Annotated in this window: 380 protein-coding genes, 5 tRNA genes and 34 pseudogenes (2 of these 419 cut by a window edge); 171 read left to right on the top strand and 248 right to left on the bottom strand. The window is 70.8% G+C overall.

Going from position 1 to position 461,373, the window contains the following annotated elements; all coding sequences use genetic code 11:
• From N8I87_RS34615 to N8I87_RS34595, 5 genes and pseudogenes are all read right to left on the bottom strand, one after another.
• Positions 1 to 2,010, bottom strand: the 5' portion of a protein-coding gene (locus N8I87_RS34615; protein WP_263214719.1) for a 3-hydroxyacyl-CoA dehydrogenase NAD-binding domain-containing protein. It extends 168 nt beyond the left edge of the window; only the first 2,010 of its 2,178 coding nucleotides appear in the window; it begins with the start codon at positions 2,008 to 2,010; its stop codon lies off the left edge, out of view.
• A 46-nt stretch (positions 2,011 to 2,056) separates the two neighbouring features.
• Positions 2,057 to 3,271, bottom strand: coding sequence for an acetyl-CoA C-acetyltransferase (locus tag N8I87_RS34610; protein WP_263214718.1), 1,215 nt, complete (start codon positions 3,269 to 3,271; stop codon positions 2,057 to 2,059).
• 31 nt (positions 3,272 to 3,302) lie between these two features.
• Positions 3,303 to 4,314: pseudogene (locus tag N8I87_RS34605) on the bottom strand (LLM class F420-dependent oxidoreductase).
• On the bottom strand, positions 4,314 to 5,468 hold the full coding sequence (locus tag N8I87_RS34600; RefSeq protein WP_263214716.1) for a CaiB/BaiF CoA transferase family protein: 1,155 nt from the start codon (positions 5,466 to 5,468) through the stop codon (positions 4,314 to 4,316). The pseudogene N8I87_RS34605 and the gene N8I87_RS34600 overlap by 1 nt, the downstream one beginning before the upstream one ends.
• A 138-nt stretch (positions 5,469 to 5,606) precedes the next feature.
• Complete coding sequence (locus N8I87_RS34595; protein WP_263214715.1) at positions 5,607 to 5,987, bottom strand: MmcQ/YjbR family DNA-binding protein; 381 nt, start codon at positions 5,985 to 5,987, stop codon at positions 5,607 to 5,609.
• Between the two features lie 91 nt (positions 5,988 to 6,078).
• Between N8I87_RS34595 and N8I87_RS34590 the strand changes: the two genes are divergently transcribed.
• Positions 6,079 to 7,257, top strand: a complete 1,179-nt coding sequence (locus N8I87_RS34590) for a saccharopine dehydrogenase family protein (RefSeq protein ID WP_263214714.1) — start codon at positions 6,079 to 6,081, stop codon at positions 7,255 to 7,257.
• 42 nt (positions 7,258 to 7,299) lie between these two features.
• Here the strand turns inward: N8I87_RS34590 and mmpA are convergent, their stop codons facing one another.
• Both mmpA and N8I87_RS34580 read right to left on the bottom strand, forming a co-directional pair.
• Positions 7,300 to 7,437: a morphogenic membrane protein MmpA gene (mmpA, locus tag N8I87_RS34585; protein WP_411577401.1), complete on the bottom strand. Its 138-nt coding sequence runs from the start codon at positions 7,435 to 7,437 to the stop codon at positions 7,300 to 7,302.
• A 531-nt stretch (positions 7,438 to 7,968) separates the two neighbouring features.
• A pseudogene (locus tag N8I87_RS34580) lies at positions 7,969 to 8,655 on the bottom strand (endonuclease V); the annotation flags it as partial.
• 61 nt (positions 8,656 to 8,716) lie between these two features.
• Between N8I87_RS34580 and N8I87_RS34575 the strand changes: the two are divergent.
• On the top strand, positions 8,717 to 9,013 hold the full coding sequence (locus tag N8I87_RS34575) for a YciI family protein (RefSeq protein ID WP_263214712.1): 297 nt from the start codon (positions 8,717 to 8,719) through the stop codon (positions 9,011 to 9,013).
• Between the two features lie 10 nt (positions 9,014 to 9,023).
• Here the strand turns inward: N8I87_RS34575 and N8I87_RS34570 are convergent, their stop codons facing one another.
• The gene (locus N8I87_RS34570) at positions 9,024 to 9,356 is read right to left on the bottom strand and encodes a plasmid stabilization protein (protein WP_263214711.1); all 333 of its coding nucleotides are present in this window, start codon (positions 9,354 to 9,356) and stop codon (positions 9,024 to 9,026) included.
• Positions 9,357 to 9,418: 62 nt separating this feature from the next.
• A pseudogene (locus tag N8I87_RS34565) lies at positions 9,419 to 10,434 on the bottom strand (WD40/YVTN/BNR-like repeat-containing protein).
• A gap of 312 nt (positions 10,435 to 10,746) precedes the next feature.
• Here N8I87_RS34565 and ssgD point away from each other — a divergent pair.
• From ssgD to N8I87_RS34540, 5 genes are all read left to right on the top strand, one after another.
• The gene (gene ssgD / locus N8I87_RS34560) at positions 10,747 to 11,163 is read left to right on the top strand and encodes a spore wall synthesis regulator SsgD (protein ID WP_263214710.1); all 417 of its coding nucleotides are present in this window, start codon (positions 10,747 to 10,749) and stop codon (positions 11,161 to 11,163) included.
• 279 nt (positions 11,164 to 11,442) lie between these two features.
• Positions 11,443 to 13,068, top strand: coding sequence for an ABC-F family ATP-binding cassette domain-containing protein (locus N8I87_RS34555; RefSeq protein WP_263214708.1), 1,626 nt, complete (start codon positions 11,443 to 11,445; stop codon positions 13,066 to 13,068).
• A 176-nt stretch (positions 13,069 to 13,244) separates the two neighbouring features.
• Complete coding sequence (ddaH, locus tag N8I87_RS34550; protein WP_263214707.1) at positions 13,245 to 14,021, top strand: dimethylargininase; 777 nt, start codon at positions 13,245 to 13,247, stop codon at positions 14,019 to 14,021.
• Positions 14,022 to 14,248: 227 nt separating this feature from the next.
• The gene (locus N8I87_RS34545) at positions 14,249 to 15,223 is read left to right on the top strand and encodes an acyl-ACP desaturase (RefSeq protein WP_263214706.1); all 975 of its coding nucleotides are present in this window, start codon (positions 14,249 to 14,251) and stop codon (positions 15,221 to 15,223) included.
• An 85-nt stretch (positions 15,224 to 15,308) separates the two neighbouring features.
• Positions 15,309 to 16,148: a hypothetical protein gene (locus tag N8I87_RS34540; RefSeq protein ID WP_263214704.1), complete on the top strand. Its 840-nt coding sequence runs from the start codon at positions 15,309 to 15,311 to the stop codon at positions 16,146 to 16,148.
• A gap of 32 nt (positions 16,149 to 16,180) precedes the next feature.
• Here N8I87_RS34540 and N8I87_RS34535 read toward each other — a convergent pair whose 3' ends face one another.
• Positions 16,181 to 17,077: an RNA polymerase sigma-70 factor gene (locus N8I87_RS34535; protein ID WP_263214703.1), complete on the bottom strand. Its 897-nt coding sequence runs from the start codon at positions 17,075 to 17,077 to the stop codon at positions 16,181 to 16,183.
• 221 nt (positions 17,078 to 17,298) lie between these two features.
• On the opposite strand from N8I87_RS34535, the gene N8I87_RS34530 reads away from it, so the two are divergent.
• On the top strand, positions 17,299 to 17,676 hold the full coding sequence (locus tag N8I87_RS34530; protein ID WP_263216797.1) for a cupin domain-containing protein: 378 nt from the start codon (positions 17,299 to 17,301) through the stop codon (positions 17,674 to 17,676).
• Between the two features lie 102 nt (positions 17,677 to 17,778).
• Here the strand turns inward: N8I87_RS34530 and N8I87_RS34525 are convergent, their stop codons facing one another.
• Together N8I87_RS34525 and N8I87_RS34520 are read right to left on the bottom strand one after the other, a co-directional pair.
• Entirely contained in the window at positions 17,779 to 18,252 is a 474-nt protein-coding gene (locus tag N8I87_RS34525; protein ID WP_263214701.1) for a carboxymuconolactone decarboxylase family protein, read from the bottom strand.
• Positions 18,253 to 18,387: 135 nt separating this feature from the next.
• Positions 18,388 to 18,462: transfer RNA gene (locus tag N8I87_RS34520), tRNA-Trp, on the bottom strand.
• A 100-nt stretch (positions 18,463 to 18,562) separates the two neighbouring features.
• Between N8I87_RS34520 and N8I87_RS34515 the strand changes: the two genes are divergently transcribed.
• Complete coding sequence (locus N8I87_RS34515) at positions 18,563 to 19,969, top strand: vWA domain-containing protein (protein ID WP_263214700.1); 1,407 nt, start codon at positions 18,563 to 18,565, stop codon at positions 19,967 to 19,969.
• Entirely contained in the window at positions 19,970 to 21,808 is a 1,839-nt protein-coding gene (locus N8I87_RS34510; RefSeq protein WP_411577318.1) for an AAA family ATPase, read from the top strand.
• Positions 21,809 to 21,847: 39 nt separating this feature from the next.
• Here the strand turns inward: N8I87_RS34510 and N8I87_RS34505 are convergent, their stop codons facing one another.
• The 6 genes from N8I87_RS34505 to N8I87_RS34480 form a co-directional block, all read right to left on the bottom strand.
• A complete protein-coding gene (locus N8I87_RS34505; protein WP_263214698.1) occupies positions 21,848 to 23,041 on the bottom strand; it encodes a leucine-rich repeat domain-containing protein in 1,194 nt (397 codons plus the stop codon).
• Positions 23,035 to 24,399, bottom strand: a complete 1,365-nt coding sequence (locus N8I87_RS34500) for an SDR family NAD(P)-dependent oxidoreductase (protein WP_263214697.1) — start codon at positions 24,397 to 24,399, stop codon at positions 23,035 to 23,037. Before N8I87_RS34500 ends, N8I87_RS34505 begins: the two co-directional genes overlap by 7 nt.
• Positions 24,400 to 24,427: 28 nt before the next feature.
• Positions 24,428 to 24,499 (bottom strand) — tRNA-Glu (locus N8I87_RS34495).
• 114 nt (positions 24,500 to 24,613) lie between these two features.
• Positions 24,614 to 24,685, bottom strand: a tRNA-Ala gene (locus tag N8I87_RS34490).
• Positions 24,686 to 24,692: 7 nt separating this feature from the next.
• A tRNA-Ser gene (locus tag N8I87_RS34485) sits at positions 24,693 to 24,764 on the bottom strand.
• A 51-nt stretch (positions 24,765 to 24,815) separates the two neighbouring features.
• Positions 24,816 to 25,061: a WhiB family transcriptional regulator gene (locus tag N8I87_RS34480; protein ID WP_263214695.1), complete on the bottom strand. Its 246-nt coding sequence runs from the start codon at positions 25,059 to 25,061 to the stop codon at positions 24,816 to 24,818.
• Positions 25,062 to 25,346: 285 nt separating this feature from the next.
• Here N8I87_RS34480 and N8I87_RS34475 point away from each other — a divergent pair, with 285 nt between their 5' ends.
• The gene (locus N8I87_RS34475) at positions 25,347 to 26,135 is read left to right on the top strand and encodes a VOC family protein (protein ID WP_263214694.1); all 789 of its coding nucleotides are present in this window, start codon (positions 25,347 to 25,349) and stop codon (positions 26,133 to 26,135) included.
• A gap of 68 nt (positions 26,136 to 26,203) precedes the next feature.
• Here the strand turns inward: N8I87_RS34475 and N8I87_RS34470 are convergent, their stop codons facing one another.
• Complete coding sequence (locus N8I87_RS34470; protein WP_263214693.1) at positions 26,204 to 27,244, bottom strand: LacI family DNA-binding transcriptional regulator; 1,041 nt, start codon at positions 27,242 to 27,244, stop codon at positions 26,204 to 26,206.
• Positions 27,245 to 27,350: 106 nt separating this feature from the next.
• A complete protein-coding gene (ligD, locus tag N8I87_RS34465; RefSeq protein ID WP_263214692.1) occupies positions 27,351 to 28,385 on the bottom strand; it encodes a non-homologous end-joining DNA ligase in 1,035 nt (344 codons plus the stop codon).
• 73 nt (positions 28,386 to 28,458) lie between these two features.
• Here ligD (N8I87_RS34465) and N8I87_RS34460 point away from each other — a divergent pair, with 73 nt between their 5' ends.
• From N8I87_RS34460 to N8I87_RS34450, 3 genes are all read left to right on the top strand, one after another.
• A complete protein-coding gene (locus tag N8I87_RS34460; RefSeq protein ID WP_263214690.1) occupies positions 28,459 to 29,529 on the top strand; it encodes an ATP-dependent DNA ligase in 1,071 nt (356 codons plus the stop codon).
• A 109-nt stretch (positions 29,530 to 29,638) separates the two neighbouring features.
• Positions 29,639 to 30,622 carry a DUF3048 domain-containing protein gene (locus tag N8I87_RS34455; RefSeq protein WP_438829316.1) on the top strand — a complete coding sequence of 328 codons (984 nt, stop codon included), beginning with the start codon at positions 29,639 to 29,641 and terminating at the stop codon, positions 30,620 to 30,622.
• Between the two features lie 68 nt (positions 30,623 to 30,690).
• Positions 30,691 to 31,482: an SDR family NAD(P)-dependent oxidoreductase gene (locus N8I87_RS34450; RefSeq protein WP_263214686.1), complete on the top strand. Its 792-nt coding sequence runs from the start codon at positions 30,691 to 30,693 to the stop codon at positions 31,480 to 31,482.
• Positions 31,483 to 31,492: 10 nt separating this feature from the next.
• Here N8I87_RS34450 and N8I87_RS34445 read toward each other — a convergent pair whose 3' ends face one another.
• Positions 31,493 to 34,171, bottom strand: a complete 2,679-nt coding sequence (locus N8I87_RS34445; RefSeq protein WP_263214685.1) for an ATP-binding protein — start codon at positions 34,169 to 34,171, stop codon at positions 31,493 to 31,495.
• A gap of 181 nt (positions 34,172 to 34,352) precedes the next feature.
• Here N8I87_RS34445 and N8I87_RS34440 point away from each other — a divergent pair, with 181 nt between their 5' ends.
• The 3 genes from N8I87_RS34440 to N8I87_RS34430 all read left to right on the top strand — a co-directional run bounded on the left by N8I87_RS34440 (position 34,353) and on the right by N8I87_RS34430 (position 37,914).
• Entirely contained in the window at positions 34,353 to 35,720 is a 1,368-nt protein-coding gene (locus tag N8I87_RS34440) for an MFS transporter (protein ID WP_263214684.1), read from the top strand.
• Entirely contained in the window at positions 35,641 to 36,789 is a 1,149-nt protein-coding gene (locus tag N8I87_RS34435) for an anhydro-N-acetylmuramic acid kinase (RefSeq protein ID WP_263214682.1), read from the top strand. Before N8I87_RS34440 ends, N8I87_RS34435 begins: the two co-directional genes overlap by 80 nt.
• A gap of 93 nt (positions 36,790 to 36,882) precedes the next feature.
• On the top strand, positions 36,883 to 37,914 hold the full coding sequence (locus tag N8I87_RS34430) for a DUF2510 domain-containing protein (protein WP_263214680.1): 1,032 nt from the start codon (positions 36,883 to 36,885) through the stop codon (positions 37,912 to 37,914).
• 159 nt (positions 37,915 to 38,073) lie between these two features.
• Here N8I87_RS34430 and N8I87_RS34425 read toward each other — a convergent pair whose 3' ends face one another.
• A complete protein-coding gene (locus N8I87_RS34425; protein WP_263214678.1) occupies positions 38,074 to 38,688 on the bottom strand; it encodes a TetR/AcrR family transcriptional regulator in 615 nt (204 codons plus the stop codon).
• 259 nt (positions 38,689 to 38,947) lie between these two features.
• Here N8I87_RS34425 and N8I87_RS34420 point away from each other — a divergent pair, with 259 nt between their 5' ends.
• Entirely contained in the window at positions 38,948 to 39,742 is a 795-nt protein-coding gene (locus N8I87_RS34420) for a phosphatase PAP2 family protein (protein ID WP_263214677.1), read from the top strand.
• Entirely contained in the window at positions 39,739 to 40,680 is a 942-nt protein-coding gene (locus N8I87_RS34415) for a DMT family protein (RefSeq protein ID WP_263214676.1), read from the top strand. The genes N8I87_RS34420 and N8I87_RS34415 overlap by 4 nt, the downstream gene beginning before the upstream one ends.
• A 97-nt stretch (positions 40,681 to 40,777) precedes the next feature.
• On the opposite strand, the gene N8I87_RS34410 is transcribed toward N8I87_RS34415, so the two are convergent.
• On the bottom strand, positions 40,778 to 41,608 hold the full coding sequence (locus N8I87_RS34410) for an LURP-one-related family protein (protein ID WP_263214675.1): 831 nt from the start codon (positions 41,606 to 41,608) through the stop codon (positions 40,778 to 40,780).
• A 66-nt stretch (positions 41,609 to 41,674) separates the two neighbouring features.
• Positions 41,675 to 43,729 (bottom strand): phosphocholine-specific phospholipase C, encoded by a 2,055-nt coding sequence (locus tag N8I87_RS34405; RefSeq protein WP_263214674.1) that lies wholly within the window; start codon positions 43,727 to 43,729, stop codon positions 41,675 to 41,677.
• Between the two features lie 427 nt (positions 43,730 to 44,156).
• Here N8I87_RS34405 and N8I87_RS34400 point away from each other — a divergent pair, with 427 nt between their 5' ends.
• The 4 genes from N8I87_RS34400 to N8I87_RS34385 are packed head-to-tail and all read left to right on the top strand — an operon-like array spanning position 44,157 to position 53,323.
• Complete coding sequence (locus N8I87_RS34400; RefSeq protein ID WP_263214673.1) at positions 44,157 to 46,736, top strand: dynamin family protein; 2,580 nt, start codon at positions 44,157 to 44,159, stop codon at positions 46,734 to 46,736.
• Positions 46,736 to 50,158 (top strand): acetate and sugar kinases/Hsc70/actin family protein, encoded by a 3,423-nt coding sequence (locus tag N8I87_RS34395; RefSeq protein WP_263214672.1) that lies wholly within the window; start codon positions 46,736 to 46,738, stop codon positions 50,156 to 50,158. Before N8I87_RS34400 ends, N8I87_RS34395 begins: the two co-directional genes overlap by 1 nt.
• Complete coding sequence (locus N8I87_RS34390; protein WP_263214671.1) at positions 50,158 to 51,723, top strand: hypothetical protein; 1,566 nt, start codon at positions 50,158 to 50,160, stop codon at positions 51,721 to 51,723. The genes N8I87_RS34395 and N8I87_RS34390 overlap by 1 nt, the downstream gene beginning before the upstream one ends.
• A 22-nt stretch (positions 51,724 to 51,745) precedes the next feature.
• Complete coding sequence (locus tag N8I87_RS34385) at positions 51,746 to 53,323, top strand: protein phosphatase 2C domain-containing protein (RefSeq protein ID WP_263214670.1); 1,578 nt, start codon at positions 51,746 to 51,748, stop codon at positions 53,321 to 53,323.
• A gap of 5 nt (positions 53,324 to 53,328) precedes the next feature.
• On the opposite strand, the gene N8I87_RS34380 is transcribed toward N8I87_RS34385, so the two are convergent.
• Together N8I87_RS34380 and N8I87_RS34375 are read right to left on the bottom strand one after the other, a co-directional pair.
• Positions 53,329 to 56,538 (bottom strand): caspase, EACC1-associated type, encoded by a 3,210-nt coding sequence (locus N8I87_RS34380; protein ID WP_263214669.1) that lies wholly within the window; start codon positions 56,536 to 56,538, stop codon positions 53,329 to 53,331.
• On the bottom strand, positions 56,535 to 56,969 hold the full coding sequence (locus N8I87_RS34375) for an effector-associated constant component EACC1 (protein ID WP_263214667.1): 435 nt from the start codon (positions 56,967 to 56,969) through the stop codon (positions 56,535 to 56,537). The genes N8I87_RS34380 and N8I87_RS34375 overlap by 4 nt, the downstream gene beginning before the upstream one ends.
• Before the next feature lie 122 nt (positions 56,970 to 57,091).
• Here N8I87_RS34375 and N8I87_RS34370 point away from each other — a divergent pair, with 122 nt between their 5' ends.
• Complete coding sequence (locus N8I87_RS34370; RefSeq protein ID WP_263214666.1) at positions 57,092 to 57,400, top strand: trypco2 family protein; 309 nt, start codon at positions 57,092 to 57,094, stop codon at positions 57,398 to 57,400.
• A 41-nt stretch (positions 57,401 to 57,441) separates the two neighbouring features.
• On the opposite strand, the gene N8I87_RS34365 is transcribed toward N8I87_RS34370, so the two are convergent.
• On the bottom strand, positions 57,442 to 58,920 hold the full coding sequence (locus N8I87_RS34365; RefSeq protein ID WP_263214664.1) for an aKG-HExxH-type peptide beta-hydroxylase: 1,479 nt from the start codon (positions 58,918 to 58,920) through the stop codon (positions 57,442 to 57,444).
• Positions 58,921 to 59,175: 255 nt separating this feature from the next.
• Positions 59,176 to 59,346 (bottom strand): hypothetical protein, encoded by a 171-nt coding sequence (locus tag N8I87_RS34360; protein ID WP_263214663.1) that lies wholly within the window; start codon positions 59,344 to 59,346, stop codon positions 59,176 to 59,178.
• Positions 59,347 to 59,600: 254 nt separating this feature from the next.
• Between N8I87_RS34360 and N8I87_RS34355 the strand changes: the two genes are divergently transcribed.
• The 3 genes from N8I87_RS34355 (at position 59,601) to N8I87_RS34345 (ending at position 62,843) form a co-directional block, all read left to right on the top strand.
• The gene (locus N8I87_RS34355; RefSeq protein WP_263214662.1) at positions 59,601 to 60,716 is read left to right on the top strand and encodes a serine protease; all 1,116 of its coding nucleotides are present in this window, start codon (positions 59,601 to 59,603) and stop codon (positions 60,714 to 60,716) included.
• 114 nt (positions 60,717 to 60,830) lie between these two features.
• The gene (locus N8I87_RS34350; RefSeq protein WP_263214661.1) at positions 60,831 to 61,013 is read left to right on the top strand and encodes a hypothetical protein; all 183 of its coding nucleotides are present in this window, start codon (positions 60,831 to 60,833) and stop codon (positions 61,011 to 61,013) included.
• A gap of 18 nt (positions 61,014 to 61,031) precedes the next feature.
• Complete coding sequence (locus N8I87_RS34345; RefSeq protein WP_263214659.1) at positions 61,032 to 62,843, top strand: HEXXH motif domain-containing protein; 1,812 nt, start codon at positions 61,032 to 61,034, stop codon at positions 62,841 to 62,843.
• 10 nt (positions 62,844 to 62,853) lie between these two features.
• On the opposite strand, the gene fxsT is transcribed toward N8I87_RS34345, so the two are convergent.
• Positions 62,854 to 66,813, bottom strand: a complete 3,960-nt coding sequence (gene fxsT, locus N8I87_RS34340; RefSeq protein WP_263214658.1) for an FxSxx-COOH system tetratricopeptide repeat protein — start codon at positions 66,811 to 66,813, stop codon at positions 62,854 to 62,856.
• A gap of 361 nt (positions 66,814 to 67,174) precedes the next feature.
• Between fxsT and N8I87_RS34335 the strand changes: the two genes are divergently transcribed.
• Positions 67,175 to 67,366 carry a hypothetical protein gene (locus N8I87_RS34335; protein ID WP_263214656.1) on the top strand — a complete coding sequence of 64 codons (192 nt, stop codon included), beginning with the start codon at positions 67,175 to 67,177 and terminating at the stop codon, positions 67,364 to 67,366.
• 49 nt (positions 67,367 to 67,415) lie between these two features.
• On the opposite strand, the gene N8I87_RS34330 is transcribed toward N8I87_RS34335, so the two are convergent.
• The 7 genes from N8I87_RS34330 to N8I87_RS34300 all read right to left on the bottom strand — a co-directional run bounded on the left by N8I87_RS34330 (position 67,416) and on the right by N8I87_RS34300 (position 77,605).
• Positions 67,416 to 68,885, bottom strand: coding sequence for a VMAP-C domain-containing protein (locus N8I87_RS34330; RefSeq protein WP_263214655.1), 1,470 nt, complete (start codon positions 68,883 to 68,885; stop codon positions 67,416 to 67,418).
• Between the two features lie 226 nt (positions 68,886 to 69,111).
• Positions 69,112 to 71,289: a discoidin domain-containing protein gene (locus tag N8I87_RS34325; RefSeq protein ID WP_263214653.1), complete on the bottom strand. Its 2,178-nt coding sequence runs from the start codon at positions 71,287 to 71,289 to the stop codon at positions 69,112 to 69,114.
• A 49-nt stretch (positions 71,290 to 71,338) separates the two neighbouring features.
• Positions 71,339 to 72,970, bottom strand: a complete 1,632-nt coding sequence (locus N8I87_RS34320; protein WP_263214652.1) for a glycoside hydrolase family 13 protein — start codon at positions 72,968 to 72,970, stop codon at positions 71,339 to 71,341.
• A gap of 36 nt (positions 72,971 to 73,006) precedes the next feature.
• Positions 73,007 to 73,882, bottom strand: a complete 876-nt coding sequence (locus N8I87_RS34315) for a carbohydrate ABC transporter permease (protein WP_263214651.1) — start codon at positions 73,880 to 73,882, stop codon at positions 73,007 to 73,009.
• Positions 73,879 to 74,832: a carbohydrate ABC transporter permease gene (locus N8I87_RS34310; RefSeq protein ID WP_263214650.1), complete on the bottom strand. Its 954-nt coding sequence runs from the start codon at positions 74,830 to 74,832 to the stop codon at positions 73,879 to 73,881. Before N8I87_RS34310 ends, N8I87_RS34315 begins: the two co-directional genes overlap by 4 nt.
• A gap of 5 nt (positions 74,833 to 74,837) precedes the next feature.
• A complete protein-coding gene (locus N8I87_RS34305; RefSeq protein ID WP_263214648.1) occupies positions 74,838 to 76,190 on the bottom strand; it encodes an ABC transporter substrate-binding protein in 1,353 nt (450 codons plus the stop codon).
• A gap of 110 nt (positions 76,191 to 76,300) precedes the next feature.
• Positions 76,301 to 77,605, bottom strand: coding sequence for a LacI family DNA-binding transcriptional regulator (locus tag N8I87_RS34300; RefSeq protein WP_411577400.1), 1,305 nt, complete (start codon positions 77,603 to 77,605; stop codon positions 76,301 to 76,303).
• Between the two features lie 167 nt (positions 77,606 to 77,772).
• Here N8I87_RS34300 and N8I87_RS34295 point away from each other — a divergent pair.
• Positions 77,773 to 77,970 (top strand): annotated as a pseudogene (locus tag N8I87_RS34295) (TraR/DksA family transcriptional regulator); the annotation flags it as partial.
• Positions 77,967 to 78,812, top strand: a complete 846-nt coding sequence (locus N8I87_RS34290) for a rod shape-determining protein (protein WP_263214646.1) — start codon at positions 77,967 to 77,969, stop codon at positions 78,810 to 78,812. The pseudogene N8I87_RS34295 and the gene N8I87_RS34290, both read left to right, overlap by 4 nt.
• Positions 78,813 to 78,929: 117 nt before the next feature.
• Here N8I87_RS34290 and N8I87_RS34285 read toward each other — a convergent pair whose 3' ends face one another.
• Positions 78,930 to 79,601 (bottom strand): MmyB family transcriptional regulator, encoded by a 672-nt coding sequence (locus N8I87_RS34285; protein ID WP_263214645.1) that lies wholly within the window; start codon positions 79,599 to 79,601, stop codon positions 78,930 to 78,932.
• 232 nt (positions 79,602 to 79,833) lie between these two features.
• On the opposite strand from N8I87_RS34285, the gene N8I87_RS34280 reads away from it, so the two are divergent.
• The 3 genes from N8I87_RS34280 (at position 79,834) to N8I87_RS34270 (ending at position 81,484) form a co-directional block, all read left to right on the top strand.
• Complete coding sequence (locus N8I87_RS34280) at positions 79,834 to 80,490, top strand: helix-turn-helix domain-containing protein (RefSeq protein WP_263214643.1); 657 nt, start codon at positions 79,834 to 79,836, stop codon at positions 80,488 to 80,490.
• 14 nt (positions 80,491 to 80,504) lie between these two features.
• Positions 80,505 to 81,062, top strand: coding sequence for a toxin-antitoxin system, toxin component (locus N8I87_RS34275; protein WP_263214642.1), 558 nt, complete (start codon positions 80,505 to 80,507; stop codon positions 81,060 to 81,062).
• Between the two features lie 185 nt (positions 81,063 to 81,247).
• A complete protein-coding gene (locus N8I87_RS34270) occupies positions 81,248 to 81,484 on the top strand; it encodes a hypothetical protein (RefSeq protein WP_263216791.1) in 237 nt (78 codons plus the stop codon).
• A gap of 9 nt (positions 81,485 to 81,493) precedes the next feature.
• On the opposite strand, the gene N8I87_RS34265 is transcribed toward N8I87_RS34270, so the two are convergent.
• Complete coding sequence (locus N8I87_RS34265) at positions 81,494 to 82,174, bottom strand: 4'-phosphopantetheinyl transferase family protein (protein ID WP_263214641.1); 681 nt, start codon at positions 82,172 to 82,174, stop codon at positions 81,494 to 81,496.
• Entirely contained in the window at positions 82,122 to 83,030 is a 909-nt protein-coding gene (locus N8I87_RS34260; RefSeq protein ID WP_263214640.1) for a metallophosphoesterase family protein, read from the bottom strand. Before N8I87_RS34260 ends, N8I87_RS34265 begins: the two co-directional genes overlap by 53 nt.
• 376 nt (positions 83,031 to 83,406) lie before the next feature.
• On the opposite strand from N8I87_RS34260, the gene N8I87_RS34255 reads away from it, so the two are divergent.
• Both N8I87_RS34255 and N8I87_RS34250 read left to right on the top strand, forming a co-directional pair.
• The gene (locus N8I87_RS34255; RefSeq protein ID WP_263214638.1) at positions 83,407 to 84,570 is read left to right on the top strand and encodes an ATP-grasp domain-containing protein; all 1,164 of its coding nucleotides are present in this window, start codon (positions 83,407 to 83,409) and stop codon (positions 84,568 to 84,570) included.
• Between the two features lie 141 nt (positions 84,571 to 84,711).
• Entirely contained in the window at positions 84,712 to 86,391 is a 1,680-nt protein-coding gene (locus N8I87_RS34250; protein WP_263214636.1) for a carbohydrate binding domain-containing protein, read from the top strand.
• A 321-nt stretch (positions 86,392 to 86,712) separates the two neighbouring features.
• Here the strand turns inward: N8I87_RS34250 and N8I87_RS34245 are convergent, their stop codons facing one another.
• The 3 genes and pseudogenes from N8I87_RS34245 to N8I87_RS34235 all read right to left on the bottom strand — a co-directional run.
• A complete protein-coding gene (locus N8I87_RS34245; protein ID WP_263214634.1) occupies positions 86,713 to 89,781 on the bottom strand; it encodes an alpha-mannosidase in 3,069 nt (1,022 codons plus the stop codon).
• 30 nt (positions 89,782 to 89,811) lie between these two features.
• On the bottom strand, positions 89,812 to 91,149 hold the full coding sequence (locus N8I87_RS34240; protein ID WP_263214633.1) for a 6-phospho-beta-glucosidase: 1,338 nt from the start codon (positions 91,147 to 91,149) through the stop codon (positions 89,812 to 89,814).
• Positions 91,146 to 91,281: pseudogene (locus tag N8I87_RS34235) on the bottom strand (ArsR family transcriptional regulator); the annotation flags it as partial. The gene N8I87_RS34240 and the pseudogene N8I87_RS34235, both read right to left, overlap by 4 nt.
• A gap of 336 nt (positions 91,282 to 91,617) precedes the next feature.
• On the opposite strand from N8I87_RS34235, the pseudogene N8I87_RS34230 reads away from it, so the two are divergent.
• Together N8I87_RS34230 and N8I87_RS34225 are read left to right on the top strand one after the other, a co-directional pair.
• Positions 91,618 to 91,845, top strand: a pseudogene (locus tag N8I87_RS34230) (histidinol-phosphatase); the annotation flags it as partial.
• Positions 91,845 to 92,690, top strand: a complete 846-nt coding sequence (locus N8I87_RS34225; protein WP_263214631.1) for a hypothetical protein — start codon at positions 91,845 to 91,847, stop codon at positions 92,688 to 92,690. The pseudogene N8I87_RS34230 and the gene N8I87_RS34225, both read left to right, overlap by 1 nt.
• Positions 92,691 to 92,790: 100 nt before the next feature.
• On the opposite strand, the gene N8I87_RS34220 is transcribed toward N8I87_RS34225, so the two are convergent.
• The 3 genes from N8I87_RS34220 to N8I87_RS34210 all read right to left on the bottom strand — a co-directional run bounded on the left by N8I87_RS34220 (position 92,791) and on the right by N8I87_RS34210 (position 96,982).
• Positions 92,791 to 93,870: a lipase family protein gene (locus tag N8I87_RS34220; RefSeq protein WP_263214629.1), complete on the bottom strand. Its 1,080-nt coding sequence runs from the start codon at positions 93,868 to 93,870 to the stop codon at positions 92,791 to 92,793.
• Positions 93,864 to 94,097, bottom strand: a complete 234-nt coding sequence (locus N8I87_RS34215) for a hypothetical protein (RefSeq protein WP_263214627.1) — start codon at positions 94,095 to 94,097, stop codon at positions 93,864 to 93,866. The genes N8I87_RS34220 and N8I87_RS34215 overlap by 7 nt, the downstream gene beginning before the upstream one ends.
• Positions 94,098 to 94,312: 215 nt before the next feature.
• Entirely contained in the window at positions 94,313 to 96,982 is a 2,670-nt protein-coding gene (locus N8I87_RS34210; RefSeq protein WP_263214626.1) for an FAD/NAD(P)-binding protein, read from the bottom strand.
• A gap of 209 nt (positions 96,983 to 97,191) precedes the next feature.
• Here N8I87_RS34210 and N8I87_RS34205 point away from each other — a divergent pair, with 209 nt between their 5' ends.
• From N8I87_RS34205 to gnd, 8 genes and pseudogenes are all read left to right on the top strand, one after another.
• Positions 97,192 to 97,566, top strand: a complete 375-nt coding sequence (locus N8I87_RS34205) for a hypothetical protein (protein ID WP_263214624.1) — start codon at positions 97,192 to 97,194, stop codon at positions 97,564 to 97,566.
• Positions 97,567 to 97,730: 164 nt separating this feature from the next.
• Positions 97,731 to 99,125 (top strand): glycoside hydrolase family 16 protein, encoded by a 1,395-nt coding sequence (locus N8I87_RS34200; protein WP_263214622.1) that lies wholly within the window; start codon positions 97,731 to 97,733, stop codon positions 99,123 to 99,125.
• Between the two features lie 75 nt (positions 99,126 to 99,200).
• The gene (locus N8I87_RS34195; RefSeq protein WP_263214620.1) at positions 99,201 to 99,398 is read left to right on the top strand and encodes a hypothetical protein; all 198 of its coding nucleotides are present in this window, start codon (positions 99,201 to 99,203) and stop codon (positions 99,396 to 99,398) included.
• A 45-nt stretch (positions 99,399 to 99,443) separates the two neighbouring features.
• Entirely contained in the window at positions 99,444 to 99,704 is a 261-nt protein-coding gene (locus N8I87_RS34190; protein ID WP_263214618.1) for a MerR family transcriptional regulator, read from the top strand.
• 178 nt (positions 99,705 to 99,882) lie between these two features.
• Entirely contained in the window at positions 99,883 to 100,275 is a 393-nt protein-coding gene (locus N8I87_RS34185; protein WP_263214616.1) for a hypothetical protein, read from the top strand.
• Positions 100,276 to 100,386: 111 nt separating this feature from the next.
• Positions 100,387 to 100,591, top strand: a pseudogene (locus N8I87_RS34180) (glucose-6-phosphate dehydrogenase); the annotation flags it as partial.
• Positions 100,588 to 101,514: a glucose-6-phosphate dehydrogenase assembly protein OpcA gene (gene opcA, locus N8I87_RS34175; RefSeq protein WP_263214614.1), complete on the top strand. Its 927-nt coding sequence runs from the start codon at positions 100,588 to 100,590 to the stop codon at positions 101,512 to 101,514. The pseudogene N8I87_RS34180 and the gene opcA, both read left to right, overlap by 4 nt.
• Positions 101,515 to 101,589: 75 nt before the next feature.
• Positions 101,590 to 102,492, top strand: a pseudogene (gene gnd, locus N8I87_RS34170) (phosphogluconate dehydrogenase (NAD(+)-dependent, decarboxylating)); the annotation flags it as partial.
• Positions 102,493 to 102,662: 170 nt separating this feature from the next.
• On the opposite strand, the pseudogene N8I87_RS34165 reads toward gnd, so the two are convergent.
• A pseudogene (locus tag N8I87_RS34165) lies at positions 102,663 to 102,824 on the bottom strand (shikimate dehydrogenase); the annotation flags it as partial.
• Positions 102,825 to 102,927: 103 nt separating this feature from the next.
• On the opposite strand from N8I87_RS34165, the gene N8I87_RS34160 reads away from it, so the two are divergent.
• Positions 102,928 to 103,593, top strand: coding sequence for a TetR/AcrR family transcriptional regulator (locus tag N8I87_RS34160; RefSeq protein ID WP_263214610.1), 666 nt, complete (start codon positions 102,928 to 102,930; stop codon positions 103,591 to 103,593).
• On the opposite strand, the gene N8I87_RS34155 is transcribed toward N8I87_RS34160, so the two are convergent.
• Together N8I87_RS34155 and N8I87_RS34150 are read right to left on the bottom strand one after the other, a co-directional pair.
• Positions 103,563 to 104,180, bottom strand: coding sequence for a glycosyltransferase family protein (locus N8I87_RS34155; protein WP_263214609.1), 618 nt, complete (start codon positions 104,178 to 104,180; stop codon positions 103,563 to 103,565). The two genes, N8I87_RS34160 and N8I87_RS34155, sit on opposite strands and share 31 nt — an antisense overlap.
• A gap of 175 nt (positions 104,181 to 104,355) precedes the next feature.
• Complete coding sequence (locus tag N8I87_RS34150) at positions 104,356 to 104,793, bottom strand: PPOX class F420-dependent oxidoreductase (RefSeq protein WP_263214608.1); 438 nt, start codon at positions 104,791 to 104,793, stop codon at positions 104,356 to 104,358.
• A gap of 235 nt (positions 104,794 to 105,028) precedes the next feature.
• Between N8I87_RS34150 and N8I87_RS34145 the strand changes: the two genes are divergently transcribed.
• Positions 105,029 to 106,252 (top strand): serine hydrolase domain-containing protein, encoded by a 1,224-nt coding sequence (locus N8I87_RS34145; protein ID WP_263214607.1) that lies wholly within the window; start codon positions 105,029 to 105,031, stop codon positions 106,250 to 106,252.
• 35 nt (positions 106,253 to 106,287) lie between these two features.
• Here the strand turns inward: N8I87_RS34145 and N8I87_RS34140 are convergent, their stop codons facing one another.
• From N8I87_RS34140 to ribA, 3 genes are read right to left on the bottom strand one after another with little or no spacing between them, the layout of a single operon-like run.
• Positions 106,288 to 107,433 (bottom strand): NAD(P)/FAD-dependent oxidoreductase, encoded by a 1,146-nt coding sequence (locus N8I87_RS34140; protein WP_263214606.1) that lies wholly within the window; start codon positions 107,431 to 107,433, stop codon positions 106,288 to 106,290.
• Positions 107,430 to 108,401, bottom strand: coding sequence for an ornithine cyclodeaminase family protein (locus tag N8I87_RS34135; protein WP_263214604.1), 972 nt, complete (start codon positions 108,399 to 108,401; stop codon positions 107,430 to 107,432). Before N8I87_RS34135 ends, N8I87_RS34140 begins: the two co-directional genes overlap by 4 nt.
• Before the next feature lie 33 nt (positions 108,402 to 108,434).
• Entirely contained in the window at positions 108,435 to 109,094 is a 660-nt protein-coding gene (gene ribA / locus N8I87_RS34130; RefSeq protein ID WP_263214603.1) for a GTP cyclohydrolase II, read from the bottom strand.
• 38 nt (positions 109,095 to 109,132) lie between these two features.
• Here ribA and N8I87_RS34125 point away from each other — a divergent pair, with 38 nt between their 5' ends.
• Positions 109,133 to 109,897, top strand: coding sequence for a creatininase family protein (locus N8I87_RS34125; RefSeq protein ID WP_317633516.1), 765 nt, complete (start codon positions 109,133 to 109,135; stop codon positions 109,895 to 109,897).
• A 152-nt stretch (positions 109,898 to 110,049) separates the two neighbouring features.
• On the opposite strand, the pseudogene N8I87_RS34120 reads toward N8I87_RS34125, so the two are convergent.
• From N8I87_RS34120 to N8I87_RS34100, 5 genes and pseudogenes are all read right to left on the bottom strand, one after another.
• Positions 110,050 to 111,210: pseudogene (locus N8I87_RS34120) on the bottom strand (lysylphosphatidylglycerol synthase transmembrane domain-containing protein); the annotation flags it as partial.
• Entirely contained in the window at positions 111,207 to 112,229 is a 1,023-nt protein-coding gene (locus N8I87_RS34115) for a trans-aconitate methyltransferase (RefSeq protein ID WP_263214600.1), read from the bottom strand. The pseudogene N8I87_RS34120 and the gene N8I87_RS34115, both read right to left, overlap by 4 nt.
• Positions 112,226 to 113,404: a glycosyltransferase family 4 protein gene (locus N8I87_RS34110; RefSeq protein ID WP_411577399.1), complete on the bottom strand. Its 1,179-nt coding sequence runs from the start codon at positions 113,402 to 113,404 to the stop codon at positions 112,226 to 112,228. The genes N8I87_RS34115 and N8I87_RS34110 overlap by 4 nt, the downstream gene beginning before the upstream one ends.
• A 5-nt stretch (positions 113,405 to 113,409) precedes the next feature.
• Positions 113,410 to 113,808, bottom strand: coding sequence for a 6-pyruvoyl trahydropterin synthase family protein (locus N8I87_RS34105; RefSeq protein ID WP_263214598.1), 399 nt, complete (start codon positions 113,806 to 113,808; stop codon positions 113,410 to 113,412).
• Between the two features lie 152 nt (positions 113,809 to 113,960).
• Complete coding sequence (locus tag N8I87_RS34100) at positions 113,961 to 114,953, bottom strand: zinc-dependent alcohol dehydrogenase (protein WP_263214597.1); 993 nt, start codon at positions 114,951 to 114,953, stop codon at positions 113,961 to 113,963.
• A gap of 107 nt (positions 114,954 to 115,060) precedes the next feature.
• Here N8I87_RS34100 and N8I87_RS34095 point away from each other — a divergent pair, with 107 nt between their 5' ends.
• Positions 115,061 to 115,834, top strand: coding sequence for a CDP-alcohol phosphatidyltransferase family protein (locus N8I87_RS34095; RefSeq protein ID WP_263214596.1), 774 nt, complete (start codon positions 115,061 to 115,063; stop codon positions 115,832 to 115,834).
• A 70-nt stretch (positions 115,835 to 115,904) separates the two neighbouring features.
• Here N8I87_RS34095 and N8I87_RS34090 read toward each other — a convergent pair whose 3' ends face one another.
• The 6 genes from N8I87_RS34090 to N8I87_RS34065 all read right to left on the bottom strand — a co-directional run bounded on the left by N8I87_RS34090 (position 115,905) and on the right by N8I87_RS34065 (position 126,892).
• Positions 115,905 to 116,651 carry a YcnI family copper-binding membrane protein gene (locus N8I87_RS34090; RefSeq protein WP_263214595.1) on the bottom strand — a complete coding sequence of 249 codons (747 nt, stop codon included), beginning with the start codon at positions 116,649 to 116,651 and terminating at the stop codon, positions 115,905 to 115,907.
• 42 nt (positions 116,652 to 116,693) lie between these two features.
• Complete coding sequence (locus N8I87_RS34085; RefSeq protein ID WP_263214593.1) at positions 116,694 to 117,314, bottom strand: hypothetical protein; 621 nt, start codon at positions 117,312 to 117,314, stop codon at positions 116,694 to 116,696.
• A gap of 80 nt (positions 117,315 to 117,394) precedes the next feature.
• Entirely contained in the window at positions 117,395 to 118,480 is a 1,086-nt protein-coding gene (locus N8I87_RS34080; protein ID WP_263214591.1) for a DEAD/DEAH box helicase, read from the bottom strand.
• Positions 118,477 to 120,324, bottom strand: a complete 1,848-nt coding sequence (drmB, locus tag N8I87_RS34075) for a DUF1998 domain-containing protein (RefSeq protein WP_263214589.1) — start codon at positions 120,322 to 120,324, stop codon at positions 118,477 to 118,479. The genes N8I87_RS34080 and drmB overlap by 4 nt, the downstream gene beginning before the upstream one ends.
• Positions 120,321 to 123,446 (bottom strand): helicase-related protein, encoded by a 3,126-nt coding sequence (locus N8I87_RS34070; protein WP_263214587.1) that lies wholly within the window; start codon positions 123,444 to 123,446, stop codon positions 120,321 to 120,323. Before N8I87_RS34070 ends, drmB begins: the two co-directional genes overlap by 4 nt.
• 44 nt (positions 123,447 to 123,490) lie before the next feature.
• On the bottom strand, positions 123,491 to 126,892 hold the full coding sequence (locus tag N8I87_RS34065; protein WP_263214585.1) for a sigma-70 family RNA polymerase sigma factor: 3,402 nt from the start codon (positions 126,890 to 126,892) through the stop codon (positions 123,491 to 123,493).
• A gap of 162 nt (positions 126,893 to 127,054) precedes the next feature.
• On the opposite strand from N8I87_RS34065, the gene N8I87_RS34060 reads away from it, so the two are divergent.
• From N8I87_RS34060 to N8I87_RS34050, 3 genes are read left to right on the top strand one after another with little or no spacing between them, the layout of a single operon-like run.
• Entirely contained in the window at positions 127,055 to 133,354 is a 6,300-nt protein-coding gene (locus N8I87_RS34060) for a protein kinase domain-containing protein (RefSeq protein WP_263214583.1), read from the top strand.
• 33 nt (positions 133,355 to 133,387) lie between these two features.
• Positions 133,388 to 136,339 (top strand): DEAD/DEAH box helicase, encoded by a 2,952-nt coding sequence (locus tag N8I87_RS34055; protein ID WP_263214582.1) that lies wholly within the window; start codon positions 133,388 to 133,390, stop codon positions 136,337 to 136,339.
• Positions 136,339 to 140,397: an Eco57I restriction-modification methylase domain-containing protein gene (locus N8I87_RS34050; protein WP_263214580.1), complete on the top strand. Its 4,059-nt coding sequence runs from the start codon at positions 136,339 to 136,341 to the stop codon at positions 140,395 to 140,397. The genes N8I87_RS34055 and N8I87_RS34050 overlap by 1 nt, the downstream gene beginning before the upstream one ends.
• Here the strand turns inward: N8I87_RS34050 and N8I87_RS34045 are convergent.
• Both N8I87_RS34045 and N8I87_RS34040 read right to left on the bottom strand, forming a co-directional pair.
• Positions 140,301 to 140,522, bottom strand: a complete 222-nt coding sequence (locus N8I87_RS34045; protein ID WP_263214578.1) for a DUF397 domain-containing protein — start codon at positions 140,520 to 140,522, stop codon at positions 140,301 to 140,303. The genes N8I87_RS34050 and N8I87_RS34045 overlap by 97 nt on opposite strands.
• The gene (locus N8I87_RS34040) at positions 140,519 to 141,385 is read right to left on the bottom strand and encodes a helix-turn-helix domain-containing protein (protein ID WP_263214576.1); all 867 of its coding nucleotides are present in this window, start codon (positions 141,383 to 141,385) and stop codon (positions 140,519 to 140,521) included. Before N8I87_RS34040 ends, N8I87_RS34045 begins: the two co-directional genes overlap by 4 nt.
• 150 nt (positions 141,386 to 141,535) lie before the next feature.
• Here N8I87_RS34040 and N8I87_RS34035 point away from each other — a divergent pair, with 150 nt between their 5' ends.
• From N8I87_RS34035 to N8I87_RS34025, 3 genes are read left to right on the top strand one after another with little or no spacing between them, the layout of a single operon-like run.
• Positions 141,536 to 142,003: an ATP-binding protein gene (locus N8I87_RS34035; RefSeq protein ID WP_263214575.1), complete on the top strand. Its 468-nt coding sequence runs from the start codon at positions 141,536 to 141,538 to the stop codon at positions 142,001 to 142,003.
• A 45-nt stretch (positions 142,004 to 142,048) separates the two neighbouring features.
• Positions 142,049 to 144,151, top strand: a complete 2,103-nt coding sequence (locus tag N8I87_RS34030) for an McrB family protein (protein WP_263214574.1) — start codon at positions 142,049 to 142,051, stop codon at positions 144,149 to 144,151.
• The gene (locus tag N8I87_RS34025; protein WP_263214573.1) at positions 144,144 to 145,382 is read left to right on the top strand and encodes an McrC family protein; all 1,239 of its coding nucleotides are present in this window, start codon (positions 144,144 to 144,146) and stop codon (positions 145,380 to 145,382) included. Before N8I87_RS34030 ends, N8I87_RS34025 begins: the two co-directional genes overlap by 8 nt.
• Positions 145,383 to 145,385: 3 nt before the next feature.
• Here N8I87_RS34025 and N8I87_RS34020 read toward each other — a convergent pair whose 3' ends face one another.
• Positions 145,386 to 146,012, bottom strand: a complete 627-nt coding sequence (locus N8I87_RS34020) for a tellurium resistance protein (protein WP_263214572.1) — start codon at positions 146,010 to 146,012, stop codon at positions 145,386 to 145,388.
• Between the two features lie 192 nt (positions 146,013 to 146,204).
• On the opposite strand from N8I87_RS34020, the gene N8I87_RS34015 reads away from it, so the two are divergent.
• The 6 genes from N8I87_RS34015 (at position 146,205) to N8I87_RS33990 (ending at position 153,030) form a co-directional block, all read left to right on the top strand.
• Positions 146,205 to 147,599, top strand: coding sequence for a hypothetical protein (locus tag N8I87_RS34015; protein WP_263214570.1), 1,395 nt, complete (start codon positions 146,205 to 146,207; stop codon positions 147,597 to 147,599).
• Complete coding sequence (locus N8I87_RS34010; RefSeq protein ID WP_263214568.1) at positions 147,596 to 148,090, top strand: hypothetical protein; 495 nt, start codon at positions 147,596 to 147,598, stop codon at positions 148,088 to 148,090. The genes N8I87_RS34015 and N8I87_RS34010 overlap by 4 nt, the downstream gene beginning before the upstream one ends.
• A 33-nt stretch (positions 148,091 to 148,123) precedes the next feature.
• Positions 148,124 to 148,789, top strand: coding sequence for a vWA domain-containing protein (locus N8I87_RS34005; protein WP_263214567.1), 666 nt, complete (start codon positions 148,124 to 148,126; stop codon positions 148,787 to 148,789).
• Between the two features lie 8 nt (positions 148,790 to 148,797).
• Positions 148,798 to 149,883, top strand: a complete 1,086-nt coding sequence (locus N8I87_RS34000; protein ID WP_263214566.1) for a protein phosphatase 2C domain-containing protein — start codon at positions 148,798 to 148,800, stop codon at positions 149,881 to 149,883.
• Positions 149,880 to 150,830 carry a hypothetical protein gene (locus N8I87_RS33995; protein WP_263214565.1) on the top strand — a complete coding sequence of 317 codons (951 nt, stop codon included), beginning with the start codon at positions 149,880 to 149,882 and terminating at the stop codon, positions 150,828 to 150,830. Before N8I87_RS34000 ends, N8I87_RS33995 begins: the two co-directional genes overlap by 4 nt.
• Positions 150,831 to 150,894: 64 nt before the next feature.
• The gene (locus N8I87_RS33990; RefSeq protein ID WP_263214563.1) at positions 150,895 to 153,030 is read left to right on the top strand and encodes a UvrD-helicase domain-containing protein; all 2,136 of its coding nucleotides are present in this window, start codon (positions 150,895 to 150,897) and stop codon (positions 153,028 to 153,030) included.
• Between the two features lie 29 nt (positions 153,031 to 153,059).
• Here the strand turns inward: N8I87_RS33990 and N8I87_RS33985 are convergent, their stop codons facing one another.
• From N8I87_RS33985 to N8I87_RS33960, 6 genes and pseudogenes are all read right to left on the bottom strand, one after another.
• A complete protein-coding gene (locus N8I87_RS33985) occupies positions 153,060 to 154,721 on the bottom strand; it encodes an SAM-dependent methyltransferase (protein WP_263214562.1) in 1,662 nt (553 codons plus the stop codon).
• Between the two features lie 152 nt (positions 154,722 to 154,873).
• A pseudogene (locus N8I87_RS33980) lies at positions 154,874 to 156,085 on the bottom strand (discoidin domain-containing protein); the annotation flags it as partial.
• Between the two features lie 139 nt (positions 156,086 to 156,224).
• Positions 156,225 to 157,589, bottom strand: coding sequence for a GH1 family beta-glucosidase (locus tag N8I87_RS33975; protein WP_263214561.1), 1,365 nt, complete (start codon positions 157,587 to 157,589; stop codon positions 156,225 to 156,227).
• A gap of 26 nt (positions 157,590 to 157,615) precedes the next feature.
• A complete protein-coding gene (locus N8I87_RS33970; RefSeq protein ID WP_317633570.1) occupies positions 157,616 to 158,455 on the bottom strand; it encodes a carbohydrate ABC transporter permease in 840 nt (279 codons plus the stop codon).
• A gap of 34 nt (positions 158,456 to 158,489) precedes the next feature.
• A complete protein-coding gene (locus N8I87_RS33965; protein WP_263216790.1) occupies positions 158,490 to 159,476 on the bottom strand; it encodes a carbohydrate ABC transporter permease in 987 nt (328 codons plus the stop codon).
• A 5-nt stretch (positions 159,477 to 159,481) separates the two neighbouring features.
• Entirely contained in the window at positions 159,482 to 160,798 is a 1,317-nt protein-coding gene (locus N8I87_RS33960; RefSeq protein WP_263214558.1) for an ABC transporter substrate-binding protein, read from the bottom strand.
• A gap of 213 nt (positions 160,799 to 161,011) precedes the next feature.
• Here N8I87_RS33960 and N8I87_RS33955 point away from each other — a divergent pair, with 213 nt between their 5' ends.
• Positions 161,012 to 162,862, top strand: a complete 1,851-nt coding sequence (locus N8I87_RS33955; RefSeq protein WP_263214556.1) for a pectate lyase-like domain-containing protein — start codon at positions 161,012 to 161,014, stop codon at positions 162,860 to 162,862.
• A gap of 176 nt (positions 162,863 to 163,038) precedes the next feature.
• Here the strand turns inward: N8I87_RS33955 and fusA are convergent, their stop codons facing one another.
• Entirely contained in the window at positions 163,039 to 165,075 is a 2,037-nt protein-coding gene (gene fusA / locus N8I87_RS33950) for an elongation factor G (protein ID WP_263214555.1), read from the bottom strand.
• Positions 165,076 to 165,571: 496 nt separating this feature from the next.
• On the opposite strand from fusA, the gene N8I87_RS33945 reads away from it, so the two are divergent.
• The 6 genes from N8I87_RS33945 to N8I87_RS33920 all read left to right on the top strand — a co-directional run bounded on the left by N8I87_RS33945 (position 165,572) and on the right by N8I87_RS33920 (position 171,861).
• On the top strand, positions 165,572 to 166,642 hold the full coding sequence (locus tag N8I87_RS33945) for a hypothetical protein (RefSeq protein ID WP_263214554.1): 1,071 nt from the start codon (positions 165,572 to 165,574) through the stop codon (positions 166,640 to 166,642).
• Entirely contained in the window at positions 166,639 to 166,911 is a 273-nt protein-coding gene (locus tag N8I87_RS33940) for a hypothetical protein (RefSeq protein ID WP_263214552.1), read from the top strand. Before N8I87_RS33945 ends, N8I87_RS33940 begins: the two co-directional genes overlap by 4 nt.
• Positions 166,912 to 166,967: 56 nt before the next feature.
• Complete coding sequence (locus N8I87_RS33935; RefSeq protein WP_263214551.1) at positions 166,968 to 167,102, top strand: hypothetical protein; 135 nt, start codon at positions 166,968 to 166,970, stop codon at positions 167,100 to 167,102.
• 249 nt (positions 167,103 to 167,351) lie between these two features.
• The gene (locus N8I87_RS33930) at positions 167,352 to 168,440 is read left to right on the top strand and encodes a hypothetical protein (RefSeq protein WP_263214550.1); all 1,089 of its coding nucleotides are present in this window, start codon (positions 167,352 to 167,354) and stop codon (positions 168,438 to 168,440) included.
• A 776-nt stretch (positions 168,441 to 169,216) separates the two neighbouring features.
• Positions 169,217 to 170,395 carry an MFS transporter gene (locus N8I87_RS33925; protein WP_263214549.1) on the top strand — a complete coding sequence of 393 codons (1,179 nt, stop codon included), beginning with the start codon at positions 169,217 to 169,219 and terminating at the stop codon, positions 170,393 to 170,395.
• A 233-nt stretch (positions 170,396 to 170,628) separates the two neighbouring features.
• Positions 170,629 to 171,861, top strand: coding sequence for a L,D-transpeptidase (locus N8I87_RS33920; protein ID WP_263214532.1), 1,233 nt, complete (start codon positions 170,629 to 170,631; stop codon positions 171,859 to 171,861).
• Between the two features lie 364 nt (positions 171,862 to 172,225).
• On the opposite strand, the gene N8I87_RS33915 is transcribed toward N8I87_RS33920, so the two are convergent.
• Together N8I87_RS33915 and N8I87_RS33910 are read right to left on the bottom strand one after the other, a co-directional pair.
• Entirely contained in the window at positions 172,226 to 173,002 is a 777-nt protein-coding gene (locus N8I87_RS33915) for a hypothetical protein (RefSeq protein WP_263214531.1), read from the bottom strand.
• Positions 173,003 to 173,138: 136 nt separating this feature from the next.
• Positions 173,139 to 173,753 carry a YitT family protein gene (locus N8I87_RS33910; RefSeq protein WP_263214529.1) on the bottom strand — a complete coding sequence of 205 codons (615 nt, stop codon included), beginning with the start codon at positions 173,751 to 173,753 and terminating at the stop codon, positions 173,139 to 173,141.
• Between the two features lie 229 nt (positions 173,754 to 173,982).
• Between N8I87_RS33910 and N8I87_RS33905 the strand changes: the two genes are divergently transcribed.
• The 5 genes and pseudogenes from N8I87_RS33905 to N8I87_RS33890 all read left to right on the top strand — a co-directional run bounded on the left by N8I87_RS33905 (position 173,983) and on the right by N8I87_RS33890 (position 178,415).
• On the top strand, positions 173,983 to 174,468 hold the full coding sequence (locus N8I87_RS33905; RefSeq protein WP_263216789.1) for an Lrp/AsnC family transcriptional regulator: 486 nt from the start codon (positions 173,983 to 173,985) through the stop codon (positions 174,466 to 174,468).
• 202 nt (positions 174,469 to 174,670) lie between these two features.
• Positions 174,671 to 174,967, top strand: a pseudogene (locus tag N8I87_RS44505) (contact-dependent growth inhibition system immunity protein); the annotation flags it as partial.
• A gap of 357 nt (positions 174,968 to 175,324) precedes the next feature.
• Positions 175,325 to 175,906 (top strand): annotated as a pseudogene (locus N8I87_RS44125) (type 1 glutamine amidotransferase domain-containing protein); the annotation flags it as partial.
• A 93-nt stretch (positions 175,907 to 175,999) separates the two neighbouring features.
• Positions 176,000 to 177,318, top strand: a pseudogene (locus tag N8I87_RS33895) (aldehyde dehydrogenase family protein).
• Between the two features lie 47 nt (positions 177,319 to 177,365).
• Positions 177,366 to 178,415, top strand: a complete 1,050-nt coding sequence (locus N8I87_RS33890; RefSeq protein ID WP_263214527.1) for an NADP-dependent oxidoreductase — start codon at positions 177,366 to 177,368, stop codon at positions 178,413 to 178,415.
• A gap of 454 nt (positions 178,416 to 178,869) precedes the next feature.
• Here N8I87_RS33890 and N8I87_RS33885 read toward each other — a convergent pair whose 3' ends face one another.
• The 14 genes and pseudogenes from N8I87_RS33885 to N8I87_RS33820 form a co-directional block, all read right to left on the bottom strand.
• Positions 178,870 to 180,945, bottom strand: coding sequence for a 3-hydroxyacyl-CoA dehydrogenase NAD-binding domain-containing protein (locus tag N8I87_RS33885; RefSeq protein ID WP_263214526.1), 2,076 nt, complete (start codon positions 180,943 to 180,945; stop codon positions 178,870 to 178,872).
• Between the two features lie 31 nt (positions 180,946 to 180,976).
• The gene (locus tag N8I87_RS33880) at positions 180,977 to 181,861 is read right to left on the bottom strand and encodes an acyl-CoA thioesterase (RefSeq protein WP_263214525.1); all 885 of its coding nucleotides are present in this window, start codon (positions 181,859 to 181,861) and stop codon (positions 180,977 to 180,979) included.
• Between the two features lie 20 nt (positions 181,862 to 181,881).
• Positions 181,882 to 182,159, bottom strand: a pseudogene (locus tag N8I87_RS33875) (AMP-binding enzyme); the annotation flags it as partial.
• A 271-nt stretch (positions 182,160 to 182,430) separates the two neighbouring features.
• Entirely contained in the window at positions 182,431 to 183,228 is a 798-nt protein-coding gene (locus N8I87_RS33870; RefSeq protein WP_263214524.1) for an SDR family oxidoreductase, read from the bottom strand.
• 153 nt (positions 183,229 to 183,381) lie between these two features.
• Complete coding sequence (locus N8I87_RS33865; protein ID WP_263214523.1) at positions 183,382 to 184,416, bottom strand: phosphotransferase family protein; 1,035 nt, start codon at positions 184,414 to 184,416, stop codon at positions 183,382 to 183,384.
• Complete coding sequence (locus N8I87_RS33860) at positions 184,409 to 185,191, bottom strand: SDR family oxidoreductase (protein ID WP_263214521.1); 783 nt, start codon at positions 185,189 to 185,191, stop codon at positions 184,409 to 184,411. Before N8I87_RS33860 ends, N8I87_RS33865 begins: the two co-directional genes overlap by 8 nt.
• A 1-nt stretch (position 185,192) precedes the next feature.
• A complete protein-coding gene (locus N8I87_RS33855) occupies positions 185,193 to 186,428 on the bottom strand; it encodes an acyl-CoA dehydrogenase family protein (RefSeq protein WP_263214519.1) in 1,236 nt (411 codons plus the stop codon).
• Positions 186,415 to 187,227, bottom strand: coding sequence for an enoyl-CoA hydratase-related protein (locus tag N8I87_RS33850; protein ID WP_263214518.1), 813 nt, complete (start codon positions 187,225 to 187,227; stop codon positions 186,415 to 186,417). Before N8I87_RS33850 ends, N8I87_RS33855 begins: the two co-directional genes overlap by 14 nt.
• The gene (locus N8I87_RS33845) at positions 187,224 to 188,042 is read right to left on the bottom strand and encodes an SDR family oxidoreductase (RefSeq protein WP_263214517.1); all 819 of its coding nucleotides are present in this window, start codon (positions 188,040 to 188,042) and stop codon (positions 187,224 to 187,226) included. The genes N8I87_RS33850 and N8I87_RS33845 overlap by 4 nt, the downstream gene beginning before the upstream one ends.
• A 355-nt stretch (positions 188,043 to 188,397) precedes the next feature.
• On the bottom strand, positions 188,398 to 189,090 hold the full coding sequence (locus N8I87_RS33840; RefSeq protein WP_263214515.1) for a TetR/AcrR family transcriptional regulator: 693 nt from the start codon (positions 189,088 to 189,090) through the stop codon (positions 188,398 to 188,400).
• 72 nt (positions 189,091 to 189,162) lie between these two features.
• Positions 189,163 to 190,128, bottom strand: coding sequence for an NAD(P)H-dependent flavin oxidoreductase (locus N8I87_RS33835; RefSeq protein ID WP_263214513.1), 966 nt, complete (start codon positions 190,126 to 190,128; stop codon positions 189,163 to 189,165).
• 68 nt (positions 190,129 to 190,196) lie between these two features.
• On the bottom strand, positions 190,197 to 191,723 hold the full coding sequence (locus N8I87_RS33830; protein ID WP_263214512.1) for an AMP-binding protein: 1,527 nt from the start codon (positions 191,721 to 191,723) through the stop codon (positions 190,197 to 190,199).
• Between the two features lie 84 nt (positions 191,724 to 191,807).
• The gene (locus tag N8I87_RS33825; RefSeq protein ID WP_411577398.1) at positions 191,808 to 192,407 is read right to left on the bottom strand and encodes an HAD family hydrolase; all 600 of its coding nucleotides are present in this window, start codon (positions 192,405 to 192,407) and stop codon (positions 191,808 to 191,810) included.
• A gap of 40 nt (positions 192,408 to 192,447) precedes the next feature.
• Positions 192,448 to 193,647 carry an acetyl-CoA C-acyltransferase gene (locus tag N8I87_RS33820; RefSeq protein WP_263214509.1) on the bottom strand — a complete coding sequence of 400 codons (1,200 nt, stop codon included), beginning with the start codon at positions 193,645 to 193,647 and terminating at the stop codon, positions 192,448 to 192,450.
• Positions 193,648 to 193,973: 326 nt separating this feature from the next.
• Here N8I87_RS33820 and N8I87_RS33815 point away from each other — a divergent pair, with 326 nt between their 5' ends.
• From N8I87_RS33815 to N8I87_RS33805, 3 genes and pseudogenes are all read left to right on the top strand, one after another.
• Positions 193,974 to 194,816 carry an alpha/beta fold hydrolase gene (locus N8I87_RS33815; protein ID WP_411577397.1) on the top strand — a complete coding sequence of 281 codons (843 nt, stop codon included), beginning with the start codon at positions 193,974 to 193,976 and terminating at the stop codon, positions 194,814 to 194,816.
• Positions 194,817 to 194,873: 57 nt separating this feature from the next.
• Positions 194,874 to 195,695 (top strand): SCO6745 family protein, encoded by an 822-nt coding sequence (locus N8I87_RS33810; protein ID WP_263214508.1) that lies wholly within the window; start codon positions 194,874 to 194,876, stop codon positions 195,693 to 195,695.
• A gap of 346 nt (positions 195,696 to 196,041) precedes the next feature.
• Positions 196,042 to 197,122: pseudogene (locus tag N8I87_RS33805) on the top strand (integrase core domain-containing protein).
• A 475-nt stretch (positions 197,123 to 197,597) separates the two neighbouring features.
• On the opposite strand, the gene N8I87_RS33800 reads toward N8I87_RS33805, so the two are convergent.
• The 3 genes from N8I87_RS33800 to N8I87_RS33790 form a co-directional block, all read right to left on the bottom strand.
• Positions 197,598 to 197,682: transfer RNA gene (locus N8I87_RS33800), tRNA-Leu, on the bottom strand.
• Between the two features lie 248 nt (positions 197,683 to 197,930).
• Positions 197,931 to 199,493 (bottom strand): aldehyde dehydrogenase family protein, encoded by a 1,563-nt coding sequence (locus N8I87_RS33795; protein WP_263214507.1) that lies wholly within the window; start codon positions 199,491 to 199,493, stop codon positions 197,931 to 197,933.
• Between the two features lie 402 nt (positions 199,494 to 199,895).
• Positions 199,896 to 200,843 (bottom strand): beta-ketoacyl-ACP synthase III, encoded by a 948-nt coding sequence (locus N8I87_RS33790; protein WP_263214506.1) that lies wholly within the window; start codon positions 200,841 to 200,843, stop codon positions 199,896 to 199,898.
• Positions 200,844 to 201,151: 308 nt separating this feature from the next.
• Between N8I87_RS33790 and fdhD the strand changes: the two genes are divergently transcribed.
• Positions 201,152 to 202,000, top strand: coding sequence for a formate dehydrogenase accessory sulfurtransferase FdhD (gene fdhD, locus N8I87_RS33785; protein WP_263214504.1), 849 nt, complete (start codon positions 201,152 to 201,154; stop codon positions 201,998 to 202,000).
• Positions 202,001 to 202,245: 245 nt separating this feature from the next.
• On the opposite strand, the gene N8I87_RS33780 is transcribed toward fdhD, so the two are convergent.
• Positions 202,246 to 202,776, bottom strand: a complete 531-nt coding sequence (locus N8I87_RS33780; RefSeq protein WP_263214502.1) for an isochorismatase family protein — start codon at positions 202,774 to 202,776, stop codon at positions 202,246 to 202,248.
• 313 nt (positions 202,777 to 203,089) lie between these two features.
• On the opposite strand from N8I87_RS33780, the gene N8I87_RS33775 reads away from it, so the two are divergent.
• Together N8I87_RS33775 and N8I87_RS33770 are read left to right on the top strand one after the other, a co-directional pair.
• Positions 203,090 to 204,964, top strand: coding sequence for a sialidase family protein (locus N8I87_RS33775; protein WP_263214500.1), 1,875 nt, complete (start codon positions 203,090 to 203,092; stop codon positions 204,962 to 204,964).
• Between the two features lie 10 nt (positions 204,965 to 204,974).
• Positions 204,975 to 206,213 carry a DUF5005 domain-containing protein gene (locus N8I87_RS33770; RefSeq protein WP_263214499.1) on the top strand — a complete coding sequence of 413 codons (1,239 nt, stop codon included), beginning with the start codon at positions 204,975 to 204,977 and terminating at the stop codon, positions 206,211 to 206,213.
• On the opposite strand, the gene N8I87_RS33765 is transcribed toward N8I87_RS33770, so the two are convergent.
• Positions 206,146 to 207,156 (bottom strand): bile acid:sodium symporter family protein, encoded by a 1,011-nt coding sequence (locus N8I87_RS33765; RefSeq protein WP_263216786.1) that lies wholly within the window; start codon positions 207,154 to 207,156, stop codon positions 206,146 to 206,148. The genes N8I87_RS33770 and N8I87_RS33765 overlap by 68 nt on opposite strands.
• 225 nt (positions 207,157 to 207,381) lie before the next feature.
• On the opposite strand from N8I87_RS33765, the gene N8I87_RS33760 reads away from it, so the two are divergent.
• Complete coding sequence (locus N8I87_RS33760; RefSeq protein ID WP_263214497.1) at positions 207,382 to 208,260, top strand: LysR substrate-binding domain-containing protein; 879 nt, start codon at positions 207,382 to 207,384, stop codon at positions 208,258 to 208,260.
• Positions 208,261 to 208,503: 243 nt separating this feature from the next.
• On the top strand, positions 208,504 to 210,330 hold the full coding sequence (locus N8I87_RS33755; RefSeq protein ID WP_263214494.1) for an AMP-dependent synthetase/ligase: 1,827 nt from the start codon (positions 208,504 to 208,506) through the stop codon (positions 210,328 to 210,330).
• A 7-nt stretch (positions 210,331 to 210,337) separates the two neighbouring features.
• Here N8I87_RS33755 and N8I87_RS33750 read toward each other — a convergent pair whose 3' ends face one another.
• The 8 genes from N8I87_RS33750 to N8I87_RS33715 all read right to left on the bottom strand — a co-directional run bounded on the left by N8I87_RS33750 (position 210,338) and on the right by N8I87_RS33715 (position 222,043).
• Complete coding sequence (locus N8I87_RS33750) at positions 210,338 to 212,368, bottom strand: PQQ-dependent sugar dehydrogenase (protein ID WP_263214491.1); 2,031 nt, start codon at positions 212,366 to 212,368, stop codon at positions 210,338 to 210,340.
• 11 nt (positions 212,369 to 212,379) lie between these two features.
• Entirely contained in the window at positions 212,380 to 217,776 is a 5,397-nt protein-coding gene (locus tag N8I87_RS33745) for a glycosyl hydrolase family 28 protein (RefSeq protein WP_263214489.1), read from the bottom strand.
• 11 nt (positions 217,777 to 217,787) lie between these two features.
• A complete protein-coding gene (locus N8I87_RS33740) occupies positions 217,788 to 218,627 on the bottom strand; it encodes a polysaccharide lyase (protein ID WP_263214488.1) in 840 nt (279 codons plus the stop codon).
• Positions 218,628 to 218,631: 4 nt separating this feature from the next.
• Positions 218,632 to 219,672 (bottom strand): glycoside hydrolase family 88/105 protein, encoded by a 1,041-nt coding sequence (locus N8I87_RS33735; RefSeq protein WP_263214485.1) that lies wholly within the window; start codon positions 219,670 to 219,672, stop codon positions 218,632 to 218,634.
• 139 nt (positions 219,673 to 219,811) lie between these two features.
• Positions 219,812 to 220,894 (bottom strand): pyrroloquinoline quinone biosynthesis protein PqqE, encoded by a 1,083-nt coding sequence (gene pqqE / locus N8I87_RS33730; RefSeq protein ID WP_263214483.1) that lies wholly within the window; start codon positions 220,892 to 220,894, stop codon positions 219,812 to 219,814.
• The gene (pqqD, locus tag N8I87_RS33725) at positions 220,891 to 221,145 is read right to left on the bottom strand and encodes a pyrroloquinoline quinone biosynthesis peptide chaperone PqqD (protein ID WP_263214481.1); all 255 of its coding nucleotides are present in this window, start codon (positions 221,143 to 221,145) and stop codon (positions 220,891 to 220,893) included. The genes pqqE and pqqD overlap by 4 nt, the downstream gene beginning before the upstream one ends.
• Positions 221,142 to 221,879, bottom strand: a complete 738-nt coding sequence (gene pqqC, locus N8I87_RS33720; RefSeq protein WP_263214480.1) for a pyrroloquinoline-quinone synthase PqqC — start codon at positions 221,877 to 221,879, stop codon at positions 221,142 to 221,144. Before pqqC ends, pqqD begins: the two co-directional genes overlap by 4 nt.
• Positions 221,880 to 221,902: 23 nt before the next feature.
• Positions 221,903 to 222,043, bottom strand: a complete 141-nt coding sequence (locus N8I87_RS33715) for a pyrroloquinoline quinone precursor peptide PqqA (protein ID WP_263214478.1) — start codon at positions 222,041 to 222,043, stop codon at positions 221,903 to 221,905.
• Between the two features lie 306 nt (positions 222,044 to 222,349).
• Between N8I87_RS33715 and N8I87_RS33710 the strand changes: the two genes are divergently transcribed.
• Complete coding sequence (locus N8I87_RS33710; RefSeq protein ID WP_317633513.1) at positions 222,350 to 223,186, top strand: aldo/keto reductase; 837 nt, start codon at positions 222,350 to 222,352, stop codon at positions 223,184 to 223,186.
• A 102-nt stretch (positions 223,187 to 223,288) separates the two neighbouring features.
• Here the strand turns inward: N8I87_RS33710 and N8I87_RS33705 are convergent, their stop codons facing one another.
• On the bottom strand, positions 223,289 to 223,900 hold the full coding sequence (locus N8I87_RS33705) for a hypothetical protein (protein WP_263214476.1): 612 nt from the start codon (positions 223,898 to 223,900) through the stop codon (positions 223,289 to 223,291).
• A 204-nt stretch (positions 223,901 to 224,104) separates the two neighbouring features.
• On the opposite strand from N8I87_RS33705, the gene N8I87_RS33700 reads away from it, so the two are divergent.
• Positions 224,105 to 224,800, top strand: coding sequence for a glycoside hydrolase family 75 protein (locus N8I87_RS33700; RefSeq protein ID WP_263214474.1), 696 nt, complete (start codon positions 224,105 to 224,107; stop codon positions 224,798 to 224,800).
• Positions 224,801 to 224,860: 60 nt separating this feature from the next.
• Here N8I87_RS33700 and N8I87_RS33695 read toward each other — a convergent pair.
• The 3 genes and pseudogenes from N8I87_RS33695 to N8I87_RS33685 form a co-directional block, all read right to left on the bottom strand.
• Positions 224,861 to 225,597 (bottom strand): annotated as a pseudogene (locus N8I87_RS33695) (SDR family oxidoreductase).
• Between the two features lie 58 nt (positions 225,598 to 225,655).
• Positions 225,656 to 225,997 (bottom strand): hypothetical protein, encoded by a 342-nt coding sequence (locus tag N8I87_RS33690; protein WP_263214473.1) that lies wholly within the window; start codon positions 225,995 to 225,997, stop codon positions 225,656 to 225,658.
• Between the two features lie 80 nt (positions 225,998 to 226,077).
• Entirely contained in the window at positions 226,078 to 226,965 is an 888-nt protein-coding gene (locus N8I87_RS33685) for a class I SAM-dependent methyltransferase (RefSeq protein WP_263214471.1), read from the bottom strand.
• A 124-nt stretch (positions 226,966 to 227,089) separates the two neighbouring features.
• Between N8I87_RS33685 and N8I87_RS33680 the strand changes: the two genes are divergently transcribed.
• A complete protein-coding gene (locus N8I87_RS33680; RefSeq protein WP_263214468.1) occupies positions 227,090 to 227,860 on the top strand; it encodes a phytanoyl-CoA dioxygenase family protein in 771 nt (256 codons plus the stop codon).
• Positions 227,861 to 227,884: 24 nt separating this feature from the next.
• On the opposite strand, the gene N8I87_RS33675 is transcribed toward N8I87_RS33680, so the two are convergent.
• Both N8I87_RS33675 and N8I87_RS33670 read right to left on the bottom strand, forming a co-directional pair.
• On the bottom strand, positions 227,885 to 229,606 hold the full coding sequence (locus N8I87_RS33675) for a glycoside hydrolase family 6 protein (protein ID WP_263214466.1): 1,722 nt from the start codon (positions 229,604 to 229,606) through the stop codon (positions 227,885 to 227,887).
• Between the two features lie 26 nt (positions 229,607 to 229,632).
• Positions 229,633 to 231,105: a cellulase family glycosylhydrolase gene (locus N8I87_RS33670; protein WP_263214464.1), complete on the bottom strand. Its 1,473-nt coding sequence runs from the start codon at positions 231,103 to 231,105 to the stop codon at positions 229,633 to 229,635.
• A 259-nt stretch (positions 231,106 to 231,364) separates the two neighbouring features.
• On the opposite strand from N8I87_RS33670, the gene N8I87_RS33665 reads away from it, so the two are divergent.
• Together N8I87_RS33665 and N8I87_RS33660 are read left to right on the top strand one after the other, a co-directional pair.
• The gene (locus tag N8I87_RS33665) at positions 231,365 to 234,289 is read left to right on the top strand and encodes a glycoside hydrolase family 48 protein (RefSeq protein ID WP_263214461.1); all 2,925 of its coding nucleotides are present in this window, start codon (positions 231,365 to 231,367) and stop codon (positions 234,287 to 234,289) included.
• 83 nt (positions 234,290 to 234,372) lie between these two features.
• Positions 234,373 to 234,552, top strand: a pseudogene (locus N8I87_RS33660) (hypothetical protein); the annotation flags it as partial.
• A 120-nt stretch (positions 234,553 to 234,672) separates the two neighbouring features.
• Here N8I87_RS33660 and N8I87_RS33655 read toward each other — a convergent pair.
• Positions 234,673 to 235,641 (bottom strand): helix-turn-helix transcriptional regulator, encoded by a 969-nt coding sequence (locus N8I87_RS33655; RefSeq protein WP_263214458.1) that lies wholly within the window; start codon positions 235,639 to 235,641, stop codon positions 234,673 to 234,675.
• A gap of 40 nt (positions 235,642 to 235,681) precedes the next feature.
• On the opposite strand from N8I87_RS33655, the gene N8I87_RS33650 reads away from it, so the two are divergent.
• Both N8I87_RS33650 and N8I87_RS33645 read left to right on the top strand, forming a co-directional pair.
• Entirely contained in the window at positions 235,682 to 236,161 is a 480-nt protein-coding gene (locus N8I87_RS33650; protein ID WP_263214456.1) for a hypothetical protein, read from the top strand.
• Entirely contained in the window at positions 236,158 to 236,625 is a 468-nt protein-coding gene (locus tag N8I87_RS33645; protein ID WP_263214453.1) for a hypothetical protein, read from the top strand. Before N8I87_RS33650 ends, N8I87_RS33645 begins: the two co-directional genes overlap by 4 nt.
• Here the strand turns inward: N8I87_RS33645 and N8I87_RS33640 are convergent.
• The 3 genes from N8I87_RS33640 to N8I87_RS33630 are packed head-to-tail and all read right to left on the bottom strand — an operon-like array spanning position 236,594 to position 238,809.
• On the bottom strand, positions 236,594 to 237,352 hold the full coding sequence (locus N8I87_RS33640) for a class I SAM-dependent methyltransferase (RefSeq protein WP_263214452.1): 759 nt from the start codon (positions 237,350 to 237,352) through the stop codon (positions 236,594 to 236,596). The two genes, N8I87_RS33645 and N8I87_RS33640, sit on opposite strands and share 32 nt — an antisense overlap.
• A gap of 5 nt (positions 237,353 to 237,357) precedes the next feature.
• Entirely contained in the window at positions 237,358 to 237,663 is a 306-nt protein-coding gene (locus N8I87_RS33635) for a 4a-hydroxytetrahydrobiopterin dehydratase (protein ID WP_263214450.1), read from the bottom strand.
• A 57-nt stretch (positions 237,664 to 237,720) separates the two neighbouring features.
• A complete protein-coding gene (locus N8I87_RS33630) occupies positions 237,721 to 238,809 on the bottom strand; it encodes an ADP-ribosylglycohydrolase family protein (protein ID WP_263214448.1) in 1,089 nt (362 codons plus the stop codon).
• Between the two features lie 29 nt (positions 238,810 to 238,838).
• Between N8I87_RS33630 and N8I87_RS33625 the strand changes: the two genes are divergently transcribed.
• From N8I87_RS33625 to narJ, 4 genes are all read left to right on the top strand, one after another.
• Positions 238,839 to 239,675 (top strand): helix-turn-helix domain-containing protein, encoded by an 837-nt coding sequence (locus tag N8I87_RS33625; RefSeq protein ID WP_263214447.1) that lies wholly within the window; start codon positions 238,839 to 238,841, stop codon positions 239,673 to 239,675.
• A gap of 96 nt (positions 239,676 to 239,771) precedes the next feature.
• Positions 239,772 to 240,635, top strand: coding sequence for a Sco1979 family transcriptional regulator (locus tag N8I87_RS33620; protein ID WP_263214445.1), 864 nt, complete (start codon positions 239,772 to 239,774; stop codon positions 240,633 to 240,635).
• 18 nt (positions 240,636 to 240,653) lie between these two features.
• On the top strand, positions 240,654 to 241,460 hold the full coding sequence (locus N8I87_RS33615) for an SAM-dependent methyltransferase (RefSeq protein ID WP_263214442.1): 807 nt from the start codon (positions 240,654 to 240,656) through the stop codon (positions 241,458 to 241,460).
• A gap of 127 nt (positions 241,461 to 241,587) precedes the next feature.
• The gene (gene narJ, locus N8I87_RS33610) at positions 241,588 to 242,064 is read left to right on the top strand and encodes a nitrate reductase molybdenum cofactor assembly chaperone (RefSeq protein WP_263214439.1); all 477 of its coding nucleotides are present in this window, start codon (positions 241,588 to 241,590) and stop codon (positions 242,062 to 242,064) included.
• A 4-nt stretch (positions 242,065 to 242,068) separates the two neighbouring features.
• Here the strand turns inward: narJ and dnaK are convergent, their stop codons facing one another.
• From dnaK to N8I87_RS33575, 7 genes are all read right to left on the bottom strand, one after another.
• Entirely contained in the window at positions 242,069 to 243,931 is a 1,863-nt protein-coding gene (dnaK, locus tag N8I87_RS33605) for a molecular chaperone DnaK (protein WP_263214436.1), read from the bottom strand.
• Positions 243,932 to 244,061: 130 nt separating this feature from the next.
• Positions 244,062 to 244,487 (bottom strand): OsmC family protein, encoded by a 426-nt coding sequence (locus tag N8I87_RS33600; protein WP_263214433.1) that lies wholly within the window; start codon positions 244,485 to 244,487, stop codon positions 244,062 to 244,064.
• Positions 244,488 to 244,552: 65 nt separating this feature from the next.
• On the bottom strand, positions 244,553 to 245,275 hold the full coding sequence (locus tag N8I87_RS33595; RefSeq protein WP_263214431.1) for a vWA domain-containing protein: 723 nt from the start codon (positions 245,273 to 245,275) through the stop codon (positions 244,553 to 244,555).
• Positions 245,272 to 245,508, bottom strand: a complete 237-nt coding sequence (locus N8I87_RS33590) for a hypothetical protein (protein WP_263214429.1) — start codon at positions 245,506 to 245,508, stop codon at positions 245,272 to 245,274. The genes N8I87_RS33595 and N8I87_RS33590 overlap by 4 nt, the downstream gene beginning before the upstream one ends.
• A complete protein-coding gene (locus tag N8I87_RS33585; RefSeq protein ID WP_263214427.1) occupies positions 245,505 to 246,566 on the bottom strand; it encodes an ATP-binding protein in 1,062 nt (353 codons plus the stop codon). Before N8I87_RS33585 ends, N8I87_RS33590 begins: the two co-directional genes overlap by 4 nt.
• Before the next feature lie 79 nt (positions 246,567 to 246,645).
• The gene (locus N8I87_RS33580; protein ID WP_263214425.1) at positions 246,646 to 248,775 is read right to left on the bottom strand and encodes a phage holin family protein; all 2,130 of its coding nucleotides are present in this window, start codon (positions 248,773 to 248,775) and stop codon (positions 246,646 to 246,648) included.
• Positions 248,776 to 248,896: 121 nt separating this feature from the next.
• The gene (locus N8I87_RS33575) at positions 248,897 to 249,298 is read right to left on the bottom strand and encodes a hypothetical protein (protein WP_263214422.1); all 402 of its coding nucleotides are present in this window, start codon (positions 249,296 to 249,298) and stop codon (positions 248,897 to 248,899) included.
• Positions 249,299 to 249,382: 84 nt separating this feature from the next.
• Here N8I87_RS33575 and N8I87_RS33570 point away from each other — a divergent pair, with 84 nt between their 5' ends.
• Together N8I87_RS33570 and N8I87_RS33565 are read left to right on the top strand one after the other, a co-directional pair.
• Positions 249,383 to 250,156: an MBL fold metallo-hydrolase gene (locus tag N8I87_RS33570; protein ID WP_263214419.1), complete on the top strand. Its 774-nt coding sequence runs from the start codon at positions 249,383 to 249,385 to the stop codon at positions 250,154 to 250,156.
• Positions 250,153 to 250,794: a DedA family protein gene (locus N8I87_RS33565; protein WP_263214417.1), complete on the top strand. Its 642-nt coding sequence runs from the start codon at positions 250,153 to 250,155 to the stop codon at positions 250,792 to 250,794. Before N8I87_RS33570 ends, N8I87_RS33565 begins: the two co-directional genes overlap by 4 nt.
• Positions 250,795 to 250,863: 69 nt before the next feature.
• Here N8I87_RS33565 and N8I87_RS33560 read toward each other — a convergent pair whose 3' ends face one another.
• The 4 genes from N8I87_RS33560 to N8I87_RS33545 form a co-directional block, all read right to left on the bottom strand.
• On the bottom strand, positions 250,864 to 251,946 hold the full coding sequence (locus tag N8I87_RS33560) for an MBL fold metallo-hydrolase (protein WP_263214415.1): 1,083 nt from the start codon (positions 251,944 to 251,946) through the stop codon (positions 250,864 to 250,866).
• Positions 251,943 to 253,190 (bottom strand): aminotransferase class I/II-fold pyridoxal phosphate-dependent enzyme, encoded by a 1,248-nt coding sequence (locus tag N8I87_RS33555; RefSeq protein WP_263214414.1) that lies wholly within the window; start codon positions 253,188 to 253,190, stop codon positions 251,943 to 251,945. Before N8I87_RS33555 ends, N8I87_RS33560 begins: the two co-directional genes overlap by 4 nt.
• 80 nt (positions 253,191 to 253,270) lie before the next feature.
• Positions 253,271 to 254,362 (bottom strand): hypothetical protein, encoded by a 1,092-nt coding sequence (locus tag N8I87_RS33550; protein WP_263214412.1) that lies wholly within the window; start codon positions 254,360 to 254,362, stop codon positions 253,271 to 253,273.
• Between the two features lie 121 nt (positions 254,363 to 254,483).
• A complete protein-coding gene (locus N8I87_RS33545) occupies positions 254,484 to 255,287 on the bottom strand; it encodes an RNA polymerase sigma factor SigF (RefSeq protein ID WP_263214410.1) in 804 nt (267 codons plus the stop codon).
• A 253-nt stretch (positions 255,288 to 255,540) separates the two neighbouring features.
• Between N8I87_RS33545 and N8I87_RS33540 the strand changes: the two genes are divergently transcribed.
• Together N8I87_RS33540 and N8I87_RS33535 are read left to right on the top strand one after the other, a co-directional pair.
• On the top strand, positions 255,541 to 255,921 hold the full coding sequence (locus N8I87_RS33540; RefSeq protein WP_263214407.1) for a DUF2795 domain-containing protein: 381 nt from the start codon (positions 255,541 to 255,543) through the stop codon (positions 255,919 to 255,921).
• A 22-nt stretch (positions 255,922 to 255,943) separates the two neighbouring features.
• A complete protein-coding gene (locus N8I87_RS33535) occupies positions 255,944 to 256,480 on the top strand; it encodes a type 1 glutamine amidotransferase domain-containing protein (protein ID WP_263214405.1) in 537 nt (178 codons plus the stop codon).
• A gap of 50 nt (positions 256,481 to 256,530) precedes the next feature.
• On the opposite strand, the gene N8I87_RS33530 is transcribed toward N8I87_RS33535, so the two are convergent.
• Genes N8I87_RS33530 through N8I87_RS33520 form a run of 3 tightly spaced genes read right to left on the bottom strand, consistent with a single transcriptional unit; the run spans position 256,531 to position 259,215 of the window.
• Positions 256,531 to 256,830, bottom strand: a complete 300-nt coding sequence (locus N8I87_RS33530) for a DUF6158 family protein (RefSeq protein WP_263214402.1) — start codon at positions 256,828 to 256,830, stop codon at positions 256,531 to 256,533.
• 22 nt (positions 256,831 to 256,852) lie between these two features.
• Entirely contained in the window at positions 256,853 to 258,472 is a 1,620-nt protein-coding gene (locus N8I87_RS33525) for an ABC-F family ATP-binding cassette domain-containing protein (RefSeq protein WP_263214400.1), read from the bottom strand.
• Positions 258,473 to 258,513: 41 nt separating this feature from the next.
• Positions 258,514 to 259,215: a histidine phosphatase family protein gene (locus N8I87_RS33520; protein WP_263214397.1), complete on the bottom strand. Its 702-nt coding sequence runs from the start codon at positions 259,213 to 259,215 to the stop codon at positions 258,514 to 258,516.
• A gap of 69 nt (positions 259,216 to 259,284) precedes the next feature.
• Here N8I87_RS33520 and N8I87_RS33515 point away from each other — a divergent pair.
• The 3 genes and pseudogenes from N8I87_RS33515 to N8I87_RS33505 all read left to right on the top strand — a co-directional run bounded on the left by N8I87_RS33515 (position 259,285) and on the right by N8I87_RS33505 (position 261,912).
• Positions 259,285 to 260,788, top strand: a pseudogene (locus tag N8I87_RS33515) (bifunctional phosphatase PAP2/diacylglycerol kinase family protein).
• An 89-nt stretch (positions 260,789 to 260,877) separates the two neighbouring features.
• Positions 260,878 to 261,699: a class I SAM-dependent methyltransferase gene (locus N8I87_RS33510; RefSeq protein ID WP_263214395.1), complete on the top strand. Its 822-nt coding sequence runs from the start codon at positions 260,878 to 260,880 to the stop codon at positions 261,697 to 261,699.
• Positions 261,700 to 261,741: 42 nt separating this feature from the next.
• Entirely contained in the window at positions 261,742 to 261,912 is a 171-nt protein-coding gene (locus tag N8I87_RS33505; RefSeq protein WP_263214393.1) for a hydrophobic protein, read from the top strand.
• A 19-nt stretch (positions 261,913 to 261,931) separates the two neighbouring features.
• On the opposite strand, the gene N8I87_RS33500 is transcribed toward N8I87_RS33505, so the two are convergent.
• The 14 genes and pseudogenes from N8I87_RS33500 to N8I87_RS33435 form a co-directional block, all read right to left on the bottom strand.
• Positions 261,932 to 262,216, bottom strand: coding sequence for a gas vesicle protein K (locus tag N8I87_RS33500; protein ID WP_263214391.1), 285 nt, complete (start codon positions 262,214 to 262,216; stop codon positions 261,932 to 261,934).
• Positions 262,213 to 262,404, bottom strand: a complete 192-nt coding sequence (locus N8I87_RS33495) for a gas vesicle protein (RefSeq protein WP_263214389.1) — start codon at positions 262,402 to 262,404, stop codon at positions 262,213 to 262,215. Before N8I87_RS33495 ends, N8I87_RS33500 begins: the two co-directional genes overlap by 4 nt.
• Entirely contained in the window at positions 262,401 to 263,174 is a 774-nt protein-coding gene (locus N8I87_RS33490; protein WP_263216782.1) for a GvpL/GvpF family gas vesicle protein, read from the bottom strand. Before N8I87_RS33490 ends, N8I87_RS33495 begins: the two co-directional genes overlap by 4 nt.
• Positions 263,175 to 263,335: 161 nt before the next feature.
• Positions 263,336 to 263,653 (bottom strand): annotated as a pseudogene (locus N8I87_RS33485) (gas vesicle protein); the annotation flags it as partial.
• Positions 263,650 to 264,789 carry an SRPBCC family protein gene (locus N8I87_RS33480; protein WP_263214385.1) on the bottom strand — a complete coding sequence of 380 codons (1,140 nt, stop codon included), beginning with the start codon at positions 264,787 to 264,789 and terminating at the stop codon, positions 263,650 to 263,652. The gene N8I87_RS33480 and the pseudogene N8I87_RS33485, both read right to left, overlap by 4 nt.
• Positions 264,786 to 265,418 carry a DNA primase gene (locus N8I87_RS33475; RefSeq protein ID WP_263214382.1) on the bottom strand — a complete coding sequence of 211 codons (633 nt, stop codon included), beginning with the start codon at positions 265,416 to 265,418 and terminating at the stop codon, positions 264,786 to 264,788. Before N8I87_RS33475 ends, N8I87_RS33480 begins: the two co-directional genes overlap by 4 nt.
• Positions 265,415 to 265,678 (bottom strand): gas vesicle protein GvpG, encoded by a 264-nt coding sequence (locus N8I87_RS33470; RefSeq protein ID WP_263214380.1) that lies wholly within the window; start codon positions 265,676 to 265,678, stop codon positions 265,415 to 265,417. Before N8I87_RS33470 ends, N8I87_RS33475 begins: the two co-directional genes overlap by 4 nt.
• 1 nt (position 265,679) lies before the next feature.
• Entirely contained in the window at positions 265,680 to 266,456 is a 777-nt protein-coding gene (locus N8I87_RS33465) for a GvpL/GvpF family gas vesicle protein (protein WP_263214378.1), read from the bottom strand.
• Positions 266,453 to 266,887 (bottom strand): gas vesicle structural protein GvpA, encoded by a 435-nt coding sequence (locus N8I87_RS33460; protein WP_263214375.1) that lies wholly within the window; start codon positions 266,885 to 266,887, stop codon positions 266,453 to 266,455. The genes N8I87_RS33465 and N8I87_RS33460 overlap by 4 nt, the downstream gene beginning before the upstream one ends.
• Positions 266,888 to 266,936: 49 nt before the next feature.
• Entirely contained in the window at positions 266,937 to 267,314 is a 378-nt protein-coding gene (locus tag N8I87_RS33455; RefSeq protein WP_263214372.1) for a gas vesicle protein GvpO, read from the bottom strand.
• Between the two features lie 74 nt (positions 267,315 to 267,388).
• A pseudogene (ligD, locus tag N8I87_RS33450) lies at positions 267,389 to 267,670 on the bottom strand (non-homologous end-joining DNA ligase LigD); the annotation flags it as partial.
• 64 nt (positions 267,671 to 267,734) lie between these two features.
• Complete coding sequence (locus tag N8I87_RS33445; RefSeq protein ID WP_263214369.1) at positions 267,735 to 269,591, bottom strand: transketolase; 1,857 nt, start codon at positions 269,589 to 269,591, stop codon at positions 267,735 to 267,737.
• Positions 269,588 to 270,964, bottom strand: a complete 1,377-nt coding sequence (locus N8I87_RS33440) for an NAD(P)/FAD-dependent oxidoreductase (RefSeq protein WP_263214367.1) — start codon at positions 270,962 to 270,964, stop codon at positions 269,588 to 269,590. The genes N8I87_RS33445 and N8I87_RS33440 overlap by 4 nt, the downstream gene beginning before the upstream one ends.
• Before the next feature lie 114 nt (positions 270,965 to 271,078).
• Positions 271,079 to 271,459 (bottom strand): phage holin family protein, encoded by a 381-nt coding sequence (locus tag N8I87_RS33435; RefSeq protein ID WP_263214364.1) that lies wholly within the window; start codon positions 271,457 to 271,459, stop codon positions 271,079 to 271,081.
• Positions 271,460 to 271,588: 129 nt separating this feature from the next.
• On the opposite strand from N8I87_RS33435, the gene N8I87_RS33430 reads away from it, so the two are divergent.
• Positions 271,589 to 271,936 carry a VOC family protein gene (locus N8I87_RS33430; RefSeq protein WP_263214362.1) on the top strand — a complete coding sequence of 116 codons (348 nt, stop codon included), beginning with the start codon at positions 271,589 to 271,591 and terminating at the stop codon, positions 271,934 to 271,936.
• Between the two features lie 24 nt (positions 271,937 to 271,960).
• Here N8I87_RS33430 and N8I87_RS33425 read toward each other — a convergent pair whose 3' ends face one another.
• Positions 271,961 to 273,922, bottom strand: a complete 1,962-nt coding sequence (locus N8I87_RS33425) for a DUF5107 domain-containing protein (RefSeq protein WP_263214361.1) — start codon at positions 273,920 to 273,922, stop codon at positions 271,961 to 271,963.
• Positions 273,923 to 274,083: 161 nt separating this feature from the next.
• On the opposite strand from N8I87_RS33425, the gene N8I87_RS33420 reads away from it, so the two are divergent.
• Positions 274,084 to 274,431: a DUF6204 family protein gene (locus N8I87_RS33420; protein WP_263214359.1), complete on the top strand. Its 348-nt coding sequence runs from the start codon at positions 274,084 to 274,086 to the stop codon at positions 274,429 to 274,431.
• On the opposite strand, the gene N8I87_RS33415 is transcribed toward N8I87_RS33420, so the two are convergent.
• From N8I87_RS33415 to N8I87_RS33375, 9 genes are all read right to left on the bottom strand, one after another.
• Positions 274,403 to 274,954 carry a GNAT family N-acetyltransferase gene (locus N8I87_RS33415; protein WP_263214356.1) on the bottom strand — a complete coding sequence of 184 codons (552 nt, stop codon included), beginning with the start codon at positions 274,952 to 274,954 and terminating at the stop codon, positions 274,403 to 274,405. The genes N8I87_RS33420 and N8I87_RS33415 overlap by 29 nt on opposite strands.
• A gap of 72 nt (positions 274,955 to 275,026) precedes the next feature.
• Positions 275,027 to 275,950: a S66 peptidase family protein gene (locus N8I87_RS33410; RefSeq protein WP_263214355.1), complete on the bottom strand. Its 924-nt coding sequence runs from the start codon at positions 275,948 to 275,950 to the stop codon at positions 275,027 to 275,029.
• The gene (locus tag N8I87_RS33405; RefSeq protein WP_263214354.1) at positions 275,947 to 277,896 is read right to left on the bottom strand and encodes a S9 family peptidase; all 1,950 of its coding nucleotides are present in this window, start codon (positions 277,894 to 277,896) and stop codon (positions 275,947 to 275,949) included. The genes N8I87_RS33410 and N8I87_RS33405 overlap by 4 nt, the downstream gene beginning before the upstream one ends.
• Positions 277,897 to 277,913: 17 nt before the next feature.
• Positions 277,914 to 279,218 carry a M20/M25/M40 family metallo-hydrolase gene (locus tag N8I87_RS33400; RefSeq protein ID WP_263214353.1) on the bottom strand — a complete coding sequence of 435 codons (1,305 nt, stop codon included), beginning with the start codon at positions 279,216 to 279,218 and terminating at the stop codon, positions 277,914 to 277,916.
• The gene (locus tag N8I87_RS33395) at positions 279,211 to 280,044 is read right to left on the bottom strand and encodes a M55 family metallopeptidase (protein ID WP_263214351.1); all 834 of its coding nucleotides are present in this window, start codon (positions 280,042 to 280,044) and stop codon (positions 279,211 to 279,213) included. The genes N8I87_RS33400 and N8I87_RS33395 overlap by 8 nt, the downstream gene beginning before the upstream one ends.
• Positions 280,045 to 280,127: 83 nt before the next feature.
• Positions 280,128 to 280,859: a class I SAM-dependent methyltransferase gene (locus N8I87_RS33390; RefSeq protein ID WP_263214350.1), complete on the bottom strand. Its 732-nt coding sequence runs from the start codon at positions 280,857 to 280,859 to the stop codon at positions 280,128 to 280,130.
• Positions 280,860 to 280,997: 138 nt separating this feature from the next.
• On the bottom strand, positions 280,998 to 283,508 hold the full coding sequence (locus tag N8I87_RS33385; protein WP_263214348.1) for an ATP-binding SpoIIE family protein phosphatase: 2,511 nt from the start codon (positions 283,506 to 283,508) through the stop codon (positions 280,998 to 281,000).
• Between the two features lie 138 nt (positions 283,509 to 283,646).
• Positions 283,647 to 286,073, bottom strand: coding sequence for an MFS transporter (locus tag N8I87_RS33380; protein WP_263214346.1), 2,427 nt, complete (start codon positions 286,071 to 286,073; stop codon positions 283,647 to 283,649).
• A 163-nt stretch (positions 286,074 to 286,236) separates the two neighbouring features.
• Positions 286,237 to 286,680, bottom strand: coding sequence for an SRPBCC family protein (locus N8I87_RS33375; protein WP_263214345.1), 444 nt, complete (start codon positions 286,678 to 286,680; stop codon positions 286,237 to 286,239).
• 168 nt (positions 286,681 to 286,848) lie between these two features.
• Between N8I87_RS33375 and N8I87_RS33370 the strand changes: the two genes are divergently transcribed.
• From N8I87_RS33370 to N8I87_RS33360, 3 genes and pseudogenes are all read left to right on the top strand, one after another.
• Positions 286,849 to 287,904, top strand: coding sequence for an Rv2578c family radical SAM protein (locus N8I87_RS33370; protein ID WP_263214343.1), 1,056 nt, complete (start codon positions 286,849 to 286,851; stop codon positions 287,902 to 287,904).
• Positions 287,905 to 288,039: 135 nt separating this feature from the next.
• Positions 288,040 to 289,593: an alpha/beta hydrolase gene (locus N8I87_RS33365; RefSeq protein ID WP_263214342.1), complete on the top strand. Its 1,554-nt coding sequence runs from the start codon at positions 288,040 to 288,042 to the stop codon at positions 289,591 to 289,593.
• A gap of 48 nt (positions 289,594 to 289,641) precedes the next feature.
• Positions 289,642 to 289,737, top strand: a pseudogene (locus tag N8I87_RS33360) (GNAT family N-acetyltransferase); the annotation flags it as partial.
• 7 nt (positions 289,738 to 289,744) lie between these two features.
• Here N8I87_RS33360 and N8I87_RS33355 read toward each other — a convergent pair.
• Complete coding sequence (locus N8I87_RS33355) at positions 289,745 to 290,320, bottom strand: adenylosuccinate lyase (RefSeq protein ID WP_263214340.1); 576 nt, start codon at positions 290,318 to 290,320, stop codon at positions 289,745 to 289,747.
• 376 nt (positions 290,321 to 290,696) lie between these two features.
• On the opposite strand from N8I87_RS33355, the gene N8I87_RS33350 reads away from it, so the two are divergent.
• The 9 genes from N8I87_RS33350 (at position 290,697) to pssA (ending at position 301,636) form a co-directional block, all read left to right on the top strand.
• Positions 290,697 to 292,502: a 3-hydroxyacyl-CoA dehydrogenase family protein gene (locus N8I87_RS33350; RefSeq protein ID WP_263214339.1), complete on the top strand. Its 1,806-nt coding sequence runs from the start codon at positions 290,697 to 290,699 to the stop codon at positions 292,500 to 292,502.
• A gap of 136 nt (positions 292,503 to 292,638) precedes the next feature.
• Positions 292,639 to 293,454, top strand: coding sequence for a TetR family transcriptional regulator (locus tag N8I87_RS33345; RefSeq protein ID WP_263214337.1), 816 nt, complete (start codon positions 292,639 to 292,641; stop codon positions 293,452 to 293,454).
• 413 nt (positions 293,455 to 293,867) lie between these two features.
• Positions 293,868 to 295,211, top strand: a complete 1,344-nt coding sequence (ccrA, locus tag N8I87_RS33340; protein ID WP_263214335.1) for a crotonyl-CoA carboxylase/reductase — start codon at positions 293,868 to 293,870, stop codon at positions 295,209 to 295,211.
• A gap of 17 nt (positions 295,212 to 295,228) precedes the next feature.
• Complete coding sequence (locus tag N8I87_RS33335) at positions 295,229 to 297,277, top strand: protein meaA (RefSeq protein ID WP_263214334.1); 2,049 nt, start codon at positions 295,229 to 295,231, stop codon at positions 297,275 to 297,277.
• Entirely contained in the window at positions 297,274 to 298,239 is a 966-nt protein-coding gene (locus N8I87_RS33330) for an HpcH/HpaI aldolase/citrate lyase family protein (protein ID WP_099932428.1), read from the top strand. The genes N8I87_RS33335 and N8I87_RS33330 overlap by 4 nt, the downstream gene beginning before the upstream one ends.
• A gap of 5 nt (positions 298,240 to 298,244) precedes the next feature.
• Positions 298,245 to 298,757 carry a MaoC family dehydratase gene (locus N8I87_RS33325; RefSeq protein WP_145884642.1) on the top strand — a complete coding sequence of 171 codons (513 nt, stop codon included), beginning with the start codon at positions 298,245 to 298,247 and terminating at the stop codon, positions 298,755 to 298,757.
• A gap of 3 nt (positions 298,758 to 298,760) precedes the next feature.
• On the top strand, positions 298,761 to 299,966 hold the full coding sequence (locus N8I87_RS33320; RefSeq protein ID WP_263214331.1) for an acyl-CoA dehydrogenase family protein: 1,206 nt from the start codon (positions 298,761 to 298,763) through the stop codon (positions 299,964 to 299,966).
• A 169-nt stretch (positions 299,967 to 300,135) separates the two neighbouring features.
• Positions 300,136 to 300,792, top strand: a complete 657-nt coding sequence (locus tag N8I87_RS33315) for a phosphatidylserine decarboxylase (RefSeq protein ID WP_263214329.1) — start codon at positions 300,136 to 300,138, stop codon at positions 300,790 to 300,792.
• Positions 300,793 to 300,814: 22 nt separating this feature from the next.
• Positions 300,815 to 301,636, top strand: a complete 822-nt coding sequence (pssA, locus tag N8I87_RS33310) for a CDP-diacylglycerol--serine O-phosphatidyltransferase (protein ID WP_263216781.1) — start codon at positions 300,815 to 300,817, stop codon at positions 301,634 to 301,636.
• Between the two features lie 250 nt (positions 301,637 to 301,886).
• Here pssA and N8I87_RS33305 read toward each other — a convergent pair whose 3' ends face one another.
• On the bottom strand, positions 301,887 to 303,044 hold the full coding sequence (locus N8I87_RS33305; RefSeq protein ID WP_263214326.1) for a glycerate kinase: 1,158 nt from the start codon (positions 303,042 to 303,044) through the stop codon (positions 301,887 to 301,889).
• Positions 303,045 to 303,262: 218 nt separating this feature from the next.
• Here N8I87_RS33305 and N8I87_RS33300 point away from each other — a divergent pair, with 218 nt between their 5' ends.
• Together N8I87_RS33300 and N8I87_RS33295 are read left to right on the top strand one after the other, a co-directional pair.
• On the top strand, positions 303,263 to 304,357 hold the full coding sequence (locus tag N8I87_RS33300; protein ID WP_263214324.1) for an ADP-ribosylglycohydrolase family protein: 1,095 nt from the start codon (positions 303,263 to 303,265) through the stop codon (positions 304,355 to 304,357).
• A 119-nt stretch (positions 304,358 to 304,476) separates the two neighbouring features.
• Positions 304,477 to 304,971, top strand: a complete 495-nt coding sequence (locus tag N8I87_RS33295) for an NUDIX domain-containing protein (protein WP_263214323.1) — start codon at positions 304,477 to 304,479, stop codon at positions 304,969 to 304,971.
• A 28-nt stretch (positions 304,972 to 304,999) separates the two neighbouring features.
• On the opposite strand, the gene N8I87_RS33290 is transcribed toward N8I87_RS33295, so the two are convergent.
• From N8I87_RS33290 to N8I87_RS33275, 4 genes are all read right to left on the bottom strand, one after another.
• Positions 305,000 to 307,435, bottom strand: a complete 2,436-nt coding sequence (locus tag N8I87_RS33290; protein WP_263214321.1) for a SpoIIE family protein phosphatase — start codon at positions 307,433 to 307,435, stop codon at positions 305,000 to 305,002.
• Positions 307,436 to 307,677: 242 nt separating this feature from the next.
• Positions 307,678 to 307,965 (bottom strand): SCO5918 family protein, encoded by a 288-nt coding sequence (locus tag N8I87_RS33285; RefSeq protein ID WP_263214318.1) that lies wholly within the window; start codon positions 307,963 to 307,965, stop codon positions 307,678 to 307,680.
• Between the two features lie 67 nt (positions 307,966 to 308,032).
• On the bottom strand, positions 308,033 to 308,440 hold the full coding sequence (locus tag N8I87_RS33280) for a CBS domain-containing protein (RefSeq protein ID WP_411577317.1): 408 nt from the start codon (positions 308,438 to 308,440) through the stop codon (positions 308,033 to 308,035).
• 79 nt (positions 308,441 to 308,519) lie between these two features.
• Entirely contained in the window at positions 308,520 to 309,977 is a 1,458-nt protein-coding gene (locus N8I87_RS33275) for a DEAD/DEAH box helicase (protein WP_263214315.1), read from the bottom strand.
• On the opposite strand from N8I87_RS33275, the gene N8I87_RS33270 reads away from it, so the two are divergent.
• A complete protein-coding gene (locus N8I87_RS33270) occupies positions 309,976 to 310,143 on the top strand; it encodes a hypothetical protein (RefSeq protein ID WP_263214313.1) in 168 nt (55 codons plus the stop codon). The two genes, N8I87_RS33275 and N8I87_RS33270, sit on opposite strands and share 2 nt — an antisense overlap.
• A 79-nt stretch (positions 310,144 to 310,222) precedes the next feature.
• Here the strand turns inward: N8I87_RS33270 and N8I87_RS33265 are convergent, their stop codons facing one another.
• The 9 genes and pseudogenes from N8I87_RS33265 to N8I87_RS33230 all read right to left on the bottom strand — a co-directional run bounded on the left by N8I87_RS33265 (position 310,223) and on the right by N8I87_RS33230 (position 313,991).
• Complete coding sequence (locus tag N8I87_RS33265; protein ID WP_020943091.1) at positions 310,223 to 310,429, bottom strand: cold-shock protein; 207 nt, start codon at positions 310,427 to 310,429, stop codon at positions 310,223 to 310,225.
• A 230-nt stretch (positions 310,430 to 310,659) separates the two neighbouring features.
• Positions 310,660 to 310,999, bottom strand: a pseudogene (locus tag N8I87_RS33260) (MerR family transcriptional regulator).
• A gap of 300 nt (positions 311,000 to 311,299) precedes the next feature.
• A complete protein-coding gene (locus tag N8I87_RS33255) occupies positions 311,300 to 311,686 on the bottom strand; it encodes a DUF5994 family protein (protein WP_263214304.1) in 387 nt (128 codons plus the stop codon).
• Positions 311,683 to 312,147: a DUF5994 family protein gene (locus tag N8I87_RS44500; RefSeq protein WP_411577316.1), complete on the bottom strand. Its 465-nt coding sequence runs from the start codon at positions 312,145 to 312,147 to the stop codon at positions 311,683 to 311,685. Before N8I87_RS44500 ends, N8I87_RS33255 begins: the two co-directional genes overlap by 4 nt.
• Before the next feature lie 55 nt (positions 312,148 to 312,202).
• Positions 312,203 to 312,496: a hypothetical protein gene (locus N8I87_RS33250; protein WP_263214301.1), complete on the bottom strand. Its 294-nt coding sequence runs from the start codon at positions 312,494 to 312,496 to the stop codon at positions 312,203 to 312,205.
• A gap of 12 nt (positions 312,497 to 312,508) precedes the next feature.
• Complete coding sequence (locus tag N8I87_RS33245) at positions 312,509 to 312,643, bottom strand: hypothetical protein (RefSeq protein WP_263214299.1); 135 nt, start codon at positions 312,641 to 312,643, stop codon at positions 312,509 to 312,511.
• A gap of 70 nt (positions 312,644 to 312,713) precedes the next feature.
• Positions 312,714 to 313,208 (bottom strand): DUF5994 family protein, encoded by a 495-nt coding sequence (locus N8I87_RS33240; protein WP_263214296.1) that lies wholly within the window; start codon positions 313,206 to 313,208, stop codon positions 312,714 to 312,716.
• A gap of 133 nt (positions 313,209 to 313,341) precedes the next feature.
• On the bottom strand, positions 313,342 to 313,653 hold the full coding sequence (locus tag N8I87_RS33235) for a hypothetical protein (protein WP_263214294.1): 312 nt from the start codon (positions 313,651 to 313,653) through the stop codon (positions 313,342 to 313,344).
• A gap of 77 nt (positions 313,654 to 313,730) precedes the next feature.
• The gene (locus N8I87_RS33230; RefSeq protein WP_263214292.1) at positions 313,731 to 313,991 is read right to left on the bottom strand and encodes a P-loop NTPase family protein; all 261 of its coding nucleotides are present in this window, start codon (positions 313,989 to 313,991) and stop codon (positions 313,731 to 313,733) included.
• Positions 313,992 to 314,707: 716 nt separating this feature from the next.
• Between N8I87_RS33230 and N8I87_RS33225 the strand changes: the two genes are divergently transcribed.
• From N8I87_RS33225 to N8I87_RS33215, 3 genes are all read left to right on the top strand, one after another.
• Positions 314,708 to 315,382 carry a hypothetical protein gene (locus N8I87_RS33225; RefSeq protein WP_263214291.1) on the top strand — a complete coding sequence of 225 codons (675 nt, stop codon included), beginning with the start codon at positions 314,708 to 314,710 and terminating at the stop codon, positions 315,380 to 315,382.
• 249 nt (positions 315,383 to 315,631) lie between these two features.
• A complete protein-coding gene (locus tag N8I87_RS33220) occupies positions 315,632 to 316,366 on the top strand; it encodes an SIR2 family NAD-dependent protein deacylase (RefSeq protein WP_263214289.1) in 735 nt (244 codons plus the stop codon).
• Between the two features lie 104 nt (positions 316,367 to 316,470).
• Positions 316,471 to 316,638, top strand: coding sequence for a hypothetical protein (locus N8I87_RS33215; RefSeq protein ID WP_263214287.1), 168 nt, complete (start codon positions 316,471 to 316,473; stop codon positions 316,636 to 316,638).
• Here N8I87_RS33215 and N8I87_RS33210 read toward each other — a convergent pair.
• Both N8I87_RS33210 and N8I87_RS33205 read right to left on the bottom strand, forming a co-directional pair.
• Positions 316,635 to 317,126, bottom strand: coding sequence for a methylated-DNA--[protein]-cysteine S-methyltransferase (locus tag N8I87_RS33210; RefSeq protein WP_263214285.1), 492 nt, complete (start codon positions 317,124 to 317,126; stop codon positions 316,635 to 316,637). The two genes, N8I87_RS33215 and N8I87_RS33210, sit on opposite strands and share 4 nt — an antisense overlap.
• A 16-nt stretch (positions 317,127 to 317,142) precedes the next feature.
• On the bottom strand, positions 317,143 to 318,612 hold the full coding sequence (locus N8I87_RS33205) for an AlkA N-terminal domain-containing protein (protein ID WP_263216777.1): 1,470 nt from the start codon (positions 318,610 to 318,612) through the stop codon (positions 317,143 to 317,145).
• 284 nt (positions 318,613 to 318,896) lie between these two features.
• Here N8I87_RS33205 and N8I87_RS33200 point away from each other — a divergent pair.
• Positions 318,897 to 319,178 (top strand): annotated as a pseudogene (locus tag N8I87_RS33200) (site-specific integrase); the annotation flags it as partial.
• Between the two features lie 263 nt (positions 319,179 to 319,441).
• Here N8I87_RS33200 and N8I87_RS33195 read toward each other — a convergent pair.
• The 3 genes from N8I87_RS33195 to N8I87_RS33185 are packed head-to-tail and all read right to left on the bottom strand — an operon-like array spanning position 319,442 to position 324,229.
• Positions 319,442 to 320,878 carry a hypothetical protein gene (locus N8I87_RS33195; RefSeq protein ID WP_263214283.1) on the bottom strand — a complete coding sequence of 479 codons (1,437 nt, stop codon included), beginning with the start codon at positions 320,876 to 320,878 and terminating at the stop codon, positions 319,442 to 319,444.
• A gap of 34 nt (positions 320,879 to 320,912) precedes the next feature.
• Positions 320,913 to 322,475, bottom strand: coding sequence for a protein kinase domain-containing protein (locus N8I87_RS33190; RefSeq protein WP_263214282.1), 1,563 nt, complete (start codon positions 322,473 to 322,475; stop codon positions 320,913 to 320,915).
• On the bottom strand, positions 322,472 to 324,229 hold the full coding sequence (locus N8I87_RS33185) for an FHA domain-containing protein (protein WP_263214279.1): 1,758 nt from the start codon (positions 324,227 to 324,229) through the stop codon (positions 322,472 to 322,474). The genes N8I87_RS33190 and N8I87_RS33185 overlap by 4 nt, the downstream gene beginning before the upstream one ends.
• Positions 324,230 to 324,312: 83 nt before the next feature.
• On the opposite strand from N8I87_RS33185, the gene N8I87_RS33180 reads away from it, so the two are divergent.
• Positions 324,313 to 325,893 (top strand): hypothetical protein, encoded by a 1,581-nt coding sequence (locus N8I87_RS33180; protein WP_263214276.1) that lies wholly within the window; start codon positions 324,313 to 324,315, stop codon positions 325,891 to 325,893.
• 123 nt (positions 325,894 to 326,016) lie between these two features.
• Here N8I87_RS33180 and N8I87_RS33175 read toward each other — a convergent pair whose 3' ends face one another.
• The 8 genes from N8I87_RS33175 to N8I87_RS33140 form a co-directional block, all read right to left on the bottom strand.
• Positions 326,017 to 326,886 carry a methylenetetrahydrofolate reductase gene (locus N8I87_RS33175; protein WP_263214273.1) on the bottom strand — a complete coding sequence of 290 codons (870 nt, stop codon included), beginning with the start codon at positions 326,884 to 326,886 and terminating at the stop codon, positions 326,017 to 326,019.
• A 144-nt stretch (positions 326,887 to 327,030) separates the two neighbouring features.
• Positions 327,031 to 327,540 (bottom strand): O-acetyl-ADP-ribose deacetylase, encoded by a 510-nt coding sequence (locus tag N8I87_RS33170; protein ID WP_263214271.1) that lies wholly within the window; start codon positions 327,538 to 327,540, stop codon positions 327,031 to 327,033.
• A gap of 87 nt (positions 327,541 to 327,627) precedes the next feature.
• Entirely contained in the window at positions 327,628 to 329,040 is a 1,413-nt protein-coding gene (locus N8I87_RS33165; RefSeq protein ID WP_263214269.1) for a phytoene desaturase family protein, read from the bottom strand.
• A 175-nt stretch (positions 329,041 to 329,215) separates the two neighbouring features.
• Positions 329,216 to 330,091, bottom strand: coding sequence for an inositol monophosphatase family protein (locus N8I87_RS33160; protein WP_263214266.1), 876 nt, complete (start codon positions 330,089 to 330,091; stop codon positions 329,216 to 329,218).
• Positions 330,092 to 330,178: 87 nt separating this feature from the next.
• Positions 330,179 to 331,990 carry a gamma-glutamyltransferase family protein gene (locus N8I87_RS33155; protein WP_263214265.1) on the bottom strand — a complete coding sequence of 604 codons (1,812 nt, stop codon included), beginning with the start codon at positions 331,988 to 331,990 and terminating at the stop codon, positions 330,179 to 330,181.
• A 52-nt stretch (positions 331,991 to 332,042) separates the two neighbouring features.
• Positions 332,043 to 333,482 carry a gamma-aminobutyraldehyde dehydrogenase gene (locus N8I87_RS33150; protein ID WP_263214263.1) on the bottom strand — a complete coding sequence of 480 codons (1,440 nt, stop codon included), beginning with the start codon at positions 333,480 to 333,482 and terminating at the stop codon, positions 332,043 to 332,045.
• 18 nt (positions 333,483 to 333,500) lie between these two features.
• Positions 333,501 to 333,902, bottom strand: coding sequence for a YybH family protein (locus N8I87_RS33145; protein WP_263214261.1), 402 nt, complete (start codon positions 333,900 to 333,902; stop codon positions 333,501 to 333,503).
• Between the two features lie 77 nt (positions 333,903 to 333,979).
• Entirely contained in the window at positions 333,980 to 335,515 is a 1,536-nt protein-coding gene (locus N8I87_RS33140) for a purine-cytosine permease family protein (RefSeq protein ID WP_263214259.1), read from the bottom strand.
• Positions 335,516 to 335,619: 104 nt separating this feature from the next.
• On the opposite strand from N8I87_RS33140, the gene N8I87_RS33135 reads away from it, so the two are divergent.
• Complete coding sequence (locus N8I87_RS33135) at positions 335,620 to 337,071, top strand: PucR family transcriptional regulator (RefSeq protein WP_263214258.1); 1,452 nt, start codon at positions 335,620 to 335,622, stop codon at positions 337,069 to 337,071.
• Between the two features lie 25 nt (positions 337,072 to 337,096).
• On the opposite strand, the gene N8I87_RS33130 is transcribed toward N8I87_RS33135, so the two are convergent.
• Positions 337,097 to 338,347, bottom strand: a complete 1,251-nt coding sequence (locus N8I87_RS33130) for an erythromycin esterase family protein (protein ID WP_263214256.1) — start codon at positions 338,345 to 338,347, stop codon at positions 337,097 to 337,099.
• A 280-nt stretch (positions 338,348 to 338,627) separates the two neighbouring features.
• On the opposite strand from N8I87_RS33130, the gene N8I87_RS33125 reads away from it, so the two are divergent.
• Complete coding sequence (locus N8I87_RS33125; RefSeq protein WP_263214254.1) at positions 338,628 to 339,296, top strand: hypothetical protein; 669 nt, start codon at positions 338,628 to 338,630, stop codon at positions 339,294 to 339,296.
• A gap of 28 nt (positions 339,297 to 339,324) precedes the next feature.
• Here N8I87_RS33125 and N8I87_RS33120 read toward each other — a convergent pair whose 3' ends face one another.
• The 9 genes from N8I87_RS33120 to N8I87_RS33080 all read right to left on the bottom strand — a co-directional run bounded on the left by N8I87_RS33120 (position 339,325) and on the right by N8I87_RS33080 (position 350,239).
• A complete protein-coding gene (locus tag N8I87_RS33120) occupies positions 339,325 to 340,857 on the bottom strand; it encodes an NCS1 family nucleobase:cation symporter-1 (protein ID WP_263214252.1) in 1,533 nt (510 codons plus the stop codon).
• Between the two features lie 147 nt (positions 340,858 to 341,004).
• Positions 341,005 to 342,024, bottom strand: a complete 1,020-nt coding sequence (locus tag N8I87_RS33115; protein ID WP_263214250.1) for a TIGR03842 family LLM class F420-dependent oxidoreductase — start codon at positions 342,022 to 342,024, stop codon at positions 341,005 to 341,007.
• Positions 342,025 to 342,035: 11 nt separating this feature from the next.
• Positions 342,036 to 343,439, bottom strand: coding sequence for a dihydropyrimidinase (gene hydA / locus N8I87_RS33110; RefSeq protein WP_263214249.1), 1,404 nt, complete (start codon positions 343,437 to 343,439; stop codon positions 342,036 to 342,038).
• Positions 343,440 to 343,537: 98 nt separating this feature from the next.
• Entirely contained in the window at positions 343,538 to 344,380 is an 843-nt protein-coding gene (locus N8I87_RS33105) for a nitrilase-related carbon-nitrogen hydrolase (RefSeq protein WP_263214248.1), read from the bottom strand.
• Positions 344,381 to 344,535: 155 nt separating this feature from the next.
• Entirely contained in the window at positions 344,536 to 346,119 is a 1,584-nt protein-coding gene (locus N8I87_RS33100) for a PucR family transcriptional regulator (RefSeq protein ID WP_263214246.1), read from the bottom strand.
• 27 nt (positions 346,120 to 346,146) lie between these two features.
• Positions 346,147 to 347,430, bottom strand: coding sequence for an aspartate aminotransferase family protein (locus N8I87_RS33095; RefSeq protein ID WP_263214244.1), 1,284 nt, complete (start codon positions 347,428 to 347,430; stop codon positions 346,147 to 346,149).
• Positions 347,427 to 348,269: a nitrilase-related carbon-nitrogen hydrolase gene (locus N8I87_RS33090; RefSeq protein WP_263214243.1), complete on the bottom strand. Its 843-nt coding sequence runs from the start codon at positions 348,267 to 348,269 to the stop codon at positions 347,427 to 347,429. Before N8I87_RS33090 ends, N8I87_RS33095 begins: the two co-directional genes overlap by 4 nt.
• A gap of 158 nt (positions 348,270 to 348,427) precedes the next feature.
• Complete coding sequence (locus N8I87_RS33085; protein ID WP_263214241.1) at positions 348,428 to 349,801, bottom strand: hypothetical protein; 1,374 nt, start codon at positions 349,799 to 349,801, stop codon at positions 348,428 to 348,430.
• Positions 349,802 to 349,987: 186 nt separating this feature from the next.
• Positions 349,988 to 350,239, bottom strand: coding sequence for a helix-turn-helix domain-containing protein (locus N8I87_RS33080; protein WP_263214240.1), 252 nt, complete (start codon positions 350,237 to 350,239; stop codon positions 349,988 to 349,990).
• Positions 350,240 to 350,271: 32 nt separating this feature from the next.
• On the opposite strand from N8I87_RS33080, the gene map reads away from it, so the two are divergent.
• Both map and N8I87_RS33070 read left to right on the top strand, forming a co-directional pair.
• A complete protein-coding gene (gene map / locus N8I87_RS33075) occupies positions 350,272 to 351,063 on the top strand; it encodes a type I methionyl aminopeptidase (RefSeq protein ID WP_263214237.1) in 792 nt (263 codons plus the stop codon).
• Between the two features lie 62 nt (positions 351,064 to 351,125).
• Entirely contained in the window at positions 351,126 to 353,750 is a 2,625-nt protein-coding gene (locus N8I87_RS33070; RefSeq protein ID WP_263214236.1) for an ATP-dependent Clp protease ATP-binding subunit, read from the top strand.
• A gap of 214 nt (positions 353,751 to 353,964) precedes the next feature.
• On the opposite strand, the gene ggt is transcribed toward N8I87_RS33070, so the two are convergent.
• Positions 353,965 to 355,764, bottom strand: a complete 1,800-nt coding sequence (gene ggt / locus N8I87_RS33065; RefSeq protein ID WP_263214234.1) for a gamma-glutamyltransferase — start codon at positions 355,762 to 355,764, stop codon at positions 353,965 to 353,967.
• A 144-nt stretch (positions 355,765 to 355,908) separates the two neighbouring features.
• Here ggt and N8I87_RS33060 point away from each other — a divergent pair, with 144 nt between their 5' ends.
• Positions 355,909 to 356,667, top strand: a complete 759-nt coding sequence (locus N8I87_RS33060) for a hypothetical protein (protein WP_263214233.1) — start codon at positions 355,909 to 355,911, stop codon at positions 356,665 to 356,667.
• A 116-nt stretch (positions 356,668 to 356,783) separates the two neighbouring features.
• Positions 356,784 to 358,349 (top strand): alpha/beta fold hydrolase, encoded by a 1,566-nt coding sequence (locus N8I87_RS33055; protein WP_263214231.1) that lies wholly within the window; start codon positions 356,784 to 356,786, stop codon positions 358,347 to 358,349.
• 229 nt (positions 358,350 to 358,578) lie between these two features.
• Here N8I87_RS33055 and N8I87_RS33045 read toward each other — a convergent pair whose 3' ends face one another.
• The 7 genes and pseudogenes from N8I87_RS33045 to N8I87_RS33015 all read right to left on the bottom strand — a co-directional run.
• A complete protein-coding gene (locus N8I87_RS33045) occupies positions 358,579 to 358,779 on the bottom strand; it encodes a hypothetical protein (protein WP_263214230.1) in 201 nt (66 codons plus the stop codon).
• A gap of 240 nt (positions 358,780 to 359,019) precedes the next feature.
• Positions 359,020 to 359,439: a DUF6278 family protein gene (locus N8I87_RS33040; RefSeq protein ID WP_263214228.1), complete on the bottom strand. Its 420-nt coding sequence runs from the start codon at positions 359,437 to 359,439 to the stop codon at positions 359,020 to 359,022.
• Positions 359,440 to 359,499: 60 nt separating this feature from the next.
• Positions 359,500 to 360,279 carry an exodeoxyribonuclease III gene (locus N8I87_RS33035; protein WP_263214226.1) on the bottom strand — a complete coding sequence of 260 codons (780 nt, stop codon included), beginning with the start codon at positions 360,277 to 360,279 and terminating at the stop codon, positions 359,500 to 359,502.
• A gap of 53 nt (positions 360,280 to 360,332) precedes the next feature.
• On the bottom strand, positions 360,333 to 360,968 hold the full coding sequence (locus N8I87_RS33030) for an MBL fold metallo-hydrolase (RefSeq protein WP_263214224.1): 636 nt from the start codon (positions 360,966 to 360,968) through the stop codon (positions 360,333 to 360,335).
• A gap of 74 nt (positions 360,969 to 361,042) precedes the next feature.
• Positions 361,043 to 362,353: a bifunctional 3-oxoadipate enol-lactonase/4-carboxymuconolactone decarboxylase PcaDC gene (gene pcaDC, locus N8I87_RS33025; RefSeq protein ID WP_263214222.1), complete on the bottom strand. Its 1,311-nt coding sequence runs from the start codon at positions 362,351 to 362,353 to the stop codon at positions 361,043 to 361,045.
• Positions 362,354 to 362,385: 32 nt separating this feature from the next.
• Positions 362,386 to 363,483: an IS110 family RNA-guided transposase gene (locus N8I87_RS33020; protein WP_263214221.1), complete on the bottom strand. Its 1,098-nt coding sequence runs from the start codon at positions 363,481 to 363,483 to the stop codon at positions 362,386 to 362,388.
• 461 nt (positions 363,484 to 363,944) lie between these two features.
• Positions 363,945 to 364,207 (bottom strand): annotated as a pseudogene (locus N8I87_RS33015) (L-tyrosine/L-tryptophan isonitrile synthase family protein); the annotation flags it as partial.
• 94 nt (positions 364,208 to 364,301) lie between these two features.
• Here N8I87_RS33015 and N8I87_RS33010 point away from each other — a divergent pair.
• Positions 364,302 to 364,622 carry a hypothetical protein gene (locus N8I87_RS33010; protein WP_263214219.1) on the top strand — a complete coding sequence of 107 codons (321 nt, stop codon included), beginning with the start codon at positions 364,302 to 364,304 and terminating at the stop codon, positions 364,620 to 364,622.
• Between the two features lie 10 nt (positions 364,623 to 364,632).
• Here N8I87_RS33010 and N8I87_RS33005 read toward each other — a convergent pair whose 3' ends face one another.
• The gene (locus tag N8I87_RS33005; protein ID WP_263214218.1) at positions 364,633 to 364,899 is read right to left on the bottom strand and encodes a hypothetical protein; all 267 of its coding nucleotides are present in this window, start codon (positions 364,897 to 364,899) and stop codon (positions 364,633 to 364,635) included.
• A gap of 567 nt (positions 364,900 to 365,466) precedes the next feature.
• On the opposite strand from N8I87_RS33005, the gene N8I87_RS33000 reads away from it, so the two are divergent.
• From N8I87_RS33000 to N8I87_RS32990, 3 genes are all read left to right on the top strand, one after another.
• Positions 365,467 to 367,851, top strand: a complete 2,385-nt coding sequence (locus N8I87_RS33000) for a hypothetical protein (RefSeq protein ID WP_263214215.1) — start codon at positions 365,467 to 365,469, stop codon at positions 367,849 to 367,851.
• Positions 367,852 to 367,985: 134 nt separating this feature from the next.
• Positions 367,986 to 369,890 (top strand): exo-alpha-sialidase, encoded by a 1,905-nt coding sequence (locus N8I87_RS32995; RefSeq protein WP_263214213.1) that lies wholly within the window; start codon positions 367,986 to 367,988, stop codon positions 369,888 to 369,890.
• Between the two features lie 500 nt (positions 369,891 to 370,390).
• On the top strand, positions 370,391 to 370,630 hold the full coding sequence (locus N8I87_RS32990) for a hypothetical protein (protein ID WP_263214211.1): 240 nt from the start codon (positions 370,391 to 370,393) through the stop codon (positions 370,628 to 370,630).
• Positions 370,631 to 370,710: 80 nt separating this feature from the next.
• On the opposite strand, the gene N8I87_RS32985 is transcribed toward N8I87_RS32990, so the two are convergent.
• The 5 genes from N8I87_RS32985 to N8I87_RS32965 all read right to left on the bottom strand — a co-directional run bounded on the left by N8I87_RS32985 (position 370,711) and on the right by N8I87_RS32965 (position 377,817).
• The gene (locus N8I87_RS32985) at positions 370,711 to 373,386 is read right to left on the bottom strand and encodes a WD40/YVTN/BNR-like repeat-containing protein (RefSeq protein WP_263214208.1); all 2,676 of its coding nucleotides are present in this window, start codon (positions 373,384 to 373,386) and stop codon (positions 370,711 to 370,713) included.
• 173 nt (positions 373,387 to 373,559) lie between these two features.
• Entirely contained in the window at positions 373,560 to 375,107 is a 1,548-nt protein-coding gene (locus N8I87_RS32980) for a sialidase family protein (protein WP_263214206.1), read from the bottom strand.
• Positions 375,108 to 375,302: 195 nt separating this feature from the next.
• Positions 375,303 to 376,436 (bottom strand): MFS transporter, encoded by a 1,134-nt coding sequence (locus N8I87_RS32975; protein WP_263214205.1) that lies wholly within the window; start codon positions 376,434 to 376,436, stop codon positions 375,303 to 375,305.
• A gap of 65 nt (positions 376,437 to 376,501) precedes the next feature.
• Entirely contained in the window at positions 376,502 to 377,398 is an 897-nt protein-coding gene (locus tag N8I87_RS32970; protein ID WP_263214203.1) for a M48 family metalloprotease, read from the bottom strand.
• Between the two features lie 26 nt (positions 377,399 to 377,424).
• Positions 377,425 to 377,817: a BlaI/MecI/CopY family transcriptional regulator gene (locus N8I87_RS32965; RefSeq protein ID WP_263214202.1), complete on the bottom strand. Its 393-nt coding sequence runs from the start codon at positions 377,815 to 377,817 to the stop codon at positions 377,425 to 377,427.
• Positions 377,818 to 377,993: 176 nt separating this feature from the next.
• On the opposite strand from N8I87_RS32965, the gene N8I87_RS32960 reads away from it, so the two are divergent.
• The 4 genes and pseudogenes from N8I87_RS32960 (at position 377,994) to N8I87_RS32945 (ending at position 381,093) form a co-directional block, all read left to right on the top strand.
• The gene (locus N8I87_RS32960; protein ID WP_263214201.1) at positions 377,994 to 378,677 is read left to right on the top strand and encodes a ferric reductase-like transmembrane domain-containing protein; all 684 of its coding nucleotides are present in this window, start codon (positions 377,994 to 377,996) and stop codon (positions 378,675 to 378,677) included.
• A gap of 5 nt (positions 378,678 to 378,682) precedes the next feature.
• Entirely contained in the window at positions 378,683 to 378,967 is a 285-nt protein-coding gene (locus N8I87_RS32955) for a ferredoxin (protein ID WP_263214200.1), read from the top strand.
• Positions 378,964 to 380,205: an NAD(P)/FAD-dependent oxidoreductase gene (locus tag N8I87_RS32950; protein ID WP_263214199.1), complete on the top strand. Its 1,242-nt coding sequence runs from the start codon at positions 378,964 to 378,966 to the stop codon at positions 380,203 to 380,205. The genes N8I87_RS32955 and N8I87_RS32950 overlap by 4 nt, the downstream gene beginning before the upstream one ends.
• Before the next feature lie 354 nt (positions 380,206 to 380,559).
• Positions 380,560 to 381,093, top strand: a pseudogene (locus N8I87_RS32945) (hypothetical protein).
• A 78-nt stretch (positions 381,094 to 381,171) separates the two neighbouring features.
• On the opposite strand, the gene N8I87_RS32940 reads toward N8I87_RS32945, so the two are convergent.
• Complete coding sequence (locus tag N8I87_RS32940) at positions 381,172 to 382,422, bottom strand: MFS transporter (protein ID WP_263214197.1); 1,251 nt, start codon at positions 382,420 to 382,422, stop codon at positions 381,172 to 381,174.
• Positions 382,423 to 382,429: 7 nt separating this feature from the next.
• Entirely contained in the window at positions 382,430 to 383,803 is a 1,374-nt protein-coding gene (locus N8I87_RS32935) for an NAD(P)-binding domain-containing protein (RefSeq protein ID WP_263216776.1), read from the bottom strand.
• A 260-nt stretch (positions 383,804 to 384,063) separates the two neighbouring features.
• Here N8I87_RS32935 and N8I87_RS32930 point away from each other — a divergent pair, with 260 nt between their 5' ends.
• Together N8I87_RS32930 and N8I87_RS32925 are read left to right on the top strand one after the other, a co-directional pair.
• Positions 384,064 to 384,441, top strand: a complete 378-nt coding sequence (locus tag N8I87_RS32930; RefSeq protein ID WP_263214195.1) for an ArsR/SmtB family transcription factor — start codon at positions 384,064 to 384,066, stop codon at positions 384,439 to 384,441.
• Between the two features lie 63 nt (positions 384,442 to 384,504).
• Entirely contained in the window at positions 384,505 to 384,978 is a 474-nt protein-coding gene (locus tag N8I87_RS32925; protein ID WP_402424635.1) for a GNAT family N-acetyltransferase, read from the top strand.
• A gap of 7 nt (positions 384,979 to 384,985) precedes the next feature.
• On the opposite strand, the gene N8I87_RS32920 is transcribed toward N8I87_RS32925, so the two are convergent.
• The 4 genes from N8I87_RS32920 to N8I87_RS32905 all read right to left on the bottom strand — a co-directional run bounded on the left by N8I87_RS32920 (position 384,986) and on the right by N8I87_RS32905 (position 388,497).
• Positions 384,986 to 386,224 carry an MFS transporter gene (locus N8I87_RS32920; protein ID WP_263214192.1) on the bottom strand — a complete coding sequence of 413 codons (1,239 nt, stop codon included), beginning with the start codon at positions 386,222 to 386,224 and terminating at the stop codon, positions 384,986 to 384,988.
• A gap of 67 nt (positions 386,225 to 386,291) precedes the next feature.
• A complete protein-coding gene (locus tag N8I87_RS32915; RefSeq protein WP_263214190.1) occupies positions 386,292 to 387,359 on the bottom strand; it encodes an ArsO family NAD(P)H-dependent flavin-containing monooxygenase in 1,068 nt (355 codons plus the stop codon).
• Positions 387,356 to 388,144 carry an aquaporin gene (locus N8I87_RS32910; RefSeq protein ID WP_263214188.1) on the bottom strand — a complete coding sequence of 263 codons (789 nt, stop codon included), beginning with the start codon at positions 388,142 to 388,144 and terminating at the stop codon, positions 387,356 to 387,358. Before N8I87_RS32910 ends, N8I87_RS32915 begins: the two co-directional genes overlap by 4 nt.
• A 38-nt stretch (positions 388,145 to 388,182) precedes the next feature.
• Entirely contained in the window at positions 388,183 to 388,497 is a 315-nt protein-coding gene (locus N8I87_RS32905) for an ArsR/SmtB family transcription factor (RefSeq protein ID WP_053764272.1), read from the bottom strand.
• Positions 388,498 to 388,599: 102 nt separating this feature from the next.
• Between N8I87_RS32905 and N8I87_RS32900 the strand changes: the two genes are divergently transcribed.
• The 5 genes from N8I87_RS32900 to N8I87_RS32880 all read left to right on the top strand — a co-directional run bounded on the left by N8I87_RS32900 (position 388,600) and on the right by N8I87_RS32880 (position 394,363).
• Positions 388,600 to 389,235, top strand: coding sequence for an arsenate-mycothiol transferase ArsC (locus tag N8I87_RS32900; protein WP_263214184.1), 636 nt, complete (start codon positions 388,600 to 388,602; stop codon positions 389,233 to 389,235).
• Positions 389,236 to 389,283: 48 nt separating this feature from the next.
• Complete coding sequence (locus tag N8I87_RS32895) at positions 389,284 to 389,703, top strand: arsenate reductase ArsC (protein WP_263214183.1); 420 nt, start codon at positions 389,284 to 389,286, stop codon at positions 389,701 to 389,703.
• Between the two features lie 257 nt (positions 389,704 to 389,960).
• The gene (locus N8I87_RS32890; protein ID WP_263214180.1) at positions 389,961 to 390,296 is read left to right on the top strand and encodes an AbiTii domain-containing protein; all 336 of its coding nucleotides are present in this window, start codon (positions 389,961 to 389,963) and stop codon (positions 390,294 to 390,296) included.
• Positions 390,297 to 391,091: 795 nt separating this feature from the next.
• On the top strand, positions 391,092 to 392,435 hold the full coding sequence (locus N8I87_RS32885) for an endonuclease VII domain-containing protein (RefSeq protein WP_263214177.1): 1,344 nt from the start codon (positions 391,092 to 391,094) through the stop codon (positions 392,433 to 392,435).
• Positions 392,436 to 392,677: 242 nt separating this feature from the next.
• The gene (locus N8I87_RS32880) at positions 392,678 to 394,363 is read left to right on the top strand and encodes a ribonuclease J (protein ID WP_263214175.1); all 1,686 of its coding nucleotides are present in this window, start codon (positions 392,678 to 392,680) and stop codon (positions 394,361 to 394,363) included.
• 806 nt (positions 394,364 to 395,169) lie between these two features.
• On the opposite strand, the gene N8I87_RS32875 is transcribed toward N8I87_RS32880, so the two are convergent.
• Complete coding sequence (locus N8I87_RS32875) at positions 395,170 to 395,373, bottom strand: cold-shock protein (RefSeq protein ID WP_123545149.1); 204 nt, start codon at positions 395,371 to 395,373, stop codon at positions 395,170 to 395,172.
• Positions 395,374 to 395,617: 244 nt separating this feature from the next.
• A complete protein-coding gene (locus tag N8I87_RS32870) occupies positions 395,618 to 395,956 on the bottom strand; it encodes a helix-turn-helix domain-containing protein (RefSeq protein WP_150944300.1) in 339 nt (112 codons plus the stop codon).
• A 989-nt stretch (positions 395,957 to 396,945) separates the two neighbouring features.
• Here N8I87_RS32870 and N8I87_RS32865 point away from each other — a divergent pair.
• Positions 396,946 to 397,292 (top strand): annotated as a pseudogene (locus N8I87_RS32865) (hypothetical protein).
• Between the two features lie 101 nt (positions 397,293 to 397,393).
• Here the strand turns inward: N8I87_RS32865 and N8I87_RS32860 are convergent.
• From N8I87_RS32860 to kdpF, 13 genes and pseudogenes are all read right to left on the bottom strand, one after another.
• Positions 397,394 to 397,702, bottom strand: coding sequence for an SCO5918 family protein (locus N8I87_RS32860; protein ID WP_161065176.1), 309 nt, complete (start codon positions 397,700 to 397,702; stop codon positions 397,394 to 397,396).
• Between the two features lie 49 nt (positions 397,703 to 397,751).
• Positions 397,752 to 398,152, bottom strand: a pseudogene (locus N8I87_RS32855) (CBS domain-containing protein).
• Positions 398,153 to 398,198: 46 nt separating this feature from the next.
• Positions 398,199 to 399,692, bottom strand: coding sequence for a DEAD/DEAH box helicase (locus N8I87_RS32850; protein ID WP_263214169.1), 1,494 nt, complete (start codon positions 399,690 to 399,692; stop codon positions 398,199 to 398,201).
• Positions 399,693 to 400,013: 321 nt separating this feature from the next.
• Positions 400,014 to 400,217: a cold-shock protein gene (locus tag N8I87_RS32845; RefSeq protein WP_006136369.1), complete on the bottom strand. Its 204-nt coding sequence runs from the start codon at positions 400,215 to 400,217 to the stop codon at positions 400,014 to 400,016.
• A gap of 526 nt (positions 400,218 to 400,743) precedes the next feature.
• On the bottom strand, positions 400,744 to 401,232 hold the full coding sequence (locus N8I87_RS32840; protein ID WP_263214165.1) for a GNAT family N-acetyltransferase: 489 nt from the start codon (positions 401,230 to 401,232) through the stop codon (positions 400,744 to 400,746).
• Between the two features lie 282 nt (positions 401,233 to 401,514).
• Positions 401,515 to 402,315: pseudogene (locus tag N8I87_RS32835) on the bottom strand (transposase); the annotation flags it as partial.
• Positions 402,246 to 402,386 (bottom strand): hypothetical protein, encoded by a 141-nt coding sequence (locus N8I87_RS32830; protein WP_263214161.1) that lies wholly within the window; start codon positions 402,384 to 402,386, stop codon positions 402,246 to 402,248. The pseudogene N8I87_RS32835 and the gene N8I87_RS32830, both read right to left, overlap by 70 nt.
• Positions 402,387 to 402,452: 66 nt before the next feature.
• Positions 402,453 to 404,996: a DUF4118 domain-containing protein gene (locus tag N8I87_RS32825; RefSeq protein WP_263214158.1), complete on the bottom strand. Its 2,544-nt coding sequence runs from the start codon at positions 404,994 to 404,996 to the stop codon at positions 402,453 to 402,455.
• A gap of 2 nt (positions 404,997 to 404,998) precedes the next feature.
• Positions 404,999 to 405,682: a response regulator gene (locus N8I87_RS32820; RefSeq protein WP_263214156.1), complete on the bottom strand. Its 684-nt coding sequence runs from the start codon at positions 405,680 to 405,682 to the stop codon at positions 404,999 to 405,001.
• A gap of 94 nt (positions 405,683 to 405,776) precedes the next feature.
• Positions 405,777 to 406,391, bottom strand: a complete 615-nt coding sequence (kdpC, locus tag N8I87_RS32815) for a potassium-transporting ATPase subunit KdpC (protein WP_263214153.1) — start codon at positions 406,389 to 406,391, stop codon at positions 405,777 to 405,779.
• A 5-nt stretch (positions 406,392 to 406,396) separates the two neighbouring features.
• Entirely contained in the window at positions 406,397 to 408,538 is a 2,142-nt protein-coding gene (kdpB, locus tag N8I87_RS32810; RefSeq protein WP_263214152.1) for a potassium-transporting ATPase subunit KdpB, read from the bottom strand.
• Entirely contained in the window at positions 408,538 to 410,199 is a 1,662-nt protein-coding gene (gene kdpA / locus N8I87_RS32805) for a potassium-transporting ATPase subunit KdpA (protein ID WP_263214150.1), read from the bottom strand. Before kdpA ends, kdpB begins: the two co-directional genes overlap by 1 nt.
• An 8-nt stretch (positions 410,200 to 410,207) precedes the next feature.
• Positions 410,208 to 410,297, bottom strand: a complete 90-nt coding sequence (gene kdpF, locus N8I87_RS32800) for a K(+)-transporting ATPase subunit F (protein ID WP_016434100.1) — start codon at positions 410,295 to 410,297, stop codon at positions 410,208 to 410,210.
• A gap of 326 nt (positions 410,298 to 410,623) precedes the next feature.
• Between kdpF and N8I87_RS32795 the strand changes: the two genes are divergently transcribed.
• Positions 410,624 to 411,181 carry a hypothetical protein gene (locus N8I87_RS32795; RefSeq protein ID WP_263214133.1) on the top strand — a complete coding sequence of 186 codons (558 nt, stop codon included), beginning with the start codon at positions 410,624 to 410,626 and terminating at the stop codon, positions 411,179 to 411,181.
• A gap of 16 nt (positions 411,182 to 411,197) precedes the next feature.
• Here N8I87_RS32795 and N8I87_RS32790 read toward each other — a convergent pair whose 3' ends face one another.
• The 3 genes from N8I87_RS32790 to N8I87_RS32780 are packed head-to-tail and all read right to left on the bottom strand — an operon-like array spanning position 411,198 to position 414,696.
• A complete protein-coding gene (locus tag N8I87_RS32790; RefSeq protein WP_263214132.1) occupies positions 411,198 to 411,347 on the bottom strand; it encodes a hypothetical protein in 150 nt (49 codons plus the stop codon).
• Between the two features lie 53 nt (positions 411,348 to 411,400).
• A complete protein-coding gene (locus N8I87_RS32785) occupies positions 411,401 to 412,201 on the bottom strand; it encodes a DUF4118 domain-containing protein (protein WP_411577315.1) in 801 nt (266 codons plus the stop codon).
• Positions 412,198 to 414,696 (bottom strand): sensor histidine kinase, encoded by a 2,499-nt coding sequence (locus N8I87_RS32780; RefSeq protein WP_263214131.1) that lies wholly within the window; start codon positions 414,694 to 414,696, stop codon positions 412,198 to 412,200. The genes N8I87_RS32785 and N8I87_RS32780 overlap by 4 nt, the downstream gene beginning before the upstream one ends.
• A gap of 238 nt (positions 414,697 to 414,934) precedes the next feature.
• On the opposite strand from N8I87_RS32780, the gene N8I87_RS32775 reads away from it, so the two are divergent.
• Positions 414,935 to 416,509, top strand: a complete 1,575-nt coding sequence (locus N8I87_RS32775; protein ID WP_263214129.1) for a Na+/H+ antiporter — start codon at positions 414,935 to 414,937, stop codon at positions 416,507 to 416,509.
• 31 nt (positions 416,510 to 416,540) lie between these two features.
• On the opposite strand, the gene N8I87_RS32770 is transcribed toward N8I87_RS32775, so the two are convergent.
• Positions 416,541 to 417,950 carry a GlnX family signal transduction membrane protein gene (locus N8I87_RS32770; RefSeq protein ID WP_263214127.1) on the bottom strand — a complete coding sequence of 470 codons (1,410 nt, stop codon included), beginning with the start codon at positions 417,948 to 417,950 and terminating at the stop codon, positions 416,541 to 416,543.
• Between the two features lie 608 nt (positions 417,951 to 418,558).
• On the opposite strand from N8I87_RS32770, the pseudogene N8I87_RS32765 reads away from it, so the two are divergent.
• A pseudogene (locus tag N8I87_RS32765) lies at positions 418,559 to 418,945 on the top strand (potassium-transporting ATPase subunit B); the annotation flags it as partial.
• A 281-nt stretch (positions 418,946 to 419,226) separates the two neighbouring features.
• Here N8I87_RS32765 and N8I87_RS32760 read toward each other — a convergent pair.
• Both N8I87_RS32760 and N8I87_RS32755 read right to left on the bottom strand, forming a co-directional pair.
• Positions 419,227 to 419,519: pseudogene (locus N8I87_RS32760) on the bottom strand (hypothetical protein); the annotation flags it as partial.
• Positions 419,516 to 420,160: a diguanylate cyclase gene (locus N8I87_RS32755; RefSeq protein ID WP_263214125.1), complete on the bottom strand. Its 645-nt coding sequence runs from the start codon at positions 420,158 to 420,160 to the stop codon at positions 419,516 to 419,518. The pseudogene N8I87_RS32760 and the gene N8I87_RS32755, both read right to left, overlap by 4 nt.
• A gap of 175 nt (positions 420,161 to 420,335) precedes the next feature.
• On the opposite strand from N8I87_RS32755, the gene N8I87_RS32750 reads away from it, so the two are divergent.
• Both N8I87_RS32750 and N8I87_RS32745 read left to right on the top strand, forming a co-directional pair.
• On the top strand, positions 420,336 to 421,292 hold the full coding sequence (locus N8I87_RS32750) for an LLM class F420-dependent oxidoreductase (protein WP_263214123.1): 957 nt from the start codon (positions 420,336 to 420,338) through the stop codon (positions 421,290 to 421,292).
• A 21-nt stretch (positions 421,293 to 421,313) separates the two neighbouring features.
• On the top strand, positions 421,314 to 421,880 hold the full coding sequence (locus N8I87_RS32745) for a cysteine hydrolase family protein (protein ID WP_411577314.1): 567 nt from the start codon (positions 421,314 to 421,316) through the stop codon (positions 421,878 to 421,880).
• A gap of 56 nt (positions 421,881 to 421,936) precedes the next feature.
• Here the strand turns inward: N8I87_RS32745 and N8I87_RS32740 are convergent, their stop codons facing one another.
• Positions 421,937 to 422,605, bottom strand: coding sequence for an HAD family hydrolase (locus N8I87_RS32740; RefSeq protein WP_263214120.1), 669 nt, complete (start codon positions 422,603 to 422,605; stop codon positions 421,937 to 421,939).
• A gap of 5 nt (positions 422,606 to 422,610) precedes the next feature.
• Positions 422,611 to 424,146 (bottom strand): FAD-dependent oxidoreductase, encoded by a 1,536-nt coding sequence (locus N8I87_RS32735; RefSeq protein ID WP_263214117.1) that lies wholly within the window; start codon positions 424,144 to 424,146, stop codon positions 422,611 to 422,613.
• Positions 424,147 to 424,334: 188 nt separating this feature from the next.
• On the opposite strand from N8I87_RS32735, the gene N8I87_RS32730 reads away from it, so the two are divergent.
• From N8I87_RS32730 to N8I87_RS32710, 5 genes are all read left to right on the top strand, one after another.
• Positions 424,335 to 424,457, top strand: a complete 123-nt coding sequence (locus N8I87_RS32730; RefSeq protein WP_411577313.1) for a hypothetical protein — start codon at positions 424,335 to 424,337, stop codon at positions 424,455 to 424,457.
• Positions 424,458 to 424,595: 138 nt separating this feature from the next.
• On the top strand, positions 424,596 to 425,123 hold the full coding sequence (locus tag N8I87_RS32725) for a hypothetical protein (RefSeq protein ID WP_263214115.1): 528 nt from the start codon (positions 424,596 to 424,598) through the stop codon (positions 425,121 to 425,123).
• A 182-nt stretch (positions 425,124 to 425,305) separates the two neighbouring features.
• Positions 425,306 to 425,632, top strand: coding sequence for a plasmid stabilization protein (locus N8I87_RS32720; RefSeq protein ID WP_263214113.1), 327 nt, complete (start codon positions 425,306 to 425,308; stop codon positions 425,630 to 425,632).
• Positions 425,633 to 425,643: 11 nt separating this feature from the next.
• Positions 425,644 to 428,103, top strand: a complete 2,460-nt coding sequence (locus tag N8I87_RS32715; RefSeq protein WP_263214111.1) for a molybdopterin oxidoreductase family protein — start codon at positions 425,644 to 425,646, stop codon at positions 428,101 to 428,103.
• On the top strand, positions 428,100 to 428,594 hold the full coding sequence (locus N8I87_RS32710; protein WP_263214110.1) for a hypothetical protein: 495 nt from the start codon (positions 428,100 to 428,102) through the stop codon (positions 428,592 to 428,594). Before N8I87_RS32715 ends, N8I87_RS32710 begins: the two co-directional genes overlap by 4 nt.
• Before the next feature lie 84 nt (positions 428,595 to 428,678).
• On the opposite strand, the gene N8I87_RS32705 is transcribed toward N8I87_RS32710, so the two are convergent.
• On the bottom strand, positions 428,679 to 429,449 hold the full coding sequence (locus N8I87_RS32705) for a GAF and ANTAR domain-containing protein (RefSeq protein ID WP_263214108.1): 771 nt from the start codon (positions 429,447 to 429,449) through the stop codon (positions 428,679 to 428,681).
• Between the two features lie 422 nt (positions 429,450 to 429,871).
• Positions 429,872 to 430,105, bottom strand: coding sequence for a hypothetical protein (locus N8I87_RS32700; RefSeq protein WP_263214107.1), 234 nt, complete (start codon positions 430,103 to 430,105; stop codon positions 429,872 to 429,874).
• Positions 430,106 to 430,611: 506 nt separating this feature from the next.
• Here N8I87_RS32700 and N8I87_RS32695 point away from each other — a divergent pair.
• Genes N8I87_RS32695 through N8I87_RS32685 form a run of 3 tightly spaced genes read left to right on the top strand, consistent with a single transcriptional unit; the run spans position 430,612 to position 432,495 of the window.
• Positions 430,612 to 431,292, top strand: coding sequence for a HemK2/MTQ2 family protein methyltransferase (locus N8I87_RS32695; RefSeq protein ID WP_263214105.1), 681 nt, complete (start codon positions 430,612 to 430,614; stop codon positions 431,290 to 431,292).
• Positions 431,276 to 431,497, top strand: a complete 222-nt coding sequence (locus tag N8I87_RS32690) for a CDGSH iron-sulfur domain-containing protein (protein ID WP_263214103.1) — start codon at positions 431,276 to 431,278, stop codon at positions 431,495 to 431,497. The genes N8I87_RS32695 and N8I87_RS32690 overlap by 17 nt, the downstream gene beginning before the upstream one ends.
• Positions 431,494 to 432,495: an iron-containing redox enzyme family protein gene (locus N8I87_RS32685; protein ID WP_263214101.1), complete on the top strand. Its 1,002-nt coding sequence runs from the start codon at positions 431,494 to 431,496 to the stop codon at positions 432,493 to 432,495. The genes N8I87_RS32690 and N8I87_RS32685 overlap by 4 nt, the downstream gene beginning before the upstream one ends.
• Here N8I87_RS32685 and N8I87_RS32680 read toward each other — a convergent pair.
• Positions 432,443 to 432,676, bottom strand: a pseudogene (locus N8I87_RS32680) (hypothetical protein); the annotation flags it as partial. The gene N8I87_RS32685 and the pseudogene N8I87_RS32680 overlap by 53 nt on opposite strands.
• A gap of 343 nt (positions 432,677 to 433,019) precedes the next feature.
• Here N8I87_RS32680 and N8I87_RS32675 point away from each other — a divergent pair.
• From N8I87_RS32675 to N8I87_RS32665, 3 genes are all read left to right on the top strand, one after another.
• Entirely contained in the window at positions 433,020 to 434,234 is a 1,215-nt protein-coding gene (locus N8I87_RS32675; protein ID WP_263214099.1) for a PP2C family protein-serine/threonine phosphatase, read from the top strand.
• 532 nt (positions 434,235 to 434,766) lie between these two features.
• Entirely contained in the window at positions 434,767 to 435,327 is a 561-nt protein-coding gene (locus N8I87_RS32670) for a hemerythrin domain-containing protein (protein ID WP_263214097.1), read from the top strand.
• A gap of 207 nt (positions 435,328 to 435,534) precedes the next feature.
• Positions 435,535 to 436,047 carry a hypothetical protein gene (locus N8I87_RS32665; RefSeq protein WP_263214095.1) on the top strand — a complete coding sequence of 171 codons (513 nt, stop codon included), beginning with the start codon at positions 435,535 to 435,537 and terminating at the stop codon, positions 436,045 to 436,047.
• Positions 436,048 to 436,049: 2 nt separating this feature from the next.
• Here the strand turns inward: N8I87_RS32665 and N8I87_RS32660 are convergent, their stop codons facing one another.
• Positions 436,050 to 436,274, bottom strand: coding sequence for a DUF5133 domain-containing protein (locus N8I87_RS32660; protein ID WP_263214094.1), 225 nt, complete (start codon positions 436,272 to 436,274; stop codon positions 436,050 to 436,052).
• A gap of 122 nt (positions 436,275 to 436,396) precedes the next feature.
• On the bottom strand, positions 436,397 to 436,537 hold the full coding sequence (locus N8I87_RS32655; protein ID WP_263214091.1) for a hypothetical protein: 141 nt from the start codon (positions 436,535 to 436,537) through the stop codon (positions 436,397 to 436,399).
• Positions 436,538 to 436,885: 348 nt separating this feature from the next.
• On the opposite strand from N8I87_RS32655, the gene N8I87_RS32650 reads away from it, so the two are divergent.
• From N8I87_RS32650 to N8I87_RS32630, 5 genes are all read left to right on the top strand, one after another.
• A complete protein-coding gene (locus tag N8I87_RS32650) occupies positions 436,886 to 439,906 on the top strand; it encodes an FAD-binding and (Fe-S)-binding domain-containing protein (RefSeq protein WP_263214089.1) in 3,021 nt (1,006 codons plus the stop codon).
• A 107-nt stretch (positions 439,907 to 440,013) separates the two neighbouring features.
• The gene (locus tag N8I87_RS32645; RefSeq protein WP_263214088.1) at positions 440,014 to 441,846 is read left to right on the top strand and encodes a thiamine pyrophosphate-requiring protein; all 1,833 of its coding nucleotides are present in this window, start codon (positions 440,014 to 440,016) and stop codon (positions 441,844 to 441,846) included.
• The gene (locus tag N8I87_RS32640) at positions 441,843 to 442,952 is read left to right on the top strand and encodes an enolase C-terminal domain-like protein (protein WP_263214087.1); all 1,110 of its coding nucleotides are present in this window, start codon (positions 441,843 to 441,845) and stop codon (positions 442,950 to 442,952) included. Before N8I87_RS32645 ends, N8I87_RS32640 begins: the two co-directional genes overlap by 4 nt.
• A 19-nt stretch (positions 442,953 to 442,971) precedes the next feature.
• Complete coding sequence (locus tag N8I87_RS32635) at positions 442,972 to 444,708, top strand: glycoside hydrolase family 15 protein (RefSeq protein WP_263214086.1); 1,737 nt, start codon at positions 442,972 to 442,974, stop codon at positions 444,706 to 444,708.
• 12 nt (positions 444,709 to 444,720) lie between these two features.
• Complete coding sequence (locus N8I87_RS32630) at positions 444,721 to 445,731, top strand: SDR family oxidoreductase (RefSeq protein ID WP_263214085.1); 1,011 nt, start codon at positions 444,721 to 444,723, stop codon at positions 445,729 to 445,731.
• A gap of 236 nt (positions 445,732 to 445,967) precedes the next feature.
• Here N8I87_RS32630 and N8I87_RS32625 read toward each other — a convergent pair whose 3' ends face one another.
• The 4 genes from N8I87_RS32625 to N8I87_RS32610 all read right to left on the bottom strand — a co-directional run bounded on the left by N8I87_RS32625 (position 445,968) and on the right by N8I87_RS32610 (position 448,710).
• A complete protein-coding gene (locus tag N8I87_RS32625; protein ID WP_263214083.1) occupies positions 445,968 to 446,576 on the bottom strand; it encodes a hypothetical protein in 609 nt (202 codons plus the stop codon).
• Positions 446,577 to 446,889: 313 nt separating this feature from the next.
• A complete protein-coding gene (locus tag N8I87_RS32620; protein WP_317633512.1) occupies positions 446,890 to 447,237 on the bottom strand; it encodes a helix-turn-helix domain-containing protein in 348 nt (115 codons plus the stop codon).
• Positions 447,238 to 447,842: 605 nt separating this feature from the next.
• Complete coding sequence (locus N8I87_RS32615; protein ID WP_263214082.1) at positions 447,843 to 448,376, bottom strand: CbrC family protein; 534 nt, start codon at positions 448,374 to 448,376, stop codon at positions 447,843 to 447,845.
• 112 nt (positions 448,377 to 448,488) lie between these two features.
• A complete protein-coding gene (locus N8I87_RS32610; RefSeq protein WP_263216995.1) occupies positions 448,489 to 448,710 on the bottom strand; it encodes a hypothetical protein in 222 nt (73 codons plus the stop codon).
• Here N8I87_RS32610 and N8I87_RS32605 point away from each other — a divergent pair.
• Positions 448,601 to 448,889 (top strand): annotated as a pseudogene (locus N8I87_RS32605) (integrase core domain-containing protein); the annotation flags it as partial. The gene N8I87_RS32610 and the pseudogene N8I87_RS32605 overlap by 110 nt on opposite strands.
• A gap of 20 nt (positions 448,890 to 448,909) precedes the next feature.
• On the opposite strand, the gene N8I87_RS32600 reads toward N8I87_RS32605, so the two are convergent.
• Positions 448,910 to 449,431 (bottom strand): DUF3515 domain-containing protein, encoded by a 522-nt coding sequence (locus N8I87_RS32600; RefSeq protein WP_263214080.1) that lies wholly within the window; start codon positions 449,429 to 449,431, stop codon positions 448,910 to 448,912.
• Between the two features lie 250 nt (positions 449,432 to 449,681).
• On the opposite strand from N8I87_RS32600, the gene N8I87_RS32595 reads away from it, so the two are divergent.
• The 3 genes from N8I87_RS32595 (at position 449,682) to N8I87_RS32585 (ending at position 451,241) form a co-directional block, all read left to right on the top strand.
• The gene (locus N8I87_RS32595) at positions 449,682 to 450,041 is read left to right on the top strand and encodes an RICIN domain-containing protein (RefSeq protein ID WP_263214079.1); all 360 of its coding nucleotides are present in this window, start codon (positions 449,682 to 449,684) and stop codon (positions 450,039 to 450,041) included.
• A 61-nt stretch (positions 450,042 to 450,102) separates the two neighbouring features.
• Positions 450,103 to 450,651 carry an RICIN domain-containing protein gene (locus N8I87_RS32590; RefSeq protein ID WP_263214078.1) on the top strand — a complete coding sequence of 183 codons (549 nt, stop codon included), beginning with the start codon at positions 450,103 to 450,105 and terminating at the stop codon, positions 450,649 to 450,651.
• A 26-nt stretch (positions 450,652 to 450,677) separates the two neighbouring features.
• Positions 450,678 to 451,241: an RICIN domain-containing protein gene (locus N8I87_RS32585; RefSeq protein ID WP_263214077.1), complete on the top strand. Its 564-nt coding sequence runs from the start codon at positions 450,678 to 450,680 to the stop codon at positions 451,239 to 451,241.
• A 63-nt stretch (positions 451,242 to 451,304) separates the two neighbouring features.
• On the opposite strand, the gene N8I87_RS32580 is transcribed toward N8I87_RS32585, so the two are convergent.
• A complete protein-coding gene (locus N8I87_RS32580; RefSeq protein WP_263214076.1) occupies positions 451,305 to 451,736 on the bottom strand; it encodes a hypothetical protein in 432 nt (143 codons plus the stop codon).
• A gap of 187 nt (positions 451,737 to 451,923) precedes the next feature.
• Between N8I87_RS32580 and N8I87_RS32575 the strand changes: the two genes are divergently transcribed.
• On the top strand, positions 451,924 to 452,526 hold the full coding sequence (locus N8I87_RS32575; RefSeq protein ID WP_263214075.1) for a TlpA family protein disulfide reductase: 603 nt from the start codon (positions 451,924 to 451,926) through the stop codon (positions 452,524 to 452,526).
• On the opposite strand, the gene N8I87_RS32570 is transcribed toward N8I87_RS32575, so the two are convergent.
• The 5 genes and pseudogenes from N8I87_RS32570 to N8I87_RS32550 all read right to left on the bottom strand — a co-directional run bounded on the left by N8I87_RS32570 (position 452,516) and on the right by N8I87_RS32550 (position 456,947).
• Positions 452,516 to 452,968 carry a hypothetical protein gene (locus N8I87_RS32570; RefSeq protein WP_263214073.1) on the bottom strand — a complete coding sequence of 151 codons (453 nt, stop codon included), beginning with the start codon at positions 452,966 to 452,968 and terminating at the stop codon, positions 452,516 to 452,518. The genes N8I87_RS32575 and N8I87_RS32570 overlap by 11 nt on opposite strands.
• A gap of 89 nt (positions 452,969 to 453,057) precedes the next feature.
• Positions 453,058 to 454,239, bottom strand: a complete 1,182-nt coding sequence (locus tag N8I87_RS32565; RefSeq protein WP_263214072.1) for a hypothetical protein — start codon at positions 454,237 to 454,239, stop codon at positions 453,058 to 453,060.
• A 146-nt stretch (positions 454,240 to 454,385) separates the two neighbouring features.
• Positions 454,386 to 454,688: a hypothetical protein gene (locus tag N8I87_RS32560; RefSeq protein WP_263214071.1), complete on the bottom strand. Its 303-nt coding sequence runs from the start codon at positions 454,686 to 454,688 to the stop codon at positions 454,386 to 454,388.
• A 98-nt stretch (positions 454,689 to 454,786) separates the two neighbouring features.
• Positions 454,787 to 455,905: pseudogene (locus N8I87_RS32555) on the bottom strand (ISL3 family transposase); the annotation flags it as partial.
• 370 nt (positions 455,906 to 456,275) lie between these two features.
• Positions 456,276 to 456,947, bottom strand: coding sequence for a hypothetical protein (locus tag N8I87_RS32550; RefSeq protein WP_263214070.1), 672 nt, complete (start codon positions 456,945 to 456,947; stop codon positions 456,276 to 456,278).
• Between the two features lie 267 nt (positions 456,948 to 457,214).
• On the opposite strand from N8I87_RS32550, the gene N8I87_RS32545 reads away from it, so the two are divergent.
• Positions 457,215 to 457,562, top strand: a complete 348-nt coding sequence (locus N8I87_RS32545; RefSeq protein WP_263214068.1) for a response regulator transcription factor — start codon at positions 457,215 to 457,217, stop codon at positions 457,560 to 457,562.
• Positions 457,563 to 457,810: 248 nt separating this feature from the next.
• Positions 457,811 to 458,644 carry a transposase family protein gene (locus tag N8I87_RS32540; protein ID WP_263214066.1) on the top strand — a complete coding sequence of 278 codons (834 nt, stop codon included), beginning with the start codon at positions 457,811 to 457,813 and terminating at the stop codon, positions 458,642 to 458,644.
• Between the two features lie 205 nt (positions 458,645 to 458,849).
• On the opposite strand, the gene N8I87_RS32535 is transcribed toward N8I87_RS32540, so the two are convergent.
• Together N8I87_RS32535 and N8I87_RS32530 are read right to left on the bottom strand one after the other, a co-directional pair.
• The gene (locus N8I87_RS32535) at positions 458,850 to 459,080 is read right to left on the bottom strand and encodes a hypothetical protein (RefSeq protein WP_263216993.1); all 231 of its coding nucleotides are present in this window, start codon (positions 459,078 to 459,080) and stop codon (positions 458,850 to 458,852) included.
• 1,020 nt (positions 459,081 to 460,100) lie between these two features.
• Positions 460,101 to 461,373, bottom strand: the end of a protein-coding gene (locus tag N8I87_RS32530) for an AfsR/SARP family transcriptional regulator (protein ID WP_263214065.1). Its footprint extends 1,583 nt past the window's final position; the window shows 1,273 of its 2,856 coding nt (coding positions 1,584–2,856); its start codon lies beyond the right edge, outside the window; the stop codon is at positions 460,101 to 460,103.

Raw genomic sequence — 461,373 nt, 5'->3', positions numbered from 1 at the left:
CGGGAAGCCGATGCCGAAGATGGAGCCGATGTTGGCGTCGGCGACGGACGTCAGGACGCCCTCTTCGAGGAGGCGGACGGTGTCGAGCGCCTCGGAGAAGAGCATGCGCTCCTGCATGTCCCGGAACGGGATCTGGTGTCCGGGCTCGGTGAAGTGCTCGCGCAGCCCCGGCCACAGCCCGGCCCGCTTGCCGTCCTCGCCGTACTCGTAGAAGCCCGCGCCGCCGCTGCGCCCGGGGCGTCCGAACTCGTCGACCATGCGGTCGATGACGGCCTCGGCGGGATGCGCCTGCCAGGTGTCGCCCGCCTCCTCGACGGCCCGCTTCGTCTCGTTGCGGATCTTGCGGGGCAGGGTGAGGGTCAGCTCGTCCATCAGGGAGAGCACCTTGGCCGGGTAGCCGGCCTGGGCGGCCGCCTGCTCGACCGACGCGGGCTCGATGCCCTCGCCGACCATCGCGACGCCCTCGTTGATGAAGTGGCCGATCACCCGGGAGGTGAAGAAGCCGCGGGAGTCGTTGACGACGATGGGCGTCTTGTTGATCTGCCGGACCAGGTCGAAGGCGCGCGCGAGGGCCTCGTCGCCGGTGCGCTCGCCCTTGATGATCTCGACGAGCGGCATCTTGTCGACGGGCGAGAAGAAGTGCAGTCCGATGAAGTCGGCCTGGCGCTCCACGCCTTCGGCGAGGGCGGTGATGGGCAGGGTGGAGGTGTTGGAGCAGAGCAGCGCGTCGGGGGCGAGGACGCTCTCGATCTCCTGGAACACCTTGTGCTTGAGGATCGTGTCCTCGAAGACGGCCTCGATGACCGCGTCGCAGCCGGCGAGGTCGGCCACGTCGGCGGTGGGCGTGATGCGGGCGAGCAGCGCGTCGGCCTTCTCCTGGCTGGTACGGCCCTTGGCGACGGCCTTGGCGCACAGCTTCTCGGAGTAGCCCTTGCCCTTGGCGGCCGCCTCGGCCGACACATCCTTCAGGACGACGTCGATGCCCGCGCGGGCGCACGAGTAGGCGATGCCCGCGCCCATCATGCCGGCGCCGAGGACGGCGACCTTGCGGACCTGGCGCGGCTCGATGCCCTTGGGGCGGTTGGCGCCGGAGTTGACGGCCTGGAGGTCGAAGAAGAACGCCTGGATCATGTTCTTCGAGGTCTGGCCCGCCGCCAGCTCGACGAAGTAGCGAGCCTCGACGACCTGGGCGGTCTCGAAGTCGACCTGTGAGCCCTCGACGGCGGCCGCGAGGATGTTGCGCGGGGCCGGGTAGGGCGCGCCGCCGGTCTGCTTGCGCAGGGTGGCAGGGAAGGCGGGGAGGTTGGCCGCGAACCTGGGGTTGGCCGGCGTGCCGCCCGGGATCTTGTAGCCCGGCTTGTCCCAGGGCTGCTGCGACTCGGGGTTGGCGTCGATGAAGGCGCGGGCCTTCGCGAGCAGTTCCTCGGGCGTGGCGGCCACTTCGTGGACGAGGCCGTTCTCCTGGGCGCGCCGCGCGTTGTACTGGGTGCCCTGGAGGAGGACCTTCAGCAGCGCGTCGGCGATGCCGAGCAGGCGTACGGTGCGTACGACTCCGCCGCCGCCGGGGAGCAGGCCGAGGGTGACCTCGGGGCAGCCGATCTTGGTCCCGGGGGTGTCGAGGGCGACGCGGTGGTGGCAGGCGAGGGCGAGTTCGTAACCGCCGCCCAGGGCCGCGCCGTTGATCGCCGCGACGACCGGCTTGCCCAGGGTCTCGATGCGGCGCAGGTTCCGCTTGATGGCGAGGCCGCCGTCGAGCAGGTCCTGGGCGGTCTCGGGGGTGACGCGGATGAGGTCGCGCAGGTCGCCGCCCGCGAAGAAGGTCTTCTTGGCGGAGGTGAAGATGATGCCGCGGATGGAGTCCTGCTCCGCCTCCAGGCGGTCCGTGATCGCGGCGAGCGAGTCGCGGAAGGCCGCGTTCATGGTGTTCGCGGACTGGTTGGGGTCGTCGAGGACGAGGGTGACGACGCCGGTGTCGTCCTGTTCCCAGCGGATGGTGGTGCTCTCGGTCATGTCAGGGGTCTCCGTTGAGGTCTGAAGTCTTCGCTGCCGCTGGGGACTAGATGCGCTCGACGATGGTGGCGATGCCCATGCCGCCGCCCACGCACAGCGTGGCGAGGCCGTACCGCTTGTCCTGGCGCTCCAGTTCGTCGATGAGCGAGCCGAGGATCATCGCGCCGGTGGCGCCGAGCGGGTGGCCCAGCGCGATCGCGCCGCCGTTGACGTTGACCTTGTCCAGGGACAGGCCCATGTCCTTGACGAAGCGCAGCACGACGGCCGCGAACGCCTCGTTGATCTCGACGAGGTCGATGTCGTCGATGGTCAGCCCGGCCTTGGCGAGTGCCTTGCGGGTGGCGGGCGCGGGCCCGGTGAGCATGATGGTCGGCTCGGAGCCGGAGACGGCGGCGGAGACGATCCGCGCGCGCGGGGTGAGTCCGTAGCGCTCGCCGACCTCCTTGGAGCCGATCGCGACCAGCGAGGCGCCGTCCACGATGCCGGAGGAGTTGCCCGCGTGGTGGACGTGGTCGATCTTCTCGACCCAGTGGTACTTCTGCAGGGCCACCGCGTCGAAGCCGCCCAGCTCGCCGATGTCGGCGAATGACGCCTTCAGCTTGGCGAGGGAGTCGGCGGTGGTGCCGGGGCGCGGGAACTCGTCGTGGTCGAGGACCACGAGTCCGCTGCGGTCCTTGACGGGGACGACGGAGCGCTCGAAGCGGCCCTCCTTCATGGCGGTGGCCGCGCGCTCCTGCGAGAGGGCCGCGTACTCGTCGACGTCGCGCCGGGAGAAGCCCTCGATGGTGGCGATCAGGTCGGCGCCGATGCCCTGGGGCACGAAGTTGACGGCGAGGTTGGTCATGGGGTCGTTGAACCAGGCGCCGCCGTCCGAGGCCATCGGCACCCGGGACATCGACTCCACGCCGCCGGCCAGGATGAGGTCCTCCCAGCCGGAGCGCACCTTGGCGGCGGCCAGGTTGACGGCTTCCAGGCCGGACGCACAGAAGCGGTTCTCCTGGAGGCCCGCCACGGTGTCCGGCAGTCCGGCCGCGATCGCCGCGATCCGGGCGATGTCCGAGCCCTGGTCGCCGACCGGGCCGACCACGCCGAGGACGATGTCGTCGACGGCGGCCGGGTCGAGACCGGGGAAACGGTCACGGATCTCGTGGATGAGTCCGACGACCAGGTCGATGGGCTTCGTGCCGTGCAGGGCGCCGCTCGCCTTGCCGCGGCCGCGCGGGGTGCGGATCGCGTCGTACACGTACGCTTCGGTGCTCACTGACAAGCCTTTCCGGGAGGGTGAGGGTTTTTCAGAGCCAGCTCTTGACGGTCTCGACCAGGCGGGCCGGTTCCTGGCCCACCGGGACGACGTTCAGCATCGTCACGCCCGCCTCGCGGAACGCGGCGACGCGCTCACGGACGTAACCCTCCGGGCCGCACAGCGACATGAGCTCGCAGAGTTCGTCCGGGACGGCCGCCTCGGCCTCCTTCTTGCGGCCGGACAGGTACAGCTCCTGGATGAGCCGGGCTTCCTTCTCGTAGCCGTACGCGACGGCGAGGTCGTTGTAGAAGTTCTTGCCGGGCGCGCCCATGCCGCCGACGTACAGGGCGATCTTCGGGCGGGCGAGGTCCCGTACGGCGGCCGCGTCCTCGCCGATGGCGAGCAGCTCGCCCGCGACGATCCGCAGCGGCCCCAGGGCGGGGTCGCGGCGGGCGGCGCCTTCCGCGAGCGGGGCCCCACACGTCTTTGGCCTTCTCCGGGACGAACAGGGTGGGCAGCCGGCCGTCGGCGATCTCGGCGGTCATACGGACGTTGGCGGGGTCGAGGGAGGCGACGTACAGCGGCACCGCGGGGCGCACGGGCTTGGTGAGGATCTTCAGGGGCTTGCCGAGGCCGCCGGGCCGGGGCATGTCCGTGATGCCGTGGTGGTCGATGACCTCGCGGCGCAGGATGCGTCGGGTCAGCTCGATGGTCTCGCGGGTGCGGCCGAGGGGCCTGTCGTACGGCTTGCCGTGCCGGCCCTCGATCACCTGCGGGCCGGAGGCGCCGAGCCCGATGATGGCGCGGCCGCCCGACATGGCGTCGAGGCCGGCGGCGGTCTGGGCGATCAGGGCCGGGGTGCGGGAGTAGACATTGAGGATCGCGGAGCCGATCTTCATCCGTTCGGTGCGGGCGGCCAGACAGCCCATGATCGTGGGCGCGTCGAAGCCGTACGCCTCCGCGACCCAGACGGCGTCGAGGCCTGCCGACTCCAGTGCGGCGGCCTGGTCCGCGGCCGTGCGCGGGTCGGTCGCGTAGTCGAGGGGGATCGAGAGTTCCATCAGTCACCGTCCTTCTCGGGGTCGGTGACGAGCCGGGGTACGTCCCAGTCTCGGGCCACTTCCGTGGTGTCGGCGCCCGGCAGGACGGGTCCGGTGCGGACGGTGGTGGGGGTCTCGGTGAAGCGCGGGGCCGGCGCGGGCTGGGTGATGCCGCCGTGGTCGGTGAAGGTGCCGCGGGCGGCGAGATGCGGATGGTGCGGGGCCTCGCGGAGGGACAGGACGGGGGCCACACAGGCGTCGGAGCCCTCGAAGACGGCCGTCCACTCGTCCTGAGTACGGGACTTGAAGCGGGCGGCGACGCGCTCGCGCAGCTCGCCCCAGCGGGTCCAGTCCTTGCGGGCGGGGGCCAGCTCGTCGAGGTCCATCAGATGCAGGAACTCCTCGTAGAACTGCCGCTCCAGGGCGCCGACTGCCATGTATCTGCCGTCGGCGGTCTCGTAGGTGCCGTAGTAGGGGCAGCCGCCGTCCAGGAGGTTGGCGCCGCGCCGGTCCTGCCAGCCGCCGGCGGCCAGCATGCCGTGGATCATCGCGGAGAGGTGCGCGGCGCCGTCCACGATGGCGGCGTCGACGACCTGGCCGGTGCCGGTCGCGCGCGCGTGGTGCAGGGCGGCGAGGACACCGACGACCAGGTAGAGGGAGCCGCCCGCGTAGTCGCCGACCAGGTTCGCGGGGATGGCCGGGGGCTCGTCCGGGGCGCCGATCATGCCGAGGGTGCCGGTGAGGGCGATGTACGCGATGTCGTGGCCGGCGCGCTGGGCGAGGGGGCCCTCCTGGCCCCAGCCGGTCATCCGGCCGTAGACCAGCCGGGGATTGCGGGCGTGGCAGTCCTCGGGGCCGACGCCGAGGCGCTCGGCGACGCCGGGGCGGAAGCCCTCGATGAGGATGTCGGCCCGTTCGACCAGGTCGAGGACGCGCGACGGGCCGTCCGCCGACTTCAGGTCGACGAGCACCGAGCGCTTGTTGCGGTTGGTGATGTCGTACGCCGGATCGATGCCCAGGCCGTTGCCGCCCGGCCGGTCCACCCGTACAACGTCGGCGCCCAGGTCGGCGAGGAGCATCGCGGCGAACGGGCCGGGCCCGATCCCGGCCAGCTCGACCACGCGCACGCCCGTGAGCGGGCCCTGTGCCGTCGTCGGCGTCTTCGCCGTCCTCATGCCGCCCCCAGTCATATGACACAACTGATGTAACACCAGTGATGTTAGGAACGTGTTCCACCCGGCACAAGACCTGGGCGAGCAAGCGCTTAGCCAAGTTAACCGGAAGCCCGCTCGACCAGCGTGGTCCGGGGAAGGTCAGCGTGCGTCGAGTTCCGCTATGAACCGCTTGGGGGCGATCACCCGATAGCTCTCCTCGACCCAGTCGCACAGCAGCTCGACAGCCGGGGCCCCCGGCTCCTGGAGCGGGATCCGCACCCAGCCCGCCCGGCCGAGGCCGTATCCGGCGGGTTCGGCGCCCGGGGAGGTCAGGGCGTGCGCGTGCGCCGACTCGTCCCCGAACTTGACCGTGACGCCCAGCGGATAGCTGCCGTCGCTGACGCCCAGGAAGACGAACACCTTCTTGTTGACCTTCGCGACGCTCTCGTCCCAGGGGAACTCCTCGACCGCACCCGGCAGCCCGAGAGCGAACTCTCGTACTTTCTCCCACTTCTTCAGGGCGTTGCTGGACACGGCCATCGGCAGCCTCCGGGCTGGTCGTCGGGCTCCGCACACCTCACGCTAGCCTCAGCCACCGACAGCGGCGCGGGTTGCACGACCGAGAGGTGTCATGAGCAGGCTGAACAGGACGGACCGTCCCTACGACATCGTGCTCTTCGGAGCCACGGGCTTCGTCGGCACGCTCACCGCGGAGTACCTGGCCGCCCACGCGCCCGCGGACCTGCGCTGGGCGATCGCCGGCCGTGACGAAAGCCGGCTGCGGGCGCTGCGCGAGCGGCTGCCGGGAGGTGCGGAGGTCGGAGTGCTCCGGGCCGACGTCACCGAACCCGACACACTGCGCGAACTGGCCGGGCACGCGCGCGTGGTGGCATCGACCGTCGGGCCGTACGTCCGCTACGGCGAGGAACTCGTCGCCGCCTGCGCGGACAGCGGGACGGACTATCTCGACCTCACGGGCGAGCCCGAGTTCGTGGACCTGATGTACGTCCGCCACGACGCACGCGCGCGTGAGACCGGCGCCCGGCTGGTGCACGCCTGCGGTTTCGACTCGGTGCCGCACGACCTGGGGGCGTACTTCACGGTCCGGCAGCTGCCCGAGGGCGTACCGCTGACGGTGGACGGATACGTGACCGCCGACGCCACCTTCTCCGGTGGCACCCTCGCCTCGGCACTGACCCAGATGGGGCGCGGCCGGCAGATGTTCGCCGCCGCGCGCGACCGCGGCCGGCACGAGCCGCGGCTGATGGGGCGCAGGGCTTCTGCACCGACCGGCGCGCCGCGGTTCGCCAAGGAGGTCGGGGCCTGGGCCCTCCCCCTGCCGACCATCGACGCGCAGATCGTCCGGCGCTCGGCGAAGGCCCTGGACCGGTACGGCCCGGACTTCCGCTACCGGCACTACGCGGCCGTCGAACGGCTGCCCGTCGCCCTGGGCTCGGTCGCGGCCGTGGGCGCGGTGCTCGCCGCCGCCCAGCTGCCGCCCGCCCGGCGCTGGCTGTCGAACCGGCTCAAGCCCGGGGACGGGCCGAGCGCCGACAAGCGCGCGAAGAGCTGGTTCTCGGTCCGGTTCGTCGGCCAGGGCGGCGGCCGACGCGTGCTCACGGAGGTCCGCGGCGGCGACCCCGGTTACGGCGAGACGGCGAAGATGTTCGCCGAGTCGGCCCTGTCCCTGGCCTTCGACGACCTGCCGCCGACGGCCGGCCAGGTCACGACGGTTCAGGCGATGGGCGACGCCCTGACCGAGCGGCTGCGCGGGGCGGGGATCACGTTCAGGGTGGCGGCGGCCTTCTAGCGCCGCGCTGCGCGGCGGGAGCAATTGGAGGGGCCGGAGCGGCTAGAGCGGCCACCCCAGTACGGTGTAGATCATCCCGCCTATCCAGCCGAGCCCCGCCGGCACGGCGAGGACCAGCGCGGCCGTCACGGCGCGCTCGACGGGGCGGTTGGGGTCTGCGAGGGCTTTGCGGCACGGGATGTCTTCATGCGCCACAGCGTGCCGGTCCCTCGGGGCCGTCACATCCGTACAGCTACTCACACGACGTGCTCAGGCCTCGTACTCGGCCGGCGGCCAGTCCCCCAGCGCTTGTGCGATGCGGTCCCGTACGGCCGGATCGTGCGCGGCGGTGGCGAGCCGGACCGCCAGGGGACCGATCTGCCACCCCGTGTGGTAGTCGAAGAAGGGCGGGGGTCCCGCCTCGTTGTGGGCGAGCTTGCCGACCAGCTCCGCGAGGCGGACCAGGAGCCGCTGTTCCTCCGTCGGATACTCCCAGGCCGCAAGCCCCCGCCCGCGCACCAGCCCGAACACCTCGCGCCCCTGGCTCCAGCGGTCCCGGTCGTCCGCGAGGTCCAGCGCGGCGTCGATCTCCGGTGTCCGGCCCAGCTCCTCCGCCGCCGCCCGGAGCACCCGGCCCGCCCAGACGACGGGAAGGGGCTGGCGCTCGAACAGGGAACGGCCCCAGCTCCGTTCGGGATCCGCGGCCGCCTGCTCGACCAGGGGGCTCCGCCCGCTCGTCGCCTCGCGAAGCCCGCGCCTGCAGAGGGCGTCCGCGCGGCGGGTCGTCTCCGGGAGCCGGTACTCGGGGGTGAGCGCGAGGGTGTGGGCGCAGGCGTTGTCCAGGCTCACCCGGTGGCCGACGGAGACGAAGACGGGCTTGACGGAGTCCCGGGTGCGCAGGGCACGGCCGACCTCCTCGGTGCCCGCGAGGAGCGGGGTGCCGCTGCCGCGCCGGGCCTCCGGGTCGTCGTACGTGAAGGTGAACGGGTTCTTGGCGACGCCGATCGTGGGCAGCCCGGTGAGCACGCCGAGGTGGCTGGCGAGGCCGAAGCGGCGCGGGTGGGCCAGTCCGTAGCCGTCGCAGACCACCAGGCCCGGCGGGTGGGCAAGGGCGTCGAGGGCGGCCAGGACGGTGGGAATCTCGCGGAAGGCGAGCAGCCCGGGCACGTACGGGAAGGAGATCCGCCCGACGGCCGTCGCCTCGGCCACCACGTCCAGCGTCGCCGCGTCGAGCACCACGGCCGCGGCCGCGACGACGTCCCGCTCGTCGTCGTAGGCGACGTCGACCCCTGTGACGTACCCCGTCCCGGGCGGCGGCCCCGGCTCGTCCAGCACCACCCGTCCGCGCAGTTCGTCCTGTACGGCGCGGGCCTGCTCCTCGGTCGCGGGCCAGTCCGCGGGCACACGTACGGTCGTCATGGTGGGGTCGACTGTACGGGTCCGGCCGGCCGCGCGGGCACCCAGGGGTAGGCTCTCGATCATGTTCGTACTGGAGCTGATCTACACCGCGCCGCTCGACGCCGTGGACGCCGTGATGCCGGCGCACGTGGCATGGCTCGACGAGCAGTACGAGAAGGGCGTGTTCCTCGCCTCCGGGCGCAAGAACCCCCGCGAGGGCGGGGTGATCCTGGCCGTCGCGGAGGACCGCGCCCGCATCGAGAACGTCGCCGCGGGCGATCCTTTCGTCACCGCCGGGGTGTGCGAGTACCGCATCACGGAGTTCATCGCCACCAAGACGGCGCCCGAGCTGGAGCGTTACCGCGAGACGCTGCGCTGAGCGCGCGGGCTCAACCCTTCTTGCCGCCCAGCGCGCTCCGCAGCTGCTGCTTGTTCATGTCCGAACGGCCCTTGATGCCGCGCCGCTTGGCCTCCTCGTACAGCTGGTCGTACGTGGGCCCCTGGGCACCCTGGTGCGACCGCCTGCCACCACGCTCGCCGGACGACATGTCCTGGGTCGAGGTGCGGCCGGCGGTCTTCGACTCACCGGCCCTGGCGCGTTCCTTGTTGACCGTCCGCGCCGCGATCTCCTCGGCACGCTCCGTGCTCTCGCCCCGGTCCAGGGCGCTCTGCTTGATGTGCTCGTACTGACGTTCCCGCTTGGGACTGGCACCGCGTGGCACGACCGCTCACTTCCTCTCGTGTCGTGTACGACGACCGAGTACCCGCACCGGGACCCACCGCATCAGCTCTCCAGCCGCGCCACGCGCCCCTTCTCCCCGGCCGCCCAGCAGCCCAGGTCGGGGGTGCAGTCCACGGTGTCGTACGAGCCGGTGTCGACCGTCCGCCAGGTGCGCCCGGCGTCCGTGGTCAGGTCGGTTCCGGTGGGGCCGACGGCGAGCGCGGCGCCGCCGCTGTGCGGGAGCCAGGCGGCGCCGGAGCGGTAGGCGGACGGGGCGTGCCGGCGGGCCGCCAGCTGCGGCCGCCGTCCGGGGTGAGCGCCGCCGCCCGCGGGGAGGGCTGCTCCGCGCGGTAGTCGCCACCGACGGCGAGGCCGTGGGTGCGGTCGCGGAAGGCGAGAGCGAACACGCCGCGGGCCGGATCGCCGGCCGGGACCGGTGTGTCGCTGGCGTTCCAGGTCAGGCCGCGGTCCGTGGAGTGCAGCACGCGCGCGCGTGCCCCGCCACCGGTCGCCAGCCAGACGTCCCTGGGACCGGAGGTGGCCAGGCACTGGCCGCTCGCCGCGAAGCCCGCCTCGCCGTCCAGCGCGGCGGGCATGCCGTCGGAGGGCAGCACCCGCCAGGTGCGGCCGCCGTCGCCGGTGGACAGGATGCGGAACTTTCCGGCCACCGGGTCGCTCATGGCGAGGCCGTGGCGGCGGTCGAAGAAGGAGAGGCAGTCGTAGAACGCCTTCGGGTCGGTGTTGCGGAAGGACTCGGTCCAGGTCGCGCCGCCGTCCTCGGTGCGGTAGACGCGGGAGTCCTCGCCCTCGCCGATGGCCAGCACCACCGCGCGCCGCGCGTCGAACGCCTCGATGTCCCGGAACTGCAGCGCGGCCGCGCCCGGTGGAGAGACGTTCCGCCAGCTCGCCCCGCCGTCCGTGGTGCGCAGAACCGTACCGCCGGATCCGGCCACCCAGGCGGTGTCGCGGCTGACGGCGGACAGCCCGCGGTAGCGGATGTCGGGGGTGCCGGTGTCCTTGAGTTCCCAGTGCGGTGCGCGGTGGCCGCCCCGCGGCGCGGCGTGCGCCGGTGCGAGCATCAGCGCGGCGAGCGCGGCCCCGCAGGCCACCCCCGCGGCCACCGTCCGGCTGGTACGGGTCGTACGTCTCGTTCGTCGCGTGCTCCCCAAGCGCCTCATGGCGGGCGAAGCTAGCCCACCGCCCCGGCACCGTCCAGGGGGCCCGACCGCCGCGCGGGGCAGCGCGGAACACGCCTGACGCTCGCGTGCATGGACGCGGTGACCGAGGTCACTCGAAATTCGTGTGCACGGATTGGCTGATTCCGTCGTCTCTTCCAGTGCCAGGTCTCAGCCACCCGGAAGTTCGTCCAGCCGTCACGAGGGAGCAAGGCGTTGTCCACCGTCATCGAGCAGCCCGTAGAGGCCCGACTCGTCGCCGCCGCACCGCGCATGCCGAGCATTCCCGCCACGCTGCGCTACGACCGGCACGACCCGTTCGCCGTCCGGATGACCTTCCCCGCCCCGGCCACCCTGGAGGGCGTCGAGGTGTGCTGGAGCTTCGCCCGCGAGCTCCTCTCCGCCGGCCTGCACGGCCCGGAGGGCCGCGGCGACGTCCGGGTGCGGCCGTACGGATACGACCGCACCGTCCTGGAGTTCCACGCCCCCGAGGGCACCGCCGTGGTGCACGTGCGCACGGGCGAGATCCGCCGGTTCCTTCAGGCCACGAACGAGCTCGTGCCCGAGGGCCTGGAACACCTCCAGCTGGACCTCGACCACGGCCTGGCCGAATTGATGCGGGACGCCTGCTGACCTAGCCGGTCGCCGTCGGCTTTTTATTGCGTTGACGGCCCGACGCACCCCTCGTACGTTGTTCATCGGTCCTGTTGCCGTCGATTGGAGAAGGACGTTGCTCGTCTGAGGTCCTGAGACACCGCGTCACACCCGTCGGGTGTGTGCGTCGTGTGCGACCTCGGCGTCCGAGCCGTCCTCCGGCACAGGGCCCTTGTGTGCCCCCGGTTCCCCGGTCCGCGCCTCGTGGTGTCTCTACACGCGTTCACCCCGACCGCATCCAGCAACCGCGAGGCCCTTGTGTCCACTTCCCTCAGCTGTACGTCCCTGTCCTTCGGCTGGCCCGACGGCACCCTCGTCCTCGACGGCCTCGACGTGGCCTTCGGCCCCGGCAAGACCGGGCTCGTCGGCGTCAACGGATCGGGAAAGTCTACCCTGTTGAAGCTGATCGCCGGCGAGCTCACCCCGTCGGACGGCACCGTCAAGGTGACCGGCGAGGTCGGTTACCTCCCGCAGAACGTCACGCTCGACACCGCCCTGCGCGTCGACGAGGCGCTCGGCATCGCCGCCCGGCGGGCCGCGGTGCGCGCCATCGAGGCGGGCGACGCGGCCGCGGAGCACTTCGACACGGTCGGCGACGACTGGGACGTCGAGGAGCGTGCGCTCGTCACCCTCGGTGAACTCGGTCTCGGGCCCATCGGCCTGGACCGCACGGTCGGCGAGGTGTCGGGCGGCGAGTCGGTACTGCTCCGCCTGGCCGCGCTGCTGCTGCGCCGCCCGGACGTACTGCTGCTCGACGAGCCCACCAACAACCTCGACCTGTACGCGCGCAGGCGGCTGTACGCGGCCGTCTCGTGCTGGCCGGGCGTACTGGTCGTCGTCAGCCACGACCGTGAACTCCTCGAACTGGTCGACCAGATCGCGGATCTGCGTGCCGGGGAGATCACCTGGTACGGCGGGAACTTCTCGGCCTACGAGGAGGCCCTCGCCGTGGAGCAGGAGGCGGCCGAACGCATGGTGCGGGTCGCCGAGGCGGACTTTCGCAAGCAGAAGCGCGAACTGGTCGACGCCCAGGTCAAGCTGGCCCGCCGCAAGCGCTACGGGCAGAAGATGTGGGACCAGAAGCGCGAACCGAAGATCGTGATGGGCGCACGCAAGCGCGCGGCGCAGGAGTCCGCGGGCAAGCACCGCATCATGCACGAGGAGAGGCTCGCCGAGGCCAAGGGGCGGCTCGACGAGGCGGTGGACGCCGTACGGGACGACGACGAGATCCGCGTCGACCTGCCGTACACGGCCGTGCCACCGGGCCGGAACGTGCTCACCCTGCACGGACTGGAACTGGCGTACGGAGCGCGCGTCGACGGCGTCCTCGACCTGCGCGGTCCCGAGCGGATCGCGCTGATCGGGCGCAACGGGGCCGGCAAGACGACCCTGCTGCGCACCATCGCCGGGGAGCTGGCACCGGTGGCGGGCGAGACGGAGACGCATGTGCCGCTGCGGTTCCTGCCGCAGCGGCTGGACGTCCTCGACGGCGAGCTGTCCGTCGCCGAGAACGTGGCCCGGTTCGCGCCGGGCGCCACCGACAACCGGGTCCGGGCGCGTCTGGCCCGCTTCCTGTTCCGGGGCGCCCGCGCCGACCAGAAGGCGGCCACGCTGTCCGGCGGCGAACGCTTCCGGGCGGCCCTGGCGGCGCTGATGCTGGCCGAGCCCGCGCCACAGCTGCTCCTGCTCGACGAGCCGACGAACAACCTGGACATGGCGAGCGTGCGCCAGCTCACGACCGCCCTGGAGTCCTACGAGGGAGCGCTGATCGTGGCCAGCCACGACCTGCCGTTCCTCGAGTCTCTCGGCATCACCCGCTGGCTGCTCATGGAGGGGGGAGAACTGAAGGAGACGACACCCGAGGAGGTCGGGGACCCGGCCTGACCGTCCCGTCGGCGCTCCTCCCGACCGTCCCCTTGGAGCGCCTTCGGCCCCCTTGGAGCGCCTTCGGCCGGACACGGCCCGGCGCCGGGGTTTTCTCCGCCCGGTCCGGGCCTGCATGATGGCGAATCGGCGCCGCATCGTGGCGCCGTACCGACCCGCCGATACGGAGACCCGTCGTGCCCAGCAAGAAGGCCCTCGTCCGCCGCCCCAGCCCGCGCCTCGCCGAAGGCCTGGTGACGCACATCGAGCGGGAGAAGGTCGATGCGGAACTCGCCGTGGAGCAGTGGGAGGCGTACGTGGAGGCGCTGCGTACGCACGGCTGGGAGACGGTCGAGGTGGACGCGGCCGACGACTGCCCGGACTCGGTGTTCGTCGAGGACACCGTGGTCATGTACAAGAACGTGGCGTTGATCACCCGGCCGGGTGCCGAGTCCCGGCGGGACGAGACCGCCGGGGTCGAGGAGGCCGTGGCCCGCCTCGGCTGCTCGGTCAACTGGATCTGGGAGCCGGGCACCCTGGACGGCGGTGACGTCCTGAAGGTCGGCGACACGATCTATGTCGGCCGGGGCGGGCGCACCAACGCGGCCGGGGTGCAGCAGGTGCGGGCCGCCTTCGAGCCGCTGGGCGCGCGGGTGGTCGCCGTACCGGTGAACAAGGTGCTGCATCTGAAGTCGGCGGTCACCGCGCTGCCCGACGGCACGGTGATCGGGCACATCCCGAACGTGGACCGCCCCTCCTTGTTCCCGGGCTTCCTCGCGGTGCCCGAGGAGGCCGGCGCGCACGTGGTACTGCTCGGCGGGAGCAAGCTCCTGATGGCGGACAGCGCGCCCAAGACGGAGGAACTGCTCACCGATCTCGGCCATCAGGTGGTCACGGTGGACATCAGCGAGTTCGAGAAGCTCGAGGGATGTGTGACGTGCCTCTCGGTGCGCCTGCGGGGGCTGTACGCCTGATCGTGTGATCCATCACCCCAACAGCCCTGGGACCTGCGCGTCCCGGGGCTCTTTGACATGTCCCGGTACAGCAGCGGAACGGCATCTGATCAGCGATCTTTACGCCACGCTTAACCTACGGCTTCGTAACCTACGGCTTCGTAGCCTACGATCTCGTAGGTTCCGGCGCCGCTCGCCGGCTCACCCCCGTTTCATCCCCCCTTGTACGGCGTCCCCCTGGAGTTCCTGTGACGATCACCTCTCCTCCCCTCGGCAGCCCGTCCGTGTGGACCGACGCGAAGCTGCTGTACGCGCTCGAGGAAGTGGTCGAGAAGGAGCTGAACCGCCATCTGAAGGTCGCCAAGGACTGGATGCCCCACGAGTACGTCCCGTGGACCGACGGCCGTAACTTCCCCGGCCAGTTCGAGGACGGCGAGGCCTGGGACAAGGAGCAGTCCAAGGTCACCGAGATCGGCCGCACCGCCCTCGTGGTCAACCTTCTGACGGAGGACAACCTCCCCAGCTACCACCACGAGATCGCCTCGCTGTTCGGCCGGGACGGCGCCTGGGGCACCTGGGTGCACCGCTGGACGGCCGAGGAGGGCCGGCACGGCATCGTGATGCGCGACTACCTGCTCACCTCGCGCGCGGTGGACCCGGACAAGCTGGAGCAGTTCCGCATGTCCCACATGAGCGAGGGCTTCGAGTCCGACAACCGTCACTCGATGCTGCACTCGATCGCCTACGTCGCCTTCCAGGAGCTCGCGACCCGCATCTCGCACCGCAACACCGGCCACCAGTCCGGCGACCCGGTCTGCGACCGCATGCTGGCCCGCATCGCGACCGACGAGAACCTCCACATGGTCTTCTACCGCAACCTGCTGAAGGCCGCCTTCGAACTCACCCCCGACCTGACCATGCAGGCCGTGCGGGACGTCGTCGTGAACTTCCGCATGCCCGGCCACGGCATCCCCGGCTTCGAGCGCGCCGCGGCCCAGATGGCGATCGGCGAGGTCTACAACCTCCGTATCCACCACGACGACGTCCTCCAGCCCGTGCTGCGCTTCCTGAAGATCATGGAGATCGACGGGCTCGGCCCGGAGGGGAAGCAGGCACAGGACGAACTCGGCCTGTTCATGGGCGGTCTCGACGCGGAGGCCTCGAAGTTCGACGAGAAGCTGGCCGCCCGGAAGGCGCGGGTGGCGGCGCGCGCCGGGGCCTGACCGGCGGCACCGGGTCCGACAACACCATGCGGGGCGCACCGATTTGCCGGTGCGCCTTGTCAGTGGCCTGCGGCATCATGCCGACATGCGTGACCACACCAGGGCGGAGCAGGCAGTCGGCTTTCTCCTCGGCCTGATCGACGAGGAAACCGCCGGACGGATCCGGACGCGGACCGGCCTGCCCGGCCCCGAGCACCCCACGGCGGTCCTGCGCCGGCTCGACCGGGCGTGGGCCTGGGCCAATGTGCTGCCGTCCTCGGTGGTGCTGTGGGTCCTTCAGCAGGACGACCCGGACCTCAACGCGGTGGTGTGGCAGTCCATCGGCACCGACACCGCGCTGCGCCGGGCCATCGCGCGGGGCGTGCCGTTCGGTCCCGGGCGCACCGAGCCGGTCCCGGTGCACCCCACCCTGCCGGGCGAGGAACCCGAGGTGCCCGAGAGCTATGTGCGGCACGGCCTCGTGGGCGCGCTGCGGGAAGCGACGTCCCTTCAACAGGCCCGGGCGGCCGGGTCCATGGTCCTGACGCGCACCGACTGGGCGGCGGTCGCCGAGGCGCACGGCGAGCGTCCACTGCCCGGGTACGCGCGCTGGGCGCTGTCCGTACGCCCGGACTGCCCGCCCGCGCTGCGCGAGCGGTTCGGCTCGCACCGCAAGTTCACCCACCGGGTCCGCGGGGCGGGTGTGCTCGAGGGCCCGGCCGAGTACGCGACGGCCCACGGCCCCGCCGTACACGTCCTCCAGGTCCTCTCCATGGGTCATGTACTGTTCCCGGCCCGCGTCGAGGAGGCCGAGCAAGCCCTGCGCCCGCTCGTCCACGACCACTTGGGCGACCGCGAGGACGCCTGGGCGGTACTGGCCCAGCTCGTCGAGACGTTCCACGGCAACGCACCGGAACTGCTGGCGACGGCGGGCGCGATAGCCTGAGCCCGGGCGCGGGAGCGTTTCGGTACGACGCGTCAGCCGCCGAGAGAGGCCACGTACGGATCGAACTTGGCCGGGTTCATCACCCACATGATCCGTTCGACGCCCTGCGCCGACACGTCGACGGACAGCAGCGCGACCGTGCCGTCGTGCGCGGAGACGAGGACGGCAGGACGGCCGTTGGCCTCGACCCACCGGATGTCCGCCCCGTCCCAGAAACGCGGCGCGAAGGCCACGAGGTACCTGGCCACACGGGAGCGTCCGACGACCGGAATCCTGGATGCTCCGCGCACCCCGCCGCCGTCGGAATAGCTGACGACATCCGAGGCGAGAACGTCCTCCAGCGCGGACATGTCGCCCGTCCGGGCCGCGCCGAGAAATGCCTCCAGCAGACGCCGGTGCTCGTCCGGGCCGACCGGTTTCCTGCGTTCGGCCGCCAGATGTTTCCGGGCACGGCTGACGAATTGGCGCGCGTTTGCCTGGCTGGTTTTCAGAATTTCCGCGATCTGCCGGTAGGGATAATCGAAGGCCTCCCGCAGAACATAAGCGGCCCGTTCCACCGGATTCGTCTTCTCCAGAAGAAAGAGAACCGCCAGTTCCAGCGCCTCCGCCTTTTCCGCGCCCAGTTGTGGATCCTGGCCGGTGTCGACCGGTTCGGGCAGCCAGGGGCCGACGTACGACTCCCGCCGAACCCTGGCGGACTGGGCGGAACTGATGGCGAGTCGGGCCGTGACCGTGGTCAGGAACGCCATCGGCTCACGTACGCCGCCGCGGTCGGTGTTCTGCCACCGAAGCCATGTCTCCTGAATGACGTCCTCGGCTTCGACGCGACTGCCCAGTACGCGGTACGCGATTCCGAAAAGCTGCGGCCGCACCGCGACGAACTCTCGCGCGGCGTTTTCCAGCGCGGCCGCGTCGGTCTCGGCGTGCATGATCGGTCCCTCCGGCTTCGGCCACCATGCTACAAGCCCTCGGAGAGGCACGCCCACGGTCGCATTGATCTGCCCGGACTCCGTGAACGCCTTTCCTGCCGGACGATGGAAGTCGGGATCCTGCCGGACGCAGATCGTGGAGGTGCAAAAAAACAGTGGCGAACAAGGACTCGGAGGCCCGGACCGACGCGGAGCCGCGGTCCGGGACCTGGCAGACGGCGTTGACGCTGCTGCAGGACGCCAAACCCCCGTTCATCCCCGAGGGCGCGTCGGGCATGACCGTCGTGATCGAGTGGCCTCCCGGCGACCCCGGGACTCCCCCGCACCGGCACTCCGGGCCGACCTTCGGATACGTGCTCGAAGGCGCTGTCCGTTTCGAGCTGGAGGGCGAGCCGGAACGTGTGGTCGAGGCCGGCGGGACGTTCTGGGAGCCGGGCGGTGACGTGATCCACTACCAGGACGGCAACGCCCTGCCGGACGCGCGCACCCGCTTCCTCGTGACCATGTTGTGCGCACCGGGTCAGCCGATGCTCACGCTGGTGGACGAGGAGGAACTGGCTCGCCGGGCACATCTGCGGGCTCCGCGCCCCGAGAGCTGACGGCACCGCTCCTCGGGCCGGGAAGGACACACGCACGCCGTCTCCCCGCCCCGGGGCCGGGGCGGGGAGACGGACGGCGCACGGCGAGGGGTGCGGGCCGGCTCAGCCGAACTGACCGGGCTGGTAGTCCCCGGCAGGCTGCTGGTTGATGACGTTGATGCGGTTGTAGGCGTTGATGATGGCGATCAGCGACATCAGCGCGACGAGTTGCTCCTCGTCGAAGTGCTTGGCGGCGTTCTCCCAGACCGTGTCCGGGACACCGCCCGCCGCATCGGCGATACGGGTGCCCTGTTCGGCCAGCTCCAGCGCGGCGCGCTCCGCTTCGGTGAAGACCGTGGCCTCGCGCCAGGTCGCGACCAGGTGGAGGCGCTGCACGGTCTCGCCCGCCGCGGCGGCGTCCTTGGTGTGCATGTCGGTGCAGAAGCCGCAGCCATTGATCTGACTGGCCCGGATCTTCACCAGTTCCTGGATCTCGGCCGGCAGCGCCGAGTCCAGAACCGCCTTGCCGGCCGAGTTGATGTGCCGCAGGACCTTGCCCGCGAGGGGACTGCCGAAGTAGTCGAGTCGAGATTGCATGGTGGTCTCTCCTGTGTGGTGGTTGCACACCATTGACCGGACAGGCGGTCGATGTGTGACAGGAGGCCCCATGTGAGCTGCGTCTCATGGCTGGAGCCACCGGGTTCACCCGGTGGCTCCATGAGATCCAGGGGGACGGGGCGGCCGGATTCGAACCGGCGTCTTCCGGTTTTGGAGACCAGGTGCGCCTGCCTCTGCGCTACGGCCCCGCCCTTGCCGCACAGCGTAATGCCTTGGCCCGTTGTCAGTGCGGGCTGGTACCAATGAAGCACCGGGGGAAGCGCGTTACAGGGTGCACGGGGGGCTTCGCATGGCGTACGGGGAGCAGGGGCGACGGCGCCCTCATGTGGTCGACCTCACCGACCGCCGGGCACTGGAGCGCTACCGCCCGGCGGATCCGGCGGTGGTCGAGGAGGCGCGGCGGCTGAAGGAGGCCGCGCTGCTGGACTTCGGGCTGACCGAGTCGGCGGTGGCGTCCTGGCTGTACACGAAGTGCCACCACCAGATCCCGACGACGGCGGTGGACACGGCGGCCGTGGTCGCCTCCGGCGACGGCTCCTGCCTGCTGCTCTACAACCCGGACTGCTTCGTCGCACTGGGCCTGGACGGCGTGAAGTTCGTGCTGTTCCACGAGGCGCGGCATCTGGTGCACCGCCATCTGTTCGCGGACGCCGAGCTGCGCGACGACCCGGTGTTCGAGCTGGCCGCCGAGGTGTCCATCAACCATGTGGCGCTGGTCCGGCTGGGCCGTGCGGAACTGCCGCTGCTCGACGGCCGGCCCACGGGCGTCGACCCGCGCACGGTGTACGACGCCTACTGGGAGGACCTGACGACGCACGGCCTGGAGCCGGTGGCGTACGAGACGTTTACCCGGACGGACATGCGGGTGTACGGCGAACTGAAGCGCATGCGCCATCCTCCCGTCCCGGAGCGACGGTTGTGCGTGCACCTGGAGGGCAATCTCGTCCCGGCCGATCAGGAGACCGTCGACGCGGTGACGTCCTCCGCGCTGCTCAACTCCCTGCTGGCGGCCCGACGCGGGCACCCGGGCGCGGAGCGCGAGCTGCTCGACCTGATGGGCCGCACCGAGGAGGGCTCGGCGCGGGCCGCCCGGATCTGGGGAAACCTGGGCGCGGGCATGCTCCGCGGCGAGACCACGCGCACGCGTACGGTCGACTGGTGGCAGCGCTGGCTGGTCGACGTACTCGGCTCGAAACTGCGTGACGGCGAGCGGCTGGTGTACCCGAAGAAGCGGGGCGCGCTGCTCGCGGACCTGGGCCAGGACCCGATGCTCTCGCGACGGGGCCCGGTGCGGGACAAGGTGCTGGTCATCGCGTACGACACCTCGGGCTCGATGCCGGACCACGTCATCAGGTGGCTCACCGAACTCGTCGGCCGGATCGACGGGGTGGAGGCGCACTGGCTGTCCTTCGACGCCGTGGTGATGCCGTTCAGACCGGGCGAGCGGGTCTACGGCGGCGGTGGCACGAGCTTCCAGGCGGTCGCGGACCACGTGGAGGGCCGCACGGAGGTGAACGGGCGCCGGTTCGACGTGACCCCGGACGCCGTCGTGATGCTCACCGACGGATACGCCCCGCCGATCACTCCGGCCGAGCCGGACAAATGGATCTGGCTGATCACCCAGGGCGGCAGCGACTGGCCCGAGACGCACACACCGGCGATGGACTGCCATCGCGTCACCACAGGATCACGGTAGATGACCACGGAAGCACAGCACACGGACCACACAGACCACGCAGACCGCACGGACCCACGGCAGTCGGCCGACTCACGCCTCGAGGCCTTCATCGACGCGATGATCGACATGGGGCAGACCGGGCAGGTCTTCGGCGAGCACGGCATCGGCAAGACGGCGACGTTCTTCTGCCACATCGCCCGCTCCCACCCGGACGCCACGCTGGTGTACGTCCCCGCGGCGAACCTGACACCCGACGACCTGCTCGTCAACGCGCCGGTGCGCGACCCGCGGACCGGTGAACTGGTCCTGCGTCAGCTGGTGATGAGCCAGCTCAAGCCGGGCAGGCCCTTCGTGCTGCTCATCGACGACTCGCTGCAGGCGGGCGACACGATCCAGTCGCAGCTGATGCAGATCGCCTGCAACTGGACGCTCGGCGAGCACGATCTGCGCGCCCTGGGCTGCGTCGGCGTGTTCCTGACGGACAACGAGTCGCTGGCCGAGACGTCGGCACGGCGCGGCGACCTGGCGCTGCTCGACCGCATGGTGACGATCCGGATCACCGCGAACGACACGTCCTGGCGGCGCCATCTGGCGGCCAAGTACCGCCAGTGGGACCTGCGTCCGGTGTTCTCCCTGTGGGCCTCGCTCTGCCCGGAGCTGCGTGAGCTGCTCTCCCCGCGCACCCTGGACCATGTCCTGGCCAACGCCGGGGAGGGCTTCCCGCTGCGCTGGGGCCTGCCCCTGGTCGACGGCGAGCGGGTGCGGCTGGCCGAGCCGGGCCCGGACGGCCGCCCGGGTCAGAACCGCACGTCGGAGATCCTCGACCGGATCGCCGAGGCGCTCGGCACCCGCAACCCGGCCACCGTCCCCGACCCGGTACGGCAGGTGGTACGTGCCGCCCTGCGCAACCGGTGGACGGTCCTGCTGCAGGGCCCGCCCGGCTGCGGCAAGACGGAGCTGGTGCGCGAGACCCTGCGCGAAGGGCTCGGCCGGGATCCGCTGTACTTCTCCCTGCCCGTGACGAACGTGGAGGATCTGTGCGCGCCGATCCCGTCCCCGGACGGCACGCTGGACAACCTCCTCGCCATGCCCTTCACCGGCCCCGAGCCGAAGGCGATCGTGTGGGACGAGTACAACAGGCCCAAGGACAAGGCCGCGTTCGCCAAGCTCATGGAGGTCACCCAGGAGTGGTCGCTGGCGGGGCAGCGGATCGAGAAACTGCGGGCGCAGATAGCGGTCCAGAATCCGCCCTACCATCTGGGCCGCAAGCTCCTGGTGTCCCGGAACAACATCGCCCAGGCGACCCGTTTCACGGCCTCGCTCACCGTCGAGCCGGAGGACATACCGGCCAACGAGTGGCTCCTTGCGCAGTACGGCACGGACGCCGAGACGGTCCTTGAGTGGTGGAAGCACGACATCGACGACGACGGGCGCGCCTGGATCACCAAGCGCACCCTGGAGCGCCTCATCAAGCTGCACCGGCGGGGGCTGCCGCTGGAGATGGGCACCGTCTACCTCGGCGACGGCGAGTACGCGCCCGTGCCGCTCACTGCCCTGATGGACCGGCTGCGCGGACGCCCGGTCACGGGCCTGCGCGAGCTCGCCCGGGACGCCGACCTGTGGGAGAAGCGCCTGCGCCGAGCGGCCGACCGCTCGGACGAGGGCGAGAACGACAGCGACGTGGTCCACCAGATCCTCGCCAACGCGGAGCTGTCCCAGCTGAAGAAGCACCGGGCGGTGGTGGCCCGGCTGGTGGCGCTGCTGCCGCCCAAGCTGCGGGCGACGTATCTCGTGGGAGCGTCGCAGCAGCAACAGCGCTTCTGGACGGAGGTGCTCACCGGAATGCGGCGGAGCTGAGGCGGCTCGTGGGTCCGGGCCACCGGGCCCCGCCCCGGCTCACGCCTCCGGTGGCGCCGTGCGGTGCACGCTGCGGATGGCCGCCACGTCCGCCGGGACGGCCGGTGCGGGGATGTGTGCGCTCAGGGCGTCCAGACGGCGTTTGACGCTGGCGGCGATGCCGTCGCCGAGCCGGAAGCGGGTGGCTGTCGTGGCGTGGGCCGCGTGGTCGAGGAGGCGGTGGGCCTCGCGGCTGCGCAGCCCGGTGTGGGTCAGGACGAGGTGGGCGAGCCGGTGCTCGCCGTCGGCGAGGGCCGCGGCGATGGTCTCGGCGGACGTCAGGTCGAGCCGGTTGTCCTGCGCCGCGAGCACCGCCGCCGCCCGGACCCGGCCGAGGTCCAGCAGCGTGACGCCGGCCGCGGTCGCCGCCGTCACCAGGCGGGCCGCGGCGGACGGTCCGATGCCGTTGCTGGCGACGGCCAGCCGGGTGAGCCGCCCGTACGGTGCCCGCTCCAGGGCCTCGGCCAGACGGAGTGCGCCCGTGTCTCCCAAGCGGGCCGCGGACACGTACAGTTCATCGACCGCGCCTGAGGCGACGACGGCGGCGAGCGCCCGCGCGCCCGCCTCGCCCAGCGGGTTGCCGCTGACGAAGAGCCGCTCGATCCGCCGCCCGCCCCCGGCGGCCGCCAGCAGTGCGTCGGCCAGGACGGCGGCGCCCGGCGCGTCCAGGCCGGTCTGGACGAGGTCGAGGGTGCGCAACGACCGTGCGGACTCGATGAGTTCGGCCGCGGCCTGCCCGCCCCCGCTGCCGAGCGGGTTCCTCTTCAGCCACACACCGGTGACGACCTGCGGCGAGGCCCGCAGATTGTCGGCGATCCGGCAGGCACCGCCCGCGGTGATCCCGTTGCAGCCGAGATACAGCGTCTCGACGTCCCCCGTGCTCTCGGCGACGGCGGCCGCCCCGTCGTCGCCCAGCGCGTCGGTGCCGAGCAGCAGGTGCCGTACCGGAGACGGTCCTTGGGCGAGCGCGTCGGCGATCAGCGCGGCACCCTCCGCCCCGACCCCCTGCTTGCACAGGTCGAGCCGCCCGTCGGGCAGCGCCGTACCGGCCGTGAAGTCCAGCCGCTCCCCGGCCGGGCGGCCCGCGCGCAACCAGTCCAGCAGGGGCTCCAGTTCGGCGAGGGGGCGCGGCACGACGTACGGCACCCCGGCGACGCCGCCCGGGTGCGCCTCCTCGGGCTCCTCGCTCACCATGCCGCCTCCCGGTAGTCCTTCAGGAACACCCCCGACACCGGGTTCCCGGCCTCGCCCCGCACGATCGGGTCGTACACCCGGGCCGCCCCGTCCACGATGTCGAGCGGTGTGCGGAACCCGGCCTCGGCCATCCGGGCCTTCTTCGGGGCCGGGTTCTCGTCGGTGATCCAGCCGGTGTCGACGGCGCACATGTGCACACCCTGGGCGGCGAGTTCCGCGGCGCTGGTGCGGGTGAGCATGTTCAGGGCCGCCTTGGCCATGTTGGTGTGGGGATGGCCCGGCATCTTGTTGCGGACGGCGAAGCGGCCCTCGACGGCGGTCACATTGACCACGTACCGGCGTGGCCGGGGCGCGGTCAGCAGCAGGGGCAGCAGCCGGTCGCACAGCAGCGCCGGGGCAAGGGCGTTGACGAGCTGGGTCTCCAGGACCTCGGCCGGGTCGAGCGCGCCGAGCCGGGCCGACCAGGAGTTCTCCGGGGACGGGTCGGGCAGCAGCCCGGCCTCGTCGGCCTCGCGCAGGGCGAGGGGCAGGGCGGCGGCCGGGCCCTCCAGCATCCGCATCGGCCGGAACCCGGGCGCCTGCCGGGCCCCCGCGGGCAGCGCGTCGTACTCCCCGGCGGACAGCAGCGCATACGACTCGGGCGGCCGCCGCACGGTCTGCGCGGCGTTGTTGACGAGGATGTCCAGCGGCCGGCCCTCCCGCCGCAGTTCCTCGCACAGCCCGAGCACCTGGCGCGGGTCGCGCAGGTCGACGGCGAGGACGGTCAGTCTGTCCAGCCATTGTGCGCTGCCCTCGGCCTCCCGGAAGCGGCGCACGGTGTCGTGCGGGAAGCGCGAGGTGACGAGGACCTCGGCGCCGTCCCGGAGCATCATCAGGGCGAGTTGGAAACCGATCTTTACCCTGCCTCCGGTGAGCAGCGCCCGGCGGCCGCTCAGGTCGGTGCTCAGGGTGCGGCGGGCGGTGTTGTCGGCGGCGCACTCGGAGCAGAGCCGGTGGTAGAAGGTGTCGACCTGTCGATAGGGCGACTTGCAGACGTAGCAGGTGCGCGGCCGGAGGAAGACTCCCCCGGCGCCGGACTCGGCCAACGGGGCGTCCTCACGGCGGTCCGGGGCGCCGGTCGCGGTCGCCGCCATCGCCGCCGCGTCGGCCGCGGACGCTTCGGCGCCGCGCGCCTTACGCCGCCGCAGTCGGCCGTCGCGCGTGAAGGAGGCGGCGACCTGCTCGGCCCGCAGTCGCACCGGATCGTCGACGGGCAGCGCGCGCAGCTTGCCCACCACCTGGTGGAAGGCGGCCAGTTCCGCCTCGGTGACCGTGTCCGTGGTCGTGCCGGCAACCGCGTCGGTGATCGCCTCGCCCATCCGTACCCGCCCCGTGTCCGCCGTGCCGTGGTCCCGGCCGGATTCGAACCGGCGTATCCACCTTGAGAGGGTGGCGAGTCTGCCTCTGCTCTACAGGACCGAGTAACGCGTCCCGTCCGGGTGCGCTCCCGGATCCTAACCGCACACGGCGGCCGTGGCCGCACGGATGTGCGGACCGCCCGGGTGTGCCACCCCGCCCCGTACGGGCCTGTCGCGGGCCGGGCCGGATTCGAACCGGCGTGTCCTTCATGCCATGAAGGTGCGCCTGCCTCTGCGCTACCGACCCCCGCACGTCCGGACGACCGGATTCGAACCGGTGTGGCCGCCTGAGCAAGGCGGTGCGCCTGCCTCTGCGCTACGCCCGGACGCGTTCCCGGATCCTAACGGCCGGGCCGGGGTGACGCACCGTCCGGGCGTCACAGCGCTGTACGCCTCAGCGCCAGCCGTTCCTTCTCCGACAGGCCGCCCCAGACGCCGAAGCGCTCGTCGTTGTCGAGCGCGTACGCCAGACAGGCCGAGCGGATCGGGCACAGGCCGCAGATCCGCTTCGCCTCCCGTACCGAGCTGCCGGGCTCCGGGAAGAAGAAGTCCGCCCCCGTTTGCGCGCACAACGCCTCCTCCTGCCAGGCGAGGTCGGGCGAGGTGATCGTTTCGATGTGCATGAGCAGGATCGTGCCGCCCCGCGAAAAACGTTCGCTCAACGCCGGGTCAACGCCGCGGCCGTGGCGTATACGAGGCCCGACTGCCGCCCCGATGATGCTCCCCCGGCACGCGGCGGCGCACGGCGGCGCGCGGGTCCGGGAGGAAATCAAGAGGAACGCGGCTGGTCACCGAGGGTAGTCGCGGTGGGCGGTCCGGTGCGCGGACGCGCTGCGGCAGCGATTGTCAGTGGGCGGTGCAAGACTCGGCAGTGCACTGAGAACGGGACCCTTTTGAGGAGGGCGAAGATGCTCACCACCCGTTTCGTCAACGGCGCACCCAACTGGCTCGACGTCGGCACATCCGACATCGAGGGCGCCACCTCCTTCTACGGCGGTCTCTTCGGCTGGCGGTTCCAGTCGGCGGGACCCGATGCCGGCGGTTACGGCTTCTTCCAACTGGACGGCAAGACCGTGGCCGGCGGTATGCAGACCACTCCGGAGCAGGGTCCGCCCTCCTGGACCGTGTACTTCCAGAGCGCGGACGCGCAGGCCACGGCCAAGGCCGCCGAGGGGGCGCACGGCAGCGTGCTGCTCCAGCCCATGGACGTGATGGGGCAGGGCCACATGGCGGTCCTCGCCGACCAGGCGGGCGTGCCCTTCGGGCTCTGGCAGCCGGCCCTGACCAAGGGTGTGGACAAGGCGAACGAACCCGGTTCGCTGTGCTGGGTCGAGCTGTACACGCCGGACATCGCCGCGGCCGCCGCGTTCTACCACCAGGTGCTCGGTCTGGAGACGTCCGCCATGCCCTTCCCCGGCGGCACGTACACCTGCGTCAATCCCACCGAGGGCGGTGAGGACGCGATGTTCGGCGGAATGGTCCCGCTGGCCGACGACCCCGCGGAGGCCGAGGCCGGCGCCTATTGGCTGCCGTACTTCGAGGTCGAGGACACCGACGCCGTGGTCGAGAAGGCGCAGCAGCTGGGCGGCAAGGTCCGCATGCCCGCCACGAGCATGGAGGGCGTCGGCCGGATGGCCAAGCTCACCGACCCGTACGGCGCCCGCTTCGCGGTGATCAAGAGCGAGCCGCAGGCCTGAGACCCGGCATCCCCGGCGGGGGGTGAGCACCCCGGCCCGCCCCCAGCAACGGGGACCGGGCCGGGGGCCTACGCGGAGGCGCGCCGTACCAGCGTCGTCGGCAGGATGACACCGGAGGGCGCGTCCGCCGCGGAATCCTCGCGGGTCGCCCCGCGGTCCAGGCCACGCAGCAGGAGGCGGGCCATCAACCGTCCCATCTCCTCTATGTCCTGACGGATCGTGGTCAGGGGCGGGTCGGTCTGTTCGGCGACGGGCAGCATGTCGTCGAAGCCGATCACGGCGACGTCCTCGGGCACCCTCCGTCCGCTCGCGCGCAGTACGCGCAGCGCTCCGGAGGCGCCGAGGTCGTTCGCGGCGAACACCGCGTCCACGTCCGGGCAGCGGTCGAGGAGTTCCCGCATGGCGCGCTCGCCGCCGGCCGGGGTGAAGTCGCTCTCCACGATCAGCAGCGGATCGGCGTCCGCCATCACGTCCCGGAACCCGTCGAGCCGGTCCACCGCGGAGGTCTGGTCGAGGGCGCCGGTGATGTGCGCGATCCGCCTCCGGCCGAGGCCGACGAGATGGCGTACGGCCTCGCGGGCCCCGCCCCGGTTGTCGCTGTCGACGTACACCGCGTCGGGCGTGCCGTGGTTCCAGCCGGGCCGGCCGCCGAACACCGTGGGCACGCCCGCGCCCCGGATCAGCCCGGGCAGCGGATCGTCGAGGTGCAGCGAGAAGACGAGCGCGCCGTCGACATGGCCTCCGGCGAGATAGCGGGCCACGCGCGCGTGGTCGTCCCGGCCCTCGGTCAGCAACAGGACGAGCTGGTTGTCGTGCGCCGTCAGCTCCTTGCTGATCCCGCGCAGTTGCAAGGCGAAGAAGGGGTCGGCGAAGACCCTGGTCTCAGGTTCGGCGATGACCACGGCGACGGCGTCGTGCCGCTTCGTCACCAGGCTGCGCGCGGCCTGGTTGGGGACGTAGCCGAGTTCCTCGACCGCCCGCCGGACCCGCTCCACCAGCGGCTCCCTGACTCCGTCCCCACCGTTGACCACCCGGGACACGGTGGCCCGCGACACCCCCGCCCGCGCGGCCACGGCCTCCAACGTGGGACGTGGCGCTGTCTCGGTCACTTCGGGACTCCTCATCGGCGATTGCGGATCAGGATATCCCCGTGCGGGGGGCGGGGTGAGAGCGCTCTCGTCATGGGAGAGGGAGTTGCGGGCCGGGATGGGGTCGTCACCCGTCCGATGGTGGCTGCTGCTTCTCGCGTCGTGCCCGGCTCGGCTGGACGCGTTTGGGCTCGCCGGGCATCTTCGGGTACTCGGGCGGATAGGGCAGGTCGCCCAGGCCGTGGTCATATTCATCCTTGCGGGCGAGTTCGAGCAGGGCGTCGAGGCAGTAGGCGTGGTCGTCCATGTCGGCGTGTACGTCGCCGAGTTCGGCGAAGCGGGCGGGCATGGTCGCGAGATCGAAGTCCCGGGGGTGGGCCTCGCCCACTTCGTCCCAGCGCAGGGGGGCCGAGACCGGGGCGTGCGGGCGGGGACGTACGGAATAGGCGGAGGCGATGGTGCGGTCCCTGGCGGTCTGGTTGTAGTCGATGAAGATGCGCTCGCCGCGTTCCTCCTTCCACCACTTGATCGTCACGTGGTCCGGCATCCGGCGTTCCATCTCCCGGCCCACGGCGATCGCGGCCCGGCGCACCTGGGTGAAGGTCCAGCGCGGTTCGATGGGCACGAAGACATGCAGCCCGCGCCCGCCGGAGGTCTTGGGCCAGCCGCGCAGTCCGCCGAACTCGTCGAGGACGGCGCGCAGTTCGTGGGCGGCGCGGACGGCGTCGTCGAAATCGGTGCCGGGCTGCGGGTCGAGGTCGATGCGGAGCTCGTCGGGGCGGTCGACGTCGGTGCGGCGCACCGGCCAGGGGTGGAAGGTGAGGGTGCCGAACTGCGCGGCCCACACGACGGCGGCCTCCTCCGTGGGGCACATCTCGTCCGCGGAGCGGCCGCTGGGAAAGGTGATGTGGGCGGTGGGGATCCAGTCGGGCATGTTCTTGGGCGCCCGCTTCTGGAAGAAGGACTCGCCGGTCACCCCGTCCGGATAGCGCTCCAGGGTGGTGGGGCGGTCGCGCAGGGCGCGCAGGATGCCGGGGCCGACCGCGATGTAGTACCGGGCCAGGTCCAGCTTGGTGAAACCGCGCTCCGGGAAGAAGACCTTGTCCGGGCTGGACAGCCGCACGGTCCGGCCGCCCGCCTCCAGTTCCACCGCGTCACCCATGCGGCCACGGTAGGCGTACCCCGCACACCTCGCACACCGGGCGGCAGCCGCGGTATGCGCGCAGAATCGGAGCATGGATCTGCCGGTGATGCCGCCCGTGAAGCCGATGCTCGCCAAGTCGGTGGCGAAGATCCCGCCGGACATGCACTACGAGGCGAAGTGGGACGGCTTCCGGGCGATCGTGTTCCGTGACGGGGACGAGGTGGAGCTCGGCAGCCGTACCGGGAAGCCGTTGACCAGGTACTTTCCTGAGCTGGTCGCGGTGTTGAAGGAGCGGTTGCCCGCGCGCTGTGTGCTGGACGGCGAGATCGTGATCGCCCGGGAGGGGCGGCTCGACTTCGACGCGCTGACCGAGCGCATCCACCCGGCGGACTCCCGGGTGCGCATGCTGGCGGAGCGGACGCCCGCCTCCTTCGTCGCGTTCGACCTGCTGGCCCTGGCCGACGAGTCACTGCTGGACGTTCCACTGACGGACCGCCGGGCGCTGCTCGCCAGGGCGCTGTCCGGGGTGACGGCGCCCGTCCATCTGGCGCCGGCGACGACCGATATCGACGTGGCGCGGCAGTGGTTCGAGCAGTACGAGGGGGCGGGCCTGGACGGGGTCGTCGCCAAGCCGCCCGGCGTGCGCTATCTGCAGGACGAGCGGGCGATGTTCAAGATCAAGCACGAGCGTACGGCGGATGTCGTCGTGGCGGGCTACCGCTTCCACAAGAGCGGTCCGGTGGTGGGCTCGCTGCTGCTCGGTCTGTACGACGACCAGGGCGCCCTCCAGCACGTGGGCGTGTCCGCCGCGTTCGCGATGAAGCGCCGCGCCGAGCTGGTCGAGGAGCTGGAGCCGCTGCGTATGACGGATACGGCCGGGCATCCGTGGGCGGCCTGGTCGCAGGAGGCCGCGCACGAGACGGCCCGGCTGCCCGGGGCACCCAGCCGCTGGTCGGGCAAGAAGGACCTGTCCTGGGTGCCGCTCAGGCCGGAGCGGGTGGCCGAGGTGGCGTACGACCACATGGAGAACGGGGTCCGCTTCCGGCACACGTCCCGCTTCCGCCGCTGGCGCCCGGACCGCACCCCGGAGAGCTGCACCTACGCCCAGTTGGAGGAACCGGTGCGCTACGACCTCGCGGAGATCCTCGGCAGCCCCGGCTGACCGGCCCAATCGCCAAGCTCGATCAGAATCACGGGGGTATGGCCATCAATGAACTGATGAGCGCACAATCGACGGCACGGACCTGGTGGCAACGGTGGCGACGGTGGGCATGGGGCACAGAGCGCGCACACTACGCGCCACGACGAGAGCGATGACGACAGCATTTCTGGGCGTCGCGTTGACGGTTTCTCTCGCGGCGGGCTGTACGTCGGGACACGGCCCCGGCCCGGTCGACGACGGCCTCGGCCGGACCAGCGGGCCGGCCCCGCGCGGCGGCACCGGCCACGTGCTCGCCGTGAAGATCGACAATGTGCCCGCGGCCCGCCCGCAGACGGGGCTGGACTCCGCGGACGTCGTGTACGCGGAGCAGGTCGAGGGCGGGCTGAGCCGGCTGATGGCGGTGTACGCGACCAAGCTGCCGAAGGTCATCGGGCCGGTGCGCAGCGCCCGCGAGTCCGATCTGGAGCTGCTGCGCCAGTTCGACCGTCCGACGCTCGCCTTCTCGGGGGCACAGACCAAGCTGCTGCCGCTGATCGACAAGGCACCGCTACGACCGGAGACACCCGGCAACGCGTCCGACGCCTTCTTCCGCGGCGGTGACAAGGCGGCGCCGCACAACCTCTATCTGCACCCGGACCGGTTGCTGTCCGCCACGCCGGGCGCGGCCGCGCTGACCACCGGCTTCCACTACGGCACGGCACCGGCGGGCGGGCGGGCCGAGACCTCGCGCACCGTGCGCTATCCCGTGGCCGAGTTCAGCTTCACCTGGTCCGCCGACCGGCACCGCTGGCTGGTCGGGATGGACGGCACGCCCACGAAGACGGCCGACGGGAAGCGGCTGGCCCCCGCGACGGTCGTCGTGCAGTACGTGAAGGTGCGCGAGTCCGCGTACCACGACGTCCTCGGCAACAACACGCCGTACACCGAGACAGTGGGCACGGGGAAGGCGGAGGTGCTGCGGGACGGGCGCGCCTTCGACGCGACCTGGACCCGCACGGCCGCGGCCGACGGCACGGAGTTCACCACCGCCGACGGCACGCCCATGAACTTCGCGAAGGGCCAGGTGTGGGTGGTGTTCGCGCGGTCCGACTAGGGCGCCCCTCCCGGGCCTGGCCCAGCGGCACCGCGCAGCCCGTGCCGGAGCGTGCCTAGGGTGGAGACATGTCCACTGTTCTGATCACCGGTGCCACCTCCGGACTCGGCCGGTACGTCGCCTTCGAGCTGGTCCGCTCCGGGCATGTCGTGCTCGCCCACGGACGTGACCCGGAACGGACGCGGCGGCTCGTCGAGGAGCTGCGCGCCGAGGGTGAGGCCGAAGGGTTCGTCGCGGACCTCGCTTCGCTGGCGCAGGTCCGCGAGCTGGGCGCCCGGGTGGCGAAGGCGCGGCCCTGGCTCGACGTGCTGATCAACAACGCCGGGGTGGGCGCCGGGCCGCGTGGCTCCGGCCGCGAACTGAGCGCCGACGGGCACGAGCTGCGGCTGGCGGTGAACTATCTCGCCCCCGTGGTGCTGACCCGCGCCCTGCTGCCGGTGCTGCGCGCGAACACGCCGTCCCGGATCGTCAATGTCGGCTCGGTCGGCCAGGAGCCGCTCGACTTCGCCGACCCGGAGCTCACCCGCGGCTACAGCGGTGTGTCGGCGTACTGCCGCAGCAAGTTCGCCCTCGCCGCCCATACGTTCTCGCTCGCGGAGGAGCTGGCCGGCAGCGGTGTGTCGGTCAATGTGCTGCACCCCGCGACCTATATGGACACCGCGATGGTCCGCGAGGGCGGGATCACGCCCTGGAACACGGTCGCGGACGGAGCGACGGGCGTACTGGCCCTGGCCACCGGGGACTTGGGCTCGGGCGGCTATTTCGACGGCGCGCGGCCGGCCAGGGCGCACGAGGGGACGTACGACCCCGAGGTGCGCAAGCGCCTGCAAGCGGTCACCGAGCAGCTGCTGGCGATCTGAGGCGGCGTGGTCAGCTGAGGCCGCCCGTCTCCAGTGCCTGTCCGGCCTGCGCCACCAGCCCGTCCGCCCCGCACGAGCGCGCGAGTGCCATGCCCCGGTTGAGTTCGGCGACGGAACGGGCCGCGATGCCGTACTCGACGCGGGCGGCGGCGTGTTCGTACTGGCAGGGCGAGGCCTCCAGGTAGGCGACGGCCTGCGCGGCCAGCCGTACCGCTCGCTGTCCGGTCTCCAGGGCGGCCGCGCAGCGCAGGGCCTCGCCGATGGCGGTGTCCGTGCCGAGGCGCTCGGCCTGGCGGCGGGCCTCGGTGGCGAGCCGGGCGGCGCGCGGCGGATCCTGCGCGGTGAGGGCCTTGGCGAGGTCGACGGCCCAGGGCGCGAGGACCGGATGGTGGCCGCCCCGGGCGGCCGCCGTCTTCCCGGCCGCCTCCAGTTCGTTGATGCCCTCCTCGGTACGGCCGAGGGCGAGCAGCAGCCGACCGCGCACGGAGCGGGTGTCGGGCAGCACGATCGTCGACGGGTAGGGCGGTGCGAAGCCGTACCGCTCGGCCACCGCCCGGGCCTCGTCCACATGGCCGCGGGCCAGCAGCGTGTCGACGAGCCCGCTGGTCGCCGACCAGTACAGGGGCAGTCCGCGGCCGACGCGTTCGGCCAGTGCGAGGGACTCGCGCAGGATGCTCTCCGCGTCCCTGAGGCGGCCCTGCCGACGGTAGGCGAGGCCGAGGAACGCGTTCGCCAGGGAGAGATGGCCGCCGCTCCAGCCCGCGGTCGTGTAGGCGCGCAATGCCTCGGCGAACAGGCTCTCGGCGCGGTCGAGCCGGTCGGCGTAGGTGTACGCGCTGCCCAGCATCATCAGCAGTTCGACGCCCCACTCGGTGTCGGTCCAGCCCAGACCGGGGGCGAGTCGGCCGTTCACGAGGGCGCGGTCGCACAGTTCGACGACCTCCTCCACGCTCTCGCCGTGGGTCATCGCGTCGAAGCCGCGCAGGATCAGCAGGGCGCGCTCGGAGTTGTCGCGGCCGGTGCAGGTCCGGGCGAGGTCGGCGAGTCGTGCGGAGCGGCCGGGTGCGGCGGCCTCGCCGTGGATGCCCTCCCACATGAGGTGCACGGCCTGCAGCCGCAGCCGGGCGGGCCCGGGTTCGTGGCGGGCGGCCTCGGCCTCCACCGTGCGGACGGCCTCCTCCAGCTGGTTGTTGTGGAGCAGTGCCTGGGAGAGGCGGAAGACGGCGTCGACGCGTTCGTCGCCGTCGAGGCCGGGCATGCCGAGCGCGCTCTGCAGATGGTCGATCGTGGTCGCGGGAGCGGTCAGGAGCGTGGCGCAGCCCAGTTCGTAGAGCACGCGCGCGTGGACCTCGGGCGCGGGCGGTTCGACCAGAGCGCGTTCCAGACAGCGGCGGGCCGCGTCCGGGGCGCCGACGGCGAGGTGTTCCCGGGCCGCCTCGCGCAGCTGCTCGACGAGTTCCTCGTCGTCGTCCGGGTGCACCTGCAGCAGGTGCCGGGAAGCCGCCGCGGCACCGCGCCCGGAGTCGGTGACGACCTGGGCGGCGATGCCGTGCATGGCGGTGCACAGGGCCTCGGGGATGGAGTTGTAGACGGCGGAGGCGATCAGCGGGTGGACGAACTCCAGGTCGCCGTCGTCGGGCCGGGCGGCGGCGGGGTCGGGCGTGGTGAGGATGCGGGCGCCGCACAGCAGTTCGGCACAGCGTTCGGCGTCGTCCATGCTCATGGTGGCGAGCTGGGCGACCAGGTCCACGGTGATGCCGGTGCCGAGGATGGCGGCCGCCCAGGCGAACCGGGTGGCGTCGATGCCGAGGCCCTCCAGCCGGGCGACGAGTCCGCCGCCGCGGGCGGTGCGGTTCAGAGGGCGGAGCTCGCCGGCGTGGGCCTCCACCGGGTGGATGTCGCTGTCCTGCACCTTGGCGAGGAGTTCGACGGTCTCGTACGGGTTGCCGCCGGTGACGGCCCAGACCTCGCGGCAGAACGGGGCGTCGGCGTGCCGGCCGAGGGTGGCGCGGGTGAGACCGGCGGTGGCGTCCGGGGTGAGGGCGCTGAGGTTGCTGACAGGGCGGCCCGCGGTGGCGGTGATCGCGTCGAGGCAGCGGGCGATGTCGCCGGACACCTCGCCGGGCCGGCGGGCGACCACGACCAGGACGGACAGATCGTCGAGGCGCTCGGTGAACGCGGTGAGCCAGCGCAGGGTCTCCTGGTCGGCCCAGTGCGCGTCGTCGACGAGCAGCACCAGCGGCCACTCCCGTTTGGCCAGTCGGCGGACGGCGGCGACCAGGCCGTCGCACACGCCCTGTGGGTCGGCCTGCCGCTCACCGGGCTCCGTTATGCCGAGCGCGGGCCCCGCGATGTCGTACCAGTCGCCGAGGTACTCGCGGGCCTCCTGTGGCATCAGCGAGACCAGCGCGGGCTGCAGCAGCTGCCGTACCACGTTGAACGGGACGGACTTCAGGTTCTCGCCGCCGCGGGTGGACCATACGGTGCAGCCGCGTCGTTCGGCGATTCGGCGGGTCTCGGTCAGGAGCGCCGTCTTGCCGATTCCGGCGTCGCCACGGAACACGAGCAGGTTCCCGGAGGACGAGCGGTCCGCGCACAGGGCGTCGAGCGCCTGTGTGACGGCGGCGATCTCCGCGTCGCGCTCCCACAGGGAAGGCGAAGCGGCCGCAGGGGGCCGTGCCTCCGTCATCCGTTACCTCCCCGGTGTCGCCCGAATGACGTACAGACCCCGAGCGTAACCGTCGGATTGGCTGTGTGGAGGCCGCTCCGGGCACGTGTTGCCGTGACGGGTGAACAGGGGCGCGTGAGGACGACGCGCGCCTGCCCGGACCTGCCGCTGTCGAGTCGTCGGACCGTCAACAGGCCTGGGAATGAAGCTGACTTTCGAAGATCGCCGGACCCCGGAGCAGGCGTCGTCCGTAAGGGCGCTGGTCGCGGGGTCGGTGGGCAATTTCATCGAGTGGTACGAGTTCGCCGTCTACGGGTATTTCGCGACGGTCGTCGCGCAGCGGTTCTTCACGCCGGAGGGCGGCGGCGCGGTCGAGGGGCTGGTGAAGGCGTACGCCTCCTTCGCGCTGGCGTTCTTCTTCCGGCCGGTCGGCGCGGCCCTGTTCGGCCGGCTGGGCGACCGGATCGGGCGGCGGCCGGTGCTGATCCTGGTGGTCACCCTGATGACCGGGGCGACCACGCTGATCGGCGCGCTGCCGACCTACGCCACGGCGGGCGCCCTGGCCCCCTGGCTGCTCACTCTTCTGAGAATCGTTCAAGGGCTGTCCGCGGGAGGTGAGTTCGGCGGCGCGGTGTCGGCGATGACGGAGTTCGCCCCGCCGGGCCGGCGCGGGCTGTACGGCGCGTGGCAGTCCTTCACCGTGGCACTGGGACTGCTGGGCGGGGCGGGCGCGGCGGTCGGTCTGGCGACCGTGCTGACGGAGGACCAGCTGAGTTCCTGGGGCTGGCGGTTGCCGTTCCTGCTCGCGCTGCCGATGGGGCTGGGGGCGCTGTGGCTGCGGGTACGGCTGGAGGAGACACCGTCGTTCAGAAAGCGGGCGTCGGACGCGGAGCGCCTGCCCGCGAGCGGGGTCGTGCGGGCCGTCGCGCTGGGGGCCGGACGGGTGATGGGCTGGTCGGCGGCCGGGTACACCTTCCTCGTCGTCCTGCCGTCGTATCTGCAGACCGCGCTGCACGCGGACTTCCGGCAGGCGCTGACCGCCACGGTCCTGGCCAATGTGGGCTTCGCGGCGGCGATCCTGCCCGCGGGGCTGCTCAGCGACCGGATCGGGCGGCGGCCGGTGATGCTGACCGGGGCGGTGCTGGTGGTGGGGGCGGCGGTGCCGCTGTTCGACCTCCTGCAGGACGCCGGGACTTCGTCCCTGGTGAAGGGTGTGGCCGTGTGCGCCGCCGGCGCGGTCGTGGGGCTCATGGCCGGGCCGGGGCCGGCGATGCTCGCCGAGATGTTCCCGACGCGGGTGCGCTGTACGGGGCTGGGACTCGCCTACGCCCTGTCCAATGCCGTGTTCTCGGGGTGCGCCGGGCTCATCATCACGGAGACGGTGAAGCGCACCGGGAACGTGGACGTGCCCGCGTACTACGCGGCGGCGACCTGCGCGGTGAGCGCGCTCGCGCTCCTCGGGCGCCCGGCCGGGAAGGCGGAGGGACCAGGTGCTGGTGATCGGACTGATGTCCGGGACGTCGTACGACGCCGTCGACGCGGCGGCGGCCGAACTGCGCCTCGACGGTGACGCACTCGTCCTGAAGCCACTCGGGATGGTGAGCGAGCCGTACGACGACGCACTGCGGGAGTCCCTCGCGGCGGCGCTGCCCCCGTCGGCCGTCCCGCTCGCGGACGTGTGCCGGCTCGACACCCGGATCGGGCAGGCGTTCGCGGCGACGGCCGTCCGGGCCGATCGTGAACTGTGCGACGGGCGGGCCGAGTTGGTCGCCTCACACGGGCAGACGGTCTACCACTGGGTCGACGGCGGCCGGGTGCACGGGACGCTGCAGCTCGGGCAGCCCGCGTGGATCGCGGAGGCGACCGGGCTGCCCGTCGTCGCCGACTTCCGGCCGCGCGACGTGGCCGCGGGCGGCCAGGGCGCACCGCTGGTCAGCCTGGTCGACCTGCTGTGGCTGCGGGGCAGACACGGCACGCCGGTCGCGCTGAACATCGGCGGTATCGCCAACCTCACCGCGCCGGACGGGACCGCCTTCGACACCGGTCCCGGCTGTGCGCTGACCGATGCCGCGGCCCGGGAGTTCAGCGGTGGGCGGCTGGCGTACGACGCCGACGGCGCGCTGGCCGCCCGCGGCCGGGTGCACGGGCCGCTGCTGGACCGGCTGCTGAGGGAGCCGTACTACACGCGGCCCGCGCCGAAGACCACCGGCAAGGAGCTGTTCCACCCCGGATATGTGCGGGCGGCCGGACTCGACGGCCTGCCCGCGGACGATGTGCTGGCGACACTCACCCAGCTGACGGCCCGCACGGTCGCGGACGCCGTACGGTCCGTGGGCGCCACGGAGGTGATCGCCTCGGGCGGCGGCACGCGCAACCCGGTGCTGATGGCGATGCTGCGCGACCGGCTGGCCGGGGTGGCGGTGCGCACCTCCGACGAGTTGGGGCTGCCCTCGGCCGCCAAGGAGGCGTACGCCTTCGCGGTCCTCGGCTTCCTCACGGCGCACGGGCTCGCCGGCACCGAACCGGCCAGCACCGGCGCCCGGCATCCGAGCGTCCTCGGGTCGGTGACCCCGGGCCGGGGCGTGCTGCGGCTGCCCGCGCCCGCGCGGCGCGCGCCGGTGCGGCTGGCGGTGGAGTGACCATGGCCGACGGAGCACGGTAGCGGATCGTCGACACGCAACTGTTGCGGGTCCTCTCATCCCGCTTTCACAGACGCCTCATACGGTTGGGGCATGACGCAGGTGACTCCTCCCGGGTGGTACCCCGACCCCGGGCAGACGAATGACGGTCCAGCCACCGAGCGCTGGTGGGACGGCCAGGCATGGACGGACCAGACCCGCCCCGCCGGGTCGGCGGCCGCCTGGGGTCCCCCGACGCAGCCGCAGGGCGCCGGGCCGTACCCGGCCTACTCCGGCTACTCCGGATATCCCGGGTATCCCGCCCAGCCGCCGGCCGGTTCCCGGCGCGGTCTGCGCACGGGGATAGCCGTCGCGGTGGCCGTCGCGGTGCTCGCGAGCATCGGGGTCGGCGTGTACGCGCTCTCCAAGCACGACTCCGGCGCCGACCGGGCCGGTTCGCGGCAGGGACAGGGCGGGCCGGGCGGCCGGGGCGGCCCCGAGGGACAGAACGGCGGACAGGGCGGACCGGGCGGTGGCTCGGGCGGTCCGGGCGGCGGTTCGGGCGGCTCCGACGGTCAGTCGCCGTCGCCCGGCCAGTCCGGGGCGCCGAAGGTCGAGGGCGGCGGCAGCGTGCCGGACCCGGTCAACGGGATCAGCCTGCCCGTGCCCAAGGGCTGGACCGGGCAGGCCATTGCCGTGGGCGCGCAGATCGGGTCGAACAACACGTACAAGTGCCCTGGCGACACGTCCAAGTCGTGCACCCCCGGCGGCGCCTACTCGGCACCGGCGGCGCTGTTGCACACCAAGGGCAGCACGGCCGAGGAGGTCGCCAAGGCGGACATCGCGGCGAACGCCAAGGAGTCCTACGGCGGCACCACCTACGGCAGCATCACCTCGCACGAGGTGCTCGCCTCCAAGGCGGTGACCGTGGCCGGGCAGAAGGGCTATCTGGTCCGCTGGAAGGCGGTCACCAGCAAGGGCGCCGACGGCTGGGTGGAATCGCTCGCCTTCCCGTCCCCGGCGAGTCCCGACCGGATGGTCGTGGTCCGCTTCGGTATCGACGTCGGGCAGAAGCTGTCGGTCATCGACGAGATCACCCAGGGGATCAAGGTGTCGTCCGGCGGCGGCAGCGGCCAGAACGTCTGACTCCCCCGGCCGCACCCCTTCCGGCACATGTTGCGGCCGGGTGGGGTGCCCCTCCGCTCAAGGGGAACCCCACCCGGCCGGGGGGTGCGCCGCCCCCGTCCCCACGGTGCGGCGCGCGCAGGTCACCGTCCAGTCATCCCACGGACGGCGGCCTGGGTCTCAGGTCAGCCCTAGCGAGGGCAGCACGGCGGCCTCCACGAACCGGACGAGATAGTCGGAATCCGCGTACTGGCCACTCAGCACGGGCCGCACGCGCAGCACTCCGAACATCATGGCGGGGATGTACTCGAGCGCCGGATGACCGGCCCGCACCTCGCCCCGCTCGACACCACGCCGCAGGATCTCCTGGAGTGCGGCGATCTCGGGATCGACGAGGGCCTCGCGCAGCGCCCGCTGCAACTCGGGGTCCTGGGTGATCGCGTGACTGAGGGCCTGCAGCAGCCGGGTGTCCTTGCCCGACCAGTCCCCCGCGTCCCGCGCGGCCTGGCGCAGGTCCTGAGCGAGTGAACCGGTGTCGATGCCGGCGAAGCGCGCCTGGCGATTGGACCGCAGCGCCGCGGCCACGAACTGGGGCTTCGTCTTCCACTGGCGGTAGAGCGTGGACTTGCTGCACCGGGTGCTGGCGGCGACGCCCTCCATGGTGACGGAGTCATAGCCGCACTCGCGGATCTGTTCGAGCACGGCGTCGAAGAACTCCCGCTCACGCTCGGGCGTGATCTTGGAGCGGCGCGAGGCGGCGACCGTCTCCGGTCCGTCCGCGGCCTGCGACGTCATGCGTCTCTCCTCACTCGTGTGCGACTCGTGCGCGCTGCCGTTGCTCAAGGCCGCCTGAAGCGGTCCTCAAGCGCGGCTTCGAAGCCTGTAACCAGTGTGTCCTACGTCTATCGATACGTCAGTGTACCGGTACTCGAGCGTATCGGTACACTGGCGTATCGGTACGCATACGTATCGATGAGTTCGGGCCGTGGTCCGGGTCTCAGTACGCATCACCACGCACCGCCACACGAACCGCCGTCATCGAAGGGGCCGGGGGATGAATGCCCGCACCGAGCCTGCAGAACCCGAGCCGGGAGCCATAGCCAGGCCTCCGCTCGGCCGTGAGCTCCTGCTCGTCGCAGGGCTCTTCCTCGTCTACAAGCTCGGCCGGCAGCTGGCCACCGGCCACACCGGCGAGGCCCTGCACAACGCCCACCGCGTGTGGGACCTGGAACGGTCGGCGCATCTTCCCGGCGAGGGCGACGTGCAGTCGGCGCTGCTGCACAGCGGCACCCTCGTACATCTCGCGAACACCTACTACGCGACCGTCCACTTCCCGGCCACCCTGGCCTTCCTGGTCTGGCTGTATCTGCGGCGCCCGGCGCACTACGTCTGGGCCCGGCGGGTCCTCGCCGTGGTCACCGCGGCCGCCCTGGTCCTGCCCTTCACGTTCCCGCTCGCCCCGCCGCGCATGCTGGCCGCGACCGGCCTGGTGGACACGGCGCAGCTGTACGGCCCGTCGGTCTACGGCCCTCCGCGGACCGACCATCTCTCCAACCAGTACGCGGCGATGCCGTCGTTGCACTTCGGCTGGGCCCTGATGGTGGCGATCGGGCTGATCGTGGCGACCCGGTCCCGCCGGCGCGGGCTGTGGCTGCTGCATCCGGCGATCACCCTCGCGGTCATCGTGGGCACGGCCAACCACTACTGGCTGGACGCGATCGTCGCCACGGCCATGCTGGGCGCCGCGCTCGCCCTGATCCACCCGCCGCACCGCACGTCGACCACGGCGGGACGGGGCACGCGCACGCTCGTACCGGAGGAGCCCGTGCTGGTGGGAGCGGCCCGATGAGCGCGGTCCTGGCCGCCGTCGTCCTGTCGTTGGTCTCGGCCGTCGCCTACGCGGCCGCCGCGGTGGCCCAGGCACGGCTCGCCTCGCGCGGCCCGGACGCGGGCCTGCTGCGGCTGCTCGGCACCGGCGCGTGGTGGTCGGCGGTCGGGCTGAACGCGGGCGCGGCGCTGCTGCACGTCGTGGCGCTCAAGTACGGCCCGCTGACCGTGGTGCAGCCGCTGGGCGCGCTCACCCTGGTCGCGGCGGTCCCGATGGGGGCGCGGGCGGCCGGGCGGAAGGTCAGCACGGCCGAGTGGCGGGGCACCGCGCTGACGCTGCTGGGGCTGGCCGCCCTGCTGGTGACCGCCTCGGGCCCGGCTCCCGACCGGGTGCTGAGCCTCCCGGAGGCCGTGGCGGTCGCCGGTACGACCGCCGCACTGATCGGCGCGCTGTCCTGGCCCGGCACCCGGCCGGGCCTGCGGCACGCGACGGCGTCCGGCTTCGCCTCCGGTGTGGCCTCGGCACTCACCCAGACGGTGACCGTGGCGGCGACGGACCGCACGGGCCCGGCGCTCGGCGTGGAGGTGGTCGTGGTGGCGCTGTTCGTCGCCGCGTTCGCCACCGGCGGGCTGCTGCTGTCGCAGACGGCCTACCGCGGCGGTCTCGGCGCCCCGCTGGCGGTGGTGACGCTCGCCAACCCGGTGGCGGCCGCGGTGATCGGCCTGACGCTGCTCGGACAAGGCCTCCGGGGCGGGGCGGCGGGCGCGCTCCTGGCCCTGGCCGGGGCGGTTCTGGCGTCCTGGGGTGTGGTGCTGCTGACCCGGGAGCCACCCGCGCCGGACGCGAGCGACGAGGAGCATCCCGTGGCCGCGGTGCTCGCACTGGAGCGGGGGACCGCGTCGCCCGAACCGGCCCTGGTGCCGCGGCGACCGGAGCGCGGACACCTCACCGCGCTGTAGCGACTCGCCCGCAACGACACAAAGGCGGCGGCCGACGCGTGCGGATCCCGCACGCACCGGCCGCCGTTGCCGTTACGCTTGCCTCTGCCCGGCTGGGTCAGCCCAGACCCCGCGAGTCCTGCTTGAGCGCCGTGTCGACGGTCAGCGCCGTCGCCACCACGAGGCTCAGCAGCGGCTCGGGGAGCTGGTAGTGGATCTGCAGGACGTAGTTGTCCGCCGTCGTGAACAGCGTCTTGGCGAGGCCTTCCCAGGTCTTGGTGATCCGGGCGACCTCGTTGTCCGCGTGGTCGACGATGGCGAAGTTCCACGCCCGCCAGTTCTCCGCCTTGATCGCGCCGACCTGCTGGCCGTTCGCGTTCATCGCGAAGTTGATCTTCCCGATCATGTTCTGCTGGACGATCTCGCCCACCGGCGAACCGTCGGGCCGCGACACGATCACGCGCGACTTGAGGAACTTCGCCGGCCGGGTCAGCAGCAGCTGCGGCTGGCCGTAGGCGTCGCGGATCTCCAGCTTGTGCGTCAGGAACTGGTCGAGGCTGGAGACGAACCGCAGGATCTTCCTGAGCACACCCTGGCCGACCTCGGTGACCGAGCCGATCTGGTTGCCGTTCTGATCCATGACCTTGTACTCGTTGGTCAGCTCGATCAGCTTGGCCTTCTGGTTCACCACCAGGACCGGCTCGGTGAACAGGGTGCCGCCGCCGGGGCCGCCCGCGGCGACCCCGGCCTGCTGCTGCACCTGACGCTGCACCTTCGCGTCGCCGCCCGCCTGGTGCGGAACGGCGGCCTGCGGAGGCGCCTGCTGAGTGCCTTGCCGGGCCGGGCTGGTGTGGTCGGTCCACTGCGCGCCGTCCCAGTAACGGAGCGTCTGGGCTGCCCCGTGGGGATCGGGGTACCAGCCTGCAGGAGTGTTCGATTGCGTGGTCACCGGGGCACACTACCCTGAGCCGACCAGTGGCTGACCAGTCCCCACGATGCGGTATTCATCGCCCTGTTACGCCGTGAGGATCGCGGGGTCACTGACACCGGGGCACCCATTCTCGACATGTCCGGCGAACCGGCGCAAATAGGCGGGGTCGTCGGCGGACGTGACGGTGAGGTCGTACCAGCGCCCGCTCGCCGCGAGGTCGACGGCGTGCCGCACCCTGGCGCCCGGCCGCACCTGGAAGGTCAGGGGCCGGCCGGTGTAGCCGTTGACCAGCTTCAGTTCGACGGTGCGCGAGCCCTTGTTGGTGAAGGTGAGCTCGACGTGGTCGCCGCTGTGCCGCGCGGTGACCTCGGGTCCGGCCGCCTTGCCCGGGCCCTTGAAGACGCGCAGGAAGCCGTTGGGGCCGTGCACGGTCAGGTCGTACGAGCCGTTCGAGTACGCGGAGTTCCAGGTGTCGGCGACCGTCTTGCCGGCCCCGGTGGTGTAGCTCCAGGGCCCGTCGGTGCGGTTGCCGGAGGTGACCAGGAACGCGGCGCCGGCCTTGGCTCCGGAGGCGAAGGTGAGCGTGAACTTCCCTGCCGCGCTGTCCGCCGAACCGTCCACGACCGGGGCGTACTTGAGCGGGCGGGTGGGCTTGCGGCCGCGTTCCTGCCGGGGCAGGGCCCCCTCGGCGGGCGGGGTCGGGACGTAGTCCGGGTGCCGGTCGCGGTCCGGCGGCTGATAGCCGTCGGTGTCCGGGAGCGCGACCGGGCGGGTGTCCTTGCGGGAGAAGTCGAACGCGGCGGTCAGATCGCCGCATATCGCACGCCGCCAGGGCGAGATGTTCGGCTCGTGCACGCCGAACCGGCGCTCCATGAAGCGGATGACCGAGGTGTGGTCGAGGGTCTCGGAGCAGACGAAACCGCCCTTGCTCCACGGGGAGACGACGAGCATCGGCACACGCTGGCCCAGACCGTAGGGTCCGGCCACATGGCCGGCGTCGCCCTTGAAGAGGTCCGGTCCGGCGTCGGCGGTGGACCTGCCCCGGTCCGCGGAGGCCGGCGGGAACGGCGGGATCATGTGGTCGAAGAAGCCGTCGTTCTCGTCGTACGTGATGAACAGGGCCGTCTTCGCCCACACCGCCGGGTCGGCGGTGAGCGCGTCGAGGACCTGGGCGATGTACCAGGCGCCGTAGTTGGCGGGCCAGTTGGGGTGCTCGGTGAAGGCCTCGGGGGCGACGACCCAGGAGATCTGCGGCAGCTTCCCGCCCTTGACGTCTGCCTTGAGCCGGTCGAAGAAGCCCTCGCCCTTGCGGGCGTCGGTGCCGGTGCGGGCCTTGTCGTAGAGCGGGTCGCCGGGCCGGGCGTTCTGGTACTGCTTGAAGTACAGCAGCGAGTTGTCGCCGTAGTTGCCGCGGTAGGCGTCCTGGATCCAGCCCCAGGAGCCGTTCGCGTCGAGGCCGTCGCCGACGTCCTGGTAGATCTTCCAGGAGATGCCGGCCTGCTCCAGGCGCTCGGGGTAGGTCGTCCAGCCGTAGCCCGCCTCGTCGTTGCCGAGGACGGGGCCGCCGCCCTGGCCGTCGTTGCCGGTGTAACCCGTCCACAGGTAGTAGCGGTTCGGGTCGGTGGAGCCGATGAACGAGCAGTGGTAGGCGTCGCAGATGGTGAAGGCGTCGGCGAGCGCGTAGTGGAACGGGATGTCGTCGCGGGTCAGGTACGCCATCGTCGTGGAGCCCTTGGACGGCACCCACTTGTCGTACTTGCCGCCGTCGAAGGCCGCGTGGCCGTCGTTCCAGCCGTGCGGCAGGTCCTGGATGAAGGCCATGCCGAGGTCGTCGGCGTCGGGGTGGAAGGGCAGCAGGTCCTTGGTGCCGTTCGACTGGTACCAGACCGGCTTGCCGTCCTGCCGGGTCACCGCCGGGCGGGGGTCGCCGAAGCCGCGGACGCCTCCGAGCGAGCCGAAGTAGTGGTCGAAGGAGCGGTTCTCCTGCATCAGGACGACGATGTGCTCGACGTCCTCGATCGATCCCGTGCGGTGGTTCGCGGGCAGCGCGGCGGCGCGCTGGATGCTGCCGGAGAGCGCGGTGAACGCCGTGGTGGCGCCAGCGAGTTGGAAGAATCGGCGCCGGTTGACTTCGGGCATGAGCGAGGAACCTCTCATCCTGATGTGCGGGATGGCCGTGATGATGACGGATCGTGCGCGGTGTGAGTGTTCCAAGAGCAGCAAACGTCAGGGAAGGGTGCGATGGCGCCGATGTGACACCCGACGGTACGCGGGGCCAAGTCCTCACCAAGTAAGCGCTTCGGGGACATCGGCACCGCCCCGACGGAGCGGAACTGACCCCAGAGTCAGCAGAAAAGATCATATTGGCGTCTTTTTGCATTGCATGCTCCCGGACGGCCGCTTTCTGGCCTAATAGGTACCCTCACGCCGCCGCGACGAGCGGCGCCGGATGAGCACATCGGGGGCAGAGCGTCAGCGCGCGCTCTTCGTACGAGGGGGATCCACGACCATGGCCGACCAGTTAACCCTGCCCGAAATGCGGGCATTTGCCCGAGAAACGCTAAAAATGCTCGGCGAGCAGCGGACCGACGCGCACGAGCAACGTTCGGCGGTGCAGGCGCTTGCCAAGGAGCTGGACGCCCGCGCGGCGCAGCCGGTCACCTTCGGGGTCGTCGGCGAATTCTCGGTCGGCAAGTCCCTGCTGCTGGGCACGCTGCTGGGCAAGTCGGACCTGCTGCCGGTGGAGAACCGCAAGGCCACCGGCAACATCACGGTGCTACGACTGCGGCGGCAGCCGGCCGGCGACGAGGAGGGCCGTCCGCAGCAGACGTACGCGGACCCGACGGCCGAGATCCACTACCTCACGGCCAAGCGCCTGGGGGAATGCGTACGGACCGTTCTCGACGAACTCGCCGACGGACTCGACCACGAGCACCCCGAACTCGTCGCCGGCGCGGTCCTGCGCAGCCTGGACCCGCTCAACAGCCCCGAGGGCTGGACCCTGTTCGACCAGTGGGTCGGCTGCCTGTGGCCGGAACAGGGCCCCGGACAGCCCGAGCCGCTCGTGGATCCGCTGCGCATCGCCTCCACACACCGCGCGGCCGCCGCCGAACTGTGCCGGATCCGCGACGCCTGGCTGAGTCAGGACGGCGTCATGGGCACCGTCCAGCGGCTGCCCTCCAAGCATCTGCGCGAAGCCCTCGACCACGGTGTCGAGGAGCGGATCCCGGCCAGTCTCCCGCTGCGCCGCGTCCAGCCGTTCACTCCGGACGAGATCAGGAACGACACCGAGGCGCTCAGCCGCAGCTTCGACCTCATCGAGCGCGTCGTGCAGGACGTGTACGTCTCCCCCGAGCACTGGGAGCTGAACGAACTGCTGGCCGACCACGAGGTGCAGTTCCTCGACTTCCCCGGCATCGGCGGCGCCGGCTCGTACGGCCGCGACACCCATCTCAGCCGCCGTGAACTCGCGGACGTGCACACCATCCTCGTGGTGCTGGACGCCCGACGCGCGGGCACCCAGGGTGTCGAGAGCTTCTGGGGGATGCTGACCCAGGACGGCCGCAGCACCGAGGTGCTGGGCAAGGCCGCCCTGGTCGCGGCGAGCTTCTTCGACCAGGTCCCGGTGCCCGGCGCGCCGGAGACCGCGGTCGACGCCACCGAACTGCTGCACTCCTCGGACGAGTTGAACGCCATCCACGTCCACTCCGACAAGTTCGTCCGGGGCCGCGAGGAGGCGGTGGTGCTGACCTCCGCGATCACCGCGATCCGCCGCTACGGCCTGCCCTACGCCGCCTTGTCACCGGGTTCGCAGGCCCGGATCGAGGACGCCCAGCGAGCCCTGGACGCACGCGACGAACAGGGCGGCGGCGCGGGGTGGACCGCGCTGGCCGACCGCTTCCAGTCCCTCGCCCCGCACGGCCACTGGGCCGACCGGCTGCGCGCCGTCTCCGACGACGGCGGCGTGCGCAAACTGCACCGGCTGATCGAGGAGCATCTGAGAGCCAACGGCGTGGCCCTCAAGCAGGAGCTCGCCGAGCGCTCCCGGCGCAAGCTGTGGGACGCGCTGCGCGCCCTGCAGTACCAGGTACGCCAGGAGACCGGACCCACGGTCGCCACCTCCGCGGAGTTCCGTGAACTCACCGAGCGCCTCGGCCAGTACCGCGGACTGCTGGCCACCCTCATGGCCGAGCTCGACGAGCTGCGCACCACCGTTCCGCAGGACGTCACCGCGACGCCGCCGCTGAGCCTGGCCGGCGCCGCGGCCGAGGTCCGGCAGGCGGTGTACGAGTGGGGCGAGTGGGACCTGCTGCTGCAACGGGCCCGAAACGACGACAACGGTCTGGTGTCGCGCAGCGCGCCGCCGCGCCCGGCCGGTGAGTTCCGCAAGGTGCTGCCCGGCCGGGTCAGCGCGCCCGCCCCGGCCACCGGGGTCCGCTCGACCGACACGACGAAGGGGTACATGACACGCTTCGCCGCCCTCGTGGAAGGCCACACGGACCGGGACCGGGAGCGGCTGGACACCTGGCTCGGCGCCTGGCAGGAGAGGTGGGAGGCCGAGTTCGAGGCACTGCGCTCCTGGTTCGAGGAGCCCGGCACACTGCCCCTGCTGAGCGAGGTCTATCTGAGCCACCTCGGCGACCCGGAGGAGGTCGAGAACCGGCTCACGCAGCTGTGGACCGCGCTGCACCCCGCGGAGGTCGTCGACGACCAGCGCCGCCAGCACCACCAGGACACCGGCCCCCGGGAGAGCCCGGCCGACCGCTTCCCGGGACTGGCCGACCACGCGCTGCCCTGGCACCACGCCATGCCGGAGGGCGAGCTCATGACCGAGCGCCAGGAACGCCATCCGCTCATCGTGGCGCGGCTGCGGCAGTACACCGCCGACGCGGCGGCGGCCGTCGTCACCGAGCGCCTCAACCGGCTGCTGTCCGGCCGGGTCGACGTACTGCACACCTTCTACGAGAAGACGGCGCAGTGGGTGCTCGCCGATCATGACATCCGCCCGCCGCGCGGCACTTCCGGTGCCCGGCACGCATCCCACGGCGAGGCGCCGTCCGACGGCCCGGGAGGTGGGCCGGGTCACGCCGACGATCGCGGCGACCAGCCCGTCGACGTGCTGATGAGGACTTGGAGGAAGGCCTGATGCCCGAGCTGGTGCTCTCGTTCGACGTGCCGGACACCACGGACGGCCCCAAGTCGCCGTACGTCCGCTCCCGAGGCTCCCGGGAGTTCGTCCTCCATGCCCAGGACGGCCGCTATCCGCTGCCCATGGTCACGCTGCGGCTGGACGCCGCCCACGACAACCCGTACTTCAACACCACGCTTCCCGGCAGGCTCTCGATGCGCCCGGGCGACGGTTCGGTACTGCCGCCCCGGCTCGAGCAGGCGCTGCGGACGGCCTGGCTGCCCGCGCACTCGTCCACCAAGCACATGCTGGCCGACACGGTGCTGTCCAGGGACGCCTTCCTCGACACCTCCTTCCTGCTGTCCGGGTCCGCCGCGCGGCCGGACGAGGCATGGGCGAACGGTCTCCCGGTGCGCGTCGACGTGACCTGGGAGCTGGACTACCAGAGCAAGGCGGGCCGCGACATCGTCCAGGGCACCGTGCTGCTGGAGTTCCGGCCGCCGCAGGAGGAACCGGAGGCCACGGCCGGGCAGGAGGAGTCGTCGCTCCCGGAGTTCCTGACCCTGCGCAAACCGTCCGACCGGCACTTCCAGGAGTTCGTGGTGGTCGACTTCGGCACCACCGCCTCCACCGTCACGCTGCAGAGCGCCGCCAAGGTCACCCAGTTCCCGGTCGACCCCGCCCAGGGCAAGGCACTGGGCACGATGCTCGGCGAGCTGCTCGACCCGCGGCCCGACTGGCCCGCCCCGTACCGGGCCGCCGTCGAGAACCTGCTGGCCTCTCAGGTGCGCCTGGGCTCCGGGGAGACCGTCGGCGGACGCGAGGCCCTGGACCTGATGCGCGAGGAGAACCCGGACGCGGTGGACGCCCTCCTCCTGGCGGTGGAGCAGATCCGCCAGCACGGGGACGCGGGACTGCGCGAGTGGCTGGTCCCCCGGCTGCACCGCGGCTACTCCCGGGTCACCGACACGCCACCGCTGCGGATGCACTCACTGCGTCCGGTCCAGTTCCAGGGGAAGAACGCCGAACTCACCTACGCGCCGGCCAGCGCCCTGCTGGAGGACGACTCCGACGGCCCGGCCGGGGCCCCCGAGCGGCGCCGGTTCCAGCTCGTCGACGCGCCCGCCGCGATCACCGGGCTCAAACGTCAGGTCATGCGGCTGCGGCCCGGCGACGTCCCCGGCTCGGACCTCAGCGCGATCCATCTCACCCAGCACATGTACCTCCAACTGGTCAGCGCGGCAGAGGAGTTGACCAGGGACTCGGCCACCGACAGCAGTACCGTGCAGACCGTCGTCGTCACCTATCCGACCACCGCCCTGCCGGAGGTCAAGGACCGGCTGCTGACGCTGGTGAAGAAGGCGTTGAACGCCCAGGTCGTGGTGATGGACTACGACGAAGGGCTCGCCGCCGGTCTGTTCTTCGTCATGCGCGAGCTGTCGGGCAATCTCAACCTGGGCCTGGAGGCACTGCGCGCCCGGTCCCGCCGCGTCGTACGGGTGCTGCCCGCGCGGTCCGCGGCGGGGCCGGACGACGAGGCCGCGCGCGAGCGCCGGGTTCCGGTGCTGCCCGCGACCTGGCACCGCACCATGCTGGTCATCGACATCGGCGGCGGCACCACGGACATCGCCCTGCTCAGGCTGGTCCTCACCGACGTCACACCGGAACGGCCCGGCGGCGACCCGGCGTTCCTGGGCCGGCGTTACCGGCTGGAGCCCCTGCTGCTCGGCTCCACGGGGCATGAGCAGCTCGGCGGCGACCTGCTCACGCTCCAGGTCTTCTACTGGCTCAAGGCCGTGCTCGTCGACACCCTGTGGGAACCCCCGGGCGGCACCCCGCCGAACCGCCGGTCGCTGGCGGCCCAGGTCGCCGAACAGGCCGGGCGGCAACTGGAATCGGTGGTGGGCGCGGACATCAAGGAGGTGCTCGACCGCTGCATCCCGACACGCTACGACGCCTCGACCCTGCAGCCCCAGCTCGCCCGGGACCGGTTCCACGCGCTGTGGCAGCTGGCCGAGCGGACCAAGTGCCTGATGGGGGCGGCCGATCCCGCCGAACCCCCGGTGCTGCGGAAGGACGATGTGCACGAAATCGTGCAGAGCGCGGACGTGCCGCTGAGCAATCCCACCGGTGATCTGCCGCTGGACCCCGGGCAGTTCCGGCGACTGATGCGACCGGTGCTGGAACGGGCCGCCGAGATGGGCGCCGATCTGGTGCGCAGCACCTTCGAACGCGAGTGGGACGTCGACGCCGGGGCCACCGAGACAGGCCGGGTCGCGGCGTTCCCGCCCGTGCTCGATCAGGTCGTCATCTCCGGCCGGACGAGCAGCATGCCCATGGTCCAGGAGACGATCGCGGACGTGCTGACCCGGGCGGACGCGGGCTCACGGCGCAAGTTCGGCTGGAACCCCACCGCGCTGGCCATCGAGACCGGGTTCGCGGCCAAACAGGCCACTTCCCTGGGCGCGGCCTGGGCCCATGCCATCAGCAAGCGCGCGGGCGTGGTCGGCGCGGCAAAGCGGCAGAACATGAGCGAACTGGACATCGTCACCCACGGTCTGTTCGCCAGCCTGCCCTGCGACCTCGGACCGCTCGGCCAGGCGGGGAACCGGTTCGTCCTGCTACGGGCCGGAGAACCCTTCGTCGAACTGGACGAGGTCGGCACCCGCGGCATCCGCTCGCGCCGGTGGAACGAACTGCCCGAGCTGCTCGAACTGCACCGCTTCACCTCCGTCTCCCGGTCCATCCAGTGGGGCAGCTTCGACCTCGCGCTGGCCGCGGCCCGGGACCGGCTGGACCTGTCGGCACCGGTCTGGAGCGGCCGTCGGGCCAAGTACCTGATCGAGGTGGACCAGCAACTCGTGCCCCAGATCCTGATCTGCGCCGGCACCCCCCACTACTACGTCGACTCCGAGAGCCACCACCTCCCGCTCGCGGGCCTCATCCCCGACGCCCACTTCGACCCCGAGGTCAGCCGCTGCCGCCTGCCCGGACGCCTGTGCGTCCCGGACGCCGGCGGCGCGCTCGTCGAGGTCTTCCCCCGGCCCGCCGCCGGATCCTCCGAGGAGGAGTACTTCCCGGACGTCTTCCACCCGGACCGCGACGGCACCCAGCGCACCGTCCCCGGCCGCAGGGCCGTGATACCGGTGCCGCCCATCGGCCGGCAGTACGAGTTCCACCTCGACGACGGCAGCGGCAACACGCGGAAGCTGGAGAGCCTGGCGGTCCTGGACGCCGCCTCCAACGGCCCGCAGCGCCTCCACATGGCGACGCTCGACGCCCGCGGGCACCTCCGTGTGTTCCGTGGCGCGGTGCCCTTCGCCGAGACGAGGCACCTGCCGGAGGTGGAGCGGTTCCCCGGGCGGGTCTACCGGCGCCGTATGGACGAGGGCCGCCCCGACTTCAACGACCTCTGGAATCCCCTGACGGGAGAGCACTGATGGACGACACCGGAGCACTCGCCGCGGCGCCTCCGGTCCGGCGACGGAGCACGGCCCCGGCCGTCCCGGCGGACGTCGGCGACCTCCTCGGGTCCTTCTCGGCCGCCGTCACCGAGCTGGCGGACCTGCCGTCCGCGAGCCGGGACGTGCTCATCGACGGCCTGCGCGCCTGTTGCGCGCGGATGGCGGCGCACCTGCACGACGAACGGCTCAGCGCCGACCCCGAGCGCGCCCAGGTGCTGGCCTACGACGCGCTGAGCGCCGTAGGACTGCTCGCCCACCGGCTGGGCCGCGGAACACAGCCGGCCGCCCGACGGACCACGTCGGCACCGAACTCCCCGGCCGAACCCACCGTGCGGCACGGGGCGGGCGACACGGCCGAGGCCGTCCCGGCAACTGACGCCGATGCGGACGGGTCGGACACGGACCCCCTGCCTTCACCGGTTCTCCCCGCCCGCACCGGATCGGCCCGGTCCGACGGACCCGATCCCATGGGGCAGGACGCCGGCCTCCCGCCGCAGGAGGACGGCCCCGCCCCGCGGGCGGCGAGCACGGCCGGGCAACCCGCCGCGCCGCCCAAGCCCACCTATCCGCCGCTGCCGGTGGACCATACGGAGCGGCTGCGGGGGGCGTTGGCCGAACGGTTCGAGAGCCTGTACAAGGACCCGGACGCCAAGCCGTGGCTGGACGCGCCGATCCCGCAGCTGAGGCCGAAGGGCTGGGCAGGTGTCGCGGAGCCGACGACGATCCAGGAGATCTGGTGCGCCGCGCACATGGCCCTGCTGCATCTTCCGGCCGAGCAGATGGACCGATGGCGCGACGACCTCTGGCAGACGGCTCGCTCGGCGGCCGAGGACGACATCCGGTTCACGTCCGAATGGAGCACGGCCAGGGCTCCCGGGGACCCGAGCGTCATCATTCCGGCCCTGCCGGGTCACTGCACGGAGGAGCGACTGGCCGTCCGGCCCGACACGGAAGGGGAGTTGCCGGCTTCCCTGCCGCCCGCCCTGGCCGCCGCGGCTCGGGCGGGCGAGCCGGACCCGCGGCACGAACGGTGGCGGGTGTGGGCGGTGCGGGCCGGGCAGATCCTGCGGCTGACCGCGCTCGACTCCGCTCTGGTGCTGTGCTGGAAGGGCAAGGTCGCCGGGCCCGTCGACCAGGACTACTTCACCACGCTGCTGGAGGAGCGACTGCGCAGGCTCATGACGGACGGCACGTTCCGCGCGGAGTACGACCTCGACGCTCTGGTCGGTTCCGTGCTGCGGCCCACCGTCGCCGCGCTGGACAGCTGGTGGTGGCAGTGGCGCATCGCGCCCTGGGCGGACCTGGCCGGCTCCGCACCGCGCGCCGGCTACGAGTTCTTCCCGCACCAGAACATGAAGTTCATCGATCGTGACCAGGTGTCGCGGTTCACCGTCGGGGAGAACTTCCCGGGGCCCGCGCAGCCCTCGGCCCCACTGGTCCAGTGGGTGCTGCACGCCCTGGTACGCCCCACCGGCTCCCAGGAGAAGGGCCTCGGTGTGGTCGTCGTCCAGCAGCCGAGCCTGTCCGGGAGGACGAGATGACGAGGCTGTCCGGGAGGACGAGATGACGGTTGTGAATGCCCTGCTCACCGCCCTCGGCGCGCTCCTCGCGGGCGCCCTGGCCCTGCTCTGGCGGCTGCGCCACGTCTTCGGCCGGGAACGCCGGCAGCTGCGGGACGAGATCGCCGGCCTGGAGGCGGCGCTGCCGCCGGCGGACATCGCCCAGGAGCTCCGGCGCGCCCGGGCCGAAGCCGAGGACGCGGTCCGGGAGCGGGACACTGCGCGGACGAGGGTGGCGCTGCTCGAGAACTCGTTGGCCGAGGCACTGACGGAACGGGACGATCTCGGCAGTGGTCGCGACGGACTCCTGGCGGAGCGGGACCGACTTGCCACTGAACGCGACCGCTTGGCGGTCGCACGGGATGAACTCGCCGAGCGGCACCGCAAACTGACGGTAAAACAAGAACGCCTCCGCAAGGACCACAAGCGGCTGTCCGATCAGGTGTCCGAGATCCGGTCGCAGCGTGACGAGGCGCAGCGAATGGCGGGCGAGGAGGCGTCCCGGCGGAAGCTGGCGGAAGAGCGCGCGCTGCCGCGCGACAGCGCCCAGATGAGCCATCCGGGCATGCGGGCACAGCTCGACCGCATCCGCAGTCTGATCGATCCCGGCGGCGCCTCCGCACAGCCGCTGTCGAGCCACCGCGACCTGTTGCCCGTGATGCCCCAGCACCCCTCGCTGAGTGCCGACGCGGTGGCCGACAGCGTCGTCGACGGTGCCGATCTGGGCGCGGTGGTGGTCCGCGCGGTGTCGACGTGCGGAGACCGGCACCGACGGGAGCAGCAGCACCGCCGCGACGCCGTACTGCTGCGGATGCCCACGGCGCGGGGCCGGCGCCATCTGCTGAGTACGGTTGCGGCCGGAGCACCGGACGGCGCGTGGTCGCAGTCCGCGGCGGCGCATGTGTGCCGGGCGCTGGAGACGCAGGTGGTGCGGGGCGCGGACGTCCTGGCCGCGGCGCTGGACGGCCCGGCGACCGATCCCGTTCCGCCGGAGGCGCAGGCGGTACTGCGGCTCGCCCTGCGCAGTGTCGGCCGGGCCGTCGAGGTGGAGGGCAAGCAGCGCGGGTGGCTCGCCCTGGACGGATCGCCCGCGGAGCGGGCGACCGCGACCGGGGTGACGGCCGTGCTGACCCCGCTGGACGACGGGAAGTCCCGGACACATCTCGTGTTCGGCGTCGGCGACGGGTCCGTGCTGCGGCTGCGCAAGGGGCGCTGGGAACAGGTGTTCGCCGCGGCGGGAGCCGCGGGCGCGACGGCCGGCCCGCTGCCGGACAACACCGCGGTGAACTGTGCCCTGGTGGAGACCCTGCCCCGGGAGCTGCTGGTGGTGTGCACCCGTCCGATGGCCGATCTGCTGCTGCGGGAGGACACGGGACGGCAGTTCGCCGATCTGTGGTCCGCGGGGCAGCCGACGCTGCCGTGGTTCCTGTCCAGTGTCGTCGCGAAGGTGGAGGCGGCGGTGGAGGACCGCAGCCTGGTGTGCCTGTGGGACTTCGGGTACGCGGCCGCCGCGGAGGAGGACCGCTTCTGGGACGCGGGCCCCGTCGGCTCAGCCGGTTCGCCCGGTTCGCGGGTCGGCTGAGGCCGTCAGCCGGCCAGGCCGTGGCGTTGCCCCAGGGCGTCCGCCCTGGGGTCCGCGGGGTTGCGCCGTCTCAGGATGCTCACGAGCACTCCGGCCACCGCACGCACGCCGGCGTCGGATCTGTCGGCTGCGGGGCCGAGGCGGTCCCGCAGCCTCCGCAGTGCCTCCTCCGCATGGGCCACGGCCTTGTCGTGCTCCCTCGGGTCGGACACGCGCCGGGCGAGGTCGGAGTGGTAGCCGGCGAGATTGCACAGCGACTGCGCGAGGCGTTCCTCGAAGGCGGGGTTCTCGGCGGCGAGCAGCGCACGGGTGCGGACCGCGGCCCTGCCCCGTCTGAGCGCGGTCGGCAGGTCGCCCGCATCGGCGGCGAGGCGGCCCAGCAGGTCGAGGACCTCGCTGAGTTCCTCGAAGCCGGACGTTCCCCCGGCGTGCAGCTGCCCCAGGATCGCGAGCGCCTCGTCGCCCGCCTCCCGCGCCTTCGGTATGTCACCCACGCCGCCGTACGCCGCGCACAGCACCGACAGCGCGTCCGCGAGCCCGGCCTCGTGCCGCCGGTCGGATCCCGGGCCGGCCGCGCGGAAGGTCTTCACCGCCTCCTCCGCCAGCCGGACGGCCGAGGCACGCCTCTCGTCGTCGCCCGCCTGATGCAGGACGCTCGCGATGTTCACGAGGATGCGGGAGCGCTCGGTCGGCTTCAGCGCCGGCTCCTCGGTCCGCTCGACGAGCAGCAGCGCCTCGTCGACGGACTCCCACGACTTCTCGGTCTGTCCGTCGCCCAGTTCCAGCGATCCGAGCGTGGCCAGGGCGCTCGCCAGGGCCGCCCGGTACGCGGCCGGATGGTGCTCGGCCAGCACACGCCATGCGTCGACCGCGCGGCCGGCCTCACGGAGAGCCTCGTACGACTGGCCCGCCCGGGAGTAGGAGCGGACCCGTTCGTCGGCGCTGCGGGCAAGGTCCACGCCCGTGGTGGCCCGGTCCGCGTCGTAGGGGGCGAGGCGGCGGTCGATCGCGGCGACTCCGACCGCGAGGTCGGCACCGCGGTGTCTGGGCAGCTCCGCGCGGATCCGCACCAGCAGGTCGGTGTGCTCGGTGGTCTCGGCGAAGGTGGCGAGGAAGGTGCCCCCGGCGCGCACCGCGAGCTTCGGGTGGTCCCGCAGCAGCGGATGCAGGACCGCGCTCGCGACATGGGACCAGCGGCGTGAGGTCTCCGCGAGCATGGTCATCGCGTACGGCGTCCAGGGCGGCCCGTCGACTTCGGAGTCCGACGGGAGAAGCAACCGTTCGGCGAGTTCCTGCGCCTCCATCTGGGCGGGGTAGTCCGCGCTGTGGCCGGGGATGGTGAGCGCCAGGAAGTCCTCGCCCAGCCGGTCCGGGTACAGCGGCTCCAGGACGGCGCTCTGGGCGCCGTCGAGGGGCGGATAGCACTGACGGTGGAGGTTGAGCAGCGGGTCGATGACCTCGTCGCCCCTGATGCCGGCGCGACGCAGGGCCTTGCGCGCCTGTCGCACCGGCAGTCCGCCGGTGACCGTGGCGACGAAGACGGCCCGTCTGACCTGGTCGAGGGTGAGCCCGCGGAAGTCGCGGTGGCCCAGGACGTCCTCCCACTGGGCCCGCTCACGGGCGAGCAGGTCCGCCGACACGGCGACCGGATCGACGGGGGCGGGAGTACCGGACAGCTGTGCCAGCACGTCCACCAGGGCCGCCATGTGCACCGTGAGGACGAGGGAGAAGTCGCGCAGAGTCCAGTCGGGTTGTCTGTCGACGGGTTTGGGGCGCACTCGGTCGATGGGGATGCCGAGGGCTTGGGCGTAGCCCTCGCGCGCGGTCTGGAACTCCGCGGGCCGGTGGCTCGGGTCAGGGGTGTGCGAGGTGAGGGCGACGGCGTTGTGCAGGGCGATGACGGACGGCAGACGCGAGGTGAGGGCGGTCCACCAGTGACCGGTCATCCGGGCGAGCAACAGGACCCGTAAGGGGCCGGAACCGGACGAGGCGACGAACTCCAGCAGCGCACTCAGTTCCTCGGTCGGCCACCGGTCGGCGTAGTCGACGACGACGAGTGTCCCCGCGCCACCGGAGCGCCAACGGACCCCGGTGGCCTCGCGCAGCACGGAAACCTGCTTCGGGCGGCGGACGGCGTGCCAGGCCTGCCATCCCTCCTTCGCCCATTCCTCGGCCAGATGGCGGGCGAAGCGCGTCTTGCCCTGGCCGCCACCGGCGTACAGGACCCCGAGGCGCGCGCCGCCGCCCTCGCGCCAGATGGCGAAGTGCACCAGTTCGGCTTCCCGGCCGTGGAAGGGGACGACGGCGCGGTCGGCCCGCAGCAGAAGGCTCGGAGTGATACGGGCTCCGTCCGGCTCGACGGGGTCGAACTGCTCGGGGTAGCGCCGCAGTACGCAACTGGAGCCCGGGACGCTCACCGCGTCCGGCGTCGCGGTGTCGGCCGCCCCGGCGGAATCGGGGCCGGGGTCCGGCGGGGGACGCCACTGACGGTTGCGGACGAGGGCGAGGTGGTCGCCGCGGCCGGCCTGGCTGTACTGGGGACGGGGCATCCGCCGCTCGCGCAGCCCTCGTACGACAGCGGTCGTGACGGCGCGCAGGGTGAGAGCCCGGTCCGGTGAGGGCACACCATCGCGCAGCGTCTTGAGCAACTCGCCTGTGAAGACGGTGTGTTTCTCGCCCGGTACGGCGATCGAGACACTGTCGCGGGCGGACGAGGTCAGGATGTAGGCGCTGCTGGGCTCGATCTCCCGGTCCATCACCGACTCCACGTCCGACATGGCGATCGCCATACCGCTCCAGCAGCAGTCCAGGATGATCACCGCATGGCGGGCCATGCGTTCGGTGACGAACTCGCTGATTTCGGCGAACTCGATCTTTCGCGCGCTGAGGGTGTCGCCGGTGGAGGAGACGGTCGGCAGGACGAGCCGGGACTTGTGGATGGCTCCGTGGCCCGCGAAGTACACCACCACGGTGTCCTCGGCGTTGTTCGCGGCGGACAGGACAGGCACGAGGACGTCGGAGGGGTCCTCGGGGTCCTCGATCACATCGCAGTGCTCAGGTGGCAGGCCCCACAGGTCCGGATCGGTGAGGACCGCCCTGAGGTCGGCGAGGTTCGTCGCGACCGCGGGCAGGGGCTGCCAGCAGTCGGGGTCGGCATAGCGGGTGACTCCGATGAGGACGGCCCGCGACTTCGCCGGATCCGGGTGGTGGATCACGCTTCGCCACCGGGGACGAGCTGATCCTCCTCGCCCGACGGCTGCCGGCCCTCGCCCGAGGGCTCGTCGCCGCCCTGGGCGAGAAGTTCGAGCAGCTGTCGTGACACCTCCAGGGCGGCCTGGTGGTCGCGGGCCTGGCGCACCTCGAACTCCACGCTCCGCGAACCGCACGTCACCTTCATGGTGATGCTCCGCTGACGGCCCGCCAGCCAGGCGGTGAGGGCCTGGACCAGGGCGGCGCCCACCCCGCCCGCGCCGAGCACCATCACCAGGTCCTTGATGACGCCGCTCATCGCACCGCCGACGCCCGGCGCCGGCCGCGCTTCGACGGCGAGCGGGCGCAGTTCCCGGTCGCGGGCCAAGTCGTGACGCAGGGCGTCGAGTTCGATGTGCGGCTGCTCAGTGCCGAGGATCTCCACCACCAGCTTCATCGCCTCAGCTTGGCAGATCCCGGACCAAACCATATGACGTTCGGGCAAACCGCTGACCGACCTCGTTCCGGCCGGGCCGTCGCTACGATTCTGGTCACTGAGGTCGCGACCAGGAGCGAGGCATGATCGAACTGTCAGACATGATCGTGCAGTTACGGCAGGAGCTGTATGCCGCGATGACGAACGGTCCGGCCGGACCCGTGCGGTTCGAGCTCGGTCCGGTGGAGATCGAGGCGAGCGTGACGGTGGGCCGCGAGGCGGGAGTCGGCGGCAAGGTCCGTTTCTGGGTCGTCGAAGCCAACGCCGACGGCAAGGTGGCGACTTCACAGACCCATCGGATCAACGTCACGTTGCAGCCGAGGCTGGTCACGCCGGACGGCACTCAGCGGACTGTCCTGATCTCGGGAGATGACGTCGACGGCGAGCGGTGACCGATGTCCGGGGCACGCCGGCCCGCACCGGGACCGCAGGGCTACTCGGCGACCTGCCGCGCGAGGGCGCGGCCCAGCTCCAGCGGGTCCCGCTCCGACTCCGCGTACAAGGCCATGGCGAGTTCCGGGGCGGACAGGAGGGCCTCTCCCGCCGGGTCGCCGGTAGCGCGGGCGGCCAGCGCGAGGCCGGTCCAGCTCTCGGGGTCGCCCCAGCCCCGGGCGATACGGTGCCGGAAGGCGTCAAGGGCCTCGCCGACGCGGCCGGTGACCAGGGCGACATCCTCGGGGCGGGCGCCCTCGACGACGGCCCCGGGGTCGGCTCCGAGGCGGCGGACGTCGTCGGGGTCGGCCAGCAGGCGGCGGAGCAGGACCGCGCGGGTGTCCAGGCCGCGTACCGGGCGCCCGGGGACGAGCTTGGGGGCGGGGGTGTCGCGGGGTGGCGCGGCCCCTCGGGCGAGGGCCTCCGCGTGGGCACGGACCGCGCGCGGATCGGGCCGCACATGGTACGCCCGCCAGGTCGCCCGGTGGTCGGCGACGGCGAGTTCGGCGGCGGCCAGGGGGCCGGCATCGACCGGTTCGGCAAGCCAGGGCCGCAGAGTCGCGGTCAGCTCCGCCACCAACCTCCGCCCCAGGGCGGTGAGTTGGGGGGCGTCGGCGATCGAGTGCAGGGCGTGGGCCGCCTGGGTCCGCCACAGGGCGAACTCGAAGCCCGCGAGGGGGTGTTCGCGTCGGCGCCAGAATCCGGTGACGCCGTGGAAGGCGTACACACCCTGCAGCAGGCCGCCGAGAGGGCGCGGATCGTCGCGCCAGGGGGCGTAGTGGCGCTGTTCGCCGGTGTCCTCGTGGAGGGTGAACAGATGCATGAACGCGCCGAGTTTGTTGTGCTGGAACTCGTGCACCAGGGTCGAGGCGAACTGCTCGGCGTCGTCCGGGACGGAGGCCAGTGCCGCGCCGAAGGCGTCGCCGGAGGAGGCGCTGTGGGGCCGGTACCGCTCGGCACGCGGCCGGGGCACGACCACGGCCAGCCCGCGCGCGATGGCCCGGGCCTCCTCGGGCCCTGTCTCCCGCAGCACGCCCCAGGCCTCGGTGAACAGTTCTCTCCAGTCGTCGGCGGGGAGCGGCTCGGGCGTGGCGGGGGTGCGCAGGGTGCGGTAGGGGTCGAGGTCGTCGAGGAACAAGGTGCAGCCGTCGGCGGCCAGTTCGGTGAGGGAGTGCCAGTCGGGACCGGAAACGGGCCGTCCGGCGACGGTGACCCGTCCCCCTCCTTCGGCACGCACGTCGGCGATGTCCCACTCGGCACCGCTGTCCACCGGCATCGCCCCGAGTCGCGGCAGCACCGCCCACCCGCGCCGCACCGGCACGTGCGTGCGGAACTCAAGTCCGGCAAGGATCGCCGCGCTCGCCGCGAGGGCGTGGAGGTGACCGGTGTGCACCCACAGCGGTGCGTCGTCCCCGGCACTGCCGCGCAGTCGGCGCAGGGTGTGCGCGGCCCAGGTGCCGGTCGTGGGATAGGCCAGCATCGTCTCCGCCGCCGTGGGGTCGGCCGCCCCGGCCCGGACGAGCAGCCGCCAGGCGTCGGCGGCCGGGGCCGGACCGGCGGGGGCGCCGCCGCGACGGCGTCCAGCACCGCACGGATGGCGAGCAGCCGCCAGCTGCGCTCGCTCGCTCGGAGGCTGTCCACGGCGTCCGTGCCTCCGGCGCCGGAGAGCAGTTCGTCGAAAGCGGTGGCGGGCAGGGCGTGGGGTGGGGTCGTGGGCTGCGACACGGCCCCGGTCCTAGGCTTCGCGCGGCGGCTGGTAGCCGCCGAAGCTGCCCTCGGAGTCGTCGATCCGGCTGAGCAGCCGGCTCAGGGAGGCGTCGGCCTGCGGGAGTTCCAGGACGGGCCAGTCGTCCAGCCGGACACCACTGAGATCGACCAGCTCGGACTCGACTCCCGGCATCTGCATCGCTGTCCCTATGTCGCGCATAAATCTGGATGTGACGGAGAATACGCCTGAATACCACCTTTCAGCGGTATTCAGACGACTTGGTCGACCCTAGCGCATCCGCACCACACCTCACCGCCGCCGCACGGAATTCCGCCCGATTCGAGTGACACGTCAGCGCCCCCTGGGTAGAACGGGAGCGTGCACGAACTCTCTTACCACGCCGCTGAGTTGCAGGGCCTGGAATCCGATCCGGGGCGGACGGGCTGAGTCCGGTGCAGGAGCCGGACGGACGCCCCGGTCTGGACCCGCTTCGCGTGGCGGAGGTGATGGTCCGGGCGGCCGGCGGCGCCCAGGGTCCCGGCCGTCGCGGCTCCGGCTACCGGGTGGGCCCGCGCTGGGTGCTCACGGCCGCACATGTCGTACAGGGCTCGACACAGGGCGATGTGCGGGTCAGGTTCGACGCGGACCGTCCCGACGAGTGGAACGCGCGGACCCGGGTGGCCCTCGCTTCCGACAAGGCCGACCTGGCACTCCTGGAGATCACCGACCCGCCGCCCGGCCCGCACGCGGCACCTGCCGTGCCCCCGGTCTACGGCGACCTGCCGGACACGGACCTCCACCTGCCGTGCAGCACACTGGGCTTTCCCCGCTTCAAGCTGCGCACCGACCGGATGCGGTCGCTCAACGACGGTTCGCCCTCCCAGTACCGCGACTCCTGCCATGCGAACGGTCTCACCTCGGTCCTGTCCAACCGCCGCGAGGGCACCCTGGAGCTTGCGGTCACCCCGCCGGCCGCCGACCCGGACCCACGGCGCTCGCCGTGGGAGGGCATGTCGGGGGCGGCCGTCTGGCAGGACGGGCGGCTGGTCGGTCTGGTCAGCGCCCACCACCCGGCGGACGGGCTGGGCCGACTCGCGGCCACGAGGGTGAGCCACTGGTACGCGCTGCTGAACCCGGCCGAACTCAGCACCCTGCACGAATGCGCCGGGCTGCCTCTGGACCCGGCCGGTTTGTCCCGGCCCGACCCGGTCGCCGGGACCTCGCCGTCCCCGGTCTCCCTCGCCCATCTGCCCTCCACCCTCCGGCTCAGTGAACTGGCCGGTCTGGCCGACGCGTTGGTCGTGCTGCCGACCGTCGCCAACCGCACCACCCTCGACCTCACACTGTCCGGCATCGACCCGTCCGTCGCCGCGATGAGTCCCCGCTCGCCCATACTGCGGCCGGACGTGTACGGCATCCTGCGCACCTGTCTGCACTATCCGGGGAGTCTTGACCAATTCCTCGAAGCGGTAAGGCTGTTGGAGGGTGACTCGGCCGGGGTGGCCGTCCTCGACCGGGAGGCGACGGAGCTGTCCCGGCGTCACCGGCGCGAACCGGACGCACGGTGACTGATATCGCGCGCCCGGCTGAGCGCGGGGTTTCACAGTCCGTGCGGCGGGTCATGATGAGGAGGATGTGAGCAGCCAGCATCCAACACAGCCGGGGGAAGGGGTTTGGCCGCCATGGAGCCGACTGTGTCCGACGTGGAGTCCAGCCTGGTCGTTCTCGTGGGGGTATCTCTTGACACACTGCGCTCCATTGACGCCCGAGTTCTCGCCGGGTCGGTACAGGAGCTGCTGCCGCAGATCGACCACCAGCTGGCCAGCGTCAGTCAACTCGACGGCGGGGCGATGCGCTTCGACTGACGAGCCCGAGGCCGATTCGTGAGTACTGATTCCTCGCTGCCGCATCATCGCCTGCCCGCCCCCGGTGTGACGGAGCTGATGCGGGGCGAGGGCGGCCCGGACACCCTGGACCTCCTCCTGGGGGCCGAACGCAGCCGCCGGCTGCTCCTGCTGCGGATGCTCGACGACGCCACTGACCTCGGCCCCGCCTGGGACCTGCTCAGCCGGGCGCAGTGCCGCACTCCTCAGGTCGTCGGGGAACTCCTGATGTACCCCCAGACGGGCATGTGGCTGGCCACCGTACTGCGTCGGCTCCGCGGCGCGGCGTCCGTGGACGAGCCGCCGCTGCGGACGGTACTCGGCCATGCCGGTGCCCTCGCCGCCGCGGCGGGACTGCGGGCAGGTCTGGACTTCACCATCGACGTGCCGGTACGGCACGGCCGGATACCGCTGCCGACGCTCGGCTGTGCGGTGCTGCCGGTGAGTGATCCGTGGACCACGGCCACCGTACGGGCAGAGAGCGGAAAGGCCGTGCTGGAGGTGCCCGGTGCCACGGTCGCCGTACCGTATCCGCTCGGTTCGCCGGGCCCGCACTGGCATCCGGTGCGTCGGCTCTCGGTCGGTCCCGAGGGCCGGCGGCTCACCATCGCCCTGGACGACACGGACCCCTACCGGACCTATCCACTGCCGACCGAGCCCCACCCGCTGTCCGACGAGGCCGCGGCACTCTGGCGGCAGTTGCTGGAGCAAGCCTGGACAATGCTGCTCGACGAGCAGCCCACCACGGCCGACGCGATGCGCCAAAGCTGGCTGTCGCTGACTCCCACAGCCCCAAGGGAAAGGTTTCGGCCACGTAGTGTCACATCCGGGGACGCGTTCGGCGGACTCGAGGCCTCGGAACCGGACGACGCCACCCAGCTGGCCGTCACTCTCGTACACGAGTTCCAGCACACGAAGCTCGGCAGCCTGCTGCACCTGTCGCCCCTGCTGACCCGCGACACCGGTGCATCACCGGAGCTGTGGTACGCGCCTTGGCGAGACGACCCGCGGCCTCTCGACGGCCTGGTCCAAGGTATCTACGCGTTCGTGGGCATCACCGCGTTCTGGCGTGGGCACCGCGCGGCCACAACGGAACGCGGCGCCCTGGCGCACTTCGAGTTCGCCCTGTGGCGCATCCATGTGCACACGGCAATGGAGCAAATACACCGCCACCCGCGCTTCACCCCGCTCGGCACGGCCCTGCTGGCCACATTGCGCAACCGAACCGCACAGTGGCTGTCCGAGCCGGTACCCGAGGAGTGTCTGGCGCTGGCCCGGCTCTGTGCCGACGACCGCCTCGCCCGCTGGCGCGCCCATCACAGGCGGCTTCCCGCGCCCGCGGTCGACAGCGCCGTCCGTGCCTGGCTGGCCGGAGCCGCCCCTCCCCCCTCGCCGGCGATGCAGTCCGAGATCGTGCCCGACCCGTCGGCACGCTGGCTCGACAGCCTGTCCGTGCTGGTCCGTTACCGCCTCGCCGACATGGACGACGACCGGATCTCACTCGACACCGCCGAGAAGACGGCCGCCAGGGTGGCCGGCGCCCTGACCGCGGACGCCCAGCTGGCGGCAGGCGACGCGACGGCGGCACGGCGCGCCTATCTGTCACACCTGGCGGCCGAACCCTGCCCGGCCGGGGCCTGGGCGGGCCTCGGCCGTGCCCTCTCCATGGCGGGCACCGACCCGGCGGCGGCCCGCCTGCTCTGTGAGCACCCGGAGCGGGCCCGAGCCGTGCACCGGGCCCTGCTGCGGGCAACCGGCACCGCGCCCGACCCGGTCCGCCTCGCCACCTGGCTCGGCTCGGCCGAAGGGTGAAGCGGTCGGCTCACATCGGCATCGGGTCGATGTCGCAGTCGAGGCGCCGCCTGGCCCGGGCCTGTACGGTCGCCGGGTGAGGGGCGGACTCGGCCGAACGCAGACGCGGCTCGTCCAGGACCCGTTCCATCCGCGCCAGGGTGTCCGCGCGCAGCGCCTCGGCCTCGGCCTCCTCCCCGAGCGCGATGAGGTCGAGGGAGAGATTGGCCGAGCCCACCAGCGTGGTCGGGTGGTCCTCGCCCAGCCGGGTCCGGCACAGCGCCACCGTCCGCTCCCCCAGTTCCCGGGCCTCGGCCACCTGCTCCAGTGCGCTCCGGTCGCTCGCCAGGTTGATGGCGCAGGCCAGCACGATCGGGTGGCTCTCCCCGAGGCGCCCCGTCAGTGAGGCCAGCGCCGCCTCGTCCAGCTCTCTGGCTTCCGCCACCCGGCCCAGCAGCCGCAGCGTCACCGCGAGGTCGACATCCGCGGCCATCACATGGGGGTGGTCCGGCCGGAAGACGGCACGGAAGCCTTCCGCGGCCTTCACCCCGCGCTCCAGTGCGCCCTCCAGGTCACCGTTGTGACGCAGCGCCACCGACAGGGCGAGCGCGGACGTCAGGGACTCCGGGTGCGTGTAGCCGTAGCGGAGGGTGAACTGATCGAATGTCTCGCGGGCCAGCTGCAGCGCGTTGACCTGGTCGCCCTCTTTCCGGCAGGCCTCGCTGAGCTGGCGCACGCACCGCAGCGTGGTGGGGTTCTCGGGCCCGAAAGTCGTCCGGTAGCCCTCGACGACGGCCTGCTGGAGGGAGCGCGCGCCGACGTAGTCGCCCGTCTCGCGCACATCGACGGCGACACTCGCCTCGGTCACCAGGGACTGCTGATGGTCACGGCCGAACAGCCGCACCTTCATCTCGTGGGTCCTCCGGTCGATTTCCAGGGCACGCCGGAACTCGCCGACCAACCGCAGGCTGACCCCCAGGTTGTGGGAGGTGACCAGCGTGGTGGGATCGTCCTCGCCGAAGGCGCGCAGGGCCCGCTGATAGGCCGTCTCGTCCACTTCGGCACCGGCGTTGAAGTCGCCCTGGTGGCGTCGTACCGCCGCTTCGAGGTTCAGGGCCACCAGCGCGTCCTCGCGGGTGTCCTCCTGGTCGGCCCGAGCGGTACGGGTATAGACGTCCTTGAGGACGGACACGACCTGCGCGGCCTCGTCGTGGCGCCCCACCATCAGATACAGGAAGCCCAGCCACCAGCCCATCAGCAGGGTCTGCTGGTCCTCCTGCCCGAACAGCCGCTGCCAGGTCTCCCAGGCCTGCTCCGAGAACTCGATGGCAACGGGGTGGTCACCCCAGTACCACAGGTACTTGGCGACGTTCATCACCAGTTCGCGCACCCACGGCTGGTCGGACTCGACGGCGGTGGACGCGATGACATGGCCGTACAGCTCCGCGTAGCGAAGCCAGTTGCCCGGCTGGTTGGGTCCTTTCGGGTCGGCTGCCGCGAGCAGTGTGTGAGCCCCATTGCGCATGCGCTGCTGTTCCTCGGGGGTCATCCGGTGGATCAGAACCGCCTGGACGAGGCGGTGCATCTCGATCGAGTTGGTCCGGTGGTCGATACGGGCGAGTGAGTAGCGGTTGATCTCCCGTATGGCACGGGCCAGTCGCATCGGGTCGTTGAGGGCCCGGTCCAGCTCGGGATCGATCTGGGACGCTCCCAGCCCCGAGAAGATCGAACGTGAAATCGGATCCGGCGCGAAGTAGGAGCACAGTTGGAGCAGGCGCAGCGCGGTGCGGCTGCGGGTCTCCAGGTGGTCGAGGGAGACGTTCCAGGCCGCCGCGACCGGCAGCTGGTAGTCCGCGGGCGGGGAGACCTCCAGGAGTTCGCTGCGCTTGTGCTCGAACAGCCGCAGGTACTCCGAGACCGGCATCCCGGTCTCCGCCCGCCAGGCCGCCGCCTGTTCCAGGGCCAGCGGAAGGTCGCCGAGGGCCTCGGCGAGACGGTCGGCGTCGTGATCGGTGAGTTCCTCGCCATAGGCCCTGGACCGGCGCAGCAGCTGCTTGCTCTCGTCCCGGGTGAAGACGTCGACCTCGAGGGAGGGGCCGACCACGCTCCAGCGGCGGTTGCGGGAGGTGACCAGGATGGTGCCGCTGCCACCCGTCGGGAAGTACTCGCGCACCCGCTCCGGGCTGTCCGCGTTGTCGAAGATCAGCAGCCAGCGGGAGTACGGCCGCCCCTCGCGCAGCGCCTCGCGCACCGCGGGTCCGGCGATGTTGGCCTCCGCGCTGCTGACGAGCCCGAGGCGCTGGGCGAGTTCCACCAGGGCCTGCCCGATCTGTCCGGGGCGCTCGGCGGGGATCCACCAGACGACGTCGTACTCGGACTGGTGCCGGTAGGCGTATTCGATGGCCAGCTGGGTCTTGCCCACACCACCCATGCCGTGGATCGCCTCGGGCAGTACGGTGGTCGTGCCCTCGCGCAGCCGTTCGCCCAGACGTTCGAGAAGATCCACGCGGCCGGTGAAGTTCGGGTTGCGCGGCGGGATGTTGCCCCAGACCCGCGGCGTGGAGTGCCCGCCTTCCACCGTCGGCTGCTGCTGCGTGGTGGTCATGGCCGTGGCTCCTTCTGAAGTGGTCCCGGACCCCCCGGGTGCTGACGCGGACTGCTCGGGGGCCCGTGAGCCGGCGGGCCCGGAACGCCCCGGCCCCTCCGGCCGGACGGGCCTGCGGACCGTGCCGCCCTTGCGCAGGCTGACGGTGTGCTGGCGGTCGTACTCGTCGAGCGCCCGTGCAAGTCGCCCGGCGCGGGTGAGGAACCGCCCGGAAAGGGCGGACAGCGCCGCGAGTTCGACCCGCAGGACGGAGACATTGCTCAGGGTGACGGGCGGCACGGGGGCGGTGTCGAACGGCTGGCCGGTGTCGGTCGCGTCGGGCTCGGCAGCGTCGGTGCCCTCCATGACGGCAGGTTCGCCGCTCCCCTGTGCCGCCGCGAGCAGGGACCGCACTTCGTGCAGCACCCGCACGGTGTCGCGGCGCCGGGACAGGGCCAATAACTCCTGGCGGATGTTGGGCCCGAACGCGAAGGCGACACCGGCCGCCCGGTCGGCGTCCCCGCCCGCGGGCCGCACCAGGCCGCTCATCAGCAGCTCGCTGAGGTGGGCCGGTCCGGCGCCGGGCACCGACCCGGTGACGGCCCGCATCGCCGACGGTGTCAGCGGAGCCGCCGCCAGCCGGGTGGCGAGCGCGAACGCGGTGGGCGAGGCAGCCGCCCGGAACTCCGAGACGCGCTCCCACGGGGGCACGGCGCTCGCGGGGTCGGGCACATCGTCGATCCACGGCACGGCCCGTGCCGCGTCCACCCGCCGCTTCCACTCGCGCGCGCGAACGCCCGACATCTCCAGCCAGCCGGGCCTGCGGCCGGTCACCAGATCGACCCAGCCGGCCAGCGACCGCTCGGCCAGCTCCAGGACGGGGACCGGCACCACGCCTGCCGGGTCGCCGTCGTCGACGGGCTCCAGCGGCGAGGTGCGCATCTCCCAGCGCAGCCTGGTGTTCGGCGTCCACGGCGCTTCGGCACGCAACCGCATCCGGTGGACGTCCAGCCCGGTACGGAACCACAGCCGCTGAGGCGGCAGTTGCAGCACGGCCAGCGGACCCATCCCGCCGAGTTCGCGCAGCAGCGGAAGCACCGCGCCCGACCGCCAGCCCGCGGCGAGGCCGTCGGTCAGCACCAGCACCACCCGGTGATCGGCCTTGGCGGGAGGCAGATCGGCCAATCGGATCCGGTCCGGTTCGGTGTCGTCGGAGCACAGCAATTCGGTGCTCGTCACCGGTCCCAGATGAGCCAAGTCGCCCAGTCCACGCTTGAGTTGGCCGACCTCGGCGTCCCACACCCGCATGGTGACGTGGTCGTCCACGACCAGCAGCACGGCACAACGCCCGACGGTGTCCGGTGCGGCGAGCCCGCTCAGGGCCTCGAGCGCAGCCTCGTAAGACACAGCGTCAGGAGTCGGCGCCACCGCTGCTCGTGAGTCATCGTCACACCGCATAAGCACTCTCTGCGCGTCCAGGGGCTCTGGTCGCCGGGGTGAAGGAGGGGAGGCGCATTGCGCGGGCACGCGTGACCACGCGCCCACCCTGCCAGTGGACTGCCGCAGGTGCAAGGCGGCAGGCCGGAAGGGGTGAGAGGAGACCGGGTCGGGCAATGGGACACGGGCGCGCAGCCGTATCAGCGTGGCACCGCTCCTTGTACCGCGCAAGGGTGCCTCCTCGGCTGTTTCGTCGCCCGACCGCAGGAAAGACAAGGCCGGTAAAGGGCCCCTTGAAGCGGGATGGAGAGAACAAACCGGTCGGCCCAACATGAGCGTGAGCCGAGCCGTCCGGCGCCCCGGGGCGGGCGTCGGGCAGGCCGTCCGGCGGCTCGGGCGGGACGTCGGGCAGGCCGTCCGGCGGCTCGGGCGGGACGTCGGGCAGGCCGTCCGGCGGCTCGGGCGGGACGTCGGGCAGGCCGTCCGGCGGCTCGGGCGGCCGCCTCGGCGCCGGTGCGGCTGACGGACGGGCCCCGGCCTCCGACCGGGCCCTCCGGCCGTTCACGGCGGGCCTACACCGGACCGGGCGGGGTCGGTTTGCGGTCGGGGTCGTCCAAAAGGATCGCGAGGTGCCGGCCGACATGACCGTCCCAGGCGTCCGGCCCGGCGGCCAGCGCCTTGTTGCGCCACTTGCGGACCCGGTCCTCCAGACTGCCGAGGCTCCGCTCCTCCAGAATGTCCCCGAGCGCATCCCGGAAGGCCGCGTCGGAGCAGTCGCCGCGGTGCCAGAGCATCGCCGGCACCCCCGCCCGCAGCCCGGCCAGCACCTCTCGCCGCCCCGCTCCCGAGTCGTCGCCCGGTGGCTCGCTGAGCACCAGGCACACCGCCTGGCCGTCCTCCTTCAGCTCGCGCTCCAGGTGGAAGAAGTACGGCCCCTCCTGCCCGGGACGGCTCCAGTGGGAACGGCTGTCCGCCGGACGCTCGCTCAGCTGCCGCCACTTGGCCGACCACGGCCGGTGCCAGGCACCCCGCTGCAGTCGTTCCAGGCTCCGCACCACCACCGGGTAGTCGAGGACCAGCGGGGTCGGCAGCGAGGAGTCGGACTCCCGCGACCACCACTCCACAGGCTCGTTCAGCAATTCCCACGGCAGCACGAACTCCAGGAACACCGGCTGGCGCAGATCCGCCCACCGCTCCTCGGTCTCCTCGATCAGCGCCTCGACCGCCGCAGGCAGTTCGTCCCGCCGAAGATGGACGGTCTCCCCACGCACCGGATGCCAGCCCTCGGAGTCGGACTGGCGCCAGTGCGAGAGGTAGTAGCGGTCGGCCTCGACCCGGTCGGGCTCGAACTGGATGAGCAGATAGGCGGGCACCACGGAGGGCTCCGGCTGGAGAAACTCCGCGTGCTGCCAGGCCGTCAGCAGGGCCTCCGCCTCCAGCCGCCCGGCCTGGTCGCGGTTGAAGCGGCGCAACTGCTCCGCGGCCTCCGCCCGGCCGTCCTCCACCAGCCACTCCGCGCACAGCGACAGGAACGCCAGGCTGGGCGCGAGCTCGTCGGGCGGTGTGTTCTCCCCGGCCAGCCGCAGGAACACCTGCCAGGCCGAACGGCACCAGGAGGGCAGCTCCTGGACTCTGGACCGGCTGGCCCGCCGGGCCATGGCCGACAGGTTCACGGAGCCCATGGACTGCAGTACGGGGCGCAGCGCGCCCAGGTCGACCTGGAAGAAGTCGACGGCCTCCCATTCGTCCACCAGCGGCCACAGTTCCACGACCGTCGCAGACCCCTGCTCCACGTACTCCAGGGACCGCACCAGACACGCGAGCCCGTCACCGACGCCGGTGCACTGCCTCGCCACTGCCAGCAGCCAGGGCCTCAGCCGGTCGCCGGTGAGCGGTTCCACGCTCGCGCCCAGCTCGCCCGAGAGCAGGTCGCGCCAGACCTCACGACTGGCCGGCTGGCTCACCGTGGCCGAGCGCTGCAGCGCGTCCACGATCGAGACGACCAGTCCGTTGCGGACCCGTTCCAGACTCCGCTCTCCCACCCGTTGCCTCCAGACACCCTGCACGGTTCCCTGACGGTGCCGACCAGGGTAAGGCCAATCCGGCCGCGCCGTGCGGGCCTCATCGCACCTCACCGCTCCTGTCATTCATTCGGTTCACGCCGGTGCCGCTCTTCCGAGGAGCGGGCCCGCGCTTCGCCGAACCGTGCGCCCTGTGCACGAGCGCATACGACCGGATCCGGGCGGCGAAGCGCGAAGCCCCTCGAACCTACGACGTCAGATACGCCTCCACCTCACTGAACTGGCCTGCGGGCCAGCCGGTGTTGGCGCTGACCGTCAGTCGCAGACGGCGCAGGCTGGTACCACCCGGCAGGGAGACGATGGCCGTGTTGCCGGTTGCCGGGTCGAACCGGTAGCCCTGCGGGCCGACCACCGTGGAGTAGGTGGAACCGTCGGTGCTGCCCAGCACCGTGATGGTCTGCGTCCGTGCGCCCCAGGCGGACGACGGCGGCAGCTTCAGCACCAGTCGGCGGACGGCCTCGGTCGAGCCGAGGTCCACCGTCCAGGACTGCGGGAAGGCGTGGTTGGCGGACTCCCAGTAGCTGTTCGGGTCGCCGTCGACCGCCTTGCCTGGCGTGTAGACGTCCTGAGAGCCGGTGGCGGTGGCCGGGCGGCCCTTGGCCAGGTTGCGGTTCGGGTCGGGGTCCGGGTTGCCCTGGCCGGGCTGGGGCCAGGTCGAGCAGTCCGACCAGGTGCTGCTCCAGCCGGAGTTGCCGCCGCCGTCGGTGAGCGCGAAGGAACCCGAGTTCGCGGGGTAGGGGCAGTTGTAGATGCCGGCCGCGCCGACGCCGGTGGCGGTGACGTTGCGGAAGGTGGCGGCGCCCTGGGCCTCGGCCTGGACCACGACCGTGCCGGTGTTGCGCACCGTCGCGCCGTCCACGGTGACGTTCCTGACCGGGTAGCCCTGCCCGCCGCCGGAGACGAACTCGAAGGCGCTGTAGGGGCTGTCCGTGATCGTCGTGTCGGTGATGTTCACGGTGGCGTTGATGGCGCTGTCGTACGAGTCGACGCGCAACGCCCCCATCGGATGGTTCCAGTTGGGATTCATGGCCCCTGTGCGGACGAGGGCGTTGCCGTCGACCGTGATGGTGCCCGCGAGGGGGTGGAAGGGGTCGAGGAACTTCTGGTTGGAGATCGCGATGCCGCTGCCGAGGGCGTTGGTGTCGGAGATCAGGTTGTTCCTGACGGTGATGTCGGTGCCGCCGTAGATCGCGATGCCGTTGGCGAGGTTGGGCTGCGAGATGGTGTTGTTCTCGAAGCTGCTGTTCGTGTCCGGCGCGTACAGGGACCACATCGCGAGCGAGTCGTCGCCCTGGTTGCGCAGGAAGTTGTTGCGGACGCGGACGCCCCGCGCGGTGCCGTTGAGGTTGAGGCCGTCGGCGGTGGTGTCGAGGATGCGGTTGTTCTCGACGACCAGGTTGTCGTTGTTGCCCATCAGCCAGAGGCCGACCTTGAGGTGCTGGAGCCACATGCCCGACACCGAACTCCTTGGCCCGAGCGACCCGTTGACGAAGTTGTCCGGGTTCGAGTCCACCCGCTCGGTGACCTCGCCCAGCACCGCGAAGTCCTTGATGTGGACGTTCCCGGCGGAGGACGACTGGTCGATGAAACGGGAGGTGTGCACGACGGAGTACCAGCTGCCGGCACCCTGGAGGGTCACGTTCTGCACACCGCTGAGCGAGGAGGTCAGCCGGTAGTCACCCGGCGGGATCCAGACCACTCCTCCCTGTGCGGCCGCGATGGCGTCCCGGAACGCCTGGGTGGAGTCACCCTGGCCGCTGGGGTCGGCGCCCCTGGAGACGACCGACACCGAACCGGCGGGCTGCGACGCGGCCGCGGCGACCTGCTCGAAGTCGGCGACGTCGACGGTGACCTGCGTGCCGGTCGACTGGAACGCGATCGTGTCGCCCGCCTCGACGTCCCGGCCGAGCAGCAGCCGGGCGTTGTCGAAGAAGTGATGTGTCCTGGCGCCGGGGATCCAGCCCGTGTCGATGTACGAGTACTTCGAGGTGACGGGCAGGGACTTCGCGAGCCTGGTGCCGTTGACGTACACGTCGAGGGTGCCGGACTGACCGTCCGGGACGCTGTAGGCGACGTTCACGGCATTGGCGGCGCGAGGCACGGTGAACTCGACCCGCTGCCCCGAACCGAGCCGGACGGCCTGGCGTCCGGAGGCCTCGGAGGCGAGGGTGCCCTGGGTGTGGTCGGGCCCGATCTTCGTGCCGTCGGTGGTCTCCGACTCGGCCTCGACGGAGGTGAAGGGGAGGGAGGCGCCCGCTGCCGCGTGGGCGGCCGGGGCGAGGGCGACGAGCATACCGGCGGCGAGGGCGACGGCCGCGCCGATGGCCGGCACACGCCTGACATGTCTGGGGGTGCTCTGCTGCATGTGCTGATCCCTTCGAGGTGGGGGTGCGGGGATAGCAAGCGGCGGCGGCTCAGACCCGGAGCCAGACCGCCGTGTCCTGCGGGAGGCGGCCCCGGTGGTCCAGCGGGCCGCTGGCGAGCAGGAGTCGGGTGTGCGCGGGCAGTTCGGCGGGGGCGGTCGCGAGGTTCACCACGCAGACCGCGCCGTCCGCTCCGTTCGCGCGCGTGAAGGAGAGGACTCCCTCGGAGGCGGGCAGCCAGGTGAGGGGGCCGTCACCGAACCGCGGGCGCAGCCGGATCGCCTCGCGGTAGAGGTGGAGCATGGAGTCAGGGTCGGTCTGTTGCCGGTCGACCGCGTACGAGGGCCAGTCGGCCGGCTGCGGCAGCCATGGCTCCTCGTGGGAGCCGAAGCCCGCGTACGGCTCCCCCGCCGCCCAGGGCAGCGGCACCCGGCAGCCGTCGCGGCCCGGGGCGGTGCCGCCCGAGCGCAGGTACATCGGATCCTGTATCCGGTCCAGGGGGATGTCGACCTCCGGCAGTCCCAGCTCCTCCCCCTGGTACACATAGACCGCCCCGGGCAGGGCCAGCGACAGCAGCGCGGCCGCACGGGCCCGGCGGGTGCCGAGGGCGAGATCCGTCGGGGTACCGAAGGCCTTGGTGGCGAAGTCGAAGCCGGTGTCCTCACGGCCGTACCGGGTGACGGTGCGGGTCACGTCGTGGTTGCACAGCACCCAGGTGGCGGGTGCGCCCACCGGGGCGTGTTCGGCGAGGGTGGTGTCGATCGACGTCCGGAGACTCGCGGCGTCCCAGGGACAGGCCAGGAAGGAGAAGTTGAAGGCCGTGTGCAGCTCGTCGGGACGGAGGTAGCGGGCGAAGCGTTCGGGGTCGGGCAGCCAGACCTCGCCGACGAAGACACCGTCGTACTCGTCGGCCACCGCACGCCAGGAGCGGTAGATGCCGTGCAGCTCCTCGCGGTCGACGAAGGGGTGCGGGTCGCGGCCCCCGGCCAGGTCACGGCCCTCGCCCAGGTCCGGGAGGTCCGGGTCCTTGGCGAGCAGGGCCGCGGAGTCGATGCGGACACCTGCAACGCCCCGGTCGAACCAGAAGCGCAGGATGTCCTCGTGCTCGCGGCGGACGGCCGGATGGGCCCAGTTGAGGTCGGGCTGCTCGGGTGTGAACAGATGGAGGTACCAGTCGCCGTCGGGCAGCCGGGTCCACACGGGCCCGGTGGAGCCGACGAACTGGGACGGCCAGTCGTTCGGCGGGAGTTGGCCCTGCGCTCCGCGCCCCGGCCGGAAGTGGAACAGCTCGCGCTCGGGGCTGCCGGGGCCCGCCGCGAGCGCCGCACGGAACCAGGCATGCTGGTCGGAGACATGGTTGGGCACCACGTCGACGATGGTGCGGATGCCCAGCTCCCGTGCCTCGGCGATGAGTTTCTCCGCCTCGGCGAGCGTCCCGAAGGCCGGGTCGACGGCGCGGTAGTCGGCGACGTCGTAGCCGCCGTCCTTCATGGGTGAGAGGTACCAGGGGTTGAACCACAGGGCGTCCACACCGAGTTCGGCGAGGTACGGGAGCCTCGCCCGGACGCCCGCGAGGTCGCCGACGCCGTCGCCGTCGCCGTCCGCGAAGCTGCGTACGTACACCTGGTAGATGACGGCGGAGCGCCACCAGTCGGTGTTTCGGGCATGGGTGGGCTGTCCCACGGTGCCTGCCTTTCTGTGTCGGGGAGGAGGGCGGTGTCAGCCCTTCGTGCTGCCCGCGCTGATCCCGGCGATGATGTGCCGCTGGAAGACGAGGAACAGCGCGACCATCGGGATGCTGGCGATCACCATCGCGGCGACGAGCACGGTCAGCTGGATGTTCTGCGACAGCTGGACGAGGGCCACGCTGATCGGCTGCTTGTCGGTGTCGGAGAAGACCATCAGCGGCCACAGGAAGTCCTGCCACACGGCGACCAGGGCGAAGATCGACACGACTCCCAGGACCGGGCGGGACATCGGCAGCACGATCGACCACAGGATGCGCAGCTTTCCGGCGCCGTCGATCTCGGCGGCCTCCAGCACATCGCGCGGCAGCTGGTCGAAGAACCGCTTCAGGAGATACAGGTTGAAGGCGTTGGTGACGGCCGGCAGCCAGATCCCGAGGGGGTCGTTGAGCAGGCTGGTGTGGACCAGTGGCAGATCGGCGACGGTGAGGTACTTCGGTACGACCAGGGCCTGGGCCGGGACCATCAGGGTGGCCAGGATGCCGCCGAGGATCACCTTGCCGAAGGCGGGCCGCAGCCGGGAGAGGGCGTAGGCGGCGGCCGTGCAGAACACCAGCTGGAACAGCCAGGCTCCGGACGCCTGGACCACCGTGTTCCACAGATGCCGGGGCAGTTGCATGAGGTCCCAGGCGTCGGTGTAGCCACTGAGGTGCCAGTGCTCCGGCACGAGGGTGGGCGGGGTCCGCGCCACCTCGTCCGGCGACTTCGCAGCACCGGTCACCATCCAATAGACCGGGAACAGGAAGGCGAGCGCGAAGAGGACGACGACGCCGGTGAACACGGTCCAGTAGACGGCCTTGCCGCGCGGGCGGGCCAGCGTCGCCGGGGAGACGAGGGTCCGGGTGCTCATGTGTCCCCCTCGGAGCGGGTCAGCCGCAGATATACGGCGGAGAAGAGGCCGAGGAGCACCAGGAGCATCACGCTCAGCGCACAGGCGCCGCCGAAGTCGTTGTAGAGGAAGGCGTACTTGTAGATCAGATAGAGCACCGTGACGGTGGCGTTCTCCGGTCCGCCGCCCGTGATCACGAAGGGTTCGGTGAAGACCTGCATGGTGGCGATGATCTGAAGAAGCATCAGCATCAGGATGACGAACCTGCTCTGGGGGATCGTCACATGTCGGATGCGTTGCAGCAGACCGGCTCCGTCCAGTTCGGCCGCCTCGTACAGCTCGCCGGGGATGGACTGGAGCGCGGCCAGATAGATCAGGACCGTGCCGCCCATGTTGGCCCAGGTCGCGACGATCACGAGGGAGATGAGAGCAGTGTCCGCGCCATTGGACCAGTTGGAGGTGGGCAGGTGCAGTGAGCGCAGCGCCTCGTTGGCGAGGCCGGCTCCGGGGTCGTAGAACCACTTCCACAGCAGGGCGCTGACCACCGGCGGGATCATCACCGGCAGATAGACCACGACCCGGAAGAACGCCTTGGCGTGCCGCAACTCGTTGAGGACCAGGGCGAGTACGAAGGGGATCGCGAAGCCGATGAGCAGGGCGAGCAGGGTGAAGGTGAGGGTGTTGCGCCAGGCGGCCGTGAACTCCGGGTCGTGCAGGACGCGGGTGAAGTTGGCGGTGCCGACCCACTGGGGCGGGGAGCCGGGCGTGTACTTCTGGAAGGCGATGACGACCGCGCGAATCGCCGGGTACCAGGAGAACAGGGCGAAGCAGAGCAGACCGCCGAGGAGGAAGGCGTAGGCGCGGGCCTGGTCGGCCAGGCGGCGCCGCCTCCGGTCCCCTGCCGGAGGCGGCGCCTGTACGGGGCGTACGGCGATCCGCTCGACGGGTCGCGGCGCAACCGTCTTCGTCATCGGTGTCAGCTCCTGGCCAGGATGCCGTCGATCTTGCCGGAGGCGTCCCCAAGCAGCTGGTCGATGTCGGCGTCCTTCTTGGTGAGGACGGCGGAGACGGCTCCGTCGAGGACGGAGTAGATCTGCTGGGCGTCCGGCGGCTCGATCTTCATCCGCAGCCGCTGGTTGCCGTCGAGGAAGGCCTGGTAGTTCTCCACAGGGACATTGGCGTTGGCCTTCTTGACCTGCTGGTCCTTGGTGTCGGCGGCGCCGGTGAACAGCCGCGGCTCGGGCAGGCCCACCGGGGCGTCGTGCTGCTCGGCGCGGGCGTAGTCGCCGAGGAAGCCGTCGCCCGGGGTCAGGAACATGTGGTCGAGCCACTTCAGGCCGGCCCTGATCTGCGCGGGCGTGTCCTTCTTGTTGAACATGTAGCCGTCGCCGCCGATGAGCGTGCCCTTGCCGCCGGGCATGGGGGCCAGGGCGAGGTCCTTGTAGTTGCCGCCCTTCTCCTTCACCAGGATCGGGATGTTGTCCGGCGCGGAGAGATACATGCCGAGCTTGCCCGAACCCATCAGCTGCTGGACGTCGTTGATGACGAGGAGCTGCTTGCTGCCCATCGAGTCGTCGGCCCACCGCATGTCGTGCAGGTTCTGCAGGACCGCGTGGCCCTCGGGGGTGTCGACGGTGGCCTTCTTGCCGTCGGCCGACACGACGTCGCCGCCCTGTGAGTACAGCTCGGCCGTGAAGTGCCAGCCGCCCTGGTTCTGGGCGCTGTAGTCGGCGTAGCCGACGGTGCCGCCGCCGAGCGCGGCGATCCTCTTGGCGTCGGCGCGGACCTCGTCCCAGGTCGCCGGGGGTTTGTCGGGGTCGAGGCCGGCCTTCTCGAAGAGCCTGCGGTTGTAGATCAGCCCCATGGAGTATCCGGTGCGCGGTATGCCGTAGACCTTGCCGTCGACGGTGTAGATGTCGCGCAGCTGCTGCTGGATGGTGGGGTAGCTCTTCAACTCCTTGAGGTACGGGGTGAGATCGGCGGCCTGGCCGATGTCGGCGACATGCCGGGCGTCGGTGAAGTACGTGTAGAAGACGTCCTCCATCTGGCCGCCGGCGAGCTTGGCGTCGAACGTCTTCGGGTCCTGGCAGGGGAACGCGTCGTGGGCGACGACGTCGATGTCCGGGTTCTGCTTCTCGAAGGAGGCGATGTCCTCCTCGAAGAACGCGCGGTCGACCTTGGCGCTCTTGGGCGGCTCGCAGTTGACGGTGATGCGGGTCTTGCCGCTCGCCGTGTCGTCGTCGCCCGATCCGCAGGCGGAGGCTGACAGCGCGAGGGAGGAACAGACGCCTAGCGCGAGGAAGGTACGACGGAACCCGGTGCTTCTCATCGGTGGACCCCTCTGGGCAGGAGCAGTGGGCGTCGCACACTCAAGCACCGGCGACATCTGGCGGCAAGATGTCACGCAGAATCCGTAATTATTTGACAGCTGAGTGGATCTCAGGGACGAGGGGCTTGCGCGGTCGATCCCCGGACCACCAGCTCCGGCTCGAAGAGCAGTTCGTCGGCGGCTACGGCACTGCCGCCGATCCGCGCGTTCAGCAGTTCCACGGCGGCCTTGCCCATGGACTCGATGGGCTGGCGGACCGTGGTGAGGGGCGGCTCGGTGCAGTTCATCAGCGCGGAGTCGTCGTACCCGACCACCGAGATCTGTGACGGCACGTCAAGTCCCTTGCGCCGGGCGGCCCGTACGGCTCCCAGGGCGAGCGGGTCGCTGGCGCAGACGAACCCGGTGACCCCGCGGTCGATGAGCTTGGCCGTCGCCGCGTGGCCGCCCTCGATCGAGAACATGGCGCGGGCCACGAACTCGTCGGGCAGCTCTCCCCCGGCGATCGCCCGCGCCGCCGCCAGCTTCCGCGCCGACGGCACATGGTCCCCGGGACCGAGCACGAGGCCGATCCGCTCGTGCCCCAGGGAGGCGAGGTGGCGCCAGGCCTGCTCCACGGCGACCGCGTCGTCACAGGAGACGCCCGGGAAGCCGAGGTGCTCGATGGCCGCGTTGACCAGCACCACCGGGATGTTGCGGTCGGCGAGCAGCCGGTAGTGGTCGTGCGGGGCGTCGGCCTGGGCGTACAGACCGCCGGCGAAGACGACCCCGGAGACCTGCTGCTGCAGCAACAGGGTCACGTAGTCCGCCTCGGAGACCCCGCCCTTGGTCTGGGTGCACAGCACCGGGGTGAGTCCGAGCTGGGCCAGTGCGCCACCGATGACCTCGGCGAACGCCGGGAAGATGGGGTTCTGCAGCTCCGGCAGGACCAGCCCCACCAGCCGCGCGCGCTCGCCGCGCAGCTGGGTGGGCCGTTCGTAGCCGAGGACGTCGAGGGCGGAGAGCACCGCCTGCCGGGTGGCTTGGGAGACCCCGGGCTTGTTGTTGAGCACCCGGCTGACCGTGGCCTCGCTGACCCCGACCTTCTTCGCCACTTCCGCAAGTCGTCGCGTCATGAACGCAAGAATAGCGCAAGAAGCGCAAATCACTTGCGTGAAGGGGGCGAGGAGATGTGTGCCTCCAGTTCGAGGGGCCATCGGGGCGGCGGTGAAGATCGAGGAGTAGGTGCCGACCACCAGCCCCACGAGCAGGGCGAGGGCGAAGTCGCCGAGGGCCTCGCCGCCGAGCACGGCCAGGGCGGTGAGGATGAACGCCGCCCCCACGCCGGTGTTGACGGTACGCGGCAGCGTCTGCAGGATCGCCTGGTTCGTCAGGTGCGCGAGTGAGGCCCCGGTGCCCGAGCGCCGGCTTTCCCCGATGCGGTCGAAGACGACGACGGAATCGTTGATGGTGTGACCGCGACGAGGCCGGTGAGCAGCGCCAGGACCGCGGTCACCAGGACGGTGAGCACGTACACCGGCCGTCGGCCACCAGGGGCGGGGGCGGTGCGCGGCGACCGGGACATGCCCCTCCTCCTCTCTCGCGGGCCGAGGTACGCGTCAGGCTCGCCGCCTCCGCCCACATGGTGCTGGCCGACGTGGAAGCGGCTCTGGAGCGCATGGCACGGGGGCGGTACGGCGTCTGCCAGCTGTGCCGGCGTCCGATAGCCCGTGAGCGGCTGGTGATCGTTCCCCAGGCCCGCTACTGCTCCCGCTGCCAGCAGGTGAGGGAGGTCGGCCGGTGAGCACGGCAACAGCACGGCCGGGGTGCCGGCGCTGCTCCGGCGTCGCCCTCGACCTGGGCAGTGCCCGCACGCGCGCCCGGATCGGCGGCCCGGGAGTCGTTCTGGAGGGGCCGACCATCGCCTGGCCCGGCGCCGTCCGTCCCGTGCGGCGCGGCGCCATCGTGGACACCCCGGGCACCTCCCGGGTGCTCGAGCGGCTGCTCGGTGACCGTCTGTCCGGCCCGCGCCGCCCGCTGGTGGTCGTGGCCGTGCCCGCCCTGGGAGGTGTCGCCTTCCGGACCGAGGCCCGTACCGCCGTCGAGGTCCTGCGTCCGCGGGCCGTGCTGACCGTCCCGGCGGCACGGGCGGTGGCGTGCGCCGCGGGCGCGGATCCGGCCCGCACGCTGCTCGTGGTGGACGCCGGCGCGCAGCTCACCGAGGTGGTGCTGTTGGCGGACGGCGCCGTCGTCGACGCCCGGTGCACGGTCCTGGGCACCGACGACCTCGACGACGCCACCACCGTCATGGATCTGGTCGAGGCGGTGACCGGCATGGTGACCGCGATGCTCGGGCAGGACCGCACGTCACAGACCGCCGACGCGCTGCGCCGAGGACCCCTCCTGGCCGGCGGAGGCGCGCTGCGTCCGGGGTTCGCCGATCGTCTCACCGACAGGTTGCACGCTCCCGTACGGCCCCTCCCCGCACCCCACACCGCCACCGTGCGCGGCGCCGCGGCACTCCTCACTGCCGCTCACGGCCACCCGTCGGCGGGCGACGAGGTGCACCCCGCCGCCCGTCCCCACCAGGGCCGGTCCGGCGGATCAGGCGGCCACGAAGCGGCGGTGCCGGACCGGCCGAGGTGAGCCGACCGGCGAAAGTCCCCACGCCCACTCCTGCTCTCCGTCGCTGCGTCCGCCGACAGCCGCTGTGCACCGGAAGGTGCCGACGCCGTCGGCGACCTGCACGCCGACGGTGCCGGGTCAGGCGTCCGCGGTCGGTACTACGGTCAGGTGCGTGGCGGTGCCGCGGGCGCGGCGGGGGCGGCGCGGGGCCGCGCTGGGGCGGCGGGTGTCGCGCAGGACCAGGGTGAGGCGCGTGTACCCCATCGCCTCGAGCATCTTCGGGGTGTCACCGACGATGCGGCACTCGGTCGCGCCCCAGCGCGGGTCGGGGTGGAGCAGGGGGCGGACGGCGCCGTCGTGCTCCATGGCCTCGTCCCCCACGGCCCTGATCCAGTGCGGCAGACCGTGCCGGTACGCGGCCTCCATGATGGGGTCCTGGGAGATCTCCCGGCGGATGGCCTGCAGTTCGTGGTCATGGCCGTAGCGCTCCATGGCCGCCTTGAAGTGCGCCAGCATCGGCAGGCACCAACGCGCCTCGTGCTCTCCGAGAACCATTCCCGCGTCGGGGTGGAACAGCACGAACCGGAGCAGGTTGCCGCCCGGCATGGCCGTGGGATGCGGGCCGATCCCCCGGAAAAGTGTCTCGAACGCGCTGTTGGCCAGGACGACGTCCCAGCGGTGGTCGAAGACCACGGACGGGAAGGCGACGGCCTCCAGAAGCGTGGCGTAGTCCTGAAGATATGCCTGGGCCTCAAGACTCTCGGGGACGGGCCTCGGCGCCGACCGCTGCCCACCTGCCTGATATGCCATCGGGAGGTCACCCCTCTTGCCTATGCGGCCTTCACGCGGCGATGTGATCCTGCTTCCCCGACAAGAGTCATGTCAACTATCGTGGCATTTCATGCCTGTTGACGGCTGAAATTAGCCACAGTTGTGGCGAGACCTGGATGTGAGTTCGAACCACCCGCTACTCTCCGGGAAGTTCACGGCAATCGCTTGTGAGAACCCCTTGAAGCCCCTGAGAGACGTAGGAGTTCTGTCGGTGACGGATGGCTACGAGGATCCGGGCGCCACGGCGACCGCCCAGCTGCCGGCCGTCGTCGCCCGCGTCGCCGCGCTTGCCGACCGGCTCGGCGTACCGCACGCCGAGGTCTTCGATGTCCGTCGCCTCTGTGTCGCCAGCGGTGTCCCCGAGCCCGTGGTCAGGACCCTGCTGAGCGGGCGTCCCGCGGGCGAGCCCGATGTGCAGGCCCGGTTCCTGCAGCGTCTCGACCTGCTGCGCCGTACCCGGCTCAAGCCGAACGGGCGCAAGTACACCCAGCAGGAGATAGCCGACGGCGCGGGCATGTCCCGGCAGCAGGCCGGCGCGCTCATCAACGGCGACCGGCGCCCCACCATGGAGCACTGCGACGCCATCCAGCGCTTCTTCCGGGTGCACGCGGGCTTTCTCACGGCGGAGGACCCCGAGGCCCTCGCGGGCGCCCTGCAGCGCACCGAGCAGGAGCTGCTGCAGAAACTCGCCGACCGTGAACGGGCCGCGGCCGAGGACGTGGCGGACCCGCTGGAGCGGCTGCTGCAGGACCACGGCGTCCGCGGGATCGCCTGGCGCGCCGCGCAGCTGCCCACCGACCAGCACCGGGACAAGGTCGCGGAGTGGCTCGACATGCTCCTGGAGAGCGTCAAGCGGCCCGAGTCGTGAGCCGGGGGAGAACTGTGGGCATCGGCAGGGACATGCGCCGCCTGTGCGGCGAGCTGGTCGGGGCGCTGACGTTGCCCGCGCCGGCCCGGCCGCACGACCTGTACACCGCGCTGTGCGAGGCGATGAGCCGCCGCCGCGGCCGTCCCGTCCTCTTCCGCATGGCCGTCTTCCCACCCGGAACGGCCAGCGGACTGTGGCTCGACATGACCGACCAGGACCTCATCGTCGTCGAGGAACGCACCGCACCCGACCACCAGTTGGTGATCCTCGGCCACGAGCTGTGGCACATGCAGGCCGACCACGGCGGCCACCACGTCGAGGGCGTCTCCGTCGCGACCCGGCTGCTGGACGACGACACGGACCAGGCGGCGCTCCGGGCGACCGTCCAGCGGGTGGCCGCCCGCACCCGCTTCGACCTGGACGAGGAGCGCGACGCCGAGACCTTCGGCCTGCTGCTGGCCAGCAAGTGCCGCACCTGGCTGGCGGGTTCGGCTCTGCGCGGCCCGGTGCGACGGAACCATCTGGCGGGCCGCATCGAGGCCTCCCTGGGCTATCTGGGACCGCAGGGCTGAGCGTCGCCCCGGCCCGACCGGTCAGGTCCCGCCTCCGCTGAGCGGGCGAACCGGGGCGATGGGGTCCCCCCGCACGAGCGAAGCCCAGAGTGCGGGAGAAACGGCGTTGTCAGTGGTGGACGGCAAGCTGGAGGTACGTGTCCTGCGGGCGCGTGACCGAGAAGCCGACCGGGGAGAGCCGACCGATGCCCACCGCCGTACTGACCGACCATGAGCGCACCGCCGTACAGGCCTACTTGCGACTGCTGCACACGGTGCGTGCGGCCTTCGACGGCCCACCGGACGGGGGCCGCGGCGGCCGTCCGGCCGTGGTCCCGCCCACCGTGCTCGCCGAGGCGGAGCAGGCACTGGCGGACGCGGGACTCACCGGCAACGAGGAGGCGTTCTTCCGGCTGCTGCAGATGTGGTGTCCGCAGCCCTGAGACGGGCCCTCAGGAGTGGGGCACGACCACGGCCGAGGTCACGACTCCGCGCTGGACGCTCCACCGGCCCTCGAACCGCTGGACGCGGTGACCGTCCACCCAGGGGCCGGGGACGAGGAGTTCGGCGCGCAGCGCGCCGTGCGGCCGCTCGCCGGGGTCCGCGAGAACCTCGATGTCGGCCTCGGTGAAGTCCAGCCAGCGACGGGTGAGGGGGAACCACGCCTTGTAGACGGACTCCTTGGCGCTGAACAGGATCCGGTCCCAGTGGATGTCGGGTCGCTCCGTGGCGAGCTCGCGCAGCCGCTCGCGCTCCGTGGGCAGGCAGACGTAGGGGACGACGTCCTCGGGCAGCGGCTCGTCCGGTTCGGCGTCGATGCCGAGGGAGGCCAGGTCGGCGGCGCGGACGAGGGCGGCGGCGCAGTAGCCCTCGCTGTGGGTCATGCTGCCGACCAGGCCGGCCGGCCAGCGCGGGGCCCCGCTCTCGCCGGTCAGGATGGGCTGCGCGGCTACGCCGAGCTTCTCCATGGCCCGCCGGGCGCAGGCGCGCACGGACGAGAACTCACGGCGGCGCTTGGCCACGGCCCGGACCATGAGCGCCTCCTCCTCGGGGTAGAGCGGGGCTTCCTGGATCGCGTCGTCACCGTGCAGTTCCACGGCCACGACCGAGTCCGGGAGCAGCTCCTCGATCACCGGATCCGACCTCCATCGGCAGAATGCGGCGCAGCCTTCCCGGGGGTTCCGGGCGCTTGCGCCACTCGCGGGGATATCCCACGGACACCTCTTCGAAGCGGACGCCGTCGAGCCAGGTGGTCCGCGGGATGTGGAGATGACCGTAGACCATGGTGTCGACCCGGAATCGGCGGTGCCAGTCGGCGGTGAGGTCGGTGCCGCACCACATGGCGAACTCGGGGTGCCACAGCACGTCGGTGGGATGCCGGTCGAGCGGATAGTGGTTGATCAGTACGGTGGGCAGCTCGTCCGGGAGTTCGGCGAGCCTGCGCTCCGTCGCGGCGACCCGGGCGCGGCACCAGGCCTCGCGGGAGGGGTGGGGGTCGGGGTGCAGCAGGTACTCGTCGTTGCAGACGATGCCGGTGCCGTGCGCGTAGGCGAGGCCCTCCTCCTTGGTCGCGCAGCCGTCGGGCAGGAACGAGTAGTCGTACAGCAGGAACAGCGGCGCCACGGCCACCGGGCCGCCGGGGCCCTCCCAGACGGGGTAGGGGTCCTCGGGAGTGGTCACGCCCAGGTCCCGGCACATCGCGACCAGGTAGTCGTAGCGTGGCACGCCGCGCAGGGTGACCGGGTCCTTGGGGTGGGTCCACAGATCGTGGTTGCCGGGGACCCACAGCACCTTGCGGAAGCGGCCGGCGAGCGTCTGAAGGGCCCAGCGGATGTCGGCGACGGTCTCCGCGACGTCACCGGCCACGATCAGCCAGTCGTCGTCCGTCTCGGGGCTCATCTGTTCGACGAGCGCGCGGTTCTCGGCGTACCCGATGTGCAGGTCGCTGATGGCCAGCAGCTGCCCGGCACCATCGGCCGTCGACTCCACCCGTCACCCCTTCCGATCACGCCACTGGCAACACGAGAACATATTCACCGCCCTCGAACAAGGGGCAACCCGGACGGCGCGGCGCGGGCCCCGCCGGCACCGCTCGGCCGCCTTTCGCCCGGCTGCGCCGTCCGGGTGAGTCGGGGCGGGAGACGCCCCGTCGGGGCGGGTGAGCGGTCGTGAGGGAGATGGTTCGGCAGAAGCCGGGAATCCGTAACATTCGCGTTGCACGAAGGGGCCTTTGAAAGCCGTATGATCGCCCCAACACCACCGCCACGAACTTCCCTTCGCGCAGGGCGGTTTGGTGTCCCTCCAACCACCCCTGCCCGGGCACGGGCCGCTCCGCCCTGCCCGAAATCCCCGAAAGGCGGCCTGCATGATCTCTCGCGTACGCGTCTGGCTCAACCGCACGTACGCGGAGAACGTGTTCTTCATGGATCAGCTGAGGAGAAATCCCAGCGACCGCGCGGTCGAGATCCACGCCACGCACGGCGACGCCGACTCCCCCGTGCTGGCCGCCGCCGACACCGCCGACCTGGAGCCGGAGGGCCTGTCCCCGGCCGCGTACGTCGAGTATGCCCTGGACCAGTGCGCACGGCGCGGCATCGACGTGTTCGTGCCCCGGCTGCACCAGGGGGCGATCGTGGCACACCGGGCCGAGTTCGAGGCGGTCGGTACGGCCCTGCTCGCGCCGACGCCGGAGGCGGTGGCCGTGTTCGAGGACAAGGCGACGGCGTACGAGGCGGTGCGCTCGGTCGGCGTGCCGGTGCCGCCGTGGTGGCGGGTGCGGACGGCCGAAGAGCTCGTCACCGCCGTCGAACAGCTGGAGGCGGACGGTCACAAGGCCTGCTTCAAGCCGGCCGCCGGCGCGGGCGGCGTGGGCTTCCGCGTCATCACGCGCACCCCGTTCTCACTGCTGCACCTCAACGGCTTCCCGGGCCCCTACGTCCAGCTGGACCTGGTCGTCGAGGCGCTGGAGAAGGCCGACCACCCCGTGGACTGGCTGGTGATGCCGCGTCTGGGGCAGCCGGAGGTGTCTGTCGACTGCCTCACCGGTCCCGACAACCGGATCCGGCTGGCCGTGGGCCGCACCAAGAACGGCCGCCGCCGCGGCTTCACGCTCGACGAGCGGTGGCTCGAGCCGGCACGGCTGATCGCGGGAGGTTTCGGGCTGCACTACCTGTCCAACATCCAGTTCCGGATGTACGGCGACCGGCCGGTGCTGCTCGACGTCAACACGCGTCCGGCGGGCGGCCTGCACCAGCTGTCGCTGTGCGGAGTCAACGCCCCCTGGACGGCCGTACAGTTGGCGCTCGGCGAGGACCCGGGCGAGATCGAGCCGCCGTTCCTGGGCCAGGACTACACGGTGGTCTCCGGACCGCGCCCGCTGCGACCGGTGTCGCTGCCGCAGCAGCGTTCGGCGGAGACCGAGCCGCTGCTGTCGGCGATGCCCGCGCCCGCCACCGGGCCCACCGCGGAACTCACGCCCGAAGCCGGGACCACCGCCCCCGCCCCCGCCTCGGCCATCGCACCCGCCTAGACCTCACCCTCGATTCACACCGGTCTGGACCAATCATGGCGCAGCCCCTTGACACCGTGATTGGTCCATACCAACTTGGTTGCGCACCCCTTCCGCACATCCGTGCACTCCCGAACACCCCCATTCCATCAGGGAGATCGCGTGCGCAACACACTCCGACGTTCCAGACGTCGTCTGCTCGCCCTGGTCGGCTCCGCGGCCCTCGCGCTCGCCGGAGCCATCGCCCTGCCCGGTACGGCCCACGCGGCCAACGTCCTCACCAACCCCGGCTTCGAGTCGGGCGGCCTCTCCCCCTGGACCTGCACCGGCAATCTCGGCTCGGTCGTCTCCTCCCCCGTGCACAGCGGCTCCAAGGCCCTTGCGGGGGCGGCGAGTTCGAGCGACAACGCACAGTGCACCCAGACCGTCGCGGTCCAGCCGAACACCACCTACAAACTCAGCGGCTGGGTACGCGGCTCCTATGTCTACCTCGGGGTGAACGGCGGCGCCTCGACCTGGACGACCTCCCCGTCCGCGTACAGCCAGTTGTCGGTGTCCTTCACCACCGGCGCCTCCCAGACCAGCGCCACCATCTACGTCCACGGCTGGTACGCGCAGGGCACGTACTACGCCGACGACATCAGCCTGGACGGCCCGGGTGGCGGCGGAGGCGGCGATACCCAGGCGCCGACCGCGCCCACGGGTCTCACCTCGACGGGCAAGACCTCGTCCAGCGTGTCGCTGAAGTGGAACGCCTCGACGGACAACGTCGGTGTCACGGCCTACGACATCTACGCCGGCTCCAACCAGGTGCTCAGCGTGTCCGGTACGACGGCCACGGTCAGCGGGCTCTCGCCGAGCACGTCGTACACCTTCGCCGTCAGGGCGCGGGACGCGGCCGACAACAGGTCCGGGGCCTCCAACTCCGTCTCCGTGACCACGGACGCGGGCGGCGGCACCGGCTTCAAGCAGGCCGCGCCGTATCTGTACGAGGGCTGGGGCGACCCGCCGAGCCCGACCACGGTGATGAGCGCGACGGGCGTCAAGTGGTTCACGATGGCGTTCGTGCTGGACTCCGGCGGCTGCAACCCCGCCTGGGACGGCAGCAGGGCGCTGACCGGTGGCGTCGACCAGACCGCCATCAACCAGATCCGCTCCGCGGGCGGTGACATCGTCCCGTCGTTCGGCGGCTGGCAGGGCAGCAAGCTCGGCGCCAACTGCTCCTCCGCGAGCGCGCTCGCCGGGGCGATCCAGAAGGTCATCGATGCCTACGGCCTCAAGGCCGTCGACATGGACATCGAGAACTCGGACGAATTCGAGAACGAGGCCGTCCAGGCGAGGATCCTCACCGCCCTCAAGACGGTCAAGGCCAACAACCCCGGCCTGAAGACCATCGTCACCTTCGGCACCTCGACGACCGGCCCGACCTACTACGGCAACCGCCTCATCGAGCAGGCACAGTCGCTCGGCGCCAACATCGACGTCTTCACCATCATGCCGTTCGACTTCGGCGGCGGCTCCGACATGTACGGCAACACCGTCAATGCCGCCGAGGGCCTGAAGGCAAAGCTCAAGTCGGCCTTCGGCTGGGACGACGCCACCGCGTACTCCCACATCGGCATCTCCGGTATGAACGGCCTGTCCGACCAGCAGGAGACCACCACCCCGGCGATCTGGACCCAGATCCGCGACTGGGCCAACTCCCACCACATCGCCCGGCTCGCCTTCTGGTCCGTCAACCGCGACCGGCCCTGCGCGGGCGGCGGCGTGGTGAGCAACTGCTCAGGGATCAGCCAGAACAACTGGCAGTTCACCTCGATCACGGCCGGCTTCACCGGCTGAACGCACCGCCCCTGACGTCCCCCCGGTTCCTGGGCCGGGGGGACTCTCCTTTCCCTGCGGACATTTCCCGAGAATTTTTTTCGTGCCGGGGTGTATCAGGGGCCGGCCCGGCGGCTCTTAACGGTGAAACACAACGGGGGAAGCACGGGAAAGTACGGGGGAACAGTCGCGAGGGAGCCAGGGGGGAGAACGGGGGACCACGGGGGACCACGGGGGACCACGGGGGACCACGGGGGATCGGGCCGGTCGGCCGCTGTCACGGGGAGCGACCGGCCGGCCCGAATGACTTCACCGGCCGGCTCAGGGTTGTATCGCCACCGGTCAGCTCACCTCGGCGCGCCGCAGACGCAGGGTCAGGATCTGGAAGGGCCGCAGCGCGACCGGGATCGCACCGTCGGCGTCGGTGTCGAGGTCTCTGTTCTCCAGGGGGCGCTCCAGCAGGTCGGTGACCTGGGCGCCGGCGAGCGGGAAGCCGGTGCGCAGGACGCCCTTGGCCCGGCCGCCGCGGGACTCGTAGAGCCGTACGACGACGTCGCCCGACCGGTCGTCGGCGAGCTTGACCGCCTCGACCGTCACGCCCGCGCCGTCCACCGAGACCACCGGCTCCGGCTCGCCCGCCACGTCCGCCACGCGCAGCGGCAGGTTGAGGGCGTAGCCCTCGGCGACCGCGTCCTCGATGCGCGCGCCGGGCAGCAGGGAGTAGACGAAGCGGTGCCGGCCCTGGTCGGCCTCGGGGTCGGGGACACGCGGGGCACGGACCAGGCTGAGCCGGACCGTGGTGGTCGTGCCTCCGTCCTCGCGGACCGTGCGGGAGACGTCGTGGCCGTAGGTCGAGTCGTTGATGACCGCGACACCGTAACCGGGTTCGCCGAGGTGCACCCAGCGGTGGCCGGACACCTCGAAGCGGGCCGCCTCCCAGCTGGTGTTGGTGTGGGTGGGGCGCTGGACATGGCCGAACTGGATCTCCGCGGAGGAGTGCGCGGCCCGGATGTCCACCGGGAAGCCCGCCTTGAGGATCTTCTCGGCCTCGTGCCAGTCGATCTCTGTCTCGAAGTCGATCCGGAGGCTGCCTGCCCGGACAGTGATCGTCTGGGTGATCCTCGAACCCTTGCCGAAAGAGCGCTCCACACGGATCGCGCCGACGAGCGGGCCCTGATCGACCACCGTGACCGACTCGGCGTCCAGGAGGTCCGTGTACCGGTTCTTGTAGTGCTTGTCGATGTCCCAGGCGTCCCAGTAGTTGGGCAGGTCCGTGTGCAGGCGCAGCAGATTGCCCTGGTCCGCGAGGACCTCACGGTCGGCCCGCAGGTCGACGACGGACGACAGCGTGCCGTCCTGCGCCACCGCCACGCGGACCAGTCCGTTGTCGAGGACCCGCCCCGACACCGTGACCGGCCGCGGGGGTTCGGCGTTGCCGAGGGGCGCGCTGCCGCTCGCGGGCACCTCTACATACGCCGGCGTCCCGTCCGTCGTACGGATGACCTCGGCGCGGCCGTACGGGCTGGTGTTGAAGACCCGCGGCCCGCCACCGCCAGCGCTGCCGAGCGCGGCCACGGCCTCGGCGGTGAGCTCCTCCAGCTCCCCCGCCACCCGGGCGTACTCGGCCTCCGCCTCCCGGTGCACCCAGGCGATGGAGGATCCGGGCAGGATGTCGTGGAACTGGTGGAGCAGCACCGTCTTCCAGAGGCGGTCGAGCCGCTCGTACGGGTAGGCATGGCCCGGCGCGTGCAGCGCTGCCGTCGTCGCCCACAACTCCGCCTCTCGCAGCAGGTGTTCCGAGCGGCGGTTGCCCTGCTTGGTGCGGGCCTGGGTGGTGTAGGTGGCGCGGTGCAGCTCCAGGTACAGCTCGCCGGCCCACACCGGGGCGTCCGGATACTCGGCGCGCGCCTTCGCGAAGAACGCGTCGGGGTGTTCGACCTCGACCCTGGCGGAGCCCTCCAAGTCCTTGAGGCGGCGCGCCCGTTCCATGATCTCGCGGGTGGGGCCGCCACCGCCGTCGCCCCAGCCGAAGGGCGCCAGCGAGCGGGTCGCGCCGCCCTTCTCGCTGTAGTTGCGCACGGCGCGGGCCATCTCGGCACCGCTGAAGCGGGCGTTGTAGGTGTCGATCGACGGGAAGTGGGTGAAGATGCGGGTGCCGTCGATGCCCTCCCACCAGAAGGTGTGGTGGGGGAACTTGTTGGTCTGGTTCCAGGAGATCTTCTGGGTGAGGAACCAGTCGTTGCCGGCAAGCTTGGCGAGCTGCGGGTAGGCGGCGGTGTAGCCGAAGGAGTCGGGCAGCCAGACGCCCTTGGTCTCGATGCCGAAGTGCTCCATGAAGAAGCGCTTGCCGTGGACCAGCTGGCGGGCGAGGGCCTCGCCGCCGGGCAGGTTGCCGTCGGCCTCCACCCACATGCCGCCGACCGGCGCCCACTGGCCCTTCTTCACGGACTCCTGGATACGGGCCCAGACGTGCGGGTAGTTGTCGCGCACCCATGCGTACTGCTGGGCCTGTGAGCAGGCGAAGACGAACTCCTCGTACTCGTCGGCCAGGGCAGTGACGTTGGAGAAGGTGCGGGACGTCTTGCGCTTGGTCTCGCGGATCGGCCACAGCCAGGCCGAGTCGATATGGGCGTGACCGACTGCGGAGATGCGGTGCGCGCTGGCGTTCGCGGGCTTGGACAGAGCCGGCTTCAGTGCCTCGCGCACGGCGGGTGCCGAGCCGGAGATGTCGTCCAGGTCCAGCAGGTCCATCGCCCGGTCGAGGGCGTACATGATCTCGTGCCGGCGCGGGTCGTGCTCGCCGAGTTCCAGCATCAGCTCGCGCAGTACCTGGATGTCGAGGTCGAGGTGCCAGACGTCCTCGTCGAGGACGGCGATGTCGGCGCGGCGGAAGGTGTACAGGGGGCGGTCGCCCGCCGTCAGCACATCGCCCAGCGGGGTCGGGGCCGCGAAGCCGCCCGCGAGGATGTCGGGGTTGGAGGCGGCCTCGACCAGATAGTCGACCGACTCGCCGCCCGCCGCCGGGTTGGCGATCGGCACGTACTGGTTGAGCGGGTTGACGGCCTTCAGCGGGGTGCCGTCGGTGAGATGGACGAGGGCCTCGGCCTGGTTGCCGGGCCAGTCGCCCGTGAAGCCGAGGTCTATCACGGCCTCGACGCGTCGGCCCGCGTAGGCGGCGGGCACCCGTCCGCGCATCCGGAACCAGGTCGTCCCCCACGGCGGTCCCCATGGGGTGTCCATCGCGAAGGGCTCGTACGGGGCGGCCGCGGCCTCCTCGAAGGGCACGGGCTCCCCGGGCGCCTGCCAGGCCTCCACCGCGAGGGGGACGGTGGCCGCATATGTCGCGGGCTTGATGCGCTGGTCGTGGAGGCGCTCTACGCGCTCCTCGATCCGGCGGCGTTCGTCGTGCATGGAGGTCTCCAGGAAGCGAAGGGAAAGCGCTTACCCAAGATAGGCCAGGCCGGGATGGACGGCGGTGTAGCCCTCGACGAGCCTGCGGGCCACGTTCACGGAGTCGACCAGCGGATGGAGCGCGAAGGCCTTCACGGCCCTCGTACGGGAGCCGGACTCGGCGGCTGCGAGCACCTCGCGCTCGACCGCCTTGACCGCGCACACCAGGCCCGTGGCGTGGCCGGGCAGCGGGTCGACCGCGACCGGGTGCGCACCGTTGGCGCCGACCAGGCAGGGGACCTCGATGACGGCGTCACGGTCGAGCACGGAGAGGGTGTTCACGTTGCGCACGTTCAGGATCAGGGTGGTGCGTTCGTCGCGGGCGATGGCCCGCATCAGGGCGAGCGCGACCTTCTCGTAGCCGCCCGACAGATCGTCGGCGTCACGCTCTCCGGCGCCGGCCGTCTCCCGGTTCTCGGACATGTAGGTGGCCTCGCGCTCGGCGCGGGTGCGGTCCCAGGCGGCGAGGGCCGGCGCGTCCGGGTCGCGCATCTCCTCGTAGAAGTGAGCCTGCTGGTCACGCAGGAAGGCGCCGCGGGTCTTGTCGGCCTGCTGGTAGGCGCGGACGGTCTCGCGGTTGAAGTAGTAGTAGTGCAGGTACTCGTTGGGGATCGCGCCCAGGGACCGCAGCCAGTCGGTGCCGAAGAGTTTGCCCTCCTCGAAGGAGCCGAGCAGGTCGGGGTCGGCGAGCAGGCGCGGGAGTTCGTCGCGCCCGGCGATGTGCAGGCCGCGCACCCAGCCGAGGTGGTTGAGACCGACGTAGTCGATCCACGCCTCCTCGGGGCTCGCGCCGAGCACCCGGGCGATACGGCGGCCGAGACCGACGGGCGAGTCGCAGATGCCGATGACACGGTCGCCGAGATGGCGGGACATGGCCTCGGTGACCAGGCCGGCCGGGTTGGTGAAGTTGATGACCCAGGCGTCGGGGGCGAGACGGGCCACCCGCCGGGCGATGTCGACGGCGACGGGGACCGTCCGCAGACCGTAGGCGATGCCTCCCGCGCCGACCGTCTCCTGGCCGAGCACTCCCTCCGCGAGCGCGACCCGCTCGTCCTGGGCGCGGCCCTCCAGACCGCCGACGCGGATCGCGGAGAAGACGAAGTCGGCACCGCGCAGGGCCTCGTCGAGGTCGGTGGTGGCCGTCACCGGGGGCGCGTCGGCGACATTCGACGCCTGTTCGGCCAGTACCCGGGCGATCGCGCGCAGCCGGCCGTCGTCCAGATCGTGCAGGACGACCTCCGTCACCCGACCCTCGCCGCGGTCGGTCAGCAGCGCCCCGTACACGAGCGGCACACGGAATCCGCCGCCGCCCAGAATCGTCAGCTTCACGGCTGCACCTTTCCCGCCAGGACCACCTCGACGCCCGCCTCCTCCAGGAAGGAGCGCGTCACCGGGTCGACCGGCACGTTCGTCACCACCACGTCCAGGTCCTCGGGACCAGGCCTTCGCCATCCCCGTACCGCAACAGCGCGAGCCGGCCACCCGGGCGCGGTCGGGTCCTGCCGCCCTGCGTGGACGTGCCCGCTGTCCTGGGTGGGCTCGCGGTCCCGCACGCTCTCGGCAGGGATACGGTCCGGCCGGTGGCTCGGACGACCTTGGTCTTTCCTTTCGACTGCTGCTTCAAGGGTATGGTCCCGTGCCGCCCGCCCCAGCCGCCGGCACCCGCCGAACACGGGAACTGGCCCCATTCACCCGCACGAGGGGAAGGCTGACCATCGGGCCGCCATCGAGGCCACCTGGGGTCTTCAGGGCGGGTTCATCCGGGAGTTCTGGGGCCACGGAATTCTTCAGCGCGTGGTGTCCGGCCGCAAGGGGACGCACACCCTGCGCATCCCGCTGACCGCCGGGGACGAGTCCTTCTACGTCCGGCTGCGCGGCAGCGACGGCAAGCGGAACGGCGCGGGGTACCCGGGCGCGTCCGTGGACCCGCACGGACCGGTCTCCCACGAGCCCGGCGACGGTGACCCGTGGGCCGATACGTGGTTCTATTCCAACCCCATCTTCGTAGACGTGGAAGGTCGTTGATGAAGCGTCAGCTGGTCGCCCTCACCGCATTGGCCGCTGCTGTGGCCCTCGGTTCCCCGAACGCCTTCGCCGCCTCCGGGGAACCGCACTGGGAACAGACCGGAACGTCGTACACGGACACCCTCGGCGGCGGGCAGGGGCTCGCGAGCCGCGCGGACGGCTCACTGCTGTACCGCGGGCTGCTGGACATCCCGCTGGACCTGCGGTTCAAGGGCTGGAACCACGTGGGTGACCCGGACATCGCGCGCGGCCATGTCTTCGACGCCTACCAGGGCGCGGACACGGCCACGTCCAAGATGTACGCGGTCACCACGCCGTCCGGACAGCGCTACGAGTACACGCACCGGCTGAACCCGGGCGAGAAGGTCAACAACTCCTTCGCCACCGTCTCGCCCGACGCGCAGTGGCTGGTGTCGGGCGAGTGGGGCGACCAGAGCAGGCTGCAGGTCTTCCCCGCTCCCCTGCTCAACCCGTCCACCCCGGCCAAGGGCGGCGACCTGCCGGAGGCGGGGCAGATCACTCTGGACAAGCCGGTGCGCGACATCCAGGGCTGCGACTTCGTCACCGAAACCCGCCTGCTGTGCGCCTCGGACGACGCCTCGGGGACGCTGTTTCCCGAGATACGGCCGCTGCTCCAGGTCGACCTCCCGCACCGGCTGGACGGCCGGCCGGTCACCGGCTCGGTGAAGAGCCTGTTCGCCCTCCCGCAGACCAGCATCTGCTCGGGCACCTTCGAGGCGGAGGGCGTCGACTACGACACGAAGACCGGCACCCTGCGCGCGGAGGTGATCCCGCCGGGCGTGTGCGCGGCGGCGGCGACGGTGTACTCGTACCGGCAGGGGTAGCCGGGACCGGGGTTCGGGCGCGGTCCCGGAAGCGAGGGTCCCCGTGCCGTGGGGCTGCGGCACGGGGACGTTCGCAGGATGCCGGACCACCGCTAGGGGATCAGCAGTTGCCCTTTGTCGTCTTGCCTTCGAACCGGTCGCCGAGCCACCCGACCACGTCGCCGACCGACTGCGGGTCGCCGGTGAGGTGATCGCCGACGTACGGCGTCCACTGGGTGTTGATCCCGGCGGAGCAGTAGGCGCGGCGCGTGCTGGTGGCCATGCCGGCGGGGATCACCTCGTCGAGCAGGCCGCGGTACTGGAGCAGCGGGAACCCGATCTCGTAGCGGGCGCCCGAGCCGGGTGTGCCGATGCCGACGCCGAGCTTGTTGGCCTCGACGGCATCGCCCCAGGTGGCGCCGTCGGGGGCGGGCAGGGCGTACAGCTGGTCGAGGGTCAGCCCGTCCTTGGTGTACTGCTCGATGCGGGCGCCCGCGAAGCGGCTGACGGTGCCGAGCGCGCACAGCGACTCGGCGTCCTTGACGGCCTTGTGGCCGCTGTCGTTGAGGAACTCGTCGAACGGCATGTCCGGGTGGGTGATGGACAGGCCGATGAACGCGTCGATCAGGAACCCGGCGAAGAACTGCCCGTCGAGGTTGCCCGCGACCTGCTTGAGGTCGGCGGGGGTCCCGCCGGAGGCGGCGCCGACGACCTTCAGCTCGGGCGCGTACGAGCGGGCGAGCTGGGCCGCCCACAGGCTGCCCGAACCGCCCTCCGAGTAGCCCCAGATCCCGACTTGGGCGTCGGGGCTCACCCCGCTGCCGGGCACCCGGGAGGCCGCGCGGGCCATGTCGAGGGCGGCGTGACCGGCCTCGGCCCCGGAGGCGTACGGGTGGACCTGGCCGTCCATGTATCCCTGGCCGTCGGTCGCAGCGACGGCGTAACCGGCGTTGAGCAGCGCCGCCATGTTGGGGCCCTCGTAGGCGTCCTGGTACTGGCCCGCCAGTTGCTTGGAGAACGCGCACTGCGGTCCGATGCCCAGGGTGCCGGGCACGAACGCGACGAGCGGCCGTTCACCCGGGCCGGTCCACGGCTTCTTCGGTACGACGACGGTGCCGGCGACGGAGACCGGCTTGCCGCGCCCGTCGGTGGAGCCGTACTGGACCTTCCAGGCGTCCAGCGGCGGACCGCCGATCACCATGGGGAGCGAATCGACGTGGCGGCAGGCGACGACGGCGCCCGGGGCGGCCGTCGCGCGGTCCGGGGGCGGTAGATGTCGGCGTCCGCGGCGGAGCACGCCGCCGGCGTCCCGGCCGCCGCGGCCACCGCCGGCACCGCCAGCAGTCCGCCGAGCAGACCCGCGGCGGCGAGCAGTGCGGCTCTCCTCGGCAGCGGCTTCCTCAGCGGCTTCCTCGACCTGTGTGACATCACTTCAGAGCGTTCCTTCCGTGGGGTGGAGAGGTACGTGAAGCAGAGCAGGCCGTGAGGTTACGGAACCGTAGGTAAGCGCTGATAGTTAAAGGACGATGAACCGGCGCGGGCAGGGCTGTGCGCCGATGACTAGCCTCGGGACAGGCAGAACGCGGCGGCCCCGCATCCGACGCGTGCTCGGATGCGGGGCCCGGTGGTATACGGCTGGTCGGTCAGCCGGGCAGTTCGGCGAGCAACCGGCGGTCGCGGGGCGCCGGTTTGCGGTCGAGGCGGGCGTCCAGCAGTCGGCGGGCCGCCTCACAACGGCCGTCGGCCACCAGCGCGTACAGCAGCGTCTCCTCGACGACCTCGCGCTGGGCCGCGCTGCCGCCGACCCGGCGCAGCACGGGCAGCAGCGCGTCGAGACCGCGGGCCGCCTCCTTGAAGCGTTCCTCGACGAGCGCGGCGAACGCCTCGCACAGCGGCGCGACAACTTCCCGCTGCACGGGGTCGGCCCCCGCCGCGTGGTCGCGCAGCCTGCGCAGGGCGGGCAGGTCCCCGGCGGCGGTCAGGGCGACCGCGGCGTGCAGGGCGGTGAACGCGGTCGCGGGGCGCTCCAGCACGTCGCGGCCGACCGATTCCAGCACGTCCCCTGTGGGCAGTTCGCCCTGCCAGCTGTCGCTGAGCCGCGCCCGCCAGAGCAGCGACCCCGAGTCGACCAGGGCGCGCATTCCGGTCACCCGGCCGGGCGCGAGTTGGGCGAACCAGCGCCTGCGGACCGCGGCCGGGTCGTCGAGGGCCAGTTCGTGCAGGGCGATGTGCCAGGAGAAGTGCGCCCGGTGGACCGCGCCCCGGCCCCGCCCCGACACCCAGCGGTCCAGCCAGTCGCGGCCCGCTTCGTGCGCGCCCGACTCGTAGTGCACATGCGCCAGGGCGTGCACGGCGTGCCCGGAGGCCGGTTCGACGGCCAGGGCCCGGTGGGCGAGTTCGCCCGCCTCGTGCAGCCGGCCCTGCCCCTGGCGCAGGAAGGCGAGCAGCGAGGTGTGGAACCAGTGCCCGTCGTACGCCGGCGACGTCAGTTCGAGCAGACCCAGCGCCTCGTCGTCCTGGAGGTCGCTGACGCCGGAGAAGGCGATGGTGGGCACCGCCGCCGCGAGCGCGAGCGCGTCACCGGGGTGCTCCCGTAGATGGCGTACGAGGGCCTCGTCCCCGTCGTCGCCGATGACCCGGCGGGTGATCACGTCCACGAAGGAGCGCTCGCGCTCGTCGGCCCGCTCGCGGGCGCAGCGCTGCGCGTCGGCGAGGGCACGCGGCACATCGACGGCGGCCGAACACTCGTGGCCCAGCAGGGCGAGGGCGGCATGGCCGAGGGCGAAGCCGGGATCGAGCGCGACCGAGCGGGCGAAGGCGTCCTCGGCGCCGGACCGCACCCTGAGGACCCGGTCGAGTCCGGTGCGGTAGGCGGCGGCCGCCTCGGCATGGGTGGTCAGGGCGAGTCCGTGCCCGTCGACGGGACGGCGGCTCGCGCGGTGCTTCGGGGTGAGCGGCGCCAGCAACTGCTGGGCCAACTCGGCCGCCTGGCCGCGGATTTCGGGGATGGCGGTGGTCTCCCACAGCTCGCCGCGGCGCGGGAAGCCGAGGGTGAACAGCGGGAGCCCGGTACGGCCGCGGGCGTCCAGGAGGCGCCCGTCACGGGTGGCCACGCCCATGCCCAGCGGACCGTGCACGGCCGCGCCGGAGGCGAACAGCGAGGCCCACAGCGGGTCGTCGAGCCGGCGCCCCGGCCCGGTGCAGTCGACGACCCAGCCGACGCACACCGTCCGCCCGCCCGAGAGCTCGACGGCGAGGGTGCCGTCCTCGTCGGCGGCGGCGCGGACGACCGTACCGGTGTGGACGTGGAGGCGGCGGGCGGTGCGGGCCCGTGAGACGTGTTCGGCGGTGGCGGGAGCCATGCGGTGGCGGTGGGTGTTCCACAGGGCGCCCTCGCGGGCCAGGAACTCCTCCCGCTCCTCGGGGGTGAGGCTGCGCCACAGCCGTACGGTGTGCGGGCGGAGGCTGTCCAGGCCGGGGCGCCAGTCGCCGTGGGTGCGGACCGAGCGGCTGAGGTGGCGGTAGACCGCCCGGCGCAGCCGGCCCAGGGAGGTGTCGTCGAGGTCGTCGGGTGCGGTCATCACCCCGGCCGGGCGCAGCGCGTGCGGCTGGGGCAGCAGTCCGCTGCGGGACAGGGCGTGCACGGTGCGGCCGGGGCGGTCGAGGGTGAGGGCCAGGTCGACGGCGGTCAGGCCGGTGCCGACGAGCAGCACGTCGTCGGTGCCCTCGCGCGCGCCGTCCAGGGCGCCGGGCGTCCAGGGTGCGCCGACGAAGCGGGGCGCCTCGCGCAGGGCGGGCGGGGCCCAGGCCGCGGTCGCGCCGACGGGGCCGGTGGCGAGGACGGCGGCATCCGCGGTCAGCCGTTCCCCGTCGGCGAGGCGGAGCTCCACCCGGCCGTCGGGGGTGCCGGTACAGCTCTCCGCGCGGGTGCGCCGCCTGCGCACGGTGACCGTGCCGTGGGCGCGGACGACGGCCTGGCCGAGGGTGTCGGCGAGATAGGCGCCGTAGCGGTAGCGGGTGGCGAAGTCGGCGGCGGTGACCGACGGTTCGCCGTGCCGGCACAGCCAGCGGGTGAAGTGTCCCGGTTCGTCGGGGTAGGCGCTCATGTTGCCCGCGGGGACGTTGAGCCGGTGCCGGGGGTCGGGCGTGGCGTAGGCGGTGCCGCGACCCGCCTCCGGTGCCGGGTCGACGAGGACGACGTCCAGGGGAGTCCGGCGGCGGGTCGCCGTCTCGCAGAGCTGGACGGCGGTCAGGGCGCCCGCCGCGCCGGCTCCGACGATGGCCACGGTGTGCCGCTTGCGGACTTGGGTCACGGATACCTCCGGCGGGGGTGGGCCGACTGCTTCTTGTTGTTCCGAATTCTTCCGATACATGCAGGGGCCCCGGCAACCGCGCATTCCGGCCGTCCCGGGCCGCGTGTCCTCACCGGAATCTCAGCAAGCACCCCCCGGATTCAAAGAGTCAGTACATACAAGTGACGCAGGATGCCCAGGCACGGACGGACAACTCAGGAAGGCGCGTCGTGGGCGTCTCGCACATTTCCGATCGGTCGGGACGGCAGTCGCGGTGGACCCGGCGCGGGATTCTCGCCGCGTTCGGGGCGGTACCGGCCGCGGCCCTCGCGGGCTGCGGTGCGTCCGCTGACGCCTCGCCGGCCGCGGACGGCAAGGACGCCACGGGGTCGGCGCGGGCCGTCACGACCAAGAAGGCGACGATCACCATCACGCCCGCCTCCGGCACCAGAAAGGCCGAATTCGACAGCCCCGTCGAGGTGACCGTCACGGACGGCACCCTGGCCTCGGTCACCGTCACCGGCACCGGAACCTGTCTTGGGCGGACTGGAAGGCGGGCAGCGCGCTGTAGGTCCGTGGCGGCTTCACCGGGTGAACTCCACTGAGAAACAAGCACTTTCTTTGTTTCAACTCTTGACGACCGGAGGAGCGGAGAGCACATTGGGCGCACTTTGAGAGCGCTCTCAGCGCCCTGCCCTCAAGGTCGGCCCTGAAGGTCGGCTCTCAAGGTCACCCGCGCTTCCCCTCCCCGTACCCGAGAGGCACCCCCATGAGTGAAACCTCCGGCATGCCCAGACGGCGGCGGGCCCTCGTCGCCGTGCTCGCGACGATCGGTCTGGCCGCCGCTGCCGCCACGGTCGCCACCCTGCCCGCCAGCGCCTCCGCCCCCACACCCCCGTCCGGCTGGTCCCAGGTCTTCCTGGACGACTTCAACGGTTCCGCGGGCTCCGGCGTCAACACCTCCAACTGGCAGTACGACACCGGGACCTCGTATCCCGGCGGCCCCGCCAACTGGGGCACCGGCGAGGTCGAGACGATGACGTCCAGCACGAGCAACGTCTCGCTGGACGGCAACGGCAACCTCCGCATCACCCCGGTGCGTAACGCGTCCGGCCACTGGACGTCGGGCCGCATCGAGACCACCCGCACCGACTTCCAGCCCCCGGCCGGCGGCAAGCTGCGGGTCGAGGCCCGCCTCCAGATGCCGAACGTCACCGGCACCGCGGCCGAGGGCTACTGGCCCGCCTTCTGGATGCTGGGCGCCCCCTACCGCGGCAACTACCAGAACTGGCCGGGCGTCGGCGAGCTGGACGTCATGGAGAACGTCCAGGGCCTGAACAAGGTCTGGGCCACGATGCACTGCGGCACCAACCCCGGCGGCCCCTGCAACGAGACCTCCGGCATCGGCAACAACATCGCCTGCCCGAACACCACCTGCCAGTCCGGCTTCCACACCTACAAGATGGAGTGGGACCGCTCGGTGAGCCCCGAGGCGATCCGCTTCTACGTCGACGGCGTCAACTACCACACGGTGACGGCGAACCAGGTCGACGCGACGACCTGGGCCAACGCCACCAATCACGGCTTCTTCGTCATCCTGAACGTGGCGATGGGCGGCGCCTTCCCGGACGCGCTCGGCGGCGGCCTGGACCGCGACACCGAGTCCGGGCACCCGATGGTCGTCGACTACGTCCAGGTCCTCCAGTCCGGCAGCGGGGGCGGGGGCGGCACCACTCCCCCGCCCTCCGGCAACCGGGACGCATACAGCGCGATCCAGGCCGAGTCGTACGACAGCCAGTCCGGCGTGGGCACCGAGACGACCACGGACACCGGCGGCGGGCAGGACATCGGCTGGCTCGCGAACGGCGACTGGGCGCAGTACAAGGGCGTGAACTTCGGCTCCGCACCGGCCACGCAGTTCTTCGCCCGGGTGGCGAGCGGCGCGGGCTCCGGGGTGAGCGGACTGGTCGAGGTCCGCCTCGACAGCCGTACGAACGCGCCCGTCGGCAGTTTCGCACTGGCCGACACGGGCGGCTGGCAGTCCTGGCGGACGGTCCCGGCCAACATCACCTCGGTCACCGGCACCCATGACGTGTACCTCACCTTCACCAGCGGACAGCCGGCCGACTTCGTGAACGTGAACTGGTTCGACTTCGGTCATTGACAAGGAGGGTTACCGCATCCGGCGACGCTGGGCGGCTTGACCTTCACGTATGGGCCAACCTCTAGCGTCGCCACCATGCACTCGTCGCAGAGCAACCGCCGCGGACTGCAGGTCCGCCTCGCCGCCCGCCCCCACGGACTGCCCACACCCGACGACTTCGAGATCGTGTACGACGAGACGGTGATCGACGGGCTGGCGAGCGCCCCGCGGGCGCTGCTCGACCTGGTCGGCGGGGCGTTCACCGGGAAGACCGTGGTACGGCTGCGGAGTTGACCCCGGCACCGGTACCCACGAGGCGCTACGAGTGAGGTGGCTGTGATGCTGATCGGGGACCTGGCCGCGCGGACGGGAACCACCACCCGTGCCCTGCGCTACTACGAGGAGCAGGGCCTGCTGGAGTCCGAGCGGACCGCGGCCGGGTACCGCGTGTACGGACCCGGGGCCGAGACCAGGGTCCGCAACGTCCGTGACCTGCTGGCCTCCGGGTTCACGGTGGAGAACGTCAAGACCTTCGTCCGCTACCTCGACAGTGATCTGCCCGACGTGTTCGCGTACTCGCGGTCGTGTGCCCACAACTAGGAGGTGGGCGCCCGGCGGGTGGCCGAACTCGAGGAGCGGATCGAGGCGCTGACCAGAATGCGGGACACGCTCGTCCGCCGGATACCGTGGCTGGGCGAGCGGGGCCCCGGGGAGTCCTTCGGCGGCGACGGGTAAATTTTCCCTGCGAGACGACGAAGTACGGGGGACCGGGGGACCCATGACGAATCAGCCGCCGCACGGCGGGCAGCAGCCTCAGGGTTTCGGCCCTCCGCCGCCGCAGTACGCCCCGTCGCCGCAGCCGCCGGTGCCGCCCGGCCAGGCGTCGACGGGACCTGAGTTCCTGGCCGTCGACCGCCACAGCTCGATCGTGGTCGACGAGGACGGCGTCACCTTCGAGGACCATGACGTCATCGCCGAGTTCCCCTGGCCGGAGATCCGCAGCGTCCACTACAAGCCGAGTCCCTCGGGCAAGGCACTGATGATGGCCGTCGTCCACCTCGACGGCAGGGTCTACGAGTGCGTGGTGGCGGCGAAGCCGCGCGAGGTGCTGGGGCAGTGGTTCGCGCAGCTGGCGGCGGTGCTGGGGTACTACCGCCCGATGGGGTACTAGCGACCGGGGGCTTCCCCGGTTCGGACCGCTACCGCAGCTCCGCCTGGCGGATCCACAGCAGATCGCCGGCCGTCGCCTCGTACACGGCGAAGTCGATCATGTGCCGTACGAGACTTCGCCTACGGCGAGTCGTTCACGGAGTCCAGCCCGGAGGCGTACGAGCGAGCATCCTGGACGTAATGCTCGGCGACGCCAATCGGTTCCCCCGTCACCAGGAAGTGGAAGAGTCCTGGAAGATCCTCGGCCCGGCAGCTGGGGACCCGAGGAAGCCGACGAGATGCTCGCACGAGACGGACGGAGCTGGCGCAGGCCATGAAGATCGACCTGACCGACACCACGGCAAGCAAGATCAACAAGGCGCTGGTACGGGGCCGCCACGCCATCGGGACCCCGGCCGTGGGCATGGTTCTGACGATGGTCATCGTCACGGACGAGGAGAACGCCTACGACTCGATCAAGGCGGCCGAGGAGGCCTCGCACGAGCACCCCTCGCGCACCCTGGTCGTCATCAGGCGGCAGTCCCGCACCCCGCGGGAGCGCACCCGGTCGCGGCTGGACGCCGAGGTCCGGGTCGGCTCCGAGGCGGGCACCGGCGAGACGGTGGTCCTGCGGACCTTCGGCGAGGTCTCCGACCACGCCGACTCCGTGGTGCTGCCGCTTCTGCTGCCGGACGCCCCGGTCGTCGTGTGGTGGCCGGCGGACGCACCCGAGGTGCCCGCCAAGGACCCGCTCGGCGCCCTCGCGCAGCGCCGGATCACCGATCTGTACGCCGTCGAGCACCCGCTGGAGGCCCTCGACGCCCGTGCCCGCGCCTACACGCCCGGCGACACCGACCTCGCCTGGACCCGGTTGACCCCGTGGCGCTCGATGCTGGCGGCGGCCCTGGACCAGGCCCGGGTGCCGGTGATCTCGGCCGCCGTGGAGAGCGAGGCCGACAACCCGGCCGCCGAACTGCTCGCCCGCTGGCTGGAGGTACGGCTGAAGGTCAAGGTCGACCGCGTGGTCACCGCCGGACCGGTCGTCACCGCCGTACGCCTCGGCACCGCGGGCGGCGAGATCGTCATCGACCGGCCCGAGGGCCCCCTGGCCACGCTGACCCTGCCGGGCCAGCCGCCGCGCTCGCTCGCCCTGAAGGTCCGGGCCACCTCCGAACTCATCGCCGAGGAGCTGCGCCGCCTCGACGCCGACGAGATGTACGCCATCGCCCTGCGCGGCCAGGACACCGAGGAACACTCCTGACATGTCCGGCACCCCCAGTCGCCCTACGCTCAAGAGCACCCGGAAACCCCGGAACACCCGCAACGTTCGGAACGCTCAGGAAGAAGTGAACTGACCATGCAGCTCGGACTCATCGGTCTCGGCAAGATGGGCGGCAACATGCGCGAGCGGATCCGTCGCGCCGGCCACACCGTCCTCGGCTACGACCGCAACCCCCAGCTCTCCGACGTCGCGGACGTGGCCGAACTCGTCGCGCGGCTCGACGCCCCGCGCACCATCTGGGTGATGGTCCCGGCCGGCACCGCCACCCAGTCCGTCATCGACGAACTCGGGGAGCTGCTGGAGGCCGGCGACATCGTCGTCGACGGCGGCAACTCCCGCTGGACGGACGACGAGAAGCACGCCGCGGAACTCGGAGCCAAGGGCATCGGCTTCGTCGACGCGGGTGTCTCCGGCGGAGTCTGGGGCCTGCAGAACGGCTACGCCCTGATGGTCGGCGGCGCCAAGAAGGACGTCGAGCGGCTCCAGCCGGTCTTCGAGGCGCTCAAGCCGGAAGGGCCGTACGGCTATGTCCACGCCGGCAAGGTCGGCGCCGGGCACTTCTCCAAGATGGTCCACAACGGCATCGAGTACGCCATGATGCAGGCCTACGCCGAGGGCTGGGAGCTCCTGGAGAAGGTCGCCTCGGTGGACAACGTCCGCGAGGTGTTCCGCTCCTGGCAGGACGGCACGGTCATCCGCTCCTGGCTGCTCGACCTCGCGGTCAACGCCCTGGAGGACGACGAGCACCTGGAGAGCCTGAAGGGCTTCGCACAGGACTCCGGCGAGGGCCGCTGGACCGTCGAGGCGGCCGTGGACCACGCGGTGCCGCTGCCCGCGATCACCGCGTCCCTCTTCGCACGGTTCGCCTCCCGGCAGGACGACTCCCCGCAGATGAAGATGATCGCCGCCCTGCGCAACCAGTTCGGCGGGCACGCGGTCGAGTCGACGAAGGAGTGACCACCGGGCGTACCGACCGGGCACGGGAGTCCGCTGATCGCGGAGCGGAACTGGAGAGCCCGACGAACCCCGACCGGGCCGTCCCTGCCCCGGATGTACCACTGCGCCACCAGGCGCACCGGTACGTCCGGGGGCACCGTGCTCTCCGGAAGAGGGCCACGCCGGCCAGGGGCGCGGTCGTCCCCGAAGTGCCGGATCAAGGGGTCGGCGCGCTCGGCAGCGCGAGCCGGCAGCACGTCGACGGGCGCACCGGCGCCACCGGCGTCCAATCGCACCGCCCGCTCCAGCGGGACGTCGGGCAGACCGCGCGCGAAGGTCGCGGCGAACCCGGTGGCGCAGTCGAAGTCCACCCGGGGAAGACCCGGCGGGCCCTGCTTCTACAATCACCGGCACCGACCGCACCCAGCGCCCCGCGCCCCCGCCCGAAGGAACCCGATGACCAGCGTCCACGAACCGGCACGACAGCGCGGGCGTGTCCGTGACGCCGCTCGTACCCGGGCCGAGATCCTCGACGTGGCGACGCAGGAGTTCGCCCGGGCCGGCTACGACGGGGCCCGGGTCGACGAGATCGCCGCCCGCACCCGTACCACCAAGCGGATGATCTACTACTGCTTCGGCGGCAAGGCGCAGCTGTTCACGGCCGTCCTGGAGCGGGCGTACGGCGTGATCCGCGAGGCCGAGCAGGCGCTCGACGTGGAGCACCTGGACCCGGTCGCGGCCATCCGGCGGCTGGCCGAGCTCACCTTCGACCACCATGAGCGGCACCCGGACTTCATCCGGCTGGTCGGCATCGAGAACATCCACGGGGCCGAGCACATCGCCGCCTCCCAGAAGCTGGGGAGGACCGGCTCGCCCGCGCTCGACGTGATCGGCCGCGTCCTGGCCTCGGGGCAGGAGTCGGGCTTGTTCGCGGCCGATGTAGACGCCGTTGACGTGCACGCGATGATCTGCTCGTTCTGCTTCTTCCGGGTCTCCAGCCGGCACACCTTCGGCGCCCTGTTCGGCCGGGACCTGGTCGACCCCGCCCGGCGCGAGCACTACCGGACGATGCTCGGCGACATGGTGATCGCCTACCTCACGGCGGAGCGGGCGGCGGACTGAGGGCCGTCGCCGATCAGCAGCTCCGTCCAGGTCGCCGCCACCCGGTCCAGTGCGAAGGACTCCCGGGCCTGGGCGCGGGCCACGTCGGCGGCGGAACGCCAGGCCCCGGGGTCGGCGAGGGCGGCGACGGCCTTCGTCATGGCCTCGGGGTGGTCGTGGATCCAGCGGGGGTCGTAGATCTCGTCGGCGCCCGGCCGGGGCAGCAGTGCGGGTACGGCCCCGGAGGCCATGCCCTCGGCCGGGGCGAGGCGGAAGCTCTCGTCGTCGCTGGTCGACAGGACGTGCCCGATCCGCCGCAGCCGGCCGGGGACGTCCGCGCCGAACTCGTCGAAGACGACGGCCCCTTCGAGCAGCGGCGAGGTCTGCATACGGCGCAGGACGGCGTCGTAGTGCGCGCGCTCCTCGGGTTTGTTCCAGATCCACCAGTACTCCCACGGCGGCTCCGCCGCTCTCGCCCCACCAAGGTCGTCGAGTACATGGCCCACGGCGTCCCGGTCGTCACCACGCCGACACCGCTGGCCGTGGACCTGGTGGAGCGGCACGGCTGCGGTCTCGTGGTGCCGTACGCGGACCGCCCTCCGCCGCACGGGCGGTACGGCGTCTCGCCGACGACACCGGGCTGCGTCTGCGCACCGCCCGGCTGGGCCGTGAGGCGGCCCTGTCGGAACTGGACTGGCGACACCGGGCGGCCGCGTTCGCGGACCTGCTGGAGGGCTGGGTCGGGGAGACACGACACCCCGAGCCCTTCGCGGCGCCGCTCGGCTAGCGCTTCGGCGCGCCGTACGCCCGCTCGACGCGCAGCCGCAGGACGAGCCGCCGGTCGCGGACCATGGCGGCCCGGTAGTCGTCCCAGTCGGGGTGTTCGCCCACGATGTCGCGGTAGAGCCGGACGAGTTCCTCCACCGTCTCGTCGTACGGGTCCTGCGCGACGGGCATGAGCTCGGCCGTGCCCTCGGCAACCGTGTACGCCCACCGGTCACCGCTGGTGACGTGGTACGAGGCACGGGGATCCCGGCGCAGGTTGCGCGTCTTGGCACGGTCGTCCGTGACCGAGACGCGGATGATCCGCTCGTCGGGGTAGTACGCGTGGCTCACGTTCGACAGCTGGGGCCGCCCGTCGCGCTTGAGCGTGACCAGCACCCCACCGTGCCCGGCGGAGAGCAGCTTCAGCAGTGCGTCCTGCGTCGCGTCCTCAGTCATACCTGGAACAACGGGGCGGGGCGGGCCACGCATTCCCGCGCGGACGTCTCCCGCCGCGCGGCCGGCGCAATAGCCGCCCGCGCGCTTCCCGGTCACCGCGTCGTGTCGATCACACAACACCCTGATGAGCGGGCCCTTTTCAGGGTTTCTGGGCGACGATGAGATCTGATGAGGTCAGAAGCCGTCCGGAGGGTGTGCCGGACCGCATCGCGGACGACGCGACCGGAGGAGAGCGATGGCACAGCTGCGACAGGAAGTCGAGCCGGGCGAGGTCGGGCTGGACGCGAAGGCCCTTGACCGCCTCGACCAGCACTTCGCGCACTACGTCGACGACGGACGGCTGCCCGGCTACCTGGTGTCCGTGGCCCGCGGCGGCCGTGTCGCCCACCTCACCACGTACGGCCACCGGGACATCGCGGCCGGGTTGCCGGTCGAGCCGGACACGCTGTGGCGGATCTACTCGATGACCAAGCCGGTCACCGCGGTCGCGGCGCTGCTGCTGGTGGAGGAGGGCAGGCTGTCGCTGGACGACCCGGTCGGCCGTCACCTTCCCGTGTTCGCCGAGCCGCGGGTGTATGTGAGCGGTTCCGGGGCCGAGGTGCGCACTCGCCCCGCCGACGGACCGATCCTGATCCGGCACCTGCTCACCCACACCGCGGGCCTGACGTTCGGCTTCTACTACTCCCATCCCGTCGACGCCCTCTACCGCGACGCCCACCTGGAGTCCTCGGTGCCGCCGGGCGCGGATCTCGCCGAGACGGTCGACGTGTACGCGAGCCTGCCGCTGCAGTTCGAGCCGGGGACGCAGTGGAACTACTCGGTCGCCTCCAATGTGCTCGGCCGGGTCATCGAGGTGGTCTCCGGGCAGCCGCTGGACGAGTTCTTCGCCGAGCGGATCTTCCGGCCACTGGGCATGGCGGACGCCGGGCTCCACATCACGCCCGAACAGGCCCCGCGGCTCTCGGAGTTGTACGGCGAGACCGACGACGGCGGCATCGCCCCCATTCCCGGGCTCCCGCTGCGCGGCCGGCCGCGCTTCCTGTCCGGCAGCGGCGGCATGGCGGCCACGGCACACGACTACCACCGCTTCATGGAGATGCTCCGCCGGGGCGGCGAACTCGACGGCACCCGCCTGCTGTCCCCCGGCACGCTCGCCCTGATGACCAGCAATCATCTGCCCGGCGGCGCCGACCTGCGCTCCTTCGGCGCCCCCGCCCACCAGGAGCCCGGCAACGAGGGCGTCGGCTTCGGGTTCAACGTCTCCGTCGTGATCGACCCGTCCCGCACCCTCGCCCCTACGGGCCTGGGCGCGTACGGCTGGAGCGGCGTGGCGACCACGACCTTCTGGGTCGACCCGAGTCGCGACCTGACGGTGCAGTTCATGACCCAGGTACGGCCGAAGACGCTGAAGGTGTTCCCGGAGTTGAAGCGGCTGGTGCACGAGGCGGTCGCCGGCTGAGGGCGGGCCGGCTTCGCGGCACTGCACCGGCTCCGTCACACCAGGTTGGACTCCGGGCGCGGGGCCTCGGCCGCGAAGCGGGTCGCGCTCAACGGACCTACGTCCAGGAAGGGTTCGCGGCCGAGGTACAGGTCGCGGATCACCTCGCCGACGGCCGGGCCCTGCAGGAAGCCATGGCCGGAGAAGCCCGTCGCGTACAGGAAGCGCGAGACCGAAGTGGCCTCGCCGATCAGGGCGTTGTGGTCGGGGGTGTTCTCGTACAGGCCCGCCCAGCCGCCGGTGCGGCGCAGGTCGAGCAGGGCGGGCGCGCGCCGCTCCATCGCCTCGTACAGGCGGGGGATCCAGCGGTCGTGGGTGTCGGTGGCGAAGCCGGGCTTCTCGTCGGGGTCGGACATGCCGAGCAGGAGGCCGGGGCCCTCGGCATGGAAGTAGAGGCTGGTGGTGAAGTCGATCGTCATGGGGAGGGCGGGAGGCAGGCCCGGGACCGGTTCGGTGACGGCGATCTGCCGGCGCAGCGGCTCCACCGGCAGGTCGACGCCGGCCATCGCGCCGACGGCCCGCGACCACGCCCCGGCCGCGCAGATCACGGTGTCGGTGGCGATCCGGCCCAGGGTGGTGGTCACGGCGGTGATGCCGGGGCCGTGCAGTTCGATGCCGGTGACCTCGGTGTGGCGCAGGATCCGGGCGCCGTGGGCGCGGGCGGCGGCCGCGTAGCCGTGGACGACGGACTCGGGGGTGCAGTGGCCGTCGTCCGGCGACCAGGCGGCGGCGAGCAGGCCGTCAGTGGTGATGAGCGGGGACAGCCGACGGGCCTCCCCCGGGGTGATCAGGCGGCTGGGCACACCGAGCGCGTTCTGCAGCCGGACGCCCTGTTCGAAGGAGGCCACCTCCTCGGGCGTCGACAGCAGGAAGAGGTAACCGACCCGGTGCAGCCCGATGTCGTACCCGGTGTCCTCCTCGAACCGGCCGAACGCCTCCAGGCTCCTCGCCCCGAGCTGGATGTTGAGCTCGTCGGAGAACTGCGCCCGCACCCCGCCCGCCGCCTTCGACGTGGAGCCGGCGGCGAGCTCGTCCCGTTCGACCAGTACGACATCGCGTACGCCCGCGCTCGCCAGGTGGTAGGCGATGCTGGTGCCCATCACCCCGCCGCCGATGATCACGACCCGGGCCTGGAGATTCACGCGCGTGCCTCCTTCGCCGCCCGGATCACGGCCCAGGCCGCCGCGGCGTCCTGGATGCCGAGCCCCACGCTGTTGTAGTAGACGATGTCGTCGGGCGAGGTGCGGGCGGCGCGCCGGCCGGTGAGCACCTCCCCCAGCGGGACCAGGTCCCCGGGCGCGAGCAGGCCCTCGCGCAGCGCGTCCACGACGGGCCCGGCATGCTCGGCCGCCGTCGCCGGATCGTCCACGACGACGGCGGCGGCCCGCCGTACGACCTCGGTGTCGACCTCGCGCCGGGTCGGCTCGAACGAGCCCACACTGACCACTGTGCACCCGGGCGCCAGCCACTCACCACGCACCACGGGCGTCGTGCTGAGGGTGCAGGCGGCCACCAGCGACGCCCCGGTCACGGCCTCCTCGGCGCTGTCGACCGCGCGCACCGGGACGTCCAGCTCGGCCGCCAGGGTCCGGGCGGCGCGGGCGCGGTGCGCGGGGGTCGGGCTCCACAGCCGTACGGACGTCACCTCCCGCACCCGGGCGATCGCCCGTACATGGGCGAGGGCCTGGGTGCCCGAGCCCAGGACGGCCGGCTCCACGCCGCCGGGGAGGGCCAGCGCGTCCACGGCCACGGCGCTGCCCGCGGCCGTGCGCAGGGTGGTCAGCGCGGTGCCGTCCAGGACGGCGGCGAGCCGGCCGGTCACCGGGTCCAGGGCGGTGACGACCGCGTGGACGGTGGGCAGCCCGACGGTCGCGTTGCCCGGGTTGACGCTGCCGAACTTCGCCACCGGGCCGGTGTCCGCCGAGAGCCGGGCGAGGCAGGCGAAAACCACGCTGTCGTCGAAGCGGCTGGGCTCCATGATCTTCCCGGGCAGGTCGGCGTCGCCGGTCCCGAGCGCGGTGAAGGCCGCCCGCTGCGAGGCGATCGCGGTGTCGAGGTCCAGCAGCCGCACCACCTGCTCGCCGGAGAGAAAGAGGACGTCGTCGGTCATCCCCACATCCTGTCCGGGCCGTCGCCCGGCGAATCAGGACCAGTGGGCGACCGCGTCCAGATGAGGCAGGTTGTGGTCCAGACGCTCCCGCTTGGTACGCAGATAGGTGATGTTGTTCTCGCACGGCTCGATCAGCAGCGGGACCGTCTCGGCGACCTCTATGCCGTGCTGGAGCAGCGACTCGCGCTTGCGCGGGTTGTTGGACATCAGACGTACGGAGCGGACCCCCAGGTCACGCAGGATCCCGGCGGCGACGCCGTAGTCACGGGCGTCGACCGGCAGGCCCAGGGCGAGGTTCGCCTCCACCGTGTCCAGGCCCTCCGCCTGCAGGGCCATCGCGCGCAGCTTGGCCAGCAGACCGATGCCCCGGCCCTCGTGACCCCTCAAGTAGACGACGATGCCGCTGCCTTCGGCGACGACCGCGCGCAGCGCGGAGGCCAGCTGGTCGCCGCATTCGCAGTGCTGGGAGCCGAACGCGTCGCCGGTCAGGCATTCCGAGTGCAGCCGGGTGAGAACCTCTTCGGTGCCGATGTCGCCGTAGACCAGGGCCACTTGCTCGTCACCGCGGTCGTGGTCCAGGTAGCCAATCGCCTGGAATTTCCCGTACACGGTGGGCAACGGAGCATTCACGACGCGTTCCACGCCCGAACGCCGTGGGGTCTTCTGGCCGAGTACGCCGATGTTTTCTGTCATGATCTGATTCCTAAGCAGAGACGAAAGGCCGTGAAAAGATGAGTGGTTCGGGCGCGCCTATGGCGGCATACGGGCTGTTTCCGGCGGACACCACGCAAGACGTACGGACGCGGGCGGCCGGCGTCTCAACACAGGTCGCCGTCCTTCCGGTCGGGAGCTTCGAACAGCACGGCCCCTTCCTTCCCCTGGCGACCGACACCCTGGTCGCCTGTGCCGTCGCACGGGAGATCGCCGCAGCGTACCCAGTGCACCTCCTTCCTCCCGTGACGATCGCCTGCTCGCACGAGCACGCGGCCTGGCCCGGTACCGTCAGCATCTCGTCCGTGACCCTTCATGCGGTGGTGCGGGACATCGCCGCGTCGCTGCGCCGGTCGGGCGTCGACGCGCTCGTCGTGGTCAACGGCCACGGCGGCAACTACGTACTGGGAAACGTCGTTCAGGAGTCCTCCGCGCGCGGGGAGAAGATGGCGCTGTTCCCGGCCCCGGAGGACTGGGAAGAGGCTGTGGAGCGGGCCGGAGTGCGGACCTCGCTCCTCACCGACATGCACGCGGGGGAAATCGAGACCTCCATTCTGCTGCACGCTCATCCCGAATTGGTCCGCCCTGGTTACGAGTCCGCCGATTTCACCGCGGATGACCGCCGTCATCTGCTCACCACGGGAATGTCCCGCTATACCGAATCGGGTGTCATCGGGCGTCCTTCCCTGGGGTCGGCGGAAAAGGGGAAGGAACTGCTGGCGAGCCTCGCCGATTCCTTCGGCGCGTATGTCGAGTTGCTCACGTCCGCGGACGGGCCGGGGTAGTCCGCGTCGGCGGCCCGGGCGTCGAGTTCCACAACCGCATCGGCGGCCCGGGAGCGCAGCCCGGTGTACCAGCGCACGACCAGGACGACGGCGCCGGGCAGGCTCGCCACGAAGCTCAGCACGCCGTACACGACCGCGACGGCCACTCCGCTGCTCGCGCCCAGTCCGGCGGCGCCGAATGCCCAGGCGGTGACGCCCTCCCGGGGGCCGAATCCGCCTACGTTCAGCGGCAGGCCCATGGCGACCAGGGCGAGGACCGCGATCGGGAGCAGCACCGCGACGGAGGCGCCGGAGCCGGTGACCTGGGCCGCCACGACGAACATCGCGACGTGCCCGGCGAGGACGACCACCGAGGAGAGCGCGACGCCCGGCCCGTTGCCGCGGGACAGCAGGCCCTGGCGCGCCTCGCCGAGGGTCCTGCGCAGCGCGCCGCCGCGCCGGGAGGGCGCGCGGTTCATCCGGACCGCGAGGACGACGGCGAGCGCGCCCGCCGCGGCCAGCGCCACCAGAGGGGCGAAGCCGCGCACGTCGTCCCGGATCGGGGACGGCAGGGTCAGCAGCGCCGCACCGCCGAGGACGGCCAGCGCGATCTGTCCGGCGACGCGCTCCAGGACGACCGCCCGCACCGCGCGGCCCATGTCGCCGGCGCTCTGCCCGTGCCGGACCGCGCGGTGCACATCGCCGAGGACACCGCCGGGCAGGGCCGCGTTGAGGAACAGCGCGCGGTAGTAGTCGGCCACGGCGGGCCCGAGCGGCAGCCGGATCCGCAGCCCCCGGGCCACCAACTGCCAACGCCAGGCGCTGAACACGGTGGTGACCACCCCGATGGCCACGGCGGCCAGCAGCGTCGGCGCGTCGATCCGCCGCAGCCCGTCCAGGAAGACGCCGGTGCCGAGCTTCCACAGCAGCGCGGCGAGGATGGCGGCTCCGGCGACGGTGCCGAAGTGCGCGCGCAGGGCCCGGAAATCGGGGCGACCGAGGAGCCGGCGCGGGCCGGTGCCGACGCGTTCCCCGGCACCCGGGGCGCCGTCCGAGGCCGCGAGCGCACCAGCCGGATCGAGCGAGGAACCGGCAAGCGCACCAGCCGGATCGAGCGAGGAACCGGCAAGCGCACCAGCCGGGTCGAGCGAGGAACCGGCACCGGACGCCTGAGCGGGTACGACGAGACAGCCGCCGTCCCGCGGGCCCGCGGACGCCGCGGTGCCGGTCCTGAGCACGCACGCGCGTGCCGGTGTCGTGGGCGTCACGCGCGCGTGGCCGGCCGACCGTGTCGTACGGGACGTCGCCCCGGCGCCCGCCGTCCCCGCGCTCATGACGCCCCGCCCCTGGGCCGGGGCAGCGCCAGCACGTCGCTGTGGTGGACGACGACGTGCAGCTCACCGGCCTCGCAGGCGGCCAGCCGCTGCTGGAGGTAGCGGTCGGCGCGCTCGCGCAGTTCGGGGCGCTGCTCGACGGCCGCGCCCACCCAGCCGCGCAGCCACTGGGCGGTCAGCGCCGACTCGGCCGGGCCCAGCCGCCACGGGCTCGGATTCACCTTCACCGTCGCGCCGCGCTCGCCGAAGACCTCACAGGCCACGGTGACCGCGTCGGGGCCGAGGAGGCCGCCACGGCGCTGGTGGGCGTTGAACGCCTCCGCTATGTCGGCGTCCAGCGGGTCCGACGGGGTGAACTCGACGCGCCCGGCAACCGAGAGGGTCAGCAGGGCCGGGCAGCCGGCCCCGACACAGGCGTCCGCGAGGGTCTCGACCTCCTCGCGGGTGAGGACGTCGAGCAGCGCGGAGGCGGTCACCAGGGAGGCACCGGCCAGCGCGTCCGGCGTCAGCCGGGCCATCTCGCCGCGCCGCGTCTCCACCGTGACCCGGCTGCCGTCGGCGGCGGCGCGCGGCGACGCCACGGCGGCGAAGTGCAGGAGGTAGGGGTCACGGTCGTGCAGGATCCAGTGCTGGGCGCCATCGAGCCGGGGCGCGAGCCAGCGGCCCATCGAGCCGGTGCCACAGCCGAGGTCGTGCACGGCGAACCCGCCCGTGCGCCCCGGCAGGTTGGCGAGCCGGATGCGCAGCGGGTCGAGCAGATCGAGGGCGCGGGCGGCCGCGTCGGCGCTCTCCCGCAACTCCAGCCACTCGGGCGCGTACCGCGGCGGTTCCTCGGGGCCGTCCTCCCGCAGCCGCACGGTGGCCCGCTCCCCGGGCCGGGTCACGGGTCCGGCACCTGCGATCACGTCGGACACCCCCTCCTCGCTCTCCGGTCCGGACGCCGGCGCCAGTTCCTCGCCGCGCGGCCCCGGCTGTGCCGGGATCGCCCCGGTCGGCGTGGTCACCGTCGTCTTCCTCATGCCGCCCTCCGGGGTTCGTCAGGGAGCCTCAGCAGGACTCCGGCCAGGCTGCGGGCCGTGGTCGCCCAGCCGTCGAGGGCCGCGCGGCGGCCGCGGGCGGCGGCCTTGAGCCGCCGGCGCACATCGGCCTCGCCGAACCAGCCGCGCAGTTCGGCGGCGAGCGCGGCGGGGTCCTCCGGCGGGAAGAGAATGCCGGGGACACCGCCGTCGGGGGCGCGGCCGACGGCCTCGGGCAGACCGCCGACGTCGGTCGCGAGGACCGGGATGCCCCGGGCCAGTGCCTCCGTGACGGCCATGCCGTACGTCTCCGCGTACGAGGTGAGGACCATCAGGTCGGCGGCGGCGTAGCTGGCGTCGAGGTCGGCGCCGGCGCGGGGGCCCACCAGGTGCAGACGCTCCGTCAGGCCGTACTTGGCGATCAGGGACCGCAGGTGGGCGACGTACTCCGGGTCGTGCCCGAGTCCGCCCACGCAGACGCAGTTCCACGGCAGGTCCCGTACCGTCGCGAGGGCCTCGACCAGCCGGTGCTGCCCCTTGCGCGGGGTCACCGCGGCCACGCACAGCAGATGCGAGACGCCGTCGGTACCGGGGGCGAGTGGCGCGATGTCGGCGCCGGGGGCGGCGACGTGGACCCGTTCGGGGGCGAGGCCGTGATGGGAGACGAGGCGGCGGACCGCCCAGTCGCTGGTGGCCACGACGGCGGGTACGGCCCGCAGCACCGCGCGCTCCCGGGTGTCCAGGTCGGCGGCCACCGACGGGTCGAGGCCCGTCTCGTCGCCGAGCGGCAGGTGTACGAGCACCGCGAGGCGCAGGCGTTCGGCCTCGGGGACGACGATCTCGGGGACGCCGCAGGCGACTATCCCGTCCAGCAGGACGGCCGCGCCGTCCGGCAGTTCCCGCAGCGTGCGGGCGAGTTCGTCACGGGCGGCCGCACCGGGCCGGGGCCAGGCCCCGTCGACGGCGTGCTTGGCGACCTGCCAGCCGAAGCCGGGCAGGTCCAGGCAGACGCGCCGGTCGTAGGCGTTGCCGCCGCTCGGCGAGGCCGGGTCGTCGACGCCGCCCGGCATGACGAAGTGCACGGTGCGCAGGGACATGGGCATGATCCCGACGTTCGCAGGGGCGGCCGCGCGCTGCGCGGGCACATAGGTCAGGGCCGGGGCCCGGTCGATGGCCATGTCGGTCACAGGCCACGCTCATAACTCGCCCAGGCGACATGGGACTCGTGCAGGGTGACCGTGATGCCCGCCAGGCCCTTGGCGCCCTCGCCCAGGGCGCCCTTCTCGATGCGCTCGGCGAGCCGGTCGGCGATGACCTTGGCGAGGAACTCCGTGGAGGTGTTGACGCCGGCGAAGTCGGGCTCGTCGTCGAGGTTGCGGTAGTTCAGCTCGCTGACGACGGCGCCCAGTTCCTGGGTGGCCAAGCCGATGTCGACGACGATGTTGTCGTCGTCCAGCTGCTCACGGCGGAAGGTGGCGTCCACGAGGAACGTGGCGCCGTGCAGTCGCTGCGCGGGCCCGAACACCTCGCCGCGGAAGCTGTGGGCGATCATGATGTGATCGCGGACGGTGATGCTGAACAACGGACGACCCTCCAGGTGCGGCACGTCTGGCCCCTCCGGCCCCTTGCTGGCGGGGATGCTGTGTAGTACGGCTCTTGGCTTCCCCGTGTTCAGCCTCCTCTCACTCTTTTCTCAGGTCAGGCCCTTTTGTCGTCCGGAATTGAACAGGTCCGTCAGGCTGTGTCTTCGGGGCCGGCGTACCTGACCCGGTGGCACAGGGCCGGGATCTCGCCCGAGGCGAGCCCCGGCAGCACCGCCGGGAGCTCCTCGAACGCGCTCTCCCCGGTGACCAGCGCGTCCAGCGCGGGGTCGGCGAGCAGGTCGAGGGCGAGGGCGAGCCGGTCGGCGTAACTGCGGCTCGCGCGGCGGGCCGGGGAGACGGTGCCGACCTGGCTGCTGCGGAGGGTGAGCCGGCGCGAGTGGAAGGCCTCGCCGAGCGGGAGGGCGATGCGCCGGTCGCCGTACCAGCTCAGTTCGAGGACGGTGCCCTCGGCGCGGAGCAGTTCGAGCGAGCGGGCGAGTCCCTGTTCGGTGGCGCTGGCGTGGACGACCAGGTCGCAGTCGCCGAGGGCGTCCTCGGGCGAGGCGAAGCCGACGCCAAGGGCCTCGGCGGTCTTGGCGCGCGCCGGATCGGCGTCGACCAACTGCAGCCGCACTCCGGGGAAGCGGGCCAGCAGGGCGGCCACCGAGCAGCCGACCATGCCGCCGCCGACCACCGCGATCCGGTCGCCGACCAGGGGGGCGGCGTCCCACAGGGCGTTCACGGCCGTCTCGACCGTCCCGGCGAGGACGGCCCGTTCGGCGGGCACGTTCTCCGGCACCGGCGTCACCGCGTTCACCGGAACGACGTAGCGGGTCTGGTGCGGATACAGACAGAAGACGGTTCGGCCGGTCAGCTCATCCGGCCCCTCCTCCACCACCCCGACATTGAGGTAGCCGTACTTCACCGGTCCGGGGAAGTCGCCCTCCTGGAACGGCGCCCGCATCGCGGTGTGCTGACTGGCCGGGACGCCGCCGCGGAAGACGAGCGTCTCCGTGCCGCGGCTCACGCCGGAGTAGAGCGAGCGCACCAGCACCTCGCCCTCGCCGGGCCCCGTGAGGGTGACGTCACGGATCTCGCCCTGACCCGGCGAGCTCAGCCAGAAAGCGCGCGCGGAGCGGTTCATCGGCATCCTCCTGAACGATCGGGAACCTGTTCACGTACCGAGATGTGCACAGGCCGCGCACAGTACGCGGCGTTGATCGACTCTGTCACTCGGCCGGAGGACGTGCGGTGGCCCTGAACAACACTTACGAAGCAAGGCTGGTCCAGCAGGAGACCGCTGTGGGAGCGGGCGTGCAGATCCTGTTGCTGGCCCTGCTCGGCTCGGCGATCGGCATGGGTCCGGCGGGCTGGCTGACGGGTCTGGTGTTCGCGATCGCGAGCTGGGCGGTGCTCTCACGGGCGCTGCACCGCTCCCGGCTGCGTTCCTTCGGCCCGGCGAACCGGGTCACCCTCGGCCGGGCGACACTGGTGGGCGGGGTGACGGCGCTGGTCGCGGACTCCTTCGAGAGCTCGCCGCCGGTCACGCTCCTGGTGGGCCTGACGGCCGTGGCGCTGATCCTGGACGGCGTGGACGGGAAGGTCGCCCGGCGCACCGGCACGTCGACGGCGCTGGGGGCCCGTTTCGACATGGAGGTCGACGCGTTCCTGATCCTGGTGCTGAGCGTGTACGTGTCGATGCAGCTCGGCCCGTGGGTGCTGCTGATCGGCGCGATGCGCTACGCGTTCCTCGCCGCGGCCAAGCTCGCGCCCTGGCTGAACGCGCCGCTGCCGCCGTCCTTCGCCCGAAAGACGGTCGCCGCGATCCAGGGCGTCTGTCTGCTGCTGGCCGGCTCGGAACTGCTCCCGCACGCCGCGAACATGGCGGTGGCGCTGCTGGCCCTGATCTCGCTGACGTGGTCGTTCGGCCGGGACGTGCTGTGGCTGTGGCGGACGTCCCGGACCGTCGCCGAGGCCCCGGTCCTCGAGGCCCGGGAGGAGATGCTGGAGCTCGTCGCGCGGTGACTCTCCCGCCCCGCGCGGTGCGAAGGGCCCGGATCAGCCGCTGATCCGGGCCCTTCGCGTACGGCTGTTGTTACGGCCGTGCCGACCGGCTCCGCACGATCGCGACCGCCCCGGCCGCCAGGCCCAGCACGCCGACGATCAGCCCGGCGCTGCCGAGGGTGCGGGCGGTGGAGTCGTTGGAGTCGCCCGAGTCCGAGGCGGCCTGTGCGGACCCGCTCTTCGCGTCACCGCTCTTGGTGTCGTCGCCCTTCGCGCCCGACGAAGCGGCGCTCTCGTCGTCACCGGCGGTGAGCTTCAGCACCGGCGCGGGATTCTCCAAGTCGTCCTCGTCGCCCTGCTCGATCCAGCGGACGACCTTGCCGTCGGAGTAGGTCTGGAGGGTCTTGAAGGTCAGCTGGTCGGCGTCCTCGGGCAGTTCACCGAACGCCACGTCGAAGTCCTCGTACTGACCGGCCCCGATCTTGCCGCCGGTCCAGGTGATCGCGGAGACGGCCTCGGTGATGGTGCCGTCGTCGGTCTTGACCGGCTTCGTGAGCTTGGTGGTGGTCACCTTGGCGGTCCAGCCGTCCCGCGGGTGGACGAGCACCCCGAGGACGGGGTGGTCGGTGGGCAGGAAGACCTGGACCTTGGTCGTGCTCGCGCTGTCCTCCTCGTTGGGCACCCGGAAGGTCAGCAGACCGTCCGTGGCTCCCTTGGCGTAGCTCTCGGGGTGGACGGTGACATGGGCCGAGGCGATGCCCGCGGCGCCGAGGACCGAGACGGCGGCGAGGGCGGTGACGGCGGCGGCACGGCGCAGAACGATGCGTGTCGTGGACATGGGTGAGTGGATCTCCGTACGGGATGGGGGTGTGAGGCTGACTCAGATCGTGTACGGGATCCGGCCCGGAGGTCCTCGGCGACGCACCGCATACCGCAGTGAAACCCGGCGCACGGGGGTGACGACGTCCGGGGCGCGGCGCAGGCCGTCGAGCGGCGCGGGCAGCGGGGAGTCCCGCCACCAGGCCACCAGCCCCGGCACGAGCGCGACGGCACGGCGCAGCAGCGACCACAGAGCGGCCTCACCGCGCCGCAGCCACCAGGAGGCGACGAGGGCGGCGAGCACATGGGCGGCCGTGGTGTGCGCGGTGACCGCGTGCGGCCGGGCCATGGCCGCCATGCCGTGGGCGTGCATGACCGCCATGCCGTGGGCATGCGCGGCCGCCGTCCGCACGGCGTGCGCGGGGGCGGTGGGCCGGGCCGCGTCGAAGCCGATGTGCAGCCCCGCCTGGGTGACGAGCATGGCCGCGCCGATCCCCGGCAGCGACCGCTCCCTCCCGCCGAGCAGCCACCCCAGCGTGAACACGCCGAGGAACCCGGCCGCGTCGCCCCACAACGGCGGCATCGCCCCCATCGCGAGCCCGTGCCCGGCGGCGGCGAGCAGGACGCACACCGCGGCGAACACAGCGGCGCGCAGACTCCTCACCGCTGGGGACGCGCTCATGGTCGGTGATCCTCCCACGGTGGGGGGACACGTGTCGCGACGACGCTCTGGTTCAGTGCGCACGCACAGGCGAAGTCCGGTCACCCACGCAGCAGTTCGCCCGGACCGACCTGCGCGAGGAGCGGCGGCTCGCTCTGCCCTTCGTAGGCGAGGTGGAGCTCGCGGCGGGCACGCGTGGCCAGCACGTAGTACGTCATGCGCAGCGCGGCCGACGTGGGATCGGCGGCCGCGTCGGTGTGCGCGTCGGGGATCACGACCGTGTCGAAGCCCAGCCCTTTGGCGCTGGCACGGTGCACCAGCACGATGCCCGGACGACCGAGGTCCAGTGTGCGGTAACGCCCTTCCTTGGCCATGGACGTGTACAGCTGCGGCTTGAGCCGGGGTGCCCTGTGCTCGATGCTGCCCAGCAGGGAGAACTGAGTGTGCCTCGAGTTCACGATCACCCCGATGCTGTGCTGCGGATGCTGCTGGGCCAGGAGGATCAGCAGATCGGCGGCGCCCTTGTGCGGCAGTCGGTGCAGCCGGGGCACGGGCCCGTCCCGTTCGGGCAGGTCGGGCAGGTCGCTGCCGGTGTGGAAGTGCGCGGCGAGGGAGGCGATCTGGCGGGTGTTGCGATGGTTCCCGTCGAGGTCGTGCCGGGTGCACCGGCCCAGGCGCTGGGCTATCTCGGCGAGGGTGGAGTTGGTGTCGGTCAGCCGCTGGCATTCGTCGGCGTACACCGTCACCCGGGCCCGCAGCAGCCGGAGCAGCCGGTAGAACTCCGGGGGCAGGTCCTGCCCCTCGTCGACGACCAGGGTGAGGTCGGGATCGGGGCCCAGTTCGGCGGCCCGGTCGTAGCACGCCTCCCAGTCGTACGTGCCGTCCGCCGCGGCCGGAGCCTTCCCGCCGAACCACTCCGTGAGCCACGCGTGGGCCGTCGACACCCGCACCCCGCGGTCCCTCGGCCCCAGCGCGTGGACGACCGCGGCCAGTGACTGACGCAGTAGGTTGGAGCGGGTCAGCAAGGTGACCCGCGCCCCGGTCAGGGCCAGCATGATGGCCCGCTGGGCCGCCAGCAGGCTCTTGCCGCTGCCCGGCGGACCGCTGACCAGATGGCTGCCGTCGAAGGGGAGGTCGTCGAGGCTGTCCCGCTGCCGGGGTGAGAGATCGAGATAGCTGACGGTCACGGCTGCTCCAGGGCGGTTGCCGCGGCGGCGAGGGCGGTTCCGACGACCGTCTCCAGATAGCCGGGCACCCCTTGGCCGCCGATGACCAGGGCGCGGTCGAGGAGGGCGTTGCCGGCTTCGCAGCTCGTCTCCGGAAGGAGCGCGCAGGCGTGGCACGCCGCACGGTTGAGATTGGCGAAGCCCTGTCCGGTGTGCTCGGCGCACAGCGGATCCGCCGAGCACCAGGCGGCCGCCTCGGTCATGCGCAGCAGGGTCTCCGCCAGGCGGGGCGCCTCGCCCTGGCGGACGAGGCCGCCGAGGGTGCCCTCGGCATCTCCGGCGGCGGTGTAGACGAGGATGCCGTACTGGTCCTGTTCGGGGCGCGCGTAGATGCGTTCGCGCAGGCTCGCCGTGGTGTATCCGGATTCGAAGGAGAGCTGGCGGATCAGCAGATGGGCGAGCGTGTGCAGGAGGACGAAGCGTGGGGCGAGCTCCGGACCGGTGAGATGTTCCAGGCGGTCCTTCTGGAAGGAGCGGTCGAGGTCGGCGCGCATCCCCGAGACCCGGTGGCGGACCTTCGCGTCCGCTTCCCAGGTGGAGAGCTCACGCCGGTCCAGCGCCAGGAAGATTCCTTCTCCGAAGACCTCCACGGCGGGCAGCCACCTGAGGCGCCGCGCCGTGTCGGACGGCACGACCGTGGCATCGGGTGAGACCCGGGTGAAGCCCGACAGGGCGCGGACCTCGCGCAACCGGTCGGCGAGGACGACCCGGCCGAACCGCCGGCGCAGGCCGGCCCACGGTTCCTCGGTCTCGCCGCCCAGGCCCAGGGTGGTCTCGCGCAGCGCGAAGTCCCGTGTCGGTGGCGGGGGCGGGGCGGTGAAGGCGGCCCACTCCTCCCGGCTCAGGTCGGGCCGGGCGGGAGCGGACGGTGTGTCGGACGACGGCGCCGGAGCGTGCCCGGTCTCCTCCGCGACGAGGGCGTCGATGAGCGCCTCGTCCGCTCCCGTGTCCTCCATGATGACGTCCCGGAACATGCCGGCCCGCGGCTTGCCGGTGTACCGGCACAGTTGCACCCACAGGTCGTGTTCTCGCACCCGCACGGCGAGCTCCTCGTCCGCGTGGACCGGGACCTCGGTCTCGGGGATGTCGAGCGCCGAGTGCACGATCGGGTAGTACAGGTTTCCCGCCGTGCGCTGCACCACCTGAACCGGCTTGACGCACTCCACGGCCTCGCTCGCCCGCTGCCAGGGGTTGCGTCCGGAACACCGCATCCCGTGCGTTCCGAGGATGTCGAGCAGATCGCGCCCGGCTCCGCATCCCTTCGCGGCGCAGACCACGGAGAGCGCTTCGAGTCCGGAGGCGCGGTCGGAGACCAGGAAGCGCAGTCGCTCGCGCTCGGCACACTGACGGCGCTCGCCGGCGTCACGCCGGGAGTGCGCCCAGAACCACCAGTCGAGGTCGCTGAGGTGGCCGGCCGCGCAGATCTGCACGAACCGCATGGGCGCGAGTGTCCGCGCCGGCGAGCAGGACGGACAGCGCGGCGGCACTCCGGGCTTCTCGTCGGCGATCCGCCACCGCTTCATGCGCCGGCAGGCCCCGCAGAACAGCCAGGAGGGGAAGCGGATGTACGGCGCTCCCGGGGCGTCCGGTGTGTCGTACCGGTCGTTGGCCGTGGCCGGCGCGGCGTAGAAGCCCGTGACCCCGAGCCGGGAGGCCAGTCGCGGGGACTCGACCTGCTGTCTGCCCCGCCCCGGCCAGTCGCCGATTCCGGTCGCGACGAAGGACTCGCCCTGGATGTCGAACACGGCCCCGACCCCGAACGGGACGACCGTCTGCGACTGGCGTACCCGCAGTGTGCGGCTCACAGGTCGGCTCCCTTCACCATCACCTGGCACTCCCGGTCCACGTTGCGCATGGAGTTGGGCGTCTCCCACAGCCCGTACTTCTGCTCAAAGCTCTTGATCAAGTTCGACTGCCCCTTGCCCTGGCTGCGGTAGTACAGCTCCCGGCCGTGCTTGCGCGCCTCACGAGCGGCGTCCTCCCAGTCCGCGATGAGGTCCGCCAGTTCCTTGCGTACGGCCTCGCCGCTGGCCGGTTCGCACACCTCGGCACGCCGGGCGAGCCGGTCCGCGAGCGCCTCGGCCTCCGGGAGGCGGTCGACGAGGTGACCTGCCTGGTTCTCCGCGGCCAGCCCGAGCCCGTGACGTACGAGGATGACGAGAGCGGCGTGCAGGGCCCGGCGGCGCGAGGGCACCGACCACGGTGTGACGCTGGTGGGCTCGACGTGCCGGTAGAGGGAGCGGTGGTAGATGTCGAACGTCTCGTAGTGCGAGCGGTCACGCGGGCGCGTGGCGTTGAAGAAGGTGACGACGAGTCCGGGTACGGAGCTGCGCCCGACGCGGCTGGTGGCCTGGATGTACTCGGCGGTCGTCTTGGGCTGCCCCTGCATGAGCATGAGGGCGAGACGCTTCACGTCGACACCCACGGAGAGCATGTTCGTGCAGGGGAGGAAGGACACCGACGCGGGATCGTCCCAGGGCTTCTCCAGCCGGTCGAGCAGCACGGGCTGTTCCGCGCGCGGCAGATTGCTGGTCAGCTCCTGTACCTGATGGTCCGTGAGCTGCCTGGTGCCCGCTCCCGTGTCGAGCCCGGTGAGCTGCGCGGGGATGTCGTCGCCCGCGGCCGTGACCGTACGACCGAGCTCGCGCAGGCTGTGGTGGTAGGCGACCAGGGTCCAGTAGGCGTCGCGGTGTTCCTCGGGCAGTTCCCACGCCCCCTGGAGCAGGGCGGCCGCGGTGGCGACGGAGGCGCGGCCGGCGGTGTGCCCCTGGGCCATGACGCCGACGTAGAGGCGGCCGGGGCGGGAGGAGTCCTGTTCGGCGAAGTACGAGTGGCGGGCGTCCAGTCCGGCGGGCGGGAAGAGCTGGACTCCGCCGCCGTACAGGGCCCGGATCTGTTCGCCGGAGCGGCGGATGGTGGCCGTGGAGGCGATGACCTTCGGACCGGTGCCGTCGGGTGCGGCGCACAGACCGAGGATCGCGGATTCGTAGAGCCCCACGGTGGTGCCGAGGGGGCCGGTGAGCAGGTGCAGCTCGTCCTGGATGACGAGGGACGGCGGTCGGGTGGCGCTCCCGGCTCCGAACAGCCGGCCCGCGCGCGGTTCCCAGGCGAGCCGGGCGAACTTGTCCACCGTGCCGAGGACGAACGTGGGCGGGTGATCGTAGAGATGCTCGTCGACGACGGCGACCGGCAGTCCGGCGTGGAAGGCGCATTCCTCGCGCGGGCAGAAGAACGCGAAGGAGTCGGCGTCGGCGCGTACCCCGTAGTCCGCGATGTCGGGCGACTTGTGTGCCGGAAGGATACGGGTCCCGCACCACGGGCAGCGGTCGAGGATGAACACGTCGTCGGGGCGGGCCGCGGCACGCTCGCTGTCGAAGGCCGCGCGAGCCTTCTCGTAGGTGTTCGGCGTGGTGCTCTCGCCCACCCACAGGCCGATCGAGAAGGGCTCCGCACCGTAGCGGTCCGGGTCGGCGCGGCGCAGGGTCTCCAGGGCGCAGATGGTGGTCGCCGCACGCTGGAACTGCTGGGTCGTCAGCAGGCTCAGGGTGTACCGGCTCAGAACGGCCGTACCTCCGCCGTCCGGTTCGCGTCTGCGCAGGAGCATCACGAAGGCCGCGAGCAGCAGATAGGCCTCCGTCTTGCCGCCGCCGGTCGGGAACCAGATGAGGTCCGTGATGTCCCGGTCCTCGTGCCGGGGGTCGGCCACACCGTCCAGGGCCAGCAGGAAGAAGGCCAGCTGGAACGGGCGCCACGTGGCCTCGGGCGTCGGCCGGGGATCGACCGGAACCCCGTCACCGTGGGAGCGTCGGCTGCCCGCGAGGTCGGGCGCCGAGTGGCGCATCTGGAGGGCCATGGCCCGGTTGGCGGCCCTGAAGGCGTGCAGGAGTTCCGGCCGTCCGGGATCACAGAGGGTGCGCACACCGGACTCGATACGACTGACTGCCGTACTGACGCGGGCGAGAATGCGGTCGGCGGCCTCACGTCCCCAGTCGGGCACGTCCCTGTTCAGCTGCCCCACGTACCAGGCGCGGTAGTCCGCGGCGAACTCCCACAATTCTTCCCGGAGTTGGTCCACGGAGACGTACGGATCGGCAAGGTGCAGGAGGTTCAGTACGGGGGTGTCGCCGAGGCCTGCCGCGCGGACACCGCGCACCTCTGCCTGCGGCATGACGGCTGCCCGGAGGGCGGTCACGCGCGTGCCATTCTCATCGTGCACTTCCTCGACCGCGCAGCCGTGCCCGACGGCATGCGTGCGCACATGCTCGTACTGCAGGCGCAACTCCTGCTCCTCGGGGTCGCGGCTCGCCAGCCGGACGCTCGGATACTGGCGCACCCCGCCGTCTGTCGGCCGTGCCTCCAGGCCGACTTGGAAGAGCATGCGGTCCCACTGCGCGGCCTTGCCCATGGCCTGCTCGTGGCGTGCGGTGTTGACCAGGGCCACGGTGACCAGCTGACCGGTGCCGAACACCCTTCGGGTCACGAGGAGTTCGGCCCGGCCGTCGAGGACCTCGACCCGGTCGCGGTCGGGGGTGAGGGTGTGCGTCTCCGCGGCCAGCGGGACGCGTTCCCAGCGCCGGCCACGCTCGCCCGTCGCGGCCCGGGTCTCGTAGCGCGCGCCCACGCAGGCGACCTCGATGGTGGTGGCGTCGGTGTAGAAGCTGAAGCCCAGGGAGGAGGGCAGCCAGGAGTTGGATTCGGGCACAGGATCCTCGGCGGGGGCCGTGTCGTCGGCCGCGCCTTCCGTCCCGGAGCCGTCCGGCTGCTCCGCCGCCAGATACAAGTGCCGCTGGAGGTCGGCCTCCTGGGGGTACAGCGTGCCCATGAGGTACTGACGGTCGGGCGGGGCGTCGAGCGTCTCGTACTCGCCGGTGGCGGGGCCGACCAGCTGCCGGTGAAGGTAGGAGACGAGCTCCTGTCTGGGGTCCATGGATTCCTCGAAGGGTCTGCGAAGTCGGGAAGTCATGTGGGGTGTCAGGGCCGACGCCAGCGGTCCCGCAACGATGTACGGGGCGTGCCGCCCGCCCGCTCCGCGGCAAGCTGTTCCTGCAGTTCGGTGATGCGCGCCCAGGCGTTGTGCTCGGTCTGGGCGATGTGCTCGGCGGCACGCTGTTCGACTGCCTCCACCTGCTGCCGGGCTGCCCGAAGAGCGTGATCCCGTTCGGCGAGCAGGGACTCGGCCCGGCGCAGCCTGGCCTCCAGGTCGGCGATGCGCGCCTCGGTGTCCTCGCGGTACTGACGCAGCCGCCGGTCCGCCTCACCGACCCGCTGCCGGTAGAAGTCGGCGTGCTCACCCCGGCGGACCGCTTCCTGGAGTGCGGCCCGGTGTTCTTCCTCGACTTGCGCGAGACGCTCATCGCACTCGGCACGGACACTCCGCTCACGGCGCACAAGTGACGTGTCGACACGGCGCAGGAATGCCTCCTCCAGCACGTCCAACTGCCGCCCGGCCTCCACCTCGGCTGCCTCCCGCTCCGCGGCCAGGCGCTGTTGGTGCTCGTCCCGCACACGCGCGATCCGCACCTCGTACTCACGGCGGACCTCGGCGAGGCGCAGGTCGGCGTCGGCACGGAACCGCGCGAGTTCCTCCTCGGAGGCCGCCGGCTGCGGTGCGGGCTTGTCGTCCCCGTCCGCCTCGATCGGCTGGGGCGGCGCCTCCTCGTCGGCGGCGGGCCCGGGTACGGGCAAAGGCGCGTCGTCGGACACCGCGGCCGGCTCCGGGACCCGGTCATCGTCCGAGGAACACACGCTCACGGAGCGGCCATGCACATCCCCAGCGGCCACGCCCGGTTCCGCGACCTGCTCATCACCCGAGGAACACGCGCTCATCGAACGGCCGTCCACGTCCTCCGCGGCCTCGGCCAACGAGGACGCAGCCGCTTCCACCACCCGGCCATCCCCCGAAGGACACACGCTCACCAAGCCGCCGTGCTCAGCCTCGGCAGGCTCAGCCGACGACACCGCAGCCGGTTCCCCGACCCGCTCACCTCGCGCACGCCCAGCCGACGACACCGCGCCCGGTACCACCACCCGGTCACCGTCCGACGAACACACGCCCACCGAGCCGCCGCCCACACCCCCCACCGACTCGACCAACGACACCTCAGCCACTTCCACCCGGCCATCGTCCGAAGGACACACACTCACCGGACAGCCGTGCACATACTCAGCGGCCGCGGCCAACGACGGCACGCCCGGTTCCGCGACCCCGCCATCGTCCGACGAACACACGCCCACCGAGCCGCCGCCCACACCCCCCACCGACTCGGCGAACGAGGACGCAGCCGCCTCCATCACCCGGCCACCGTCCGAAGGACTCACGTCCACCGAGCCGCCGTGCGCATCCCCCGCGGACGCGGCCGGCTTCCGGGGTGGCATCTTGGCCGTGAACTCCCGCAGTGCGTCTCGTACGGCGAGGCGCGACTCCGTGTTCACCAGTGGTTTCCTGGCCAGGTACGTTCGCGGGGTCGCCTCGACCAGGGCTTCGGCAGGTCTCTCGAAGAAGTCCTCCGGTCGGTAACCGGCCTTCCTCAGGGTGTCGAAGACGCGTTGCAGCACTTCCAGGGCCGCGAGCACCTGCTGGTCCGGCGCCGTCCCCTCCCCTGCGGCGCGCACCACGTCCGCGGCGGCGGGTGGGCCGAGCATCACCGTGAGCTGGGACTGCCCGAGCGCCAGCAACGCGCACTCGGCGAGCCAGTCGATTCCCCCTTCGAACCTCGCCAGCATCCGCAGCGCCCTGTCCCAGTCCGCCGGGAGCACGTCGGCCTCCACGACAGGCGGCGGGCTGGGGTCGGCAACCGCGGGGGCCGGAGCGGGCAAGGCCTCGGTCCCCGCTTCCCGCTCCGCGTCCGGTCCCGGTCTCGTGACCGCCGCGGCAGCCGGAGCTCTGCCACGCGCTCGCCGCCTCTTCGACCGGCCCTGCTCTCCGTCCTCGTCGGCACCCTGCCCGTCCCCGTCCCGGAACGCGCCGGTGACTCCCGCCATCCGCAGCCGCTGCCTGAACACCGGCAGGGTCTTGCTCTCCACCTGCCGGATCCGCTCCCGGGTCACCCCGAACTCCCGCCCCAACTCGTCCAGCGTCGAGAGTTCGTCTCCGTCGAGGCCGAGGCGCCGGACGAGGACACGGGCGCTGCGTTCGTCGAACGTGTCCACGACGGACATCACGTCGTCCATCAGGAGCGCGTCCAGCACGCCGTGCTCCACCGAAGGCAGGGCATGGGCCTCCCCCAGGAGGTCGCCGAGGATGGCGCCGTCGCCGATGACGCGGTCCAGCGAGTCCGTACGCCGGCTCAGCTTCCGGATCTCTTCCACCTTGCGCACACTCATGTCGCAGTGCACGGCCACGTCGGCCGCCCCCGCGGCCCGCCCCTGCGCGGCCAGGGCACGTTCGGCGGCCGCCACCTTGCGCATCTGCTCGTGCATATGAACCGGGATCCTGATGAGGGCGCCCTCGTCCGCGATGCCTCGGGTGATCGACTGCCGGATCCACCAGGTCGCGTACGTCGAGAACTTGTTGCCCATGGTCGGATCGAACTTCCGCGCGGCCCGCATCAGCCCCAGGACGCCGTGCTGGACCAGGTCGTCATACTCCAGCCCCTGTTCCAGATAGGCGCGCACCACGGAGTGCACGAGCCGCAGATTGTGCAGGACCAGGCAGTCCCGGGCCCGGATCCTGAGGTCGCCGGGCGGCAGGGCGCTCAGGTCCGCGTCCGTGGGCTCCTGCCCCACCTGGTCCGCGCCGCCGCGCAGCAGCACGGTGAGGCCGACCTCCGCCTCGGCCGTCAGCAGATGGTGCTCGGTCCGCCGACGGAAGCGGTCCTCCTCCAGCACGGACATGCCCGCGACCACGGCAGCGGCGAAGTCACCGTCCTCCGGCACGACGACCCCGGGCGGCTCGGGCGGCGGTGCGCCCCCTTCATCCGGACCCTCCTCCCCCGCTCCCTCGACCCCCCGCACCTTGGCCGCCGCCCTCAGTGCCGCCGCCTCGCGTGTGTTGAGTCCGGCCAGCCGGACGACCCCGTCCAGGGCCCGAGGCGTGACGCGGCCCTCGGCGTCCGCGTAGCGCCCGAGCAGCGCCAGCACCACGTCAGCCCGGGGGAACACATTTTCTACACGATTCCGTGCAACCTTTTCCGCATTCGGACGGTCGACGTCTGTATGCACCACCGTTTTCTGGACAGGCACCCCGAGCCTGGCCAGTTCCGCCCGCAGTCGCTCCCGCTCGGCGTCCCCGAGTCCAAGCTTCCGCACCTGCGCCATGAACGCGCCCTCCGGCACGACGCCGTTTACCGCCGCACGCCGGAGCTGAACCAGCAACTCGGCGAGCGCGGCTCTGGTGACGGGCGCACCCTGTGCGCCGACGGCCTGATGCCGCATGTCATCCACCCCCACCCCAACTACACGCCACACCGTAGAGGTAGCTCGTTAACAGTGTCAACAGATCTCACATCTAGGAAAGTTGACACCCCTCGTGTACGGTAACCAGGACCGGGGGCAAGTCCCGTAGCGGGACGGCGGGATGAGGGCAGGGGAGCGGCCGTGGGCCACGCGCTGATCGATGGCAGATTCCGCATCGGGCAGGTCATCGGCAAGGGCAACATGGGTGAGGTCCACCGGGCCGAGGATCTGCACGCACCGGAGGGCAGCCCCGATCGCACGGTCGCCGTGAAGACGATCCTGCGCAGCCGTACGGGCGCCCTGGTCGACACCGGCGCCGACAGCAAGGCCGTGGACCGGTTCGCCCGTGAAGTGCGCATCATGCGCCGTCTCGACCACCCCAACCTGACGCGGCTCGTCGCGGGCGGTGTCACCGAGGACGGCAGACTGCCCTACCTCGCGATGGAGTTCCTGGACGGCGAGACGCTTCGCGACCTCATCGAGGAGGAGCGCCAGCTGCCCGTCCCGTGGATCGCCGCCGTCGCCGCCCAGATCGCCGACGGCCTCGCCACCGCGCACGCCGCCGACGTGGTGCACCGCGACCTGAAGCCGGCGAACGTCATGCTCACCCGGGGCGGCACCGTCAAGGTCCTCGACTTCGGTATGGGCCGCATCGTCGACGACCCGGACGAGGCCCGGCTGACCAGCACGGGTGTCAGCGTCGGCACGGCCCGCTACATGGCCCCCGAGCAGTTCCGGGCCCGCCAGGTCACCCAGGCCGCCGACCTGTACGCGCTGGGCTGTGTGATGTACGAGATGCTCGTCGCCGTACCGCCCTTCACCAGCGAGTCGCCCTACGAACTCGCCCGCAAGCACCTCGAGGTCGAACCGACGCCCCTCGCACGCATCCGCGGCGAGATACCCGCCGAGCTGATCCGCCTCGTCGGACGACTGCTGGCGAAGGACCCCTCGGACCGTCCCGCGAACGCGGCCGAGGTCCGCGACGCGATGCTCCCCCTGGCCACCCGGGACGCGGACACACCCCATCTCCCCCACTGGAGCGCGCTCGACCCGAGGCGGCCCCTGCTCGCGTCCGGCGCACACACCGCCGAACCGCCGTCGTCCGCACCCTCCCCCCGCCCCGCCCCGGTCACCGCCTCCGGCACGGCGATGGACGTGTTCGGCGTGCACCGCGCGCTCATCAAGGACTACCGCTCCTTCACCGAGGGCGGCACCGTCATCCGCGACGACCGTGTCGCCGCCTTCGTGGAGAAGGACCTCGACGACAAGTCCCAGTGGCCGGACCCGTGGCTGTCGCTCAACCCGTTCTTCCAGAGCGGTGGCACCGTCGCGGAACTGGTCGGCGAGAAGGTGCTGCACCCGGAGTGCGCCCGCATCTTCCAGGCGGGCAAGACCGTGGGCGGCACGACACCGGACGGCCGGCCCCTCACCCTGCACCGCCACCAGCGCGAGGCCGTCGAGGCCGCCGGGCGCGGTGCGTCGTACGTGCTGACGACCGGCACCGGTTCCGGCAAGTCGCTCTCCTACATCGTCCCGATCGTCGACCGCGTGCTGCACGAGCGGGACGCCGAGGGCCCCCGGGCCGGAAAGCGGGTGCGCGCCATCATCGTGTACCCGATGAACGCGCTGGCCAACAGCCAGCTCAAGGAGCTGGAGAAGTACCTCCGGGACGGCTACGGGCCGGGGCGCGAGCCGGTCACCTTCGCCCGCTACACGGGCCAGGAGGACGACGAGAAGCGCAAGGAGATCCGCGACAACCCGCCGGACATCCTGCTCACCAACTACGTGATGCTGGAACTGATGCTGACCCGGCCCGCCGACCGGGCCAGCCTCATCAAGATGGCGAAGGGCCTGGAGTTCCTGGTCTTCGACGAGCTGCACACCTACCGCGGCCGGCAGGGCGCCGACGTGGCGCTGCTGATCCGACGGGTCCGCGAGGCCTGCCAGGCCCCGCACGTACAGTGCGTCGGCACCTCGGCGACCATGTCGACCGAGGGCACCGTCGAGGATCAGAAGAAGGTCGTCGCCGATGTGGCGAGCACGTTGTTCGGTACGACGGTCAGCCCGGAGCACGTCATCGGTGAGACGCTGGAGCGGGCGACCGACGAGGCCCCCGGGACCGTCCCCGCGGAGCGCCTGACCTCGCCCGCCGCGCCACGCGCGTACGACGACCTGGTGCGCGACCCGCTGGCCCGCTGGATCGAGACCCGCTTCGGACTCGCCACGGACGGGGCGACCGGCCGGCTGGTGCGCCGCCGACCCACGAAGATCGAGGTTGCCGCCCGTGAACTGGCCGAGCGGTCGGGGGTTGCCAAGGACGACTGTGTCAACGCGATGGAGGCGACCCTGGAGGCCGGCTCGCAGGCTCACCACCCGGTCACGGACCGCCCCCTGTTCGCGTTCCGGCTGCATCAGTTCCTCTCCAAGGGCGACACCGTGTACGTCACCCTGGAGAACAAGCTCTCCCGCCATCTCACCCGCTCCTACCAGCTCGAACAGCCGGGCAGTGGCGGCAAGTTGCTGATGCCTCTGGCGTTCTGCCGGGAGTGCGGTCAGGAGTATCTGACGGTCTGGCGCGTCGAGAAGGACGGCGAGGTACGGTACGAGGCTCGCCGGGACACCTCCGCCACGGGCGGCCGTCAGGGCGACGGCTATCTCTACGTCGACCACGAGCGCGGCTGGCCGGCCGGTGTTCAGTACGCCGTGGACGACCGCCGGCTGCCGGAATCCTGGCTGGAACTGGACGACAGGGGCCAGGAGGTCGTCAAGCGGGCGTTCCGCGACCGGGTGCCGCGTGCCGTCACGGTCGACCCGCTCGGACACGAGGGCCGCGGCGAGCTGCGGGCCGCGTTCATCCCGTCGCCGTTCCTGTTCTGTCTGCACTGCGGGGTGGCGTACGAGCAGACGCGTGGCCGGGACTTCGCGAAGCTGGCGACACTGGACCAGGAGGGCCGGTCGTCGGCCACCTCACTGATCTCGGCGTCGGTGGTGCGGTCCCTGAAGTCGGTGCCGGAGGAGGCGCTGGACAAGGAGGCGCGCAAGCTCCTCACGTTCGTGGACAACCGACAGGACGCCTCCCTCCAGGCGGGCCACTTCAACGACTTCGTGCAGATCACGCAGTTGCGCGGGGCGCTGTACCGGGCCGCTCTGGACGCGGGTGAGGACGGCCTCCCCCACGAGGAGCTGGCCTCGGCGGTGACGAACGCGCTCGCGATCGAGCCCGCCGACTACACCGGCGACAGCGACCAGCCGCCGTCGCTCGCCCGCGCGGCGGCCAGGACGCTGCGTGATGTGATCGCCTTCCGGCTCTACCTCGACCTGGAGCGCGGCTGGCGCATCACCATGCCGAACCTGGAGCAGACGGGTCTGCTGGAGATCGACTACGCGGACCTGCGGTGGATCGCGGACAAGCAGGACCGCTGGGCGGCCACCCACGCGGCGCTGCGGGACGCCGACCCGGCGCTGCGGGCCGAGATCATGAAGGCGCTGCTCAACGAGATGCGTCGCTCGCTCGCCATCGACGTGTCGTACTTCCGCGACGACTTCGACTCGTTGCAACGGGCCAGCGAGGAACGGCTGGTGGACCCGTGGGTGCTGTCGGCGTCCGACCGGCCGCGCCTCGGAACGGCCTATCCGCACCCGTCACGTCCCGGCCTGGACCGCTCGGCCCTGTTCCTGTCCGCGCGCGGCAAGTTCGGCAAGTACCTGAAGCGCGCCGACGACTCGTTCCGGCACCTCTCCCCCGACGACCTGCAACTCGTCATCGAGGAACTGCTGCGGGTGCTGGCCGTGGCGGGCCTGGTCAAGGAGGTGTCGGAGGCACCGCAACGCGCGGGCCGTCACCGACGGACCGGCCCACCGGTCTCGACCGGCTACCGGGTGGCCGCCCAGTCGCTGATCTGGCGTGCGGGCAAGGGCGAGACGGGCATGCACGACCCCCTGACGCGGACCTACCAGAGCGGCGACGGCCCGCGGGTCAACACGTTCTTCCGCGACCTGTACAAGGAGGCGGCGAGCGCGCTGTCCGGACTGTTCGCGCGCGAGCACACCGCCCAGGTCGCCCCGGAGGAGCGTGAGCGACGCGAAGAGGCCTTCCGGAAGGCCGAGTTGAAGCTGCTGTACTGCTCGCCGACGATGGAGCTGGGCGTCGACATCTCCTCCCTCAACGCGGTGATGATGCGCAACGTGCCGCCCACCCCCGCGAACTACGCCCAGCGCTCCGGCCGGGCGGGCCGCAGCGGGCAGCCCGCGCTGGTGACGACGTACTGCGCGACGGGCAACAGCCACGACCAGTACTACTTCCGCCGCTCGGACCGGATGGTGGCGGGCGCGGTGGCACCACCGCGCCTGGATCTGGCCAACGAGGACCTCGTCCTGTCCCACCTCCAGGGCCTGTGGATCGCCGAGGCCGGCCTGAAGCTGGGCCGCGCCGTACCCGACGTCCTCGACGTGTCGCACCCGGACACCGGCGACCGCCCCGCCCCGGCCCTCGGTCTTCAGCCCGACATCCTCGCGGCCTCCCTCGACGAGAGCGCCCAGCGGCGCACCGTCGATGCCGCGCAGCGCGTTCTCGGGCCGCTGCTCCCCGACTTCGCCGACACCACCTGGTGGCACGACGACTGGATACAGGACCGGGTGCGCACGGTGCCGGAGCGGTTCGACCGGGCCTTCGACCGGTGGCGGCAGCTGTTCCGTGCGGCGCTCGACGACCAGTACATCCAGAACAAGCGGCGCCTGGACTACAGCCTCACCGAGGGTGACCGCAACCGGGCCAACACCCGCCGTCGCGAGGCGGAGACCCAGCTGAACCTGCTGATGAACGAGAGCGTCGACAGCAAGTCGGTCCTCTCCGACTTCAACCCCTACCGCTACCTCGCCTCCGAGGGCTTCCTGCCGGGCTACAGCTTCCCGCGCCTGCCGCTGGCCGCGTACATCCCGATGGTCGGCCGCCGCCGCGGCGAGGGCGACTACCTCCAGCGGCCCCGCTTCCTCGCCATCCGGGAGTTCGGTCCGGGCTCGCTCATCTACCACGAGGGCGCCCGCTACCAGGTGACCCGCATCCAGCTGCCGCCGGACTCCTCCGGCGACCTGGCGACCAGCGAGGCCCGCCGCTGCGCCCAGTGCGGCTACCACCACGACCCGGCGCAGCGGCAGGACCGCTGCGAGATGTGCGACGAGCCGCTGGGCTCGTCGACGTACGGTCTGCTCCAGCTGCACACGGTGTACACCACACGCCGCGAGCGGATCTCCTCCGACGAGGAGGAGCGGCGCCGGGCCGGGTTCCGGCTGGAGACGTCGTACCGCTTCCAGGACCACGGCACCCGCAAGGGCCGCCTGAACGCGTCGGTCCGCGACGCCTCGGGCGCGGTGCTCGCCGACATCGCGTACGGGGACTCGGCGACCGTGCGGATCACCAACACCGGCCGGGTGCGGGCCAAGAGCGACGAGCCGCCGGGCTACTGGCTCGACCTCGCCGACGGCCGCTGGATGAACGACAAGGACGCCGCCGAGGCGTCCGGCGACTCCAGCGAACTGCCGGTGATCGACGCGGACGGCAACGAGCGGCGCCGCAAGAAGCGGGTCATCCCGTATGTGGAGGACCGCCGCAACATCGTCGTCGTCACCCTCGACGAGCCGCTGCCCGAACCGGTCGCGCTGTCGGTGATGTACGCGCTGGAGCGGGGCATCGAGGCCGCCTTCGAGCTGGAGGACGCGGAGCTGTCCGGCGAGCTGCTCCCACCGGACGACGGCCCGCGAGGCCGCATCCTCTTCACGGAGGCGGCCGAGGGCGGCGCGGGCGTGCTGCGCCGCCTCCAGGCGGAGCAGGACGCGCTGGCGAAGGCCGCCCGGTACGCGCTGTCCATCTGCCACTTCGACGAGGACGGCACCGACCTGGGCGGCCCGCACCCCGACCGGCCGTGCGCGCTCGGCTGCTACGAGTGCCTGCTGACGTACGGCAACCAGATCGACCACGCGCTGATCAACCGCCATTCGGCGCGAGACCTGCTGGTGCGGCTCGCCTCGGCGACGGCGCGGCGCGAGTCGCGCGGCGAGTCGCGGTCGGAGCAGTACCGGCGGCTGCTCGACGAGACACCTGCCGCGCCCACCGCGACCGCCGTGGAGGCATCGGCCACCGAACTGGCCGCGGTGGGCGACTTCCTGGGCTGGGCGAGGGTGCGGGGACTACGTCTGCCGGACGAGACGGGCACGTTGCTCACCGAGGCGAACGCGATGCCCGACTTCGTGTACCGGCTGCCCGGCGCCAAAGTGGCCGTGTTCGTGGACACGCCCGACAAGGAGCGGGACGCCCTGCGGGACGAGGACGCCGAGGAGCGTCTCTTCAGCGCCGGCTGGGATGTCGTCCGCTTCCCGCACGACGGCGACTGGGACGCCGTCGCGGCGACGAACAGCCGGTACTTCAGCCAGCCCGCCACCAACTGATCCCGTTCCGCACGCAAGGATTTGGCTACGTACATGGCACTCACGTACTCCGTCGGCTCTCTGGTGACGGCCCGCGGCCGCGAATGGGTGGTCCTGCCCGAGAGCGAGCCCGATCTGCTGGTGCTGCGTCCGCTGGGCGGCTCGGACGACGACATCGCCGCCGTGTTCCCGGCGTTCGAAGAGGTGAAGGGCGCCGAGTTCGCCCCTCCGGAGCCGGGCGACCTCGGCGACCAGCGCGCGGCGGGCCTGCTGCGTACGGCGCTGCGCGTGGGCTTCCGCTCCGGGGCGGGCCCGTTCCGCTCGCTGGCCGGTATCGCGGTGCAGCCGCGCGCCTACCAGTTCGTACCGCTGCTGATGGCGCTGCGTCAGAAGACGGTCCGCATGCTGATCTCCGACGACGTCGGGATCGGCAAGACGATCGAGGCGGGCCTCATAGCGAGCGAACTCCTTGCACAGGGCGAGGCGTCGGGCCTCGCGGTGCTGTGCTCCCCGGCGCTGGCGGAGCAGTGGCAGGAGGAGCTTCGTACGAAGTTCGCCATCGACGCGGAGTTGGTTCTCGCGTCCACGGTGTCGCGCTTGGAGCGCGGCCTGGACCTCGGCCAGTCCCTCTTCGACAAGTACCCGAACGTTGTCGTCTCCACGGACTTCATCAAGTCCACGCGCCACCGCGACGACTTCGTACGTCACTGCCCCGACCTCGTGATCGTGGACGAGGCACACACCTGTGTGGCCGCCGACGACACATCGACGAGCGCGCAGAACCAGCTCCGCCACGAACTGTTGCGCCGGATCGCGCAGGACGCCACCCGTCACCTGCTCCTGGTGACGGCGACTCCGCACAGCGGCAAGGAGTCGGCGTTCCGCAATCTGCTGGGCCTGGTCAAGCCCGAACTGGCCGCGGTGGACCTGGAGACGGAGACGGGCAGACGGCTCCTCGCCCAGCACTTCGTGGCGCGCAAGCGGGCGGACGTACGCCAGTACCTCACGAAGGAGGACGGCCTCGGCGACGACTCGCTGGCCGAACGCACCGCGTTCCCCTCGGACCGCTACTTCAAGGACGAGACGTACAAGCTGTCCCCGGCGTACCGGACCCTGCTCGACGACGCGATCGCCTACGCGAGCGAGCGCGTGGAGGCGGCCGACAGCCGGGGCCGGCGGGAGGCGCGGATCGCCTGGTGGTCGGCGATCGCCCTGCTGCGCTCCCTGGTGTCCTCGCCCCGGGCCGCCGCCCAGACGCTGCGCACGCGCTCCGCGGCGGCGGTGGCGGCGTCGGCTGAGGAGGCCGACCGGCTCGGCGCTCCGCTGACCAGTGACGCGGCGGACAGCGACGCGCTGGAAGGCATGGACGTGGCGCCCGGCGCGGAGACAGAGACGGAGGAGAACGCCGGATCGCGACTGGCCGAACTCGCCCAGCGGGCCGAACAGTTGGAGGGCCCGGACGAGGACCTCAAGCTCAAGGCCATCGTCAAGCATCTCAAGGCGCTGCTGGCCGAGGGCCACCACCCGATCGTGTTCTGCCGCTACATCCCGACCGCCGAGTACCTGGCGGAGGAGCTGGGCAACACGGACGCGGAGGGCAACAAGAAGCGCGGCCCGCTCGGTGCCAAGGCCGTGGTCAAGGCGGTGACGGGCACGCTGTCCCCGCAGCAGCGCGTGGAGCGCATCGAGCAGTTGGCGGCGGAGGCGGGCGAGGACGCCGCCGCGCGCCGGGTCCTGATCGCCACGGACTGCCTGTCCGAGGGCGTGAACCTCCAGCACCACTTCGACGCCGTCGTCCACTACGACCTGGCCTGGAACCCGACCCGCCACGACCAGCGAGAGGGCCGCGTCGACCGGTACGGCCAGAAGCGGGACCAGGTCCGGGTGATCACCCTGTACGGCGAGGACAACGGTATCGACGGCAGGGTCCTCGAGGTTCTGATCAAGAAACACCGGCAGATCAAGAAGGACCTCGGCATCTCCGTCTCCGTCCCGGACGAGATGTCCACGGGCGTGACGGACGCGATCGTCGAGTGGCTGCTGCTCCGGGGGCGCCAGGGCGATCAGGAGGCCCTGTTCGAGACGGACTCCTTCCAGCGGAGCTTCGCGGACCTCGACAAGGACTGGAACTCGGCCGCGGAGCGCGAGAAGGCGTCCCGGTCGCGGTTCGCGCAGCGGTCGATCCACCCGGAGGAGGTGGCGCGCGAGGTCGCGTCGATCCGGGACGCGCTCGGCGGCGCGGGCGAGATCGACACCTTCGTACGGGAGTCGCTGGCCGCGCTGAACGCCGTGATCCGTGACAGCGGCGAGGACTTCACGGCCGAGGTCGGCGGCACTCCGGCGGGTCTGCGGGACGCGCTGGCCCCGGTCGTCGGATCGGAGGCGATCGAGAAGGACCGCCCGATCCCGTTCCGCGCTGATCCGGCGATCACCCGGGGTGAGGCGGCGCTGGTGCGCACCGATCCGGTGGTCGGCGCCCTCGCGGCCCATGTCCTGAACGCCGCCCTGGACACCCAGGCGGACGGTGCGCGCCCGGCCCGCCGCTGTGGCGTCATCACGACGGATGCGGTGGCCACACGTACGACGCTGCTGCTCGTCCGCTACCGCTTCCACCTCACGCTGCCGTCCCGCAGCGGCGAGAAGCAGCTGGTCGCGGAGGACGCGCGCCTGCTGGCCTTCGAGGGCGCCCCGAAGAACGCGGTGTGGCTGCCGCAGGAAGAGGCGGCGGCGCTGCTGGATGCGACGGCGTCGGAGAACACGGACGCGCACTTCGCGGAGCGCACGATGTCCCGGGTTCTCGGGCAACTCGACGAGGTATTCGCTCACTTGGAGGCGTACGGCGAGGAGCTTGCCACCGAGCTGGACGCCTCGCACCGCCGGGTGCGTGCCGCGTCCGGTGAGATCGTCCGAGGCCTGTCCGTCACCGCGCAGAGGCCCGCCGACGTTCTCGGCGCGTACGTCTACCTGCCCGCAACCCCCGCCGCTTCTGCTGGAGTGTCCGCCTGATGTCCGCCACCACTCGCAACCAGGTGTTCTCCGCCGTCCACACGGTCGGCGCGCTGCTCCCGGCCGACATGCTGGTCCGGATCTCCGAGGGCAAGGACGTGCCCGGCTCGAAGCCCGCCGACTACGGGCTGCCGTCGTCGCGTTCGGTGCGGGACGAGGCCGAGCGCAGCTGGGAGTACCTCAAGCCGCTCTGGCGCGACCTGCGCAAGCGTCTGCCGGAGGACCAGGACACGGGTCTTCCGGCCGGCGACCCGACCGGCCTCGCGGGCACCGACTGGCTGGCGCCGCTGTGGCGGGAGTTGGGCTTCGGCCGGCTGACGGCACTCGGCACGACGGGCGTGACGGCCGACTCGGACGCGGACAAGACGTTCCAGGTCTCGCACCACTGGCAGCACGTGCTGATCCACCGGACGGCGTGGAACGCCGACCTGGACAAGCGTCCTGGCGGGGCGGGCACCGTGCCGCCACAGTCGATGCTCCAGGAGTGCCTGAACCGCACGGAGGCCCATCTGTGGGGCGTCCTGACGAACGGCCGTCAGGTCCGTCTGCTGCGCGACTCCAGCGCGCTGGCCACGGCGTCGTACGTCGAGTTCGACCTTGAGGCGATCTTCGACGGCGAGCTGTTCAGCGAGTTCGTGCTGCTGTACAGGCTGCTGCACGTGTCGCGGTTCGAGGTGGCGCAGGACGCGGCGCCGTCCGCGTGCCGGCTGGAGAAGTGGCGGGCGGAGGCGATCGCGTCCGGGACGCGTGCGCTGGACCAGCTCCGCAGGGGCGTACAGGCGGCGATCGCCACGCTGGGCACCGGCTTCCTGAAGCACCCGGACAACCGGGAGCTGCGCGAAGAGCTGGCCGTGAAGACGTTTCACTATGCGCTGCTGCGCCTGGTCTACCGGCTGCTGTTCCTGTTCGTGGCCGAAGACCGGGGGGTCCTGCTGTCCCCGTCGGCGGACGCGACCGCCCGTGAGCGCTACGCCGCCTACTTCTCGTCGGGACGCCTGCGCCGACACGCTCAACGGCGCCGGGGTACGGCCCACGGCGACCTGTACCGGGCCCTGTGCTTCGTCCTGTCGGGCCTCGGCAACGACAACGGTCTCCCGGAGCTGGGCCTGCCGGGCCTGGGCGGCATCTTCGACGACACGGAGGCGGACAAGGTCCTGCACGGCCTGTCGCTGTCCAACGAGCCGTTGCTGGAGGCGGTGCGGGCGCTGTCGATCGTGCGCGACACCGGCTCTGGGCGCAACCGCGTCGTCGACTACCGCCACTTGGACGCCGAGGAACTGGGCTCCATCTACGAGTCCTTGCTGGAGCTGGTCCCGAAGCACAACGCGACCGAGCGTACTTTCGAGTTGGTGGAGCTGGCGGGCAACGCCCGGAAGACCACGGGGTCCTACTACACGCCGTCGTCCCTGATCGAGTGCCTGCTCGACTCGGCGCTCGACCCGGTGATCGACGACGCGGTCAAGCGGGGCGAGATCCGCGCGACGCGCTCCGGGCTGCCGGATGCCGGCCCGGTGATCGTGGAGGAGCTGCTGAACCTGACGGTCTGCGACCCGGCGTGCGGGTCCGGCCACTTCCTGGTGGCCGCGGCCCGTCGGATAGCCAAGCGGGTGGCGGCGGTACGGGAGCAGAACCCCGAGCCGACGATCGACGCGGTGCGGCACGCCCTGCACGAGGTCGCCGCGCGGTGCGTCTACGGCGTGGACCTCAACCCGATGGCTGTCGAGCTGGCGAAGGTGTCACTGTGGCTGGAGGCCCTGGAGCCGGGCAAGCCGCTGGGTTTCCTGGACGCTCATATCAAGCACGGCAACGCGCTTATCGGGGCGAGTCCGGCCCTGCTGGCCAAGGGCGTACCGGACGACGCCTTCAGGCCGATCGAGGGCGACGACAAGAAGATCGCGGCGGTGCTGAAGAAGCGGAACGCCGCTGAGCGGGGCGGGCAGCTGAGCTTCCACACCGAGGAGCACATCTGGGTGTCGAACGCCGCCTTCGCCGAGAGCGTGCGAGAGATCACGGGGGCCCGCGCGGACACTCTGCGCGATGTCCGGCTCCAGTCCAGTCGCTTCCGCGATCTGGAGCAGTCGGCGGACTACCTTCGCGCGGTGCACGTCGCCGACGCGTGGTGCGCGGCGTTCGTGTGGCCGAAGTGGCAGGGGGCGCCCACTCCGGTGACGGAGGGGGTGTTCCGGGATCTTCAGAGCCCCGGGGCCGGGATACCCGTCAGCACGAACGAGGAGATCATCCGGCTGGCGCAGCAGTACAGGTTCTTCCACTGGCATCTGGAGTTCCCGGAGGTCTTCACCGTCTCCGAGGCCGCGGACGGCGACATCGATCCCTCCGTGGGGTGGGCCGGGGGCTTCTCCTGCGTGCTGGGAAATCCGCCGTGGGAGCGGATCAAGCTCCAGGAACAGGAATTCTTCGCCCAGCGCGACACGGCCATCGCCGGCGCGGCGAACGCCGCCGCCCGCAAGCGCCTGGTCGCGGCCCTGCCCGGGACGAACCCCGGCCTCTTCGCCGAGTTCGCCGCGGCCAAGCGCCAGTCCGAGGGCGAAAGCCAGTTCATGCGCCTGTCGCTGCGCTACCCGCTGACCGGTCGAGGCGACATCAACACCTACGCCGTCTTCGCCGAGACCGACCGCATGATGACCGCGCCAAGCGGCCGTATGGGCGTCGTCGTGCCCACGGGCATCGCGACGGACGCGACGACGCAGTTCTTCTTCAAGGACCTGGTGCGCAACGGGTCGATCGCGACGCTGTACGACTTCGAGAACGCGGCACCGCTCTTCCCCGGTGTGCATCGCTCGTTCAAGTTCAGCATCCTGTCCCTCACGGGCGGGGCCCTGCGCGAGCCGGCCGCACGCTTCGCCTTCTTCCTCCACGACCCGGCGGAACTGGACGACCCGGAGAAGGTGTTCACCCTCACTCCCGAGGAGATCACCCTCCTCAACCCCAACACGGGAACGTGCCCGGTCTTCCGCTCCCGCCGGGACGCGGAGATCACCCTCGGCATCTACCGCCGCATCCCGGTCCTCCGCGAGGAGAACAACCCCTCCGGCAATCCATGGGGTCTGTCGTTCATGCGCATGTTTGACATGTCCAACGATTCGGATCTCTTCCACACCCGCGAGCAGCTCGATGCCGAGGGCTGGACGCCGACCGGCAATATCTTCACCAAGGGCGGCTCCAGGATGCTGCCGCTGTACGAGGCGAAGATGCTCCACCACTACGACCACCGCTGGGCGACCTACGACGAGAGCGGATCCACCCGCGACTGCACGCTCTCGGAGAAGCAGGACGCCGAGGCCGTCGCCCTTCCCCGCTACTGGGTCGCGGAAGGCAGGGTCCGCGCGGCGCTGCCCGCACAGACCTCATGGCTGACCGGATTCCGAAACGTCTGCCGGAACACCGACGAGCGCTCCGCGATCATCTCCGCGCTCCCCGTCGCGGCGGTGGGCAACAGCATGCCGGTCATCACCTACCCTCGGAGCACGGACCGAACGGCCCCCATCCACACAGCGGCGGCATCATTCGTCTTCGACTTCGTCGCCAGGCAGAAGGCCGGTGGGGTCAACCTCAACTTCTTCATCTTCGAGCAACTGCCCATGCCGACGCCCGGCATGCTGGCGCCGCACAGCGCCTTCATCCTCCCCAGGGCCCTGGAACTCGGCCACACTGCTTACGACATGGAGCCGTTCGCCGCGGATCTCGGCGACAGGGGCGCACCCTTCCGCTGGGACGAGTCCCGCCGCCCGGTCATGCGCGCCGAGCTGGACGCGCTCTTCTTCCACCTGTACGGAGTGTCCCGGGAGGACGCCGACTACATCCTCGACACCTTCCCCATCGTCCGCCGCAAGGACGAGGCCAAGTACGGCACCTACCGCACCAAGGAGCTGATCCTCGCCGAGTACGACCGCATGGCCGAAGCGGGAGTGAGCCTCACCAGCCCGCTGGTGGACGGCGAGAACTACACGTCCACCCTCACTCCGCCGCCGGGCCACGGCCCCCGACACCCCGTGAACGTCACGAACTGCGCCCAGCCGTCGCGCCCGACGGAGAGGTGAGGGCGGGTCACGTCCTTGGAGTCCCGTACACGGACGGCCTGCTCGGTGACGGCGACCTCAATACAGCTGTCCCCCTGTGCGCTGCTGTAGCTGGACTTGAACCAGTCGAGTTCGGGCGTGCTCATAGCGCTCCTCGCATCCGCTCCAGCAGGCCCACGGAGTCTTTCGGGGAGAGGGCCTGCGAGCGCAGTCTCGCATAGCGCATGTGCAGTCGGCTGACCTGTTTCGGGTCAGCGATCAGGCGTCCGTTCTCCTGGCCTTCGGAGTATCCACGCCAACTCCCGTCCGGGGTTTCCAGCAGTTGGATCGGGCCGGCCATACAGGCGTGGTGCTCGGAATCCGCAGGCATGATCTGAAGCGTCACGTTCCTCGGCGCAGCCGCCTCAAGCACGTGCTCGATCATGTCGCGCGTCACGTTCACGCCACCGAGACGGCGCGCGAACACGGACTCCTCGACAATGAAGTCGAAGGCGGTGTTGGGGCGCTCTCGCAGCAGGCGCTGCCGCTCCGATCGCGCCTGAACGGTTGCCTCCAGAACCTCGTCCGACAGTGGTGGGATGTCGTTCTCGCAGAGGGCGCGCATGTACCCCTCCGACTGCAACAACCCAGGCACCAACCGACACTCGTAGGTGCACAGACTCACGGCTACCCGCTCCAGCCGAGCCCACCGCCGGAACCAGGACGCCAGCCCCGCCTCCCCCCGCGTCAGAAACCGGGCCGACCGCCGTAACGCCCCCGTGTTGCCCAGCACCTCCTCCGCCCGCTCCACGAACGACTCGTCCGGCATCCGCCGCCCCAACTCCACCGATTCCACGGTGTGCTTGGAGAACCGAACCAGCTCGCCGAACTCGGCCCGGCTGAGCCCCGCGTTCTCCCGCAGGGCCTGGACCACGGCGCCGAAGGTCCGCAGACTGTCCGACGGATCAGGTTCCCGTTCCGCCTCGCAGACCGTCAGCTCGTCACTCGCCCCCACGCCGTCGCCCGTCATACGCGGTCACCTCCAGATATCCGCCGCACTGGACAACACCCAGCGTGACCGCAGGTTTCGCGTACCGTCCACGGAATGTGCCCGTACGCTGACGCACCGTACGGGCCGCAACCCTGGAGCACGCTCCCGCGCGCCCGTCACCGTGGCCCCATGAACGCGACCACGCCTCAGCTCCGCACCTCCGTGCGCCACTTCGCGCAGCAGATGTCGTCCACCCGCCGCGGAGCCCGCCTCGCCCGCCTGCTCACCTACGAGCAGCTGCGCTCCTGGGAGGTGTCCCCCACGGTCACCGAGCGTGCCGAGCAGATCGTCGCCGAACTGGCCGCGAACGCGGTCCTGCACGGCCGCGTCCAAGGCCGCGACTTCCGCCTCACGCTCACCCTCGACCACCCGTCCGTCGGCGTTGTCCTCCGCATCGCCGTCACGGACGCCCGTGGCAACGAAGTACCCGCCTCATCAACGGACTTCGAGACTCCACCGGACGCCGAATCGGGCCGTGGCATGCTCCTCATCACCGCCCTGGCCGACCGCTGGGGCACCGAGCCGTATCCGCCCGGCGGCAAGACCGTCTGGGCCGAACTCGCCCTCGGCCCACGGTGTGTTCGTCCGGGCCGGTGACGCCCCGCAGCGAGGCCGAACACCGGGTCGGGCATCATGGCCTCCATGACGGATGGGGTGGATGTGCGGGCGGCGGCGGGCGAGTTCGACCGGAAGGCCGTGGCAGAGGCCGAGTCGATGGCCGAGGACGAGCGACAGCAGGTGCTGGACCTCTTTCCGTCGGAGGCGTGGGCGGGGCTGCCGCTGGAGAGGTACGCCCTCGGGCAGGCCGCACCGGCCGGGTCGGGGCCGACGTACTGTCGGCTGCTGGAGTTCCTCACTCCCAACCTCGGCAGTATCAGGGGCGGCAGCGCCGCGAAGCACATCATGTACCACCACGTCTCCGGCGAGTGGCGGCTGGCCGCTCCCCTGCGGGGGATGGACGCCCAGGACGCCTGGGCCGATCTGCGCGGGCAGTTCGTCACGGCGTTCGACTCCGTGGCGGCGGGTGACTTCGATGCCGTGGACGACCTCGAACTGCTCAGGTTCGGGCCCACGTTGGTGACCAAGTCCCTCTCGACCTATTTCCCCCAGCACTTCCTGCCCATCCACGCCGCGGAGCATCTGCGCCGGTTCATCGGCCTGCTGGGCGGTGCGGCAGAGGCCGACGCCCCCGCTTGGCGCAACAACCGGCGGCTCCTGGAACTCGTGCGGTCCCGTGAGGAGTTCCAGGGCTGGACGGGGCAGGAGGTGATGCACTTCCTGTACGCGCACTTCGATCCGCGTCCCCGGCAGCGCACCATCTGGAAGGTCGCCCCCGGTGAGCGCGGCCGGATGTGGGAGGAGTGCCGGGACGGCGGGTTCATCTGCGTCGGGTGGGACGAGCTCGGTGATCTCGGCCTGTACCAGAGCGACACCGATCTGAAGCAGGCCCTGGACGCGTACTGGCCCCGGAGCACCGGGGGCAGTCTGACCCTTGCCCGCCGGCTGCTGGCCTTCCGTGACCTGGAGGCGGGCGACCGTGTCGTGGCGAACCGCGGGGTGGACGAGGTGCTGGCCACCGGCACGGTCGACGGGGGCTACCGCTTCGACCCGGACCGCCCGGAGTTCCGCCATGTCGTCCCGGTGACCTGGGACGTCTCGCACGCGCGGAAGCTGTCGAAGGCCCAGCACGGCTGGCGGTCCACCTTCGCCAAGGTCGACCCGGCCCTGTTCGCCACGTTCACCACGCGCGACACCGACTCCGCCCCGAGCGCACACCAGGCGCACGGCGGCGCACCGGTCGCGCTCCCCGAGGACGTACAAGCCGTCCTGGACGCGCTGGACCGCAAGGGGCAGGTGATCCTGCACGGTCCGCCCGGCACGGGCAAGACCCGGCTCGCGCTGGGCGCCGCCCTCGCCCTGGCCGACCGCGCAGACGCGCTCGGCGCCGAGCCCGGCCCGCGCACCGAGGCCCAGGCCGAGATGCTGCGCGGTGACCGGGTCCGTATGGTCACCTTCCACCCGTCGTACGGATACGAGGACTTCGTCGAGGGCTTCAAACCGGACCTGAGCGCCACCGGCCCGGGGCTCACCCTGGCCCTCGCGGACGGTCTGTTCCACGCCCTGTGCGGCCGTGCCTCGGCCCGGCCCGAGCAGACGTTCCTGCTGATCATCGACGAGATCAACCGCGGTGATCTGCCGCGGATCTTCGGTGAGCTGATGACCCTCCTCGAACTCGACAAGCGGAACCTGCCGGTCGACCTGCCGGTCAGCGGGCGGTCCTTCTCGGTGCCGCCGAACATCCGGATCATCGGCACGATGAACACCGCCGACCGGAGCATCAGTCACCTGGACGCCGCGGTCCGCCGCCGCTTCGCCTTCCTGCCCGTCGGCCCCGACCCGGACGCCGTCTCCGGGACGGTCGGCCCGCTGGACCTGGCGGCGTTCTTCGAGTCCCTCAACACCCGTATCACCCGCCGCCTCGACGCCGACCACCAGATCGGGCACGCCTACCTGCTGCGGGACGGCGAGCCGATCGCCACCGAGGAGGACCTGGCCGCCGCCTTCCACCACGAGGTGATCCCGCTCCTGGAGGACCACTGCCTCGGCCGGGCCGACCTGCTGCACAGCATCCTCGGCGGCCTGGTCGACGCGGACACCGGCCGTCCCGTGATGATGTCCCCGCAGGACCTCGTCACCGCGCTGGCGACCGAGTTCACCAGCGGCACGCAGGGCTCCGATGCCTGACCGCTTCGAGGTACGGATCGGCGAGTACGAGTCCACCCGGCTCGGCATCGAACAGCTCACCCCGCGGGACGTCGACCGCCTCGGCGCCCTCCAGGCGCGCGGGTGCCTCACCCTGGCCGCGGACCGTACCGGATGGCGGCTCAAGGCCGACGCGACCGTCGGTGTCCTGGTCCTGGACCGCGTCCGGCTGGTCGTCGAGCCCAAGTTCGCCATCCCGGGCCGGCAACTGATGAGCTGGCTCGCCTACGCGCTCGGCACCCCGATCGCGACGACGGCGCGACGCTGGGCCACCGGCCCGGACGGCTACGCCGACCTCGTGGCCGCCGCCCTGCTCGAAGAGTGCGAGAAGCTCGTACGGGAGGGGCTGCGCCGCGACTACGTCCGCCGTCAGAGCCTCGAACCGGTCCTGCGGGGACGCCTGGACGCCGCCGCCCAGGCCACCCTCCGCTATGGGCAACTGGACAGGCTGTACGTGCGTGCCTTCGTCCGGGAGACGGACATCTGGGACAACCGCGTCCTGGGGTCCGCACTGAGGGTGGCGCTCACCCTGACCGCTGACTCCGACCTGGCACGCGACCTGCACGGCATCGCGGGGGCGTTCCCCCCTGCCGCGACCCCGAACGCCGCCCTGGGCGCACTCGACCGCACCCAGTACACACGCCTGAACGCCCGCTACCGTGCCGCCCACACCTGGGCCCGCCTGCTGCTGCGCGGCGGAGGTGTGACCGACCTGCTCACCGACCGGGGTACGTCGGCGGGAGGCCTCCTGCTGGCCATGCCCGCCTTGTGGGAAGCCGTCGTACGACGCCTGGGCACGGAGGCCGCCGCCTTTCTCGGCGGCCATGCCCTCCCGAGCGGCGGCAGGACGGGCATCACCGTTCGCGGCGACCTCGGGAACAACTCCGCCTTCCGGCCCGACCTGCTGCTGAGCCTTCCGGTCCCGGACACGGCCGACCATGTGCTGCTGCCGGTCGACGCCAAGTACAAGCGCTACGACCGCCATGGCGTCGGTGCCGGTGACGTCCACCAACTCCTCACCTACTGCGCCGGATATGCCGCCTCCGACACCCCGAGCGCGGTGATCGTCCACCCCCGCCCCGGGGGGTACACCCGACGCACCCTCCAGGTCCGCGGACCTCGGGGCGGCCTCGGCACCATCCACGTCCTCGGCATCGACACCCACGCCCGTCCCGAGCGGGCGACCGAGTGGGTCCGCACCGCGCTGCCGTGAATGTCACAGAGGTGGCTTGACCCCCGGTACCCACTCGAAGCCGAAGCCGTACGCCTGGTCGATGAGCTGCTGGTTCGTCAGCGACGGCTGAGCGGTGAACCAGCGGACCTCGCGCCGGAGTTCGAGGGTGTCCCGTCCCGGTGTGAGCAGGGCGATCGCGCACGAGGTGGCTCCGGCCGGGGAGTCGTCCAGGTGGATGCGCCAGGTGCCGCTCGGCGCGCTGACGGTGACCACGCCGCCGAGGGTGCGGAAGTCGGCCGCGCGCTCGTAGATGTACACGTAGACGAGGAGCTTGGTGAACTGGTGCCGGTGCTCCAGGCTGATGCGCAGGGTCTCCCCGTCGGAGGCCTCACCGGTGCGGTCGTCCTGGTCGAGGCTGACGTAGGGCCAGGCGTCGAGGTCGCCGAACTCCGCGCCCAGGGGCTGAACGGCGGCGCCCGCTCCGTCACGGGTGAGGACCATGCAGCCCAGATCGAGGTCGGCCTCCGCCGCGACCGACCAGTTGAGGTTGACCTGGAGGACACCTCGCCCCGTGATCCCGGCGCAGGGTGTCCGCTGGGAGAGTTCCACGGCGGGCGCCGCCCGTCCGGTCAGCCGGATGACTCCCCGTTGCCTGCCGTCACCGCTCAACGAAACCCCCTTACATCAGGCTTTCGGATGACCTTTTCATGCCACGCCGTCCGCCCTGTGTGATCGTCGTCTATTATTGCGCGGCTGGTGAAGAATCTGTGAAAGAAACGTCCCGGCGTCACCGGGCAGGGGTGGGGAATGCTGGCGGGGAGACAACCCGACAAGGCGGTGACGGCACGTCACCTCGAGGACATGGCGCAGGACCCTGCGCTCGCACCGCGCGCGGAGGAACTGCGCACACTGGCACAAGCACTCGGCTCCGCCGACACGGAGGCCCTGGACGCCTGGGCCGATCTCGATCTGATGGGGCATTTCGCCCGGCCCGAGAGCATTGCCGAGTCCCTGCTCGACGACCGTGGCACCCGGTTCGACTCCGTACTGGACTGGGTTCTGGGGGCCCTGGTCTTCCTACCGCTGCTGTTCACCTGGTTCGGCCTGTGGCAGGCGTCGAGCGCGTACGGGGCACTCACGGGCGACGACCCCAAGTCCGCGGGCCGGCCGTTCCTGCAGTTGTGGCAGTCCGGGTTCGACGGACACCTGGGCGACGTCTTCCGGTTCGGGCACGTGGCCGTGAGCGGGTGTCTGGCCCTGGGGATGCTGTTCGTTCTCACCGCGGTGCACGGCTACCGGCGCACCGCCGCCGAACGCCGGGAGGAACAGGCACGCGGGCGCACTCGTGCGGCCCTGGCCCGCCTGGTTCCCGTCCTCACCCGCGCGCAACTCTCGCTCAACGAACACCGGTTCGCGTCTCCTCAGCGCTTCGCGGCAGAACTCAACTCGGCGGCCGGACGCCTGCAGCGCATGCAGACCAAGGCCATCACCACGCAGGAGAAGCTCACCCACGCCGCCGAACTGGTCGGCGAGGCCATGGACAAGGCGGAGCAGCGCCTCGCCCAGGCGGAGAAGTACGTGCGGCCGATCGAAGAAGTGGTGCTGCGCATCGAGGAGACGGTGCGGGACAGCGGGAGTGCCATTCAGGCTGCCGTACAGGGCCTGGACGACCCGGTGACGCAGGCGGGGCAGCGGCTGGCCGACGCCGTCAGCGGACAGACCGGCGTGCTCGACAAGGCGCTGGAAGAGGTGCGGACGGCCGGGGAGGAGATGCGCGACGTCCTCGCCCGTACCGCGGACCGGCTGGAGACCGCGGTCGGCGACAACGGCGACAGCGTCCGCGGTGCGCTTGCGGACGCGGCACGGCAGGTCGAGGACTCCCTGACCGTGCTGGCCGCCTCCCAGCGCGGGTTCACCACCGGCGTCGAGGTGGTCGCGGATGTCAACGGACGGCTGCTCAACGACCTCGGCTCGGTGGCCGAGCGCACCGGCGAGGCCGCACAGGCATCCCGCGAGGCCCTGCTCGGTATCGAGGCGCGCAGCCAGGCTCTTCACGAGGCGGCCGACCGCTTCACGGGTGTCACCGACGCCCTGGTCCGGGCACTGCGTGAGACCGAGACGGCGCGCGCCGAGGCGGAGTCGGCACGGGCTGGGGCCGAGGCCGCACGAGCCGGGGCGGAGGAGGCGCAGAAGCGCGCGGAGGACGAGCTGCGGCGAACGAAGGAGCTGCGGGCCGGGATCGGATCGGCGCGGTGAGTCCGCGCAGGTCACGATTCCGGTTCACACCGCTCCATCTGGCCGGCTGGCTCTTCGCCGACATGCTGCTCGTGCTCGCGCTCGTGTCCATGGGAGACCGGGGCGATCCGCTCGCCGCGCGGGCCGCCGCGCACCGCTCCCCGTCGGCCGCCGGCAAGCCCTCGCCCGAGCCGAGCCGGACCCCGTCGGGCCCCCGGTCGGTGGAGCGCAAGCCGGTGAAGGTCCATGTGACGGCGGCGGTCGGCGACACCACACGGATGGTGAAGCAGCTTCATGCCGCCACGGCACGTTACAAGAGCCGCACCGCCGCCTTCGTGCTGACCTTCGGCCAGGCCCCCGAACCCGGGGACGGCCAGGCCTATGCCCGCGAGATCAACAAGTCCCTGCGGAAGGCGCGACCGGGCATGTTCGCCGACGCGACGACCCGGGACTTCTGGAACGGCGGCGCCGCCGGCGCGGCCGACCTGGAGATCTACTTCTACACCCGTTGACGGCTGCGCCGTCTCTTACGTCTGGGAGAGCCCATGCAGATCCTTCCCTTCTACATGGTGTGCGACGAGTCCGGTTCCATGGCGGGAACCGGCGTGGACGCCATCAACTCGGCGTTGCCCGACCTGCACCACGAGATCAGCACCAATCCGAGTGTCGCGGACAAGACCCGCTTCGCGCTGATCGGTTTCTCCACACAGGCCTCCGTGCTCCAGCCGCTCGCCGACCTGAGCGAGCTGACGCAGCTGCCGTCCCTGTCGGCGGGCGGGGTGACCTCCTTCGGGGCCGCCTTCCGGCTGCTGAAGGACACCATCGACAAGGACGTCGCGGCGCTGAAGGCGGAGGGCCACGATGTGTACCGGCCGGTGGTGTTCTTCCTCTCCGACGGCATCCCCACGGACGACGACTGGCGCACCCCGCTCAAGGACCTGAACGCCTTCCGCTACGCGCCGAAGATCATCGCGTTCGGGATCAGCGACGCCGACTCCGCGACCATCACCGAGGTGGCCAACTTCAAGGCGTTCATCCAGCAGGACTCCTCCATCACCCCCGCCGTCGCGCTCCGCGAGTTCGCGTCGAGTCTCACCCGGTCCATCGTCAATTCGGCCACCAGCATGTCGGCCCAGGGCGGGGAGGGATTCCAGCTCCAGGTCGACGAGCAGGTGTCCGGCTTCACCAGCCTTTCCCTGGACAAGCTGTGAGCGGCCCGGTGAACCACGAGGAATCCCGCGGGGCACACCACGACGCGGGGCAGTACGCCGCCCCCGCCCCTGTCGACGAACTCGAGGCGCACATCGCCGGCCTGCCGTACGGGGTCATGGCGAACGACACGATCACTCCGCCGAAGCCGCCGTCCCCCGCACAGCCGCGGACCGAGCCCCTGCGGGGGGTACCGGCGCACGTCGGCAAGCGTCCTCCCAGCTATCCGCCCCACCCCCTGCAGTCTCCGTCCCTGCGTGCCGGGGACCCCTTCGCGGCCTGCTCTCCCGCGGTCCTCCTGGACGGGGCCGCGGCCGGACGGCTGACCGTGCGGGCCGTCTCGGTGCGCGGTGACTCCCACAACTGGGAGGGCAGTTGCCGCCAAGACGCCATGACGGTGACACGCATCGGTCCGCCGGAGGCGGAGATGCTGCTGCTGGCGGTCGCCGACGGTGTCGGTTCGGCGGCGTACTCGCACATCGGCTCCTACCGAGCCGCCCGCGAGACGGCCCGTCATCTGGACCGCGAGGCCGAGGGCGTCCACGCGGCGCTGAGCGCCCAGGACGAGGGAGAGCTGCGCGCGATCGCCAACAAGGCGATCGCGAACGCGGTCAGCGAACTGCGTGCCGGCTGGGAAGTGTCCGCCCGCAACGAGGGCCGCCCGTACGCCGACCAGGACTATGCCACCACCCTGCACGTCCTGCTGGTTCCCACGGATGCCCGGATCCGCGAGCGCGTCGTGTTCAGCGTGGGCGACGGCGGCCTGTTCGTCCTGCGGGAGGGCAGCTGGGAGGCCCGGAACGCGATCGCCGACGGCGGTGTTCTCGACACCCGTACCGACGCTCTCCCGCACGCGTACCGCAGTGTCAAGGCCACCTTGCTGCGCACCGAGCCGGGTGAGGTCCTGCTGCTGGGCACCGACGGCATCACCAACCCGCTCACCCAGAAGGACCCGGAGTTCGCACGTCACCTCGCCGACGCCTGGGGCGGCCCTGAGGTCCCCTCCCTGTCCGACTTCCTGTGGCAGGCACAGACACGGGCCAAGTCCTACGACGACGACCGCACCGTCATCTGCGTGTGGGAGGAGGGAGCATGAGCGCGGAGGACGGCGGCGACGTCGCCCGCGCGTCGCTCGCGCTGGGAGACCGTGTCGGCAGCGGCGGCCAGGGCGAGGTGCACGCCGTCGCCGGCGGGCCGTTGCTCTACAAGGAGTACAAGGCCCCGTCCAAGGTCAATGGTCATGCCCTCGCGGACCTGGTCGCGCTCCGGCAGGGGCTCGGCCAGGCCGACCGGGCCCGGCTGGACGCCCTTGCCGCCTGGCCGCTGTGCCGTGTGGTCGGCGGCGGCCGGACCCTCGGTTTCCTCATGCGGCGTGCCCCGTCGCCCATGACGTGGCACACCGCGACCGGGGCGACCAAGCTCCTCGAACTGCAGTACCTGATCAGGGCACCCAAAGTGGCCTGGCAAGAGGTCGCGCAGCCGACGCCCGACCAGCGCAGGACTCTGGCTTCGGCCTGCGTCGAGGCCATCGGCTGGTTCCACGATGCCGGACTGGTGATCGGAGACATCTCGCAGGCCAACGTCCTGTGGTCCCTCACCCCCGAACCGGCCGTCCACTTCCTGGACTGCGACGGATTCCGCCGCGTAGGACGCGAGGCCGTCCAGGCCCAGGCCGCCACCCCCGACTGGAACGACCCGCTCGTGCCCTCCACCGAGGCGAGCGTGGACACGGACGCGTACAAGACGGCCCTCACGGCCGGCCGGATCCTGGCCCGGGATCCCTATCTCAGACCGGACCAGGACTTGCGGCACGTCGCCGGCTGCCTCAACGAGCGCCAGGCAGCCGCCGTACGAAGGCTCTTCGCACAGGCCGCGGGCGAGCGCGGAACCCGGCCCCGCCCGGCCGAGTGGCAGACGGCCCTGAGCGACCGAGGCATCATCGCCCTCACCGCGGCCACACCCCGCCCTCGCCCTTCCGTCGACCACACGGTCCTGGACGGCGTACGCAACCGGGCACCGATCAATCTGCGCGGGCAGTCATGAGCGTCCTGCACTCCGTGCGTATGATCGACTGCGGGGAGTCCGTTCAGGGTGGGGAGTGCACGTCGTGCCGCAGCTCGCGTTCGCCAACAGCTTCTGGGAGAGCTACGACGTCCTGGAGAAGCACGTCAGGGCCGGCGTGCGCAAGGCGATGCAGAAGTTCCAGCTGCTCACCGTGCCGGAGCTGCAGATGGACAAGGGCCTGCACCTGGAGTCGGTCGAGAACGCGCGCGACCCGCGTATGCGGACCATCCGGATCAACGACTTCTGGCGGGGCGTCGTCCTCGCCCCGGACGACGGCAGTGACGTCTTCCTGCTCGTCAACGTCGTCCCGCACGACGACGCGTACACCTGGGCGGCCAAGCGGCTGTACACGACGAACTCCGCGACGCGGGCGCTCGAGGTCCGCAACGTGGTGGCGATCGAGCAGCTGACGCCGGCCCTGGAGAAGGCTGCCGCCACGGCCGGCTCCCTGCTGTTCGCGTCGTACTCGGACACGGTGCTGCGTGAACTCGGCATCGACGAGCAGGTGTTGCGGGCCGTACGGACCATCGTCGACAAGGTGCAGCTGCAGGCCTTCGAGACGCTCCTGCCCGAGGACCAGTGCGAGGTCCTCCAGTACCTCGCCGAGGGTTTCGGCCCGGAGGAGGTCTACCGCGACGTGGTCACCGCCCGGCGTCCCATCGACGCGGGCCCCGACCCGGACGAGAGCCTCGCCGTCGCCATCGCCAACACCACGAGCCGCATCACCCTGGTCACCGGCCCGGAGGAGCTCGCCGACATCCTGGAGAAGCCGTTCGCGGCCTGGCGGGTGTTCCTCCACCCCTCGCAGCGCCGGGTCGCCTACCGGGTGTCGTACGGCGGTCCGGTCCAGGTGACCGGCGGGCCGGGCACCGGCAAGACGGTCGCCGCCCTGCACCGCGTCAAGCATCTCCTCACCCGCTCACCGGACACCCGGGTCCTGCTCACCACCTACACCAATGCCCTGGCCGCCGCCCTGCGCGAGAACCTGTCCCTGCTCCTGGACGGTGACGCGGCGTTGCTCGACCGTGTCGACGTGACCACGGTCAACGCCTACGCGCACGGCATCGTGACCCGCCAGGACGGCAGGGCCCCCTCCCCCGTGGGCGACCGCGAGGAACGGCAGCTGTGGCAGCGGGTCGTCAAGAAGCTCGGGCTGCCGTGGACGGAGCAGTTCCTGGCGCAGGAGTACCGGCATGTCGTCCTCGCCCAGGACCTGCGCACCCTCGACGCCTACCGGTCCGCCGCACGGCGCGGCCGCGGCAGCGCGCTGTCACCGGCGCGGCGGGAGCAACTGTGGCCCGCCGTCGAGCTGTTCGAGTCACTGCTGCGCGACCAGAAGGCCACCACCCACCTCAAGGTGTGCGCGCGGGCGGCCGACGTGCTGGCAGCCTCGTCGCCGACGCACGACCACGTCGTGGTCGACGAGGCCCAGGACCTGCACCCCGCCCAGTGGCGCGTCCTGCGCGGCGCGGTGGCGGCCGGCAGCGACGACCTGTTCCTCACGGGCGACCCGCACCAGCGGATCTACGACGCGAAGGTCTCGCTGGGTTCCCTGGGCATCCCCGTGACCGGACGCACGCATCGTCTGCGCATCAACTACCGCAGCACGGAGGAGATCCTCGCCTGGTCGACGGGCATCCTCAGCCCGGTCTCGGTCGACGACCTCGGCGGCGAGGGCAGCGACACCCTGGCGGGCTACCGCTCGCTGCTGCACGGCCGCAGCCCCCAGGTGGAGGGCTACGGCTCGGAGCAGGCCGAGGTCGCGGCACTCGTCGAGCGCGTCCAGGGCTGGATCGCCCAGGGCATCCGCCCGTCGGAGATCGGGGTCTGCGCACGCTTCAACGTGCTGCTCGACAAGGCTCACGACAAGCTGGTCGCGGCGCGGGTCCCGGTGGTGAGGGTCAAGGACAGCCCCGGACCGGACACGGACGGGATCCGGCTCGCCACCATGCATGCCATGAAGGGACTGGAGTTCCGCTGTGTGGCCGTCCTCGGTGTGACGGCGAGTGCGGTGCCCTTCGCCCGGGAGGTCACACCGGCCTCGGTGGACGCGCTCCAGCACGACTCGGATCTGCTGCGTGAACGGTGTCTGCTGTTCGTGGCGTGCACGCGGGCGCGGGAGGCGCTGTCGGTGTCGTGGAGCGGTGCGGCGAGTTCCTTCGTACCGCAGGAGAACTGACCGGACGCCGTCGGGCGTTCGCGTTCCCGTCACTCGCCGGGCGCCAGCGCCCCGTTGCCCAGTCCGTCCCGCGCCAGTGAGGCTGCCTGCGCGCTCAACTCGGCCACGCGCCGGGTCAGTTCCTCGAACTGCTGAAGTGCCCGGAACGCGGCGCCGTACCGCCGCTGGTCGGCGATGTCCATCTGTGGGATGCGCGCGCCCTTGCCGTCCAGCCGGAAGGTGCCGCTGGCACTCGTGGACCGCCGGGTGTTCGCCGAGCTGCGCAGGAACCCCTGGAGGAAGTCGGTGTCGAGCTGGTCGCTGACCGAGACGGGCTCCGGGTCGCCGTACTCGACCAGTCCGGCGCGGGCGAGGTCGGCGACGCTGACGGACGGCCCCTCCGGCACGCCGGCGCCCGCTCCCGCTGTCAGCACTGGCAGCAACTCGGCCAGCAGCCGCACCTGTTCGGCCAGCTCCCGACGCACGACCTGGTATTCCGCCGCGTAGTCACGATGGGACTCGATCACATAGCGGCCCGGGGTGAGGTCCACCGCGTCGTCGAGCAGTTCGATCAGCGAGACCTCCGCCACCTGGTCGGCTCGCGGCTGGAGGGAGCCGTCCGGGTCGTTCGCCGTCAGGTCGACCATGCGCACGCTGGTCGCCGCATCGCCGAGGGACTGCGGGCGGCGCAGATGCCACAGGTGCACGGGCAACGCGTGGGACGCCGCCGCGCCCGAGGGCAGGGCGATCAACTGGGTCAGGGCGCCGCGCCGTACGAGCTCGGCGCGGATACGGCGGCCTGCCTTCCGGTAGGCGACGGAGGCGGGCATGACCATGAGGACCCGGCCGCCGGGCGCGGTGTGCGCGTAGGCGTGCTGCAGCCACGCGAGTTCGCCCTCGGCGCGCGAGGGTGTGCCGAACTCCCAGCGGGAGTCGAGGAGCAGTTCCTCGCGCCCCCAGTCGGCGTCACCGATGGGCGGGTCGCAGACGACGAGATCGGCCCTCAGCTCGGCCCACCGGTCGTCACGCAGTGAGTCTCCCGTGACGATGTCGGCTCCGGTGCCTCCGGCGAGGTCGGCGCGCAGCTGGGCGAAGCGGGCGCTGCGGGCGTCCGACTCCTGGCCGCGGCGCCGGGGCCCGCGCTCGGGGCCGATGGCCAGGAGCAGGGTCCCGATGCCACAGGCCGGATCGAAGAGCGTCGCCCCGGCCGCCACCTCACCGGCGAAGTGCCGCACGGCACGCACGATGCGCGGCGAGGTGACCTGGTCGGACCCGGCTCGGCGCACGGAGTCGGTGAAGCGTTCCGCGAGCGCGGTCACCAGGTCGCTCGCGGAACCGCTCGCGGCCAGGGCGCGCACCAGCTCGGCGGCCTCCGCCGGCAGCGCCCCCGACGCCGCCCGCCCGGGATCGGCGAGGAGCCCCGCCACATCGGCGAGACCGGCGACGACATCGTCGCCGTACGCCCCGCGCAGCGCCTGCCACAGCTGTACCTCCTGCGAGACGTCCTGCCCCTTGCGCTGCTTGTCCAGCCACGCCTGTACCTGGGCCAGGTCGAACAGCGGACTGTTCACGCCCCCGCCTGCGGGGCCGGGGAAGTCGTCGTACCGCCGCCTCCAGTTCGACACCGCGGCGCGGGTGACACCTGCGAGCCGGGCGATCTCGGAGCCGGTGACGAGTGGCCCCGAGGCCGGCGAGGCGGGATGGTCCGTCATGCGGCCACCGTACACAGAGCTCCATCGACCCGCAACGAATCCACTCGTTGACAACGCTAACGAACCTTTTGCGACTCCTTGGTGAACCGCGGCCGACAAACCTCTCGAGGGGCCGGTCGGCCGGTCCAGCCCTTCTGCTCCACCCGCACCCAGTCCACCTCCGCCCGCACTCCCCCGCCCGCGACCTTGTCCACGCTCGACTGCGGCAGCCCCCAGTAGGGAGTGGTCACCTTGTTCCAGCCGGCCGGGTACGCGCCGCCCAGGGCCAGGTTGAGGATCACATACTGGTGGTGGTCGTAGACCCACTGGCCGCGGGTCGATTCGAGCTTGTTGCGGGTGGTCTCCTGGACCACGCGGTCGTCGACGAAGAAGCGCATCAGCGTCGGTGTCCACTCCACCGCGTAGGTGTGCCACTGGTCGGCCGTGCCGCCGTTCGGGTAGGTCTGGTGGGCGCCGATGTTGCCGTCCGCCGAGTAGCCGGGGCCGTGCAGGGCGGAGCTCGTCCAGTCCGGGTAGCCGATGTTCTCCATGATGTCGGTCTCGCCGGAGGCGGGCCAGGACACGGACGGGTCGTCGACATTGCTGCCGAGCAGCCAGAAGGCGGGCCAGAAGCCGTCACCGACAGGCAGTTTCATACGGGCGCTGACCCTGCCGCGCCGAGGTCCACGGAGATCCAGCGGTCGGCGTTCCAGTCGCTCGACCAGCGGGTCGTGTCGTCCTTGAGGTTGGCGGGCCAGCCCCCGTCGGTGGCGAACGCCGGTGAGTTTCCCGCGTGTTGGTAGTAGTCGGAGTACGCCGGGTGGTTCAGGGCGAGGTTGGTGCGGGTCGTGGAGGCGGGGGCCGGTTCACCGCCGTAGACCTTGAAGTTCCACAGCGAGTAGCCCCAGGGCGTGGCCCGTTCGATGCCGCGCAGGCGGATGTAGCGGCCGGTGACCTCCTGCGGGTACGTGTGGGCCGTGACCGTGCCGCCGGTGCCGTCGGTCTCGGTGTAGAAGGGGGTCCAGTCGGTGCCGTCGCGGGACGCCTCCAGGACGTACCTCTTGCCGTACGCCGCCTCCCAGTCCAGGACGATCCGGTCGATGCGGATCGTGGTGCCGAGGTCCAGGCGGATCCAGGCGTCGTCCGCGAAGTCGCTGGACCAGCGGGTCGCGCCGTTCCCGTCGAAGGCCAGGCCCGCCGTGGTGCCGGCGTTCTCGCTGCCGGAGGCGGTGACCGCGGCCGGGTTCGCGGCGTAGGCGGTGACGGCGCGGTCGGTGTCCCAGGCCGGGGCCACGGCGGAGGGGGGCGGCGAGCGCCGGGCTCGCGCACAGGAACGCCGGCGTCGCGAGCGCGCTCAGGAGCATGCGTGAGGTGCGGGATGCCATGCGGCTCTCCTTCGGGGAGGTGGGGGTGTGCATGGTGAAGGTGAGTCTGGGAGTGGCGTGCCCATGTCACATCGGCGGACCGGTCGGTCCCCTCTCGGTGGGCGCGGGCTCCCGCACTCGCGACCACCGGGGGACCGCCTCAGGCGGCCTTGCGTGCGCGGCCGCGATGATCGCGCACGATCTCCGCGTACCGGTGTCCGCTTCCCTTGATCGTGCGGACCTGCGTGCGGTAGTCGACATGGACGAGGCCGAAGCGCTTGTCGTAGCCGTACGCCCACTCGAAGTTGTCCAGCAGCGACCAGGCGAAGTACCCGGCCAGCGGGGCGCCCTTGCGGGCCGCCGAGGCGCAGGCCGCGAGATGGCTCACCAGGTACGCCTGGCGCTCGGGGTCGTCGACGGTGCCGTCGGGGCGCACCACGTCCGGGTAGGCGGAGCCGTTCTCCGTGACGTAGATCTTCCGGGCTCCGTACTCGTCGGTGAGGCGGAGCAGCAGGGTCTCGATGCCGCTCGCGTCGATCTCCCAGTCCATGCCGGTACGGGGGACGCCGGGGCGGCGCACGGAGCGGACGCGGGGCGCGGGGCCGGTGGGGTCGTCGGCCACGTACGCCGGGAAGTAGTAGTTGAGGCCCAGCCAGTCCAGCGGGGCGGCGATCGTCGCCAAGTCGCCTGCCAGTTCGGGGAGTTCGACGCCGTACACCGCGCGCATGTCGGCCGGGAAGCCGCGGCCGTGGACCGGGTCCAGCCACCAGCGGTTGACGTGGCCGTCGTGGCGGCGGGCCGCGGCCTCGTCCTCGGGGCGGTCGGTGGCTGCGAACACCGTGGAGAGGTTGTTGACGATGCCGATCCTGGCGTCCGGGACGGCCGCGCGGATCGCCTGGGTGGCGAGGCCATGGCCGAGCAGGAGGTGGTAGGAGGCGCGGACGGCGGCCGTGAGGTCGGTCAGACCCGGGGCCATCTTGCCCTCGAGGTGGCCGATCCAGGCCGAGCAGGAGGGTTCGTTGAGGGTCGCCCAGAGCCCCACGCGGTCACCGAGGCGTTCGGCGACGGCCGAGGCGTACTCGGCGAACGCGAGGGCGGTCGCCCGTTCCGGCCAGCCGCCGCGGTCCTGGAGGGCCTGCGGGAGGTCCCAGTGGTAGAGGGTGACGGAGGGGGTGATGCCCACCGCCAGCAGGCCGTCCACCAACTCGTCGTAGAAGGCGAGGCCCTTGGGGTTCACCGGGCCGTCGCCGCCCGGCATCACCCTCGGCCAGGCGATCGACAACCGGTAGGCGTTCGTGCCGAGTCGGCGCATGAGGCCGATGTCCTCGCGCCAGCGGTGGTAGTGGTCGCAGGCGACATCGCCGTGATCGTCGTTGTCGATCTTTCCCGGGGTGTGCGAGAAGGTGTCCCAGATCGACGGGGAGCGGCCGTCCTCGGCGACGGCCCCCTCGATCTGGTACGCCGCTGTGGCCGTGCCCCACAGGAAGTCCTGCGGGAGTGCGGCGAGGTCGATGCGTTCGGACACGTAAGTCCCTTCAAAGCGGGGCGGGTTCACTTGACGGCGCCCGCCGTCAGGCCCGCGACGAGATAGCGCTGCAGCAGCAGGAAGCCCGCGACCACCGGCACGCTCACGACCAGCGACGCGGCCATGATCTGGTTCCAGTAGACGTCGTTGAGCGTGGAGTAGCCCTGGAGGCCGACGGCCAGGGTGCGGGTGGTGTCGTTGGTCATGACGGAGGCGAACAGAACCTCGCCCCAGGCGGTCATGAAGGCGTAGACGGCGACCGCGACGATGCCGGGGATCGCGGCCGGCACGACGATCCGGAAGAGCGCGCCGAGCGGCCCGCAGCCGTCCACCAGCGCCGCCTCGTCCAGGTCCTTCGGCACCGAGTCGAGGTACCCGATCAGCATCCAGATCGAGAACGGCAGGGAGAAGGTGAGGTACGTCAGGATCAGACCGCCGCGCGAGCCGAACAGGGCGATTCCGGTGGCGTTTCCGATGTTGACGTACAGCAGGAACAGCGGGAGCAGGAAGAGGATGCCCGGGAACATCTGCGTCGACAGCACGGTGACCGTGAAGACGCGCTTGCCGCGGAAGTCGTAGCGGCTGACGGCGTACGCGGCGAACACCGCGATCACCACCGAGCAGACGGTCGCCGCGCCCGCCACGATCAGCGAGTTCACGAAGTACTTCGCGAGCGGGACGGTCGACCAGATGTCGATGTACGGGCGGATCGTCAGACCGCTCGGCAGCCAGCGGAACCTGCCCGTGACGTCCGCGAGCGGCTTCAGCGAGCTGGAGATCATCACATACACCGGCACCAGCACGAAGCCGGTGAGCAGCGTGAGGAGGATCCGCCGGGTCCACAGGAAGGAGCGCGGCGGGGCCATCGGGGAGGCCGACGGGACCCGGGTGCGGGCGGGGCTAGACATCGGCGGCCCTCCGTCCGCGTGAGGTGAGCAGCAGATAGACGCCCGTGACGACGAGCAGGAACAGCAGCAGCAGGACGGACATCGCGGAGCCCGTGCCGAAGTTCCAGGTGACGAAGGACGCTTGGTAGATGTGGACCGAGATGAGGTCCGCGGCCTCGGGGGCGGCCTTGCCGAACAGGACGTACGGCGTGTTGAAGTCGTTGAATGTCCACAGGAACAGGACCAGGATCAGCACTTGGTTGACGGGGCGCAGGGACGGCAGGGTGATGCGGCGGACCTGCTGCCACATTCCGGCGCCGTCCAGTGCGGCCGCCTCGTACAGCTCGCGGGGGATGTTCTGCAGCCCGGCCATCACGATGAGGAAGGCGAACGGCCAGCCCTTCCACACACTCACCACGAGCAGCGCGACGAAGCTGTTGTCGCCGATGAGCCAGAACGACGGCTTGTCAGTAAAGTGCAGCTGGTCGTGCAGGACGTGGTTCACCAGGCCGTTGTCGTGCTGGAACATGAACACCCAGGTGATGACGGCCGCGTAGACGGGCAGCGCGTACGGCACCAGGAAGAGCGCCCGGAGCAGGCCCCGGCCGCGGAACGTGTCCTGCATGCAGACCGCGGCCGTCGTGCCGATCAGCCAGCACAGGCCGACCGACAGCAGGGTGAAGCCGACCGTGACGAGGAAGGAGTGCAGCAGCGCCTCGCCGACGGGGGCGTCGAAGTCCACCGACATCCGGTAGTTGCCGAAGCCGGACCAGGGGGCGCTGCCCCAGTCGCGGATGTAGAACTGGGTGAGCTCCTTGAAGCTCATCACGATGCCGATCACCATCGGCACCAGATGGACCAGGAGTTCGAGCAGCAGGGCGGGCAGAAGCAGCAGGTACGGCAGTCCCACGCGGCGGATCCGCCCGGGGCGGCGCGAGCCGTGCGCCGCCCCGGGGGAACTCGTGGGGACCGACTCCCTGACGGGGGTGGTGGTCGTCATCGTGCTCACGCCGCCGGCATCTGCTGCTGGGCCTTCTCCAGCTTGGCCTTCACCGAGTCGGTGGTCACCGCACGTCCGGCGGCGACGTCGGCGAACAGCTCCTTGACTGCGGTGCCGACCGCCGTCTCGAACTGCGACTCCGCGGCGACCTGGGGCAGTGCGGCGGCGCTGGTCGCCAGGGTGTTCTTCAGGACTGCGTTCGCGGGGGTGTTGAAGGCGGCGTCCTCCTGGGCGGTCTTGACCGGCGGAATGGAGCTGTAGGCCTTGTTGAGGATCTTCTGCTCGTCGTCGCTGGTCATGAACTTCACGAACTTCGTGGCGCCGTCGAGGTTGTGGCTGTTCTTGAAGACGGAGATGTTGATGCCCGCGACCATCGAGTTGACCTGCGCGCCGCTGCCGGGGGTGCCGGACTGCACGGGCACGGGGGCCACGCCGTAGTCGCTCTCGCTCATGCCCTGCGACTTGAGGTTGGCGGACGCGGACTGCCACAGCAGCATCGCCTGCTTGCCCTTGGCGAAGTCGCTGACGGACTGGTTCTGCGCGTACTCGGCGTCGCCGGTCGGGATGGCCTTGTCCTTGGCCATGAGGTCGACGTACTGCTTGACGGCGGCGACCACGTTGTCGTCGGTGAAGTCGGGCTTGCCGTCGGCGGTGAAGAAGTCGGCGCCGTGCTGCTTGGCGAAGACGAAGACGTGGTGGATGTTCTCCGAGACGTTCGAGCCCTCGGCGCCGAGGACCGACTTGCCCTTGGCGGCTATCTTCTTGCCGTCGGCGACCAGTTCGGCCCAGGTGGCCGGGGGCTTGGAGATGCCCGCGTCGGCGAAGATCTGCTTGTTGTAGTAGAGGGCGTACGCCATCGAGTACAGCGGTACGGCGGCTGGGTCCTTGCCCTCCGCGCCCGTCGAGCCCAGCGCGGAGTCGACGAAGCGGTCCTTGCCGTCGATCTTGGCGAAGTTCTTCGCGTCCCACGGCAGCAGCGCCCCGGTCGCCTGGAGCGAGGCGCTCCAGGTGTTGCCGATGTTCAGCACGTCGGGGCCCTGGCCGGAGGTGGTCGCGGTCAGGATCCGGTTGAGCAGGTCCGACCAGGGCACGACCTCCAGCTTCACCTTGATGCCCGTCTGCTTCTCGAACTTGGCGAGTTCGGGCTGGAGGACCTTCTTGTCGATCGCGATGCTGGCGCCCTGGTTGGAGGCCCAGTAAGTGAGCGTCTTCGGCGAGTCGTTGGACCCGCCGCCGGTCGACGAACCGCCTCCGCAGGCCGTGGCCGCCAGGGCGAGAGACATGGTGACGGCGCCTACGGCCGCGGCTCGGATGCTGCGCATGGCTCCTGGTGTCCCCTTCCGGGATTGCCATCATGGCTTAATTTAGGACGTGAGTTAAACTTCGGTACGCCGGTCCGTCAAGGGTTTCGACAGAGTGCGGCGAACTCCGGTCACACCCCTTGACGGGTGTGTTCACGCCATGAAGCATTCCCCGGCGAGAGAGCGCTCCCTGAACTCCCCACCGTTCGCTTCCTGAACAAGGAGAGCCGCCCCATGTCTTCCCACTCCCCGGACGGCCCTGCTCAGCAGGGCCACTTCGTCGGCCGCAGAACCGTCCTCGGCGCAGCCGCGGCTGCGGCCTCGACGGTGGCGGGCCTGTCGTCCACCCCGGCAACGGCCGCCCCGGCAACGGCCACGCCGGCAGCCGCCACGCCGGCAGCGGCAATGCCGGTTCCTTCCCGGGCCCGCCCGCACGCCCTGCCCGGCGGCGGTGACCTCGGCCCCAACGTCCTCGTCTTCGACCCGTCCACCCCGGACATCCAGGCCAGGCTGGACGCGGTGTTCCGGCAGCAGGAGTCGGCCCAGTTCGGCACCGGCCGCTACGCGCTGCTGTTCAAGCCCGGCACCTACCACGGGCTCAACGCTCAACTCGGTTTCTACACCTCGATCGCGGGCCTCGGCCTGTCCCCCGACGACACGACCATCAACGGGGACGTGACGGTCGACGCGGGCTGGTTCAACGGCAACGCGACGCAGAACTTCTGGCGTTCGGCGGAGAACCTCGCCCTGGTCCCGGCGAACGGCACCAACCGCTGGGCGGTCGCCCAGGCGGCCCCCTTCCGGCGGATGCACGTCCGCGGCGGCCTCAACCTCTCCCCCACCGGCTACGGCTGGGCGAGCGGCGGCTACATCGCGGACAGCCGTATCGACGGCCAGGTGGGGCCGTACTCGCAGCAGCAGTGGTACACCCGTGACAGCGCGATCGGCAGCTGGCTCAACGGCGTGTGGAACATGGTGTTCTCCGGGGTCGAGGGCGCCCCGGCACAGACCTTCCCCAACCCGCCGTACACCACGCTCGACACCACCCCCGTCTCCCGCGAGAAGCCCTTCCTGTACGTCGGCGGCAGCGACCTGCGTGTGTTCCTGCCTGCGAAGCGGACCAACGCCCGCGGCGTCACCTGGGGCAACGCCACACCGAGGGGTACGTCGCTGCCGCTCGCGCGGTTCTACGTCGCCAAGCCGGGCGTCAGCGCCGCGACCCTCAACCAGGCGCTGGCGCAAGGCCTTCATCTGCTGCTCACCCCGGGCATCTACCACGTGGACCAGCCGATCCAGGTGAACCGCGCGGGCACCGTGGTCATGGGCCTCGGGTACGCGACGATCGTGCCCGACAACGGCGTCACCGCCCTGAAGGTCGCCGACGTGGACGGCGTCCGGCTGGCGGGCTTCCTGATCGACGCGGGGCCGGTCAACTCCCGCACCCTGCTGGAAGTCGGACCTACGGGCGCCTCCCGCGACCACTCCGCCGACCCCACCACCGTGCAGGACGTGTTCGTCCGCATCGGCGGCGCGGGCGCGGGCCGGGCCACCACCAGCATGGTGATCAACAACCGGCACACCATCGTCGACCACACCTGGGTGTGGCGCGCCGACCACGGCACCGGCGTCGGCTGGGACACCAACCGGGCCGACTACGGGGTGGTGGTCAACGGCGACGACGTCCTCGCGACCGGCCTGTTCGTGGAGCACTTCAACAAGTACGACGTGCAGTGGTACGGCCGGCGGGGCCGCACGATCTTCTTCCAGAACGAGAAGGCGTACGACGCCCCGAACCAGGCCGCGATCCAGAACGGCTCCGTCAAGGGCTACGCCGCCTACAAGGTCGGCGACGGAGTCACCGCGCACGAGGCCTGGGGCCTGGGCAGCTACTGCTACTACAACGTCGACCCCACCATCGTGCAGCACAACGGCTTCGCCGCACCGAACCGTCCGGGCGTCCGCTTCCACAACGTCCTGGTCGTCTCACTCGGCGGCAACGGCCAGTACGAACACGTGATCAACGAGACCGGCACACCGACCTCGGGAACCTCCACGGTGCCGTCCACGGTCGTGTCGTACCCGTGAGCCGGGGCGGCCCCGCCTGGTACGGGCGGGGCCGCCGCGTCGGTCAGCGCGACACGAGGGCATCGCCGGGCACGGTGACCGCGACCGGCCGGTGCGCCGACCTCGGGGACTGCCACGGTGCCGTACCTGCACGTCATGGCGGCCCCGCCCGACGAGGGACGGAGCCGCCGTACCGATCACCGCACGGACGCACCGACCGGCGCCGGCGCGTAACCGGTGGGCCGGGCCGTGAACGTGCCACGGCCCTGGGTCCGGCTGCGCAACCGGGTCGCATAGCCGAAGAGTTCGGCCAGCGGCACGGTCGCCGTCACGACAGCCGCACCGCCGCGCGCGGTCGAGCCCGAGACCCGGCCACGGCGCGATGCCAGGTCGCCGAGCACTCCGCCGACGGCGTCGTCGGGCACGGTGACCGTGACCTCGACGACGGGCTCCAGGAGGACCATCGCGCAGGCGCGCAGGGCCTCCCGGAGTCCGAGCCGGCCCGCCGTGCGGAAGGCGGTGTCCGAGGAGTCCTTCACATGCGTCGCCCCGTCGGTGAGGGTGACGCGCAGCCCGGTCACCGGGTACCCGTCGAGCGGTCCCTCGGCGAGGGCGTCCCGGCAGCCGGCCTCGACCGCGCGGACGTACTCCTGCGGGACCCGCCCGCCGACGACCGTCGAGCGGAACTCGAAGCCCTCGGCCAGCGGTTGGACGTCGAGGACGAGGTGGGCGAACTGACCCGCCCCGCCGTCCTGTTTGACGTGCCGGAAGACCAGCCCGGACACCCCTCGGCCGACCGTCTCGCGGTAACTCACCCTCGGACGGCCGACGTTGACCTCCACCCCGTGGACGCGGCGCAGCTGCTCCGTCGCGACCTCGAGATGCAGTTCGCCCATGCCGGACAGCACCGTCTGGCCGGTCTCGGGATCCGTCCGCACGACCAGCGAGGGATCCTCCTCGGCCAGCCGCGCGAGCGCGGAGGCCAGCCGGTCGGACCCGGCCCGGCTGCGGGCCTCGACCGCAACCGAGACCACCGGCTCGGCGACGCCGGGCGGTTCCAGGACGAGCGGGGCGCCGGGGGCGCACAGGGTCGAGCCGGCGCGGGCGGACTTCAGTCCGACCACGGCGACGATGTCCCCGGCGACCGCCCGGTCGACCGGCGCGTGCCGGTCCGCCTGGACGCGCAGGATCCGCCCGATCCGCTCGGTGCGGCGTGCGACCGAGTCCCACACGGCGTCTCCCTTCTCGACCGTTCCCGAATACACCCGCAGATACGTCAGCCGTCCGTTCGGGGTGATGTTCACCTTGAACGCCAGCGCCGCGAACGGCGCCGCCGGGTCGGCGCTCCGCTCCTCCTCCGCACCGTCGTGCGTGCCCCGTACGGCGGGCACGTCCAGCGGCGACGGCAGATAGGCCACGACGGCGTCGAGCAGTGGCTCGATCCCCCGGTTGCGGTAGGCCGAGCCGCAGAGCACCACCACGCCGTCGCCACTGCGGGTCAGGTCCCGCAGCGCGGCGACGAGGGTCGGGGTGGCGACGGTGGACTCCATGCAGAATTCCTCCATCGCCACCGGATGCAGTTCTGCCACCGCCTCCTCCAGCAGCCGGCGTCGCCGCCCGGCCTCCTCGCGCAGCGCCTCCGGCACCGGCCCCTCCGCAGCCTCGCCACCGCCGTCGGACCACACCAGCGACCGCATCCGGAGCAGATCCACCACACCGGTGAAGCCGTCCTCGGACCCGATCGGCAACTGCACGACGAGCGGCGCCGGATGGAGCCGTCGCCGGATCGACTCGACGGCCGCGTCCAGATCGGCGCCCGCGCGGTCCAGCTTGTTGACGAACGCGATCCGCGGTACGCCGTGCCGGTCGGCCTGCCGCCACACCGACTCACTCTGCGGTTCGACCCCCGCGACGGCGTCGAACACGGCGACGGCACCGTCGAGCACACGCAGCGAACGCTCGACCTCGTCGGCGAAGTCGACATGGCCGGGGGTGTCGATCAGATTGATCCGGTGTCCGTCCCAGGCGCAGCTCACGGCCGCGGCGAAGATGGTGATGCCACGGTCGCGCTCCTGGGGGTCGAAGTCGGTGACGGTCGTGCCGTCGTGGACCTCACCGCGCTTGTGCGTGGTCCCGGTCGCGAACAGGATCCGCTCGGTGAGGGTGGTCTTGCCGGCGTCGACATGGGCGAGGATGCCCAGATTGCGGACGACGGTTCGAGAAATGGTGCGCACGGCCCGGTGCCTTTCGGGGATTGGGCTGGAAGAGGGGCGGCGCGATTTCCCGTGCGGACGTCGGATATCCGATCCTCGGATCTCCTAGTCCCCCGTCAACAAGCAGGCGTACGTGCCTGCGTGAGTGAGGTCATTCGTGCGTCACGGGTGTCCGGTACCGGCCGCGCAGCGGGCACCGGGCGGACGAGGACACGAGGATCACCTCGTACCGGGCACGGGGAACAGCGACAGCGGTGCGGTCACGCACGGCCCTGCTCCCCTCACTCGTCCCACTGGTCGTGGCGAGTGTAGGAGTGCCGACACGGCCCGGTCACCCGGTTTTTCGACCGGCCGAACCCTGGTCCCGACGCCATGAGTCGACCGCTGCTGGAGTGCCGGTGGAAATGGAGTTCGGCCCGCCAAAAGGCCGTTGACATGCTTTGGAATAGCCGCCGAAAATATGGCGAACAAGGGGTGACCACCCAGGAAACAAAGGCGTACGGGATGGGCGGCATTCATGCCTGTGAGCGACGTCGTCTCCTTGGCCACGACCGGTGTCGTCGCCGACGCCGACGCACTCCTGGCCGACCGGGACGTCCTTTATTCCGGAGCGGCGGGGGCCACCGGACTCGGCGACCCCAAGGACCTGCGAAACCTTCCGGACGGCGATGGAATTGCCGCCTGCCTGAGGCGTTGCGCCATCGACCGGAAACTCGGCGGCGCGGACCCGATGAGCCGGACGCCACGGGCGTGGCGGACGTACGACTCCACCGCACTGCGTGTCCACGCGGCACCGGCGCTGCGGATCTACGTCCGGGACTGGATCACCGATTCCGCGGCAGCCGTGTTCGAAAGGCATTTCGTCTCGGTCATGACGGAACAGGGAATCGGGGAACACGCCCGGCCATTCCGCGTCACGACGGATGACGGAATACGGGTTTCGCGGGCGGTGCTGCTGCTCCGGGACCTCGTGCCGGAAAACACGGACAGCGTCCTGCCGTTCGTGCACCAGATCGTCGTACTCGACTCGCCCATTCCGAGCCTGTATCTGACCCAGGTACCCGAGACCGTATTCGTCTCCGCTGCCACGCTCCACGGGGACACGCTCGGTCTCGCAGACGCCCTGCTCCATGAATCACTGCACGAGAAGATGGCCGTACTGCGCCTGACCCGCCGGCTCGTACGGCCGGGCTACACCGACGAACGCAGCGCACGCGTACTGCTTCCGTGGAACCTCGACCAGGCGACCCCGAGGTGGTTCACCGCGGGCCGCGTCATCTCCGCGGCGCATGTCTACACCCATCTCGCGGTGCTCCACGCGACCGCGCTGCGGCAGGGGCGGCCGGACGAGACCGGCTGCGGCTCGCGGACCGTACGGCAGAGGCTGGCCACGGCCGTGGAACGCGCCGGGTTTCTCCTCGATTCGCTCGAACTCCACAGCGTGCGCCGGGAGTTCGGCCCGGACGGACTCCTGCTGCATCGGGAGCTGACACGGATGCTGACCGCGGTCCGCGACGCGCTGCCCGCGAGTCTCATCGGCACACTCAAGACCTGGCACGCCACACCACAGCGCGAGGTGCACACGTGAACTACAAGCTTGCCAAGGGCATTCAGTACCGGCCGTTGAGCATCAAGGGCCGGTTCCTCGCCTTCACCACCACGCCTCCCACGGTGCTGCAGATCGACGCCGGTTCGGTGTTGCTGCTGAAACTGTTCGAGCGAGGCCTGACAGGCGACGAACTCGTCGGGCGCTACGCCGAGTTGCGCAAGAAGAGCGACGCGGACGCACGGAAGGAACTCGCACGCCGGGCCGACGGCCTGGCCGGAGCGGGCCTTCTCGAAGAGCTTCCCGCCTGACCGTCGCCCCCACACGGTCGAGACGGGAGATCCCCGCAAGGGAGGAGGTGAGACCCATGGGTTCCGAAGAGTCCAGGATCGACGTCGAGCAGCCGGCCGAGCTGGCCGCGGACGCCGAGGACGACGGCAGCTCGACCAGCCCCGTGATCCCCGAGATACAGGCGCAGGCGCAGTACCCCGCGGTCAGCTGAGCCCGGAACCGCCCGGACACCGTACTCGCTGCGGGTCGAGGAGCCCCGGCGTTCCGGTGCCTCCGCTCGTGGTGGTGCCGCGGCCGCGGCACCACCACGAGCGGAGGCACCGGATTCAGCGCGATCACGGCATGGGCGGCAGCACCGGACTCAAGGCACGGGCGGCAACACCGAATTCACCGCACACGCACGGCCACCACCCGGCCCATCCACCCCCACCCGGCTTCCTCCACGAGGGAGGGACAGGACATGTCCAAGGCACGGCATCTTCTCGGCACCGGCCCCTTCGGGGCAGCGGCGGGCATCCACGCCGACATGGCGACCTTCTCGGAGATCGCGTCCGAGCTGCTGCACGCGCACACGGGGCTCCGTCCCCCGAGCCCTGCTCAGGATGCCGCGCTCATCGAGCACAGCGTCGCACGCGCGACGACGCTCGACTCCTTCCGTGCCCTGCACGGCCGCAAGGACCCGGCCGAGGCCGCCCGCATCCTACGGCGGGGCGCCCAGCTGTTCGCCTCCGCCGCGCCGCAGACCCAGCTCGCCGTGCCCGGCCACGCCTACGCCCTCGCCACCGACTGGTCGGCCGTCGAGGCCGGCCGGGCGCTCAGGACGGTGATCAGCGAGGACCTGGCGGTGCCGCACAGCTACGTGGCAGCAACGCCGCGACATGTCCGCGCCGTTGGAAACGGACTGCGGCTCATCAAGGCGGCCGTCGGCGAGTTCGGTGCCTCGATCGTCTCCTCCGTACGGGGCGCGGTGCTGATCGAGGACAGCATCATCGAGTCCGCGTTCATCGTTCCGGCGCCGTTCGTGTCCGTCCTCAACACCCAGGTGCTCGTCAGTCCGCTCAAGACGGCGGACGCCGTACTCCACGAGGCCGCGCACCAGAAGTTCTACGACCTGCTGGTCTGCCGGCGGCTCGTCAACCCCGACTACGACTACCTGGGCGGCGCGCTGTTCGGCATCCCGTGGAACCCGGTGGCCGGCGAACGCCGCCGGATGGACTGTCTGCGCGTCCTGTCCACGATCCATGTGTACGCGCATCTGCTGGAGTTGCTGCTGAGCGTATGGGAGGGCTCGCTGGCCGCCCGGGACGAATGCGGCGGCATGCTCACCGAGTACTGGCAGCGGGCGCAGTTCTTCGACGCGGCGGTGCGCAGCGGCGTGGTGCGCTCGGCTCTGGGACCGGACGCGCGGGCGATGGTCGACTGGCTCGCCGCGATCATGGACATTCACCGGGAGACCCTGGCGGCGGCCGGACGGGACGCGGACGGCCCGTACACGGCGGACGCGCTCGAACAGGTACATCGGCTGGAGGCGGAAGCCGCCCTCGTATGACGCAGGCCGTCGTACGACCGTATGGCACAGGCTGTCGTATGACATCCGCCCGGCAAACAGCGTCCCGGTTCCTCGGCCCGTTCTCGCGGATTCTGAAGAAGTTCCCGGACATTCCCGTTCAGTCCTATTTCTCCGTTCTCGCGTTGGCCCGGCATTTTCCGGACATTCACCTGAGCGGCAGTAACAACTCGGGAGCTACGGCGAAGCGCGTTCCGGAGCGCCATGCCGGACTGGCGCGGTTCGTCAAGGGGAACATCCACGACTCCCGCATCTGGCCGAAAGGCGCGGTCGACCGCACACTGTTGGGCAACACGACGCTCAACTCCTTCACGTCCGTGCCCGATACGCGGGAAGTCGTCGGCACCTGCGGGGTTCGAGGACCGGCCGGGGAACCGGCGGGGGGACCGGCGGCCGGTCCGGGGCGACGTCGACTTGGCAGCGGAGTCAGGGCAGTTGTGCCCCAACTCCTTCGTCGAGGCGAGTGAGGGGGATGTGCATGCGTTCCCCGGCGTTCCGGGGATTCATCAAGAGCGCGTGTGGCCCTCTCGTGAAGTTCGGGCAATGGCCGAGAAACCGGGACTCGCATACGAGGGTCACATGACCTGGAAGTCACGGATGGTGGTGCACTCGGTTGGCCGGTGGACGCCCTTGCGTTTTGCGCGCAGGCCTAATCTGATTCCCGCAGGCCTTGATGTGAACGCGGCAAACGAGTGGATTGGACTCGATTGGACACACAGAAGACGCGGAAGACGACATTCGCCCCGCTGAGCCGGAGCATGCTGGTCCCCGCTCCCGCCCTGGTTCTGATCGCGGGCACTCTCTTCTCACGCGTCGGCGACTCGTTCGCCTCCCTCGGCATGGTGCTGGACGCGGCGGACAAGGACTTCCGCTTCGGTGTGACGGAGGTCTTCCTCGCCGAGCTCGTGCCCACGGTGATCGGCGCGCCCTTCATCGGGTCGCTGGTGGACAGGGTCAGCGCGCGGTCCGTGTGCCTGTGGGCGCTGGTGGTCCAGGCGCTGTCCCTCGGCGGTGCCGCCGCGGTGGACGCCTTCCATCTGCGCGTGGGACTGATCGCCGTATCGGGTCTGGCCGGAGTGGCCTCGGTGGCCGCGGGCTTCAAGATGCTCCCCGTCGTCGCGGGCGAGGAGCACACGGGCCGGGCGAACAGCCTGCTCACCGCGGGGCTCTCGGTGGCGGGGCTGATCGGTCCCGCGCTGGCGGGCCTGCTGCACTCCGTGTGGGGCACCGCGTTCCTGCTCGGCGCCGACGGCGTCTCGTTCCTGGTGCTCGCCTGGTGCACCGCGCTCGCCGTCCCCCGCTCGACGGACGTGGCCATCGGCCGCCGACCCGCCACCAAGCTGTCGGACGGATATCGGGCGCTGCGGCACGCGCCGGTGGTCGGCGCGCTCATCCCCACACTGGCGGCGGCGATGCTGGCCACCAGCATCGAAGGGGTCGCGGGCGTCTACTACCTGCGTGACGTGGCGGACGGCAACGACAGTGTCTTCGGTCTCTTCCTGGCGACCTGGGCACTGGGCAGCATCCCGGGCGCGCTGCTGGCGGGCCGTGCGGGATGGTCGCAACGGCACACCGTGCTCATCCTGGGCGGGGTGCTCGGCATCTCCGTCGGGCTGGTGCTCGCCGGCGCGCTGCCGATGGCCCCGGTGATCTTCCCTCTGTTCCTGCTCGCGGGATTCGGCAACGGTGTGTGCAACGTGGGGCTGCGCAACGCGGTGCACACCAATGTCCCGGCCGAGGTGCACGGCAGCGCCTGGGCCTGCTACCAGGCCCTGTCCCGGTGCTGCATCGGCCTCGGCTATGTGCTGGGCACCCCCAACAGTCTCGTCTCCAGCCGTGGCCAGGTGATCGTCTCCGGTGCGATTCCGCTGGCCTTCGTGGTGTGGGAGATGCTGCGCGCCTTCCACCGCCGACAGCCGGCGGTGGAAGAGGCCTAGGGATGACGCCTGCCGCTGCCCTGGGCGACGGCAGGCGGCCTTCGACTGTGCGGGCTGTCACACTCTCGCCACGCGTGGAATCCACCACAATTTACCCCCTCAAGAAGGGACGAATGCGTAAATGTACTTGTTTCGAGTCGGTTGCACTCCTCCGGTAACCAGCTCCAGGGATTCAACGACCAGTGGCATGGGAGAAGCGTTTGATCACGGTACGTAAGCGACGCACTGGGCTGATGGCTACGGCCGGCGTACTCGGCGGTGTACTCGCACTCACGGCCCTAGGCGGTACCAGCAACGCTGCCACCAGTGACAACAACCCCGGGACTGATCCAAACTCGCAGGCACAGGCACAGACGCCGACGCCGACGCAGACAGATCAGCCGGACGCCCAGGACACCTCCGACGCCCGAATAAAGATCACGCCCGGGGAAGGTGCCCACAACGTAGGGATCAACGACCCCGTGAAAGTCACCGTCAGCGACGGCAAGCTCACCAAGGTGACCATGACCGCCGTCGCGACCGGTACCGAGATTCCGGGCACCATGTCCGCGGACGGCACGTCCTGGGAGCCGAACGGTCGGCTGGCGAGGGCCACCCAGTACCAGGTCGCCGCAGAGGCCGAGGACGCCAAGGGCGTCTCCGCCACCGGGAACGCCACGATCACCACGGTCTCCCCGGCCAACGACTTCATCGGGCACCTCTCCCCCCAGAACGGCTCGACCGTCGGCGTGGGCATGCCGGTGACGGTCAACTTCGACAAGCCGATCACCTACAAGTCCGCCATGGAGTCGAAGATCCAGGTCAGCTCCAGCAGCGGCCAGCGGGTCGTCGGCCACTGGTTCAACGACAACCGCCTGGACTTCCGCCCCGAGAACTACTGGACGGCCAGCTCCACCGTCACCGTCAAGCTCAACGCCTACGGCATCCAGAAGACGGTCACGTTCAAGATCGGCCGGAGCCAGATCAGCACCGTCGACGCCAAGACGAAGCGGATGACCGTCGTACGGGACGGCAAGACGATCAAGACCATCCCGATCTCGTCCGGCAGCCCCGAGCACCCGACGTACAACGGTCAGATGGTCATCTCCGAGAAGTTCACGCAGACCCATATGAACGGTGCGAGCGTCGGCCTCACGGAGAAGGACGGCAAGCCCTCGTACGACATCAAGGCCGTACCGCACGCCATGCGCCTGACCGCCTCGGGCACGTTCATCCACGGCAACTACTGGGGCGCCGACTCGGTCTTCGGCAAGGTCAACACCAGCCACGGCTGCGTGGGTCTGAAGGACGTCAGGGGCGGCACCGACGGCAAGCAGCCCGCCGCATGGTTCTTCGACAACTCGATGATCGGTGACGTAGTGATCGTCAAGAACTCCGACGACAAGACCACGCCGGCCCCGGACAACGGCCTCGGCGACTGGAACATGCCGTGGAGCGAGTGGGTCTCGGGCAGCGCGACCGGCTGACGCCACGTCACCCCACTCACACCAACCTGAATCCCTTCCGCCCGGCGGCGGCCGACACCATGTCGGCCGCCGCCGGGTGTGTTGGCACCTCACACACACGATCAGCGTTCTGCCGGCTCAAGGCATCATTCAAGAGGAGCCGGCCACACCCCACACCCTTCACGATTCATCCGAAGAGAGCGCCATAGTCGTTGTTCTCGATTGCCTGATGCGCTGGCGTCCACGGCTCCACATCCATCGGCACTCCTTTCCCTACGACATCAGCAAGCCGATCCGGCTGGTCTTCTGTGGCCCCAGGGTCTCCCGCAACTGGCTGCGGGCGTTGTGCGGGAGTTGATGGAGCGGTGCCTGACCGGCACCGACGTCACTCCGTGCGCGTCCGACCGTTCTTGAGCACCCAGTAATAATTGCTGTAGGGAAATTCCAGCTTGAACACCGAGCCGTACCGTTTCCGGATGGCGGCGACCGTGGCGTTCTTCGGGTCACGTACCACGCGGGACACCGGCGGATCGTCGACGAGGCCCGCGTAGGGCTCCTCGACCAGCCGGCGCGGGGCGCCGCCGTGTGTCGTGTCCCAGGTCAGCAGCTGTCCGGAAACGGCCAGCCGGGTCGGCTCCGGGGCCTGCGGGCCGTGGGGGTTCGGGCCCTGCCCCTGGTAATAGGCGACGAGCCGCTTGCCGTGGTCGTCGTGCGTGAACGGGACGGGACTTCCGGATCCGGCCGACCCGGAACGGGCGTGGTCGCCCACGGTCAGGATCCCGTCGAGGGTGTCGCCCATGTGCCTGGGGTCGGCGCCGTAGTAGGCGGTGACGTTCATCGAGCAGACGACCTTGTAGTCGTCGGTCTTCTGCTGGAAGAACCAGCCCGGTCCCGATCCCGGCACGCACACGTCGTGCACCACGACCAGGCCGAGCGACAGGGGCGTGCGGTCGGCGTACGTCCGCGCCACGCCCCGAAGCCGTTGCTCCGCCCGATCCCGCGCCCGCACCGCCTGGCCGCTCTCCCCGAGCTTGCGCAACTGCTTGTCGCTGACGGCACGGTCCGGAGTCGTGGAACAGGCCGAGACGGCGAACAGGACGATCATGACCATCGATCCCCACACGGTCTTCGAGCCGACGGTACGCCGTGCGAAGGCCCTCACGCCTGTCCACCTCTCATCGACAGAGGCCTCTCCCGCATTGCTACGCCCGGCCCGACCGCCACTCTCCACCAGGACGACCGGGCCGGGCATGAGTACCCGTACTCAGACGGCTACAGACTGCTCATGCCCGCCGATGTCAGGACCCGGTGTAGCGCCCCGGCCGGTGGTTGAGGGCGAGGACGATGTTGAGGACGATGGCGCCGGCGGCGGAGAGGAGGACCTTGAGGGGGGAGACGACCGCGAGGGACGCGGCCACGACGATGACGTCGAGGATCATCTGGACATATCCGGCGCGCAGACCGAAGCGCTCCTGCATGATCAGGGCGAGGATGTTGAAGCCGCCGAGACTGGACCGGTGCCGGAACAGGACGAGGAGCCCCACACCGGCGAGCAGGTTGCCGACGAGCGCGGCGTAGACCGGGTCGATGTCGATCTGGGTGATCTCGGCGGGATGGAGAGAGGCCATCAGGGAGACGAGGCCGACCGACAACGCGGTGCGGATCGTGAAATCCCACCCCTTCTTCCGGACAGCGAGTACGAAGAAGGGCAGGTTGACCGCGAGGAAGATCACCCCGAACGGAACGTCCACCGCGTAACTGAGCAGGAGTGCGAGGCCGGCGGTGCCGCCTGTGACGGTGCCACTGGTCCGCAGGAGGAAGAGTCCGAGTGATGCGATGAAGGTTCCGGTGAAGATCCCCAGAGCGTCCTCGATCAGACCGTGCTTCGTCGAGCCGGCGGTGGTCGGGGTCACGGGGGCGTTCCGCGCCGCTGGGCCCTGCGCTGTGCTGGCACTCATACCGGTCACTGCTCGTCTCCGGCGTGGGTCGGCAGCACGGACACGGCATCGCGGGGCATGGGCGGCGTCGTGAACGTGGCTGGATCGGTCATGGCAACCATGCTCGAAGCGAACCGGATGGATTCACAAGCTCCGGGCTTTGGGGTGGGACGGATGCATGACGGAAGGGCGAATTCAGGGCAGAATGACAAGCGTGACAACGATCGACCCGCTCGACGCGCGAATCCTGCTGGCCCTCGACGATCAACCGAGCGCGACGATCTTGCAGTTGGCGAAGGTTCTCGGGGTGTCCCGCAACACTGTGCACGCACGTCTTCAGCGGATGGAGCGCGCCGGCGTGCTACTCGGCTTCAGCCAGCGCGTGTCACCGGCGTCCATGGGCTACACCCTTGTCGCGTTCGTGTCGCTGGCGATCAGCCAGAGCGAGGGGGCCAGCGCGACGAGCCTGCTCGAGAACATTCCAGAGGTGATCGAGGTCCACGCGACCACCGGCGAGGCCGATCTGCTCGCCAAGGTCGTCGCGCGGGACACAGCAGATCTGCACCGCATCAACCAGACCATCCTCCGCATCGAGGGGGTGGTCCGCTCAAGCACCGCCGTATCACTCTGGCAGGCAATGCCCAACCGAACCCGCGCCCTGCTCGAGTCGGTCGCGCACTCCGAGTCCTGACCTCCGGATGTCCGCAGGGGGTCTCACGGCGACGACATAAGTGCCGCCGCCATGCAACCTCGACTGAGATCACGCAGCGAGATTGGAGTCCCTACACACCGGGCCGCCCGTTCGGGCATCACCGCGACGGACGGCCCTACAGAGGTGGGTCGTCGAGCGCACCATCGCCTGGCTGCATGGTTCGACCGGGCCAGAGCCGGCCATGTTCAATCACTCAACTGAGCAGGGTCTGACTGAACGCCTTGTTGTCCGAGTTGTCGCGGACGGACCGCTGAAGTTCCTCATAGTGGGCCGCAGTTGTTCTTGCCCGAGTCGATGCGCGTCGCGATGTCCTTGGCTTCGCCGATCCGAGCCCAAGGAACGTGCACGGGCAGCGCAAGAGCTCGGTGAACTCCTGGCCATGGTTTCCTCGGACCACGAACTCAGTGATGCGGCGACGGCCTTGGGGCTCGACCTCATGCCCCCGCAGGGGATGTCGATTCGGCAGTGGCTGGAGTCGGTCCGCCAGAGGACCACCACAAGGTCACCGTCATCGGCTATCCCGATGACGTCAGCGCCAACCCCGACCATGTGCCGGTCCAGCTGCCCCGTCAGCACCTCCCAACTGCCGGGCTTCCGGCAGATGCGCATGACCTGTAAGGGTGAGTTCACCCAGTCCTGGGTCGGTGATCGACCGGGCGACGGCCTCAGCGCGCTCGGCCAGCGCGGCGGCCCGGTCGTAGTCGCCCGCGTCGGCTACCGCTGCCGCCAAGGTGGTCAACACTTGCACATACTGATCTGGGTCGGTGATCGACCGGGCCACGGCCTCAGCGCGCTCGGCCAGCGCGGCGGCCCGGTCGACGGCGTCGACCGGCTGTTCCGCGAGGCCGGGCTCGATGTCACCATCGCCACACCCGGCGGCGCGGCTACGACCGTCGACGCCGTCAGCCTCGCCGCCGCGTCCACCGGCGGCAAGGAGCAGGCCGACGCCATCGCCGCGTACCTGGCTTCCATCCGCGCCGACCTGGAGAACCCGGTCAAGCTCGAAGAGGTCGACCTCGACGCGTACGACGCCGTCCTGTATCCCGGGGGCCACGGGCCCATGGAGGACCTCGCCGTCAACGTCGACTCCGGTCGCCTGCTCACCGCCGCCCTGGACTCCGGCAAGCCGCTCGGCGTGCTGTGCCACGCCCCAGCGGCCCTGCTCGCCGCCCGGCGCGAGGACGGCAGCTGGCCGTTCGCCGGTTATCGCATGACCGGCTTCACCAACACCGAGGAGACCGCAGCCGGCTTCGCCGACAAGGCCAAGTGGCTGCTCCAGGACCGCCTGGTGGAACTGGGGGCCGACTTCCAGGCCGCGGCCCCGTTCAGCGAGCACGTCGTGGCGGACCGCAATCTGCACACCGGTCAGAACCCCGCCTCCTCGGCGCGGCTCGCCGGAACCTCATCGACATCCTGAACCGCGGCTGATCCCCCTGTCGACGCCGACGCCCGGCCTGCCCCGCGGCGCGGCGACAAGCCCCCACCCCCGTACCGCACCTGTGAGGGAATCATGAACAACCCCGCGCCCGAGCAGCCCGCCGAGCTTGTCGCCCGGCTGCGCGCCACCTTCCGCACCGGCAGGACCAAACCCGTGGCCTGGCGGACCGAGCAGCTGCACCGGATGCGTACCCTGCTCACCGAGCAGGGGGAGAAGTTCACCGCGGCGCTCCACGCCGACTTGGGAAAGAACTCCACCGAGTCGTACCGTACGGAGATCGACTTCGTCATACGCGAGATCGACCACACCCTGGAGCATCTCGACGGGTGGCTGCGCCCCGAACCGGCCCCCGTCCCCGCGTTCATCGGCGAGGCGAGTGCCTGGACGCAGTACGACCCCCTGGGGGTCGTACTGGTCATCGCCCCATGGAACTACCCGGCGCAGCTGCTGCTGGCCCCCGTGGCCGGTGCCCTGGCAGCGGGCAACACGGTGGTCGCCAAGCCCAGCGAACTGGCCCCGGCCACGTCGGCCGCCCTGGCCCGCCTCGTGCCGCAGTACCTCGACACCACGCGGTCGCCGTGGTCGAGGGCGGGGTCCCGGAGACCACCGCCCTGCTCGAGCAGCGCTTCGACCACATCCTCTACACCGGCAACGACGCGGTCGGCCGCATCGTGATGGCCGCGGCCGCCCGTCACCTCACGCCCGTCACCCTCGAACTGGGTGGCAAGTCCCCGGCGTTCGTGGACACGGCCACCGACCTCGACACCGTCGCCGCCCGCCTCGCGGCCGGGAAGTTCCTCAACGCCGGGCAGGCCCGCGTCGCGCCCGACTACGTCCTTACCGACCCCGAGGCCGCACGTGCTCTGGAGGCCGCCCTGCCCAAGGCCATCGAGGGGCTGTACGGGTCCGACCCCTCCGCCTCCCCGGAGTACGGCCGTATCGTCAACGAACGCCACTTCGACCGGCTGGCCGCTCTCCTCGACTCCGGCCGTCAGGTCACCGGCGGCGCGTACGACCGCGAGACGAAGCACATCGCGCCGACCGTCCTGGCCGAGGTGTCACCGGACGCGCCCGTCATGCAGGAGGAGATCTTCGGCCCGATCCTCCCGATCGTCGCAGTGGCCGGGCTCGACGAGGCGATCGACTTCATCAACGACCGCGACAAGCCGCTGGCCCTGTACGCGTTCACCGACTCCGACACCACCCGGGAGCGGCTCGCCGCCGAAACCTCCTCCGGCGGCCTGGGGTTCGGCCTGCCGCTGGCCCATCTCACCATTTCCGACCTGCCGTTCGGGGGCGTCGGAGAAAGCGGCATGGGCAGCTACCACGGCCGCTACTCCATCGAGACTTTCAGCCACCGCAAAGCCGTGCTCGCCAAGCCCCTCAGCTGATCCACTCCCAGCCGTGCGTGAACACGACGGAAAGGGACATTCCCACCATGAGCGCTCTCCCCACCACCAGCCGCGAATGGCACCTGGTCGCCCGCCCGAACGGTGTGCCCCGGCCGCAGGACTTCGCCCTGCGCGAGGTTCCCGTCGCCGAGCCCGGCTCCGGTCAGATCCTCGTACGCAACGTGCACCTGTCGGTCGACCCGTACATGCGCGGCCGGATGAACGACGTGAAGTCCTACGTCCCTCCCTTCCAGCTGAACCAGCCGATGGACGGGGGTGCGGTCGGCGTCTTCGTCGCCGTGGGCGATGATTCCTCCGCCGGCGCCCTCGCCGTCGGTGATCACGTCCTGCACGGGCTCGGCTGGCGGGAGTACGCACTCCTGGACGCGGCAAACGCCGTGAAGGCCGACGCCGGGACCGCTCCCCTGAGCACGTACCTCGGTGTCCTCGGCATGCCCGGACTGACCGCCTACGCGGGCCTGCTGCGTGTGGCGGAGTTCCACGAGGGTGACACTGTCTTCGTCTCCGGCGCGGCCGGTACGGTCGGCAGCGAGGTCGGACAGATCGCCCGGCTCAGGGGTGCCAAGCGGGTCATCGGCAGCGCCGGCTCGGACGAAAAGGTCCGACTGCTCCTCGAGAAGTACGGTTTCGACGCCGCCTTCAACTACAAGAACGGTCCCGTGGCCGAGCAGCTCAGGGCGGCGGCCCCGGACGGCATCGACGTCTACTTCGACAACGTCGGCGGCGACCACCTCCAGGCGGCGATCGGTGCCCTCAACGTGCACGGCCGGGCAGCGCTGTGCGGGGCCATCGCCCAGTACAACGCCACCGAGCCGGCCCCCGGCCCGCGCAACCTCGCGCTCGCCATCGGCAAGCGCCTCACTCTGCGCGGCCTGCTGGTCTCCGACCACAACGACCTGCAACAGCAGTTCGTGCAGGAGGTCGGCGGCTGGATCCGCGAAGGGAGGCTCCACTACGAGGAGACCGTCGTGGAAGGCATCGAGAACAACGTCGAGGCATTCCTCGGCATGCTCCGCGGCGACAACACCGGCAAGATGATCGTCACCCTCCCGGCACAGGCCGCGGTCGGCAACTGACCATCCGGGGGCGGACCGCACGCCGCGGTCCGCACTCCGCTCAGCCCGCTGGGCCCGGCGCTCCTGCTACCGGGCCCAGCTGGGTTGTGCACAGTGTCAAGGGGCACTGCTCGACAGGTCGCATCGACTACGACGCGCAGCCGACCGCTGTCGATCAAAGACACGATCTCGCGCGACGCGGCCCGATCGGGTTCGACGAGCATGAACGCCGCTCGCGCTCCCGCGGCGCGGGCCTGCTCGGCTGTGGAAGGTCTCCTCCAGCGGCAGGATCGAGATCGGTGGGCCGGCGGGGCGCCGGGTACGCAGGGAGCGTTCCCCGTAGGAGCCACCGCCGGTGTCCAGGACGACGTCGATCTCGCCGATGGTCTCTGCCAAGTCCTGCCGGGTGACAACCCTGGGCTGCGCGCGCCGGGCCGCCGCGGAACCGCCGGGTCCCACCTCTGCGGTGGTGGCGTCAGTCGAATGTCCCGCCCTCGCCGGCCAGCCGCATCAGCAACGGCGGGGGCTCCCAACCGTCATCTCCGTGGAACCGCCTGAGTCCGGAGAGGACATGGGCGGCACCCACCGTGTCGGCGTAGAACATCGGCCCGCCGCGGTACCTCGGGAAGCCGTACCCAGCGATGTAGACCACGTCGATGTCGGAGGAGCGCAGGGCTATGCCTTCGTCGAGGATGCGCGCGCCCTCGTCGATGAGGGCGAAGACGAGGCGCTGCACGATCTCGTCCGCCTCGAAGCTACGGAGCTCGGTGCCATGCTCGGCGTGGAACGAAGCCAGCAGGTCGTCGACGTCGGGGCTCGGGATCGCCTCGCGACTGCCGGGCTTGTAGTCGTACCACCCGGCAGCGACCTTCTGCCCGAACCGGCCCATTTCGCACAGGGCATCGGCGATCTCGTCCCGCGGCATGTCGGGGTCTTCCGCGTACCGCCGCTTGCGGATCGCCCATCCGATGTCGTTGCCCGCCAGGTCGGATGTCCGGAACGGACCCATGGCGAAGCCGAAGTTCTCCGCGGCGGAATCGATATCGGCCGGTGTCGCGCCCGCGCGGAGGAGTTCCATCGCAGCATCCCGGTACTTGGCCAGCATCCGGTTGCCGATGAAGCCGTCGCACACCCCGGCCACCACGCCGGTCTTGCCGATCCGCTGTCCCACCGCCATGGCTGTGACCAGCACGTCGTCCGCGGTCTTGGCCCCGCGCACGATCTCCAGCAGTTTCATGACATTCGCGGGGCTGAAGAAGTGCATGCCGAGGACGTCCGCGGGGCGCCCGGTGACCGCGGCGATCGCGTCGATGTCGAGGGTCGAGGTGTTCGACGCGAGAATCGCGCCGGGTTTCGCCACCTCATCGAGTCGGGTGAACACCGAACGCTTGACGTCCATGTCCTCGAAGGCCGCCTCGATGACCAGGTCGCTGTCCGACACGTCCGCATAGTCCAGGGTCGGCGTCAGGAGCGCCATGCGCCGCTCCAGGCCGTCAGACGTCAGTTTCCCCTTGGCCACCTGGCGTTGGTAATTGCCGCGCATGACGCCCAGGCCCCGGTCGAGCGCCTCCTGGCTGCTCTCCACGACGGTCACCGGAATCCCTGCGTCCAGAAAGTTCATCGCGATGCCGCCACCCATCGTTCCGGCACCGATGACCGCCACCGTGTCCACCCTCCGGGCCGACGTCCCGGGCGGGATGTCGGGGACCTTGCGGGCGGCCCGCTCGGCGAAGAACGCATGGCGTAGGGCGGCCGACTGGTCGCCGTTCATCAACTCCAGGAACGTCTTCCGCTCCTCGGCCAGCCCCTCCTCGAACGGTGTGGTCGCCGCTTTCTCGACCAGAGCGAGAGCCGCCGCCGGCGCCAGGAATCCTCGGCTGCGCCGGCCCAGGCGCTCCCGCATCGCGCTCACCGCGCCCGCGTCGCCGGGACCCACACTCAGGTCCCGGACCCGCGGGAGCGGCCGTACCGCGGCCATCTCGGCCGCGAGTTCCAGCGCCGCCGCCATCACGTCGCCGTCCACGACCCGGTCGAAGAGCCGTTGTCCCGGGAGGTCTCCGAGCTCCCGCGCCCTACGCGGTGCACCGCCGCTGATCATGTCCGCCGCCACCGCGGCCCCCACCAGACGTGGCAGCCGCTGGGTGCCGCCGGCGCCGGGGACCAGTCCCAGGTTCACCTCGGGGAGCCCGATCCTGCTCTTCGACGTCGCAACCCGGTAATGGGCGCCCAGTGCGAGCTCCAGTCCGCCGCCGAAACATGTGCCGTCGATCGCGGCCACGACGGGCTTGTCCGCTGCCTCCAGCGCCGCGATGAGGTCGCCGAGCGTCGGCTCCGCGGTGGTCCTGGGCGTCCCGAACTCCGTGATGTCGGCCCCGGCGGAGAAGAATCCCTCGCGGCCGGTGAGCACGACGGCATCGACGTCGCCGGAGTCGAGGGCACGGTGCAGACCCTGCACCGTGCCCTGCCGTGTCGCGTGGCCGAGCCCGTTGACCGGCGGATTGTCGAGGCGGAGGATCGCTGTGCGTCCGATGACGCTGTACTGGGTGGACATGGGTGACACCACTTCCTTGACGAATCGGTGGTCAACGCGGGTCGGGGACAACTGAAGCGGGGGATGGCAGGGACATCTCCCTGTCACCGCGCGCCGTCGGCCGGGACCGGTCGAAGCGCATGAGTCCCTCCTGCGCGACGGCGGCCACCAGACGCCCGCCCGTGTCGAACAGCCTTCCGCGGGTGAGCGCCCGGCCGTGCTCGGCCGACGGGGAGACCTGGTCGTACAGCAGCCACTCGTCGGCGCGGAAGGGACGCAGGAACCACAGCGAATGGTCCAACGACGCACCCTGTACGGCGGTTCGGGGATGTGGCAGCCGCGCGGAGCCCAGCAGCGCCATGTCGCTGAGATAGGTCAGTGCGCAGGCGTGGACGGCACCGTCGTCCGGCAGCGGACGTCCGTACCGGATCCACACCCGCTGGCAGGCCGGTGCCCCCGGGACGTGACTGGTCTCGCCCCTGGGCACCCATCGCATCTCCCAGTCGCGCCACTCCGCGGGCCGCGGCATGCCCCAGCCGTTGATGCGGTCGGACTCCGGGATGTCGTCAGGTGCCGGCACCGCCGGAATGCCCACCTGGTGGGAGAACCCTTCGTCCCCGCGATGGAACGACGCCGTCACCGTGAAGATCGCCTCCCCCGCCTGAACTGCGGTCACCCGGCGGGTGCAGAAGCTGCCGCCGTCGCGTATCCGCTCGACCAGATGGTCGGTCGGCTCCTGCGGACGGCCGGGCCGCAGGAAGTACCCGTGCAGCGAGTGAGCCGAGTACGACCGGTCGAGGGTACGCGCCGCGGCCATCAGCGACTGGGCGGCGATCTGGCCACCGAACGTCCGCGCCCACTCGCTGGGGATCGGGCCGGACCGGAACCGGTCCGGGCCGATCTCGTCGAGGGCCAGGACCTCTGGCAGGCCGGCCATGCTTCGGCTCCTCTCGCTCGTCACGAGGACGTCGCCCCGCGCAGTTCACGGCGCAGGATCTTGCCGCTGGTGGTCTTGGGCAGCTCGTCCCGGATGCTGACGGTCCGAGGGGCCTTGTAGGCGGCCAGGTGCTCGCGGCAGTAGGCGACCAACTCTTCGGGCTCGACGGATCCTCCGGGCCTGAGACTGACAAAAGCCGCCACCGTCTCGCCGCGGTAGGGTTCGGACCACCGACCACGGCCGCTTCGCGCACCGCGGGATGCCGGTAGAGGGCGTCCTCGACCTCGCGAGGCCACACCCACCCCGTCGGTGAGCTCGTCCACCTCCCGGTAGGTCAGCGTGCCACCGAGGTAGGTGATGGCCGGGTCCTGGGGGGCGGTGGCCACCGCGTCGGCCAGCAACTCCAGCGTGGTGTGGTCGGGGACCGGTTCCACCTCCGCCATCCGTTCGGTGTACTGCACCGTCCACGGCCTGTCGTCGAACCAGCTCATCGCGGCCGAACCCGCCTTTCAGGGAAGAGAGTGTGTGGGGGTTTCGCTTGCGGCGCGGTGACCTTCACATGCGGCCGGTCAGCGCGTCCCGGAGATCCCGCCGTCCACGGGGATCACCGTGCCCGTCAGGTATGCGCCCGCGCGGGAGGCGAGGAAGATCGCCGGACTCGCGATGTCCTCAGGGGTGCCGACGCGGCCGAGGGGCACCCGTTCGACCACGGCGTCCCGCAGCTCGCGGTCGTCCAGGACGTGCGCCATCATCTTGGTCGGGAACGGGCCAGGCGCAAGGGCGTTGACTGTGATGTGATCACTCGCCAGCGTGGCGGCCATCTTGCGGGTCAGCATGTGCACCGCCGCCTTGCTCGCGACGTAGGAGAAGTTGTCGGACGCGGAGACGACGAGCCCGTCGATCGACCCGATGTTGATCACTCGCGCGGGGTCCTCCGCGGTGGCGGCCGCCCGCAACTGCGGCAGCAGCCGTTGCGTCTGTGAGAAGACAGCCTTGACGTTGACGTTCAGCACTTTGTCGAAGCCCGAGTCGGGGAACTCGCCGATCGGCGCGCCCCAGGCGGCTCCCGCATTGTTGACCAGGACGTTCAGCCGCGGGGCGACCTCCGCGACCCGCTCGGCCAAGCTCTCGAGGCCCGCGGCCGTGGACAGATCCGCCGGGTGCGCCAGACAGGTTCCGGCGCCGGGGGACGTCAGTGCGGACAACTGAGCTGCCGCCTTCTCGCACGCCTCGGCCTTGCGGGAACTGATGATCACCGTGGCCCCGGCGGCAACAAATCCGTGCGCGATCATCAGCCCGATTCCGCGTGAACCGCCGGTCACGACCACGGTCTTTCCGCTCACATCGAACAGTGCGGCGGGGTTCACGACACCACCCCGATCCGCTCTGCCGCGCCCTTGCCGCCGCCGATGCACGCCTTCCCGATCGGTGTACGCTCCGTCGATACGAGGACTGCTTGCCTCATCACCGCTCCTTTCCTGTATGCGTGAGTGTCAAAGTCCCGTGGGCAGGCGATCGGTTCAGATACCTGCCGTGTCCGCCACGTCGTGGGCCTTCGCCACCAGTGCGTCGATGCGCTCTGCGGTCGGAGTCCCGGACGCGGCCTTGTTCCGCGGTTCATCCATCGCGCGCCGCATGACGCCCTCCGCGATGATCGCGACCTTCCACAGTCCCAGCGTGTGCCAGTAGCCCAGCGCCGTCAGGTCACGTCCCGACGCCGCCAAGTAGGCAGCCACGAGTTCCTCGCGGGTCGGGAAGCCGTCGAGAGCGGTCGCGACGAAGTCACCCGAGGTGTTCTCACCCTTGGCCGGCCAGTAGGCCAGCAGGCTGCCCATGTCCGCCAGTGGATCCCCCAGCGTCGACAGCTCCCAGTCGAGCACCGCGGTCACCTCCCCGCTGTCGTAGGAGGTGATGACGTTGCGCAGATGGAAGTCGCCGTGCGCGAGCGTCAGTTCGCGCTGCTCCGGGACGGCCGCGACGAGGCGCCGGGTGAGGTCCTCCAGAGCGGGCAGCTCGCGGGTCCTGGACCTCTCCCACTGGGCCGACCACCGCTTGAGCTGACGTTGCGCGTACGGCTTGTGGCTGGCCAGGCCGGTCAGCCCGGTCACCTCGAGATCGACCGCGTGTATCTTCGCCAGCGTCCGCGGCAACGACATCCCGATCGCCCGGCGGCGCTCGGGCGTCAACGACCGCGCGATCGACATCCTGTCGACGACCTGGCCGTCCACGAACTCCATGAGCAGCAGCGGGACGTCGGTCACGGCGGGATCGTCTGTCAGCCCGAGCACCCGCGGAGTCGGGACGGCGGTGCCCTCCAGAGCGGTCAGAATCCGCGCCTCACGGGCCACGTCGTGCGCCGACGCCAGCAGGAGACCCAGCGGTGGGCGCCGCAGCACCCACCTGCGGCCGTTCTGGTCCCGTACCAGGTAGGTCAGATTCGACTGGCCGAGCCCGATCCGGTCGAAGGTCAACGGCCCGGCGAAGTCGACGCCGAGGGTCTCGAACCAGCGGCTCACCGCTCCGGCGTCGATTCCGACGATGTCCGCGCTAGACACCGATGCCGGCTCCCCGCCTGAACGGGAGCGCGTCACCGAGCAGCTGCCCGCCGTCGATCACCATCGTCTCACCGGTGATCCAACTCGCCGCGTCCGAGACGAGAAACGCGACCGCCGAGGCGATGTCGGCAGGCTCCCCTATGCGGCCCAGCGCCATCGATGCGGACACGGCCTGCTCGTGCTCCTTCCACAGGGCCTCGGCCAGCTTCGTGCGCACCACACCCGGTGCCACCGCATTGACGCGAACCTTCGGCGAGAGTTCCAGGGCCAGTTGCTTTGTGAGGTGGATCAGTGCGGCCTTCGACGCGTTGTACAACCCGATGTTCGCCTCGGAGGCCATGCCGCCGACCGACGCGGTGTTGACGACCACACCGCCGTGCTCGCCCATCCAGGCCCGCGTGGCCAGCCCCGTCCACAGGACGGGAGCCCACAGGTTCACGTCGAAGGTCTTGGCGAACCTGCCGTGGTCCTGATCGATGACCGGCCCGAAGGCCGGGTTGGTCCCCGCGTTGTTGACGAGGATGTCCAGGCTCCCGAAGCGCTCGAGCGTCAGATCCACACAGTGCCGGGCCGCTTCTTCGTCGACCGCGTGCGCACCGACGCCGACCGCCGTGCCCCCGACCTGGGCCGCGGCGGCGTCAGCCGCCTCCTGGTACCGGGAGGTGAGGACAACGTTTGCGCCGGCGGCGGCGATGGCCTGGGCGATCGCCAGCCCGATCCCGCGCGAGGCGCCCGTGACGACGGCGGTGCGACCCGTGAGATCCAGTCCCGCCATCTCAGCTCACCGCCGCCGTCGCCGTCGCCGCGTCGCGGTACTGCCGCAGTTCCTGTCGGGCGATGGCCCGCTTGTGGACCTCGTCAGGGCCGTCCGCCAGCCGCAGCGTCCGCAGGTGCGCGTACATCATCGCCAACGGGAAGTCCTCGGTCACTCCCGCCGCTCCGTGCACCTGGATCGCGCGGTCGATGATCTTCAACGCGATGTTCGGAGCGGCCACCTTGATGGCCGCGATCTCGGTGCGCGCTTCCTTGTTCCCGACCGTGTCCATCAGATACGCGGCCTTGAGCGTGAGCAGGCGGATCATCTCGATGTCGATCCGCGCTTCCGCGATCCAATCCTGGATGTTGGACCGTTCGGCAACCGGACGACCGAACGTCACCCGCGACTGCGCGCGCCGGCACATCAGCTCCAGCGCCCGCTCGGCCGCGCCGATGGCCCGCATGCAGTGGTGGATACGACCGGGCCCGAGCCGAGCCTGGCTGATCGCGAACCCCTCTCCCTCGCCCTTGAGAACGTCCTTTGCCGGCACCCGTACGTCGGTGAAGTCGATTTCGGCGTGCCCCTCACGGTCCTGGTAGCCGAACACCGGCAGGCCGCGCATCACCGTGATCCCGGGGGCGTCGATCGGGACCACCATCATCGACTGCTGCCGGTGCGGAGCAGCGGTGGGGTCCGTCTTCCCCATGACGATGAGCACCTTGCAGTTGCGGTGCAGGGCGTTGGACGCGAACCATTTGCGGCCGTTGAGCACGTATTCGTCGCCGTCGCGCTCCATCCGCAACTCGATGTTGGTGGCGTCGGAGCTGGCGACACGTGGCTCGGTCATCGCGAAGGCCGAGGCCATGGTTCCGTCGAGCAGGGGCTTGAGGTACTTCTCCTTGTGCTCGTCACTGCCGAACAGCGTGAGCACCTCGATGTTGCCGGTGTCGGGAGCATTGCAGTTGCACGCCTCGGACGCGATGTGGCTGCGCCCCATGATCTCCGCCAACGGCGCGTACTCGAGGTTCGTCAGCCCCGGGCCCCACTCGGGATGCGGGTGGAAGAGGTTCCACAGTCCGCGCTCCCGTGCCTCCGCCTTGAGGTCCTCGATGACCGGCGGGTGGAAGTGCGGGTCACCCGACGCGCGCATCTGCTCGTGGTACACCGCCTCAGCTGGGTAGACATGCGAATCCATGAACTCCAGCAGATCCGCCTGGTACTTCTTGGCGCGGTCCGACATCTCAAACACGGACATGTGAACTCCTGACCGGGAGGGAGGGAAAATTCGGTGGGCGCTTGTCGAGGTGACTGGCCACGCCCTCGACGAGATCGGACCCGCGGAAGGCCTGCAGCATGAGGCCCTCCGCCCGGGTCACGGAACCGGCGTAGGTGCCGTCCGCGTCGTTGTTCAACTGGCCCTTGATGGTGGCCATGGATGCCGGGGAACAGCGCGTCGCCAGATCGGTGGCGTACGAGACAGCGGCATCGACCACACTGCCGGTCGGGACCAGGTGGTCGAGAAGACCGATACGGAAAGCCTCCTCGGCGTCCACCATGCGACTGGACAGCAACAGATCCGTTGCCCGGCTGTGCCCCACCAGCCGGGGCAACAGCCAGGAGATCCCGTACTCGGCGATCAGCCCGCGTTGCGCGAATGCCGTGGTGAACCGCGCCGAGGGCGAGCCGAGGCGAACGTCGCAGTAGAGCGCCTCCACCATGCCCAGGCCGGCGGCCACCCCGTTGATCGCACCGATCAGCGGTTTACGCAGGGTCAGCGGCACATCGCGCGGTCGGCGTCGTGCCCGGTCCGCCTCGGCGACCTCGCCGAGCGCCTGCAGCCGCTGGAGGTCGGCTCCGGCGCAGAATCCGCGTCCCGCGCCGGTGACCACGACGGCGCGTACGTCCGGATCGTCCTCGGCGGCGTCGAGCAGCGTGAAATAGCGGTCCTCGAGTTCGTCGGTCCAGGCGTTGAGCTTGGCCGGCCGGTTGAACGTGAGCACCAGCACCGGCCCGCGGTGTTCGGCGAGGACGAGCTCGCCCGGCGCGCCGGTCATGACTGCGCCAGAAGGGAGCTCTGGTAGCGGCGCATCCCGCGCAGCCACCGGTCGTAGTCCGAGCCCTTCTGCCGGTACATCTCAAGAACGTCTTCATGCGGCAGGATCAGGAAGCGCTCGTACTCGATCGCGGCCAGGACTGCGTCGGCGACCTCGGCCGGCTCCAGGACGTCCCCCGCGGACGTGACGGCTCGCGTCGCGGCTCTTCCCAGAGCGTCCCCCGAACCCTCCCCGGAGGACAGCAGCTTGGTGTTCACCCCCATCGGGCACAGACAGCTGACGCGGACCCCGCGATCGCCGTAGGTGACGCTCAGCCATTCGGCGAAGGCGACGGCCGCGTGTTTGGTGACGGCGTACGTGGCGGAGCCGATCTGGGTGAGCAGCCCGGCCGCCGAGGCGGTACTGACGAAGTAGCCCTCACCGCGCTCGAGCCACCGCGGTACCAGCAGCTTTGCCGCACGGATGTGGGCTCGCAGGTTGACGCCGATCGAGAGGTCCCAGTCCTGCTCGCTCGCGTCGAGGTCGAGCGCCCCGGCGATGCCCGCGTTCGCGAAGTAGAAATCAACCGGACCGAAGGCGCTCTCCGCCAGGGTGACCAACTGCTGTATCTGGGCGGTGTCCGACACGTCGGCGCCGGCGCTGACGGTGCTTCCCGGATGGCCGGCGTTGACTGCCTCCGACACCGCCCGCGCGCTGTCCGCGTCGAGGTCCGCGACGACGACCCGGGCACCCTCGCGAGCGAGCCGTGCGACCAGCGCGCTGCCGATCCCGCCACCGCCTCCGGTGACGATGGCGACTCTTTGTGCAACCTTCACAGCGAACCCTCTCCGTGGCGGGGCGTGCGGTGCCGGGGCACGGCCCTCGCGATGCTGCGGCCGTGGTCCCCGTCCACCTGTATAATTGAATCTGGCGTCAAGTTCAATCACCAGGTGTGCGTCACCCACGGAGAAGGCGCAAGCGATCGCCCCATACGCCGAGAAGGGCTGTCCGGTCCCCGCGAACCGTGGTCAGTCCCAGTCTTCTGTAGGCATGCAGGCCAAGCGGCGTACGGGGCTGCCGCGACGCGCATCGACCATCCCGCCCGTCCGTAGGCACTGCTGCTCGGGGCGTACGCGGTGCCTACAGATATCTGGGACCGGACAAGGGCGAGGGGGGAAGAGAGAAGGTCGGTCAGTGGTGGCCGGGGAACCGCAGGGCGTTCGCCCAGAGCCGGGTGACCGTGGAGACGAGCTCATCGAAGTCCACCGGCGTACCTTCTTCGTGCCGTTCGCCGAGCACGAAGGCGTTGTAGGCCATGACGCTGACCATGCCCGACAGCGCACGGGAGGCCATCATCGGATCGACCTCACGGTCGGCAACGCCCCGCGCCTGTAGGTCGGCGATGCCGCGGGCGTTGCGGCGGATGAACGCATCAGCGCGCCGGCTCCGGAACTCACGGAACTCCGGCTCAACTTGGGCGACCTGCTCAAGCAGTGCCATCAGTTTCGCATTCCGTTTGTATGCCTCGAGATACGCGCGATTGCTCGCCTCGAGTACCGCATATGGGTCGTCGGTGCCCTGCACCCGGCCCATGCCGGGGTGCATCATGTCCTCCTGGGCTTCCAGGAGAACGGCGGCAAGCACCTCTTCCTTGTTGGCGAAGTAGGTGTAGAAGGATCCCGCCGCACACTGAGCCTCTTTGGTGATGTCGGTCAGACGGGTGTCGAGGTAGCCGTCCCGTTCGAACACCTTCCGGGCGCCCTTCACCAAAGCGGCCCGTGTCCGCGCTCCCCGCTTCGTCGTCGGCAGCTCGCGAAGGTGCGAGAGGGGGGCCACCGGCGGTGCCTTCTCGCCGTCGCTCTCCTCAGGTGCGGTGTTGTCCATCTCCGGAAGTGTACTTGAATCCGACGCCAGACTCGTAAATACGCAGACTCGATGCGGCTCTGGCGCACCCCTTTACAAGCGCCGAAGCCGGCTCTTCGCCTCGGCGTACTCACCGGCGAGGCGCTCGACGACCGCTGCCGCGGGAAGTACCGCTCCGATCACGCCGACGCCCTGACCCGCGCCCCAGATGTCCCGCCACGCCTTCGCCCCTTTGACGTCCTGGTTCCCGAAGTCCATGGCGGACGGATCGGAGCCGGGCAGTGCGGCCGGATCGAGCCCCGCGGCCTCGATGCTGCCGCGGAGGTAGTTGCCGTGCACGCCGGTGAACAGGTCGGAGTACACGATGTCCGCAGCTGTGGAGTCCACGATCATCTGCTTGTACTGGTCCTCCGCGCTCGCCTCGTCGGTAGCGATGAACGCCGAACCCACGTAGGCGAGGTCCGCGCCGGCGGCCTGCGCGGCGAGGATCGAGCGGCCGTGAGCGATGGAGCCCGACAGCAGAAGAGGGCCGTCGAACCAGTCGCGAACCTCCTGGACGAGCGCAAAGGGTGATTGAGTGCCGGCGTGCCCACCCGCGCCCGCGGCGACGGCGATCAGGCCGTCCGCGCCCTTCTCCACCGCCTTGCGCGCGAACCGGTTGCTGATGACATCGTGCAGCACGATCCCGCCGTAGGAGTGGACCGCATCGTTGACATCGGCCCGGGCACCGAGAGAGGTGATGATGATCGGCACCTCGAACTCCACGACGGTCGCGAGGTCCTCCTCCAGGCGTGAGTTGGTCTTGTGCACGATGAGATTGACCGCGAACGGCGCGGACGGTGCCTCGGGATGGTCGGCGTCGTGCTTGGCCAACTCCTCCGTTATGTGCTGCAGCCACTCCCGCAGGGCCGACTGGGGCCGCGCGTTCAGCGCGGGGAAGGAACCCACGATGCCGGAGGCCGACTGGGCGATGACCAACTCCGGACTGGACACGATGAACATCGGCGATGCGACCACGGGCAGGCGCAGCCGGTCCCGCAGCATGGGGGGCAGGCTCATGAGCAACTCACCATGCATCTTTCCTCTCTTTCTTCCGCAGCGGGCACATCTCTTCGTTCGACGGATGTTCAGTGCCGGCGGGCGGGTACGTCGCCGACTGCGGGATCGCGGGTCAGCTCCGTACGGTCGATGGACCGCTTGAGGATCTTCCCGGTCGGGCCCTTGGGCAGCGCGTCGACGAACCGGACGATGCGCGGGATCTTGTAGGCGGACAGCCGCTCTCGTGCCCAGCCCGACACCTCGGCGGCACCGAGCTCCGAACCGGGCCGGGCGGCGATGAGCGCGGCGACCTCCTCGCCGTAGTGCTCGTCGGGAACGCCGATCACGGCTGCCTCGACGATGTCCGGATGCTCGTAGAGAACTTCCTCGACCTCACCGGGGTAGACGTTGTAACCGCCGCGGATGATGAGGTCCTTGATCCGGTCGACGATGCGCAGGTCGCCGTCCGTGTCGGTTTCGCCGAGGTCGCCGGTCCGGAACCAGCCGTCGGACGAGATTGCCGCGGCGGTGTCCGCGGGGCGGTTCCAGTAACCGCGCATCACCGTGGGTCCCTTGATGTGGACCTCGCCGACGGTACCCGGAGGGCACTCGTTGCCGTCCTCGTCACGCACCTGAACCTGCAGCCGCGGGACTGCCCTGCCGGTGTACCCGGTCTTGCCGCCGCGGTCGATGTCGTTGAAGGTGCCGAACGCGGTGGTCTCGGTGAGCCCATACCCTTCGAGGATGGTGCAGCCGAAGCGGGCCTCGAAGGCTCGGGCGATCTCCCCGGGCAGTGAGGCGCCGCCGGAGACGGCGACACGGAGCCCCGCGAAGTCCGCCGGGTTCGCATCACCCGCCGCGTGCAGCATCGCGTTCCACATGGTCGGCACGCCGGCCATGATGGTGAGCCGGTCGCGGCGCAGCATGTCCAGCATCGACGCCGGGTCGAATCGGGCCAGCAAGGACATCGAGCCGCCCGCGGTCAGGGTCGCCATCATGACCGACGCCTGGCCGAACACGTGGAACAGCGGGAGTCCGGTGCCGGTACGGTCGGCGCTGGAGGCGCGGCTGCACTCGGCGCCGATCTCCCCGGCGGACAGCAGGTTCCCGACGGTGAGTTGGGCCCCCTTCGGCCGTCCCGTGGTGCCCGAGGTGTACAGGATGGCCGCGGTCTCGTCGCGGTCCCGGTCGACGACGTCGGCAGGGGTTGCACCGGTGACCGACGCGCCCGGGGACAGCGTCCAGAAGGGCACCTTGAGTGCCGCTGCCGCCTCCGCGACGGCGGGGCCGAGGGCGTGCCATGCGATCGCCAATGAGCACCCGGCGTCGCCGAGGACGTACTCCACCTCGGCCCGGGTGACCATCGTGTTGACCGGCACCACGACACAGCCCGCGGCCTGGATCCCGAGGTAGGCCACCACGAACTCGGGCACCGACGGCGCCGCGAGCAGCACCCGGTCCCCGGGGGACAGACCCGCGGCGGCCAAGGCGCCCGCGTACCGTACGCTCGCGTCACTCAGCTGACGGTAGGTCCACTGATCCGCGCCGCCGCGCAGCGCGATGTTGTCAGGAGTTGCAGCCGCGTGGCGGCGGACCGGGTCGAGAACACTGGCCATGAGCGGTGCCTTCCGGGGGGGTGAGCAGGTGATGCGGTGCGGATCCCACATGACCGGTCTCCTTGCGACCGGTCGGTCGATCGGTCAGGCGGTGATCCCGAAGCGTTCGGCGAGTTGGCGGCGGGTGTCGGCGGCACTGGTGTGCAGTACGCCCCCGATTCCGATCCGCGCCGCTCCGTCGAGGTTCTGCTGCAGATCGTCGATCATGACTGCCTCCTCGGGGTCGATACCGAGGCGTTCACAGGCGATCGCGTAGATCCGCCGGGATGGCTTGCGGATCCCCACCTCGGCGGAGATGACGACCACGTCGGCAACGGCGGCGAGGTCGACGCCGTCGTAGGCTCCGGTACCGAACGAGTTGGACACCAGCGCAACCGGACGGCCGGCGGCCCGAAGATCACCGAGCAGCGCGAGCATGTCCTGGTCGATCGACATTCCCGCTTGCATCCGGGCCGTGAGCCCCTCGGCCGGTACGTCGGCGCCGTGGACGCGGAGGCGTTCGGCGAATCCCCGCTCGAAGGCTTCGGTGTCGATACGGCCGCACTCGTGGTCGGCCAGGAGAGTGCGTGATGGCGAGTCCCGGGCGAGGAGGTCCAGCGGCCGGTGCGGGTCACCGCCGAGCGAGGCGCCGAAGTCGGTGAAAGCCTGCAGCACACTGGACGTGATGACCCCACCGAAGTCCACGAGGACCGAAGTTCGGACCTTTTCCGTCCCGCTCGACACCTCAGGCAACCTCGAACAGTCCGGCTGCGCCCATTCCGCCGCCGACGCACATCGAGATCACCACATACCGGACGCCTCGGCGCTTGCCCTCAATAAGGGCATGCCCCACCAGCCGGGCACCGGTCATTCCGTAGGGATGACCGACCGAGATCCCGCCGCCATTGACGTTGAACCGCTCCGGGTCGATGTGCAGTTCGTCACGGCAGTACAACGCCTGGGAAGCGAACGCCTCGTTGAGTTCCCACAGCCCGATGTCGTCGACGGCGAGGTCGTGCTGCTTCAGCAGTTTCGGAATGGCGAACACCGGACCGATGCCCATCTCGTCCGGCCCGCAACCGGCAACGGTCATACCCCGGTAGACGCCCAGCGGCTCCAGTCCGCGGCGCTCGGCCTCCTTCGACTCCATCAACACCGACGCCGAAGCCCCGTCCGACAACTGCGAGGAGTTTCCCGCCGTGACGCTGGAGTGCGCGGTCACCTGACCGTCGGGGAGCACCGGCGCCAGCCCGGCCAGGCCCTCCAGTGTGGTCGACGGGCGGTTGCCCTCGTCCCTGGTCAGGGTGACCTCCTCGTCCCGCACCTCCCCGGACTGCTTGTCGAGAACCTTCTTGACGCTGGTGAGTGCGACGATCTCCCGGTCGAACCGGCCGGCCTCCTGCGCCGCCGCGGTGCGCTGCTGTGACAGCAGCGCGAACTCGTCCTGGCGTTCCCGGCTCACGCCGTAGCGTTCGGCGACGATCTCCGCCGTCTGCAACATCGGCATGTAGATGCTCGGCTTGTGCTCGACCAGCCAGGGATCGGCCGCACGGTGGGTGTTCATGTGGTCGTTCTGCACCAAGGAGATCGACTCGACACCGCCGCCGACAGCGACCTGCATGCCATCGGTGACAATCTGCTTGGCGGCCGTCGCGATGGCCATCAGGCCCGACGAGCACTGCCGGTCGATCGTCATTCCCGACACGGTGTCCGGAAGTCCGGCACGGAGAACGGCCTGGCGCGCGACGTTGAAACCGGCGGAGCCCTGCTGCGCGGCGCAGCCGAAGATCACATCCTCGACCTCGGCTCCCTCGATCCCGGCGCGCCGCACCGCGTGCGAAAGGGCATGGGCGGCGAGTTCCTGCGCCTGGGTGTCGTTGAAGGCGCCGCGATAGGCCTTTCCGATCGGCGTCCGTGCCGTCGAAACGATGACTGCTTCCCTCATGTCGCCTCACTGTTTCCTGTTGGTCCGGTTCGCCCCGGAGCATGGGGGCCGGAGTTCCGAGCTCCGTGAGCCGGGCTCGATCGCTGATAGGCGGGCCGAACGCCAACTTCGGTGCGGCGGGCTCATTGACCGTCTCCCTCGGTGACCGATGGCATGAGCCATGGCCGCAGGGTGACGAGGGTCGGCCTCCCGATCGGTTATAGTTGAATCCGGCGTCATGTTCAACCAAGTCCTTGACGATCAGGAAAGCGGGGATGCGCACATGCTCGCGGTCTTGACAGCCCGCCCCTCCCTGAAGAGGACCGACCAGTCGGTATGAGGGGTGGATCGTGACGGAACTGAGCATCTCCACCGGCGTGGGCGTGTTCGACGCGATCGTGGCGGGCCCGCCCGAGGGCCGCCCGGTGCTACTGCTGCACGGCTTCCCGCAGACGGGGCTGGTGTGGCAACGGCAGATCGCGGCACTGGCCGCGCACGGCTACCGGGTGGTGGCACCGAACCAACGTGGGTACTCCCCCGGCGCCCGCCCCCAGCGGCCCGAGGACTATCGCATCGGCCTTCTCGTCGACGACGTGGTCGCGATCACCGAGGAACTGGGCTGGGCGGCGTTCGACCTGGTCGGCCACGACTGGGGAGGCGCAGTGGCGTGGTGGACGGCTCACGCCCACCCCGGCCGCGTACGCACCCTGACGGTTGTCTCGACCCCGCACCCCGGCGCTCTGGCCACCAGCCTGCGCACCGACCAGGATCAGCGCCAACGCTCGCGCTACATGATCGACTGGCGTGAAACACCCGCGACCGAAGAACGCATGCTCGCCCACGACGCCCAGGAGCTTCGCGCGTTCTACGCCGGAAAGGTCCCGCAAGACAGTGCCGAGGCCTACGTACGGCACCTGTCCCAGCCGGGCGCTCTCACCGCGGCGCTGAACTGGTACCGGGCGGGCCGCCCCGACGGCGCGATCGGCGTCATCGACGTGCCCACGCTGTACGTCTGGAGCACGGAGGACAGCGCGTTCGGCCCGGCGGCCGCACAGCAGACGGGGCAGTGGGTCAACGGGCCGTACCGGTTCGAGACGCTCCAGGGCGTCAGCCACTGGGTCCCCGAGGAGGCACCCGATGCGCTGAGCCGCCTGCTGCTCGAACACCTGCGAGCGCATGGCGAGCACTGAAACCCGCAGAGCCCCCAGCGAATACCCCGTTCGTCCACTCTCCGTAGAGGTGACCCCATGAAGTCAGCGCGCGCGGCCTGGCGCCGCCTCGAGCCCGTACACGCGATGATCTACTTCGTCCCCGAGGCAAGGCGACGGTACGCGGACCTCGGACTGAGCGGACACGCCGGGTACTTCACCTCCCGGAGCGCCGTCTTCGGCCGAGCATCCGCCGAGCTGGTCATCTCGACCTTCTACAACTTCAACCCTGCCTTCGTACGCCAGGCGGTCGACGGTGCCTGGGACGCCACGACGCCGCAGCAGGTGCTGGACGCGCGGTACGCCGCTGCGGGCGAAGCCCTGCGGCGGGCGGGAATCCACGAACTGTCCGCCCTGGACGAGGTCCTGGCGCTGACCCACCGGGCCGCCGAGGCGGCCTTCGAACACGCGCAGGGCCGGCCGCTGTTCGCCGCCCATGCCGCACTGCCCTGGCCCAAGGAGCCGGTACTGCAGTTGTGGCACGCCCAGACGCTGCTCCGGGAGTTCCGCGGAGACGGCCATGTCGCGTGCCTGCTGAGCGAGGGCGTCGGAGGCTTGGAGGCACTGATTCTGCACGCCGCCACCGGTGAGATTCCCGTCGACTTCCTCAAGGCGAGCCGCGCATGGCCCGAGGAGGAGTGGGCCGACGCCCAGGAGCGCTTGCGCAAGCGAGGCCTCCTCGACGGCGACTCTCTCAGCCCGGAAGGCGTACTCCTGCGCCGGCACATCGAGGACCGCACCGACCACCTGGCCCTCCCCGCCTACGCCGCCCTGGGTGACGCCGACTGCGAACGCCTCGCCGAACTCGCGAGCCCCTTCGGCCACGCCGTCGTCGAAGCCGGCCTCCTCAAGATCGGCTGACCGAGTCCTTCACACCCCATCCGCTTCGCCTACCCGCTCCCCGTGACCGTGCACTGCCGGCTCTTCGGCGTACCGCGCGAGGACGATCTCGGCGCGGGGCTGTCGTCAGAGGAGGTCGAACGGCGGCTGGTTGCCGGTGCTGTGGCACCAGTTGCGCTTACCGTTGCACTGAGTCCGAGCCGGGCGGTGACATTGCAAGCGACTGACACACCATCAGGTACAGCGTCAGTCGAGCGTCAAGACAACGCGTCGGGGGTTCTCCACTGCCGTGTGGGGATCGTAAAGTCATCGCTGCAGGTAGGGGCCCGCGTGAGGGGCGCTCGGTGGTCGTGGGAATGCTGCGCGGGTGAACATCTCGCTGCTGTATCGGGCCACTCGTGCGCTGCTGGCCGTGCCAGCTGTGCTGCTACACCGGGACAGCGCCAAAGACGCCGAACTGCTGGTGCTGCGGCACGAAAACGCGGTGCTGCGACGACAGCTCAATAGTCCGGTCCGTTACGAGCCTTTGGACCGGTTCTGGCTGGCCGCGTTGTCGTCGCTGATTCCGCGTCACCACTGGTGCAGCGTCTTTCCGGTCACGCCGGGGACGCTGCTGGCCTGGCACCGAAGGCTGATCGCTGGCCGGTGGGACTACTCCCACCGACGCGGGCGCACCGGCCGCCCGCCCACAGCGGCCGAACTCAAGAAGCTCGTCCTGCGCCTGGCCCGGGAGAACCCGCGGTGGGGGCATCGCAGGATACAGGGCGAGCTGGCCCGGCTTGGGCACCCGATCGCACCGTCTACGGTCTGGGGAATCCTGCACGCGGCCGGCGTTGACCCGGCGCCGCGCCATACCGGTCCGAGTTGGCGCGACTTCCTCACTGCGCAGGCTGAGGGGATCATCGCGGCGGACTTCTTCCACGTTGACACTGACCGGCAGGCGCTTGTACGCCCTGGCGTTCCTTGAGCACGGCACCCGCAGGCTCCACATCACCGGCGTCACCACCCATCCCACCGCGCAGTGGGCCACTCAGCAGGCCCGCAACATCGCCGCCGACCTCGGCAGCCGTGTCGAGGCTCTGCACGTAGTCCGTGACCGCGACAGCAAGTACACCGAGTCGTTCGATGCCGTCTTCGCAGCCGAGGACATGCAGGTGTTGCTCAGCGCGCCGCGGGCGCCTCGGATGAACGCGCACTGCGAGCGCGTGATCGGCACGATCCGCCGCGAAGTCCTCGACCACGTTCTGATCATGAACGAGGCCCACGCCAGTCAGGTCCTCACCGAGTACCGGGACCACTACAACAGGCACCGGCCGCATCGATCCCGCGACCAACTACCGCCTGAAACCGAAGAACAGCCAGCAGCCTCGAAACAGTTCGAGCCCCGGCGGGTTCTGCGAACCAGAGTCCTCGGCGGAGTCGTCAACGAGTACCGCTACACGGCTTGACCTGCAGCGATGACTTTACGAGCCCCACAGGCTCACTGCCACCATCGAAGCGCTCACCCACGCAAGCGCCGCAGCAAGCACCGCAGAGACTCCCACACCGGAGCAGGCCCAAGCACGCCAAGCGATCAAGGACTGCGCGCGACGACTCGCCCGCTACCAGGCAGCCCTCGAAGCCGGAGCCGACCCAGCCGTCGTCACCCAGTGGATCAACGAGGCGCAGAGAGACAAGGCGGCGGCACGGAAGAAACTCGACGCGCTCCCCACCCTCACTCGGAAGAAGGAACACCCACTCGATGCGCAGCAGATCCGCGAGATGACTGAGAGTCTTGGGGATATTGCACAGCGCATCCACACAGCCGCCGCTGACAAGAAAGGCGCACTCTACGAAACACTGGGCATCACCGTCAGCTACGAAAACGCAACAAGGACCGCGACCGTCAGGTCGAGGCCCTCGTCACCGTATCGTCAGCGGTTGTGTCCGAGGGGGGACTTGAACCCCCACGCCCGATAAAGGGCACTAGCACCTCAAGCTAGCGCGTCTGCCATTCCGCCACCCGGACCAGGTGTCTGTCGCCTGGCCGGGGTTGTTCCCCGCGGCGACACGGACAACAATACCAAGGTTTCGGAGTGCCTTTCACCTGCATATCCGCCGGTGAGCCAGGTCACCGGAGGTGGCGGGGTGGCTACCGCGACGGCATCAGGATCCGGAGGGCACGGATGAGTGTCTCAGGCGGCAGTCCCGGTCCGTGGCCGACCAGATCATCATCCCGGTGGCGCCCGTCCATGACCGGCGCCACCGGGTCCGGGGTCACGGCATGAGCTGGTAGTCCGGGAAGTTGCCGGGCAGCCGCTCCCCCGTCGGGCCCTGGGTCACCGCGCGTACCAGGAGCTCGCCGCCGACGAAGGCGCCGCGCCAGGAGGCGCCGAAGCCGCCGAACAGCTCGTCGCGGTCGCCGCGGGAGCGGGGCTTTCCGTGGCCGACCTTGAACGCGCGGATCTGCGGTGCCAGCCGGTCGTAGGCGGCCCGGTCGTCGGTGGAGAGGGTGGCGACCAGAGCGCCGTTGGACGCGTTCATCGCCGCGAGCAGCTCCGCCTCCGTGTCGACCAGGACGATCGTGTCGACCGGGCCGAACGGCTCCGCGTGGTGCAGCGGGGAGGAAGGGGGCGGGCCCAGCAGCGTGATCGGCTGGACGTACGCCGAGGTGTCCTGGCCGGGCAGGAAGCGGGCGTCGGACAGGCTGCCCCGGTGCAGCGGGACGGCACCGCGGTCGATGGCCTCGGCGACCTGGGCCCGCAGCTCCGTGGCCTTGGCCGCGTTGATCACCGGTCCGAAGTCCAGCTCGGGCGGAAGGTCGTCCGGGTGCCCGACGGCCAGCGGGTGGCCGACCTTGATCCCGCGCACCGCGGGCAGGTAGGCCGCCAGGAACTCGTCGAACTGCGTGCGCTGGACGACGAAGCGCGGGTACGCCGTGCAGCGCTGCTTGCCGTAGTCGAAGAGCTTGGGGATGACGGCCGTGAGCGCATCCCAGTCGGAGAAGTTCCAGATGCCCCAGGTGTTGAGCCCCTCCTGTTCAAGCACGTGCCGCTTGCCGAGGTCGGCCACGGCGGTGGCCACCGCGGCGCCGGTGTCGCGGCCGCCGACGAAGGAGACACAGCCGATCTCGGGCGCGCGCACCAGCGCCTCCGAGAGCTCGCCGCCGCTGCCGCTGACCAGGGTGACCGGGATGCCCTCACGGGCGATGAGCGCCGAGGCCAGGGTGAGACAGGCGACGCCACCGTCGGTCGGCGTCTTGGCGATGACCGCGTTGCCCGCGAGCGCCTGCACCAGCATGGCGTGCGCGAGCACGCTCATCGGGTAGTTCCAGCTCGCGATGTTGGACACCGGCCCGTCCAGCGGGGCCCGGCCGGCGACCATCGGCTCGATGCCGTCGACGTACCAGCGCACGCCGTCGATCGCCCGGTCGACGTCGGCCTGGGCGAGCCGCCAGGGCTTGCCGATCTCCCAGACGAGCAGCAGCGCGAGCAGTTCGCGGTGCTCGGTCAGCGCGTCGAGAGCGGCCGCGACCCGGGCCCGGCGCTCCTCCAGCGGCACATGCCGCCAGGCGCGGTGCTGGTCCAGCGAGGCCCGTACGGCCTGCTGGGCGGTGGTCCGGTCCAGCCGCGGCGCGCCCGCGATGGGGCTGCCGTCGACCGGGGTGGTCGCGGGCAGCGCCCGGCCGTCCGGCTGCCAGGCGGCACCGTAGAGGTTGAGGACGCGGTCGTCCCGGAAGGCCTCGGGGGCGACGGCCAGGCAGCGCCGCCAGGCGTCGCTCCAGGAGGTGCCGGGCTTCAGCGCGAGGGTGGGGCGGGTGGTGGTGAGCGTGGGTGCCATTCGTCTGCTCCGCTCTCGGGGCGGCGATCGGGGCGGGGTGTGGCAAGGGTCGTCCCCGGCGCCTGAGCCCGCTTCGACGCGGACTCGGGCGGGGAGACACGGGCTCGTGCGAGCAGAAGCGGGCTCGCGCGGGCGGACGTGTGCTCGCGCGGGCAGACGCGGACTCCGGTGGGGGCGCGAGACCGCATCCGGGAGTCCGCGTTCAGGAGTCCGCATCCAGGACGCGCTCTTGGTCGTAGGAACATGGTGACCGGTCGCTCGGCGGTCGGGAACACGGCGACCGGTCACTTGGCGACTCGTTGGCCGACTGCGTCTCGATGCTCGCGACGGCGACACCAACACCTCCGCCGCCAGCAGGTCTGCCCCTCCCCTGCGCCGGCGCTCACCCGCCTGCGCGGCCCCTCACGGGCACCGTACGACCTGACCGGCGTACGACAGGTTGCCGCCGAAGCCGAAGAGCAGTACCGGGTCGCCGCCGCTGATCGCGCCCTGCTCGACGAGCTTGGACAGCGCGAGCGGAATGCTGGCGGCGGAGGTGTTGCCCGACTCGGCGACATCACGCGCGACCACGGCGTTGACGGCGCCGAGCTTCTCGGCGAGGGGCTCGATGATGCGCAGGTTGGCCTGGTGCAGCACGACCGCGGCGAGGTCCTCCGGTGCGATGCCGGCCTTCTCGCAGGCACGGCGCGCGATGGGCGGCAGCTGGGTGGTGGCCCAGCGGTAGACGCTCTGCCCCTCCTGCGCGAACCGCGGCGGTGTGCCCTCGATCCGCACGGCGTGCCCCATCTCCGGCACCGACCCCCACAGCACGGGCCCGATCCCGGGCTCCTCCCCCGGTCCGCACGCCTCCACGACGGCGGCCCCCGCCCCGTCGCCGACGAGAACGCAGGTGGTGCGGTCGCTCCAGTCGGTCACCTCGGACATCTTGTCGGCGCCGATCACAAGGGCACGGGTCGCGGCCCCCGCGCGGACGGTGTGGTCGGCGGTCGCCAGCGCGTGCGTGAACCCGGCGCACACGACGTTGACGTCCATCGCGGCGGGCCGCGGAATGCCGAGGCGGGCCGCGACGCGGGCCGCGGTGTTCGGAGAGCGGTCGATCGCGGTTGAGGTGGCGACCAGCACCAGGTCGATGTCGTCGGGCGTCAGCCCCGCCGCCGCGAGCGCCTTGGCGGCGGCGTACGCGGCGAGCTCGTCGACGGGCTCGGCGGGCCCCGCGATGTGCCGCGTCCGGATGCCCACCCGGCTGCGGATCCATGCGTCACTCGTGTCGACCATGCCCGCCAGGTCCTCGTTGGTGAGTACCTTGGCGGGCTGATAATGGCCGACTGCGGTGATGCGCGAGCCGTTCATCTTGGGCTCCCCCTCGTTGCCGTTGGTTGCGGGATCCACCAGTCTTGTCAGTGACTCACGGGTACGACGGCAGCCGAAGCCACAGGATTCCGGCGCCCTCGTTGTCGGCTTCCATCAGACATTCGGACGTCCGACCATTGCCCCCGATCCATTGCCCCCGATCCATTCACCCCCCGATCCCGCTGTGCTTCCGTGAAACGTGAAAGTCGCAGCCCTCTGCTGCCTCACCCTCCACGTGCAGGACAATGAGACCGTGATCAAGGGCCGTTTCGGCTACCAGTACATACAGAACCGGGGCTGATCAGGACATGGGACGAGTCACGGAACGACGCAAGGTGATCCGCATCAGGGACGGCGCCGTCGCCACCCGTCCGGACACGCTCGTCGCCGAGGAGCCCCTGGAGATCCGCCTCAACGGCAAGCCCCTCGCGATCACCATGCGCACACCGGGCGACGACTTCGCGCTGGCCGCCGGATTCCTGGTGAGCGAGGGCGTACTGGCCGCCGCGTCCGATCTGCAGAACATCGTGTACTGCGCGGGCGCGACGGTCGACGGCTCGAACACCTACAACGTGGTGGACGTGCGGACCGCTCCGGACGTCGCCGTTCCCGACATCACGCTCGAGCGGAACGTCTACACCACCTCGTCGTGCGGCCTGTGCGGCAAGGCGAGCCTCGACGCGGTCCGTACGACGGCGCGCTGGCCTCTCTCCGACAGGCCCCCGGTCCGCGTCGCGCCTGCCCTGCTCACCGGCCTTCCGGACCGGCTGCGCGAGTCCCAGCGGGTGTTCGACCGGACCGGTGGACTGCATGCCGCGGCCCTGTTCACCGAGGACGGGGAGCTGCTCGACATACGAGAGGACGTGGGCCGGCACAACGCGGTCGACAAACTGGTCGGCCGCGCCGTGCAGAACGGCGACCTGCCCCTGTCCCGCACCATCCTGCTCGTGTCGGGCCGGGCCTCCTTCGAGCTGGCGCAGAAGGCCGTGATGGCGGGTATCCCGGTGCTGGCCGCGGTCTCGGCCCCGTCCTCCCTGGCGGTGGACCTGGCCGCCGAGACCGGCCTGACCCTGGTGGGCTTCCTGCGGGGCAGCTCCATGAACGTGTACGCGGGTGAACACCGCCTCGCCCTGAAGGCGGCGGCCACGCAGGCCTGAGTGCTGCTCTGTTCTGTTCTGTTTGCTCGGTCGCCTACGGGGCGCTTTTTGCCGGTGTTGAGAGGGTGATCGTGCTCAGCCCTTCGGGCCTCCGCGCTCCCCCAAGCTCTCAACTTCGTTCGAGCAGGGGGGACCCCCATCCCTCTCAACACCGGCGCGCCCCTTCGGCTCCCTCGCGGCCGGCGCGTGGGGAAAGGCGATGTTGGTGGGCCCTTGCCGCTCATTTGTGTGGGCTCGTCGGCCGGTCAGACGGTGTTGAAGCGCATCTCCTGGGGCGAGGACACCACCGAACCCAGCCTCGGGAAGTCCAGGCGTACCGATGCCTCGTGTTCCGGTGTGGTGAACGCTGCCATGGCGTTCTCCACGAAGACCAGGTCGTAGCCCAGGTCGTGGGCTGCGCGGGCGGTGGACTCCACTCCCAGGTTGGTGGCGATGCCGCCGAACACGAGTGTGGTGATGGCCCGTTGACGCAACCGTGCGTCGAGTTCCGTGCCCTGGAAGGCGCCGATGGTCCGCTTCACGATCTCGAGGTCGCCGTCTCGCAGCAGTCCTGCGACCAGTCCGCTGCCGGGCGGCTGCTCGGCGACCCCGGGGCGTTCGACGCGAATGAGCACGACGAGCGCCCCGGCCGAGCGGAAGGCATCCGCCAACTCCTCGGCGGCTACCAGAACTTCGGTGCCTTTGCGGGGTTCCAGGGGAAGCGCGACGATGCGGTCCATCAGATCGACGAGGACGAGTGCTGTGCGCGCCGGATCGAGCGCCAGGGGTGCGGTCATGACGGAACGTTAGCCGCCATCAGCCGTCCGTACCGGAAATCCGGATCAACAGGTCCATGAACTGGTCACGTTCGGCCGGCGACAGCGGGGCGAGCGGGTCGTGCCGCACCCCCTGAACCGCGAAGTGGCTGCACGCTCCTTGTGAGGCACCCGAGGCCCCAACTAACGTCGATGAAGTGCACGTTGGACGTCGGATGTCCGAATGTACCGATGACCGGATGAGTCATGCCCGATGACCGGATGAGTCATGTCCCGCCGATGACCGAACGACTCATGTCCCTGTGCCTCCGACGCATGAAGGGCAGGTCGCACCATGCCGTCAAGAGTCCGCGCACGACTGAGAGCCACCCTGGCCGTCGCCTTCGCGGCGGCCGCGCTGTCGGTGCTGTCGAATCCGGCTGACGCCGCCCAACCCGCCGCCGACACCCTCGACTTCGAGCAGCAGATCCTCTTCAAGGCATCCCAGGACCCGGGATATGCCTGCTTCCGCATTCCGGCGATCGTGAAGACCACCGACGGCACGCTCCTGGCGTTCGCCGAGGGACGCGTCCTCAACTGCGGTGACGCGGCCGACATCGACATCGTGGTGAAGCGCTCCACCGACGGCGGGCGCACCTGGGGCCCGCTGCGGGTGGTCAACGAGGGCGCGGGTGACACCCATGGCAACCCGGCGCCGATCGTGGACCGCGAGACCGGCCGCATCCTGCTGGCCGAGACGTACAACACGGGCCGTACGGACGCCGCCAGCTGCTCGGTGCCCTGCGATCGCACCCCTCATCTGCAGTACAGCGACGACGACGGACTGACCTGGTCGGCACCGCGCGATCTGAGCCCCGAGATCCTGCCCGCGGACTGGAACTCCTGGTACGCGACCGGCCCGGTGCACGGCCTCCAGCTCACCCGTGGCAAGGACGCCGGGCGGCTGGTCTTCGGCGTCAACACCGAGACCTGGGACGGCAGTCGGGTCACCGCGAATCACGCGGCGCTGATCGTCAGCGACGACGGCGGCGACCACTGGCGGATCGGGGCCACCGACAGCTGGCCCATCGCCGAGGACCGTACCTTCCGGCAGAAGCCGTCCGAACTGACCCTCACCGAGCGCGTCGACGGCTCCCTCCTGGTCAGCGGGCGCGAACAGGACGGCACCGACATCGGCCACCGCACGCAGACCGTCAGCCGCGACGGCGGCGACAGCTTCGTCAGCCCCTTCCGGGGCCTTCCCGACCTCTACGCCCCGCAGGTCCAGGGCTCGACCCTGCGGCTGGGCAACCGCATCCTGCTGGCCTGCCCCGGCGACCCCGACCGCCGCCGGACCATGATGATCCGCTCCTCCTACGACGGCGGCCGCACCTGGGACAGCGTGGACCGCGGCACGGTCGTCACCACGGACTGGTCCGGCTACTCCGACCTGGTGCGCGCCGACCACGACACCGTGGGGCTGATGTACGAGGGCGGGGCGGTCGACGCGCGCGACGAGATCCGCTTCGCCCGCTTCACCGAGGACTGGCTCCAGCCGCGCCGCGGCCCCGACCCGACCACCGCCGACCGCGCCCGGCACGCCCCGCGGGCGGCCGTCCTCGGCGGCGCGGAGGAGACGGACGGAGTGTCGGGCGGCGCCCTGCAGTTCGACGGCGTGGACGACGCCGTACGTCTGCCGTATCGCGACGAACTCCCGCTCGGCAGCGACGACTTCACCGCGTCGCTGTGGTTCCGGTACACGGCCGCCACCGGCGAGCAGCCGATGCTGTGGATGGGGGGCATCGGCACCACACAGCCGCAGGTGTGGCTGCGCGGCGAACCGGACAGCAAACGGGTGCGGGCCCTGATGACCGTACGCGAGGGCGCGTCCACCATCCGTACGGCGTCACTGCCGACCACCGGGGCGTACAACGACGGCCAGTGGCACCATCTGGCGGTGCGCAGGGGCGGCGGGAAGCTGTCGCTGTTCATCGACGGTGTGCAGTCGTCCGTCGCCGATGTGGCGGGCTCCGTGAGCCGCAACTCGCCGTTCGGTGTGCACATCGGGCAGCGCATGGACAGCCGGGCCTTCTTCACCGGGACCATCGACGACGTCCACGTCTGGGACCGCGCGCTGAGCGACGACGAGCTGTCCGACCCGAAGACGCTCCGGTCGGTGAAGGACACCGTGCTGTGGCTGCCCATGGACCATGTGAGCGGCGGCCACTAACGTCCCGGGGGTGTCCGAGGACGCACGAGCACGACGACGGACGGGAACCGGGGTCGGCCTGCTGCTGACCCTGGTCCTCGCCGCCGTGCTGCTCACCGTTCTCCCCCAGGACCGCCACGGGGAGGGCGGCGGTGGGTGCGGGGCCCGTACGGTCGCCTCCTGGACGTACGACGGTGCGCTCACCGGCGCATTCGCCCGGTACGGCGACGATCCGGCCCGTGCCGACGACTGGACCGGCGGCGACGGCACCCACTCGGTACGGCTGCCGGACGGCCGGGTGCTGTGGCTGTTCTCCGACACCTACCTCGGCCAGGTGCACGGGCCGCCCAACCCCTCGGGTGAACCCCACTCCTGGCGCGACGCCTCGGCTCCGATGGTGCGCAACTCGGCCGTGGTGATGGACAACAAGGGCCGGCTCACCGCCACCCTTTCCGCCCCGCTGTTCCCGGACCCCGCTCCGGACCAGTGGCGCTGGCCGGTCGCGGCCCGCATCGAGCCCCGCTCCCCCGGCTCGGCCGAGAGCGTCGTCAGGGTGCTGCTGTGGGTGCGGACGGCCGGTCCGTACCCGTGGATCTACGGTGTGCCCGGCGCCACCGAGGTCGCCACGCTGTCACTGCCCGACCTGCGGGTGGAGTCGGTCGTACCGGTCCTGGATCAGCGGCAGGTGCCGGATCCGTCCCGGCGTGTGCTGTTCGGGACCACGCTCGTCACGCGGGGCGGCTGGACGTACGTCTTCGGCGGTGACGACGGCCAGGCGGTCGACCGTCGGCCCTCGTCCGCCTATGTGGCACGGGTGCGGGAGGGCAGGCTGGCCGAGCCGGCGGCCTGGCGGTACTGGGACGGCTCCGCGTGGACGTCCACGTCCGCCGCGCGCCCGGTGCTCGGGGACGGGCGGCGCACCGGGGTGGGCAGCACGTTCTCGGTGGTCCGGGACGAGGGGACGTACGTCCTGTTCACCATGGCGGCGGGCACGGCCGGTCTGACCGCGGTCACCTGGTACTGGGCGTGCTCCCCCACCGGCCCGTGGCACGGACCGGGCAGGGGCTTCGGCGCGCGGCTGCCGGACGGGCAGGTGGCCGCGTACAACCCGCAGGCGCACCCGGCGCTCGGTGGCGGGGACGGACGGCTGGTGCTCAGCTACGACGTCAACTGGCTGGAGACCACGACCGCCTCGGCCGGCATCAGCGGGAACGTGGACCTGTACCGACCTCGGTTCGTGACCCTCCGGCTGACGCGGACGGGGTCGTGACCTCGGGGTCGTGTGCCCGGCGCTTGGCGATGACCGCGCACACCATCAGCTGCATCTGGTGGAAGAGCATCAGCGGCAGCACGGCCAGCGAGGCGTGCGCGCCGAACAGGACGCTCGCCATCGGCAGTCCCGAGGCCAGGGACTTCTTCGACCCGGCGAACTGGATGGCGATCCGGTCCCCGCGACCGAAGCGCAGCACCTTGGCGCCGTACCAGGTCAGGGCGAGCATCACGGCGAGCAGCGCGGCCTCGACGACGAGCAGTCCGGCCAGCCGCACGGGGTTCACCCGGTGCCAGATCCCCTGGACCATGCCCTCGCTGAACGCGGTGTAGACGACGAGCAGGATGGAGCCGCGGTCGACCAGGCCGAGGACCTTCCTGTGACGGGCGACGAAGTCGGCGATCCACGGGCGCAGCACCTGGCCCGCGAGGAACGGGACCAGCAGTTGCAGCACGATCTTGATCAGCGAGTCGGCGGAGAATCCGCCGCCGCTGCTGCCGAGCAGTGCCGCCGCCAGCAGTGGGGTGAGGACGATGCCGACGAGGGAGGAGAAGGAGCCGGCGCAGATGGCGGCGGGCACATTGCCGCGGGCGATCGAGGTGAACGCGATGGACGACTGGATCGTCGACGGCACGAGGGTGAGGAAGAGCAGGCCCTGGTAGAGCGGCTGGGTGAGCAGTACCGGCACGAGTCCGCGGGCGGCCAGGCCGAGCAGCGGGAAGATCACGAAGGTGCAGACCAGGACGGTGGTGTGGAGCCGCCAGTGGCGCAGTCCGTCCAGCGCCTCACGCGTGGACAGCCGGGCGCCGTAGAGGAAGAACAGGAGGGCGATCGCGGCGGTGGACGCGCCGGAGGCCACGTCGGCGGCCGTACCCCGGGCCGGGAGCAGCGCCGCTACGCCCACTGTGGCGAGCAGCAGCAGGATGTACGGGTCGATCGGCATCCGGCTCGGCCGGCGCAGGCGTTTCACGGCGCTCCAACTTGCTGTACGTCTCGTGCGGGTCCGGATCGGGTCCGGAAGATCCGGATCGGGGCTGGAGGGCCCGTCTCCATCGTCCTGTCCGGGTCCCATCGCCCTGTCCCGGTCCCCATCGTCCTCTCCCGGCCGCCGATCGGGAATCAGGCATACCACTCTGACTGTCATCACGTTCCGCGATAGCCTGGGGGCGTGTACGACCCCTCCCAGCTGCGGACCTTCCTGGCGGTCGCCCAGACGCTCAGTTTCACCCAGGCCGCCAAGCGGCTCGGGCTGCGCCAGTCGACCGTGAGCCAGCATGTGCGGCGCCTTGAGGACGCCGCCGGGCGGCAGCTGTTCGCCCGGGACACCCACTCCGTGGAGCTGACCGAGGACGGCGAGGCCATGCTCGGCTTCGCCCGCCGGATCCTGGAGGTGCACGAGCAGGCGACGGCGTTCTTCACGGGCACCCGGGTGCGCGGCCGGCTGCGCTTCGGCGCGTCGGAGGACTTCGTCCTCACCCGGCTGCCGGAGATCCTGGAGGGCTTCCGGTACGACCATCCCGAGGTCGACCTGGAGCTGACGGTGGAGCTGTCCGGCACGCTGCACGAGCAGCTGACCGCGGGGAAGCTCGACCTGGTGCTGGCCAAGCGCCGGCCGCAGGATCCGCGCGGCGAGCTGGTGTGGCACGACGAGCTGGTGTGGATCGGCGCGGACCGGCTCCGCCTGGACCCCGACCGCCCGGTCCCGCTGATCGTCTATCCAGCGCCGGGCATCACCCGGGCACGGGCCCTGGAGGCACTGGAGCGGCAGGGGCGGCCATGGCGCATCGCCTGCACCAGCGGCAGCCTCAACGGCCTGATCGCGGCGGCCCGCGCGGGCCTCGGCGTGATGGCCCACTCCCGGGGACTGGTGCCGCCCGGCCTGTTCCGGGTGCCCGACCGGGCCAGCCTGCCGGAGCTGGGCAAGGTGGACTTCGTCCTGGTGCACGGCCGACGCCGCCCCCTTGCCGAGGCCGCGGCGAACGCCCTGGCGGCGGCGATCCTGGCGGGCGGCGACCGTCTGCATCCGCGTCAGCGCGGCGCACGCTGATCCGATGGCGGGCCTGGGCCGTAATCGCGTCGTACAGATTCAGTGGAGATTGCGGTTTCGAAACTTACCGAGGGGTAAGTATTCTGTCCGACCCTTCCCCATGTGAGCGCATTTTCCAGACGTCGGCCCGACCATTCGTGAACATTGCTCGTTTTCGCACCCCCTCCCGTACCGCGTCCGGGTGGGGTAGCTTTCACGGCCTACGCGGAGCGCCACTGAGGAGCGAGGAGCGGGGAGCGGGGTTTGCACGAGTTCACCAACCCTCCGTGGGCATCGCCGCCGCCGGTGGGCGGTCTGGCCGACGCCGTCTTCGAGCATGCCCTCGAGGACCCGCTGCATGTGGCCCTGGGCCGCAAGGACGAGTTCGGACAGTGGCGTGACGTGACCTCGGCCGAGTTCCGGGACGAGGTCCTCGCCCTCGCCAAGGGGCTGCTCGCCCGGGGCATCCGGTTCGGCGACCGGGTCGCCATCATGTCCCGTACCCGCTACGAGTGGACCCTCTTCGACTTCGCCCTGTGGACCATCGGCGCCCAGGTGGTGCCGGTCTATCCCACCTCCTCCGCCGAGCAGTGCTTCTGGATGCTGTACGACGCCGAGTGCACGGCCGCGATCGTGGAGCACGAGGACCACGCGATGACGATCGCCACCGTCATCGACCGGCTCCCCCGGCTGCACCAGCTGTGGCAGCTGGACTCGGGCGCGGTGCGGGAGCTGTACGACGCCGGTGCGCACCTCGACGACGAGACGGTGCACCGGCACCGGCGGGCGGTGACCCCCGACTCCATCGCGACGATCATCTACACCTCGGGCACCACGGGCCGCCCCAAGGGCTGTGTCCTGTCGCACGGCAACTTCATGTTCGAGGCGGACACGATGATCGGCCGCTGGGAGCCGGTGTTCCACTCGAAGAAGGACGCCGAGGCGTCGACGCTGCTGTTCCTGCCGCTGGCGCACGTCTTCGGGCGGATGGTCGAGGTGGCCGCGTTCCGCGGCGGGGTCCGCTTCGGGCACCAGCCGCAGCTGAACGCCGCCGCCCTGCTGCCCGACCTGGCGGCCTTCAAGCCGACCTTCATCCTCGCGGTGCCGTACATCTTCGAGAAGGTGTTCAACGCGTCCCGCCGCAAGGCCGAGAAGGAGGGCAAGGCCGGGCCGTTCGAGAAGGCCGTCGATATCGCGGTGAAGTACGCGGAGGCGGTGGAGGCCAAGGCCTGGGGCACCGGGCCCGGCCCCTCGGCGGCTCTGCGGATGCAGCACCAGCTCTTCGAGAAGCTGGTCTACTCGAAGGTGCGCGCGGCGATGGGCGGCCGTATCCGCAACGCGATGTCCGGTGGTTCGGCGATGGACCGCCGCCTCGGCCTGTTCTTCGCGGGCGCGGGCGTGCAGATCTACGAGGGCTACGGCCTCACCGAGTCGACCGCTGCCGCCACCGCGAACCCTCCCGAGCGCACCCGCTACGGCACGGTCGGGCAGGCCGTCCCGGGTACGACGGTGCACATCGCGGACGACGGGGAGATCTGGCTGCGCGGCGGCCATGTCTTCCAGGGCTACCTCAACAACCAGAAGGCCACCGACGCGACTTTGCACGACGGCTGGCTGGCCACCGGTGACCTGGGCTCCCTGGACGAGGACGGCTATCTCACCATCACCGGCCGCAAGAAGGAGATCCTGGTGACCTCCGGCGGCAAGAGCGTGTCGCCCGGTGTGCTGGAGGAGCGGGTCCGCGACCATCCGCTGGTCAGCCAGTGCATCGTGGTCGGCAACGACCGTCCGTACATCGCCGCCCTGGTCACCCTGGACACCGAGGCCGTCGAGCACTGGCTGCAGATGCGCGGCAAGCCGCAGCTGACCGCGGCCGAGCTGGTGCGCGACGCCGACCTGGAGGCGGAGGTGCGGCGCGCGGTGGTCGCCGCCAACACCCTCGTCTCGCAGGCCGAGTCGATCCGTACCTTCCGTATCCTGGCCCAGCCGTTCACCGAGGAACACGGCCTGCTCACCCCGTCGTTGAAGCTGAAGCGCAAAGCGATCGAGAACGCCTACGCCAACGAGGTGGAAGCCCTCTACCGGGCCTGACGCACCGTCAGCCGATGGTCACGCGGAAGATCTTGTCGGATCCGTCCGCCGCACCTCCGTTGTTGTCGCAGTTGGTGGTCGACAGCCACAACTGGTCGGAGCCCGGGACCTTGGTGACCGTGCGCAGCCGGCCGTAGGTGCCGACGTAGTACGCGGTCGGCGTGCCGACGCTCTCGTTGTCGCCGTCGATCGGGATGCGCCACAGCCGTTCGCCGCGCAGGGACGCCATGTAGACGACGTTGCGGACGATGGCGATACCGCTCGGCGAGGCCTCGGAGACGTTCCAGGTGGCCTTGGGGTTGGTCATGCCCGAGACGCTGCAGCTGCCCTCGCAGGTCGGCCAGCCGTAGTTGGCGCCCGGCTTGATCAGGTTCAGCTCGTCCTTGGAGCTGTTGCCGAACTCGGCCTCCCACAGCCGCCCGTTGCGGTCGAAGGCGAGGCCCTGCGGATTGCGGTGACCGTAACTGTAGACGTAGTTGCCGAACGGGTTGCCGGGGGCCGGCTTGCCGTCCGTCGTCATGCGCAGGATCTTGCCGTTCAGGGAGTTCTTGTCCTGGGCCAGGTCGGGGGTCTGGGCCTCGCCGGTGGAGACGTACAGATAGCCGTCGGGGCCGAAGGCGAGGCGGCCGCCGTTGTGGTAGCGGTTCTTCTTGATGCCCTGCAGCAGGACCGTGTAGTTGCTCAACGAGCTGCCGTTGTACGTCATGCGGACGACCCGGTTGCCCTCGGACGCCGTGTGCATGAAGTAGACGTAGTGGTTGCTCTCCCACCGGGGGTCGACGGCGACCCCGAGCAGACCGCCCTCACCGTTGGTGGTGACGACGTTGGGAACCGTGCCGACCTCGGTCTTCGTGCCGTCCTTGGTCAGCCTCCGGACACGGAAGTCGTCCCGCTCGGTGACCAGGGCGGACTTGCCGTCGGGCAGCCAGTAGGTGCCCCAGGGGATGGTCCAGCCGGTGGAGAGCGTGCCGATGGACGACGGCACACCGCCGTCGGTGGCGCAGGCCTTGGTGGTGAAGGTGACCGTGTTGCCGGGCGGGGAGACATTGCCCGCCGCATCACGTGCGACGACGTTCAGGGAGTAGGGGCTGTCGCAGGCGAGGCCGGTGAGCGTGGTCGTGGTGCCGGAGGTGACCGTCTTGTAGACGGTGGACCCGCTGCGGATGTCGTATGCGGTGACCCCGCGGTCGTCGCTCGACGCGCCCCAGCTGAGGCCGACCGAGTTGGCCGTGACGTCGGCCGTGGACAGGGTGCCGGGCGCGGTCGGCGGTGTGGTGTCGGAGCTGGGCTTCGTCGTGCAGTCGACGACGGGACTGGCCGGCGAGGTGTTGCCCGCCGCGTCGCGGGCGATGACGGTGAGGTTGTAGGTGGTGTTCGGGGTGAGCCCGGTCAGCGCCTTGCTGGTCGCACTGCCGGGCGCCTCACTGATCTTGTTGCCGTGTTCGTAGATGTCGTACGCCGCCACGCCCACGTTGTCGGTGGACGCGCCCCAGCCGAGGGTGAGGCCGTTCTCGCCGATGTCGGAGCAGCTCGGCCGGCCGGGGCGGGTTGGGGCCTGGCTGTCGGCCGCGGCGGCGAGGCTGACGCGGTCGAGGTTGGGGCCGCCGTTGGCGGTGGTGGCGGTCGCGCGGATCTTGTTGGTCCCCGCCGCGAGGGGGACGTTGACACTCCTGGTCGTCCAGGTGTTCCAGTCGGCGGTGGCCGGGAAGGAGACACCGGACGCGACGACCGTGCCGCCCACGGAGATGTCCATGGGCCGGTCGGTGGAGGTTCCGTTGGCGAAGCGCAGGGTGAGCGACGAGGTGCCCGCGGCGGCCGCGTTCACCGTGAACTCCACGTACGAGCTTTTGACGTTGGTGTAGTCGACGAAGCCGGTGCCCGTGTAGCCGGTGTGGTTGGTGGCCACGGTGCCCTGCGAGATCAGGGCATCCTCGGCCTGGTAGTCGGTGGCCGCGAGCGCGGTGCCCTGGCTCAGCCCGGCCAGCGGCAGCGCGAGGGCCACGGTCAGGCCGTACGGCAGAACTCTCTTGAGATTCATGGGCGTTCCCCTCAGCCCGTGTACTGGGCGAAGACCTTCAGGAAGTCGTACGGCTGCTGCGACACGCCGCTGCAGGAGTCGCCGTCGGTGCCGGAGCCGCAGGCGCGGTCACGGTTGACGGACCAGTAGGTGAGGCGTCCGATGTGGTGCTGCTGGGCGTAGGCGAGCATCGTCTTGAAGTCGGCGACGCGGACACGCTCACCGGAGTCGTCGGTCTTGCCGTTCATGGACGAGAGCCCTATGTGGGCGTAGGCGGTGGCGTCGCCGTAGCCGTACGCCGACTTGACCCGGGCCTTGAGGCCTTCCATGGCCCGGGTGGTGAGGGTGCCCATGTCGGTGGTGCCGCCGCCGAAGTCGAACGGCATGATGCACCAGACGTCGTTCACGAGCCCGGAGGCGGCCGCCCGCTTGATCATGTCGACACCGGTGGAGTCGGGGCCACTGGTCGTCGTGCCGAAGGTGATGACGGTCTTCAGGCCGGGGTTGTCGGCCTTGACCTTCTTCAGCGCGTCGACGACGCGTTGCCGCACGGTGGCGCTCGCCCACTCGGTGTTCTCGATGTCGATGTCGAGGGCCTTCAGCCTGTAGGCGTTGATGACCTTCTGGTACGCGCCGGCGAGCGCGGAGGCGCCGGCGCACTTCTCGCCGAGCTTGGCGCCGCTCCAGCCTCCGGCGGACACGATCACATCACCGCCCGCCGCTCTGATCGCGTTGATCTTCGACTGGTCGTTGCCGCCGGTCAGCGGGCGCGAGCCGTCCCACTTGGGGTTGCAGGTGCCGTCGGAGAGGACGAACGCCAGCGTGAACCATTTGACGCCGGTCGCCGACATGACCGAGGTGGGGCTGGGCGGGTTGCCCCAGCCGAGGTACTCGTAGGGGGCGACGGCGAAGCCCGGCGAGGCCGCCGCCGACCGCGTGGAGGCGGCGGGTTCGACGCGGATCAGCCGGGTCTCCCCCGGGCGCAGGGTCGCGCTGTAGGAGTCGGCGATCACGCCCTTGTGGGAGCCGGACCAGAGGTCGGTGACATCGCCGGAACCGGTGAAGCCGACGTGGGACCAGTTCACACTGACCGTGGCGCGGCCGGAGGTTCCGGTGTTGAACAGCGCCACCACGTAGTCACCGCTGTTTTCGCGTTTGCTCCAAACCTGCTTGACACCACTGTTCACAAGGCGTTTCGCGGCGACGCCGTCCTGGTCGACGCCGATGAGCCGGTCGTTGGTGAGCATCGCCTTGTCGACGGAGTCGAGGTGGGTGAGGTCGGTGCCGAGCAGCAGGGGCGCGCCTGCCATCGCCCACAGCGTGAAGTGCGAGCGCCGCTGGTCGGCGGTGAGCCCCACCTGGTCGCCGTTGCCGATCTCCAGCGAGTCGAGATCGTTCCAGCCGCCGGGACCGGCGTACGGCTGCCAGTCGGCGGCCGAGGTGAAGCGGGCGGAGACATGCGACCAGTCGGTGAGCGGGTAGCCGCTGCCGTTCGCGCCGGGCCCGCAGTAGCACTCCACGTCGCCCTGGGTGCGCCAGCTGTTGGCAAGCTTCCGCCAGGTGACGGCGTTCGCGATCGGCAGGTTGTTGGAGAGGGCGAAGGTGATGGGCCGCCCGGTGGCCCGCAGGGCCTTGTCCCAGGCCTGGACGTCCGGGATGTCCTGGCTGCCCACGCCGTCGATCTTCAGATGGTCGACTCCCCAGGAGGCGAACTGCCGTGCCCAGGAGTTGATGAAGTCCTGTGCGCCCGGCTTGGAGTAGTCGATGTAGTACATGTTCTTGCAGTTGTAGTTCTTCTCCGTCTTCGAGGTGTCCGCGATGTCCTTCGCGTGGTACGGAGTCCCTTCGATCGTCGTATTCGCGGTGACCGCGTTCTTGGCGATGCCCGGGGTGACGTAGAAGCCGAACTTCAGCCCCTTGGAGTGGACGTAGTCCGCGAGCGCCTTGATCCCGGACGGGAACTTGGCGGCGTTCACGGTCCAGCGGCCGTAGGAGTCGACGACGAACCCGTTGGAGTCGCACGTCTGCCAGAAGTCGTCGAGGTTGACCTGGACGAACCCGTGATCCTTCAGCCCGCTCGCCACCAGCGCGTCGGCCTGCGCCTTGATCTTCGCCTCGGTGGGCCAACGGCGCACGAAGCTCCAGCTGCTCCAGCCCATGGCCGGGCGGAGGGACTGGCCGTTGTCCGACTTGGTGGTGAGGTCGGCCGGTGTCGCGTACGCGGTGCCGATCCACGCCTCGTCGATCCGCAGCCGCTTGTAGCGGGTGGTGTCGGTCGACGCGGCCCAGGTGGAGTCCACCTCCAGGCGCACGTAACGGGCGTTGGCGGCGGTGAGGTCGATGCCCTGGATGCCGCGCCGGCTCGGGAGCTGCCCGGTCTTCACCGCGCTCCCCCAGGTGGAGCCGTCGTTGCTCAGGAAGACCTTGTAGTCCTTGATGCGGGCGGACTGCTCGGTGGCGGAGCGGGCGTAGGCGACCGAGTCCTCCCGCTGGTTGAGGCCGATGTACCGCACCTTCTTCGCCGTGCCGAGGTCGAAGGTGAGGTCGACGGGCAGGGTCTTGTCGTTGTCCCAGTAGGTGAGGTGGTCGCCGTCACCGGCGGCGGAGCCGGTGTGGCCGCTCGCCGAGGCGCTCGCGGAGACCTTGACGCCCTTGAGGATGCCCTGGCGGCCCGCCGTGGTGACCTTGAAGACGGTGTCGTACGGGTCCCAGGTGCCGAGGCCGGTGAGCCTGAGCACACCGCCGGACTGCGACCACGAAACGGCCGCTCCGGTACGGAGGTCGGTGACCGAGGTGATGCGGTAGCCGTTGTCGCGGATGCGCAGGGTGCTGGTGCTGGGCGGGGTCAGGACGTGGATGTACTGCCGGTTCTGGTCCGTCCTGCTGATCGTGGTCACGCCGTGCGCGCCGTCGTTCCAGAAGCCGGGTTTGAGGCCGCCGTACAGATAGCCGCCGCCCTCGGTGCCGTGCAGGGACTCCCAGATGGGGTCGAGGTAGGTGTTCGCGAAGGTGTTGAAGGCGGCCTGGTTGGCCGGGAACCTGCCGTCGACCTGGGCGGTCTCGGCCATCAGGGCCTTCACCGAGGAACCGGCGTTGGTGACGAGCCGGCCGAGGGTGAGCTTGCGGTCGACCGAGGGGTCGGAGCCGTCGTACCACCAGGCGCCGGCCGAGGGCAGTTTGAAGTCGGCCTCGGTCAGGCGCGGTTGAGCCGTGTAGACGGCCTGCGGGTAGTCGTAGGCGGGGGTCATCCCGGTCTTCTGCTCATTGCTGATCATGTCCATGATCGGCGTGTCTTCGTTGTTGTTGCTGAGCGTGTAGTTCGGGCGCTTCCGATAGATCTGCGCGTAGAGGTTGTGGCTCTCCCAGTACGCGTTGTCGTTGTCGATCCAGAAGCCGCCGAGGTCGGGATAGCGGTCCATGACCTCGAAGAAGTTGTCGTAGCTGAACTGCCCGAAGCCGTCCCGGGTGGTCAGGTCGACGTTCTTGCCCTTGTAGGCGGAGTAGCCGGCCGAGTCCAGCCACTCGTGACCGCCCTCGTCGTGCCACTGGGGGTCGTCGGTCATGTAGAGGATGACCTTCATGCCCTTGGCCTTGGCGGCGGTGATCAGCTCGCCGAGGAAGTCCCGCTTGGTGGAGCAGGAGCCGGGGATCCGGGACGGCCAGGGGCGGGCGTAGCCCAGCCGGCTGTGGAACGTGGCCAGGACGAGGTACTGCGTATGCAGCTTGCGGGCCTCGTTCACCCAGTAGTCCGGTGTCCAGCCGCCGCTGGTGACGTCGTTCTCCCAGGCGCCGCAATTGGTGTGGGCGGGGGCGGTGCGCAGGCCCCAGTGCAGGAAGAGGCCGCCGACGGAGTTGCGCAGGAAGTCCTGGCGGGGGTTGTCGAGGTCCAGGGGCCTGGCCTGCGCACCGCAGTTCTCGGTGGACCCGGTGGACGAGGTCCGCAGCGCGCCGCCGGAGGTGTTGTGACTGTCCGTCAGGCAGTAGCCGCTGACGCTCTGGAAGCCGGTGTCGTGCGGGGAGTTGCTGCCGCGCTGGGCGGTGAAGCGAGTGAAGCGGATATTGCTCGCAGCGTTGGCGATGACCGCGGGACGGCCGTCGTTCGCGGCGAACTTCACGGAGCTGTCGGTGAAGGTGACGTCGTCCGCGTTGTGCAGGTACCAGCCGTAGGCCGGACGGGTGCCGATGGCCTTGGGGTTGTAGTCCTTCGGGTCGTTGCCCGGCACGCCCGTGGACATGGTGCCGTTGCCGCCGGGCACGGTGATGTCGACATGGCGGAACGTGATGCCGTTGATCCGGTGGCCGTTCTCGCCCCACAGGGTCGGGCTGAAGGAGGGGCCGCTGCCGGTGGCCGTGATGTTGTCGTACGTCACGTTGCTGATCGAGCCGACGCCGGGGCTGTCGCCGCACCGTTTGCGCGTGCCGATCTTCTCCATGATCGGCGAGTGGACGTCGGTCATGGTGATGTCGCGGTAGTGGACGTCGGAGATCTTCGCGCCGTCCATGGACACCATGCCGAGGCCGGACTTGTCGGCGCCCTCGATACGGATCTTCTCGAACTGGTAGTCGGTGAAGTCGCCGCAGGTCTCGGAGCCGAACATCAGGGCGTTGCAGCACCGGGCCGACAAGGAGGAATCGCGCACCCGGACATGGCCGTTGGGCAGCTTGGCGCCGAGGGCGTAGTCGCTCTTGAAGACCAGGGCGTCGTCATTGGCCTTGATGTCGGCACGGGTGACCGTGACATCGGTGGTGGAGATGATGTTCCAGCCGTCGCGGTCGCTCGCGGTGTCGATGGTGAGACGGTCCGAGGTGACGTGCTTGCAGCCGTTGACGAGAGCCGCGAAGTGACCGCCGCGGCGCAGGGTGAGACCGTCGCCGAGGCGCAGCCCGTCGCACCTCGTCAGCGAGATGATCTTGTCGGCCTCTCCTGACTTGGGGTTGCCGGTGATCAGGTTGCCGGCCCCGTCGATGACCCCGCCGCCGACGAAGCCGATGTCCGTGAGCCGGTCGCCGTAGATCATCGCGTTGTGGAAGTGGCTGTGCCCGTAGTCCTGGTACTTGTCGTACGGGTTGGACTCGGGCGGGTCGTAGGTGTCCGCGGAGGAGCCCTGGATCGTGGCGCCCGTGTCGACCTGGAGCGTCACGTCGCTCTTCATGTGGATGGTGTTCTTGGACCTGTAGGTGCCGGCCGGGAAGCGGACGGTGCCGCCGCCGGCCGAATTGGCCGCGGTGATGGCCTTGTTGACGGCGGGGGTGTCGTTGGCGGATCCGTCGCCCTTGGCGCCGTAGTCGCGCACGTCGTAGACGGCGGCCGCGCGGTGAGGCTGTTGTGGGGCGGCGAGGGCCGCGGGGTGGGCGAGGCCGAGGACGACGGCGAGGACGGACAGTACGATCGCCGCCGCACCTCTTCGGTGGGGGGTGGTGGAACGCATATGACGGCTCCTCAGAGGAGTTGGTAGCCGCGGAGATCGGTGAGGAGCAGGTAGGTGTCCTGCAGGGAGCCGGAGGTGTCGCCGAGGGAGCGGTAGATGCCCCACTTCGGGCGGACGCGGTCGGCGAGGAAGGTGTCGACGCCGGTCCTGGCCTTGTCGACGACGGTCGTGGAGCCGCTCTTGAGGATCCAGCGGACCGAGCCGGCCGAGCCGTTGCCGACCTTGATCTGGAAGTCGACGTCGGTCCATTTGTCGTGCAGCGGCGCGAGATCGGTGCGGCCGACCAGGATGTCGTCGATGGCCAGCCTGAGTTCGATGGTCTGCACCCCTCCCCCAAGCTCTCGGCTTCGCTCGAGCAGGGAGGTGCCCCCATCCCGGCGCAGGGACTGTACGACGATCGGCGAGGTGCCGTTGCCGGGCTGCTTCATCTGCATGATGTGGGTGAAGGTGGTGGTCGCCTTCAGCGAGCTCGGGATGTACATCGAGTAGGTGATCCGCCAGGTCTGGCCCTGGGTCCACTTCAGATAGCCACTGCCGCTTGTGCGCAGGCCGGTGACCTCCTGACGCTGGCGGTCGGTCGAGGTGTCGCGGTCGACCTTGTGCATGGTGAAGCGCCAGTTGTCGCCGGTGGGGTGGATGTGCGGGTGCCCGGCGGGGTGGGAATCCGCGCGGTCGTCCTCGACGGTCTCGAAGGCGCCGAGGCCGTCGCGGCTCGCCGAGGGCGACCACTTCAGCTGCCAGGACGCGGCCGAGGCGCGTGAGGCGGGCAGGCCGACCGCGGCTGTCGCGGCGCCGCCGAGTGCGGCACCGAGCACCGCCCTTCTGGCCGTGCCCCATCTAGACGTGCTCATGACACTAATCTCCTCGCAGCTGCTCGTTCATGATCAGAAAGGCCCCTAGGCCGTGGAAGTCATTCGTGGCCCGGGTGCGCGCGATGTAGTACGCGTAGTCGCCGACGTTCGTGCCGATGGAGATGTCGGCCAGGCTGGTTCGGCCGTCCGTGCCGACCGAGACCTTCGCCAGCACGCCCTCGTAGCCACGCCGGGCCACGGCCGTGAAGTGCCGGTCCAGATAGCCCTGTTGGGCGCCCCGGAACAGCGCGTAGGTGAACATGCTGGAGCAGGACGTCTCGGTCCAGTTGTCGGCGCGGCCACCCTTGTCGACGACCTGGAACCAGCGTCCGGTCGCCGGGTCCTGGTACTTCTCGAGACCGGCCGCGAGCCGCCGGAAGATGTCGAGGAGCTGGGGCCGTCGCGGATGGCCGCCCGGGATCGCGTCGAGCACATCGACGATCGCCATCGAGTACCAGCCGATCGCCCGGCACCAGTGCTCGGGTGCGAGCCCGGTGTGCGGATCGGCCCAGCTCGCGGTCCTCGACTCGTCGTAGGCGTGCTTCAACAGCCCGTTCGCCACCTGGAGATGACCGCCGTAGACGGCGAGCTGCTCGGCCGCCTCGTCGTTCGTGTACGCACGGTCGCCGAACTCCCTGCCGTACTCGACGAGGAACGGGTTCACCATGTAGACACCGTCGGCCCAGAGTTGATGGGCTCGGCTGCTGTTGTCGGCGTGCCAGAAACCGCCGTCGGCGGTGCGCGGGTAGGTGGCCAGGCGGTCGCGGATCTTCTTGGCCGCCTTGCGGTAGCGGTCCTGGCCCGTCTCGTGGTGCAGGATCACCAGCAGCCGGCCGGCCTGCATGCTGTCCAGGTTGTTGAATGACTGGCCGATGGAGCCGTCGCTCTTCACGAAGCGGTCGACATAGCTCTTGATGTAGGTGAGGTAGCGCGCGTCGTGGGTGCGCCGGTAGGTGAGGTACTGGCCGTAGAGGTAGAGGCCCACCGGGTACGACCAGCCGCCGATGGTGGCCGGTGTGTAGCGGTCCATGGTGGAGTCGACCACGGCCGTGGACCAGTCGGTGGCGGCGGCCGGCCGGCGCGGGGCGGGGGCGGCGACGGCCGGGGGACGGCGGCGGGCAGCGCGGCCAGGCCACCCGTGGTCAGCGCGAGTGCCGTCAGCGCCGCACGCAGACGTCGGCGTCTCATGGTCCTCCTTCGCGGTAGGCGTACGCGAGGTCTCGGTCTGCGTCGGCGAGACGCACGAGGTCGCGTACGAGGTGGTGGTCGGGGGCGTGCCGGCAGGCGGGGTCGGTGCGGGCGGCGTCGCCGGTGAGGGCGTACGCCTGACAGCGGCAGCCGCCGTGGTCGGTGGTGCGCAAAGCGCAGGTCCGGCAGGGCTCCCGCATCCAGGACTCGCCACGGAACGCGTTGAAGGCCGTCGACCGCCGCCAGATCCAGTCGAGCGGGCGGTCCTTCACATTCGGCGGATCGAGGCCCGGGAGGGCGGCCGCGGCGGGACAGGGCAGGGTCGTGCCGTCGGGGGCGACGGTGAGCGAGACCCTGCCCCAGCCTCCCATGCAGGGCTTGGCCGTGGCGTCCACGAGGTCGGGTGCGACCCACACCAACTCGGGTCCGTCACGGAGCCGTTGACGCCAGTCGGCCACCGTGTCGTGGGCCCGCCGGGTCTGCTCGGGGGTGGGCAGCAGGGCGGTCCGGTTGCGCAGCGCCCAGCCGTGGAACTGGGTGTTGGCGAGCTCGATCCGGTCCACGCCCCAGGCCACGCCGAGAGCGATCAGGTCGTCGAGGGCGTCGAGATTGCCGTGGTGCAGGACGACGTTGACCCCGAAGGGGACTCCGGCCGCGCGGATGAGCCGCGCGGCCCGCTCCTTGGCCACGAACGAGCGGGCGCCCGCGATGCGTTCGGAGGCCGCCGGGTCCGCGTGCTGGACGGAGAGCTGGACGCTGCGCAGTCCGGCGTCCACGAGGGCCGCCAGCCGCCGCTCGCCCAGACCGAGCCCGCTGGTGACGAGCTGCGTGTACAGACCGGCGGTGTCGGCGGCGGCGACGATGTCCGGCAGGTCGCGCCTCAACAGCGGTTCACCGCCCGACAGATGGGTCTGTACGACGCCCAGCGCGGCCGCCTGCCGGAACACTCCCATCCACTGCTGCGCGGTCAGCTCTTCTGACCGACCGACCAGTTCGACGGGGTTGGAGCAGTAGCCGCAGCGCAGCGGGCAGCCATGGGTGAGCTCCGCGAGCAGGGCCCACGGGGGATCCGGGGTCATGTCAGCCAGCCCTCCTTCCGCAACGCGGCGAGAAAGTAGGGGACTTCGGCGGCGACCGGCGCCCCCGGGTATCCCGCGCGCAGTTCGGCGACGATCTCGCGCACCTCCCGGCTGCCGTCGCACAGCCGCAGCACACCGCCCGCCCGGCCGTGCAGCACGACCACGCGTTCGGGCAGCAACAGGAGATCGGTGCAGCGCACCCGGTCGTGGCGCAGCACCACGCCCCGGGACAGGACGGGACGCCAGGTCATGGCCCGCCCCCGGCAACGCTGTCGCCCCGGTCGACGGAGTCCAGCAGCTCCCACAGCACGTCGCACTTGAAGACCAGCGCGGCCACGGCCCGTTCCTGCTGCTCACGGGTGCGGGCCCAGGCGTGGACGAGGGCGAGGGCCTCCTCACCGTCGCGGGCGCCCTGGCCGACACGGGTGCGGAAGTAGGCGAGGCCGGACGGGTCGATCCACGGGTAGTGGCGTTCGAAGGCGGCGATGCGGATGCGCATCAGGTCGGGTGCGGACAGCTCCGTCAGAGAGGCTGCGACGGCCTCCAGCGCGGGACGCCGGCGGCAGAAGGAGACGTACCGCTCGACCGCGTGGCGCACCCCGGGCAGCACCTGGGAGGTGTCCCACAGTTCGTCCCGGGTGAGGCCGGCCGCCTCGCCGAGCCGCAGCCAGCGTTCGATGCCGCCCTCGCCCTCGGCCGTGCCGTCGTGGTCACGGATGCGGCGCAGCCAGGCGCGGCGCAGCGCGGGACGGTCGAGTTTGGCCAGGACGAGGGCGTCCTTGACGGGGATGTGCCGTTGGTAGTGGAAGCGGTTGGCGATCCAGCGGCGCAGTTCACCGGGGGTGAGTTCACCGCGGTGCATCCGCAGGTTGAAGGGGTGGCGGTCGTGGTAGCGCTCGGCGGTGACGGCGCACAGCCGCCGGGTGAACTCGGCGGCCGGCCACGGGGGCGCGGTGCCGTCGGCGCGTACGGGTGTCGCGGTCATGGTGCGGTTCGCCGTGTCTCGGGTCAGCGGTCGCCGAGGGCGTAGGCGGTCACTTCGAGTGCGGTTTCCACAACGGTGTAGCCGGGGCTCTGCCAGCCGTTTTCATCCGATGTCTCCTGAACGGTTTGTTCCGCCTGGCGAGCCTCGGGCAGGGTCTCATTCATGTGTACGCACCTGCTTTCCTGAGAGTGGGGGGTCTCATTTGCGCAGACAGGCACCAATGGCGTCGGTTGTTCACATGTGTGCACCCAGTTCATCGACGCGTTCGGTGGCGGGATTCAGAGTCCCGGGATGACGGGCCGCGGTCAATGGTCCGGACCGATAACGTCGGATGCATTTCCGGCCATTCTCCGTCTCCGGAACTGACTCACCGGTCAGTTCCGATGGATTCCGCGGTCAGGAATGCATCCTGGCTCGTGATCGTTGACGATAGTGGTACGACCTGTCGACAAGCGAAGGATCAAGAGCTCGTGAGCAGCAAGGTCCCCCCGATCATCCTCAACAACGGCGTCGAGATGCCCCAGCTGGGCTTCGGCGTCTGGCAGGTGCCGGACGACGAGGCCGAGCGTGCCGTCGCCACGGCACTCGAGGCCGGGTACCGCAGCATCGACACCGCGGCGATCTACGGCAACGAAGAGGGCACCGGCAAGGCGATCGCCGCGTCCGGCCTGCCCCGCGAGGACGTCTTCGTCACCACCAAGCTCTGGAACAGCGACCAGGGGTACGACGCCACGCTGCGCGCCTTCGACGTGTCCCTGGACAAGCTGGGCCTGGACTACCTCGACCTGTACCTGATCCACTGGCCGCTGCCGTCCCGGGGCACGTACATCGAGACCTACAAGGCCTTCGAGAAGCTCCTCGCCGAGGGCCGGGTCCGTGCCATCGGCCTGTCCAACTTCCTTCCGGAGCACCTGGAACGCCTGCTGGCCGAGACGTCGGTCATCCCTGCGGTCAACCAGATCGAACTCCACCCGCATCTGCAGCAGCACGCGGCCCGCGCGTTCCACGCGGAGCAGGGCATCCACACCGAGGCGTGGTCCCCGCTCGGCCAGGGCAAGGGGCTGCTGGAGGTGCCGGCGATCGTCGCCATCGCCCAGAAGCACAACCGCACCCCGGCCCAGATCGTGCTGCGCTGGCACCTCCAGCTGGGCAACATAGTGATCCCCAAGTCCGTGACGCCGTCCCGGATCAAGGAGAACATCGACGTCTTCGACTTCAGCCTGGACGCCGAGGACCTCGCGGCGATCAGCGCGCTGAACGAGGACCGGCGACTGGGTCCGGACCCGGCCACGTTCGAGATGGGCTGAGGCCCGCCTCCGTACGTGCGTGTGCCCCGCCGGACGACCTCCCGCCCGGCGGGGCACACGTGTGACGGGGCGAGGCGCCGGTCAACGGCCCGGCACAGGACCTCAGTCGGGGTGCACGTCCGCGTGGACGACCTCGAACTCCTCAAGACCGGTCACGGTGACATGCGCCTTGGCGGTCCCCTCGTGCCGGGCCATCGCCTGGGCCGAGCGGGAAGCGGCCATGGACCCGTGGTCGACGAACAGGATGTGGACCATGCCGCTTCCGCGGTCCCGGTCCACGAACAGGGAGGCCCTGGCCAGCCCGTGCAGGGTCTCCAGCCGGGGCAGCACACTGGCCCGGAACGTATCGGCGACCAGGTCCGTGTCCGCGGGCTCGAACTCCAGCCTGGTGATGCGCAGTCCGCCGGCCGTCCTCGGCATCTGCTGCGCGTGGTAGACCGCCACCTCGTAGTTGTCGACCGCCACGGTTCCCGCGAACGGTTCCAGGAGGGCGCCGCGCCGCTCGCGCATCACCTCGTCGCTGTTGTGCCTGGCCTCCTCGGAGGACCACCAGCTCGTCGAGAAGAGCTTGCCCAGCTCCCGGTCCACGAAGACGCCTGCGCCGCGGTAGCCCGGACGTTCTTCGAGCAGGTCCCGGCCCTCGGTGTTCAGGGCTCTGATGGCCGTATCGATCTTCGTGGGATCGCCGGTCACATAGACGGTCCGTACGAACATGGCGCCTCGCCTCCCAGAAACCGTGTGCATATCGGGCGCGAAATTCCGGAGTGGCCGATATCGCCAGTGTTCTCTGGCGGGCAGATCACCGCAAACGGCACACGGAACACCCGTTCGCGCCGCAGGGCTTGACGGGGCCACGTAAAGAGCGCCAAGTTGTACGGACCCGGTAAGGAAAGTTTCCTAACAGAAGGGTCCCCCACAGTGCGCGTTCGAACACTGACCCTCGCCGCGGCCTCCGGGGCCGCACTGCTCGCCGCCGGCGTACTCCCCGCAAGCGCCTCCGGCTCCACCACCCCGAGGTCCACCCAGGAGGGCTCGGTCAGCGCGGCCGATCTGCTCGCCAAGGTGAAGTCCTGTTCGCAGATATCCAACGGCAAGTACAAGACCGACGACGAGACCTCGGCCACCGTCCCCGTGTGCGGCAAGAACGGCGCGGTGTTCTGGAAGGCCGACATGGACATCGACTGCGACGGCCAGCGCACCACCAACTGCAACGAGGACCGCGACCCCTGGTACCAGGACGACACGGCCTTCCACCAGTCCAACGGCAAGCCCCTGAAGGCCGAGTCGCTGCCCTACGTCGTCGTGCCCAGCTCCAGCGGCATCTGGAACTACTCCAGCGCCGGCATCAAGGGCGGCGGAGTGGTCGCCGTCATCTACAACAACAAGGTCGAGTACGCGGTCGTCGGCGACACCGGCCCCACGAAGATCATCGGCGAGGCCTCGTACGCCACCGCCAAGGCGCTCGGCATCGACCCCGACCCGGCGACCGGCGGCGTGGACTCCGGCGTGACGTACATCCTGTTCAAGAACTCCAAGGTCTCCCCCATCGAGAGCCACAGCGCGGCGGTGACTCTCGGCGACCAGCTGGCGAAACAGTTCCTCCAGAACAACTGAGCCGGGAGGGGAGAAGGGCCCGGTACCGCGCCTGGGGCGGCACCGGGCCCTGTGCGTACGTCAGTTGGGCTGCCCGACCGGCCGGACGACCACGGTGTCGACGTCGACACCGGCCGGCTGCCGGACGGCCCAGACGACCGTGTCGGCGATCTGGTCGGCGGTGAGGAGGTGGCCGGGCGGAAGGCTGCCCAGACCGTGCCAGAACGGGGTCTCCACCCGGCCGGGGGCGACCAGGGTCACGCCCACGCCCCACTCGGTGACCTGGCGCCGGGTGTTCTCGGCGAGGCCGGTGACCGCCCACTTCGTGGCGCCGTAGAGATTGCCGGGCGTGTTGACGAACCCGGCGACACTGCCGACGAGCACGATCCTGCCCCGGGTCTCCTTCAGGGCGTCGACGGAGGCGCGGATGAGAAGGGCCGGGCCCAGCACCTTGGTCAGCACCATGTCCGTCCACCCGGCGGGATCGCCCTCCGCGACCGAGTCGTGCGTGGCGGAACCCGCGTTGGCGACGACCGTGTCGAGCCGCCCGAACTCCTCCAGCGTGCCGGCGACGGCCGCCTGTACGTCGCCGTACTCGGCCGCGTTCCCGACGATCGTCAGCAGCCCGTCCGGCTTGCCGAGCCCCTCTCTGAACGCGCGCAGCCGCGGCTCGCCCCGCCCGGTGACGGCGACCCGGTACCCGGCGTCCAGCAACTGCCGGGCAACGGCGGCACCGATGCCTCCCCCACTCTCGGCTTCGCTCGAGCGGGGGGACCCCCATCGCCACCGGTGATGAGCGCGACCGGAGAGTCGGTCATGGTTACCCCCTGTGGTTCGGTGAACCAGGGGAGTTCACCATTTGGAGCGCACTCGAAGTCAAGCGACGCAAGTACAGCGGTACGGTACCGAGGGCAGTTGGCGACGCCACTCCGCCTCCGTGGCACGGCCGTTCGCGCGCGAGCGCACCTCGGTGACGGCACGGTCCGTCACCAACGAGCCCACCCGTTCCGGCAGATGGGGGGCGAGATGCAACTCGGCGCCGTCCGGACCGAATCCGACCGCGAGGACCGGACCGTCCCCGGCCGGGAGGATCGCGGGCCCGAGGCGCGGCTGCGCCGTCTCCCACAGGGTGAGGCGGCCGCGGTAGTCGGCTACGGCAAGACGGCGGCCGTCGGGGCTCGTGACACCCGCAGTGGCGGCAGGTGCTTGCCTCGACAAGTGCGGCCCCTGAACGGTGCGGGGTGCTCGGGTGAGTGTGTACGCGCGGCCGGGGCGGTGCTGGGCCGCCGCCCGACGGGCTATACGGGACGTACGGCCGTGTGCACCGTGTACGCGGACAGTACGAACACGTCCGGCCGTCGGTGCACGCTCGCCGGGTCGGACGGGTCGAGGAGGCGGTTCAGCGTGGCGTGGTCCTCGGTGTCCAGGGCGTCGGCGGCGGCCTCGCGGACCCGGGAGAGGGTCGCGGCGATGTAGGCGCGGGCCCGGTCCGAGGCGGGGGCGGGCAGGTCGAGCAGGAAGCTGCGGGTGCGGGTGTGCTTCAGGCCCGCGGCCGCCAGCAGAGCGGGCCAGTCCTCGGTCACGGCGACGGCGCCGGGCAGGTCGGCCCGCATCCGTGCGAACCACTCCTCCTCGACCACGTCGAGCCGCGCCTGCAGCCCCGGCCGCCCGACGCCGATGTCCCGGGGCAGGAACCGGGACGGCAGACCACCCTCCAGCAGGGCCAGGGTGCCGCCGGGGGCCAGCCGGGCCGCGAAGGCCGCGAGCCCGGCCCGCTGATCGCCGAGGTGGTGCAGGCTGCGGCTGGCCCACAGCAGGTCGGCCGGGTAGTCCAACTCCTCCAGCACACCGGGGAGTTCACCGGCCAGGGTGCCGAAGCGGTCCCCGACGCCCTGGCGGGCGGCACGGTCGCGGGCCCGCTCCAGCAGTGGCTCGGTGGCGTCCACGGCCATCACCCGGGCGCCCGGGAACGCCTCGGCGAACAGACACGACACGACACCGGGCCCGCTGCCCGCGTCCACGATCAGCCCCGGCTCGGTCACCTCCTTCGCCAGCCAGGCCATGGCCCGCTCGTAGACGGGGGCGAGCAGCTCCGCCTGCGCCTCCAGGTGAGGGGCCATGGCCGCCCAGTCGATGTCGGTGTCCGCGTGGTCATGGCCGTGGCCGTGCTGGTGGTGGTGCGCCATGGTGGTCAGCCTCTCGTCCGGGTGGGGCCAGCTTGCGCCGACGCACCGGGCCGGGGCCAGCTCTGTTGCCGGAGCGGCAAAAATTCGGGTGCGTACGGCAACACCGGTCGCCGAGGATGGCCCGATGGGCGACGAGATGGTGCAGCGGTTCATCGAGGACGGGTTCGTGAAGATCGAGGGCGCCGTCCCGAAGCGCGTCACCGAGCACTGCGCGCGGCTGCTCTGGCGGGAGACGGGGTACGACCCGGACGACCCCGGCACCTGGAAGGACCCGGTGGTGTGGGTGGGCGGGATGGCCCAGGGACCGTTCGCGGCCGCCGCCAACTCCGCCGTACTGCATGAGGCGTTCGACCTGCTGGTCGGTGAGCGGCGCTGGGCCCCGCGCTATTCGCTGGGGAGCTTCCCGTTGCGCTTTCCGCACGCGGAGGAGCCGGACGACGCGGGCTGGCACATCGAGGGCAGCTATCTCCCGGAGGGTGCCGACCAGTGGCACACCAACCTGCTGTCCAGGGAGCGTGCGCTGCTGATGCTGTTCCTGTTCAGCGAGGTGACCGAGGCGGACGCCCCGACCCGGATCAGGGTCGGCTCGCACCTCGACGTGCCGCCGGTCCTGGAGCCGTACGGCGCGGCCGGCGCCTCGTTCCTGGAGCTCGGACCGCAGGTGGCCGCCGCCTCCGCACACCGCCCGCTCGCGTACGCCACCGGCAGTCCCGGCGATGTCTACCTCTGCCATCCCTTCCTGGTGCACGCCGCTCAGCCGCACCACGGGACCCGGCCCCGCTTCATGGCTCAGCCGCCGCTGCACCTGGAGTCGCCGCTGGAGCTGGACCGGGCGGACGGCGACCACTCGCCCGTGGAACTCGCGATCCGCCGGGGTCTGTCCCCGCAGGGCTGACCCCGGCGGATCACCGTCACCGCGTCACGGCAGCGGCGGGTAGGCGTTCTGCATCAGCTGCTGGAACTGGGCGGAGAACCAGTGCCCGGACAGCGGCGCGTTCGGCAGGGCGCCCGACATGTTGTTGCCGTTGCGGGCGTTGCCCGTGTACGTCGGGTCGCACATCCGGTCGAAGCCCTTGCCCTCATCGTTGGCGATGGCGGTGCTGGAGCCGTCGGACTCACCCGGCGGCTTCATCCACACATAGGCGTCGATCCCGGTCGCCGGGGCGGCCTGCGGGCGCTCGCCGAGCCCGGCTCCGGACTGGTTGCACCAGTTGCCGACGTGGATACGGCGGTCGTAGCGGCCGCCGTCGACGTACGTGTCCACGCTGGTCTGCGGGCCGGGGCCGGCCGGGCGCGCGGTGCCGCCCCAGCCGTTGCGGGAGGTGTCGATCAGCATGCCGATGCCCGAGTTGAAGCCGACCGAGACCAACTGGTTGCGGAAGGCCTGCGCGAAGGACTGCTCGTCGACGTAGCGGTTCCAGTCGACCCACTTCGACTGGCGGACGGAGGTGCCGTTCACCGTGTCGTTGACGGTGAAGTTGTTCTCCTTCAGGGCGCTGTAGTTGGCGGTGTTGGTGATGAACCCGGCCACGTCGTCGACGGTCGCGCCCTCGCTGGTGGCCGCCTGCTTGAACAGGGTGGCCGCGGGGCCGAAGTTGTCGTCCCAGCCGAGCCAGCCGTGGTGCCCGGCGTCGAGGTAGTTGTAGACGTTGGGGATCGCGCCGAGCTTGGCGAGGGCGTAGCCGACGCCCTTCACATAGTTGCCGTTGGCGAGCATGGTGTCGCACGCGGGCGTGGCGGTGGCGCGGCTGCCGGTGTTGGTGACGAGGTTGGGCAGCGAGTCGATCTCGATGGTGGTGACGATCCTGAGCGAGGCGTACTTGCTGTCGGAGAGGATCGCCGCGATCGGGTCGATGAACTGCGTCTTGTACTTGTCGATCTCGGTCGCGCCCAGCTCGCCGTTGGACGCCAGGGCCGCGCAGTCGCGTCCCGGCAGGTCGTAGACGACCAGTTGGACGACCTCTTCGTTGCTGCCCTTCTGGGCGAGGGCCGCGTCGAGGTGGGCGCGCAGGCCCATGCTGCCGTTCACTCCGTTGATGGCGGCGATGCGGTCGAGCCAGACGCCGGTGGGCTGGTTGGAGACGCGGCTGCCGCCGGGCTCCGCGGCGGCCTTCGCGGACCACTCCGGGTTCACGTACACCTTGGCACCGGCGTACGGGTTGTCGACCCGGCTGCCGGTACCGCCACCGCCGCCGCCCCCTCCGCCTCCGCCGCTGCCCCCGTCGTCGACGTTGCAGGTGACGCCGTCGAGCGTGAAGGCGGTCGGGATGGCGTTGCCGCCGCTGTAGGAGGCGTTGAAGCCGAAGCTGACCGAACCGCCGGTCGCCAGCGTGCCGTTGTAGGTCTCATTGTCGGCGGTGACGGCGCTGCCGCTCTGGGTGAGCTTCGTGTTCCAGTAGTTGGTGACCTTCTGGTTGCCGGAGTACGCCCACTTCACCGACCAACCGCTCTTGGCGGCGCCGTTGTTGGTGACGGTGACGGCGGCGGTGAAGCCGGTGTCCCACTGGTTCTGCACCTTGTAGTCGACGGTGCACGGGACGGCGGACGCGGCGGCGTTCGCCGGTGCGGTGGTGAGGGCCGTTCCCGAGGCCCCGGCGACGAGCGCCAGGGCGGCGAGTACCGCTGTTCTGGTACGACTCATGAGTGGGGCTCCTTCTTCGGTGGGGGCTACGGGTTGATGGCGCGCAGGTGGTCGCGCAGGCCGATGCCGTACGCGGTGGGGGTTCCGTCGAAGCCGGTGATCAGGGAAGGGCCGGAGGAGCAGTCCCAGGTGTTCCAGGTCCAGCCGAGGTAGGACAGGTTCCGGTCGTCGAACCACTTCATGACCCGGTCGACGAACGCGTGCGAGCAGGTGTTCTCACCGACCTCCCCGGCGACCAGCGGGACTTGGGCCGCGACCGGGGCGAGGGTGGAGTTCCAGCAGCTCTCGTTCGCGCAGGTGTTGAAGTTGTAGACGTGGTAGGCGGCGACGAGATTGCCGGCCGGGTCGGTGGGCCGGTACGTCAGCCACTGGCTCAGGTCGTTGGAGTACGCGAGCCCGCCCGCCATGATGACGTTCTTGGCGCCGGTGCCGCGTACGGCGTCGACGAGGTCTTGCATGCCGGCGACCTCGTAGGAGATGCCGGGGCAGTTGCCGCCGTCCTTCCAGCACTGCCAGGCCTGGGTGGTGGTGGAGGTCGCCCGGTCCGGGTACGGCTCGTTGAACAGGTCGAACACGGCGGCCGGGTCACTCTTGAAGGTGCTGGCCACCGAGGACCAGAACGACGGGCTGTACTGCATGTCGGGCATCGGCTTCTGGCAGCTGGCGTGCACGTCGGAGCAGCCCGCGGAGTTGCCGGTGTACTGGCCGTAGGACCAGTGGAGTTCGAGGACCGGTGTCATGCCGTGCGCCTCGACCCGGGCCACCAGGTCCTTGACGGCGTTGATGTAGTTGGCGCCGGCGTACTCGGGCTTGATGTTGGAAAGGCCCAGCCAGCACTCCTCGTTGAGCGGGATGCGTACGGCGTTTGCCTTCCAGTCGGCGATCGCCTTGATCGCCGCGTCGTCCACGGGACCGTCCCAGATGCCATAGCCCTGGACGCACATGAACTCACCGCCGGAGCGGTTCACACCGAGCAGCCGGCGGGTCTTGCCGTCGGCGTCGACGAGCTTGTTGCCCAAGACGTGCAGGGCGGGTGCGTTGCCGTTGCCCGGTGGCGGCTCGGTAGGGGTGGGCGAGGGCTCCGCATCCGCGTTGCACGTCGTCCCGTTGAGCTTGAACGCGGTCGGTACGGCGTTGCTGCCCGACCAGGAGCCGAGGAACCCGGCGCTGACACTCGCGCCGGTGCCGAGCGAGCCGTTCCAGCTCTCGTTGGCGGTGGTCACGGTGGTGCCGGACTGGGACCACTTGGCGCTCCAGCCCTGGGTGACCTTCTGGCCGTTCGCGAAGTCGAAGGTGAGGCTCCAACCACTCAGCGCGGCCGTGTTGTTGGTGATCTTCACGGCACCCTGGAAGCCGGTGTCCCACTGGCCGGTGACGGAGTACTCGACCGTGCAGGCGGGCGTGGCCCCGGACGCCGAGACCACCGGCGCCAGTGCGGTCCCGACGAGGGCGACCGCACCGGCGACGGCTAAAAGTAGTGAACGCGGGGGGTGTCGCATGAGCGACTCCTTGCAGCTCGGACGCGTGCCGGACGCGTCGACTGAACGGAATCGCTCCCACTGGTGCGAAGGAAGGTAGCGCCAAGTGACGAAGATGGACAGGGGAGTCGGCTGACATTTCCTCAACGGAGTCGTCGAATCTTTTCGACTCTTCAAGCATCTTGACCGCTCTCACCCCTGTCCCCACTATGGGAGCGCTCCCACTGGTTCAAGCCTTGACTACTCCCCACGTTTCGTCAGCACAAGGAGGAACCAGCACATGCATCCCGGACATTCCGGACGTAGGCGCAGAGCCGTACGGCGGTTATGGACCGCCGTCGTCGCCGCGCTCGCCCTTCCCCTGTCGATGCTCGCCACGGGGACGACTCCCGCACAGGCGGCGACGGTTCAGTGCAGCGTCGACTACAGGACCAATGACTGGGGCTCCGGTTTCACCGCCGACCTCACCCTCACCAACCGCGGCACGGACCCGATCGACGGCTGGACGCTGACGTACGGCTACGCGGGCAATCAGAAGCTCGTGAACGGCTGGAACGGCAGTTGGTCGCAGTCCGGCCAGTCGATCACCGTGCGGAACGCCTCGTACAACGGCACGATCGCCACGGGCGCCGCCGTCTCGACCGGCGCGCAGTTCAGCTACAGCGGCACCAACACGGCCCCGGCCGCCTTCGCGGTCAACGGCACGGCCTGCACGGGCGCGCACCAGCCGCCGGTCACCGTGCTGACCAGTCCCGCCGCGGGCGCCGTCTACACACAGGGCGAGGCCGTACCGCTCGCGGCGACGGCAGCCGCGGCCGACAACGCCACGGTGAGCAAGGTCGAGTTCTACGACGACACCACACTGCTCGGGACGGACACGAGCGCCCCGTACACGCTCTCCGTGTCAAGTTTGACCGTGGGCAGTCATTCCCTGGTGGCGAAGGCGTACGACAGCCTGGGTGCCTCCGGCACCTCCACTCCCGTCGGCATCACGGTCGCCTCGGGCCCCGCCCTGGTGGCCTCGCCCGCCCAACTGGGCGTCCAGCAGGGGAAGACCGGCACCTTCTCGGTGAAGCTGTCGACGCAGCCGAGCGCCGATGTGACGGTGGGCGTGGCCCGTACGGACGGCAACACCGGGCTGTCGGTCACCGGCGGTTCGTCGCTCACCTTCACACCGTCCAACTGGAACACCGCCCAGACGGTGACCATCGCGGCCGACTCCTCCGGCACGGGCGCGGCGACCTTCACCGCCTCGGCCACCGGCCACACCAAGGCGACGGTCACGGTGACGGAGCTCGCGGGGTCGAAGGCGTACGACGCCCGCTTCCTGGACCTCTACGGGAAGATCACCAACCCGGCGAACGGCTACTTCTCCCCCGAGGGCATCCCCTACCACTCGGTCGAGACGCTGATCGTCGAGGCCCCGGACCATGGACATGAGACCACGTCGGAGGCGTACAGCTACCTTCTCTGGCTGCAGGCCATGTACGGCAGGGTCACGGGTGACTGGTCCAAGTTCAACGGCGCCTGGGATCTGATGGAGAAGTACATCATCCCGACCCATGCCGACCAGCCGACCAACTCCTTCTACAACGCCTCGAAGCCGGCGACGTACGCACCCGAGCTGGACACGCCCGACGAGTACCCGGCGAAGCTGGACACCTCGGTGTCGGTCGGTTCGGATCCGATCGCCGGTGAGCTGAAGTCGGCGTACGGCACGGACGACGTCTACGGCATGCACTGGCTGCAGGACGTGGACAACGTCTACGGCTACGGCAACGAACCCGGCAAGTGCGAGGCGGGCCCGACGGCCACCGGACCCTCCTACATCAACACCTTCCAGCGCGGCCCGCAGGAGTCCGTCTGGGAGACGGTCCCGCAGCCGACCTGTGACGCCTTCAAGTACGGCGGCAGCAACGGCTATCTGGACCTGTTCACCGGCGACTCCTCCTACGCCAAGCAGTGGAAGTACACGGACGCCCCGGACGCGGACGCTCGCGCGGTGCAGGCCGCGTACTGGGCGGACGTATGGGCGAAGGCGCAGGGCAAGGGCGGGGACGTGTCGGTCACCGTCGGCAAGGCCGCGAAGATGGGCGACTATCTGCGGTACGCGATGTACGACAAGTACTTCAAGAAGATCGGAAACTGTGTCGGTCCCTCCACCTGCGCGGCGGGCACCGGCAAGAACTCCTCCGACTATCTGCTGTCCTGGTACTACGCCTGGGGCGGCGCCACCGACAGCAGCGCGGGCTGGGCCTGGCGCATCGGCTCCAGCCATGTCCACGGCGGCTACCAGAACCCCCTGGCCGCCTACGCGCTCAGCTCGTACGCCGATCTGAAGCCCAAGTCGGCGACGGGCGCGGCGGACTGGTCGACCTCGCTGGGCCGGCAACTGGAGTTCTACCGCTGGCTCCAGTCGTCCGAGGGCGCCATCGCGGGCGGCGCGACCAACAGCTGGCAGGGCCGGTACGCCACCCCGCCGTCCGGTACGCCCACCTTCTACGGCATGTACTACGACTGGCAGCCCGTCTACCACGACCCGCCGTCCAACCAGTGGTTCGGCTTCCAGGCGTGGTCGATGGAGCGGGTCGCCGAGTACTACCAGCAGACGGGGAACGCCACGGCCAAGGCCGTCCTCGACAAGTGGGTCAAGTGGGCGCTGTCCAGGACCACGATCAACCCCGACGGCACCTACCTCATCCCCTCCACCCTCCAGTGGTCCGGTCAGCCAGACACCTGGAACGCGTCAAGTCCCGGCTCCAACACCGGACTTCACGTCACCGTCGCCGACTACACGAACGATGTCGGCGTGGCCGCCGCGTACGCCAAGACCCTGACGTACTACGCCGCCAAGTCCGGTGACGCGACCGCGAGGTCGACGGCCAAGGCACTCCTCGACGGCATGTGGAACAACTACCAGGACGGCCTGGGCATCGCCCTCCCGGAGACCCGCGCCGACTACGACCGCTTCGACGACGGCGTGTACGTCCCGAGCGGCTGGAGCGGGAAGATGCCGAACGGCGACGCGATCAACTCCTCCTCGACGTTCTCCTCGATCCGGTCCTTCTACAAGAACGACCCGGCCTGGTCGAAGATCGAGAGCTATCTGGCAGGCGGCGCCGCACCGAGTTTCACCTACCACCGCTTCTGGGCCCAGGCGGACATCGCCCTGGCCATGGGCTCGTACGCGGAACTCCTCGAGTAGTTCGCCTGCCCCTTCGGGGCGCTTCTTCGGCGGTCCCCACCCGCACTGGGGACCGCCCTCCCTCCCAGGAGAGGACTCCTCCCGTGCGAAGAACCCGCATCCTCACGGCCGTGCCGGCGCTGGCCGCCGGCCTGCTCGCGGGCAGTCCGCCCGCCCTGGCCGCGAGCTCCCCGAAGGTCACGCTCGCGGCCGACACCTGCACCTGGAAGAACGCCCGTATCGACGGCGGCGGTTTCGTCCCCGGCATCGTGTTCAACCGGCGCCGACCAGGGCGGCCACCGCGGTGAGCGCGGAGAGGACGGCGCTGCCGCGTCTGCGGTGGGCGGGGGGATGCGGGTGCTTCACGTGACGTACCTCCTTGGGGAGGACGGACGGTTCCCGTCTCAGTCGCCGCCGCCCGCCGGTGAGTTGCCGTAGATTTCGGCCAGTTCGGTGACGGTCCGCGCGATGCGCTCGCGCAGCTCGGCGGGTGCGAGGACCTCGATGTCCGTGCCCAGGCGCAGGAACTCGGCGTGGGCGTGGTCGACGGACTCGATGGGGACGGTGGCCAGAGTCCAACCCCTCTCGTCCGTACGGCCGTTGTAGACCGCCGCCGCACCTGCCGATCCGGGCAGCCGGGCACCCGGGGCCAGTCGGACCCGTGCCTCTCCCCCGCGCAGCCGGTCGTGGAACTCCCGCTGGTACGCCGTCCAGTAGGCGGCCAGGTCGAAGTCCTCGGGACGGGTGAACTCCTCGCTGGAGACGGTCAGTTCGAGGATCTGGTCGACCCGGAAGGTACGCGGGCCCGGTCCGGCGACGACGTACCAGCGGCCTGCCTTCAGGACCAGTCCGTACGGGTCCAGGCGGCGCCGTACGTCGGTGGGTTCGCGCCAGCGGCGGTACAGGACGTCGAGGACGCGGCCGTTCCAGACGGCGTCGGCGACGGCGGCCAGGTGCGGGGTGTCGTCGGCGTCGGCGTACCAGCCGGGGGCGTCGAGGTGGAAGCGGCCGCTGATGCGGTCGGCGTGGGCGCGCAGTTCCGGTGGGAGCGCGGCCCGCACCTTCAGCTGGGCGGCGGCCAGCCCCGGGCCGAGGCCCAGGTCGGCGGCGGGGCCGGGGGCGCCCGCGAGGAAGAGGGCCTCGGCCTCGTCGGTGGTCAGACCGGTCAGGCGGGTGCGGTAGCCGTCGAGGAGGCGGTAGCCGCCGGCGTGGCCCGCGTCGCCGTACAGCGGAACGCCCGCCGCGCTCAGGGCCTCGACGTCCCGGTAGACCGTGCGGACGGAGACCTCCAGTTCCTCGGCGAGCTGGGCGGCGGTCATCCGGCCCCGGGTCTGCAGGAGCAGGAGGATCGAGACGAGTCGGCTGGACTTCACTGACACAGGATGTCAGTGAAGCGGGCCTAGCGTCCCGTGCATGGCCTTCAAGGAGAAACTGCTGACCGTGCTGCCACCGATCGAGGTGGCCGGCCGACATGTCAAGCGCTATCACGTCACCGCGGACCCGGCGGGCATCGCGCCCGAGGTGGAGAAGGCGGCGTACGCGATCCTGCCGCAGCTGCTGCCGGAGCCGGACGGCATGCCGCCCGCGACGTTCGTCGTGCTGCACCGGGGCGGGGACACCGGCGCCTATCTGAACGCGTACAGCTGGGTGTGGGACAACGTCCTGCACTTCCGGGGCGCCTCGGCGGGCCAGCCGGTGCTCGGCTGCCCCGACGAGGACCCGACGCGCTTCGTCCGGCCGGAGCTGCCCTGGATCGGCTGCGTGTGGGAGCTCCCGCCGATCCAGCACGAGCGGGACGCCTGGGTACGGCATCTGCTCGCGCCCGAAGTCCCGGATCTGAAGGCCTACTTGACCGACAGCCTGCCCCAAGGAACCACGGGAGACCGTTCATGAGCAGCCCGCACGACTTCGACTTCTTCCACGGCGAGTGGGAGATCACCAACCGCCGCCGCACCGACTTCCTGGACCCCGGCAGCGACTGGGAGGAGTTCGCCGCCACCAGCCACTGCCGGCCGCTGTTCGGCGGGGCCGCGAACATCGACGAGATCGACATGCCGCGCCTCGGGTACCGGGGCGCGACCCTGCGGCTCTTCGACCGGGAGACCGGCGACTGGTCGCTGAACTGGGCCTCCAGCCGCAGCGGGACGCTCTTCCCACCGGTCTTCGGCCGGTTCAGCGGCGACCGCGGCGAGTTCTACGGCGACGACACGCACGACGGGAAGGACGTACGGGTGCGGTTCGTCTGGTCGGGGGTCTCCCCCGCCGCGGCCCGCTGGGAGCAGGCGTTCTCGGTGGACGGCGGAGAGACCTGGGTGACCAACTGGATCATGGAGTTCGGCCGGCCTGCCGCTTCCTGAAGGACCGCACGTGGAAACGGGGGTCGGGGCGGGGCCGGTCCTGGTCCGGCAGGGCCGCCAGCGCCTCGGCGAGCCGCTCCGTCAGCGGGTCGTCGGGCGTCAGCAGGGTGAACCAGCCGCGCCGCAGATTGGCGATGGTGCCGCGGGGGCTGCGGCCCTGTCCCAGGCCGGGGAAGGACGCCCTCCCCTCGGGGAGGAGTCCGTGCTCCGCGGCGTGCGCGAGCACCGTGCCGGTCGCGTCGGGGGCGGGGCGGCGTGGCCGTGGGACCAGGACGGCGTCGATGTCGCTGCCCACGTCGTGCGCCTCGGCCTTGTCGACCGTGGTGACGTACACCCCGCCCGGCCTGAGCGCGCGGGAACACTCGGCGAGGATGGGGCCGACGTCGGCGGGATCGTCCATCAGGTGCAGCAGCCAGACGCTGATGATCGCGTCGAACGTCCCGTCGGGGAACGGGAGTCGGCGGCTGTCGGCCAGGACAACCGAGCCGGGCAGGCGGGCGGCGGCCATCCGTGCCATGCCGGGGGCGAGGTCGGCGCCCGTGACCGTCATTCCCGGCCGGGCCGCCGCCAGCCGCCGGGTCACGATGCCGGTGCCGCAGGCGAGGTCGAGGAGTCGGCGGGTGCCGTCGGGGATCAGGCCGAGGACGGCGTCGGCGGCCGCCTCGGCCCGTGGTTCGCCGCCGCGTGAGGCGTCGTAGGCGTCGGCTTCCTTGTCGTAATCCAGCACGTACCTCAGTGTGCCCCGTGACCTGGGGCGATGTCCTCCACTCGGCGGGCCAGTCCGAAGTCCTTGGCGGTGACGGCACCGCCGGCGCTGTGCGTGTTCACGGACAGGGTCACCGTGTTGTAGCCGAGGGTGAGGTCGGAGTGGTGGTCGAGCTCGTCCTGGATCCGGGCGATGTGCACGACCAGCGCCGCCGCGGCGAAGTGCGAGCCGAGCCGGTACGAACGGGTGATGCGGTCCCCGTCGAGCGACCAGCCCGGCAGCTCGGCGAGCCGGTCCTCGATCTCCTTCTGGGACAGCGGTTCGACGGGCATGGAACGGCTCCCTTCCTGGGGTCGCGTACCCGCTCAGACTGCCACAGACGACCCCGCTCAGCCCCCTGCGAACTCCGCCGCCAGGTCGTCCGCCAGCGCCGCGATCCGGGCCCGGCCCTCGACCCGTTCCACCCAGGCGTGGGGCAGGCCCACGTCGCCGTGGTGCGCGCCGAGCAGGTTGCCGCAGATCGAGCCGGTGGAGTCGCTGTCACCCGAGTGGTTGACGGCCAGTAGCAGGGCGTCCGGGACGCGGGGCTCCGCCAGGGCGCAGTAGACGCCGATGGCGAGGGCCTGCTCGGCGACCCAGCCCTCGCCCAATGACTCGACCTTCTCCGCCGTCGGCGCACGCCGCCCGGCAAGGTCGACGGCCTCACGCAGGGCGGCCGACGTCTCCTCGTGGCCGGGGTGGGTCTCCAACTCCCGCAGCGCGCGCAGTACCGAGCCCTCCAGGGAGTCCCCGGCGACGAGATGCGCCACGATCGCGGCGAGGGCGCCCGCCGCGTAGTAGCCGGTGGGGTGCCCATGGGTGATCTGGGCGCCGCGGGCCGCCATGGCGAAGGCGGCGTCGGCGAGGTTGACGAGGCCGAAGGGGGCCGAGCGCATGACCGCGCCGCAGCCCTTGGAGTCGGGGTTGACCTGCCCCGGCCTGCCGTCGAGCGTGAGCCACGGGTCGGGCGCGTACATCTGGGCGACCCCGGACAGACAGGCGTTGCCCGGGGCGCGGCGGGAGTACAGCCACGCCTCGGTGATCAGGCCCGTCGGCGCGGCGCCGTCCTCGGTGGGTGCGGCCTGGTCCGGGCCGGGCTTCGACTGGGTCTCCAGCCACCGCTCGTAGGCCTGGCGCAGCAGCAGGGACCAGGCGCCGCCGATGCCCTTGGTGCGTTCGCGTGCGTGGGCCCGGACGAGGGCCTCGGCGGTGAACAGGGTCATCTGGGTGTCGTCGCTGATCCGGCCCACCACGCCGTGCGCGCCGGGTACGAGACCGGTCACCCCGCGTTCGCCGTGGGCCGCGCGGATCCGGTCGAGGGAGGAGAACTCCACGGGATAGCCGAGGGCGTCACCGAGGGCGCCGCCCAGGAGGCAGCCGCGGACCCGGGCCCGGTACACCGCCATGGCCTCCCAGGACGGCTTCCAGGGATCGTTCATGCGCACACTCCTCGACTACGGTCGTCCGTATGACCAGTGTCGCGTCCGGCCCCGCCCCGTCCGCCACCGCCCCTGCCCCCTACGAAAGAGGTGTGGGTCCGCTGCTCCGTGCCTGGCGGGAGCGGCGCCGGGTCAGTCAGCTGGAACTGGCACTGCGTGCCGACTCGTCGGCGCGGCACATCAGCTTCATCGAGACGGGCCGTTCACGCCCGAGCGAGGAGATGGTGCTGCGCCTGGCCGAGCACCTGGACGTGCCGGTACGGGAGCGCAACGCGCTGCTGCTGGCGGCCGGTTACGCCCCGCGCTATCCCGAGACCCCGCTGGACGACCCGGCGCTGGACGCGCTGCGGGACGGGATGGAGCGGCTGATCCGGGGTTACGAGCCGTATCCGGCGCTGGTCGTCGACGCCACGTACACGGTCGTCGCCGCCAACCGGGGCATCTCCATGCTGCTCGACGGCGTACCGGAGTCCCTGATGTCGTCCGCGCCGAACGCGATGCGGCTGACGCTGCATCCGGAGGGTCTGGCGCCGCGCATCCGCAATCTGCGCGAGTGGCGCGGTCATCTGCTGGCACAGATGGAGCGGCAGATCGCCCTTCATCGCTCGGACGCGTTGCGGGAGTTGTACGAGGAAGTCGCGGCCTACCCCGTGCCGCAGAGCGCGCCCGCGGACGAACCGGCCGAGCCCGTCGCGTACTTCGCGCTGCCGATGCGGATCGAGCACGAGGGGCGGATCCTGTCGTTCGTGTCGTCGATCTCCACGTTCAACACGCCGATGGACGTGACCGTGGCCGAGTTGGCGATCGAGACGTTCCTGCCCGCCGACCCGGCCACCGCCAAGTACCTGCATTCGGCGGCGGGTTGACGGGCATGTGACGCGTGCGTCTGCGTCGGGCACGTGTGCGATACGGCATCGCGTGACACACTGCACGCATAACTCGGCGCGTAGGGGAGGCGTGGCGTGAGTGAGCGGCGTGCTGCGCCGACCGTGGGCCAGGTGGTGCTCGGGAAGCGGCTGCAGGAGCTGCGCGAGGCGGCCGGCCTCAAGCGCGAGGAGGCCGCCCGGGTACTGCGGGTGGCTCCGGCGACCGTACGGCGGATGGAGATGGCCGAGGTCGCGCTGAAGATCCCCTATGTGCAGGTGCTGCTCACGACGTACGGCGTCGCCGACGAGGAGGCGGCCGCGTTCGTGGAGCTGGCCGAGGAGGCCAACCAGCCGGGCTGGTGGCAGCGGTTCCACGATGTGCTGCCGGACTGGTTCAGCCTGTATGTGAGCCTGGAGGGCGCCGCCCGGATCATCCGCTCCTACGAGCCGCACTTCGTGCCCGGCCTGCTGCAGACCGAGGACTACGCGCGTGCGGTGCTGGAGGCCGGGACGATAGGCAGCTGCGGCCCGGAGACGATCGAGCGCCATGTGTCGTTGCGCATGGCCCGGCAGAGCCTGCTGGAACGGGAGAACCCACCCCATCTGTGGGTGATCATGGACGAGACGGTGCTGCGGCGCCCGGTGAGCCCGCACGCCGAGGTGATGCGCGACCAGCTGGACAAGCTGCTGGAGTACGCGGCGCGGGACCGGATCACCCTCCAGCTGGCCGAGTTCGCCGCGGGCCCGCATCCGGGGACGTACGCCCCCTTCACGCTGTTCCGGTTCGCGGAGCCCGAGCTGCCGGACATGGTCTTCACGGAGTATCTGACCGGCGCCCTGTATCTGGACTCGCGCTCGGAGGTCGGGGCGCACCTGGAGGTGCTGGACCACATGACGGCGCGAGCCGCGTCCGCGCATCGCACCGAGAAGATCCTTCGTGAGTACCGAGAGAACCTCTGAGGACGGAGCAGACACCGCATGAGCGAATCCGAGGCCGGGCGCATCACCATCGACACGAGCAGGCCGCATCCCGCGCGTGTGTACGACTGGTGGCTGGGCGGCAAGGACAACTACCCGGTGGACGAGGAGCTGGCGCGGAAGATCCTGGCCGCGGACGGCACGGCGGTGCGCGGGGCGCGTGCCAACCGGCGGTTCATGCACCGGGCCGTGCGTACGGCGGCCGAGGCCGGGATCCGTCAGTTCCTGGACATCGGCACCGGCATTCCCACCGAGCCCAATCTGCACCAGGTGGCGCAGGGTGCGGCTCCGGAGTCGAAGGTGGTGTACGCGGACAACGACCCGATCGTGCTGCGGCACGCCGAGGCGCTGCTGAAGGGCTCCGCCGAGGGCAGCACGGACTACGTCCACGCCGATGTCCGTGACCCCGACGCCATCCTGCGGCTGGCCGGTGAGTCCCTGGACTTCGGCCGGCCCGTCGCGCTGTCGCTGGTGGCGCTCACCCACTATCTGGGTGACGAGGACGACGTGTACGGCCTGATCGAGCGGTACGTCGCGCGGCTCGCCCCGGGGAGCTATCTGATCCTCTCCCAGGTCACGCAGGACATCAGCCCCGAGGGCGTGGCCCGCGCGGAGGAGCTGTTCCGCAGGAGCGGCACGCCGTTCTATCCCCGTACGCTGACGGAGTTCGCCAGGTTCTTCGACGGCCTGGAGCTGCTCGGCCCCGGGGTCATCCCCGTCTACGGCTGGCGGCCGGATCCGGAGGACGTGGCGGCACAGGCGGAGGGCGTCGTGCCCGTGTACGCGGGGGTCGCGCGCAAGCCCTGACCCGGACGGGTGCGGCGGACAGGTGCGCATCCCTTCTCGCCCCTAGGTTGGAACCAAGGGCGAGCAAGGGAGCGCGCGTGTCCGACCGCGAGCGGCGGCCGGCCTCCGACGACGCGAAGGAGGCCGGATGCCCTCGGACGCGGTCCTGTACCAGGCGGCTGCGCTCTGCCTGACGTATCCGGACGACGACTTCGTCGCCCGGCTGCCGCTGCTGCGCGAAGCCGCGCCGCAGCTGCGGGAGTTCAGCGACTACGCGGCGGTGACCCCGCTGTGCGAACTGACCGAGCACTATGTGCGGGTCTTCGGGCTCGGGCACCGGCACGGTCTGTATCTGAGCCGGTGGAACAACGGCTGCATCGGGCGGCGGGGCGGGTCCCTGGACCGGTTCGAGGACGTCTACCGGGAGCACGGCCTGGAGTTCAGCGGCGAGGAGCTGCCGGACTTCCTCCCGGCGGTGCTGGAGTGCACCGCCCGGACCGGCAGCACGGAACTGCTCACGGAACACCGCGACGCGCTGGAGGGGCTCCGCTCCCGGCTGACGGAGTTCGGTACGCCGTACGCGTCCGTACTGGACGCGGTCTGCGCGACGCTGCCGACGACGTAGTGCGTTACGCGGCACCGCCCTTCGCGTCCCGTTCGTCGTCGACGATCTCCGCGTCGACCACGCCCTCCTCGTCCTGCGGCGGTGCGGCGCTCTCCCCGGGAGGCGGAGTCTGCTGCTGGGCCTGGGCGTACATGGCCTGCCCCATCTTCTGGCTCACGGAGGCGAGTTTCTCGACGCCGGCGCGCAGGGCGGCCGTATCGGCGTTCTGCTCAAGGAGGGTCTTCACCTCCGTGGCCGCCGACTCGACCTCGGACTTCGTCTCGGCGGGCACCCGGTCCTCGTTGTCCCGGATGAACTTCTCGGTCTGGTAGACGAGTTGTTCGGCCTGGTTGCGGGTCTCGGCGGCCTCGCGGCGGCTGCGGTCCTCCTCGGCGTACTGTTCGGCCTCCCGCATCATGCGGTCGATGTCGTCCTTCGGGAGGGCCGAGCCGCCGGTGACCGTCATCTTCTGCTCGCGCCCGGTGGCCAGGTCCTTCGCCGAGACGTGCATGATCCCGTTGGCGTCGATGTCGAAGGCCACCTCGATCTGCGGGACTCCGCGCGGGGCGGGCGGCAGGCCGGTGAGGTCGAAGACGCCGAGCTTCTTGTTGTAGGCGGCGATCTCCCGCTCGCCCTGGTAGACCTGGATGCCGACCGAGGGCTGGTTGTCGGTGGCGGTGGTGAAGATCTCCGAACGACGGGTCGGGATCGTGGTGTTGCGCTCGATGAGCTTCGTCATGATGCCGCCCTTGGTCTCGATGCCCAGGGACAGCGGGGTGACGTCCAGCAGGAGCACGTCCTTGACGTCGCCGCGGATCACGCCGGCCTGCAGCGTGGCGCCGACCGCCACGACCTCGTCGGGGTTGACGCCCTTGTGCGGGTCCTTGCCGGTGAGCTCCTTGACCAGGTCGGTGACGGCGGGCATCCGGGTCGAGCCGCCGACCAGGATGACGTGGTCGACCGCGGACAGCTTGATACCGGCGTCCTTGACCGCCTGGTGGAAAGGGGTCTTGCAGCGGTCGAGCAGATCGGCGGTGAGTTCCTGGAACTGGGCGCGGGTCAGCTTCTCGTCCAGATGGAGGGGGCCTTCGGCGGAGGCGGTGATGTAGGGGAGGTTGATCGTCGTCTCGGTCGAGCTCGACAGCTCGATCTTGGCCTTCTCGGCGCCCTCGCGCAGCCGCTGCAGCGCCATCTTGTCGTTGCCCAGGTCGATGCCGTACTGCCCCTTGAACCGCTTGACCAGGTGTTCCACGATCCGCTGGTCCCAGTCGTCGCCCCCGAGGTGGGTGTCGCCGTTGGTGGCCTTCACCTCGATGACGCCGTCGCCGATCTCCAGCAGGGAGACGTCGAAGGTGCCGCCGCCGAGGTCGAAGACGAGGACGGTCTGCTCCTCGCCGCGGTCGAGGCCGTAGGCAAGGGCGGCGGCCGTGGGCTCGTTGATGATCCTGAGCACCTTCAGACCGGCGATCTCCCCGGCCTCCTTGGTCGCCTGCCGCTGGGAGTCGTCGAAGTACGCCGGTACGGTGATCACCGCGTCGGTGACGTCCTCGCCGAGGTAGGCCTCCGCGTCCCGCTTCAGCTTCTGCAGCACCCGTGCCGACAGCTCCTGGGCCCGGTAGCGGGTGCCGTCGACGGAGCCGCTGTCCGGGAAGCGCCAGGCTCCGTCGCCCATGTGCCGCTTCACCGAGCGGGCGGTACGGTCCACGTTCGTCACGGCCTGCCGTTTGGCGACCTCGCCGACCAGTACCTCGCCGTTCTTGGCGAAGGCCACGACCGACGGCGTGGTCCTCGCCCCCTCGGCGTTGGCGACGACGGTGGGCTCGCCGCCCTCCAGGACGGCGACCACCGAGTTCGTCGTGCCGAGATCGATCCCGACCGCGCGTGCCATTGCTGTCCCCTTCCGCCCGTTGTTTCCCGACTCCAGCACAAAACTTGAGCGGGCCGTTGTCAATGCCGGGTACCCGGAAACGGCGATGCCGCGCCCTGCGGGGACGCGGCATCCAGGGACGTGGCGCGGGTCAGGCCAGCTTCGCCGACAGGGTGATGGTGGTGCCGGTCAGGGCCTGGCTGACCGGGCAGTTCTTCTTGGCGTCCGCGGCGGCCGCGGCGAAGCCGTCCTCGTCCAGACCGGGGACGGTGCCCTCGACGGTGAGGTGGATGCCGGTGATGCCCTCACCCGGCTGGAAGGTGACGTCCGCCGAGGTGACGAGCTTGGTGGGCGGGGTGCCGGCGCCGGCCAGGCCGTGCGACAGAGCCATGGCGAAGCAGCTGGAGTGGGCGGCGGCGATCAGCTCCTCGGGGCTGGTCTTGCCGTTCGCCTTCTCCGCGCGCGACGGCCACGACACCGGCTGCTGGCCGATGCCGGAGGAGTCGAAGGTGACGACACCGTTGCCCTCGATCAGGTTGCCTTCCCAGACGGTGTGTGCGGTGCGCGTGGTGGCCACGGTTGTTCCTTTCGCGTGGGAGCCCCATTCCGGGTTCTGCGTCTCCCATCCGATCACATCCGGACTCAGCGCACCCTGAAGACGGGCCCACGCGGGGTGAACGGCAGTCGGCCGCCCTGCGGGATCAGATAGGCGTGCTCACGCCGCACGCGCAGCACGTCGCACCAGCCGTCGGTGATGACCAGTACCGGGGCGCCGGGCGGGAAGTCGTCCGCCCGGTGCAGCAGGTCGATCCCGGGCTGCAGGACCGTACCGCCGCGGCCGTGCACCCGTACCCGGCCGGCGATCTCGGTGACCGGCAGATAGCCGGCGTCGTGCGGGGCGGCGTCGCAGAAGACCACCCGGGCGGCGGGTACGTCGCGGGCCTCGGCGTACGAGGCGATCGCGCCGAGCGCCTTGCCGAGCAGCGTACGGTCCATGGAGCCAGAGGTGTCCAGGACGACGCCGAAGGTGCAGCGGGCGACCTCCTCGGGCGGGAACCAGCGGCCCGGGCGCGGGATGTCGGGGGTGGACGACTGCCGGCGCGAGGGGCGGGCGTACGACCGCACCGCCTCCGGACGCGGGACGAACTCGTCGAACCAGCGGGCGAGTTGTGCGTCCCAGGGCAGCGGCGGATGGCTGAGCGCGCGGATCTCCTCGACCAGCCCGCCGGGCAGGAAGCCGCTGCAGATCGTGAACTCCACGGCACGCAGGGCCGGGTTGGCCCGTAGCAACGCCACGCCCGCCGCGAACTCCTCCGCCGCCGGATCCTTCTTCTTCTGTTGCTTTGCCGCGCGGGCCCGGCTCATCGGCGCACCTCCACCAACCGCGGCATGTCCCGAGCCGCCTCGATCAGGAACCACGCGGGCAGAACGCGGTCACCGTCGGCATCGGCGCGGACAAGTCCGTCATGCGACCCAAGCCCGCAGTCCGGGTGGCGGCAGAGGGTGAACTCCACCGCGCGCAGGGCCGGGTCGGCCCGCAACAGCGCCACGCCCGCCGGATCCTTCTTCCTCGCCTTCACCCCACGAGCCCGACTCATCGACGCGCCTCCACCAGCCGGGGCATGTCCCGGGCCGCCTCGATCAGGAACCAGGCAGGCAGGACGGGGTTCCCGTCGGTGTCGGCGGCGATGACGCTCTGTGCGACCTCGACGGAGATCTCGGCGAGTTGCACGAGCAGGGACTTGGCGCGGTACGCGGTCTGCCGTCCGTTGGCCGACATGTGCTCCTTGCTGACGGGCAGTTCCTTGACGAGGCGGCCGCGGAACGACTCCGCGAGGTAGTACAGCAGGTCGCGGTCCTCGACGCGGTCCGGCCAGCGGGCGTCGCCCTTGAGGATCGCCTCGATACCGAAACGGCTGCGGACGATCTTGACGTAGCCGCAGAAGGCGGTCGCGTGGGCGGGCGTCAGCATGCCGTGGGCGAGGACCTTGAGGGTCTCCTCGTCGAGGTCCCGGCCGAAGGAGTGCAGCGCGTCGGAGAGCATGTGCCAGGAGCGCGGGGTGGAGAACGGCTCCTCGGTCTTCGGCGGTTTGGACCACAGATGGTCGGGCCGGTCGGTGACGTGGTCCACGATCCAGGGGTGGATGCCGTTGCCCGCGGCCCAGGCGAGCCAGTCCCGGGCGGATGCCTCCAGGTGGACGTGCGCGAGCCGGTTGACGAGGGCGGAGGCGATGGGCCGGGCGAGGGCGTTGTCGGTGGCACGGTTTCCGGCGCCGACGACGATCGAGCCCTTGGGCAGCTCGTAGGTGCCGATGCGGCGGTCCAGGATCAGCGAGTAGAACGCCTTCTGCACATCCGGCGTGGCCGCGTTCAGCTCGTCCAGGAACAGGCAGTACGGCTCGTCGCGGGCGATCGCCTCCGGCGGGCAGAACACCGACCGTCCCTCGCGGATCTGCGGGACACCGATCAGGTCCTCGGGGGCGAGCTGGGTGCCGAGCAGGCTCACGCAGTCCAGGCCCAGCGATGCGGCGAACTCCCGGACCAGGGAGGACTTTCCGATGCCGGGGGCACCCCAGATGAAGACGGGGCGGACGGTGGCGAGGCCGAGCAGCAGCTCGGGGAGACGGGCAGGGGTGACCGTGACGGCAGCCTGCAAGACCGAGGCTCCTTGGGGAGGTTCGAGGGTGGGCGACTCGAACAGTGTGGGCGCGTGTCCCCTCGGGCGCAGCCGATTTTCAGGCGGCCCGCTCCTCCTCGGCCCGAGGGGTGAGCGGCACCTGGGGGCCGTTCTCCTCGCGCAGCCAGCGGCGCAGCACGCGGTGCACCTGCTCGGCGCCGGCCGGTTCCTGTCCGTCGTCGGCGGGCGCGGACAGCGCGAGGGGCGACAGCAGAAACGGTTTCGCCTGGGCGCCACCGAGTCCGCCGTGGGAGCCGATCTGCTCCTCGAAGGCGAGGACTTCGCCGGTGGCGGGGTCGTACCAGGAGTTGACCATGATGTCGGCGGTGTGCGGGAAGGAGTGGGTGCGGCGGACGGCGTCGGCGGCGCCGGGGCCGAAGCAGGCCAGCGGGCCGGGGTGAGTGTCGAGCCGGTCCAGCGGGATCTCCGCGCCGTTCGCGCCGAGGACGAGCCCGCCGTGCCGCTCGCTGCGCACCAGCAGGAACCCGATGCCGGGGTGGTTGGCCAGGGTGGTGAGCAGGGCGGGGTGCCGGGCGTCGATCTCCTCCTTGGTCATGCGGTGCGGCACGTCCGGGAAGGAGACCAGGCCGAGGTTGCCGGAGGCGAGCACGATCGGTTCCGAGTGGCGGCCGGCGGGGCGGTGGCGTTCACCGCGCTCCTCGACGGGCCTGCGCAGGGCCGCGCGTACGGCGGCTCGTGCCTCGGCGCCGGTTGGGGTCTCCCCTGGTCGAGCGAAGCCGAGAGCTTGGGGAAGCGTGCGCTCGGCCCGGCGGGGTACGGGCAGTCCGCTGCCGGCGCGGACCAGGTCGCCGAGGGTGAGGCCGTAGCGGGCGTGGAAGGTCTCGCCGGGGCTCTGGCCGTGGTCGGAGAGCACGACGATGCGGTAGGGGCGCGGGGCGTGTTCGGCGACCTTCTCGATGAGGGCGAGGCACCGGTCCAGGCGCTGCAGCACCTTCTCGGTGTCACGGCTGCGCGGCCCGGAGTGGTGGGCGACCTCGTCGTAGGCGACGAGGTCGGCGTAGACGGCGGTGCGTCCGGCGAGCAGGTCGCCCATCACCGCGGCGACGACGACGTCCCGTTCGACGACGGTCGCGAAGGCCCGGACGAAGGGGTAGAGCCCACCGCGTTTGACGCGCGGCCGCTGCCCCCGTGTCCGGGCCCGGGTGGACTGGCCGATCTCCCGGCCGGCCTCCGCGGCGAAGGAGAGCGCGGTGCGGACGGCGTTGGCCGGGTCGGAGAAGTAGGCGAAGTAGCCGGCCCGGGAGCGGTTCTCGCGGCCACGGCGGCGGGTGGCGATGGACAGGACGAGGGCCTGTTCGCCGGCGCCGCCGCTGAACAGGTTGCCGCGGCTGGCGCCGTCCACGGAGAGCAGTCCGCCGTCACGGGTGCGCTCGACGGCGCGGCGCTGGAGCTCGGCGGCGCTGGTCGGGCGGTTGCAGACCATCACCTCGTGGCTGTCCTTCTCGTACCAGCGGAACGCGGGGACGTCGAAGGTGGAGCCGTGCAGGATGCCGAGCTGGCTTGCGCCGGTCTGGCTGGACCAGTCGGTGCGCCAGGGGGTGAGCCGGTGGGTGGGCGGCCGGCCGTCGGCGGCGCCGGTCCAGCGGGCGACGGTGGGCATGAGTCCCTTGCGGACGGCGTCGGCGAGGACGTCATGGCCGACGCCGTCGAGCTGGACGAGGACGGTGCCGGGGGTGGCCGGGCAGGGCGGGTGGGAGCTGCGGCGGCGGTCGGCGAGCCGGTAGAGCCTGCGCCGGTAGGCGTCGTCGTCGCGGACGGCGAGGGCGGCGCCGGTGGCGGAGGCGACGGCGGACATCACGGCGGCCACGATGACGGCGGTCTCGGGGGCGGCCTCGCTGCTGCCGGAGGGGTTGATGCGCAGCGCGACGAGCAGCAGGGAGCCGTTGAGGAAGAAGACCAGCAGGCCGAGGACGAGGGCGGGCACGAGCAGCAGCAGCCGTACCAGGAGCGGCCAGACCACGGCCGACAGGATGCCGAAGGCGCCGGCGCCGAGGGCGGCGGTGACGGCGATGCGGGTGGCGCTGTCGCCGTCGGCGGACTGGAGCTGGAAGTCGGGCAGGATTCCGGCGAGCACGAGCATGGTGAGGGTGGAGACCGCCCACACCGTGACGCTCCGCCCGACCTGACTGGCGATCCGCCGCCAATGCCCGCCACGCACGCCCCGCACACCTCACGTCCCGGCCCGTCACCGGCGCGGGCCTTGCTCCACCTTGTCACAGGGGGGCGGGCCGGACATCAGGGACCTTCGCCGCAGGACCCAGGGGGTGTGGTCCGGATCATCCCGGCTTCTAGCGGCCGTCGTACCCCGCGGTCGGCATCGACAGGCGCCGGTGGACACGGGCCTTCATCTGGGCGTCGTACAGCGGTTCCGCGCAGCCGACCGTCTCGACCCGCACCCCGCGCCGGGCGCATTCCGCGGTGAACTCGTCGGCGGAGGACAGGGCGCTCTCCAGCACCCGCCGGCTGGGCGCGACGAACAGGTCCACCCCGGGCCGGACCCCGTCCCACAGCACGCAGTGGTCGGGCCGCAAGCCACGCACCAGCAGCTCCCGCGCCACGACATAGCCGCGCTCGGCGGCCCAGCGGGCGCACATCGCGTGCTGACTGCGGGAATCCACGAGGAAGGGATCCGCCTCCAGCTCCTCGAGCGGCGTCAGACTGGCGATCGCCGTGACCCGAACCGGTCCCATGGTGTCCCCCTCACCTCCGGGTTTCGCCGCCGACCCTACTCCTGCCCGTAGGCTTCGGGGAGTCGCGCGAAGGAGGCGAAGAGGGTGCCGGTGGAGATCACCTGGTGGGGTCACGCCACCTGCACGGTAGTCGACTCGAACATACGTGTACTCACCGATCCTCTGTTCGCGAACAGACTCGCGCACCTACGCCGCCGCCGGGGTGCGCCGCCCGCCCCCGACGCCCGCCGCGCGGACGTGGCACTCGTCTCGCATCTGCACGCCGACCATCTGCATCTGCCCTCGCTGGCCCGGCTCGCCCCGGGCACGCGCCTGCTCGTGCCCCGGGGCGCACCACGGGCGGTACCGGGGCTGCGCCGGCTCACCCATCTGCGCCTCGCCGAGGTGGCCCCCGGGGACGAGACCGTGGTCGGTGACCTGGTCGTCAGGGCGGTGTCCGCACGTCACGACGGGCGGCGGCTGCCGATCGGCCCGCACCGCTCCCCCGCCCTGGGGTATGTCGTCGAGGGCGAGGCACGGACCTACTTCGCCGGGGACACCGGACTGTTCGACTCCATGGCCGAGGAGGTCGGGCCGGTGGACGTGGCGCTGCTGCCGGTCGGCGGCTGGGGGCCGTACCTCGGCCCGGGGCATCTGGACGCGGGACGGGCCGCCCAGGCGCTGGCCCGGCTCGCGCCGCGCAGCGCGGTTCCGGTGCACTACGGCACGTACTGGCCGATCGGCATGGATGCCGTGCGCCCCCATGAATTCCATGCGCCGGGTGATGAGTTCGTGCGCCTGGCTGCCGAGTACGCGCCTCAAGTGACGGTGCACAAACTCGGGCACGGGGAGGGTGTGCGCCTGGAGGTCGCGCGGTGAACTGGCTCGCCGACGCCGCGAGAGCGGCCGTGCCGCCGGAGTCCACCCAGCAGGCGATCGGCTATCCGTCGCTGTTCCTGCTGGTGCTGATCGGGGCGCTGGTGCCGGTGGTGCCGACCGGGGCGCTGGTGAGTTCGGCGGCGGTGGTGGCGTTCCATCAGACGGCGCCCTTCTCGCTGGCGCTGGTGTTCGTGACGGCGTCGCTGGCCGCGTTCCTGGGGGACGGGGCGCTGTATCTGCTGGGGCGGCGCGGGATGGGCTCGAAGAACGGGTCGCGGTGGCTGGCCGCGATCCGCGCGCGGGCGCCCGAGGACCGGCTGACGCAGGCACAGGGGAAGCTCGCGGAGCACGGCGTGGCGATGCTCGTGCTGTCGCGGCTGGTGCCGGCGGGCCGTATCCCGGTGATGCTGGCCTGTCTGCTCGCCGACTGGCCGCTGCGCCGCTTCGCCCGCGGCAACCTGCCGGCGTGTCTGGCCTGGGCGGTGACCTACCAGCTGATCGGGATCCTCGGCGGTTCGCTCTTCCCGGAGCCGTGGCAGGGCGTGGTCGCGGCCATCGCGCTGACGCTGCTCATCAGCGTGACGCCGAGTGCCTGGCGGCGCCTGCGGAAGGCTCCGCCGGTCCAGCGGTCGGGGTGAGGACGCCTCGCCCGGAAGGCGGGGCCGCGCCCCGCGCCCCGCACCCCGGGTGGCTGCACCGCCGTCGGGCTAGCCCAGTACCCGTGAACCTCCCACCGGCAGGTCCCACAGGGCCTCGCGGTCCAGGCCCGCCGACGCCCACGCGGCCCGCACCCGGGTGAGCGGCTCCAGGACCGGCTCGGCGGAGAGCACGAACGTGCCCCAGTGCATGGGCGCCATGCGGCGCGCGCCCAGGTCGCGGGCGGCGCGGACGGCCTCCTCCGGGTCGCAGTGGACGTCGCTCAGCCACCAGCGCGGGTCGTAGGCGCCGATGGGGAGCAGCGCGAGGTCTATGCCCGGGTAGCGGCGGCCGATACGGGAGAACCAGTGGCCGTATCCCGTGTCACCCGCGAAGTAGACGCGCTGTCCGCCCGGGGCGGTGAGCACCCAGCCGCCCCACAGGCTGTGACAGGTGTCGGTGAGGGTGCGCTTGGACCAGTGGTGGGCGGGCACGAAGTCGAAGCGGACGCCGGACAGTTCGGCCGCCTCCCACCAGTCGAGCTCGGTGACGACGGTGAACCGGCGGCGGCGGAACCAGCTGCCGAGGCCGGCCGGGACGAACACCGGTGTGTCGCGCGGGAGCCGGCGCAGGGTCGGGGCGTCCAGGTGGTCGTAGTGGTTGTGACTGATCACCACGGCGTCGACGCGCGGCAGCGCCTCCCAGGCGACCCCGACGGGGGTGACCCGGGCCGGGGTGCCGAGGATCCGGCGAGACCAGACCGGGTCGGTGAGGACGGTGAGCCCGCCTGTTCGCAGGACCCAACTGGCGTGGCCCGCCCAGGTGACGGCGACCGTGCGGGCGTCGGTGCGGGGCAGCGGGCCGGGTTCGAAGGGGAGGTGCGGGATGTCGGCGAGGCCCTCGGGTCCGGGTCGTACGGAACCCTCGCGGGCGAAGCGGGCGATGGCCTTGAAGCCGGGCAGGGGTGCGCTGAGCCGGTCGTGGAAGGTCCGTGGCCAGAACCGGAGTTCGCCCAGGGGACGGGGGTCGGCGAGAGGCGGGAACGGAGGCGCGAAGGAGGTGGGGGCGGGCGGGGCCGCCGGGGCCGGCGGAACGTCGGCTTCCCTGGTCGTCGTCGTGGCGGTGGTCCCGGGCGGCTGCGTCTGCTGCGTCATCGAGGAGGCTCCCATCGCTGAGCGTCGTCGCGGAGATCGTCGAAGACCGACCTCAAGGAGATCAACGCGCGTTGCACGTGTGGCAGTTCCAACGGTGAGGGTGACATGAGGCATTCCGTGCGTTCCTCGTCCGTACCGCCCAGCAGCGGCCCCGTGGACAGCCGCACGCGCAGCGCCCCGAGGTCGTCGCCGAAGCGGTGGCCGCCGGGCGCGAACATGCCGAGCCGGGCCGTGAGGAAGTCCTCCAACTCCTGTGCGTCGCCGACGTCGTGCGCACCGAGCGCGGAGCGCAGCTCACCGAGGTCGACGTACAGGTGGCGGCCGGCCTGCGGCGGACGGGACAGGGCGCCCGCGGCGACGACCGCGGCGTGCACGGCGGCGGCCACGCGCGCGTGCAGGCGTACGGCGGCGTCGCGGCGTACGGTGACCGGCTCGGGTTCGCCGAGCGCGTACCCGGCGGCGGCCGCGACCGGTCCGGCGACACGCGCCCCCAGTGCGGTGAGCACGTCCAGCACGCGCGCGTGCAGCGCCTCCCCGGTGTCTCCCTCGGGAAAGCGGGCGACGGCCGCGGGCCAGCCCGGCGGCAGCAGCGCGCCCGCCAGGTCGCTGACCACGGTGACGCGCTCGGGGAGCATCTCGGCGGGGCTGAGCAGCACGGTGCCGTGCGGGTCGTGCAGGGTGTCGCGCCACGTCTCGTCGCTGACCAGGTGCAGTCCCTCGCCCTCGGCGGCCTCGACTGTCTCGTGCAGCAGCTCGGGCGGTGCGACGGTGGCGGTCGGGTCGTCGGCGACGGAGAGCACGAGCAGCCGCGGGTCGCCGCCCTCGGCGCGGACCCGGCGCACGGTCTCCAGCAGGGCGTACGGGTCCGGTACGCCGCCGCACTCGGCCGGTGTGGCCACGTGGAAGACGGGTCTGCCCAGCAGCCGCGCGTACGGTGCCCACCAGGCCGCGCAGGGCCTGGGCACCAGGACGTCACCGCCGAGCGCGGCGGTCAGGGCGAGCAGCAGCGACGGCGCTCCGGGCCCGGCCGCCACGCGGTCCGTCCCGGTGGGCAGCCCGCGCCGCGCCCAGTAGCCGCCGGCCGCCTCCAGGAGCTCGGGGCCGCCGCCGACCGGCTCCTCCCCGGGACGGTTCGCCGCCGCGGTGAGCACGGCGGAGAGCTCCGGCAGGACGGGCAGTCCGTCGTCGGGCAGGGGCGGCCCGTAGCGGACGGGGCCGTGGCCTTCAAGGTGCGTCCGCCGCATGTCCGCCTCCGCGCAGTCCGTGGTGCCCTGTGCCGTCCGTACGGTCCGTGCTCTGCCGTCGGCCGCTGCCTCGGCCGGTGTCAGCCGTCCCCGGCCCGCTCCCGGTCCCCTACCAGTCGGTGCACGGCCGCACCGAGCGCGCCCGCGATCAGCAGTCCGCCGACGACCAGCACCGGAACGGACCCGTTGAAGGCGCCGCCCTCCCCAGCGTCCACACCCTGCTGGATGACGGCCGGGCCGCAGGTGGAGTCGCCCCGGGACTCGGAGCACGTACGCCCGCCGTCGCTACAGGATGCACCCCCGGACTGCCCGGACTCCCCGCACTGCCGCCCGTCCCCGGAGGGCTCCCAGCCGTCCCCGGAGGATTCCCGGCCGTCACCCGACGACTCATGGCCGTCACCCGACGACTCATGGCCGTCACCCGACGTCTCCCGGCCATCGCCCGACGTCTCCCGGCCATCGCCCGACGTCTCCCGGCCATCGCCCGACGTCTCCCGGCCATCGCCCGATGTCTTCCGGCCGTCCGTGGAAGTCTCCCGGCCGTCCCCCGCGGGCTGGGACTGCCCGCACTCCCGCCCCTGGTCGTCCCCGCACGCCTGCGACGCACCGCAGGCCTTCGCGTCGTCGCACGGCACGGTGTCGTCGATGCCCGCACCGGAATCGGCACCCTTGACCGTGCCCGGGCCTACGACGGTGCCGTCGGCATCGGCATCGGCGGCGACATCGGTGTCGACGTCGGCGCGGGGCATCGAGACCTCCGCGCTCCAGGCCTGCCCCCGCGCACCGGCCGCGCCGGGACACGTACCGTCGACCGCCGTCCCCGCGGCGTCCTGCCCTGCCGCGTCCGCATCGCTCTGGCCGTCCTCGCCAGAGGCAATCCGAGCGGTACCCCGATACGCGGTCCCGGCGGTCCCAGCCGTACGGCCGTCCGTGGCGGTGACCCGGCGCAGCCGCACCGTTCCCCCCTCGAAGGCGGGCGAGGAGGCGTCGATCGTCTCCGGGGCGGTTCCCTCGACCGCATCGCAGGTGACGGCGACGGTGACGCTGTCACCGGGGCGGACGCTGCCCGGGCTGACCTCCGCGGCGGGGTCGGCCCGGGCGGTCGGTATCGCGATGCCGAGGGCGGCCGCGGCCAGGGCGGCCACGGGCAGGGCACGAGCGGTGCGTCGCATGGGACGGGCTCCTCAGACGGACGGCTGCGGGGGCACCTAGGTCGTACCTCCCGCAGCCATCACAGCCCGCCGGGCCGCGCCTCGCGCGCGGCCGGACCCCATTCGCGGGAACCCGACCGGCCTATCGGGTGACGTCCACGTCCCGCATCACCTGGTCGCGCAGTCGCTCGCAGCACCGGCTGATCAGCCGGGACACGTGCATCTGCGAGATGCCCAGCTGCTCGGCGATCCTGCCCTGTGTCATGTCCCCGAAGAACCGCATGTAGAGGATGACCCGCTCGCGCTCGGGCAGGGCGGCCAGCCGGGGCTTGACGGCCTCCCGGTCCACGACCGTGTCGATGGCGGGGTCGGCCGAACCGAGGGCGTCGGCCAGCGAGTACCCGTCCCCGCTGCCGGGCAGCTCCGCGTCAAGGGACAGCGCGGTGAAGCTGTCCAGCGCCTCGAGTCCGACCCGGACGTCGTCCTCGCTCAGGTCGGTGTACTCGGCGATCTCGGCGACGGCGGGCCGCGGCCCCGCGCCGGTCTGCGAGAGGTCCCGGCAGGCGAAGCGGACCCGATTGCGCAGGTCCTGGACCCGGCGCGGCACGTGCAGGGTCCACATGTGGTCGCGGAAGTGCCGCTTGATCTCACCGGTGACCGTGGGCACCGCGTAGCTCTCGAAGGCCTTGCCGCGCCCGGGGTCGAACCGGTCCACGGCCTTGACGAGACCGAGGGCGGCGACCTGGCGCAGGTCCTCGAAGCTCTCGCCGCGGCTGCGGAACCGTCCCGCGATCCGGTCGGCCATGGGCAGCCAGGCCTCGACGATCTCGTGGCGGAGCCGGTCGCGCCGGGGCCCCGCAGGGAGCACGGCGAGTTCGCGGAACGCCTGGGCGGTGTCGGGTGCGTCGTCGTGCGGGTGCTGCTTCGTGCTCGCTCGATTCGGCATGGTGCGTCGCAACTCCCCTGGACTGCTGGGTCGGACGGTCACCGTGGGAGCGCCTGGGCGGCCTCGGACGGACACACCCGTGGCGACTGGTTCGCCGCTCCCACGGACGTGCCTCCTGTCCGAAGCACTGACTGTGCGCCTGCCCGTGGCCTCCGGGGGCAAACACCCGCGTTCGTGTGGTGTCGGCGCCCGGTGTTCGGGTACGCGGAGCACACTCCCTGAACACGCACCCCCTGTACCCCTGGAGGGAGCCATGCAGCGAGGCAGCGCCCGGCTGAGCGCTCACCGGGACGACGAGATGAAGCACGAGCTCCAGGACCTGCTCAGGTCGGGGCACCCCACCCGCACCGAGGAGTGGCAGGACCCGGAGCCCCCCGCCGAGGACGACCCCGAGATCTGGCGCGGTCCGGTGGTGCCGGGCAAGAGCGAGCGGCCACCCCTTGCGACGGTACGGCTGGACCTGGCCCGGCATCTGGGGCGCGGCGACTTCCCCGCGGCACCGGGCGAGCTGGCCGGCGCCCTGCACCGGGGGCAGGCGCCCGACACGCTGATCCAGGCGGTCCGGCGGCTGCCGCGCGGGGCGCGCTACGCCAACGTCCAGCAACTGGCCGAGGCGCTGGCGAGCCGTACCTGAACCGGGAAGGAAAGCGACCGACATGCGCATCGCATTTCTCGTGGCGCCCGAGGGCGTCGAGCAGGTGGAGCTGACGGATCCCTGGAAGGCGGTCCTGGACGCGGGTCACGAGCCGGTGCTCGTGTCGACGCGGCGCGGTGAGATCCAGGCCTTCGACCACCTCGACCGGGCGGACCGGTTCCCCGTGGACGAGGTGGTCGCCGAGGCCTCGGCGGACTCGTTCGGCGCGCTGGTCCTGCCGGGCGGGGTGGCCAATCCGGACTTCCTGCGGATGGACGGCAAGGCGGTGGCGTTCGTGAAGGAGTTCTTCGACCTGGGACGTCCGGTCGCCGCGATCTGTCACGCCCCGTGGACCCTGGTGGAGGCCGATGTCGTGCGCGGGCGGACGCTGACCTCGTGGCCGAGTGTGCGCACGGACATCCGCAACGCGGGCGGCACCTGGGTGGACGAGCGGGTCAGGATCTGCGAGGAGGGGCCCAACACGCTGGTCACCAGCCGCAAGCCGGGTGATCTGGAGGCGTTCTGCGAGGCGTTCCTCGACGTGTTCGCCGCGGTCTGAGCCCCGCGCGAGAGCGCCTCGGACGCCTGCCTCAGATGCCCGAGAGCGCTTCAGACACCGGGAACCGCCGCTCCGCCGCAGCCGCGCTCGCGGGCTCCCTCACGGGTGCGGCCTGCGACGACCGGGCGGCGCGGATTGCGGCGCAGATACTCGCCCTCCAGTTGCGCCATGCGCTCGTTATGGGCGCGCAGTGCGTCGTTCGAGCCGTACAGCAGGGTGTCGTGGCGCGTACGGTGGATCGTCTCCAGCTCCTTCATGAGCTGCTGGTCGTCCAGACGGTCCGGGTCGACTCCGGTCATGATGGTGCCCCGCTCGTCGTGGTCGCTTTTCTGCCTCCACTGTACGAACATTCCGGCCCCCCGGCCTCCGTGGCTACCGGACGCGTTCCACCCGGCGCTCGTCCCACACCGGCTCGGGTGTCTCCCGTACCCGGCCGTCGCTGCCGAAGACCAGATAGCGGTCGAACGAGCGCGCGAACCAGCGGTCGTGGGTGACCGCCAGGACCGTCCCGTCGAAGGCCTCGAGACCCTCCTGGAGAGCCTCGGCGGACTCCAGGTCGAGGTTGTCGGTGGGCTCGTCGAGGAGCAGCGCGGTGACGCCCTGGAGTTCCAGCAGCAGGATCTGGAACCGGGCCTGCTGGCCGCCGGAGAGGCGGTCGAAGGGCTGCTCGGCCTGGCCGGTCAGCTCGTAGCGGCGCAGCCGGGACATGGCCGCGCCCCGGTCCTGGGAGTGCTCCTTCCAGAGGATGTCCAGGAGGGTGCGGCCCTCCAGTTCGGGGTGGGCGTGGGTCTGCGCGAAGTGGCCGGGTACGACCCGGGCGCCGAGCTTCCACTCCCCCGTGTGCGCCACCTCCTCGCCCGCGAGCAGGCGCAGGAAGTGCGACTTGCCGGAGCCGTTGGAGCCGAGGACGGCGACCCGCTCGCCGTAGAAGACCTCCAGGTCGAAGGGTTGCATCAGGCCGGTCAGCTCAAGTCCCTTGCAGGTGACGGCCCGTACGCCGGTGCGGCCGCCCTTCAGGCGCATGGTGATGTCCTGCTCGCGCGGCGGCTCGGGCGGCGGCCCGGCCTCCTCGAACTTGCGCAGCCGGGTCTGGGCGGCCTGGTAGCGGGAGGCCAGCTCATGGCTGATGGAAGCGGCCTGACGGAGGTTCAGCACGAGCTTCTTGAGCTGAGCGTGCTTCTCGTCCCAGCGCCTGCGCAACTCCTCGAAGCGGGCGAAGCGTTCGCGCCGCGCCTCGTGATAGGTGGCGAAGCCGCCGCCGTGCACCCAGGCGTCGGCGCCGGCCGGGCCGGGTTCGACGGAGACGATCTTCTCGGCGGCGCGGGAGAGGAGTTCGCGGTCGTGGGAGACGAAGAGGACCGTCTTGCGGGTCTCCTTCAGGCGCTCCTCCAGCCATCGCTTGCCGGGTACGTCGAGGTAGTTGTCGGGCTCGTCGAGCAGCAGCACCTCGTCGGTACCGCGGAACAGGGACTCCAGGACCAGCCGTTTCTGCTCACCGCCGGACAGGGTGCGCACCTGCCGCCACTGCGCCCGCTCGTAGGGCACGCCGAGCGCGGCCGTGGTGCACATGTCCCACAGCGTCTCGGCCTCGTAGCCGCGCACCTCGGCCCAGTCGGCGAGGGCCTGCGCGTACCGCAGCTGGGCGGCCTCGTCGTCGACGGTCATGATCGCGTGCTCGGCCTTGTCGACGGCCCGCGCGGCCTCCCGGACGCGGGGCGGTGCGACGGACACGAGAAGGTCGCGTACGGTCGTCTCGTCCCGTACGGACCCGACGAACTGCCGCATCACGCCCAGGCCGCCACTCACCGTGACCGTGCCCCCGTGCGGCTTCAGCTCGCCGGAGATCAGCCGGAGCAGGGTGGTCTTGCCCGCGCCGTTGGGGCCGACCAGGGCGACGGCGGCGCCTTCGCCCACCCGGAAGGACACATCGCCGAGCAGGGCCCTCCCGTCGGGGAGGTAGTACTCGAGGTGCGCGGCTTCCAGATGTCCCATGGGGACGCATTCTGCGGGGCGCCCCCCACCTGCGCAAACCGTTATCCGGCCGCGTCCCCTGGCCTGGGCCGGTGCGTCGCCGGGGCGCCCCGGCCCAGCGGCTGCGGCCGCCCCGTCGGGCCGCCCTCCCCCGCGGGCACCACGACCGCTCCCGCCCAGGACAGGGCCTTCCAGCCGTCGGACGGAGAGCCCTCCAGGACCACCACACCGGTGTTCTCCAGCGGGCGCTCCGCGGCGAAGGGGATGTCGACGTTGTCGGCGCGGGCGGCCGTCCACATCCGGATCGCCGCGCCGTGGCTGACCATGGCCACGGTCGAGGCGCCGCTCCGCGCGGCCTCGGCGATCACGGCGTCGTAGCGCCTCAGCGCCTCTTCGCCGCTCTCCCCGCCCGGCATCCGCAGCCCGGTGTCGCCGGCCGCCCACGCGAACACGATCTCCATGTAGAGCCGGCCGCGCTCCGAGTCACCGGGAAGCATCTCCAGATCCCCGGCGGACACCTCGCGGATGCCGTCCCGGACGAGCACGTGGTGCCGGCGGGCGGCCGCCAGCGGGGCGGCCGTCAGCTGCGTACGGATCAGGGTGGAGGCGTAGACGGCCTCGATGTCCTCGTCCGCGAGCGCCCGGGGCAGGGCGGCGGCCTGCCGCTCCCCGAGCGGGGTCAGACCGGGCCCGGGTACGGCGGTGTCCAGCAGGAAGTCGACGTTGGACGGGGTCTGGCCGTGGCGGACGAGGAGCAGGCGCATTCCGGGTTCCTCTCACTCGTTCGCACCGCCCGCGCACGGAAACGGCGACTTCAGGGTACCCGCCCCGGCATGAGCCCAGACGTCGATCTCACTGTCCCCAAGCCCGGCCGGCACGCCCTGCGCGACCGGCTGCTCGGCCTCGACTCCCGCCTCTTCCAGACAGCTGCGGAGCGGCACTGGCCGGGCGCCGAACGCGTGCTGCCACGGCTGAGCCGGAGCGCGAACCACGGGCTGCTGTGGTTCGCGACCGCGACGGCGATGTCGGCGGTCCGCACACCGCGCGCCCGCCGGGCGGCCGCCCGCGGGGTCGCCTCCCTGGGCCTGGCCTCCCTGGCCATCAACACCCTCGGCAAGCGTTCGGTGCGCCGCCCCCGGCCCGTCCTGGATCCGGTCCCGCTCGTGCGGCAGCTGAAGCGGCAGCCGATCACCACGTCCTTCCCGTCCGGGCACTCGGCGTCCGCGGCCGCCTTCGCGACCGGGGTGGCCCTGGAGTCCCCGGCCTGGGGCGCCGTGATCGCGCCGGTGGCGTTCTCGGTCGCCATGTCCCGCGTCTACACCGGCGTCCATTTCCCGAGCGACGTCCTCGCGGGAGCCGCTCTCGGCGCGGGCGCCGCGTTCGCCGTACGGGGCCTGGTGCCGACGCGCGCCCAGCTCACCCCGCCGGCCCGGCCGCGCTCGGACGCCCCGGCGCTGCCCGACGGCGACGGCCTGGTGGTCGTGGCCAACCGGGCCTCGGGCACCGCCGACCGGGCGCGCGCTGCGGGACGCGCTGCCGAAGGCGGAGGTCGTCGAGTGCGAACCGGAGGACATGAACGCCGAGTTGGAGAAGTCGGCGGCGCGCGCCCTGGCCCTCGGGGTGTGCGGTGGGGACGGCACGGTGAACGCGGCCGCCGCGGCCGCCCTGCGCCACGGCCTGCCGCTCGCGGTGCTGCCCGGCGGCACCCTCAACCACTTCGCCTACGACCTGGGTGTGGAGGACGTACGGGACCTGGGGCGGGCGGTCCGCCATGGCGAGGCCGTGCGGGTGGACGTGGGCCGGTTCGTCTCCGGGCACCAGGAGGGCATCTTCCTCAACACGCTCAGCCTGGGCGTCTATCCGGAGCTGGTGCGCGAGCGGGACAAGTGGTCGCACCGCATCGGCGGCTGGCCCGCCGGTGTGCTCGGCGCGCTGCGCGTGCTGCGCGCGGACCGGCATCCGCTGGAGGTCGAAGTCGGCGGCCGGAACAGGCCGTTGTGGCTGCTGTTCATCGGCAACTGCACCTACCACCGCGTGGGTCTCACGCCCGGACGGCGCGTGGATCTGGCGGACGGGCTGCTGGACGTGCGTGTGGTGCACGGCGGCCACTGGCCCGCGCTACGGCTGCTGGCGGCCGCCGCGGCGGGCCCGCTGACCAGCTCCTCGACCCACCGGGCGGTCAAGCTGCGACGGCTGCGCCTCGCCGGAGTCACACCCGGCACACCTCTCGCGTTCGACGGTGAAGTCACCGCGGTGGCGGGCGAGGTGACGGTGGAGAAGCTGCCCGTGGGGCTGACCGTGTACCGCCCGGTGCATCCGGGATGGTCCCTGATCTGACCTCTGCCGTCCACATAGCGAAACACAGGTCTCATCATTCGGCACGCGCGCTTACCGTGGTGCGTACTGCAGAACGAGAAGGGGTTGCCATGCCGAAGCCGCAGGAGACCGCCGTCTACACCCACGGGCACCACGAGTCGGTGCTGCGTTCGCACACCTGGCGGACCGCCGCCAACTCGGCGGCCCATCTGCTCGGTTCGCTCAAGCCCCATATGAAGATCCTGGACATCGGCTGCGGCCCCGGGACCATCACCGCCGACCTGGCGGCGCTGGTCCCCGACGGGCATGTCACCGGCGTCGACCACGCGCCGGGGATCCTCGACCGGGCCCGGGCCACGGCGGCCGGACGGGGCCTGGCGAACGTGGACTTCGCGGTCGCCGACGTACACGCCCTGGACTACCCCGACGACACGTTCTGCGTGGTCCACGCGCACCAGGTGCTGCAGCACGTCGGCGACCCGGTGCGGGCGCTGCGCGAGATGCGCCGGGTCACGAAGCCCGGCGGGTTCATCGCCGTACGAGACTCGGACTACGCGGCGATGACCTGGTACCCGCAGGTGCCTGGGCTGGACGACTGGCTGGACCTGTACCGCCGGGTCGCCCGCGCCAACGGCGGTGAGCCGGACGCCGGCCGACGCCTGAAGTCCTGGGCGCTGGCCGCCGGGCTGACGGACATCACGGCCACGTCCAGCACCTGGACGTACGCCACGCCACAGGAGCGCGCGTGGTGGAGCGGTCTGTGGGCGGACCGCACCGTCGCCTCCGCGTACGCGGACCGCGCGACCGAGGGCGGTCATGCGACCGCCGGGCAACTCCGGGCCATTTCGGAGGCCTGGCGGGAATGGGGAAGGCGGGAGGACGGCTGGTTCGCCGTACTCCACGGGGAAATTATCTGCCGCACGGAGGCCTGATTCCGGGCTTTGGGGACACCCGGAATGCAGGAGGTTGACAATATGGTTCCCATCCTGCTCGTACTGCTTTTGGCCCTCATTCTCTTCGGTGCCGGATTTGCAGTGAAGATGCTCTGGTGGATTGCCCTGGCTGTACTCGTGCTGTGGCTGCTGGGATTCCTGGTGCGCGGTATCAGCGCCACCGGAAGCAGGAGCCGCTGGTACCGGTGGTGAGCCCGCAGCGGCGGTGAGGTCACTGCCGCGGAAGCAGCGGCCCGAGTGGCCCGAGGTCCAGGTTGAGGTCCTCGGGCCGCAGTCCGTAGCGGTCGCGCAGTTCGGCCATGCGGTCCTCCAGGAGCATCAGGGTGAGCCCGATGCGCTCCTCCTGTTCCTCGGTCAGCTCGCCGGTGTCGAAGCGGCGCAGCGCCTGCCGCTCCATCAGCTGACGCAGCAACTCGACCAGGGTCAGCACGAGTTTGACGAGGTCGCGCTCGACCGTGTCGGGGTCGAGGTCCATCCGGTTCCTGCGTTCCGTCACGACGTCACCTCCGGCCACGGTGCGGGCACCTGGTCGCTCACCGAGCTGATCAGGGCGTTCAGGTCGATCCGGACGAGGTCCACGTCGGCGATGCGCAGGGTGATGTCCCCGGCGATGACCACGCCCCCGGCGAGCAGCCGGTCGAGCAGGTCCACCAGGGCGACCTCCCTGCGTTCGACGACGGTCACCGCTCCTCCTCCGACAGATCGCCGGTGAACGAGTACGCCGCCCAGGGTCCGGTGAGTTCCACCCGCATCCCGGGCGCTTCGTCCTTCGTACGGTCGACCAGTTCCACGAATTCCTCGGACCGGGAGCGCGGTACGAGATAGGCCCCGTTGAGCACGTTCTCTCCCCGGGCGGCGGAGAGCGCCGCGTTCTGCGGGGCGTGCAGCCGGGATTGCTCGGCGTGCCGGGAAAGCAGTGTGTGGAGCCGGTTGGCGAAGTCCTCGGCCGTCTGCCATCTGTCCTCGTGGGAGCGGGCATGCTGCCGGCGCTGCCGTAGATAGTCCCGGCCGCTGGCGGCCTGCCGCGCGGGGCGGGCGGCAGGCTCCTCCGCCGGCTCTGGCTCCAGAAACACCTTGACGCCCCACTCCACCCGGCCCTCTACCCGGTCGAGGGTGCGCCGGAAGTCGTCCTCGCGCTCCTCGATCATCACGCGTACGGCGCTGTCGTCCCGGAAGACGGTGGCGAGCCGGAGCGGCAGGGGCGTGGTGACGGTGGTGAGCGCGTCGACCACACCCTGATGGGCGCGGGCGGTCGCGCTCAGCCAGTCCAGGTCCTCCAGGTGGGCGCGGAGCGGCCGTTCGGCGAAGTCACCCTCCGGGACCGTGCTGACGACCGCGACCAGGCCGTGGTGTCTCAGCAGCCCCGGCGGGGTGCCCCCGACGCCCGTCAGCTGGGACTGCAGGGCCGCGTCGAACGGGCGGCAGACCGCGTAGACGTATCGCAGACCGGTCATCCCGCTCATGGGGCCTCCTTCCGGTCACGGTCCGGCTCCAGACGAGCACGGTCCGGCTCCTTCCGGTCACGGTCCGGCTCCAGACGAGCACGGTCCGGCTCCTTCCGGTCACGGTCCGGCTCCAGACGAGCACGGTCCGGCTCCTTCCGGTAGCGGTCCGGCTCCAGACGAGCACGGTCCGGCTCGAGCTCGGCCAGCCGTTCACGCAGCTCGGCGTTCTCCCTGGTGAGCTCGTCACGGCGGGCGCGAGTGGACAGGGCCGGGTCGCTCTCCCACCAGTCGATGCCCATCTCCTTCGCCTTGTCCACCGAGGCGACGATGAGCCGCAGTTTGATGGTGAGCAGTTCGATGTCGAGCAGGTTGATCCGGATGTCGCCGGCGATGACGATGCCCTTGTCGAGCACCCGCTCCAGGATGTCGGCCAGGTTGGCGCTGCTGCTCTGGCCGTACGGCTCCGGCAGCCTGCTGGACATCGTCATCGACGGCTCCTGCTCCCGGCATACTCGTCCTCGGGTTCCTGTTCGGACTCGGACTCGTACTCGTCCTCATTCTCGTCCTGGTACTCGTTCTCCGGCTCCTCCTCGTCGTACTCCTCCTCGGCTTCGTACTCCTCCGGCTCCTGTTCGTCCTCGCCCTCGTACTCCTCGGATTCGTCCTCGTTCTCCTCGGATTCGTCCTCGTTCTCGTCCTCCGCCTCCGGGCGCCGCTCCTCGTCGGACTGTTCCTCCTCCTCGGCGACGGCGTCCTCGTGGCTGAGGACCACCTCGCCGTCCTGGATCTCACCGCGCCAGCCGTCCTCGGCCTCGCCCTTGATGGTGATGAAGCGGGCGAAGTTCTTGAGGTCGAGCCGGGCCCGGCGGCCCTGGGCACGCCAGATGTTGCCGGTCTTCTCGAAGAACCCCTTGGGGTAGTACTCCATGACCAGCAGGACCCGGGTGAGGTTGTCCTCCAGCCGGTGGAAGGAGACCACGCCCTTCGTGCTGCCCTTGCCACCCTCCGACGACCACTGGATGCGGTAGTCGGGTATCTGCTCGGTGGTGTGGGCCTTCCAGCCGCGGTTGGACCACCAGACCTTCAGCTGCCAGTCCGAGTGCGTGTCGTCGGTGCGGCTCGCGCTCTTGACACCCTTCGCGAAGGTGCTGAAGTCCTGGTACTGGGTCCACTGGTCGTAGGCGGTGCGCAGCGGCACGCCGACATCGATGTACTCGATGATGACCGTGGGCTTCTGGCCCGCCCGGCCCTTGCGCTTGCCCTTGCCGCCGCCGAGGTTCTTCAGGGCGCCGACCACGTTGTCCTTGGCCTGCGAGGCGCCGAGCTCCAGCGCGGAGCGCAGGGGGCCCTTGCCCTCGGCGACCTTGCGTCCGGCGTCCAGGGCGAGCCGGGCGAAGCCGGGGCTCTTGCCCTCGGCGATGTCGTTGAGCTTGCCGGTGGTCTCGCCCAGCTTGCGGCCGACGCCGACCAGCATGCGCTGGGCCTGGGCGGCGAGGTACTCCTGCACCTCGGCCTTCAGCCGGTCGGCCGCCTCGCTCTCCGCCAGCCGGCCGAGCGCGTTGTCCTTGGCCTGCCCGACCGTGGACGACGTCGCGGACCGCGCGGATCCAAGGGTGTCCGTCATGACTCGTCGCCTCCCTTCGGAAGCCGGGTCCGGGCGCCACGTGCGGCGCTCCCACCCGTGGTCCTCTTCTTCTTGGCATCCGTGTCCTTCGCTCCTGCCCTCCTGGCGGGGGCCTTCTGGCCGGTCTTCCTCGCCGGTGCCTTCTTCGCCGTCCTGGCGGCGGAGGGGGCCTTCCTTGCGGGGGCCTTCCGCGCCGCCTCCTTCCCGGACGGCCCGGATCCGGCTTTGCGCTCATCAGGAGCTTCTTCGGTCTCCTCCTCGTCGGCGGCCTCCGGCTCCTCGTGCTCGTCCTCCTGCGGACCGAGCTTCCCGAGCCCGGAGAGCTGGTCGCGCACATCGGCGGTGCGCCCGTGGAGGCGGTCGGCCAGGGCCTCCATCTGCCGCTCGACCATGGCGCCGGAGGCCGCCTGGCCCACGCCGCGAAGGTCCTCGCGCAGTTGGTCCCCGATCTCCTTGAACTGCGGGTTGTCCCGCAGCTGCTGAGACGCCAGGTCCGCGAGCGCCCGTGGGCTGAGGTGCAGCCGTTTCCCTGCCGCCAGCGTGCCGAGCGCGAACGCCAGCTTCGCCTTCTTCGTCCGTCCGAGGACGTATCCGGCCCCTAGGGCGAGGCCCAGTCCTGTGCGGTTCATAGGTGTGTCCCCTTGTCAGTCCCTGCGTCACGGCGCAGGGCGATCTCCAGTCGGTCGAGGAGTTCGTCCTCGAGCAGGTCGAACTCGTCCTCATCGATCTCGCCCGCCTCCAGCCGCTGTTCGAGGGCGGCCAGTTCGGCCCGGACCGCGGCGGGGTCGTAATAGATCCGCTCCGCCTCCTCCAGGACCTGTCTGATCACCCATCCGGCACCACGCACGGGTGCCAGCGGCAGCAGCACCACCTCTCCGAACAGCCCCATGTCACCGCTCCGATCCGTTCTGTGCGCCGGGCGCCGTGGTGCCCGCCGGTGCGGACGGGCCCGGCTCGACGAAGCTGTACGGCGGCAGCGGTCCGTTGGCGCGCACCTCCAGATGCGGGTGCCCGGCCCGGAACCGCTCGACGGCGGCCAGGAAGGTCCCGGCCGAGTCCTGGGCCACCAGGAACGACACATTGGCCAGCCAGCCGGTGGACTCGGGGCCCACGCTCACGTCGGCGGCCTCTGTCTGCAGGGCCTCGCACAATTCGACGGCGTCCTCGGCCTCGCGGGCCCGCACCGCGGCCACGACCATTTCACCGAGCCGCAGCCGCTGTTCGTAGCTGCCGCCGCCCGCCTTGCGGTTGGACTCGGCCAGGGCCCGCAGTTCCGGGTTCCCGGCCATCACCTGGTGCAGTACGGCCTCTTCGACGTGCGAGGCCTTGATGTTGTACTCGACCTTCCCGTCGAGCGCCCGCAGGCGCTCCGCGTAGTGGTCGGCACGCTCGGCGAGCACACCGGTGACGCTGTCGTCGTCGGGGGCGACGCTGCCGAACCGCATGGGCAGCACGGAGCCGGCCGCCTCAGTCTCGGCGAGCACGCCCTGGTGGGCGAGCAGATCCTTGCGTTTGGGGCGCAGTCCCTCGGGGGCGTCACTGACGACGGCCGCCAGGTCGCCCTCCTTGAGGATGCGCACCGGCCGCGGCGGGTCGCCGACGCCGCCCATGCCCTCGGGGAGGGAGGGGTGCGCGGCGGCCGTGATGCCATAGACGTACGTGCTCACTCTCGCTCCTCCTTCCTGCGTGTGGCGGTCCTGCGGGGTCGCGGCCGCGGTTCGGCCTCGGTCTCGTCGCCCGAGCGTTCGTCACGTGCCTGCTGGAAAGCGTCGGAGACGGTCTGGGCGGCACCGGACAGCGCGCCCTTGGACTTGCCGCGCGCGCCGGATTCGGTGATCTCGCCGACCATGTCGGGGAGGCCGGGGGTCTTGTGCGGGCCCGCTTCCAGGTCGAGCCGGTTGCACGCCTCGGCGAAGCGCAGGTAGGTGTCGACGCTGGCCACGACGACCCGTATGTCGATCTTCAGGATCTCGATGCCGACCAGGGAGACCCGCACGAACGCGTCGATAACGAGTCCTCGGTCGAGCACGAGCTCCAGTACGTCGTAGAGGCCGCTGCTGCCGCCTCCACCGCCGGTCTGTGCGGGAACGACTGTCATGCCGCCTGACCCTCCTTGTCTGGGGAAATGTCGGTCGCGGGCGACCCGGCTATCGGCCGCCCGGCCTCTGTGCGTCGGCCCGCCCCCGTTCGTAACGACGGGTCCGGCGATATCCGGTGAGCAGGCCCTTGGGGTCGAGATCGACCTCGTAGCTCCCCATCAGGCTCATCGTGTCGGGCACGCGGGCGAGTTCGAGGACCTCCACCTCCAACGACCAGCCGTCCTCCTTCTGTTCGAAGGACGTGACGGACTCGGCGGCCATGCCCGTGAGCTCGGCGAGCTGGGCGCGCGCCTGGCGCAGCACCTCGACGGTGCTCGGCCGGCTGTCCGTACGGTGGCTGTGGGTGTCTTTGCGCGACTCCTGGGAGTTGTGTACGTTCCGTGAAGGCTTGGCGCTTGCTGTGTCTTTTGTGTTCGTTGTGACCACCTCCTGCACCGGGTGGCCATCGAGCCGTGGACCAAACCTTGACGAGCGCTCTCTATCGCACAGTGCCCCGAGACGGCGCCGCGCCGGGCGCGGACGCCGAAGGGGGCGACGGCGGTCCGTGCGCAGGCGTCGCGCTGCACGTCGAGATGGAGCCGGTCGCCGCGGTCCTTCTCGCGGGCCGCGGTGGTGAGACGGCCAGGGTGCTCGGCCACGAGCGGTCCGACGATCTGTCCGGCCAACTCGCTTACTTCGTGGGAGTCATGACGTCCGTGCACCGGCACGACGACATGACGTCCACGCGATCCGGTCATCGTGAGCGCCGAGGGAGACGTCAGCTTGTCGAGCAGGTCGCCGAGGCACTGGGGCGGTGGACAGGCACCGTGCAGCGGCCCGTCCGCACCCTCCGCTCGTCGTCGTCGCTCAGCGTACGACCGCCTCCTCCACCAGCAGCCGGCCGGCCGCCGCGATCGCCTCGGCGTCGATGCCCGCCGCATGCAGCTGCTGGTCCGGAGCCGCCGAGCCCGGCATCGTACGGACCGCGAGGCGGACCAGGCGCGGCACGGGCCTGCCGTCGGAGAACGCGTCGAGGACGGCGTCCCCGAGGCCGCCCTCCTCGTGGTGGTCCTCGACGGTGAGCAGGCAGCCCGTCTCCTCCGCCGCCTGCCGCAGCGTGTGCCGGTCGACCGGCTTGACGGAGTACAGGTCGACGACCCTGATCCGGATGTCCTCGGTCTCCAGCGAGTCGGCCGCGGCCAGCGCCTCATGGACGGTGACACCGGCCGCGACCACGGTCAGCCGGTCCTCTTCGGAGGAGCGCAGCACCTTGCTGCCGCCGACCGGGAACTCCTCGTCCGGGTGGTAGACGACCGGCGTCTCGCCGCGCGAGGTGCGCAGATAGCGGATGCCGTCCAGGCCGGCCATGGCACCCACGAGCTTCGCGGTCTGGTTGCCGTCGCACGGGTACAGCACGGTCGAGCCGTACACGGCCCGGAACATCGCCAGGTCCTCCAGGCCCATCTGGGAGGGCCCGTCCTGACCGATCGCCACGCCCGCGTGCGAACCGACCAGGTTGATGCCGGCACCGCTGATCGAGGCCATGCGCACGAAATCGTACGCGCGCGTGAAGAACGCGGCGAAGGTCGAGGCGAACGGCACCCAGCCGCGCGCGGAGATGCCGACGGCGCAGGCGACCAGCTGCTGTTCGGCGATGTAGCACTCGAAGAAGCGGTCGGGGTGCTCCTTGGCGAAGAGCTCGGTACGGGTGGAGTCGCCGACCTCGCCGTCCAGCGCGACGACATCGCCGCGGGCGGTGCCGAGCGCGGCGAGCGCCTTGCCGAAGGCGTCCCGGGTGGCGACCTTGTCGCCCCTGTCGTAGCGCGGGAGTTCGAGCGACTCGGTGCCGACGGAGTGCAGTATCCGGGCGCCGGGCGGCTCCTGCACGCGGACGTGGATGTCGCGCGGACCGCCGAGCTCGGCGACCGCCTCCTCCGGGTCGGGCAGCGGCTTCCCGTGCAGGCCCTCGCGGTCCTCGACGGAGGCGACACCCTTGCCCTTCAGGGTGCGGGCGAGGATCACGGTGGGCTGCCCGCTCGTGGACTCCGCCTCGCGGTAGGCGCGGTCCACCGCCTCCAGGTCATGGCCGTCGATCTCCACGGTGTGCCAGCCGAAGCCCTGGAACCGGCGCGCGTAGGCGTCCAGGTCGTGGCCGTGCCGGGTGGGGCCGCGCTGGCCGAGCCGGTTCACGTCCACGATCGCGATCAGGTTGTCCAGGTGCTCGTACGACGCCTGCTCGGCCGCCTCCCAGATGGAACCCTCGGCGAGCTCGCTGTCGCCGCACAGCACCCATACGCGGTATTCGGTGCGGTCCAGCCGCTTGCCCGCCAGCGCGATGCCGACGCCGACCGGCAGTCCCTGGCCGAGCGAGCCGGTGGCGGTCTCCACCCACGGCAGCCGCCGTGACGTCGGATGCCCCTCGAGCCGGCTGCCGAGCCTGCGGAAGGTGAGCAGTTCGGCGTCGTCGACGACGCCCGCCGCCTTGTACATGGAGTACAGCAGGGGCGAGGCATGTCCCTTGGACAGCACGAGACGGTCGTTGCCCGGGTGGGACGGGCGGTCGAAGTCGTAGCGCAGATGGCGGGCGAGCAGCACCGCCATCAGGTCGGCGGCGGACATGGACGACGTCGGGTGCCCGGACCTCGCGGCAGCGGCGGCCCGCACACTGTCCACCCGCAACTGCTGGGCGACTTCCGCGAGTTCGGCTAGTTCGGCGGCGTTCATGAGTCTCCTTCCGCGCGGATGTCGGCGCGCTTGACCGGGCCGGGGGCGAGGTGGTGCTCCGGAGCGCCGGGTACCCGGGCCAGTTCCGGAGAGGCTGTGTCGAGGGGCACGGACCAGGACCGTACGAGCCCCAACTGGGTTCCCTGGGGCGGCAGTACGGCGTCCAGGAGCCAGTCGGCGGCGACGCGCACGCGGTTGGGGGCGGCGGGCATCGCCGCGAGGTGGTAGCCGCGGGTGACCGCGGCGGCCGGCAGACCGGAGAGGGGCACGCCGAGCGGGTCGGCGGCGGCCTCGGTGCCGCCCAGATCCACCACGAAGCCCAGATCGCGATGGCGGTAGGGGCGGCTCTCACCGATGCCGATCGACGCGGCCACATTGTTCGCGGCGACCTTTCCCTGCCGCCAGGCGTGCTGCGCCGTCATCGGCGTGAACGTCCCGGGGTTGGTCAGATCGGGCACGGCGGCCGCGTCCCCACAGGCGAACACCCCTGCCCCGCCGGGTACTCGCAGATAGGGGTCGACGATGAGCCGGCCCCGCTCCAGCGGCCTCCCGGTGGCCTCGACGAGCGGATCGGGCCGTACGCCGACGCACCAGACCAGGGACCGCGTCTCGACGAACTCGCCGTCGCTGAGCAGGACTCCGTCGTGCGTGGCCTCCCTCACGGAGGTGCCCATGCGGACCTCGACGCCCCGCCGCCGCAGCACGCGGTCGGCGGAGACCGAGAGCCGCTCGTCCATCCCGGGAAGCACATGCGGCGCGACGTCCAGGAGCAGCCAGCGGGGCCGCACCCCGCCCGGCAGCGGATGCCTGCGCGCCAGATCCATGGTGAGCAGCTGCATGTGCGCGGCCACCTCGGTACCGGTGTAGCCGGCGCCGACCACCACGAAGGTGCACCGGGCGGCGGCGCTCTTGGGGTCGTCGGAGGTGGCGGCGAGTTCCAGCTGCCGGGTCACGTGGTCGCGCAGATACAGCGCCTCGGGCAGGCCCCGGAAGCCGTGTGCGTGCTCGGCGACTCCGGGGACCGGCAACAGCTTGTTGACGCTGCCGACGGCGAGCACGAGCCGGTCGTAGGCCAGCGTGGCGACGCCGCCCTCCGGGTCCGTGTAGTGCACGATGCGCCCGTCGAGGTCGATGTGGTCCGCCTCGCCCAGCACCGGGCGCACACCGCGCAGGGTGCCCCGGAGCGAGATGGTGACCCGGCGCGGCTCCAGGATGCCGGCGGCGACCTGGGGCAGCAGGGGGAGATACAGGAAGTAGTCGGTGGGGTTCAGCAGGGTGACATCGGCCCGTTGCCTGGTCAGCCGGGAGAGGATGCGGGCCGTGCGGTACCCGGCGAAACCGGCGCCGACGATCACGATGCGGGGTCGACTCACAGTACGCCTCCGGCGGTGTGGCTCGTCCGAGGCATACCGCGTCCCCCTGACCGGGGTGCCCAAACGTGCGCACGTCAGAGCCCCGGGTGGTGCGGACGGGACGCCCGGCCGGTCTCACGCCCGGTGGTGCGGCCCCTCGGGGTCGGCGTCGGGCCGGCGCGGCGGCTCCGACGGCATGGGCGGGTAGGCCGTCGCGTGCGGGTGGCTCGGCCTGGCCATGCCGCGCAGCACGTAGGCGATCACTCCGAGGATCGCCGCGGTGATCAGCGCCGCCGCCCAGCCCGGCAGCCCGGTCGCGAGGGCCAGCCCGAGGGCGAGGGCGAGTGCACCGCCCGCGTACAGGGCGACGGCGCCGGACGCGCCGTACAGCATGGCCGTACGGCGCTGCTTGCGCGTCTGCTCGCGCAGCTCGTCGCGCACGGTCTCGCGTGCCACCTGCGCCAGCTCGTCCACCAGCTCTTTGTCCAGGTGTTCAAGATGATCCAAGGGCTCCATGCGGCTCCGGGTACCCCTGCCCACGGGACCGTAACGCGGCCACCGGACGCACCGTCCTCGCGCGGTCCTCACGCGGTCGATCCACCGAAGCGATCTCCTCCCCGAGCCGCCGGAACTAGGCTCGTGCGCATGGAGATTCTGGGCGCCTCGCTGCGCATCTGCGTCGACGACCTCGAAGCCGCGGTCCCCTTCTACGAGCGCCTCGCGGGCAGCAGAGCTCTCCGGTTCGAGCGCGGTGGCGTCCAGGTCGCCGCGGTCGGCTCCTTTCTGCTGATGAGCGGCCCCGAGGCCGAGCTGGAGGTGCTGCGCAAGGTGGCGGCGACGATAGCCGTCAAGGACGTCGAGGACGCCCATCGGACGCTGACCGAGCTCGGCGCCCGTATCGTCGCGGGGCCGGTCGCGACGCCTGCGGGCCGGAATCTGATCGCGATGCATCCGGACGGGGCGATCTTCGAGTACGTGGACCACGGGGCCTGAGCCCCACCAGTCCCATCGCCCATCTCAGAGCGTGTCAGGGCGCATGCGGAAGTCATGGCGGCCGGGCAGCGGATCGTCGCCGAGGCGGGCCCACAGCCGCCCGATCGCCTCGTCCCCCTCCCGCAGGTCGGCCACCTCGAAGCCGTCGTCGAAGACGGCCCTGGCCTCCTCGCGCCTGCCCTCCACGAGCAGCAGCTCGGCCTCCAGGAGCCGGAACCGGCCCCGCTCACGGACGGCCGGGAGCAGCCGCTCCCACACGGCACGCGCCTCGGCCGCGCGCCGGACCCTGAGCAGTGCGTGCAGGGTCTCGCGGCCGAGCGCGGCAGTGGCGGCCGTCCACAGGTCGCCGTCGTCGCGCCGCTCCTGGCACAGGTCGTCGAACGCGTCGGCGTACCGGTCGGCGGCCCGCTCGTGGTGGCCGGACTCCTGGTCGGCCACGGCCAGACAGCGCAGCAGCGGCCACAGCGAGGGCGCGAGCGGCAGGGCACGCTCCCAGCTGCGCACCGCCTGCGCCCGGTCGCCGGAGTGCCACTGGGCGACACCGAGGTGGTACTCGGTGAGCGGGGTGGCGGGCGCGGTCTCCAGCATGTCCCGCCAGTGCGGGGCGACGAGCGTCTGGCCGGGCGGCCGCACCCGGCGCGGTTCGGGCAGGGAGCCGGAGCGGAGCAGCTCCAGCCAGGGCGTCTGGGCGTCACCGAGCGTGGCCTCGTCGAACGGCGTGCCGGGCAGCTTAAGATCACCGCGCACCACCTCGAGCGCGCCCCAGCCGGAACCGGTGGCGAGCCGCTCGCCGGGTTCGGTGTCGGCGCACGGCTTCCAGGCCGCGTACGCGGCGTCGACGTCCGCCCGCGGCAGGACCGACTCCAGCCGTGCCTCCGCCGTGCGCAGTACCGAGGGCCACTCCCCCTGCGGCGGCGCGTCGAACAGCCCGTACGCCTCCAGCCAGGACACCTCGCTCTCCGCCTCCAGCCGCACATGCTCCAGCTGGGTGCGGGCGAGCCCGGCCTGGATCTCGCAGTAGCCGCCGGTGCCGGGTTCGGTGAGCCACTCCTGCCAGCGCCGGCCGCCCGGCCCCGAGCCCCACACGAACAGCTTGCGGCCGCGCAGCGCATCTGTCGACGTCTGCACCAGCCCGTGCCCGTCCGCGTCGAGCGCGGCGATCCAGCGGCGCCGCCCGTCCGGCACCTCGTAGAAGTAGTCGGCGGCGTAAGGGCTGTTGAGCGGGTACGTGCGGTCGATACCGTCGTACGAGGGGACGGGCACCCGGCTCAGCCGCCGCTCGTACCCGAAGTACCACGCCTCCTCGGCCGGGGCGAGCACCCGGCGCTCCTCGGGCACGGCGATGTTGGACCACCAGTAGGCGGGTACGGGCCGCTCGTGGGGGTTGCGGATCCGGACGCCGACGTACAGGAAGTCGGAGCCGTCGGGCAGCCACAGGTCGACCTGGAAGGGCAGGTCGCGCAGCCTCTCCCACTCCCACAGGCGCAGCATCTCGCCGCCGTCGGGGGCGGGGACGCGGGCGGCGTGCAGGGGCGCGCAGGAGAGGGTGGTGTGACCTGTGGCTCCGATGTTCCACTCGATGCCGCCGGAGTACCAGGCGCCGTTGAGGGCGAAGTTCGCGGGCTGGAACACCGGGTTGCGGTAGAGGAGTTCACGGCCGGACGGCAGCTGGACCAGGGACACGACGCGGCCGCCGAGGCCGGGCAGGACCGTGGCGCGCAGCCGGTCGTTCTCGATCACGAGCGCGTCGAGGGCACGGGGCTCGCGCACCCTGCCGTACCCGTCCCGGACGCGCACGGGCAGCAGACTGCGCAGCGGCTCGTAGCCGAGCTGCCGGGCCATGTCCCGGGGCAGGTCCCCCCGGTCGCGGTCCTCGATACGGTGTACCTCGTCGAGCGGCCGCAACGGGGGCAGCGGGTTGTCCGTCCCCAACTCCGCGGCGGGCAGCGTCAGTACGTCACGTCGGATCGTCGTCACGATCACCATGGAACCCGCCGCCCGCCGAACCGGCCAGGGGACGTACCGGTCAGGATTCCGCAAAGGCCGCCACGAGCCAGGGCCGGTGGGGGCGCCGTGAAATTCCGTATGCAGGTGGGTGCCAGCGCCGTACAGTCGGTCGTCCATCGGTATCGGCATGGGACGGAACAATGAGCGAGCAGCACACCTACCGGGTCATCGTGCGAGGCACCTGGGACGGGCTGACCGGCGAGAGCCGGGAGCGGTTGCTGGCCGAGGCGGCCGAGCACGGGCTGACCAGCATGCGGTTCACCGAGGAGGGCACGCTGTCGTACGAGGCGTCGCCGCTGAAGCACTTCTCGATGCGGTACGTGGTGGTGTCGGACGCGGCCGACGGGGAGGAGATGGCGGGGGCGATCGCCGAGGACCGCGCCGAGACCACCCTGCGCGGGCTCGGCCACGGCTTCACGGGTCTGAAATCGACGGTCACCGACCTCGACACCATGAAGATCAACCGGAAGCCCGCATCTCGGCGGTGATCGCCCAGCGCTCGTGGTCCCGCCAGGCGCCGTCGATGTAGATCATGTCCGGCGAGAAGCCCTCGAGCCGGAAGCCGGCGCCGCGGGCGAGGGCGATGGAGGCGGCGTTGCCGGGCTGCGCGTTGATCTCCAGGCGGTGCAGCCGCATGGGTCCGAAGGCATGGCCGATCACCAGGTCCAGGCCCTCGCGCATCAGCCCGCGCCCGGCCGCGTGCGCGAAGGCGCCGTAGCCGAGGGCGCCGCACTGGAAGCCGCCCCCGACGATGTTGTTGATGTTGATGAACCCGGCGATGGCCCCGCTGTCCTTCTCGCAGACCAGGAAGCCGGCCTTGGTCGGGTCCTCGATCAGCCGCCCCGCGTAGGCGGCGTACGCCTCCTCCGTGGCCGGCGGGAACAGCCACGGGTGGTGCAGGTCCTTGCTCTCCCGGGCACGGGCGGCGAACTCCGGACCGTCGTCGTAGGTGAAGTGGCGTATGCCGACGCGGGGGCCTTCGGCGAGATAGCGGGATGCGGTGTGCGGCATCTCGCCACCCTACGGCCTGGCCGGGGACCCCGCCGCCGGATGCGGCCTTCCGGGTGAGGGTGAGGGTGAGGGTCAGCGCAGGGCAGGCTCGTCCAGGGTCAACGTGCCCGCGTCCGCGTCGAGTTCGGCCGTCGTCCCGAACGGGATCGTCAACGCCCCTTCGCAGTGGCCGAATCCGAACTCCTCCAGCACGGGCACCCCGAGGCCGCCGAGCCGGTCGGCGAGGACGGCCCGCACCCGCTCATAGGGTCCGCACCCGCTCCAGGACCCGAGCCCGATGCCCGCGACTCCGTCCAGCCAGCCGGTGCGCAGGAGTTGGGTCAGCAGCCGGTCGATGCGGTACGGCTGTTCGCCGACGTCCTCGATCATCAGCAGCCCGCCCCGGGCACCCGGGTGGGCGTGGGGCGTGCCGAGGTCGCCGGCGAGCATGCTCAGACAGCCGCCGAGCGTGACCCCCCGGGCCCGCCCCGGCACGAGGGCCGTGCCGCGGGAGGTGAGCGTGCGGACCGTCTCCGGGGCGAAGAGCGTGGCCCGCAGGTGCTCGCGCGCCCGCTCGTTCTTGATGAAGTCGACACCGGCGGCCGCCGGGCCGTGCAGGGTGACCAGGCCCAGCCGGGTGGCGAAGGCCTGGTGCAGGACGGTGATGTCGCTGAAGCCCACGAACACCTTGGGCCCGGCGGTGCGCATCGCCGCCCAGTCGAGGAGGTCGACCATGCGCTGTGCGCCGTAGCCGCCGCGGGCGCAGAGCACGGCGTCCACGGACGGGTCGCACCAGGCGCGCTCCAGGTCCGCGGCGCGATCGGCGTCGGTGCCCGCCAGGTGGCCGAGGTCCGTGTGCACGTCCAGGACGTGGGGGGCGAGAACCGGTTCCAGGTCCCACCCGCGCAGCAGGTCGAGACCGGCCTGCAGGCGCTCCTCGGCGACCGGTCCGCTGGGAGCGACGACGGCCACCCGGGCGCCCGGGGCCAGCCGGGACGGCCGTAGGAGTTGTTTCACTTGGCCGGCTCCAGCTTCGGTACTCCGGGCGGGTTCAGCCCGAACACCTGAGCGTACAGGGAGAGCTCCGCCTCCAGCGCGCGCACCAGGGTGTCGGCCCGCCGGAACCCGTGTCCCTCGCCCTCGAAGGCGATGTACGCGTGTGGCACCCGCCCCTCGACACGGGCGAGGAAGCGCTCGCACTGCGCGGGCGGGCAGATGACGTCGTCCAGGCCCTGGAGCAGCAGGAAGGGCACGGTGAGCCGGTCGGCGTGCTCGACGGGCGAGCGCTCGGCGTACCGTCCCGGGACCTCGGCGAGCGGCCCGACCAGGCTCTCCAGGTACCGGGACTCGAAGTCGTGGGTCTCCCCGGAGCCCCAGGACGCGAGGTCGAGCACGGGATAGCGGATCGTGCCGCACGCGTAGACGTCGGTCGCGGTCAGGGAGACCGCGGTGGTCCAGCCGCCGGCGCTGCCGCCGCGGATCGCGAGCCGGGCCCGGTCGGCGGTGCCCTCGTCGGCGAGGGCCAGCGCTACTGCCGCGCAGTCCTCGACGTCCACGACGCCCCACTGCTCGCGCAGCCGCTCGCGGTACGCGCGGCCGTACCCGGTCGAGCCGCCGTAGTTCACCTCGGCGACCCCGATGCCGCGCGAGGTGAAGTAGGCGATGTCGAGGTCCAGCACCAGCGGGGCTCTGCTGGTGGGGCCGCCGTGCGCCCAGACGACGTACGGCGGCAGCTCGCCGGCGGGGGCGACGCAGCCGGGATGGTGGGGCGGGTAGATGTGGGCGTGGACCTCGCGTCCCTCGGGTCCGGTGAAGGTGCGGATCCGCGGTTCGGGGTAGTAGGCGGGATCCACCGGGTCCTGGTGCGCGGCACCGGCCACCCGGGCCCGGCCGGTCCGTACGTTCAGCTCCACGACCTCGTACGCGCTGCGCGGGCCGGCGCCGACGCCGACGACCCTCTCCCCGTACACCGCGAGCGTGGGCGCGAACTCGGTCCACGGCCCGGCCGCGTCGACGACCTCGCCGCTCTCCGGGTCCAGTATCCCGAGGGCGGTGGCGCCACGGCCGTGCACGACGGCGATCAGCCCACCCCGCATCGGGGCGAACCAGCGGTGGCCGAGCTTCCACAGCGGTCCGCCGAACTCCTCCTCGCGCGGGCACAGGGGTTCGCCGTCGCGGTACAGGTTCCACCAGCCGCCGCGGTCGCTCGCGTACAGCAGCCGGCCGTCCGCCGACCACTCCACCTGGGCGACGGCCTCCTCGGGTCCCCCGGCCGCCGTCCGTGCCCCGTGCAGCGTGCCGTCGTCGCCGATCTCGGCCAGGACCAGCTCGGTGCCCTCCCACGGCATCCGCGGATGGTCCCAGGCCAGCCAGGCGGCGCGCCGCCCGTCGGGGGAGATGCGGGGGCCGGTGACGAACCGGTGGCGTTCCTCGGTGAGTTCACGTACGGCGCCCCGGTCCGCGGCCGCCGATCCGTCCAGCGGCACCGCGGCCAGGACACGGCGCACATCGCCGGGGTCCTCCCCCGTGAACTCCTCCAGGACGCACCACACTTCGCCGCGTCGCAGGTCCAACTGCGGCTCCACCCAGCGCAGTCCGCCGCCCACCGGGGAGAGGGGGGTCAGCGGGCGAGGCTCGCCGCCGGGCTCGTACGCGTACAGCCGCTGGTCCGCGAAGTGCGTGAACACCACGAACGGCGCCTCGCCCCGCACGGTCCCGACCCACGGCCGTCCGCCGTACTCGACGACCCGGCTGCGCACGTTCCACGGAGCGGCCAGGACAGGCTCCTCCCGGCCGTCCGCCCGCCTGCGCACCAGCGTCCGCCGGCCGTTCTCCTCGGGCCGCGGCTCGGTCCACCAGATCTCGTCCCCGACGAAGTCGACCCACTCGGGGGATCCGTCGTGCGCGGCGGCCAGGGCCGCGTCGACGGGCGAGGGCCAGGAACCGTACGCCAGGGTCCGCACGTCGTCTCCCACCGCTTCTAGGCCGTCCGCAGGAAGCGGTCGAGGACCCGGACGCCGAAGTGCAGCGCCTCGACCGGGACGCGTTCGTCGACTCCGTGGAACATCGCCTGGTAGTCGAAGCCCTCGGGGAGCCTCAGCGGGGTGAAGCCGTACCCGGTGATGCCCAGCCGTGAGAACTGCTTGGCGTCCGTGCCGCCCGACATGCAGAACGGCACCACGTGCCCCTCGGGCGCGAACTCCCGTACGGCGGCGCTCATCTTCGCGTACGTCGGCGAGTCCACCGGAGCCTGCAGGGCGACCTCCCGGTGGTGGAACTCCCACTCCACGTCGGGTCCGGTCAGCCGGTCGAGCGTCGCATGGAACTCCTCCTCGCCGCCGGGCAGATACCGCCCGTCCACGTACGCGACCGCCTCCCCGGGGATGACGTTGACCTTGTAACCGGCCTGAAGCATCGTCGGGTTGGCGCTGTTGCGGACGGTGGCCTCGACGAGCTTCGCGGCCGGGCCGAGCTTGTCCAGGAGCCGGTCCACGTCGCTCAGGTCCGCCTCGATGCCGTACAGGGCCGCGAGTTCGGTGAGGGAAACCCGTACGGTCGGGGTGAGCCTCAGCGGCCACTCGTGCGCGCCGATCCGGGTGATCGCGGCGGCGAGCCGGGTCACCGCGTTGTCCCGGTTGACCTTGGAGCCGTGCCCGGCCCGCCCACGGGCGGTGAGCTTCAGCCAGCCGGTGCCGCGCTCGCCCGCCGCGATGGGGTAGATCTGCCGTCCGGTCCCGTCGTGGAAGGTGTACGCGCCCGACTCGCTGACGCCCTCCGTACAGCCCTCGAACAGCGCGCCGTGCCGGTCGGCGAGGAACCCGGAGCCGTCCTCGGCGCTGGCCTCCTCATCTGCGGTGAACGCGACCACGATGTCGCGCCGGGGCCGTACGCCTTCCCTGGCCCAGGCCCGTACGACCGCGAGGATCATCGCGTCCATGTTCTTCATGTCGACCGCGCCCCGGCCCCACACGACCCCGTCGCGGATCTCCCCGGAGAACGGGTGCACGCTCCAGTCCTCGGCCCGCGCGGGCACCACGTCGAGGTGTCCGTGCACGAGCAGCGCGTCGGCGGACGGGTCGCTGCCCTCGATACGGGCGACGACATTGGTCCGCCCGGCGGTGCGCTCCGGCATGGAGGGCTCCAGCCCGGCCCCGGCCAGCTGCTCGGCGGCGTACTCGGCGGCCGGCCGCTCGCGGCAGTCGCCGCCGCCGCGGTTGGTCGTGTCGATCCGGATCAGGTCCGAGGTGAACCGGACGACCTCGTCCAGCGCCTGCGCGTCAGCCATACTGCTCCTCCACCGCGGCCGAGACGATCGTGGTGACCGCCTTGAACGTCCGGATCCCCTCGTACATGGTGCCGCTGGTGTACGCCACCTTCCGCTCCCCGACCCGTGCGACGCCCGGTACGACGGTCGCGGCCTGCGCCAGGTGCTCGGCGTCGAATTCCAGGGCGATCGTGAACGGCCCGCCCCGCACGGGCTCGTGACGCACCGCCAGCGCGGCCGCCTCCTTGGCCGCGGCGCGGATGTCGGCGGCGGTCCTGGCCGGCGTGCGGCACACGGCCGCATACCGCGACACATGGTCCTTGACCGCGACCTTGAGGGCCTCCGGAGCGTAGCCGAGCGCGTCCTCGCAGGCCACGTCGTCGCCGGTGACGAGCACGACGGGCACCCCGTACTCGGCGACGACATGCGCGTTCAGCAGTCCCTCACTGGCCCGTACGTCATTGAGCCACACCCCGGTGATGGAGTTCGCGAGGTAGGTGTGCGCGAGGACGCCCTCCATGCCGGCGCCCGCGTGGTAGCCGACGAACGCGATTCCGTCCACGTCCCCGTGCTGCACGCCCTCCACCATGGACAGCGACTTGTGCCGCCCGGTGAGCATCCGCACCCGCTCGTCCAGCCGCTCCAGGAGCAGGTTGCGCATGGACCAGTGCGCCTCGTTGACGATCACCTCGTCCGCGCCGCCGTCGTAGAACCCGCGCACCGCGGCGTCGACGTCCGAGGTGAACATCGCCCGGCACCGCTCCCACTGCGGTGTCCCCGGCAGCACGTCCGCCGGCCAGGTGACACCCGTGGCGCCCTCCATGTCCGCACTGATGAGGATCTTCATGCTCCGTCACGTTACGCGCGAAGGGCGGGGCAGACCAGCAGGCGGGACCCGCGCCCATGGCAGACACCACAGGTCGTGCGCCACTACGCCGCGCTGCCGCGGTCGGCCAGGACGAACCAGCGTGCGGGCAGATCGATCCGGGTGCCGTCCGCCATGTACTCGGTCTGGGGCAGGGCCGTTTCGCCGCTCGCGAGGATGTCGAGTCCCGCTTCCCCCAGCAGCCGCGGAATCTCCTCGTCCGCCGCGTCGGCGGGCTTGAGCCCGTGCTGGAACACCCGGCGCAGCTTGGGCGGCGGCCCAGCGGGATCCGCCGCCGCGCGCTGCAGCACCTGCCGGGAGGCCGACGTGAGTTCGACGACGAACGCCCGCCCCCGGGCACCGATGATCTCGGCGATCGCGTCGGCCACCAGGGGCCGGGCCGACGGCTCGCTCTGATGGATGACGGCGCGCATGTACACGTTGCTGTCGCCGAGACGGGCGTGCAGCGCGCGCACCGCTTCGGTCTCGGTCAGGTCGAGTTGCTCGAACTCGACGCTGTCGCCGCCCGCCGCACGGCGGGCGTGGTCGATGGCGGCGTGCGAGAGATCGACGCCGACGGCCTTCGCGAACCGGGTGGCCAGATACCGCGTCTGGGTGCCGTTGCCACAGCCGAGGTCGACGATGGTGCGCGCGGTGTCCGCGTACCGCAGGAGCAGTTCGCTGTGCGGCACCGCCGTCAGTGAGGGGTCGGAGTCCCAGATCGCCTCACCCTGCTTGTCGGAAGTCTCCCGCCAGTAACTCTCCCAGGAATTGCGGTAGTCCGCCGAGATATTCATGTCCGCTCCCCACGGTTCGGTTCCGTGATCGGAGTATCGCGGTGAGCGGGCGCGCGGCAAGAGGGAAGCGCTCACCTCCACCAGAACTTCCTGCCCGCGCACACCCCAGGGGCGCACTCTGTTGGACGCGCGCGCCCCTCAGGTCCTCCGCCGAGACGGTGTCAGGGCCTGCTCGAACCACACGGTCTTGTGGTGCCCGGCAGCGCTGGCGCCCCATTCGCGGGCCAGGCGGCTGACCACGCGCAGGCCGCGGCCCGACTCGTCGTACACGCCCGCGCCGAGCAGGGTGGGCAGCTCCGGTTCGTCGTCCGTGACCTCGAACAGCAATGCGTCGGTGCGGACCAGCCGCAGCCCGATCCGGGTACCGCCCGCGTGCCGTACGGCGTTGCTGACGACCTCGCTGACCAGCAGTTCCGCCGTGTCCACCGCATCGTCGAGGCCCCACTGAAGCAGGTGGGCGCGGACCAGTCGCCGGGCGCGTGCCACCTCGCGCGGGTCGCAGGACAGGTACCACTCGGCGACGTCGTCGGCCGGGATGCCGCCCAGCCGTGCCATGAGCAGCGCCACGTCGTCCTTGCGGCCGCCGCGCGTGTTCAGTGCCCGGATGATCGTGTCGCAGGCGTCGTCCATGGAGGCCGCGGGGTGCGCGGCCGACTCGCAGAGCGCGGCGAGACCCTCGCCGATGTCGGCTCCACGCACCTCCACCAGGCCGTCGGTGCACAGCACCAGCCGGTCCCCGGGCGAGACCGGCACGACGACGGCCTCGAAGGGGACGCCGCCGACTCCTATGGGGGCGCCGGTGGGCAGGTCGAGCAGTTCGCTGCTGCCGTCCTCGGCGCGTACCAGGACGGGCGGGATGTGCCCGGCGTTGGAGAGCTGGAGCTCACCGCGGATCGGGTCGTACACGGCGTACAGACAGGTGGCGAGGTAGTTCTCGCCGAGCCGTCGGGCCAGGTCGTCGAGATTGCGCAGCAGTTGGGCGGGCGGGGTCTCCATGGCGGCCATGGTCTGCACGGCCGTCCGCAACTGGCCCATCATCGCGGCCGAGTTGAGGCCGTGTCCCATGACGTCACCGACCACGAGGGCGGTGCGCGAGGCGGGCAGTTTGATGGTGTCGAACCAGTCGCCGCCGATCCGGCCGAGCCGGGTGCCGGGCAGATAGCGGGTGGCGACGTCGCAGCCGGCCATGCGCGGGGTGACCTGCGGCAGCATGCTGTCCTGGAGGGTGTCGGCGACATTCTCCTGGTACGTGTACATGCGGGCGTTGTCGAGCACGAGGCCTGCCCGGGCGGCGAGTTCGGCGCCGGTGGTCCGGTCCATGTCGTCGAAGGCGGCACGGTCGGGGCGGCGCATCAGCACCATGAAGCCGAGGACGACGTTGCGCGCCTTGAGCGGGACGATCAGGAGGGAGCGTCCGTTGATCAGCGGCCTGAGGTCGCGCTTCTCGAACTCGCCGGAAATGCGGTTGCCCAGCTCCTCGGTGACCCTCTCGATGAGGACCGGTTCGCCGGTGACCATGCACTTGTAGAACGGGGTGTGCTCGGGGAAGGCGAAGGTCTCGCCGACCGGTACGGTGTCGTCCCAGCGGCCGGGTTCGTCGTTGTGCTCGACCCAGACCCGGTGCATCACGGTGGTCGCGTCGGGCGGGCCGTCCGGGAAGCCCTCGCCCGCCAGGACCGCCGAGCGCAGATGGGTGCCGGCGAAGTCGGCGAAACGGGGCACGGCGGCGCTGGTGACCTCGCGAATGGTCTCGCCCAGGTCGAGGGAGGAGCCGATGCCGGAGCTGACCTCGTTGAGGAACTCCAGCCGCTCGCGCACGGCGGCGTACTCCAGCTCGTGCTCGGCGCCGGCCGGGACGACGATCGCCGTCCCTTCCCGCGGCAGGGACTCGGCACGGCGGCGTCCGGCGCGTCGGGGCACGCCCCAGTCGGGTGTCACCGGCACCCGGTCGTACTGGCTGAACTCCATGACCGGGTAGCCGAGTTCGAGCACCTGGGAGACGATGCGGCCGCTCAGACCGGGGCCCATGTTGGGCAGGATCTCGGGCAGCCGCCGGGCGAGTTCGTCGAACGCGGGCAGCTCGGTGTAACGGGCGAAACCGGGTGAGATCCGTTCGGCGGTCTCCGCGTCGTAGCCGCGCTCGACCCGCAGGCGCGCCGCGTCGGCGGCGAGCACCAGGAGCCGTTCGGGCCCCGGGCCGACCAGCGGGTAGGCCCACCACAGCACGTCGAGCCGCCGGTCGTCGTGCCCGGAACCGCGGTCGTCCTGTGCGGGCCGTTCGCCGTCCCGCCGGGAGAGCCGGGCCCGGCCCGCCGTCGCATAGCCGGTACGGCCGCCGAGCGAGGCCTCCAGATCGGGTCCCAGCCCGTCGTAGGCCTCGTAGGGTCCGGAGGAGTCCAGCAGCGGTTCGGGCTGGAGGCCGTCGGGCAGTGCGCCGGAGACCGGCAGGAGATCGCCGGCGGGACGCCCCACGGCGTCCTCCCTGGCCACGCCGAACAGCCGCCGGGCGCCGCTGCTCCAGTGGGAGACCAGGCCGTCGCGGTCGACGACGACCACGGCCAGCGGGATGCGCCCGGACGCGACGGTGTCCGCCGCGCCGTCCCCAGCTCCGCGGCTGGGAGGTGTGTCCCTCTCGGTGCCACGGTCCATGGCCAAGGCCCTCTCTCCCCACGGCTCCGCATAGATCTGTGCCGCCCGCCACTACCGTACGGGGACGGCTCGTCGCGATGTGTGGCAATCCTGGAATTGGTTTCACTTGATCGCCCGGAGCGCGGACCGGATGGTGCGTCAGTCCTCGTGTCCCAGCTGGAGATCTCGCTCCGTGCGTCCCCCGCCGGCCACTTGGAGCACCGTGGCAACCGGCGGGTAACCGGCCGCGATGACGGTGTATTCGCCGGAGGAGAGGTCGACGAACCGGAACGTTCCGTCGGCACCGGTGGTGAGTGTGTCCACGACGTTCCCGGCCGCGTCCAGCAGGGTCACGCGCGCGTCCTCCACGGGCCGTCCGTCGCCGGCCCGCACGGTGCCGCGCAGCAGGGCACCGCCCGCGAGCTCCACATCCTGCCGGGTCTCGCGGGAGGCCTGCACGCTGACGGGCAGCGCGGCGGGCCGGAAGGCGGGCGCACTGGCGGCGAGGGTGTACTCCCCGGCCACCAGTTCGCCGATGACGTACCCGCCCTCACGTCCGGTGCGGGTGCTCGCGACGACCTCGCCGTGGACGTTGGTGAGCGTGACGGCGGCGTCCCGTACGGGAGAGCCGTCCGCGGTCAGCACACTGCCCGCGAGGCGTCCGGCGCCGCCGAGGACGACGTCGAGTTCGACGGGCCGCTCGCCGACGGTCACGGACACCGCCTGCGGCTGGTGGCCGCCCGCCGCGGCGATCAGCACGTACGCCCCCGAGCCGGGCGTGGACAGGGCGTACCGTCCGTCCTCCCCGCTGGCGCCGCGCCCGATCTGCTGTCCCGCCACGTCGATGAGGGTGAGCGCGGCCCGGGGCACCACGGTCCCGTCGGAGTGCTGCACCGTGCCGCAGACGGGGACTCCGGCGGCGTACGGCGAGCGAAGCGAGATGGGGGTCCCCCCGGCCGAAGGCTGGGGGCGGGCCTGCGGGATCGGGGCGTTCACCGGTGCGGCCTGCTGGTGGGTGGCGGGGGCGTTGTGGGACACCAGCGGTTTCTCCTTGAGGAAGAAGGCGATGAGCAGGCCGAGGACCAGCACCGGGACGAGGTAGAGGAAGATCCGGGGCATCGCGTCGGCGTAGGCGCGGACGTAGGCGTCGCGCAGCTCCGGGGGCAGCGCGTGCACGAGCTGCGGGGTGAGGGACTCCGGGTCGGGGAGCCGGGCGCCCGCGTGCGCCGACAGACGCCGGTGCAGGGCATCGGCGAGCCGGTCGGCGAAGAGGGTGCCGAAGACGGCGGCGCCGACGCTGCCGCCGATCTGCCGGAAGTAGTTGTTGGCGCTGGTGGCGGTGCCGAGGTCGGCGGGGCGCACGGAGTTCTGCACGGCGAGGACCAGCACGGGCATCACCATGCCGATGCCGGCGCCGAGGACGGCCATCCAGACGCTGTAGTGCAGCCGGGGCGTGTCGACGCCGAGCCGGGACAGCAGCCACATGCCGACGGCCGAGAGCAGGCCGCCGAGGACCGGGAAGAGCTTGTAGCGGCCGGTGTGGCTGATGAGCTGTCCGGCGAGGATCGAGGCGCCGACGATACCGGCCGTCATGGGCAGCATCAGCAGGCCCGACTCGGTGGCCGAGGCGCCGTCGACCATCTGCAGGAAGGTGGGCAGATAGCCGGCGGCCCCGAACAGGGCGACGCCGGTCACCAGGCCGACCAGACCGGTGACGTTGAAGACGGAGTCCTTGAACAGCCTGAGGGGGATGAGGGGTTCGGCGGCGCGCAGCTCGGCGACGAGGAAGAGGACGGCGGCGGCCAGCGCGCCCGCGCCGAGGCCGAGGATCTGCCGGGAGCCCCAGGCGTACTCGGTGCCGCCCCAACTGGTCAGCAGGACCAGGCAGATGGAGAACCCGGCGAGCAGCAGCGCGCCGAGGACGTCGAAGCGGGCCCGGACCCGTGGCTCGGGGAGCTTGAGCACCACGGTGACGACGGCCAGGGTGAGCAGGCCGAAGGGCACGTTGACGTAGAAGCACCAGCGCCAGGAGAGATGGTCGGTGAGGTAGCCGCCGAGCAGCGGGCCGGCGACGGAGGCGAGGCCGAAGGCCGCGCCGATCAGGCCCATGTAGCGGCCGCGCTGCCGGGGCGGCACGATGTCCGCGATGATCGCCTGCACGCCGATCAGCAGGCCGCCCGCGCCGATGCCCTGGACCGCGCGGAAGGCGATCAGCTGGTCCATGCCCTGGGCCCGGCCGGCGAGTGCCGAGCCGATCACGAAGACGGCGATCGCGAACTGGAAGACGCCCTTGCGGCCGAGGAGGTCGCCGAGCTTGCCGTAGACGGGCAGGCCCACGGTGGCGGTGAGCAGATACGCGGTGATCGCCCAGGACATCCGGTCCAGACCGTGCAGTTCACCGACGATCCTGGGCAGCGCGGTGGCGACGATCATCTGGTCGAGCGCGGCCAGGAGCAGGGCGAGCATCAGCCCGCAGAACACCAACCGGACGCGGCGCGGGCCGAGTTGGGCCGCGGGCCCCGGCAGCGGGACAGGGTCGTCCGGAGGTGCCACGGCCGGCTCGTCCTGCACCAGCGTCCCGCCCACGTACCGCTCCCCTCGTCGCGCTGCCGCACGAATTCCGCGTAAATCCACGCGTAAATCGACAACTGCGAGCAAGCACGACGAGTTACGGCCACTCAGGGCATCAAAACGGAGATCCACTCAAACCGGTGAGGGATCAACCCGCCTTCCCTGTCTGCGCTTTGGGCTACTTCTCGACCTCGGCGGCGAGCTTGGTGAGGACGGCGTCATAGATCCGGCCGAGACCCTTGGGTGCGAACGTCCGCTCGAAGAAGCCGCCGATGCCGCCGGCGCCCTGCCAGGTGGTGGTCACGACGACCCTGCACCTGTCCTCACCGGCGGGAGTGACACGCCAGGTGGTGGCCATGGAGGAGTTGCGGTCCTTCTCGACCAGTTCGCCGTCGGTCGGCTCGCTGACCTCCAGGAGGCAGTCACGGACGCGCTTGCTGGTGGCCTGGAGCTTCCAGTGCACGAGGGTGCCCTCGCCGTCGCCGCCCTCGCGCACCTCGTACTCGCTGAAGTGCTCGGGCAGCAGTCGCTCGCGCGTGCCGCCGTAATCGGCGAGGGCGTCGAACACCTTCTCCGCGTTCGCCGCGACGACCCGCTCCGTAGTGGCCTCGACCTGCGCCATTGACTTCCTCCAGGACCTGAGTTCTCGGGGTTGGGGAAAGCCAACCACCCCGGTCCCCGGCCGCCCAAATCGGGGGGTCTTCGGCTATCCGAAGCGATCGGAAAACATCCTTGCACGATCATGCGAACAGATGTTCTATTCTGTGCGCAGCGCTACCGAGGAGGCGTCATGCGCTGGGAGAACCTCACAGTGGAGTCCGAACACGGCCGGGCCGCCGATGCCGCGCTGTTCGGCGCGGACGCGGTGACCACCCGCACCTTCGACACGCCCGAGTTCCACGGGATCACCTTCCATGAGATCCGGGCCCGCTCGATCCTCAACCGGGTGCCGGGCGCCTCGCGCATGCCCTTCGAGTGGACGGTCAATCCGTACCGGGGCTGCACGCACGCGTGCGTGTACTGCTTCGCGCGCAAGACGCACAGCTATCTGGACCTCGACACCGGGACCGGCTTCGACACCCAGATCGTGGTCAAGGTGAACGCGCCGGAGCTGCTGCGCCGCCAGCTCGGCTCCCGCCGCTGGCAGGGCGAGCACATCGCGATGGGCACGAACGTCGACTGCTACCAGCGCGCCGAGGGCCGCTACCGCCTGATGCCGGGCATCATCTCCGCCCTGCGCGACCACGCGAACCCCTTCTCCGTCCTGACGAAGGGCACCCTGATCCTGCGCGACCTCGACCTGCTGAAGCAGGCGGCCGAGGTCACGGACGTCGGCATCTCGGTCTCCGTCGGCTTCACCGACCCCGCCCTGTGGCGCACGGTCGAGCCGGGCACACCCGCGCCCGAGCGGCGCCTGGAGGTCGTACGGACGCTCGGCGAGCACGGCATCGGCTGCGGTGTGCTGATGGCGCCGGTGGTCCCGTTCCTGAGCGACGACCCGGCCCAACTGCGCGCCACGGTGCGGGCGATCGCGGCCGCCGGGGCCACCTCCGTGACCCCGCTGGTGCTGCATCTGCGGCCGGGGGCCCGCGAGTGGTTCATGTCCTGGCTGTCGGCGCACCATCCGCACCTGGTGCGCCGCTACGAGCGGCTGTACGCGGAGGGCGCCTATGCGCCGAAGTGGTACCAGCGCCGGATCACCCGTCAGGTCCATGAACTGGCACAGGAGTACGGCATCGGCCCCACGCGCGCGGGGATGCCACGCCGGATCCATCCGCCCGAGCCGACCGAACCCACGAGCCCCGAGGCCGGGATGTCCGAACCGACCCAACTCACCCTGATCTGAGAGCGTTCGAGGGCAACATCCAACCCAATTGGGTCAATTATTGCCATAACATGTTCTTCCGGGCTCCCACTCCGGGACGATGCGGCGAGGACCGTGGCCCTCGCGGTCCGCACACCCCGCGTCCCGGGAGGACCCATGGGAACACGCGCAGCCGTGCTGTGCGCTGCCGCGGTCGTGCTGGCCGGTTCGTTCACGGCCGTCCCCGCGCAGGCGGCCCCGGCCGCGAAACTCACCTGGAAGAAGTGCGGCACCGCCGACTATCCGACGCTCCAGTGCGCCTCCGTGAAGGTGCCGCTCGACCACACGCACCCGTCCGGACGACAGATCACGCTCGCCATCTCGCGGGTCCCGCACACCGCCAAGACCTACCAGGGCCCGCTGCTGGTCAACCCCGGCGGCCCGGGGGCCAGCGGGCTGATGCTCGCCGGGTTCGTGGCGTCAGCGCTGCCCAAGACGGTCGCCGCCCAGTACGACGTCATCGGCTTCGACCCACGCGGCGTCGGAGCGAGCACACCCGCCCTGAGCTGCGAGCCGGGGTACTTCAAGCCGGTGCGCCCGGACTCCGCCCCGCACACGGCCGACCTCGAGCGGGCGGGCCTCACGCGCGCGACGGGGTTCGCCGCCGCCTGCGGCAAGAAGTACGCGAGCGTCCTGCCGTACATCGACACCGTCAGCTCCGCACGGGACCTGGACTCGATCCGGCAGGCGCTCGGCGCGAAACAGATCAACTACCTCGGTTACTCGTACGGCACCTACCTGGGCGCCGTCTACGCCAAGCTGTTCCCGCAGCGGGTACGCCGGCTGGTCCTGGACTCGATCGTGAACCCGAAGGGCGTCTGGTACGACGACAACCTCGCCCAGGACCAGGCCTTCGAGGACCGTCACCGCGCTCTCATGGCCTGGATCGCCAAGTACGACTCGACGTACCGGCTCGGCACCGATCCGGCGAAGGTCGAGGCCAAGTGGTACACGATGCGGGCGGCGCTCGCCAAGAAGCCGGCCGGTGGCAAGGTCGGTGCCTCCGAGCTGGAGGACACGTTCATGCCCGGCGGCTACTACAACGGCTACTGGCCCTACCTGGCCGACGCGTTCGCGGCGTACGTGAACCACAAGAACCCGGACCTGCTGGTCGCGCTGTACGGCAAACTAGGCGCCGTCGACTCCACAGGCGAGAACAACTACAGCGTCTACGCGGCGGTCCAGTGCCGTGACGCCTCCTGGCCGCGCGCCTGGGACCGCTGGCGCCAGGACGGCTGGGCGGTGTACGAGAAGGCGCCCTTCATGACCTGGAACAACGCCTGGTACAACGCACCGTGCGCGTTCTGGCCGACGGCCTCGCTGAAGCCGGTGAACGTCGCCAACGCCCAGCTGCCGCCGGCGCTGCTCTTCCAGGCGACGAACGACGCGGCCACCCCGTACGAGGGCGGTGTCACGGCCCACCGCCTGCTGGTCGGCTCCAGTCTGGTGGTCGAGGAGGGCGGCGGGAACCACGGCGTCACACTGAGCGGCAACAACTGCCTGGACAAGCACCTGGCCACATACCTGACCAACGGCAAGGTCCCACGCGGCACCGGCGAGACCGACGCGGTGTGCCGCAGGACACCGGACCCGATGCCGCTGACCAGCAAGGCGGCGTCCATCTCGTCCGGCGGCTCGGCCCTGCACGGCCTGCTCGGCACCCCGCGCTGAGCGGCCGGCGTCACGCTGGGCGAGGCGCTCGGCCGGGGTTTCCCGGCCGAGCGCGGATTCCGCGCCGACGGCGCCGAGGAGCTCTTCGAGGTGGACGGCGTCGCCGTGCCCGAGGTGCGCTATGTGCGGGAGCTGCCCCGCTGACCGGAGGTCACCGCGGCTTCGGGATCCGGGCCAGCGCGTGCACGGCCGCCTCGGCGAGCGTCGGGTGGGCCAGGGCCTCGCTGAGGACGCGTCTGGCGCGGGTGTCGCCGAGCGTGCCTAGGCCCTCCACGCAGGCGAGGGCCACCCGGCGGTAGGGGTCGTGCGGGCGCAGCCGGCGCTCCAGGGTGGTGATCAGCGCGGGCACGGCCTCGGGGGCGCGCAGCTCGACCAGGAGCCGTACGGGGTGCAGGGCGTAGGCGACGCGCAGTTCGTTGGTGGCCAGGGCGGCGGCCGCGCGGGCGGTGCGGGGGTCGTCGAGCCTGGCGAGGGCGTAGGCGGCGGAGGCGCAGCGCGGCGGATCGCGGTGGTTGAGCAGCAGCACGAGGGACTCGAAGGCGCGCCGGTCGCCCGACACCCCCAGCCGGAACGCGGCCAGCTCCCGGGCCCACAGCGGCTGTCCGGGCGCGGTGAGCACGTCGGCCAGTTCGTCGTGGTCCCCGGTCGCCAGCAGACGTTCGTACGCCGCCGTGCCGCGCGACTCCTGTCGTAGACGCTCCGTGAGCGATCGCAACTCTTCGTCCACGAAGCCCAGATTAAGCGGGTCGTGCGACGGTGGGGAGCTACATCACAAACTCGGGGCTGGCGTGCTCGTTACTCTCCGGTTAAGCTCATACGAGCGAGTCACCCACTCGCGCATCTGCTTACGACGGTTTGGTGACGCAGCCGTCGTGAGTGCAGGTCGGTTCGGTACCTCACGTACCACCAGTACGACTCGGCTTCGGGACAGAGCCGGTCGGTTCTCAGCCGCTCCCCGGGCGTGTGCGCGCCCGTGGCGGACGGCACCGGGCGTGTGCGCTTGCAGCCCGGCTACACCCGCACTCCTTTCCGCACCCGGTGCGCCCCTTCGGCGCACCTGGGCGCGTTCACCAGTCGTCACCCTCATCTCCAGGAGTCCCGCGATGGCCACTCCCCTGTCCGACACCCCTCTGTCCCCGCTCACCACCGTTGCCGTCGTCGGTCTCGGCACCATGGGCACCGGCATCACCGAGGTCCTCGCGAAGGCCGGCCGCCAGGTCATCGGCATCGACATCAGTGAGGCCGCCGCCGCCCAGGCGCTCGCCGCCCTGGACTCCTCCACCGCCCGCGCCGTGGAGCGCGAGCGGCTCACCGAGCAGGAGCGCACGGAGCTGCTCGCCCGCGTCCGCACCTCCACCGACCTGCGCGCCGCCGCCGACGCCGACCTCGTCATCGAGGTGGCCCCGGAGTCGTACGAGACCAAGCACCAGATCTTCCGTGAACTGGACGGCATCGTCCGCCCGGAGACGATCCTCGCGACCGGCACCAACGCCCTCTCGGTGACCCGGCTCGCCGCCGACTCCGCGCGCCCCGAGCGCGTGCTCGGCCTGCACTTCTTCAACCCGGCCCCGGCGATGCGCCTGGTCGAGGTCGTCTCCTGCGTGCTGACCGCGCCGCAGGCCGTCGCCGCGGTCACGGACCTCGCCATCGAGCTCGGCAAGGAGCCGGTCGCGGTCGGCGACCGCCCCGGGTTCGTCGCGGACGGGCTGCTGTTCGGCTACCTCAACCAGGCCGCCGCGATGTACGAGGCGAAGTACGCCTCCCGCGAGGACATCGACGCCGCGATGCGGCTCGGCTGCGGTCTGCCGATGGGCCCGCTGGCCCTGCTCGACCTGATCGGCATCGACACCGCCCGGACCGTCCTGGACGCCATGTACGCCGAGTCCCGCGACCGGCTGCACGCCCCCGCCCCGATCCTCAAGCAGCTGAGCGAGGCGGGCCTGACCGGCCGCAAGTCCGGCCGCGGCTTCTACACCTACGAGGCGCCGGGCAGCGCCACGGTCGTGCGGGACGCGCTGACCCCGCTGGAGGGCGGCACCCTCACGCAGGGCCGTTCCGTCCACTCGGTCGGTGTCGCCGGTTCCGGCACCATGGCCTCCGGCATCGCCGAGGTCTTCGCCAAGGGCGGCTACCAGGTGGTCCTCGCCGCGCGCAGCGAGGAGAAGGCGCAGGCCGCCAAGGCCCGGATCGGCAAGTCCCTGGCGCGCAGCGTCGACAAGGGCCGTATGACGGCCGAGGCCGCCGCGCAGACCCTGGACCTGATCACGCCCGCGGGCTCCTACGAGGCCTTCGCCGAGGTCGACCTGGCCGTCGAGGCCGTCGCCGAGGACCTGGAGATCAAGCAGCAGCTGTTCGCGACGCTGGACAAGGTCTGCAAGCCGGGCGCGGTGCTGGCGACCACCACGTCCTCGCTGCCCGTCGTGGCCTGCGCCCGCGCCACCTCGCGTCCGCAGGACGTGATCGGCATGCACTTCTTCAACCCGGCGCCGGCCATGAAGCTCGTCGAGGTCGTCCGTACGGTGCTGACGGCCGACGACGTCCACGCGACGGTCGGCGAGGTCTGCGGCAAGATCAAGAAGCACGCCGTGGACTGTGGCGACCGGGCCGGATTCATCGTCAACGCGCTGCTGTTCCCGTACCTCAACAACGCGATCAAGATGGTGCAGGAGCACTACGCATCCCTTGACGACATCGACGCGGCGATGAAGCTCGGCGGCGGCTACCCGATGGGCCCGTTCGAACTCCTCGACGTGGTCGGGCTCGACGTCTCCCTGGCGATCGAGAAGGTCCTGCACCGCGAGTTCCGCGACCCGGGCCTCGCTCCGGCGCCGCTCCTGGAGCACCTGGTGGCCGCGGGCTGCCTCGGCCGCAAGACCGGCCGCGGCTTCCGCGAATATGCCCGCCGCTGACCGCGCCGGCGACTGGGTCGACGAAGACAGCGAGTGGGGCGGGCTGCTCGGCCCCACTGGCGGGCCCCCGCCCTTCGCGGGCGGGGGAAACCCGGGACATGCGCATCGAGCTGCGCACATGCAGTACGTTCGGGTCATGTCCCAGCCCGCCAAGTCCTCACGTACACCAGCTACGCCCGACGCGCCGGAAAGTGCCGCAGGCAGTCGCGCGGCCGCCCAGCGGCTCAAGATGCGCCGAGAACTGGCGGCCGCGGCGATGGAGCTGTTCGCGACCAAGGGGTACGAGGCGACCACCGTCGACGAGATCGCGGCCGCGGCCGGGGTCGCGCGCCGCACGTTCTTCCGTCACTTCCGCTCCAAGGAAGAGGCGATCTTCCCGGACCACGACGACACATTGATCCGCGCCGAGGCGGTGCTCAACGCCGCCCCCGCGCACGAGCATCCGCTCGACACCGTGTGCCGCGGGATCAAGGAAGTCATGAAGATGTACGCGGGCCGGCCGGAGATCTCGGTCGCCCGCTACAAGCTCACGCGCGAGGTGCCCACCCTGCGCGAGGCCGAGATCGCGTCGGTGGCCCGCTACGAGCGCCTCTTCACCCGCTATCTCCTCGGCCACTTCGACGAGCACGCGCACGACGACGACGCCAACGACGACCCGCTGCTCGCCGAGGTCGCCGCGTCCGCCGTCGTCACCGCCCACAACCACGTCCTGCGGCGCTGGTTGCGGGCGGGTGGTCAGGGCGACGTCGAGGCACAGCTCGACCACGCCTTCGCGATCGTACGGAAGACGTTCGGCACCGGCATCGGAGCCGGGCGCACCCCGGTGCCCAGGCCGGCACCGGTCCCGGCGGCGGTCGCCGCCCAGGGCGAGGTCCTGGTCACCGTCGCCCGTACCGACGCGCCCCTCGACGAGGTCATGCGGACCATCGAGGAGGCACTCCGGGACCGCTGAGACCTCCTCGACGCTGTGATGACGGCCACCCCTCGGGGTGGCCGTTTTGGCATGTCAGGGGAGCTTTTCGAGCGGATTTCAAGCCGCGTTCGATCGATCATCGCTCGTTTGTCACGTAAAGATTTCATCTGAGGTCAAGTTCTGGCACTCAGTGCCTTGCCGGATGACACGCGGTGTCATACGTTGAAGGAGTCCGGGCGGCCGGCGCGCAGAGACCATTCGTGCGCCGGCTGTCCCAGCAAGCCAATGGCCTGCACGCCCGGGCGCCTGCGTCACAGGCAACCTCCCGCGCCACAAAGCGCTGCCGAAGCACCATCCCGCCGAACCGACGGCACTTCTCGACCCAACCCTCAGCAGCACCGACGAACCCTCAGCGCCCCTCCCTCAGGGCGCTCACCGCCGGAGGCAACACCGTGACCGTGAAGAGCATCCTGGACGCGATCCAGTCGCCGGAATCCACACCGGCCGACTTCGCCGCTCTGCAGATCCCCGAGTCGTACCGTGCGATCACCGTGCACAAGGACGAGACGGAGATGTTCGCGGGTCTTCAGACCCGTGACAAGGACCCGCGCAAGTCGCTCCACCTCGACGAGGTCGCCGTGCCCGAGCTCGGCCCGGGCGAGGCCCTGGTGGCCGTCATGGCCTCCTCGGTCAACTACAACTCGGTGTGGACCTCGATCTTCGAGCCGCTGCCGACCTTCGGCTTCCTCGAGCGCTACGGCAAGCTCAGCGAGCTCACCAAGCGCCACGACCTGCCGTACCACATCATCGGCTCCGACCTCGCGGGCGTCGTCCTGCGCACCGGCCCGGGCGTCAACGCCTGGAAGCCCGGTGACGAGGTCGTCGCCCACTGTCTGTCCGTCGAGCTGGAGTCCAGCGACGGCCACAACGACACGATGCTCGACCCCGAGCAGCGCATCTGGGGCTTCGAGACCAACTTCGGCGGCCTCGCCGAGATCGCCCTGGTCAAGTCCAACCAGCTGATGCCGAAGCCCGGCCACCTCAGCTGGGAGGAGGCCGCGGCCCCGGGCCTGGTCAACTCGACCGCCTACCGCCAGCTGGTCTCCCGCAACGGCGCCGGCATGAAGCAGGGCGACAACGTCCTGATCTGGGGCGCGAGCGGCGGCCTCGGCTCGTACGCCACCCAGTTCGCGCTGGCCGGCGGCGCCAACCCGATCTGTGTCGTCTCCAGCGACCAGAAGGCGGACATCTGCCGCTCGATGGGCGCCGAGGCGATCATCGACCGCAACGCCGAGGGCTTCAAGTTCTGGAAGGACGAGAACACCCAGGACCCCAAGGAGTGGAAGCGCCTCGGCAAGCGCATCCGCGAGCTGACCGGCGGCGAGGACGTCGACATCGTCTTCGAGCACCCGGGCCGCGAGACCTTCGGCGCCTCGGTCTACGTCACTCGCAAGGGCGGCACCATCGTCACCTGTGCCTCGACCTCGGGCTACAACCACGAGTACGACAACCGTTACCTGTGGATGTCCCTGAAGCGGATCATCGGCTCGCACTTCGCCAACTACCGCGAGGCCTGGGAGGCCAACCGGCTGGTCGCGAAGGGCAAGATCCACCCGACGCTGTCGAAGGTGTACTCCCTGGACGACACCGGTCAGGCCGCGTACGACGTGCACCGCAACCTCCACCAGGGCAAGGTCGGCGTGCTGTGCCTGGCCCCCGAGGAGGGCCTGGGCGTGCGCGACGAGGAGATGCGCGCCAAGCACATCGACGCCATCAACCGCTTCCGCAACATCTGAGCACACCGAGGTCACAGATGACTGAGCGTCAGCCCGCCGAGGTGAAGCGGGAGAAGGACCGGCCGTGGCTCATGCGCACGTATGCCGGCCACTCCACCGCCGAGGCGTCCAACGAGCTGTACCGGCGCAACCTCGCCAAGGGCCAGACCGGCCTGTCGGTGGCGTTCGACCTGCCGACGCAGACCGGCTACGACCCCGACCACATCCTCGCCCGCGGCGAGGTCGGCCGGGTCGGGGTCCCGGTCTCCCACCTCGGTGACATGCGCCGGCTGTTCCAGGACATCCCCCTGGAGCAGATGAACACCTCGATGACCATCAACGCCACCGCCATGTGGCTGCTGGCGCTCTACCAGGTCGTCGCGGAGGAGCAGGGCGCGGACATCACCAAGCTCCAGGGGACGACCCAGAACGACATCGTCAAGGAGTACCTGTCCCGGGGCACGCATGTGTTCCCGCCGGGGCCGTCGCTCCGGCTGACGACGGACATGATCGCGTACACGGTCTCCCACATCCCGAAGTGGAACCCGATCAACATCTGCAGCTACCACCTGCAGGAGGCCGGGGCCACACCGGTGCAGGAGATCGCGTACGCGATGTCCACCGCGATCGCCGTGCTCGACGCCGTGCGCGACTCCGGCCAGGTGCCGCAGGAGCGCATGGGCGACGTGGTCGCGCGCATCTCCTTCTTCGTGAACGCGGGCGTCCGCTTCGTCGAGGAGATGTGCAAGATGCGCGCCTTCGGCCGCATCTGGGACAAGGTCACCCACGAGCGGTACGGCATCGAGAACCCCAAGCAGCGCCGGTTCCGGTACGGCGTCCAGGTCAACTCCCTCGGGCTGACCGAGGCGCAGCCGGAGAACAACGTCCAGCGGATCGTGCTCGAGATGCTGGCCGTGACCCTCTCCAAGGACGCACGCGCGCGTGCCGTCCAGCTCCCGGCCTGGAACGAGGCCCTCGGCCTGCCCCGCCCCTGGGACCAGCAGTGGTCGCTGCGCATCCAGCAGGTGCTGGCGCACGAGAGCGATCTGCTGGAGTACGAGGACATCTTCGAGGGCTCGCACGTCATCGAGGCGAAGGTGGCCCAGCTGGTCGAGGACTCCCTCGCGGAGATCGACCGGATCCAGGAGATGGGCGGCGCGATGGCCGCCGTCGAGTCCGGCTACCTCAAGTCCCAGCTGGTCGCCTCGCACGCCGAGCGCCGGGGTCGTATCGAGTCCGGCCAGGAGAAGATCGTCGGCGTCAACATCTTCGAGACGACCGAGCCGAACCCGCTGACCGCCGACCTGGACACCGCGATCCAGACCGTCGACCCGGCCGTGGAGGCGCAGGTCGTCGAGGCGATCGGCCGCTGGCGCGACACGCGCTACCAGCCGCCCTTCAACCACCCGCGCCCGTGCAAGGCGCTGGAGCGGCTGAAGGAGGCCGCCAAGGGCACCGACAACCTCATGGAGGCCACCCTGGAGTGCGCCCGCGCCGGAGTCACGACCGGCGAATGGGCGGGCGCGCTGCGGGAGGTGTTCGGCGAGTTCCGCGCCCCCACAGGCGTCTCGTCCGCGCCGGTGGCCGTCCCCGTCGAGCAGGGTTCGGCGCTGGCCGAGGTCCGCGCGAAGGTGGACGCCACCGCCCGCGACCTGGGCGCCGGCAAGCTGCGCTTCCTGGTCGGCAAGCCCGGCCTGGACGGGCACTCCAACGGCGCCGAGCAGATCGCCGTACGGGCCCGTGACGCCGGCTTCGAAGTGGTCTACCAGGGCATCCGGCTGACGCCCGAGCAGATCGTGGACGCGGCCCTGGCCGAGGACGTGCACGCGGTCGGCCTGTCCATCCTCTCCGGCTCGCACGCCCAGCTCGTTCCGGACGTGCTGGAACGCCTCCGTGTGGCCGGTGCCACAGATATACCGGTGATCGCCGGTGGCATCATCCCGAATGGCGACGCCGACGAGCTGCGGGCCGCCGGAGTCGCCGCGGTCTTCACTCCGAAGGACTTCGACATCACCGGCATCATCGGACGCATCGTCGACGAGATCCGGAAAGCGAACAAGCTCGACCCCCTGGAGGTCCCCGCATGACCACGCCCGTCAACCGTCTGCGTCCGCGGCGCTCGTGCCTCGCGGTCCCGGGAAGCAACCCCCGCTTCCTCGAGAAGGCGCAGGGCCTCCCGGCCGACCAGGTCTTCCTGGACCTGGAGGACGCGTGCGCGCCGCTCGCCAAGCCCGAGGCGCGGCACACCATCGTCAAGTTCCTCAATGAGGGCGACTGGACCGGCAAGACCCGGGTCGTGCGCGTCAACGACTGGACGACCGAGTGGACGTACCGCGACGTCGTGACCGTGGTCGAGGGCGCGGGCCAGAACCTCGACTGCATCATGCTGCCGAAGGTGCAGACGGCCCAGCAGGTGGTCGCCCTGGACCTGCTGCTGACGCAGATCGAGAAGACAATGGGCTTCGAGGTCGGCAAGATCGGCATCGAGGCGCAGATCGAGAACGCGCAGGGTCTGAACAACGTCAACGAGATCGCGACGGCCTCCCAGCGCGTCGAGACGATCATCTTCGGCCCGGCCGACTTCATGGCGTCCATCAACATGAAGTCGCTGGTCGTGGGCGAGCAGCCGCCCGGCTACCCGGCGGACGCCTACCACTACATCCTGATGAAGATCCTGATGGCCGCCCGCGCCAACAACCTCCAGGCGATCGACGGCCCCTACCTGCAGATCCGCAACATCGACGGCTACCGCGAGGTCGCCCAGCGCGCCGCCGCCCTCGGCTTCGACGGCAAGTGGGTGCTGCACCCGGGCCAGGTCGAGGCGTCCAACGAGATCTTCTCGCCCTCCCAGGAGGACTACGACCACGCCGAGCTGATCCTGGACGCGTACGACTACTACACGTCCGAGGCGGGCGGCAAGAAGGGCTCCGCGATGCTCGGCGACGAGATGATCGACGAGGCCAGCCGCAAGATGGCCCTGGTCATCTCCGGCAAGGGCCGGGCCGCCGGCATGCAGCGCACGTCGAAGTTCGAGATCCCGGAGGCCTGAGCGCGATGCAGTTCGGACGCACCTACGAGGAGTTCGAGGTCGGGGCGACGTACAAGCACTGGCCGGGCAAGACGGTCACCGAGTACGACGACCACCTGTTCTGTCTCCTCACCATGAACCACCACCCGCTCCACATGGACACCAACTATGCGGAGAAGACGACGGACTTCGGCAAGAACGTCGTCGTCGGGAACTACATCTACTCCCTCCTGCTCGGCATGTCCGTCCCGGACATCTCCGGCAAGGCGATCGCCAACCTGGAGATCGAGTCGCTCAAGCACGTGGCGCCGACCTTCCACGGCGACACGATCTACGGCCAGACGACCGTGCTCGACAAGTGGCCGTCGAAGTCGAAGGACGACCGCGGCATCGTCTATGTCGAGACCAAGGGCTACAAGCAGGACGGCACCCTGGTGTGCGTCTTCCGCCGCAAGGTCATGGTGCCCACCGAGACGTACATCAAGGAGCGCGGCGGCGAGCAGCCGGGCCGCCCCGAGTTGAAGCAGCAGGAGAAGTAAGCCATGGCCCGACTCGCCCAGACCGCCGGTCTGACCGACGTCCAGCAGGAGATCCTCTCCACCGTCCGCGACTTCGTGGACAAGGAGATCATCCCGGTCGCGACCGGCCTTGAGCACCGCGACGAGTACCCGCAGCAGATCGTGGACGGCCTGAAGGAACTCGGCCTGTTCGGTCTGATGATCCCCGAGGAGTACGGCGGCCTGGGCGAGTCCCTGTTGACGTACGCCCTGTGCGTCGAGGAGATCGCCCGTGGCTGGATGTCGGTCTCCGGCATCATCAACACGCACTTCATCGTCGCGTACATGCTCAAGCAGCACGGCACGCAGGAGCAGAAGGACCACTTCCTGCCGCGCATGGCGGCCGGCGACATCCGGGGCGCGTTCTCGATGTCGGAGCCGGGCCTCGGCTCGGATGTGTCGGCGATCACGTCCAAGGCGGTCAAGGACGGCGACGAGTACGTCCTGAACGGCCAGAAGATGTGGCTGACCAACGGCGGCACCTCGTCGCTGGTGGCCGTTCTGGTCCGAAGTGACGAAGGACACCCCGAGGGCACGGCGCCCCACAAGTCGATGACGACCTTCCTGGTGGAGAAGGAGCCCGGCTTCGGCGAGGTCCGCCCGGGTCTGACCATCCCCGGAAAGATCGACAAGATGGGCTACAAGGGCGTCGACACCACCGAGCTCATCATGGACGGCCTGCGCATTCCGGCCGACCGGGTGCTCGGCGGCGTCACCGGCCGAGGTTTTTACCAAATGATGGACGGAGTCGAGGTCGGCCGGGTCAACGTGGCCGCCCGTGGCTGCGGTGTCGCCCAGCGTGCCTTCGAGCTCGGCGTCCAGTACGCCCAGCAACGTCACACTTTCGGCAAGCCGATCGCCCAGCACCAGGCCATCCAGTTCAAGCTCGCGGAGATGGGCACCAAGGTCGAGGCCGCGCATGCCATGATGGTCAACGCGGCACGCAAAAAGGATTCGGGGGAGCGAAACGACCTCGAGGCCGGGATGGCGAAGTACCTCGCCTCCGAGTACTGCAAGGAGGTCGTGGAGGATGCCTTCCGGATCCACGGCGGCTACGGCTTCTCCAAGGAGTACGAGATCGAGCGCCTGTACCGTGAGGCACCGATGCTGCTGATCGGCGAAGGTACCGCCGAGATCCAGAAAATGATCATCGGCCGGAGGCTGCTCGAAGAGTATCGGTTCCAGGGCTGATTGTCCGGATACGGGGTGTTTTCTTCGAGAAGAAGATCACACCCCGTCAGCGGTCTTCGGCCGCCGACTCGGCTTCCTCGCTTGCCCAGTTACGGCCCGAGACCGGTACGATCCCGGAAAGCCGCCGTCCCCCGTCATTGCGCGGCATCATCCGCTACGAAGGTCATCCATGCCCCACAGCCAAACCTCTGCACATCGAGACAGCCTGGCCGGCGTACGCCTCGCGCGCGGAGCATCGCCGTGGCTTCTCCCGACCGTCGCCACCGCAGCCGTCAGCCTTCTGCGCGCCCGCCGCTCCGGCGCCGCCAAGGCCGTCGCCGTGCCCGCCACCGCGCTCGCGGCGGGCATGCTCTGGTTCTTCCGCGACCCCGAGCGCGAGATCGCCCAGGGCCGCGTCATCTCGCCCGCCGACGGTGTGGTGCAGAGCATCATGCCGTGGAAGGACGGGCGTACCCGCGTCGCGATCTTCATGAGCCCGCTCAACGTCCACGTGAACCGCGCGCCGCTCGCCGGCACCGTCACGTCGGTCGAACACGTCCCCGGTGGCTTCGTTCCCGCCTTCAACAAGGAGAGCGAGAACAACGAGCGCGTAGTCTGGCATTTCGACACCGAACTCGGCGACATCGAGATGATCCAGATCGCCGGCGCGGTGGCCCGCCGTATCGTCCCGTACGTGCCCCAGGGCACGAAGGTCGAGCAGGGCGACCGTATCGGTCTGATCCGCTTCGGCTCGCGTGTCGACCTCTACCTGCCCGAGGGCGTGGAGGTCGCGGTCGAGGTCGGCCAGAAGACGGTGGCTGGGGTGACTCGCATTGACCGTGGTTGATCCGGAGACACAGGCGGGCTGGGTGCCCGAGGCCGACGAGGTGGACGACGAGGAGGAGATGCCTCTCTCGCTCCGCCTCTCAATAGCGGACACCCTCACCCTCGGCAACGCCACGTGCGGCTTCATGGCGGTGTACTTCACCACCACCGGCATCCTGATCCCGCACCTGACGGGCAACGACGAGTCGGCCGGCATGGCTCGTCACTCGGCCGCCACCGCAGTCATCCTCATGCTCTGCGCGGCGGTCTTCGACCTGTTCGACGGCCTGGTGGCGCGCAAGCTGCGCAGCTCGCCGATGGGCGCGGAGCTGGACAACCTCTCCGACCTGATCAGCTTCGGCCTGGCGCCGGCGTACTTCGTCCTCGTCTACGGCATGGTGGCGGACGACGCGCACCAGAGAGTGGCGGCGCTCGGGGCAATCGTGGTGCTCTTGGCCGTCGTACTGCGTCTGGCGCGCTTCTCGTGCGTGACGCCGAGAAACGGCATGTTCCAGGGCATGCCGTCCCCCTTCGGCGCGCTGACGGTGGTCTCCATCGTCCTGCTGGAGCTTCCCTTCGTGGCGACGCTGCTGGCCATCCTGGGCACGGCGTGGCTGATGGTGAGCCGGGTGGAGTACCCGAAGCCGCGGGGCCGCCTGGCCGTGGCCATGCTGGCCTGGATCGTCCTGTCGATGGGCCTCCTGGCCGCCTGGGCCTTCGACGCCCCCAGCGGCCAGCTGCTCCTCCAGACGGGCTGTGCGCTGCAGCTGGTGATGGGCGCGGTGATCCCCCTGTTCGCCACGGCCCGCCGGGTGAACAACTTCCGCGACAACAGGCGGGAGGCGCGGGCGGCGCAGTTGCCGTAGCGCTGGCCGCTGAGGGCCCCGGACCTGGTTGGGTTCGGGGCCCTTCGCTTTTGCTGATGCGAGCGGGCTGGATGCTTCCGGACCGGTCAGGGGCGCAGGGGACGCAGTCCCCGCCGGGGGCCGGGGCGGAGCCCCGTGGCGATCACTGCTCGAGTCACCGAGTCGGGCGGGTAGGTGGGATACAGGGGGTGCAGGGGACGCAGTCCCCGCCGGGGGCCGGGGCGGAGCCCCGTGGCGGTGACTGCTCGAGTCACCGAGTCGGGCGGGCGGGCGGGCGCAAGAAGTCCTGCGCGATACGCGACGCGACCCGCTCGAGAATCGGCCCCGCATCCGCGATGCACTTCGCGACATCCGGTTCGACAGACGTCAACGGATAGGCCCGCACGATCCCCACCCCCTCCAGCTCCGCCGACGCAAGCGCAAGCCTCCCGCACACGGCGACAACCTCCTTGCCCACCCCCCGCGCAGCCGCCGCAACCCCCACCGGAGCCTTCCCGTGCAGCGTCTGCTCGTCCAGGGAACCCTCCCCCGTGATCACCAGCGACGCCCGCTCCAGCGCGGGCGCGAAGCCCAGCACATCCAGCATGACCTCGATACCGGGCCGAAACCGCGCCCCGAGCAACAGCGCCCCGTACCCGATGCCACCCGCCGCCCCGGCCCCCGCCGACGCCGCGTACTCCGCCGCCCGCGGTCCCACCGCGGCCTCGACCACCTTCGCGAAGTGCCCGAGCGCCGCGTCCAGCGCCGCCACGTCGTCCGGCGAAGCCCCCTTCTGCGGGCCGTACACCGCCGACGCACCCTTCGGCCCCGTCAGCGGATTGTCGACGTCGCTGGCGAGCACCAGGTCGACCGCGGCCAGCCGGGGGTCGAGACCGGACAGGTCCGCCCGCACGAGATCGGCGAGCCCGCCCCCACCCGGCGGCACCGGCTCCCCGTCCTCGTCCAGAAGACGCGCGCCGAGCGCGGACAGCATCCCCGCCCCGCCGTCCGTCGTGGCACTGCCCCCGACGCCGAACACGATCGTCCGCGCCCCCGCGTCCAGCGCGGCCGCCAGCAGCTCTCCCGAGCCGTACGTCGATGCCGTGAGCGGCGCGAAGACCCCGGCCGGCAGCCGCTGCAACCCGCTCGCCTCCGCCATCTCCACGACCGCGGTGTCGCCGCGCAGCGCGAACGCGGCGGTGACCTCCTGCCCCAGCGGCCCCGCGACCCGGACCTCCCGCCGCTCGAAGCCGGCGGCGACCGCCGCGGCCACCGTCCCGTCACCGCCGTCGGCCACCGGCAGCGACTCCACCTCCAGGCCCGGCACGACCCGGCGCAGTCCGGCTGTCACGCGCTCGGCGACCTCGACGGCCGTCAGTGAGCCCTTGAACTTGTCCGCGGCGATGAGCACCCTTCGCGTCTCGTTCACAGCAGCGTCCACCACCTTGCATTCCCCTTGCTCTCCGGGCCCTCGCACAGCAAGGGCCAGTCGCGCCGCTGCGACCATAACCGCAGGACACCCCCGCCGTCATGCCCCGCCCGAACCCTGGGAAGCTCCTGGGACGCCCCTGGGAACTCCCTGTGCCACTCGCCCTGAACAGCCCCCAATACGGCACGCCCGCCCCCGAAATCGGGTAAACCGGAGCCATGACCCCTGTGGGCACTGAGCCAGAGCTCGCCGACCGCATTCTCGGGGGCTGGCTCGGCCGGATCGCGGGCAACATGCTCGGCAAACCGGTCGAGCAGGGCGACCTGTGGACGCGCGACCGTATCGACCGCTACCTACGGCAGGCCGCCGCCCTGCCCCTGACCGACTACCTCCCCGAGCCCGCCGACGACACCGACGGCCTCCAACTGCGCCCGGAGTGGCGCCAGTGCGTCCGCGGCCATATCCACGGCAGCTGCCGCGACGACGACGTGGACTACGCGATCCTGGGTCTGCACCTCCTGGAGACCCACGGCTTCGACTTCAGCACCGAGCAGGTCGGAGACTTGTGGCTGCTGCGGCTGCCGTATCTGCAGACCTTCACGGCGGAGCGCGCGGCCTACCGCAATCTCGCCAACGGTCTGAAGCCGCCGCTGACGGCGACGTACGAGAACCCGTACCAGGAGTGGATCGGCGCCCTGATCCGCGCCGACGTCTACGGCTGGACCTGCCCGGACGCCCCGCAGCGCGCGGCCTCCCTGGCCCGCCGGGACGCCGTGCTGTCCCACACCGGCAACGGTGTGTACGGCGCGATGTGGGCCGCGGCGCTGATCTCGGCGGCGTTCACGGCGCCGACGGTGCGGCACGCGATCGACACCGCGCTCACCGTCGTACCGGCGACCTGCCGTCTGGCGCGTACCGTACGCCGGGTCATGTCCCTCCACGAGACCCGCCTGACCTGGGAGGACACGCTCACGACCGTCTCCGAGGAGACCTCGGGCCTCGGCTGGATCCACACCATCCCGAACGCCGCCGTCCTCACCGCCGGGCTCCTGTACGGCGACGGCGACTTCACCCGCACCATCACGCTCACCGTCCGCGGCGGCCTGGACACCGACTCCAACGGCGCGACGGCGGGTTCGGTGGCCGGGGTGCTGACCGGCGCGGCGGCCATCCCGGCCCAGTGGAAGGACCCGCTGGAGGACACCGTGCGCAGCGCGGTGTTCGGCTTCGACGGCGTCCGGATCAGCGACCTGGCGGAGCGGACACTGCGCCTGGCCGGGGCGGCGGTCCAGCCGACCCATACGGCGGTCTAGCCGACGTCCGGCCGAGGGGTAAGGCGACAAACCGGTCGATGAACCGGTCGACGAACTCCTCGCCGCCGGCCCCGAGTTCGCCACGCTGTGAAACGACCCGGCTGGATACCCTTCCTCGAGTGACCACCACTCAAGACTTCGCCACATACATCGCCGGCCTCCCCCGCATCCTCGCCGGGGCGGCCGCCCTGTTCCGCGACGCCGAGGGCCGGGTGCTGCTCGTCGAGCCCAACTACCGCGAGGGCTGGGCTCTTCCGGGCGGCACGATCGAGTCCGACGACGGGGAGACACCGCGCCAGGGCGCGCGCCGTGAGACGGCCGAGGAGATCGGCCTCGACCGCGAGATCGGGCGACTGCTCGCGGTGGACTGGGTGCACGGCACGGGACGGCCGCCGCTGGTGGCGTACCTGTACGACGGCGGGGTCCTCGCCGAGTCCGAGTTCGCGGCGATCAAGCTCCAGGAGGAGGAGCTCCTGTCCTGGCGCCTGGTCCCCCGCGAGGAGCTCTCCGCCCATCTGCCCGGCGCCCTGGGCCGCCGCGTCCTGGCCGCGCTGGACGTCCTGGCACAGGGCTCGGGAACGGCGGAGCTGGAGAACGGCCACCGGGTGATCTGACGACGGCCCCGCGGCCACCGCTCGCGCGTCACGCGGGCGGCAGGGACTGCTCCGTCCAGACGGTCTTGCCGTCGTGGGTGTAGCGGGTCCCCCAGCGCTCCGTGAGCTGCGCGACCAGGAAGAGCCCGCGCCCGCCCTCGTCCGTGCTGTGGGCCCGTCTGAGGTGTGGGGAGGTGTGGCTGGTGTCGGACACCTCGCAGATCAGGCACTGCGTACGGATCAGACGCAGCGTGATGGGGCCCTCCGCGTACCGGAAGGTGTTGGTGACGAGCTCGCTGGCGACCAGCTCGGTGGTGAAGGTCAGCTCCTCCAGCCCCCATTCGGTCAGTTTCGCCGTGGCCAGCTCCCTGGCTCGGGCGGCGGCGGTCGCTTCCAGGGGCAGCTGCCACGAGGCGACGTTCTCCGGCGGCAGCACCCGGGTACGGGCGATGAGCAGCGCGATGTCGTCGGCGGGGACGTGGCCGACGGGCAGCAGTGCTTCGATCACGGCGTGGCAGGTGTCGTCCAGAGGGTCGGTGGAGCGGGCGAGACATGCGCGCAGATTGTCCAGCGCGGCGTCGATGTCGCCGCTGCGCGCCTCCAGGAGGCCGTTGGTGTAAAGCGCGAGCAGGCTGCCCTCGGGGAGGTCGAGGTCGTACGTCTCGAACGGCAGTCCGCCCAGGCCGAGCGGTGGCCCCGCGGGCGGGTCGAGCACGGTCACCTCGCCGTCCGGCGTGGACACCAGGGGTGCCGGGTGACCGGCGCGGGCCAGGGAGCAGTGCCGGGAGACCGGGTCGTAGACCGCGTAGAGGCAGGTGGCGCCGAGCACCTGCTCGTCCGCCGACCCGGTGCCGTCGGTGTTCGCCTCCACCTCGGTGGCCAGCAGACTGACCAGATCGTCCAGCCGGGCCACGACCTCGCCGGGTTCGAGGTCGAGGCTGGCCAGGGTGCGCACGGCGGCCCGCAGGCGGCCCATCGAGGCCGCGGCGTGGATCCCGTGGCCGACCACGTCCCCCACGACGAGCGCGACCCGGGCTCCTGACAACGGGATCACGTCGAACCAGTCACCGCCGATTCCCGGTTCACCGCTCGCGGGAAGGTATCGGCAGGCCACCTCGACGGCCGGCAGGTCGGATGCCGCGACCGGCAGCAGACTGCGCTGGAGAGTCAGCGCGGCGCTCTGCTGCTGGGTGAAGCGGCGCGCGTTGTCGATGCAGACGGCCGCACGCGAGGAGATCTCCTGGGCGACCGCGGCGTCGTCGTCCTCGAAGGGCTCCGAGTGGCGCGCTCGCCACAGGCTCACCACGCCCAGTACCAGTCCGCGCGCCACCAGGGGCACCGCGATCAGCGAATGAACGCCGAGGCCCGCGGCGACCTCGACCCGTCGCCGGTCCATGGCGTACCACTCGGCGCGCAGGGACAGCTGCCGATCGAGAATCGTGCGCCGCTCGGCCAGGCACCGCGCCTGCGCCGACTCGGGCAGGAGCGGGACCACCTCGCCCTCGTGGAACGGGATGCGACGCTCCGGGGGCGAGAGGGCCACGCGGAGCAGCGGGCCCTTCACACCAGGGGGTGGTTCGTCACCCAGTGTCACCGGCTTCAGGAGGTCCACGGAGCAGTAGTCGGCCAGGCCGTCGACGGCCACCTCGGCCAGTTCCCGGGCCGTGCGGATCACGTCCAGTGAGTTTCCGACCCGGGCGCTCGCCTCGTTCAGCAGGGCGAGCCTGCGCTGGGCCCGGTGGCGGTCGGTGACGTCCTCGATCGTCTCGGCCACGCCGAGAACCCGGCCCGAGGGGTCCTCCATCCGGAACGCGGAGACGGACACGATCCGCTCCCGTCCGGGATCGTGGCGTGCCCGGGCGGACTGCTCCGTGAAGATCAACGGCTCGCCGGTCTCCAGGACGTGCCGTACCCGCTCATCGGCCGGACCCGCGTCCTCGTCGACCATGAATTCCCGGGGGTGATGGCCCACCGGCAACTCGGCCGGGACACCGCTCGCCTTCTCCACCGCGCGGTTGACCCGGAGCACTCTCCTGTCCGGGCCGTAGGTGACCAGACCGATCGGGGACCGGCGGTACAGGCCGTCCAGCAACGCACGGTCCCGCTGCCAGGCGATGACCTCGGCGGCGGGGGCGCCGACCAGGACCCACTCCCGGCTGTCCCCGTCCCGGGTGATGGCTCGGGCCCGGAAACCCATGTGGACCCGCCGTCCGTCGCGGTGCCGGACGGGCAGGACCCCGAACCAGCCCCCCGTCCGCACGGCGTCCACGACGACGGACCGCACGGCAGGCAGATCACGGGCGTCGATCAGGACGTCCCGCCACGCCCGTCCGATCACTTCCTTGGCCGAATAGCCCAGCAGTTCCTCTGCGCGTGCACTCCAGCCGACCACGGTGCCTTGATCGTCGAACACGGCCGAGGCGCCATGCCCGAGAGCGAACGGATCCTCCGGACTCTCACTGAAAAGCACCGACGGCGTCCCCATCAGCCACCACCTTGCCTCCGTGACTCCGATGTTCCTCCCCCCGCCCTCCGTCCGCGACTCCCCGTTCCTCCAGGCGCCCCGAATATCCGTTCGCCCACAGGGGCAGCCGTCCTGGTCTCAACCCATGGGACGGCCAGAACTGGGCCGGACTGGTCCGGCTGTCCCTCGAACCGGAAGCCGCCGAGTTGCCCGCGCAACCACCGAGACGGCAGTCGAGAGGACTGCCGTCGCCCCGGAATGCGTCACCAACCGAGCACATCCTCGTCGGCCCGCGCGTCTCGGGCCGGCCTCACCGGGCGCGCGTCGTGGCAGATGAAGCCGAGGCGGGTCAGTGCCCGGCGCACCTCACCCGTCGTGAAGTCCCGGCGGTTCTGCCTGGTGATCACCTCCCCGACCTGCATCACGGGGTAGACACGGCGGTCGATGGTCACGGATACGCCGGTGACGGGCTCGGGCGTGATCCCACTCATGGACTGCTCGATCTCGATCTTGGTCAGGTCGAAGGGGTAACGGGCGATGACACAGCGCATGGATGCCTCCACAGGGGTGGGGAAGAACACCGGAGACGCCGACCGCGCCACGGCGGTCGGACGGCGGTCAGGCCATGAGAGCAAGGACGCCGAGGGCATAGCCGTGTTCGTCGATCACGGGGGACACGTCCAGGGTCCGGTCCCGCATCGCGGCTTCCGCCTCGCCGAGTGCGGCCATGGACGAGGTGAACGGTCCACGGTCGAGCGGGATGTCCCGCAGCCGGGTCCGGTCGCTGTACCACGAGCCGCCGCGGTGCGCGGCGAGCTGGGCCCGGGTGACCAGGCCCGCGCACCGCCCGTCCTCGTCCTGGAGGAGCAGGTGCGGGACGCGCGCACCGATGAGCACGGACAAGGCCACGTCGACTGCCATGTGGTCGTCGACCTGCGGCCCAGGGGCGTGCATGGCGTCACGGGCGGTCAGACCGGTGCCGTCGGCACCGTCGGTCTGCCGTGTCCGGGGCGAAAACGGCGTCAAGGGCTTCTCCTCTTCGTCGGGGCGGGCAGGACGGGCGACGGCTCGTCCCGACCGCAGTGAGCGCATCCCCGTGCCTGGGCTATGGGTTGTTCCTCGGGGCAGGCCGACAGGCTCGGCCGACGGCCCGGCCCCCGCGCTTCCGGTCGGCAGATCCCTTGCCCTCTCGTCGTCCGTCGACCGGTGCGGCGAGGGTGACGGGCACGCCGGAGGGGGTGCGGGCGCCGGTGATGCGATGCAGTTCCGCCTCGCCCGGGCGGATCCGGACGGTACTCGGAGCGATGCCGGCATCGGCCATCAGGCGGTCCACCGCGCGCCGCTGGTGCGGCAGGACAAGGGTGACGACGGTGCCGGACTCGCCGGCGCGTGCCGTACGGCCGCCGCGGTGGAGGTAATCCTTGTGGTCCCCGGGAGGGTCGACGTTCACGACGAGGTCGAGGCCCGCGATGTGGATTCCGCGGGCGGCGACGTTGGTGGCCACCAGGACCGTGACGTGGCCGTCCTTGAACTGGGCGAGCGTCCGGCTGCGCTCTGTCTGGGACTTGCCGCCGTGCAGGGCCGAGGCACGGACCCCGACGGAAAGCAGGTGGTCGGCCAGCCGGTCCACCGCGTGCTTGGTGTCCCGGAACATCAGCACCCGTCCCTCGCGAGCGGCGATCTCGGTCGCGGCGGTGTCTTTCTCGGTGTCGCGCACGTGCAGCAGATGGTGCTCCATGGTGGTGACCGCTCCCGCAGGCGGGTCGACCGAGTGCACGACGGGGTCGTGGAGGTACCGGCGCACCAGGAGGTCGATGTTGCGGTCCAGGGTGGCCGAGAAGAGCAACCGCTGGCCGCGGGACGGGACTTGGTCGAGCAGCGCGGTCACCTGGGGCATGAAGCCCATGTCGGCCATCTGGTCGGCCTCGTCCAGGACGGTGACGGCGACCTGTTCCAGCCGGCAGCCTCGCCGCTCGATGAGGTCCGTGAGACGGCCGGGCGTCGCGACGACGACCTCGGCGCCACCGCGCAGCGCACTCGCCTGACGGCCTATCGACATGCCGCCCACCACGGTGGCGAGTCGCAGCCGAAGGGCGCGGGCATAGGGGGTGAGCGCGTCGGTGACCTGCTGGGCCAGTTCCCGGGTGGGTACGAGGACGAGGGCGAGCGGCTGCCGGGGCTGCGCCCGCTGCCCGTCCAGGCGGGCCAGCACCGGCAGACCGAAGGCGAGCGTCTTGCCCGAGCCCGTACGGCCCCGGCCCAGGACGTCTCGGCCGGCCAGCGCGTTCGGCAGCGTGGCCGCCTGGATCGGAAAGGGCACGGTCAAGCCCTCGGCGCCGAGCGCGGCCAGCAGCCGCGCGGGCATGTCCAGTTCGCGGAACGTCTCGACCGCCGGCAGCGGCTCGGTATGGGTGACAGGCAGGGCGAACTCCTGTCGGCGCGGGGCGGAGCGTGCTCCCTGGCCGCTCTTTCGTCCGGTGCCAGGACGGGGAGCCTGGCGGCCCGTCCCCTGCGTACGGAAGCGGCTGCCAGGAGTGCCGCCGGTGCGACGGGTGCGGTTCATGGAGGAACCTTCCTCGATGCGGCGTATCGAGGAATTCCGTCCAGTGGCGACTGACCGCACGAGGATTCGCAAGAATGAGCCGAAAAATAAGAAGAGCCGGGTCTCGTGGCGCTGTGGCGCGGCGGCCGGCGGTCCGGAAAATCCGGAAAGTGAGAAAAAACAATGAGCTGGGGCCCGCACCCCAAGAGCGCGGGCCCCAGCCATATGATGCGCGAACCACTGGCTCGCGACGACTCGCGTCAGTGTCAGGCGGGAACGATGTTCTCGGCCTGCGGGCCCTTCTGGCCCTGCGTGACGTCGAAGCTAACCTTCTGGCCTTCCTGAAGCTCGCGGAAGCCACCATTGCTGATGATGTTCGAGTAGTGGGCGAACACGTCAGCGCCGCCGCCCTCCTGCTCGATGAAGCCGAAGCCCTTTTCCGCGTTGAACCACTTCACGGTGCCAGATGCCATATTGAATCTCCCTTGGGGGGCAGTGCCGGACTCCGCACTTTGCGGAGCCGAGTCGCCGCGATGATCACCCCTCCGGAAAGATCCGGAAAGCTCTGCAAAGAAAAAATCTCTGGCAACCAAAACTGCAACTGCTAACACGTTAACACAGGTCAGGTGGAACCGGCGCCGATTTTTCGGGATCGCCCGGAAATTCATGTATCGCTGTGGTCCGTATTGCTGTATCGGCGAGACTAGGTATCCGCGCCGTGCTCGTCCAGCTTCCGGCGCATTTCCCGGTTCAGGTGGAGGGCGTCGTCGAGCTGGTCCTCAAGAGAGATGATGCGGCACGCGGCATCGGCGGGGGTGCCCTGGTCGACCAGCTCACGGGCGCGGGCGGCGATGCGCAACTGGCGGCGCGAGTAGCGGCGGTGGCCGCCTTCCGAACGCAGGGGAGTGATCAGTCCGGCTTCGCCTACGGCCCGGAGGAAGGCGGGGGGTGGTGCCGAGAACGTCGGCGGCCCGCCCCATGGTGTAGGCGGGATAGTCGTCGTCCTCGAGGTTGTCGGCGACGGGGGCGTTCTCAGCGGGCATAGCACCTTCGTTTCGGAGACGCGGCGAGGGACCCGGGTGCGTGTGGCAGCCGTGCTCCGAAGGAGTCAGCACCATGTGCCTCGTGCGACAACCCTAACTCCGGCAGGCACGGACATGTGGCCTCGCCGTGACAGATATTCCTCCGCGCACAGCCCGACGAGTCGTCGTACGTCGCCGCAGGCCGCCGAGGAAGCGCTGCCGAGCGCGTACTGACCGGCCATGGAATGCGCGTTCGGGGACGTGTGCTGCCGAACGAGCCGAACCCGCTCGCTCAGCTCGCGAAGTGGCCCTGCTCCGGTGTCAGCCCGGCGGCGCCCATGAGCGATCGGCGGCCCGCTCGGTCGCCTCGGGAGGCACGACCAGCAGGTCCCGGCGCCCATGGCCGGGGGCCATCAGGACGATGGTGCACGGTGCATGCGCCGTGGCGGTCCTGCACAGCCGTACGACCTGGTTGCAGACGAGCATGCGGCCCGGTGCCCCGGTCCACAGCGCGCCCTTCACCAGGACACTGCCGATCTGGCCCCATGCACGCGGCAGGCCGGGGAGCAGTTGCGGGAGTTCCGCCAGGAGATCGAAGGTGCGCGGCCACCAGGCCCCGTCGATACGGCGTGGCACGGTGCTCTCGGGCTCGAGGTACAGGCGGAGGAGGGGTGGGGCTGGTTGCGGGGACCGTGGTCCGTTGTTCATGAGGCGTCCCGTCGAGAGGTTCGGCGCGGTACGTCGTCCTCGGCCGGACGGTGTTCCTCGGCGGCCAGGAGTGCGCTCGCGGTGAGACGAAGGGCGGGGCCGGCGGCTGCGGCCATCAGCCGACCGCCGTGGGCTCCGTTCCGGGCGGAACGACCGGCAGGTCCCAGCGGCCGAGGCCGTACGAGAAGATCCTGACCGTGTCCGGGTCGAGCCCGTAGGCGAACCAGGTGCCCCCACGGAGTGGCCGTCACGAGCAGGTCGCGCGGAGCGGTCGGCCAGGGGCTGCGGCCGACGGCGACCTGCCTGACGCGACCTTGCCTCGTGTCGAAGACCTCGGCAGTCGCGGGGAGTTCGGCCGCGAGGTCATCGGAGCGCGATAGGCGGGCGCCGTACCCGCGGCCGGGTGGGAAGGTTGGCGGGCGCGGGGCGAGCCGCGCGGACGCCGAGGCGGGAGGCGGCATGCGGGAAACTCCCGGCTCCTCCACGGCACTCCGTCGGCTCGGCCCCCTGGCGCGGTCACTTGTGCCGACCGGGTAGCTCCGGTCGGCATCGGGGCGGGTCCGGCCGCGTCCTCGGAGGTGGGCTGACCTGGTCCGGTGCGTCGGCGTCGGCCGTTCGTCCCTCCCAGGCGTCCTGCGCGCCGGCATATCGGGGGAAGCGGTCGAGGCGACCGGTGCAGCGGAAGACCAGGTCGGTCGTGTGGTTGTCGTAGACGATGCGTATCCAGCCGTCCCGGGCGCGACAGTCGGACCACGCCTCGCACAGTGGCGAAATGCCGCAGTCGGTGAAGGTGACCTCGCTCAGATCCACGACGAGGAGGAGTCATCCGGAGCGGGCTGCGCGGGCCTCGGTCAGGGCGCGGACGAATGGCGCCACGGTCTGCGCGTCCAGCTCGCCGCGTGCGCGCACGAGGCAGCACTCCTCGAAGAGCGCGGGCGCTTCGTCTTGAGGGGCCAACGGCTCACGAGAGGAGAGTGGTTGAGGTCGGACGGCAGCCCCGGCCGTGGGCGTCCAAGGGCCGCCTGCCTCATCCCGCCTCCCCTGTCATGCCCCCGAGGCGACCGGTCTCGGCGAGCGCCAGCATCCGCGCGGCGGTCAGCGGGTTCTCGGGGTCGGCCGCGGCGGCCAGCAGCCGGGCGGCTGTTGCGGCGGGCTCCTCGGGCGGGACGACCAGGAGCGCCCAGCGTCCCACGGTGCCGCAGTCCAGAATGATGACGTGTGTCTCGCTTCCGGGTCCGGCCGGCTCCACGGCGATCACCCGGCCGGGCGCCATGACCGTGTGCGGGGCATCGGGCCATTCGGCGGGGTCCACTGTGACCCGTACCGTGGTGCCCGCCCCCGGCTCCAACGAGCCGATGAGTGAAGGCAGTTCGAGTTCCAGCGCGTCGCAGCGCGGCCACCAGGCTCCGTCCAGCGGCCCATGGCTGACGTCGGGGGTGAGGGTCAGGCGGGGCAGGGGCATGCGGAACGTGTGCGGGTCGTGCGCGCACGCGCCCTCCGCCGGCGTTCTGCTGGGTTCCATCGTGCGGTCCCGTCCCGGGAGTCGTGGGACGACTGCCGGTTTCGTCACTCGCCGGGAACGGCACCGCCGGTCGCGCTGCGCGAAAAGCCCTCGGTACGGTCAGGCTACTCCCGGTCGAGGACAAGCGGGCGGGTCAGTCGTCCGACTGTGTCTTCTCTGCCTCCTCCTGTTCCTCCTGTTCCTCCCGTTCCTCCTGCTCCTCCATGAGGCGGATGCCCTCGTGCGTCAGCGACACGGCCGCGGGGGTCTGGTGCGAGGTCCAGTCCACGCTGATCAGGCCCTCGTCGGCGAGGAAGGCGCACGCGGCGAAGAGATCCTCGTCGGGCAGGCCCAGCTCGGTGCGGAGCGCCGATCCGCTGACCTCGGGGCGGTTGAGCTCCGCGGCCTCGTACAGGGACCTCAGGACCGACTCGCGGTTGTGCTTGCGTTCGTGGAGTTTCGTCATGGCTTGGTTCTCCGACGTGTTGACGGCCGTGTGGGGACGGACGCGACGGCGGATCCTGGTGGCCTCACAGACCCGGGTCACACCTCGTCGGCGTGTGTCTGGTCATGGCCTGTCGATTCGCTGGTCGCCAGCCAGGACCGTGCGGGTTCCGCGGCGTGCGCGGTGTCGAGGGTGAGATGGAGCCGGGTCCCTCCTCCATGGCCGGCGGGGTAGCTGCGCTGCTCGGTCGAGGCGAAGCAGCGCCGGAGCACTTCGGCGACTCGACGGGCGACCTCGGGCGTCGCGGCGACGATGCGGACCTCGGCGTGGTCCTCGGAGGGCAAGGGCTCGTGATCCATACGGACCTCCTGGCAGGCGACGGGCACGAAGCTCGGTCGAGGCGAAGCAGCGCCGGAGCACTTCGGCGACTCGACGGGCGACCTCGGGCGTCGCGGCGACGATGCGGACCTCGGCGTGGTCCTCGGAGGGCAAGGGCTCGTGATCCATACGGACCTCCTGGCAGGCGACGGGCACGAAGCTCGGTCGAGGCGAAGCAGCGCCGGAGCACTTCGGCGACTCGACGGGCGACCTCGGGCGTCGCGGCGACGATGCGGACCTCGGCGTGGCCCTCGGAGGGCAAGGGCTCGTGATCCATACGGACCTCCTGGCAGGCGACGGGCACGAAGCGGTCGCTGCCCGGCAGGCCGGGCGACGGCGCGGGGACTGCGGCGCGTTTCCACGGCGGCCCCTTTCTGAGGGTATGCCGGGTAAGGGCGACTGTGCGTGCCACGGCCGACCGGCGCTCCGGCCGACTGCCGACTGCCAGACCCCCGTGGCCGAGGAGCCGGCCTGTGCCGGGAAGCAGCGAACAGTTACGGAAGGCCGGTGTCCTTCTCGGCGGTCGCCGACGGCTGCGGCAGCCGTCGGCGACCGCCGGGCCACCGTGGCGGGCCCGGCCCGGAGTACGGTGGAGACACCGAGGGCATGCCGCGTACCGGCTCCGAGACCGGTGCCGCTCTCGGCGACCGACGACGCCGGGGCGGCCTTCGTCCGTGCCCGGGGCAGGGTTCGCCCCATGACCGCGCACATGATTCTCCCGACGATCTCGAACCTGCCCGCGCCCCGGCCCACACCGGGCAAGTCGCGCACGCCGGGCCGACCGAAGCGGGAGCAGGGATCCTCGCCCCACGAGGGAGAACGCCTCCGCCCGCTGACACGTGGTCAGGTCGAGGACCGCCTGCAGGAGCTGGGCGACCTTTACGCGGAGGTCTCCGGTGGCGGCCCATGGGCATGGAACCAGGCGCGTACCGGATTTCTGCGGCATCTCGCGGCAGACGCGCGACGGCCGGGGTTCTCGCTGCTGATCGCGGAGACCACCGCTTTGACCGGCTGCGCCTACGGCTTTCCCGCGCGCAGCGCCGGTCCGTGGTGGGAGGGCTTCGACGGGCATCTTCCGGTGAGTCTGCTCCGCCGCGCCGCCTCCGGGCGGCTCTTCGTCGTCTCCGGGATCATCGTCCCGCCCCACGTACGCCGGGAGTACCAGAACCGTGCCTGGAACCTCGCCCGGCGCCTGCAGCAGCGACTGCTCGCCGACCACGGCGGCGTGCTCGGCGTCACATCGGTGGATTCCGGGGACGACGGGACCGTTGAGGCGCTGCGGTCCTGGGGGTGGCGAAGCGCTGGAGACGACGCCCTTACGGCCTTGCTGCCCGGCCCGTTCCGCGTTCTGGTGCTGGCTCCGGAGACGTGAGCACCCCCATCATCCATCACGCCTCGGCCCTGGTCAGGGCACGGGCAGGCGCAGGACGAGGAGGGCGAGGTCGTCGGTGCTGCCGGTGGACTACTAGGCGCGGAACCAGTTGACCGTTCGCCTCCCAGGGCCAAGCGGGCAGCCCCTGGGCGCGGACAAGGACCGCAGCCATCCAGCGCAGCCGACAAGTGAGAGGCACGCCCCGATATCCGCTCGCTCCGAGCAGGCAAGCGTCTTACTCTCGGGCCCATGAACAGGCCACTCGTCGCCATCCTTAGTGGCGCAGGGATCTCCACCGATTCCGGCATCCCTGATTACCGCGGTCCGAACGGCCTGTGGCGGCGGGATCCCGAGGCCGAGAAGCTCGTGACGTACGAGTACTACATGGGCGACCCCGAGATCCGCCGACAGTCCTGGCAGATGAGGCGCAAGAACCGCACCCTGAAGGCCGAGCCGAACGCCGCGCACCTCGCCGTCGCCGAGCTCGAGAAGTCGGGGATCCCGGTCCGTGTCATCACGCAGAACGTGGACGGCCTGCACCAGCTCGCCGGAATGCCCGCCCGCAAGGTGCTGGAGCTGCACGGCACCGCACGCAGTGTCGTATGCACGAGCTGTCACGCCCGCGGGCCCATGGAAGACGCCCTCGCCCGGGTCGACGCCGGCGAGGAGGACCCGCCCTGCCTGGAGTGCGGCGGCATCCTGAAGTCTGCGACGGTGATGTTCGGCCAGCGGCTCGACCCGGTCGTGCTCGGTGAGGCCCTCGCCATCACCAAGGCCTGCACCGTCTTCATCGCCGTCGGCTCCAGCCTCCAGGTCCAGCCCGCCGCCGGCCTCGCCGGTGTCGCCGCCGACAACGGCGCCCGGCTCGTCATCGTCAACGCCGAACCGACTCCGTACGACGACCGGGCCGACGAGGTGATCCGCGAACCCATCGGCACCGCCCTGCCCGAGCTGCTGCGCAGGCTGGGCCACGAGCACGACTGAACGCCCCGCCGGCGTGGCATGACGAACAACCTGGACGAGGCAAGGAACGCACTGCGGCGATCACCAGCCCTTCCCAATCCGACGACGACCGCGGTGGCCTGCGCATGGTCCTCGCTGTACCACTCACCCTGCTCACCCTCATCGCCGCGTTCTTCTGCTGGACGGCGCTCACGATGCGTCCGTCCGGTCCCTGGGACGACGACGCGTACGCCGCCATCGTCCTGTCATGCGTCCTCACCAACGGGATACGCATCGTCTTCTCAAGGGACTAGAACAGCGACGTTCCCCGTTCGAAGTCCAGTAGTCGTCGCTTGCGGTCCAGGCCGCCGCCGTAGCCGATGAGGCTGCCGGTGGAGCCGATGACGCGGTGGCAGGGGACGATGATGCCGACGGGGTTGCGGCCGTTGGCGAGGCCGACTGCGCGGGATGCCTTGGGGTTGCCGAGGGCGTCCGCCAGTTCGCCGTAGGTGCGGGTCTCGCCGTAGGGGATGGCGGTCAGCTGTTGCCAGACACTGCGCTGGAACTGCGTTCCCCGCAGCCGTAGTTCGACCGTGAACTCCTTCAAATCGCCCGCGAAGTAGGCCGACAGCTGTTCCTGCGTCTCGGCGAAGAGCGTGTCGTCGCGGTCGCCGAAGGTCTCCTCAGGCGGGCGGTGGCGCTGGTCGGTCATGTAGAGGCCGCACAGGACGCCGCCGTCGGCGACGAGCGTCAGGGGGCCGTACGGGCTGTCGATCACGGTGTGCTGTCTCGTCGTGCTCATCGTGTGTCCTACGTCCTTATACCGGCAGGAAGTTGATCGGGTGGCTGTCCGTCGCCCACAGGTACTGGACCGCGTAGGCCCGCCAGGGCCGCCAGGCCGCCGCGCGCGCGGTGAGCGCGGCGGGGGTCGAGGGGAGGCCCAACTCCTGTGCGGCACGGCGGATTCCGAGGTCGGTGGGGAGGAAGGCGTCGGGGTCGCCGAGGGCGCGCATGGCGATGACGTCGACCGTCCAGGGGCCGAAGCCGGGCAGCGACAGCAGCCTGGCGCGGGCCTCCGCCCAGTCGCTCTCCACACCCAAGTTGAGGTTTCCGTCGGCCAGTTGGGCGACGAGCGTGGTGAAGGTGGTGCGGCGGGTGCGTGGCATCGCCAGCTGGTCGGGGTCGAGGGCGGCCAGCGCCTCGGGGGCCGGGAAGAGATGGGTCAGGCAGCCCTCCGGGTCGTCGACCGGTTTGCCGTACGCGGTGACCAGTCGGGCCGCGTGGGTGCGGGCTGCCGCCGTGGAGACCTGCTGGCCGAGTACGGCACGGACGGCGAACTCGGCCTCGTCGACGGTGCGCGGCACGCGCCGGCCCGGCGCCTTGTCGACCAGGGGCGCGAGAAACGGGTCCGTGCGCAGCTGGTCGTCGACCGCGACCGGGTCGGCGTCCAGGTCGAGCAGACGCCGGCACCGGCTGATGACGACGGTCAGATCACGCAGGTCGCTGAGGTTGAGGCGGCAGGCGATGTGGTCGGGCTTGGGGGTCAGGGCCACGATTCCATGGCCGTACGGCAGGCGCAGCGTGCGCCGGTATGCGCCGTCCCGCCACTCCTCGACGCCCGGTACGGCGGTGGCCGCCAGGTGACCGAAGAGGTTGTCGGGGTTGAGCGGTGCGCGGAAGGGCAGGCGCAGCGACAGTGCGCCGGGGGCGCTGCCGGCGTGCTTCTTCGGTGCGCGGGCACGCAGCTCGCTCGGGGGGAGCGCGAAGACCTCGCGCACGGTGTCGTTGAAGGTACGGATCGAGGAGAAGCCCGCCGCGAACGCGATCTCCGCCATCGGCAGCGGGGTCGTCTCGACGAGGATCCGGGCGGTCTGGGCGCGCTGGGCACGGGCGAGCGCGAGGGGGCCGGCGCCCAGCTCGGCGAGCAGCTGTCGTTCGACCTGCCGGGTGCTGTAGCCGAGGCGGGTGGCGAGTCCGGGCACACCCTCGCGGTCCACCACACCGTCGGCGATCAGCCGCATGGCGCGGGCCACCAGGTCGGCGCGCTGGTTCCACTCCGGGGAACCGGGGCTGGTGTCGGGCCGGCAGCGCTTACAGGCCCGGAAACCGGCCTGCTGACAGGCGGCCGCGCTCGGGTAGAACGTCATGTTCTCCGGCTTGGGCGGTACGACCGGGCAGCTGGGCCGGCAGTAGATGCGTGTTGTCACTACGGCCGTGAAGAACCATCCGTCGAACCGCGCGTCCTTGGACTGCACGGCCCGCACACATCGGTCCCGATCGAGGTGCATCCCTTTCTGCATGTGTCCAGCATCGGCCACGGGCCGGGCGGCCGCTGGCGAGAATCCGACACCTACCTTGCCCGACCAGGGGTCTGAGGAACATCCGTGTCAGATCGTGCGCCAAGCCTCTGTCGCCGCTGGTGGGCGGCTGACTGCGCGTCGGCGGCGGGGCCGGTCTGAAGTCGTCCCCCGGATAACCCCCCAATATCTGCGGTAGCTTGATCCGTCACCTGCGGCAATGCTCTTCGGCCACTGCGCGAAGCGGCCCTGTTGTCTGCGGCACGGGGAAAGCGGTGCCCACGCTTGTTCAGCTGCCGACCGGGAAGGCGTTGATCGTCCGGACGGCGGCCGACCTGTTCCTCGATTCGCTCGGCAACCCGAACACCGTGCGGAACCACGGCATCGCCGTCGGGAAGACCGCCGAGCGCATCGGCGAGGGCCGGCCGCTCGCCTCGGTGGACGACGCCGAGATCGGCGAGGCGCTGGAGCTGCTGTGGGGCCGCTCGGCGGTGAACACCTGGAACGCCCGCCGCGGCGCCGTGCTGTCCTGGACGGGCGGGTGTTCCGAGCGCGGGTCCCGGTCCGCGTCGTCCAGGAAGAAGTACCGCTCCAGCTCCGCCCGCGAGGGCACCTCGTGAAACGACCCGTACCGTGCCGCCTGTTCATCCGTCAGAAACTCGACCGCTACAACAGCTCTCCGAAGATCGACAACAACGACCCACGAAGGCTCCGACGCCCACTCACTCCAGGTCAAAGGCCCAATCAGCCCTGAGACGGCTTGGCGCACGATCTGACACGGATGTTCCTCAGCCCCCGACCAGGACAGCCGGTCGGGCCGTCAGGAGCAGGCGTAGCGGAAGGTCGCCCGCGCCTCGACCGGCTTTCGCTGGTGCGCGATCCGCAGGCGCGCGGTGCCCCGGAAGCTGCCGGGGCCGCGGACCGTCCAGCGCAGGTGCACGGTGACCCTGCGGTCTCCGCGGTGGGCCATGTGCACCAGCTCGCCGGAGTCATGGCCGTCGCTGCGCAGCCAGTGGTACGTCACCGGGCCGCCGCGGCCGTCGGTGGTCACGACGCCCACCAGATCGGCGGTCTGACCGCAGTGCAACCGCCCGGTGGGCGCCTGGACTTCGACGGCCGTGACCGTCGGGGCGGGGCTCGGACGGAGGAGCAGCCAGAGCAGGACCGCCGCGATCGTCAGGACAGCGGTCGTGGCGATCCAGCCCCGGCGCCTTCGGCGTTGGCGGCGGTCGGGGGGCAGGTGCGCGGTGCGCCACTGCGCGCGGAGGGTGTCCTGGGCCTCCACGGGGATGCCGGGGCCGAAGCGCAGAAGGATCTCGTCGTCGTCCTCCGAGGTCGGGGGCGGTGCGGCCGCCGGGGATTCGGCCGGGACACGGTTGCGGTTGCGTCTGCCGAGGACGGTGGCCTGGTCGTCCGGGGCGGCGGTGGGGGCGGCGGGGGCGGAGTCGGCGCCCCCGCTGTCCGCCCCCGTGCCCTCCGCCGATGGCGACGGCGACGGCGATGCCGATGGCACCTCGGTGATCTCCGGTGCCGCCTCTGCCACCGCCGCGCGGAGTGCCGTACGGCGCAGGAAGTCCGCCGGAAGTGCCGCTCGCCCCGCGACCAGTGCCGCTCGGGCCGCCGCGAGGCCCTCGGCAGCGGCCGTGGTGGAGCAGTGTGCGAACAGGGCCTCCGCGGGCGTGCCGGCTGGCGCCCAGGCCTCGCCGAGAGTGCGGCACAGCCCGGCCCAGGCCACGATGTCGGCCTCGCGAGCACGCGTGCCGTCCAGGGTGTCGCCCAGCACCGTGCCCAGTGCGGCCCCGGCGAGCAGGGCGACGCCGTCGGGGGCGAGCACGACGGTGTCCGTGTCCAGGGCCCCGTGGGCGAGGCCGGCCGCGTGGAGCGCGAGCAGGGTCTGCGCGGTCTCGTTCAGGACGCTGGCCGCGCTGCCCGCGTCGAGGGCCGGTCCCCCGTCGGCCAGCAGGTCCGCGAGCGTGGGAGCCGGTGGCCGGGCGGTGATCAGCCAGACGTCCCCGGCCTCCGCGACGAGGTCGACCGTGCCGAGCACCCCGGGCAGCCGGAGCCTGGCCACGGCGAGCACCGCGGCCGCGAGCCGCTCGCGCGTGCCTTCCGGGGCGAGCAGGGCACGGTCGACGCGCAGCGCGCCGAGCGCGGGCTCGCCGGACCCGGCCGGGAGCAGCGCGTGCCAGGTGCCGTGGCGGGCATCGCGCGACCAGCCCGACAGGGGTCGCCCGGCGACGGTGGTGGCTGTCGTCATGTCGGTCCGTTCTCGTTCTCGCTCGGTACGGCGCTCAGCACGGCGGCGCGTCCAGGGAGGCCGTCTGCGGTCCGTTCGCGGCCGCCGGAGTGCTGGTGAGCGTGACCATCCAGGTGCCCCGGCACGGGTGGTTGGAGAAGTCGGCCACGAAGGTCACGGGGTAGTGCGTGCTGCCGGACAGCTTCTGGGTCTGGTTGCCGTAGGGATCGGCGGGCGTGTCCACGTAGTAGTCGGCCGTGACGGTCACGGGCGCGGTGCCGGTCGTGTCGACGGTGACGTCGGCGACCAGCGTGCCGGGGGTCTGCCCCCGCTGCCAGGAGCCGATGGTGATCGTGATCGTGCCGGATGTGGGCTTGGCCGGGCCGGCGGTCGTCGGTGCGGGGGGCTCCGTCGGCGGGGCGGTACTCATGGTGGGGGTGGGTGAGGCCGTCGGGCTGTCCGAGGGGGTTGCGGTCGGGGTGGTGTCGGCCGTGGGGGATGCACCGGTCGCGGACGTGGAAGGCGAAGAGGTCGGCCGTGTGGGTGAGTTGACTTCCGAGGGCACCGAACTGGCCACCGTCGTCGAAGTGTCGTGCGGGCGGGCCGCCACGGATGTCAGCCCGCCCGCGACGACCGCCAGCGCGGCGGCTCCGGCGGCGGCCTTCCAGCCGTTGCGCCTCAACCGGCCGAGCAGCGTCAGGGCCTGGGCCGGTGCGTCCAGGGTCACCGTCGCGGCGAACGGGAACAACAGGGCGAGCAACGTGGTGAGTTCGGCGAGCCTGCGGCGTCCGCGCTCCTCCCAGTCGGCGCCGTACCCCTCGACGGCGGACCGCTCCAGGTCGGCGAGGAAGTCCTCGATGCCCGGCCGCTGCGCCGGGTCCTTGGCCATCCCCCGGCGCAGCAGCCCGCGTACGGGCGCGGGTACGTCGTCCAGGGGGACGGGGGCCCTCAGGTGCTGCAGGCGCAGGGCGGTCACGTCGTCACCGGTGAACGGGCGGCGCCCGGTCAGGCACTCGTGGAACACCGCCGCCGCGGCGTACACGTCACCCGCGGGTCCCGCCGGTTCGCCCTGCCACTGCTCGGGAGCCATATAGGCGGGCGTGCCGGCGGCCTCGGTCTCGCGTCCGGTGCGTACGGCGATGCCGAAGTCCGCGAGCGCGCTGCTGCCGTCGGCTCGGACCAGCACGTTCTCCGGCTTGTAGTCGCGGTGGACCACCCCGGCCGCATGGGCCGCGCCGAGCCCCAGCAGCGAGCCCTTGAGCAGGACCAGGGCGGCCTCGGGACCGGTCGCCCCGTGCCGGCGCAGCAGTTGGCGCAGGCTGACGCCGTCCACCGCCTCCATCACGATGGCGGCACCGCCACGCGCCTCGACGTACTCGTACAGCCGCACGACGCACGGGTGCCGCAACTCGCCCAGCAGCCGGGCCTCGGCACGGAAGCGGGCGAGGAACTCACGGTCGCCGCGCAGGCGTTCGCCGAGGTACTTGATCGCTACGGGCACCCCGGTCGCGGTGTGCCGGGCCAGTACGACGCGTCCCCCGGCGCCCTCGCCGAGCGTACGCACGCCTTCGTAACCGGGGACGGCCCACTGGCCGGGTCTGCCGGTCTCCTCGGTCATGCCGTTCCCTCCACGGCCGCAGCCATCGCCGGAGCCGGTGCCGCGTCCCGCGCAGCACGCCGGCGCCGCACCCGGCGGGCCAGCCACCGCACCGGCGCGGACCACACCGGGAAGGCCACCAGGGCGACCACGACAGCCTCGACGACCGTGGTCCACGGCTGGGACAGCCAGCCGTCCAGCAGGTCGCCGATCCGGGAGCGCCAGGCCAGCAGGGCGAGGACCAGGAAACCGTACGTCCCGACGACGACCGCGAGGCCGTACGCGGCCATGCCCGCCTGCCGCGGGCCGGGCCGGCTGCCCGCGCGCAGGTCCTGCCAGAGGCCCTTGCGGAAGTACGCGCTCGCCTCCTCGCGCAGCCGCGGCACGCGCAGTGCGTCGGTCAGGGCCTGGTAACCGTCCAGTGGCATCAGGGGGTTGAAGTTGTAGAGCGTGTTCAGATAGAGCCCGAAGGCCAGTTGGAAGAGGACGGCCGAGGCCGGTCCGGCGGGCAGGAAGGCCGCGCCCGCCGCGCACCAGCCGGCCAGTGCCGCCGTCGACAGCGGTCCGGACAGCGCCACGACGACCCGTGACCGGCGGGTGCCGAACCACATGTCGCTGGTGTCCACGAACGCGAACGGCATGCCCATCATGAGCAGGAACCCACCGCGCCGGACCTTGCGGCCGTACGACTTCACGGCCAGGGCGTGCGTCGACTCGTGCACGACGAGGGCGGAGATGTATCCGGCGGCGAGCAGCACCGGGCCCCAGACGCCCGCTCCGCCGAAGTCCAGCAGATGCTGCCTGCCCTGGGCGACGAAGAACGCGGCGAGGCCGCCGGCCACCGACAGCCAGACCAGCGTCACACCGGTCCGGGTGAAGAACCGCCAGCCGAAGGCGTGGTAGACGCGGGTGACGGACTTGTCGAGGCCGGGGACCGAGACCTCCAGCTTCAGCAGCGCCCGGTACACGGCGTGTCCCACGCGCCGCCAGCCTTTCCGCTCCGCCTCCTCGGGGCGGCCGGGCAGGCCGCGCAGCAGTCCCGCGTTCGCGAACGCCGCGAGGGCCGCCTCGATGCGCGGCAGGGCCAGCTCGCCGAACCGGTCGGCGTAGGCGAACAGCAGGTCCCTTACGGTGTTCTCGCCGTCGACCGCGTGCCAGAGGAAGACCTCGCGCTCGTCCAGCTCCAGATACACGCCGGTGCGGGTGTTGTTCAGCACCCAGCGGGGTTCGCCACGGTCGGTGGGCACCTGCTTGAGTGCCCAGCCGGAGCGGCGGCGGGGGCGAGCGGTCAGCGGGCCGTTCGCCTCCGGCGCCGCTTCCTGCACGGCGGTGGGGAGTTGGGTGAGCTGGGTGCCGACGACCTGGGTGCGCTGGCCGATGTGGGCCTCGCGGGGCTGCTCGAACAGCAGGCGTACGTCGCCGACGGACACTTCGGTGCCGTCAGCGAGGTGGGCCGCGCCGCCGTGCAGATCGACGCCGGCCACGGCCGTGCCGTTGAACGAGTCCAGGTCCTCGACCCGGAAGCCCGACTCGGTACGGACGATCCGGGCGTGGCTGCGGGACACGCTGGCGTCGGACAGGACGACGTCGTTGTCCGCGCCCCGGCCCAGCGTGGTGACCGGGCCGATGAGCGGGACGAGCAGGGTGGGGTCGTCGAGGCCGCGCAGATACGGCGCGGCGTACGACGTCGGTGCCGCACCGCGGCGGAGGGTGCCGCAGTGCAGGCAGTACGGGAAGTCGCGCCGCACATGGACGCGGCAGGCGTGGCAGAGCATGCGTCGGCTCAGCCCGCGCCGGATCCGCTGATGAACGTTCCGTCGGTGAAGCCGCCGTCCGTGTCGGGCGCGGAGGGCGACAGGTGCGTGGCGACGTCGCCGATGCGGGAGGCACCGGGGAGGTTCACACCGCCACGCACGGTCTCGGAGCCACCGCTGATGGTTTCCTGGCCACGGCCGCCGTTCTCACCACCGCCGGGTTCACCGCCGCCGTGGCCGCCGCCACCGGAGGGACGGTCACCGTTCTCACCACTGCCACCACCGCCCTCGCCTCCGCCGCCACCACCGCCGGGTTCACCGCCGCCGTGGCCGCCACCACCGGAGGGACGGTCACCGTTCTCACCACTGCCACCACCGCCCTCGCCTCCGCCGCCACCACCGCCGGGTTCACCGCCGCCGTGGCCGCCACCACCGGAGGGACGGTCACCGTTCTCACCACTGCCACCACCGCCCTCACCACCGCCGCCGCCACCGCCGCCGCCACCGCCGCCGCCACCCTCGCCGCCGCCGTCACCACCACCGTGACCGCCACCACCGGAGGGACGGTCACCGTTCTCACCACTGCCACCACCGCCCTCACCGCCACCGCCACCACCGGCGCCGCCACCCTCGCCGCCGCCGTCACCACCACCGTGACCGCCACCACCGGAGGGACGGTCACCGTTCTCACCACTGCCACCACCGCCTTCACCACCACCACCGGCGCCGCCATCACCGTGGCCGTCGCCCTCGTCACGGTCGAAGATGCCGCCGTGGCCGAAGTGACCGGCGTCGCCGCCGCCCTCACCGCCGAAGCCGCCGCCGTGACCGCCGAGGTCTCCGAATCCGCCGGATCCGCCGAGGTCGCCTCCGGAGCCGAACCCCCCGTCCCCGAACCCTCCGTCGCCGAACCCGCCGGGACCGGCTCCGCCGTCACCGAAACCGCCGTCGCCGAACCCTCCGGGACCGACGCCACCGTCACCGAAACCGCCGTCCCCGAACCCACCGAGACCGCCGTCGGCGCCACCTTCACCGAAGTCGCCGAAGCCGCCATCGGCACCGCCGCCGAAGCCACCGAGCCCCCCGGCGTCACCTCCCCCGAAGTCGCCGAAGCCGCCCTCGGCGCCACCGGTATGTCCGCCGAACCCGCCGAGTTCCCCGCCGAGCAGGCTCTGGCCGCCGGTGGCCGACGCGTCGAAGCCGCCTGCGGACTCCTGGCCGTGGGCGGGAAGCGACGGGTCCGCCGAGTGGTCGACGGAAGCGTGGTCGACGCTGGCGTGGTCAGCGGACACATGGTCGACCGGAACATCCGAAACGTCATGGTGGGCCAGCGCATGTGCCGCGCTACCGAAGAACAGGGACGACTTGGACAGCCGCTGGTCGAGTGCGGCCGGTCCCCCCTCGGTGCCGGACTCGACACGGAGCGAACGGAGCTCCGTGACCTGGGCGGGTGTCAGGCCGAGTCTTCGGGCCACCTCATCGGTGTCGCCGTCGAGTTCGGCTCTGAAGGCCGGATCGACGGCCAGGCGGGTCATGGCGTCGCGAAATGCGTTGTCGGTCATGTCCTCGGTCTCCGTGGGTCTGGATGCGCTGATGTCGACCCCGGCGGAGCTGAGGATCCCCCCTGGTCGGCGGCAACTGCCATTTCCGGCCATCCCCACCGATGCCTGCAGGGACGGTTATAAGGGGCATGACATGAACCGCGCAAGGCCAGGAGCAGGGAACACCAGGTGCATATGCCTCCGGAAGGAACCGCCGCGCCCGTGGGTCACCGAGCGGATACGGTCAGCACCCGAACCGGCCTCGCCTCAGACGTCCTCCCGGAACCGGACGATCCACTCCGAGGTCGCCCGCAGCCCGCCGAACGTGTAGAAGTGCACCTTCAGATCGCCGTGGCGCCGTACGTCGTACTCCCGGGCCAGTGTGCGCAGAAAACGGTCGGGGCCCGTCGTGCCCACGAGGTTGGTCAGCGAGAAGCCGTACTTCCGCGCGATGGAGGCGCTGGTGCCGACGCCGAAGCGGGTGGCGTATCCCAGGAGGCGGCGTACTCCGGCGGGTCCGGGCACGCCGATGCGGATCGGCAGGCCGACACCGCGCTCACGCGCCCGCTCCACCCAGGCGAGCACCCGGTCCACGTCGAAGCCAAACTGGGTGATGACGTCGGCCGCGAGCCGCTGGGACCCGAGGACCACGTTCTTGTCGGTCAGCGCCGACCACAGCGCGTGGTCGGTGATGGCGGGGTGGCCCTCCGGGTAGCCGCTGATGCCGACGTGCCGGACACCGTGGCGCTGGAGGAGTCCGGTGCGGATGACGGTGAGGGCGTCCTCGTACGGCCCCTCGGGGCGGGCGGGGTCGCCGCCGACGACGAACACGTTGTCGGCGGTGCCGTCGGCCCGGAGCCCCACGAGGAACCGTTCCAGGTCCGCCCGCGAGCCGAGGCGGCGGGCGGATATGTGCGGGACGGGGACGAAGCCGAGGCGTTTGACCGCGCGAGCGGCGTCCAGGCGCATCCCGAGGTTCTCGTTGCCGAGGAAGGTGACGTTGATGCGGGTGCCCCGGGGGATGGTGGCTCCGGCCTCCTCCAGTGCGGGGATGTCCTTGCCGGTCATCTCCAGGGAGAAGTCCTGCAGCAGCGCGGTGATCGGCGCCACCGGCGGGGCCGTGGGACCCGGGTTCATCGTGCTCCTTCGTCTCGGGCCGTCCCGGCGTCGTGCCGGTACGGGGTGAGCACGAATCCGGGGTCCTGTGGCCCCGCCGATGATGTCACGGGCGTCGTCGGCATCACGGGGGAGGGTGCTTCCGCCGTCCGCCGTCCGCCGTGGTCAGTCGAGTCGGGCCGCGAACACCTCGTACGCCCTGTCGTCGAAGAGGACGAACCGCGCCTCCTCGACGCCTGTCGATGTGTCCCGCACCGTTCCGATCGCGATACGGGCCGCATCGTCCATCGGCCACCGGTACACGCCGGTGGAGATCGCCGGGAACGCGACCGTCCGGGCACCGAGTTCGTCGGCCACGCGGAGCGACTCCCGGTAGCAGGAGGCCAGCAGCTCCGAGCGGTCCTCGGAGGACGACCAGACCGGGCCCACCGTGTGGATCACCCACTGCGCGTCCAGTTCCCCCGCGGTCGTGGCGACGGCCTGACCCGTGGGCAGGCCCTTGCCGTAACGGGAGGATCGCAGGGCCCGGCACTCCTCGAGGATCGCAGGTCCCCCGCGCCGGTGGATCGCGCCGTCCACGCCTCCGCCGCCGAGGAGCGAGGAGTTGGCCGCGTTGACGATCGCGTCGGCGGTCTGCCGGGTGATGTCGCCCTGGGCGAGCGTGATGCTGGTCATGGGTGCCTCTATACCAGCCGGGGCCCGTGGGACACTCGCGCAGCACCGGGCTACGGCGACCGGGTCGGCCGGGTCACAGCGACCGCGTCACGGCTCCTGACGCAGCCGCCGCCAGACGGCCTTCGCCGCGTTGTGGCCGGACATGCCGTGCACTCCGGGGCCCGGCGGTGTGGCCGAGGAGCAGATGAAGACCGCCGGGTGCGGGGTGTTGTACGGGAACAGGGACAGCTTGGGGCGCAGCAGCATCTGGAGGCCCGAGACCGCGCCGGAACCGATGTCGCCGCCTACGTAGTTGGCGTTGCGGGCGGCCAGTTCGGGCGGGCCGGCGGTGGCCCGCGCGAGGACGCGGTCACGGAAGCCCGGAGCGAAGCGCTCCAGTTGGCGCTCCATACGGTCCGTCAGGTCACCGGTCCAGCCGCTGGGCACGTGGCCGTACGCCCAGAAGACCTGCTTGCCCTCCGGGGCGCGGGTGGGGTCGACGACCCCGGGCTGCACGGTGATCATGAACGGCCGCTCGGGTGCGCTGCCCTGGCGGGACGCGGCGCGCAGGGCGGTGTCGATCTCCGCGCTGTCGGCGCCGATCTGCACGGTCGTGGCGGCGCGCGCCTCCGGGGCGGTCCAGGGCACCGGGCCGTCCAGGGCGTAGTCGACCTTGAAGACGCCGGGGCCGTAGCGGTAGCCCTCGTAGTGGTTGCCGAAGCCGGCGATGCGGGCCAGGGCGGTGGGCGAGGTGTCGAAGACATAGGCGCGGGCGGGGGGCAGGTCGTCCAGCCGTTTGACCTCGTAGTCGGTGTGCACGGTGCCGCCGAGGTCCTTGAGATAGGCGGCGAGGGCGTCGGAGATCGACTGGGAGCCGCCGCGGGCCACGGGCCAGCCGCGGGCGTGCGCGGCCAGTGCGAAGATCAGGCCGACGGCGCCGGTGGCGAAGCCGCTGAGTGGCGCCATGACATGCGCGACCAGACCGGCGAACAGGGTCCTGGCACGCTCGTCGTGGAAGCGGCGCATCAGCCAGGTGGAGGGCGGCAGGCCGGTCAGGCCGAAGCGGGCGAGGGTGACCGGGTCGCGCGGGAGCGCGGTGAGCGGCAGCGCCATGAAGTCCTGGACCAGGGTGTCCCACTTGGTGAGGAACGGCGTGACCAGTCTGCGGTACGCCCCCGCGTCGCGCGGTCCGAAGGAGGCGGCCGTCCGTGCCACGGAGCGGGCGAGCACCGCGGCCGTGCCGTCCGGGAACGGGTGTGCCATGGGCAGCTCGGCGTGCAGCCACTCCAGGCCGTACCGGTCGAGGGGCATCGCGCGGAACGCGGGCGAGTTGATGCCGAGGGGGTGGGCGGCGGAGCAGGGGTCGTGACGGAAGCCGGGGAGGGTGAGCTCTTCGGTGCGCGAGCCTCCGCCGACGGTGTCGCGGGCCTCGAACAGGGCGACGGAGAATCCGCGGCGGGCGAGCTCGACGGCAGCCGTCAGTCCGTTCGGCCCCGCTCCCACCACGACCGCATCGAACATCGACGGCACCTCCGGACTCCTTCGTCAGCCGATGGCCACTCGGGATCAGGATATGCCGGGGGACCGACAGCCCAGGGGGCGTGGGTGGGCTCGGCGGGGCGCCCCGGGGGCGCATCCGGGCGGGCACCGGAAGCGGAATCCGGCGGTCTGCCCTCGCCCGGCGAAGAGCCACGGCTCAGTCGGCGGCGCTTCCCAGCAGGTCCATCACCCGGTGGGCCGTGGCCGCGTCCCGGGCCGCCGTGAACGGGAGGGTGTTGCCGCCGGTGATGCGGAACGGCTCTCCGGTGCGGGTGAGGTGGGTGCCGCCGGCCTCCTCGACAAGGAGCAGGCCCGCCGCGTGGTCCCAGGCGGCCTCCCAGCTGAAGCCGGTGGCGTCCAACTCGCCCTTGGCGACGGCGAGATACTCCAGCCCGGCGGAACCGCAGGCGCGGGGTGCGACGCCCTCGGTCCACAGGCCGCGCAGGGCGCGCTTCTGCTCGTCCGTCGTGTAGTCCGGGTGGGAGGTGGCTATCTCCAGGTCCCGCCCCGGTGTCGGCGCGCCCGCCAAGAGCCGTTCTCCGTCGAGGAAGGCGCCGTGGCCCCGGACGGCCGTGGCCAGCTGGTCCCGGGCCGGCGCGTAGGTCCAGGAGGCGAGCAGGACGCCCCGGTGGGCGAGCGCGACCAGCGTGCAGAAGCCGGCGTCGCCGTGCACGAACTGCCGGGTGCCGTCGACCGGGTCGACGATCCAGACCGGCACGTCGCCCCGTATCGCCTCGTACGTCGCCGGGTTGGCGTGCACCGCCTCCTCGCCGACCACGACGGAGCCGGGCAGGAGGGCGCCGAGTGCCGCGGTGAGGTACTCCTCGGCGAGCCGGTCGGCGTCCGTCACCAGGTCGTGCGGTCCGCTCTTCTGGTCGATCTCGTGCTCGGCGAGCCGGCGGAAGCGGGGCAGGATCTCGGTCGCGGCAGCCTTGCGCACCGCCTCTTCCACGTCGGCGGAGCGGCGAGTGAGGAACTCTTCCACAAGGGCTTCGTCCAGGGGGGACCCCCAGGTTTCGGTGTCTCCGATCATGCCCTCCATGAGAGCACGCGCCTCTGACAATCCCCACCCGTTCGGTGAATGAGTGATGGAATCGGGACGAATAGAGGGGGCCGGTGATCAGCGGCCGACCGCGTATCCCTGCATGCCCCGCGGATTGGCGGCCGCCGAGAGGATGCCGGTCGCCGGGTCACGGGCGACTGCGCACAGCCGTCCTTCGGACCAGCCGTCGGCGACCGTGACGTCGTGGCCGCGCCGCCTCAGCCCGTCGACGACCTCCGGGGCCGTGCGGGACTCGACGGTCACGCTTCCCGGCCGCCGTCCGCGCGGGTGGAAGGAGCCTGGGAAGCTGTCGTTGTGCCAGTTGGGGGCGTCGATCGCGCCCTGGAGGTCGAGGCCGCCGCGGACGGGGGCGCGCAGGGCGACGGCCAGGAAGAAGTGCAGCTGCCACTGGTCCTGCTGGTCGCCGCCGGGCGTGCCGAACGCCAGCACCGGGATCCCGTCGCGCAGCGCGATCGACGGGGTGAGGGTGGTGCGGGGACGGCGGCCGGGGGTGAGGGAGTTGGGCAGGCCCTCCTCCAGCCAGGTCATCTGGAGCCGGGTGCCGAGCGGGAAGCCGAGTTCGGGCACAACCGGGTTGGACTGCAGCCAGCCGCCGCTGGGCGTGGCGGCGATCATGTTCCCCCAGCGGTCGACCACGTCGAGGTGACAGGTGTCGCCGCGGGTGGAGCCGTCCGCGGCCGCCTCGGGCTCGGCCGACGTCCTCGCGATGGTCGGTTCGCCGGCGCCCATCGGGTCGAAGCCGGGCTCGGCGGCGGCCACCACGCGCGCGTGCTCGCTCAGCCGGGGCGCGCGCCCGCCGGGACTGCCGGGGCGCAGCTCGTACGAGGCCTTGGCCCCGACGAGCGCCCGCCGCCCGGCGTTGTAGGCGTCCGACAGCAACTCGCCGAGCGGCACCTCGGCCGCGTCCCCGTACCAGGCCTCCCGGTCGGCCATGGCGAGCTTGCAGCCCTCGATCAGCAGGTGGACGTAGTCGGCGGAGCCGTACGGCGGCAGCTCGGGCGGAAGCAGGGCGAGTTGCTGGAGGAGGGCGGGGCCCTGGCTCCAGGGGCCGGCCTTGCAGAGGGTCCAGCCGTTCCAGTCGTACGTCGCGGGGCTCTCGTAGGCCGCGGACCAGACGGCGAGGTCGGCGGCGGTGAGCGTGCCGGTGTGCCGCTCGCCGCTGGTGTCCAGGGTGGGCCGCGCGGCCTGTCGTACCAGTGCCCCGGCGATGAAGCCGCAGCGCCACACCTCCCGCGCGGCGTCGATCCGCGCCTCCCGGTCGCCCGCCCCCTCGGTCTCGGCCAGCAGCCGCCTCCAGGTGGCCGCGAGGGCGGGGTTGCGGAACAGCTCGCCGGGCCGGGGCGCCTGTCCGCCGGGCAGATACACCTGGGCCGACGAGGTCCACTCCGTCTCGAAGAGCCCCCGCACGCTCTCGACGGTCGCGCCGACGTTCTCCACGGGCGCGTGCCCGTGTTCGGCGTACCCGATGGCGTACTTCAGGACGTCGGCTAGGGACTTGGTGCCGTGGTCGCGCAGCAGGAGCAGCCAGGCGTCGAACGCGCCCGGCACGGCCGCGGCCAGCGGGCCCGTGCCGGGTACGAGGTCCAGACCGAGTCCCCGGTAGTGCGCGACCGTCGCCCCCGCCGGTGCCACGCCCTGCCCGCACAACACCCGCACCTCACCCCCGGCCGGGGCGAGCAGGATCGGCACCTCACCGGCGGGCCCGTTGAGATGCGGCTCGACGACATGCAGCACGAACGCGCCCGCTACGGCGGCGTCATAGGCGTTGCCGCCGTCCTCCAGCACGGCCATGGCCGACTGCGAGGCCAGCCAGTGGGTGGAGGACACCATGCCGAAGGTGCCCTGGAGCGTGGGCCTGGTCGTGAACATAGCGCCTCTCATCTCGCTGTCTACGTACGCCGGCCGCGGCTGTTCCCGGATGTCAGAGCGACGTCATGACGTGCTTGATCCGGGTGTAGTCCTCGAAGCCGTACGCGGAGAGGTCCTTTCCGTAGCCGGACTTCTTGAATCCGCCGTGCGGCATCTCGGCGACGAGTGCCATGTGGGTGTTGATCCACACACAGCCGAAGTCGAGGTTCTTCGACATCCGCATCGCCCGCGCGTGGTCCTTGGTCCACACCGAGGAGGCCGGCGCGTAGTCGACGCCGTTGGCGTACCGCACGGCCTGGGCCTCGTCCGTGAAGGACTGGACGGTGATGACCGGGCCGAAGACCTCCTGCTGGACGATCTCGTCGTCCTGCTTCAGGCCGGAGACCACGGTCGGGGCGTAGAAGTAGCCCTTGTCGCCGACCTGGTGGCCGCCCGCCTCGACCTTGGCGTGCCCGGGGAGGCGCTCGATGAAGCCGCTGACCCTGGCCAACTGGTCCGCGTTGTTCAGCGGTCCGTACAGCACGTCCTCGTCGTCCGGCAGCCCGGTCCTGGTGTCGGCCGCCGCCTTGGCGAGGGCGGCGACGAACTCGTCGTGGACCGACTCGTGGACGAGGACGCGGGTCGCGGCCGTGCAGTCCTGACCCGCGTTGAAGAAGCCGCCGACCACCAGGTCCTCGATCGCCTCGGTCAGGTCGGCGTCCTCGAAGACCACCGCCGGGGCCTTGCCGCCGAGTTCCAGGTGGACCCGCTTGAGGTCCTTGGAGGCGGACTCGGCGACCTGCGTGCCGGCGCGTACCGAGCCGGTGATGGAGGCCATCGCGGGGGTCGGATGCTCCACCATCAGGCGGCCGGTCTCACGGTCGCCGCAGACCACGTTGAAGATGCCGCGGGGCAGTCCCAGCTCCGTCAGGACACTGCCGATGATCCCGGCCATCAGCACCGTGGAGGCCGGGGTGGTGTCGGAGGGCTTGAGGACCACCGTGTTGCCCGCCGCGAGCGCCGGGGCGAACTTCCACACCGCCATCAGCAGGGGGTAGTTCCACGGCGCGACCTGGGCGCAGACGCCGACCGGCTCGCGGCGGACGATGGAGGTCATCCCCTTCATGTACTCACCGGCGCTGCGGCCCTCCAGCATGCGTGCCGCGCCCGCGAAGAAGCGGACCTGATCGATGGCGGGAATCAGTTCCTCGCTGCGGGTGAGGTGCAGCGGCTTGCCGGTGTCCCGGCACTCCGCGGCGAGGAGTTCGTCCGCCCATGCCTCCATCCCGTCGGCGATCTTCAGCAGCGCCCGCTGCCGCACCGACGGTGTGGTGTCGCGCCAGAAGGGGAACGCCCTGGCCGCGGCCGCCATCGCCGCGTCGACGTCCGCCGCGCCCGAGAGCGGGGAGGTCGCGTAGACGTCACCGGTGGCGGGGTTCACCACATCGAGCGTGCGGCCGTCCGAGGCATCGACGGGCACACCGTCGATGTAGTTGCGGAACGTGGTGCTCATGGAACGAGGATCTCCTGGTCAGGCGGCGGGTCGGGCGGACAGGTGCTCGTGGACGGCCGTCCAGCCGCCGTCGTCGGTGCGGGCGAAGACGATGGTCTCCCGTTCCTGGAGGGTCTCCTCGCCGGCGTGGGTGGCGATCCGGGTCTCCACGTCGTGGGTGAAGACGGCGGTGTCGCCGAAGTGCTGGATCAGCTGGGCGGACGACGTGCAGCCGAGGATGCGGAAGCCGTCCTCTTCCACCCACCGCTGCCAGAGCGCGCGGTACTCGGCCGTGGAGCCGAGCCGCTGCACGGTGGTGTGGAAGACGAAGGTCGCGTCGGGGGCGAAGGCGCCGCAGTAGTCGTCGAGTCGGCCCTCGGCGAAGGCGGCGACGAGCGCGCCGGCGGCGGCCCTGATGTCCTGGACGGTGGTGGTGCTCATACGCGGCTCCTGGTCACGGGCGTTCGGAGGCGGGGCCGGAACGCCCCGCCTTCTGTTACGAGGGTGACGGCGAGGGGTCAGTGGGCCACGGCGGGCTCGGTGACGGTCTCCTCGGTGCCGCCGGTGATCGGCGCCACCGGGACGTCCGACGCCCGGACGATGCGGGGTCCGGCCGGCCCGTAAACGGCGCGCGGCTCGGGGAACAGGGTGAGCAGGGCCAGGTAGAGCACGACCGCGAGGCCGAGGCCGACCGGCAGTGAGATGTCCGTGCCACCCGCGAGGTCGCCCAGCGGGCCGACGAACTGGCCGGGCAGGTTGGTGAAGAGCAGCGCCACGACGGCGGAGATCAGCCAGGCGGACATCCCGCGCCAGTTCCAGCCGTGCGTGAACCAGTAACGGCCGCCGCGCTGGCGGCGGTTGAAGACCTGCAGCGCCTCGGCGTCGTACCAGCCGCGCCGGGTGACATAGCCGAGCGTCATGACGATCATCCAGGGTGCCGTACAGGTGATGATCAGCGTGGCGAAGGTGGAGATGGACTGGGCGAGGTTGAGCGCGAAACGGCCGACGAAGATGAACGCGATGGACAGGACGCCGATGAAGAAGGTGGCCTGGACGCGGCTGAAGCGCGGGAAGACGCTGGAGAAGTCGAGACCCGTGCCGTACAGGGACGTCGTGCCGGTGGACAGGCCGCCGATCAGGGCGATCAGGCAGAGCGGCAGGAAGTACCAGCCGGGCGAGATCGCGAGCAGCCCGCCCACGTAGTTGGGGGCTGCCGGGTCGACGTACTTCGTGGCCTTCTCCGCGATGATCGACGCGGTGGCCAGGCCGAAGACGAACGGCAGCAGGGTGGCGATCTGGGCGAGGAACGCGGCCCCCATCACCCGGCGGCGCGGTGCCCCGGCCGGGATGTAGCGGGACCAGTCACCGAGGAACGCGCCGAAGGAGACCGGGTTGGACAGCACGATCAGCGCGGCGCCGACGAACGACGGCCAGAACAGCGGGTCGGAGGTGGAGGAGAAGGCTCCCGCGTAGCCGGGGTCGAAGTCGCCCACGAAGGCGAAGGCGCCGAGCACGAAGAGTGCCGAAGCCGCGAGCACCGCGATCTTGTTGACCAGCAGCATGAACCGGAAGCCGTAGATGCAGACGACCAGGACGAGCCCGGCGAAGATCGCGTACGCGATGCCGTAGCTGACGTCCGACTCGGGTACGTGGGCGAGCCGGTGCGCGCCGCCGACGAGCGCGTCCCCCGAGGACCACACCGAGATCGAGAAGAACGCGATGGCGGTGAGCAGGGAGAGGAACGAGCCGACGACCCGGCCGTGCACACCCAGGTGCGCCGAGGAGGAGACGGCGTTGTTGGTGCCGTTGGTGGGACCGAACAGTGCCATCGGGGCCAGCAGCAGCGCACCCGCGACCAGGCCGAGGACGGTCGCCGCGAGCCCCTGCCAGAAAGAGAGGCCGAAGAGGACGGGGAAGGCGCCCAGCACACAGGTCGCGAAGGTGTTGGCACCACCGAAGGCGAGCCGGAACAGATCGATCGGGCGGGCCGCGCGGTCCTCGTCCGGGATCCGCTCGACGCCATAGGTCTCGATTTCGGTGATCGCGGTCGTCATGGGCGCTCCACCTTCTGTTCATCCAGGGGGACGGTTGCCACAGTGTGCGGCCCGTGCCGACCAGCGACAATTGTGTCGAGCAGGAGACATGTACGCTGTTTTATGTGGCCGGCAACAAACTCACCGTCGGGGACCTGCTCTCCTTCCCGGCACTCCAGCTGTCCGTGAAGGCCGGCCGTGGCGGTCTGGGCCGGTCGGTGTCCTGGGCGCACGCCAGCGAGCTCGACGATCCGACACCCTGGCTCCTGGGAGCCGAGGTGATCATGACGACGGGTCTGGCGGTCCCCCGTACCGCGGCCGGACAACGCGCCTATCTGGAGCGGCTGGACGATGCCGGGGTGTCCGCTCTCGCGCTCTCCGCGCAGCTGCACATGCCCCCGCTGCACGACGCGTTCTTCCGGGCGGCGGAGGAACGGGGGTTCCCCATACTCGAAGTGCCGCTCGCCGTTCCGTTCATCGCTGTCGCCCAGGAGATCGCGGCCTCGATCCAGGAGGACGCCGGGCACCGGCTGGGCGCGCAGCTCCAGGTCTTCGGCGCGCTGCGCTGGCTGGTCGCCGAGGACCTCGACACACCGGCCCTGATGCGCCGCCTCGAAGACCTGTCGGGTTACGACGTCTACCTCTGCACGCCCCAGGGCCGCCCGCTCCTGCCCGGAGTTCCCGCGCCGGACCCCGCTGTCCTGCCCGCTTCCGTCGACGCTCCACCGACCGTCCCCGGCGGATTCGTCCTTCCGGTGCCGGCGCCCGGCGGCCCGGCAGGCTTTCTCGTCGCGTACGAGCGTCAGGGCGCCCAACCCGCGGGGCTCGCCGTCGCCCAGCACATCGCCACCGTGGCGGCGCTGCGACTGGCGATGGTGCGCAACGAACGTGAGACGCTGCGCCGCGAGGGCGCGGAGACGCTGGCCGAACTCCTGCAAGAAGTGCTCGACCCGGAGTCGGCACGCCGCCGGCTCGCCCGCCACGCGATCGAGGGCGACACCGTGCTCCTCGTGGTGCGCCGCACCACCGACGAGGCGCTCCTGCGCTGTCTGGAGGACCATCCCCATCTGCTGCTCACCCGCGGCGAGGACCGCTACGTCCTGGGGGCGCCGGAGCTGGCGGCGGCCATCGGTGGACTGCCTGCCGTGGCAGCCGGGATGAGCCGCCCGGTCCTGCCGGGCGCCGCGCTGAAGGTCGCCCAGCGCGAGGCGCTCTGGGCGGTCTCCAAGGCCGTGGAGTCGGGCCGCCCCGTCGTCCGGTACGGCGACGACTCGACGGGCCGGTGGCTTCCCGACGACCCCGCTGTCCTGACCGCACTGGTCGAACACGTGCTCGGCGACGTCCTGCGCTACGACGAGGCTCATGACTCACAGCTGCTGGTCTCCGCCCGCACCTGGATGGAGCGCGACCGCCGTACCGAGACGGCTGCGGCGGCGCTCCACATCCATCCGAACACCCTCGCCTACCGGCTGCGCCGCTTCGGCGTTCTCGCCGACCGTGACCTGACGTCGACAGGGGCCCTGGCCGAGGTCTGGCTGGCGATCCAGGCGGCGGGGACGCTGGGCCTCACCGACTGAGCGCGGCCGCCCCTGTCCCCTCGTCTCAGGGCAGCGGAGCCGAGGGCGTCGAGCGGGCCACGTACGCCAGCCCGTCGTACTCCTGGGCGAGCACCGTCGGAGTCAGGGACAAGCGGTACGTCACGCGCGGCACCCCGGCGCCGAAGGACCGTACGAACTGGCGGTCCTCCAGCCACTGTGCGACAGCGGGCCGTGCCCGGCCGCCTCGCAGGTCGACGAGGTGATCCTTCGGTGTGACCGAGGCGAGCCGGCCCTCGACCGACCGCGGGCCCGCCGAACCGATGGTGTGCTTCCTGGGCGCGCGCGTCGCGGAGTTCCCGGGGCGGGCGCGGAAGGCGCCCTCGCCGAAGAGCAGGCCGAGGGCGTAGTAGCGCTCCCCGTAGTGGCTTCTGAGGTGTTGCCCCATCGCGGGTACGTCTCCCGCGTAACAACCCGTCATGACATGGCCGTTGTGGGCCCATACGGCCACTTTGCCGGGCGACCGCTCCTCGAGGGAGATAACTTCCTGCGCCATGTACCGGTCCCGGACGGCCAGTGCGCCCGGTTCCCCGCCGTCGCCGCGCGGCGGCCGCGAGGCCACGTCGGCCGCGGCCACGATCCTGTGTGCGTGGGCGAGCGCGTCGTCGACCGTGTCGGCTCCGGCGCGTGCGGCGAGTCCGGCCCGGCCCTCTTCGAGGAAGCGCACAAGTCCCCGCGCCTCGGCTAGGATCTGCCGCCCCGGGCCGGTGAGGGATCCCGGTTTGGCGTCCGCCAGGGTGCCGAGGAGTCCGCCGGTGAGGTCCGCCCGTTCCGGCGCCAGTGTGCGCAGCGCGGCGTCGAGGGCGGTCAGGGAGGGGCCGCAGACCTGCGGGTCGATGCCGACGAACCGCACGGCGCGCTCGCGCGGAACGGACTGGTTGTGCTCCCGCATCCACTCGACGACGTCGAGCACCTCGCGGGTCCGCCAGGTCCAGAAGCCGAGCCCGGCGAGTGCGTCGGCGGCGTCACCGGTGCCGTGCAGCACATAGTCGTCGACGGCCCGCGCGGCCGAGGCGCTGGCCTCCATCGCCAGGGCGGTGCACCCCATTTCCTCGACGAGGAACCGCAGTAATCGATGCTTGAGCCGGAAGAACTCGGCGGTCCCGTGCGTCGCCTCGCCCATCCCCAGAACGCGTACGTCGTCCAGGGTCTCTCGCAACGGCTCCAGGTCACCGTGATCCGGTTCCGACACCTCGGCGCGCGCGTCCCGCAACGGCAGCGCGTTCTCCTTCAGCCACCGCCGCACTTCCTCGCTCATCGTTCATTCCTTTCGCGTCACCTCGTCACGCTGACAACTCGCATGTCCGTCACTGCTGTTCAGCGCCCTCCTCCGGGATCACGAAGCATCTCCGAGCCTAGAACCCGGTGATCCGCCCTTGACGACTTTGAGACAGGGCACACCATCCGCCAGCACTCCAGCGTCACCACGCAGGCACGGAGCGAGTTTTCACTACCGCCTCACAGAGAGTCGTGTGACACTGGCGTCCCGTCCGCAGTGTGGACTCCCTCCGCACCCCCTCCCCCACGAGAAGTGCGCCTTGCGTGATCTTCCTCTGCCGCTTGCTCTGACCGCACGTCTGTCGCCGGTCGCCGTGCTCGCCACGGCAGGCTGGGCGCTGGCGTCCGGGCCGTTCGCCGCGGCACCGGCGGCCGAGCACCGGTCGGACCAGAAGACGGCCACCCAGTCGCCCACCGCCCCCTCGTCGAAGGCGGTGTCGAAGAGCTACGCCGGAGCGCCCGCACCCTGCACCAGCGTGACGGTCAAGACCATCACCTCCCTGGTGCCGGGCGCCAAGACGGCCGGCAAGGAGATCCCGTCGACGGACACGAAGCTGCGCCGCACCTGCTCCTGGAACGCGCTCAAGGGGTACGACTACCGCTGGCTCGATGTCTCCTACGAGATAACCGACTCCGATGAAATAGCGCAGAAGCAGTACAAGGACCGCACCGGGGAGAAAAGCGGCGGAGGGGATGTTCCGGGCCTGGGCGACTCCGCCTATTCCGTGGTGAACGTGACCACGGAGGACAAACAGCAGACGCGCGAGGGCGTGGTGATCGCCCGTGTCTCCAACGCGCTCGTCGTCGTCACCTACAACGGCAGTGACTTCGAGACGAAGAAGGCACCCGACTCGGACGTGATCAACAAGGGTGCCATCAAGGCCGCCAAGGAAGCGGTCGCGACGCTGGAGGGCGGTCAGAAGAGCTGACCGCCCCCGCACGCCGGGCCGTTCGCCGTCAGACGGCGGCCTCCTCCCTCCGGCCGCCGGTCAGCAGCATCAGCGCCAGATACAGCACGAGCGAGGTGCCGAGACCGACCGCCCAGCCGTAGTCGGCCAGGGAGGAGAGCGCCGGAATGGGTCTGCCGTCGATCAGCGGCTTGAAGCTGGCGCCGCCGACGGCCAGCACACCGCCGGTCAGGAAGGCCACGACCGCCCGCCAGTTCCAGCCGCCCGCGTACCAGTAGCGCCCGCCGGAGCGGTACAGGTCGGTGAGGTCGAGGCGGGTGCGGCGCAGGATCCAGTAGTCGGCGATGAGAATGCCCGCGACCGTACCGAGCAGACCGCCGACCAGCCCGAGCCAGGTGAAGATGTAGCCCTGCGGGTCGGAGTACAGCTTCCAGGGGAAGATCAGCACGCCGAGGACGCAGGTGGCGAGCGCGCCGGTGCGGAAACTGATCCTCCGGGGCGCGATGTTGGAGAAGTCGAACGCGGGCGAGACCAGGTTCGCCGCGATGTTCACGGACAGCGTCGCCACCAGGACGGTGACCAGGGCGTACAGCAGACCCACCACGTTGTCGGTCTTGGCGGCCAGCTGGACCGGGTCCCACACCGGCTTGCCGTACACGGCCTGCGAACCGGACGTGACCAGCACGGAGAGGAAGGCGAACAGGGTCATCGTCGTCGGCAGACCGAGGGCCTGTCCCCACGTCTGCGCCTTCTGGCTCTTGCCGTAACGGGTGAAGTCCGGGATGTTCAGGGACAGCGTGGACCAGAAGCCGATCATGCCCATCAGGGACGGCCAGAACAGCTTCCAGAACTCCCCGCCCCAGCCCAGCCGGGAGGGCTGGTCGAAGAGGGGTCCGACGCCGCCCGCCTTGTCGCTCATCCAGGCCAGCATCACGAACGCACCGACCAGCACGAAGGGCGCGGCCCAGTTCTCGAAGCGGCGGATCGTCTCCATGCCCCGGTAGATGATCGCGACCTGGATCGCCCAGAAGATCACGAACGACAGCCACATGGTCCAGGCGTAGCCGCCGATCGTCGAGGCGCCCGTCCAGCTGTCGCCGATCAGCTTCCCGGCCAGGAAGTAGATGGCCTCGCCGCCGATCCAGGTCTGGATGCCGAACCAGCCGCACGCCACCAACGCCCGTACGACGGCAGGGAGGTTGGCGCCGCGGACGCCGAAGCCGGCGCGGGCGAAGACCGGGAAGGGGATGCCGTACTTCGGTCCCGCGTGCCCGGTGAGCAGCATCGGGACCAGCACGATCAGATTGGCCAGGGCGATGGTGAACACGGCCTGTTTCCAGTCCATGCCCACCGCGATGAGCCCGGAGGCCAGGGTCCAGGAGGCCGTGTTGTGGGCCATGCCGACCCACAGCGCGGAGAAGTTGTACGTGGTCCAGGTGCGCCGCGCGACGGGGACCGGGAGGAGGTCCTCGTTGGCGTACGGGCCGCTGGGCTGCGGCGCACCGGGGGCGATCTCCACCCGGCCGTCGGCGAGGGTGACTTGAGCGGTCAACGGTATCGCTGTGGGAGCGGTGTCGGTCATGGGCAGGCCAATCGGAGAAGGTGGGACGGGAGAGGCCGTGCGGGTCCGAGGGGGGTGCGCGCCCGATGACGCGGGAGCGGGGAGCGCCCTTGGCCCCCTTCCCTGGATAGCGGGAAGGGGAGATCGCGGGGAAGGGGAAAAGGACGGTCAGCCGTTGAGGGCCGGGATCACCTGCGCGCCGTAGGCGTCGATGGTGGTTTCCTGTGCGTCGTGCATGTCGTACACCGCGAACTGGTCGACACCCAGCTCGCGCAGTGCCTCCAGCTTCTCGATGTGCTTCGCGGCCGGCCCGATGAGGCAGAACCGGTCGACGATCTCGTCGGGCACGAACTCCGTGTCGGGGTTGCCGCTGCGCCCGTGGTGCGCGTAGTCGTACCCCTCGCGTGACTTGATGTAGTCGGTGAGTTCGTCGGGCACCTGGGCGGAGTGCTCGCCGTACTTGGAGACCAGGTCGGCCACGTGGTTGCCGACCATTCCGCCGAACCAGCGGCACTGGTCGCGGGCGTGGGCGAGCGCCTCGGGCGAGTCGTCCTCGGTGACGTACGCCGGGGCGGCGACGCAGATCCTGACCTCGGACGGGTCGCGTCCGGCGGCCACCGCCGCGTCTTTCACCGCCTTGACCATGTACTCGGTCAGATAGAGGTCCGCCAGCTGGAGGATGAACCCGTCGGCCTCCTCACCGGTCATCTTCAGGGCCTTGGGGCCGTACGCGGCCATCCACACGGGGAGTTCGGCGCCCGGCTTGATCCACGGGAACCTCACCACCGTGCCGCCGAGGTCGGCCTCGTCGCCGCGGCCCAGGGCGCGGATGACCTTCATGGCCTCGCTGATCCGGGCGAGGGTGTTGGGCTTGCGGCCCGCGACCCGCATCGCCGAGTCTCCGCGGCCGATGCCGCAGACCGTGCGGTTGCCGAACATGTCGTTGAGGGTGGCGAAGGTGGAGGCGGTGACCTCCCAGGTGCGGGTGCCCGGGTTGGTGACCATCGGGCCGACCGTCAGCTTCGAGGTGTTGGCGAGGATCTGGCTGTAGATCACGAACGGTTCCTGCCACAGCACGGCGGAGTCGAAGGTCCAGCCGTAGGTGAAGCCGTTGCGCTCGGCCCGCTTCATCAGGCTGATGACACGGGAGGCCGGCGGGTCGGTCTGCAGGACGAGTCCGAAGTCCATGTGCGCCACTCCTAGTTGAGGTACTGACAGGTGGAGCGCGGGGTGTAGACGCCGTGACCGGCGTGTCCGGTGTACTCCCGCTCGGTGATGACGAGTTCGCCGCGCGAGAGCACGCTCTCCACGCGGCCGGTGAGGCGCCTGCCCTCGTAGGCCGAGTAGTCGACGTTCATGTGGTGCGTCTCGGCGGACACGGTCTGCTCGGCGTGCGGGTCGTAGATGACGATGTCGGCATCGGCGCCCGGGGCGATGGTGCCCTTCTTCGGATACATGCCGAACATCCGGGCCGGGGCGGCGCAGGCGATCTCGATCCAGCGGCGGCGCGAGATGTGCCCGTCGACGACGGCCTGGTGGAGCAGGTCCATACGGTTCTCCACGCCCGGAAGACCGTTGGGGATCTTGGAGAAGTCGCCGCGACCGAGCTCCTTCTGGCCCACGAAGCAGAAGGGGCAGTGGTCGGTGGAGACCACCTGGAGATCGTTGGTGCGCAGCCCCTTCCAGAGCTGGGCCTGGTGCTCCTTGGGCCGCAGCGGGGTGCTGCACACGTACTTGGCGCCCGCGAAGTCGGGTTCGGCCAGGTTGTCCGTGGACAGGAACAGATACTGCGGGCACGTCTCGCCGAAGACGTTCAGCCCCTCGTCACGCGCCCGGGCCAGCTCGGCGACCGCCTCCGTCGCCGAGACGTGGACGACGTACAGGGGCGCCCCGGCGACCTGGGCGAGCCTGATCGCACGGTGGGTGGCCTCCGCCTCCAGGAGGGCCTTGCGGACCTCGCCGTGGTAGCGCGGGTCGGTCTCGCCACGGGCGAGGGCCTGTTCGACCAGGACGTCGATCGCGATGCCGTTCTCGGCGTGCATCATGATCAGTCCGCCGTTCTCGGCGGAGCGCTGCATGGCGCGCAGGATCTGGCCGTCGTCGGAGTAGAAGACGCCCGGGTAGGCCATGAACTGCTTGAAGCTGGTCACCCCCTCCTCGACGAGGAGGTCCATCTCCTTGAGCGTCTCCTGGTTCACGTCGGAGACGATCATGTGGAAGCCGTAGTCGATCGCGCAGTTGCCCTCGGCCTTGGCGTGCCAGGTGTCCAGGCCCTCGCGCAGGGTGTGGCCGACGCTCTGCACGGCGAAGTCGACGATCGTGGTCGTACCGCCCCAGGCGGCCGCCCGGGTGCCGGTCTCGAAGGTGTCGGAGGCGAAGGTGCCGCCGAACGGCAGCTCCATATGGGTGTGGGCGTCGACCCCGCCCGGGATCACATACTTCCCGGTGGCGTCGATGACCCTCTCGTCGCCGAACGCCTCGGCGGCCGGGGTGCCGGAGACGGCGAGGGCGGCGATGCGGCCGTCCTCGATCAGGACGTCGGCGTGGATCTCGTCGGACGCGGTGATGACGAGACCGCCTCGGATGACGGTACGGCTGCTCATTGTCCCTCTCCTGCCGTGTTCGACACTGGTGGTGTGGTGCAGGTCGGTCCCGCCGGTCCGGCCCCCCCGTGCACCGGACCGACGGCCGTGCGGGCCGGTTACGGAGCGGTCAGCGGGCCGTACGCGTCGGGACGGCGGTCCCGGTAGAACTGCCAGCGGTCGCGGACCTCGCGGAGCTTGGCCAGGTCCAGGTCGCGGACGACGAGTTCGGTCTCCTTGTCGCTCGCCACCTCGCCGACGAACTGGGCCTCCGGGTCGACGAAGTAGGTCGTGCCGTAGAAGTCGTTGTCGCCCAGGTCCTCCACACCGACCCGGTTGATCGCGCCGACGAAGTACTCGTTGGCCACGGCCGCCGCGGGCTGCTCCAGCTGCCACAGATAGCGGGACAGTCCGCGCGAGGTGGCCGACGGGTTGAAGACGATCTCGGCGCCCGCGAGGCCCAGGGCGCGCCAGCCCTCCGGGAAGTGGCGGTCGTAGCAGATGTAGACGCCGATCCGGCCGACGGCGGTGTCGAAGACCGGCCAGCCGCTGTTCCCGGGACGGAAGTAGAACTTCTCCCAGAAGCCGGGGACCTGCGGGATGTGGTGCTTGCGGTACTTGCCGAGGTACGAGCCGTCCGCGTCGATCACGGCCGCGGTGTTGTAGAGGACGCCCGGCTGCTCCTCCTCGTACATGGGCAGGACGAGGACGATGCCCAGTTCCCTGGCCAGCGCCTGGAAACGCTTGACGATCGGCCCGTCGGGGATCCGCTCGGCGTACTCGTAGAAGGCCTTGTCCTGCACCTGGCAGAAGTAGGGTCCGTAGAACAGCTCCTGGAAGCACAGGACCTGAGCACCCTGCGCGGCCGCGTCGCGGGCCGCCTGCTCGTGTACCTGGATCATCGATTCCTTGTCGCCGGTCCAGGCGGTCTGGAAGAGGGCGGCACGGATCACTCTGCTCATCGGGACCTCCGGTCGCTCGGTGTCTGAGGAGCGTAGAAAGACCGGAAGCGGGCTTTGAGTTGCAGCGTGTCACGTCTGCGGGCGTTCGGCGTGTCACGGTGTCACGACTTCCTCGACCCATGTTTCACCGCCGTTTTCCCAGGTCATCGTTTGTTTCAGCCCTGTTGCGCGTCATGTGCGAGCAGCGCGATGTGCACCGACGCCGCCTGCTCGAAGTCGTCGAGGTCGACGCCCAGCCGCGTCTGTATCGCCTCCAGACGGCGGTAGAGCGCGGGCCGGGAGACATGGTGGAGCTGGGCGGTGCGGGACTTGTTGCGGCCCGTGGCGAGGTACGTCCGCAGCACGTCGAGCAGTTCCTGGCCGGGATCGCACAGCAGCCCGTCCAGTTCCCGCTCCGCGAAGGACTGTACATGCGGGTCGTCCCGCAACAGCCGTATCAGACCGCGCAGATGGACGTCCTTGAGGCGAACGACGGCCGGGAGGTCCAGGGCGTGTGAGGAGTCGGCGACGGCGTCGGCGACATGCTGGGCCTCGCGCAGCCCGGCGGGGACGTCGTCCCAGACGGTGCGCGGGCCGGCCGCGGCGACGACCGTACGGGCCTGATCGGACTCGGTGCGCAGCCGCGCCGCGAAGTGCGCCGCGAGGGCCCCGGCGTCCTGGTCCCGGGCGAGGCTGAGCAGTACGGCGGTGGCACCGTCGGCGAGTTCGGCGACGAGCCCCGGAAGCCCCAGCATCCGCAGCACACGGTCGAGTCGGGCGGGTTCACCGTCCCGTACGACCAGGGGTACGAAGGCCCGCCGGTTGACCGGCAGTCCGGCGGCGCGGGCCCGTGGCAGCAGTTGCCGGGCCGGTACGACACCGGAGACCAGGTCGGTGAGCAGGCTCTGCGCCGACTGCTCCTCCCAGGTGTGGGCGGAGCCGTCACCGAGCATGCGGTGCAGGACGAGCGCCTCGGCGGCCCGGTCGGCGAGCAGTCGCCCGGTGGCCGTGTCGCCCCGGTACCCGCACAGCACGATCCACCCCCAGCGCTCTCCGCGTCCGCCGAGCTCCGCCCGGATCCAGCCGTCGCCCTCGCTGCCGCCCGCCTGCCGGGCGATGCGCTCCCAGTCGCGCAGCACGTCGTCCACGGCGGACCGCTCGCCCGCGGTGGCCAGGACGCGATGGGCGAGGTTGGTGGCGACGACCGGACAGCCGCTGTGCTGGGCCACCTCGTCGAGCAGGTGTTGCAGCGGAGCGCCCGCGGTGATGAGCGCGGTCAGGGCCGTCCGTACGGACTCCGAGAGGCTGACGGCCGCGAACTTCCGCCGGACCAGGCGGGACTGGACCTCCTCCGTCAGCTCGGCGAAGGGGAAGGGCCGGTGGAGGACGATCATGGGCAGCCCGCACCGCTCGGCGGCCCGGCGCATCACGTCCGGCGGGGCCGGAAACGCCCGGCCGAGCCCGAGCACCACGGCCGCGGCCTCCGCGCGGTGCAGCGACTGGATGTACTCGGCCTGCTTGGCCTCGTCACCGGCGAGCAGCACCCCGGTGGTGAGCACCATCTCGCCACCGGTGAGCATCACGCCGACATCGGCGGCCTCGGCCACGTGCACCCAGCGCACGGGCCGGTCCAGCTGACCGGCGCCGGCCACCACCTCGGGCTCTCCGGCCAGGACCCGTTCCAGGCCGAGGACCTGACGGACCGACAGGACGGGTTCCGGTACCTCTGCGGTTCCCCAGGGCTCCAAGGTGGTGGTCATGCCGGTCTTCCCTTGTCCGGGTCGGGGCTAGAAGGTGCTCCTCAGAGCGCGTTCGAGGATCGCGGCGCCTTCTTCGGCCTCCGCGACGGTCAGCGACAGCGGCGGTGCGACGCGCAGCGCGCTGGTGTTGTGCCCGCCGCCCTTGCCGATGAGCAGCCCGCCCTCACGGGCCGCCTCCAGGACCGCGGAGGCGGCTCGCGGGTCGGCCTCGTCGGTACCCGGCCGCACCAGCTCGACGCCGATCATCAGCCCTCGTCCGCGCACCTCCCGTACGCCGGGCAGTTGCGCGGCGACGGTCCGCAGCCGCTCGATGAGCAGTCCGCCGACACGCCGGGCGTTGCCCTGGAGGTCGTGTTCCAGCAGGTAGTTGAGGTTGGCGAGCCCGGCGGCCATGGTGATCTGGGTGCCGCCGAAGGTGGAGATGCTGTTGGCGTCGAGGCAGTTCATGATCTCGGCGCGGGCGACGACCCCGCCGATGGACGCGCCGTTGCCGATGCCCTTGGCGAAGGTGAGCATGTCCGGCGGCCCGCTCCGGCCGTGTGCCTGCCAGCCCCAGAAGTGCTCGCCGGTGCGTCCCCAGCCGGTCTGCACCTCGTCGGCGATCCACAGGATGTCCTGCTCCTGGAGCACCTGCCGGAAGGCCGCGTAGAGCCCGTCGGGCGGCGAGGTGAAGCCGCCGACGCCCTGGATGGGCTCGGCGATCAGCGCCGCCGGCGCACGGGTGTGGCCGAGCAGGTCCCTGAGGTCCGCCACACAGGCCGAGATGAACTCGGGGTCGCTCAGCTCGGCGAACGGGCCGCGTGTGCGCACGCCTCCGTGGACGTACAGCGTCTGCAGCGGGGACAGCGAGGTCGGGGACCAGCCGCGGTTGCCGGTGATGCCGACCGCGCTGAAGGAGCGGCCGTGGTAGCTGTTGCGCATCGCCAGGATCGTGTTGCTCCGCCGGTAGGTGGTGGCGAGCAGCAGGGCGGCGTCGTTGGCCTCGGTGCCGGAGGTGGTGAAGAAGACGCGGGCGTTCGGGATTCCGCTCAACTGGGCGATGCGCTCGGCGAGTTCGACCATCGGCCGGTTGAGGTAGAGGGTCGAGGAGTGCAGGATCCGCCCGGCCTGCTCGCTCACCGCCTTGGTCACTTCGGGCAGCGCGTGCGCGGTCATCGTGGTGAGGATGCCGCCGAAGAAGTCGAGGTACCGGTTGCCGTCGGCGTCCCAGACGTACCGGCCCTCGCCGTGGGTGAGTTCGAGCGGGTCCTCGTAGTAGAGGGCGAGCCAGTCGGGGAGGACGTTGCGGTGGCGGTCGTAGAGGTCGCTCATGGCTGCACCAGCCCTTCGTACGCGTCGGGTCGCCGGTCGCGGTAGAACGCCCACTGCTGCCGGACTTCCTCGATCAGGTCGAAGTCGAGGTCGCGGACGACGAGTTCCTCGGCCTTGTCGCTGGCGGTCTCGCCCACGAACTGCCCGCGCGGGTCGACGAAGTAGCTCGTGCCGTAGAAGTCGTTGTCCCCGTACTCCTCCTGCCCGACCCGGTTGATGGCGGCGACGAAGTACTCGTTGGCGACGGCGGCCGCGGGCTGCTCCAACTGCCACAGATAGGCGGACAGACCGCGGGAGGTGGCGGACGGGTTGTAGACCAACTGCGCGCCGTTCAGTCCGAGTTGCCGCCAGCCCTCCGGAAAGTGCCGGTCGTAGCAGATGTAGACGCCGACCTTGCCGACGGCGGTGTCGAAGACGGGCCAGCCGACGTTGCCCGGCTTGAAGTAGTACTTCTCCCAGAAGCCCTTGACCTGCGGGATGTGGTGCTTGCGGTACTTGCCGAGGAAGGTTCCGTCGGCGTCGATCACGGCCGCGGTGTTGTAGTAGAAGCCGGACTGCTCGACCTCGAAGACGGGGACCACGATCACCATGCCGGTCTCGCGGGCGAGCTCCCGCATACGGCGCACGGTCGGGCCGTCGGGCACCGGCTCGGCCCAGCGGTAGTGCTCCGGCTCCTGGACCTGGCAGAAGTAGGGGGCGTTGAAGACTTCCTGGAACCCGATGATCCTCGCGCCCCGGCGGGCCGCCTCGCGGGCGTGCTCCTCGTGTTTCGCCACCATGGACTCGGTGTCGCCGGTCCAGGTGGCCTGGACCAGGGCGGCACGTACGACGTTGGCCATGAGCTGCTCCTTCGGCGGGTCGTCAGAGCCTCTACGCCCGTAGACGCAGGCCGTAGAGGGACGAACGTAAGCCTCGGGGAGAGCCTTGCCAAGACCATTGCCGTTAACCCGCGGAGTCGATCACGTTTCACACTCCAGTGGGTGAGTCGCGGGCCCGTTCAGGCGGAGTGACCGGCCACACGGAGGGCGTGGACCAGGTCCCAGTTGCGCTCGTCGGAGACGCCCCGGGCGGCCTCCAGCAGCAGCGGCACGAGCCGCTGGGGGTCGGGGGCGACGCTGCGGGCCGCCTCCTCCGGGGTGCGCATACGGACGTACGCGTCGAGCAGGGCACGCACCTCGCGGGTGCGCCCCTCGTCGGCCAGCTCCAGCACGGCCTCGCCCACCTCCGTGGCGGGCCGTACGACACCCTGGCGCAGGATCTGCTCTCCGTCTCCGCCGCGACCGGCCGCGACCAGTGCGTCGGCGGCCGCGACCAGTCGGCCGGCGGGCAGCGAGGCGGCCTCCCAGAGCAGGGTCGCCCAGTCGGCGCCGAGCCCGGTGCGCTGCAGCTCCGCGGCGAGCAGCGGGAGGCGGGCGGCGGGCCAGTGGGCGATCTCGACCAGCAGGGCGTGCGCCTCGCCGGTACGGCCCTCGCCGCGCAGCCGCTCGAGCGTCGCCACGGCCCCGGCGACGGCCCGTCCGGCCTCCGCGTCCGGCGGCTCCGCCTTCGGCCGCCTCCGGTCCGCCGGCTCGGCGGCCCCGGCGAACCGGGCCCCTCGCAGGGTACGGCCCCCGGTGGCATCCGGTGCGGACGGCACCGGCACGGGGGTCTGCGGTACGACGGCGGGCGCGGCCTCGTCCTCGGCCATCCCGGCGAAGCGGGCACTGCCGCGGCGGCGCTTGCGCTGTTTGGCGGGGGCAGGGACGGGTGCCGGCGCGGTCTCGGGGGGCGGGGTGGGAGTGGGGGCGGGCGTCGGCACGGTCTCGGGGGGCGGAGCCGGTGCGGGGGCCGCGTCGCCGTACGGGGCCGGTCCCCCGTCGGCTGCCCGCCGGTCCGACTCGGCCATGCGGGACCGGAGTTCCGCGCACCGGGCGGTCGCCCGTTCATGGTCGTCGCGGGCCCAGGCCAGGTCGAACCGGATGGCGTCGGCCTCCTCCGGGCTGGTCGCGGACGCCAGCAACCGGCCCAGCTCCGCCTGCCGTTCGGCCGCGTACCGCCGCTCGCGGAGCATGACGTCGAGCCGGTCCCCCAGGGCGTCGCGACCGCCCGGCCGGGCGTCGTACGCGGTGAGCGCGGCCGTGTGCAACGCCCGCGCCCGCTCCGCCTCCAGCCCGGCGGCCACGGTGCCGTGCGCCGCCGCGAGGTCCCGCAGCAGCGCGTCCACCACGTCCCACGGGGGCACCTCACGCCCCTCGAGACAGGCCTGCATACCGTCCGGATCGCGCTGCCAGAACACTCCGCACCAGCCGTCACGCTGGTCCAGGCGCGCCAGCAGGCCGTCCAGGTAGTTCACGAACTCCCCTACCCGCCGGGGGAGTTGATCCACATCCATCGCCCAACTCCCGCCAGACCGGAGCACTCCGGCTCTGTAGAAAACACGAGTTGTGTTACGGGACGGCTACGGGGAGTTTTCCGCGCGAGTGCACCGATCTCTCTCCCCGGCGACACTTCGGTGATGACGACCGGCACCGCGACGGCCACGCAGGGTGCCGACGGCCGACGAGGCGGGTGGGTCCGCTCAGACCTCCAGTGGCACGCACCGGTCCGCCAGCTCGTCCATGGACAGGTCGAGCGCGCGGGCCAGGGCGGCGACGGTGAAGAACGCCGGGGTCGGAGCCCGGCCGGTCTCGATCTTGCGGAGGGTCTCGGCGGAGACCCCCGCCTCGGCCGCGACGTCCGCCATGCTCCGGTCGCCGCGGGCCTCGCGCAGCAGCCGTCCGAACCGCTCGCCGCGTTCGCGTTCTTCGGGGGTGAGAGGGGTGCGCACCATGCCGTCATTCTAATACCGGTATAGTAATTGGCATGGTGGAGCTGAAGACGGACACGTCGATCAACGCGATGCATACGGCCGGCCAGGTCGTCGGCCGGGCCCTGACAGCCGTACGGGCGGCCGCGGCCGTCGGCGTCTCACTGAAGGAACTGGACGACGTGGCGCACGAGGTGCTGCGCGAGGCCGGTGCCTCCTCGCCGTTCCTCGGCTACCGCCCCTCCTTCGCCCCCACCCCCTTCCCCGCCGTGATCTGCGCCTCCGTCAACGACGCGATCGTCCACGGCATCCCGAGCCGCTACCGGCTGCGCGACGGCGACCTCGTCTCCATCGACTGCGGCGCCCAACTGAACGGCTGGACCGGCGACTCGGCGATCAGCTTCGTCGTGGGCAGACCGCGCCCGACGGACGTACGACTGATCGACACCGCCGAGCGGGCGCTGACCGCGGGCATCGCGGCGGCCGTCGTCGGCAACCGCATCGGCGACATCGCCCATGCCGTCGGCTCGGTGTGCCGGACGGCGGGATACGGCGTACCGCAGGGCTTCGGGGGCCACGGCGTGGGCCGCCGTATGCACGAGGAGCCCGAGGTGCCGAACGAGGGCCGGCCCGGCCGGGGCCTTCCGCTGCGGCACGGCATGGTCCTGGCGATCGAGCCCATGCTGATCGCGAGCGGCAGGGACGCCTACTTCACGGCATCGGACGGCTGGACGCTGCGCACGAACGACGGCTCGCGCGCGGCGCACGTGGAACACACGGTGGCGATCACCCGGAGCGGCCCCCGGATTCTCACCGAGCGGCGGGCCGGCGGAAGGGCCCACCCGTAAGGTGCCCTCCGTCCCCATCCGTGCCAAGGTGTTATGAACGAGCACCAAAGGAACGGAACGTCATGACCGACGGCTACCCTCCCGACCCCTTCGGTGAGTTCCTGTCCCGGTTCTTCGGCGGAGGCGGCCCCCAGCAGGGCCCCCGCCACATCGACATAGGCCGGCTGCTGAGCCAGCCGGCCAGGGAACTCGTGCGCGGCGCGGCCCTGTACGCCGCCGAGCACGGCAGCCGGGACCTGGACACCCAGCACCTGCTGCGCGCGGCCCTGTCCACCGAGCCCACCCGGAGTCTGCTCAGCCGCGCGGGCGCGGACCCGGACGGCCTCGCGACGGAGATCGACCAGCGCTCCGGCCCGGTGCAGCACCCGGCGGGCGAGGTCCCGCCGCCCACCTCGCTCTCGCTCACCCCGGCCGTCAAACGGGCCCTGCTCGACGCACACGACCTGGCACGGGCGAGCGGCGCCGGGTACATCGGCCCGGAGCATGTACTCAGCGCGCTCGCCGCGAACCCGGACTCGGCCGCCGGGCACATCCTGGGCGCCGCCCGCTTCGCGGCCACCGGCATGCCGGCCGACGCGCCCGAGACCGACCGGACACGCACCGGAACCGACCGGCAGCGGCCCGCGTCGACGCCGACCCTCGACAAGTACGGCCGCGACCTGACCGAGCTGGCCGCGCAGAGCAGCATCGACCCGGTCATCGGGCGGGGCGAGGAGATCGAGCAGACCATCGAGGTGCTCTCCCGGCGCGGCAAGAACAACCCGGTGCTGATCGGCGACGCGGGCGTAGGCAAGACCGCGATCGTGGAGGGGCTTGCCCAGCGGATCGCCGACGGGGACGTGCCCGACATCCTCATCGGCCGCCGTGTGGTCTCCCTGGACCTGACCGGTGTGGTCGCCGGGACCCGGTTCCGCGGGGACTTCGAGGAGCGGCTGAACAACATCGTGGGCGAGATCCGCGCCCACTCCGACCAGCTGATCGTCTTCATCGACGAGCTGCACACCGTGGTCGGAGCCGGCACGGGCGGCGACAGCGGGGCGATGGACGCGGGCAACATCCTCAAGCCCGCCCTGGCCCGCGGCGAGCTGCACATCGTGGGCGCGACCACGCTGGAGGAGTTCCGCCGGATCGAGAAGGACGCGGCGCTGGCCCGCCGCTTCCAGCCGATCCTGGTGCCCGAGCCGACGGCCGAGGACACGATCGAGATCCTGCGCGGGCTGCGCGATCGCTACGAGGCCCATCACCAGGTCCGCTACACCGACGAGGCCCTGGTGGCCGCCGTGGAGCTGTCCGACCGGTATCTCACCGACCGCCGACTGCCGGACAAGGCGATCGACCTGATCGACCAGGCGGGGGCGCGGGTGCGGCTCGGCGCCCGGACCAAGGGCACGGATGTGCGCGCGATGGAGCGCGAGGTCGAGCAGCTGGTCCGGGACAAGGACCAGGCGGTCGCGGACGAGCAGTACGAGCAGGCCACCCAGCTGCGCGACCGCATCGCCGGGCTGAAGGAGCGGATCTCCGAGACCAGCGGCGACGAGGAGGCCGACGAGGGGCAGCACCTGGAGGTGACGGCCGAGGCCGTCGCCGAAGTGGTGTCCCGGCTGACCCACATCCCGGTCAGCCGTCTCACCCAGGAGGAGAAGGAGCGGCTGCTCGGCCTCGAGCGGCATCTGCACCAGCGGGTGATCGGGCAGGACGAGGCGGTCGCCGCCGTGTCCGAGGCGGTGCTGCGCTCCCGGGCCGGGCTGGCCAGTCCGGACCGGCCGATCGGCAGCTTCCTGTTCCTCGGCCCGACCGGTGTCGGCAAGACCGAGCTGGCCCGCGCGCTGGCCGAGGCGCTGTTCGGCAGCGAGGACCGCATGGTGCGCCTCGACATGAGCGAGTACCAGGAGCGGCACACGGTCTCCCGGCTGGTGGGCGCCCCGCCCGGGTACGTCGGGCACGAGGAGGCCGGTCAGCTCACCGAGGTGGTGCGCAGGCACCCGTACTCGCTGCTGCTGCTCGACGAGGTGGAGAAGGCGCACCCCGACGTCTTCAACATCCTGTTGCAGGTCCTGGACGACGGCCGGCTCACCGACTCCCAGGGCCGCACGGTGGACTTCACCAACACGGTCATCGTGATGACCAGCAACCTCGGCTCCGAGGCGGTCACCAGGCGGGGTGCCGGCATCGGGTTCGGGAGCGGAGGGGAGGAGGCCGACGAGGAGGCACGGCGCGAGCGGATCCTGCGGCCGCTGCGCGAGCACTTCCGGCCGGAGTTCCTCAACCGCATCGACGAGATCGTCGTCTTCCACCAGCTCACCGCCGAGCAGCTGCGGCAGATCACCGACCTGCTCCTGGAGCGCACCCGCAGGCTGCTGCACGCCCAGGGCATCACGGTCGCGTTCACCGACGCGTCCGTGGGCTGGCTCGCGGAACGCGGCCACCAGCCGGAGTACGGCGCCCGGCCGCTGCGCCGCACCATCCAGCGCGAGGTCGACAACCAGCTCTCCCGCCTCCTGCTCGACGGCACTGTCACCGAGGGCAGCCGGGTGACGGTGGATGTGGCCGACAGCCGCCTGACGTTCCACGCCCACCCGGGCGAGGCCCCACCACCGCCGGCCACGCAGCCGGGCGGGGCCACCCCGGACGCACCACCACCGGCCGCACAGGCCGACCCGGCGGCGGGCGACCAGGACGGCCGGTAGCCACCAGGGCACAGGCACCCCGGGGGCCCTCGCACACCCAAGTCGGGCCGCACGCGCCGGACGCCCCGGCCAAGCCGCGCGCGCCGGTCCCCCAGGCGGCGTGCGCCCAGCGCGAGCCACGCCAGATGCTCCCGACGCGTGAGCCGGGGTGTCCGCGGCGGACGCGCAGGCGGAACGTACCCCGGAACCGCCCGTGCTTCCCGGGCCCCGCCCCCTACCTCGCCGGTCGCACCACCATCGCCGAACCGCCGCCCCGGCGTACCTTCTCCGCCGCGGCCAGCCATCTGCCGTCCGGGAGGCGCTGGACGCCGGTGGCCGCACCGATTTCGGGGTTCGGTTTGAAGCTGTGGCCGATGGCCTCCAGCCGGGTCCTCAGGTCGCTGTCGTAGAGCGCGGGTTCGAGTTCGGTCTGGGCGGCGTTGCGCTGGCTGGCGCGCGGCGCGGCGATCGCGTCGACCAGCGGGAGCCGGCGGTCGAGGAACTCCGTGAGGGTCTGCAGCACGGTGGTGATGATGGTCGCGCCGCCGGGCGAACCGAGGGCCACGACGGGCCGGTTGTGCCGGTCGAGCACGATCGTCGGGGAGATCGAGGAGCGCGGCCGCTTGCCGGGACCGGGCAGGTTCGGGTCGTGCACGGCCGGGTTGGCCGGGGCGAAGGAGAAGTCCGTCAGCTCGTTGTTGAGCAGGAAGCCACGGCCGGGGACGGTGATCGCGCTGCCGCCGGTCTGCTCGATGGTGAGGGTGTAGGAGACGACGTTGCCCCACTTGTCGGCGACCGTGAGGTGGGTGGTGTTCTCGCCTTCGTAGGTCGTCGGGGCCGCCGTGCCCGCGGTGGAGCAGGCCGCCGGGTGGCGCGGGTCGCCGGGCGCGAGCGGGCTGGTGAGGACGGCGTCGTCCTTGATCAGGCAGGCGCGCGAGTCGGCGTACTTCTGCGAGAGCAGTTCCTTCGTCGGTACGTCCTCGAAGGCCGGGTCGCCGACCCAGCGCCCGCGGTCCGCGAAGGCGATCCGGCTCGCCTCGATGAAGTGGTGCAGGTACTGCGTCTCGGAGGCCTTCGAAAGGTCGGTCTTCTCAAGGATGTTGAGGGCTTCGCCGACCGTGGTGCCGCCCGAGGAGGAGGGCGCGATCGAGTAGACCTTCAGTCCGCGGTACGACGTCTTCGTGGGCGCCTGCGGCTTGGCGCGGTAGGCGGCCAGGTCCGCGGCGGAGAGCTTGCCGGGGCGGGCGTTCCAGCCGGAACCCGGGTCCACCGGGGGGTTGTTCACGGTGTGGACGACGTCCTCGCCGAGCGCGCCGTCGTAGATCGCGCCGACTCCCTTTCTGGCCAGTTCCTCGTAGGTGCGGGCGAGGTCGGGGTTCTTGAAGGTCGAGCCGACGACCGGGAGCCGGCCGTCGGGCAGGAACAGCTTCGCGGTGGCCGGAAAGTAGCGGAAACGGGTCTCGTTGGACGCGGTCTGGCTGCGGAAGGTGTCGTCCACGGTGAAGCCGTCGCGGGCGATGCGCTCGGCGGGTTCGAGGACCGTACCGAGGTGTCTGCTGCCCCATTCGTCCAGGGCCGTCTGCCAGGTGGCGGGCGTGCCCGGGGTGCCGACGCTCAGGCCGCTGGTGACGGCGTCGGCGAAGGCGAGGGGCTTGCCGTTCTCCAGGAAGAGGTCGGAGCCGGCGGTCAGCGGCGCGGTCTCCCGGCCGTCGATGGTGTGGACCGTGCGGGACTTGGCGTCGTAGTAGACGAAGTAGCCGCCTCCGCCGATACCGGAGGAGTAGGGCTCGGTGACGCCGAGCGCGGCGGCCGTGGCGACGGCTGCGTCGACGGCGTTGCCGCCCTTCCTCAGGACCTCGATGCCGGCGGCGGAGGCGTCCGCGTCGACGCTGGCGACCGCGCCGCCGTAGCCGACAGCCACCGGAACCTTCGCCACCGTCCCGGCCACCGGAGCCGGTGGCGCCGCCGCCCCCACCGACACCACGGCGGCCGAAACCGCCAGAACCGTCAGTTTCCGCGCGGCAGAGCGACGCATCCGTACCTCCAGTCCAGGACAGTCCGCGCAGCGTAGCCACATGGACCCCGCCTCGACAGGCTCATTCAAGGCAATTGTCACGCGAACATCACACATCGAACACGGGTACGTTCCGGCCACCCGGGCCCGCTACCATGCGCGCCCATGAATGACGACGTCCGCAACATCGTCCTGGGCCTGATAGCCGCCGGTGTCAGCGCCGGTCTCGGCTGGCTGGCCCGCACCTACCTGTGGAAGCGCAAGCTCCGGCGGAAGCAGGCCTTCTTCGGTCTGCCCGACAACTCCGAGTCGCTGCTCGTGGTGAACCGCGAGGCGGGCGGGCCCGAGCTGACGGTGATGCGGCACGACGTGTTCGCGCTCCTGGAGCTCGCCGCGCTCATCAAGGACTGCAACGCCAACGCGCAGGTCATCGCCCACGACACGGCTCAGCAGGGCTTCGGCGAGCGCACCGAGTTCTGTGTGGGCGGCCCCGCCTCCAACCGCCGTATGGCCGCACACCTCGCCTCCCTGCTTCCCGGCGTGCGTGTCAACGTGAACGCGGAGCCCGGCCCGGACCGCGGCGCCTTCCAGATCGGCAGCGAGCGCTACCGGCTGGAGTCCGGCAAGAGCGAGTACGTGCTGCTCGCGCGGCTCACCGCGGGCCAGCGGGGTGACGCCCGCCCGGTGTTCCTCTTCTGCGGCCAGCGCGCCATCACCAACCAGGCCGCGACCCGCTATCTCGCCCGCAACCACGAGCGGCTGGCCCGCAAGCACGGTGACAACACCTTCGTCCTCCTGCTGAAGGTGGTCAATTCGCAGGCGTACGGCCCCGACGTGGTCGAGCTGGTCGCGGACGTGACGCGGACCGCGCAGGCGCCGCTGCCGAAGCTGGAGGCTCCACGCGCCTCACACCGGGCCTCCTAGGGAACGACACACTCCAAATAACTTTACCGGCACGTAACTTACCGACGGGTTACTTAGGGTAAGGCGTCAAGGTTACCGTCGGGTCACTTTGCACTGACACGAGTGAGGAGTGACCCATGGGACACGGTCGCACCACCTTGCGCACCTCCGCCGTCGGAGCCGTCTCCGCGGCGCTGATCGCCGGCAGCGTCGTGGGCCTGGCTCCGGCCGCGCAGGCCGCCACCGGCATCCGCTTCGTCGACATCACCGGCGACGGCGGCACGATCCTCAAGGCGAACGTCGTCACCCCCGCGGACGCCGACGCCTCGCACAGCTACCCGCTCATCGTGCTGCCCACGAGCTGGGGCCTTCCCCAGGCGGAGTATCTGGTCCAGGCCCAGAAGCTCGCGAACTCCGGGTACATCGTGCTCACTTACAACGTGCGCGGCTTCTGGCAGTCCGGCGGACAGATAGAAGTGGCCGGTCCGCCCGACATAGCGGACGCCTCCAAAGTGATCGACTGGGCTCTCGCCAACACCCCCGCCGACCCCCGGCACATCGGCATGGCGGGCGTCTCCTACGGCGCCGGGATCAGCCTGCTCGCCGCCGCCCACGACAAGCGGATCAAGGCGGTCGCCGCGCTCAGCGGCTGGGCGGACCTGATCAGCTCCATCTACTCCGGCCGCACCCAGCACGTCGAGGCCGCCGCCTTCCTTGACGGCGCGGGTGTCATCACGGGCCGCGAGAGCCCCGAGACACGGCAGGTCTTCGACGACTTCTACGCCTCCAACCTCGCCAAGGAACAGGAGATGATCGACTGGGGGAAGAAACGTTCGGTCGCGACCTACGTCGACCAGCTCAACGAGAACGCCCCGGCCGTGATGATGGCCAACGCCTGGGGCGACACCATCTTCCCGGCCAACCAGTACGCCGACTTCTACGAGAAGCTCACCGTCCCGAAGCGGCTGGAGTTCCGCCCCGGCGACCACGGGACCGCCGAACTGACCGGCCTGTTCGGGCTGCCCAACGACGTGTGGACCGACACCGAGCGCTGGCTCGACCACTATCTCAAGGGCGCGGACAACGGCATCGACCACGAGCAGCCGGTACAGCTCAAGTCCCGTACCTCCGGCGGCTACGAGGCCTACCCGGACTGGAAGTCGGTCGGCGCCACCCGCAGGAAGCTCGCCCTCGGGGGCGCCACCACGATCCACGCGAACGTGGACTCGGGCGCCGACGGCGGAATCGTCTTCCTCTCCAGCATCCTCGACCAGGTCGCGCAGATCCCGCCGATCGCCTCGATCCCACTGCTCCCCCGCCGCTGGGCCGCGGTCTGGCAGTCGGAGAAGTACGGCACCGCCCAGCAGGTGCGCGGCACCGCGAAGTTGCACACCACCCTCACCCCGACCCGGGAGAGCGGCACCCTCGTCGCCTACCTCTACGACGTGGGCCCGCTCGGCTTCGGCAAGCTGGTCACCAACGCGCCGTACACCTGGTACAACCGAACGCCCGGCCAGTCGTTCGACGTCGACCTGGACCTGTTCTCGACCGCCTACGACGTGCCGGCCGGGCACCGGCTCGCCCTGGTCGTCGACACGGTCGACCCGCTCTACACCGAGCACAACCCGTCCGGCGCGCAGCTGACCTTCTCCTCACCCGCGGACGACCCGTCATACGTGTCCGTTCCGCTGCGCGAGCAGTGATCTCCGGCTGCCGCCGGCCGGGCCTGGCCCTGTGAACTGCCGCCCCCCTTATGGTCTCGGGGCCGTGAGGGGGGTTCCCACCCGGCAGCAGCGCCCCTGGTTCGGCCGCGGCAACCGCCACGGCCCGGGTCTCGGGACTGCGCCACTCACGGTGGGACACCCGGCCGGTGAACCACGAAAGCAGCGCGCTCATCCCGATGCGGGATGAACGGCCCATCGTAGTCGACGTTCATGAGCCGGCCCGGCCGAGCGTCGCCTCAAGGGAATTCGGGGGGGCCGGCGGCCGGATGCCGTGCGCCACCCGGTGGTTGGGGAGTCCGTCGGGCGCCGGGCCCTCGGCGGGCGGGCCGCCGTGCTTGCCGCAGGCGGCCGCGACGAGCGCGATGGCGAGCGCCGCCGGGGCGATGGACACACGTGTGGTACGGATCATGGTCGCACCCCCGCTCAGTACGCGGGCTCGATGACGCGGCCGTACTTGTCGACGTCACGCAGCTCGATCAAAGGATCGACGGCCATCCGCAGCCCTACTCACTCTCTGCCGTGTCGTGGATCCGCAAACTATCCAGACGGCAGGGGACTCGACACACGACACGCACTTATCGGGCATAAGCCGTATTTACACCGTCTTTAGGTCGCGACGCATTCTTCAGGCCGAGCGTCAGGGCTCGCTTCAGTTCTCGGCGACCTCGGCGTAGAGCTGCGACAGCTCGGGCGCACCGCTCGCGGCCCACTCCCGGCCGGTCTCGACGACGTCGAACTCACGGCCCGACGCCAGCCGTACGACGGCATGCCCGCCAGGTCTGAGGTCCCAGCGCGCACCCGGCACCGTGCGCACGATGACCGTGCCCAGATACAGCCCCGCGTCGTTGCCCAGCCAGGGCAGGCTCTCCTCGTCGTCGCGCCAGCGCGGCAGCAGCTGGTCGAGCGCCTCCAGCGAGGCCGCGGAGTCGTCGAGCAGGACGCCCTCCTGGGACGCCTGCGCGCGCAACAGCTCACATTCGGAGAGAAGCTCGGCGACGCCCTCGGGGTCGAGCGCGAGCACCGCCTCATCGTGTTTCTTGTGCCGACTGCCCAGGAACGGGATGTTCATAAGCCCAGCGTGACATTCGCACCACCGTGCGCACCACAGCCCCGGCGCGGGTGTCGCGCTCTACACGTCCAGGTCGACGACCACCGGCGCGTGGTCCGAGGCACCCTTGCCCTTGCGCTCCTCGCGGTCGACGTAGGCGTCCTTGACGGCCTTGGCGAACGGCTCGTTGCCGTACACCAGGTCGATGCGCATGCCGCGGTTCTTCGGGAAGCAGAGCTGGCGGTAGTCCCAGTACGTGAAGGGGTGGTCGTACTTCAGCGGGCGCGGGACCACGTCGGACAGGCCCGCCTCGCGCAGGGAGGCGAGGGCGGCGCGCTCGGCGGGGGTGACATGGGTGAGGCCCTCGAAGGCGGCCACGTCGTGGACGTCGTCGTCCGTCGGTGCCACGTTGTAGTCGCCCAGGACCGCGAAGGGGCGGCTGCCCGTCGCGTCGCCCGCAACAGCAGCCTTCAGGGCCTCGAACCACTGGAGCTTGTAGGCGTAGTGCGGGTGGTCCACCTCGCGCCCGTTGGGCACGTACACCGACCAGACGCGGACCGGGCCGCAGGTCGCGGAGATCGCGCGGGGCTCCTCCAGGCCCTCGTAGCCGGGGTCGCCGGGCAGGCCCTTGACGACGTCCGCCAGGCCGACGCGGGAGATCACCGCCACCCCGTTCCACCGGCCCGTGGCGTTCACCGCCGCCTCGTAGCCCAGCTCGCGCAGCTGGTCGAACGGGAACTGCGCCTCGGCGAGCTTGGCCTCCTGCAGGCAGAGCACGTCCGTGCCGCTGCTCTCCAGCCAGGCGAGCAGCCTCGGCAGGCGGGCGGTGATCGAGTTCACGTTCCAGGTCGCGATGCGCATGCCTCACAACCTACCGGGCGGGACCGACAACGCCGCCCCGCCCGGTTCCGGGCTCAGACCTCGGCGGAGTCCCCCGGCGCGAGCCGCAGATGCTCGGAGCCGCCCAGGGCGCCGATCTGGCGGTCGTAGATCGGGCGGGCGAGGTCGGTGAGGAGCGCGTCGTGGATGTCGTAGGCACGCTGCGGCTCGACCTCGCGGACGTAGTCGATGACCTCGGCGATCTTGTTCCAGGGGGCCATCACCGGGAGCATCAGCGTCTCGACCGGGTGGTCGGGGACGGTGAGCGCGTCGCCCGGATGGAAGACGCGGCCGCCGTCGATCAGATAGCCGACGTTGGTGATGCGCGGGATGTCCGGGTGGATGACCGCGTGCAGCTCGCCGTGGACCTGGACGTCGAAGCCCGCCGCGGTGAAGGTGTCGCCGTGGCCGACGGTGTGCACCCGGCCCGGGAAGGCGGCCGTGAGCTGCTCGGCGACCGACTTCAGGGTCCAGATCTCGGCGGCCGGGTCGGCCTCCAGAGCCGCCCGCAGCCGCCCCTCGTCGAAGTGGTCCGGGTGCTCGTGCGTGACCAGGATGGCGTCCGCGCCGACCGCGGCGTCCTGCTCGCTGAACCCTCCGGGGTCCAGGACGAGCGTCCGCCCGTCCTTCTCCAGCCGGACACAGGCATGCGACTTCTTCGTGAGCTTCATGGATCCCATCCTCTCCCCCGCCGCACGCGGTCGCTCTCCGCCGCTCTTCGCCGTCCTCTGCCGCTCTCCACCGCTCACTCCGCGAGCGTGGTCTCCTCGCGGATGACCTGCTGGGCCACCCGGAACGCGCTGTTCGCCGCGGGCACCCCGCAGTACACGGCCGCCTGGAGCAGGACTTCCTTGATCTCGTCCGGGGTCAGCCCGTTGCGCAGCGCGGCCCGGGTGTGGACGGCGAGTTCCTCCAGGTGGCCGCCCGCGATCAGAGCGGTGAGCGTGACGCAGCTGCGCGAGCGCCGGTCGAGGCCCGGCCGGCTCCAGATCTCGCCCCAGGCGTACCGGGTGATGAACTCCTGGAACTCCCCGGAGAAGTCGTCGGCCTGGGTCAGCGCCTGGTCGACGTGCGCGTCGCCGAGGACCTCCCGGCGGATCTTGAGCCCCGCGTCGTACTGATCCGGCCACCCCGCGGGCTGCGGTGGTACGACGGCCGGGGCGATCTCGGCGATGGGCGCGGCCTGCGGAGCGACGAGCGGCGCCGCGGCCAGGACGGCCGGCTTGGCCGTGGCCGCCACGATGGCCATCTGGCCGGTGGACGAGTCGAAGGCGGGCTGCCAGGCGGTGGAGAAGTGCCGGACCAGGAGCTCGGTGACGGCTGCGGGCTGCTCGACCGGCACGAGGTGGGAGGCGCCGGGGACGACAGCGAGCCGGGCGTCCGGAATGCCGGCGACCAGGGTGCGGGCCTCGGCCGGGCCGGTGACCTGGTCCTCCGAGCCGACGAGCACGAGGGTCGGCACGCCGACACGGGCCAGCTCGGCCCGTACGTCGAACCCGGCCAGCGCCTCGCAGGCGGCGATGTAGCAGCCCGGGTCTGTGGTGCGCACCATCTGCACGGCCCACTCGGTGATCGCGGGCTGAGCGGCCGCGAAGCCGTCGGTGAACCAGCGGTCCGGCGCGGTCCGGGCGATCGGGTCGAGCCCGTTCGTGCGCACGATCACCCCGCGCTGCCGGAACTCGTCCGCGGACCCGAACCGCGGGGAGGTGGCGACCAGCGCGAGCGAGGCGACGCGCTCGGGGCAGCGCAGGGCCAGTTCGATGCCGAGCCCTCCGCCAAGCGCACAGCCGGCGTAGCCGAACCGCTGTACGCCGAGCCCGTCGAGCGTGACGAGCAGCCTGGCGGCCAGCTCGGTCACCGAGCCGGCCGGGTACGCGGGGGCGCCGCCGTGCCCGGGCAGATCGAACCGGAAGATCCGCCACTGCTTGGTCAGTTCAGGGATCTGACGGTCCCACATGTGCCATGTGGTACCCAGTGAGGGGCCCAAGATCAGGACGGGAGCCTCTTCTGGCCCGTCAAAGCGGTATTGCAGGGTGTTCGACGGTGTCTCACTCACGCCTCAGACCCTCTCACGTCTCACGGACGCCCCTATAACGCGGGGGTGCTGGGCACCGGTCTGACCAGGTTAAAGACCTCGCGGGCGGCATACCGTTTGAGGCATCGGATGATCTCAGGTCGCGTCTTGCCCTCCTTCGTGCGGCGTTCGTAGTACGCCTGAGTGCGGGGGTCGTGGCGCAGCCGGGTGAACACGATGCGGTGCAGGGCCGCGTTCGCCTGCCGGTCGCCGCCGTGGTTGAGGCGGCGCGTACGCCGCCGGCCCGACGAGTACTCGACGGGGCTGACTCCGCAAAGGGCAGCAAAGGATGCCTCAGTGTTCAGCCGCTCGGGGTTGTCTCCCATGGTGATCAGCAAGGTGACTGCGCTGTCCGGGCCGATGCCCACCGGTACGAGCAGCTGTGGGGCGTGGTGTTCGACGAGCTGGGTCAGGCGTTGGTTCAGCTCATTGATCTGCACGGTGAGCTGTTCGATGCGCTCGGCGAGCATTCTCAGGGTCATGTGGGTGGCCTGGGCCACCGCGTTCTCGCCGTCCTCGCCGGCGCCTGGGCCGAGGCGTGCGCAGGTGCGGAACAGCTCGCGGTTGCCCAGGCTGGACAGTCGTTCCCGCAGTGCGGGATCGGCGATGACCAGGACGGCTTTGAGCTGGTTGATCGCCTGGGTGCGGGCCTTGACCGCGGAGTCCTTGGCGAGCTTGAACATCCGGGCGCTGTGCACCGGACCGTCGCCGGACTTGGCCCGGGCCCGGGCGCGGCCACTGAGCACGGCCCGCGCGGCGGCCTGCGCGTCGAGCAGGTCCGACTTCCCCAGCAGCCGGCGGGCCGAGCGGTCGGGGCGGTTCACTTCGTACACCTCGACCTGCTGCGCCAGCAGGTAGCGGGACAGGCCCGCGCCGAAGGTGCCGGTGCCCTCTACACCGGCCCGGCGCACCGTCCCCCGCTTGCGGGCCCACATGAGCAGCCGCTGGTAGCCGGCCACCGTCGCCGGAAAGGACTCGGTGCCCAGGATCTTGCCCAGCGGGGACACCACGGCGGCGACGTGCACCTCACCGTGCGTGTCCACGCCCAGTACGACCTCTTTCCGCACGGGAGGATCGGTACTGGAGTATGTGCTGCGCTGTCTGGTCGTCATGGTGGTCCGCCTCCCGCGTGGTGACGTACTGAGTGGGTGGCACCGGCCCGCTCGGGCGGTCTGAACCGTGATGGCGCCTGATCGTTGGCAAGGCCCCCTATTGGGACACGCCCTGTGGCTCGGTGACAGCAGGCGCCATCCCGCAACGACAGTCGACACGCCTGTGACTGGACACTTCGGTCATAGATCTCATGAGTCAGACCCGCGTCCGGGACAGCACTGCGCAACCGTCCCATTGATCCCGGCGCAACGGCATGACTCGATCACTGCCGGATGGCTTCGTCCGAACCGGTGCTCAATCTGGCCTGGACGGGCTGACAACGCGTTGAGTCTTCGTTTCCTCGCGACCGGAATTGACGGACAGCCTGTGGCCTGCCTTACCGGCAGTCCTTCATCGACCACGGCACGAACGGACTCGGACGCGGCGGGCCCCGCCTCTTCAGGGTCGCGTTGGCGCACTCTCACTGAGCCCCAGGCAGGCAAGCTGACCGGTTCTGGTCGAAGTGACTGTCTCTGCCGCCTTGCCGCACCAGTCGACCATCCGGGCGGCTTCGGCTCTGGGCATGAGAGTCCACCTACCGTCGCTACGGCGCAAGGCGACGGAGTGCCAGGGGGTCGTCCAGGCGTCGGGGGCGTCGAGGAGGCGGATGCCGAACTTCGGGGCGCCGACGGGCTGGGGATGGATGGAGAGGCGTACGGCGCGGGGGTGGTGTTCGGCGATCAGGGTGACCCGGCCGTGCCTGCGGGGCTTCGTCGGGGCCGGAGCGCCTTCCTGGCTGGCGCCGTCAGGTCACGGGGTTTCGCGTTAGCTTTCGGACGTGGCGCACGATGAGGCAAGGCAGCTGGAGGTCGTCCACCGTCCCGGGGATCCGCCGGCACCGCCGCTGCATATACAAGTGGGCGACGAGGTCGCGATCACCCTGTACGGATCAGCCGCCTATGGGTGGATGCCGGTCGAAGTGGTCACAGGGCCCTTGGCGGTGATCGCGGCGGAAACAACAGACGGAACCGTACGGGCCACGGTCAGGGCTGTGGGTGTCGGTGAGGCGGAGCTGCGATCGACGTCGTCGTTTCGCGGAGATCGGTTCGGGCCGCAGACGCGGCTCTGGCGGCTGCTGGTCCACGTCGAACCGTCGTAGCGCACGACTGTCACGGGACCACAGTGAGGGTCAGTTGCCAGGCCCTTGAGGGCGGACCGTGTGAGTCCGGCGTGTAGGTGTCGGCCGAGCTGAGCGTCGCGGTCCCCGCAGAGGCGGCGCGCGCGGTGGCGGACCGAGTGCCGTCGGATGCGGTGTGGTCGTCGAGCAACGTGACGGTGTTCGGGTTGGAGCTCCTGACCGGTGCCCAGCCGTAGTTGGCCGGCGACTTGAGGGTGAGGTGGATCGTCGTGCCGACCTGCAGGCAGGCGCTACGCAAGGGATTGTCGGCCGACGGGTACAGGACCGTGACGGTGCCGCTGAGGCACGGTCGGGTGGAGCTGGAGGCCGACGAGCCTGCAGGGGCCGGGGTCCCGTGGGACGACCGGGTCGAGGCGGGGGCCGACGGGCTGTTCTTGGCGGGCGCGGTGGCCCCGGTGCCGGACGCGCAGGCGGCGGCTGAAACAATGAGGGCGAGCACGGCGAGTGAACGAGCGCCGGTGCAGCGGTGTCTCACGATGCCCCCAGGGTGGAGTCGGGAGAGTCCGATGGTGGGACGCGGCTGAGGCTGGATCCGTTCCGTGATCCGGCAGGGATTCGCGCCTCCCCGCTACGGGCGATACAGGGAAATCCCTTGTGCCGATACAGAGGAAACCCTCTGTTTTTACTGTGAGTTGGCTGAAGTCTGTAAATTCTCGGTTGCTTCGCGCCACGCAGGCTGCATCTCTCTTGTTGCGTGACATGTCCGGTGCAACCATCCCGGATTGCGAACACGCGCTCCATCGGCGTGAACGTCCTTCTTCTCCCCACATGCCGGGCGATCTCCGGCTGCTCGAAAGGATGTTCCGTGTCCCGATCCAGACGCAGACGCGGCCGGATAGCCGCGCTCACCGCGATCCTGACCGCAGTCCCCGCACTCTGGCTCGCCGCCCCCGCGGCCCAGGCCGACCCCGCACCCCACACCGCGGCGGCCCACCACTCGGCCGACACCGGGCCCGCCGTCCGCCACGACACCTCCCCCACCCTGCGTTCCATGGCCGCCCACGCCCACCACGAACACCACGGCAAGAAGCAGCAGGATGACGACCCCGGCGAGGCGCGCCTCCCGCACCCGCCCGCGTCCCACATCCCGGACCCGGTCGTGCAGTCCAGCCCCGGCGGGCCGTCCGCCCCTTCGACGGGCACGAACTTCGAGGGCATCGGCGCAGGAAACTACTCGATCACGGGTGTCCCGCCGGACCCGAACGCCGCCGTAGGCTCCAGCCAGATCGTCGAGACCGTGAACACCGCCTACGCGGTGTACTCCAGGTCCGGGGCAACGGTCCTCGCCCCGACCGACACCAGCACCCTGTGGTCCGGCTTCGGCGGATCCTGTCAGTCCACCAACGACGGTGACGCGGTCGTACGCTGGGACACCCTCGCAAGCCGCTGGGTGGTGACGCAGTTCGCCAACGTCTCCTCGTCCTCCGGCCCGTACTACGAGTGCGTGGCCGTCTCCAGCAGTTCGGACGCGACGGGCAGCTACTACCGCTACTCGTTCCAGTACGCGAACTTCCCGGACTACCCGAAGCTGTCGGTGTGGCCGGACGCGTACTACGTCACCTACAACATGTTCACCGCCTCCGGCAGCTTCCTGAACGCTGAGGCGTGCGCCATGAATCGGTCGGCCATGCTCACCGGCGCGAGCGCCGCCCAGCAGTGCTTCACCACCTCGTCCTCCTACGGCGGCCTCCTCGGCGCGGACCTGGACGGCTCGGCTGCACCGCCGTCCGGTGAGCCGGAGCTGATGGTGGGCCTGGGCACGACGAGTACGACGCTGGCGTACTGGAAGTTCCACGTCGACTGGACGACGACCGCCAACTCGACCTTCACCGGCCCGTCGACGCTGACCGTGGCGTCGTACACCACCGCCTGCGGCAGCTCCGGCACCTGCATCCCGCAGACCGGGACCAGTCAGCAGCTCGACTCGCTATCCGACCGGCTGATGTTCCGCCTGGCCTACCGCAACTTCGGCGACCACGAGTCGCTCGTGGTCAATCACGCGGTGACAGCAGGCAGTTCCGTGGGCGTGCGCTGGTACGAGCTGCGCATGTCCGGCGGCAACCCGACCGTGTACCAGCAGGGGACGTACGCCCCCGACTCCACCTACCGCTGGATGGGCTCGATCGCCGAGGACAAGGTCGGCAACATCGCCCTCGGCTACTCCCAGTCCTCCTCCTCCGTACACCCGTCGATCCGCTACACCGGCCGACTGGCCGGCGACACACTCGGCACGATGACGCAGGGCGAGGTCACCGCAATAACTGGTGGTGGGTCCCAGACCACGTACAGCCGCTGGGGCGACTACACCTCGATGTCCGTGGACCCGACGGACGACTGCACGTTCTGGTACACGAACGAGTACATCCCCGCCAACGGCAACTTCAACTGGCACACCAGGCTGGCCTCGTTCACCCTGCCCAACTGCGGCTCCACCGCGAGCAACGACTTCTCGATCGGCGTCAGCCCGGCTTCGTCCACTGTCGCCGCCGGTTCGTCGGCGAACACCACCGTCTCGACCGCCGTGACCTCCGGTTCGGCTCAGTCGGTGAGCCTGTCGGCATCCGGGCTGCCGAGCGGGGCGACGGCAAGCTTCAACCCGGCCTCGGTGACCGCGGGCGGTTCGTCGACTCTGACGGTGGCCACGGCGTCGTCGACGCCGGCGGGGACGTACAACATCACGGTCACCGGCACGGGCGCCTCCGCCACCCACACGGCGACCTACACGCTGACCGTCACCTCGGGCAGCGGCGGCGGTGGGATCACCAACGGAGGCTTCGAGACGGGCAGCCTGTCCGGCTGGACCTCGGCCGCGACCACGTCCGTGGTCAGTTCCGGGGCGCACAGCGGCACCTACGCCGCCCGGGTCGGCAGCACGTCGCCGACCAACGGCGACTCCTCCATCGCCCAGACGTTCACGGCACCGTCCGGGACCAGCACGCTCGGCTTCTACTACAACGTGACCTGCCCGGACACGCTCACCTACGACTGGGCCACGGCCACGCTCAAGGACAACACCACCGGCACCACGACCACCGTTCTGGCCAAGACCTGTGTGTCCTCCTCCGGCTGGATCCAGAAGACCGCCCCGGTCACGGCCGGGCACAGCTACACGCTCACGCTCATCAGCCACGACGACAACTACACGGGTGACGCCACCTACACCCGCTACGACGACGTGACCCTGTCCTGACCGGCGTCGGGCCAGAGATCGGTTCCTGAAACGTCGTGCCCGGGGCGGACCAGCGAACCTGCGCCGGTGGTCCGCCCCACCTCGAACGCCCTCGCTTGAGGGCACACCCCCCATCGACGACAAGGGGTCTCCTCATGTCGCGCACTGCTGTCCGTAGATCCGTGGCGACCGCCACCACCGCCCTGCTCTCTTTAGGCGGCCTCCTTCTCGCCTCGCACCCGGCCCTGGCCGACGTCTCCAACGGCGGCTTCGAATCCGGCAGCCTGACCGGCTGGACCTCCGCCGGGACCACGTCCGTGGTCGGCTCCGGCGCCCACACGGGTACGTACGCCGGCCGCGTTGGCGGCACCTCACCCACCAACGGCGACTCCTCGATCGCCCAGACCTTCACCGCGCCGACCGGCGCTACTCAGCTGTCGTTCTGGTACAGCGTCACCTGTCCCGACACGGTCACGTACGACTGGGCCACGGCCACCCTGACCGACGCCACGACCGGCACCACGACGACCGCGCTGGCCAAGACCTGCACCAACGGCCAGGGCTGGAAGCAGGTCACGTCGTCCGTGACCGCCGGTCACAGCTACACCCTCAAACTCGTCAGCCACGACGACAACTACGCGGGCGACGCCAGCTACACCCTCTACGACGACGTCTCCTTCACCACCGCCACCCCGCCGCCCGGTCTGACCCAGGTCAGCACGGATCCGTTCACCAACTCCTCCAGCCAGCACGCCACCGAGCTCGAACCGGACACCTTCGCGTACGGCAACACGATCGTCGCCTCCTCGCAGGTCGGCCGGTTCACCGACGGCGGCTCCTCCGACATCGGCTGGAACACCTCCACCGACGGCGGCACCACCTGGCAGCACGGCATGCTCCCCGGCATCACCACCTACCAGGGTGGCACCTGGGCCCGCGTCTCCGACCCGGCCGTCGCCTACGACGCCAAGCACGGCACCTGGATGGTCGCCGGACTGGTCATCGACTCCAACGTCAACGGCGCCGGCGTCAGCGTCAGCCGCTCCACTAACGGCACCAGCTGGCAGAACCCGGTGATCGCTGTCGGCAACGACGGCCAGGGCTACGACAAGGAGTGGATCGTCTGCGACAACTCCACCTCCAGCCCGTACTACGGCACCTGCTACGTCGAGGTGGACGTCACGTCCTCGGGCAACGCGGTGGTGATGAGCCGCTCCACCGACGGCGGCGCCACCTGGTCGGCGCCCGTGGCACCGTCCGGAGGCCCGAGCGGCCTGGGCGGCCAGCCCCTCGTCCAGCCGAACGGCACGGTCGTGGTCCCCTACTCCGCCAACGGGTCCTCGATCCGCGCCTTCAACTCGACCAACGGCGGCTCCAGCTGGTCCTCCAGCACACTCGTCGCCAACGTCTCCAGCCACGGCGTGGCCGGCAACCTGCGTGACGGTGAGGGCCTGCCGTCCGCCGAGATCGACGGCTCGGGCAAGGTCTACGTCGCCTGGCAGGACTGCCGCTTCCGCTCCGGCTGCCCGGCCAACGACATCGTCTACGCCACCTCGACCAACGGCACCAGCTGGTCGTCGGTGACGCGGGTCCCGATCGACGCCACCACCAGCGGCGTCGACCACTTCATCCCCGGCATCGGCATCGACCCCGCCACCTCCGGCACGACGGCGAAGATCGGCCTGTACTACTACTTCTACCCGAACGCCAACTGCACCACGCCCACGTGCCAGCTGGAGGTCGGCTACATCTCCTCCGCCAACGGCGGCAGCACCTGGAGCGCCCCGGCCACGGTCGCCGGCCCCATGTCCCTCTCACAGATCGCCGGCTCCACCCAGGGCAGCATGGTCGGCGACTACATCTCCACCTCCGTCGTCAGCGGCAAGGCGGTCTCCGTCTTCGCCGTCGGCAAGGCCCCGACCAACGGGCAAGCCTTCGACGAGGCCCTCTACACCGCCGGCCCGCTCACCGTCACCGGAGGCAGCGCCCGCTCCACGACCCACGGCGCGGCGACCGTCCCCTCACCGCATCTCACCAGGCCGCTGCCGGTCCAGCACTGACCCGAGAAGACACATGGTGCGCCCCGGCGACGACGCCGGGGCGCACCTTGTGTATGAGCACGGGACTATGGGCGCAGGAACCGGGCGCCGGACCCGGACGTCACAGTGGCGTGCGGCGACGTGAGGAGGCAGTTGTGGCGCTGGAGCAGCAAAGACGCAGGCCGGTGCTCAGAGGGTCGTGCTTCGGGGCCGCCGTCGTTGCGGTCGGCTGTCTGCTGACCGCCTGCGGAAGCAGCGGCAATAGCGCCCACTCCGGCTCCACACCACCGCGCTCTTCCGCCGACCCACGCGCCACAACGCCGTCGCCAAGCAGTACAGGGAGGGTAAGTCACCCAGCCTCGCCCGCTACGTCGTCGGCGACAGCACCTCCCGAGACTCCGTCGTCGCCACCCAGGGACACCGCCAAGCCCCGCCCTACGGCCTCCGCGTCGTCAGGCTGCCTGGCAGGCTCTGCCACGATCACCCACAGCGCCGGGGATGCCTCGATCCGAACCCTGTGTGTGCGATCCGGCACGACGGTGACCGTCGTCCTGGAACCCCGCGCCCAAGGCCCCTGGCCGCAGCCGCGAGGCAGCAACCCGATGCTGGCGCTGGTGACCTCCTCCGCCACCGACGGCAAGGGCGCCACCCGGGTCACGGTGCGTGCCGCGCGCATCGGATCGGCGTCCGTGACCTGGGGTCCCGAGGGCGCGCCGCTCTTCACGCTCCAGCTGAGTGTGGCGGCATATCCGGTGCAGTGACCCGAACGCCGGACGGCCGGTGGGCCCCATGAGCGGGGCCGCACCGGCCGTCGTCGTGCTACGTAGCGTACGGGTGGCGATCAGTCCTTGCGGCCCTTGAAGCGCCGTACGTCGAAGGACCAGATGCCGCGACCGTGGGTGGCGGCGTACAGCTTGCCGTCGGGACCGAGGCGCAGCTGCATCACGGCCGTGGTGGGCAGGTCGTGGCCCAGGACCAGCCACTTGGTGGCGCCGGCGGGGCGGTAGAAGGTGGCCAGGTCGGTGCCGAGGGCGAGGCCGCCGTTCGGGAGGAGCTTGACCGTGTCGGCGGGGACGTCGGGCAGGTTGGCGGAGATGTCCGTCCAGCTCGCGCCGCCGTCCTTGGACTCGAAGACGTGGCCGACGCCCGCGCCCGGACCCTCGGTGAAGCGGCGGGAGAAGCCGTTGATCGCCACGTAGACGTGCTGGGCGTGGGCCGGGTCGATCTCGAAGCCGGAGACGTAGCGGTTCGGGATGGTGCCGTCGACCGGGAGGGTGAGCTGGTGCCAGCCGGTGCCGTCGGCGTTGCCGACCGCGATGCCCCGGGTGAAGCCCTGGTTGTTGCAGGGGCCGCACCAGCCGACGTAGACCGTGCCGCCGGAGGACGCCACCGCCGTGGCCACGTGGCCCTCACCGAGGTCGAACGCGTTCGTCCACTCCTTGCCGGAGCGGATCGCGAAGCCCTTCGTGTTCACCCACACGTGCCGGCCACCGGCCACCCAGGTGTGGGTGTCCTTGGCGTCGGCGGCGATCGGCGCGATGAAGCGGGCGCCCGCGCCGCCCTGGTCCTTATCCGGCGGGGCGACCTCGTACTCGGTGGCCTTGGACGGGTCCGTCGACCAGGAACCGTCGTTGACACCGCAGTTCTGTGTCACCCACATGTCCAGGTAGACATACTCGGCGGCAACGTTGCAACCGTTGGCGGGGTCGGTGATGGTGTCGCCGCCGTCGCCGCCGAAGTTCGAACCCATCACCTTGTCGTGACCGCGCAGGATCGACTGACCGTTGTCCTGCAGACCGCCGGTCACCGAGACACCACCGTTGGTGAGGTCCTTGCCGACACCCACCGAGTAGTACTGGAGGGTGTCCAGGGTGCCGTCGCTCAGGGACTGCCAGTCCTTGGCGTGGCCACCGGAGTCGACCGCGCCGTTCAGCGGACGGCGGTAGATGCCGCCGTCGTTGCCGACATACGCCCAGGTCTTGCCCTTGTAGCTGCCGATCGCGACCGCGTGCTGGTCGGAGTGGGTCGTGGGCGAGCAGTCACCGGTCTGCTTGGCCGGGTCGATGCTCCAGCAGGGGAAGGGGAAGTTCCAGTACGGGCCGGGAACGGTCCAGCTCTGGCCGCCGTTCTTGGTCTCGAAGACCTCTTCCAGGCCGAGGTAGACGTGATCGGCGTTGGCCGGGTCGACCTGGAGGAACTGGTTGTACCAGGACTGGATGCCGGGCATGTAGCCCGCACTTTGCAGCGCGGATCCGGACGCCTTCAGCTTGGTGTAGTCCGCGATCAGCGTCCACGGCCCGAACGGCGAGCCGTTCTTCGACACGTACACGCCCTTCAGCCCGCTGTCCGGGTTGGCGGCCATCTGCGCCGGCGACTGGTCGATGGCGTACAGACGCGAGCCGTCCGCCGCCGCGGCGAACGTCATGTTGCCGACGTCGTCACTGCTGGTCGGCAGGTCACCCAGTCCGCTGACCGGCTTCCAACTGCCGTCGTCCGCCTTCGCGTACAGCCCGTTGTACGTGTCGCCACCACGCCAGCCCACCGCAAGGAGAACCTTGGAGGGGTCCTTCGGGTCCACCGCGATGTCGTTGGCGATGTTCTTGTACGGCGCGCTCGGGTCGGACGCCTTCGAACCACCCGGCAGATAGTCCGGGTTGGGGACGAACTCTTGCTTCCACGGCCCCGACAGGGTGGTCGTGGAGTGCGACCAGACGCCGGTGCTGGTCGCCGCCCATACCTTGGTGCCGGCGAAACGCAGCGCGTGGATCACGGTGGACTCCAGCTCGGCGCCGCCCACGCGGTCGCCGGGCTGGAACTGTCCGTGGCGCGGGTCCTTCAGGACGTACACGCCCGTGCCCACGAAGGACGTCGCGCCGGTGTTGGACTCGCCCGTGGCGTACCAGAGCCGGTTCTGCCCGTCCAGCGAGAGGGTGCCCGTCGACAGGGACGGGAGCTTGTCGGAGATCGGCTTCCAGTGCCCGCCGCCCGTGGTGGAGCGGAAGACGCCGCCGTTCGCGCCGCCCGCGTACACGTCACCGTGGTCGTCGGCCGCGATGCCGGTGATCCGGCCCGTGACGTCGCCCGCGCCGCCGCTGGAGTTGGAGTTCACATCGCGGTAGCGGGGGTCGTCGGCGTTGTACGCCTTCTTGGTGACGTGGTCCCAGCTGCCGCTCGTGTGCCTCATCGACTGCAGCTGTTGCCAGGCCGCCCCGTAGGCGCCGGGCGCGACCACGCCGGGCGCGGTGCGGGCCTCGGTGAACTGGGCCGTGGCCTCGGCGGAGTTCTCCGCCTCGTCGGCCCCGTCGTCATCGCCGCCTTCTGCGGCGAACGCGGACAAGCCGTGTCCCGCGTGCACTGCCTTGATGTGCTGCCGGCCGATGGCGGCCTGGTGGCGTGCCTGCCAGGGGCGGGGTCTTGCGTTGTTGGGCGCCGCGAAAGACTGGGTGCTTACCAGTCCGAGCGCGGCCGCTACGACGGTGCAGGTTATGAACCGTCGCTGGTGCTTCGGGGGCAACATGCCCGCTCCTCCCTGCGCCGGGAGCATGGGGGTGTCCCGGGCGCAGAGGGGATCTTGGCGTGACCACAACAGTCACACAAAGGGCTCACAGGAAAAATGGCGCTCTGTTTACCTTGCGCCTCACATGAACCCGAAGTTCCGGAAGCTGCAGCCGCTTTGCGACGCCTCTTCGATCATCGGACGAGCCTGTGCGGCCGGGCTCCCAGCGTTCCTGCGGTGCGCGCTGGGGCTGTGGCCGTGGCCTCGACAAAGGGTCCGTTCTGCGTGCCGGTGTGGAACAGCCCGCTGTAGGCGTCGGTGGAGTCCTGCGCCGCGTTGGCGTTGGTCTCGACGAACAGCGGCCGTACAGCGGAGCGGCCGTCCGTGGCGAGGCCCTCGTAGTCGCCGAGGAAGTGGCCACCGGCGTAGGGGGCCTGGAGCCAGTCGAAGACGCGGGAGATACGGCGCTCGGTGGCACGGCTTTCCGCACCGCGGCGGAAGGTGACCAGCCAGGCGGCAGTGGGCAGGGTCGTGGCGTTGCTCGCGGTGAGGTAGCGCAGGTCGTAGTAGGTGATCGCGACCGTGCCACGGGCGTCCACACTGATGGAGGGCGTGAACGCAGGTGCGGAGGCGACAGTATTGACCCGCTTCGGTGCCGACCAGGTGCGGCCGCCGTCGGTGGAGTGGATCAGTTCCACGGAGTTGTAGCCGCCACTGCTGAAGTCCGAGCCCTCATAGGCGACGTACAGCTCACCGGTGCGCGGGTCGATGGCGACGTTCGGCAGGTCGCCGCCCGCACGCAGGGCTTTGCTCGCGTCGGTGGGGGCGTTGGGATCGACTTCGGGTACGGACGTGTCCTTGGCGATGGTGACCGGCTTGCTCCACGTGCGTCCCTGGTCGGTCGACTTGACCATGGCGAAATGCAGGTCGGTGGGCGTGAAGGTGCCGGTCGCGTAGTCGATGTCGTACGTCTGCCAGTCGAAGACGTCGTAGAGGGTGTCGGTGCGCGGGTCGACGACGATGACGTTGCCGATGGTCTGCGAGTGCGGGACGACCGAGGTGTCCACGAACGGGCGTGCCTTGGTCCAGTGCCGGCCGCCGTCGCGGGTGATGGAGATGTAGGCGGGTCCGTCGTAGACCTTGGTGGAGTCGTCCTCGTCGATGCGGTCCCAGACCTGGTAGGCGACGCCGGGGTGGAAGGGGTCGGCGGTGACGGCGTTCTTGTCGTCGGTGAACTGGGCCTGTGTGTCGTCGATCAGGGGGGTGGTGTGCTTCCAGGTGCGTCCGCCGTCGTACGACGTCGAGGCGGCCACTCCGTTCCGTGCGTCGGTGGCGTCGAACACCAGACCGCTGGCGTAGACCGTGCCGTCAGGGCCGGTACTCACCCAGCCATCGGAGGCCCGCTGGTAGTTGAGCCCGCCCGGCGCGCAGTGCGAGAACGGCAGCGGCGTCTCGGTGAAGTGCCGCCCGTCATGGGTGTATGTCGCGGTCAGACCCCGGGCGCCGCCGTTGGACCAGCGGTCCTGCTGGAAGATGCCGACCGCGTTGTGCGGGTCGCGGGGGCTTGCGGTGACGTACGGTTCGTCCTCTGCGGACAGGTAGTTGGTGCCGGTCCCGTCGCCGCTGATGTCGCAGGCGGCGTAAGGGTCGGTGGGTGAGACCAGGTGGACCGGCTGGCTGTCGCTCGAGGCTGCGGAACTGCCCACTGTGGCGACGAGCAGTAACGTAGCGGCGGTGGCCACGAGAGACGCTCTTGTACGTGTGCGCATGGCGATTCCCCCAACTCCGCGATGACGGTTCGTCTCGGGCTGTGCTGGCGCAGGTACGGTCCCGGCGTCGCCGGGACGTGAGTCGCCCGGTGAGCCTAGCCCTGCGTTGTGTGACCGGAGTTGGAAGAAGCGGTCAAGGACACGTCAATATTGGTTTGCCGGTGTTGGTCAGCCGTTGGCTTGCCGGTTGCGGCCGAGGACGGACAGCGCGGCGGCCAGGACGAGGGCAACAGCGCCGGAAATCAGAAGCGGGGCATGCCCGTCGGGACCCCAGGCAAGCCCGGCCCACAGCCCGGCGAAGAGGACGGCGGCGCCGGTGGCACCCTGGTAGAGGCCCTGGGCCGTGCCCTGCTGGCGGTCAGGAACGAGGGTGGAGATCCAGGCTTTGCCGACCCCGTCGGTGCAGGCGGCGAATCCGCCGTACAGCGGCAGGACGACGAAGACCAGCCAGGGCGCATGGATGAGTCCGAGGCCCAGGTATCCGACGGCGAAGAAGACCAGGCCCGCCGCGAACACGAGCGGGCGCGGCAAACGGTCGGACAGGGCTCCGGCGGGGTAGGACAGGGCGGCGTAAGCGAGGTTGTAGACCGCGTAGGCGCCGACGACTCCGGCCGTGGACAGGCCCAACTCGTGGGCGCGCAGCAGGAGCAGCGCGTCGGGGAAATTGATCAGGTTGAAGGCGATCAGCGCCGCCAGAACGCGCCAGTACGGGCGGGGCAGAGCTCTCCACCGTGTACGTACGGCCTTCGCCGAAGCGCCGTTCTCCCGGCCGGGGTCGCGGACCACGGCGACCAGGGCGACCGAGGCGACAGCCGGGATCACCGCGACCCAGAACAACGGCCGCAGACGGTGGTCGAGGCCCTCGTACAGCGCGAGACCCGCCAGCGGCCCGACCACGGCTCCGGCGGTGTCGGCCGCCCGGTGCAGCCCGAACACCCTGCCGCGCTGCCGGTGCGGCACGCCGTCGACGAGGAGGGCATCGCGCGGGGCGCCCCGCACCCCCTTGCCGAGCCGGTCGACCACCCGCGCCACCAGCACCAACGGCCACACAGTGGCAAGGGCGATGAGCAGCTTCCCCAGGGCGGCCAGCCCGTATCCGGCTCCGATCAGCGGGCGGCGGGCGAATCGGTCGGCCAGGCGCCCCGAGGCGACCTTGGTGACCGACGCGGCGCCCTCAGCGAGACCTTCGATCGCGCCGACCACGGCGGGCGGGGCGCCGAGCACGGTGGTCAGGAAGATCGGCAGGATCGGATAGAGGAGCTCACTGGCGGCGTCCTGAAGGAATGAGACCCCGCACAGCACTTTCACGTTGTGGGTCAGCCACGCCGGACGTGCTGCCGATGAACGCGTTGGCGTTGGGGGCCCGTTCACGGGTGCAAGATCTCCAGGAACCGGCCGAGCGCCGAGGTGGCGTCGGCCAGCGCGAGTGCCGTCGCGGTGACCAGGGACGCAGCCAGCAGCGCGGCGCTTCGGCGGCTTTCCGGGCGAGCGCCCTGCAGGGCACGGACCCGCTCGGTCACCTGGTGGCTCAGGTAGGCCAGCGCCGTGGCGGGTCCCCGGCCGGTGCCGGCGAGGGCGGCTCGGGCCAGGGAACGGGCCGCGAGCGGCCGGCTGGCCACCGCGTGGGCGGCGTCCTCGTCGGCCCAACGCTCCAGTGCGAAGCCGAGTTCGCCGCGCAGACGCCTCAGGATGGGGTTGAGCGCAGAGGCCATCTCGCCCAGGGCCGCGTAATGGTGGTGTCGGTGAGCCAGGTGGGCATGCTCGTGTGCCAGCAGCACCGCCCGTTCGTCGACAGGCAGCGCACGCAGCATGCCGGAGGTGACCACGATCCGCCGGGGCCGGCCGGGCAGGGCGTAGGCGTCCGGCTGGTCGTCGGCCAGCACGATCAGGTCGCCGGCCGCAGGCAGGCGCCGCAGACCGGCCAGTGCCCGCATCTCACGGCGGCGCCGCCACACAGTGCGCGCAAGCCTGAACAGGCCGCAGGACAGCAGAGCGGCAGCCAGCACCCCGAGCGTGCGCGGCACCGGGTCGGCGGCGGCGAGCGCGGCGGGGTCAGGACGTGTATAGGCGATGACCTCGCCGATGCGGCCCAGGCCACCGGCCGCCAGGACCAGCAGACCCCAGACCGTGGACAGCGCCGCCACCGCCGAGATGGCCGCCAGCATGCGGGCCGCGGCAGCCGGTGCGAGCTGCCGGGCCAGACGAGGGCCGACGGCAGCCAGCACGGCGGGCACCAGAAGCAGGAGGTACACGGTCAGGTACACGAACGTCGTCGCCTTTCCGGACCCGCTCAGTCCGTGGAGTCGAGCAGGGCGCGCAGGGCGGTCTGCTGGTCGGCGTCCAGGGTGTCCACGAAGTGCTGGAGCACCTCGGCGCGGTGGCCGGTGCGGCGCAGCGCGGCGTTCATCTCCTGGGCGGCCACCTCCGCCGCTGCCCGGCTGGGCGTATAGGCGTACGCACGGCCCACGGGCTCTCGATCCACCAGACCCTTGGCGCGGAGGCGGCCGAGTACGGTCAGCACGGTCTTGTAGACCAGACCGTCGCCGAGCTGCTGGTGAACCTCAGCGGCGGTCATCGGCCCGTCGCCGGCCCACAGCGCGGCCATGATCTCCGCCTCCAGCGCCCCGGCCGGACGCCGGGCACCCGCCTCCACAGCGTCGGCCCGATCGCGTGGGCTCGGCATGGTCAGCTCCCTTTCCTTCCCGTCCGCCGTCCGTCGTTCCGAGGGCGGGGACACTCCTTTGTCGCACATCCTGTAAGACTCAGGCTAGTCTCACAGCATGTAAGACTTCGCGGAGCCGTGCTGCTTCGGCGGAGCAGTTCGTCGCGCACAGCGCCACCCGTGCAAGGAGAACGACCTTGGCTTCGACCGCAACGACCCGGTGGCCGGCGCGGGCCACCATACTGGCCCTGCCCCTCGCCCTGTCACTGGCCGCGATGCCCGCCGCCCACGCCGACACCCTCGCCGAGGGCCCCTACACCCCCTACGACCAGGGCGTACGGCACGTCGCCACCCTCGCCGGGTACCTCTCCTACGGGCTGATGGCGCTGGCGGTGTGCTTCGGCATCCTGACCACCACCGGATGGGCCCGCCGCAGCGTGCGACGCGAGACCCTCTACGGCGGGCACATGATGCTCGCGGTGATCTGCCTGGCCTTCGGCTGCATCCACGGCATCGCCTACGCCTTCCAGACCGGCCAGCACTTCTCGTACGTCAACGTGGTCATCCCGTTCGTCAACGGCGGCGAGCCGGAGGTCGCCTTCGGCATCATCGGTCTGGAGCTCGGCCTCGCGGTCGCCGTCTCGATCTGGGTCCAGCGCAAGCTGGGCTACCGCCGCTGGCACCTGGTGCACTACCTCGCCTATCCCGCCTTCGGCCTGTCGCTGCTGCACACCATCACCGCCTCCGCCGAGGTCCAGGCTCTCGGCCTGCTCGGCATCTTCGTGCTCGGCATCGCCGCCGCTCCCATCCTGCTGTTCGTGCTGCGGCTGCTGCCGGCCACCACTGCGGTCGCCACCCGTATCGCCCCGCAGGAGGTGTGACGCCGGTGTCCTCATCCCACACCGCGGTCAACGCCTTCGGCCCGCACGTCACCGTCCCCACCGCAGCCCCTGCCGCTGCGGCGCCAGCGGTGAAGGTCAGCGTCGACAACAACCACTGCGAGCTGTACGGCATCTGCCAGCAGGAAGCGCCACAGGTCTTCGACCTCGGCCCCGACGGCCGTCTGCGCTACGACGCCGCCCCCGACGCCTCCCACACCCCGGCGGTCCGTCAGGCCGCCCGCTGCTGCCCCATGCAGGCCATCACCCTCACCACCCGGGAGAAGCAGTGACGAGCGCGGCCACCAACCGCATCGCCGTCGTCGGCACCGGCCTCGCCGGCCTGTCCGCCGCTGAACGCCTCCGCGAACTCGGCTGGCGCGGCGAGATCACCATGATCGGCGAGGAACCCCACCGCCCCTACAACCGCACCCCGCTGTCCAAGCAGCTCCTCACCGGCGATCGCCAACCCCCGGACCTGGCCCTGGTCACCCACACCGAACTGGACGCCTCCTGGCGCCTGGGCACCCGCGCCCTCGGCCTGGACATCGACCGGCGGGAACTACTCCTGCCAGGCGGCGAACAGCTCCCCTTCGACGGCCTGGTCATCGCCTCCGGCGTCGACGCCCGCCACCTGCCCGGCACCCCTCTGCACTCCGACCGGGTCTGGATGCTGCGCACCCTGGCTGACGCGCGCAACATCGACGCCGCCCTCGCCAAGGCCCGGCACGTGGCGGTGATCGGCGGCGGCTTCATCGGCTGCGAGATCGCCTGCACCGCCCGCACCCGCGCCGTCGACGTCACGATCATCGACGTCAGCCCCACCCTGCTCCACCGCTCCCTCGGCCCCGCCCTCGGCACCGTCGTCGGCGACCTGCACCGCGACCACGGAGTGCGCCTCCACCTCGGGGAAGGCGTGCACGGCTGGTCCGAGGACAACCGAGGCGTGACCGTACTGCTGGACAATGGCGAGACCGTCCGCGCCGACGCCGCCGTGGTCGGCGTGGGCACCATGCCCCGCACCGACTGGCTCTGGCACACCGGCCTCGACATCACCGACGGCGTCCTGTGCGCCCCCACAACACATGCCCTCGGAGCGGACGGCTACCCGGTCGACGGCATCGTCGCCGCCGGAGACGTAGCCCGCTGGCCCAACCTCCGCTTCGACGACACCCCGCGCCGCGTCGAACACTGGATCAACACCATCGAAATGGGCCGCCACGCCGCCGACGCCCTCCTCCAAGGCCCCCAGGACGCCGCACCCTTCACCCCGGTGCCCCGCTTCTGGTCCCACCAGCACGGCGTACGCATCCAGTCCGCCGGCATGCCCGGACTCGGCACCGACATGACGATCCTCGACGGCGACCCCGCCAAGCGACGCCTGGTGGCGGGGTACACCCGCCCAGGCCCCGACGGCACCCCCGTCCTGGTGGGTACGGTCGCCCTGGACTCCCCCCGCACCCTGCTCGACTACCACGACCGGATCGGCCACCCCCTGGCCGCCATCCCGAGTCGCCGCCGAGCCGCCTGAGAGGCCATGCCGACTGCACAGACAGCGAGCCCGAGGCAAGCGACGTCAGCCACATCCGTGACCGTCGCACCTCGGGCAGCAATCTCCAACTCGTTCCTGCCGCCCGCCCAATCCGGGAACCCCGCTCGATTCAAGCGCCGTTCTCCCGAGCGGTTCCCAGCCCCGACTGCCCATGCCCTGCGGCAGGCGGCGTACGCCAACGCAACGCGCTACCCCATCTCGGCGACCGCACGAGCGGTCACCGATCTCGGCCCACCTGAACCGCGTTCCGGCCGGTCCGGCACGTCACTACCCGGCCCCCGCGGCGAATCTCACTACGCTGACCGGCGGGATGCCCCGGCGAAGAGGGAGACCATGACGTACGACAGCGACCGCATCGAAGCCCTGCTCGACGAAGGCGTCCGTGACAAGGTGTACCCCGGCACGGTGGGGGCCGTCGGCGACACCACTGGCGTCCGAGCCCAGGGCGCCACCGGCGTCCTCGACCCCGACGAGCCGGACATCCCGATGCGTGCCGACACCGTCTTCGACGCCAGCCTCACGACACCGACAGCCACCTCAAGGGAACAGCCCACGACTTCTCCGCACGCCTCCTGGGCGGCGTCTGCGGCATCGCCGGCGTCTTCACCGTCCTCGACGACCTTGCTGCCTTCCTGCGCTACATGCTGAACATTGGGACCGACACCGCGCCAAGGCATGTTCTGGCATCCCGCCCCTGGCACCACCGCCGAACAGGACACATGGGTCCACTACGGCTTCACGGGAACAGGAGCCTCACCCACCAGGGGCCTGCGGGCAGTGCTCCTGACCAACAAGCTCTACTACACCCGCGACCGCGGACCACTGACCGATGTCCGCAACGCCTTCCGTGAACTCGCCTTCATGTAAGCAGTGCGTGTGGCCGCATGCAGGAAACGTCGTAGGCCGCCATTCACGTCGGACGACGTCGGACGTGAGCCGAGCCCCTCACAGCCGCAACGCATTCCGCTGCTTCGCTTTGGCCTGAGCAAGTCCGTGCCCCGATCCAGCGGCCAATACGGCAGCGGCGAACGAGGTCACCGCAAGCACTGCGAACAGAGAGGCGTAACCGCCCAGTTCGCGCGCAAGTGCGGCCCCGGCAAAGGGAGCCAGTGCGCCGGCGATGGTGGCAGGTGCCGCCAGGACAGCCGAGAGCCTGCCGTAATGAGTCGCGCCCCAGCGGTCGGTTACTGCGGTGGCCTGGAGCAAGGTGAGATTGCCCCGCACCATGCCCGCGCCGATGGCAAGGGCAAGCAGCAGCGGATAGGGACCTGGCACGAGTGCGAACGCCACCGTGGTGGCTCCTCCCGCGCTGATCAGCAGCACCGTGCGGCTGGTGACGCTCGTACATCGGGCCAGAGAGGCGTAGAGCGTACGGCCGAGAGTCTGGCCCGCACCGCCGAGACCGAGGGCCCACGCAGCGGCGGTCGGGCTGAAGCCGCGGACGATGAGCAGCGGAACGAGGGCGATGACGACGGCGTACATGGCGAAACTGTTCAGCGTCAGCGCTGCGGCGAGAAGCAGGAACGGCCGGCTGCGAACCACTGACCGGTTGCCATCGGCCGTGCGGACGTGTGGCGTGGGCGCTGGTGGCCATGGAGCCCGCAGCGCGAGGGCGTGAGCGGGGATGGTGACCGAGGCGAGAAGTGCAGCCAACAGCGTGTACGTGGTACGCCAGTTGAGGTGCTCTGAGAGTGCGGCGGTCAGGGGTGCGAAGGCGGTGGAGGCCAGGCCGCCCGCAAGCGTGACGACGGTCAAGGCGCGTACACGCTGTTCGCCCCACCAACGCGTCACGGCGGCGAAGGCGGGCTGGTAGAAGGTCGCGGCCATGGACATTCCCGCCAGCAGCCAGGCGACGGTGAAGGTCAAGAGATTGGGCGCGTGGGCGATCGCCAGCAACGCGACGGCTCCGAGCACAGATCCAGTGGTCATGACGGCGCGCGGCCCGCGGCGGTCGAGAATACGGCCGACCGGAATGCCGGTGAGGGCGGAAATGAGGAGGGCGCCGGAGAAAGCAGCGGTTGTTGCGGTCGTCGACCATCCGGTGGCGGCGGCGATCTGGGGGTTCAGGACGGGGAATGCGTAGTAGACGATCCCCCAGCTGGTGATCTGCGTGGCGCAGAGCGCGGGCAGGGCGGCACGAGGCCGTGATCGGTCCCCCGTACCGATCACGGCCTCGCTGGTCTGGAGGTTGTCCATCGGCGGGTCAGCAGCCGCCCGAGGAGGCGGGGGCGCTGAGGCCGATCTGAAGGGTGGCCGGGGCGGCGCAGCAGCCTCCGCCTTCGCCGCCCTGGGCGGCGTCGGGGTCGTCGTACAGGCCGGCGCCGCCGCACACACCGGTCTCCGGCAGGGTCAGTTCGACGCGCTCGGCGGCCTCCCGGTCACCGGCGAGGGCGGCGGTGATGGAACGGACCTGCTCGTAGCCGGTCATCGCCAGGAACGTGGGGGCGCGGCCGTAGGACTTCATGCCGACCAGATAGATGTCCTTCTCCGGGTGGGACAGTTCGTTCACGCCGTGCGGGTAGACCGTGCCGCAGGAGTGCATGTTCGGGTCGATGAGCGGGGCCAGCGCGGTCGGGGCCTGGAGGCGCTCGTCGAGGCCCAGGCGGACCTCGGAGAGGAAGGACAGGTCGGGCCGGAAGCCGGTCAGCACGATCACCTCGTCCACCGGGTCCAGGCGACGGCCGTCCTCGGCGACAAGTACCAACTGGTCGCCGTCGCGTTCCACGGCGTGGGTACGGAATCCGGTTACCGCGGAGGCGTGGCCGGCCTCGACGGCGGCCTTGGCGCGCAGGCCCAGGGCGCCTCGGGCGGGGAGCTGGTCGGCCTCGCCGCCGCCGAAGGTGTTCGCTCCGATGCCGCGCCGCAGGACCCATGCTGCGTGCGTGCCGGGCTCGTCCTTGGCCAGGTCGGCGAGGTAGGCGAGCGCGGTGAAGGCGGAAGCTCCGGAGCCGATGACGGCGGTGCGCTTGCCCGCGTACCGGGCGCGAACAGCGGGGTCCCTCAGGTCGGGGACACGATAGGAGACACGGCCGGCTGCCGACTTCTCGCCGAGCGCGGGCAGGCCGTCGGCGCCCATCGGGCTGGGGATGAACCAGGTGCCGGAGGCGTCGATGACGACGCGGGCGCTGATGCGCTCCTCGCCACCGTCGGCGAGCTCGATGTGCACGGTGAAGGGCTGCTCGTCGCGGTCGGCGTCGACGATCCGGTCACGGCCCGCCCGGGCCACCCCGGTGACCGTGGTGCCGTAGCGGACCTTGTCGCCGAGGGCGTCGGCGAGCGGCTGGAGGTACTGCACGGCCCAGTCTCCGCCGGTGGGGTAAGTGGCGCCGTCGGGGCGGACCCAGCCGGTGGGAGCTAGCAGCTTCTCGGCGGCCGGGTCGGTGACCTCGGCCCACGGGGAGAACAGGCGGACGTGCGTCCAGTCGCGTACGGCGGTTCCGGCGGAGGGGCCGGCCTCCAGGACCAGCGGTTCGATCCCACGCTCGACGAGGTGGGCGGCGGCTGCCAGGCCTACCGGGCCGGCGCCGATGACGATGACGGGCAGCTGGCCGGTGGTGGGCACGCTGTTGGTGGACACAGCCACGGGATCCCCCTTTGATTCGACGTCTGTCGATGTCTTGCGGCGCCCAGCATGGCATCTGCATCGATGAGCGTCAACATAGACATTCACCGAATCAGCGGACGGGGGACGTTACGGACCGATGCGGCGGCGAGCGAGGGTGGCCGGTCGAGGCTGGCGGTGACGCCCGCGTCGCATGGCGCCCAACAGGTCACCTCACTCATCGGTGAACCATTCACCCCTCGCCCACTTGATTCGACATGTGTCAACATAGACGCATGTCGAATACGAAGCTGCTCCCGCTGATAGAGCCCGAAGCCGCCGACGCTGTGGCGCCGTGCTGCCCGCCGCTCACCGAGCGCCCGTTCACGGCGGAGGAGGCCGAGACGGCCGCGCGGATGTTCAAGGCGTTGGGCGACCCGGTGCGGCTGCGGCTGTTCTCGGCGGTGGCCTCGCACGAGGGCGGCGAGGCGTGCGTGTGCGACATCTCGGACGTCGGCGTCTCCCAGCCGACCGTCTCCCACCACCTGAAAAAGCTGAAGGAGGCTGGGCTGCTGACTTCCGAGCGGCGCGGCACCTGGGTGTACTACCGGGTCGAGCCGTCCGTACTGGCCGCCATGGGCAAGCTGCTGACTATCGCGCCGGCCGCAGCCTGACCAGCGAACGGGGACGAGAGGTACGCCGCCATGTCTAGCCCGACCAGTGTGACCATCACGCCAATGGCCGCTGCGCATGCCGACGAGGTTCTGACGATCTACCAGGCAGGGATCGATGAGGGCAACGCCACCTTCGAGACGACGGCCCCAACCTGGCAGGCGTTCGACTCCGCGAAGCTGCCCGAGCACCGCTTCGTCGCCCTCGCCGAGGACGAGGCAGTGCTCGGCTGGGTCGCCGCCACCACGGTCTCCGACCGCTGCGCCTACGCCGGTGTCATCGAGCACTCCGTCTACGTCGATCCCGACGCCCGGGGCCGCGGAGTGGCCTCTGCCCTACTCAAGGCGCTGATCGACTCCACCGAGGCGGCGGGTGTCTGGACTATCCAGTCCGGCATCTTCCCCGAGAACACCGCCAGCATCGCACTGCACCAGCGGGCCGGGTTCCGCATCATCGGCACCCGCGAGCGCATCGGCCGCCACCACGGGCGCTGGCGGGATGTCGTCCTCGTCGAACGTCGCAGCCCGCTGGTCGACTGAGCAATGGTCAGCCGGTGGGGCGGGCGGCCGTGAACAGCAGCCCTGCCAGGGCGAGGAGCATCCACGCCGTGAGGTAGGCGAAGGCGACCGCCGGGGAGAACACGGACCACAGGACGCCCACCAGGGTCGACGCGGCGAGGTTGCCCAAGGACTGAACGGTGGCCAGCAGTCCGAATGCCGAGCCGCGCAGTTCCTTCGGGGCGAGTGCGGCGACGGCCGAGTGCTGGGCCGTCTCCACCGCGCCGATGCCGGCCCCGGCAAGGATGAAGGGGATCGCCAGGACGATCAGGGCAGCGCCGGTGACCGCGAACAGGCCGTAGGAGACGGCGAACGCCGCAACACCGCCTGTCAGCACGAGCACCGGACCGCGCACACCGAGCCGGTCGGCCAGGCGTCCTGCCGGGATCGAGGCGGCGGTCGCGGCGACGTTGTACGCGGTGTAGAGGCCGAGCGCGATGGTCGTCGCCGTCTGCGTGCCGTGTCCGGGAGTGAGCAGGTCGGTCGCGCGCAGGATCAGCAGGGTTGCGGCGACGTTGCCGACCTCGAAGGCGGCGACCGCGGCCATCAGCCGCCCCAGTTCGCCGCGCAGTACGGGGCGTACGCGGATCCGCAGCGGCACCTTGTCCCGGCTGGTCGGCTCGGGCGTGTGGCGGATGGCGTAGATGATCGCGGCAGCCGCCAGCAGGCCCGGGATCACGGACAGCCCGATCGCCCACTGCACGCCCAACCAGGCGACCAGGCCGAGGGCGAGGAGCGGTCCGAAGATGGCGCCGAGGTTGTCCATCATCCGCTCGAAGCCGTACGCCCGCCCGTAGGCGCCCGCCGGGACGATGTCCGCCAGCAGCGCGTTGCGAGCGGGAACCCGAAGCCCACGCGCCGTCCAGGCCGCTGCCCGCAGCACGCCGACCTGCCACACCGAGCTCGCGGCAGCGGTGGCGGCGCCGAGCACGGCGGTGGTGGTGTAGCCGCCGACGGCGACCCTGCGCCGCCGTGCCGGGTCGTCGGCCAGGACGCCGCCACCGAAGCGGGCGGCTCCGGCGAGCGCGTCCGAGACGCCCTCGATCGCGCCCAGTGCGGCAGCTGGCGCGCCGAGCGTGGAGGTCAGCAGGGACGGAAGCAGGGCCGTGGGGATCTCGTGGCCGACATCGGCCAGGAAGCTGGCGGCTCCGATCCCCCGCACTCCAGGGGTCAGCCATCGTTCCTGTTCAGGCCTCGAGGAGAGGTCGGAGGCGGGAGTCGTCGTCACGATCGGCAGTCTCCCTTACCCGCTGGAAGGCACGGCACTGGAGGAAGACACGATTGTGCCGCTGCTCTTACGCCGTTCCGGCCGCAAGCAGCGCACTGATCTCACGGGCGGCATCGCGCGCGGGGCGGCCGACCCCGATGAGGGTGGCGGACGCGGGGCCGGTCCAGTCGCCGTAGCCGAGCAGATGCAGGCGCGGCTCGTCCGCCGCGCGCGTGCCGACGGTGGCGATGTGGCCACGTCGGCCCCGGAGCTGAAGCGGTGCGAGGTGGGAGAGAGCGGGCCGGAACCCGGTGCACCAGATGATGGCGTCGGCCCCGGCGCGGGTGCCGTCGGACCATTCAACGCCGCCGGGGACCAGGCGGGTGAAGATCGGGCTGGCCTTGAGCAGGCCGCGGTCGCGGGCTTCGCGGACGGGCGGGACGGCGACGATGTCACCGAGGGAGGCCACGCCACCGGTGTCGGTGCGGCCTTCGTCGAGGGCGCGGCGGCGGGCGGTGGCCGCGTCGAACAGGGCGCGGCCGCCGATGTCGTCGGCCAGGAAGCGGGGCGGGCGCTGGGTGACCCAGGTCAGCTCGGTGTCGTATGCGAGGTCGGCGGTGATCTGCGCGCCGGAGTTGCCGCCGCCCACCACGATCACGCGACCGCCGGAGAATTCCTGCGGCCGCCGGTATTCGACGGTGTGCAGCTGGCGACCGCCGAAGTCCCCGCGGCCTGGGACGGCGGGGAGGAACGGGCGCCACCAGGTACCGGTCGCGCTGATCACGGCTCGCGCATGCCAGGTGCCCGAGTCGGTCTCGACGCGCAGGAGTTGGCCGTCCCGGTGGACGCCGTGGACGTACACGGGCCGTTCGACGGGCAGCTCGTACCGCTTCTCGTAGTCGGCCAGGTACTCCACCACGTGCTGCGCGTCGGGGTAGGTGGCGCCGGTCTGCGGCGGCATGAGGCGGCCGGGCAGTGAGGAGTACGAGGCCGGGGAGAACAGGCGCAGGGAGTCCCAGGGGTGCTGCCAGGCGCCGCCCGGCGTGGTCTGGGCGTCGAGGATGACGAAGTCGAGACCTAGGCGGCGCAGGTGGTATCCGGCGGCGAGCCCGGACTGGCCGCCGCCGACCACCACTACCTGGGACGTGCGCGTCACTCGGCGGCTTCCCGGCCGGGCATGAAGATGAGGGCCACCAGCGCCAGGCCGACCACGGTGCCGATCAGCTGCATGCCGATGAACCCTGCGACCGAGCTGGGCGCGATGCCAGCGAAGGTGTCGGTGAAGGCGCGGCCGATGGTCACCGCCGGGTTGGCGAAGGACGTGGACGAGGTGAACCAGTACGCGGCGCCGATGTAGGAGGCGACCGCGACAGGAGCGAAGCGGAGGCGGTCGGTGCGGGCCAGGCCGAAGATCAGCAGGATCAGGCCGGCGGTCGCGACGACCTCGCCGAGCAGCAGGTGCCCTGCCGACCGGTCATGGGTGGACCACTTCACCAGCGGCTCGCCGAACATCGCATCGGCCAGGACCGAGCCCGCGATCGCCCCGACGATCTGCGAGGGGACGTACACGGCCGTCTCGCGCAGGGTGACTCCGGCGCCGCCGCGGCGGGCAGTCCACCACTCGGCCAGGGTGACGGCCGGGTTGAAGTGCGCGCCGGAGACCGGGCCGAGCAGGGCGATCAGGACGCCGAGGCCGAAGACGGTGGCCGTGGAATTGGCCAGCAGCTGGAGGCCGACGTCCTTGGTCAGTTCGGTGGCCTGGATGCCGGAGCCGACCACGACCGCGACCAGAGCCGCCGTGCCGACCAGTTCGGCTGCGGCCTTGGCGAGCAGCGGAGGCGCCTGCGGCGGGGTGGCGCCCGGGGCCGACTGCGGCTCAGCGGCCGGGGCTATGGGCGACTGGCCAGCTCTGTCGTGCTCGGTGGCCTCGGTGGTGGTCAACAGGTCTCCTCGGTGCGGGTCGCCGTAAAGGCGGGTGATCAGGGGCAGGACCGCTTGACGTTGTTCTCGGCGGTGGCACGCGCGGTCTCCGCGAGGTCGGCGAACTGACCGGCAAGCGAGGCGATGACGTCGGGCTTGAGGCGGTAGTAGGTGAACCGGCCGCATGGCTCCGTCTCCACGACCCCCGCCTCGCGCAGCACCTTCAGGTGGTTGGAGAGGTTGGTCTGTCTGGCCCCCGTCTCCTCGATCAGGTGGGTGCTGCAGAGCGTCTCCTTGGCGAGCAGGGTGACGATCTGGAGGCGGAGCGGGTCCGCCAGGACCCGCAACAGATCAGTGTCGACTGACGTCAGCATGGACTGATACTCTCACATCACTCCGGGCTGATACCAGCCTGAGCTGATCCCTGGGACCCGCATCCCCACACCTGTGGGGACCCACGCCCCGAAGGGGTTCCCATGACCGCATCCCCGCCCCCTGTCCTGCCCGACGAACGCCTCGCGGCCGGCATCGCCCGCCTCGCCGTCCGCTACCGCGGGCACTTCTCCCCGGAGACCATCCAGCGCCTGATCATCGACTCCTACGAACGGCTCGCCGAGCACGCCCGCATCCGTACCCACCTGGTGGTGCTGGCGGAGCACCTGGCCACGGAGCGGCTGGACGCGTTCGCGCATGTTCAGGGGGCACCGGGCAGTGGCCTGCCGCGGGTGCTGTTCGTGTGCAGCCACAACGCCGGCCGCTCCCAGACGGCCGCCGCCCTCCTCGCCCACCGGGTGAACGGCAGCATGGTCGTCTCCTCGGCGGGCACGCACCCGGCGGCCGCGGTCGAACCGGTCGTCGCGCAGGTACTGACCGAGGCCGGAGTGGACCTGACGGACGCATTCCCCAAGCCGCTGACCGACGAGGTCGTGCAGGCCGCCGACATCGTCATCACGATGGGCTGTGGCGACGCCTGCCCGATCGTCCCCGGCCGCCGCTACCTGGACTGGCCCGTCACCGATCCCGAGGGCGCCCCGATCGCCGTCGTCCGCAGCATCCGCGACGAGATCGACGCCCACATCACCCAGCTGCTCGACTCGCTGCCGAGCACCTGAAACCGACTCCTCCATCACCCTCTTGATCCACTTACGAAGGAAGAACCAATGTCCTCCAGCCCGCTCGCCTCCGTGCTGTTCGTCTGCGTCCACAACGCCGGGCGTTCGCAGATGGCCGCCGGATTCCTCTCCCGCCTCGCGGGTGACCGGATCGAGGTCCGCTCCGCCGGCTCCATCCCGGGCGAGCAGGTCAACCCCGCCGCGGTGGAGGCCATGAAGGAGGTCGGCATCGACATCTCCGAGGCGAAGCCGAAGATCCTGACCACCGAGGCCGTCCAGGCGTCCGACTACGTCATCACCATGGGCTGCGGCGACGCCTGCCCGATCTTCCCCGGCAAGAAGTACCTCGACTGGGCCCTGGAGGACCCGGCCGGCAAGGGCGTGGAGGCTGTCCGCCCGATCCGCGACGAGATCAAGACCCGCATCGAGGCCCTGATCGCCGAGATTGACGCCAAGCGGGAAGCGTGACCTCGTGACCGGCAGCGGGATACGCGAGGTCATCCCGGCCCCGCCGGAAATACCGCTGCCCGCCAGCCTCGATCTTTCGCGATGGGCCGCCGACGGAGTCGGGGGCCCCTTTGTTTGCTGGTAGTCGAGGGCGGGCCGGCCGAGGGCCCGGGTGCGGTCTCCGGTGAACGCCCGGTTCCACTGCGCCAGGCTGCATCCTCGCACCAGGGCAACGAATCCGACCGGTGTTGTCAGTGGGGCCATGCAAACTGGATGCCGTGACGACACCCGACGTCCGAGGACTAGAGCAGCTTGAGCGCGCCGTCCTAGACGACGCTGCCTCTCTCGCCACTGCGCTCCGGCAGTGCCTCATGTTGGCCGGCTACGCGCGCCATGAGGAGCTGCGCGCATGGGCGCTGAAAGAGCTGGAGGGGTACGCGGCGTCCGATGAGCTGCCCTCTTACCGGAAGGTGCCAGCCGCGCTCGAAGTCGTGGTCGATCTCTACCTTCCAGGTCAGATCATTCGGGACAATACCCAGCGGGTCAGTCCAAACCAACTACCTCAACATGCCCAGTTGCCGGTACCGGACCGCGTCAGACGGTCAGAATCGTGAGGACGCCACAACAATCGGTAGGCCCCTATCGAGACACGCCCTGCCAGTTCGGCACCGACAACGCACCACCCCGACCACCGGCCGACACTGTGACAGCAGGACATTTCGGTCAGAAATATCATGAGTCAGACCCTGGGCCCGGGATAGCACCCACTCATCCTCCCGCCCCTCGCAACACCCGAACCCTCTGTGCTCCAACTCGACCGCTGACCGGAACTATGCGATAGCGGGCGTTCGTTGATGACAGGGATGTGTTCAAGAGAGACGCAGCAGTGACGTGCGTTGAGGCAGACTCCCTCCTCTGCGGAGCGAACTCCTGATCCTGAAGGTGGACCAACGCCTCTTCGTCAAGCATCTACTGGAACGCTGCCCGCAACTCCAACTCTCCACGGCCTCGTGGGTTCCTTCCCGGAAATCTTCAACAAGGCGCAGTCCTGATGGACCGCTGGATCACGAGCGGCCGCCAGCGGCCTCGCCCCGCCCGTCCGCTTCGCCGCTGGCCTGCTGGACGGCCTCGACGCGGTGCACGCCGCCGTGACTCTGCCCTACAGCTCGGACGTCGCCGAGGGCAGAATCACGAACCTGAAAGACTCTGGTGCTCAATTCGTCCTGACGCGGGGACCGCTGATGCGCGAGGGTGCCTTCCCCGATTCTTGACGTACTGATCGTGAGACTGCGGGCACGGGAGGCGCTGACGAACCAGATGCTCAGGCATAAAGAGTGGGGGGCGGCCAACGCAGCTGATCGAGGCGCTTGTAGTCCCGTTGCCGCGTGGTAGGCCGCTAGCCTGTCGGCATGCCAGAGCGTGTCATGCCCGGTCGCACGGACGGCCTGATCACCCTGGGTGCCGCGGACGCTCTGTGGGTCGATTTGACGGCCGACGGTGCTGTGCCGACGGCTTCTGGGGCATTCACCTGCTCTCCTGCCCATGCCCGGGCGGGGTACGTCCTGCTCGGCGGCCATGTGGTGGCGACGGTGAGGGCGAGCGGCGGTCAGTGGAGTGTTCCGGAGGTTGAGGTGCGCCGGGCCGCCGCCGAACTGAGAGCAGTTGGGATGGATCGGCAGGACCTGGTCCGCATCGGTCCGTTTCGTGGGGCGCCAAGGCGGGAGTGCAACGAGGAGACGCCGCTGCGTTGGCGTCAGCGCATCACGCGGGAACTGCAGGAGCTGGGCGGCCCCCAGCGCGCAACACGACGTGAAGACGGTCGGCCGTTCCATCTGGCGGGGATCGACTGGCCACAGATACTCGTGGAGCAGACCCGCGACGGGACGCAGCGGACGTGGTGGCTGCCGCGCGCTGTGGTCAGGCTGCTCGACGCGGCCGAGCACAACGAAACGCAATGGGTGCAAGCCGCGCGGACCCGCCAGCCAAGCGCAGCCGCCATCGAGCCGCCCTCCCGCCCCCGGCAGGCCAAAGACGCCGACAGCCGGCAAACGACGAGTCCCCGGGACCCCACCGCCTCGCTGCGCCCGTACAACGGAGAGCTGGAAGGCCAGCGGTACTCAGTGCTCAGCAGGAGGCCCGGTACCTCCCGCAGGGTGACCGGGTGGGCGTGCGCCGTCTGCCGCACCGCGCCCGCCACCGTACTCGACCACTGCCACGAACACGGCTACGTCCGCGCCCCCGTCTGCCAGTCCTGCAACACACTGGAACGCCCCGACCACCTGTATAGCAACGACATCCGCGTGGCGAACCGCTACACACGCCTCTTCCACACCGACACCGACCACTGGCTCCGCCACTGGCACCGCTGCCCCGGATGCCGCGCACGCACCACCTTGCCCCTGCCGCACCTCGCCGCATGGACCGCCCACATAGCCTGCCGATCGCTACGCCCCACCCACCGCGCCCCCCGCGGGCGCAAGCCCTGCGGCATGCTGCGCGTGTCCTGGACAGGAAGCCAGAACGCCCCCCGTTCCTGCTTGCTCACAGTCGCCGTCGACTTCTGCCCCTCCGGCGAGCACCGTGTCCTGGCACAAGTCCCCTACCGTGCAGCCACCGAGCGGTTTCGTATCTGGCTGGCCGAGACGGCCCCTGCCGTGGCCGCCGCGGCCGGTCCTGATCGCCTGGACGACCTCCCCACCCAGTCCCGGCCAATCATCGCGGACACCAGCGGCGAGGGCCTGGCACTGTTCTGATCGGGCACCGGGAGACCTGACACCCCAACATCACCTCGCAGCCACTGGCCCCCGACGCGCGACGCCACCCCGGCACACACCGCGGCCACTGCGGTCGCTGCGGCTGCGGTTGCGCTCCTGTCTTGGGGCAGCGGGCAGATGAGACGGATGCCGACCTGAGCCGGCGGCGGGTCGTATCGAGCGCTCGTTGGATCGCACAGGCAATGGATCACCCCGTCCCGCTCTCCGGGTACCGTCAGGGTATGAGTCATCCGCACCCCGAGCTGAGAGCCGCCCCGCCCCTTCCCGAAGGAGGGCTGCGGGTCATCGCCCTGGGCGGCCTGGGTGAGATCGGCCGCAACATGACCGTCTTCGAGCACGCGGGCAAGCTGCTCATCGTCGACTGCGGCGTGCTGTTCCCCGAGGAGACCCAGCCCGGCGTGGACGTGATCCTGCCGGACTTCACCTCGATCCGGGACCGCCTGGACGACATCGTGGCCGTGGTCCTCACCCACGGCCACGAGGACCACATCGGCGGCGTGCCGTACCTGCTGCGCGAGCGGTCCGACATTCCCGTCGTCGGCTCCAAGCTGACGCTGGCGTTCCTGGAGGCCAAGCTCAAGGAACACGGCATCCGGCCGCGCACCGTGCGGGTGCGGGAGAGCGACCGGCGTGGTTTCGGGCCCTTCGACTGCGAGTTCGTGGCGGTCAACCATTCCATCCCCGACAGCCTCGCGGTCGCGATCCGCACCCGGGCCGGGATGGTGCTGCACACGGGCGACTTCAAGATGGACCAGTTCCCTCTCGACGACCGCATCACCGATCTGCGCGCCTTCGCCCGCCTCGGCGAGGAGGGCGTGGACCTGTTCCTCACCGACTCCACCAACGCCGAAGTACCTGGCTTCACCACCTCCGAGCGTGAGCTGAACCCGGCGATCGAGCAGGTGATGCGCACCGCGCCGCGCCGGGTCATCGTCTCCAGCTTCGCCAGCCACGTGCACCGTATCCAGCAGGTCCTGGACGCCGCCCACCAGCACGGCCGCAAGGTCGCCTTCGTCGGCCGGTCGATGGTCCGCACCATGGGCATCGCCCGTGACCTGGGCTATCTGAAGGTGCCCTCCGGTCTGGTCGTGAGCACCAAGGAGCTGGAGAAGCTCCCGGACCACAAGATCACTCTGGTGTGCACCGGCTCCCAGGGCGAACCGATGGCCGCGTTGTCACGGATGGCCAACCGCGACCACATGATCCGCATCGGCAAGGACGACACCGTCCTGCTCGCCAGCTCCCTCATCCCCGGCAACGAGAACGCCATCTACCGGGTGATCAACGGACTCACCCGGTGGGGCGCCCACGTGGTCCACAAGGGCAACGCCAAGGTGCACGTCTCCGGGCACGCCAGCGCCGGCGAACTCGTCTACTGCTACAACATCGTCAAACCCCGCAACGTCATGCCCGTGCACGGCGAATGGCGCCATCTGCGGGCCAACGGCGACCTCGCCATCCGCACCGGTGTCGACCCCGACCGCGTCGTCATCGCCGAGGACGGCGTCGTCGTCGACCTGGTCGACGGGCGCGCGTCCATCACCGGCAAGGTCCCCGCCTACAACGTCTACGTAGACGGCATGGAAGTCGGCGGCGCCACCGAAGCGTCCCTCAAGGACCGCCTCACCCTCGCCGCCGAAGGCGTGGTCACGGTGGTGGCGATCGTCGACGCGGACACAGGCGCCCTCGCCGAGGCCCCCGACTTCCTGGCCCGGGGCTTCGTCCACGATGACACCACCTTCGAGCCGGTCATCCCCGTCATCGAGAAGACCCTGGCCACCGCGGCCGAGGAAGGTGTCGGGGACGCGCGCCAACTCGAACAACTCGTCGCCCGCGCCGTCGCGAACTGGGCGTTCCGCACCCACCGCCGCAAACCCCTCATCATCCCCGTCATCATCGACGCCTGAACCACAGCCCGGCAGCACAGTCCCCGGTTCCGGCCGCGGCCCCGCCGGCATCGAGGCCGGGCACGGGAGTCAGCAGCCACCCCAGCAGGCCGGGGTGGCAACGCACTCCACATGATGACTCATCGGGAACACATCCCAAGTGTCGGACCATCCCAGCGGGACGCCGACACCGGAGCCAACCTCGCCGATGCCTCCGCCCGGCGGACGGGGCGGACCGTTCCTGGGCGATGACTCGGGAAGTTCTCCGATACCCCGCTTCAGCGGGCTCTCGGACAGGTGAAACGGTGTGCTCTGCCCCAGGCGACCGCGTCACCGGGGCAGGCGCCTGCGGCGGCGGCCCAGGCGCAGGCCGGGGAGGACGAAACCGGGACGCCAGTCGTGTGCCGCTCATGGTCGAGCACGTCGTGGCCCCGCCATTCCCTCATGTCTTCCGCCTCGAACACGGGGCGCCTTCCATCGCAGGTCAGCTGAAGACCGCTGTCTCGTCTTTCTCTCGCTCCTCTGTCCCTACCTGCCCCACGGAGCGCCGTACCCCGGAGAACAGCCGACTTGCAGACGGGACGGCGGACGGATTTCAAGCAGGGGGATACCCAAGGGACGGCCCCGCCCGTCGCGGAGCAACACCGGACCCCTCTCGCGCCGGCCTTCGCGCCGCAACAGCAGGGCCGCGCAGCAATGGCTGCGCGGCCCCTGATCCTGCGCCGGCCCGGCACGAGAGCGGGCGCCTTCGTCCAGGTGGCGGCTCGGCCCGCATGGGCGGCGGCCCCGGACGCGGCGTGCGCGATCCCTCGGGCAGGTCTGCGAGGTCAGGCCGGGTTGATGTTCTCGGCCTGCGGACCCTTCTGGCCCTGGGTGACGTCAAACGTCACGGCCTGGCCCTCCTGAAGCTCACGAAAGCCGGTGGAGTTGATCGCGGAGTAGTGCGCGAAGACATCCGGGCCGCCGCCGTCCTGGGCGATGAAGCCGAAGCCCTTCTCCGCGTTGAACCACTTCACAGTTCCCGTTGCCATGTCTTATGCCTTCCAGTCGATGAACGCCTCCCACTCCATGTGGCAGACGGAGGTGATCGCCCTGGTCCCTGCGGCACAGCACAGCAAAACGCCCACGCCAAAGGCGTGGGCAAGAGGGAATTCCGAACCACGACAGCTGACACAGACGTTACACGCCCACACACCGCGTCACCATAGGAAAGGATCACGCCGCACACCGAGACCGTGCGTGCGATGCCCGCCGGCGCTGACGAGCACGCTCATCTCATTCTGCTGCCGTCGGGTTCACTGATTCGGCGGCGCGGCGATATTCGGCGTTGATGCGCTGGGCTTCCTCGAGCTGGTCTTCGAGGATGACGATCCGGCAGGCAGCCTCGATGGGGGTGCCCCGATCGACGAGTTCCCGGGCGCGGGCGGCGATACGCAGTTGGTAGCGGGAGTAGCGGCGGTGGCCGCCTTCGGAGCGCAGGGGGGTGATCAGGCGGGCTTCGCCGAGGGCGCGGAGGAAGGCAGGGGTAGTGCCGAGCAACTCGGCGGCCCGACCCATGGTGTACGCGGGGTAATCGTCGTCGTCGAGACGGCCGAACGTGTCGTCTGCTGTCATTGCACCTCTCTGTGGAACGCGTTGAGGGGCCCTGGCGCCGTACTGGCACCAGGGCCCCGAAGGAACTACTACACCATCTGCCGGCCCTGATACTGCACCGGCCCTCTGTTTCCGCAGACCCGACCGAGACACTGTCGGGGGCGCGGGGATCGCGGTTGCTTGACCGGAGACCACCTCACTATCGATGTCCTGCGGTACCCGGGTCCAAGACTTCCGCCCGGGCGATCCTGATGGCGCTCGGCTCCTCCGTTCTTCCCTCTTGATCAACTACTCACTGACGGAAACTGCGAACTGCTGATACCGCAAACTGCTGGTGGCCTCGAACAGCGCCACTCTTCGGCAGCCAGCCCCGTCGCCCGTCCTGCGTCTGCTCCGGCTTGGAACCCCACTGCCGAACCTCCCGGTGCGCGCGCCCGCAGCCGACGCCTTCACCGAGGTACTGCTCACTGACTTCACTGCTGGGTACTGCGATCCTTCATTTACGGGTACTGCCACTGCGGTACTGCTCATGGTGGCCCCTGATCACTGCGGGCCACCCGGTCCGGCCGTCAGTCCCGTCACCGTCCTGCAACCGCCTTGGCTTCGGAACTCCACCACCGCACCGTCCTGCGAACTGCAACTGCGTTACTGCTGCCCGGCAGTTCATCTCTGCCGGGCCTCTCTCGATCTCGGCTACGAGAGAAACCATAACCACACCGCCACCCAATGTCTACTCCGGCTGGCATAGATTTTCGCGCTCTCAAAGATGAGGTAATGCGCCTCGACCGGTCCATGGGTGGTTCAAGCAGCTCCTAGGCTCAGTCCGGCGCTCACAGTCACCCACCGCCGTGCAGCACGTCGGGCTGAGCGTGGCGTCGCCGACTGCGCCGCGGCTACCGTCGGCGGGCACCGGCCAACACTGCGTCTCGCGAAGAACACCACCGCCCGGGACGGATACTTCCAGCCGCGACGCCTCGCAGGTCGGCCGTTGACGGGCGCGGCACGAGGGGCTGCGCCGCCCTCGACGATCCCGGGATGATCGAGCAGTCCGACCAGAGCGATCAGAGTCCCTGACCGTGGTCACCAGTGGCGCTGTCATCACCGGTCGACTGGTTCTCGCGGCCACGCGGAGGCAGAGGGTGTCTGATGTGCTGACGGATTCCGCCCGCTTGGGCGAGTTCGCCGCCGTCTTCGACTCACCGCGAAGAAGGACGGGCCGCCCACGCGTCTGCACTTCCATGTCGCCCGGCTCCTGGCGGGCACCCTGGGGAGCCCGGAGACGGGTGGGATGTACCGGGTTGTGATCGAGGACGTCAGCGCCTGGACCGGGGGCGACTTCAGCTATTCCGACCACTGAGCGACGGCGACGGGAACCCGCTGCACGCAGTGTGGGCCCGACCGGCGTACCGGTCGGGCCCACACTGCCGGTCAGATGTCGGCTCGTGCCTGTTTACCCGGTCAGACCGTCACGGGGGTGCCGAGCATCGCGGAGGCGTGCTGCAGCGAGCCGGGGATGCCCAGAGGCGCGGCCTTGGGGAGGGCTCGGCAGGTGAAGCCGAGCTGAGTCATGGCCCGGAGGACTTCGGCAGCGCTGAAGTCACGGCGGTCCTGGCGGGTGATGACTTGGCCGACTTGCTTGACGGGGTAGTGGCGGCGGCCGATGATCACCGATTCTCCGGTGACCGGTTCGGGCTTGATGCCCTTCATCGATTCCAGCACTCCGCCCTTGGTGAGCTCGAAGGGGAAGCGGGCGATGACGCAGCGCATGTGGCCTCACAGGGAGAGGGAAGAACGGTCCGCCCCGGGGCGACGCGTTTCAGCGGGTGGCGAGGATGCCCGGGGCGCTGCCTTGCTCGTCTACGACTCGCAGAGCACCGAGCCGACGGGAGCGCATCGCGTGCTTGGCTTCGCCATCGCGGTCACGGGTGAGGTGTACGATCCGTGGTCGCCGAGGATGTCGCGCAGGCGGACCCGGTCCGTGTGAGCGCCGCTGTCGCGGACGGCCGTGAGGTCGGTTCGGGTCACCAGGCCGATGCGCTGGTCGTCCTGGTCGCAGACGACCAGTCGGCCCGTGCGTGCGGCGGCCATGACGGCCAGCGCCACCTCGACGCTCATGTCGTCACAGACCTGCGGTCCGGCTGCGTCCATGACCTCCACCGCCGCCCTGTGCACGGGGTTGGCGTCCGCCGAGAGGGGCTGCATCTGAATCAGCGTCAAAGGGTGCCTCCTGCAGAGATGGGTCAACTTTCCGATCACGAAGGTTCTAGGCCACCGCGTCGAGGACGGGCCGGCGTACGGGGGCGCGCCGGGTCGCCGAGGAAGGGCGGCGTCGGCCTCGGGAGAAGGCGCTGCGCTTGGGGCGTTCGACCACCGGTGCGGTGATGACGACCGGGATGCCGGACGGGGCCTGGGCGCCGGTGATCCGGCTCAGGGCCTCGTCTCCCGAGCGGATCTGGGTGGTCTGCGGCCGGATTCCGGCGTCCGACATGAGGCGGACCATGCCGCGGCGCTGGTTCGGTGTGACGAGGGTGACGACGCTGCCGGACTCGCCGGCGCGGGCGGTACGGCCGCCGCGGTGGAGGTAGTCCTTGTGGTCGGCCGGCGGATCGACGTTGACGACCAGGTCGAGGTTGTCGACGTGGATGCCGCGCGCTGCGACATTGGTTGCCACCAGCACGGTGACGTGCCCCGTCTTGAACTGCGCCATCGTGCGGGTGCGTTGTGGCTGCGACTTGCCGCCGTGCAGCGCGGCGGCGCGTACCCCGCTGTTGAGCAGGTCCTGGGTCAGCCGGTCGACGGCGTGCTTGGTGTCCAAGAACATGATCACGCGGCCGTCGCGGGCGGCGATCTCGGTCGTGGCGGCGTGCTTGTCGGCGCCATGGACGTGCAGGACGTGGTGCTCCATCGTCGTGACCGTACCGGCCGACGAGTCGACCGAATGCACGACGGGGTCGGTCAGATAGCGGCGAACCAGCAGGTCGACGTTACGGTCCAAGGTGGCGGAGAACAGCATGCGCTGCCCCTCCGGACGCACCTGGTCGAGCAGCGCGGTGACCTGCGGCATGAAACCCATGTCGGCCATCTGGTCGGCCTCGTCCAGTACCGTGATGCTCACGTGGTTCAGCCTGCAGTCGCCACGGTCGATGAGGTCCTTGAGCCGTCCGGGCGTCGCGACGACGACCTCGGCCCCGCCCCGCAGCGCGCCGGCCTGCCGGCCGATCGACATCCCGCCCACCACCGTGGCCAGCCGCAGCCTGACGGAACGGGCGTACGGTGTGAGCGCGTCGGTCACCTGCTGCGCCAGCTCACGCGTCGGCACGAGGATCAGCCCAAGCGGCTGGCGGGGTTCAGCACGCTGTCCAGCGGTACGGGCGAGCAGGGCGAGGCCGAAGGCGAGGGTCTTGCCGGAACCGGTGCGCCCGCGGCCCAGTACGTCACGGCCCGCCAGGGAGTTCGGCAGCGTCGCTCCCTGGATCGGGAACGGTGCGGTCACACCCTGCTTGCCGAGTTCGGTCAGCAGGTGCTCGGGCATGTCGAGTTCGGCGAAGCCCTCAATGGGGGGCAGCGCGGGGGTGATCGTCCTGGGCAGCGCGAACTCACCTTGCACTGTGGCTGGCCGGCGGCCGTAACCGCCGGAACGGGCAGGGCCGCCGGAACGGCGCGGTGCCTGCGAGCCCGTGCGACTGCCGCCCTTTCCGGCGGCGGCTCTGCCGTTACGGGAGCGGTCGAAGCGATCGTTCGTGCGTGTGCGGTTCATGCGGAACCTTCCTCGATGTGGCGCATATCAAGGAATTCCCGCAGCAATGAGCGGCATGGGGAATTACAAGTATGGACCGGCGGCAAAAAACAGATTTGGGCCAGGCGAAATACCCCCGGGCACAGGTGCTGAAATGGGTGACGCGATGGGGACGTAAGATCCGGGCGTCGGCTGCAGCACAGCTCTTCAGGAGGAGCCGCGCGTGGTGAGACTACGGATTCCTCCGAGTCGCCCCATAGTTGAAATTGCTGCGGGGGATGTGTGCAGCTGGGGCCCGCACCCCGAAGGATGCGGGCCACAGCTACAAAATGTGCGTCAGCGTCAGGCCGGAACGATGTTCTCGGCCGTCGGGCCCTTCTGACCCTGCGCGATGTCGAAGGTTACCTTCTGACCTTCGAGGAGCTCACGGAAGCCCTGCGCGGCAATGTTCGAGTAGTGGGCGAACACGTCGGCGCCGCCACCGTCCTGCTCGATGAAGCCGAAGCCCTTTTCCGCGTTGAACCACTTCACGGTACCAGTAGCCATGTCATATCTCCTTCGGGGCAGTACATCGGGATCCGCACTGCGCGGACACCGTGTCGCCGCAATGATTACCCCGCCCGGAAATGACCGGAAATACAGAAGCGCCCCCAACCGACAGAACCGGGTGGGGCACTCGAAGTTTCGGGAACCACGACTGCAACCGAGATCGACGGTAGCACACTGGAACGGCCTGTACACATTACGTAATTCCGCTCCACTCAGTGCGACAAAAACTCTCACTACGCGGTCCGCCAAAGACTCACTTCGCAAGCACAGATATTGATCCACTCGGAGTGCTACGTTTCAGGAAGAGCGGTCTCACAAAGTGCAACCCTGACCGCCCGGGGGGCGACGACGTAAGCGGCTGTCCGTGAGACGCCTTCGAAAGGCGTCCAGCAGCACCCTCGCCTCGCTCCTGACGCGGGGAAGGGCCGCCGGCGCACGCGATCCCCCGCCAGGGCAGAGACGACGGTACACACGGAGCGCGCCATGCAGGCGAAGCCGGTGCCCTGCCAACCGGCACACCGCGTCATTCCGAAGGAATGCGAAACTCGAATTCGGGACGGTCCCACGGCACGGCGGGCGGGTTCGCAAACGCGGCCCCGGTCCGCACCGCACCCACGCGGTGGTAGAAGTCCTCGGCGGGAACATGCGACACGACCTTGACACGGTCGAGCCCGGCGGCACGGGCCTCGGACTGCATGTGCGCCACGAGCAGCCGTCCAATACCCCGCCCTTGCGCTTCGTCGGCGACGAACAGCAGGTCGAGCTCCGGTGGAGCGAGGACGAGCGAATAGAACCCGAGGACCCGGTCTCCATGCTCGTCGGCGCCGACGGCCACGAAGGTGCGGTGCGCCTCGATGTAATCAGGACCGACCCGGTAGCCCGCCACTGCGGCTGCGTACTTACCCTCGTAGGCGCCTGAGCCACGCACGAGCCGCGTGAGCCGTTTGGCATCCCGCGCGACTGCCCTCCGTATCGTGATCGGCTGACTTATCGGGGAAGTGCGTGAACCCATCTGGAGAGTATTTCGCACCGGGGAGTGCCATTGTGCGGCGGGTCGGCTGCTCGGGCAGGCGTTCCTGCACCGCTCCCGGGAACCACTCGCCCAGGCCCCGATCGACCACGTCACTGCCGCGGAACAGGTCGCCCGCCAGTAGCAGCTGGACGCCCAAACCGCTGCGGAGGAGCCGGCACCAGGCGAGACACCACCCACTCGGAAGCCTCGCCAGGCCGCGCCCCTGGTCTACGCAGGACCCCCGCCGAAACGAGCCAACGGGGTCCTCACGTGTCACAGCCCCTATGAGCGGGGTGCTGGCTGTAGCTGTTTGACCAGGTGGAAGACCTCCCGGGCCGCGTCACGTTTGAGGCAGCGGACGATTTCACGCCGGGTCCTGCCCTCCTTGATCCGCCGCTCGTAGTAGTCCTGGGTACGCGGGTCGACCCGCAGACGGGTGAACACGATGCGATGCAGCGCGGCATTGGCCTGCCGGTCGCCGCCACGGTGGAGACGGCGGAACTGCCGACGCCCCGAGGAACGCTCAACCGGGCTGACACCGCACAGCGCGGCGAACGACGCCTCACTGTCCAACCGTTCCGGGTCGTCCCCCACCGTGATCAGCAGAGCGACCGCCGTGTCCGGACCGATCCCCACCACATCGAGCAGCTGCGGGGCATACCGTTCCACAAGCCGGGTCAGACGAGCCTCCACGTCCCGGATCTCCTCGGAGAGCCGGCCGATCCGGTGAGCCAGCAGGCCCAGCGTGATCCGGGTGGCCTGCACCACCGACTCCGCGCCGCCCTCCTCGCAACCACGCGCATCGGTGAACTGTGCACAGGTACGGAAGAGTTCGGCATTGCCCAGTCCGGCCAGTTCCTCCCGCAAGACGGGGTCCGCAGTGACGAGTACGGCCTTGAGCTGGCTGATGGCCTGGGTGCGGGCTTTGACGGCCGACACTTTCGTGAGTTTGTACATTCTCGCGATCTGCACCGGCCCGTCGCCCGTTTTGGCCCGGGCACGGGCCCGCCCGCTCAACACGGCTCGCGCCGCGTTCCGGGCATCGAGCGGATCCGACTTGCCACGCCGCCGACGACGAAGGCGATGTGCTCGGCGGGGATCTGCGCGCGCAGGCTCTCGATGAGGTTGTGCGGGTCGCCGCTCGTCACCAACACGCGGCGGATGTGGAAGGAGTTCCAGACAGTTGCGCCGGGATCCTGTGCGCGTGGGGGCCCGGCTGCTCATGTCGTGACGGCGGATGTGCGCTCGGGCTCTTCCGGGCGGCGTTGTGGTGCCGTCGGCAGGGTGAGGACCATGGTGAGGCCGCCGCCGGGGGTGTCCTCGGCGTTGAGGGTGCCGCCGATGGCCTCCGTGAAGCCGCGGGCCACCGCGAGGCCGAGGCCGACGCCGGCACCGCGCGGGGCGTCGCCGTAGCGCTGGAAGGGTTCGAAGATGCGGTCCTTGGCCTCGTCCGGGACGCCTGGGCCGCGGTCCACGACCCGGACCTCCAACCGGTCGGCGATCGCGCTGGCCGAGACCAGGACCGGCTTCCCCGGCGGGCTGTACTTGACCGCGTTCTCGACGACGTTGGCGACCGCACGTTCCAGCAGGCCGCGGTCGACGTCGACCATCGGGAGCGTTTCAGGGATGTCCAGGTCGACGCTGTCCTCGGGTACGCCGCCCAGCGCCATGGGGATCACCTCGTCCAGGTCCGTCTCGCGGATGATCGGCGTCACGGTGCCGGTCTGGAGGCGGGACATGTCGAGCAGGTTGCCCACGAGGTTGTCCAGGCGGTCGGCGCCCCCCTCGATGGCCGCCAGGAACTCCGTCTGGTCGGCCTCGGACCATTCGACGTCGTCCGAGCGCAGGGACGTGACCGCGGCCTTGATGCCGGCGAGCGGCGTGCGGAGGTCGTGGCTGACGGCGGCGAGCAGGGCGGTGCGGATGCGGTTGCCCTCGGCCAGCTCCTTCGCCTCGTCCGCCTTCTGCTGCAGGCGCTGGCGGTCCAGGACGACGGCGGCCTGGGCGGCGAAGGCGGCCAGCACCCGGCGGTCCTCGGCGGGCAGGACGCGGCCGGAGAGGGCCAGAGTCAGGTGGTCACCGACCGGGACGTCCACGTCGGCTGCATCGGGGCTGGTGCAGGGGCGGGGGCCGACGCTGCCGGCGCAGGTCCAGGGGGCGACGTCGTTCTCGCGTTCGAGCAGGGCCGCCGACTCCATGCCGAAGGTCTCACGGACCCGGTCCAGCAGTGCTTCCAGGGTCGTCTCGCCGCGCAGGACGTTGCCGGCGAGGAAGGAGAGGATCTCCGACTCGGCACGCAGCCGGGCTGCTTGGTGGGTGCGGCGGGCGGCCAGGTCCACCACCGAGGCCACCGACACGGCGACGCCGAAGAAGACCGCGATGGCGACGATGTTCTCCGGGTCGGCGATCGTCCAGGTGTGGACCGGCGGGGTGAAATACCAGTTCAGCAGGGCGGATCCGACCACCGCCGAGGCCAACGCGGGGAAGAGCCCGCCGAGCAGCGCCGCCGCCACCGTCATCGTCAGGAACAGCAGCATGTCGTTGGCCAGGCCGACCTGTGGAAGCACACTGCTCAGTAGCCACGTCAGCAGCAGCGGTCCGGCGATTCCGGCCAGCCAGCCCCAGATGAGCCGGGCCCGGCCGAGGCGCGCGCCCCTGGCGGCGGGCAGTCCTCGGCCCTTGCCCACCTCGTCGTGGGTGATGAGGTGGACGTCGAGGTCGGGCCCGGAGTCGCGGGCGACCGTGGCGCCGACGCCCGGCCCGAAGACGTACTGCCAGGTCCTGCGCCGGGAGACGCCGAGGACGATCTGGGTGGCGTTGACGCCCCGGGCGAAGTCGAGGAGCGCGGCCGGGATGTCGTCGCCGACGACGTGGTGGAAGGTGCCGCCCAGATCCTCCACCAGGGTGCGCTGGACGGCCAGTTCCTTCGGTGAGGCGGAGGTCAGGCCGTCGCCGCGGGCTATGTAGACGGCCAGGACCTCGCCGCCCGCGCCCTTCTCGGCCAGGCGTGCGGCGCGCCGGATGAGCGTACGGCCCTCGGGGCCGCCGGTGAGGCCGACCACGATCCGCTCGCGCGAGCCCCAGATCTTCGAGACCCGGTGCTCGCTTCGGTACTCGGTCAGGTACTCGTCGACCCGGTCGGCCACCCACAGCAGCGCCAGCTCGCGCAGGGCGGTGAGGTTACCGGGCCGGAAGTAGTTGGACAGGGCCGCGTCGACCTTGTCCGGCTTGTAGATGTTGCCGTGCGCCATCCGGCGGCGCAGCGCATCCGGGGACATGTCGACCAGCTCGATCTGGTCGGCCCGTCGTACGACCTCGTCGGGTACGGTCTCCTGCTGCCGAACCCCGGTGATGGACTCCACGACGTCACCGAGTGACTCCAGATGCTGGATGTTCACTGTGGAGATCACGTCGATGCCGGCCGCGAGCAGCTCCTCGACGTCTTGCCAGCGCTTGGTGTTCCGGCAGCCGGGGATGTTGGTGTGCGCGAGTTCGTCGACGAGGGCCACCTGGGGGCGGCGGGCGAGGACGGCGTCGACGTCCATCTCGGTGAAGACGCTGTCCCGGTATTCGATCTCCTTGCGCGGCATTTGTTCCAGGCCGTGGAGCATCACCTCGGTGCGCGACCGGCCGTGGTGCTCCACGAAGGCGACAACGCAGTCGGTGCCCCGCTCCACCCGTCGGTGCGCCTCGGAGAGCATCGCGTAGGTCTTGCCGACGCCGGGAGCCGCGCCGAGATAGATCCGGAGCTTGCCGCGTGCCATGTTCACCCTTCGAAGCGGTAGCCCATGCCGGGCTCGGTGATGAGATAGCGGGGGTGGGAGGGGTCGGTTTCGAGTTTGCGTCGCAGCTGGGCCATGTAGACGCGAAGGTAGTTCGTCTTGTTGGTCCGGGGGACTCCCCACACTTCCTGGAGCAGCTGCTTCTGGGTGATGAGCCGGCCGGGGTTCGTCACCAGTATCTCCAGCAGGTGCCACTCGGTCGGGGTCAGCCGCACGTCCCGACCGTCCCGTACGGCCTTCTTGGCCAGCAGGTCGAGGGTGAAGTGCTCCGTCTCGACCAGCGTCGTCTCTGGGACGAGCGGGGTGTCCTCCGTGCGGCGGACGGCCGCCCGCAGCCGGGCCAGCAGCTCGTTCATGTTGAACGGCTTGGTGACGTAGTCGTCGGCGCCCGCGTCGAGCGCCGCGACCTTCTCGTCGGACGACTGGCGTGCGGACAGGACCATGACCGGGACGCGGGTCCAGCCGCGCAGGGCCCTGATGACGTCGACGCCGTCCATGTCGGGCAGGCCCAGGTCGAGCAGAACGACGTCGGGCTGGCGGGCCGCCGCGAGACGGAGGGCGGTGGCGCCGTCGGGGGCTGCGTCAACGCCGTAGTTGCGTGCCTGCAGGTTGATCACGAGGGCCCGTACGAGCTGCGGGTCGTCCTCCACCACGAGCACCCTGGTCATGGGTGTGTGCCTCTCCTGTCGTCATGACGTCGGGAGTCGACGGACCCGGGGCTTTCCCCCGGCCGCCGACTCCCGCGCATGTCGGGTAATCCCGTCACTGCTTCGCCAGAAGGTCCTTGAGCGCGATGTTGAGCGCCAGGACGTTGACGTGCGGCTCGCCCATGAAGCCGAGGGTGCGGCCGTCGGTGTGTTCCTCGACCAGCTTCTGCACCTGGGCGACGGGCAGTCCGTTCGCCTTGGCCACGCGGCCCACCTGGATGTCGGCGTAGGCCGGGGAGATGTCCGGGTCGATCGCGGAGGCCGAGCCGGTCACCGCGTCCTTGGGCACCTCGGACTGCGGTACGCCGTTGAACTCGGCGACCTGCTTCTTCGCGTCCTTCACCCTCTGCACCAGCTCGGGGTTACTGGCGCTGAGCTGGCTGGAACCGGTGGTCAGCGGGTCGTAGTTGCTGTTGGACGGACGAGGCTGGAACCACTTCGGGTCCGGCTTGTCGGTGCCGGGCAGGTTCCAGCTCTGGCCGATCAGCTTCGAGCCGACCTCCTTGCCGTCGACCTTCACCATCGAGCCGTTGGCCTCGTCATGGAAGGCCGCCTGGCCGATGCCGGTGACGACGAGGGGGTAGACGATGCCGGTCACGACGGTGAGGACGAGCAGCATGCGCAGGGCGGCCCACGTCATACGGCCGAAGTTCACAAAGGAGTTGTTCATGTCCTTCACCCGATCCCGGGGATGAGCGAGATGAGCAGGTCGATGATCTTGATGCCGATGAAGGGGGCGATCAGCCCGCCGAGGCCGTAGATCGTGAGGTTGCGGCGGAGCATCTTGTCCGCGCTCACCGGCTTGTACTGCACGCCCTTCAGGGACAGCGGCACCAGCGCGATGATGATCAGCGCGTTGAAGATGACGGCGGACAGGATCGCGGAGTCCGGCGAGGACAGGCCCATGATGTTGAGCTTGTCCAGGCCCGGGTAGACCGCCGCGAACAGCGCCGGGATGATCGCGAAGTACTTCGCGACGTCGTTGGCGATGGAGAACGTGGTCAACGCGCCCCGGGTGATGAGGAGTTGCTTGCCGATCTCGACGATCTCGATGAGCTTGGTCGGGTTGGAGTCGAGGTCGACCATGTTGCCGGCCTCCTTGGCGGCCGACGTGCCCGTGTTCATCGCCACGCCGACGTCCGCCTGGGCCAGCGCGGGGGCGTCGTTCGTACCGTCACCGGTCATCGCGACGAGCTTGCCGCCCGCCTGCTCCCGCTTGATGAGCGCCATCTTGTCCTCGGGAGTGGCCTCCGCGAGGAAGTCGTCGACGCCCGCCTCCTCGGCGATCGCCTTGGCGGTCAGCGGGTTGTCACCCGTGATCATGACGGTCTTGATGCCCATGCGGCGCAGCTCCTCGAACCGCTCCCGCATGCCCTCCTTGACGACGTCCTTCAAGTAGATGACACCCAGGACCCGGGCGCCCCGCTCGTCCTTGACGGCGACCAGCAGCGGTGTGCCGCCCGCCTCGGAGATCCGGTCGGTCAGCGCCTGAGCGTCCTCGGCGACCGTGCCGCCCTGCTCCTCCACCCAGGCGATGACCGAGGCGGTGGCGCCCTTGCGGACCTTGCGGCCGTCGACGTCCACACCCGACATCCGGGTCTGGGCGGTGAAGGCGATCCACTCGGCGTGCGCCAGCTCGCCCTGGTGGCGCTCGCGCAGCCCGTACTTCTCCTTCGCCAGGACGACGATGGAGCGGCCCTCGGGCGTCTCGTCAGCCAGCGAGGAGAGCTGGGCGGCGTCGGCGACCTCGGCCTCCGTGGTGCCGCGCACCGGCACGAACTCGGCCGCCTGCCGGTTGCCCAGCGTGATGGTGCCGGTCTTGTCGAGCAGCAGCGTGGAGACGTCACCGGCGGCCTCGACCGCACGGCCCGACATCGCCAGCACGTTGCGCTGCACCAGGCGGTCCATGCCCGCGATGCCGATCGCGGAGAGCAGGGCGCCGATCGTGGTCGGGATCAGACAGACCAACAGGGCCACCAGCACGACCATGCTGAGGTTGGAGTGCGCGTAGTTCGCGAACGGCGGCAGGGTCGCCACCGCCAGCAGGAACACGATCGTCAGCGAGGCGAGCAGGATGTTCAGCGCGATCTCGTTCGGCGTCTTCTGCCGGGCCGCGCCCTCCACCAGGTTGATCATCCGGTCGATGAACGTCTCGCCCGGCTTCGTCGTGATCTTGATGACGATCCGGTCGGACAGCACCTTCGTACCGCCCGTCACCGCGGACCGGTCACCGCCGGACTCACGGATGACCGGAGCCGACTCACCGGTGATCGCCGACTCGTCCACCGAGGCGACACCCTCGACGACGTCACCGTCACCAGGGATGATGTCGCCCGCCTCGCAGACCACCAGGTCGCCGATGGTCAGCGCCGTGCCCGGCACCTGCTCCTCGGAGCCGTCCTTCAGCAGTCGGCGCGCGACCGTGTCGGTCTTGGCCTTGCGCAGGGTGTCGGCCTGGGCCTTGCCGCGGCCCTCGGCGACGGCCTCCGCCAGGTTGGCGAAGAGCACGGTCAGCCACAGCCAGGCGCTGATGGTCCAGCCGAACCAGTCGCCCGGGTGCTGGAAGGAGAACACCGTGGTCAGGACGGAGCCGACGAGGACCACGAACATCACGGGGGACTTGACCATCACCCGGGGGTCGAGCTTGCGGAAGGCGTCGGGCAGTGACTTGACCAGCTGCTTGGGGTCGAACAGTCCGCCGCCGACACGGCCTTCGGGCGCCTTGTGCCCGGTCGGCGCGTCCTGGTGGGGCGCGAGGGTGGGTGTGGACATGGAGTCCTGCTTCTTGATCTCTGTCTTCGAGGTGTTGATGGTCATCACGCCAACCCTTCGGCCAGCGGGCCCAGCGCGAGGGCCGGGAAGAACGTCAGACCGGTGATGATCAGGATCGCCCCCACCAGCAGACCGGTGAACAGCGGCTTCTCGGTGCGCAGGGTGCCCGCCGTGACCGGGACGGGCTTCTGCTCGGCGAGCGAGCCGGCCAGCGCCAGTACGAACACCATGGGCACGAAGCGCCCGAGCAGCATGCACAGGCCGAGCATCGTGTTGTGGTACTCGGTGTTGGCGGCGAATCCGGCGAAGGCCGAACCGTTGTTGTTGGACGCGGACGTGTACGCGTACAACACCTCGGAGAAGCCGTGCGCGCCCACGTTCGTCATCGACGACTGGCCCTTGCCCAGTGCCATCGCCAGCGCGGTGCCGACCAGCACCAGAGCCGGGGTGACCAGGATGTAGGCGGCGGCCAGCTTCATCTCGCGGGCACCGATCTTCTTGCCCAGGTACTCGGGCGTACGGCCGACCATCAGACCGGCGATGAACACGGCGATGATCGCCATGATCAGCATGCCGTAGAGGCCGGAGCCGGTGCCGCCGGGCGCGATCTCGCCGAGCATCATGCCGAGCAGCAGCACGCCACCGGACAGTCCGCCGAAGGAGTCGTGGAAGGAGTCCACCGATCCGGTGGAGGTCATCGTGGTCGACACGGCGAACGCCGACGAGTTGCCCTCGCCGAAGCGCTGCTCCTTGCCCTCCATCGCGCCGCCCGCCAGATGCGAGGCGGTGCCGGGGTGGGCGTACTCCAGCCAGGTCACGGCGACGAGGGCGAAGAACCAGATGATGCCCATCGCGGCGACGATCGCGTAGCCCTGCTGCACACTGCCGACCATCTTGCCGAAGGTGCGCGGCAGCGAGAACGGGATCACCAGCAGCAGGAAGATCTCCAGCCAGTTCGTGAAGCCGTTGGGGTTCTCGAACGGGTGCGCGCTGTTGGCGTTGAAGAAACCGCCGCCGTTGGTGCCCAGGTCCTTGATGGCCTCCTGCGACGCCACGGCGCCCGGGCTGATGGCCTGCTTCTGGCCGGTGAGCGTGGTGATGTGGTGGATGTCGCCGAAGTTCTGGATGGCACCGCAGGCGATCAGGACCACGGCCGCGATCACGGAGATCGGGATCAGGATCCGGATGATGCAGCGCACCAGGTCGGCCCAGAAGTTGCCCAGGTCGCCGGTGCGGGACCGGGCGAAGCCGCGCACCAGCGCAACCGCGACCGCGATGCCGACGGCCGCCGACACGAAGTTCTGCACGGCCAGGCCCATGGTCTGGGTGACGTGGCTCATCGCCACCTCGCCCGAGTAGGACTGCCAGTTCGTGTTGGACACGAAGGATGCGGCCGTGTTGAACGCCTGGTCCGGGCTGATCGGCTTGAAACCGAGCGACAGCGGCAGCTTGTCCTGGAGCCGCTGGAGCAGGTAGAGGAACAGCACGCTCACGGCGGAGAAGAACAGCACCCCGCGCAGATAGGCCGGCCAGCGCATCTCGGCGTCGGGGTTGGCTCCCACGGAGCGGTATATCCACCGCTCGACGCGCAGGTGCTTCCTGGACTGGAAGACGGCGGCCATGTAGTCGCCGAGGGGACGGTGCACGAGGGCGAGCGCGCCGATCAGCGCGGCCACGAAGAGCACGTCAGCAAGTACGGGACCCATGTCTGTGCTCAGAACCTCTCCGGGAAGATCAGGGCGAGGACGAGATAGCCCAGGAGGGCGACGGCCACGACGAGGCCGACGATGTTCTCGGCGGTCACAGCTTCGTCACCCCCCGGGCGACGAGAGCCACCAGCGCGAAGACCGCGACCGTGACGGCGACGAAGGCCAGATCGGCCATCGTGAACTCCTGAAGAGGTTCGGGGTGGAACTTGGACGCTTAGAGGAAACCCTGTCCTTGGCCGGATACGGTCGCTCGTTGACGGCCCTCTTACGGCCGCACCCACGGCTTTGACGGAACTCTTACGGCTGATGATTCCTACCGGCCGGTAACCCTGGTGGGTGAGCGGCCGAGGACCGTGCGGTCCTCATCAGAACGGCGTCAAAACGATGTGTTCCGGTCCTCGGCGTCTCTAACGTCACCGGCATGGGACGCCGTGAGAAGACGCGCAGGTCACCGGTGGCTGCCGAGGCACCGTCATCCGGGGACGCAGTGCACGACCACTGCTGGGCCCGGGACGTGAAGGACGCCGTCCGATGCGCTGGCGCACTGCTCACCCTGCTCCTGCTCGTCGACTGGGGCTCGGGCCGATTCACGCTCTGGCGCGGTCTGTTGTGGCTTGCGCTCGCTCTCCTGCTCTTCCTCGTGCTGTTCCCGGGCCGTGTCTCGGCCGGCGGAGGCTGGATGGCCTCCCGGCGGTTGCTCGGCAAGCGCCGCGTACGGACCGACCAGCTGGTGTCCGTGCGCTGCCTGGACGGTGTCTCCCAACGGCTCCTGCTGCGCGACGCGCACGGCGCGCGCGTCGAGATCGACCCCGACGTGCTGGTGAACAATCCCGCCCTGTGGCACCGCTTCGAGGAGGGGGCCCGGAAAGCAGCAGCCGACGGTCTGCTGCTGTGCGGGCAGACGACGCTGCGCCGACTCGCGGCCCGCATCGACCGCGAGACCGCGCTGGCCGTGTTCAAGGCATCCGGTCTGGAGTGACTCCTGCGGTGATCCCTCAGTCCCGTCGGTCCGAGGGATGCGGCTGCCCGCCCGTCATGAGGATGTCCAGCCCGCGCCGGGTGGTCGCCAGGACGACGCGGTCGCCGGCGCGCAGCACCCGCCCCTGCAGAGGCCGCCAGTCGAAGCCGGACCGGCGTCGTTCCACCGAGCGGCCCGTCCGGCGTCAGGAACGCGTCAGGGAATCCGCCGCGCCCGGTCTCACCACCCGCGCACCGGTCCCGACGTGTCCAGGGCCGCTCCCGTCTGATCGGCCAGCGTCACCGCGACCAGCCGGGCCTGGAGCGGAGGGACGGCGCCGGTGCCGGGGGTGAGCATGAAGCGGCCGAGGTAGTGGCCGTTGCCGTAGGCGCGCAGTTCGATCTCGCCCTCGGGCCAGCCGTCCGTGTCGGGATTCCAGGTGCGGCGGCCCACCGTCACGCTGCCGTCCTTCTCCAGGCGCGGGGGCCGTCCCATGAGGGTGCCGTATTCGAAGCGGCAGGCGCGCAGGCCGAGCAGGTCGGTCAGCTCGGTGCGGACGTGGTCGACCACGGTGTCCGCGGAGTTGGCGGACTGCACGAGGTCGGCTGTGCGGTGGATGCGCGCCAGGTGCGACGCCTCGGTCACCGTCATGACCTCCAGCCGGCGGGCTCGGGCCGCGAGCTGCGACACGATGACGCCGACCACCAGCAGGAGCACCGCGGTCTCGATGTCCGCCGAGGCGTTGATGTCGAAGGTCTCGTACGGCCGGGTGAGGAAGAAGTCGAACCAGGCTGCCGCCGACAGGGCCGCGACGACGCCTGCCGTGCGGCTGCCCAGCGCGGACACCGCGACCACCACCACGACGAGGATCAGGGCGGCGTTCGTGTGCGACAGGCCCGTACGGAACGGTACGAGCGTGAGGGCCACCAGGAAGGGGGCGGCCAGTCCGGCCGTCAGGGCCAGCCGGTCCCTGAGGGGCCAGGTGTGGGCCGGGGCATGCTTGCCGTGCAGCATCCTCCAGGCGCCCGTCTCCGTGCTCATCGCGCACCTCCTGCGCTCTGCTGGGCGGGTTCGGCCCCTACGGCCTGCTCCGCGAAGGGCAGCGAGACGACCATGGTCAGGCCGCCGCCGGGGGTGTCCTCAGGGCTGAGGCTGCCGTTCATGGCCTCGGTCAGGCCCCGGGCGAGGGCGAGGCCGAGACCGAGTCCGGTGGTGTTGTCGGTGTCGCCCAGCCGCTGGAACGGCTCGAAGGTCCGCTCCCGATCGGTCTGCGGGAGTCCCGGCCCCCGGTCCACGACCCGCAGCTCGACCCGGCCTGCCAGAGCACTGGCGGTGACCACGACCTTTCGTCCCGGAGGGGTGTGGCGGGCGGCGTTGCCGACCAGGTTGGCGATCACCCGCTCCAACAGCGGCGGGTCGGCCAGCACCGCCGGGATGTCCTCCACGTCCGCCACCTCGACCTCCGGGATGTCGGCGAGCGCCATGGGCAGGACCTCGTCCAGGGAGGTGGGGCGGAGGTTCAGGGTGAGGGCGCCGGCCTCCAGGCGGCTGAGGTCGAGCAGGTTCTCCACCAGGCGGTTCAGCTTGGCCATGGACTCGTCGGCGGTGGCGAGGAGTTCGTCGCGGTCCTCGGGCGAGAATTCGACGTCGCGGCTGCGCAGGGAGGTGACGGCGGCCCAGCCTGCCGCGAGCGGGGTGCGCAGGTCGTGGCCGACGGCCCGCAGCAGGGCCGTACGCAGCCGGTCGGCGGCCTTGACCGGCTCCACCTCGGCCGCCGCCTCGGCCAGCCGGGCCCGCTCCACCGCCGAGCCGACGTGCGCGGCGAACGCGGCCAGCACCCGCCGCTCGGAGGAGGAGAGGGTACGGCCGCACAGCACCAGGTATGCGCCCGGACCGGCTGGTACAAAGGTGGCGCCTTCGGTGTCCGGTTGCTCGTCCGCCAGCTCCGCCGATTCCATGGCGAAGGTCTCGCGGGTCCGCTCCAGCAGGGCCGGGATCGTCGCCTCGCCCCGCACGATGGTGCCGGCCAGCGAGGACATGGTCTCCGCCTCGGCGGTGGCCCGTGCCGAGCGCCGGGACAGACGCAGCGAGCGGTCCACGACGCCGGCCACGGTGGCCGCGACGACCGCGAACACGGAAGGCGCCAGAACGGAGTTTGCGTCCTTCAGGGCGAAGGAGCCGATGGGCGGGATGAACCAGTAGTTCAGCAGCAGCGACGCCGTCACCGAGGCGATCACCGCGGAGGTGACACCGCCTATGCAGGCCACACCGACCACGGCGAGCAGGAACAGCAGCACCTCGCTGGTCAGGTCCAGCGTCCCGCGCACCTGGGCGAGCACGGCCGTGAGCAGCACGGGCAGGACCAGCCCGGCCACGGGGCCGGCGATCAGCCGGGCCGTGGACAGCGTGCGGCGGCGCGAGGGAAGGAGGGTGCCGCGTCCGGCCCGTTCGTGGGTGACGCGGTGGACGTCGATGTCGCCGGACAGCTCGGTCACGGTCTCGCCCGTGCCGGGTCCGGTCAGGAAACGCTGCAGCCGGCCGCGACGGCTGGTGCCGAGGACCAGCTGGGTGGCGTTCTCCGCGCGGGCGAACTCCACCAGGGTGGTGGACACGTCCTCGCCGATGACCGAGTGGTAGCTGCCGCCGAGGTCCTCCACCAGCCTGCGCTGGCGGGCGAGCGAGGCGGCCGAGACGCCGTCGGCCAGGCCGTCGCTGCGGGCCACGTGCACCGCGAGCAGGTCCCCGCCGGCCGACCGGGCGGCGATCCGCGCCGCCCGCCGGATCAGCGTGTCGCCCTCCGGGCCTCCGGTCAGGGCCACGACGACCCGTTCCCGGGTCTCCCACACCCCACCGATGCCGTGCTGCGAGCGGTACTCCTGCAACGCCTCGTCCACCCGGTCGGCCACCCACAGCAGCGCCAGCTGCCGCAGGGCGGTGAGATTGCCGGGCCGGAAGTAGTTGGCGAGGGCCGCGTCGACCTTCTCAGGGGCGTAGATGTTGCCGTGCGCCATACGGCGGCGCAGCCCCTCGGGGGGCATGTCCACCAGCTCGATCTGCCCGGCCCGGCGTACGACCTCGTCGGGCACCGTCTCGTGCTGCGGAACGTTGGTGATCTTCTCGACGACGTCGTTGAGTGACTCCAGGTGCTGGATGTTCAGCGCGGTGATCACATCGATGCCGACGGCGAGCAGGGCGTCGATGTCCTGCCACCGCTTGGCGTTGTGCCCGTCCCCGGGGACGTTGGTGTGCGCGAACTCGTCCACGATCGCCACCTGCGGGCGCCGGGCGAGCACCGCGGCCAGGTCCATCTCCTCGAAGCCCCCGCCGCGGTACATGCAGGAGGCACGCGGGACGACCTCCAGGCCGTCGAGCATCGCCTCGGTGTACCGGCGGCCGTGGCACTCCACGAAGCCGACCACCACGTCCGCCCCGCGCGCGGCACGGCGGCGCCCCTCGTCGAGCATCCGGTAGGTCTTGCCGACGCCTGGAGCCGCGCCGAGGTAGACCTTCAGTCGTCCGGGCCGTACGTCACTCATCGCCGCCGACGCGCTCCGCTCACTGGATCAACTCCCCCACGATGAAGGGGGGCTGCTCCTAAGGAAGCCCTTCCCGGAGCCGTGCGGGATGCGTCTTAGCGTTTCCTTGGCGCCGATCCCGGTCACTTTGACACTGCTCTGACGTGACCTGGGCCGATAGGGTGAAAGCGGTGTGCCGGGAAGTCTGGTCGGCAGGGGAGCCAGGGCGGCTCCCTTTTTCAGCCCAGGGGGAAACGGCATGCGGAGCGTCGGGACGGTTCTTGCGTTGGTCATTCTGGCCACCGTGGTGGCGACCTTCGCGCGCCGGTGGCGCATTCCCGCGCCCTCGCTGCTGGTGGTCGCCGGTCTTGCCGTCGCGCTGCTGCCCGGCACTCCCGAGATCCAGATCAGCCCGGAGATCATCGGGCTGGTGGTGCTGCCGCCTCTGCTGTATGCGAGCGCGGAGGACATGCCGTGGCGCGAGCTGCGGGCGGTATGGAAACCGGTCGGGATCCTCGCGATCGGTCTGGTCCTGGCGTCGGCGGCGGCCGTCGCCGTGGTGGCGGCCACAGTCACCCCGCTGTCCTGGCAGATGGCGTTCGTGCTGGGCGCGGTGCTGGCCAGCACCGACCCGGTCGCGGTGACCGCGCTCGGCCGTCGGCTCGCCCTCCCGCCCCGGGTGCAGGTACTCGTCCAGGCGGAGAGCCTGTTCAACGACGCCACCTCGCTGGTGCTGGTGCGGGTGGCGGCGGGTATCGCGATCGCGTCGGCGGCGGCGAACTGGGGCGCGGCCGGCGGACAGTTCCTGCTGCTGGCCGGCGGCGGCACCGTGATCGGGGCGGCGGTCGCCGGAGTGATCATGTTGATCCGCCGCCGTACCGAGGACCCGGTGCTGGAGACGGTGATCGCGCTGGTCACCCCGTATGCCTCCTATCTCCTGGCGGAGGCCGCGCACACCTCCGGAGTGACCTCGTGCGTGGTCGCCGGGGTGATCCTGGGCGGCCGGGGCGACCGGCTCACCAACGCCCGCATTCGGCTCCAGTTGCACGCCGTGTACGGCACGGTGGTGTTCCTCCTGGAGAGCGTGGTGTTCAGCCTCATCGGGCTGGCCCTCCCGGCCGAGGTACGGGCGCTCGCCGACGGCGACCGCACCTGGCCGTTGTACGCCCTCGCCGTCGCCGCCACGCTCATCGCCGTGCGGATGCTGTGGCTCGCGCCGCTGTCCGCGGTCGTGCAGCGCAAGGGCGGCATCCACCGCCTGAACTGGCGGCTCCCGATGGTCCTCACCTGGGCCGGCACGCGCGGCGTGATGCCGCTGGCCGCTGCCCTGTCCATCCCCGAGGTCACCAAGAGCGGCAGCACGCTGACCGACCGGCCGCTTGTGCTCGTGCTCACCACCTCCGTGGTCGTGGTCACCCTGGTCGTCCAGGGCTTCACCCTCGCCCCCGTCGTCCGCGCCTCCGGCATCGCCCTGGAGCCGGCCCACACCGAACGCGAGGAGACCGAGGCCCGCTCCCATCTGGCTCACGCGGGGCTGGCCCGGCTGGAGGAGCTGGCCGAGCTGGAGGCCGTCTCCGACATCGTGCTCGACCGGCTCCGTCGCGGTCTGAACGCCCGCCTGGAGGACGCCCGCGACCGCCTCGCCGAGAACAACGGCAACGCCGCGGCCACCGAGTCGGCCGACCTCGTCTACCGCCAGCTCCGCCGCGATCTGATCGCCGTGGAGACGGAGGAACTGCAGCGTCTGTACGACGCCCACCGCATCAGCGACACCACCCGCCGCCGCCTCCAGCGCACCCTCGATCTGGAAGAGGCCCGGCTCACGGATGCCTGAGCGATCCCCCTCCTCAGTCACCGATGACCGGTCAGCGGAATTCCGCCAGCCGTGGCCGCAGCCCCAGGGCGGTGAGCGCCATGGCCGCGAGGAGCAGGCCGCCCGCCCAGGGCAGCAGGCCGCTCACCGCCGAGCGGCCGTCGTGCACTGACGAGGCGAAGTGGGCTCGGTTGATGCCAGTGAGTTGGTCCAGGGCGGCCATGTAGGAACCGAAGTGGGCGTTGGACATGCCCGGCTGCCAGCTGATACAGAAGGACACGGCCTGCCCTTCCTTCCTCTGCGCGACCAGCGTGCGAATATGGCGGTCGTCGCGCTGGTAGACGGCGTACGTCTCCACGGTCTTCTCCGCCGCGGCCCGCTCACCAGGGAAGGTGATGTTGTCCAGCTCGCGCCGGAACTCGCCGGTGAAGCGCAGGTCTTGATTGTCCGCCTGGTACGCCCGCCAGCTGCCGGCCATCCCGTCGTCGTACGTGTCGAGGGTCGCGCCCCGGATGCCGTACAGCTTCTGCGACTTGGTGAGGAACGACCGCGCGTACTGGCCGCGGCGCTGCGGGTCGAGGAGGTAGCGGCTCTCGTCGGCGTTGGCGTCGTAGGCGATGGCCCGCGCGCGGGACAGGGCCACGACGGAGTCGAAGGCGTCACGGCGGGCGCCGCGCAGGTTCGCGGACGACGAGGTGAGCATCTGCGCGCCGAGGGCCACCGCCAGCAGTGCGCACACGGTGGCGGCAAGGAGGGCCGGGTTCAGGATCCGGTGGAAGCGGCGGGCCAGGTACCACTGCAGAAGGCCGAGGACGGCCAGCAGGAGGACGCCCAGCGCGGCGGCGGCCAGCTGGGCGGAGAGAAGGGAGCGGGCGGCGGTGTACTCGGCGTCGAAGGCACGGTCGTTGGAGGCGACGAGGGTGCGTGACTCGGGCAGCAGCTTGCCCTGCAGCAGGTCGGTCGCCTTGCGGTAGTCGGCCAGGGCAGCCGGTTTGCCACCCGTGTGCCCGTCGTTCTCCAGGGCGCGGCCGATCAGCTCCTGGTACTCGGCGAAGTCGTCGGTCAGGTTCTCCACCGTCTTCTCGGCGGACCGGTCGCCCTGGGCCGCGACGGCGAGGGTCCGCAGATCGTGGCCGATCTCGCGCCGGGAGCTGCCGTAGAAGCCGATCGCCTTGTCGTAGGGGGTGTCCAGGTGCCCCTTCCCGGCGTCGCCGTTGGACAGCAGGATGTTGGCGGCCTGCGCGTCCATGTCGTTCAGGGCGAGGTTGAGGTCGGCGGCGCTGGTGGTGCGCGGCGCGTCCCGTCCGGCGATGCTGTCCCAGGTGCCGTTCACGGCGAGCCCGGCGACGAGCAGCAGCACCGCCACGGTGGTGGCGAGCAGGAGCGTGACCGCGCGCAGAAGGCGCAGCCACGCGGGCACGGTGGCCCAGAAACGGCGGCGCAGAGCGGCCCGCACGGCCACGGCTCGCTGCCCCAGGCGCAGCCCCGGACCCGGTCCGGCCGTCCGCGAATACCCTCGTCTTCGTGGTCCGGGGCTGCCCCCTGGTAGGGCGGCCGCCGTCCGTGGCGGTGCTCCTTGCTCGGTCCGAGAACCCTGCGCTGATCCGGCCGTGAGAGCCACGGTCCCTCCAACGTCACCGCCACGGACGGTCGCCCGTCCCCCGTTGTTGATCAGTCTGCGCCCGGATTCAGCCACCCCTGTCTCGTCTTGACGGCTCCCTGATGGCGAACCAGCTTTGTTTGACGGCACTTTGACGGCGGCCCCCGCGGCGCCGTATGAGTGCCGCAAATTCCGTGTCCGCCACCCCGATCGGAGCGGCGAGCGGGACTAGATTCGCTGTCGGCCGCCGCCGGGGCCACGGACGTCAGTGGCCCTCCCGGAGAGCGGAGTCCCCACTCCGCGGTGACGCGAAGGCGGTCCGGTGCGTGTCCGAGGGGGCACGCACGCGCGCAGAACGCCTGTCGTCGCCTCCTCGCCGGCGTTCGTGCGCCACCGTGCGGTGCCGGGGCCCCGGCACCGCACGGACCGCGGCCACAGTCCCTGCCCACCATCAAGGCACGAAGGTGTCCATGCTTCCCGCTGCCCCCGAGCAGGCCCCGTCGTCACACCCCGAACACGCGCCCCGGCCAAGGGCGGAGGGAAGAGCGAGGCGGCGCGCTCCGAGCGGGCTGTTCGAACCCGCCCAGCTAGTCCGTTCATTCCCCGAGGCGCTGCGCAAGCTCCACCCGCGCGTCCTGGTGAGGAACCCGGTGCTGTTCGTCGTGTCCGTCGGTGCGGTCCTCACCACGCTGTCGGCGTTACTGCATCCAGCCGTGTTCACCTGGGTCATCAGCCTGTGGCTGTGGCTGACGGTCGTCTTCGCCAACCTGGCCGAGGCCGTCACCGAGGGCCGCGGCAAGGCGCAGGCCGAGTCGCTGCGCAGAGCCCGTACCGACACGGTGGCGCTGCGGCTGCTGCACTGGAGCTACGGCACGAACCTCGCCACCGCCCCGTTCAACCAGGATCCGCCTGCCGAAGACGGTCAGCCGGGCATTACGGTGCGACATGAAGATCAGGATTCGAGTGGGGTTGTAAGTGTAAACGTTGGATAGCTTGTAATGTTGCACGTTGCGCTTTAGGGCATCATGCGTGGCCGGAATGGCCTCGAATGCGGCAACCATTGAATTTGGATACTACAGTTTAACGAAAAGCGTGAGTAATCCTAATAAGAGGGTGTCTCCCCCCCCCGGCGGCACCGCACGGTCAGACCGGCCGACCACAGCGACTCGGATACCGCCTCGGCGTCCTCTGGTAGCACGCAGAAGTCGGCGTCGTGCTGGAGTGTGCCGCTACCGCCGTGTGCGTAGACCGCCACGCTCCCGGCGAGCGCGAACTTGTGCCCGGCGCGCTTCAGGATGGCCCCACCTGCTTGGCGGCCTCCAGGATGGCCTGGCTGCGGTCGGGCGGAAGCTGATCCGGTCCGGGCGGGACCGGATCCCGGGCGGCCACCCGGAGGTCGGGGGCGTCTGCCGCGCCCTGTCCGGATCTCATCGACGGGTCCCTTCACGCGACGCGGTGCGCAGGCAGCGCCGCAGTTCTTCGGCGTACGGCACGACGACCCCGGCCACGATGATCCCGGCGAGCCCCGCCAGGTACGCGGCCGGCAGCGGATGCTCCTTGGGCAGCAGCCGCCAGTCCTGGCGGTCCGGGCCGCCCCGAAGGGTCTTGCGTACCTGGTCGGCGTGGAGACAGGCGGTGAACGACAGGGCGGTGAGCGGCAGCACTTCCAGGAAGCTGTGGATGTGCTGCTCGACGGGCCGCACCTCGCGTTCGCCGACGGCCAGCGACACGTCGTACACGGCCGTCGCGCCATGGGCGAGGGCAGCGCCGCCCATCGTGGTGAGCACCAGTGGGTTGATCCGCGCGAGCAGGCCCATGAGCACCGGTACACCGGCCTCGGTCATCATGAGCGCGTGGACCACGGACTCCTTGGTGCCGCTGGTGTGTTCGATCCGGGTCCGCCGGTGCATCCACCAGTCCGCGAGGCCGGGCACCACCCACAACGGGAGAAGGCCGTAGAGCAGAAAGCGCCGGCCGGCGTCCTCCGCCTCGGTCGACCGGAGCGGGATCCGCAGGTCGTCTGGGTGCCGCCAGCCCAGCCAGGCCGTACGGGGCAGAGCGCGCAGTGTCATGGAAACCTCCGTGACAGTGACAAGACCTTCGACCGGGGCCTTCGGGCCCTCCGGGGGCCCTTCGGCCACGCCTCCCCGGTACCCCTCCTCCGGTCGGCGACACCATGCGCAAGCTCGTGCCCATCGGGTACTCGGCTGCGGTCACCCCCGATCGGCCCGCGGTTCAGGAGGCACGATGACCGGCTTCGGATACTTCCTCGCGTGTGAGGAGCATCGCCCGGCGGAACTCGTCGAGCAGGCGCGAATGGCCGAACAGGCCGGTTTCGAGTCGCTGTGGATATCGGACCACTACCACCCGTGGAACGGCAGCCAAGGGCAGAGCCCGTTCGTGTGGTCGGTGATCGGCGCTCTCTCGCAGGCGGTCTCGCTGCCCGTGGAAACGGCGGTGACCTGCCCGCTCGTGCGGACGCACCCCGCCGTCATCGCCCAGGCGGCCGCGACCGGCGCGGTACAGCTGGGCGGGCGCTTCCGGCTGGGAGTGGGCACCGGCGAGGCGCTCAACGAACACATCCTCGGCACGGTCTGGCCGGAGGCACCGGTACGGATGGAGATGCTGGAGGAGGCCCTCCAGATCATCCGGCAGCTGTTCACCGGCGAGCAGACCAGCCACCACGGCAAGCACTACACCGTGGAGAACGCCCGCCTGTACACGCTGCCTGACGAACCGGTACCGATCGACGTCTCGGCCTTCGGCCCGCAGGCCGCCGAGGTCGCCGCGCGCATCGGCGACGGGCTGATCACGATGGTGCCGGACGAGTCCCTGGTGGAGCGTTTCCGGCGCGGTGGCGGCGGCACCAAGCCGGTCTACGGCGGACTCAAGGTCTGCTGGGGGACGAACGAACGGGAGGCGGTCCGCACCGCGCACCGCCTGTGGGCCACCGAGCAGCTGCCCGGCGAACTCGCCCAGGTCCTGCCCACCCCGAGCCACTTCGAGCAGGCGTCACGGCTGGTCACCGAGGAACAGGTTGCCGAGACGGTGCCGTGCGGCGACGATCCGGACGCGCACGTCGAGGCACTGAGGGCATTCGTCAACGCGGGGTTCGACGGCGTGTACGTCAGCCAGATCGGCAAGGACCAGCAGGGCTTCTTCGACTTCTACCGCACCAAGGTCCTGCCGAGGCTGCGGGACTGACCGCGCGAGGTGGTGGACACCGTGCCCGGACCCGGAAAGACGGACCGCAGCGCGCTCGTCGTGATCGACATGATCAACACCTACGACCATGAGGACGCCGAGCTGCTGGCACCCGCCGCCGAGCGGGTCGTGCCCGTGCTGGCGGATCTGATCGGCCGGGCCCGGAACGCGGGCGTACCGGTGATCTACGCGAACGACAACTTCGGGCTCTGGCGCTCCCACCACGGGGAACTGGTCGATACCGCGCTGTCCCGCCCGCACGCCGGCCTGGTCGAGCCGATCCGGCCCGACGACGCGTCACTCTTCGTGGTGAAGGCCCGGCACTCGGTCTTCTACGACACCCCCATGTCCTATCTGCTGTGGCACCTGAACGTCCAAACGGTGGTCCTGACCGGTCAGGTCACCGAGCAGTGCGTCCTGTACTCCGCCCTGGACGCCCACATCCGTCATCTGGAGGTCACGGTGCCGAGAGACGCCGTCGCCTCGATCCATCCCCATCTTGCGGAAGCCGCGCTGGAGATGATGGAGCGGAACATGGGCGCCAGGATCGTCCTCGCGAAGGAAGTCGGCTTCCAGGATGCCCAGTGACCCGGCAGGTCAGTACGGAGCGCAGGCGCCCCTGCGCAGTGGACGTGACGACGGTGTCAGGCGAACGGACTGCGTGCCAGTTCGGCGAGCAGCTGGGCCGGGTCGGCGAAGACGGCGTCGGCGCCGGCCTCCTCCAGGTCCGCGCGGGGAATGCCGCCGCACAACAGCGCCACGCACCGCACGCCCGCACGGGTGCCCGCCCGCATGTCCCACACGGTGTCGCCGACGAAGACGGCGCGCTCCGCCGGTACGCCGGCCAGCTCGAGCGCCCGTTCGACGGGCTCGGGCGCCGGTTTGCCCTCGGAGACGTCGTCGGCGCTCGCTGTCGCCTCGATGGCGTCGTCCGCGTCTATCGCCCGCCGCAGAGCGGCGAGTTCGTCGTCGCTCGCCGAGGTGGCGAGGACGACCGTCCAGGCGTCGTCGGCCAGCCTTCGCAGCAGACGGCCCGCGTCCGGCAGCGCGGTCAGCCGCTCGAAGTACTGGGCGTAGAGGATCTTGTGCGCGGTGCTGAGGTCCTCCGCCTCGCCGGGGGCCAGGGCTGATTCTTCGCCCTCGCCGAGCAGATGGGCGACGAGGTCCTCGGAACCGAGCCCGACCGCACGGTGAATGGCGTGCGTCGGCACCCGGTGCCCGGCCCGGCGGAATGCCTCCCACCAGGTGACCACGTGCAGATGATTGGTGTCGACGAGGGTTCCGTCCACGTCGAACAGGGCTGCCCGTTCCATGACACTCAGACCTCTCGTTTCTCCAGCGGCCGCACTGCGGGACCCTGGAGGATGCGACCGTCGGGAGCGAAGCGGGAACCGTGGCACGGGCACTCCCACGCCTGCTCCGCGTGGTTGAAGGCGACGAGGCAGCCGAGGTGGGTGCAGCGGGCCGAGACGGCGTGGAGCTGACCGCTGTCGTCCCTTTGGACTGCGCACTGGTGGCCGCCCACGCGCAGGATTGCTCCGTCTCCGGGGGCGAGGTCCCCGGAGGTGGGTGCGGTGACGGGCGGCAGCCGGTCCCCGACGAAGTGCTTGGCCACGTGGGCCTGGTGCTTGAGGAAGGACATGCCTTCGCGGACCACGGAACCCAGTCGACGCGGGTCGTACAGGCCCGCCCATGCGACCTCCCGGCCCTCGACGAGGTCGGCGATCAGCAGGCCGGCCATGATGCCGCCGCTCAGGCCCCAGCCGCCGAACCCGGTGGCCACGTAGGTGTGGTGGCCGCCGGGGTGGAGGGGACCGACGAGGGGGACGGTGTCGGTGGAATCGTTGTCCTGGGTGGCCCAGCGGTGGGTGGGTGTCAGGTCGGGGAAGCGGTCGGTGGCCCAGGCGGCCAGCCGGGCGAGGCGTTCTTCGACGTCGGCTATGCCGGGGGCACCGGGGGTGAAGTGCTCGCCGGTGACGAGCAGCAGACGCTTCCCGTCGGTGCAGGGGGCGCTGCGCACGGACCGGGTGTTCTGCTCGGGCGTGATGTACATGTCGCGGGGCGCCGTGTTCGCGTCGACGGTCCCCGCGACGACCAGTTCGCGGCGTGGGGAGAGACGGGTGGAGAGCAGGGCCCGGTCGAAGACGGGGTAGTGGGTGGCGACGATGACCTCGCGTGCCCGCACCGACACTCCCGCGTCGGTCGCCAGGACGCAGGGTTCGCCTTCGGTGAGGCCGGTGACGCGCGTCCCCTCGTACACGGTGCCGCCGCGGCGACGCAGGTCGCCGGCCAGGGCACGCAGGTACTTCACGGGATGGAACTGCGCCTGGCCGGTCACCCGTACGGCGCCCGCCACCGGGTAGGGAAGCTCCGTTTCGGTGACGAACTCGGCCGGCAGGCCCGCCTCGCGCGCCGCCTCGGCTTCTGCCCGCAGCTGTGTCACGCGCTGCGGATTCTCCACGTATGTGCAGGCGGCCGCCTGCTCCCACTCGCACTCGATCTCCAGGTCGGCCACGATCTCGGCGGCCCGGCGGATCGCCGCGGACTGCGAGTCGGCATACAGCCGTGCGCCCTCGCGGCCACGGGTGCGGCGCAAGTGGTCGTAGACCAGGGTGTGCAGCGCGGTCAGCTTGGCCGTCGTGTGGCCGGTGACCCCGGCGGCGATCCGGTCCGCCTCCAGTACGGCCACTTCGTGGCCTCGCCGGGCCAGCTCCCAGGCGGTGCTGAGCCCCGCGACACCGCCGCCGATCACCGCGACCTCGACGGCGAGATCCCCGCACGGCGGGAGAGTGGGCTCGCCGCCCGGGGCGGTCTCGATCCAGTACGACCCGCGGAGTCCTTGCTCGGTGTTCATGGCCGCCGAGTTCCCGTCCTGCCGTGGTGACACGCACCGGCATGTTCGGGGTCGACCCGACATCCCCATCCCTTTCGGCCCGTTTCACCGGAATCGCGCGCGGGGACCCGGCACGAACCGGCACCACCCCGCTCAGCCGCCTTCCGGTCCGCGGACCGGAGCGGCGTGAAAGGAGCGGCCAGGCCCCGGTGAGGCGGTACAACCGAGCCCTGCGCGACCTGATCGCCGGAGGCCGGGCCGAGCCGGGCTTCATCGTCTCGCACGACGAGGGCTGGACCAAGGTGGTCCTGCACCCCGACGGCCACAGCTGAGGCAGACGGGTCGGACGGCTCCCGCCGGGAGCGGCGCCCGGTGGCCCTGTCCCCCGAAGCCGAAGGGCCGGACGGGCCCGTACGGGTACTCGTGCAACACCGCCGCACGTGGGCGGAGAGAAGCGAGAGGGACCGACCATGAAGACACCGATGCCGGGCACCCGCCCGCAGATCCACAGGGCCCGCACGGACCTGCTCGGGATCTACCTCAACGACCATCTGGCAGGTGCCACGGTCGGAGCCGGACGCTCCCGGTTCGCGGCCCGCTCGCATCGCGACCCGCCCTACGCGGAACCGCTGCGGCATCTCGCCGGCGAGATCGCCGAGGACCGCGCGAGCCTGCTGCGCATCATGCGGAGCCTGGGCGTGCCGCGGCGCCGCTACAAGGTCGCGGCATCCGGCGCGGCCGAGCGCCTGGGGCGTCTCAAGAGCAATGGGCGCCTCTGCAGGCGTTCACCTCTGACGCTGGTGATCGAACTTGAGTTCCTCCGGCTGGGGGTGAAGGGCAAGGAACTCGGCTGGCGCACGCTGCGTGCCCTGGCGGAGGCGGACGGCCGCATCGACGAGCAGGAGCTCGACGGACTGATCGCACGGGCCGTACGGCAGATGAACACGCTGGAGGAGCTGCGCGTCAGGGCGGTCCGGGAGGTGTTGCTCACCGGCTGACGCGCAGCGGAGGGTTCGCGGGTCGAACGGCAGCTTCGGGGAACTCGAAACGTTGACCTCAGCCCCCCCGACGGGAGAGGGGGAAGGACCGAAGGCGGCGGAGTGCCTCCGGACCAGCGATCCGATCACCCCTGAGGTAGCGGCGCCGTCCAGTCTCTTCGAGTACGGCAAGGAGGAGCAGCATGCCTGCCGGATCGAGTTCCAAGCGGGAACGACAGTACGAACACATCAAGAAGAGCGCCCAGGACCGGGGCGAGTCCGCCGGACGGGCCAAGGAGATCGCCGCGCGGACGGTCAACAAGGAGCGGGCGAGGTCCGGCGAGTCGAAGACCGCGAGCAAGACCTCGACCCGTGACCCCAAGTCCGCGTACCAGCGCGGCGGGCAGCGCTCGCACAGCGGTGCGCAGGGACCGACCAAGGACCAGCTCTACGAGGAGGCGAAGAAGCGCAATATCGACGGCCGCTCCTCGATGACCAAGAAGCAGCTGCAGAACGCCCTCGGCCGTTGAGGGTGAGGCCAATGCGGCCCAAGGTGGACCGGATAGCGCGGCCCTGGGGCGACCGCGCCCCCTACGGTCGCGGTGAAGCCTGGCCGGTGCGGGTCGACTCGTACCTCGAGCCCGGCACCACGGCAGACGCCGTGGAGCGCTGGGTCCCCACCGCCTCCCTGCTGCACTCCAACGGGGATGCCATGGAGGTCGCGGTCGCCCACGACCGGATCGTCGGGGTGCGCGGACGGCCCGCCGACCGGGTCAACCACGGCCGGCTCGGACCGAAGGACCTGTTCGGCTGGCAGGCCAACCATGCAAAGGACCGGCTGACCACTCCCCTGCTCCGGGACGGCGGCCGTCTGGTCCCTTGCGGCTGGGACACCGCCATGGACCGGATCGCCGACCGGACCAGGGAACTGCTGGACGAGAGCGGCCCCGGCGCCATCGGCTTCTACACCACCGGTCAGTTGTTCCTGGAGGAGTACTACACGCTGGCGGTGATCGCGCGCGCCGGCATCGGCACCAACCACCTCGACGGCAACACCCGCCTGTGCACCGCCACCGCGGCCGAGGCGCTGAAGGAGACCTTCGGCTGCGACGGCCAGCCCGCCTCCTACACGGACATCGACCACGCCGACGTCATCGCCCTGTTCGGGCACAACATGGCCGAGACGCAGCCCGTGCTGTGGATGCGGGTCCTGGACCGCCTGGCGGGCCCCGATCCGCCCCGTCTCGTGTGCGTCGACCCGCGTCCCACCCCGGTCGCCTGCCGCGCGGCCGTCCACCTCGCACCCCGCGCGGGTACCAACGTGGCTCTGCTCGACGCCCTGCTGCACGAGATCATCCGCACCGGACGGATCGACCGCGACTTCGTCGACGCGCACACCGTCGGCTTCGAGGAACTCGCCGAACGCGTCGCCGACACCACCCCGGACTGGGCCGCCCGCATCTGCGACGTGCCGACCCGGAAGATCACCGAGGCCGCCGAAATCCTCGGCGGCGCCGAGCGGCTGCTGTCCACCGTGCTCCAGGGCGTCTACCAGTCCCACCAGGCCACCGCCGCCGCGTGCCAGGTCAACAACCTCCAGCTGGTCCGCGGCATGCTCGGCCGCCCCGGCTGCGGGGTCCTGCAGATGAACGGCCAGCCCAGCGCCGAGAACACCCGCGAGTGCGGGGCCAATGGCGACCTGCCGGGCTTCCGCAACTGGGAGAACGACACCCACGTCGAGGACCTCGCGAGGATCTGGAACGTCGACCCCTCCCGCATCCCGCACTACGCCCCGCCCACCCCCGCCATGCAGATCTTCCGCTACGCCGAACAGGGCTCCCTCCACATGCTGTGGATCACCGGCACCAACCCTCTGGTCTCCCTCCCCGACCTCCACCGGATCCGGGAGATCCTCGGCCAGGCACGGCTCTTCACCGTCGTACAGGACCTGTACCTCACCGAGACCGCGCAACTCGCGGACGTGGTCCTGCCCGCGGCGACCTGGGCGGAGAAGACCGGCACGCTCACCAACGCCGACCGCACCGTCCACCTCTGCGAGAAGGCCGTCGACCCGCCGGGCGAGGCCCGCCCGGACCTGGACATCCTCCTCGACTACGCCCGCCGGATGGACTTCCGCGACACGGACGACCGCCCGCTGATCGGCTGGCACGACGCCGAGTCGGCGTTCGAGGCGTGGCAGGAGTGCAGCCGCGGCAGGCCCTGCGACTACACCGGGATCACATACGACCGGCTGCGCGACGCCGGTGGTATCCAGTGGCCCTGCACCGAGGCCGCCCCGGACGGCACCGAACGGCTCTACACCGACGGCATCTCCTGGGCGGCCCCCGACGACTGCGAGACCTACGGCAGGGACCTGCTGACCGGCGCGGCCGTCTCCGAGACCGAGTACCGCGCCCTCAACCCCGACGGCAAGGCGGTACTCAAGGCCGCCGAATACGTCCCGCCCCACGAGAGGACCGACGAGACCTTTCCCCTCCAGCTGATCACCGGCCGGACCCTCTACCACTTCCACACCCGCACCAAGACCGCCCGCACCCCGCAACTGAACGCCGCCGCTCCGGAGGTGTGGGTGGAGGTCTCCGCCGCCGAGGCGCTGCGGCACGATGTGGCCGAGGGCGATCTGGTCGAGGTCACGAGCCCGCGCGGCTCGGTGCGCGGCCGGCTGCGGATCACCGGCATCCGCGACGGCATGGTGTTCCTGCCGTTCCACTACGGCTACTGGGACACTCCCGAAGGCCACCGCCCCGGCACCAACGGGGGCCGTGCCGCCAACGAGACGACGGTCACCGACTGGGATCCCGTCTCCAAGCAGCCGTTGTTCAAGACCGCCGCCGCCCGCCTGACCCTCGTCGAACACGGCGACGGAACCGGCAGCCCGGCTCCGACCACGACTGCGTCCGCCCCGGCGGACCCGCGGCACATCCCGCCGACAGCGGGTGGCCCAGCGGCCGTGGCCGGCCAGAGTGGAGGCGAACCGTGACCGGCATCCAGATCGTCCTGCGCACCCTGCACGACGGCGAACGCGCCCTGGAACGGGAACTCCTCGCCGCAGCCGACCGCCATCGCGTCGAGCACGAGTTCCACCACGTCGCCAGGGACATCGCCCGCTGGTCCCACGAACACGCCGAACGCATCGCCCACGCCGCCGAACCGCACGACCTGCATCTACCCGGCCCCACGGACCAACCGGAGGCCGCCCCTCCTATGGCGACCGTACGCGAGCCCCTCGGCCGAACCCTTGGCCGGCAGCCCAATCCCGGTCTGCTCCTGCTGCGGGACCTGCGTGACTTGCACCTCGCCGCCACCGAGAACTCACTGAGCTGGGAGATGCTCGCCCAGGTCGCACAGGCCGCCGGGGACGCCGAACTGCTCGACCTCGCCGCCGCCTGTCACCCTCGAACCCTGCGCCAGTTGCGCTGGACCAACACCATGATCAAGACGCTGTCACCGCAACTGCTCGCAAGCCTGTGAGCCGGAGCAGGGCCGCCGTTCGGTCCGGTCCGCCGGTGCAGGTGTGGGCGCGGTTGTGCGGGGGACTTGGTGGGCAAGCCGGTTTCAGCAGCGTTCCCCTGGGGACTGGCCCGGCCCAGGCTTCTCTGGTTCAGCCGAAGTGCCGGAGGAGCCGCTAACCCGGGGGCCCGACAGGGTGCCCGCCTCGCAGACCCGGCGCGCGACCTCGCGGAGCTTGATGTTGTTCTCCTGGGAGTAACGGCGCAGCACGTCGAACGCCTCCTCCTCGGTGAGGTGGTGACTGCCCATGACGATGCCCATGGCCTCGCCGATGGCGTGACGGGTGGCGAGGGCCCCTTCCAGCTGGGCGTGGGTACGGGCGGCGGAGAAGGCGACCGCCGCGTGGGAGGCCAGCAGCCATCCCGCCAGCTCACTGGCCTCGGTGAACGCGCCGGGCTCGCGGGAGTAGAGGTTCAGCGCGCCGAGGTCTTCCTCCTCGGTGAACAGCAGGAAGCCCATCATGCTGCCGACGCCGAGCTTGCGTGCCTGGGGCGCGTAGGCGGGCCAGCGCTGGTGTTCGGTGGTGAGGTCGGCGATGCGGAAGACCCGATCACCCTGCGAGGTACGAGCGGCGTCGTAGCACGGCCCTTCCCCCAGCCCGTGCTGCAGCCGGTCGCTGTCGACAACCAGCTGATGGGTGGGGGCGAGCGTCTCCACCTGCGCGTCGTGCAGCACGAGGATCCCGGCCGCGTCACAGCCGTCGACCAGTTCGGTGGCCGACGCGGTGATCCGCCGCAGTGTGGCATCGACCGAGTCCTGTGCCAGAAGATCCCGCGCCATCGACGCCATCTGCTCCGCGAACCGACCCCAGTCCACGTCGTCCTCCGCCACTCGTCACGTCTGGACAAGCCTCATACCCAGCTTTTCACGCGAGGCTCGCGATCACATCGCAGACGGATACCCGTGACGGGCCGGAAGATGACTCCGGGTGCTGCTGGAATCCGGTGGCACAGGCGGACGGCAGACAGGCGGACCGCCAGACCGAAGATCAAGCCGCTTGGGTCGGCAGTCCGGATGAAGTACAGAACGGGACCTCGGGTCGGCTGCAGAGCAGCCTCGATCAAGCCCCGCGATCCAGGTCGTAACCTTCCCGCCGGCCGGAACACTCAACATGAGGGGTGGAAAAAGCCGAGACCCCGGGAGCCCAGGACCTCGGCTTCGGGCCCTGGTTCTGCCTTCGAGCCGCCGAGAGCGTGGGCCGGACGGGCCTGAAGAGAGGCTCCTGTCCGTATGCGAAATCAGCCGCTCAAGCGGCTGCGCAGCAGTGCCTTCCCCAGTTCTGCGCCCTTACGGCTGTCAGCCTGCGCCTTGGTGAACAACTCGACCAGTTGCTCGTCCTTGGCCCGCTCGGCGTCCTTGATGTAGGTGTCCAGCCGAAGGGTGTTCTCCAGGCAGCTCTCGACGTACCAGAGAAGGTCGTAGTCCTTGTCCTGGGTTCCGGTGATGCTTCCGGTCTCTGTGGCGCTGGCCATCGTCTCATCACTCCGTTCCGTTGTGTCGAAGCGGGCGCTCAGCCCGCCCTTGTCGTCCGGACTGGTCGTCGAGTACCCCCGTGGCACACGACGCACCATGGGAGGCCGGTGACGATGGCAATCGACCCGCGACCGGTGCGGCACGCCAGAGGCGATGCCTGGATGTCGAAGTGAGGCGGGATGGAGACCCGCCCACCCCGGACCGTGGGGTGCCCGCCCGGAGCCACGGCTGCCCGGGGCGGCGACGGCGCCGTGGTGCGGCTCGGCGGACACCGATGCACCGGCCACCGCGACGAGAGCGGACAGTTCCAAGGGGCCCACCATGAGGCCGTTGGAGAAGCGTGACCTGTGACGCGGCGCGGGGTTTCCGGCCTGAGCGGAGGGAAACCCGGTCCGCGCACCTTCGATACCCAGAACCTCCCCGGCATCGGAGTGCTCGTGCAGGCACGCGTGATCGGCTGCGAGATCTCCGGCGCAGAGGCGGAGGTCCGGCTGAGGAGGACACCGTGACAGCCGCCCCTCTCACCGCCGCCCGGCCGCTCCGCTGCTGGGTCCCCCGAGGCGTGTACGCCCCTCAGGCTGATACCCGGCTGCTGGGGCGGGCGCTGTGCCGGGAACGGATCACGGAGAAGACGGACGTGTTGGAGCTGGGCACCGGCAGCGGCGTGCTCGCGGTGGCGGCGGCCCGGCTCGGCGGCCGGGTAACCGCGGTCGACATCTCCTGGCGGGCCGTCGTCGTAGCTTGGATCAACGCATTGCTCAACGGGCAGCGCCTGCGGGTGCGCCACGGCGACCTGACGACGGCGGTGCCCGGCGGCCGACGCTTCGACCTGGTGATCGCCAACCCGCCCTACGTGCCCGCCCCGAGCGGCGCGCCGCCCAGGGGCTTCGCCAGGGCCTGGGACGCGGGCACGGACGGTCGCCTTCTGATCGACCGCATCTGCGACACCGCGCCGAAAGTCCTGCGGCCGGCGGGAACGCTTCTGATCGTGCACTCGCACCTGTGTGGCACCGGCGCCACGCTCACCCGCCTGGCCGCCGCAGGGCTGCGCGCCCAGGTCGTCGACCGGACCCGGCTGCCCTTCGGACGGGTCCTGCGCTCCCGCCTCGACTGGCTGCGCGAACGCGGGCTGGCAGCCGACGGCACATTCGAGGAACTGGTGGTGATCCGTGCCGAACTCGCCTGAGCGGCCCTGCCGCATTCGTGTCCAGCGCGACGGCCCCCTCCTCGTCGAGGGCCCGGTCGAGGTTGTGGGTGAGGACGGCGAGGTGTCGTCGTCGAATCGTTTCCTGGTGGCCGTCTGCACGTGCCGTCGCAGCCGGATCTTCCCCTGGTGCGACACCAGCCACCGCTGCCGCGGCAAGCGCCCCGGTGAAGGCGATGCCCCATGACCGGTCGCCTTTCTCCGCCGTTGCCCGAGCCCCGCGGTCCGCTGTCAGCCGCTGTGACAGCCGCCCTGCGCGGTGGGGATCCGGCGAGCGCGCCATCCCCGGCGCACTGCGCCCCATACGGCGACGATCTCCAACTCGCCCTCTACACCCTCTACGAACTCCACTACCGCAGCTTCGAGGGCGTCCCCGACAACCTGGAATGGAACAGCGGACTGCTGAACGTCCGCGCTGCCCTGGAGGACCGTTTCCTGAACGCGCTCCGCACCGACGTGCCCGTGGCCGGCGCCGGCACCGCCACGCGGGCGCTGGCCGAACTCCAGGTCGAACCGGCCACGGACCCCGAGGACAGCGTCTCCCACTTCCTCCAGGCCGAAGGCACCCTCCAGCACCTGCGGGAGTACGCCACACTGCGCTCGCTCTACCACCTCAAGGAGGCCGACCCGCACGCCTGGGTCATCCCACGGCTGCACGGGCGCGCCAAGGCGGCCATGGTCGCCGTCGAGTACGACGAGTTCGGGGCCGGACGTGCCGACGAGATCCACGCGGAACTCTTCGCCGCCCTCATGGCGGACCTCGGCCTGGACACGGCGTACGGCCGGTACGTCGACGCCGCACCGGCCGAGGCCCTCGCCACCGTCAACCTGATGTCCCTGCTCGGTCTGCACCGCTCGCTGCGCGCCGCACTCGTCGGGCACTTCGCCGCCGTGGAAGTGACGTCGTCCCCGGCCTCGCGCCGCCTGGCCGAGGCGATGCGCCGCACAGGCGCAGGCCCCGCGGCCGTACGCTTCTACACCGAACACATCGAAGCCGACGCCGTCCACGAACAGGTCGTACGGCGTGACGTCGTAGGCGGACTCCTGGAGAGCGAGCCGCACCTGGACACCGACGTGGTGTTCGGAATCCTCGCCACCACATTCCTGGAGGACCGCCTGGCCGCCAGGCTCCTCAGGGCCTGGCGCGAGGGAGCCACGGCGCTGCGCGCAGACAAAGCGCCCTGACTCCCGACCGCCCCTTCTCGGCCCCTTGATACAGCTGGTCCTTGGTCTGCCCTCCCACTCCGCCGTGCGAGCGTTGGCCGCCGCGCTGGGATGCCGCCTTCGGGTCACGGCGTGAGGTCTTGGACTCGCCCGACCTGGCCCGTTCCTTGTTGACCGTGCGTGCCGCAACCTCTCGTACCTTCCAGCAGCTCACCCGGTTGTGCAGTACCCTTCCGGGCGGTCGGGGCCCGTTTGCCGAACGACTCCTGCACCGCCGCGACCTGCGGCGGCGGCGCACGTACGCGACGCGAGCGGCCGTCACCGCACCTCGCGGAACCTCGGGCATACTGAAACCTCCTGCTGGGCATCCACCGCGCCACGGCACTGCGCGTGGCAGCGCCGCCGCCCCAACTGCTCCGCGTTCTCCAGATCACCGGAGCCGATGCCGTACCGGACGTACGGGAAACCGTCGAGGACGCGGTCTCGGGCTGAGCCGACCCGGGTACTCGGCCGGTGTCGCATACGGTGCGGCACCGGAGCAAACCATGTCGACCCCTGCAAACAGCGGACGAATGCTGCGTGAGCTGATGCAGGCGGCTCACCTGGCGACTCTCGACGACCTGCCCGGCCTCATCGCCTCGCACGCGGCGCGCGTCGGTCTGCGGGACGTCGCCGTCTTCGCGGTGGATCTTCAGGAGAAGGCACTACGGCAGCTCACGGGCCGTGGAGACGACGCGGGCGACGGCGGTGAACGGCTGAACATCGACACGACCGTGCCCGGCCGCGCCTACCAACGCGTCGCGATGGTCGCCGAAGCCGCTCACGAGGGGCGTCGGCGCTGGTGGGTCCCGGTGACCGACGGCGTCGCACGGATCGGTGTCCTGCGGGCGGACACGGCCGACGGCGATCGGGAAGACCTTCGGCTGGACCTTCGCGATCTGGCCTCGCTGGTGGCGTTGCTGCTGCTGAGCAAGCGGTCCTTCAGCGACTCCTTCGCCCGGCTGGTGCGGACGGAGCCCATGGACGTGGCCGCGGAGCTGCAGTGGAACCTGATGCCGCCGTCCGCCTACGCAGGGCGTGAGGTGACCCTGGGCGCCATGATCGAGCCGGCCTACGAGGTGGGCGGTGACGCCTTCGACTACGCCGTCAGCGGCAGCGCACTGCACCTGTCCGTCTTCGACGCCATGGGACACGACACCACCGCCGGAATGACCACCACCCTGGCCGTCGCGGCCTCGCGCGCCGCCCGGCGCCAGGGCGCTTCGCTCGTCGAGACCAGCCAGGCCATCGAGGACCTGCTGACCTCCCACTTCGGCGCCAGCCGCTACGTCACCGGCATCCTCGCCGACCTCGATCTCGACAAGGGAACACTGACCTGGATCAACCGCGGGCACCACCTGCCACTTGTGATCCGCGACGGCCGGTGGGCCTTCGAGCTGTCCTGCCCGCCCGCCGCCCCGATGGGCACCGGACTCGACCTGCCCGTCACCGTGCGCCACCACCAGCTGCAGCCCGGCGACCGGCTCCTCCTGTACACCGACGGCATCGTCGAGGCCCGGGACGTGGAGGGACGCGAATTCGGCCGGGACCGCTTCGTCGACTTCATCGTCCGACACCACTCCGGCCACCAGACGCTCCACGAGACCCTGCGCCGACTGATGCACGCGGTCGTCGAACACCACGCGGGCCGTCTCGACGACGACGCGACCGTGCTCCTCGCGGAGTGGCGCGCCGGCCAACAGGACCGGCTCATGCCATGACCCGCAGCGCGCCCCGCCGGACTCGAACCGGGTTTCACGCCGGGCCCGTTGGACACTCGGGACGAGAAGAGCAACGGAGACGACAAGGTCGCATGGACCAGACCTCAACAGGTCTGAGCCAGAAGGAAGATGAGCCGGCGTGACCACGCAAGCCAGTAGTCCGATCGTCGTTCACCGAGCCGAGACCGGCTGGGCGCGGGCGCGTCGCCTGCGCGGGCGAGGCGTACGGGCCTGCGCACGCGCGACGCTCACAACAACTCGGCGCAGCTGCGGCAGGGGAGCGACTGGAACGTCGTACGAGGCGAGGGCTGACCGCCCTCGCACGCGCGCCGGTAGTGCTCTGCCACGCCGTCGCACACACGGTCAGGGCGCCGGTTCGTACGCACCTTCCCGAATGACGGAGGCACCCGACCGGGTGGACATACGAGTGGACATCGCCCCGAGTGGCGCAGGGTCCGTCCGGATGGGGAACCACTGTCGGCTGGGCGGGACCGACCCGACCCAGATATGACCAGCGAGAGGCGGACAGACAATGGGGCACGGCGGAGACGCTATCGCGGAACTGGTGACCGACCACCGGGAGGTCGAGGAGATGTTCGCCCGGATCCAGGCGATGCCGGGCGGCGGGCAGGAACTCCGTGACGTGGTGGACGAGGTCACGATCGAACTGGTACGGCACTCGATCGCCGAGGAGGAGTACCTGTACCCGGCGGTACGCGAGCACATCGACGGCGGAGACCGGATCGCGGACAAGGAGATCGCGGACCACGGCCGGGTCGAGAAGCTCCTCAAGGAGCTGGAGAAGACGGACACCGACGATCCGAAGATGAGCCCGCTGCTGCGGGAGCTCATGGACGAGGTCTCCGCGCATGTCCAGGACGAGGAGGAGCACCTCTTCCCGATGCTGCGCCGGTCCTGCTCTCCCGAGGCACTGAACGACCTCGGGGACAAGATCCGCCGAGCCAAGTCCCTGGCCCCGACCCGCCCGCACCCCGCCGCCCCGAACACCCCGCCCGCCAACAAGCTCCTCGCCCCGGGCGCCGGCCTGGTGGACCGGGCACGCGACCTCATCACAGGGCGCGGCAAGTCCTGACTCCGCAGGAGCAGGCTCCGGGCCGAGCGGCCGGGCGCCGGGTTCCGTCGGGAACCCGGGCGCCCGGCTGTGACGCCGCTCATTCCCTCTTCGGGTCCCGCTGCCTACGCTGTTGGATCCCAAGCGGGGCAGCGCGGCCCCACGACACAGCTCGCGGGACCGATCTGCCGGACACAGGCGAGCACGCTCCCCGAGGGACCGACCGCCGTGACCGACGACCTGACACCAGTCATAGCCGCCTCCACCCGCTGGCTTCTCGCCGCCTACCCCGCCCCCGGCGGGGCGCTCAGCCGGGCGCTGGCCGAGGCCCAGGCCCGGCAGGCCGTCACACTCGCCGCCGCCCTGAGTTACCCCACCGACCTCGACGTGCAGCTGCTTCACCTGCTCGCACCCAGCGGATCCCACCGGCTGGACCGGCTCACCGGAAGCGAGCCCCAGCCCGACGACACCGCCTGGCGCACCTGGATCGACGAAACCGTCGTCAGCTGGGCAGCCTGCCTCCTGGCCGACCCCGCCCTGGCCGACCGCGCCGCCCACCAGGCCGTCACCGTGGACAGGCACCACGCCGCCGACGGCCTTCACAGGCTGACCAGCCCCGGAGAGCGGGACACGGAGGCCACGCCTCTGCTGCGCCATCCCGACCTGCTGGAGAACATCGCCGGCCTCCACCGGCCTCAGCTCATGGAACTGCTCAGCCTCGACAGCGCGGACCTGCCCTGAACTCAGCGCCCGGGAGCCTGCTGCTCCGCCCGGGCATCGAGCAGCTGCCGACGAGCCTCGGAGAGCGCCTTGTCCAAACAGCGAGTGCCGGTGATCACGCACAGTGTGTACGTGACGTCCTCCAGGCGCCGCGCCGTTTCCACGCCTCCCTCGTGTGCCAAACGCCACCGGAGCGTCTCACACTGTGCGACCAGCTCCCGCAGGAGCGAAGGATGCGCCGTCAGCATGGTGGCCTCCTCCGGCCGCGTCCACTGGGCCCCTCCATTCATACGGTCACAGGAACCCGTTCCCACCGCACCCCGGAGAGGACGAGAGCTCCAGCTCGACAAGGAAGCCTCCACCTGTGACGTCAGGGCAGTCCGAGCCTGCTGCCGGGCTGCTGGTGTTGCGGGGTGGCAGCCGCGCCGTGGGCCGGGCGGACGTCGAGCGATCGGGCTAGGGAATCGAGGTCGGGGAAGTACCCGGTGCAGGCGGACCGGGTCTCGGCCATCGCGGTCTCCAGTGCCTGACGAATGTCTTCAGGCGGTCGCCTGGTCGCAGCCCGGTCGACGAGAACCGACGGCGGTGTCAGCCCCGTAGATGCGTTCTACGCAGCACTTGGTCTGCCACTTGCGATGGAGAGGGGCCTGCGGGAATTCCGACTGGTGAGCGCCTGGTGGTGCCCGCACCCGCGCGGCTACGGGCCGGTTCCGACCGCACCGAATCCTGGTGCCGGACCCCGAAGTGGGTGCCATTGCGCGTTCAGGGGTGGGTACCCGGGAGCTGAGGCATCGCGGATCCCCGGGAACGGCGCGACGCCTCCCGCACGGTGCACGGCTGAGGAAGGCGGTTACCCCTGATGACTCGCACCTCCTTCGGTACTTCCGCGGGCGTGGACGTGGCCGGGCTGACGGCGGCCCTGGTCGAGGAGGTGGACGCCGAGGTCAGGTTCGACGCGGGCAGCAGGGGCGCCTACGCCACGGACGGCTCCAACTACCGGCAGGTGCCGATCGGCGTGGTGGTGCCTCGTACGGTGGAAGCCGGGATGGCGGCGGTGCGGGTGTGCGCCCGGTTCGGTGCCCCGGTCCTGTCGCGGGGCGGCGGCACCAGCCTCGCCGGACAGTCGACGAACACGGCCGTGGTGATCGACTGGAGCAAGTACTGCCACCGGCTCGTCGCCGTCGATCCCGACGCCCGGACCTGCGTGGTCGAGCCGGGAATCGTGCTGGACGTGCTCAACCGGCGGCTGGCCGGCCATCGGCTGCAGTTCGGCCCGAAGCCGTCGACGCACAGCCACTGTGCACTGGGCGGCATGATCGGCAACAACTCGTGCGGCGCGTCCGCGCAGGCATACGGCAAGACCGTCGACAACGTGCGCCGTCTGGAGGTGCTCACCTACGACGGCGTCCGGATGTGGGTCGGGCCGACCTCGAAGGCTGAGCGGGCGCAAATCGCCGCGGAGGGCGGCCGCCGCGCCGAGCTCTACGCCGGCCTGGACCGTATCGTCACCGAGTACCTCGCCGACATCCGCCGCGGCTACCCGAAGATCCCGCGCCGGGTCTCCGGCTACAACCTCGACTCGCTGCTGCCGGAAAACGGCTTCGACGTGGCCCGGGCGCTGGTCGGCAGCGAGGGAACCCTGGTGACCGTGCTGCACGCCGAACTAGACCTGGTGCCGGTACCCGCGTACCAGTCGCTGCTGGTCCTCGGCTACGACGACATCTGCGCCGCCGCCGACGACGTGCCCCGGCTGCTTGAGCACTGTTCGCCCGGGCAGTTGGAGGCGCTGGACGGCCGGATGGCCCAGCTGATGCGCGAGGAAGGCGCCTACCTGGCATCTTTGAACGCCCTGCCGCAGGGTGACAGCTGGCTGATGCTGCAGTTCGGCGGCGACAGCCAGGAGGAGGTCGACGAGCAGGCGCACGCCCTGCTGCGCGCCGTCGGCCGCACCGAGAAGGACGCCGAGGTCGCGTTCTCCGACGATCCCGAGCGCGAGCAGCGGATGCTCAGGGCGCGCGAGGCCGGGCTCGGCGTCACCGCCCGCCCGCCCGACGACCGGGAGACGTGGGAGGGCTGGGAGGACTCGGCCGTACCGCCCGAGCGGCTCGGCGATTATCTGCGGGACCTGAAGGAGTTGTTCGGGGAGTTCGACTACGACCACCCGTCCCTGTACGGGCACTTCGGGCAGGGCTGCGTCCACACCCGCATCCCGTTCGGGCTCCGCACCGCCGAAGGCGTTGCCGACTTCCGCCGCTTCCTGGAGCGGGCCGCCGATCTCGTCGTCTCCTACGGCGGTTCCCTCTCCGGCGAGCACGGCGACGGCCAGTCCCGGGGAGAGCTGCTCACCCGTATGTTCGGTGAGCGGCTGGTGGGCGCGTTCGGCGAGCTGAAGGCGCTGTTCGACCCGGACAACCGGATGAATCCCGGCAAGATCGTCCATCCCAACCCCGTCGACGGCCAGCTGCGTCTCGGTTCCGCCTGGCGCCCGAGGACCCCGGCGACGCACTTCGGCTTCCCCGAGGACGACCATTCCTTCAACCGGGCGGTGATGCGGTGTGTGGGCATCGGCAACTGCCGCGGCCACTCCGGGGGCGTCATGTGCCCCTCCTACCGGGCCACCATGGAGGAGGAACACTCCACCCGCGGCCGCGCCAGGCTGCTGTTCGAGATGCTCGACGGCCATGCCGACTCTGCCGTCACCGACGGCTGGCACTCCACCGAGGTTCGCGACGCGCTGGACCTGTGCCTGGCCTGCAAGGGCTGCAAGTCGGACTGCCCGACCGGCGTCGACATGGCCACCCTCAAGGCGGAGTTCCTCGCCCACCACTACGAGGGCCGGGTGCGCCCCGCCGCCCACTACTCCATGGGCTGGCTCCCCGTATGGGCCCGGCTGTCCCGTATCGCACCCGGGCTGGTCAACAGTGTCCTGCACGCGCCCGGTCTGGCACGGGCGGGCAAGCGCCTGGCCGACGTGGACGAGGCCCGCTCGGCACCGGTGTTCGCCGAGCAGTCCTTCCAGCAGTGGTGGCAGAACCGCGGCATCGAGGAACCCGACCCGGCCGACCCACGCACCGTCGTCCTGTGGCCGGACACCTTCAGCAACTCCTTCCATCCCTCGATCGCCGTCTCGGCCGTACGCGTCCTGGAGGACGCCGGCTTCCGCGTCGCCGTACCCACCCGGCCGGTGTGCTGCGGGCTGACCTGGATCTCCACCGGGCAGCTGCCACTCGCGCAGAAGGTGCTGCGCCGCACCCTCGGCGTACTGCGCCCCTACCTGGAGGCGGGCACCCCGGTCATCGGCCTCGAACCGTCCTGCACCGCCGTCTTCCGCTCCGACGCCCCCGAGCTGATGCCCGCCGACCAGGACGTCAAGCGGCTGGCCGGACAGGTCCGCACCTTCGCCGAACACCTCGTCCACCACGCGCCCGGCGACTGGCGGCCCCCGCGGCTCAGCAGGCGGGCGACCGTGCAGACCCACTGCCACCAGCACGCCATCATGAAGTTCGACGCGGACCGCGAGCTGATGCGCCGCGCTCACCTCGACGCCGACGTCCTCGACGAAGGCTGCTGTGGCCTGGCCGGCAACTTCGGCTTCGAACGCGGCCACCACGAGGTCTCCATGGCCGTCGCAGAACAGGGCGTCCTGCCCGCGGTCCGCGCCACCGCCCCGGATCATCTCGTCCTCGCCGACGGCTTCAGCTGCCGTACCCAGATCGAACAGGGCGGTACCGGACGGCGGGCCCTGCACCTGGCGGAGGTCCTGGCCCTCGGCCTGGAGGGCACACTCCCGACCGAGCACCCCGAACGCCTGGCCGTACGTCCCGCCCCGCCCTCCCGCGCGGCCCGCTGGGCGGCCACCGCATGCGCGCGGCCACCCTGACGACGGCCGCCGCGGCAGTCGCCGGTCGAGCGGCGCTGCGCTCGCCGCACCACCTCTGATCCCTCTTCGCAAAGGCACTGAAGGCACTACCGGAAAGGTTGTCGAACATGTCGCAGAAGGTTTCCGACCATCTCCTCGATCGCCTGCGCGCATGGGAGGTGGAGCATGTCTTCGCCTACCCCGGTGACGGCATCAACGGTCTGCTCGCGGCCTGGGGCCGTGCCGACGACAACCCCCGCTTCATCCAGTCCCGGCACGAGGAGATGTCGGCCTTCGAAGCCGTCGGCTACGCCAAGTTCTCCGGCAAGATCGGGGTGTGCGCCGCCACGTCCGGGCCCGGCGCCATCCACCTCCTCAACGGGCTGTACGACGCCAAGCTCGACCACGTGCCCGTCGTCGCGATCGTCGGACAGACCAACCGCAGTGCCATGGGCGGCTCCTACCAGCAGGAGGTCGACCTGGTCAGCCTGTACAAGGACGTCGCCTCGGACTTCTGCGAGATGGTCACCGTCCCCGAGCAGCTGCCAGGCGTCCTGGACCGGGCGATCCGCACCGCCGTGGCACGCCGTTCTCCGACGGCTCTGATCATCCCCGCCGACGTCCAGGAGCTGGACTACTCACCGCCCGGACACGCCTTCAAGATGGTGCCCTCCAGCCTCGGTATGCCGCAGTACGCTCCGGTGCCGGGCGACGAGGACCTCGCCCGTGCCGCCGAGGTGCTCAACGCGGGCGAGAAGGTCGCGCTCCTGGTCGGGCAGGGCGCCCGCGGGGCCCGGCAGGAGGTCATGGCGGTCGCCGACCGGCTCGGCGCCGGCGTGGCCAAGGCGCTGCTGGGCAAGGACGCCCTCGACGACGACCTGCCGTATGTCACCGGCTCCATCGGACTGCTGGGCACCCGGCCCTCGTACGAGCTGATGGTGGGCTGCGACACCCTCCTCGTCATCGGCTCCTCCTTCCCCTATACGCAGTTCCTGCCGGAGTTCGGGCAGGCGCGGGCCGTGCAGATCGACATCGACCCGCACATGGTCGGGATGCGCTACCCGTTCGAGGTCAACCTCGTCGGCGACGCCCGTCGGACGCTGGCCCGGCTGCTGCCGCTGCTCGACACGAAGAAGCACGACAGCTGGCGCGAGCGGATCGAGAAGAACACCGCCCGCTGGTGGGAGGTCATGCAGCGGCGCGCCGCGGTCGACGCCGACCCGCTCAACCCCGAGTACGTCGTCCACGCGCTGGACGGCCTGCTGCCGGAGAACGTGATCCTTTCCTCCGACTCCGGCTCGGCCGCCAACTGGTACGCCCGCCATCTGCGGCTGCGCGGTGCCATGCGCGGTTCGCTGTCCGGCACGCTCGCCACGATGGGGCCCGGGGTGCCGTACGCGATCGGCGCCAAGTTCGCGCACGGCGACCGGCCGGCGATCGCGCTCGTCGGAGACGGGGCGATGCAGATGAACGGCATGGCCGAGCTGATCACCGTCGCGAAGTACTACCCCGAATGGGAGGACCCCCGGCTGATCGTGGCGGTACTGAACAACCAGGACCTCAACCAGGTCACCTGGGAGATGCGGGCCATGGAAGGCGCCCCGCAGTTCCTGCCCTCCCAGTCGATCCCCGACATCGCCTACGCCGACTTCGCCCGCATGGTGGGCCTCAAAGGCATACGGGTCGAGAAACCGGGCGACGTCGTGGACGCCTGGCAGGCCGCGCTGGCCGCCGACCGGCCCTGCGTCCTGGACTTCGTGACCGACCCCGCCGTCCCACCGATCCCGCCGCACGCGACCCTCGACCAGATCGAGGCAGCGGCGACCTCGGTCCTCAAGGGCGACAGCGACCGGGCGGCCATGGTCCGCCAGGGCTTCAAGGCCAAGGTCCAGGAGTTCCTGCCCGGCCACCGCCACCGCACGGACCGGCCCGGGGCGAGGGACGAGAAGGACGGCACATGAGCGACAGCCCGGTCGTGGAGCGGGTGGACACAGCCGTCTACACCGTGCCCACCGACGCCCCCGAGGCAGACGGCACCCTCGCCTGGGACAGCACGACCCTGGTCGTGGCGACCGTCGCCTGCGGGAGCGTCACCGGCCTCGGCTACACCTACGCGCCCGCCGCGACGGCACGTGTCGTCGACGACCTGCTCGTCGGCGTGGTCACGGGCTCTCCCGCCCTCGACGTGCCACGGGTGAACGAAGCCATGCACCGGGCGGTGCGCAACGCCGGGCAGCCCGGCGTGGCCGCCCAGGCGATCTCGGCCGTGGACATCGCGCTGTGGGACTGCAAGGCCCGCCTCCTCGGCCTCCCGCTGGTGCGCCTGCTGGGCGCGGCCCGCGACGACGTGCCCGTCTACGGCAGCGGCGGCTTCACCACGTACGACGACGACCGGCTGGAACGGCAACTGCGCGGCTGGGTCGAGGACGACGGCATTCCCCGTGTCAAGATCAAGATCGCGGAGTCGTGGGGGTGCCGCGAGGAACGCGACCAGCGGCGCGTCGCCCGGGCCCGAGCCGTCATCGGTGACTCTGCCGAGCTCTACGTCGACGCCAACGGCGGCTACGGCGCCAAGCAGGCCGTGCGGATGGGCCGGGCGCTTGCCGACGAGGGCGTCACCTGGTTCGAGGAGCCGGTCTCCTCCGACCACCCGGGCACCCTCGCCGCGATCCGCGACCAAGTGCCCCAGGAGGTGACGGCCGGCGAGTACGGCTACACCCTGCCGTACTTCGCGCACCTGCTCGCCGCCGGAGCGGTGGACTGCCTCCAGGCCGACGTCACCCGCTGCGGAGGCATCACCGTCTGGCTGCGCGCCGCCGCTCTCGCCGAGGCCCACGGCATCGACATCTCCGGACACTGCGCCCCGCACGCCCATGCGCACGCCGCCGCCGCGGTGCCCAACCTGCGCCACCTCGAGTGGTTCCACGACCACGTCCGCATCGAACGCACCTTTTTCGACGGCGTCCTCTCCGCCCCCGGCGGCATCCTGACGCCCGGCGCCGACGGCGCGCCCGGCCTCGGTCTCGGCCTCGCCCCGGAGCGGGCACACCCCTACCGGGTGGCCTGACAGCAGGAGGCATCCGCCCATGCAGCCCACGGACTTCCCGCCGCACGCCCTGCACGACTACGCGTTGCTGGCCGACGGCGAGCGCGGCGCCTTGATCGGACCCGACGGAGCCATCGCCTGGCTGTGCGCGCCCAGCTGGCACGACGGCGCTGTCTTCGCCACCCTCATCGGCGGCCGTGGTGTGTATGCCGTCACCCCGCGCTGCCACTACGTCGCCGGCGGCCACTACGAGGAGGGCACGCTGATCTGGCGCAGTCGCTGGGTCACCACCGAAGGGGTGATCGAGTGCCGCGAGGCGCTCGCCTTCCCCGGCGAGCCGAACCGGCTGGTCCTGCTGCGACAGCTGATCGCCGTCGACGGACCCGCCCGCGTCCGCGTCGTCCTCGGCCCGCACGCCGAGTACGGCTGTGCCCCGGCCACCCCCAGCCGCGCCGAGGACGGCGTGTGGCACCTCACCTCCGGCCACCACCGCCTGCGCTGGCAGGGCGCCCCGGCAGCTGTCCCCCGAACACAGGGCCTGACCGCCGACCTGCTACTCAGGCCCGGCGAACAGCACGACCTGGTCCTGGAATGTTCCGCGTCCCCGCTCCACCGTCCACTCCCTCGGGCCGAGCAGGCGTGGGCCGCGACCGAGCATGCGTGGCATGAGGCGGTACCCCCGTTGAAGAACACCATCGCCACCCTCGACAGCCGACGCGCCTACGCCGTGCTGCGCGGCCTGACCGGCCACGGCGGCGGCATGGTCGCCGCGGCCACCACCAGCCTGCCCGAACGCGCGGAGACCGGCCGCAACTACGACTACCGGTACGTCTGGATCCGCGACCAGAGCTACGCCGGGCAGGCGGCGGCCGCCGCAGGAGCCCACGACCTGCTCGACACGGCCGTCCGCTTCGTGAGCGAACGGCTCCTCGCCGACGGACCGCGCCTCGCCCCCGCCTACACCGTGCACGGCGACACGGTGCCGCAGCAGCGGGAACTCGATCTGCCCGGCTATCCCGGCGGCTTCAGCCGCATCGGCAACCATGTGTCCGAGCAGTTCCAGCTGGACTGCTTCGGAGAGGCCCTCCTGCTGTTCGCCGCCGCCCAGCGCGCAGACCGTCTGAGCGCCGACGCCTTCAAGGCCGCCGAGGTCGCGGTACGAGCCATCGCCGAACGATGGCGCGAACCAGACGCCGGAATCTGGGAACTGGAGGCCCGTTCGTGGACCCACAGCCGCCTCACCTGTGTAGCCGGACTCCGCGCCCTGGCCGACACCGCTGCCCACCGTCCCCTCACCGACACCTGCACCCACCTCGCTGACACACTCCTCGCCGACACGTCCGCCAACTGCCTGCACCCGGGCGGCCACTGGCAGCGCGCCCCCGACGACCCGTCCGCCGACGCGGCACTGCTCCTGCCCGCCGTCCGCGGGGCCCTCACCGCCGACGACGCCCGCACCCGCGCCACCCTCGCCGCTTGCCGCGACCAGCTGGCCCAGGACCACTTCCTCTACCGCTTCCGCCACGACGCCAGGCCCCTCGGAGAAGCCGAGGGAGCGTTCTTGATGTGCGGGTTCGTGATGGCCATGGCCGAACACCAGCAGGGCTGCGCGGTCGACGCACACCGATGGTTCGAGCGCGGCCGCAGCGCCTGCGGGGCGTCCGGCCTGTACGCCGAGGAGTTCGACATCACCCAGCGGCAACTGCGCGGCAACCTCCCGCAGGGCTTCGTGCACGCCCTCCTGCTGGACAGCGCCGCCCACCTCGCCCACGACTGAAGGAGGCTGACCATGCCCGAAACCGTCGTCGTCACCGGAGCCAGCGCCGGCATCGGCCGCGCCACCGCCCGCCTCTACGGCGAACGCGGCGCCAACGTGGTGCTCATCGCGCGCGGCCGGGCCGGCCTCGATGCCGCTGCGAAGGAGGTGGAATCCCTCGGGGGCCATTCGCTCGTCCAGGTCGCCGACACCGCCGACGCCCACCAGGTCGAGAGGGCCGCCGAGGCCGCCGAGCAGTTCTTCGGCCCCATCGACGTCTGGATCAACTCCGCGTTCACCAGCGTGTTCGCCACCTTCGACGACATCACCGCCGAGGAGTACGACCGGGTCACCCACGTGACCTACTTGGGCTTCGTCAACGGCACCCGGACCGCGCTGAGGCGGATGCTGCCACGCGACCACGGCACCGTGGTGCAGATCGGCTCCGCACTCGGGGAGCGGGCCATCCCGCTGCAGTCGGCGTACTGCGGTGCCAAGCACGCCATCAACGGATTCACCTCCTCCCTGCGCACCGAACTGCTGCACCGGGGCAGCAACGTGCACATCACGGTCGTTCAGATGCCCGCAGTCAACACCCCGCAGTTCTCCTGGGTACGCTCCCGCCTGCCCCGGCACCCGCAGCCCGTCCCGCCCATCTATCAGCCAGAGGTGGCCGCGCGGGGCGCGGTGTACGCGGCCGATCATCCGCGCCGCAAGCAGTACTACGTCGGCGCCACCACGGTTGCGACGATCTGGGCCAACCGCCTGGCCCCCGCCCTGCTGGACCGCTACCTGGCCCGCACCGGCTTCGAAGCCCAGCAGACCGACCAGCAGCCGCCGAGCGGCGAGAGCAACCTCTTCGAACCGGTCGACCGGCCGAAGGGCACGGACCACGGCGCCCACGGCGCCTTCGACACGACATCCCACAGCCGGTCCCTCGAAGCCGCACTGGCCCGCCACCCCGCCGCAGCCTCGGCGCTCACGGCCGCGGTGGCAGCAACGGCGACGGCCGTGTGGAAGAGGCGCGCCCGCACCCCGTCGTAAGACCGACCGCGAGCCATCGCGTCAGGGTGCACCCGCCCCCCCTGACCAACGGTGGCGGTACTGTCCGGCGGCATCAGCCCCACGGCACGGGGGATCTCCCGCTTGGGAAGGTGGTGGCCCGCCTACCGAAATGCCTCCCGTCACGTGACCACAAGTCGTCGCCCTCTCACAGTTCGCGGAGCGCGAGCAGCAACTTGTGCTCGACCCATTAATGACAGCGACACCCGATGCAGCCGCTACTTCAGGCCGAGTTCGGCTTCCGCAGTGACCCAGTTCGTCGCGATTGCCTTCTGAACCGAGGCAAGAGTGACCCTGCCGCTGCAGATGGCCGTGTGCAGACGAGCCTCGACCTTGTCCTTGTCGTTGTTCGGCCCCGCTCCCGGCCTGCGCCCAGGGCTCGGGGGCTCGACCCAGAGGTTGCGCGGGTCGTTGGGGTCACCGCCCAGCGACAGAGAGACCAGGTGGTCGGACTCGGCATCGTGCAGACTGCCCCGGTAGCTGTACGACGTGGCGTTCGCCGACTTCTCCGCACCCGTCACTGACGCCGGGGGCCTGATCTTGGAGCTGTACCCCGGGTTGCAGATGGTGGTCCTGAGTGTCCTGGCAGTCACTTTCGGGTTCAGTGCGCCCGGGGTGCAGTGGCTGTCGGGCAGCGGCTGGTTCTTGTAGCTGCGGTAGTGGCAGACGCCTCGGGCCGATTGCTTCTGCACCGTGTAGTGGGCCTGCGAGCCCGGCCCATAGGGAAGGCCGGAGGTGGTGGCGCCTGCTGCGGTGCCACCGAAGACGAGTGCGGCGCTGGCGGCAAGTGGCCCTGCCGCAGCGACCACGCGCTGATACCTGGTCATGGTTCCCCGTTCTTGGAGCCGAGGCCCACCGGATGAGACGGTCACTCTCATCCCTGTGCCGCGGTCCGGCATGTATATCTACAGCCGGGTGATCACCGGCCGCGCAGAAACCGACCCCGTGAGTAACTTTTCGACCACTCTCAACCTTGAGACGGCGTCAGAGGCTCCGCGAGGGTTTTGTCCGGTCAGCATGGCTGGGCGAGAGGTGCGGGGCACGGCTGGCCCGGGGCCGGCAGTGTGATCACTGTGACACCGGCCCCGAACCGGCATGCCGGCAAGACGCGCCGTTGCACGAAGGTGGGCTATCGCCGCCTCACGCGACGGACTGCGCGCGCCGCTGGGCCGGTATCTGGCCGAGGTGCCGCGAGCACATCGGGTCGGTGCACAGTGATCCGTGGGCCAGGGCGGAGACGATCGCCGCCTGTGTCCGCGTCTGCTGTCCCAGCTTCGCCACGATGTTTGCGATGTGCGCTTTCACCGTGCGTTCCGCGATCCCCAGTTCCCGTGCGAGCTCGCGGTTGCCCTGTCCCGTTCCCAGCAGCAGGAGAACCTCTCTTTCTCTCTCGGTCAGTCGGTTCAGCCGCCACACGCCTGGCTCGGGGCTGTGCCCGGTGCGACGGTAGGGACAGGCTGTCGCTCCCGCGTCGGACCGTTTGGTCACGTCGGTCCTTCCTGGCCGCAGCGTTTCCAGCAGACCCCCGTGGCCTGGTTGCGTCTGCGACCGAAACCAACCTACCTGACAGTGATCGACCGTTCACGCCTTTACGAGGCCGTCAACTTCCCCTGCACGAAGGGGCATTGCCCACGTGTGAGGGGCCCTTTCGGGCATTGCCCGAAGGGGCAATGGAACTCAAGCGTTCGATTCTCCAGGCTTTTTAACGATCGCACAGTGGGCTCTGATCGAGCCGGGGTGCCGGGCCGCAATCGAGCCGACGTTGGCGGCCTGGAGAGGCCCGGCCCGGCCGCATCGGAGAGTACGCGGACAGCCCGTGCCCGAGCCTTTCGCCGGCATACTCCTCGACTGCATACGCACCGGGCGCCCGAACCGGCCCAACGCCACCCTGCCCGCCTGCGACTGGCTCTTCTCCGGGCGCCGGGCCGGACAGCCCGTGGACCCCGCCGCCCTCGGCAGACGCCTCACCGCCGCGGGCATCCCTCCCCCCAGGGCCGGGCCGCCACCCTGCGGCAGCTCGTGGCACCGCCCTCGGCCGTTGCCGGGATGGGTGCAGTTCCTTTGAAGGGAAAGGCGCGTCTGGCTGGGCGTGGCTATGAAGCGTCGGCGTAGGCGAGGTGGGTGCCGCAGACGGTGCAGCGGAAGAGCATGGCGCTTGCGCCCTGCCCGAGGTGGGTCAGGAAGTTCTCGAGCCGGGATGCGTCGTGCCAACCGCCCATCCGTAGGTCGGTTCGAAGCTGGTCGAGTGCGTCGGGGTGGGCTGCGAGTTCGGTGTATCCGACCTCGCCGATGAAGGCGGCCGCCTCGTTGCAGTGGACGAGCCAGTGCGGGTCCTGCCAGGCGTGGAAGCCGGGGGTGCGGCGGGTGACGTGCTTCAGGGTCTCCTCGCTGACGCCGCCGAGCCTGTATGAGTCGGTGAATTCACCTTCGAATCGTTCAGCGGCGCTGCCGTCAGCGATGCACCAGGGGCAGAACCGCCCGTTGACTTCCTGGGCTGTGTAGAAGGTCGCGGTGTAGATCCACCCGGTGCTGCGCTCGCAGCAGGCGCAGGTCTCGGCGCTCTCGCGGATGGATCCGCTTGCGAGGGGTTCGGGGTGGTAGCGGAAGGAGGGCAGGTTGGCGCTCACTGGCGAGCCTGCCTGCGCAAGGAGGGAACCGCGTCGACGCGGGCGGTCTGCGCGTCGGTGGGCACGCCTGTGAACCTCATGGGTCGCAGTCTGTCCACAAGTAGTCCCGTGATCAAGCGGCGAGGTCCAACCGCCGCTGGTCCGGGGTGGGGTAGAGGCGTTCGTGCTCGCGTGCGGCGTGGAAGCGCCAGTAGGGATCGAGGTCGCCGTTGGAAACGAACACCAGCCGGGCCTTCGCCGACGCCTGCCGCCAGGCCGGCGTCCGCCAGTCCATGAGCGCGATCGGCTCCAGCGCGGACAACGCGCTTGCCGAGTCCTTCAACGCGACGTTCAAACGCGAGACGCTTCAGGGCCGCAAGACCTGGTCCAGCGAACGCGAGGCCCGCCTCGACGCGTTCCGCCGGCTCAACCGCTACAACACCCGACGGTCACTCCCGCCTCGGACAACGCAGCCCGATCGCCTACGAGACAGCCTCCGAAACAACATCAACTACGCTGACACCAGCCGCATAACCCGTGTCCAGGATTCGGGGTCAAGGCCCGTGGGCCGGTATTGACTCTTCGGGCACTGCCCCGGGGGACGGCACGTCGGAGGCGCTGATGCATTTGCGGCCGTTGGCCGGGAGCGCCTTGACGGCGTGCGCGATTTCGACCAGGGCGACATCGGTGGGGGTGTCGGCGGAGATGACGGCTTCGGCGGCCGGGGTGCGGCCGTAGGTGACGATCGTCTTTTCCTGGTTGGCACCGAATCCCTTTTTGATGACCCAGTCGACGCCTTCGGTCGTCACACAGGTCTCTTCGGTGGGCAGCAGGGGCGGCAGTCCGCAGCGCAGGGTGATGTTCCCGTGGCCGTAGGAGGCGGCTCCGGGGGCGGTAGCGGTGCGTTTGAGGTCGCCGATCCGGTCGGGGTAGGTGCGAGCCAGGGCGCGGCAGGCGGCGGTGTGGGCGCGGGGGGCGGGGTCGAGGCGGTCTGCCTGCTCGTTGACGGCGACGGTCAGTGCGGCGGCTATGGCGGCGAGCGCGGTCAGCAGCACGGCGGTGCGGGTTCTGGTCACCTGCCCACGATAGAGGGCCGGTCGGGGGACCTGTGCGGGGTCTATTGCCTACAAGTGCGCTGCCCACAAAGGCAATACCGCCGGGTAGTGGGGCTGCGTAGGCTCGGGGTCCGTTTGATCGTTCGAGTCTGGAGGCGTGTATGCGGCCGGTGGTGCGTGGTGTGGTGTTGGCGGGAGCTGCGGCGGGGGTGCTGGCCGGGGCGGTTTCGCCGGCCGGGGCTGCGCCGGCTCGTTCGTGAACGTGCAGGTGGTGAAGAAGAGCGCGCCGGGATCGTGCTGGTCGCTGGACGGCTCGAAGCGTTCGGGTGCGGTGGTGAAGCTGCGGGGGTGCGCGAGGAAGGGCTCCGCGGCGGCGGTGACGCAGACGTTCACCCTGAAGTGGGTCAACCCGAGGGATCCGAAGGCGCAGCGCCTGTACGAGATCCGCAACAAGCGCTCGGGGCTGTGTCTGAAGGCGGTCGGGCCGCTGTCGGGTGGGAAGGTCGCCCAGGTCAAGTGCGCGGGCCACGACACGGCGAAGCGGTGGTGGCTGGCGGGCGGCACGTTCCACAACGTGGCGGCCGGCCGGGTGATCCTGGCCAAGGGTGACGCGCGGGGACGGCGCTGGTGATGGGGGATGCGACCAAGCGGAACAAGGCGCAGCGCGTCTTCGGGCAACGGTGAGCGCCGCGGTGAACAGGTTCGTTTCGGTGGCGGTGGCGGTGGCGGTGGCGTGTGCGGTGGCGGCCCTGGCCGGGTGCGCGGACTCCGATGACGCTCCGTCGGGCTCGGGTTCGGTGCAGGCTACGGCCGCCGACCAGGCGAACCCGTATGCGGGCATCCAGTTGGAGAAGGTGCTAGGCACGACGGGCTTGTGCTGGTCGCTTCCGGAGCATGAGCCGATGGAGCTGGCCAAGTGTGCGCCGAAGGGCTCCGATGGGGCGAGGACGCAGACGTTCACGCTCACCTGGATCAAGAACGACCCGAAGGGCAAGCGGTTGTTCCAGATCCGGCGGGACGGCTCGAACGAATGCCTGACCGCGCGGGGCTCCGCTATCGAGGGCGGGGCGTGTACGGCGCTTGCGCGGGCGCTGTGGTCGGTCAGCAACAGCCAGTTCGCCAGCGCGGATTCCCGCCGGGTGGTCACGGCGCCGAAGGACGAGGTCGGGGTGGGGCTGACCCTCGCGGCGGCGTCCACGACGGCGGTCTCCACGCAGAAGTTCGACATCAGCGGCCGGTAACGGCCCTATCCAGGAGGGGTTTTCAGATGAAGAAGACGGTGCGCGGGTTGGTGGTGTCCGGGGCCGCGGTGGCGGTTCTGGGTGGGGTGGTGGCGCCTGCGGGGGCCGCACCGGCGGAGTCGGATCCGTACAAGAACACGGGACTGACGAAGGTGTACGGCAAGATCGGCCTGTGCTTCTCCATGGAGGACTCGAAGAAGTCCAAGGCGTCGGTGAAGCTGCGGGGCTGCAACAAGAAGGCGACCACGCAGCGGTGGAACCTGCTGTGGGTGAACTCGAACAAGCCGGCTGAGCGGCCCCGGTATGTGATCCAGAACCGTAAGTCGGGCAAGTGTCTGGCGCCGACGTCGAAGAAGTCGGGGGCGGTCGTCAAGCAGTACGGCTGCAACAAGAAGTCGAAGGCGCAGTCGTGGGTGCTGTATGACCGGCGGATCATCTCCTACGACTCGGGGAAGCTGGTCATGTCCGCCCAGTCGGACAGGAAGGGTACGGCGATCACGCTGATGAAGTACTCGAACAAGACGGCGAACCTGAAGAAGCAGGCGTTCGCGCTGATGTGGAAGAAGAACGATCCGCCGCTGTCGAAGTAGGCGGACGTGCGAAGAGGGGCCCTCGCCCTGCGGGGCCCCTCTTCGCATGAGCGGTGGAAGGGGTTACTCGATGCCGCCCCAGACCGTCTTGCCCTTCTTGGCGTAGTTCCAGACGATGTAGTAGTTGCCAGCGCTGTACTTCTTCGGGTCGGCGAAGTACTCGGTGCCGTTGGCCTTGCCCTTGAGGGACTGGATCTTGGGGTCCTTGCCCTTGACGCTCTTGTAAACGGCGGCGGTCCAGCCCTCACCGCGGCCCTTGATCCCGAAGTGGAAGAAGTGCTTGCCCTTCTTCACCGGGTGGGCGGCGCTCTTCTGGCCTTTCTTGCCGCTGCTCTTCCAGGAGTCCAGCCAGCCGCCGCCGGGGCGCCGCTCGTAGTCCGCGACGGCTGCGGATCCCTTGGAAGTTGTCGTGGCGCTCGCGGTGGTGGCGCCGGCGATGCCGCCGAGCACGCTGGCCGCGAGGGCGGCCGAGATGGCGGCTTTGCCTATCTGCATGGCAGTCTCCGTTCGGTCTGCTTCCCGCCAGGGGTGGCGGGAAGCATCTGCCATGCTGCCTGAGTCGAACGCGTGGGCGATAGTGGATCTTTGGGCACTGCCCCGAAGGGCAGTACCCCGCCAGGGGGTTGACCCGTGCGAACTGGGAGGATGGCGCCAACGAGCTTGACTGGAGAAGGACTTGCCAATGACACGTTCCGTGCGTTCGATCGTTCCGTTTGCTGTGGCCGCCGTCTTGGCGGTGGGGGGCGCTGTGGTCATTGCGTCCATGGACAGCTCTGCCCCGACCGGCTATCACACGAGTGCTTCCGGGGCGCTGACCATCGATGCCAGGAACCGGCCCAAGGCCCCCGATCTGACCGGTGTCACGATCGACGGCAAGCCGTTCGACCTTGCCGCGTGGCGGGGGAAGACGATTGTGGTCAACGCGTGGGCGTTCTGGTGCGGACCGTGCCGCCGGGAGACGCCTTTGCTGGTCAGGTACGAAAAGGAGATGAAGGACAAGGGTGTGGTGGTCGTCGGCCTCAATCAGGGCAGTGGCACGGCGTCGGCGAAGGCGTTCGTCCGCGAGTTCCACGTTCCCTACCCGAACCTGCACGACCCGCAGGGCCGTGCGGTGCTGAAGATTCCCAAGGAAGTGCTTCGGGCCCAGGGTGTTCCGTTCACCGTGGTGATCGATTCTCAGTACCGGATCGCAGCGACGTCTGCCGGTGAGGTCAACCGGAGCACGCTGGACGAGATGACGGCCTGGGCCACGAAGCCGGACAAGAGCGGGAAGGTCAGCCGCTGACGGACGCCGTGCGCTCGGCCTGGGCCGGGCTGGTCTCCAGGTGGCCGCTGCACCAGGCGATCAGGGCCCAGGCGGCGGGGAGCTGGAGGGTGAACATGGCGAGGGTGGCGATGAAGAACGCGCCGTCGATGGCATCAGCCGCCGCGTCCCCCCGCATGACGGCGCTGGCAGCGATGCAGGCGATGAACGTCGTGAGGTAGAGGATGCTGTCGATGACGGCGGTCTTCCAGCGGGGATCGGTGCGGCGCAGCATGCGGGCTGCGGTCAGGACAGCGATGCAGATGACGGGGAAGATCCAGTCGGAGCGGCTGCCGTACAGAAGTGGCTCCCATGGGCCGCCGCTGACGGTGCTCCAGAGACGGTCGGCGGTGATGCCGGTGAAGACGGAGCCGAGGGTGACGCAGTGCGCGTAGTAGAGGGCGCTGCGGAATGTGACGTTCATGGTGAACCCCCTTCAGGCGGTCTCCCGCTGCGGGAGACCGCCTGTTGATCATTGCACCCTCAGGTCGGGGTGCGGGGGGGCGGGGTCGGTTAGCCCTTGGCGGCGATGTTGGCGATCTGGCACGCGGGCTGCGACAGGCAGGTCAGGTTGAGCATCTTGGCGCGGAAGATCGTCTTGGTCTTGTACTTCTTGCCGCTGTAGTTGTACAGGTACAGCTCGTGGTCGGGGGCCTGGCGGTACTTGCCGGTGACGTGGAAGCTGCCGGAGCGGGTGAGCTGGACCACGGCGGAGGCGCCGATTCCGGCGCGGCGGATGCCGCCGGAGGGGCAGAAGGGGTCGGTGGCCTCCACGATGATGCGCACGCCGCGGTCCTTGCCGTTGTGTGCGTTGAGGGCCTTGAACTTGATCTTCTTGGGGCTGGCCTGGCCGGTGGCGACCAGGCGGTTGTTGGACTTCTTGTAGACGCGGGTCTTTCCGGTGGCACGCGACCAGGGGGTCTTTCCGTTCTTCCAGTCGACGGTGCCGGTCACGGAGGCGCGGAAGCTGGAGCCCTTCTGCTTGGCGGAGAAACCGTGGGCGTCGCCGGCGTACTTGTAGCCCTTGGTGTACTTGCAGCCGGAGACGTCTTCGAGGTAGCCGGGGACGGTGGCCCATGTCGGGCGGATGAAGGAGCGCCACACCAGCTTGCTCTTGTCGTACTTGCGGGCCTTGGCCTCGATGCCCTTCGCCGTGGCGTTGAGGGCCTGGACGCTGTTGCTGGCGGGGATGGTGGCGCTCAGGGCCCAGGTGTGGGTGTCGCCCTTGGCGGTGCCGATGATGCGGTAGTCGACGTTGCTGCCCGGCGTGACCTGGGTGTCGCGGAAGCTGTTGGTGGACGTCGTGGCGATCTGGGTGCCGTCGCGGTAGACGGTGTAGTGGGAGGCGCCGATGTCGGCCCAGGACAGGTCCACGAAGCGCGACGAGGCGGCCCAGGCGGCGCGGGCCTGGGGGTCGGAGACGCGCGTGAGGGTGGTGTCGGACACGGCGCGCTCGTTGCCGGCGGCCAGGATTTTGGTGTCGGCGGCCTGGCCGATGTGGGTGGCCAGGGTGGTGACCTTCTGGCCGGTGGAGGTCATGGCGTCGAATGCCTGCTCGCCTGTGTCGAAGGTGAACACGGCGGCGGGTGCCGGGTTCTTGGGGGCGGCCTGCGGGGAGGCGGCGGTCGTGGTTGCGACGATGGCGGGCAGTGTTGCCAGGGCCAGGGCGGCTGACGCGGCACGGGAAAGACGCACGGTTCTCCCTCGAGATCGTTTATTGGGATGGAGGTTGAACCGTATCGGGGTCGAACGGGAGTACGTCAGTGTCTACTTGGGCGATGCACCGAAGGGCACATTGGCGTACGGGAGGGTCCCTGCGTTCTTGTGCGGGGACCCTCGGATCATGCAGGGGGCTGGGGCCAGACGGTCAGGTAGTAGTCGCCGTTTTCCGCCTGTGTGCCGCGCCCGCGGCTGTAGAGGGTCAGGGTCCACGCGGGGGCCTCTGGCAGCTCTACGTCGTTGTTTCCGGGGGTCACGTAGAGGGTGCCCGCAGGGCCGATCAGCGTGAACTCGCCTTCCTTGGTCCACCCCTTGGTTCCTTGGGCGCAGGGCCGGTCGAAGCTGATGACGGTTCCGTAGAGAGGCTTGTCTCCCCACTCGCCGAGGGAGACGGTTGCGGCCCTGCGGTCGGGCGCGACGGTCACGGTGTCCACGGTCGGGGGGAGCGGTGCGGCTTCCTGGTCGAGTGGAGGGTGAAGTACCCGTCGTTCTGGTCGAGGGGGATGGTGGTGGAGGAGATGAGTTCGGCGTCCGCACGGCCCTGGTTGATGTACTTGTGCAGGAGGTTCAGGCAGCCCGTGAACCCCAGGGCCTTGATCTCTTCGAAGAGATGGTTGACCGAAACGCCTGGGTCCTCGGCCCGAAGGTGCAGGTGCTCACGGAACGGATCGACCAGACTGGCGCGGTAATTTGGGACGCGGAGCATCCGCTCGGGCCGGTCGGCTCGGGCGTAACGTTTGACGGTGTTCAGGGCCAGCTGCAGGCGCCGGGCACATTCGAGCAGACCCACGCCCTGGTCGAGCAGGCCATGGACTTGATGCCAGCGTTCCAGCGTCGTCTGGGCTCGAGGCCCGTCATAGATGGGGGCGTCCAGCACGGTGGCCCAGCAGGTGCTGTGCGCTTTGACCTCGCTCAAGACGGCTTCACACAGGTTGTGCCACAGATGCCACCGATCGCCGATCTGCGTCGCACGGGGCAGGGCTCGGCGGATGGCCTCGGCGTAGGTCGCGGAGCCGTCGCGGCACACGACCTCGATGCCAGGATGCTCGCGAAGCCACGCCTCCAGGGTGTCGGCTGTGCGGTCGGGCAGCACGTCGATCCGCTCATGGGTATCGGCATCGATGATAACGGTGGCGTAGCGGTGGCGCCGGCGCAGAGCGAAGTCGTCGACGCCGATCACGCGGGGCGTCCGCCTTGCGGGTAGCGGGATGCGCAACAGGGTACGCAGAGCCGTGTGGCGCGAGATGCCCGCCGCGAGTATCCCCAGCAAACGTGCCTCGGCCCGGGCCGCTAACTCCTTAACCACGGCCTTGATTTGCCTGGTCAGACGGGTGGTGCGTCGCTGGTGTCGGTCCAGGACCCCGGGCACCTGCTCGCGGAAGGTATGTCGGCAGCCGCGGGTGGGACACACCAGATGCCGCACCCGCACACGGACCGCCACCCGTCCATCGGCCACGGTCCGCCAGTAATAGCCATGCACCCGCCCCGACGGCACCCCGCACACCGGACACGGCGCCATGTCCTGAGGCGTCCTCGCCCATACCGCGATCCGCTCACCCTCGTCGACCACGTTGTCTATGACCAGCGGGAACAGGACCGAAAACACCGTCTGGACAAGCTCGTTGATATTCTTTACACGAATGTCAACGACGCGTCACGACACTCAGTCACCACCGAAAGTGAGACAGGGCCGTTAAGTTGACACACCCGGGCCCGGACTTTTGGTGTCCAGGCCCTGGAACGATCGGCCCTCGGGCGGTCCTGCAGGAAGGCCTGCTGCCGGTTCAGCCGTGCACGACGCTACATGCGGGTCCCTTGCAGAGGCGTACACCGGGAACGCGTCCTTGCGGGGACCTGGAGAGCGGCGCCCGGCCGTCACCCCGTACGCAAGAGGGAAACGATCGCCTGACCAGGGCTGGACGGGGGAATCTGTCCACGGGCGCCGCTCGGTCTTTTGGGACGGGGGCCGCTCTCCTCGGGGGTGGGAGTGCGGCCCCCGCCGTGCGGGGGTGTTACTTCTGGTTGACGAGCTGGCCGATGAAGGCCTGCTTGGTGGAGTGGAGGGTGACGCGCTTGACGGCCTTCTTCCCGAAGGACTTGACCCGCGGGAGGGCGGTGATACGACCGCTGGCGTCGTTGCCCTTGACGCTGCTGGTGGCGTCGATACGGATCGCGGCGTTGATGTTGAACACGTCGGTGCTGGCCGTGGTGGTGCCGGGGAGCTTGCCGACGGTCGGGTAGACGAGGGTGGCGCCCTCGGTGGTGACGGGGATGTTGAAGATCTTCTCCGTCACGGAGAACGTCGCCGTGGTGGTGCGGGCCTTGCCCTTGGCGGTCTTGAAGGACGCCTTGGTGACGAAGGTGACGTTCTTGTTGTAGCGGTCGACAGTGGTGACGTTGCGGATCTTGCCCCAGGCCTTGCCGGTGAGGGCCTTGTAGACCTTCTGGTCCTGGAGGGTCTTGACGAAGACCTGCTTCTGGTTCTTGTTCAGCTTGGCGAACTGGGCGGCGGCCTTCTTTGCGGCCGGGGCGCTCTGCTGCTTCAGGTACTTCTCGTACGCCGGGACGGTCAGCTTGGCCGCCTGCTTCGCCGGGGCGGCGTGGGCAGCCGGGGCGAGGACGGCGAGCCCGGCAACGGTAGCGATGGCGGCAGAGGCGAGACGGCCGGTCGTGGACGTGAGCATGCGTGACTCCCGTGTCGTATGGGTTTCTGTGTGATCGTCAACGAACCTACGGACGGGACTCCTTGACCGAAATTGTCTCTTCAGGCATGGCCCGGTCGGGCACAGCCTGAAGGGACAATGCCCTTTCGGGCACCGCCTTTTCGGGTGTGGAGGCAACGTGACGATCCGCGATACCGTCGGCGCAAGCCGCTAGGTTGTAGATGATCAGCGCAGCAGCCCGGGCCACGGGGGTCTTCCGGGGAAAAGCGGTGGTCAGGAAGGGCCGGAATGACTGAACGGTCCGATGCAGGCGGTCATGCCTGTGCCTACCGTCGGATGGGCGCCCATCCGGTGAAGGGCCTGTGGAAGCTCAAAAGGCTCACAGGTCGTGAGCGGGAGGTACTCCTGCTCGTGGGCACGGGAGCCGGGAACCGGGAACTGGCCCGGGAGCTGGGGATCGCGGAGCGCACGGTGAAGGCGCACATTGCGCGGATCGTGGAGAAGCTGGAACAGCAGACGCGGCTTCAGGTCGCGGTGCTGGCCGTGCTCGCCCACGAGAAGCTGTGCACTGATCTCCGGTGCGAGTGCCGCGAGATGTCCCTGCCGCCGGGGTTCTCGGTGACGACGGCCGCCTGAGACGGGGTGCCCGCACCCGCATAGAGCAGGCGCGGGCACCCTCCCTTCCGGGCAGTGCCCCATGGGGCAGGCCCTGTCGAAGCCAACCGGTGCGCCCTGCACTCCCGCTGGCGCCTGTGTAGTCTTAACTCCCGTACGGCCGCCCCGTGAAGCGTTCTTCTTCATCGCCCTGCCAGAGCCCTCCGTCTGACTGGCTGCGGCCGGATTGCGGCATAACGCACGGGCCGCCGACGGGTGTTGGGGATTCCATGCGAAAGAACACCAGCCCCGCCGAGGGCACCGAAGGGCTTGTCTACCAGTGCCGCCTGCCGCTGTCGAGTGCCACCCTGGACTTGGTCTCCGGCCTGGTCCGGGGTCACTTGAAGAAGATCCGCTCCCGCTGGCGCAAGCTCCCGTCCGGCCGGATCGCCCTGATCGTCCTGGCGGTCCTCCGCCACGACCAGAGGCTTTCCGACTTGGCGGGTGGCAACGACGTCTCCGCCTCCACCGTGCGCCGCTGGCTGCTGGAAGAGATCGGCCTGCTCGCCGCGCGGGCTCCGCGGTTGGAGCCGGCGCTGAAGAAGATCGCCCGGAAGAGTGGCGTCGTTGTGTTGCTCGACGGCACTCTCGTCCGTACTCGCAGACGCACCGGTGACGCCAACCGGCCGAACTACAGCGGGAAGCACAAGGCCCATGGCCTGCTGTTTCTCGCTCTGCCCGACGAGCGGGGCAACCTGGTGTGGATCTCCGCGGCGAGGCCGGGCCGCTCCAGCGAGGTCACCACCGCCCGACACCACAAGATCACCGCCAAGCTGCGGGAGGCTGGCCTCGGGGCACTGGCGGACCTCGGCTTCACCGGCCTGGACGACGATCCGGACGACCCCGTGATCATCACCGGCCGCAAAGCGACCCGCGGCCATCCCCCCAGCACCGCCCAGAAGGAGGCGAACAAGCTGATCAGCCGTGAGCGCGCGGCGAACGAGCACGGCTTCGCCGACCTCAAGAACTGGCGGATCCTCACCAAGGTCCGCATGAACGCCCGACACGCGACCACGCTCCTGCGGGCTCTCCTCGTGCTGACGAACACCGAGATCCAGCGCTGACGGACGATCACCTGCTACTGATCACGCCCGCGACCGGCGCGAGCACCTCAGCCCCCGCCCACGCCAGCCCCATGACCAGCGAATTCAGGTTGCCGCTGCAGGGGTGCCGTGCCGCGAGGGCGGCCGCCGTCTCAAAGCCACCGCACCGCCTGCCACCAAGTACCGGATCTCCGTGGACGCCTCCCAAGAGCTTTGACCTGCTACTTCAAGTTGGCGGCGGCTCGGTGACGGCGCACTGCGCGGTCACGGCGACCAGCAGCACCGCGACCCCGACGGCGAGCCAGGCGACGTAGTCACCCAGGTGTCCCGAGTGCAGCCGCCGCAACGGCACGATCACCCGCCGTCCCACCGTCTCGCAGACAGCCGTGACCCGGCCCGCGAACGGCCACCGCCGAGCTGGTCCCCATACAGCGGCTGCGGCGAGGAGTACCGCCACAAGAGTCGTTCCGCGCCGGAGTGTTCGGTGACGGCCTTACCCAAGCCCGTGCCGAACGGGGGCAGGCCGGCGAGCGCGAGACCGCCGACGGCGAACAGCGCCCCGGCGAACGGCAGATCACGGCCCTGCCGGTACAGCCCGTGTTCGTCGACGGAGCCATACCGTGGCCAACCGCCACCGCAGCGGCGGAGTTTCTGCAGGCGACCGTCTGGGTGAACCATTGCCTGGACGTCGCCCTTGAAGTCATCCCCAACCTGGTAAGGGCCTGCTCCAAGATCCGGTACTGCTCTCCAGGCCAGTCTCGCTGTAGACCGCCAGGACACATGAACTCGGCAAACGAGGGGGAGTTTTCGTAGGTCACCCCGTATTCCTCCGGGAAGGCCCGGGTCAGCACCCTCCTGCTTCCAATACCTGCACAACTGGCAGGGCCGCGGGTCCCACCGGCAGTGCAGGCAGGGCCTGCGCGATTCCCTGTAGCGGAGCCGGGGTACAACGGAGCCCTCGCACGGGCTCCACCCCATCCTGACCAGCCGCACGACGGAGCCCCGCCGGACTGGTCCGGCGGGGCTCCGTCGTACATTCAGCTGTCACGGGCGAATCACAAACCCCGTGGACACCATCTCGCCACCGGATCCCGAAACTGGACATACGTTTCCACATAGGACTGGATGGACGGCCCTGGACGGCATCTACGACGTGTTCCATGTCGTCCCGAGCGAGGGGCCGAGAATGAGGACCGGGGCGTCTTCCGGGCCGTCGAAGCGGTATTGCAGGGTGTTCGTCGGTGTCGCACTCACGCCCTGCACGCTCTCGCATCTCACGATCTCTCACATGCCGGGGTCCGAATGTGTGCAAGTCGTCCCATGCCGTGGCGGCCGCGCGAAGAATCTGCATGTCCGTTTCACGAAGCGCTTCTCATCGCGCCGACGGGCCAAAGCGCGCGCAGGTGCGGAACAGCTCGAGTTGCCCAGGCTGGACAGCCGCTCCCGCAGGGCCGGGTCGGCCATGACCAGGACAGCCTCACGGCGACGATGGTCGCGCCGGAGCTTTCGTCTGGTTGATGTCGCCGATCACCTTCCATAATCGCAGCGCCTGCCCTCGGTGCTGGTGCGCCAGGTGGTGGTCGCCGGCGGCGGCGTCCAGGTCGCCGATCAGTTGCCAGCAGGCGGCCTCGTCCTGGCGGTCGCCGTGCCGGTGGAACAGGCCCGCCGCGCGCTCCAACGCCGGGCTCGCCCGGTCCCGGTCGTGTCGACCGGCGTACACGCGGCCGACTTCCAGCAGCGTGTACGCGGCGCACCGCTCGTCGGCCAGTTTCTCGAAGGTGGCCAGCGCCTGCCCCAGACAGCGCAGCGCCTCCTCCGGATCACCACGTCGATCGTGCAGTCGGCTGAACCGCCGCAGAACCACGGCCACGCGATGCCCGTCGCCCAGCTCCCTGGCCTGACTCAGTGCCCGGTCGAACCATGACTCCGCCTCGTCGAGCTTGCCCTGCATGAGCTTCATCACGGCCATGGCGCAGGACAGCTGCGCTTCGATGTGCCGGTCGCCCTCATCGACCGCGATGGCCAGCGCGTGCTCGACACGTTCGAGGGCTTCGTCGTCACGGCCCTGCACCCGGCTGACCGTGGCCAGCATGGCAACCGACAGCGCCTCGCCGCGTTTGTCCCCACAGTCCTGGCACAGCCCGAGGGAGGACTCCAGGGTCCGGGTGGCCCGGTCGAACTCGTCCTGGTAGATGTGCAGCTGGCCAAGACCGCGTAGCAGCACCGATGTGCCGCGCACGTTGCCTGCGGCCTCGGTCGCGTCCAACGCGAGCTGGTGTCCGTGCTGCCAGTCCTGATAGAGACACCGGTGGTCGTAGTAGGTCGCCGTGCCGGCCGCCAGCTCCCAGGCCGACTCGTCCAGGCCCCAGTCCACGGCCAGTTTCACCGCGCCGAGCAGGTTGTCGCGTTCCGCGTCGAACCAGCCGACCGGGTCGGCCGTCAACCGGTCCACGACCGCATCGGGCAGCGACCGGCGCGGTGCCGAACCGGGCGCGGCTGAAAGCAGCCCGGCTGCCGGCAGCCGATTGGTGCCGCGCCCGATCAGCTCGAGCCAAACGGACAGCACTCGGACGATCGCGTCCCGCTTGTCCTCCGTCGGCAGCGGGGCGGCGATCTCCACGGCACAGGTTCTGATCAGGTCGTGCAGCCGGTAGCGCGGCTGGCCGAGGGCGTCGGTGGCGGTCAGCCGTACCAGGCTGGCGTCGACGAGGGTGTCCAGCACTTCTTCGCCGTCCGCGCGGTCCAGCAGC

It is taken from the genome of Streptomyces sp. HUAS 15-9 (genome assembly GCF_025642155.1).
Taxonomy (GTDB): domain Bacteria; phylum Actinomycetota; class Actinomycetes; order Streptomycetales; family Streptomycetaceae; genus Streptomyces.
This window is presented reverse-complemented; position numbering and strand designations above follow the sequence as displayed.

Coding starts and splice junctions, on each gene's coding strand:
- N8I87_RS33175 (WP_263214273.1), bottom strand. CDS start 326,886: ATGAACCCGGGTCCCACGGCCCCGCCGGTGGCGCCGATCACCGCGCTG.
- N8I87_RS33235 (WP_263214294.1), bottom strand. CDS start 313,653: ATGACGAAACTCCACGAACGCAAGCACAACCGCGAGTCGGTCCTGAGG.
- pqqD (WP_263214481.1), bottom strand. CDS start 221,145: ATGACCTGGCGTCCCGTCCTGTCCCGGGGCGTGGTGCTGCGCCACGAC.
- N8I87_RS34455 (WP_438829316.1), top strand. CDS start 29,639: ATGGGGCACAGAGCGCGCACACTACGCGCCACGACGAGAGCGATGACG.
- N8I87_RS32660 (WP_263214094.1), bottom strand. CDS start 436,274: ATGCTGACGGCGCATCCTTCGCTCCTGCGGGAGCTGGTCGCACAGTGT.
- N8I87_RS32925 (WP_402424635.1), top strand. CDS start 384,505: ATGGCCGCTGCGCATGCCGACGAGGTTCTGACGATCTACCAGGCAGGG.
- N8I87_RS33780 (WP_263214502.1), bottom strand. CDS start 202,776: ATGACCGCACCCCTGGCGCTCGATCCGGCGCGCACAGCACTCGTCCTC.
- N8I87_RS33020 (WP_263214221.1), bottom strand. CDS start 363,483: ATGACGACCAGACAGCGCAGCACATACTCCAGTACCGATCCTCCCGTG.
- N8I87_RS33130 (WP_263214256.1), bottom strand. CDS start 338,347: ATGAGCGAGGAAGTGCGGCGGTGGCTGAAGGAGAACGCGCTGCCGTTG.
- N8I87_RS33830 (WP_263214512.1), bottom strand. CDS start 191,723: ATGGCCAGTGTTCTCGACCCGGTCCGCCGCCACGCGGCTGCAACTCCT.
- N8I87_RS33925 (WP_263214549.1), top strand. CDS start 169,217: ATGCTGGTCCCCGCTCCCGCCCTGGTTCTGATCGCGGGCACTCTCTTC.
- N8I87_RS33520 (WP_263214397.1), bottom strand. CDS start 259,215: ATGCGCCTGCTCCTCGTCCGCCACGGCCAGACCCCGTCCAACGTCGAC.
- map (WP_263214237.1), top strand. CDS start 350,272: ATGGTGGAGCTGAAGACGGACACGTCGATCAACGCGATGCATACGGCC.
- N8I87_RS34575 (WP_263214712.1), top strand. CDS start 8,717: ATGTTCGTACTGGAGCTGATCTACACCGCGCCGCTCGACGCCGTGGAC.
- N8I87_RS33480 (WP_263214385.1), bottom strand. CDS start 264,789: ATGACGGACACCCTTGGATCCGCGCGGTCCGCGACGTCGTCCACGGTC.
- N8I87_RS33195 (WP_263214283.1), bottom strand. CDS start 320,878: ATGACGACAGCCACCACCGTCGCCGGGCGACCCCTGTCGGGCTGGTCG.
- ribA (WP_263214603.1), bottom strand. CDS start 109,094: ATGACAGAAAACATCGGCGTACTCGGCCAGAAGACCCCACGGCGTTCG.
- N8I87_RS33430 (WP_263214362.1), top strand. CDS start 271,589: ATGGAGATTCTGGGCGCCTCGCTGCGCATCTGCGTCGACGACCTCGAA.
- N8I87_RS34600 (WP_263214716.1), bottom strand. CDS start 5,468: ATGAGGACGGCGAAGACGCCGACGACGGCACAGGGCCCGCTCACGGGC.
- N8I87_RS33190 (WP_263214282.1), bottom strand. CDS start 322,475: ATGACCGAGGAGACCGGCAGACCCGGCCAGTGGGCCGTCCCCGGTTAC.
- N8I87_RS32735 (WP_263214117.1), bottom strand. CDS start 424,146: ATGAACACCGAGCAAGGACTCCGCGGGTCGTACTGGATCGAGACCGCC.
- N8I87_RS33080 (WP_263214240.1), bottom strand. CDS start 350,239: ATGGTGCGCACCCCTCTCACCCCCGAAGAACGCGAACGCGGCGAGCGG.
- N8I87_RS33985 (WP_263214562.1), bottom strand. CDS start 154,721: ATGACGGACCATCCCGCCTCGCCGGCCTCGGGGCCACTCGTCACCGGC.
- N8I87_RS34200 (WP_263214622.1), top strand. CDS start 97,731: ATGAGTGAAACCTCCGGCATGCCCAGACGGCGGCGGGCCCTCGTCGCC.
- N8I87_RS33535 (WP_263214405.1), top strand. CDS start 255,944: ATGCGCATCGCATTTCTCGTGGCGCCCGAGGGCGTCGAGCAGGTGGAG.
- N8I87_RS32775 (WP_263214129.1), top strand. CDS start 414,935: ATGCGGAGCGTCGGGACGGTTCTTGCGTTGGTCATTCTGGCCACCGTG.
- N8I87_RS33420 (WP_263214359.1), top strand. CDS start 274,084: ATGAGCGAGCAGCACACCTACCGGGTCATCGTGCGAGGCACCTGGGAC.
- N8I87_RS33240 (WP_263214296.1), bottom strand. CDS start 313,208: ATGGAACCCAGCAGAACGCCGGCGGAGGGCGCGTGCGCGCACGACCCG.
- N8I87_RS34505 (WP_263214698.1), bottom strand. CDS start 23,041: ATGGTGAGCGAGGAGCCCGAGGAGGCGCACCCGGGCGGCGTCGCCGGG.
- N8I87_RS32645 (WP_263214088.1), top strand. CDS start 440,014: ATGTCGCAGAAGGTTTCCGACCATCTCCTCGATCGCCTGCGCGCATGG.
- N8I87_RS33385 (WP_263214348.1), bottom strand. CDS start 283,508: ATGGACCGTGGCACCGAGAGGGACACACCTCCCAGCCGCGGAGCTGGG.
- N8I87_RS33855 (WP_263214519.1), bottom strand. CDS start 186,428: ATGTCCGTGTTTGAGATGTCGGACCGCGCCAAGAAGTACCAGGCGGAT.
- N8I87_RS33645 (WP_263214453.1), top strand. CDS start 236,158: ATGAGCAGCCCGCACGACTTCGACTTCTTCCACGGCGAGTGGGAGATC.
- N8I87_RS32570 (WP_263214073.1), bottom strand. CDS start 452,968: ATGAACGTCACATTCCGCAGCGCCCTCTACTACGCGCACTGCGTCACC.
- N8I87_RS33300 (WP_263214324.1), top strand. CDS start 303,263: ATGACCCCTGTGGGCACTGAGCCAGAGCTCGCCGACCGCATTCTCGGG.
- N8I87_RS34110 (WP_411577399.1), bottom strand. CDS start 113,404: ATGGCCATCGACCGGGCCCCGGCCCTGACCTATGTGCCCGCGCAGCGC.
- N8I87_RS32755 (WP_263214125.1), bottom strand. CDS start 420,160: ATGACACTGCGCGCTCTGCCCCGTACGGCCTGGCTGGGCTGGCGGCAC.
- N8I87_RS33625 (WP_263214447.1), top strand. CDS start 238,839: ATGACCAGTGTCGCGTCCGGCCCCGCCCCGTCCGCCACCGCCCCTGCC.
- N8I87_RS34335 (WP_263214656.1), top strand. CDS start 67,175: ATGAGCGTGAGCCGAGCCGTCCGGCGCCCCGGGGCGGGCGTCGGGCAG.
- N8I87_RS33215 (WP_263214287.1), top strand. CDS start 316,471: ATGGTCCTCGCTGTACCACTCACCCTGCTCACCCTCATCGCCGCGTTC.
- N8I87_RS33470 (WP_263214380.1), bottom strand. CDS start 265,678: ATGGGGCTGTTCGGAGAGGTGGTGCTGCTGCCGCTGGCACCCGTGCGT.
- N8I87_RS33880 (WP_263214525.1), bottom strand. CDS start 181,861: ATGGCCGGCCTGCCAGAGGTCCTGGCCCTCGACGAGATCGGCCCGGAC.
- hydA (WP_263214249.1), bottom strand. CDS start 343,439: ATGAGCAGCCGTACCGTCATCCGAGGCGGTCTCGTCATCACCGCGTCC.
- N8I87_RS32635 (WP_263214086.1), top strand. CDS start 442,972: ATGCAGCCCACGGACTTCCCGCCGCACGCCCTGCACGACTACGCGTTG.
- N8I87_RS34005 (WP_263214567.1), top strand. CDS start 148,124: ATGCAGATCCTTCCCTTCTACATGGTGTGCGACGAGTCCGGTTCCATG.
- N8I87_RS33365 (WP_263214342.1), top strand. CDS start 288,040: ATGGGAACACGCGCAGCCGTGCTGTGCGCTGCCGCGGTCGTGCTGGCC.
- N8I87_RS33550 (WP_263214412.1), bottom strand. CDS start 254,362: ATGCGACGCACCGCTCGTGCCCTGCCCGTGGCCGCCCTGGCCGCGGCC.
- N8I87_RS34160 (WP_263214610.1), top strand. CDS start 102,928: ATGACCAGCGTCCACGAACCGGCACGACAGCGCGGGCGTGTCCGTGAC.
- N8I87_RS32675 (WP_263214099.1), top strand. CDS start 433,020: ATGTCGACCCCTGCAAACAGCGGACGAATGCTGCGTGAGCTGATGCAG.
- N8I87_RS33965 (WP_263216790.1), bottom strand. CDS start 159,476: ATGACGACCACCACCCCCGTCAGGGAGTCGGTCCCCACGAGTTCCCCC.
- N8I87_RS33415 (WP_263214356.1), bottom strand. CDS start 274,954: ATGCCGCACACCGCATCCCGCTATCTCGCCGAAGGCCCCCGCGTCGGC.
- N8I87_RS34525 (WP_263214701.1), bottom strand. CDS start 18,252: ATGCAATCTCGACTCGACTACTTCGGCAGTCCCCTCGCGGGCAAGGTC.
- N8I87_RS32740 (WP_263214120.1), bottom strand. CDS start 422,605: ATGGAACGGGCAGCCCTGTTCGACGTGGACGGAACCCTCGTCGACACC.
- N8I87_RS33555 (WP_263214414.1), bottom strand. CDS start 253,190: ATGCGGCGGACGCACCTTGAAGGCCACGGCCCCGTCCGCTACGGGCCG.
- N8I87_RS33030 (WP_263214224.1), bottom strand. CDS start 360,968: ATGAAGCTCACGAAGAAGTCGCATGCCTGTGTCCGGCTGGAGAAGGAC.
- N8I87_RS33595 (WP_263214431.1), bottom strand. CDS start 245,275: ATGAGCCGGGCCCGCGCGGCAAAGCAACAGAAGAAGAAGGATCCGGCG.
- N8I87_RS34440 (WP_263214684.1), top strand. CDS start 34,353: ATGAAGCTGACTTTCGAAGATCGCCGGACCCCGGAGCAGGCGTCGTCC.
- N8I87_RS32580 (WP_263214076.1), bottom strand. CDS start 451,736: ATGCAGATAGGCAAAGCCGCCATCTCGGCCGCCCTCGCGGCCAGCGTG.
- N8I87_RS33650 (WP_263214456.1), top strand. CDS start 235,682: ATGGCCTTCAAGGAGAAACTGCTGACCGTGCTGCCACCGATCGAGGTG.
- N8I87_RS33060 (WP_263214233.1), top strand. CDS start 355,909: ATGAATGACGACGTCCGCAACATCGTCCTGGGCCTGATAGCCGCCGGT.
- N8I87_RS32640 (WP_263214087.1), top strand. CDS start 441,843: ATGAGCGACAGCCCGGTCGTGGAGCGGGTGGACACAGCCGTCTACACC.
- N8I87_RS32820 (WP_263214156.1), bottom strand. CDS start 405,682: ATGACCAGGGTGCTCGTGGTGGAGGACGACCCGCAGCTCGTACGGGCC.
- N8I87_RS34135 (WP_263214604.1), bottom strand. CDS start 108,401: ATGACCGACGACGTCCTCTTTCTCTCCGGCGAGCAGGTGGTGCGGCTG.
- N8I87_RS34035 (WP_263214575.1), top strand. CDS start 141,536: ATGAACGCGACCACGCCTCAGCTCCGCACCTCCGTGCGCCACTTCGCG.
- N8I87_RS33835 (WP_263214513.1), bottom strand. CDS start 190,128: ATGAGCCTGCCCCCCATGCTGCGGGACCGGCTGCGCCTGCCCGTGGTC.
- N8I87_RS33040 (WP_263214228.1), bottom strand. CDS start 359,439: ATGAACATCCCGTTCCTGGGCAGTCGGCACAAGAAACACGATGAGGCG.
- N8I87_RS33445 (WP_263214369.1), bottom strand. CDS start 269,591: ATGAACGCCGCCGAACTAGCCGAACTCGCGGAAGTCGCCCAGCAGTTG.
- N8I87_RS32670 (WP_263214097.1), top strand. CDS start 434,767: ATGGGGCACGGCGGAGACGCTATCGCGGAACTGGTGACCGACCACCGG.
- N8I87_RS32965 (WP_263214202.1), bottom strand. CDS start 377,817: ATGCCGAGCCCACGCGATCGGGCCGACGCTGTGGAGGCGGGTGCCCGG.
- N8I87_RS33530 (WP_263214402.1), bottom strand. CDS start 256,830: ATGTTCGTACAGTGGAGGCAGAAAAGCGACCACGACGAGCGGGGCACC.
- N8I87_RS33505 (WP_263214393.1), top strand. CDS start 261,742: ATGGTTCCCATCCTGCTCGTACTGCTTTTGGCCCTCATTCTCTTCGGT.
- kdpC (WP_263214153.1), bottom strand. CDS start 406,391: ATGAACAACTCCTTTGTGAACTTCGGCCGTATGACGTGGGCCGCCCTG.
- N8I87_RS33540 (WP_263214407.1), top strand. CDS start 255,541: ATGCAGCGAGGCAGCGCCCGGCTGAGCGCTCACCGGGACGACGAGATG.
- N8I87_RS33220 (WP_263214289.1), top strand. CDS start 315,632: ATGAACAGGCCACTCGTCGCCATCCTTAGTGGCGCAGGGATCTCCACC.
- N8I87_RS33960 (WP_263214558.1), bottom strand. CDS start 160,798: ATGCGCAGCATCCGAGCCGCGGCCGTAGGCGCCGTCACCATGTCTCTC.
- N8I87_RS34050 (WP_263214580.1), top strand. CDS start 136,339: ATGTCCGCCACCACTCGCAACCAGGTGTTCTCCGCCGTCCACACGGTC.
- N8I87_RS33635 (WP_263214450.1), bottom strand. CDS start 237,663: ATGCCCGTCGAACCGCTGTCCCAGAAGGAGATCGAGGACCGGCTCGCC.
- N8I87_RS33270 (WP_263214313.1), top strand. CDS start 309,976: ATGGAGGAACCTTCCTCGATGCGGCGTATCGAGGAATTCCGTCCAGTG.
- N8I87_RS33685 (WP_263214471.1), bottom strand. CDS start 226,965: ATGGCGCACCACCACCAGCACGGCCACGGCCATGACCACGCGGACACC.
- N8I87_RS33790 (WP_263214506.1), bottom strand. CDS start 200,843: ATGAACGGCTCGCGCATCACCGCAGTCGGCCATTATCAGCCCGCCAAG.
- N8I87_RS33395 (WP_263214351.1), bottom strand. CDS start 280,044: ATGAAGATCCTCATCAGTGCGGACATGGAGGGCGCCACGGGTGTCACC.
- N8I87_RS33890 (WP_263214527.1), top strand. CDS start 177,366: ATGAGCGCTCTCCCCACCACCAGCCGCGAATGGCACCTGGTCGCCCGC.
- N8I87_RS34450 (WP_263214686.1), top strand. CDS start 30,691: ATGTCCACTGTTCTGATCACCGGTGCCACCTCCGGACTCGGCCGGTAC.
- N8I87_RS34430 (WP_263214680.1), top strand. CDS start 36,883: ATGACGCAGGTGACTCCTCCCGGGTGGTACCCCGACCCCGGGCAGACG.
- N8I87_RS34225 (WP_263214631.1), top strand. CDS start 91,845: ATGAAGCGTCAGCTGGTCGCCCTCACCGCATTGGCCGCTGCTGTGGCC.
- N8I87_RS33325 (WP_145884642.1), top strand. CDS start 298,245: ATGCAGTTCGGACGCACCTACGAGGAGTTCGAGGTCGGGGCGACGTAC.
- N8I87_RS34150 (WP_263214608.1), bottom strand. CDS start 104,793: ATGACTGAGGACGCGACGCAGGACGCACTGCTGAAGCTGCTCTCCGCC.
- N8I87_RS34395 (WP_263214672.1), top strand. CDS start 46,736: ATGCCCGAGCTGGTGCTCTCGTTCGACGTGCCGGACACCACGGACGGC.
- N8I87_RS33490 (WP_263216782.1), bottom strand. CDS start 263,174: ATGACCGGTCTGCGATACGTCTACGCGGTCTGCCGCCCGTTCGACGCG.
- N8I87_RS34390 (WP_263214671.1), top strand. CDS start 50,158: ATGGACGACACCGGAGCACTCGCCGCGGCGCCTCCGGTCCGGCGACGG.
- N8I87_RS32850 (WP_263214169.1), bottom strand. CDS start 399,692: ATGAACCGCACACGCACGAACGATCGCTTCGACCGCTCCCGTAACGGC.
- N8I87_RS33055 (WP_263214231.1), top strand. CDS start 356,784: ATGGGACACGGTCGCACCACCTTGCGCACCTCCGCCGTCGGAGCCGTC.
- N8I87_RS34510 (WP_411577318.1), top strand. CDS start 19,970: ATGACCACGGAAGCACAGCACACGGACCACACAGACCACGCAGACCGC.
- N8I87_RS33230 (WP_263214292.1), bottom strand. CDS start 313,991: ATGGATCACGAGCCCTTGCCCTCCGAGGACCACGCCGAGGTCCGCATC.
- N8I87_RS33475 (WP_263214382.1), bottom strand. CDS start 265,418: ATGAACCGCACAGGACTGGGCCTCGCCCTAGGGGCCGGATACGTCCTC.
- N8I87_RS32750 (WP_263214123.1), top strand. CDS start 420,336: ATGACCGGCTTCGGATACTTCCTCGCGTGTGAGGAGCATCGCCCGGCG.
- N8I87_RS33920 (WP_263214532.1), top strand. CDS start 170,629: ATGGCTACGGCCGGCGTACTCGGCGGTGTACTCGCACTCACGGCCCTA.
- N8I87_RS32585 (WP_263214077.1), top strand. CDS start 450,678: ATGAAGAAGACGGTGCGCGGGTTGGTGGTGTCCGGGGCCGCGGTGGCG.
- N8I87_RS33160 (WP_263214266.1), bottom strand. CDS start 330,091: ATGATCGGAGACACCGAAACCTGGGGGTCCCCCCTGGACGAAGCCCTT.
- N8I87_RS33375 (WP_263214345.1), bottom strand. CDS start 286,680: ATGGCGCAGGTCGAGGCCACTACGGAGCGGGTCGTCGCGGCGAACGCG.
- N8I87_RS33285 (WP_263214318.1), bottom strand. CDS start 307,965: ATGCGCTGTGTCATCGCCCGTTACCCCTTCGACCTGACCAAGATCGAG.
- N8I87_RS32930 (WP_263214195.1), top strand. CDS start 384,064: ATGTCGAATACGAAGCTGCTCCCGCTGATAGAGCCCGAAGCCGCCGAC.
- N8I87_RS33100 (WP_263214246.1), bottom strand. CDS start 346,119: ATGACCACCACCTTGGAGCCCTGGGGAACCGCAGAGGTACCGGAACCC.
- N8I87_RS34415 (WP_263214676.1), top strand. CDS start 39,739: ATGAGCGCGGTCCTGGCCGCCGTCGTCCTGTCGTTGGTCTCGGCCGTC.
- N8I87_RS33675 (WP_263214466.1), bottom strand. CDS start 229,606: ATGAGTCGTACCAGAACAGCGGTACTCGCCGCCCTGGCGCTCGTCGCC.
- N8I87_RS33840 (WP_263214515.1), bottom strand. CDS start 189,090: ATGGACAACACCGCACCTGAGGAGAGCGACGGCGAGAAGGCACCGCCG.
- N8I87_RS34090 (WP_263214595.1), bottom strand. CDS start 116,651: ATGTCCACGACACGCATCGTTCTGCGCCGTGCCGCCGCCGTCACCGCC.
- N8I87_RS32655 (WP_263214091.1), bottom strand. CDS start 436,537: ATGGCCGAGACCCGGTCCGCCTGCACCGGGTACTTCCCCGACCTCGAT.
- ligD (WP_263214692.1), bottom strand. CDS start 28,385: ATGGGTGACGCGGTGGAACTGGAGGCGGGCGGCCGGACCGTGCGGCTG.
- N8I87_RS33335 (WP_263214334.1), top strand. CDS start 295,229: ATGACTGAGCGTCAGCCCGCCGAGGTGAAGCGGGAGAAGGACCGGCCG.
- N8I87_RS33590 (WP_263214429.1), bottom strand. CDS start 245,508: ATGAGTCGGGCTCGTGGGGTGAAGGCGAGGAAGAAGGATCCGGCGGGC.
- N8I87_RS32725 (WP_263214115.1), top strand. CDS start 424,596: ATGAAGACACCGATGCCGGGCACCCGCCCGCAGATCCACAGGGCCCGC.
- N8I87_RS34590 (WP_263214714.1), top strand. CDS start 6,079: ATGAGCAGGCTGAACAGGACGGACCGTCCCTACGACATCGTGCTCTTC.
- N8I87_RS34115 (WP_263214600.1), bottom strand. CDS start 112,229: ATGAGGAAGACGACGGTGACCACGCCGACCGGGGCGATCCCGGCACAG.
- N8I87_RS33545 (WP_263214410.1), bottom strand. CDS start 255,287: ATGCCGAATCGAGCGAGCACGAAGCAGCACCCGCACGACGACGCACCC.
- pqqC (WP_263214480.1), bottom strand. CDS start 221,879: ATGACCGCGACACCCGTACGCGCCGACGGCACCGCGCCCCCGTGGCCG.
- N8I87_RS33575 (WP_263214422.1), bottom strand. CDS start 249,298: ATGGGACCGGTTCGGGTCACGGCGATCGCCAGTCTGACGCCGCTCGAG.
- N8I87_RS34365 (WP_263214664.1), bottom strand. CDS start 58,920: ATGCTGGCCTATCCCACGACCGGCACCTGGGCCGCGCACACCCTGCGC.
- N8I87_RS32985 (WP_263214208.1), bottom strand. CDS start 373,386: ATGTTGCCCCCGAAGCACCAGCGACGGTTCATAACCTGCACCGTCGTA.
- N8I87_RS34220 (WP_263214629.1), bottom strand. CDS start 93,870: ATGGTGATCGGCGGTCCGCCGCTGGACGCCTGGAAGGTCCAGTACGGC.
- N8I87_RS34285 (WP_263214645.1), bottom strand. CDS start 79,601: ATGGCATATCAGGCAGGTGGGCAGCGGTCGGCGCCGAGGCCCGTCCCC.
- N8I87_RS32845 (WP_006136369.1), bottom strand. CDS start 400,217: ATGGCTACTGGTACCGTGAAGTGGTTCAACGCGGAAAAGGGCTTCGGC.
- N8I87_RS32900 (WP_263214184.1), top strand. CDS start 388,600: ATGACCGCATCCCCGCCCCCTGTCCTGCCCGACGAACGCCTCGCGGCC.
- N8I87_RS34245 (WP_263214634.1), bottom strand. CDS start 89,781: ATGCACGACGAACGCCGCCGGATCGAGGAGCGCGTAGAGCGCCTCCAC.
- kdpB (WP_263214152.1), bottom strand. CDS start 408,538: ATGACCATCAACACCTCGAAGACAGAGATCAAGAAGCAGGACTCCATG.
- N8I87_RS34595 (WP_263214715.1), bottom strand. CDS start 5,987: ATGGCCGTGTCCAGCAACGCCCTGAAGAAGTGGGAGAAAGTACGAGAG.
- N8I87_RS32715 (WP_263214111.1), top strand. CDS start 425,644: ATGCGGCCCAAGGTGGACCGGATAGCGCGGCCCTGGGGCGACCGCGCC.
- N8I87_RS33255 (WP_263214304.1), bottom strand. CDS start 311,686: ATGAACAACGGACCACGGTCCCCGCAACCAGCCCCACCCCTCCTCCGC.
- kdpA (WP_263214150.1), bottom strand. CDS start 410,199: ATGGGTCCCGTACTTGCTGACGTGCTCTTCGTGGCCGCGCTGATCGGC.
- opcA (WP_263214614.1), top strand. CDS start 100,588: ATGAAGATCGACCTGACCGACACCACGGCAAGCAAGATCAACAAGGCG.
- N8I87_RS33170 (WP_263214271.1), bottom strand. CDS start 327,540: ATGACCAGCATCACGCTCGCCCAGGGCGACATCACCCGGCAGACCGCC.
- N8I87_RS32880 (WP_263214175.1), top strand. CDS start 392,678: ATGAGTCATCCGCACCCCGAGCTGAGAGCCGCCCCGCCCCTTCCCGAA.
- dnaK (WP_263214436.1), bottom strand. CDS start 243,931: ATGGCACGCGCGGTCGGGATCGATCTCGGCACGACGAACTCGGTGGTC.
- N8I87_RS33945 (WP_263214554.1), top strand. CDS start 165,572: ATGCCTGTGAGCGACGTCGTCTCCTTGGCCACGACCGGTGTCGTCGCC.
- N8I87_RS33350 (WP_263214339.1), top strand. CDS start 290,697: ATGGCCACTCCCCTGTCCGACACCCCTCTGTCCCCGCTCACCACCGTT.
- N8I87_RS33120 (WP_263214252.1), bottom strand. CDS start 340,857: ATGACCGACACCGCTCCCACAGCGATACCGTTGACCGCTCAAGTCACC.
- N8I87_RS33630 (WP_263214448.1), bottom strand. CDS start 238,809: ATGAACGATCCCTGGAAGCCGTCCTGGGAGGCCATGGCGGTGTACCGG.
- N8I87_RS33185 (WP_263214279.1), bottom strand. CDS start 324,229: ATGCTCTGCCACGCCTGCCGCGTCCATGTGCGGCGCGACTTCCCGTAC.
- N8I87_RS34070 (WP_263214587.1), bottom strand. CDS start 123,446: ATGGACCCCAGACAGGAGCTCGTCTCCTACCTTCACCGGCAGCTGGTC.
- N8I87_RS32860 (WP_161065176.1), bottom strand. CDS start 397,702: ATGCGCTGCGTCATCGCCCGCTTCCCCTTCGAGCTCACCAAGGGCGGA.
- N8I87_RS32785 (WP_411577315.1), bottom strand. CDS start 412,201: ATGAGCACGGAGACGGGCGCCTGGAGGATGCTGCACGGCAAGCATGCC.
- N8I87_RS33425 (WP_263214361.1), bottom strand. CDS start 273,922: ATGGTGATCGTGACGACGATCCGACGTGACGTACTGACGCTGCCCGCC.
- N8I87_RS32885 (WP_263214177.1), top strand. CDS start 391,092: ATGCCAGAGCGTGTCATGCCCGGTCGCACGGACGGCCTGATCACCCTG.
- N8I87_RS44500 (WP_411577316.1), bottom strand. CDS start 312,147: ATGCCGCCTCCCGCCTCGGCGTCCGCGCGGCTCGCCCCGCGCCCGCCA.
- N8I87_RS33665 (WP_263214461.1), top strand. CDS start 231,365: ATGCATCCCGGACATTCCGGACGTAGGCGCAGAGCCGTACGGCGGTTA.
- N8I87_RS33165 (WP_263214269.1), bottom strand. CDS start 329,040: ATGTTCGATGCGGTCGTGGTGGGAGCGGGGCCGAACGGACTGACGGCT.
- N8I87_RS34085 (WP_263214593.1), bottom strand. CDS start 117,314: ATGAGCGCGTCCCCAGCGGTGAGGAGTCTGCGCGCCGCTGTGTTCGCC.
- N8I87_RS33765 (WP_263216786.1), bottom strand. CDS start 207,156: ATGCCGATCGACCCGTACATCCTGCTGCTGCTCGCCACAGTGGGCGTA.
- N8I87_RS34040 (WP_263214576.1), bottom strand. CDS start 141,385: ATGACGGGCGACGGCGTGGGGGCGAGTGACGAGCTGACGGTCTGCGAG.
- N8I87_RS32625 (WP_263214083.1), bottom strand. CDS start 446,576: ATGACCAGGTATCAGCGCGTGGTCGCTGCGGCAGGGCCACTTGCCGCC.
- N8I87_RS34475 (WP_263214694.1), top strand. CDS start 25,347: ATGCTCACCACCCGTTTCGTCAACGGCGCACCCAACTGGCTCGACGTC.
- N8I87_RS34255 (WP_263214638.1), top strand. CDS start 83,407: ATGATCTCTCGCGTACGCGTCTGGCTCAACCGCACGTACGCGGAGAAC.
- narJ (WP_263214439.1), top strand. CDS start 241,588: ATGCCCTCGGACGCGGTCCTGTACCAGGCGGCTGCGCTCTGCCTGACG.
- N8I87_RS33670 (WP_263214464.1), bottom strand. CDS start 231,105: ATGCGACACCCCCCGCGTTCACTACTTTTAGCCGTCGCCGGTGCGGTC.
- N8I87_RS33225 (WP_263214291.1), top strand. CDS start 314,708: ATGACCGCGCACATGATTCTCCCGACGATCTCGAACCTGCCCGCGCCC.
- N8I87_RS33320 (WP_263214331.1), top strand. CDS start 298,761: ATGGCCCGACTCGCCCAGACCGCCGGTCTGACCGACGTCCAGCAGGAG.
- N8I87_RS33115 (WP_263214250.1), bottom strand. CDS start 342,024: ATGGACTTCGGACTCGTCCTGCAGACCGACCCGCCGGCCTCCCGTGTC.
- N8I87_RS34185 (WP_263214616.1), top strand. CDS start 99,883: ATGACGAATCAGCCGCCGCACGGCGGGCAGCAGCCTCAGGGTTTCGGC.
- N8I87_RS34375 (WP_263214667.1), bottom strand. CDS start 56,969: ATGAAGCTGGTGGTGGAGATCCTCGGCACTGAGCAGCCGCACATCGAA.
- N8I87_RS33850 (WP_263214518.1), bottom strand. CDS start 187,227: ATGACCGGCGCGCCGGGCGAGCTCGTCCTCGCCGAACACCGCGGGCCG.
- N8I87_RS33795 (WP_263214507.1), bottom strand. CDS start 199,493: ATGGCACCCACGCTCACCACCACCCGCCCCACCCTCGCGCTGAAGCCC.
- N8I87_RS32575 (WP_263214075.1), top strand. CDS start 451,924: ATGACACGTTCCGTGCGTTCGATCGTTCCGTTTGCTGTGGCCGCCGTC.
- N8I87_RS32995 (WP_263214213.1), top strand. CDS start 367,986: ATGTCGCGCACTGCTGTCCGTAGATCCGTGGCGACCGCCACCACCGCC.
- N8I87_RS34305 (WP_263214648.1), bottom strand. CDS start 76,190: ATGAGAAGCACCGGGTTCCGTCGTACCTTCCTCGCGCTAGGCGTCTGT.
- N8I87_RS33290 (WP_263214321.1), bottom strand. CDS start 307,435: ATGGGGACGCCGTCGGTGCTTTTCAGTGAGAGTCCGGAGGATCCGTTC.
- N8I87_RS34370 (WP_263214666.1), top strand. CDS start 57,092: ATGATCGAACTGTCAGACATGATCGTGCAGTTACGGCAGGAGCTGTAT.
- N8I87_RS34350 (WP_263214661.1), top strand. CDS start 60,831: ATGGAGCCGACTGTGTCCGACGTGGAGTCCAGCCTGGTCGTTCTCGTG.
- N8I87_RS33070 (WP_263214236.1), top strand. CDS start 351,126: ATGACCGACGGCTACCCTCCCGACCCCTTCGGTGAGTTCCTGTCCCGG.
- N8I87_RS33145 (WP_263214261.1), bottom strand. CDS start 333,902: ATGAGCACCACCACCGTCCAGGACATCAGGGCCGCCGCCGGCGCGCTC.
- N8I87_RS32825 (WP_263214158.1), bottom strand. CDS start 404,996: ATGGCACGCGGCAAGCTCCGGATCTATCTCGGCGCGGCTCCCGGCGTC.
- N8I87_RS33740 (WP_263214488.1), bottom strand. CDS start 218,627: ATGAGCACGTCTAGATGGGGCACGGCCAGAAGGGCGGTGCTCGGTGCC.
- N8I87_RS32545 (WP_263214068.1), top strand. CDS start 457,215: ATGACTGAACGGTCCGATGCAGGCGGTCATGCCTGTGCCTACCGTCGG.
- N8I87_RS33085 (WP_263214241.1), bottom strand. CDS start 349,801: ATGGATGTGGATCAACTCCCCCGGCGGGTAGGGGAGTTCGTGAACTAC.
- N8I87_RS33970 (WP_317633570.1), bottom strand. CDS start 158,455: ATGGCCCCGCCGCGCTCCTTCCTGTGGACCCGGCGGATCCTCCTCACG.
- N8I87_RS34195 (WP_263214620.1), top strand. CDS start 99,201: ATGCACTCGTCGCAGAGCAACCGCCGCGGACTGCAGGTCCGCCTCGCC.
- N8I87_RS33510 (WP_263214395.1), top strand. CDS start 260,878: ATGCCGAAGCCGCAGGAGACCGCCGTCTACACCCACGGGCACCACGAG.
- N8I87_RS34535 (WP_263214703.1), bottom strand. CDS start 17,077: ATGCACGCCGAGACCGACGCGGCCGCGCTGGAAAACGCCGCGCGAGAG.
- N8I87_RS34445 (WP_263214685.1), bottom strand. CDS start 34,171: ATGACGGAGGCACGGCCCCCTGCGGCCGCTTCGCCTTCCCTGTGGGAG.
- N8I87_RS33105 (WP_263214248.1), bottom strand. CDS start 344,380: ATGAGCAGAGTGATCCGTGCCGCCCTCTTCCAGACCGCCTGGACCGGC.
- N8I87_RS32875 (WP_123545149.1), bottom strand. CDS start 395,373: ATGGCAACGGGAACTGTGAAGTGGTTCAACGCGGAGAAGGGCTTCGGC.
- fdhD (WP_263214504.1), top strand. CDS start 201,152: ATGGGACGAGTCACGGAACGACGCAAGGTGATCCGCATCAGGGACGGC.
- N8I87_RS34425 (WP_263214678.1), bottom strand. CDS start 38,688: ATGACGTCGCAGGCCGCGGACGGACCGGAGACGGTCGCCGCCTCGCGC.
- N8I87_RS33210 (WP_263214285.1), bottom strand. CDS start 317,126: ATGAGCACGACGAGACAGCACACCGTGATCGACAGCCCGTACGGCCCC.
- N8I87_RS33930 (WP_263214550.1), top strand. CDS start 167,352: ATGTCCAAGGCACGGCATCTTCTCGGCACCGGCCCCTTCGGGGCAGCG.
- N8I87_RS34145 (WP_263214607.1), top strand. CDS start 105,029: ATGGCACAGCTGCGACAGGAAGTCGAGCCGGGCGAGGTCGGGCTGGAC.
- N8I87_RS33370 (WP_263214343.1), top strand. CDS start 286,849: ATGCGCTGGGAGAACCTCACAGTGGAGTCCGAACACGGCCGGGCCGCC.
- N8I87_RS32840 (WP_263214165.1), bottom strand. CDS start 401,232: ATGGGTTCACGCACTTCCCCGATAAGTCAGCCGATCACGATACGGAGG.
- N8I87_RS34025 (WP_263214573.1), top strand. CDS start 144,144: ATGCCTGACCGCTTCGAGGTACGGATCGGCGAGTACGAGTCCACCCGG.
- N8I87_RS33525 (WP_263214400.1), bottom strand. CDS start 258,472: ATGGGACATCTGGAAGCCGCGCACCTCGAGTACTACCTCCCCGACGGG.
- N8I87_RS34540 (WP_263214704.1), top strand. CDS start 15,309: ATGCGTGACCACACCAGGGCGGAGCAGGCAGTCGGCTTTCTCCTCGGC.
- N8I87_RS33140 (WP_263214259.1), bottom strand. CDS start 335,515: ATGACGACCGCGATCACCGAAATCGAGACCTATGGCGTCGAGCGGATC.
- N8I87_RS34480 (WP_263214695.1), bottom strand. CDS start 25,061: ATGCACATCGAAACGATCACCTCGCCCGACCTCGCCTGGCAGGAGGAG.
- N8I87_RS32720 (WP_263214113.1), top strand. CDS start 425,306: ATGCCTGCCGGATCGAGTTCCAAGCGGGAACGACAGTACGAACACATC.
- N8I87_RS33390 (WP_263214350.1), bottom strand. CDS start 280,859: ATGAATATCTCGGCGGACTACCGCAATTCCTGGGAGAGTTACTGGCGG.
- N8I87_RS33435 (WP_263214364.1), bottom strand. CDS start 271,459: ATGGAGCCCTTGGATCATCTTGAACACCTGGACAAAGAGCTGGTGGAC.
- N8I87_RS32700 (WP_263214107.1), bottom strand. CDS start 430,105: ATGGCCAGCGCCACAGAGACCGGAAGCATCACCGGAACCCAGGACAAG.
- N8I87_RS33995 (WP_263214565.1), top strand. CDS start 149,880: ATGAGCGCGGAGGACGGCGGCGACGTCGCCCGCGCGTCGCTCGCGCTG.
- N8I87_RS34500 (WP_263214697.1), bottom strand. CDS start 24,399: ATGGGCGAGGCGATCACCGACGCGGTTGCCGGCACGACCACGGACACG.
- ggt (WP_263214234.1), bottom strand. CDS start 355,764: ATGCGTCGCTCTGCCGCGCGGAAACTGACGGTTCTGGCGGTTTCGGCC.
- N8I87_RS34270 (WP_263216791.1), top strand. CDS start 81,248: ATGCCCACCGCCGTACTGACCGACCATGAGCGCACCGCCGTACAGGCC.
- N8I87_RS34065 (WP_263214585.1), bottom strand. CDS start 126,892: ATGCGGCATCAGGCCGTCGGCGCACAGGGTGCGCCCGTCACCAGAGCC.
- N8I87_RS34055 (WP_263214582.1), top strand. CDS start 133,388: ATGGCACTCACGTACTCCGTCGGCTCTCTGGTGACGGCCCGCGGCCGC.
- N8I87_RS34030 (WP_263214574.1), top strand. CDS start 142,049: ATGACGGATGGGGTGGATGTGCGGGCGGCGGCGGGCGAGTTCGACCGG.
- N8I87_RS33750 (WP_263214491.1), bottom strand. CDS start 212,368: ATGAATCTCAAGAGAGTTCTGCCGTACGGCCTGACCGTGGCCCTCGCG.
- N8I87_RS32795 (WP_263214133.1), top strand. CDS start 410,624: ATGGGACGCCGTGAGAAGACGCGCAGGTCACCGGTGGCTGCCGAGGCA.
- N8I87_RS32630 (WP_263214085.1), top strand. CDS start 444,721: ATGCCCGAAACCGTCGTCGTCACCGGAGCCAGCGCCGGCATCGGCCGC.
- N8I87_RS34125 (WP_317633516.1), top strand. CDS start 109,133: ATGAGTGGTTCGGGCGCGCCTATGGCGGCATACGGGCTGTTTCCGGCG.
- N8I87_RS33155 (WP_263214265.1), bottom strand. CDS start 331,990: ATGTTCACGACCAGGCCCACGCTCCAGGGCACCTTCGGCATGGTGTCC.
- N8I87_RS34515 (WP_263214700.1), top strand. CDS start 18,563: ATGGCGTACGGGGAGCAGGGGCGACGGCGCCCTCATGTGGTCGACCTC.
- N8I87_RS33330 (WP_099932428.1), top strand. CDS start 297,274: ATGACCACGCCCGTCAACCGTCTGCGTCCGCGGCGCTCGTGCCTCGCG.
- N8I87_RS34045 (WP_263214578.1), bottom strand. CDS start 140,522: ATGAGCACGCCCGAACTCGACTGGTTCAAGTCCAGCTACAGCAGCGCA.
- N8I87_RS32940 (WP_263214197.1), bottom strand. CDS start 382,422: ATGGACAACCTCCAGACCAGCGAGGCCGTGATCGGTACGGGGGACCGA.
- N8I87_RS34405 (WP_263214674.1), bottom strand. CDS start 43,729: ATGCCCGAAGTCAACCGGCGCCGATTCTTCCAACTCGCTGGCGCCACC.
- N8I87_RS32650 (WP_263214089.1), top strand. CDS start 436,886: ATGACTCGCACCTCCTTCGGTACTTCCGCGGGCGTGGACGTGGCCGGG.
- N8I87_RS33460 (WP_263214375.1), bottom strand. CDS start 266,887: ATGACAGTCGTTCCCGCACAGACCGGCGGTGGAGGCGGCAGCAGCGGC.
- N8I87_RS33205 (WP_263216777.1), bottom strand. CDS start 318,612: ATGCACCTCGATCGGGACCGATGTGTGCGGGCCGTGCAGTCCAAGGAC.
- N8I87_RS34420 (WP_263214677.1), top strand. CDS start 38,948: ATGAATGCCCGCACCGAGCCTGCAGAACCCGAGCCGGGAGCCATAGCC.
- N8I87_RS33275 (WP_263214315.1), bottom strand. CDS start 309,977: ATGAACCGCACCCGTCGCACCGGCGGCACTCCTGGCAGCCGCTTCCGT.
- N8I87_RS33045 (WP_263214230.1), bottom strand. CDS start 358,779: ATGATCCGTACCACACGTGTGTCCATCGCCCCGGCGGCGCTCGCCATC.
- N8I87_RS32905 (WP_053764272.1), bottom strand. CDS start 388,497: ATGCTGACGTCAGTCGACACTGATCTGTTGCGGGTCCTGGCGGACCCG.
- N8I87_RS33820 (WP_263214509.1), bottom strand. CDS start 193,647: ATGAGGGAAGCAGTCATCGTTTCGACGGCACGGACGCCGATCGGAAAG.
- N8I87_RS34310 (WP_263214650.1), bottom strand. CDS start 74,832: ATGACGAAGACGGTTGCGCCGCGACCCGTCGAGCGGATCGCCGTACGC.
- N8I87_RS33905 (WP_263216789.1), top strand. CDS start 173,983: ATGACAAGCGTGACAACGATCGACCCGCTCGACGCGCGAATCCTGCTG.
- N8I87_RS34315 (WP_263214651.1), bottom strand. CDS start 73,882: ATGAGCACCCGGACCCTCGTCTCCCCGGCGACGCTGGCCCGCCCGCGC.
- N8I87_RS33090 (WP_263214243.1), bottom strand. CDS start 348,269: ATGGCCAACGTCGTACGTGCCGCCCTGGTCCAGGCCACCTGGACCGGC.
- N8I87_RS32550 (WP_263214070.1), bottom strand. CDS start 456,947: ATGCTCACGTCCACGACCGGCCGTCTCGCCTCTGCCGCCATCGCTACC.
- N8I87_RS33560 (WP_263214415.1), bottom strand. CDS start 251,946: ATGACGCAGCAGACGCAGCCGCCCGGGACCACCGCCACGACGACGACC.
- pqqE (WP_263214483.1), bottom strand. CDS start 220,894: ATGACCCCGGATCCCCCGTGGGCCCTGCTCGCGGAGCTCACCCATGGC.
- N8I87_RS33775 (WP_263214500.1), top strand. CDS start 203,090: ATGCCGTCAAGAGTCCGCGCACGACTGAGAGCCACCCTGGCCGTCGCC.
- N8I87_RS34215 (WP_263214627.1), bottom strand. CDS start 94,097: ATGTCACACAGGTCGAGGAAGCCGCTGAGGAAGCCGCTGCCGAGGAGA.
- N8I87_RS33715 (WP_263214478.1), bottom strand. CDS start 222,043: ATGAATGAGACCCTGCCCGAGGCTCGCCAGGCGGAACAAACCGTTCAG.
- N8I87_RS32870 (WP_150944300.1), bottom strand. CDS start 395,956: ATGACAGCAGACGACACGTTCGGCCGTCTCGACGACGACGATTACCCC.
- N8I87_RS34100 (WP_263214597.1), bottom strand. CDS start 114,953: ATGAACCGCTCCGCGCGCGCTTTCTGGCTGAGCTCGCCGGGTCAGGGC.
- N8I87_RS32540 (WP_263214066.1), top strand. CDS start 457,811: ATGCGAAAGAACACCAGCCCCGCCGAGGGCACCGAAGGGCTTGTCTAC.
- N8I87_RS34360 (WP_263214663.1), bottom strand. CDS start 59,346: ATGCAGATGCCGGGAGTCGAGTCCGAGCTGGTCGATCTCAGTGGTGTC.
- N8I87_RS33705 (WP_263214476.1), bottom strand. CDS start 223,900: ATGTTCGTACGGACCGTCTATGTGACCGGCGATCCCACGAAGATCGAT.
- N8I87_RS33315 (WP_263214329.1), top strand. CDS start 300,136: ATGCCCCACAGCCAAACCTCTGCACATCGAGACAGCCTGGCCGGCGTA.
- N8I87_RS34190 (WP_263214618.1), top strand. CDS start 99,444: ATGCTGATCGGGGACCTGGCCGCGCGGACGGGAACCACCACCCGTGCC.
- N8I87_RS32895 (WP_263214183.1), top strand. CDS start 389,284: ATGTCCTCCAGCCCGCTCGCCTCCGTGCTGTTCGTCTGCGTCCACAAC.
- N8I87_RS34460 (WP_263214690.1), top strand. CDS start 28,459: ATGGATCTGCCGGTGATGCCGCCCGTGAAGCCGATGCTCGCCAAGTCG.
- N8I87_RS33885 (WP_263214526.1), bottom strand. CDS start 180,945: ATGTCCACCCAGTACAGCGTCATCGGACGCACAGCGATCCTCCGCCTC.
- N8I87_RS34015 (WP_263214570.1), top strand. CDS start 146,205: ATGGCGCAGGACCCTGCGCTCGCACCGCGCGCGGAGGAACTGCGCACA.
- N8I87_RS33150 (WP_263214263.1), bottom strand. CDS start 333,482: ATGAGCACCACGTTCCGCAACTACATCGACGGTGTGCCCGTCGATGCC.
- N8I87_RS33345 (WP_263214337.1), top strand. CDS start 292,639: ATGTCCCAGCCCGCCAAGTCCTCACGTACACCAGCTACGCCCGACGCG.
- N8I87_RS33680 (WP_263214468.1), top strand. CDS start 227,090: ATGGGCGACGAGATGGTGCAGCGGTTCATCGAGGACGGGTTCGTGAAG.
- N8I87_RS33615 (WP_263214442.1), top strand. CDS start 240,654: ATGAGCGAATCCGAGGCCGGGCGCATCACCATCGACACGAGCAGGCCG.
- N8I87_RS32780 (WP_263214131.1), bottom strand. CDS start 414,696: ATGAGTGACGTACGGCCCGGACGACTGAAGGTCTACCTCGGCGCGGCT.
- N8I87_RS33095 (WP_263214244.1), bottom strand. CDS start 347,430: ATGAGCGACCTCTACGACCGCCACCGCAACGTCCTCCCCGACTGGCTC.
- N8I87_RS33810 (WP_263214508.1), top strand. CDS start 194,874: ATGAAGTCAGCGCGCGCGGCCTGGCGCCGCCTCGAGCCCGTACACGCG.
- N8I87_RS34385 (WP_263214670.1), top strand. CDS start 51,746: ATGACGGTTGTGAATGCCCTGCTCACCGCCCTCGGCGCGCTCCTCGCG.
- N8I87_RS33265 (WP_020943091.1), bottom strand. CDS start 310,429: ATGGCATCTGGCACCGTGAAGTGGTTCAACGCGGAAAAGGGCTTCGGC.
- N8I87_RS32685 (WP_263214101.1), top strand. CDS start 431,494: ATGACCGGTCGCCTTTCTCCGCCGTTGCCCGAGCCCCGCGGTCCGCTG.
- N8I87_RS34325 (WP_263214653.1), bottom strand. CDS start 71,289: ATGCAGCAGAGCACCCCCAGACATGTCAGGCGTGTGCCGGCCATCGGC.
- N8I87_RS33935 (WP_263214551.1), top strand. CDS start 166,968: ATGGGTTCCGAAGAGTCCAGGATCGACGTCGAGCAGCCGGCCGAGCTG.
- N8I87_RS34400 (WP_263214673.1), top strand. CDS start 44,157: ATGCTCGGCGAGCAGCGGACCGACGCGCACGAGCAACGTTCGGCGGTG.
- N8I87_RS33400 (WP_263214353.1), bottom strand. CDS start 279,218: ATGGCTGACGCGCAGGCGCTGGACGAGGTCGTCCGGTTCACCTCGGAC.
- N8I87_RS33955 (WP_263214556.1), top strand. CDS start 161,012: ATGTCTTCCCACTCCCCGGACGGCCCTGCTCAGCAGGGCCACTTCGTC.
- N8I87_RS33745 (WP_263214489.1), bottom strand. CDS start 217,776: ATGCGTTCCACCACCCCCCACCGAAGAGGTGCGGCGGCGATCGTACTG.
- N8I87_RS33035 (WP_263214226.1), bottom strand. CDS start 360,279: ATGCGCATCGCGACCTGGAACGTGAACTCGATCACCGCCCGCCTGCCG.
- N8I87_RS33860 (WP_263214521.1), bottom strand. CDS start 185,191: ATGGCGGGACTGGATCTCACGGGTCGCACCGCCGTCGTCACGGGCGCC.